The sequence below is a fragment of the Streptomyces monticola genome (genome assembly GCF_042665355.1).
GTDB classification, from domain to species: domain Bacteria; phylum Actinomycetota; class Actinomycetes; order Streptomycetales; family Streptomycetaceae; genus Streptomyces; species Streptomyces monticola.
The window spans coordinates 128,881-468,835 of the sequence record NZ_JBHTCF010000006.1 but is presented as its reverse complement, the minus strand read 5'-3'; the positions used below and the strand labels follow the sequence as shown (position 1 = coordinate 468,835).

303 protein-coding genes, 9 tRNA genes, 1 other RNA gene and 2 pseudogenes are annotated in these 339,955 nt (G+C 69.8%); 172 read left to right on the top strand and 143 right to left on the bottom strand.

Annotated elements, in window-relative coordinates; all coding sequences use genetic code 11:
* The coding region (locus ACFQVC_RS18085) for a DNA polymerase III subunit gamma and tau (RefSeq protein ID WP_381831457.1) at positions 1-1,625 on the bottom strand (1,625 nt) is incomplete at its 3' end.
* A gap of 75 nt (positions 1,626-1,700) precedes the next feature.
* Positions 1,701-1,799: signal recognition particle sRNA small type (gene ffs / locus ACFQVC_RS18080), an RNA gene on the bottom strand.
* 72 nt (positions 1,800-1,871) lie between these two features.
* On the opposite strand from ffs, the gene ACFQVC_RS18075 reads away from it, so the two are divergent.
* Positions 1,872-1,959, top strand: a tRNA-Ser gene (locus ACFQVC_RS18075).
* Positions 1,960-2,078: 119 nt separating this feature from the next.
* The gene (locus ACFQVC_RS18070; protein ID WP_381831456.1) at positions 2,079-2,675 is read left to right on the top strand and encodes an NAD(P)H-dependent oxidoreductase; all 597 of its coding nucleotides are present in this window, start codon (positions 2,079-2,081) and stop codon (positions 2,673-2,675) included.
* 85 nt (positions 2,676-2,760) lie between these two features.
* Here the strand turns inward: ACFQVC_RS18070 and ACFQVC_RS18065 are convergent, their stop codons facing one another.
* Positions 2,761-3,630 carry a LysR family transcriptional regulator gene (locus ACFQVC_RS18065; protein ID WP_381831455.1) on the bottom strand — a complete coding sequence of 290 codons (870 nt, stop codon included), beginning with the start codon at positions 3,628-3,630 and terminating at the stop codon, positions 2,761-2,763.
* A 235-nt stretch (positions 3,631-3,865) separates the two neighbouring features.
* Here ACFQVC_RS18065 and ACFQVC_RS18060 point away from each other — a divergent pair, with 235 nt between their 5' ends.
* Entirely contained in the window at positions 3,866-4,795 is a 930-nt protein-coding gene (locus tag ACFQVC_RS18060; protein ID WP_381831454.1) for an EamA family transporter, read from the top strand.
* 124 nt (positions 4,796-4,919) lie between these two features.
* Here ACFQVC_RS18060 and ACFQVC_RS18055 read toward each other — a convergent pair whose 3' ends face one another.
* On the bottom strand, positions 4,920-5,594 hold the full coding sequence (locus ACFQVC_RS18055; RefSeq protein WP_381831453.1) for a TetR/AcrR family transcriptional regulator: 675 nt from the start codon (positions 5,592-5,594) through the stop codon (positions 4,920-4,922).
* Between the two features lie 116 nt (positions 5,595-5,710).
* Between ACFQVC_RS18055 and ACFQVC_RS18050 the strand changes: the two genes are divergently transcribed.
* The 3 genes from ACFQVC_RS18050 to ACFQVC_RS18040 all read left to right on the top strand — a co-directional run bounded on the left by ACFQVC_RS18050 (position 5,711) and on the right by ACFQVC_RS18040 (position 11,287).
* Positions 5,711-7,447 carry a flavin-containing monooxygenase gene (locus ACFQVC_RS18050; RefSeq protein ID WP_381831452.1) on the top strand — a complete coding sequence of 579 codons (1,737 nt, stop codon included), beginning with the start codon at positions 5,711-5,713 and terminating at the stop codon, positions 7,445-7,447.
* Positions 7,448-7,641: 194 nt separating this feature from the next.
* On the top strand, positions 7,642-8,799 hold the full coding sequence (locus ACFQVC_RS18045; RefSeq protein WP_381831451.1) for an agmatine deiminase family protein: 1,158 nt from the start codon (positions 7,642-7,644) through the stop codon (positions 8,797-8,799).
* Between the two features lie 253 nt (positions 8,800-9,052).
* Positions 9,053-11,287 carry an ATP-binding cassette domain-containing protein gene (locus tag ACFQVC_RS18040; RefSeq protein WP_381831487.1) on the top strand — a complete coding sequence of 745 codons (2,235 nt, stop codon included), beginning with the start codon at positions 9,053-9,055 and terminating at the stop codon, positions 11,285-11,287.
* A 22-nt stretch (positions 11,288-11,309) separates the two neighbouring features.
* Here ACFQVC_RS18040 and wrbA read toward each other — a convergent pair whose 3' ends face one another.
* Positions 11,310-11,918 (bottom strand): NAD(P)H:quinone oxidoreductase, encoded by a 609-nt coding sequence (wrbA, locus tag ACFQVC_RS18035; RefSeq protein ID WP_381831450.1) that lies wholly within the window; start codon positions 11,916-11,918, stop codon positions 11,310-11,312.
* Between the two features lie 220 nt (positions 11,919-12,138).
* Here wrbA and ACFQVC_RS18030 point away from each other — a divergent pair, with 220 nt between their 5' ends.
* From ACFQVC_RS18030 to ACFQVC_RS18020, 3 genes are all read left to right on the top strand, one after another.
* A complete protein-coding gene (locus ACFQVC_RS18030) occupies positions 12,139-12,756 on the top strand; it encodes a TetR/AcrR family transcriptional regulator (protein ID WP_381831449.1) in 618 nt (205 codons plus the stop codon).
* A gap of 17 nt (positions 12,757-12,773) precedes the next feature.
* Positions 12,774-13,271, top strand: coding sequence for a MarR family winged helix-turn-helix transcriptional regulator (locus tag ACFQVC_RS18025; RefSeq protein ID WP_381831448.1), 498 nt, complete (start codon positions 12,774-12,776; stop codon positions 13,269-13,271).
* Positions 13,272-13,403: 132 nt separating this feature from the next.
* Complete coding sequence (locus ACFQVC_RS18020) at positions 13,404-14,030, top strand: TetR/AcrR family transcriptional regulator (protein ID WP_381831447.1); 627 nt, start codon at positions 13,404-13,406, stop codon at positions 14,028-14,030.
* Positions 14,031-14,085: 55 nt separating this feature from the next.
* Here the strand turns inward: ACFQVC_RS18020 and mgtE are convergent, their stop codons facing one another.
* Both mgtE and ACFQVC_RS18010 read right to left on the bottom strand, forming a co-directional pair.
* Positions 14,086-15,438: a magnesium transporter gene (mgtE, locus tag ACFQVC_RS18015; RefSeq protein ID WP_381831446.1), complete on the bottom strand. Its 1,353-nt coding sequence runs from the start codon at positions 15,436-15,438 to the stop codon at positions 14,086-14,088.
* 32 nt (positions 15,439-15,470) lie between these two features.
* Positions 15,471-16,397, bottom strand: a complete 927-nt coding sequence (locus ACFQVC_RS18010; protein WP_381831445.1) for a cation diffusion facilitator family transporter — start codon at positions 16,395-16,397, stop codon at positions 15,471-15,473.
* 107 nt (positions 16,398-16,504) lie between these two features.
* On the opposite strand from ACFQVC_RS18010, the gene ACFQVC_RS18005 reads away from it, so the two are divergent.
* From ACFQVC_RS18005 to ACFQVC_RS17985, 5 genes are all read left to right on the top strand, one after another.
* Entirely contained in the window at positions 16,505-17,101 is a 597-nt protein-coding gene (locus ACFQVC_RS18005; RefSeq protein ID WP_381831444.1) for an HhH-GPD-type base excision DNA repair protein, read from the top strand.
* 186 nt (positions 17,102-17,287) lie between these two features.
* Positions 17,288-18,172 carry a 2-hydroxy-3-oxopropionate reductase gene (locus ACFQVC_RS18000; protein WP_381831443.1) on the top strand — a complete coding sequence of 295 codons (885 nt, stop codon included), beginning with the start codon at positions 17,288-17,290 and terminating at the stop codon, positions 18,170-18,172.
* A 73-nt stretch (positions 18,173-18,245) separates the two neighbouring features.
* Positions 18,246-18,605, top strand: a complete 360-nt coding sequence (locus ACFQVC_RS17995; protein WP_381831442.1) for a hypothetical protein — start codon at positions 18,246-18,248, stop codon at positions 18,603-18,605.
* Between the two features lie 62 nt (positions 18,606-18,667).
* Positions 18,668-18,850, top strand: coding sequence for a hypothetical protein (locus ACFQVC_RS17990; protein ID WP_381831441.1), 183 nt, complete (start codon positions 18,668-18,670; stop codon positions 18,848-18,850).
* 262 nt (positions 18,851-19,112) lie between these two features.
* Positions 19,113-20,693, top strand: coding sequence for a M28 family metallopeptidase (locus tag ACFQVC_RS17985; protein WP_381831486.1), 1,581 nt, complete (start codon positions 19,113-19,115; stop codon positions 20,691-20,693).
* Positions 20,694-20,830: 137 nt separating this feature from the next.
* Here ACFQVC_RS17985 and ACFQVC_RS17980 read toward each other — a convergent pair whose 3' ends face one another.
* Positions 20,831-22,363, bottom strand: coding sequence for a helicase HerA-like domain-containing protein (locus ACFQVC_RS17980; RefSeq protein WP_381831485.1), 1,533 nt, complete (start codon positions 22,361-22,363; stop codon positions 20,831-20,833).
* 421 nt (positions 22,364-22,784) lie between these two features.
* Between ACFQVC_RS17980 and ACFQVC_RS17975 the strand changes: the two genes are divergently transcribed.
* Both ACFQVC_RS17975 and ACFQVC_RS17970 read left to right on the top strand, forming a co-directional pair.
* Entirely contained in the window at positions 22,785-23,081 is a 297-nt protein-coding gene (locus tag ACFQVC_RS17975) for a type II toxin-antitoxin system VapB family antitoxin (RefSeq protein ID WP_003986294.1), read from the top strand.
* 123 nt (positions 23,082-23,204) lie between these two features.
* Positions 23,205-23,852 (top strand): LytR C-terminal domain-containing protein, encoded by a 648-nt coding sequence (locus ACFQVC_RS17970; protein ID WP_381831440.1) that lies wholly within the window; start codon positions 23,205-23,207, stop codon positions 23,850-23,852.
* Positions 23,853-23,915: 63 nt separating this feature from the next.
* On the opposite strand, the gene upp is transcribed toward ACFQVC_RS17970, so the two are convergent.
* Entirely contained in the window at positions 23,916-24,551 is a 636-nt protein-coding gene (upp, locus tag ACFQVC_RS17965) for a uracil phosphoribosyltransferase (RefSeq protein ID WP_381831439.1), read from the bottom strand.
* A 141-nt stretch (positions 24,552-24,692) separates the two neighbouring features.
* Here upp and ACFQVC_RS17960 point away from each other — a divergent pair, with 141 nt between their 5' ends.
* From ACFQVC_RS17960 to ACFQVC_RS17925, 8 genes are all read left to right on the top strand, one after another.
* On the top strand, positions 24,693-24,872 hold the full coding sequence (locus tag ACFQVC_RS17960) for a hypothetical protein (protein ID WP_381831438.1): 180 nt from the start codon (positions 24,693-24,695) through the stop codon (positions 24,870-24,872).
* A 174-nt stretch (positions 24,873-25,046) separates the two neighbouring features.
* The gene (locus ACFQVC_RS17955; protein ID WP_381831484.1) at positions 25,047-25,589 is read left to right on the top strand and encodes a tRNA adenosine deaminase-associated protein; all 543 of its coding nucleotides are present in this window, start codon (positions 25,047-25,049) and stop codon (positions 25,587-25,589) included.
* A 58-nt stretch (positions 25,590-25,647) separates the two neighbouring features.
* A complete protein-coding gene (tadA, locus tag ACFQVC_RS17950) occupies positions 25,648-26,076 on the top strand; it encodes a tRNA adenosine(34) deaminase TadA (RefSeq protein ID WP_381831483.1) in 429 nt (142 codons plus the stop codon).
* A 78-nt stretch (positions 26,077-26,154) separates the two neighbouring features.
* Positions 26,155-26,239 (top strand) — tRNA-Ser (locus ACFQVC_RS17945).
* A gap of 528 nt (positions 26,240-26,767) precedes the next feature.
* Entirely contained in the window at positions 26,768-26,932 is a 165-nt protein-coding gene (locus ACFQVC_RS17940; protein ID WP_381831437.1) for a hypothetical protein, read from the top strand.
* A gap of 208 nt (positions 26,933-27,140) precedes the next feature.
* Complete coding sequence (locus ACFQVC_RS17935; RefSeq protein ID WP_381831436.1) at positions 27,141-27,980, top strand: RNA polymerase sigma factor SigF; 840 nt, start codon at positions 27,141-27,143, stop codon at positions 27,978-27,980.
* Positions 27,981-28,362: 382 nt separating this feature from the next.
* Positions 28,363-29,208, top strand: a complete 846-nt coding sequence (locus tag ACFQVC_RS17930) for an RNA polymerase sigma factor SigF (RefSeq protein ID WP_381831435.1) — start codon at positions 28,363-28,365, stop codon at positions 29,206-29,208.
* A gap of 217 nt (positions 29,209-29,425) precedes the next feature.
* A complete protein-coding gene (locus tag ACFQVC_RS17925) occupies positions 29,426-30,073 on the top strand; it encodes a hypothetical protein (RefSeq protein ID WP_381831434.1) in 648 nt (215 codons plus the stop codon).
* Positions 30,074-30,208: 135 nt separating this feature from the next.
* Here ACFQVC_RS17925 and ACFQVC_RS17920 read toward each other — a convergent pair whose 3' ends face one another.
* Complete coding sequence (locus ACFQVC_RS17920) at positions 30,209-30,439, bottom strand: hypothetical protein (protein ID WP_381831433.1); 231 nt, start codon at positions 30,437-30,439, stop codon at positions 30,209-30,211.
* Positions 30,440-30,626: 187 nt separating this feature from the next.
* Here ACFQVC_RS17920 and ACFQVC_RS17915 point away from each other — a divergent pair, with 187 nt between their 5' ends.
* From ACFQVC_RS17915 to ACFQVC_RS17900, 4 genes are all read left to right on the top strand, one after another.
* Complete coding sequence (locus ACFQVC_RS17915) at positions 30,627-31,100, top strand: MarR family winged helix-turn-helix transcriptional regulator (protein ID WP_381831432.1); 474 nt, start codon at positions 30,627-30,629, stop codon at positions 31,098-31,100.
* 106 nt (positions 31,101-31,206) lie between these two features.
* Positions 31,207-33,633 (top strand): MFS transporter, encoded by a 2,427-nt coding sequence (locus ACFQVC_RS17910; protein ID WP_465270595.1) that lies wholly within the window; start codon positions 31,207-31,209, stop codon positions 33,631-33,633.
* Between the two features lie 146 nt (positions 33,634-33,779).
* Complete coding sequence (locus tag ACFQVC_RS17905; protein WP_381831430.1) at positions 33,780-34,601, top strand: YceI family protein; 822 nt, start codon at positions 33,780-33,782, stop codon at positions 34,599-34,601.
* Positions 34,602-34,745: 144 nt separating this feature from the next.
* The gene (locus ACFQVC_RS17900; protein WP_381831429.1) at positions 34,746-35,213 is read left to right on the top strand and encodes a PPOX class F420-dependent oxidoreductase; all 468 of its coding nucleotides are present in this window, start codon (positions 34,746-34,748) and stop codon (positions 35,211-35,213) included.
* A gap of 132 nt (positions 35,214-35,345) precedes the next feature.
* Here the strand turns inward: ACFQVC_RS17900 and ACFQVC_RS17895 are convergent, their stop codons facing one another.
* The 6 genes from ACFQVC_RS17895 to ACFQVC_RS17870 form a co-directional block, all read right to left on the bottom strand.
* Positions 35,346-36,122, bottom strand: coding sequence for a TetR/AcrR family transcriptional regulator (locus ACFQVC_RS17895; RefSeq protein ID WP_381831428.1), 777 nt, complete (start codon positions 36,120-36,122; stop codon positions 35,346-35,348).
* 91 nt (positions 36,123-36,213) lie between these two features.
* Positions 36,214-37,776, bottom strand: coding sequence for an MFS transporter (locus tag ACFQVC_RS17890; protein WP_381831427.1), 1,563 nt, complete (start codon positions 37,774-37,776; stop codon positions 36,214-36,216).
* 105 nt (positions 37,777-37,881) lie between these two features.
* Positions 37,882-40,122: an ArnT family glycosyltransferase gene (locus ACFQVC_RS17885; protein ID WP_381831426.1), complete on the bottom strand. Its 2,241-nt coding sequence runs from the start codon at positions 40,120-40,122 to the stop codon at positions 37,882-37,884.
* Complete coding sequence (locus tag ACFQVC_RS17880; protein WP_381831425.1) at positions 40,119-41,465, bottom strand: bifunctional glycosyltransferase family 2/GtrA family protein; 1,347 nt, start codon at positions 41,463-41,465, stop codon at positions 40,119-40,121. The genes ACFQVC_RS17885 and ACFQVC_RS17880 overlap by 4 nt, the downstream gene beginning before the upstream one ends.
* A gap of 25 nt (positions 41,466-41,490) precedes the next feature.
* Positions 41,491-43,128: a sensor histidine kinase gene (locus ACFQVC_RS17875; protein WP_381831424.1), complete on the bottom strand. Its 1,638-nt coding sequence runs from the start codon at positions 43,126-43,128 to the stop codon at positions 41,491-41,493.
* Positions 43,125-43,871, bottom strand: coding sequence for a response regulator transcription factor (locus ACFQVC_RS17870; protein ID WP_381831423.1), 747 nt, complete (start codon positions 43,869-43,871; stop codon positions 43,125-43,127). Before ACFQVC_RS17870 ends, ACFQVC_RS17875 begins: the two co-directional genes overlap by 4 nt.
* Before the next feature lie 351 nt (positions 43,872-44,222).
* Between ACFQVC_RS17870 and ACFQVC_RS17865 the strand changes: the two genes are divergently transcribed.
* Positions 44,223-44,723: a hypothetical protein gene (locus ACFQVC_RS17865; RefSeq protein WP_381831422.1), complete on the top strand. Its 501-nt coding sequence runs from the start codon at positions 44,223-44,225 to the stop codon at positions 44,721-44,723.
* 47 nt (positions 44,724-44,770) lie between these two features.
* Here ACFQVC_RS17865 and ACFQVC_RS17860 read toward each other — a convergent pair whose 3' ends face one another.
* The 3 genes from ACFQVC_RS17860 to ACFQVC_RS17850 form a co-directional block, all read right to left on the bottom strand.
* Positions 44,771-45,745, bottom strand: a complete 975-nt coding sequence (locus ACFQVC_RS17860; RefSeq protein WP_381831421.1) for an amidohydrolase family protein — start codon at positions 45,743-45,745, stop codon at positions 44,771-44,773.
* Positions 45,702-46,106 (bottom strand): antibiotic biosynthesis monooxygenase family protein, encoded by a 405-nt coding sequence (locus tag ACFQVC_RS17855; protein ID WP_381831420.1) that lies wholly within the window; start codon positions 46,104-46,106, stop codon positions 45,702-45,704. The genes ACFQVC_RS17860 and ACFQVC_RS17855 overlap by 44 nt, the downstream gene beginning before the upstream one ends.
* An 89-nt stretch (positions 46,107-46,195) precedes the next feature.
* A complete protein-coding gene (locus ACFQVC_RS17850; protein ID WP_381831419.1) occupies positions 46,196-47,116 on the bottom strand; it encodes a DUF2797 domain-containing protein in 921 nt (306 codons plus the stop codon).
* A gap of 68 nt (positions 47,117-47,184) precedes the next feature.
* Here ACFQVC_RS17850 and ACFQVC_RS17845 point away from each other — a divergent pair, with 68 nt between their 5' ends.
* Together ACFQVC_RS17845 and ACFQVC_RS17840 are read left to right on the top strand one after the other, a co-directional pair.
* Positions 47,185-47,811, top strand: coding sequence for a GrpB family protein (locus tag ACFQVC_RS17845; RefSeq protein ID WP_381831418.1), 627 nt, complete (start codon positions 47,185-47,187; stop codon positions 47,809-47,811).
* Between the two features lie 109 nt (positions 47,812-47,920).
* On the top strand, positions 47,921-48,715 hold the full coding sequence (locus ACFQVC_RS17840) for a GNAT family N-acetyltransferase (RefSeq protein WP_381831482.1): 795 nt from the start codon (positions 47,921-47,923) through the stop codon (positions 48,713-48,715).
* 613 nt (positions 48,716-49,328) lie between these two features.
* Here ACFQVC_RS17840 and ACFQVC_RS17835 read toward each other — a convergent pair.
* Positions 49,329-49,625, bottom strand: coding sequence for a helix-turn-helix transcriptional regulator (locus ACFQVC_RS17835; protein ID WP_381831417.1), 297 nt, complete (start codon positions 49,623-49,625; stop codon positions 49,329-49,331).
* A 218-nt stretch (positions 49,626-49,843) separates the two neighbouring features.
* On the opposite strand from ACFQVC_RS17835, the gene ACFQVC_RS17830 reads away from it, so the two are divergent.
* The 4 genes from ACFQVC_RS17830 to ACFQVC_RS17815 all read left to right on the top strand — a co-directional run bounded on the left by ACFQVC_RS17830 (position 49,844) and on the right by ACFQVC_RS17815 (position 53,142).
* Entirely contained in the window at positions 49,844-51,091 is a 1,248-nt protein-coding gene (locus ACFQVC_RS17830; protein WP_381831416.1) for a helix-turn-helix domain-containing protein, read from the top strand.
* 108 nt (positions 51,092-51,199) lie between these two features.
* Entirely contained in the window at positions 51,200-51,616 is a 417-nt protein-coding gene (locus ACFQVC_RS17825; RefSeq protein WP_381831415.1) for a hypothetical protein, read from the top strand.
* A gap of 807 nt (positions 51,617-52,423) precedes the next feature.
* Positions 52,424-52,642 (top strand): hypothetical protein, encoded by a 219-nt coding sequence (locus ACFQVC_RS17820; RefSeq protein ID WP_381831414.1) that lies wholly within the window; start codon positions 52,424-52,426, stop codon positions 52,640-52,642.
* Positions 52,627-53,142, top strand: coding sequence for a hypothetical protein (locus tag ACFQVC_RS17815; protein ID WP_381831413.1), 516 nt, complete (start codon positions 52,627-52,629; stop codon positions 53,140-53,142). The genes ACFQVC_RS17820 and ACFQVC_RS17815 overlap by 16 nt, the downstream gene beginning before the upstream one ends.
* 459 nt (positions 53,143-53,601) lie before the next feature.
* On the opposite strand, the gene ACFQVC_RS17810 is transcribed toward ACFQVC_RS17815, so the two are convergent.
* Positions 53,602-53,922: an STAS domain-containing protein gene (locus tag ACFQVC_RS17810; RefSeq protein WP_381831412.1), complete on the bottom strand. Its 321-nt coding sequence runs from the start codon at positions 53,920-53,922 to the stop codon at positions 53,602-53,604.
* Between the two features lie 1,598 nt (positions 53,923-55,520).
* A complete protein-coding gene (locus tag ACFQVC_RS17805) occupies positions 55,521-55,913 on the bottom strand; it encodes a GntR family transcriptional regulator (protein ID WP_381831411.1) in 393 nt (130 codons plus the stop codon).
* A gap of 179 nt (positions 55,914-56,092) precedes the next feature.
* On the opposite strand from ACFQVC_RS17805, the gene ACFQVC_RS17800 reads away from it, so the two are divergent.
* The 7 genes from ACFQVC_RS17800 to ACFQVC_RS17770 all read left to right on the top strand — a co-directional run bounded on the left by ACFQVC_RS17800 (position 56,093) and on the right by ACFQVC_RS17770 (position 62,020).
* Entirely contained in the window at positions 56,093-56,536 is a 444-nt protein-coding gene (locus tag ACFQVC_RS17800; protein WP_381831410.1) for a hypothetical protein, read from the top strand.
* Positions 56,537-56,569: 33 nt separating this feature from the next.
* Positions 56,570-56,737, top strand: coding sequence for a hypothetical protein (locus ACFQVC_RS17795; protein WP_381831409.1), 168 nt, complete (start codon positions 56,570-56,572; stop codon positions 56,735-56,737).
* The gene (locus tag ACFQVC_RS17790; protein ID WP_381831408.1) at positions 56,734-58,125 is read left to right on the top strand and encodes an FtsK/SpoIIIE domain-containing protein; all 1,392 of its coding nucleotides are present in this window, start codon (positions 56,734-56,736) and stop codon (positions 58,123-58,125) included. The genes ACFQVC_RS17795 and ACFQVC_RS17790 overlap by 4 nt, the downstream gene beginning before the upstream one ends.
* Positions 58,126-58,172: 47 nt before the next feature.
* Positions 58,173-58,847, top strand: a complete 675-nt coding sequence (locus tag ACFQVC_RS17785; protein ID WP_381831407.1) for a DUF2637 domain-containing protein — start codon at positions 58,173-58,175, stop codon at positions 58,845-58,847.
* Positions 58,848-59,034: 187 nt separating this feature from the next.
* Positions 59,035-60,558 carry a replication initiator gene (locus ACFQVC_RS17780; protein ID WP_381831406.1) on the top strand — a complete coding sequence of 508 codons (1,524 nt, stop codon included), beginning with the start codon at positions 59,035-59,037 and terminating at the stop codon, positions 60,556-60,558.
* The gene (locus ACFQVC_RS17775; protein WP_381831405.1) at positions 60,555-60,737 is read left to right on the top strand and encodes a helix-turn-helix domain-containing protein; all 183 of its coding nucleotides are present in this window, start codon (positions 60,555-60,557) and stop codon (positions 60,735-60,737) included. Before ACFQVC_RS17780 ends, ACFQVC_RS17775 begins: the two co-directional genes overlap by 4 nt.
* Positions 60,737-62,020 carry a site-specific integrase gene (locus tag ACFQVC_RS17770; RefSeq protein WP_381831404.1) on the top strand — a complete coding sequence of 428 codons (1,284 nt, stop codon included), beginning with the start codon at positions 60,737-60,739 and terminating at the stop codon, positions 62,018-62,020. Before ACFQVC_RS17775 ends, ACFQVC_RS17770 begins: the two co-directional genes overlap by 1 nt.
* Before the next feature lie 91 nt (positions 62,021-62,111).
* Here the strand turns inward: ACFQVC_RS17770 and ACFQVC_RS17765 are convergent.
* Together ACFQVC_RS17765 and ACFQVC_RS17760 are read right to left on the bottom strand one after the other, a co-directional pair.
* A tRNA-Arg gene (locus tag ACFQVC_RS17765) sits at positions 62,112-62,184 on the bottom strand.
* Positions 62,185-62,355: 171 nt separating this feature from the next.
* Positions 62,356-62,446 (bottom strand) — tRNA-Ser (locus ACFQVC_RS17760).
* Positions 62,447-62,763: 317 nt separating this feature from the next.
* On the opposite strand from ACFQVC_RS17760, the gene ACFQVC_RS17755 reads away from it, so the two are divergent.
* The 3 genes from ACFQVC_RS17755 to ACFQVC_RS17745 all read left to right on the top strand — a co-directional run bounded on the left by ACFQVC_RS17755 (position 62,764) and on the right by ACFQVC_RS17745 (position 68,897).
* Entirely contained in the window at positions 62,764-63,231 is a 468-nt protein-coding gene (locus tag ACFQVC_RS17755; RefSeq protein ID WP_381831403.1) for an SSI family serine proteinase inhibitor, read from the top strand.
* 291 nt (positions 63,232-63,522) lie between these two features.
* Complete coding sequence (locus ACFQVC_RS17750; protein ID WP_381831402.1) at positions 63,523-68,127, top strand: PAS domain-containing protein; 4,605 nt, start codon at positions 63,523-63,525, stop codon at positions 68,125-68,127.
* Between the two features lie 143 nt (positions 68,128-68,270).
* Positions 68,271-68,897, top strand: coding sequence for an antibiotic biosynthesis monooxygenase (locus tag ACFQVC_RS17745; RefSeq protein WP_381831401.1), 627 nt, complete (start codon positions 68,271-68,273; stop codon positions 68,895-68,897).
* 124 nt (positions 68,898-69,021) lie between these two features.
* On the opposite strand, the gene ACFQVC_RS17740 is transcribed toward ACFQVC_RS17745, so the two are convergent.
* The 9 genes from ACFQVC_RS17740 to ACFQVC_RS17700 form a co-directional block, all read right to left on the bottom strand.
* Positions 69,022-70,668, bottom strand: a complete 1,647-nt coding sequence (locus ACFQVC_RS17740; protein WP_381831400.1) for a long-chain fatty acid--CoA ligase — start codon at positions 70,666-70,668, stop codon at positions 69,022-69,024.
* Positions 70,669-70,828: 160 nt separating this feature from the next.
* Positions 70,829-71,392, bottom strand: coding sequence for a SigE family RNA polymerase sigma factor (locus ACFQVC_RS17735; RefSeq protein WP_381831399.1), 564 nt, complete (start codon positions 71,390-71,392; stop codon positions 70,829-70,831).
* A gap of 232 nt (positions 71,393-71,624) precedes the next feature.
* Positions 71,625-72,575, bottom strand: a complete 951-nt coding sequence (locus ACFQVC_RS17730; RefSeq protein WP_381831398.1) for a DUF1906 domain-containing protein — start codon at positions 72,573-72,575, stop codon at positions 71,625-71,627.
* Positions 72,576-72,755: 180 nt separating this feature from the next.
* Complete coding sequence (locus ACFQVC_RS17725; RefSeq protein ID WP_381831397.1) at positions 72,756-73,922, bottom strand: lipid-transfer protein; 1,167 nt, start codon at positions 73,920-73,922, stop codon at positions 72,756-72,758.
* Positions 73,919-74,320, bottom strand: a complete 402-nt coding sequence (locus ACFQVC_RS17720; protein ID WP_381831481.1) for a MaoC family dehydratase — start codon at positions 74,318-74,320, stop codon at positions 73,919-73,921. The genes ACFQVC_RS17725 and ACFQVC_RS17720 overlap by 4 nt, the downstream gene beginning before the upstream one ends.
* Positions 74,321-74,349: 29 nt before the next feature.
* Positions 74,350-75,687 (bottom strand): acyl-CoA dehydrogenase family protein, encoded by a 1,338-nt coding sequence (locus ACFQVC_RS17715; RefSeq protein WP_381831396.1) that lies wholly within the window; start codon positions 75,685-75,687, stop codon positions 74,350-74,352.
* Positions 75,687-76,622 (bottom strand): bifunctional MaoC family dehydratase N-terminal/OB-fold nucleic acid binding domain-containing protein, encoded by a 936-nt coding sequence (locus ACFQVC_RS17710; RefSeq protein WP_381831395.1) that lies wholly within the window; start codon positions 76,620-76,622, stop codon positions 75,687-75,689. The genes ACFQVC_RS17715 and ACFQVC_RS17710 overlap by 1 nt, the downstream gene beginning before the upstream one ends.
* 38 nt (positions 76,623-76,660) lie before the next feature.
* Complete coding sequence (locus ACFQVC_RS17705; RefSeq protein ID WP_381831394.1) at positions 76,661-77,830, bottom strand: acyl-CoA dehydrogenase family protein; 1,170 nt, start codon at positions 77,828-77,830, stop codon at positions 76,661-76,663.
* Positions 77,831-78,081: 251 nt separating this feature from the next.
* On the bottom strand, positions 78,082-78,393 hold the full coding sequence (locus tag ACFQVC_RS17700; RefSeq protein WP_381831393.1) for a hypothetical protein: 312 nt from the start codon (positions 78,391-78,393) through the stop codon (positions 78,082-78,084).
* Between the two features lie 409 nt (positions 78,394-78,802).
* On the opposite strand from ACFQVC_RS17700, the gene ACFQVC_RS17695 reads away from it, so the two are divergent.
* From ACFQVC_RS17695 to ACFQVC_RS17680, 4 genes are all read left to right on the top strand, one after another.
* Positions 78,803-79,684 carry a bifunctional DNA primase/polymerase gene (locus ACFQVC_RS17695; RefSeq protein ID WP_381831392.1) on the top strand — a complete coding sequence of 294 codons (882 nt, stop codon included), beginning with the start codon at positions 78,803-78,805 and terminating at the stop codon, positions 79,682-79,684.
* A gap of 321 nt (positions 79,685-80,005) precedes the next feature.
* Positions 80,006-80,218: a hypothetical protein gene (locus tag ACFQVC_RS17690; RefSeq protein ID WP_381831391.1), complete on the top strand. Its 213-nt coding sequence runs from the start codon at positions 80,006-80,008 to the stop codon at positions 80,216-80,218.
* The gene (locus ACFQVC_RS17685) at positions 80,211-80,462 is read left to right on the top strand and encodes a hypothetical protein (protein ID WP_381831390.1); all 252 of its coding nucleotides are present in this window, start codon (positions 80,211-80,213) and stop codon (positions 80,460-80,462) included. Before ACFQVC_RS17690 ends, ACFQVC_RS17685 begins: the two co-directional genes overlap by 8 nt.
* A gap of 148 nt (positions 80,463-80,610) precedes the next feature.
* Positions 80,611-81,417 carry a tyrosine-type recombinase/integrase gene (locus ACFQVC_RS17680; RefSeq protein WP_381831389.1) on the top strand — a complete coding sequence of 269 codons (807 nt, stop codon included), beginning with the start codon at positions 80,611-80,613 and terminating at the stop codon, positions 81,415-81,417.
* Between the two features lie 64 nt (positions 81,418-81,481).
* Here ACFQVC_RS17680 and ACFQVC_RS17675 read toward each other — a convergent pair whose 3' ends face one another.
* From ACFQVC_RS17675 to ACFQVC_RS17665, 3 genes are all read right to left on the bottom strand, one after another.
* Positions 81,482-83,017: a serine/threonine-protein kinase gene (locus tag ACFQVC_RS17675; protein ID WP_381831388.1), complete on the bottom strand. Its 1,536-nt coding sequence runs from the start codon at positions 83,015-83,017 to the stop codon at positions 81,482-81,484.
* Positions 83,018-83,287: 270 nt separating this feature from the next.
* Positions 83,288-83,375 (bottom strand) — tRNA-Ser (locus ACFQVC_RS17670).
* Positions 83,376-83,425: 50 nt separating this feature from the next.
* Positions 83,426-85,027 carry a S1C family serine protease gene (locus tag ACFQVC_RS17665; RefSeq protein WP_381831387.1) on the bottom strand — a complete coding sequence of 534 codons (1,602 nt, stop codon included), beginning with the start codon at positions 85,025-85,027 and terminating at the stop codon, positions 83,426-83,428.
* A gap of 345 nt (positions 85,028-85,372) precedes the next feature.
* Here ACFQVC_RS17665 and ACFQVC_RS17660 point away from each other — a divergent pair, with 345 nt between their 5' ends.
* The 3 genes from ACFQVC_RS17660 (at position 85,373) to ACFQVC_RS17650 (ending at position 88,195) form a co-directional block, all read left to right on the top strand.
* Positions 85,373-86,224, top strand: coding sequence for a glycerophosphodiester phosphodiesterase (locus ACFQVC_RS17660; RefSeq protein WP_381831386.1), 852 nt, complete (start codon positions 85,373-85,375; stop codon positions 86,222-86,224).
* A 208-nt stretch (positions 86,225-86,432) separates the two neighbouring features.
* Positions 86,433-87,053 carry an ATP-binding protein gene (locus tag ACFQVC_RS17655; protein ID WP_381831385.1) on the top strand — a complete coding sequence of 207 codons (621 nt, stop codon included), beginning with the start codon at positions 86,433-86,435 and terminating at the stop codon, positions 87,051-87,053.
* Positions 87,054-87,217: 164 nt separating this feature from the next.
* Positions 87,218-88,195 (top strand): DUF5926 family protein, encoded by a 978-nt coding sequence (locus tag ACFQVC_RS17650; protein ID WP_381831384.1) that lies wholly within the window; start codon positions 87,218-87,220, stop codon positions 88,193-88,195.
* A 210-nt stretch (positions 88,196-88,405) separates the two neighbouring features.
* Here the strand turns inward: ACFQVC_RS17650 and ACFQVC_RS17645 are convergent, their stop codons facing one another.
* Both ACFQVC_RS17645 and ACFQVC_RS17640 read right to left on the bottom strand, forming a co-directional pair.
* Positions 88,406-89,083: a hypothetical protein gene (locus tag ACFQVC_RS17645; RefSeq protein ID WP_381831383.1), complete on the bottom strand. Its 678-nt coding sequence runs from the start codon at positions 89,081-89,083 to the stop codon at positions 88,406-88,408.
* A 106-nt stretch (positions 89,084-89,189) separates the two neighbouring features.
* The gene (locus tag ACFQVC_RS17640) at positions 89,190-89,855 is read right to left on the bottom strand and encodes a bifunctional DNA primase/polymerase (RefSeq protein WP_381831382.1); all 666 of its coding nucleotides are present in this window, start codon (positions 89,853-89,855) and stop codon (positions 89,190-89,192) included.
* 566 nt (positions 89,856-90,421) lie between these two features.
* Here ACFQVC_RS17640 and ACFQVC_RS17635 point away from each other — a divergent pair.
* The 4 genes from ACFQVC_RS17635 to ACFQVC_RS17620 all read left to right on the top strand — a co-directional run bounded on the left by ACFQVC_RS17635 (position 90,422) and on the right by ACFQVC_RS17620 (position 95,589).
* Complete coding sequence (locus tag ACFQVC_RS17635) at positions 90,422-91,858, top strand: PP2C family protein-serine/threonine phosphatase (protein WP_381831381.1); 1,437 nt, start codon at positions 90,422-90,424, stop codon at positions 91,856-91,858.
* A 171-nt stretch (positions 91,859-92,029) separates the two neighbouring features.
* Entirely contained in the window at positions 92,030-93,517 is a 1,488-nt protein-coding gene (locus ACFQVC_RS17630) for an aminopeptidase P family protein (RefSeq protein WP_381831380.1), read from the top strand.
* A 207-nt stretch (positions 93,518-93,724) separates the two neighbouring features.
* The gene (locus tag ACFQVC_RS17625) at positions 93,725-94,507 is read left to right on the top strand and encodes an alpha/beta fold hydrolase (RefSeq protein WP_381831379.1); all 783 of its coding nucleotides are present in this window, start codon (positions 93,725-93,727) and stop codon (positions 94,505-94,507) included.
* Positions 94,508-94,623: 116 nt separating this feature from the next.
* Positions 94,624-95,589 carry a hypothetical protein gene (locus ACFQVC_RS17620; RefSeq protein ID WP_381831378.1) on the top strand — a complete coding sequence of 322 codons (966 nt, stop codon included), beginning with the start codon at positions 94,624-94,626 and terminating at the stop codon, positions 95,587-95,589.
* A 64-nt stretch (positions 95,590-95,653) separates the two neighbouring features.
* Here ACFQVC_RS17620 and ACFQVC_RS17615 read toward each other — a convergent pair whose 3' ends face one another.
* A complete protein-coding gene (locus ACFQVC_RS17615) occupies positions 95,654-96,616 on the bottom strand; it encodes a threonine/serine dehydratase (RefSeq protein ID WP_381831377.1) in 963 nt (320 codons plus the stop codon).
* A 348-nt stretch (positions 96,617-96,964) separates the two neighbouring features.
* Positions 96,965-97,441 (bottom strand): ATP-binding protein, encoded by a 477-nt coding sequence (locus ACFQVC_RS17610; RefSeq protein ID WP_381831376.1) that lies wholly within the window; start codon positions 97,439-97,441, stop codon positions 96,965-96,967.
* A gap of 273 nt (positions 97,442-97,714) precedes the next feature.
* On the opposite strand from ACFQVC_RS17610, the gene ACFQVC_RS17605 reads away from it, so the two are divergent.
* The 9 genes from ACFQVC_RS17605 (at position 97,715) to ACFQVC_RS17565 (ending at position 108,233) form a co-directional block, all read left to right on the top strand.
* Complete coding sequence (locus tag ACFQVC_RS17605) at positions 97,715-98,578, top strand: hypothetical protein (RefSeq protein WP_381831375.1); 864 nt, start codon at positions 97,715-97,717, stop codon at positions 98,576-98,578.
* Between the two features lie 150 nt (positions 98,579-98,728).
* Positions 98,729-99,541 (top strand): YcnI family copper-binding membrane protein, encoded by an 813-nt coding sequence (locus ACFQVC_RS17600; protein WP_381831374.1) that lies wholly within the window; start codon positions 98,729-98,731, stop codon positions 99,539-99,541.
* Positions 99,542-99,625: 84 nt separating this feature from the next.
* A complete protein-coding gene (locus ACFQVC_RS17595; RefSeq protein ID WP_381831373.1) occupies positions 99,626-100,294 on the top strand; it encodes an SCO family protein in 669 nt (222 codons plus the stop codon).
* Positions 100,291-100,806 (top strand): copper chaperone PCu(A)C, encoded by a 516-nt coding sequence (locus ACFQVC_RS17590; protein ID WP_381831372.1) that lies wholly within the window; start codon positions 100,291-100,293, stop codon positions 100,804-100,806. The genes ACFQVC_RS17595 and ACFQVC_RS17590 overlap by 4 nt, the downstream gene beginning before the upstream one ends.
* A 107-nt stretch (positions 100,807-100,913) precedes the next feature.
* Entirely contained in the window at positions 100,914-103,055 is a 2,142-nt protein-coding gene (locus ACFQVC_RS17585; protein ID WP_381831371.1) for a copper resistance CopC/CopD family protein, read from the top strand.
* Positions 103,056-103,059: 4 nt separating this feature from the next.
* A complete protein-coding gene (gene efeB / locus ACFQVC_RS17580; protein WP_381831370.1) occupies positions 103,060-104,400 on the top strand; it encodes an iron uptake transporter deferrochelatase/peroxidase subunit in 1,341 nt (446 codons plus the stop codon).
* A 41-nt stretch (positions 104,401-104,441) separates the two neighbouring features.
* The gene (gene pheA / locus ACFQVC_RS17575) at positions 104,442-105,377 is read left to right on the top strand and encodes a prephenate dehydratase (protein WP_381831369.1); all 936 of its coding nucleotides are present in this window, start codon (positions 104,442-104,444) and stop codon (positions 105,375-105,377) included.
* Between the two features lie 619 nt (positions 105,378-105,996).
* A complete protein-coding gene (gene serS / locus ACFQVC_RS17570) occupies positions 105,997-107,274 on the top strand; it encodes a serine--tRNA ligase (RefSeq protein WP_381831368.1) in 1,278 nt (425 codons plus the stop codon).
* A gap of 104 nt (positions 107,275-107,378) precedes the next feature.
* A complete protein-coding gene (locus ACFQVC_RS17565) occupies positions 107,379-108,233 on the top strand; it encodes an HAD family hydrolase (RefSeq protein WP_381831480.1) in 855 nt (284 codons plus the stop codon).
* A gap of 59 nt (positions 108,234-108,292) precedes the next feature.
* On the opposite strand, the gene ACFQVC_RS17560 is transcribed toward ACFQVC_RS17565, so the two are convergent.
* The 3 genes from ACFQVC_RS17560 to ACFQVC_RS17550 form a co-directional block, all read right to left on the bottom strand.
* Positions 108,293-108,378: transfer RNA gene (locus ACFQVC_RS17560), tRNA-Ser, on the bottom strand.
* Positions 108,379-108,605: 227 nt separating this feature from the next.
* Positions 108,606-109,280 carry a rhomboid-like protein gene (locus tag ACFQVC_RS17555; RefSeq protein WP_381831367.1) on the bottom strand — a complete coding sequence of 225 codons (675 nt, stop codon included), beginning with the start codon at positions 109,278-109,280 and terminating at the stop codon, positions 108,606-108,608.
* Between the two features lie 71 nt (positions 109,281-109,351).
* A complete protein-coding gene (locus ACFQVC_RS17550) occupies positions 109,352-109,972 on the bottom strand; it encodes an NADPH-dependent F420 reductase (protein ID WP_381831366.1) in 621 nt (206 codons plus the stop codon).
* 238 nt (positions 109,973-110,210) lie between these two features.
* Here ACFQVC_RS17550 and ACFQVC_RS17545 point away from each other — a divergent pair, with 238 nt between their 5' ends.
* Both ACFQVC_RS17545 and ACFQVC_RS17540 read left to right on the top strand, forming a co-directional pair.
* Entirely contained in the window at positions 110,211-110,885 is a 675-nt protein-coding gene (locus tag ACFQVC_RS17545) for a FadR/GntR family transcriptional regulator (protein WP_381831365.1), read from the top strand.
* Between the two features lie 219 nt (positions 110,886-111,104).
* Positions 111,105-112,361: a CynX/NimT family MFS transporter gene (locus tag ACFQVC_RS17540; protein ID WP_381831479.1), complete on the top strand. Its 1,257-nt coding sequence runs from the start codon at positions 111,105-111,107 to the stop codon at positions 112,359-112,361.
* A gap of 187 nt (positions 112,362-112,548) precedes the next feature.
* On the opposite strand, the gene ACFQVC_RS17535 is transcribed toward ACFQVC_RS17540, so the two are convergent.
* Genes ACFQVC_RS17535 through ACFQVC_RS17520 form a run of 4 tightly spaced genes read right to left on the bottom strand, consistent with a single transcriptional unit; the run spans position 112,549 to position 116,109 of the window.
* The gene (locus ACFQVC_RS17535) at positions 112,549-113,268 is read right to left on the bottom strand and encodes an ABC transporter permease (RefSeq protein WP_381831364.1); all 720 of its coding nucleotides are present in this window, start codon (positions 113,266-113,268) and stop codon (positions 112,549-112,551) included.
* Positions 113,269-113,283: 15 nt separating this feature from the next.
* A complete protein-coding gene (locus tag ACFQVC_RS17530; RefSeq protein WP_381831363.1) occupies positions 113,284-114,195 on the bottom strand; it encodes an ABC transporter ATP-binding protein in 912 nt (303 codons plus the stop codon).
* Positions 114,192-115,094 (bottom strand): ABC transporter permease, encoded by a 903-nt coding sequence (locus ACFQVC_RS17525; RefSeq protein WP_381831362.1) that lies wholly within the window; start codon positions 115,092-115,094, stop codon positions 114,192-114,194. The genes ACFQVC_RS17530 and ACFQVC_RS17525 overlap by 4 nt, the downstream gene beginning before the upstream one ends.
* Positions 115,084-116,109, bottom strand: a complete 1,026-nt coding sequence (locus tag ACFQVC_RS17520) for an ABC transporter ATP-binding protein (RefSeq protein ID WP_381831478.1) — start codon at positions 116,107-116,109, stop codon at positions 115,084-115,086. Before ACFQVC_RS17520 ends, ACFQVC_RS17525 begins: the two co-directional genes overlap by 11 nt.
* A gap of 354 nt (positions 116,110-116,463) precedes the next feature.
* Here ACFQVC_RS17520 and ACFQVC_RS17515 point away from each other — a divergent pair, with 354 nt between their 5' ends.
* The 6 genes from ACFQVC_RS17515 to ACFQVC_RS17490 all read left to right on the top strand — a co-directional run bounded on the left by ACFQVC_RS17515 (position 116,464) and on the right by ACFQVC_RS17490 (position 122,351).
* Positions 116,464-117,312, top strand: coding sequence for a M24 family metallopeptidase (locus ACFQVC_RS17515; protein ID WP_381831361.1), 849 nt, complete (start codon positions 116,464-116,466; stop codon positions 117,310-117,312).
* Between the two features lie 62 nt (positions 117,313-117,374).
* Complete coding sequence (locus ACFQVC_RS17510; RefSeq protein ID WP_381831477.1) at positions 117,375-119,162, top strand: SDR family oxidoreductase; 1,788 nt, start codon at positions 117,375-117,377, stop codon at positions 119,160-119,162.
* 35 nt (positions 119,163-119,197) lie between these two features.
* Entirely contained in the window at positions 119,198-120,112 is a 915-nt protein-coding gene (locus ACFQVC_RS17505; protein WP_381831476.1) for a metal-dependent hydrolase, read from the top strand.
* 91 nt (positions 120,113-120,203) lie between these two features.
* On the top strand, positions 120,204-121,133 hold the full coding sequence (locus ACFQVC_RS17500) for a MerR family transcriptional regulator (RefSeq protein ID WP_381831360.1): 930 nt from the start codon (positions 120,204-120,206) through the stop codon (positions 121,131-121,133).
* A gap of 132 nt (positions 121,134-121,265) precedes the next feature.
* Complete coding sequence (locus tag ACFQVC_RS17495; protein WP_381831359.1) at positions 121,266-121,820, top strand: RNA 2'-phosphotransferase; 555 nt, start codon at positions 121,266-121,268, stop codon at positions 121,818-121,820.
* 84 nt (positions 121,821-121,904) lie between these two features.
* Positions 121,905-122,351, top strand: coding sequence for a hypothetical protein (locus ACFQVC_RS17490; protein WP_381831358.1), 447 nt, complete (start codon positions 121,905-121,907; stop codon positions 122,349-122,351).
* 104 nt (positions 122,352-122,455) lie between these two features.
* Here the strand turns inward: ACFQVC_RS17490 and ACFQVC_RS17485 are convergent, their stop codons facing one another.
* On the bottom strand, positions 122,456-123,394 hold the full coding sequence (locus ACFQVC_RS17485) for an LLM class flavin-dependent oxidoreductase (RefSeq protein ID WP_381831357.1): 939 nt from the start codon (positions 123,392-123,394) through the stop codon (positions 122,456-122,458).
* Positions 123,395-123,569: 175 nt separating this feature from the next.
* On the opposite strand from ACFQVC_RS17485, the gene ACFQVC_RS17480 reads away from it, so the two are divergent.
* Complete coding sequence (locus ACFQVC_RS17480) at positions 123,570-124,457, top strand: Cof-type HAD-IIB family hydrolase (RefSeq protein WP_381831356.1); 888 nt, start codon at positions 123,570-123,572, stop codon at positions 124,455-124,457.
* Positions 124,458-124,466: 9 nt separating this feature from the next.
* Here ACFQVC_RS17480 and ACFQVC_RS17475 read toward each other — a convergent pair whose 3' ends face one another.
* The 5 genes from ACFQVC_RS17475 to ACFQVC_RS17455 form a co-directional block, all read right to left on the bottom strand.
* Positions 124,467-125,540: a M23 family metallopeptidase gene (locus tag ACFQVC_RS17475; protein WP_381831355.1), complete on the bottom strand. Its 1,074-nt coding sequence runs from the start codon at positions 125,538-125,540 to the stop codon at positions 124,467-124,469.
* A gap of 530 nt (positions 125,541-126,070) precedes the next feature.
* Positions 126,071-127,810: a GAF domain-containing sensor histidine kinase gene (locus ACFQVC_RS17470; RefSeq protein WP_381831354.1), complete on the bottom strand. Its 1,740-nt coding sequence runs from the start codon at positions 127,808-127,810 to the stop codon at positions 126,071-126,073.
* 253 nt (positions 127,811-128,063) lie between these two features.
* On the bottom strand, positions 128,064-131,819 hold the full coding sequence (gene cydD, locus ACFQVC_RS17465) for a thiol reductant ABC exporter subunit CydD (protein WP_381831475.1): 3,756 nt from the start codon (positions 131,817-131,819) through the stop codon (positions 128,064-128,066).
* 6 nt (positions 131,820-131,825) lie between these two features.
* On the bottom strand, positions 131,826-132,830 hold the full coding sequence (gene cydB / locus ACFQVC_RS17460; RefSeq protein WP_381831353.1) for a cytochrome d ubiquinol oxidase subunit II: 1,005 nt from the start codon (positions 132,828-132,830) through the stop codon (positions 131,826-131,828).
* An 11-nt stretch (positions 132,831-132,841) separates the two neighbouring features.
* The gene (locus tag ACFQVC_RS17455; protein ID WP_381831352.1) at positions 132,842-134,350 is read right to left on the bottom strand and encodes a cytochrome ubiquinol oxidase subunit I; all 1,509 of its coding nucleotides are present in this window, start codon (positions 134,348-134,350) and stop codon (positions 132,842-132,844) included.
* A 236-nt stretch (positions 134,351-134,586) separates the two neighbouring features.
* Here ACFQVC_RS17455 and ACFQVC_RS17450 point away from each other — a divergent pair, with 236 nt between their 5' ends.
* A complete protein-coding gene (locus tag ACFQVC_RS17450) occupies positions 134,587-134,961 on the top strand; it encodes a cyclophilin-like fold protein (RefSeq protein ID WP_381831351.1) in 375 nt (124 codons plus the stop codon).
* A 114-nt stretch (positions 134,962-135,075) separates the two neighbouring features.
* Here ACFQVC_RS17450 and hisC read toward each other — a convergent pair whose 3' ends face one another.
* Positions 135,076-136,155 carry a histidinol-phosphate transaminase gene (gene hisC, locus ACFQVC_RS17445; protein ID WP_381831350.1) on the bottom strand — a complete coding sequence of 360 codons (1,080 nt, stop codon included), beginning with the start codon at positions 136,153-136,155 and terminating at the stop codon, positions 135,076-135,078.
* A 391-nt stretch (positions 136,156-136,546) separates the two neighbouring features.
* Between hisC and ACFQVC_RS17440 the strand changes: the two genes are divergently transcribed.
* The 3 genes from ACFQVC_RS17440 (at position 136,547) to ACFQVC_RS17430 (ending at position 139,929) form a co-directional block, all read left to right on the top strand.
* The gene (locus tag ACFQVC_RS17440) at positions 136,547-137,653 is read left to right on the top strand and encodes a LacI family DNA-binding transcriptional regulator (protein WP_381831349.1); all 1,107 of its coding nucleotides are present in this window, start codon (positions 136,547-136,549) and stop codon (positions 137,651-137,653) included.
* Positions 137,654-137,839: 186 nt separating this feature from the next.
* The gene (locus tag ACFQVC_RS17435; RefSeq protein WP_381831348.1) at positions 137,840-138,877 is read left to right on the top strand and encodes a metallophosphoesterase; all 1,038 of its coding nucleotides are present in this window, start codon (positions 137,840-137,842) and stop codon (positions 138,875-138,877) included.
* Positions 138,878-139,059: 182 nt separating this feature from the next.
* Positions 139,060-139,929 (top strand): hypothetical protein, encoded by an 870-nt coding sequence (locus tag ACFQVC_RS17430; RefSeq protein ID WP_381831347.1) that lies wholly within the window; start codon positions 139,060-139,062, stop codon positions 139,927-139,929.
* 126 nt (positions 139,930-140,055) lie between these two features.
* Here the strand turns inward: ACFQVC_RS17430 and thiC are convergent, their stop codons facing one another.
* Complete coding sequence (thiC, locus tag ACFQVC_RS17425) at positions 140,056-141,849, bottom strand: phosphomethylpyrimidine synthase ThiC (RefSeq protein ID WP_381831346.1); 1,794 nt, start codon at positions 141,847-141,849, stop codon at positions 140,056-140,058.
* 199 nt (positions 141,850-142,048) lie between these two features.
* On the opposite strand from thiC, the gene ACFQVC_RS17420 reads away from it, so the two are divergent.
* Positions 142,049-143,410, top strand: coding sequence for a YibE/F family protein (locus ACFQVC_RS17420; protein ID WP_381831345.1), 1,362 nt, complete (start codon positions 142,049-142,051; stop codon positions 143,408-143,410).
* A 102-nt stretch (positions 143,411-143,512) separates the two neighbouring features.
* On the opposite strand, the gene ACFQVC_RS17415 is transcribed toward ACFQVC_RS17420, so the two are convergent.
* The 4 genes from ACFQVC_RS17415 to ACFQVC_RS17400 form a co-directional block, all read right to left on the bottom strand.
* The gene (locus ACFQVC_RS17415; protein WP_381831344.1) at positions 143,513-143,950 is read right to left on the bottom strand and encodes an SsgA family sporulation/cell division regulator; all 438 of its coding nucleotides are present in this window, start codon (positions 143,948-143,950) and stop codon (positions 143,513-143,515) included.
* A 101-nt stretch (positions 143,951-144,051) separates the two neighbouring features.
* On the bottom strand, positions 144,052-144,765 hold the full coding sequence (locus tag ACFQVC_RS17410) for an IclR family transcriptional regulator (RefSeq protein WP_381831474.1): 714 nt from the start codon (positions 144,763-144,765) through the stop codon (positions 144,052-144,054).
* A 245-nt stretch (positions 144,766-145,010) separates the two neighbouring features.
* A complete protein-coding gene (locus tag ACFQVC_RS17405; RefSeq protein WP_381831473.1) occupies positions 145,011-145,226 on the bottom strand; it encodes a DUF5326 family protein in 216 nt (71 codons plus the stop codon).
* Positions 145,227-145,457: 231 nt separating this feature from the next.
* Positions 145,458-145,775 carry a cupin domain-containing protein gene (locus tag ACFQVC_RS17400; protein ID WP_381831343.1) on the bottom strand — a complete coding sequence of 106 codons (318 nt, stop codon included), beginning with the start codon at positions 145,773-145,775 and terminating at the stop codon, positions 145,458-145,460.
* Between the two features lie 71 nt (positions 145,776-145,846).
* Between ACFQVC_RS17400 and ACFQVC_RS17395 the strand changes: the two genes are divergently transcribed.
* The 5 genes from ACFQVC_RS17395 to ACFQVC_RS17375 all read left to right on the top strand — a co-directional run bounded on the left by ACFQVC_RS17395 (position 145,847) and on the right by ACFQVC_RS17375 (position 149,610).
* Positions 145,847-146,227: a phage holin family protein gene (locus ACFQVC_RS17395; RefSeq protein ID WP_381831342.1), complete on the top strand. Its 381-nt coding sequence runs from the start codon at positions 145,847-145,849 to the stop codon at positions 146,225-146,227.
* A gap of 9 nt (positions 146,228-146,236) precedes the next feature.
* Positions 146,237-146,737 (top strand): low molecular weight protein-tyrosine-phosphatase, encoded by a 501-nt coding sequence (locus ACFQVC_RS17390; protein WP_381831341.1) that lies wholly within the window; start codon positions 146,237-146,239, stop codon positions 146,735-146,737.
* The gene (locus tag ACFQVC_RS17385) at positions 146,734-147,876 is read left to right on the top strand and encodes a cystathionine gamma-lyase (protein WP_381831340.1); all 1,143 of its coding nucleotides are present in this window, start codon (positions 146,734-146,736) and stop codon (positions 147,874-147,876) included. The genes ACFQVC_RS17390 and ACFQVC_RS17385 overlap by 4 nt, the downstream gene beginning before the upstream one ends.
* A gap of 242 nt (positions 147,877-148,118) precedes the next feature.
* Complete coding sequence (locus tag ACFQVC_RS17380; protein WP_381831339.1) at positions 148,119-149,024, top strand: LysR family transcriptional regulator; 906 nt, start codon at positions 148,119-148,121, stop codon at positions 149,022-149,024.
* Positions 149,025-149,127: 103 nt separating this feature from the next.
* Entirely contained in the window at positions 149,128-149,610 is a 483-nt protein-coding gene (locus tag ACFQVC_RS17375; RefSeq protein ID WP_381831338.1) for an NUDIX domain-containing protein, read from the top strand.
* Between the two features lie 17 nt (positions 149,611-149,627).
* Here the strand turns inward: ACFQVC_RS17375 and ACFQVC_RS17370 are convergent, their stop codons facing one another.
* Together ACFQVC_RS17370 and ACFQVC_RS17365 are read right to left on the bottom strand one after the other, a co-directional pair.
* Positions 149,628-151,331, bottom strand: coding sequence for a globin domain-containing protein (locus ACFQVC_RS17370; protein ID WP_381831337.1), 1,704 nt, complete (start codon positions 151,329-151,331; stop codon positions 149,628-149,630).
* Between the two features lie 378 nt (positions 151,332-151,709).
* Complete coding sequence (locus tag ACFQVC_RS17365) at positions 151,710-152,342, bottom strand: HAD family hydrolase (RefSeq protein WP_381831336.1); 633 nt, start codon at positions 152,340-152,342, stop codon at positions 151,710-151,712.
* Positions 152,343-152,440: 98 nt separating this feature from the next.
* Between ACFQVC_RS17365 and ACFQVC_RS17360 the strand changes: the two genes are divergently transcribed.
* Both ACFQVC_RS17360 and ACFQVC_RS17355 read left to right on the top strand, forming a co-directional pair.
* Positions 152,441-152,977, top strand: coding sequence for a DUF2269 domain-containing protein (locus ACFQVC_RS17360; RefSeq protein ID WP_381831335.1), 537 nt, complete (start codon positions 152,441-152,443; stop codon positions 152,975-152,977).
* A gap of 5 nt (positions 152,978-152,982) precedes the next feature.
* Positions 152,983-153,849 (top strand): GNAT family N-acetyltransferase, encoded by an 867-nt coding sequence (locus ACFQVC_RS17355; RefSeq protein ID WP_381831334.1) that lies wholly within the window; start codon positions 152,983-152,985, stop codon positions 153,847-153,849.
* Between the two features lie 54 nt (positions 153,850-153,903).
* Here ACFQVC_RS17355 and ACFQVC_RS17350 read toward each other — a convergent pair whose 3' ends face one another.
* Positions 153,904-154,338, bottom strand: a complete 435-nt coding sequence (locus tag ACFQVC_RS17350) for a GlcG/HbpS family heme-binding protein (protein ID WP_381831333.1) — start codon at positions 154,336-154,338, stop codon at positions 153,904-153,906.
* A gap of 66 nt (positions 154,339-154,404) precedes the next feature.
* Complete coding sequence (locus tag ACFQVC_RS17345; protein WP_381831332.1) at positions 154,405-155,613, bottom strand: MFS transporter; 1,209 nt, start codon at positions 155,611-155,613, stop codon at positions 154,405-154,407.
* A 148-nt stretch (positions 155,614-155,761) separates the two neighbouring features.
* Here ACFQVC_RS17345 and ACFQVC_RS17340 point away from each other — a divergent pair, with 148 nt between their 5' ends.
* Complete coding sequence (locus tag ACFQVC_RS17340) at positions 155,762-156,220, top strand: MarR family winged helix-turn-helix transcriptional regulator (RefSeq protein WP_381831331.1); 459 nt, start codon at positions 155,762-155,764, stop codon at positions 156,218-156,220.
* A 71-nt stretch (positions 156,221-156,291) separates the two neighbouring features.
* Positions 156,292-156,753 carry a GNAT family N-acetyltransferase gene (locus ACFQVC_RS17335; RefSeq protein ID WP_381831330.1) on the top strand — a complete coding sequence of 154 codons (462 nt, stop codon included), beginning with the start codon at positions 156,292-156,294 and terminating at the stop codon, positions 156,751-156,753.
* Between the two features lie 49 nt (positions 156,754-156,802).
* Here the strand turns inward: ACFQVC_RS17335 and ACFQVC_RS17330 are convergent, their stop codons facing one another.
* The gene (locus tag ACFQVC_RS17330; RefSeq protein ID WP_381831472.1) at positions 156,803-158,161 is read right to left on the bottom strand and encodes a serine hydrolase domain-containing protein; all 1,359 of its coding nucleotides are present in this window, start codon (positions 158,159-158,161) and stop codon (positions 156,803-156,805) included.
* Positions 158,162-158,487: 326 nt separating this feature from the next.
* Entirely contained in the window at positions 158,488-159,966 is a 1,479-nt protein-coding gene (gene dnaB, locus ACFQVC_RS17325) for a replicative DNA helicase (protein WP_381831329.1), read from the bottom strand.
* A 461-nt stretch (positions 159,967-160,427) separates the two neighbouring features.
* Here dnaB and ACFQVC_RS17320 point away from each other — a divergent pair, with 461 nt between their 5' ends.
* The gene (locus tag ACFQVC_RS17320) at positions 160,428-161,765 is read left to right on the top strand and encodes an MATE family efflux transporter (RefSeq protein WP_381831328.1); all 1,338 of its coding nucleotides are present in this window, start codon (positions 160,428-160,430) and stop codon (positions 161,763-161,765) included.
* Between the two features lie 135 nt (positions 161,766-161,900).
* Here ACFQVC_RS17320 and rplI read toward each other — a convergent pair whose 3' ends face one another.
* The 4 genes from rplI to rpsF form a co-directional block, all read right to left on the bottom strand.
* Positions 161,901-162,347, bottom strand: a complete 447-nt coding sequence (rplI, locus tag ACFQVC_RS17315; RefSeq protein WP_381831327.1) for a 50S ribosomal protein L9 — start codon at positions 162,345-162,347, stop codon at positions 161,901-161,903.
* Positions 162,348-162,365: 18 nt separating this feature from the next.
* A complete protein-coding gene (rpsR, locus tag ACFQVC_RS17310) occupies positions 162,366-162,602 on the bottom strand; it encodes a 30S ribosomal protein S18 (RefSeq protein ID WP_006381652.1) in 237 nt (78 codons plus the stop codon).
* A 57-nt stretch (positions 162,603-162,659) separates the two neighbouring features.
* A complete protein-coding gene (locus tag ACFQVC_RS17305; protein ID WP_381831326.1) occupies positions 162,660-163,256 on the bottom strand; it encodes a single-stranded DNA-binding protein in 597 nt (198 codons plus the stop codon).
* A gap of 72 nt (positions 163,257-163,328) precedes the next feature.
* Complete coding sequence (gene rpsF, locus ACFQVC_RS17300; protein ID WP_016644628.1) at positions 163,329-163,619, bottom strand: 30S ribosomal protein S6; 291 nt, start codon at positions 163,617-163,619, stop codon at positions 163,329-163,331.
* Between the two features lie 267 nt (positions 163,620-163,886).
* On the opposite strand from rpsF, the gene ACFQVC_RS17295 reads away from it, so the two are divergent.
* From ACFQVC_RS17295 to ACFQVC_RS17285, 3 genes are all read left to right on the top strand, one after another.
* A complete protein-coding gene (locus tag ACFQVC_RS17295) occupies positions 163,887-164,201 on the top strand; it encodes a hypothetical protein (RefSeq protein ID WP_381831325.1) in 315 nt (104 codons plus the stop codon).
* Between the two features lie 145 nt (positions 164,202-164,346).
* Complete coding sequence (locus tag ACFQVC_RS17290; protein ID WP_381831324.1) at positions 164,347-165,465, top strand: lipid II:glycine glycyltransferase FemX; 1,119 nt, start codon at positions 164,347-164,349, stop codon at positions 165,463-165,465.
* A 125-nt stretch (positions 165,466-165,590) separates the two neighbouring features.
* Complete coding sequence (locus ACFQVC_RS17285) at positions 165,591-166,622, top strand: alanine racemase (protein ID WP_381831323.1); 1,032 nt, start codon at positions 165,591-165,593, stop codon at positions 166,620-166,622.
* 83 nt (positions 166,623-166,705) lie between these two features.
* On the opposite strand, the gene ACFQVC_RS17280 is transcribed toward ACFQVC_RS17285, so the two are convergent.
* Positions 166,706-168,244 carry a glycosyltransferase family 87 protein gene (locus tag ACFQVC_RS17280; protein WP_381831322.1) on the bottom strand — a complete coding sequence of 513 codons (1,539 nt, stop codon included), beginning with the start codon at positions 168,242-168,244 and terminating at the stop codon, positions 166,706-166,708.
* A 196-nt stretch (positions 168,245-168,440) separates the two neighbouring features.
* Positions 168,441-170,897: a transglycosylase domain-containing protein gene (locus tag ACFQVC_RS17275; RefSeq protein ID WP_381831321.1), complete on the bottom strand. Its 2,457-nt coding sequence runs from the start codon at positions 170,895-170,897 to the stop codon at positions 168,441-168,443.
* Here ACFQVC_RS17275 and ACFQVC_RS17270 point away from each other — a divergent pair.
* The 4 genes from ACFQVC_RS17270 (at position 170,880) to ACFQVC_RS17255 (ending at position 174,735) form a co-directional block, all read left to right on the top strand.
* Positions 170,880-171,002 carry a hypothetical protein gene (locus ACFQVC_RS17270; RefSeq protein WP_381831320.1) on the top strand — a complete coding sequence of 41 codons (123 nt, stop codon included), beginning with the start codon at positions 170,880-170,882 and terminating at the stop codon, positions 171,000-171,002. The two genes, ACFQVC_RS17275 and ACFQVC_RS17270, sit on opposite strands and share 18 nt — an antisense overlap.
* A gap of 530 nt (positions 171,003-171,532) precedes the next feature.
* A complete protein-coding gene (locus ACFQVC_RS17265; RefSeq protein ID WP_381831319.1) occupies positions 171,533-172,213 on the top strand; it encodes a PadR family transcriptional regulator in 681 nt (226 codons plus the stop codon).
* 52 nt (positions 172,214-172,265) lie between these two features.
* The gene (locus tag ACFQVC_RS17260; protein WP_381831318.1) at positions 172,266-173,348 is read left to right on the top strand and encodes an inositol-3-phosphate synthase; all 1,083 of its coding nucleotides are present in this window, start codon (positions 172,266-172,268) and stop codon (positions 173,346-173,348) included.
* A gap of 100 nt (positions 173,349-173,448) precedes the next feature.
* Positions 173,449-174,735 (top strand): MFS transporter, encoded by a 1,287-nt coding sequence (locus tag ACFQVC_RS17255; RefSeq protein ID WP_381831317.1) that lies wholly within the window; start codon positions 173,449-173,451, stop codon positions 174,733-174,735.
* 96 nt (positions 174,736-174,831) lie between these two features.
* On the opposite strand, the gene ACFQVC_RS17250 is transcribed toward ACFQVC_RS17255, so the two are convergent.
* On the bottom strand, positions 174,832-176,274 hold the full coding sequence (locus tag ACFQVC_RS17250) for a CCA tRNA nucleotidyltransferase (protein WP_381831316.1): 1,443 nt from the start codon (positions 176,272-176,274) through the stop codon (positions 174,832-174,834).
* Positions 176,275-176,462: 188 nt separating this feature from the next.
* Between ACFQVC_RS17250 and ACFQVC_RS17245 the strand changes: the two genes are divergently transcribed.
* The 7 genes from ACFQVC_RS17245 (at position 176,463) to trxA (ending at position 186,391) form a co-directional block, all read left to right on the top strand.
* Positions 176,463-178,805 carry a DUF6049 family protein gene (locus tag ACFQVC_RS17245; protein ID WP_381831315.1) on the top strand — a complete coding sequence of 781 codons (2,343 nt, stop codon included), beginning with the start codon at positions 176,463-176,465 and terminating at the stop codon, positions 178,803-178,805.
* 47 nt (positions 178,806-178,852) lie between these two features.
* Positions 178,853-181,033: a murein biosynthesis integral membrane protein MurJ gene (gene murJ / locus ACFQVC_RS17240; RefSeq protein ID WP_381831314.1), complete on the top strand. Its 2,181-nt coding sequence runs from the start codon at positions 178,853-178,855 to the stop codon at positions 181,031-181,033.
* 130 nt (positions 181,034-181,163) lie between these two features.
* Entirely contained in the window at positions 181,164-182,885 is a 1,722-nt protein-coding gene (locus ACFQVC_RS17235) for a serine/threonine protein kinase (protein WP_381831313.1), read from the top strand.
* A 209-nt stretch (positions 182,886-183,094) separates the two neighbouring features.
* Complete coding sequence (gene sigM / locus ACFQVC_RS17230) at positions 183,095-183,862, top strand: RNA polymerase sigma factor SigM (RefSeq protein WP_381831312.1); 768 nt, start codon at positions 183,095-183,097, stop codon at positions 183,860-183,862.
* Positions 183,859-184,893, top strand: coding sequence for an anti-sigma factor (locus ACFQVC_RS17225; RefSeq protein WP_381831311.1), 1,035 nt, complete (start codon positions 183,859-183,861; stop codon positions 184,891-184,893). Before sigM ends, ACFQVC_RS17225 begins: the two co-directional genes overlap by 4 nt.
* A 162-nt stretch (positions 184,894-185,055) precedes the next feature.
* Positions 185,056-186,018, top strand: a complete 963-nt coding sequence (gene trxB, locus ACFQVC_RS17220; RefSeq protein ID WP_381831310.1) for a thioredoxin-disulfide reductase — start codon at positions 185,056-185,058, stop codon at positions 186,016-186,018.
* 43 nt (positions 186,019-186,061) lie between these two features.
* Positions 186,062-186,391, top strand: a complete 330-nt coding sequence (trxA, locus tag ACFQVC_RS17215; protein ID WP_381831309.1) for a thioredoxin — start codon at positions 186,062-186,064, stop codon at positions 186,389-186,391.
* A 144-nt stretch (positions 186,392-186,535) separates the two neighbouring features.
* Here trxA and ACFQVC_RS17210 read toward each other — a convergent pair whose 3' ends face one another.
* The 9 genes from ACFQVC_RS17210 to rpmH form a co-directional block, all read right to left on the bottom strand.
* Positions 186,536-187,153: a GNAT family N-acetyltransferase gene (locus ACFQVC_RS17210; RefSeq protein WP_381831308.1), complete on the bottom strand. Its 618-nt coding sequence runs from the start codon at positions 187,151-187,153 to the stop codon at positions 186,536-186,538.
* A gap of 303 nt (positions 187,154-187,456) precedes the next feature.
* The gene (locus ACFQVC_RS17205) at positions 187,457-188,551 is read right to left on the bottom strand and encodes a ParB/RepB/Spo0J family partition protein (RefSeq protein ID WP_381831307.1); all 1,095 of its coding nucleotides are present in this window, start codon (positions 188,549-188,551) and stop codon (positions 187,457-187,459) included.
* Positions 188,548-189,624, bottom strand: coding sequence for a ParA family protein (locus ACFQVC_RS17200; protein ID WP_381831471.1), 1,077 nt, complete (start codon positions 189,622-189,624; stop codon positions 188,548-188,550). Before ACFQVC_RS17200 ends, ACFQVC_RS17205 begins: the two co-directional genes overlap by 4 nt.
* A 253-nt stretch (positions 189,625-189,877) precedes the next feature.
* The gene (gene rsmG, locus ACFQVC_RS17195) at positions 189,878-190,594 is read right to left on the bottom strand and encodes a 16S rRNA (guanine(527)-N(7))-methyltransferase RsmG (RefSeq protein ID WP_381831306.1); all 717 of its coding nucleotides are present in this window, start codon (positions 190,592-190,594) and stop codon (positions 189,878-189,880) included.
* Positions 190,595-190,690: 96 nt separating this feature from the next.
* Positions 190,691-191,206 carry a Jag family protein gene (locus ACFQVC_RS17190; protein ID WP_381831305.1) on the bottom strand — a complete coding sequence of 172 codons (516 nt, stop codon included), beginning with the start codon at positions 191,204-191,206 and terminating at the stop codon, positions 190,691-190,693.
* Positions 191,207-191,221: 15 nt separating this feature from the next.
* A complete protein-coding gene (gene yidC / locus ACFQVC_RS17185) occupies positions 191,222-192,502 on the bottom strand; it encodes a membrane protein insertase YidC (protein ID WP_381831304.1) in 1,281 nt (426 codons plus the stop codon).
* Between the two features lie 3 nt (positions 192,503-192,505).
* Positions 192,506-192,814, bottom strand: coding sequence for a membrane protein insertion efficiency factor YidD (yidD, locus tag ACFQVC_RS17180; RefSeq protein WP_308945462.1), 309 nt, complete (start codon positions 192,812-192,814; stop codon positions 192,506-192,508).
* On the bottom strand, positions 192,811-193,182 hold the full coding sequence (rnpA, locus tag ACFQVC_RS17175) for a ribonuclease P protein component (protein WP_381831303.1): 372 nt from the start codon (positions 193,180-193,182) through the stop codon (positions 192,811-192,813). The genes yidD and rnpA overlap by 4 nt, the downstream gene beginning before the upstream one ends.
* A gap of 22 nt (positions 193,183-193,204) precedes the next feature.
* A complete protein-coding gene (gene rpmH / locus ACFQVC_RS17170; protein ID WP_016644655.1) occupies positions 193,205-193,342 on the bottom strand; it encodes a 50S ribosomal protein L34 in 138 nt (45 codons plus the stop codon).
* 378 nt (positions 193,343-193,720) lie between these two features.
* On the opposite strand from rpmH, the gene dnaA reads away from it, so the two are divergent.
* The 9 genes from dnaA to ACFQVC_RS17125 all read left to right on the top strand — a co-directional run bounded on the left by dnaA (position 193,721) and on the right by ACFQVC_RS17125 (position 206,407).
* Entirely contained in the window at positions 193,721-195,733 is a 2,013-nt protein-coding gene (gene dnaA / locus ACFQVC_RS17165; protein WP_381831302.1) for a chromosomal replication initiator protein DnaA, read from the top strand.
* An 884-nt stretch (positions 195,734-196,617) separates the two neighbouring features.
* Positions 196,618-197,748 (top strand): DNA polymerase III subunit beta, encoded by a 1,131-nt coding sequence (gene dnaN / locus ACFQVC_RS17160; RefSeq protein WP_381831301.1) that lies wholly within the window; start codon positions 196,618-196,620, stop codon positions 197,746-197,748.
* A gap of 126 nt (positions 197,749-197,874) precedes the next feature.
* Complete coding sequence (gnd, locus tag ACFQVC_RS17155) at positions 197,875-198,759, top strand: phosphogluconate dehydrogenase (NAD(+)-dependent, decarboxylating) (RefSeq protein WP_381831300.1); 885 nt, start codon at positions 197,875-197,877, stop codon at positions 198,757-198,759.
* A 91-nt stretch (positions 198,760-198,850) separates the two neighbouring features.
* Positions 198,851-199,972: a DNA replication/repair protein RecF gene (recF, locus tag ACFQVC_RS17150; RefSeq protein WP_381831299.1), complete on the top strand. Its 1,122-nt coding sequence runs from the start codon at positions 198,851-198,853 to the stop codon at positions 199,970-199,972.
* On the top strand, positions 199,969-200,529 hold the full coding sequence (locus tag ACFQVC_RS17145; protein ID WP_381831298.1) for a DciA family protein: 561 nt from the start codon (positions 199,969-199,971) through the stop codon (positions 200,527-200,529). The genes recF and ACFQVC_RS17145 overlap by 4 nt, the downstream gene beginning before the upstream one ends.
* Before the next feature lie 321 nt (positions 200,530-200,850).
* A complete protein-coding gene (gene gyrB / locus ACFQVC_RS17140; protein WP_381831297.1) occupies positions 200,851-202,917 on the top strand; it encodes a DNA topoisomerase (ATP-hydrolyzing) subunit B in 2,067 nt (688 codons plus the stop codon).
* A 42-nt stretch (positions 202,918-202,959) separates the two neighbouring features.
* A complete protein-coding gene (gyrA, locus tag ACFQVC_RS17135) occupies positions 202,960-205,587 on the top strand; it encodes a DNA gyrase subunit A (protein ID WP_381831296.1) in 2,628 nt (875 codons plus the stop codon).
* 16 nt (positions 205,588-205,603) lie between these two features.
* Positions 205,604-206,251 carry a DUF3566 domain-containing protein gene (locus ACFQVC_RS17130; protein WP_381831295.1) on the top strand — a complete coding sequence of 216 codons (648 nt, stop codon included), beginning with the start codon at positions 205,604-205,606 and terminating at the stop codon, positions 206,249-206,251.
* Between the two features lie 82 nt (positions 206,252-206,333).
* Positions 206,334-206,407: transfer RNA gene (locus ACFQVC_RS17125), tRNA-Ile, on the top strand.
* A gap of 96 nt (positions 206,408-206,503) precedes the next feature.
* Here ACFQVC_RS17125 and ACFQVC_RS17120 read toward each other — a convergent pair.
* Positions 206,504-207,079 carry a hypothetical protein gene (locus tag ACFQVC_RS17120; protein ID WP_381831294.1) on the bottom strand — a complete coding sequence of 192 codons (576 nt, stop codon included), beginning with the start codon at positions 207,077-207,079 and terminating at the stop codon, positions 206,504-206,506.
* Between the two features lie 544 nt (positions 207,080-207,623).
* Here ACFQVC_RS17120 and ACFQVC_RS17115 point away from each other — a divergent pair.
* On the top strand, positions 207,624-211,631 hold the full coding sequence (locus tag ACFQVC_RS17115) for an nSTAND1 domain-containing NTPase (protein ID WP_381831293.1): 4,008 nt from the start codon (positions 207,624-207,626) through the stop codon (positions 211,629-211,631).
* 272 nt (positions 211,632-211,903) lie between these two features.
* Here the strand turns inward: ACFQVC_RS17115 and ACFQVC_RS17110 are convergent, their stop codons facing one another.
* A complete protein-coding gene (locus tag ACFQVC_RS17110) occupies positions 211,904-212,485 on the bottom strand; it encodes a hypothetical protein (protein ID WP_381831292.1) in 582 nt (193 codons plus the stop codon).
* Positions 212,486-212,720: 235 nt separating this feature from the next.
* Positions 212,721-213,323: a hypothetical protein gene (locus tag ACFQVC_RS17105; protein ID WP_381831291.1), complete on the bottom strand. Its 603-nt coding sequence runs from the start codon at positions 213,321-213,323 to the stop codon at positions 212,721-212,723.
* 673 nt (positions 213,324-213,996) lie between these two features.
* On the opposite strand from ACFQVC_RS17105, the gene ACFQVC_RS17100 reads away from it, so the two are divergent.
* Entirely contained in the window at positions 213,997-214,608 is a 612-nt protein-coding gene (locus ACFQVC_RS17100; protein ID WP_381831290.1) for a DUF2165 domain-containing protein, read from the top strand.
* A 36-nt stretch (positions 214,609-214,644) separates the two neighbouring features.
* Here ACFQVC_RS17100 and ACFQVC_RS17095 read toward each other — a convergent pair whose 3' ends face one another.
* Positions 214,645-215,094 (bottom strand): DoxX family protein, encoded by a 450-nt coding sequence (locus ACFQVC_RS17095; RefSeq protein WP_381831289.1) that lies wholly within the window; start codon positions 215,092-215,094, stop codon positions 214,645-214,647.
* A gap of 177 nt (positions 215,095-215,271) precedes the next feature.
* On the opposite strand from ACFQVC_RS17095, the gene ACFQVC_RS17090 reads away from it, so the two are divergent.
* Both ACFQVC_RS17090 and ACFQVC_RS17085 read left to right on the top strand, forming a co-directional pair.
* Entirely contained in the window at positions 215,272-216,495 is a 1,224-nt protein-coding gene (locus ACFQVC_RS17090; protein ID WP_381831288.1) for an amidohydrolase family protein, read from the top strand.
* 166 nt (positions 216,496-216,661) lie between these two features.
* Positions 216,662-217,504, top strand: a complete 843-nt coding sequence (locus tag ACFQVC_RS17085) for an FkbM family methyltransferase (protein WP_381831470.1) — start codon at positions 216,662-216,664, stop codon at positions 217,502-217,504.
* 55 nt (positions 217,505-217,559) lie between these two features.
* Here the strand turns inward: ACFQVC_RS17085 and ACFQVC_RS17080 are convergent, their stop codons facing one another.
* Positions 217,560-218,333: a glycosyltransferase family 2 protein gene (locus tag ACFQVC_RS17080; RefSeq protein ID WP_381831287.1), complete on the bottom strand. Its 774-nt coding sequence runs from the start codon at positions 218,331-218,333 to the stop codon at positions 217,560-217,562.
* A 5-nt stretch (positions 218,334-218,338) separates the two neighbouring features.
* Positions 218,339-219,127, bottom strand: a complete 789-nt coding sequence (locus ACFQVC_RS17075; protein ID WP_381831286.1) for a GntR family transcriptional regulator — start codon at positions 219,125-219,127, stop codon at positions 218,339-218,341.
* Positions 219,128-219,347: 220 nt separating this feature from the next.
* Between ACFQVC_RS17075 and ACFQVC_RS17070 the strand changes: the two genes are divergently transcribed.
* Positions 219,348-219,515 carry a hypothetical protein gene (locus ACFQVC_RS17070; RefSeq protein WP_381831285.1) on the top strand — a complete coding sequence of 56 codons (168 nt, stop codon included), beginning with the start codon at positions 219,348-219,350 and terminating at the stop codon, positions 219,513-219,515.
* Between the two features lie 188 nt (positions 219,516-219,703).
* Here ACFQVC_RS17070 and ACFQVC_RS17065 read toward each other — a convergent pair whose 3' ends face one another.
* Complete coding sequence (locus tag ACFQVC_RS17065) at positions 219,704-220,084, bottom strand: DUF6344 domain-containing protein (RefSeq protein ID WP_381831284.1); 381 nt, start codon at positions 220,082-220,084, stop codon at positions 219,704-219,706.
* 304 nt (positions 220,085-220,388) lie between these two features.
* On the opposite strand from ACFQVC_RS17065, the gene ACFQVC_RS17060 reads away from it, so the two are divergent.
* Together ACFQVC_RS17060 and ACFQVC_RS17055 are read left to right on the top strand one after the other, a co-directional pair.
* Complete coding sequence (locus tag ACFQVC_RS17060) at positions 220,389-220,517, top strand: DLW-39 family protein (protein WP_003999697.1); 129 nt, start codon at positions 220,389-220,391, stop codon at positions 220,515-220,517.
* A 230-nt stretch (positions 220,518-220,747) separates the two neighbouring features.
* Positions 220,748-222,181, top strand: coding sequence for a hypothetical protein (locus ACFQVC_RS17055; protein WP_381831283.1), 1,434 nt, complete (start codon positions 220,748-220,750; stop codon positions 222,179-222,181).
* Positions 222,182-222,266: 85 nt separating this feature from the next.
* Here ACFQVC_RS17055 and ACFQVC_RS17050 read toward each other — a convergent pair whose 3' ends face one another.
* Both ACFQVC_RS17050 and ACFQVC_RS17045 read right to left on the bottom strand, forming a co-directional pair.
* Complete coding sequence (locus ACFQVC_RS17050) at positions 222,267-223,847, bottom strand: serine/threonine-protein kinase (RefSeq protein WP_381831282.1); 1,581 nt, start codon at positions 223,845-223,847, stop codon at positions 222,267-222,269.
* Positions 223,848-223,960: 113 nt separating this feature from the next.
* Positions 223,961-224,509 carry a helix-turn-helix domain-containing protein gene (locus ACFQVC_RS17045; protein WP_381831281.1) on the bottom strand — a complete coding sequence of 183 codons (549 nt, stop codon included), beginning with the start codon at positions 224,507-224,509 and terminating at the stop codon, positions 223,961-223,963.
* Between the two features lie 162 nt (positions 224,510-224,671).
* Between ACFQVC_RS17045 and ACFQVC_RS17040 the strand changes: the two genes are divergently transcribed.
* From ACFQVC_RS17040 to ACFQVC_RS17020, 5 genes are all read left to right on the top strand, one after another.
* Positions 224,672-224,744: transfer RNA gene (locus tag ACFQVC_RS17040), tRNA-Ala, on the top strand.
* 105 nt (positions 224,745-224,849) lie between these two features.
* On the top strand, positions 224,850-225,086 hold the full coding sequence (locus tag ACFQVC_RS17035; protein WP_381831280.1) for a hypothetical protein: 237 nt from the start codon (positions 224,850-224,852) through the stop codon (positions 225,084-225,086).
* A gap of 164 nt (positions 225,087-225,250) precedes the next feature.
* On the top strand, positions 225,251-225,823 hold the full coding sequence (locus ACFQVC_RS17030) for a tyrosine-type recombinase/integrase (protein ID WP_381831279.1): 573 nt from the start codon (positions 225,251-225,253) through the stop codon (positions 225,821-225,823).
* Positions 225,824-226,189: 366 nt separating this feature from the next.
* Positions 226,190-226,546, top strand: coding sequence for a PRC-barrel domain-containing protein (locus tag ACFQVC_RS17025; RefSeq protein WP_381831278.1), 357 nt, complete (start codon positions 226,190-226,192; stop codon positions 226,544-226,546).
* A 34-nt stretch (positions 226,547-226,580) separates the two neighbouring features.
* Entirely contained in the window at positions 226,581-226,751 is a 171-nt protein-coding gene (locus tag ACFQVC_RS17020) for a hypothetical protein (RefSeq protein ID WP_381831277.1), read from the top strand.
* A 30-nt stretch (positions 226,752-226,781) separates the two neighbouring features.
* Here ACFQVC_RS17020 and ACFQVC_RS17015 read toward each other — a convergent pair whose 3' ends face one another.
* From ACFQVC_RS17015 to ACFQVC_RS16995, 5 genes are all read right to left on the bottom strand, one after another.
* Positions 226,782-227,198 (bottom strand): DUF5994 family protein, encoded by a 417-nt coding sequence (locus ACFQVC_RS17015; protein ID WP_381831276.1) that lies wholly within the window; start codon positions 227,196-227,198, stop codon positions 226,782-226,784.
* Positions 227,199-227,245: 47 nt separating this feature from the next.
* Positions 227,246-228,247: an acyl-CoA desaturase gene (locus tag ACFQVC_RS17010; RefSeq protein ID WP_381831275.1), complete on the bottom strand. Its 1,002-nt coding sequence runs from the start codon at positions 228,245-228,247 to the stop codon at positions 227,246-227,248.
* A 75-nt stretch (positions 228,248-228,322) separates the two neighbouring features.
* The gene (locus tag ACFQVC_RS17005; protein ID WP_381831274.1) at positions 228,323-228,619 is read right to left on the bottom strand and encodes a hypothetical protein; all 297 of its coding nucleotides are present in this window, start codon (positions 228,617-228,619) and stop codon (positions 228,323-228,325) included.
* A complete protein-coding gene (locus tag ACFQVC_RS17000; protein WP_381831273.1) occupies positions 228,616-228,906 on the bottom strand; it encodes a hypothetical protein in 291 nt (96 codons plus the stop codon). The genes ACFQVC_RS17005 and ACFQVC_RS17000 overlap by 4 nt, the downstream gene beginning before the upstream one ends.
* 7 nt (positions 228,907-228,913) lie before the next feature.
* Complete coding sequence (locus ACFQVC_RS16995; protein WP_381831272.1) at positions 228,914-229,477, bottom strand: DUF5994 family protein; 564 nt, start codon at positions 229,475-229,477, stop codon at positions 228,914-228,916.
* Positions 229,478-229,734: 257 nt separating this feature from the next.
* Here ACFQVC_RS16995 and ACFQVC_RS16990 point away from each other — a divergent pair, with 257 nt between their 5' ends.
* The 4 genes and pseudogenes from ACFQVC_RS16990 (at position 229,735) to ACFQVC_RS16975 (ending at position 233,166) form a co-directional block, all read left to right on the top strand.
* Positions 229,735-230,478: an ANTAR domain-containing protein gene (locus tag ACFQVC_RS16990; protein ID WP_381831271.1), complete on the top strand. Its 744-nt coding sequence runs from the start codon at positions 229,735-229,737 to the stop codon at positions 230,476-230,478.
* 76 nt (positions 230,479-230,554) lie between these two features.
* Positions 230,555-231,286 carry an ANTAR domain-containing protein gene (locus ACFQVC_RS16985; protein WP_381831270.1) on the top strand — a complete coding sequence of 244 codons (732 nt, stop codon included), beginning with the start codon at positions 230,555-230,557 and terminating at the stop codon, positions 231,284-231,286.
* A 187-nt stretch (positions 231,287-231,473) separates the two neighbouring features.
* Entirely contained in the window at positions 231,474-231,839 is a 366-nt protein-coding gene (locus ACFQVC_RS16980; RefSeq protein ID WP_381831269.1) for an STAS domain-containing protein, read from the top strand.
* A 500-nt stretch (positions 231,840-232,339) separates the two neighbouring features.
* Positions 232,340-233,166 (top strand): annotated as a pseudogene (locus ACFQVC_RS16975) (IS5 family transposase).
* A gap of 195 nt (positions 233,167-233,361) precedes the next feature.
* Here the strand turns inward: ACFQVC_RS16975 and ACFQVC_RS16970 are convergent.
* Positions 233,362-234,087, bottom strand: coding sequence for a DUF5324 family protein (locus ACFQVC_RS16970; protein WP_381831268.1), 726 nt, complete (start codon positions 234,085-234,087; stop codon positions 233,362-233,364).
* 404 nt (positions 234,088-234,491) lie between these two features.
* On the opposite strand from ACFQVC_RS16970, the gene ACFQVC_RS16965 reads away from it, so the two are divergent.
* Positions 234,492-235,019 (top strand): peptidylprolyl isomerase, encoded by a 528-nt coding sequence (locus tag ACFQVC_RS16965; protein WP_381831267.1) that lies wholly within the window; start codon positions 234,492-234,494, stop codon positions 235,017-235,019.
* A 114-nt stretch (positions 235,020-235,133) separates the two neighbouring features.
* The gene (locus tag ACFQVC_RS16960) at positions 235,134-236,021 is read left to right on the top strand and encodes a rhomboid family intramembrane serine protease (RefSeq protein ID WP_381831266.1); all 888 of its coding nucleotides are present in this window, start codon (positions 235,134-235,136) and stop codon (positions 236,019-236,021) included.
* A gap of 290 nt (positions 236,022-236,311) precedes the next feature.
* On the opposite strand, the gene crgA is transcribed toward ACFQVC_RS16960, so the two are convergent.
* Positions 236,312-236,569 carry a cell division protein CrgA gene (gene crgA, locus ACFQVC_RS16955; RefSeq protein ID WP_381831265.1) on the bottom strand — a complete coding sequence of 86 codons (258 nt, stop codon included), beginning with the start codon at positions 236,567-236,569 and terminating at the stop codon, positions 236,312-236,314.
* Between the two features lie 144 nt (positions 236,570-236,713).
* Between crgA and ACFQVC_RS16950 the strand changes: the two genes are divergently transcribed.
* The 6 genes from ACFQVC_RS16950 (at position 236,714) to ACFQVC_RS16925 (ending at position 241,466) form a co-directional block, all read left to right on the top strand.
* Positions 236,714-237,496, top strand: coding sequence for a DUF881 domain-containing protein (locus tag ACFQVC_RS16950; protein ID WP_381831264.1), 783 nt, complete (start codon positions 236,714-236,716; stop codon positions 237,494-237,496).
* Positions 237,497-237,522: 26 nt separating this feature from the next.
* A complete protein-coding gene (locus ACFQVC_RS16945) occupies positions 237,523-238,284 on the top strand; it encodes a class E sortase (RefSeq protein WP_381831469.1) in 762 nt (253 codons plus the stop codon).
* 121 nt (positions 238,285-238,405) lie between these two features.
* Entirely contained in the window at positions 238,406-238,603 is a 198-nt protein-coding gene (locus ACFQVC_RS16940; protein WP_381831263.1) for a hypothetical protein, read from the top strand.
* Positions 238,600-239,244 carry an aminodeoxychorismate/anthranilate synthase component II gene (locus ACFQVC_RS16935; RefSeq protein WP_381831262.1) on the top strand — a complete coding sequence of 215 codons (645 nt, stop codon included), beginning with the start codon at positions 238,600-238,602 and terminating at the stop codon, positions 239,242-239,244. The genes ACFQVC_RS16940 and ACFQVC_RS16935 overlap by 4 nt, the downstream gene beginning before the upstream one ends.
* Positions 239,241-240,698: a class E sortase gene (locus tag ACFQVC_RS16930; protein WP_381831261.1), complete on the top strand. Its 1,458-nt coding sequence runs from the start codon at positions 239,241-239,243 to the stop codon at positions 240,696-240,698. Before ACFQVC_RS16935 ends, ACFQVC_RS16930 begins: the two co-directional genes overlap by 4 nt.
* A gap of 30 nt (positions 240,699-240,728) precedes the next feature.
* Positions 240,729-241,466, top strand: a complete 738-nt coding sequence (locus tag ACFQVC_RS16925) for a class E sortase (protein ID WP_381831260.1) — start codon at positions 240,729-240,731, stop codon at positions 241,464-241,466.
* A gap of 143 nt (positions 241,467-241,609) precedes the next feature.
* Here ACFQVC_RS16925 and pknB read toward each other — a convergent pair whose 3' ends face one another.
* The 6 genes from pknB to ACFQVC_RS16895 all read right to left on the bottom strand — a co-directional run bounded on the left by pknB (position 241,610) and on the right by ACFQVC_RS16895 (position 249,684).
* A complete protein-coding gene (pknB, locus tag ACFQVC_RS16920; protein ID WP_381831259.1) occupies positions 241,610-243,613 on the bottom strand; it encodes a Stk1 family PASTA domain-containing Ser/Thr kinase in 2,004 nt (667 codons plus the stop codon).
* Between the two features lie 147 nt (positions 243,614-243,760).
* On the bottom strand, positions 243,761-245,242 hold the full coding sequence (locus ACFQVC_RS16915) for a peptidoglycan D,D-transpeptidase FtsI family protein (protein WP_381831258.1): 1,482 nt from the start codon (positions 245,240-245,242) through the stop codon (positions 243,761-243,763).
* On the bottom strand, positions 245,239-246,648 hold the full coding sequence (locus ACFQVC_RS16910) for an FtsW/RodA/SpoVE family cell cycle protein (protein ID WP_381831257.1): 1,410 nt from the start codon (positions 246,646-246,648) through the stop codon (positions 245,239-245,241). Before ACFQVC_RS16910 ends, ACFQVC_RS16915 begins: the two co-directional genes overlap by 4 nt.
* A 21-nt stretch (positions 246,649-246,669) precedes the next feature.
* Positions 246,670-248,184 (bottom strand): Stp1/IreP family PP2C-type Ser/Thr phosphatase, encoded by a 1,515-nt coding sequence (locus tag ACFQVC_RS16905; RefSeq protein WP_381831256.1) that lies wholly within the window; start codon positions 248,182-248,184, stop codon positions 246,670-246,672.
* A gap of 83 nt (positions 248,185-248,267) precedes the next feature.
* Complete coding sequence (locus tag ACFQVC_RS16900; RefSeq protein WP_381831255.1) at positions 248,268-248,786, bottom strand: FHA domain-containing protein FhaB/FipA; 519 nt, start codon at positions 248,784-248,786, stop codon at positions 248,268-248,270.
* Between the two features lie 10 nt (positions 248,787-248,796).
* Positions 248,797-249,684, bottom strand: a complete 888-nt coding sequence (locus ACFQVC_RS16895) for an FhaA domain-containing protein (RefSeq protein WP_381831254.1) — start codon at positions 249,682-249,684, stop codon at positions 248,797-248,799.
* Positions 249,685-250,552: 868 nt separating this feature from the next.
* Here ACFQVC_RS16895 and ACFQVC_RS16890 point away from each other — a divergent pair.
* The 4 genes from ACFQVC_RS16890 to ACFQVC_RS16875 all read left to right on the top strand — a co-directional run bounded on the left by ACFQVC_RS16890 (position 250,553) and on the right by ACFQVC_RS16875 (position 254,077).
* A tRNA-Leu gene (locus ACFQVC_RS16890) sits at positions 250,553-250,636 on the top strand.
* A gap of 492 nt (positions 250,637-251,128) precedes the next feature.
* Positions 251,129-252,526 (top strand): DUF2252 domain-containing protein, encoded by a 1,398-nt coding sequence (locus tag ACFQVC_RS16885; RefSeq protein ID WP_381831253.1) that lies wholly within the window; start codon positions 251,129-251,131, stop codon positions 252,524-252,526.
* 212 nt (positions 252,527-252,738) lie between these two features.
* Positions 252,739-253,551, top strand: a complete 813-nt coding sequence (locus ACFQVC_RS16880; protein ID WP_381831252.1) for a hypothetical protein — start codon at positions 252,739-252,741, stop codon at positions 253,549-253,551.
* Positions 253,552-253,729: 178 nt separating this feature from the next.
* The gene (locus ACFQVC_RS16875) at positions 253,730-254,077 is read left to right on the top strand and encodes a rhodanese-like domain-containing protein (RefSeq protein WP_381831251.1); all 348 of its coding nucleotides are present in this window, start codon (positions 253,730-253,732) and stop codon (positions 254,075-254,077) included.
* A gap of 50 nt (positions 254,078-254,127) precedes the next feature.
* On the opposite strand, the gene ACFQVC_RS16870 is transcribed toward ACFQVC_RS16875, so the two are convergent.
* The 6 genes from ACFQVC_RS16870 to paaA form a co-directional block, all read right to left on the bottom strand.
* Entirely contained in the window at positions 254,128-255,270 is a 1,143-nt protein-coding gene (locus ACFQVC_RS16870) for an acyl-CoA dehydrogenase family protein (protein WP_381831250.1), read from the bottom strand.
* A gap of 164 nt (positions 255,271-255,434) precedes the next feature.
* Positions 255,435-256,496 (bottom strand): 1,2-phenylacetyl-CoA epoxidase subunit PaaE, encoded by a 1,062-nt coding sequence (gene paaE, locus ACFQVC_RS16865; RefSeq protein ID WP_381831468.1) that lies wholly within the window; start codon positions 256,494-256,496, stop codon positions 255,435-255,437.
* 11 nt (positions 256,497-256,507) lie between these two features.
* On the bottom strand, positions 256,508-257,038 hold the full coding sequence (gene paaD / locus ACFQVC_RS16860) for a 1,2-phenylacetyl-CoA epoxidase subunit PaaD (protein WP_381831249.1): 531 nt from the start codon (positions 257,036-257,038) through the stop codon (positions 256,508-256,510).
* A complete protein-coding gene (gene paaC, locus ACFQVC_RS16855) occupies positions 257,032-257,802 on the bottom strand; it encodes a 1,2-phenylacetyl-CoA epoxidase subunit PaaC (RefSeq protein ID WP_381831248.1) in 771 nt (256 codons plus the stop codon). Before paaC ends, paaD begins: the two co-directional genes overlap by 7 nt.
* Positions 257,799-258,089 (bottom strand): 1,2-phenylacetyl-CoA epoxidase subunit PaaB, encoded by a 291-nt coding sequence (paaB, locus tag ACFQVC_RS16850; RefSeq protein WP_381831247.1) that lies wholly within the window; start codon positions 258,087-258,089, stop codon positions 257,799-257,801. Before paaB ends, paaC begins: the two co-directional genes overlap by 4 nt.
* Positions 258,086-259,078, bottom strand: a complete 993-nt coding sequence (paaA, locus tag ACFQVC_RS16845; protein ID WP_381831246.1) for a 1,2-phenylacetyl-CoA epoxidase subunit PaaA — start codon at positions 259,076-259,078, stop codon at positions 258,086-258,088. The genes paaB and paaA overlap by 4 nt, the downstream gene beginning before the upstream one ends.
* 214 nt (positions 259,079-259,292) lie before the next feature.
* Here paaA and ACFQVC_RS16840 point away from each other — a divergent pair, with 214 nt between their 5' ends.
* The 3 genes from ACFQVC_RS16840 to ACFQVC_RS16830 are packed head-to-tail and all read left to right on the top strand — an operon-like array spanning position 259,293 to position 261,978.
* Positions 259,293-259,982: a DUF5819 family protein gene (locus ACFQVC_RS16840; RefSeq protein ID WP_381831245.1), complete on the top strand. Its 690-nt coding sequence runs from the start codon at positions 259,293-259,295 to the stop codon at positions 259,980-259,982.
* A gap of 29 nt (positions 259,983-260,011) precedes the next feature.
* Positions 260,012-261,211 (top strand): HTTM domain-containing protein, encoded by a 1,200-nt coding sequence (locus tag ACFQVC_RS16835; protein ID WP_381831467.1) that lies wholly within the window; start codon positions 260,012-260,014, stop codon positions 261,209-261,211.
* Positions 261,208-261,978 carry a TrmH family RNA methyltransferase gene (locus ACFQVC_RS16830; protein ID WP_381831244.1) on the top strand — a complete coding sequence of 257 codons (771 nt, stop codon included), beginning with the start codon at positions 261,208-261,210 and terminating at the stop codon, positions 261,976-261,978. Before ACFQVC_RS16835 ends, ACFQVC_RS16830 begins: the two co-directional genes overlap by 4 nt.
* A 153-nt stretch (positions 261,979-262,131) precedes the next feature.
* On the opposite strand, the gene paaN is transcribed toward ACFQVC_RS16830, so the two are convergent.
* The gene (gene paaN / locus ACFQVC_RS16825; protein ID WP_381831243.1) at positions 262,132-263,823 is read right to left on the bottom strand and encodes a phenylacetic acid degradation protein PaaN; all 1,692 of its coding nucleotides are present in this window, start codon (positions 263,821-263,823) and stop codon (positions 262,132-262,134) included.
* A 124-nt stretch (positions 263,824-263,947) separates the two neighbouring features.
* Between paaN and ACFQVC_RS16820 the strand changes: the two genes are divergently transcribed.
* Entirely contained in the window at positions 263,948-265,456 is a 1,509-nt protein-coding gene (locus ACFQVC_RS16820) for a 3-hydroxyacyl-CoA dehydrogenase (RefSeq protein ID WP_381831242.1), read from the top strand.
* Entirely contained in the window at positions 265,453-266,043 is a 591-nt protein-coding gene (locus ACFQVC_RS16815; protein ID WP_381831241.1) for a TetR/AcrR family transcriptional regulator, read from the top strand. The genes ACFQVC_RS16820 and ACFQVC_RS16815 overlap by 4 nt, the downstream gene beginning before the upstream one ends.
* 116 nt (positions 266,044-266,159) lie before the next feature.
* On the opposite strand, the gene ACFQVC_RS16810 is transcribed toward ACFQVC_RS16815, so the two are convergent.
* Positions 266,160-266,660: an Lrp/AsnC family transcriptional regulator gene (locus ACFQVC_RS16810; RefSeq protein ID WP_381831466.1), complete on the bottom strand. Its 501-nt coding sequence runs from the start codon at positions 266,658-266,660 to the stop codon at positions 266,160-266,162.
* A 209-nt stretch (positions 266,661-266,869) separates the two neighbouring features.
* Here ACFQVC_RS16810 and pdhA (ACFQVC_RS16805) point away from each other — a divergent pair, with 209 nt between their 5' ends.
* The 9 genes from pdhA (ACFQVC_RS16805) (at position 266,870) to ACFQVC_RS16765 (ending at position 277,136) form a co-directional block, all read left to right on the top strand.
* Positions 266,870-267,985, top strand: a complete 1,116-nt coding sequence (gene pdhA / locus ACFQVC_RS16805) for a pyruvate dehydrogenase (acetyl-transferring) E1 component subunit alpha (protein ID WP_381831465.1) — start codon at positions 266,870-266,872, stop codon at positions 267,983-267,985.
* The gene (locus tag ACFQVC_RS16800) at positions 267,985-269,010 is read left to right on the top strand and encodes an alpha-ketoacid dehydrogenase subunit beta (protein WP_381831240.1); all 1,026 of its coding nucleotides are present in this window, start codon (positions 267,985-267,987) and stop codon (positions 269,008-269,010) included. Before pdhA (ACFQVC_RS16805) ends, ACFQVC_RS16800 begins: the two co-directional genes overlap by 1 nt.
* The gene (locus ACFQVC_RS16795) at positions 269,010-270,632 is read left to right on the top strand and encodes a dihydrolipoamide acetyltransferase family protein (RefSeq protein WP_381831239.1); all 1,623 of its coding nucleotides are present in this window, start codon (positions 269,010-269,012) and stop codon (positions 270,630-270,632) included. The genes ACFQVC_RS16800 and ACFQVC_RS16795 overlap by 1 nt, the downstream gene beginning before the upstream one ends.
* Before the next feature lie 314 nt (positions 270,633-270,946).
* Positions 270,947-271,810, top strand: coding sequence for an NTP transferase domain-containing protein (locus ACFQVC_RS16790; RefSeq protein WP_381831238.1), 864 nt, complete (start codon positions 270,947-270,949; stop codon positions 271,808-271,810).
* Positions 271,807-273,378 carry a molybdopterin molybdotransferase MoeA gene (locus ACFQVC_RS16785; RefSeq protein ID WP_417851984.1) on the top strand — a complete coding sequence of 524 codons (1,572 nt, stop codon included), beginning with the start codon at positions 271,807-271,809 and terminating at the stop codon, positions 273,376-273,378. Before ACFQVC_RS16790 ends, ACFQVC_RS16785 begins: the two co-directional genes overlap by 4 nt.
* Positions 273,366-274,475, top strand: a complete 1,110-nt coding sequence (locus tag ACFQVC_RS16780) for a potassium channel family protein (protein WP_381831237.1) — start codon at positions 273,366-273,368, stop codon at positions 274,473-274,475. Before ACFQVC_RS16785 ends, ACFQVC_RS16780 begins: the two co-directional genes overlap by 13 nt.
* Before the next feature lie 255 nt (positions 274,476-274,730).
* A complete protein-coding gene (locus tag ACFQVC_RS16775) occupies positions 274,731-275,708 on the top strand; it encodes an NAD(P)H-quinone oxidoreductase (RefSeq protein ID WP_381831236.1) in 978 nt (325 codons plus the stop codon).
* Positions 275,709-275,834: 126 nt separating this feature from the next.
* Complete coding sequence (locus ACFQVC_RS16770; protein WP_381831235.1) at positions 275,835-276,428, top strand: hypothetical protein; 594 nt, start codon at positions 275,835-275,837, stop codon at positions 276,426-276,428.
* A 153-nt stretch (positions 276,429-276,581) separates the two neighbouring features.
* The gene (locus ACFQVC_RS16765) at positions 276,582-277,136 is read left to right on the top strand and encodes a bacterial proteasome activator family protein (RefSeq protein ID WP_381831234.1); all 555 of its coding nucleotides are present in this window, start codon (positions 276,582-276,584) and stop codon (positions 277,134-277,136) included.
* A gap of 139 nt (positions 277,137-277,275) precedes the next feature.
* On the opposite strand, the gene ACFQVC_RS16760 is transcribed toward ACFQVC_RS16765, so the two are convergent.
* Positions 277,276-278,931, bottom strand: coding sequence for a protein kinase domain-containing protein (locus ACFQVC_RS16760; RefSeq protein WP_381831233.1), 1,656 nt, complete (start codon positions 278,929-278,931; stop codon positions 277,276-277,278).
* Between the two features lie 368 nt (positions 278,932-279,299).
* On the opposite strand from ACFQVC_RS16760, the gene ACFQVC_RS16755 reads away from it, so the two are divergent.
* Positions 279,300-280,847 (top strand): protein kinase domain-containing protein, encoded by a 1,548-nt coding sequence (locus tag ACFQVC_RS16755; protein WP_381831463.1) that lies wholly within the window; start codon positions 279,300-279,302, stop codon positions 280,845-280,847.
* A gap of 136 nt (positions 280,848-280,983) precedes the next feature.
* Here ACFQVC_RS16755 and ACFQVC_RS16750 read toward each other — a convergent pair whose 3' ends face one another.
* Both ACFQVC_RS16750 and ACFQVC_RS16745 read right to left on the bottom strand, forming a co-directional pair.
* Positions 280,984-281,409, bottom strand: a complete 426-nt coding sequence (locus tag ACFQVC_RS16750) for a pyridoxamine 5'-phosphate oxidase family protein (RefSeq protein ID WP_381831232.1) — start codon at positions 281,407-281,409, stop codon at positions 280,984-280,986.
* A gap of 166 nt (positions 281,410-281,575) precedes the next feature.
* Positions 281,576-282,235 (bottom strand): response regulator, encoded by a 660-nt coding sequence (locus ACFQVC_RS16745; protein WP_381831231.1) that lies wholly within the window; start codon positions 282,233-282,235, stop codon positions 281,576-281,578.
* Between the two features lie 344 nt (positions 282,236-282,579).
* Between ACFQVC_RS16745 and pdhA (ACFQVC_RS16740) the strand changes: the two genes are divergently transcribed.
* The 4 genes from pdhA (ACFQVC_RS16740) to ACFQVC_RS16725 all read left to right on the top strand — a co-directional run bounded on the left by pdhA (ACFQVC_RS16740) (position 282,580) and on the right by ACFQVC_RS16725 (position 287,384).
* Positions 282,580-283,770, top strand: a complete 1,191-nt coding sequence (pdhA, locus tag ACFQVC_RS16740) for a pyruvate dehydrogenase (acetyl-transferring) E1 component subunit alpha (RefSeq protein WP_381831230.1) — start codon at positions 282,580-282,582, stop codon at positions 283,768-283,770.
* Between the two features lie 2 nt (positions 283,771-283,772).
* Entirely contained in the window at positions 283,773-284,777 is a 1,005-nt protein-coding gene (locus ACFQVC_RS16735) for an alpha-ketoacid dehydrogenase subunit beta (protein ID WP_381831229.1), read from the top strand.
* Between the two features lie 13 nt (positions 284,778-284,790).
* A complete protein-coding gene (locus ACFQVC_RS16730; protein ID WP_381831228.1) occupies positions 284,791-286,212 on the top strand; it encodes a dihydrolipoamide acetyltransferase family protein in 1,422 nt (473 codons plus the stop codon).
* 167 nt (positions 286,213-286,379) lie between these two features.
* Positions 286,380-287,384 (top strand): DMT family transporter, encoded by a 1,005-nt coding sequence (locus ACFQVC_RS16725; RefSeq protein WP_381831227.1) that lies wholly within the window; start codon positions 286,380-286,382, stop codon positions 287,382-287,384.
* Here the strand turns inward: ACFQVC_RS16725 and ACFQVC_RS16720 are convergent.
* Entirely contained in the window at positions 287,320-288,252 is a 933-nt protein-coding gene (locus ACFQVC_RS16720; RefSeq protein WP_381831462.1) for a D-alanyl-D-alanine carboxypeptidase family protein, read from the bottom strand. The two genes, ACFQVC_RS16725 and ACFQVC_RS16720, sit on opposite strands and share 65 nt — an antisense overlap.
* Before the next feature lie 159 nt (positions 288,253-288,411).
* Between ACFQVC_RS16720 and ACFQVC_RS16715 the strand changes: the two genes are divergently transcribed.
* The gene (locus ACFQVC_RS16715) at positions 288,412-289,089 is read left to right on the top strand and encodes a GntR family transcriptional regulator (protein ID WP_381831226.1); all 678 of its coding nucleotides are present in this window, start codon (positions 288,412-288,414) and stop codon (positions 289,087-289,089) included.
* Positions 289,086-290,399, top strand: coding sequence for an MFS transporter (locus ACFQVC_RS16710; RefSeq protein ID WP_381831225.1), 1,314 nt, complete (start codon positions 289,086-289,088; stop codon positions 290,397-290,399). Before ACFQVC_RS16715 ends, ACFQVC_RS16710 begins: the two co-directional genes overlap by 4 nt.
* A gap of 51 nt (positions 290,400-290,450) precedes the next feature.
* On the opposite strand, the gene ACFQVC_RS16705 is transcribed toward ACFQVC_RS16710, so the two are convergent.
* Entirely contained in the window at positions 290,451-291,275 is an 825-nt protein-coding gene (locus tag ACFQVC_RS16705) for a maleylpyruvate isomerase family mycothiol-dependent enzyme (protein ID WP_381831224.1), read from the bottom strand.
* Between the two features lie 170 nt (positions 291,276-291,445).
* Between ACFQVC_RS16705 and ACFQVC_RS16700 the strand changes: the two genes are divergently transcribed.
* Together ACFQVC_RS16700 and ACFQVC_RS16695 are read left to right on the top strand one after the other, a co-directional pair.
* Entirely contained in the window at positions 291,446-292,234 is a 789-nt protein-coding gene (locus tag ACFQVC_RS16700; protein WP_381831223.1) for a carbon-nitrogen family hydrolase, read from the top strand.
* A 254-nt stretch (positions 292,235-292,488) separates the two neighbouring features.
* The gene (locus tag ACFQVC_RS16695) at positions 292,489-294,672 is read left to right on the top strand and encodes a lectin-like domain-containing protein (RefSeq protein ID WP_381831222.1); all 2,184 of its coding nucleotides are present in this window, start codon (positions 292,489-292,491) and stop codon (positions 294,670-294,672) included.
* 154 nt (positions 294,673-294,826) lie between these two features.
* Here ACFQVC_RS16695 and ACFQVC_RS16690 read toward each other — a convergent pair whose 3' ends face one another.
* The 5 genes from ACFQVC_RS16690 to ACFQVC_RS16670 form a co-directional block, all read right to left on the bottom strand.
* Positions 294,827-295,777 carry an FKBP-type peptidyl-prolyl cis-trans isomerase gene (locus tag ACFQVC_RS16690; protein WP_381831221.1) on the bottom strand — a complete coding sequence of 317 codons (951 nt, stop codon included), beginning with the start codon at positions 295,775-295,777 and terminating at the stop codon, positions 294,827-294,829.
* A gap of 197 nt (positions 295,778-295,974) precedes the next feature.
* Positions 295,975-297,018 (bottom strand): hypothetical protein, encoded by a 1,044-nt coding sequence (locus ACFQVC_RS16685; protein ID WP_381831220.1) that lies wholly within the window; start codon positions 297,016-297,018, stop codon positions 295,975-295,977.
* A gap of 149 nt (positions 297,019-297,167) precedes the next feature.
* Positions 297,168-298,247, bottom strand: a complete 1,080-nt coding sequence (locus ACFQVC_RS16680) for a hypothetical protein (RefSeq protein WP_381831219.1) — start codon at positions 298,245-298,247, stop codon at positions 297,168-297,170.
* Positions 298,248-298,340: 93 nt separating this feature from the next.
* A complete protein-coding gene (locus tag ACFQVC_RS16675; RefSeq protein WP_381831218.1) occupies positions 298,341-299,369 on the bottom strand; it encodes a hypothetical protein in 1,029 nt (342 codons plus the stop codon).
* 151 nt (positions 299,370-299,520) lie between these two features.
* Positions 299,521-300,024: an LURP-one-related/scramblase family protein gene (locus tag ACFQVC_RS16670; protein WP_381831217.1), complete on the bottom strand. Its 504-nt coding sequence runs from the start codon at positions 300,022-300,024 to the stop codon at positions 299,521-299,523.
* A gap of 39 nt (positions 300,025-300,063) precedes the next feature.
* Here ACFQVC_RS16670 and ACFQVC_RS16665 point away from each other — a divergent pair, with 39 nt between their 5' ends.
* Complete coding sequence (locus tag ACFQVC_RS16665) at positions 300,064-301,878, top strand: NHL domain-containing thioredoxin family protein (RefSeq protein ID WP_381831216.1); 1,815 nt, start codon at positions 300,064-300,066, stop codon at positions 301,876-301,878.
* Positions 301,879-301,962: 84 nt separating this feature from the next.
* On the opposite strand, the gene ACFQVC_RS16660 is transcribed toward ACFQVC_RS16665, so the two are convergent.
* The 8 genes from ACFQVC_RS16660 to ACFQVC_RS16625 form a co-directional block, all read right to left on the bottom strand.
* Positions 301,963-302,187 carry a DUF6458 family protein gene (locus tag ACFQVC_RS16660; protein ID WP_381831215.1) on the bottom strand — a complete coding sequence of 75 codons (225 nt, stop codon included), beginning with the start codon at positions 302,185-302,187 and terminating at the stop codon, positions 301,963-301,965.
* A gap of 110 nt (positions 302,188-302,297) precedes the next feature.
* Entirely contained in the window at positions 302,298-303,590 is a 1,293-nt protein-coding gene (locus ACFQVC_RS16655; RefSeq protein WP_381831214.1) for a M18 family aminopeptidase, read from the bottom strand.
* A gap of 100 nt (positions 303,591-303,690) precedes the next feature.
* Entirely contained in the window at positions 303,691-305,523 is a 1,833-nt protein-coding gene (locus tag ACFQVC_RS16650; RefSeq protein WP_381831213.1) for an acyl-CoA dehydrogenase, read from the bottom strand.
* A gap of 108 nt (positions 305,524-305,631) precedes the next feature.
* Positions 305,632-306,732, bottom strand: coding sequence for an AI-2E family transporter (locus ACFQVC_RS16645; RefSeq protein WP_381831212.1), 1,101 nt, complete (start codon positions 306,730-306,732; stop codon positions 305,632-305,634).
* Positions 306,733-306,840: 108 nt separating this feature from the next.
* On the bottom strand, positions 306,841-307,797 hold the full coding sequence (locus tag ACFQVC_RS16640; RefSeq protein ID WP_381831211.1) for a pirin family protein: 957 nt from the start codon (positions 307,795-307,797) through the stop codon (positions 306,841-306,843).
* Positions 307,798-307,922: 125 nt separating this feature from the next.
* Entirely contained in the window at positions 307,923-310,019 is a 2,097-nt protein-coding gene (locus tag ACFQVC_RS16635) for a lectin-like domain-containing protein (RefSeq protein WP_381831210.1), read from the bottom strand.
* 154 nt (positions 310,020-310,173) lie between these two features.
* Entirely contained in the window at positions 310,174-310,656 is a 483-nt protein-coding gene (locus ACFQVC_RS16630) for an SseB family protein (RefSeq protein WP_381831209.1), read from the bottom strand.
* Positions 310,657-310,691: 35 nt separating this feature from the next.
* Positions 310,692-312,878: a SpoIIE family protein phosphatase gene (locus ACFQVC_RS16625; protein ID WP_381831208.1), complete on the bottom strand. Its 2,187-nt coding sequence runs from the start codon at positions 312,876-312,878 to the stop codon at positions 310,692-310,694.
* A gap of 152 nt (positions 312,879-313,030) precedes the next feature.
* On the opposite strand from ACFQVC_RS16625, the gene aspS reads away from it, so the two are divergent.
* Positions 313,031-314,815: an aspartate--tRNA ligase gene (gene aspS / locus ACFQVC_RS16620; protein ID WP_381831207.1), complete on the top strand. Its 1,785-nt coding sequence runs from the start codon at positions 313,031-313,033 to the stop codon at positions 314,813-314,815.
* A gap of 134 nt (positions 314,816-314,949) precedes the next feature.
* Here the strand turns inward: aspS and ACFQVC_RS16615 are convergent, their stop codons facing one another.
* From ACFQVC_RS16615 to ACFQVC_RS16605, 3 genes are all read right to left on the bottom strand, one after another.
* Entirely contained in the window at positions 314,950-315,414 is a 465-nt protein-coding gene (locus tag ACFQVC_RS16615; RefSeq protein WP_381831206.1) for a hypothetical protein, read from the bottom strand.
* A gap of 70 nt (positions 315,415-315,484) precedes the next feature.
* Complete coding sequence (metG, locus tag ACFQVC_RS16610) at positions 315,485-317,212, bottom strand: methionine--tRNA ligase (protein ID WP_381831205.1); 1,728 nt, start codon at positions 317,210-317,212, stop codon at positions 315,485-315,487.
* 164 nt (positions 317,213-317,376) lie between these two features.
* The gene (locus tag ACFQVC_RS16605) at positions 317,377-318,726 is read right to left on the bottom strand and encodes a VWA domain-containing protein (RefSeq protein WP_381831204.1); all 1,350 of its coding nucleotides are present in this window, start codon (positions 318,724-318,726) and stop codon (positions 317,377-317,379) included.
* A 322-nt stretch (positions 318,727-319,048) separates the two neighbouring features.
* Here ACFQVC_RS16605 and ACFQVC_RS16600 point away from each other — a divergent pair, with 322 nt between their 5' ends.
* A complete protein-coding gene (locus ACFQVC_RS16600) occupies positions 319,049-321,127 on the top strand; it encodes a PhoX family protein (protein ID WP_381831203.1) in 2,079 nt (692 codons plus the stop codon).
* A 65-nt stretch (positions 321,128-321,192) separates the two neighbouring features.
* On the opposite strand, the gene ACFQVC_RS16595 is transcribed toward ACFQVC_RS16600, so the two are convergent.
* A complete protein-coding gene (locus tag ACFQVC_RS16595; protein ID WP_381831202.1) occupies positions 321,193-322,278 on the bottom strand; it encodes a hypothetical protein in 1,086 nt (361 codons plus the stop codon).
* Positions 322,279-322,477: 199 nt separating this feature from the next.
* A complete protein-coding gene (locus tag ACFQVC_RS16590) occupies positions 322,478-323,455 on the bottom strand; it encodes a LysR family transcriptional regulator (RefSeq protein WP_381831201.1) in 978 nt (325 codons plus the stop codon).
* Between the two features lie 231 nt (positions 323,456-323,686).
* Here ACFQVC_RS16590 and snpA point away from each other — a divergent pair, with 231 nt between their 5' ends.
* Positions 323,687-324,340, top strand: coding sequence for a snapalysin (gene snpA / locus ACFQVC_RS16585; RefSeq protein ID WP_381831200.1), 654 nt, complete (start codon positions 323,687-323,689; stop codon positions 324,338-324,340).
* 25 nt (positions 324,341-324,365) lie between these two features.
* Here snpA and ACFQVC_RS16580 read toward each other — a convergent pair whose 3' ends face one another.
* Together ACFQVC_RS16580 and ACFQVC_RS16575 are read right to left on the bottom strand one after the other, a co-directional pair.
* Entirely contained in the window at positions 324,366-325,586 is a 1,221-nt protein-coding gene (locus ACFQVC_RS16580) for an ATP-binding protein (RefSeq protein ID WP_381831199.1), read from the bottom strand.
* Complete coding sequence (locus tag ACFQVC_RS16575; RefSeq protein ID WP_381831198.1) at positions 325,583-326,278, bottom strand: hypothetical protein; 696 nt, start codon at positions 326,276-326,278, stop codon at positions 325,583-325,585. The genes ACFQVC_RS16580 and ACFQVC_RS16575 overlap by 4 nt, the downstream gene beginning before the upstream one ends.
* Before the next feature lie 250 nt (positions 326,279-326,528).
* Between ACFQVC_RS16575 and ACFQVC_RS16570 the strand changes: the two genes are divergently transcribed.
* Entirely contained in the window at positions 326,529-328,082 is a 1,554-nt protein-coding gene (locus ACFQVC_RS16570; protein WP_381831197.1) for an amidase, read from the top strand.
* 134 nt (positions 328,083-328,216) lie between these two features.
* On the opposite strand, the gene ACFQVC_RS16565 is transcribed toward ACFQVC_RS16570, so the two are convergent.
* The 3 genes from ACFQVC_RS16565 to ACFQVC_RS16555 all read right to left on the bottom strand — a co-directional run bounded on the left by ACFQVC_RS16565 (position 328,217) and on the right by ACFQVC_RS16555 (position 333,155).
* Positions 328,217-330,202 carry an FUSC family protein gene (locus ACFQVC_RS16565; RefSeq protein WP_381831196.1) on the bottom strand — a complete coding sequence of 662 codons (1,986 nt, stop codon included), beginning with the start codon at positions 330,200-330,202 and terminating at the stop codon, positions 328,217-328,219.
* Positions 330,203-330,431: 229 nt separating this feature from the next.
* The gene (locus tag ACFQVC_RS16560; RefSeq protein WP_381831195.1) at positions 330,432-331,415 is read right to left on the bottom strand and encodes an endonuclease/exonuclease/phosphatase family protein; all 984 of its coding nucleotides are present in this window, start codon (positions 331,413-331,415) and stop codon (positions 330,432-330,434) included.
* A gap of 312 nt (positions 331,416-331,727) precedes the next feature.
* A complete protein-coding gene (locus ACFQVC_RS16555) occupies positions 331,728-333,155 on the bottom strand; it encodes an aminotransferase-like domain-containing protein (protein WP_381831194.1) in 1,428 nt (475 codons plus the stop codon).
* A gap of 167 nt (positions 333,156-333,322) precedes the next feature.
* Here ACFQVC_RS16555 and ACFQVC_RS16550 point away from each other — a divergent pair, with 167 nt between their 5' ends.
* Both ACFQVC_RS16550 and ACFQVC_RS16545 read left to right on the top strand, forming a co-directional pair.
* Positions 333,323-334,117, top strand: a complete 795-nt coding sequence (locus ACFQVC_RS16550; protein WP_381831193.1) for an alpha/beta fold hydrolase — start codon at positions 333,323-333,325, stop codon at positions 334,115-334,117.
* Between the two features lie 75 nt (positions 334,118-334,192).
* Positions 334,193-334,774, top strand: a pseudogene (locus ACFQVC_RS16545) (Uma2 family endonuclease).
* Positions 334,775-334,796: 22 nt separating this feature from the next.
* Here the strand turns inward: ACFQVC_RS16545 and ACFQVC_RS16540 are convergent.
* The 4 genes from ACFQVC_RS16540 to ACFQVC_RS16525 all read right to left on the bottom strand — a co-directional run bounded on the left by ACFQVC_RS16540 (position 334,797) and on the right by ACFQVC_RS16525 (position 338,388).
* Positions 334,797-335,633, bottom strand: a complete 837-nt coding sequence (locus ACFQVC_RS16540) for a hypothetical protein (protein WP_381831192.1) — start codon at positions 335,631-335,633, stop codon at positions 334,797-334,799.
* Positions 335,634-335,922: 289 nt separating this feature from the next.
* A complete protein-coding gene (locus ACFQVC_RS16535) occupies positions 335,923-336,777 on the bottom strand; it encodes an ABC transporter permease (protein WP_381831191.1) in 855 nt (284 codons plus the stop codon).
* Positions 336,774-337,769, bottom strand: a complete 996-nt coding sequence (locus tag ACFQVC_RS16530) for an ATP-binding cassette domain-containing protein (protein ID WP_381831190.1) — start codon at positions 337,767-337,769, stop codon at positions 336,774-336,776. Before ACFQVC_RS16530 ends, ACFQVC_RS16535 begins: the two co-directional genes overlap by 4 nt.
* 67 nt (positions 337,770-337,836) lie before the next feature.
* Positions 337,837-338,388 carry an NADPH-dependent FMN reductase gene (locus ACFQVC_RS16525; protein WP_381831189.1) on the bottom strand — a complete coding sequence of 184 codons (552 nt, stop codon included), beginning with the start codon at positions 338,386-338,388 and terminating at the stop codon, positions 337,837-337,839.
* Positions 338,389-338,604: 216 nt separating this feature from the next.
* Between ACFQVC_RS16525 and ACFQVC_RS16520 the strand changes: the two genes are divergently transcribed.
* The gene (locus tag ACFQVC_RS16520; protein WP_381831188.1) at positions 338,605-339,045 is read left to right on the top strand and encodes an SH3 domain-containing protein; all 441 of its coding nucleotides are present in this window, start codon (positions 338,605-338,607) and stop codon (positions 339,043-339,045) included.
* 72 nt (positions 339,046-339,117) lie between these two features.
* Positions 339,118-339,498: a hypothetical protein gene (locus ACFQVC_RS16515; protein WP_381831187.1), complete on the top strand. Its 381-nt coding sequence runs from the start codon at positions 339,118-339,120 to the stop codon at positions 339,496-339,498.
* The last annotated feature ends 457 nt before the right edge of the window (positions 339,499-339,955 follow it).

Genomic DNA, 339,955 nt, shown 5'->3' with positions numbered 1-339,955 from the left:
GCCGGCCTGCCGCCGCCGGCGGGGGCGGCCGTGGGCCAGGCACCGGGGCGCGCCGCGGGGGCTGCCCCCGCGGGCGTACCGGACGCACCTGCCGCACCAGCCGCACCGGGCGATCCCGCGGGGCCGCCGCCGGAGGCCGAAGCCGTGGGCCAGGCGCCGGGTGCGGAGCCCGCGCCGGAACCGGTCGGGCCGGAGGTCTGCGGCTGTGCGGACGGCGCCGGAGCGGGTTCGGGCACGGAAGGCGCCGAGGGCGCGGGTGCGGCCGGGGCCGGAGGCTCCGCAGGGGCCGATTCCGGCGCCGGGGGCGGGGTGTTCACGGCGGGCGCCGCTCCCCCGCGCACCGCGGCCCGCGCGGCGGCCGGTCCACGGCCGGGCGGTACGGCCGGTCCGGGCGGCGGCGCCGGGGCGTGCGCCTCGGGCCCCGGTGCGTACCCCATGGCGGGGCCCTGGCCGGCCGGTGTGAAGTGGCCGCCGCGCTCCAGGCGGTCGAGGCGGGTGAGGACCGCACGCTCGTCGTCGTACGCCGCGGGCAGCAGCACACGCGCGCAGATCAGCTCCAGCTGGAGGCGGGGCGAGGTGGCGCCGCGCATCTCCGTCAGGCCTTCGTTGACCAGGTCGGCCGCGCGGCTGAGTTCGGCGGCGCCGAAGACACCGGCCTGTGCCTGCATCCGCTCCACGACTTCGGCGGGAGCGTCGATCAGGCCCTTGTCGGCGGCGTCGGGGACGGCGGCGAGGATGACCAGGTCACGGAGGCGCTCAAGCAGATCGGCGACGAACCGGCGCGGGTCGTTCCCGCCCTCGATGACGCGGTCCACCACCTCGAAGGCGGCGGCGCCGTCACCGGCCGCGAAGGCGTCCACGACCGAGTCGAGCAACGAGCCGTCCGTGTAGCCGAGGAGGGCGGTCGCCATGGCGTACGTCACACCGTCTTCGCCGGCGCCCGCGAGGAGCTGGTCCATGACGGACATGGAGTCACGCACGGAACCCGCGCCGGCCCGCACGACCAGCGGCAGCACCCCGTCCTCGACGGGGCTTTCCTCCTTGCCGCAGACCTCGCCGAGGTAGTCCCGCAGAGTGCCGGGCGGGACCAGGCGGAACGGGTAGTGGTGCGTACGCGAGCGGATGGTGCCGATGACCTTCTCGGGCTCGGTCGTCGCGAAGATGAACTTCAGGTGCTCGGGCGGCTCTTCGACCACCTTCAGGAGGGCGTTGAAGCCGGCCGACGTGACCATGTGGGCCTCGTCGATGATGTAGATCTTGTACCGGCTGCTCGCCGGGCCGAAGAAGGCCTTCTCGCGCAGATCGCGGGCGTCGTCCACACCGCCGTGCGAGGCGGCGTCGATCTCGATGACGTCGATCGAACCCGGGCCGTTGCGCGCGAGGTCGCGGCAGGACTGGCACTCGCCGCACGGGGTCGGAGTGGGACCTTGCTCACAGTTCAGGCAGCGGGCCAGGATGCGCGCGCTGGTCGTCTTGCCGCAGCCGCGCGGGCCACTGAACAGGTACGCATGATTGACCCGGTTGTTCCGCAGCGCCTGCTGCAGCGGGTCGGTCACATGCTCCTGCCCGATGACCTCGGCGAACGACTCCGGGCGATAACGGCGGTACAGCGCAAGGGATGACACGTCTACGAGGTTATCGGTGCCCACCGACAACCGGTTCCGCCCTCAGGATTACGGGCCCCGCAAGACGCCCCCGCAAACGCAAGCGCCCCCCACGCACCCGCCAGAGCCAACCTACCCTTGCTGCCTTCCGGCCCTGGGGGAGTTCAGTCAGATAGCGCCACGTGAGGGGCTCCGCACACAGTACAGGATCCGGACCGGGGGGAACGAGTTCGCGAGCACTCCTCAACGTCTTGTATTGTTTGCGGCGGAGGATTCGCCTAGTGGCCTAGGGCGCACGCTTGGAAAGCGTGTTGGGGGCAACCCCTCACGAGTTCGAATCTCGTATCCTCCGCCAGTGCCTCACCGGGCACGATGTCGAAGGGCCCCACAGTTCGCTGTGGGGCCCTTCGTCGTACGAGGGCCGCAGGGGGTCCGTGGGGAGTTCGTAGCGAGTCCATGGGGAGGGACGGGGGCATGGGCAAAGTCGGGGTGTATCTGGCGCATCCGCGGGCGGGGAGCTTCAATCACGCGCTCGCCGACGCCGTCGTACGGGAGCTGCGCGCGCGTGGGTGTGACGTGGTCCTGCGGGATCTGTATGCGGAGGGGTTCGATCCGCTGCTGCCCGCCGACGGCACGGGGACCGTCGGGTCCGTACCGGACGGGGACGATCCTGCGGTCGGGCGGCACCGGCGGGAAGTGGCGGGGCTCGATGCGCTGGTCTTCGTGCATCCGAACTGGTGGGGCATGCCGCCGGCGGTGCTCACGGGGTGGGTGCAGCGGGTCCTCGCGCCCGGTGTCGCCTACAAGCTGGGGACCGCGGACGGCGAGCCCGTCGGGCTGCTGAAGGCGCGGCGCGCGCTGGTCCTGAACACCTCGGACACACCCGCGGAGCGGGAGGAGAGCGAGTTCGGGGATCCGCTGCAGCGGATCTGGGCCGCCTGTGTGCTGCCGTACGTGGGAGTGACCGATGTGCGGCGTCATGTGTTCCGTACCGTCTCCGACGCGGGGGACGCGGAGCGGGCGCGGTGGCTGCGGCTTGCCGGGGAGCTCGCCGGTGCGCTGCTCGACTGAGCCCACCCCCCCTTGCCTCTGACCCCCTTGCCTCTGGCCCTCTGGCCCTCTGGCCCTCTGAAGAGGCGTATGGGTTCCAGGAGTCCTACGAGCCCTCCGAGCCCTGCGTGAGGATTTCCCTTGCCAGGGTGACCAGTTCGGGGATCGCCGGGTGTCCGCCCCGCTCTCGCCAGGCGAGCAGGACCGGGATGTCGGGGGCGTCGGTGAGCGGGCGGTAGACGACGGCGGGATGGGCGTTCATCCGCGGGGTCGAGGCGGGTGTGACGCCGACGGCGCGGCCCGCGGCGATGGCGGCGTGCCAGTCGTCCGTGTTGGTCACGGGCACCACGGCGGTGGGGCGGCGGGTCGGCGGCCACAGGTCGAGGCTGGTGGTGCCGAAGACCGTGTTGATCGCCACCGGCTCGTCCGCGAGGTCCGCCAGGGTCAGCGTGGTGCGTCCGGCGAGCGGGCTGTCGACGGCCACGACCGCGAAGCGCGCCTCGGTGAGCAGCTGCTCGGTGACGTACCCAGGCTGTGTGAACGGGGCGCGGAGCAGCGCGATGTCGGCCTTACCGCGGGTGAGGCCGGCGGTGCGGTCGTCGATACGGAGGAGTTCGAGCGGGGTCTGCGGGTGTCTGCGGTCCCAGCGGCGCAGCAGTTCGGAGGTGTGCTCGCCGAGCGCGGGCCCGGTGTGGCCGAGCCGCAGCGGCCAGGACGTCAGGCCCGCGGGGTCGAGAGCGGCGTCCACCGCGGCCACCGCGGCGGCCGCGCGGTCGCGGAAGACCCGTCCCCCGGGGGTGAGTTCGAGGTGGTGCGTCGAGCGGTCCACCAGGCGTACGCCGAGGTGGTCCTCAAGGGCGCGCAGGGTGCGGGACAGGGCGGGCTGGCTCATGTGGAGCCGCGCGGCGGCGTGCGTGATGGTGCCCTCGTCGGCTATGGCGAGGAAGCAGCGGAGGTGGCGGAGTTCTGCGGTCATGTCGGGGTCGCCTCGCGATCACGCCGCCCTGAGGGCCGGTCGTTCATAGAGCCAGCCGTTCTTAGAACCGGTCGTTCCTGAAGCCGGTCGTTCTTAGAGCCAGTCGTTCTTAGAGCCGGTCGTTCTGAGTGCGGCACACCCGCGCGCGGGTGCCGCGTTTGGTCATGCGTTTCGAGCATAACCGCGGCCCGACGCGCATTTCACGCCGGACGATCGCCTTCGTAGCGTGGACGGCATGACGACGACCGCCTCGACCGCCTCGACGGGCTCGACCGAAGTGACCGAAGTGACCGCACGCAGCGCCGGAACTCCGGCCGCGCCGCGTGGCCGCCTCGGTGGGGTGGGGCTCGTGGTGGCAGGGGCGCTGTCGACCCAGTTCGGTTCGGCGGTCGCCGCGCTGCTGTTTCCGCGGGCAGGGGCGCTGGGTGTCGTGACCCTGCGTCTCGTACTGTCCGCCCTGCTGCTCGTCGCCGTCTGCCGGCCGCGGCTGCGTGGGCACTCGCGCGCGGACTGGGCCGTGGTGTGCGGCTTCGGCATCGCGCTCGGCGGCATGAACACCCTCTTCTACCAGGCGATCGAGCGGATACCGCTCGGGCCCGCGGTGACCTTGGAGGTGCTCGGTCCGCTGGCCCTGTCCGTGATCGCCTCGCGGCGGCTCGCCAGTCTGCTGTGGGCCGCGCTCGCGCTCGCCGGTGTCTTCCTGCTCGGCGGCGGCGGTGCGGGCGGTTTCGGTGAACTGAACCTCGCCGGCGCGGCGTTCGCGCTCGGCGCCGGGGCCATGTGGGCGGCGTACATCCTGCTGAGCGCCCGCGCCGGAGCGCGGTTTCCCAAGGCCGACGGGCTTGCGCTCGCGATGAGTGTGGCGGCCCTGGTCAGCCTGCCGATCGGGCTCGCGAGCGCGGGCGGTGCGCTGCTCGTCCCGTCGACGCTCGCGTTCGGTCTCGTACTCGCGGCGATGTCCTCCGGGCTGCCCTACTCGCTCGAACTCTTCGCGCTTCGCCGGCTGCCCGCCTCGACGTTCGCGGTCCTGATGAGCCTCGCCCCCGCCATCGCGGCGCTCGCCGGGCTGCTGGTGCTCGGGCAGGAGCTGGCGGCGCCGCAGTGGCTGGCGATCGGACTCGTGGTGGCGGCGAGCATCGGGGCGGTGCGGATGGGGCGCCGGTAGGCCCCTCTCGCGCACGGGAAACCGCGGGAAACCCGGCCCGGACGTCTGGCCCACCTGCACACCGCGCGGCCGAGCACAGCCGTGACTTCGAAGCGCCGGCCAACGGCTCCGCGGGTGCGGTCAACTACCTTTCCGTCGCAGGCACTTCACTGCCGTACGTGGTGACGTACGTGGAGTAGATACTGCTGAGCCACACCTGCAGCAGCGTGTCCACGGCGTCCGCCTCCGCGAGTGCCGGCTCCTCGGCGGCGAACACGGCGTGCAGGACGCGTTCGTTCATGGAGTTCAGGACGAGCGCCAGGTCACGGGCCGGGATGCCGTCGGGGGCCGCGCCCCGGTCCCGTTCCGCCTGGATCGCGGTGGCCGTGCGGTCGACCCAGGTGCCCATGACCGCCGCCCAGAGGCGCTGCACCTCGGGGTTGGTCCTGCGGGCCTGGGCACAGGCGAGGGCGACCGCGCGGTGGGCACCGAAGGACTCGTAGAACGCGTTGATCGCGGATCGCCAGTGCCGCGCCGGGTCATCGGGCAGGTGGTCGAGGAAGCCCAGGCTCGTGGTCTCCGCCTGCGCGATGACCCGGTCGAGGAGCGCGAGCAGGACGGCGTCCTTGGACGGGAAGTAGAAGTAGAACGTGGGCCGCGAGATGCCCGCGCCGCGCGCCAGGTCGTCGATCGAGATCTCGCTCAGGGCGCGCTCACCGAGGAGCGCCTCGGCAGTGGCCAGGATGGCCAGCTCCCGGTCGTCCCCGGAGGGGCGCGAGCCGCGCCGACCGCGGGCCGAACGCACCGAAGTCCTCTCCATACGTGGCACTTTACTGGCTGTCGGTCTGCTCGACACACCGTTGACTCTATTGACAGAGCGTCGATACCGTCGCCGGGAGGCCACCGTCAACGACCGCCGCAGGGCCGGGAGATGAGATGCCGGAAGAGCCGCAAGAGCTGCGAGGGGCGCACGAGGCACAAGAGATGTGTGAGGTGCACGAGGTGCACGAGGTGCACGAGGTGCACGAGGTGCACGAGCCACAGCAGCCGCAACAGACACAGCAGACTCAGCAGCCGCAGCAGCAATCGCCGGAGTACGTCGACGTACTGATCGTCGGAGCCGGGCTGTCCGGCATCGGCGCCGCCTGCCGGCTGCGCAGCGAGACTCCGGGCAAGAGCTTCGCCGTCCTGGAGGGCCGTGACGCCATGGGCGGCACCTGGGACCTGTTCCGCTACCCCGGTGTGCGCTCCGACTCCGATATGCACACCCTCGGCTACTCGTTCCGGCCCTGGAAGGGCTCGCGGACGATCGTCGACGGCACCTCGATCCGCGAGTACATCGAGGACACCGCCCGCGAGTACGGCGTGGACCGCGCCGTCCGCTACGGACACCGTGTCACCCGCGCTGAATGGTCATCTGAGCAAGGGAGTTGGACGGTCACCGCCCAGCGCTCGACCGGGGCCGGGGACGAGGCCGGGGCTGGGGCCGAGGCCGGGGCCGGGGACGAGGCCGGGGACGAGGCCGGGACCGGGGACACCACCGAAGAGGTACGGCTGCGCTGCTCGTTCCTGTACGTCTGCTCGGGCTACTACCGCTACGACGAGGGATACACCCCCGACCTGCCCGGCATCGAGGACTTCGGCGGCACCGTCGTGCACCCGCAGCACTGGCCCGACGACCTGGACCACGGCGGCAAGCGGGTCCTGGTGATCGGCAGCGGCGCCACCGCGGTCACGCTCGTGCCCGCGCTCGCCGGCACGGCCACGCACGTGACGATGCTGCAGCGCTCCCCCAGCTATGTGCTCGCCCTGCCGTCCCACGACCCGCTCGCCAAGCCGCTCGGCCGTCTGCTGCCGACGCGCATCGCGGGCCGGGCGATGCGCTGGAAGAACGCCCTGCTCGCCCTCGCCAACTTCCGGCTCAGCAGGCGTGCCCCGAAGCTGGTCGGCGGCGCCCTGCGCTTCGCCGCCCGCCGTCAGCTCCCCTCCGGCTACGACGTCGACACCCACTTCGGCCCGCGCTACCGGCCGTGGGACCAGCGCCTGTGCATCGTGCCCGACGGCGATCTGTTCACCGCGATCCGCAGGAGCCGGGCCTCCGTGGTGACCGACGGCATCGAGCGCTTCACCGAGAAGGGCGTGCGGCTCGCCTCCGGCGGCGAGATCGAGGCCGATGTGGTCGTGACCGCCACCGGGCTCAACCTCCTTGCCCTGGGCGGTCTGACGCTGGTCGTCGACGGCAAGGAGACCGTGGCCGCGGACACGGTCGCGTACAAGGGAATGATGCTGTCCGGCGTGCCGAACTTCGCGTTCACCATCGGCTACACCAACGCCTCCTGGACGCTCAAGGCCGACCTTGTCTCCGCGTACGTATGCCGCCTGCTCACCCACATGGACCGGCGCGGACTGCGGGTGTGCACGCCTCAGCCTCCGCGTGAGGGCGAGAAGCTGCTGCCGCTCATCGACCTCAAGTCGGGATACGTCCTGCGCAGCCTCGACGCGCTGCCCAAGCAGGGCACGACAGCGCCCTGGCGGTTGCACCAGAGCTACCCGCGCGACGTACGGATGCTGCGGCGCGGCCCCCTGGAAGACCGGGGCATACGCTTCAGCCGCCCCGGCGCACCGGCCACATCGGCCACACCGGCCACACCGGCCACACCGGCAGCCGACTAACGGCTGACGGCCCGCGGTTTCTACGCCTCGACCAGCCCCCCGGCACCAGCCCTCGCACCGGCCCCGTCATCGCCCCCGGCCTGTCCGGGCGCGATGACGTACGCTGGAAACCGTACTGACTGAAATTTCAGTCAGAATGAGCGGACGCACAAAGCGAGCGGCAAGAGCAGGATGAGAGAGGCGAGGAGACCGCGATGGCGATGAACCGACGGCAGGCGCTGCTGACCGCCGCGCTCACGGCGCTCGGCGGCTCGGCGGCCGCCTGCGGCACCGGCGGGACGCACGGGAGCGACACCGGCACTCGCACCCGCGCCCGCACCGACGCCGGCCCCCTGCCCGCGGGTCTGCGGATGCCCGACGAGGCGCACCCGCACGCCAGGACGTTCATGGCCTGGCCCCATGCCGCGGTCTGGGGCGGCGACACCGAGGGCGTACGGGCCGACATCGCGCGGATCGCCCGCACGGTGGCCGGGTTCGAGCCGGTCACGCTGCTCGCCGGGAAGCGGGACGCCGAGGGCGCGCGGAAGGCCTGCGGGTCCACGGTCGACGTCGTCGGGATCCCGGTGGACGACCTGTGGATGCGGGACACCGGGCCGACCTTCGTGCTGCGCGAGGACGGCCGCCCCGCGGGGCTCGATCTGCACTTCAACGGCTGGGGCGGCAAGCAGGAGCACGGCCTCGACCGACAGGTGGCCCGCAGGCTGCTCGCGCACGAGGGCCTGGAGCGGATCCCGGCGCCCCTGGTCGCGGAGGGCGGATCGCTCGAAGTGGACGGCGCGGGCACGCTGCTGGTCACCGAGAGCTCGCTCGTGAACGACAACCGCAACAAGGGCACGAGCCGTGCCGCGGTGGAGGACGGGCTCAAGGCGATGCTCGGGGTCCGTGAGGTGATCTGGCTCAAAGGGCTGAAGAGCGAGGACATCACCGACTACCACGTCGACTCGCTCGCCCGGTTCGCGGCGCCGGGCGTCGTGGTGCTCAACACCCCGGCCCCCGGTGCCCCTCGCGACGTATGGCTCAAGGCCTACGAGGAGGCCCGCTCGGTGCTGCGCTCGGCCGTCGACGCCCGCGGCAAGGGACTTGAGGTCGTGGCGCTGCCGGAGCCGGCCGACATCGGGCGCCGTGGCCCCGATTTCCTCGCCAGTTACGTCAACTACTACGTCATCAACGGGGCCGTGCTCGCGCCCCGGTTCGGCGACCGGAAGGCGGACGACCGGGCCGCCGGTGTGCTGCGGGAGCTCTACCCGGGACGGCGGGTCGTCCAGCTGCCGGTGGACACCCTCGCGGAGGGCGGCGGAAGCATCCACTGCTCCACGCAGCAGCTGCCGCGGGGTACCGATAGCGACCGGTAGCGGCGGCCGACAGCGGCATCCGACGGCGGCGGCCGACAGCGGCTGACAGCGGCTGACAGCGGCTGACAGCGATTGATAACGCCTTCGCCGGCGATCGATGACACCTTCGCCCCGGGCACACGATTGAGTACGGTGTACGCTATTCAGCTCGACCCGTGCGCAAGGAGACTGCCCCGTGAACCCCACCCCGGCCGAGCCCCCGACCGAGACGCCGACCGAGGCCCCCGCCGCCACCCCCGCCGACAGCCACAATCTGATCCAGGTCCGCGGTGCCCGCGAGAACAATCTGGCGGATGTCTCGCTCGACCTGCCCAAGCGCCGTCTGACCGTGTTCACCGGAGTCTCCGGGTCCGGCAAGTCCAGCCTGGTGTTCGGCACCATCGCCGCCGAGTCGCAGCGCCTGATCAACGAGACGTACAGCGCCTTCCTGCAGTCGTTCATGGCGAGCCCGGGCCGCCCCGAGGTCGACGGTCTGCACAATCTGAGCGCCACCATCGTGGTCGACCAGGAGCGGATGGGCGCCAACTCCCGCTCCACCGTGGGCACCGCCACGGACGCGTACAGCATGCTGCGGATCGTCTTCAGCCGCCTCGGCACCCCGCACATCGGCACCTCGGGGGCGTTCAGCTTCAATCTGCCGGAGGGCATGTGCCCCGAGTGCGAGGGGCTCGGCAAGGTCTCGGACATCGACGTCGACCAGATCGTGGACCGCACCAAGTCCCTGAACGAGGGCGCCGTCACGATTCCCGGGCACGCCGTCGACTCCTGGCCCTGGTCGATCCTGGTCGCCGCGCCCTTCCTCGACCCGGACAAGAAGCTGGTGGACTTCAGCGACGAGGAGTGGGAGGACCTGCTCCGCAAGCCCGCGCTCAAAGTGAAGGTCGGCTCCAACAACTTCACGTACGAGGGCCTCATCCCCAAGATGCAGCGCAGCTGGCTGGTCAAGGACCGCGAGGCCCTGCAGCCGCACATCCGCGCCTTCGTCGACCGTGCCGTGGTCTTCACCGACTGCCCGCTCTGCGGCGGTACGCGGCTCACGCAGGCCGCGCTCTCCTCGACGATCAACGGCAGGAACATCGCCGAGTGCTCGCGGATGCAGATCAACGATCTGGCCGGGTTCGTGCGCGGGATCGACGCCGAGGGGGTCGGGCCGCTCGTCGCGGGCCTCGGGCAGCTGCTCGACTCGCTGGTGGAGATCGGGCTCGGCTATCTGAGCCTCGACCGGCCCGCGGGCACGCTCTCCGGCGGTGAGGCGCAGCGCGTGAAGATGGTGCGGCACCTGGGCTCCAGCCTCACCGACGTCACGTATGTCTTCGACGAGCCGACCATCGGTCTGCACCCGCACGACATCCAGCGCATGAACGACCTGCTGCTCCTGCTGCGCGACAAGGGCAACACCGTGCTCGTCGTGGAGCACAAGCCCGAGGTGATCGCCATCGCCGACCATGTGGTCGACCTGGGCCCCGGGGCCGGCACCGACGGCGGACACATCTGCTACAGCGGCGACCTGGCGGGCCTGCGGGCCTCGGGCACCCTCACCGGGCGCCACCTGGAGCACCGGGCGAAGCTGCGCGAGCAGGTCCGCACCCCGCGCGGGCAGCTCTCCATCAAGGGCGCCGATCTGCACAATCTGCGGGATGTCAGCGTGGACATCCCCGAGGGCGTCCTGACCGTCGTCACCGGAGTCGCCGGGTCCGGCAAGAGCTCCCTGATCCACGGGTATCTGTCGGGCCGCGAGGGTGTGGTCGTGGCCGACCAGTCGCCGATCCGTGGCTCGCGGCGCTCCAACCCGGCTACGTACACGGGCCTGTTGAACCCCATCCGTACCGCCTTCGCCAAGGCCAACGGCGTCAAGGCCGCGTTGTTCAGCGCCAATTCGGCCGGCGCCTGCCCCCACTGCAACGGCATCGGGCTCATCTACACCGACCTCGCGATGATGGCCGGCGTCGCGTCCCTGTGCGAGGAGTGCGAGGGCAAGCGGTTCACGCCCGAGGTGCTCACGTACACGCTGCGCGGCAAGAACATCAGCGAGGTGCTCGGGATGTCGGTCGCCGAGGCGTACGAGTTCTTCCCGACCGGCCAGGCGCACACCATCCTCGGCCGGCTCGGCGACGTCGGCCTGAGCTATCTGCGCCTCGGCCAGCCGCTCAACACCCTGTCGGGCGGCGAGCGCCAGCGTCTGAAGCTCGCCATCCACATGGCCGAGAAGTCCTCGACGTACGTTCTGGACGAGCCGACCACGGGTCTGCACATGGCCGATGTGGACAAGCTGCTCGCGCTCCTCGACCGCCTGGTGGACGACGGCAATTCGGTGATCGTCATCGAGCACCACCAGGCCGTGATGGCCCACGCCGACTGGCTGATCGACCTCGGCCCCGGCGGCGGCCACGACGGCGGGCGCGTGGTGTTCACCGGCACGCCCGCCGACCTCGTCGCCGGCGCCGACACCCTGACGGCACAGCACCTGCGGGAGTACGTGGGAGCCTGACTCCCTTATGCCGCCCGGCTGTTCATGCCGCCGGGCCGTTGAGCCTGGCGGTGATCTTCGCGAGCCGCTCGCCCTGGTACCGGGCCGCGTCGAGGGCACTGTCCCCGACGGGGCCCGTGCCGGAGGCGTGCACGGTGCCGTAGGGGTTGCCGCCCGCGCCGTACACCACCGGGTCGGTGAAGCCGGGCGAGACGATCAGCGAGCCCCAGTGGTGCGCGGTGTTGTAGAGGGCGAGCAGCGTCGACTCGTTGCCGCCGTGCAGGTTGTGGGCGCTGGTGAAGCCCGTGAACGGCTTGTCCTGGAAGGCGCCCTGCTGCCACAGGCCGCCGGTCGAGTCGAGGAACTGCTTGAGCTGGCTCGACACATTGCCGAACCGGGTCGGCGAGCCGAAGGCATAGGCGTCCGCCCAGGTCAGGTCGTCGAGCGTGGCGACTTCGACCTGGCCCGCGACGGTGTCGACATGCTCGCGCCAGGCCGGGTTGCCGTCGATCGCGGCGTCCGGCGCCAGCTCGGCCACGCGGCGCAGACGGACCTCGGCGCCGGCCTTCTCCGCACCCTCGGCGACGGCCGCCGCGAGCTGGTGGACGGTGCCGGTGGACGAGTAGTAGACGACGGCGATCCTGGCGGCCATGAGAGGTCCTTTCGGAAGGGCGGGCAGCAGACGGACAGACACAGAGACAGACAGCTGGACAGAGAGGCAGACAGCTGGACGGGTTGGAGTGGATTGCTATCCGGTTCCAGCGGGAGCCAGTTAAACGGATGGCTATCCGCTTACGCAAGGCCTACCGCTGAAGTCATCCGAAGCAATCGGATAACTTTCCGCTTCAGCCGTACGCCGGTACCCTCCGGGCATGAGCACCCGCCCCCGACGTGTCGATCTCCCCCTCGCGGGCCAGCCGCCGCCCGAGCGCGCCGACGCCGCCCGCAACCGCCGCAAGATCCTGGACGCGGCGGCCGGGCTGATCGCCGAGAAGGGCGCCGAGGCGGTCACGATGAACGCGGTCGCGCACGCAAGCGGCATCGGCGTGGGCACCGTCTACCGCCGCTTCGGCGATGTGTCGGAGCTTCTCGTCGCCCTCCTCGACGACCGCGAACAGCGGCTCCAGAAGGCCTTCTTGAGCGGACCGCCGCCCCTCGGCCCGGACGCGCCGCCCGCCGAGCGGCTGCGCGCCTTCCTGCACGCGCTCGCCGACCACGTCGACGAGCAGCAGGCGGTGATGCTCGCCGCGGAGTCCGCCAACCCGGGCGCGCGCTACCGACGCGGGCCCTATCCGACCCTGCACACCCATGTGGCGATGCTGGTGAGCCAGGCACGCCCCGGGGCCGACGCGGCCGTCCTGGCCCACATGCTGCTCGCGCCGATGGTGCCGAGCCTGCTGCACCATCTGCGGACCGAACGCGGCTTCCCGGTCCAGCGGGTCAAGGACGCGATCGACCAACTGCTCGGCCTTGACCTCAAGTTCGATTGAGGTTCTACGTTCATGGCATGACTACTTCACCGGCCACGCCCGCGGCCCCTTCGACTGCACCGCAGAGCATTTACACGCACAGCGACGAAGAGCTCGTCAAGCAGCCCATCGGGTACTGGAGTTGGGCCGCGCACAAGGCCGTCGTCGACTACATCCGCGCCGGCCTCACCGAGGTCGGACTCAGCCAGCCCCAGTGGTGGGTGCTCAACCAGCTGAGGGACGGCGAGCGCGACCGGACGGAAGTGTTCACGATGCTGAGCGGCTATCTGGACGTCGGTGCCGCGCTCAACCCGGACATCGACGAACTGCTCGACCGCGGGCTCATCAGCTCCGACGCCGACGAACACCTCACCCTGACCGCCGAGGGCACCGAGCTGCTCGGCCGCGCCACCGACCGCCAGGTGAAGTCGCTGGCACAGGTCCACGACGGGATCTCGGACGCGGAGTTCCTGACCACCATGAAGGTGCTCCAGCGGATGATCCACAACACCGGCGGCAAGGCCTGGCATCACTGAGGCTTGCGGTCTGAGGCGTACGGGCCGAGGGCCGAGGGCCGAGGGCCGAAGCCCGAGAGCCGAGGGCCGAGGGCCGAAGCCCGAGAGCCGAGGGCCCCTTAAGGGAACGAGTTACCCGTTAGCATGGCGGTCATGGCTGACGAGAACCCCGACCAGGGCTCCGCGCCCGGCACCGTCCGCCCCGGCGGGCGCACCGCCCGGGTCCGGAGCGCCGTACTCGACGCCGCGGGCGACGCGCTCGCCGAGCAGGGCTTCGCCGCCCTCGACCTCGGGGACATCGCCCAGCGCGCCGGGGTCGGCAAGACCACGGTCTACCGCCGCTGGGGCTCCCCCACGGCACTCGTCGCCGATCTGCTCCTCGACATGGCCGAGCAGTCCGCGCCGCGCACCGACACCGGCTCGCTCCTGGAGGATCTGCGGGCCAACGCCCGCCTCGTGCAGGGCACTCTCTCCGACGCCCGGCAGGGCCCGCTCTTCAAGGCCGTGATCGCGGCGGCGACCTGCGACGCCCGCACGGCCGCCGCGCTGCACCGCTTCTACGAGACCCGCGTCGGTGAATGGGCGGGGTGTGTGGAACAGGCCGTCCAGCGGGGCGAGTTGCCCTCGGACACGGACCCCCACGAGGTGGTACGCGCGGTCTCGGCACCCCTCTACTACCGCCTCCTGACCACCGGCGCGCCCCTGGACGAGGCGGCGGCGGACCGGGCGGCCGAGGCGGCGGTGGCGGCGGCGCGGTCGGGGGCGTACGTACGGAGGTGAGCGCGCGCCGGAGGCCGGACCCTGGAGGCCGGGCATGCGCGTGGCTGAGAGCCGCCTACAGGCCAAGCACCGCCCGGGCGATCAGGAAGTAGATGATCAGGCCCGTCGCGTCGACGAAGGTCGTCACCAGCGGAGCGGAGATCACCGCCGGGTCGATCCCCACCTTCCGGGCGAACAGCGGCATGGCCCCGCCGATGACCGCCGCCCACGCGCAGACGACCACCAGGGTCAGCGCCACCGTGACGGCGATCCCCGAGTCGTCGACCATCACCCAGGCGAAGAGCAGCCCCACCGCGCCCAGCATCGACCCGAGCAGGAACCCCACCCGGCACTCCCGCCACACCACCCGGATCACATCGCCCGGGCGCACCTCACCCACCGCGATGGCCCGCACCGCGCCGGTGGCGGCCTGGGCGCCGACGTTGCCGCCGGTGCCGACGAGCAGCGGAATGAAGATGGCCAGGGCCGTGACCTCCTCCAGCTCCCCCTCGAAGGCCTGCAGGACCTTCGCCGTCAGCGTGGCGGCGATGATGAGAAGCAGCAGCCAGACGACCCGCGAGCGCGCGACCCGCACCACACCCACCGACATGTAGTGCCCGTCGAGCGGACTGGCCGCGGACTGCCGGGCGATGTCCTCGGTGTCGGCGGCCTCGATCACTTCGAGGGCGTCGTCGATGGTCAGGAGGCCGACGATCCGGTCCTCACTGTCCACCACGGGCAGGTCGAGGAGGTTGGCCTCCTGCATGAGGCGCGCCGCGGACTCCGCCGTGTCCGCGGCGTGGGCCCGTGGATGGGCGGGGTCGACCAGACCGGTGAGCGGGTCCTGCGGATCGGCGAGCACGAGGTCGCGCAGCAGCACCACACCGATCAGACGGCGCCCGGCGTCGGTGACGGGCAGCGTGTTCACGGTCTCGGCCTCGGCGCCCTCGCGCCGTACCCGCTCCAGGGCCTCGCCGACCGTGGACTGCTCCTTGAGCCGCACCATCTCGGGCGTCATATAGCGGCCGACGGAGCCGGCGTCGTAGCCGAGCAGGGGCGCGGTGAGTTCGCGCTCACGGGCGGAGAGCCCGGCGAGCACCCGCTGCGTGAAGTTGGCGGGGGCCTCGCCGAGCAGCCTGGCCCGGTCGTCCGGGTCCATGCCCTCGACGATGTCGCGGAAGGACTGGTCGCGTACGGCGGAGAGGATCTTCTGCTGTTCGTTGCCGTCCAGTTCGCCGAAGACCTCGACGGCCCGGTCCTTGGGCAGCAGCCGGAAGCAGACTCCGGCGGTCACCTGGTCGGCCCGGCTGATCTCGTCGGCGATCTCGTACGCGGGCCGCTGTTCGAGCCACTGCTCGAGGTGGCCGACGTCGTGCCGTGCCACGAGGTCGGCGAGCCGCACATCCTCGGCGTACCGGGTCTCGGTCATGAGGTATCCGTCTCGGTCATGAGGCGTCCGTCTCAGTCATGGAGCGGGCCCTCCCCCTCCTGGTGGCCCACGGGCTCCAGCTGGAGTGTGGAGTGCGCGACGTCGAAGTGGTCCCCGAGGCAGTCCTGCAGCCGGTGCAGGAGCCGGCCCTGGTCCTCGGCGCGCAGCGTCTCCGCCTCGACCACGACATGGGCGGTGAGCACCGGCATTCCCGACGTCACGGTCCAGGCGTGCAGATCGTGTACGTCCACGACGCCGGGCTCGTCCAGCAGGTGCCGGCGTACCTCGGCCAGGTCCATGTCCTGCGGAGTGGCCTCGAGGAGCACATGCCCGGCGTCCTTCAGTAGGGACCAGGAGCGGGGCACGATGAGCAGCCCGATGACGATGGCGGCGATGGGGTCGGCGGCCTGCCAGCCGGTGAAGAGGATGATCAGCGCGCCCACGATCACGGCGACGGACCCGAGCGCGTCGCCCATCACCTCCAGATAGGCGCCGCGCAGATTCAGGCTGTGGTCCTTGGCTTCGCGCAGCAGCCACAGGCCCACGAGGTTGGCGAGCAGGCCGAGCACGGCGATGACGAAGGCGAGGCCGCCCTGCACCTCGACGGGCTTGTTGAACCGCTCGACCGCCGAGAACACCACCCATACGAAGATGCCGAGCAGCAGCAGCGCGTTGAGCACGGCGGAGAAGATCTCGACCCTGAAAAACCCGAAGGTCCGCCGTGGCGTCGGCGCCCGCTGGGCCAGGGTGATCGCGCCGAGGGCGAGCGAGACGCCGATGACGTCGGTCAGGCTGTGCGCGGCGTCGGCGAGCAGCGCGAGGCTGCCGGAGAGCAGTCCGCCGACGACCTGGAGCACGGTGATGAAGCCGCTGATCCCGATGGTCATCAGCAGCCGGTTGCGGTACGTGCCGCTGAGGGTGCCGGAGGCCGCGGACGGCGCCCCGTGGTCATGCCCCATGGTCACCAGTCGATCACGGGATGTACGCGTGCGCACACGGGATGTACGCAGGCGCCCACGGGGCGGACGCGCTCGCAGCCGGGCATCCGGGGCGCCATCATCGAGGCATGACCAAAGCACCGAAGCCCGCCGACATCCATCTCGCACAGCAGCCGGAGGCCGATGAGCTCCTCGGCCGCAGCCCGCTCGCCGCCCTCGTGGGCATGCTGCTCGACCAGCAGGTGCCGATGGAGAAGGCGTTCGCGGGCCCTTACGTCATCGCCGAGCGGATGGGCGCCGGCGATCTGGACGCGCACGACATCGCGGCGTACGACCCGGAGCAGTTCGCCGAGCTCCTGAAGACCAAGCCGGCCGTGCACCGCTATCCGGGCTCGATGGCGGGCCGGGTGCAGAAGCTCTGCCAGTACCTCGTCGACGAGTACGGCGGTGACGCCGAAGCCGTATGGAAGGACGCGGCCACCGGAAAGGAGCTCCTGGGCCGCCTCAAGGCGCTGCCCGGCTACGGCGAGCAGAAGGCCAAGATCTTCCTGGCCCTGCTCGGCAAGCAGTACGGCGTCACGCCGACGGGCTGGCGCGAGGCGGCGGGGGCGTACGGCGACAAGGGCGCGTTCCGCTCGGCCGCGGACATCACCGGCCCCGAGACGCTGGCCAAGGTGCGGGCGTACAAGCAGGAGATGAAGGCGGCGGCCAAGAAGGGTGAGTGAGTGAGTGCGGCCAAGAAGGGTGAGTGAGTGCGGCCGAGAAGGACGGGTGAGTAGCGCGAGGGGCGAGTGAGTACGCGAGGAGGGCGAGTGCGCGGGACGGTCGCCCCTTGACAGTGCATTCCGCAAAACGGAGCATTGATTCCGTATAACGGAAAGATCGGCACGCTACTCACAAGGGGCATCCCAATGGCAAAGATCGGCTTCATCGGCCTCGGCATCATGGGCAGCCCGATGGCCGTGAACCTCGTCCGCGCGGGGCACACCGTCACCGGCTGGAACCGCACCCCGGAGAAGACCGAGGCCCTCGTCGCCGCCGGCGGCACCGCGGCCGCGACCATCGCCGACGCGGTCCGCGACGCGGATGTCGTCATCACCATGGTGCCCGCGTCCCCGCAGGTGGAGGCCGTGGCGTACGGCACGGACGGCATCCTGGAGAACGCCCGCCCCGGCGCTCTCCTGATCGACCACTCGTCCATCACCCCGCAGACCTCGATCGACCTGGCCGAGAACGCCCGCAACCACGGCCTGCGGGTCCTCGACGCCCCGGTGTCCGGCGGCGAGGCGGGCGCGGTCGAGGCGGTTCTCTCGATCATGGTCGGCGGCGACAAGGACGACTTCGACGCCGCCCGGCCGGTGCTCGAAGCCATGGGCAAGACGATCGTGCACTGCGGTCCGCACGGCGCGGGCCAGACCGTGAAGGCCGCCAACCAGCTGATCGTCGCCGTGAACCTGCAGGCCTGCGCCGAGGCCGTCACCTTCCTCGAGAAGTCGGGCGTCGACCTGAAGGCGGCCCTCGAGGTCCTGAACGGCGGGCTCGCCGGGTCCGCCGTCCTGACCCGCAAGATGGAGAACTTCCTGCTCCACGAGTACCGGCCCGGCTTCAAGGTCGATCTGCACCACAAGGACATGGGCATCGTCACCGAGGCCGCCCGCACCGTCGGCGCGGTGCTGCCCGCGGGGGCGATCGCCGCCCAGCAGATCGCCTCCGCCCGCGCCCAGGGCTGGGGCGACCTCGACCACTCGGTGCTGCTGCGCGGCGTCGAGCGCCTCAGCGGCGACAACGAGGCGTAGGCCTGTACGCCTTCTGGGCGGAACTCGGCGCCTGACGGCCGGGTTCCGCCCGCTCCCGGGGACATGACGTCCCATGAGCGGATTCCGGTGCATCGCCCGGATGCCCAAGGCGTGCATCGCCTGGGTGCCCAGGGCACTCGTGCTCCTTGTCGCCCTGCTCTGCACCGCCCTGGTGACGGCCGCTCCCACCGCGGCGGAACCGGCCGCCGCCCCGCCGCCGGTCTCCGCCCCGGGCGAACCCGCCGGGACCGAGGCCCACTGCGACGCCGACGCCGCTACGCCGCGTACGGCCCACACCGGCCGCCTCGCCAACCGCCGCCCGGCACAAGCACGGTGGCCCCGTACGGCACCGCGCGCCGCCCGCCCGCAGCTCGCGGGCAGACCAGGGCCGTACTCCCCCTCCCTCACCGGCACCGTCGTCCTGCGCTGCTGACGGACCTGCTCGCTCAGGCAGTCAAGGCACCAGCTCACCCAGCTCAGCGCAAGGACACCCCCATGCCCAAAGACCCCTATGCGGTGCTGCACGCCCTGCTGCGCGCCGAAGCCGTCCGCAACGACAGAGTGAAGGCGGTCCACACCGACTCGGTGAAGCAGGAGCAGCGGCCCGAAACCCCGCGCGACCAGCCGCCCAGGACGCCCCTCGACGGTGAGCCCGCAGGACCCGGCGACCGGAACTGACCCGGTGCCCCCGCGTCCCGGCCCGGGGCGGGACGCGGGGGCCGGCCGGCCCGGAGCCGACGGGCACGGACACGGGGCCGACGGGCACGGACACGGAGCCGACGGGCACAGGGCCGACCGGTACGCGGCACGAGGGCCGACCGGGGCAAACCGCGCGCGAACTGCCGTACTCCCATTGCCGGGGGCGGTGCGCATCGCTACCGTCCTCCCACCTCGTTCGCACTGCCTTTGGGGAAGGACCTCTGTGAACGCACACAGATCCGTGGCGGCCCTCGCTGCCGTCGCGCTCGCCACACCGCTCCTGATCGCCTCCGCCGTCCCGGCCGCCGCCGACCGCGGCCACGGGGACCCGGCCAAGGACGCCAGGAAGCTCGCAAAGGAGCTGGTACGGGAGTCGTCCGCCAAGGACGCGTACAAACACCTGCGGAAGCTGCAGGAGATCGCCGACGCCAACGGCGGCCACCGCGCCGCCGGTTCACCGGGCCACGACGCGTCCGCCGCGTATGTCTACAAGGTGCTCAAGAAGGCCGGCTACAAGGTCGCTTACGACCGGTTCGAGTTCATCTACACCGAGACGCTCGCCGAGAAGCTCTCCGTCGTCTCGCCCGCGCCGCGCGACATCGCCATCGAGTCGATGACGTACACCAAGTCCACCCCGGTGGGCGGCGTCAAGGCCGCCGTGGCCCACGTACCCGTGGACGCCACCACCGGCTGCGAGGCCACCGACTACGCCCTCCCGTCTCCCGCCACCGCCCTCAACGGAGGCCCTTCGGGCCGCTCTTCTGTTTCCGGAGCCTTCACCGGCAAGATCGCCCTGATCAAGCGCGGCGGCTGCACCTTCGCGCAGAAGCAGGCCACGGCGGCCGACGCGGGCGCCATCGGCGCGATCGTCTACAACAACGTCCCGGGCGCCCTGGCCGGCACCCTCGGCGACCCGGCCGCCGCGAAGATCCCGACCGGCGGCATCACCCAGGCCGAGGGCGAGAAGCTCGCCGCCGACGTGGCCGCGGGCGAGGTCACGGTGAACTTCGAGATCCGCGAGCTGCAGGAGACCCGGGAGACGAACAACGTCATCGCCGAGACCCGCGGCGGCAGCAGCGCGAACACCGTGATGCTCGGCGCCCACCTGGACTCGGTCAGCGCGGGCCCCGGCATCAACGACAACGGCTCGGGCTCGGCCGGACTGCTCGAAGTCGCCCTGGAACTCGCGGAAGAGCACAAGCAGCCCCGCAACAAGATCCGCTTCGCCCTCTGGTCCGCCGAGGAGAACGGCCTCATCGGCTCCGAGAAGTGGGTCGAGAAGCTCACCGAGGCGCAGAAGAAGGAGCTCAAGCTCTATCTGAACTTCGACATGATCGCCTCGCCCAACTACGGCCAGTTCGTGTACGACGGCGACGACTCCGACGGCAAGGGCGCGGGCCCGGGCCCCGAGGGCTCGGCCCAACTGGAGCGCGACATCAACGCGTTCCTCGACAAGCGCGGTACCCCGCACGAGGGCACGGACTTCGACGGACGCTCGGACTACGGCCCGTTCATCGCGGTCGGCATCCCTTCGGGCGGCACCTTCACGGGCGCCGAGGGCGTCAAGACCGAGGCGCAGGCGGCGAAGTGGGGCGGAACGGCGGGCACCGCGTACGACCCCTGCTACCACGCCAAGTGCGACGACCTGAAGAACATCGACATGAAGGCCTTCGGCATCAACATCGGCGTCATCGCCAACGCCGTGGGCACCTACGCCCATGACCTGAGCTCGCTCACCAAGCCGGTCACGTCCGCCCCGACCGGGGGCGGCGACGGCTCGGGCGGCGGTCTGCACGCCGACCACGACCGCGTGGCCGAGTAACTCCCGTACACCATCGGCAGGTTGGGCCGTCCCTAACACCGAGGGGCGGCCCGGCCTGTGTCCCGCGGATCGCGTGTGTCCCGCGGATCGCGTGTGTCCCGCGGATCGCGTGTGTCCCGCGGCCACGGAAGCCGCCGTCACCGCCGGCGCGTGCCGAAGATCGAGCGCGAGATCTCCCGGCCGATCTGCGTACCGAGCGAACGGGCGAGGGACTTGAAGATCCCGGAGCCCACCACCTGGTCCACCATCGAGGCGTCCTGCCCGCCGCCGGCCCGCTGCGCGGCCCGCGCCGCCTTCTCGGCCTCGGCCGCCTCGAGCTCCGCCTGCTTCTGCGCCTCCCGCTCGGTCTGCTGCGCGGTGAGCACCTCGTACGCCGACTCGGGGTCGACGGCCTCGGCGTAGCGCGAGTAGAGCAGCGAGGCCTTGACCGCCTGGTCGAGCGCGGCGGCATCGATCGGCGCCATCAGGGACTCGGGCGCCCGAAGGCGGGTCGCCGCCACCGGAGTGGGCGCGCCCTTCTCGCTGAGCACGGTGATCACGGCCTCACCGGTGCCGAGCGAGGTGAGCGTCTCCTCCAGGTCGTACGCGGAGCTGGGGAAGGTCTTCACCGTGGCCTTCAGCGCCTTCTGGTCCTCGGGCGTGAAGGCGCGCAGCGCGTGCTGGACGCGGTTGCCGAGCTGGGCGAGGACATCGCCGGGCACGTCCTTGGGTGTCTGCGTCACGAAGAAGACACCCACGCCCTTGGACCGGATCAGGCGCACGGTCTGCGTGATCGACTCCAGGAACGCCTTGCTGGCGCCGTTGAACAGCAGATGCGCCTCGTCGAAGAAGAAGACCAGCTTGGGCTTCTCCACATCGCCGACCTCGGGCAGGTTGTTGAACAGATCGGCGAGCATCCACATCAGGAACGTCGAGAACAGATGCGGCTTGTCCTGTACGGCGGGCAGTTCGAGCACGGAGACCTGGCCGCGCCCGTCGGGGGCGAGCCGCAGGAACTCGCTCACGTCGAACTCGGGATTCCCGAAGAACGGCGCCATGCCCTGCGCCTCGAAGGCGGTGAGCGCCCGCAGGATGACCCCCGCGGTGACCGTGGAGAGGCCGCCGATGTTCTTCAGCTCCGGCTTGCCCTCGTCCGAGGTCAGAAAGGTGACGACGGCCCGCAGGTCCTTGAGGTCGTGGAGCTCCAGGCCCTTCTGGTCCGCGTAGTGGAAGATCAGCCCGAGTGACTGCTCCTGGGTCTGGTTGAGCTGCAGCACCTTGGCGAGCAGCACGGGCCCGAAGCTGGTGACGGTGGCCCGTACGGGAATCCCGGGACCGATCCCGCCGAGCGCGTAGAACTCACTGGGGAACCCCTTGGCCTCCCAGTGCTGGCCCACGTCCCTGGCCCGCTCCTGCACCTTGTCGTTCGCCTCGCCGGGCGCGGAGATCCCGGACACATCGCCCTTGATGTCGGCGAGGAAGACGGGCACGCCCTGCTCGGCCAGCTGCTCGGCGATGAGCTGCAGCGTCTTGGTCTTGCCGGTGCCGGTGGCGCCCGCGACGAGCCCGTGCCGGTTCAGCATCGGCAGCGGAATCCGCACCTGTACGTCCGGCAGGCACACCCCGTCCCACAGCAGCGCCCCCAGATCGAGGGCCTCCCCGGAGAAGGCATAGCCGGAGGCGATCTCCATGGCCTCCTGCGGCAGCGCGGGCGCGGAGCTGACGGCCTCGGGCGCGACACCGGCGGTGGCGGTGGGCTCGGCGGGCGGAGCGGCCACCCCGCCGGCGGGGGCGGCGGCTGCCGCAGCGGCGGCCGCGGCGGTCCCGGGCGCGGCCGTGGGTGCCTGCGCAGGGGCCGCGGGGGGCTCGGCGGGCGGCGCGTCAGCCTCGGGACGTGCGGGCTCACCCGTGGGGGGTACGCCTGTAGGGGCTCCCGTCGTGTTCGCCGGGGACTGCGTCCCCTCGGGCACGTTCGGCTCGCTCTCGCTCATTTCAGGCCCCTGTTCCCGGTTTGACTGTTCCCGGTATGCCCAGTTTTGCTGCATCTTTTCCCAGCCTCGCACTCCGTCGCCATGGCTGCGCCCGGAGCCCCTTGCCCGGTAGGCTTTCCGTGTGATCTTCAAGCGCATCGGAAACGGCCGGCCGTACCCCGACCACGGCCGGGAAAGCACCCGGCAGTGGGCGGATGTCGCACCGCGCCCGGTCCGCCTCGATCAGCTCGTCACCACCAAGCAGCAGCTGGACCTCGAGACGCTGCTCGCCGAGGACTCGACCTTCTACGGCGACCTCTTCGCCCACGTCGTGAAGTGGCAGGGCGACCTGTATCTGGAGGACGGCCTGCACCGCGCCGTGCGCGCGGCCCTGCAGCAGCGCCAGGTCCTGCACGCCCGCGTCCTCGAACTGGGCTGATCCGCCCGCCCCTTGTGGGCGCTGACGGCCCCTCAAGTGCGCATTGACCCTTTTGGGTTGGGTCGGGCGCCACCCATTGATCATCTAGTAGGCAGCGCCGCCGAGCCGCACTACGCTGCGCTCATGAGCATGCTCACACCCCCCGGCATGGGCGGTCAGTACCGCATCAAGGGGGACAAGTACCCGCGCATGCGCCGTAACCGGCGCCGGCGCCGGATCGTGCTCGCACTGATCGCCTCCGTCGCGGCGCTCGGCCTGCTCGGCTGGGGCACGCTGCAGCTGATCGACATCTTCTCGGGCAAGGAGCAGCGGGGCACCGTCGCCGCGGACGGACCCGACTGCAAGCCGGCCCCGAGCCCGAGCGCACCCCCGAAGGCGCTGCCCAAGCCCGGCCAGATCAAGGTCAATGTCTTCAACGCCACGCCCCGCAGCGGCCTCGCCAAGGAGACCGCCGACGAGCTGAAGAAGCGCGGCTTCGCCATCGGCAAGGTGGGCAACGCGGCGAAGGAGTTCGACAAGAAGGTCAAGGGCGCCGGGATACTGCTCGGCGCCAAGTCGGCGGCGGACAGCGGCTTCCCGGTGCTCGGCGCCCAGCTCGCCGGTGCCGAGCGGCAGACCGACGACCGCAAGGGCCCCGAGGTCGACCTCATCCTCGGCAAGGACTTCGCGTCCCTGACGAAGAAGGAGGACGCCGAGAAGGCCCTGGCCGATCTGGCCAAGCCCTCCCCCGCGCCCTCCGCCACGAAGAACGAGAAGAACAAGAACTGCTGACGGCCTCCCCAGGGGAGCCGGTCAGGGCAGTCAGGGTGGCAGTCAGGACCCTGACGGAACCCGCTACTCCGCCGCGCCGTACATCCGGTCGCCGGCGTCGCCGAGGCCCGGGACGATGAAGCCCTGTTCGTTGAGGCGCTCGTCGACCGCGGCCGTGAGCACCGTCACGGGGGCGCCGGCCAGCTCGCGCTCCATCACCTCGACGCCCTCGGGCGCCGCGAGCAGCACGACGGCCGTCACATCGTCGGCACCGCGCTTGATGAGCTCCTGGATCGCGGCGACCAGGGTGCCGCCGGTGGCCAGCATCGGGTCGACGACGTACACCTGACGCCCGGAGAGGTCCTCGGGCATCCGCGTCGCGTACGTGGAGGCCTGCAGGGTCTCCTCGTTGCGCACCATGCCGAGGAAGCCCACCTCGGCGGTCGGAAGCAGCCGCACCATGCCGTCGAGCATGCCGAGCCCGGCGCGCAGGATCGGTACGACCAGCGGGCGCGGGCGGGCCAGCTTGACGCCGGTGGTCGGGCCGACCGGGGTCTCGATGTCGACCTGCTCGGTGCGCACGTCCCGGGTGGCCTCGTACGCGAGCAGGGTGACCAGCTCGTCGGCCAGGCGCCGGAAGGTCGGGGAGTCGGTGCGCTTGTCGCGCAGCGTGGTGAGTTTGTGCGCCACCAGCGGGTGGTCGACGACGTGGATCCGCATGGACACCACAGTAACCGGGCCCCACGGGCCCTCGCCCCGCCGCGACCGCGCCCGCCTTCGCCCCGGCTCGCATCAAACCCGCCACCAGAGGGAAAGTGGAGAGGACGGACCGACCCCCACTGGGCAGGGTGGTGGAGCCAGATGCCGGACGGTGACGCGCGGCCGCAGCGAGCGGAGACCGACGCCGAGCGTCGCCGCCGCCGCGCCCAGTTCCTGCGGGAACTGCACGAGGCGAAGGAGCTCCGCGCCCGGGTCAAACCACGCAAGGCGCGCGCGGCACGGATGCGTCAGGCGATGCGTATGCGCACGTTCCGCTGGTAGTCCGGCGGGCCGTCGGCGCGGCTCGCCGCAGACACAGCAGGCGGAAGACCTCTCGCAGAGCCCTGGTTTCTGCCACGATTCCGATGGGCGGGGCGCACAACGCGGCTCTCCGCCCGACAACCTCCGCCGGGGGGACCCCCAACCGGCACGCCTATGACCAGTGGGAGAGTCACGGTGTACTTCGCCGCACTGCTCGCGCGCACCGAAGACGGGTGGGAAGCGAGCGATACAGAGCTCGACGATGTGGAGACCCTGTCGGATCTCACCGACCTGGCCCGCGAGGCCGCGTCCGGCGAGGCCGACGACGAAACAGTGCTCGTGTTCATCGAGCAGGAGGACGCCTGGTTCGGCGTCGTCCGCGTGGACGGCGAGGAGGACCCGCGGATCTATCTCTCGGACGCGGCCGCCGCGTCCCGCAGCAGTTACGGCGAGATCCTGCTCACCGACGAACTGCTCGGCCGCGAGCCGGGCTCGTCGGACGACTCGGCACACCTGGAAGAGCTGGTCGACCTCGACGGCACCGAGGACGGCGAGCCGGAGCACGACGACGCCGAGACGGACACGGACGACGCCGTGCCCGCGGGGCCGCTCGGGGACACCGCGATCCTCGACGACCTCGGACTCCCGGAGAAGGAGCTCCTGTCCCTGACCACCGACGCCCTGAACGAGATCGCCGACGCCCTGGGCGCCTCGGAGGTCCTGGAGGCCGTCCGTTAGTGAGTAGTGCGCAGAACCACCCGTGAACGATCCCGTACGCGACCGCTGGCAGGCGCCGATGCGGCTCGCCCTCCAGGAGGCCGACAAGGCCGCCCTGGGCGGCGATGTCCCCGTCGGCGCCGTGGTGCTCTCCCCTGAGGGCGAACTCCTGGCCACCGGTCACAACGAACGCGAGGCGACCGCCGACCCCACCGCGCACGCCGAGGTCCTCGCCCTGCGCAGGGCCGCGGCGAAGCTCGGCCGGTGGCGGCTGACCGGCTGCACGCTCGTCGTCACGCTCGAACCCTGCACGATGTGCGCGGGCGCCCTGGTGCAGTCCCGTGTGGACCGGGTCGTCTACGGCGCCCGGGACGAGAAGGCGGGCGCCGCCGGCTCGCTCTGGGACCTCGTGCGCGACCGCCGGCTCAACCACCGCCCGGAGGTGATCACCGGCGTGCTCACGGACGAGTGCGCCGAGCAGCTCACCCGCTTCTTCCGGGACCGCTGAGGCCCGTTCGGGGCCCGGACGGGCGGCCCGTCGATACCGATTTCAGAGCACGGGCCCCTTTGGGCTAAGCTCTCTCTCGGTAGCGTGTCCGAGCGGCCGAAGGAGCTCGCCTCGAAAGCGAGTGTGGCGCAAGTCACCGAGGGTTCAAATCCCTCCGCTACCGCTCTTGAAGAAGGGCCCCGACTCCGGTCGGGGCCCTTCTTCGTGGCCCTTCTCCATGACCAGGAGCCGCATTGCGCGGACCTGTGCGGCGTACGACGACGAAGGCCCCGGCACCTGTGAGGTGCCGGGGCCTTCGCTTCGAAGAGGACGGGGGAAGCGGCATCGGGGGGACAAGCCGCTTCCCCCGATGAGGACCAGGCTCTTAAGTCCACGTCGCAGTCAGGGGGGAAGCACGCGACGTGAACCCCGCAGTAGAGCCGGGTCCCTCGCCCTGCGAATTCCTGCCAGATCCGCCGGGCTCGAGAACAATCCTGCTCCCCCGCGGGCAGCCGCCGACCCGGCAAAGGACCTCGGCGGGCAGGTCGTTGGTCCTTAAAAGCTGTGTGAGCACCGCGAGCGGGTCCGGGCGCCGGGCGGAGCACTGGGCCGGATGCGGGCGGGGCACACGGCCACTGGCGTGATCTGCGGGCCGGGATAGACTCACCCGACTGCACGCGGGGACAGTGGGACAGGCAGGGGAGGCCGGAGCGTGGTGCAAGCGAAAAAGATCGCTCTATACGCGGTGATCGTCTTCGTGGTGTACACGATCATCACGTCCCCGGCGCGCTCCGCCGACCTTGTCCAAGTGGGCTTCGAGGGCATCTCGGACGCCGCTCAGGGCGTCGGCAACTTCATGAGCGAACTCGTCAATTAGCCCGGCGAAAAGGGCCCCTCACCGGAACCGGTGGGGGGCTTATCTGCGTGCTATCTCCCAACTTGCCTTCAACACGGCGTTATACGGTGCTTGCACACAGTGCACATGTCTTGTGATGCTATGACCGCTTTTGACGGATGAGTGGAACAGTTCGTTTGGAACGGTTCGCTTGGAACGGGTTCGTTTCGGAAAAGGGGTGGCGTTGACCGTGCCGGCCAGTACTGCGCCTCAAGTGCCGCCCCAGGACGTCGCGACCGAGACCGTCGACGTCTCCCCCGCCAAGAAGCGGGGGGCGGACACCCGGGCGCTGACCCAGGTCCTGTTCGCCCAGCTCAAGGAGCTGGAGCCGGGCAGCCCCGAGCACGGCCGGGTGCGGGCGGCGCTGATCGAAGCCAATCTGCCGCTGGTGCGGTACGCGGCCGCGCGCTTCCGCAGCCGCAACGAGCCGATGGAGGACGTCGTCCAGGTCGGCACCATCGGCCTGATCAACGCGATCGACCGGTTCGACTCGGAGCGGGGCGTCCAGTTCCCCACCTTCGCGATGCCCACCGTCGTCGGCGAGATCAAGCGCTACTTCCGCGACAACGTCCGCACCGTGCACGTACCGCGACGGCTGCACGAGCTGTGGGTCCAGGTGACCGGTGCGACCGAGGACCTGACCACCGCCTTCGGCCGCTCGCCCACGACCTCCGAGATCGCCGAACGGCTGCGTATCTCCGAGGAGGAGGTCCTGGCCTGCATCGAGGCCGGACGCTCCTATCACGCAACGTCGTTGGAGGCGGCCCAGGAGGGCGACGGGCTGCCGGGGCTGCTCGACCGGCTCGGCTACGAGGACCCCGCGCTCGACGGCGTCGAGCACCGCGATCTCGTACGGCATCTGCTGGTCCAACTGCCCGAGCGGGAACAGCGGATCCTGCTCCTGCGCTACTACAGCAATCTGACGCAGTCGCAGATCAGCGCCGAACTCGGCGTCTCCCAGATGCATGTGTCACGGCTGCTCGCCCGGAGCTTCGCGCGACTCCGGTCCGCGAACCGCATCGAGGCGTGAGCCCGGCCGGCGGACAGGCCTGGCCGCCGCCGGCGGCCGCGGACCACACCTGACGTACGGCTGCGGACCACGACCGGCGTACAACTCCGGTACACGGCCGACGCATGACTCGGGACTACTTCCGTACCTCGGTGTTCCGTACACCGATGCGATGCGCCACCGTAACGGGTGGAGTGCCACTCGGGCTCTTGCCGACAGAAAAGCCGCAGACCGGTCTTTTCCTGCGCAGATTTGTCGACTTGGCGCTACAGCGTGTTGCCGACATGTGACATTCTGCTGGAACCGCGTTTGCCGCGGCCCCATGACCGGTATTCAGGTGGAGGCTGCGTTCCTGAGAAACGGGAGCGCCCACCGCGACCGTCCGCAACCTCAAGGGGGTGGCATGTCCGCAGAACAGGGCAGCTCGAAGGTGCTCACGCTCACGAAGAGCGCACCAGATGACGTGCTCCGTCACGAAGACTCGACAGCCATCGACACCCGCACCTTGTCCCGCTCCCTGTTCCTGCGCCTTGCCGCCCTCGCCGAGGACAGCCCGGAGCGTGCCTACGTACGAGACACACTCATCGAGCTCAACCTCCCGCTGGTGCGGTACGCGGCGGCACGCTTCCGCAGCCGGAACGAACCGATGGAGGACATCGTCCAGGTCGGCACGATCGGCCTGATCAAGGCGATCGACCGGTTCGACTGCGAACGCGGCGTGGAATTCCCGACGTTCGCGATGCCGACGGTCGTGGGCGAGATCAAACGCTTCTTCCGCGACACCAGTTGGTCGGTGCGGGTGCCGCGCCGGCTGCAGGAGCTGCGGCTCGCGCTGACCAAGGCGAGCGACGAGCTCGCGCAGAAGCTGGACCGCTCGCCCACCGTGCCCGAACTCGCCGCCGTGCTCGGCGTCTCGGAGGAGGACGTCGTCGACGGCCTCGCGGTCGGCAATGCGTACACCGCCTCCTCGCTCGACTCCCCGGCCCCCGAGGACGACGGCGGCGAGGGCTCGCTCGCCGACCGGCTCGGGTACGAGGACAGCGCGCTCGAAGGCGTGGAGTACCGCGAGTCGCTGAAGCCGCTGCTCGCCAAACTGCCGCCCCGCGAGCGCCAGATCATCATGCTGCGGTTCTTCGCGAACATGACGCAGTCACAGATCGGCGAAGAGGTCGGCATCTCCCAGATGCATGTCTCGCGACTGCTCACCCGCACCCTGGCGACGCTCAGGGAAGGCCTGATCGCGGACTGAACCGCCACCAACGGCCTGTTGTGCCGCGGGTGTTGCTGACGGTCTTTCCAATTGACGCACCGTCAGCCACACTGGCGCGATGACTGGAGCCGGTACCGCTTGGATACGTAGTCGCCGAGGCGCCGCAGTGACGGCATCGGCGACTGCGGTATGTCTGGGCGCAGTTCTACTCGCCGCCTGCGGAAGCGGATCGTCCGGGGCCGGCGGCTATGTGGCGGTGGGTGCGGCGGGGGCCACTCCGGAGAAGACTCCGGGCCACGCCGTGGCGCCCACCGGCAAGGTCGAGATGGTGCCCCTGGAGGGCGAGGACGACGGCGCCCCGGGGGCGGGCGGCAAGGGACGCGAAGGCGGCAAGGGCGGCAAGGGCTCCCAGGGCCAGGACGGCTCCCAGGGGCCCGCGTCCGGAGCGGGCTCGGGCGCCGCGGAGGGGAACTCCCCCGGGGGCTCGGGCAGTTCGGGCTCACCGGACCAGACGTCCCCCGGCGGCGACGGCTCGGGTTCCGCACCGGAGGGTTCGGGCACGCCCACGGCGCCGCCCGGCTCCAGCGCCCCCGCAGGTCCCGCCAAGCTCCTGGTGGGCGAGCCGGTGCGCAAGGCCATGGAGGACCGCTGGTGCGAGAAGGTCACCGTGAAGTTCCGCAACACCGGGGGTACGCCGGTGCGTTCGGGCACGGTCACCCTCGGCACGCACATCATCGGCGCGCTCGGTGTCGACTGGGCGACCATCGAGTCGACCAGGAAGCTGCCGGCGCCGATCGGACCCGGCGCGACCGAGAGCGAGACCTGGAACGTGTGCGTGGACGCGTGGCGCGTACCCCTCGGCATGCACATCGAGACGCAGGACGTCTCGGTGAAGTGGGACTGACCCAGGCCCAGGCCCTCGGCCGCGGCCCGATGTGATCCCGGGGCCGGTCGCGTCAGAGGGCTCCCGGTCGCGTCAGAGGCTGCCGGTGGCGTCCGAAGCCGCCGGTCGCGTCAGAAGCTCAGGAGTGGCCGACCGTCACCAGATCGTCCACGGGCGGTTCGGCATCGACAGGATGGCGAAGGCCACGACGAGGACGACGGCAAGCGTGATCCACAGGGTCTTCTTGCCCGACTTGCCCGACTCGGCGGCCGAACCCGACACCTCCGGGCGACCGCCCTCGTCGACGAAGGCGCGGAACATCTGGGTGCTGCCCGCGGGGTCGTGCTGGCCCTCGGGGCCCTGGGGCGCGTGGGGGTTGTGTGCCATGGGCCAGGACCCTAGCGAATAGCGGGGTCCCGCCCAACCCCGGGGCGGCCGGAAATCGCAGGTCGCGGAGGTCTGCCCTTTGCTCGGCCATTGCCAGGTTTTTAGGGGCCTTGGTCCCTTTTCAATTTGCCTTCAGCAACCAATCGCTTCTATGGTTGCCCTAAGCAACAATAAGGAGGGGGTGGCCATGGCCGCACAGCGTCAGTACGAGGAACTCGCCCGCCAGCTGAGTGCCATCGGCGCCGTGAAGAGGGAACTCGCCCGCACGTTGCCCGCCGAGTGCCCGGCCGGTGCCGCCGCCGTCCTGCTGTTGGTCGACAAGTACGGAGAGATGCGGATGAGCCGTCTCGCCGAACTGCTCGCCGTGGACATGTCGGTGACAAGCCGTCATGTCGCTCATGTCACGGACCGCGGCTGGATCGACCGGTCCCCCGACCCCGACGACCGGCGGTCCCGGATCCTGCGGATCAACCCCGCGGGCAAGGCGGTGCTCGAGGAGCTCTCGAGCCGTTACACGGACGCGCTCGCCCACTACCTGCAGGACTGGTCGGACGACGAGGTCCAGGAACTGAGCACTCTGCTCGGCCGGCTCCGCAGCAGCTTCGGCGACTGCCGTCAGGCCCGTGGCCACGCGCTCTCTCCGACCCGTACACCCGCGTAGAAGCAAGAAAAGGAAGTCCATGGCAACGACCACACCAGCCGGTGTGCGGGGCAGCCACGCCAAGCACGGCGGCCACGGCGGAGGTGCCGGTCAGACAGGCGCCCCCATGAGCCACCGGCAGATCATGGAGGCACTGTCGGGCCTGCTGCTCGGCATGTTCGTCGCGATCCTGTCGTCGACGATCGTCTCCAACGCTCTGCCCGAGATCATCTCCGACCTGGGCGGCGGCCAGTCCGCGTACACCTGGGTCGTCACCGCGTCGCTGCTCGCGATGACGGCGACCACTCCCCTGTGGGGCAAGCTCGCCGACCTCTTCAGCAAGAAGCTGCTCGTACAGATAGCCCTCGTCATCTATGTCGCGGGCTCGGTCGTGGCCGGGCTCTCGCAGAACCCGGCCATGCTGATCGGCTGCCGGGTCGTCCAGGGCATCGGCGTCGGCGGTCTCTCCGCCCTCGCGCAGATCGTGATGGCCGCGATGATCTCGCCGCGCGAGCGCGGCCGCTACAGCGGCTACCTCGGTGCGACCTTCGCGGTCGCGACGGTCGGCGGCCCGCTGCTCGGCGGTGTCATCACCGACCACTGGGGCTGGCGCTGGTGCTTCTACGTCGGTGTGCCGTTCGCGGTGATCGCGCTGATCGTGCTGCAGAAGACCCTGAAGCTCCCCGTCGTCAAGCGGGACGTGAAGGTCGACTGGGGCGGTGCCTTCTTCATCTCCGCCGCGGTCTCGCTGCTCCTGGTCTGGGTGACCTTCGCCGGTGACAAGTACGACTGGCTGTCGTGGCAGACGTACGCCATGGTCGGCGGGTCCGTCGTCCTCGGCCTGCTCTTCGTCCTGGTCGAGTCCAAGGCCACCGAGCCGATCATTCCGCTGCGGCTCTTCCGCAACAAGACGATCACCCTGGCCTCGTTCGCCTCGCTCTTCGTCGGTATCGCGATGTTCAGCGGCACCGTCTTCTTCAGCCAGTACTTCCAGCTGGCCCGGGACAAGTCGCCGACGATGTCCGGCGTCATGACGATCCCGATGATCGGCGGCCTGTTCATCTCCTCGACCGTGTCGGGTCAGGTGATCACCAAGACCGGCAAGTGGAAGGCCTGGCTGGTCGCCGGCGGTCTCCTGGTGACGGCGGGCATGGGTCTGCTCGGCACCATGCGCTACGACACCGAGTACTGGCACATCGCGATCTTCATGGCCCTGATGGGTCTCGGCATCGGCATGATGATGCAGAACCTCGTGCTCTGCACACAGAACCAGGTCGACCCGAGCGACCTCGGCGCGGCCAGCTCCGTCGTCACCTTCTTCCGGTCGCTCGGCGGTGCGCTCGGCGTCTCCGCGCTCGGCGCCGTGATGGCCAACCGCGTGACCGCCTACGTCAAGGACGGCATCGCCGACCTCGGCCCGAAGGCCGCGGGCGCGGCGAGCCACGGCGGCACCGGCGGGGGCGGCATCCCCGACCTGGACAAGATCCCGGAGCCGCTGCGCACCGTGATGGAGACCGCCTACGGGCACGGCGTCGCCGATGTCTTCCTGTACGCGGCACCCGCGGCGTTCCTCGCCTTCATCCTGACGATGTTCATCAAGGAAGTGCCGCTGAAGACCAAGGGCGCCCTGGCGCAGGCCACTGCGGACGCCCCCGCGGCGGACGCCCCCGCGGCGGACGCCCCCGCGGCCGCCGCTCCCGCGGTCGCCGGGACCACCGCCGCCCCGGCTCCCGCTCCTTCCGTTTCCGTTTCCGATTCGCCCGAGGAGGCGCAGACGATCGTGCAGGGCACGTCCGGCATCCAGGTACGAGGTGTGGTCCGCGGCAACGAGGGCGTTCCGGTCGGCCGCGCCGCCGTCACGCTGATCTCGCTCGGCGGCCGGCAGCTGGGGCGGACCATCGCCCAGGCCGACGGGGGCTATGCCCTCGACGCTCCCGGCGCCGGCAGCTATGTGCTGATCGCCTCGGCGGACGGGTTCCAGCCGCAGGCCTCCACCGTCGTCGTCGGTGACACGCCCCTCGCGTACGACATGCTGCTCAGCGGCACCAGCGGCCTTGCCGGTGTGGTGCACACGGCGGACGGCGCGAAGCCCGTGGTCGGCGCGATGGTCGTGGTGACCGATGTGCGCGGCGATGTGCTCGCCACCGGACAGACCGGTGAGCAGGGCGAGTTCGCGTTCGGCGAGCTCGTGCCCGGCCCCGTGACCCTGGCCGTGAACGCCGAGGGCCACCGCCCGCTCGCGCTCCCCGTCGACGTGGCGGGCCAGGGCGTCACCCGGATCGAGGTGGCCCTGCAGGCCGGCGCCCGGGTGCAGGGCACCGTGCTCGCGGCGGGCGGACCGCTGCGGGACGCCCGGGTCACCCTGGTGGACGCCGCCGGGAACGTGGTCGCCACCTCGACCACCGGTGAGGACGGCGCGTACGCCTTCACCGACCTGGACAGCGGCGAGTACACGGTGATGGCGACCGGCTACCCGCCGGCGGCCATGGCGCTCACGGTCTCCGGCCGTGGCGTGGACGGCCACGACATCGAACTCGCGCACCCGGACGCGTAGTTCACCGGCTCCGGCCGCCACGCCCGCTCCGAGCGGAGGTGCGCGCGGCGGCCGGCGGAAAAGGGGGCCCGGCGGGCAGGGGACGGCCCGCCGGGCCCCACATCTTTTGCACAGGCACAGACTTTGCTTTTGGCGAGGAGTGGAACGTGGGACTCAGCGCACGGATTCGTACGCGTGACGGGTGGGCCGTGCAGCACGCCGTGGTCACCCTGACCGATATGCGCGGCACACAGGTGCTGCGCGCCGAGGCGGACGAGGAGGGCGTCGTACGCGGCGCCGACTCCCTCGCGCCCGGCCCCTACACGGCGATCGTCACCGCCGTCGGCTATGCGCCCGCCGCGGCCACCGCCCTTGTCTCCGCGAGCGGCCGCGCCGACCTCGGTGCCGTGACGCTCACCCGGCAGGGCGGCGCCGAACTGCCGCCGCCCGGTGTCTGGACCCTCGACCCGGCGCACTCATCGGTGGGCGCGGTCGCCCGGCACCTGGGGATCTCCAGCGTGCACGGCCGGTTCACGGAGTTCGGCGGACGGATCGAGATCGCCGACGACCCGCTGCACTCCCGGGTGGAGGCCCGGATCGACGCGGCGTCCATCGACACCGGCAACGGCATGCGCGACAAGCATCTGGTGTCGCCGGACTTCCTCGACGTGGAGCGCAATCCGGAGATCACCTACCGCAGCACGGGCCTCACCGCCGCGGGCCCCGACCGCTGGACCGTGCACGGCGAGCTGGCACTGCACGGTGTCGTACGCCCGGTGGATCTGGAGCTGTCCTACCTCGGCACCGGGCCCGACCCGTGGGGCGGACTGCGCGCCGCCTTCCACGCCACGGCCGAGCTGCGCCGCGAGGACTTCGCGATGAACTACAACCAGGTGCTGCAGGCGGGGATCTCGGCGATCGGCACGACCCTGAAGGTGGAGCTCGACATCCAGGCGGTACAGGGGGACGCGCTGCCGGGTGCGGCGTAAGGATTCCCTCCGGGGCCGGCGGATGCGGCGTCGGGCACTGCCCGGGGCCCGCGGATACGGCGTGGGGCACTGCCCGGGGCCCGCGGCCGGTGGGTGCGGCGTGGGCACTGCCCGGGGTGCCGGGTGCGGCGTAAGGTGCCGGGCATGGCTCCTCAGATCGCTTCCAACACCCGTGTGGACCTTGACCAGTTGCTGGATTTCGTCCGGCCGCGCCATCGTGCGGTCCTGCTGACCAGGCGGGCCGACGGCAGCCCGCAGGCATCCCCGCTCACCTGTGGCGTGGACGACTCGGGGCGGATCGTGGTGTCCACGTATCCGGAGCGCGCCAAAACGCGGAACGCGCGGCGCGACTCGCGGGTCAGCGTGATCGTCCTGAGTGACGAGTGGAACGGGCCCTGGGTGCAGATCGACGGGGCCGCCGAGGTGCTCGACGCGCCGGAGTCGGTGGAGCCCCTCGTCGTGTACTTCCGCAACATCTCCGGTGAGCACCCGGACTGGGACGAGTACCGCGCGGCCATGGTGAAGCAGGGAAAGTCGATCATCCGGATCACTCCGGAGCGGTGGGGCCCGGTGGCCACCGGCGGGTTCCCGGCGCGGCTCGCGGAGCAGTAGGTGCTGGAGGAGCAGTAGGCGCAGGAGTCGCAGTAGGCGCAGGAGTCGCAGTAGGCGCAGGAGTCGCAGTAGGCGCAGGAGTCGCAGTAGGCGCAGGAGTCGCAGTAGGCGCTGGAGTCGCAGGACGAGGGGTCAGCCGGCGGCGCGGGCCACCATCGCCTCGATGCCCGCGATCATCAGGTCGAGGGCGAAGGTGAAGTCGCCTTCCCAGATCTCGGCCACCGTCATCTGCTCGTGCGCCTGGATCGCGCCCTTGATCTCGTCCAGCTGCTCCGCGAACTTCGGCTCGCCTGTGAAGGCCTCCATGGCCTCGTTGTAGTACTCGTCAAGAGTCATCCCCGACGCGGCGCAGCGCTGGATGAAGTGGCCCTCGATCGTGGCGAAGCCATAGGCGAACTGGAAGACCGCCGCCGTCGCGCCCGAGCGCGCCGTCAGCGGCAGCCCCGTGCTGGCGATGATCTTCTGCACGGCCCGTGCGAAGTTCATGGAGTTCGGGCCGATGTTCAGATACACGTTCATGATCGTGGCCACCCATGGGTGCTCGACCATCACCTGCCGATAGGCCGTGGCCAGCTCGCGCAGCTGCTCGCGCCAGTCGCGGCCATCGTCGGGGTCCGCGAGGGACAGCTCGCCGAAGACCGCGTCCACGGCCAGTTCGAGGATGTCGTCCTTGGTGTCCACGTACCAGTAGAGCGACATCGCGGTGACGTTCAGCTCGGTGGCGATCCTGCGCATGGAGAGCTTCGCCAGGCCCTCGGCGTCCAGGAGCTGGATCGCCGTCCTGATGATCCGGTCCCGGTCGAGGCCCTCCGCCTGATCCGCCTTGCGGCTGGACGCCTTCGCAGCCTTGTCCTCCAGCCAGACGCTGGAGCGCGCCGGGTTCTTCGCGCGGTCGGCTGCCCTCACCATGGCGCACCTTCCTGGTTCGTATGGGTACGTACGCGGCTGTGGGTGGGCGGACCGGAACTGTCCGGTCCGCCCACCCCGATGCTAGGTCGTGCTAAGCCGTCCCGTTCACCACGGCCTCCGGCTCCTCCGCCTCCGACTCCTCCGTCTTCGCCTGCGCTGCTTCTGCCCGCTCCGCACGCCCCAGCAACGCCGCGGCCAGCAGACCGCCGAGGAACACCGCGATCGCGCCGACCAGTTGGCTGGTCTGCAGACCGTCGGCGAAGGCGTCGGCGATCTGCCGGCGCTCGGCCACGCCGTCCGCCGCCGCGAGCGCCGCGGGCAGGGAGGTCGCGGTGACGGTGACGAGCGCGGCGAACCGGGCGTTCAGGACGGCGCCGAGTACCGCGACGCCCAGGCCGTTGCCGAACTCGGCGAGCGTGCCGTTGATGCCCGCGCCGACGCCGGCCTTCTCGCGCGGAATGGAGCTCATGATCGCGTTGGCCATGGCGGGCTGCGCGACCGCGATACCGCCGCCGAACAGGATCAGGCCGAGCAGCATGCCCCAGTAGCTGCCGTCGGTGCCGCCGCCGAGGATCGCGATGGAGGCGAGCCCTGCCGCGATCACGCTCATGCCGAGGACCACGGTGCGCGGGGTGCCGAGCTTCAGGAAGATCTTCGGCCCGAGGCCCGACAGGTTCAGGCCGACGATGGTGAGCGCGAGCGGCGCCATCCGCAGCCCGGCCTCCAACGGCTCGTACCCGAGGACGAACTGGAGGTGCTGGGTGAGCAGGAACAGCGAACCGCCCATACCGAAGACCACCAGCAGCGAACCGGCGATGGCACCCACGAACTTCGGGTTCTTGAAGAAGTGCATGTCCAGCATCGGGTACGGGGTGCGCAGCTCCCACAGCGCGAAGGCCGCGAGCACCACGAGGCCGACGCCCGCCGAGACCAGGACCTGGCCCGAGGTCCAGCCGTGCTCGGGGCCGATGATGATCGCGTAGACGACGGCGGCCATACCGATGGTGGAGAGCAGCGCGCCGAGCAGGTCGGGCCGGTCGCCCTGCGGGTTCTTCGACTCCGGCACCAGCTTCACGACCGCGGCGAGGCCGATGAGCGCGACCGGGATGTTGATGAGGAAGATCGCGCCCCACCACCAGTGGTTCAGGATCGCACCGCCGATCAGCGGGCCCGCGGCGAAGCCGAGCGAGCCGACGGTGGCCCAGAGCGCGATGGCCTTCACCCGCTCCTTCTCGTCGAAGATCTGCATGACCACGGCCAGGGTCGTGGTCATCAGGAGCGCACCGCCGATGCCCATGCCCGCCCGCGCGGCGATCAACTGGCCGCTGGTCTGGGCGAGTCCGGCACACAGTGAGCCGATACCGAAGAGCGCGAGCCCCGCCGTGAGCATCTTCTTGCGGCCGTAGCGGTCGGCGGCATTGCCCGCGGTGAGCAGCAGACCCGACTGGACCAGGGAGTACGCGTTGATCATCCACTGGATGTCGGCGGTGGACGCGTTCAGCTCCGAGGTCAGGGAGGGGATCGCGACGCTGAGCACGGTGTTGTCGAGCAGCACGGTCAGCTGAGCCAGGCAGATGACGCCGAGGATCAGCCAGCGCTGCGGGTGGCCGCCGGAGACGGCGGCTTGTGGCGAGTGGTCGGTCGTCGACGTCACGGCTACAGCTCCTTCTTGTACGGTGTACGGGTGATGTCCCGTACACCGTACAAGAGGTTCTCTTACGCTGTACAGCTCTTTTTTGAGAGTCTGCGTTTACGCAGGTCAGGAGGCCGTGGTGGAGGAGTTGGTAGCGGAGGAGGCGGCGGAGGAGGAGGAGGAGGAGGTGGGCTTGGTCAGGTCGTAGAAGGTCGCGTCGCCCACGGTGACCTTCTTGAAGTTCTTCTCGACCCACGAGGTGATGGACGAACCGCCGTTGCCGCCGGGGCCACCGGGGCCGCCACGGCCGCCCCCGCCGCCGCCGATGAAGTAGTGGATCTTCCCGTCGGACACGTACTGCTTGAACTGCGCGAGCGTCGGTGACGGGTCGCTGCCGTTGAAGCCGCCGATCGCCATCACGGGCTTCTCCGTGGCGAGTTGGTAGCTCGCGGCGTTCTGGGCGCCGATGGCGGCGGCGGCCCAGGTGTAGGAGTCGGCGTCCTGCGCGAGCTTGGCCTTGGCCTGGCTGCTGACGGTGGCGCCGTTGAGGAGACCGCCCATGCCGCCACCCGTGAAGATCGCGTAGCGCTTCTTCTGGCCCAGCTGTTTGCCAGGATGCCTGCCCTGTGGGCCCTGCTGTTGGCCCGGCTGCTCGCCTTGTGGGCCCAGCTGTTGGCCCGGCTGGCCCTGCGGGATCTTGCCCTGCCCCTGCGCGGGGGGCATGCCGGGACCGCCAAAGCCGGGGCCGCCGCGGCCGCCCGCCACCGCAGGCCCGGCCGTCACGATCGAGCCCGCGTGGCCCTCGCCGACCGTCGTCAGGGTGTACGCGAGCGGCCCTGCCAGGCTTGCCGCGAGGCCGAGGCCCGCCATCGCCAGACCGGCTCGGCGCCCGAACCGGGCCGCGAGCAGCAGCCCCACCGCCGCGAGCAGACCGCCGATGAGTACCGCCCAGCGCAGCCACGGCATGTATCCGGCCGAGCGTCCGAGCAGGACGTACGACCAGTACGCGGTCACCGCCACCGTGCCGGCGAGGGCGGCCGAGGCGAGGAAGCGGGAGCGCTCCTCCCACAGCACCGTGGCGCCCATGCCGACGAGTGCGGCGACGTAGGGGGCGAGGGCCACCGTGTAGTACTCGTGGAAGATCCCCTGCATGAAACTGAAGACCGCGGCGGTCGTCAGGAGTGCGCCGCCCCAGGCGAGGAAGGCGGCGCGGGCGGTGTCCGTGCGCCCGGCCTTCCAGGTCACGACGAGCCCGGCCACGAGGAGGATCAGCGCGGCGGGCAGGAGCCAGGAGATCTGGCCGCCGATGTTCGAGCCGACGAGCCGGTCGATACCGGTCTCGCCCCAGCCGCCGCCCCCACGGCCGCCCCCACGGCCGCCGCCACCGCCGCCCACGCTGCCGGTCTCCTCGCCGTTGATCCGGCCGAGGCCGTTGTAGCCGAAGGTCAGCTCCAGGAAGGAGTTGTTCTGCGAGCCGCCGATGTACGGGCGCGAGGACGCGGGCCACAGCTCGACGATCGCCACCCACCAGCCGCCGGACACCACCAACGCGACGGTGGAGAGGGCGAGTTGACCCAGCCTGCGCCTGACGGAGGTCGGGGCGCAGAGCGCGTAGAGCAGGGCGAGCGGAGGCAGGATCAGAAACGCCTGCAGGGTCTTGGTCAGAAACGCGAAGCCCACCGCGACACCCGCCAGGACCAGCCACTCGGTGCGGGCGTGCTCCAGGGCGCGCAGCACGCAGTAGACGGTGACCGTCATGAGGAGCGTGAGGAGCGCGTCCGGGTTGTTGAAGCGGAACATCAGGGCCGCGACCGGCGTCAGCGCGAAGACCACGACGGCGATCAGCCCGGCGGCCGCGCTGAAGCGACGGCGTACGGCCGCGTAGAGCACACCCGCCGTCGCCACGGCCATCAGCACCTCGGGCACCAGGATCTGCCAGGAGCCGAGGCCGAAGAGGCGTACGGAAAGGGCCATCGGCCACAGCGCGGCCGGCGGCTTGTCGACGGTGATCGCGCTGGCGGCGTCGGACGAGCCGAAGAAGAACGCCTTCCAGCTCTCGCTGCCCGCCTGGACGGCCGCGGAGTAGAAGGAGTTGGCGTATCCGGAGGCGCTCAGATTCCAGAGGTAGAGCGCGGCCGTGACGGTCAGGAGCGCGAGCAGGGCCGGACGGACCCAGCGCGGATCATCGGGCCTTCCGCGCCAGGCGCGCTGGAGCACGGAACCCGCGCCGCGGTGGCGGTGGCCGTGGCCGAGGCCGAGGGCCTCCGGTGGTACGGGACCGGTGGGACCGGTGGGACCAGTCGGGGCGGTCGGGGCGGTCGGGCCGGTCGGGCCGGTCGGGCCGGTCGGGACTGCGGAGGCGGTCATCGGGAGGTCCTGGGGGTAGAGGTTTCAGGAAGAGGTGAGCCCGCTTCCAGTTGCACGGCGTCATCCGTGCGGCGGTCCGGGAAGACCCAGATCCGGAAGAGCAGAAAGCGCACGACGGTGGCCGCGAGGTTGGCGGCGATCAGCACGGTCAGTTCCGTGGCGTGCGAGGGGTGGCCCGCGGCGGCGCCGAGCGCGGCCAGCGAACCGCTGGTCAGGGCGAGCCCGATGGCGAACACCACGAGACCCTGGGCCTGGTGGCGGACGGCCCGGCCCCGGCCGCGCACCCCGAACGTGAGCCTCCGGTTCGCCGCCGTATTGGCGAGCGCCGACACCAGCAGCGCCGCCGCGTTGGCGTACTGGGCGCCCGTACCGAGGCCGGTCCTGAGGAGCGAGTACAGCACCAGATAGAAGAGCGTGGACAGTCCGCCCACGACGCAGAAGCCGACCAGCTGGCGCACCAACCCGCCGGGTACGCCCGGGAGTTGACGGTCGCGCGGATCGTCGCCGAAGGGGCGTGCGAGGCGGTCGAGGGGGAGTGCGCCGACCGCGAGGGCCCGGCACAGCCGCCACACCCCCTTCAGGTCGTCGGCCGCCGTCCTGACGATGTGCACGGTCGATTCGGGATCGTCGACCCAGTCCACCGGCACCTCATGGATCCGGAGCCCGGCCCGCTCGGCGAGCACGAGCAGCTCGGTGTCGAAGAACCACCCGGTGTCCTCGACCATGGGCAGCAGCCGCTGCGCGACATCCCGCCTGATGGCCTTGAACCCGCACTGCGCATCGGAGAAGCGGGCGGCGAGCGAGCCGCGCAGGATGAGGTTGTACGTCCGCGAGATGAACTCCCGCTTCGGCCCGCGCACCACGCGCGAACTGCGCGCGAGCCGCGAGCCGATCGCCAGGTCGGAGTGGCCGGAGATCAGCGGTGCGACCAGCGGAAGGAGCGCGTTGAGGTCGGTGGACAGATCGACGTCCATATACGCGAGCACCGGTGCGTCCGAGTGCGACCACACCGTGCGAAGGGCCCGGCCCCGCCCCTTCTGGTCCAGGCGGAACGCCCTGACCTCCGCGAGATCCGCCTCAAGGCGGGCCGCGATCTGCGGCGTACGGTCGGTGCTGGCGTTGTCCGCGACGGTGATCCGGAAGCCGCCGCGCCCGGTGGAGCCGTAGGGGAAGGTACGGGTCAGGTGGTCGTGCAGGCGCCGTACACAGCGTTCGAGGTCCTGCTCTTCGTTGTGGACGGGGACGACGACATCCAGAACCGGAGTGCCGACGGCGCCCGCGGGGAGATGCTCGCGGGCCGGGAGGGTCCTTCGCAGAGAGCCTGGTAGGGAGTCGCTTGGCATACGGCGACACTCGCCAACTGCCCTGTCACACCCGTGTGGTGAGGCTGTGCCCTGTCTGTGAGTGCGCGGGCCGCGACGCGGACTCCACCGGCAGCCGTACGGCGAAGACGGTGCGCCCCGGCGTGCTCGTGACCGTCACATCGCCGCCGTGCGCCGCCACCACGGCCTGCACGATGGCGAGACCGAGCCCCGTCGAGCCGGCCGAAGCCACCTGCGGCGCCGAAGCCGCCCGCGCCACCGCACCCGCCCGCGCCGCCGCACCCGCCCGCGCCGCCGCATCCGCCCGTGCCCGCGAGGCGTCCCCGCGGGCGAACCGCTCGAAGACATGGGGCAGCAGCTCGGGGGCGATACCCGGACCGTCGTCCTCCACTTCAAGCCGTACCTCGGGCCCGGCACAGCCGACCCTGGCGATGACGGTGGTGCCTGCCGGGGTGTGCGTACGCGCGTTGGCGAGCAGATTCACGAGCACCTGGTGGAGGCGGGCCGCGTCGGCCCGTACGAGCACGGGTTCGTCGGGCAGTTCGAGCCGCCAGCGGTGCTCCTGTCCCGCCGCCCGCGCGTCCCCCACGGCATCCACCACCAGCGGGGAGAGATCGAGGTTCGCGTACGAGAGCGGGCGTCCGGCGTCGAGCCGCGCGAGCAGCAGCAGATCCTCCACGAGGCCCGTCATCCGGTGCGCCTCGGACTCGATCCGGCCGAGCGCATGCCGGGTGTCGGGCCCGGTCTGCTCGCGGCCGCGCCCGGTCAGCTCGGCATAGCCGCGTATCGAGGCCAGGGGCGTACGCAGCTCATGGCTGGCGTCGGCGACGAACTGCCGTACCCGCGTCTCGCTCTCCTGGCGCACGCTGAGCGCCGAGTGCACATGGTCGAGCATCCGGTTGAGCGCGGCGCCCACCTGGCCCACCTCGGTGCGCGCATCGGCGTCGGGCACCCGCTCGTGCAGCACGGGTTCGCCGCTGTGCAGGGGGAGTTCGGAGACCCGGGTGGCCGTGGCGGCGACTCTGCGCAGCGGACGCAGGGCGATACCCACCATGGCGGCGCCCGCGATCCCGGCGGCCACGAGCCCCGCCCCCGCCACACACAGCTCGACGACGATCAAGGTGCCGACCGTGTCCTCGACCGTCTTGGTCGGACTGCCGATGAGCAGCTCGCCGTTGGTGCCGCCCGGGGTGTGGAGCACGCGGTACTCACCGAGACCGGGGATGTCCACGGAGTGCGCCTTCTTGTCCCTCGGCACCTTGTCGAGCGCCGCGAGCTGCTGTGCCTCGAGCGAGATCATGAGCGCCCGTGAGCCCGGTTCGGCGGGCTTGGCGCTGATCGCGCCGTCACTCACCCGGCCGTCCACGACAGCCGCGCCTATCGTGCCGTAGTCCGCGCCGCCGAAGGCCAGGAACCGCAACGGGTCGTTCCCCTTCGGCCCTGTCCCCGGCGGCAGCGGCTTCGGCTTGGCGTCCGACTCGCGCTTGGCCATATCGGAGAGCCGGGTGTCCAGCTGCTCGTACAGATACGAGTGCAGCGCGACCGTGGTCACCGTCCCGATCACCGCGCACACCAGCGCGATCAGCGCGATCGCACTGACCACGAGCCGGGTCCGCAGGGAACGGGGGCGGGGGAGCCGGGGGCCCGGCCGCGGGTTCCGGTGCGGGCGGGCGGTGGGGCTCATGCCGCGGCGGACTCCGCCGCCTTGATCAGATATCCCGCACCCCGCCGGGTGTGGATCATCGGCTCCCGTCCGGCGTCGATCTTCCGCCGCAGATACGAGATGTACAGCTCGACGACATTGGCCTGCCCGCCGAAGTCATAGCTCCACACCCGGTCCAGGATCTGCGCCTTGCTGAGCACCCGCCGCGGATTGCGCATCAGATAGCGAAGGAGCTCGAACTCGGTGGCCGTGAGGTGGATCGAGTGGCCTGCCCGCGTCACCTCGTGACTGTCCTCGTCGAGCGTCAGATCGCCGACCGCGAGCACCGATTCGCTGCGCCGGGCCGCGGCGCCGGAACGCCGGATGAGGCCACGAAGGCGCGCCACGACCTCCTCCAGGCTGAACGGCTTGGTGACATAGTCGTCGCCGCCCGCCGTGAGCCCCGCGATACGGTCCTCCACGGCGTCCTTGGCCGTGAGGAACAGCACGGGTACGTCCGGCAGGTCGCGCCGCAGCCGGCCGAGGACCGTGAGGCCGTGCATGTCGGGCAGCATCACGTCGAGCACCACGGCGTCGGGCCTGAACCCGCGCGCGGTCTGCACCGCACCCGCGCCGTCCGCGGCGGTGCGCACCTCCCAGCCCTCGTAGCGCAGCGCCATGGAGAGCAGTTCGGTCAGGGAGGCCTCGTCGTCCACGACAAGCACCCGTACGGGGCTGCCGTCCGGCCGGAGCAGTTCGGTACGCGCTTCGGAGCTCGTGGTCATATGTGCACCCTGCTCGCGCCCCCTGAGAAGCCCCTTGCGCGAACCTGTGAATTCCCTGAGAAAGCCGCGGGGCCGAGGAACCCGAGAGACCCGAGAGACCCGGGGAACCCCGAGAGACCCGAGAGACCCGGGGAACCCCGAGAACCCCGAGGACCCCGAGAACCCCGAGGACCCCGAGAACCCCGAGAACCCCGAGAACCCCGAGGACCCCGAGAACCCCGAGGACCCCTGTGGGGAAATCCCCCGGACGCACGCGGGTGCGGGCAGGAGTGCCTCCCACGCTCCGTGCCGGAAACCATCGGAGCACGGCCGGTCACGTCACCGGCACACACCACCAGCGGGAGGCTCCCCATGACGGCCCACACGCCGGGTACGACGGCTCCACTGCCCCGCCGTCTCAAGCCCGCCGCAGCGGCACCGGCACCCGTACGCCGCGCCGCCGCCCTGTGGATCGGGGCGGTCTGCGCCGGCATCTTCGAGACCGCCCTGGCCGTGACCGCCCCCGACGCCCCCGTCGACGGGCTCGCCGGTGCACTGGCCTTACGCGCCGTCGTCTACGGCACCGCGATCGCCGTCGCCCTCCAACTGCGCCGCGGCCGCAACTGGGCCCGGCTCACCCTCACCGTCCTCCTCGGAGTGTTCGGCACCGTCTCCCTGGTGATCGAACCGGTCCGCTCGCTGGCCCAGGGCGCCTCCACCGCCGACTGGCTCCGGGACGCGGGCGCACGCGAGCTGCTCATGGCCTCCAGCCGCCTCCTGCACCTGGCGGCGGTCCTTGCCGCGCTCGTCCTCATGTACCGCCCCGCGGCCAACGCCCACTTCCGCGCTCTCCACGCTCTCCGCGCCGCCTGACGGATCCCGAACAGGGCGCGCCCTCGGATCCCGAAGAGGGCGCGCCCTCAGATCCCGAACAGCCGGGCCCCGTTGTCGTGGCACACCGCGCGCAGCCAGGCGTCACCGAGCCCGAGCCGCTCCAGGGCGTGCAGCTGATGGACGTACGGATAAGGGATGTTGGGGAAGTCGGTGCCCAGGAGGATGCGGTCGCCCAGGTCCGCCAGGCGGGAGCGTTCCCCGGCCGGGAAGGGCGTGAAGCGTTCGCTGAAGTCCGTGAACGCCATCGTCGTATCGAGCCGCACCTCCTCGTACCGCTCCGCGAGGTCCAGGAAGTCGACGTACTCGGGCATCCCCATGTGCGCCACGATCAGCCGCAGCCGCGGATGCCGGGCGAGCAGCCGCGCCACCGGCTCGGGCCCGGTGTGCTTGCCGGGCTGCGGCCCCGAGCCACAGTGCATCACCACGGGCACCCCGGCGTCGGCGAGCAGGCCCCAGGCCGGATCGAGCAGGGCGTGCGCCGGGTCGTAACCACCCACCTGCACATGGGACTTGAAGACCCGGGCCCCGCCCTCGACGGCCTCCCGCACATAGGCCTCCACGCCGTCCTCGGGAAACAGCGTGGCCGTGTGGAGGCAGTCCGGCGTACGGGCGGCGAACTCCGCGGCCCACGCGTTCAGCCAGGCGGCCATGCCCGGCTTGTGCGGGTACAGCGTCGCGGTGAAGGCCCGCACCCCGAACTCCCGCAGCAGCGCGAGCCGTTCGGACTCCTCCTTCTTGTACGCGATCGGCCACTCGATGCCGGTCAGGGGCCCGACCGCGTCGAAGTACGCCCAGACTTTGCGCAGCACCCGCTCGGGCATGAAGTGGGTGTGGACGTCGATGAGCCCGGGCAGCCCGAGCCGCTGCCAGAAGGCCCGGACGCCGGCGGGCTCGGTGGCCGCCCCGGCGCCGAAGCCCCCGGCGGCCTCCTCAGTCCCGTCAGCCCCGTCAGTCCCGTCAGCCCCGCACAAAACCGCGGCTCCGCTCGACCTTGGCGACATGGACCGAGTAGCTCTCGTACCACTCGGCGCGGCCGCGCTTCTGGGCCGCGCGATGCTCCATGTGCGAGCGCCACTCCTTGATGGCGTCCTCGTCCTTGAAGTACCCGACGGTGATGCCGAGGCCGCCGGGAGTACGGGCCGACTCCATACCGAGGAAGCCCTGGATCTCCCGCACCAGCTCCTCCAGTCGGTCGGAGGTCTCTCCGTAACCGTTGTCACCCTCCGTGCGGACGGAGGTGAAGACGGTGACGTAGTAAGGCGGTTCGAAGGGTGGCAACGGACGGGGCGGGCCGGGCGGGCGGGGCGGGCGGGGCGGACCGGGCAGACGATCCGGGCCGGGAACCGATGACTGGCTGCTCATGCCATCCACTGTCCGCCCTCCCCTTGATCCCTGTCCATGAGGTTGATCCCTGTCCGTGAGGAAACCGATCCGGACGGCCCGCCCCCGCCTCAGAACAACCCGCCCTGCACCGCCCCCGCGCCGCCCGATTCGTCCGCCGGCGGAGCGCTCACCGGCACGCTCACCGCAGCGTTGGGCCCGGCCGCGGCGAGCCGCCATCCGCTCATGAGCCGGGTGTCGATGACCAGGGCACCGGCACCTCCGTCCCCCTGCGCCGGCCGCAGATGCAGATCGGGCCCGGCTGCCGCCACGAGCCGCCCCGCGACCACGCCGTCCGGCACCAACTCCCGTACCGTCCCCGTCATTTCCGGCGCACCGCGCCCCGTAAGCCCGAAGGCCCCGGAGTGATCGGTGAGTTGGTACGGCACCCGCTCCAAGGACTCCGGCCACCCCGCAAGCCCGGCGGCCCGCTCGTGGCAGGCCCGCAACTCCGCCGCGCGCTCCTCCAGGGGCGGCAGCGTGGCTCGTACCGCCCGCTTCTGCGCGTACGGAATCCGGTCGGGCACCTTCAGCACGGACCCGAGCAGTTCCTCGGCACGCCGCGCCGCCATCAGCGGCCCGCGCCCCAGCCACACGAAGGCGACCGCCCCCTGCTCAAGGAGCCGCGCGGGCCCGCGCTCGACCGCCGTGATCCCCACCTTGAGGAGCCCGGGGCCGAACCACGCCAGGTACACCGCGTACGGCCGCGGGTCCCCGGCGTTCGTATCCGCCGCGACCGAGAACGACCGGTCGATCCGGGCGCACTCCGCGCACTGGTCCCTGGTGCCTCGCGCGGGCACGGCCGCCGAGACCGGACAGGGCGTACGGCGACCGCCCCGCCATACGCCGACGCACTGCCGTCCGCCCCGGGCCACGAAGGCGATGTCCTGCCCGCAGGAAAGCGGACTGCTGCGCTCCGCCCGCCCCGGCGCGTACCACTTGAGAGCCGGCCGCCCCTCCGCCCACCGAAGCCCTGCGCACCACCACGTCATGAGGCCAGGATGGTGCACATGACTGACAACGGTGCCCGCGTCCCCGCCCAGAAGGGATGAGCCCCCGCATGACGGACCGTACGACCGACTCCACATCCCCGGGCTCCACATCCCCCTCTCCCTCCCAAGGCCCGCCGCCCGGATATGTCAGCGACGTCAAGCCGCATACGGAGAAGGTCGTGATCGAGGAGTACGACCCGTCCTGGCCCGAGCAGTTCCGCGCCGAGGAGGAGCTGATCCGCACGGCGCTCGGCGAACGCGCGCTGCGCGTCGAGCACACGGGCTCCACCTCGGTCCCCGGCCTGCCCGCCAAGCCGGTCATCGACATCACGCTCCTGGTGCCGGACAGCGCCGACGAGGACACCTATCTGCCGCAACTCGAAGCCCACGGCTACACGCTGCGCGTCCGCGAACCGGACTGGTACGAACACCGCTGCCTCGCCACCCGCACCGCCCAAGGCGCCCACCGCAACGTGAACCTGCATGTCTTCAGCCCGCAACGGGGCGCCCCGGAGATCGCCCGCATGCTCCTCTTCCGCGACTGGCTGCGCACCCACCCCGAGGACCGCGACCTCTACGCGGCGACGAAGAAGCGCCTGGCGGCCCGGGACTGGAGCTACGTCCAGGAGTACGCCGACGCCAAGACGGAGATCGTCGAGCAGATCCTCACCCGCGCTGCCGGCTCCCCCGAGTGACCGAGCCGTTAATTCGGTGGGGATCTCCCCCGTCGCCTGTTCAAATGCGCCCATGACGCCACCACCCTCCACACCGCCCCCCGCCTCGAACCCCGCCGCCGGCTCCGCCATGAGCCCCGCGGACGTAGCCGCCGTACGCGCCCTCTTCGACCGCCAGATGCGCCAGGAGGCCCGGCCGAGCGGCCCCGGCGTCCGTATCGAGCGGGCGGACGGCGTGGTGCGGCAGGTGGGCATCGCCGGGGACTGGACCGGAATCCTCTGGTCCGACCTCGACGACGCCACGGCGGACGCGGTGATCGCGGAGCAGATCCGCTACTTCACCGGCCCCGAGTCCGGCCCCGGCAGCTCTTTCGAATGGAAGGCCTACGCGCACGACACCCCCGCCGACCTCCCGGAGCGGCTGCTGAAAGCCGGTTTCACACCCGAGCCCACCGAGACCCTGATGGTGGCCGACGTCCGGAATCTGCCCACCACCGTCGAACTCCCCGCAGGCGTCCGCCTGGAGACGGTCACGGACCCGGCCGGGGTGGATCTCATCGCGGACGTCCACGAGCAGGCCTTCGGCACCAGCAGCGACCGGCTGCGCCGGCAGCTCCTGGCCCAACTGGCCGAGGCGCCCCAGACGGTGGACATGACCGTCGCCCTCGCCGACGGCCGGCCGGTCTGCTCCGCCCGCCTCGAGTTCTGCCCCGGCACGGACTTCGCCGGCCTGTGGGGCGGCGGCACGGTCACCGCCTGGCGCGGCAAGGGCATCTACCGCGCCCTGATCGCCCACCGCACCCGCATCGCCGCCGCCCGCGGCCACCGCTACCTCCAGGTCGACGCCTCCGACCAGAGCCGCCCCATCCTCCAGCGCCTCGGCTTCACGCCCCTGAGCACGACCACGCCGTACCTCTACGGCTGACACACGAAAGAGGCCCCGGACTCTCGTCCGGGGCCTCTCGGCTGTGCACTCGGCAGGATTCGAACCTGCAACCTTCTGATCCGTAGGATCGGGCAACTCGTTGGGAGGGCGGTCGGCCTCCTCCCGAAGTGATCGCCAAGGGTGGTGATCATTGGCCTCTGTGTGCCGTCGTTGCCGTCAGGGTTGCCGTCAATCCCGAATCACCCGCAGACCTCCAGGCACAGGGCCATATGGCCCCTCCCGGCAAGCGAAAGACGGCCCTACGCTCCGGGCAGAGACCATAGCCAGCGACCTGGTTCTCCCGGCTGACGGCACACTCCCGCATGCCGTCAGCCGCCAGTGAGAACCTCCCGCGCGAGGACCGTAGGAGGGGAGCTCCGGGCCACCTCGCGCAGGTGGCCGCCGCCAAACCCACCGACAGTGCTTGGCGGCGGCCACCAAACCGAGCCCGGCGGGGTCCCGGCCAGGCTGGCGGTATCTCTCCCGCGTACCCGCACCGTCACCACCCATGCCACCCATCTGGCGGTCTGTCCACGACCCACCGGAACAGGCCACGGGACGGGGAAGATTGAGGGCACCGAGCCGCACTTTGCGGAAACGGAGATGTGCTCTCCTACCGATCGTCGTGGTCGGTAAAGAGATCGAGCAGCGCCCGGACGGTGAGATGAGCTTCGGCCGGATGACGGAGGCTGCCGTCCAGGTGGAGGGTGTAGTGCGAGCGTCGCCCGACCCGTTTCCGGCTGAGGTAACCAGCCTGTTCAAGGTCCCTGACAATGCCCTGCGCAGCGCGTTCGCTGATGCGGCATACCGCGGCGATGTCACGGATGCGCGCGGTGGGCTCACGCGCAATGACTCGCAGCACGCGGGCGTGGTTAGTGAGGAAGGTCCACCTTCCGGCCAGTTCCTCCACAAGCTGTCATTCCCTTGCACAGCGCCTACCTCGAACACAGGCAGGAAAACACCTGAACCCTCGTTCCCCCATTGTCGGTGGCAGCCGCCGTGGTGCGACTCCGTCGCCGGCCACAAACTCCCTCACCGGCAGTTAACACAATCGTCCTACCGTCAAGAGGGCTCCCGGCCGTACGCTGCCAAGCAGGCACGCGATACGCGACGGAGGGAACGACCTCGATGAGTGAAGACCAGTCGCTCGGCGAACGACTCAAGACCGCCCGGAAGATGCGCGGCCTGTCGAGCGCGCAGCTGGCGGTGAAGGTCAGCATCTCCCCTGCCTATGTGCGCAAGATCGAATCTGGCAGCCGCAAGCCGTCCATGCGCCTCGTACTCGACCTCGCGCGGGCCCTGTACGTCGGCCCCGAGGTGCTGACCGGCCAGCCGTACTACGGCAACCCCGAGGCCGAGGACAAGATCCAGGCCGTTGTTCCCGAGCTGCGTCGTCTGCTGCTGTGCTACGACTCTCCGGCCGACCTCGACACCCGGCCGCGAGACCTGGCCGTTCTGGCGTCCGAGGTCGACCAGATCGCCGCCCTTCGCCGTGACGCCAAGTACGCGCCGATGGGGCCGCTGCTCTCCCCCGTCGTCACCGAGCTGACGCACATCGCGCTCGACGGCAGCAACGGCAACTTGTCCACGCATCAGCGCAAGGCGTTCTGGCATCTCTCGCGGGCCTACCGCGCCGTGAACTCGCTCGCGCACAAGATGGGCCATCACGACCTGTCCAACACCGCCCTGGAACGGGTGCGTTGGGCCGCTGACCGGTCCGGGGATGCTCTGATGCAGGTCACCGCGGGCTACCTCGTGGCTGGCGCGATGCTGCGCACTGGCGCCTATGGCCCGGCCCGTAAGCTCCTTCAAGGGCTACGCGCAGAGCTGGAACGCCAGATGCCCGAGCGGTCCTACAGCGCGGACGGCCTGGCCCTCGACGGCGCCCTGGTGCTCAAGCTCGCGGTGGTCGAAGCCCGCGGCAACAACACCGAGCAAGCATTGCGCTACATCGAGGAGGCCCGCTCCATCGCCGCCATCGGCGGGAACGTCGACTCCCTGGCTTATGAGATGAGCTTCGGGCCGACCAACATCAAGATCCACGAGGTGCACACGCTGATCGACGCGTGCGACACCGAACAGGCCCTTGCGCGCATCGACGAGTGGGGCCAGGCCGGCGCCGTGTGGACGCCCCCGGCTGGCACTGTCGGCGAACGCTCCTCGCACCACTTCATCGACACCGCGCACGCTCGCCTTGCCGAAGGCGACCGCAACGGAGCCTTCAGCGATCTACGGCAGGCTCGCAGGATCGCGCCCAACCACACCAGGTTCCACCCCTCGGCGCGCGAGACGATCGGGGCCCTGCTGCGGCAGGACCGCCACCCTCACGCCGAACTGACCTCGTTCGCCAACTGGTCGGGCATTACCACTCCCTGACAGCTCGTCAAGGCTCCTCGGCCGCAATTCCTGTGGACAGTTTGTACCCGCACAGGCACACAGCGTTTGGAATGGTCTCCTCATCGCCCCGGTGAGGAGACCATTCCCATGATCAGCCCACCTCCTGTAGCCGCTGACTGGCTGCCCCTTCGTGAGCCCGAACTGTGCACCGCTGGCGTGTGGTGGGATGCCATCCGCGTCAGTGAAGATCTCGGCCGTATGGCCCTCGGACTGCTGCGCGAAAGGGGCCAGAGGAGCGCGCCCGCGATCCTCGACCCACGGAGTCTTGAGCCCCGGATGTACTTGCTCGTGCCCGTCAACGCGAGCCGCGACTGGCATGAACCGGGCACTGTGGCGCTCGGCGATGGCTCGCACGTCGTGGTGCCGCCCTACGAACACACTGAAGGCCCCGGCCTTCACTGGTTCGCACAGCCGAAGTCCGCGCGCATCTTCCTCAACACGGCCCAACTACGGGATGCCTTGACGTACTTGATCAGTGCCGAGGCTGATGGGGCAGAGCTGTGAGTACGGCCGTGGAACCTCAACTCGACCAAATCCAATCCGATATCGCCTGGGCATTGGCCGTACGACTGCGCGCGGCGGACCGCCGCGATACAGACGCCCGGATCCTGCGCCTGCGTCGGACTCTCGATCAGCTCGTACGCGAGGGGCTTGGTGGAGCCGATTCGGACTACCGCCCCGTGTACAGGGAGGCGTACCGGCTCCTGGCCTGTGATCTGGATACTGTGCTGGCTCTCGATGATGAAGCCGCCGGCGTCCACCTGTGCGCCCTGGCCCGAGTCACGCGGCCATTCGTCCGGCTGGCACGTACCGCCAGCACGGATCACCGCAAGGAGTGATGGACAGTGGCACGACCCGGTGAAGGCTGCGAGAGGTGCGGGAGCGCCACTGGTCCGTTCACCGTCCGATCCACGGGCGCTGCGATCCAGCGTGCTACTGCCCGTGTGGCACAGCCCAACGGACTGGTCGTTCTTTGCCGGGACTGCGCCCAGCTCCTCGACGCGGAGCGCCGAAGTGGGCGGCGGCCCTGAAGGAGCGCTGCGACCGTCTTCCTACTCCGGTCGGTCCTGGTGGCCTTCTTGAGTCTGCTGTACGCGATAGCCCGCCAATAACCCCCGGCGCAGATGGCGCGACGGCCAGCAAGGGCGCTGTCTGTGCCGGGTTTCAGCCCCCTGCTCCGTCCTGATCACCCAGCCGGTGCATCGCAGCCCGTCCCGGCACAGGCGCACCGTGCGGACGGAGCAGGGCCCATGCCCCGCCCGCAGGCATCCCCATTCCCGGTGTCTGCGGGCGGCCAGTCCCCGAGGCCCTATGTCATCCCACATAGAGCACTACTACGAACCCGGCTGTCATCTGTGCAACGCGCAGACTCACGCCGAAGCCGAGGCAGAAGCGGCCAAGGAGGCCGCGAAACAGGCCGCCGTGGATGCGTCCTCGAACGGCCCGCTGGCCCTCTGGGGCTGCCTGTTCGTCCTGGCCGTACTGCTCGTCGGCTCCGCCATCCCCATCGCCCTGTGGAGGCTGCCGTGAATCGCCACTTACTCAGGCTCGCGCTCATACCCGCCCTGGTCCTGGCTCTGTCAGGGGCCAAGGACAGCGGATGCGGCTCCAATACCGGCAGTGTGAACGGAGGTGCCGGCGCCCCGGAGAAGGACCCCGGAATCGACGGCAACGAGCCCTGCCGATTCGGATTCGGCAACGCCCCTTCCGTGCAAGTCACCAATGGAGGTCGTCAGTTGACTGGCACGGTGATCTCGGAGTGCGACAAGTCCCCGGAGAACCACCGGGTCACGGTCTACATCGAGAAGCGCAACGCGCACGGCGTCTTCGACGAGGTCGCGCAACGTGACGATGACCGCGCGATCGGGGTCGGCAGGCCGAAGTACAGCAAGGTCACTACGCCGTGCGTGCCGGGGATCTACCGCGTGAAGTTCGACGCCAGCGTTTACATGCCGGGCGCGCCTTCCTGGGATTACGGTGGAGGAAGCGACCCGCGCCACGTCACCATCGCGAAGGCCGACTGCCGATGAAGCTCCTGCCGAACCGCCTCCTGCTTCCACCTAAAGCCCGTAGGCGTCGCAAGCCCGGTCAGCCCTACTGGACGCGGCGGCCCTGGCGGCGGGATTCCCACATCGCGCTTCCCGTCCTCGGTCTGGGTAGCGGCAAGCACCCCAAGTAGCCATCTCCAAGCCTCGGATACCCACCCCTGACCAACCGGCGTCGGTTGTCCGGGGCTTTGGTGTGCTCGGCCTGGTGAGTGCTGCGCTGTGGGCACGCGGCCTGCCGTAGCGGGTTTGGCCGGTGTCCTGTTCGGGTTGGGGTCGGGCATGGTCAGGGGGCCGTACGCTGGCCCGGCAACTCGGGCAGGCTTTGGTGCCTGCCCTTGTTTGGCACGAGTGGCCCCCTGGCCTTGCCCGACGTGGGCCCCGGCCCGAACAGGTGGCTAAAGCCGCGTAGGCCGGCCGCCCCAGCCACAGACCTGGTGAATCTCAGCAAGCCAGGACCGCGAGCCGCTCTAGGCCCGTGTAGATCAGCGCGGCCCTGACGGCTGGGCTCGCCTCGATCACGACAAGGCTCCCGCCAGTTGCGCTAAGGGCCGTACGGAAACCGAGGATGCTGTGGAGGCTCGCGTTATCGCACCAGGTGATCTGAGAAAGATCGATACGCAGGTGTATGCCCCCTTCTTCGACCCCGGCCACGACAGCATCTCGCAGGACACAGATGTTGACGTAGTCGAGTTCGCCGGAGAGACGCAGCAGCAGTACATGCATGTCATCGGGCGGGGTCTGGTGAATGGTCAGCCGATCCATAGACGCTCCAAAGCGTCGGTCACGGTCACATGCGCACTTAGACCGATGCAGGACGACTGCCATCGTCCCACTGCTGGCGGAGCGCCTGACATGCCAGTGGGGGCGCAAGGTAGTGGTGTGGTAGTGCGCGCACAAAGGAGGGCGCGTGCAGTCGACTGCTCTGCGCTGTGGGGAAGTCCGCGGTTGCCCCTGTCGTGGCCGAAGGCTTGGGAGCGCTCGCGTGATCGTGCCTGCCTCGCTGAGGCGGCGCGCCTCGGTCTGTCGTGGCTCTCGACAGCGGAGAGTCAGGCTTCTCCACTCGAACTGGTGTACGCATCGCGAAATTGCGGCGCGAGCGGCGGGGGCGCCGTGAGCGGGGCGGTAGACAGGAGCGTGCGGCGCCTCGGGCGCCGCGCCGCGCGGCCCGCGTTAGCGGGCCGCCTTGATCAAGTGGAGAAAGTCTCAACAGCTCCGCTCGCCGGACTGCCGGGAACGGGCCGCTGGCGCGCCGCCGTTGGCGTGGCCTGCCTCGCTCTGTACGGGTGCGATCCGAAGAATTTTCGGCCTTCGACCTGGCTCAACGCGTCAACTGATCCCGCTTTGCCTGCTATAGGCGGTCTGTGCTCGGGGCGCGAAAATCTATCCACAGGCGTTTGCCCGCAGTGTGTTTCCGAGCCTGTTTCCGGGCCTTGATGCCCAGAGTTATCCACAGACCGTATTGGGTGGCATGTTGAGAAAGGATGGATATGAGGCGAATTGCAGCTTGATGGTGGGGTCCGGCATGGCCATACCCGGAAGCAAGTTCCTACTTGTGGCGGCTCGTTAGAAATGTCCGCGCATCCGTGGTTTTGATGGGCCCACAGGCCCCGGCGCTCACGTTTCGGGGCCCTGGCGTCCTTGTAGGGGGCATGGCGGCGAAAGGGAGGCGGGTTGGCGTGAGGGCGGAGCCTGCGAATCGGGGCCGAAGTTTCTTCCAGCTGCGTGTCACACGGCGGCCCGAATCCACACCCCTAGTAGATGCGAGCGCGGCGCGCCGGGCTTATACCACGACATCCCCGGTTAGCGTAACCGGTCTTTTTCCGGACTCTAGTGGGGTGAGCGCGGCCGACAGGTTCTCGGCGGTGTCGTGGCGGCTTCTACCACGGAAGTCCCGGCACGGCCCAGACCGGAACCGTGCGGATGCTCGTGAACGCAGCGTGGGGCAAGGGGCCTCGCGGTGAAGGGAGAGGTGGTGTGCGGTGCGTGAGGCGGGACGGGAGAGCGGGTTGCTGTGCCACAAGACGGGATGTGCGGGAGTTGCATCCCGTGGGGCGGAATGGCTTTGCCTTTGTGTCCGACACGGCGCGCAGAGTGGGACGTGCGGCAGCGAGGGCGACTCCCCACGGGGCTCACCACCGCTGTTCGTGACCGAACTGACGCCGCTCCGGGCTGTTTTGGGGAGTGGCGCGGTGAGTGCCGCACGGAACGTGGACGACATGAACGACAGCACGCAAGCACAGGGGAGGCGCTGAACGTGGACGCGGAAGAGACGGAAAAGATCGCCGCCAGGGTTGCGGAACTCTGCGGAAAGTTGGAGGAGTTGAACCGCCTGGCCCGCGAGATAGAGAAGAACCTGAGCGCTACTTCCGCGGCTGCGTGATCGTCGCCAGCCGCTCGAAGACCTCGCGCATCTCGTCCACCGCCGCACTGATCTGGTCCAACCGCGCCGACAGCTCCTCGTACTCTGCGCTGTGCATCCTCTCCGCCCCGCTCTCCGCCTGCTCATCGGCGGAGGGCCCGGCGGGCAGGGGATCGGACACGAAGTTGCCCCGGCCGGTGACGTTGTAGACCAAGCCTTCGTCGGCCAGGACCCGTAGCGCGCTGCGCGCGGTCATGTTCGCGATTCCGTACTCGGCCTCAAGGTCACGGGAGGACGGCACGCGCTCGCCCGGCTTGTAGCGGCCGGCGCGGATTTGGCGTCGCAGCTCGGCCGCGACCTTGCGGTACGGAGGGCTCTCGGCGTGTGGCGTCATGTTCCGAGAGTAGCCCGCTTAGCGCACCCATCACACCAGGTCCGGTAATCACCTCACCCCACCGCGCTAGTGCACCTTGCGCGCCAATTTAAGAAGGTGTTTGACGTGCGCTAACCACTTATGGCACTGTATTGATCACAAAGGGCCGCACCAGCGGTCCACGAACGAAGGAGACACGTATGCCCATGCCCCGTATTCCCTACCGCCTGTCGCCTGCGGCGATGGCTGTGATCGGGACGGCTCCGGCGCCGCGTATGGCGGACCGGGAGAACGGCGTCATCGCTACCGACTGGGAGTCGGGTGCGGAGATCTGGCAGCTGACCGTGATGGTCATCGATGAGGGCCGTGCGGAGTCGATGCAGATGCAGGTCCCCAAGACCGGTCTGCCGGAGGACCTGACGATCGGCTCCACGGTGCGCCTGACCAACATGGTCGCCTCGCCGTGGGCGCGGGCGAGCCTGGACAACCGGGGTCAGGCCCGGCTGTCGGAGGGCGTCAACTACCGCGCGGAGAAGCTGGAACTCCTCGCTGCCGCTCCCGGCGCCCCCGCTACTGCGGCCCCGGCCCTGGCGTCCTCCACCACCTCGACCGCTGAGGCGTCCAACTCGAAGAAGGCGGCGTGATGACCGCCGACGACCGCCGACGACCGCCCGAGCATGCCCCCGATTGAGGTAGTCGCCATCCACATCGGCACTGAGGTGCGCGAGGTCCTGGAACTGGTCTTCGGCCCGTTGCGCGTGCGTGACCTCGATGTCGAAGAGCTGGGCCGGATGCTGATCGGTTACGTCGAGAACCACCACAACGAAAGGAGGGCGGGCGCGTGAGTCCCGCCGAGATCGTCAGCCTCGCCCCGATAGTTTTCGGGGCGGGCCTGGCCCTCTTCCTCACCCTGGCCATCGTCCACCTGGTCCGCTACGTACGGGCTACCCCGGCGATGCGCCTGAGCATCCGGCAGGCCGGACGCATCCGGCGCGGCTGGTCACGTCTGGCGCCGATGGCGGGCCTGTCGGTGGTGGACAGGAAGCCCACCGTCATGGCGCAGATCAGCCAGGAACTCAGTACCGACAAGACGCGGAAGATCGAACCGCGCACCCTGATCCCCACCATCAAGGTCACCCCGGATGAGTATGGGGTAATCGTGAGGGCGAAGTGCCTGCCGAAGGTGTCTTTGGAGGAGTTCCAGAAGGCGTCCAACTACCTGGCGGATGCCTGGGGGTGCGTGCGGGTCTCGGTCACCCCTGCCAAGAAGCCGGGCCAGGTCGTCATCCGTGCGGTGCGGGAAGACCCCCTCGCGGTCAAGACCACGCACGTCCCTACCGGTTTGCCGCCCGAGCACATCACCCACTGGCACCTGGGCCTGGACGAGTACGCCCGCGACGCGGTGGTGGACCTGGCCAACGTGCCCGGGATCACGCTGGCCGGTCTGCCCGGCTACGGCAAGACCTCGGCGGTCAACAAGTTCATCTGCGATTTCGCGCCCTCGCCGCTGGTCCAGTTCGGCGGCCTGGACGGCAAGGTCTCCATGATCGAGGAAAGCGACTACGCGGCGGTCGCTGACCGGCTGTTCCGCTTCGTCGGCAACGACCTGCATGAGGCGAATCGTTTCCTCAAGGACATGGTGGATCTGCGGCGCCGCCGCGTGAAGCTGGTGCGCACCGTGTTCGGCTCGGCCAACATGTGGCACAAGGGCCCCCGCGAGGACTGGCCGCTGATCGTCCTGTTCGTGGATGAGGCGCAGGCGTATCTGCGGGAGATCAAGGCCCGGGATGAGAAGTCCCGCGAGCTGGCCGCCCTGGTCGCGGAGAACGGGCGGCTGCTGGCCGAACTGGTCGCGCAGGGCCGCTCGGTCGGCATGATCACCATCCCGATCACGCAGAAGCCCACCGGCGACGCCCTGCCCACCGCGATCCGCGATATCGCACCGGTCGCGCTGTCCTTCGCGCAGCGCTCCACGGACGCGGCCGTGGCGGCCCTGGGTGAGGACATCCGGAACTGGGACGACATGAACCCCGTCAACCTCCAGGGCTCCACCTATGTCGGCGTGCTGGTCATGTCCAACCCCCACGGCCCCGGCTACATCCGCGTACGCACCCCCTATGTCGCGGATGCGGACGCGGCCCAGATCGCCCAGCAGACCGCCCACCTCACCCGCGACCCCGCAGCCCTGCTCAACGCCTTCGATAGCGGCCCGAACTTGAGCAAGGCCGCCTGACCCCAATCCGCCCTGTTTCCAAGGCTGTTTAAAGGAGGTGACTTCTCATGGGTGAAGAACGGGTGACGCAGCGGACCGTAACCGTCGTCATGGCCACCATCGCCGCTCTGGCGTTCGTGTTCTCCTTCGGCAACGTCTGGTCCCTGGCGCTCCGCCTCGGCGTTCCCCGCCCCATCGCGCCCTTGATCGCCCCCATGGTCGACCTGTCCGTACTCGGCCTCCTGGTCGGCCTGCGCCACCTCTCGCTCAAGGGCGTTGCCCCAGGCGACCTCAAGGGCGCGGTACGGCTGATGCACCTGTCCGGGCTGCTCACCCTCGCCCTGAACGTCGCCGAACCCCTCGCCGCCGGACACTACGGCCGCGCCGCCCTCGACGCGGTCGCCCCGCTGCTCCTGCTCGGCTGGGGCACAGTCGGCCCCCAGATGCTCCGCCACTTCCACACCCTCAACACCCCGGACTCCGCACCCGCCCCCGATTCGGAACCATCCACCACCCCGGCCCCGGCCCCCGCGCCGGTCCCGGCCGAACCAGCCCCCGAACCGAGTACGGCACCGCCCTCCGAGGCCCCATCCGTTCCGGTCCCGGCCTCTCTGGTCGACGCGGCCCGCACCATCGCCGCCCAGCACCACACCGCCACGGGCGAGCCCATCACCCCCGCGCAGCTCAAGACCCGCCTCGGCGTCCCCCTGGCACTGGCCACTGCTGCGCACGCTCAGCTCTGAACCTGAGCCATCCACCGGCCTCCTGATCCGGCAATCCTCCTCCCACCGCTGGCCCTGTCCGGGCCCCGGCCTCCCCTGCCCGAACCGCACCCCAACACGCCCTGAAACGGGTGCGGTTCGGGCTCTCGGCCCCAGTTCACGGTGGGCCTGCCATCCCGCCCCTTGCGTCCGAGAGGAACGCCAATCCATGCCCACGCCCCCAGCATCCAACTCCGTGGCGGCCCCCGACCGCCCCACCACCCCGGCCAAGCCCCTCGACCTGTCCCACGTCAAGAGCCCTGCCCTGCGGGAACTGCTCACCCACCTCAACGAGGGCACCTTCGAACCGCTGCGTCACGGGGTCGCGCAAGCCCGCGGCTGCACCCAACCAATCCAGCTCGCCGGTTGGTCCGAGACCGTTCACGCCACAACCGGCCGCGTCCTGCGCTCCTTCAACACCGCCGACACCCCCACCGGCCGCATCCTCGTCGCCTGCAACAACCGCCGCGCCTCGCGCTGCCCCTCCTGCGCACGCCTGTACGCGGGCGACACCTACCAGCTCATCCGCGCCGGAGTCGTCGGCGGCAAGAACACCCCCGAACAAGTCCGCACCCACCCCCGCGTGTTCGCCACCCTGACCGCCCCCAGCTTCGGCCCCGTCCACGGCACCATCTGGCGCGGCGCCCCCGGCTGCGCCTGCGGCACCCACCACCACGACACCGACCCCGCTTTGGGCGCCCCCGTCAACCCGCGCCGCTACGACTACACCGGAGCCATCCTCTTCAACGCCCAGGCCGGACAGCTCTGGGACCGCTTCACCACCTACCTGCGCCGCTACCTCGCACGCCTGGTCGGCATGACCCAAAAGGCCATGGGCGAAGAACTGCGCGTCTCCTTCGCGAAGGTCGCCGAATACCAAAAGCGCGGTGTCGTCCACTACCACGCGATCATCCGTCTCGACGGCCCCGACGGCGGCACCACGCCTCCGCCCGCCTACGCCACCGCCGCCGTGCTGTCCAAGGCCATCAAGCTCGCTGCCCGGCACGTCATCCTCACCGTCCACGCCGAAGCACTCGGCGAACGCACCCTCAAATGGGGCCGCCAGGTCGACGTACGCCAGATCACCCCGGACGACGGCAAAGGCCGGCTGACCGCCGAAGCCGTCGCCGGATACATCGCCAAGTACGCCACCAAAGGCGCCGAAGACTCCGGCATGGTCGACCGCCCCCTTACCTGCCGCGCCTGCAAGGGGCACGGCATGACCACGCTGCGCGACAACACCACTGAACTGTGCGACCTGTGCACCGGAACTGGGCACGAGCCCCTCTCCGCCCTGCCCGTCGACACACACGTACGACAGATGATCCGCACCTGCTGGGACCTGGCCACCGTGCCGGAACTCGCCGCTCTCAACCTGCGCAAGTGGGCCCACATGCTCGGCTTCCGCGGTCACTTCTCCAGCAAATCCCGCCGCTACTCCACCACTCTCGGCGCCCTGCGCGAAGAACGCCGTGCCTGGCGGCAAGACCAACAAGAACCCCTCGAACTGGAGAACTGCGAGCAGTCCGGCGACACCACAGACGACCAGGAAGAGCCCATCACCCTCGTCGTCTCCGACTGGACCTTCCTCGGCACCGGCTACACCCCCGGCGAAGAACTCCTCGCCGCCCAAGTCCGCCACGAACGCGAACACGCCAGGCGGCTCAAGCACGAGGGGGCTGATCGCGAATGACAGGGCCTGTGCTCGACGTCGACCAGGTGGCCGCGCGCCTCCGCATCAGTCGCTGGAAGGTCTACGACCTGATCCGCTCCCGAGAACTCGCGTCCTTCAAGGTCGGCCGCCTCCGCCGCATAAGCGAAGCCGCCGTGCACGACTACATATCCCACCGCACCGAACAGGAAGCCGCCTGATGGCCAAGCCGAAGAAGAACGCCAACAACGAGGGCACCATCTATCAGCGCAAGGACGGGCGTTGGGAAGGCAGTGCCTACGTGCTGGCCATGGACGGCACGTACAAACGGCGGAGCGTCTACGGGAAGACCTGGGACGAAGCGCACGAGAAGCTGACCAAGCTCAAGGCCAACTCCCTCGACGGCCTGCCGGTCGCAACCAGCAAGATGACCATCGCCGAGTACCTGAAGTACTGGCTGGTGAACGTCGCCAAGGGCAAGGTCCGAAGGACGACGTACGTCAACTACGAGTCCCTCGTACGCAACTACGTCACCACGGAGTTCGGCAAGAAGAAGCTGGTCCGCCTCACGGCTCGGGACATCCGCGCCTTCCTCGCCAAGACGGCGGCCACCTGCCAGTGCTGCGCGCAGGGCAAGGACAAGAAGCGGCCCGAGCGCAAGCGGCGCTGCTGCGCCCTCGGCAAGTGCTGCAAGAAGCTCCCCTCGGACCGGACTGTGCGCTTCCTGCTTGTGATCCTGCGTGCCGCTCTCCAGCACGCCGTACGTGAAGACGAGCTGCCCCGCAATGTGGCCCGGAATGTGGAGCTGAGCATGGGAACGAAGCGCGAGATCGAACCGCTCACGGCCAAGGAAGGGCGTCAGCTCCTGGCGGCGGCCCAGGAAAACCGGCTGTGGGCCGCGTACGAACTGGCGGTCAGGATCGGCCTGCGACGCGGTGAGATCCTCGGCCTGCGCTGGTCGGACCTGGACCTTCACGACGGCACGCTCACGGTCCGGCAGGCTCTACAGCGGGTCGGCGGTGAGCTGCTGATCGTCGCGCCGAAGACACAGCGCTCGGCCCGTCGCGTGGCCCTGCCGTCCGAGTGCGTGGCGGCTCTCCGCGCGCAGCGTGCCCAGCAGATTGCCGACAAGAAGGCGGCGGGTCACAACTGGAAAGGGACGGGCCACGGTCTCGTGTTCACCACGAGGAACGGGACCCCGATCGAGCCGCGCAACCTGAACCGCTCCTTCGAGGCGTTGAGTGCCCGTGCCGGCCTCCGCAAGGTCCGCTTCCACGACCTGCGGCACACGTGCGCATCGCTGCTTCACGAACAGGGCGCGGACGCTCGCATGATCATGGAAGTGCTCGGCCATAGCTCGATCCGCGTGACCATGGACATCTACACCTTCGTACGGCTCGACTCGCAGCGCTCGGCCTTCGACCGCGTTGGCGATGCACTGAGAGGTGACGGCGACGGACCGGACGATGACGATGGTGCGGCCGGAGCCCCGGTAGCCGTCTGATTCGCTCCCGGACGCGGTTGCCGTCAAACACTGCCGTCAAGACAAAAGCCAGAGGCCCCGTGGATCACTCCACGGGTCCTCTGGCCTGCTGTGCACTCGGCAGGATTCGAACCTGCAACCTTCTGATCCGTAGTCAGATGCTCTATCCGTTAAGCTACGAGTGCTTGGCGTTCCGGGCTTTTCTGCCCGGTCGGCGTTGCGGGAACAACATTACATGACCTGCGCCGGGAGACGAAATCCGTTTGTCTCACCCCTGCTGACCTGCACTTATGCGCACTATGTACACAAACACGAGAGCCCCGGTCGTGACGACCGGGGCTCCTGTGTTCAACGTGCGGAGGCGGAGGGATTTGAACCCTCGATGGGCTTTAAGACCCAAACCGCATTAGCAGTGCGGCGCCATAGACCGGACTAGGCGACGCCTCCAGCACACCCGCGCGAGCGCGTGGTGCGTTGCAGATGATGACACAGCCCAGCGGCGTGTCACCAATCGCCCCCCACGGTACTAGGCGGGCGGGCGGCAGAGCAAAGCCCCGGCCTGCGGCTCCGCCTGGCCGGGTGCCGGCCGAGTGCCGGCCGGGTGCGCGAGGGCTCCGGCCGGGGCGGGTGGGGACCGTGGGTAGGGGCCGGGGGCGGGGGCCGGGGGCGGGGGCCGGGGGCAGGGGCCGGGGGCGGGCGCAACGTCGCGCCGCGCGGCGCGTTAAACGCGGTGAGCCCGAATCCCCGAGCCTCCTGGAGTCACCATGCTGCGCCGTCTCGCCCTCACCGCCGCCGCGTCCTTCGCCGCGCTGTCCGCCGCACCCGCCGTCGCCCAGGCCGCCGACCACACCCCGCGGTTACCGCTGGCCGAGCAGGACCGATTCACCGTGACCGCCGCCGGGACGGGTGGCGCCGGCGACGGGACGTACGAGCTGGAGTGCGGTGGCGACGGGAGCCACGGCGGTACGCATCCGCAGGCGGCGGCCGCCTGCGAGCGGCTCGAACAGCTGGCGGCGGAGGGCAAGGACCCGTTCGCACCGGTGCCTTCGGACGCGCTGTGCACCATGCAGCACGGCGGCCCGGGGACGGCGCACATCACCGGCACCTGGCAGGGACGGGCGGTGGACGCCACGTACGACCGCAGCAACGGGTGCGAGATCGGGCGCTGGAACGCACTGGTGCCGGTGCTTCCCGAGACCTCGGGCGCGGTCGGTCCGATGAGGGCGGGCTGACGGCAGGCGAGGACACGTCCGGGCACGGCGAGGACAGGTCCGGGCACGGCGAGGACAGGTCCGGGCACGAGGTCCTGGCCGCGCGCCGGAGCGCTGGTGTGTGCCTCCGGCGCGACGGCCGGGTGACCGTGTGCGCGCGAGGCGCTCACACCTCCTCCGTGCGACCTCCCTCTCATCCGGCGTCGCGGGCGCAACGCGTGCCCGTAGACTCCTTCCCGTGACACGCCAAGGGCCGAGGGGCAAGATGGTCCCGGCGGTCGGCAAAAGGCAGTAAAGGGAGGATCCGTCGTCGTGAGCAGCAGGCCATCCCGAGGCGCTGCTCGCCTCGCAGCCATACTTGACGCCCTTCCGGACGCGCTTCTGCTCGTCAATGCGAACGGCACCGTCGTCAACGCCAACACCATCGCGCTCGAAACCTTCGAGACTTCCGGCTGGGCACTGGTCGGACGGGGGCTGCTCGATCTACTGCCGGAGTTCGACTCCCGGCTGATCCCGGGCTCGATGCGACGGCCCGACACCGTGGCCGAGGATGACGGCGGGCGTACCAAGCCGAAGCGGATGACGGCGCGGCGCACGGACGGAAGCGAGTTCCCGGTCGAGGTCACCAGTGCCAATCTGGAGGACTCCCGGGACGCGTACGAGAGCCACGGCACCTATGGCTACTCCGGGGACGAGCTGCTGATGCTCGTCGTCCGGGACCTTTCGGGGACCGTGGACACCGAGGCCGAGCTCGCCCGTTCACAACGGCAGACCGAGATGATCCTGCGGGCCGCGGCCGAGGGTGTCGTGGGCACGGACACCGAGGGCCGCGTCGTCCTCGTCAACCCCGCCGCCGCACAGATCCTCGGCTACCGCGCCAGCGACCTCGGCGGCAAGGAACTGCACCCGCTGGTGCAGCACTCGCGGTCCGACGGCGAGCCCTTCCCGTTCGAGGAGAGTCCGCTCGCGGACACCCTGCGCTCCGGGCGCAAGCACCGCGTGCGCGGCCAGGTCCTGTGGGCCAAGGACGGCAGCCAGGTGCGTGTCGACCTGACGACCGCGCCGGTCCGGGACGGGGACCAGCTGGTCGGTGCCGTCCTCGCGTTCACCGACCGGCGCGCCTACGACGAGCTGATCGCCCAGCACACCGAGCAGTTCAACCAGGCCAAGGAGCGGCACGCCGAGGAGATCGCCCAGGCCCAGGAGCAGTACACGGCCCTCGCCGAGCGCGAGAAGGACCGCTACGCCGCGCTCGCCGAACGCGAGAAGGACCGCTACGAAGCCCTGGCCGAGCGCGAAAGCGCACGCTACGAAGCGCTCGCCGCGCGCCACAGCCAGCTGCTCGCCGTGCTCGGCGAGTCGCTGCGCGGCCCGCTCGAAGAGCTCCGCGGGGAACTCGGCACTCTCGCCGCGGACCCGGCGGGCCAGCTGTGGCCCGAGGCCAACCAGGTACTGCACCATCTCGCCGCCGGCTACGCCCGGATGACGACCCTCGTCGACAACGTCCTCGCCTACCAGCACCTCGACACGGGCGACGCCGAACTGCACAAGGAGACCGTGCTCCTGGACGGCGTGGTCGCCGCCGGAGTCGAGGGCGCCATCGAGCTGATCGGGCCCGGACGCGCCCAGTTCGCGGTGCACGCGCCGCCGCTCGAGGCCGAGGTGGACGCCGCTCGGCTCGCCACGGCCCTCGCGCATCTGATCGCCGATGTCGCCGGGATCGACGCGACCGGCAACGCCAAGGGCCCCGCCCCCGCGCCCGCCCCCGGCGGCTACGTGGACTCCACGATCGTGGTCGCTGCGGCACAGCGCGGTGAGGTCGTACGCATCGAGGTACGCGGGCCGTACGCGGGCGGGGACCCGGTGCACGGGCCGATCGTGCGCGGCATCATCCGGGCGCACGACGGTGTGCTGCAGACGCACGAGGTGCCGGGCATGGGCGGCAGCGCCTATGTGCTCGAAGTTCCGCTCGGCTCCGGGGCAGGTGCGGGCACGGCCACGGGGGCGGATGCGGTCCAGGGCGCGGGGACGGATGCCGGTTCCGGTTCCGGTTCCGGCAGCGGTGACGAGGGCGGCGGAGCGGGGCAGCTCGCCGTACCCGCGCAGCAGGCCGAGGGCGGCGGCCGCCGCCGCGCCCTGCGGTCCTCCTCCGTGGACGCCTTCCTCGACGACGGATCCCACGACTCCGGCGACGCCTCCGGCCCCGGCGACTCCGACAACTCGGGTGCGGGCTCAGGTGCGGGCTCGGGCTCGGGTGCCGATGAGCAGCCGCGCGGACGGCGCCGTCGGCGTGCCGCTGCCGCCGAAGCCCCCGCACAGGCAGGGGCAGGGGCTCAACCGCAGGCGCCCGCACAGTCCCAGGAACAGGGGCACTCCGACCTGGTGCCCGCGCAGAACGCCGGCAACGCCGGCGGTACGGGACGCAGGCGCCGTCGCCCGGCCGCCGACGAGGGCGCGGCCGACGCCGCACAGGGCTCCGTCGTGACCGCGGCCGAGCACGCCGCGGGAGCCGGGTCCCATCAGGGCACGGCACTCGGCGAGACCGTTCCCCCGCAGGGCATGCCGGTGCCGGCGGAGTCCGCCGCCGTGGCGCCGACCGGGCGCAGGGCGCGGCGTAACCCGGAGGGCGGGCTGCCCGCGCTTCCGGCCGCTGCTTCGGACAGCGGGACCGCCGCCCAGGGCGACGCCAGCGGTCAGGCGACGGCCGATGCCGAGCCGCGCCCCACAGGGCGGCGCCGCCGGGCGCTCGCCGCCGCGCAGGAGCGGGAACGGGCCGCCGCGGCGGAGCGAAGCGGACCTCGTACCGCCTTCGCGCTCCCGCCCGCCGACGCCGACCGCACCCCCCGCCCGCAGGACGCCGACGCGGACGTACCCGTGGGCGGAGCCGTGGGCGGCCCCATGGACGTACCGGCGAATCTTCCGGCGGACGCTCCGGCGGAGGGGCAGCCGGTCGGCTCGGCCGCAGGTCACGGCCAGAGCGACGGCCTCGGTGACGACCACGATCACGGTCACGGCTACAACGCCGCCGACGGACCGCACGCCGACCACACTCCGCCGCAGCCGCACCCGGTGCAGGCACCGACCGGGCGGCGCCGGGCGCGCCCCGCTCCCGCCGAGGCCCCCGCTGCGGGCCCCGCCGAGCAGCCCGTCCCGGAGGCCACGGAAGCGGAACAGGCCACCGGGGAAGGCTCGGTGGCGGTCGGCGGCGAACCCGGCGGCCCCGCCGAGAGCGTGCCCGCCCCGCTTCCCCCCGAGCAGATGCCCGCGGCGTCCGCAGAGCAGATGCCCGCAGCGCCCGCGGCGTCCGCAGGGCAAGCGCCCGCGGAAGAAGGGCAGTCGGCGGACCAGGCGCAACAAACACAGCAGGCGGCTGAGGCGCAGCAGGCGGCTGAGGCGGCTGAGGCCGCGCGTAACCGTCTGGCGCAGCCGCTGCCCGCCGAGGCCGGTGCGCCGTCCGGCGGCGGATCGAGCACGTCGACGCAGGGGCGGGCGATCAGCGTCCGCACTCTGGGCCAGGGCGTTCCGTTCGCCCAGCACATCGCGGAGCAGCAGCGCGGCCGCCAGCCGCAGTCGGGCCAGCCGGTTCAGCCGCAGCCGGGACCGCTGCCGCCGAAGCCGCAGGGGCCGCCGCCGGCCCAGCCGCAGAACCCCACGCAGACGCAGACCGGCAGCCACACCACGTCCGGGTCCGGGCGGCGGCGCAAGCTGGCCACGCCGCCGGATTCGGGGCACCCCGCGGACGAGCGCACCAACGGTGAGGGCGTACGCACGGGCGCGGGCGGACCCTCCGCCGGGCGGCCGCATCCGCAGTCGCCGCTGCCGCCGCAGGCCGGGCCGGGAGCCGGGCCCGCCTCAGGGGCAGCCGCCGGTGCCGCACCCGGCGCCCCTGCCGCACCCGGCACCGGCGCCGAGCCCGGTCCGCTCCCGGAGACCGGCTCGCTGCCGGGCTCCGGTCCACTCCCCGGTTCCGGTCCGCTGCCGGGCTCCGGTCCGCTGCCGGGCTCCGGCTCGCTCGCCGGTGCGGGCCCTCTTCCCGGGGCCGGCCACGGACATGAGCCGCAGCAGCGCACCGCAGGACGTTCCTACGCGATCGGCGCTCCGGACGAAGGTGCCGAGGGTCCCGAGCCGCTCGACGGTCCGGGCGGTGCCGTCGAGGTGGCCAACCAGCCCCAGCCGCAGCCGTTGGACGACGAGCTGCCGCCGGAGCCGCTGGACAACCCGCGCCGGCTCCTGGTGTGGCCCGCGCCCGATGTCTCCACGCAGCAGGCGCTCAGCGACCGTGGCTACCGGCCCGTGATCGTGCACTCCCGTGACGAGGTCGACGCCCAGATCGCCGCGTTCCCCGCGGCGCTCTTCGTCGACCCGCTGACCGGGCCCATCACGCGCACTGCTCTGCAGTCGCTGCGGCAGGCGGCCGTCGCCGCCGAGGTGCCCGTCCTGGTGACGGCCGGTCTCGGCCAGGCGACGCGGGAGGCCGCGTACGGCGCCGATCCCGCCGTACTCCTGAAGGCCCTGGCGCCCCGGGACAGCGAGCAGCACCCACCGCGGGTCCTGCTGATCGAGGAGCACGAGGAGATCGCGTCCGCGCTCACCGCCACCCTGGAGCGCCGCGGTATGCAGGTCGCTCGCGCCGGGGCCGATGCGGATGCCGTCACGCTCGCGACGCAGATGCGGCCGAATCTGGTGGTGATGGACCTGATGCAGGTACGCCGCCGACGGGCCGGAATCGTCGACTGGCTGCGCGCCAACGGACAGTTGAACCGCACTCCGCTGGTCGTCTACACGGCCGCCGTCGACCAGTCCGACCTGCCGAAACTGGCCTCGGGCGAGACGGTGCTGTTCCTCGCGGAGCGTTCCACCAGCTCCGAAGTACAGTCCCGGATCGTCGATCTGCTCGCCAAGATCGGCACCAACTGAACTGACGCCGGGGAGGCCGCCGCACCGGTCACCGGCATCAACTCGCCAGCGGAGTACGGCGAATGGGCGTTGTTCCACAGTTTCCGGTTTCACGTGGAACAACGCCCGCTCGCCGTACGCGCCGCACCCCCAAGGAGCAGCCCTTGACCGCCGCCCCGTCGCAGACCCACAACCCCGAGCAGACCACCGTCCCCGCCGACAACGGTGAGGTCACCCTGCTGATCGCCCGGCAGGTGGAGCCCGGTTTCGAGGAGTCCTTCGAGGAGTGGGCCCGCGGCATCCTGGCCACGGCCGCCACCTTCCCCGACCACCTGGGGCACGGCTTGTTCCGGCCGTCGGCGGAGGGGGCGCCATGGTTCCTGGTGCACCGTTTCCGGAACGCGGCGGCCTGCCGGCGCTGGCAGGAGTCGCCGGAGCGCGCCGAGTGGTTCGCCCGCTGCGAGGGCCATCAGCACACGGAGATAGCCCGGCGTGAACTGACCGGAATGGAAACGTGGTTCGCCAAGCCGGGGACCGTACGGCCCGCGCCACCGCGCTGGAAGATGTGCATCAGCTCGGGTATCGCCATCTACCCGATCTCACTGTTCGGCAATGCCGTGATCGCGCCCCATCTGACGGGGCTGCCGCTGATCCTGCGCACGGCCGCGCTGACCGTACTGTTCAGCACCCTGATGACGTACGTGGCGATGCCGACCGTCAGCAAGGTGCTGCGCCGCTGGCTGGACCGCGGCCCTCGCGCGCGCAACCTCCGGCGTACGAAGAAGAGTTGAGGCCGTCCGCCGGATGCGGGCGCTGTTTCACGTGGAACAGCGCCCACCTCCCACCGGCCATGGGCCTCAGAAGTCCCTGACCTCAGAAGTCCCTGACCTCAGAACTTCTCAGAAGTCCCTGGCCTCAGAACTTCTTGACGTCCAGCTCCCCGTCCGCGTACTGCCTGCGGATCACCTTCTTGTCGAACTTGCCGACGCTGGTCTTCGGCACCGTCGGAATGATCGACCAGCGCTCCGGCAGCTGCCACTTGGCGATCTTCTCGCCGAGGAAGTCCCGCAGCACCTCGAAGTCCGCGGTCGCGCCCTCCTTCAACACCACGGTGGCGAGGGGGCGTTCACCCCACTTTTCATCGGGTACGGCGACAACCGCGGCCTCGGCGACCCCGGGGTGCGCCATCAGGGCGTTCTCCAGCTCCACGGAGGAGATCCACTCACCGCCGGACTTGATGACGTCCTTGGCCCGGTCGGTCAGCCTCAGATAGCCGTCGGGGCTGATCGTGCCGACGTCACCGGTCTTCAGCCAGCCGTCCTCGCTGAACTTGTCCTCGGGCCTGAAGTCCTCGCCCGCCGCGCCGCCGTAGTAGGCGCCAGCGATCCACGGCCCGCGCACTTCGAGCTCACCGGCCGACTCGCCGTCCCACGGCAGATGTTCGCCGGTGGGCCCGGTGAGCCTGGCCTCGACTCCGGCGGGGAAGCGGCCCTGCGTGAGGCGGTAGCCCAACTCGTCCGCCTCGCTGACCCCGGCGGGCGGGCGGGCGACCGTGCCGAGCGGTGAGGTCTCCGTCATGCCCCAGGCGTGGCAGACCCGCACACCGAACTTGTCGTAGGCCTCCATCAGCGAGGACGGACAGGCCGCGCCGCCGATGGTGACCTGGGCGAGGCTCTCGATGTTCCGTGGGTTGGCGGTGAGTTCGGCGAGGAGGCCCTGCCAGATGGTGGGCACGGCCGCCGCGTACGTGGGTCGCTCGCTCTCGATCATCTCGGCGAGCGGCGCGGGCTGCAGGAAGCGGTCCGGCATCAGCATGTTCACACCGGTCATGAAGACGGCGTGCGGCAGGCCCCAGGCGTTCACATGGAACTGCGGGACCACGATCAGGGCGATGTCCTCGTCGGTGAGGCCCATCGACTGGGTCGTACTGACCTGCATGGAGTGCAGATAGATGGAGCGGTGCGAGTACACGACGCCCTTGGGGTCACCGGTGGTGCCGGAGGTGTAACACATGGCGGCCGCCTGGCGTTCATCCAGCTCGGGCCAGTCGTACGCCGTCGGCTTTCCGGCGAGCAGCTCCTCGTACTCATGCACCTGAACACCCGCGCCGTCCAGGACGGAACGGTCGCCGGGACCGCTCACCACCACATGCTCGACCGGCGAGAGCTGCGGCAGCAGGGGAGCGAGCAGCGGAAGCAGTGAGCCATTGACGATGATGACGCGGTCGGCGGCGTGCTTGACGATCCACACCAACTGATCTGCCGGAAGGCGCAGGTTGAGGGTGTGCAGGACGGCGCCCATGGCGGGGACCGCGAAGTACGCCTCGACATGCTCGGCGTTGTTCCACATGAGCGTGGCGACCCGCTGGTCGCCCGTGACACCGAGATCGTCGCGCAGGGCATGCGCGAGCTGCGCGGAACGCTCCCCGATCTCCGCGAAGCTCCGGCGGTGCGGCTCGCCCTCTCCCGTCCAGGTGGTGATCTGCGATGTGCCGTGGACGGTCGACCCGTGCTTGAGGAGTCGGGTCACGGTCAGTGGTACGTCCTGCATGGTGCTCAGCACGGCGTCCTCCCGGTGGGCGCTACGGAGCAGTAGGGTTGCGCCGATTCTCACTCCATACCAGGTGGTATGTCACTAGTCCGGGCTCGGTGAGAAGCAACTCATTCCCGCACAGGGCGCGAGAACGCATCCCTTACAGGGCCTCTTGCCTACGGTGCCGGGCTCAGCGGACCGGCGTCAGCCCGGGGTCCTCGCGGAGCTTCCCGAGCGCCCGCGAGACCGCGCTCTTCACGGTGCCGATGGACACCCCGAGCACCTCCGCGGTCTGCGCCTCGCTGAGATCCTCGTAGTACCTCAGGACCACCATGGCCCGCTGCCGGGCGGGCAGCTTCAGAATCGCCTGCCACATCGCGTCTCTGAGCACCTGCTGCTCGGCGGGGTCCGCGACCGGCACGGGGTCCGGCTCCGGCAGCTCGTCGCAGGAGAACTCGTCGACCTTGCGCTTGCGCCACTGGGAGGTCCGGGTGTTCAGGAGGGCCCGGCGCACATAGCCGTCCAGGGCCCGATGGTCCTCGATCCGCTCCCACGCCACATACGTCTTGGTGAGCGCGGTCTGCAGGAGGTCCTCCGCATCGCTGGGGTTCGCCGTCAGCGAGCGCGCGGTACGCAGCAGCACCGGCTGGCGGGCACGCATGTACGAGGAGAACGACGGGTACGCGGCGGAAGAGGCAACCCTCGTCGCGGCCTTCGATGCTCTGCTGCAGACGGGCCCCTGAGTAGCGGTCATGGGTCCACGCTAGAAGTGCCCCCTACCCATACGGATCGGCCCCAGGTCCCGAAACCGAGTCCCCCTCAGGTTGTAGGAGTGGGGCCCGCCCCACCTCCTGAGGGTGGAGGAGGCGGGGGCCGCCCCTGAGGGGAGGCCCCGAGACGGCGAACGGCACGGCGGCGCAGCGGCGGTGGTCGGCAGTGGGGCAGCGAGGGCGGCGGTGGGGTGACATGACCGCCGCCGGGTGCGGCTAGCCGATCCGCGCCACCGGAGCGTGCATCAGGTTCCGGTCGACGACCAGGGTGCGGCCGCCGTACCGCTCCTTGTGGTTGCCCATGTACTGGTGGATCCGGCGGGCCGGCCGCCAGGCGTGCCGGGACAGCTGGGGCTCCCGGTACAGATTCGGCTTGGTGCGCCAGCGCGCGAACCACATGATCTCCGGCAGGTCCCGCACCCCCTGGCTGCGGGCCATCTCCATGTGCCGCACCCCGGAGTTGGCGCTGCTGTAGAACCCGGGCAGATAGGCGTGCCGGCGCACCTCCCGGTTCCAGGCCCGCACGAACGCGAGCGTCTTCAGACGGCAGCGCCTGTCCGTCAGGCGGTACGCCTCCATGTCGAGGTAGAGCGGGCTGCCCGCACGGATGCCGAACATCCGTGCCTTGAGCACCGCGTCCTTGCCCTCCCTGCGCCCCTGCCACCAGGGGTGCCGCCCGATGCGCACCGTCTTCTTGTGCTTGGCCGTCACACAGGGCGGCTGCGAGCCGACGTAGGTGGGAAGTACCCGCCAGCCCATCCGGTGGGCGCCGCGCATCCAGGCCCTGCTGAGGTGCGGCTGGCGCTTGCAGTGACGGCCGCGGCCCGCGTAATAGACGCCCACCGCACGGTAGTTGGAGTGCTTGCGCCAGCGGGACATCGTGGACAGCGGCGGAGCGGTGCAGGTGTCGAAGGCCCAGCCGCGGAACAGCCTGGGCCGCGGGCGCGACTGCTCGGCGGCGGAGGCGGGAGAAGCCGGAGAGGCGGGAGAAGCCGGAGAGGCGGGAGAGGAAGCGGTGGCGGGCCCCGCGCCCGTGACGGGCCCCGCGCCCGTGACGGGCCCCGCGCCCGTGACGGCCTCGGCACCCGTCGCGGCCGCGGCGCGCGGAGCGACCGCGGGAACGGTCAGCAGTGCCGGCAGGGCCAACAGGGCGAGGACAAATCCCAAGATCGGCCTTTTATGGTGCATATGGGTGTGCATACGGCGAGTGAACGGGCCCGTCCCCCGCGCGCGCCCGGGACACGCGCGCGTTCAGCCGTCCGCCCCCGAGACTTCAGCCGTCCGAACCCCTCCCGGCCTCCCCGGCCGCGGACACGAACCCCGCTGCGGCCACTCTCCCCCGCTGCCTCAACCATCCGCCCCCAGGATCAGCCCCGACGTGGGCACTCCTGTGCCGGCCGTGACCAGGACGCTCGACGCCCCGGGTATCTGGTTCACCGCCGAGCCGCGCAGCTGCCGCACACCCTCCGCTATGCCGTTCATCCCGTGCAGATACGCCTCGCCGAGCTGTCCGCCGTGCGTATTGATCGGCAGCGCCTCCTCGGCCACGAACTCCGCCGCCTCGCCCGGCTTGCAGAAGCCGAACTCCTCAAGCTGCATCAGCACGAACGGGCTGAAGTGGTCGTAGAGGATGCCCACATCGATATCGCCCGGGGCGAGCCCGGAGCTGCGCCACAGCTGCCGCGCGACCACGCTCATCTCGGGCAACCCGGTGAGGTCGTCGCGGTAGAAGCTGGTCATCTGCTCCTGCGCGCGGCCCGCGCCCTGGGCGGCCGCCGTGATCACCGCCGGTGTCTGCCGCAGATCGCGGGCCCGCTCGGTGCTCGTCACCACGATCGCCTGGCCGCCGTCGGTCTCCTGGCAGCAGTCGAGCAGCCGCAGCGGCTCCACGATCCAGCGCGAGGCGGCGTGGTCCTCGAGCGTGATCGGTTTGCCGTAGAAGTACGCCGCCGGGTTGGTCGCCGCGTATTTGCGGTCGGTGACGGCGACCGGGCCGAACGCCTCAGGGCCCAGGCTGTACGTATGCAGATAGCGCTGGGCGGCCATCGCCACCCAGGACGCCGGGGTGAGCAGTCCGAACGGCAGCGCCCAGCCGAGCGCCGCACCCTCCGCCGACGGCTCGCGGTGCTGCACTCCGGAGCCGAAGCGGCGCCCGGAGCGTTCATTGAACGCCCGGTAGCAGACGACGACTTCGGCCACGCCGGTCGCCACCGCCAGTGCCGCCTGCTGGACGGTGGCGCAGGCCGCGCCGCCGCCGTAGTGGATCCGGGAGAAGAACGACAGCTCGCCGATGCCGGCCGCCTGGGCGACCGTGATCTCCGGGCTGGTGTCCATGGTGAAGGTGACCAGGCCGTCCACGTCGGCGGGGGAGAGGCCCGCGTCGTCGAGGGCCGCCTGCACCGCCTCCACTGCCAGCTTGAGCTCACTGCGCCCGGAGTCCTTGGAGAACTCGGTGGCGCCGATCCCCACGACCGCCGCCCGACCGCCGAGGCGGTCCGCTCCGCGCACACTCATGCGCCCGCCCCTTCCATGGCCGGAAGCTGCACGGTGACCGTGCCGGTGACATGCCTGCCGATGCCATTGGCACCGACCACCTCGACCCGCGCGATGCCGCCCTCTATGGAGGCGACCTTTCCGGTCAACACCATCGTGTCGCCCGGGTAGTTGGGCGCGCCCAGGCGTATCGCCACCTTGCGCAGGACGGCGCTGGGGCCGAAGTGGTCGGTGATGTAGCGGCCCACCAGGCCGTTGGTCGTCAGGATGTTCATAAAGATGTCGGGCGAGCCCTTCTCCTGGGCGAGCGCGGCGTCATGGTGCACGTCCTGGTAGTCACGCGAGGCGATGGCCCCGGCGACGATCAGAGTGCGGGTGACCGGGATCTCGAGCGGCGGCAGCTCGTCGCCGGCCCGCACCTGCCGTGCGCCGCCTTCGGTGTCGGACTTCATACGCGCTCCCCCTCCTCAGCGATCAACTGCCCCAGCTCTGCCAGGACTTCGGCGCCGCATCCCAAGTACGCGTCCAGCTGGCGGCCCCACAGGAAGTGCCGGTGCACCGGGTGGTCCAGATCGGCGCCCATGCCGCCGTGCAGATGCTGGCCCGCGTGCACGACCCTGCGGCCCGCCTCCGAGGCCCACCAGGCGGTGGTGAGCGCCGCCTCCTGGTAGGCGAGGCCCTCGTCCCTGCGCCAGGCCGCCTCGTAGGCCGTGACGCGTATCGCCTCTGTGTCCATATACGCGTCGGCCGCCCGCAGCAGCACCGCCTGCTTCGCGGCGAGCGGCTTGCCGAACTGCTCGCGCACGGAGGTGTATTCGACGGCGCGGGCCAGCGAACCCGCGCAGACACCGGCCTGCAGCCCGGCGAAGGCGGTCCGCGCCATCGCGAGCACATCGCGGTACGGCTCGGTTCCGGGCTCGCTGCCGCCCGCCCCGCCACCGCCGACCCCGGCCCCGCCGCCGCCAGTCCCGGCCCCGCCGGTCCCGACCCCGCCAGTCCCTGCCCCACCGGTCCCTGCCCCGCCAGTCCCTGCCCCACCGGCCCCGGCCTCACCGATCCCGGCCTCACCGATCCCGGCCCCGCCGATCCGTTCTCCCGGCGTCCCGTCGAGGATCAGGCGGCCCGCAGACCAGGGCGCCGTCAGCTCCACGGGCACCACCTCCGCGTCGGCGGCGCGCACCATCCACAGGCTGTGGTCGGCCGCCGCCACCAGCACATGCGTGGCCTCCCGAAGCCAGGGCACCCAGGCGACGGTGCCACTCAACCTCCCTGCCCCACCCGGCGGAACCTGCCCGCCCGATGCCCGCCCCACGGCGCCCGCCGGACCCTGTCCCTCCGCCCCCGCGTCCCCCACGGCGCCCGCCGGACCCTGCCCCTCCGGCCCCCGCTCCACAGCAGCCTGTCCCTCCGCGGCCACGGCCCGCACCGCCGCCGGGTCCCGCAGTGCACCCGTGGCCACGGATGTGCCGTCCCGAAGGCCGGGAAGCAGCCGCTCGCGCTGCTCGGGCGTGCCGTGCGCGCCGACCGCGAGCAGGCCGTACACACAGCTGGCGGCGAACGGCACCTGTGCGGTCCTTCGGCCCTGCTCCTCAAGGAGCAGCACCAGGCCGAGCAGACCGATGTCCTCGACCGCGCCGATCAGGCCCGCCGCGCCCAGCGCCTTCCACAGCTGCGCGTCCATGTCCGTACCGGCGGCGGAGAGGCGGTCGGGGGTGGAGAGGTCCGCGAAGATCTGCTCCGCGAGATCGCGTGCCGCGGCCTGCTCCTCCGTGGGTGTGAAGTCCATCAGACGCCCCTCCCCCGGAACACCGGAAGCTCCAACTCCGCGTCCACACGCTGGAATTCGAGCCGCACCGGCATCCCGATCCGCACCTTGTCGTGCGGCACCCCGACGACATTGCTGATCATCCGCACTCCTTCGGCCAGCTCGACGAGCCCGACCGCATAGGGCGGATCGAAGGCCGGGAAGGGCGGATGGTGCATGACCACGTACGAGTAGACGGTGCCCTCACCGCTCGCCTCCAGGGTGTCCCACTCGGGCGAACCACAGGCGTTGCACCCGGGCAGCCACGGGAACCGCAGGGCCCGGCAGCCGCCGCAGCGCTGGATGAGGAGCTTGTGCTGTGCCACGCCGTCCCAGAACCCGGTGTTGTCCCGGTTGATCACGGGGCGGGGGCGCTTGCCCTTGGGTTTGGCCCGCGCGGGCGCGTACTTGAGGATGCGGAAGCGGTGCGTCCCCGCCAGCTCGCCGTTCGCCCTGATGTCCATCCGGGTCGTGACGAAGTGTCCCGTCCCCAGCTTGGTGGTCTTCTGCTCCGACACGGACTCGATCAGCGCGTCGAACGTGATGGCGTCCCCGGTCCGCAGGGGCCGCAGATACTCCTGCTCGCAGTCGGTGGCCACCACCGAGGTGAACCCCGCGTCGTCGAGCAGCCCGAACAGCTCGTCATAGGCGGCCGAGCGCCCCGCGTGCCCGGAGAGCCCGCCCATCGTCCAAGCCTGCAGCATCGTCGGCGGCGCGATGGCCTCCGGCCCTTCATAGGCAGGGTTGGCGTCCCCCATGGCTTCGCACCAGTGCCTGATCATCGGCTCGTTGACCACGTCCTTGCCCACCCCGGACTCGGCCGCGGCCTTCCCCTCGTACGCCTTGAGCCGGGTGGTCAGCTCACCGCCCACCGCCCCGCCGCCTGTCCCGCTCACCGCCCCGCCGGCCTCGCTCACGGCCCTGCCCTCCCCGGTCACGGCCCTGCCCTCCCCGCTCACCGCCGCACCTTCCTCATGCCGAGTCGCATCGTCGCGACGATCTCCCGCTGCACCTCGCTCACCCCGCCCCCGAAGGTGTTGATCTGCGCCGCACGGTTCATCCGCTCCAGCTCGCCGTCACCGAACGCACCCGGCGAGCCCGCCCGGACGAGCCCCGCGTCGCCCACGATCTCCTGACACATTCGATACACCTCGACGGCCGATTCGGTTCCCACGAACTTCACGCCGCTGGCGTCTCCCGGAGCGAGCCTCCCGGCCCCGACATCCCCCACCAAACGCCAGTTGAGCAGGCGCGTTGCCGCGAGCCGCGCATGTACTTCGGCCAATCTGGACTGCACCCACGGCACGTCAACCGGACGCCGCCCCGTCACCGGATCGGGTGTGCGCGCAAAGGCCAGAGCGCTCGCGTAGCAGTCCTCGGCCTGCATACCGATCGCGGCCAGCGCCACCCGCTCGTGGTTCAGCTGGTTGGTGATCAGGCCCCAGCCGCCGTTCTCCTCACCGACCAGGTTCGAGGCGGGCACCCGGATCCCGTCGTAGTACGTCGCGGTCGTCGTGAGGCCGCCAACGGTCTCGATCGGTGTCCACGAGAAGCCCGGCGCGCCGGTCGGCACCAGGATGATCGAGATCCCCTTGTGCTTGGGAGCGTCGGGATCCGTGCGGCAGGCGAGCCAGATCCAGTCGGCGTTCTGCGCGTTGGACGTGAAGATCTTCTGCCCGTCGATCAGCCAGTCGTCGCCGTCCCGCACGGCCTTGGTGCGCAGCGCGGCCAGATCCGTGCCCGCGGAGGGCTCGCTGTAGCCGATGGCGAAGACGATCTCACCGCTCAGGATCCGGGGCAGGAAGAAGTTCTTCTGCTCCTCGGTCCCGTACTTCATCAGGGTGGGCCCGACGGTGTTCAGGGTCACCATCGAGACCGGCGCGCCCGCGCGGTAGGCCTCGTCGAAGAAGACGAACTGCTCGTCGGAGCCGCGCCCTTGGCCGCCGTACTCGACGGGCCAGCCGAGCCCGAGACGGCCGTCGCCGCCGATCCGGCGCAGCAGCCTGCGCTGCTCACCCGGGTCGTCGGCGCCGTGCTCCGCGGCCGAGTCACGCATCACTTCGCGGAAGTACGTGCGGAGTTCGGCGCGCAGCCGCTGCTGGCGCTCGGTGGGGGCGAGATGCACGGCGGCCCTCCCGGGACCTCGTACGAATCAGGGTTTCTGACTGTCCGTCAGATACGCCACCACTGTCAAGGTCACGGACGCACGGCATCCACCACACCCGCCGGGTACGCCGCCCACGCCCGCCGGGCACATCGACCACGCCCGCGTGCACCCCGAACACGCCTGCGCGGCGGCACAGTTCGTGCCGCCGCGCAGACCTCACCCACCGCCCCCTGGAGCCCACCCCCGTCCGCCCCTGGGAGAGCGCGGGATCACCAGAGCTGGCTGAAGTTGACCGTGTTCGCCTCGTTCGACTGGTCGATCGCCGTGAAGGCCGAGCCGTTCACCTGGGCGTTGTTGTTCTGGTTCGAAGCGCCGGAGCCGGTCGCCACCTGCTGGTTGGTGGCGGAGTTGCCGTTGTTGTCGCCGCCGACACCGCTGCCGGAGACAGTCGCGACGCTCGTGTTCGAACCGTCGTCCGCGAAGCCGCCGTTGTCGGCCTGGGCAACACCGGTGAAGAGCGCTGCAGCGAGCGGAAGGGCAGCGGCTGCGGCGAGGACGCGGGCGGTCCGGATGCTTGCCATGTGAATTCCTCCAAAGAGCCGGTCGGTGCCGACCGGCAAGTGCGGCTGTTACCAAGGCAGTTGGCCGACCGCCTCAGCGATGTTCACGACGTCGCGACTCCAGAGTTGCCCACCGAATCCCCGGCGAACCACCCATCAGGCCACCTTTCCCTCGCAAGCGTGAGGATAAGTCGATAAACCCCCATCACGGCACCCAATTGCCTGGTCATCCCGTGTTCCGCCGCAACTCCCAAGCGCCACAAGGGAGGAAGCGTTCCGTCAGACATTCCGGCCAATCCCGCCCGTCCCCACTCGACTCCCACTCCGCCCCACTCGCCCCTCACTCCGCCTCGCCCGCGCCCCCCGCCCGGCCGCACACCCCCACCGACACCCCCTTCCCTTCTTCGAACGTACGTACGAAAATAGAGGCATGGCCACCTCCGACCGGCATGCCAGCACACTGGCCCTCGCCCACGCCCTGTCCGCCGCAGAGCGTGGTCTTGCCGTCATCCCGCTCTCCCGCACCAAGCTCCCGGCCCTGCGCTCACCGCACCACGACGACCCGGACCCCGCTCCCTGCCACGGCGAATGCGGCCGGCTCGGACACGGCGTGTACGACGCCACGACCGACCCGGCCCGGATCCGGAAGCAGTTCGCCGCCGCCCCCTGGGCGACCGGCTACGGCATCGCCTGCGGCCTCCCGCCGCACCACCTCATAGGCATCGACCTGGACACCAAGTCCGGCGCGGACTCCTCGGCGACACTGCGCGAGCTCGCCCTGCGCCACCTGTTCACGATCCCGGACACGGTGGTCGTGCTCACTCCGAGCGGCGGCCGCCATCTGTGGCTCTCCGGGCCGCCCGACGTCGTCGTGCCCAACTCCGCGAGCCGGCTCGCCCCCGGCATCGACATCCGCGGCGCGGGCGGCTACCTGGTCGGCCCCGGCTCCCGCACCGAGCACGGCGTCTACAGCACCGCCCCCGGCACCGCCCACTTGGCGCCCGCCCCCTGCCCGCGCGCCCTGCTCCGACTGCTCACGCCCCCGCCACGCCCCCGGGACACATCCGGCGGGCATCCGGGTCACGCCCAGAGCGACGGCCTGATCCAGTTCGTCCTCGGCGCCCGCGTCGGCCAGCGCAACACCCGGCTCTTCTGGGCGGCTTGCCGGGCGTACGAAAGCGGAATAGGCGACTCCATAGCCGACCGCCTCACCGACGCCGCCCGCCGCACCGGCCTCAGCGAACGCGAGGCCCGCACCACGATCGCCTCAGCGGCCCGGCTCACCGCAGGCCACGGCCCGACCAGCACCTGACCGCACACCCCGCACGCCTTGCCCAACCACAGGAGGGGCGCCCGGAGTTACTCCGGACGCCCCTCGGGGGTACTGCGGTGGGTGTGGGATTTGAACCCACGGTGACTCGCGCCACGACGGTTTTCAAGAGGATCGATCTTTCAGAGGCTGTACGTCTGTGACCTGGCCGTATGGCCCTTGATGGCCGCTGGCGGGGAGGTTTGGGCCACACCTGGGCCACAGGCCCCCTCCGAGACGGCCCCCAGGCCACTCCGGAGAGCGACTGCCGCGCGCTCCCCGACCGGCGTACGCTCGACCGAGAGACCTCCCGGGAGGACCGGCATGGCACACATCGTCTTCGACCCCGAAGAGGCCGACCAGCTCCGCGCCGCCGCGCGTGAGGAGTTTCCGGCGAACCCCGCTCTGGCTTACGTCCTACAGCAGCTGGCCGACGAGGGCATCGACCTCGACAAGTGCCGGCCGTGGGAGGACATCCGCGCCGAGCGAGGCCTACCGCCCCTCGATGAGGACGGCGAGGCGCACGACGTTGCCTAAGCACGGACCTCGCCGCGCGCAGATCACCTTTCACGAGGTCGCCGAGCGCCAGCTAGCCGCGCTGAGTGACGAGGACCTGGCCCGCCTCGACCCCGTCCTGGTCGACATCTCAATCAACCCGAAGCTCGGCGACCCGGTGCCGAGCAGCCCGATGCTGCGCGACTACCGGCGCGGATCGGTCAGGGTCATGTACTACGCGACGGCGCTCGGCATGGTGATCGTGGTGGCGTACGCGGAAGCCTGAGGCTGCCCATGCGCTCGGCTGGATCAGCAGGAACTCGCTCCCGATCACCGAGGCAGCACACCCGGAGCAGCTTCGGAAGGCGCTGGACGCGATCTCCGTACTCCTCAACGGCAAGCCAGCAGCGGAGAACACGGCCCGCCGCAAGCGGATGGTCCTCAGCAACGCCTTCACGTACGCCATCGAGCGTGACCGTCTCGACGGAAACCCGCTGAAGAGGGTGGACCATCACGCCCCGCCCACTGATGACGAGGTCGACTTCCGCTTCGTCCCGAACCCCAGGATCGCCAGGGCCCTCCTCGAAGGCGTGCGAGCACAGGGCCCCCGCGGGGAGCACCTGGAGGCGTTCTTCGGCTGCCTCTACTACGCAGCCATGCGTCCCGGCGAGATTGCTGCGCTCATGGCCAGTGACTGCGTACTGCCGGGTGAGCCGGGGGAAGGACAGGAGGCGAAGTGGGGTGAGCTGATCCTCGCGGAGAATCAGCCCGAGGTCGCTTCCGGCTGGACCGACGAGGGCACTCCGTACGAGAAGCGCGGCCTGAAGCGCCGCGCCCGTAAGGCAACCCGTCCGGTCCCCATCCCGCCGGCCCTCGCGCAGCTGCTCCGCGAGCACAAGAAGCGCTACGGCGTAGCGCCTGACGGCCGGCTCTTCCGCGCCGTTCGCGGTGGCCGGGTCCGCTCCACCGAGTACTGCGAAGTCTGGGACAAGGCGCGTGAGAGGGCCCTCGCGCCAGCCGAAGCCGAGACCCCGCTCGCCGATGTGCCGTACTCACTTCGGCATGCCGGAATCTCCCTGTGGATCAAAGCCGGGGTCGAACCGCCCGAGGTCGCCCGCCGGGCCGGTCACAGCCTCGCGGTTCTCTACCGGGTCTACGCGAAGATCCTGCGCGGCCGTGAGGGGCACGCCAATGAGCTGATCGGCAGGGCCCTGCGCGACGACGAATCCGCAGGGTCGTAAGTCTCCCCCGCTCGCACCACATCAGTGGATGACGCTTTCACCGCTCCACGACGCTGCGGAAGCGTCATCCGCGCAGCTCATCAAGCTGCTCCGTCACCATCACATGAGCACCGTTAAGGGTCACAATGTCACTGTTGTCGACGCTCCATTCGTTGGCGAGATTGCAGAACTGTCCGACCGACTGAGAAGTGCTGATCACCTTCTCCTTCTTGGAGTTGAGCGCAACAGCTTCTGTCACGTCAATGCACGTGTTCACCAGCTGACCAAGCCGTTGCATGTTGCCCGACGTGTCTTGTCGTTCGAGATGCCGCGCTTGCTCGTACACGTTCTTCACCTGGGTACGCAGCAGGCTCACGTCAGGATCGGTGTCCTGCACGATAGGACTCGAAGCCCCGGGCGTTAGGGATGGCGTGGGGGAGTTCGATGATGAGGATGAGCCCTTACCATCTGGCGTACGCGGACCTGAGGATTGGGCCGTCGACGGTTTCTCCGTCCCAGACTGCTGCTCTCCAAAACCCTGGGCATCGTGGCCCGTACTGGCAGAGGCAGGCGGATCTTCTACCTCGAACAGCAAAAAGCCTGTGCCGAGCGATACAGCAAGCAGCGTTGCTCCCGCTGCTGCCAGCAGGGCAGCCCTACTTCGGTGCCGCTCAGGCGCGGGTACTACCCACTCAGGTTCAAGCACATCCTCGGACACGATCGTCCACTCGTGCTGGAGCAGAGTTTCCACAGCAAGAGTCGGTTCGTGGTCGCCTGCTCCTAGCACGACCGTTTCCTGACTTGACCACAGCTCCACACAATTGCGTGCCAAGTCCACTGCGGTCGGGCGGTCTTCAGGCGCCTTCGATAGCGCGCTGGTCACCAGCATCCGCAAGTCCTCGGGCACGCCATCAAGTTCGGGGCAACCGTCCATGATTCTGTACGCGATGGTGTCCGGACGGCCGGTGCCGAAGGGGAGTCTGCCTGTAGCCGCATAGGCCACCAGAGCTCCCCAAGCGAAGACATCTGCTGGAGGGCCCGCAGCAAGCCCGCGATACTGCTCGGGACTGATCCAACCCGGAGTTCCAGTCGACACGTTGGTGCTAGTCACTGCTGTCTGGTCAGCCGCATGTGCGATGCCGAAGTCCAGAACGCGTGGGCCGTCGGAAGCCAACAGGACATTTCCTGGCTTCAGATCTCTGTGCACCACACCTGCTGAGTGCACAGCCACAAGTCCTTGCGCCACTCCGCTGGCGAGCGCCAGAAGGAGCCCACCTTGAAGTGGGCCGACCGCGTCCACGTGTTCCTTCAAGGTCGGCCCCGCCACGTACTGCGTCGCGAGCCAGGGCCGATCCGTCTCAGGATCGGCATCCAGCAAGGGCACCACGCGTGAGCCCTCTACCCGACTTAGGAGTCGCACCTCTCTACGGAAGCGCGCCCTGAAAGCGGGATCGTCAGCAAACTCGGCCCGCACCACCTTCAAGGCAACTTTGGCGCCATCAGCAGCCAGACCTGCGTAGACAACCCCCATCCCGCCGGCACCGAGGCGCCCGATGATCCGGTAGCCCGCAATGCGTTCCGGGTCCCCATCTACTACGGGCCGTATGTGCGCGCCGGGCACAGCACTCCTTTGGCAGAGCGACGCCGGTCCACTCCGATTCGGCCGACGCCATCCGCGCCAGGATGGCAACAGGGATCTTGAACCCGGCAGAGACAAACGACCTGAGGGGGAGGACAAAAGTCCTCGTCCTGGCAGGTTCCTGGGCCACGCCTGGGCCACACGCGCTGGTCAAACCCGGGGCACGGGCGAGAAACCGTGAGACAGTTCGAATACAGAAGGGGTGCCGCTGAGTTGGCAGCACCCCTTCTGACCTGGGCCTTGTGGCCCCTGTGGCGGTGGGTGTGGGATTTGAACCCACGGTGACTCGCGCCACGACGGTTTTCAAGACCGTTCCCTTAGGCCGCTCGGGCAACCCACCCCGCGTCGCCGGCACAGGGCCGAGGGCGACGCGGGGACAAGACTAGCCGCTCAGCCCTCGCCCTTGCTGCCCAGGACCACGTCCACCGTGTGCTCGTCGCCACCACGCTTGTACGTCAGCTGCACCGTGTCGCCCGGCTTGTGGGTCCAGATCTCGCTGATCAGCGTCGGGCCGCTGTCGATCGGCCGGTCGTCGAGCTTGGTGATCAGGTCGCCGGGCTTCAGGCCCGCCTTCTCCGCGGGGCCGCCCTTGGTGACCGGAGCGGTACCGCCCGCGCCCTCCTCGGAGATCCGCGCGCCGTCGCTGGTGCTCTGGTCGAGGGAGACCGAGGCGCCGATCATCGGGTAGACGGCCTTGCCCGTCTTGATCAGCTGGTCGGCGACATTCTTCGCCTGGTTGATCGGGATGGCGAAGCCGAGCCCGATGGAGCCGCCCTGGCCGCCACCGCCGAGGCCGCCGCTCTCCGCGGGCTTGATCGCGGAGTTGATGCCGATGACGGCACCGCGCGAGTCGAGCAGCGGGCCGCCGGAGTTGCCCGGGTTGATGGACGCGTCGGTCTGCAGCGCGCTCATGTACGAGTTCTTGGCACCGGTGCCGTCGCTGGAGGCCACCGGGCGGTTCTTGGCGCTGACGATGCCGGTGGTCACGGTGTTCGACAGGCCGAAGGGGGCGCCGATGGCGATGGTGGAGTCGCCGACGGCCACCTTCTCGGAGTTCCCGATCACCAGCGGCGCGAGACCGCTGGCGTTCTTCAGCTTCAGCACGGCCACGTCGTAGCCCTGCGCCCTGCCGATGACCTCGGCCTCGTACTTCTTGCCGTTGGAGAACGTCGCCGAGATCTTGCCGCCGTTCGCCGCGGAGGCCACCACGTGGTTGTTGGTGAGGATGTGGCCCTGCTTGTCGTACACGAAGCCCGTGCCCGTGCCGCCGCCCTCGCCCTGGACTCCGCCGCCACCGCCGCCCTGGGCGTCGATCGTGACGACACTGGGGAGCGCCTTCGACGCGATGTTCGCGACGGTGCCCGGCTCGCGCTTGAGGTCGGCCGGGGTGTCGGAGGCGGACACCGTGGTCGAGTCCACGGAGCTGTCATTGCGCTCCGCGGCCCAGTAGCCGATACCGCCGCCGATGCCGCCCGCGACGAGCGCGGCCGCCACGATCCCCGCGACCAGTCCGCCCCTGCCCTTGTTCGGGCCGGGAGCGGGCTGCTGGTACGACGCGCCCCACTCGTGCCCGCCGCCACCGGCGCCCGCGTACGAAGGAACGGCGGGGGGCGGGGGCGGCCAGGCGCCCGCCGCGCCCTGGCCGTGCGGACCGCCCTGGCCGTGCGGCGCGTGCGCCGCCTGTCCCGCGTACCCGGCAGCGCCGCCGACGCCGTGGCCCGGCACGTCCGGCGCCGGGGGCACGGGCGGCAGCTGCGTGGTGGCGTGCTCCCCTGGTGCGGACCCGCCCGGCGCGGGCGCCGTGTGGGCCGGCTGCTCGGGCGCGGCCTTCGCACCCGCCGCACTGTCATGACCGGCACTGTCACGGCCGACGCCCTCAGGACCCGTACCGGAACCGCCCGAACCGGAAGTCGCGTCGGGAGCGGCCACCGGAGGCACGGGAGGTGCGGACGGGGCGGGAGGTACCTCGTTGCCCTCGTTCTCGGTGCTCACAGCTCTCTCCTCGATCCACGGCGCCATCGTCATCATGGGCTTTTCACGCTTGGTTTTTCACGATCGGTCACGGTCCGGCCGTACAGATGTGTGGGTCCAGCTTTTCCCACGGGGCGTCAGGGGACCATAAGCCGTACCTGTGCGTCCTTACGCAATCCTTTATGCCGGATGAAACGGACGCATCCGCTGGGCCGCCGTCGGTACTCCGCGTACCCCGTGCGGCGGCGCTCAAGGACCCTCGCGGACATCGCGCGCGGCATCCCGCACCCGGCGGGCGGAAGCCGCCGTGTTCGCGGAAGCCACCGTGTTCTACGGCGGCGCCTCGCGGAGTGACACCATGTCGCGGTGACTTCCGCACCACAGACACCCGCCCCGGGCCCGGCCAGGACCGCACCTCAGGTCGTCGCCCACCGCGGCGCTTCGGACGACGCGCCCGAGCACACCCTCGCCGCGTACAAGAAGGCCATCGAGGACGGCGCCGATGCCCTCGAATGCGACGTACGGCTGACCGCCGACGGCCATCTGGTCTGCGTCCACGACCGCCGCGTCAACCGTACGTCAAACGGCCGCGGCGCCGTCTCGGCCCTGGAACTCGCCGATCTCGCCGCCCTGGACTTCGGCTCCTGGAAGGTGCGGGCGGACGCCGAGGAGCCCGCCGAGTCCCCGGACTGGACGGACCACCCGGACCGGGCCGACACCTCGGTCCTCACCCTCGAACGGCTCCTTGAACTCGTCGCCGACGCCGGCCGTCCCGTCGAGCTCGCCATCGAGACCAAGCACCCCACCCGCTGGGCGGGCCAGGTCGAGGAGCGGCTGCTGCTCCTGCTCAAGCGCTTCGGCCTGGACGCACCGCCGGCCGAAGGCCCGTCGCCGGTACGGATCATGAGCTTCTCGGCGCGCTCCCTGCATCGTGTGCACGCCGCGGCCCCCACCCTCCCGACCGTCTATCTGATGCAGTTCGTCTCACCCCGCTACCGCGACGGCCGGCTGCCCGCCGGTGTCGGCATCGCGGGCCCCGGCATCCGGATCGTGCGCAACCACCCGGCGTACATCGAGAAGCTGCAGCGCGCCGGAAACCAGGTGCATGTGTGGACGGTCAACGAGCCCGAGGACGTCGAGCTGTGCGCGAGCCTCGGCATCGACGCCATCATCACCAACCGTCCGCGCGCGGTCCTGACCCAGCTCGGCCGGGGCTGACCCGGCCCGGCGGAACGGCCACCCACGACAGCCCGGCGGAACGGCCACCCACGGCAGTCGTGCCCCGTTCGACCCGGACGCCACGTCGGCTCGACCCGGACGCAAAGTCAGCTGACTCCCCATAGACCACCCCAGACCACCTCAACCGCACCTCCTGCCACTTACGCAGAGTGCACCGGCGCGTTCGGTCCGTATTCGATCGTTACGAGTGCGTCACCAGACACGGATTGGCCGGTTTCCGGTCCAGTCCATTGGGGCATTCACACCGTGGCGTGGGGCAAAGGAGGTCTCGGGGGTGGCGTTGGTGGTGGCACAGGAGGTGCCCGCGTCGGCGAGCATGGCCGTACCCCATGGCCCTGCGGGCGTGGGTAAAGCGAGGCACCAGATGCGCGATCAATTGCGCATCAGCGGGGTATCGGATTCGGTCATTGACGATGCCGTCCTAATCCTTTCCGAATTGCTGAGTAACGCATGCCGGCACGGTCGGCCTCTGGGTCAGGGATCAGCGGTCGGCGACGGCGATATAAGAGCCGCGTGGCGAGTCGAGGCGGCGGGCCGCCTGACGGTGGAAGTGACGGACGGCGGTGGTCCCACCCGTCCGGTTCCCGCCACGCCCTCGGTCACCGCGCGAGGCGGCCGCGGGCTCAACATCATCACGGCCCTCGCAGAGGACTGGGGAGTGCGGGACAACGCCTCCGGTGAGGTCACCGTATGGGTCGTTCTGCATGACGGGCACCGTCACGCGGAGTTCGCTACGCGCGTTGCGGCCCCCTCGGCCGCGGCCGCGGCGGAGCTGGAATTCGCCGATCCCTTCGAGGACTTGACCTGAGTCCAGGCAGTCGAGGTCCGGCCCGGACAGCCCACCGCGCCGTCACCTCCCACTCGCAAAACCCGTCCCCTTAGGCAGGCGACCCTGGTCTGGACGTACGAGCGGCGCCCGAACGGCTAGGCTCGCGCCCGTACGCAGCCAGACGTCACCGGGAGACACCCACGATGGCCAAGAAGCGCCCCCAGACCAAGGGCCAGTCCAAGGGCAAGAAGGCACAGCTCACCGATGGCGAGATCCCGGTCGTCGGCGCCCGCGAGCCCTGCCCCTGCGGCTCGGGCCGCCGCTATAAGGCATGTCACGGCCGGGCCGCCGCACACGCGGTGACCGAGTTGGTGCACCGTCCCTTTGAGGGCCTGTCCGGCGAGGGCGACTGGGTGGCCCTGCGGGAGCTGGTGCCGGCCGCGACCGTGGAGCTCACCCTCAAGGACGCACTCCCCGAAGGGGTGCCGTCCGTCACCCTGGCGACGGTTCTGCCCATGGCCTGGCCCGGACTGCGCCGCGAGGACGGCTCCGTACTCATCGGCCTGCAGAACGACATGGCGTCCGGCGACCTCAGCCGCGACCTGGCCGACACCCTGCAGCAGGCGCTCGCCGCCGAGCCGGGCAACCCGGTGAGCGGCCGCCGCGCTCCGGCCGACGGCCCGCGCCTTCAGGACCTGCTCGACCCGACCGCCGCTTTCGAGCCGGTTGTGCACAGCGGCTTCGAATTCTGGGTGCCGGACTCGGAGAACGCGACGCCCGAGGTCGCGGCCTCTCTCGAGCGGGCGAACGCCGCGGCCATCCCGACCGTCAAGCTCGGCGGTGTCGACGCCGCGTACTGGTGCGAGACGCCCGAGAAGAACCATCTGCGCTGGGTCATGCCGCACGCCGAGGAGCAGCTGCTCGACGCCCTGGCGCGGCTGCACGCGGCTGGCACTTCGAGCCTCGGAGAGGGCACCCGCCTGGTCGGTTCCTTCCGTGCGCACGGACTGATGGTCCCGGTGTGGGACCTGCCGAGCGGGGTCACGGCGGCCGATGTCGAGAAGCCGGCGGCAGAGTTCGCCGAGCGCCTCGCCGTCGCGCTCGCCGCCGACTCCCCGCTGACCCCGGAGGAGCGCCGCGCGCGCGGCGGCCTCACCAATCGCCAGGTCACCCTGAACTGATAGCCCCGAACTGTTCCGGAACACGGCCGAGCGGCCGGGAACGTATGACTCGTGTCACAACTCCCGGCAAGCACAGGTAAATCCGTGTCCGAATAGCCGAGATCGAATTTGCGAACTGCCGATCTCTTGTTACCGTTCAGGTAGCCCGGTCGCTGGTGCATCCCCCGTCGCCAGCGACCGGGCCCTTCCATTTCTTGCGGAATCCCGCATTCAACTGCCCGTTGTTCGGGTCGAGTTGCTCCCCGAACGCAGCAGAAGCGGCAGCTGTTCCGTCTCGCCGTCGCCGCCTTGCGGCGCCGCGAACTCCGCCACCGCGGTGTAGTCCGCCGGTTCCCCCTGTGACGGCTCCTTGGGCGTCTCGCAGGCCCCCGGCTCGTCCCCCTCGGTCACCACACAGTGCATCTGCACGGTGCGCCCGCCGGGGCCCATGAGGGTCAGTACGGAGCGCAGCTCGCCGCCGGTGGCATTGCGGTAGTACGTGCGCGCCCAGGTGTCGCGCGCCTGCGACAGGACGCAGGTCTGCGCCTCCACCCCTTCAGGGGAGGCGAGTTCGGGCCCGCAGTGCGCCGCGGTGGTCAGGCCGAGCCCGGAGAGCAGTCCCGGCCCGGCGCTCTTCTCCGGCTGTCCTTCGGGCTGCTGCCCCTGAGGCTGCTTTTCGGGCTGCTTCCCATCGGCACCCGCATCGTCGGCACCCGCATCGTCGGCGCGCTCGCCGTCCTGGATGTCGTCGCCCTGCAGGGCCTCGCCGCCGTCTCGTACGTCGCGATCGGCGCGTACGGCCTCGTCGCCACGGACGGCTTCGGGGGCGCTGTCGCCCAGCGGACCGGCGACCGCGCCGGCGAGGGGCAGAAAGGCCGCGAGCGCCACGGCGGCCGTGAGCGCCGTCAAGCGAGCTCGCTCCAAGGGACCCACCTGCTCAACTGCCGGGAAAAGAGAAGTGAGCCCGAAGATATCCGTGGATTACGGGGCCCGGAGCGGCGCGCGCCCAATTTCCCTAGATCTCGGGCGCGCTCACACCCGTACGAGTGAGGGTGTCGACCAACACGTCCACGACGGCCTCGACCGCGGGCACCCAGGGGCGCGCCGAACCTGGCAGCGGGGCGCGCTCCCAGCGCACCTCTCCCGTGCCGGTCTCGGAGGGCGGCAGCACCACATAGCCGCCCTCGCCGTGGAAGCGCAGCGAGCCCGGCACCCAGTCCCTGGCGTACAGCAACTCGCCCAGCTGGGGCATGGAGTAGGGCGCGACGAGGAGGAACCAGCGGTCGGGGGTCGCGACGACCGGGCCGAGGCGCACACCCGCGCGGTCGAGCACCTTGAGGGCGCGGGCCGCCGCGACGGCCGGCAGGCTGACCGCGCAGGGGCCGGGGGCTCCGGTCGCCAGGACGATCGGCGCGGTGGGGCGGTTGGTCCACCACCAGCGCACCATGCGCTCATCGGTGGTCGCCGCGAGGAGTCCGGGGTCGAAGGGGTGCGCACCCGGCATCGCGCACTCCGCGTCGGGGCAGGCACAGCCCGGCGAGCCGGTCTGTTTCGGTCCGACTCCGGGGAGCACCGGCCACCGCCATGCCGTGGCGAAGGTCAGGGCCGCACTGATCTGGTCAGGCCTCCCACCGGATCGCTTCGACAGGAGCCTGCGTCGCCTTCCGAGGATCTCGCGCATGAGCGCTCGTTCCTTTCCGTTGAACGCCGAGGGCCACATCACACCATGCGTGCATCAGTTCACCGTGCGTACAAATCGGCGCTTCACACCCCAGGCCGAGGCATGGGGAACCCCTATGGGTCGAGCGTTGGCTGTGCTCCATTAAAGCCTGGCGGAGGGTGGCGCGCGCATGGCGTTTGCGTGCCAGTTGCGTATGCCGTGTGCGTTTGCTCGCTGTGCTCGCTGTCCCCGCCGATTCCGCCACCGGAGAGTGGGGAGCGGTCGCCGCCGATTAAGACGCGGAGGTCCGGCGCCAGGTTCCGGGACGGCCCAACTGCCCCTGCCCTACACCGAGTACGTACCCATCACGACCGCCGTGACGCCGTGTTGAACAATGCCAGTCGACCGCAATATGCCCTTACTGGTGTCACTTTTCAGCCAAGTTACTAATCCCGGCGACAAGGCGACGGTGACACTCGGCCATCCTCTTGAACCCCACGGACACCAGGAAACCCAGAAGGACAATGCTGGACATCCCCTGACTAGTGCGTGTAGATGTGGAGACATTGCTAGCGGCGCAGAATGACATGGGGGTTTGCGATGCTATCGAGCAATACGCACAGGCCGGAAAGCCGGACGCCATGACCGCCCCGCATCTTCCGAAAGTGGCTGGAATCGATTCAACGGTTCCTCCTCCCGCACACACTGTCGTGCCCTCATCCGCCACCCCTTCCAGCACAGCAGCAGCTCCTGGAGCCGTGCTCCAGGATCGCCTTGCCGGCTGGGTGTCGGACCTCACCACGCTGCACGAGCTCACCGAGCGCCTGAGCCGGACCGGCACCCTCGACGACGCGCTCAAAGAGCTTCTGCGCGCCGGTGCCGCCCTGGTCGGAGCGCGCCGCGGCCTGGCCGTTCTGGAGCCCGCCGACGGGCACGGGCCCGCCTCCACGGTAGGCCTCGGCCTCGCCCACGCCGACCTCGGGCACATCGAGACGGTCCCGCGCAGCGCCACGTCGTACGGCCGCATCCTGGACGGGCTGCCGGACGGCGCGACCGAACTCGCCAGCCCCGACCTGCTCGCCGACGACGGGCTCGACCCCCGCCACCGCGAGGTCGCGGCCCGCCTCGGCTACGCCGCGAGCTACGCCGTACCGCTGGCCACCGGCACGGCGGGGCGCATCGGCGCCGTGGTCTGGCTCTACGACGAACCGGCCGAGCCCGTGGAGCGCCAGCGCCATCTGGTGGGGCTCTACGCGCGGTACGCGACCGAGCACCTGGCACGCCTCGTCGAACTGGAGCGTGCGCGCACCAAGTTGGCCACCGTCGCCGAGGAGCTGCTGCCCAGCAGGCTGCCCCGGGTCGCCGGAGTGCAGCTGGCCGCCCGGCACCGCACCGGTCCGCGCGGTGGCGGCGACTGGTACGACGCGCTGCCGCTGCCCGAGGGCGCGCTCGGCCTCGCGGTCGGCTCGGTCACCGGCTCGGGGCCGAGCGCGGTGGCCGCCATGGGCCGGCTGCGTGCCTCGTTGCGGGCGTACGCCGTCATGGAGGGCGAGGATCCCGTCGCCGTACTGTCCGATCTGGAACTGCTCCTTCGGCTGACGGAGCCGGCCCGCAGCGCGACCGCCCTGTTCGCCTACTGCGAGCCGCGCCGGCGCAAGATCGTCCTGGCCGGAGCGGGCCATACGCCGCCGCTGGTCATCGGGGAGCGGCGCACGGAGTTCGTCGAGACTTCGCTGTCGGCGCCGCTCGGGATGCTGGCGTGCTGGGAGGCGCCGAGCGTCGACCTGGCGCCCGAGCCGGGCGAAACCGTGCTTCTTTATACGGACGGTTTGCTGCATCGCACCGGCGATCCCATGGACCGGGCGTTCGCGCGGCTGCACGCGGCGGCGGCCGGGGTGCCGAAGTCGATCAGGGACGATCCCGGCTCGATCGCCGACCACATCCTGCGCACCGTGCTGCCGGACGGCCTGGACGAGGCGGACAGCCGCGAGGACGTGGTGCTGCTCGCCGCCCGGTTCGAGTGACGGGCCTGTCACGCCCTGTTCGTGACGACAGGATTTCGCCACCTCTAGAAGAGGTGGGTTTGCAAATAGCGCTCTATGGGTGACGTTGGCCATAGGTCTTAAGGCCCTGGGGCGCCTTCCGTACGGACATACGATGGAAGGCGGTCCAGTGTCGTACTGAGGAGGCAGACCGTGGCCGACAAGCTCCCCCCGGCAGTGTCAGATAGTGCTGCTGACGCAGCGGGCACCGAAGAGTCCGAAGAGCAGCCGATCAAGCAGCGCAAGAACGGCCTGTACCCGGGCGTCTCGGACGAGCTGGCCGCCAACATGCAGTCCGGCTGGGCCGACACCGAGCTGCGCGACCTGCAGCCGATCCCTCAGGCCGAGCACACCGCGCGGCGCCGTGCGGCGCTCTCCGCGCGTTTCCCCGGCGAGCGCCTGGTGATCCCCGCGGGCAATCTGCGGACCCGCTCCAACGACACCGAGTACAGCTTCCGCGCGTCCACCGAGTACGCGTACCTCACCGGCAACCAGACCGAGGACGGCGTCCTGGTCCTGGAGCCCAAGGGTGAGGGCCACCAGGCGACGCTCTATCTGATGCCCCGTTCCAACCGCGAGAACGGCGAGTTCTGGCTGGACGGCCAGGGCGAGCTGTGGGTGGGCCGCCGCCACTCGCTGACCGAGGCCGAGCAGCTGTACGGCATCCCCGCGTCCGACGTGCGCGAACTGGCCGAGAAGCTCGCCGAGTCCACCGGCCCCGCCCGCGTGGTCCGCGGCCACGACGCCGGCATCGAGAAGGCTCTGGCCGACAAGGTCACCGCCGAGCGCGACGAGGAGCTGCGCGTCTTCCTGTCCGAGGCCCGCCTGGTCAAGGACGAGTTCGAGATCGCCGAGCTGGAGAAGGCCTGCGCGTCGACCGCACGCGGCTTCGAGGACGTCGTCCGCATCCTCGACAAGGCCGAGGCGACCAGCGAGCGCTACATCGAGGGCACCTTCTTCCTCCGCGCGCGCGTGGAGGGCAACGACGTCGGCTACGGCTCCATCTGTGCCGCGGGCCCGCACGCCACCACGCTGCACTGGGTGCGCAACGACGGAGCGGTGCGCTCCGGCGACCTGCTCCTACTGGACGCCGGCGTGGAGACCAATGAGCTCTACACCGCCGACGTGACCCGCACCCTGCCGATCAACGGCCGCTACACCGAGCTGCAGAAGAAGATCTACGACGCGGTGTACGAAGCCCAGGAAGCCGGCATCGCGGCGGTCAAGCCGGGCGCCAAGTACCGGGACTTCCACGACGCCTCCCAGCGGGTGCTCGCCGAGAAGCTGGTGGAGTGGGGCCTGGTGGAGGGGCCGGTGGAGCGGGTGCTCGAACTCGGCCTGCAGCGCCGCTGGACCCTGCACGGAACCGGCCACATGCTCGGCCTCGACGTGCACGACTGTGCGGTCGCCCGCACCGAGACGTACGTCGCGGGGACCCTGGAGCCGGGTATGTGCCTGACGGTCGAGCCCGGTCTGTACTTCCAGGCGGACGACCTGACCGTGCCCGAGGAGTACCGCGGCATCGGCGTCCGGATCGAGGACGACATCCTCGTCACGGAGGACGGCAACCGGAACCTGTCGGACGGGCTGCCGCGCCGGTCCGACGAGGTGGAGGCCTGGATGGCTCGGCTCAAGGGCTGAGGCCGTCCGGTCGGACACGGACCACGGAGGCCGGGCACCCCCGCGGGGGTGCCCGGCCTTTGCCGTGCCTGCGGACGCCGACTGCGGATTTCCCTGGCCAATGATCGCGAACGCCGGTCGCAGATTTTCCTAGCGGTCGATACAGAAAGTCTGCTACGGTTTTTTTCTGTAGGGAGCGATACACAATCACGTAACGGGGGATCCGCGATGCCCACATCTGCCCACACGGTCCGGGGTTCCGGCCCCGGCCTGCTGCTCGCGCACGGCGCCGGAGGCGGAGTCGCCGCGAACTACGGCCCGATCCTGGACGGCCTCGCCGCGGACCACCGGGTCGTCGGCGTCGACTATCCCGGCGCCGGTTCCACGCCACGCGCCGAAGAGCCGCTGTCGCTCGACGAGTTGGCGGACCAGCTGGTGGCCGCCGCGGACGAAGAGGGGCTCGAGACCTTCGCAGTCGTGGGGTACTCACTGGGCGGTGCGGTCGCGGTGCGCACCGCCGCCCGGTATCCGGAGCGGGTGACGGCACTGGTCCTGACGGCCGCCTTCGCCAGAGCGGACGCACAGCTGCGGCTCAGCGCGGAGGTGTGGCGCGACCTGCACGCGTCCGGACAGTCCGGCACCCTCGCGAAGTTCCTTGTCTCCAGGGCGCTCGGCCCCACCGCTCTCGCGGCCCTCTCGCCTCAGGACCTGGCCGCCGCAGTGCGGGCCACGGAGGAGACCTTGCCCGCGGGCAGCGGCGATCACGCCGACCTGGTCACACGCGTGGATGTCCGTGACGACCTCGCGGGCATAGCGGCGCGCGGCACTCCCGCTCTGGTGATCTCCACCACGGGTGACCTGCTCGTCCCTCCGGCCCTGCACCGCGAGCTGGCCGACTTGCTGCGCGGTGCGCGGTTCGCCGAGCTCGACTCCGGTCATCTGCCGTTCGCGGAGCGGCCCGAGGAGTGGCTCGCGCGAATAACTGCCTTTCTCAAGGAGGCGGGCGTCTGACAGGCTCACGGACCGGGTGATCATCAGGCGGTTGTCTCAGGGCGATCAGCCGGGCGGCCGCCTGGCTGGTCGGTCGGGTGGCCGTTCGAAGTCCGGCACGGAACGGGGGGATTCACATGGGCGGGTCACTGCTGGTGGTCGCGGCGATCCTGATGCAGGCCACGTCGAACGGCCTGCTGTCGGAGAACCTCGGCGGCAGCGAGAGCGTGCTGCTGTCCTTCATCGCGTTCGGCGCCTCGGCCCTGGTGTTCGGAGCGGTGGCCAAGGTGCGCGGGTCGGGCGGTGCGCTCTTCCACGGACGCCGGCTGCGGCTGCTGCTCGCGATCAACGCCGCGACGGCCATCACCTTCCTCGGCTTCTACTGGTCCCTCTCCCTCATCCCGGCTCCGTTGGCCGCCGCCGTCGAGACCGGGATAGGCCCGCTCGCCATGGCCTTCCTCGGACTGCGCGAGGCCAAGGGCGCCCGGCGCCGCGCCGCGGAGTTCGCGGTCGGGCTGCTCACCCTGGCGCTTGCGCTCGCGGTGGCGGGGCGTCTGGTCTCGGCCGGGGAGGTCGACTCGCTGCCGGAGTTCTTCGGCGGCGTCGCGGTGGCGGCGCTCGCCGGGGTGATGGCGGCCTGTATCGCCCTGCTGTCCTTCCGCTTCGGGCAGTTGAAGGTCTCGCCGGTCCAGGTGACGGCGCATCGCTTCCATCTGACCTATCTGCTGGCCCTCGGGGTGCTGCTGTCGGGGCCGGGGCGCGAGATCGGGGAAATCGACGGCACACGGCTCGCGTTCATCGCCGTGGTCGCGCTTGCCGGTGCCGCCCTGCCGCTGTTCATCCTGCAGATAGGTATGCAGCGCACCTCGCCGCTCGTGGTCGCGCTGCTCGCCTCGGCGGTGCCCAGCCTGACGTATCTGATGGCGGCCCTCACGGGTGAGCAGGGCTTCGATCCGATCGCCTTCGTACTGATCAACGGCTGTCTGGCGGTGGCCTTCCTGGGGCCGAAGGTCATCAGCCGCTTCTCCGGCGAGCGAATACCGCAGGCTCCGGTGGTGCGGGACGGCGCCCCCGGACGGGACGGCCATCCCGTGGGGGGATGACGACGGTCCGGTGCGCGTCGGCTGAGTGTGGACCGCCGGTGCCCGGGGCCGGCCGCCGCCGTGGTCACACCTCCGCGCGGGAAGGGACGGTCAGGTCGGTGGGGTCGGTGTTCGCGCCGCACAGGATGACCGCGACGGTCTCGCCGTCGGCGGGCTTGTATGTGCCCGAGACCAGGGCGGCGAAGCCGGTGGCGGCACCGTGCTCGACGGCGATCCTGCGCTCGTCCCACAGGAGTTGGCGGGCAAGGACGATGTCCTCGTCCTCGACCAGGACCGAGTCGACGCCGTCACTCCGCACCCACGGCAGCGCCATCGGGGTCACCCTGCGGGCGCCGAGGGAGTCCGAGGCGACCGAGTCCACGGGGACGTCCACCGGTTCCCCCGCCTCCAGTGCGGCATTGAGGGCGCGGGCGCCACGGGGCTCGACGGCGACGACCCGGATGCCGTGCTCGTGCGCGGCCGCGGCGACTCCGGTGAAGAGTCCCCCGCCGCCGACGGCGACGAGCACCGTGTCCACAGTGGGCAGCTTCGCGTGGATCTCCTCGAGGAGCGTGCCCGCGCCCGCGGCGATCAACGGCAGGTCGTAGGCGTGGGATTCGAGCGCCCCCGACTCGGCCGCGTACCGCCGCGAGGCGTCCAGGGCGACGGCGTACTCGGTGCCGGCCTGACGTACCCGCGCGCCGAGCTTCCGCAACCTGGCGACCTTGACCGGCGGTGCGTTCTCGGGGACGAACACGGTGGCCGTGACCCCGTGCCGGGCCGCGGCCCAGGCACAGGCCAGGCCCGCGTTGCCGCCGCTGGCGATGACGACACCGGCGTCCGGCATGGTGCCGGCGGAGACATGGGAGGAGAGGAAGTTCAGCGCGCCGCGCGCCTTGAAGGTGCCGGTGTACTGCAGGTACTCATGCGCGAACCAGACATCGGCGCCCGGGAATTCGCCGGGCCCCGCCTGGCTGAGGGCGAGAGGACGGAGGTGACCGGAGACCCGAGCGGACGCGGACTGCACATCGCGGTAAGTGATCGTCACGAAGAGCGCTCCAAACAGGCGGAAGCGGGCAGCGAGCGAAAGGAGATCGTCCCCGGCAGCGTCGCACACCCAGAAGCGCCCGCAGGTTCAGGGGTCGGCCAGGAGGGCACGCGGGCTCAGGCATCATCGAGGAGGGCGCGCGGCCTCGGGGGCAACGGGGAATGCCCGCAGGTTCAGGGCGGCCAGGACGGCACGCGGGCTCAGACGTCGGCCAGGAATGCCCGCAGGTTCAGGGGGCAGTCGGCAGGTTCCCGCGGGCCGGGGGTGGACCGCCCATCACGGGTGCCCCGGCGGCGCCTCCGCGGGTGCCCCCGGCGGCTGCGCGCATGGCCCGTAAGAGCAACGCCCTCAGGCACTCACCAAAGGTGCGTCCGCGCGCCATTTGAGGATCTTGTCGAAGCTGACCACCGCGCCGCCGCGCCCCGGGCGGTTGTCGAAGGAGGCGTGGTCGGCGATCTCCTGGATCAGGCACAGACCCCGGCCGTTCTCGGCATCGGCGGCGGGTTCCGTGAGGGTGCGATGCCGGCCGGCGGGCGGGAAACCGGGTCCTGAATCAGCCACTTCGATACGGCACTTCTCACCGTCGAGATAGGCGGTGACGCGGTAGGCGCTGGAGGGTCCGCCGGCGACGGGTCCCTCCCCGTGCCCGAGGGTGCCGCCGCCGTGCTCCACCGCGTTGGCACAGGCCTCACTGAGAGCGACAGAGAGTTCGTAGGAAATGTCCGGATCGACCCCCGCGGTCTCCATCGTGCCGAGCAGAAGACGCCTGGCCAGGGGCACGCTCGCAGCTTCGCGCCGCAAGTGGAGGGACCACCAGATGCTCATGCTCCAGCCTCCTGGCTGCGGCTCGACATACCGTTACGTATTGCCGCGACCGGCCGCGTGTAAGCGCAGAGTTGACGTGATGCCGCCCATACGGCGGACGCGCATCGAGTGCGGCCCGAGGTATTTCCCGCGCGGGCGGGCGCGGGACGAAGCTCGAGGGACGGCGCGGGAAGCACGACACAGGGGCATGCGCAGGAGCGCTCGGGGCGACCTTTCGGACCTTGCGGACCTGCCGTATGAAGGGGGTAAGCCCAGTGCGATGATGACCGGGTCATGGCTGCCCCCCATCAGCGCGAGACGCGCTCCGGAGCAGGTCTCCGGCTGCTGAGGGCCGTGGTGTTCGCCGCGGTCTGCGTCGCGCTGTCCGCGGGCGGGCACGCTCTCGCTTCCTGCGCCGCCGTTCCGCTGTGGACACTGGGCGCCGGATTCCTCACCGTTCTCACGGTGGCCGTGCCGCTCGCCGGACGGCCTCGGTCGCTGCCGGGCATCGCCACGGGCCTGGCGCTCGGGCAACTCGGGCTGCACGCGCTCTTCGGGCTCGGCCAGCACGGTGCGCAAGCGGCACACACGGCGGGCACCGCGGCCGCGACAACGGACAGCTCCCTGATCGAGCGGGCCGCACGGCTCGTATGCGGCGCGGGAGCGGCGGCGATCAGCCCCGCCGAGGCCCGCCGCATCCTCACCACCGCCGGAGTCGACCCCGGCTCCGCCCTCGGACCGGGCTCCGGCCAGGGCTCCGCGCACGCGATGCACCACCACGCGGGCATCACGGGTGCCGGTGACGCCGCGCAGAGCGCCACGCAGCAGATGGGCCTCCTGCCCGATCTGCCGATGGTGCTCGGGCATCTGCTCGCGGCGCTCGCCGCGGGCTGGCTCCTGCGCCGTGGCGACCTCGCGCTGCTTCGTCTCTTCGAGCTGTCGGCGTACGGGATCGAAGAGGGGACGTTCGCCCGTTCCCTGCGCGCCGCGCTGGCTCTCGTACGCGCCTTGCGTACGGGCCTCCCCGGGGCGCCCGTGGCCGAGCCGCGTGCGCCGCGCGCCACGCGCCGGGCGTCATGGCAGCCTCGTACCGCCGTGCTCGACGACACGGTGATCAGGCGCGGACCACCGGCTTCCGGATTCGAACTCGCTGCCTGACGCGGCCGCTCCTCACGCAGTGCGGAGGGATGCCGCGCCACGCGCGCGTGCCTGCGTGCCGCGCCCCTGGGCGCCGGCGGGCACGCGTCCCGTCATCGTTTCCGTCACTGTTCCCACTGCCGAAAGTGGAGTGTTTCTGCCATGTCCGTCATGCCTGCTGCTCAGCCCGAGTCCGCTCAGCCCAAGTCCGCTCGGCTCAAGTCCGGTCGGCTCAAGCGCGTCGCCGCCGCCGGTGCCGTCGCCGCCTCCGCCGTTCTGGTCCTCTCGGGCCCCGCCTTCGCGCACGTCAGCGTGCAGCCGGAGGGCGAGGCCGCGAAGGGCGGCTTCGCCACCGTCAACTTCAAGGTGCCGAACGAGCGCGACAACGCCTCCACCACCAAGCTCGAGGTGAACTTCCCCACCGACCACCCGCTCGCCTCCGTGATGCCGCAGCCCGTGGACGGCTGGGACGTGAAGGTCACCAAGAGCAAGCTGAAGAAGCCGATCGAGATGCACGGCGAGAAGATCGACGAGGCCGTCTCCAAGGTCACCTGGACCGCCGACGACAAGGGCATCGAGCCCGGCACCTTCCAGCAGTTCCCGGTCTCCGTGGGCCAGCTCCCCGAGAACGCCGACCAGCTGGTGTTCAAGGCCCTGCAGACGTACTCCAACAAGGAGGTCGTCCGCTGGATCGAGGAGCCGAAGGAGGGCGCCGCCGAGCCCGAGTCGCCCGCGCCGGTCCTGAAGCTGAGCGCGGCGGCCGAGGACGGCCACTCGCACGACGCGGCGGACAAGGCCGCCGACGCCAAGTCCGGCGAAGGCAAGAGTGAGGGCGAGGGCGGCGGCTCCGAGGAGACCGCCGCATCCGACAGCAGCGACGGGCTCGCCCGTGGCCTCGGCATCGCGGGCATCCTGGTCGGTGCCGCCGGTGTCGCCTTCGGTGTACTCGCCGGACGCAAGCGCGGCGGCAACACCGCCAGCTGAGACCGCCGTTGCGTGCGGGGAGGGCCACGGCCCGCCCCGCCGCGCACCGGGCCACCACCTCACCACCCCATGGGAACACCCGTCATGCGCAAGAAGACCGTTCTCGCCGCCACCGCGCTGTTCGCCGCCGCCACGCTGACCCTGTCGGCGTGCGGCAGCGGTGACGACACCGACAAGCCGATCGCCGATGTCTCCGCCGACGCGCAGGACAAGGCGGCGACCGTGCTCGACCGGCCCTTCGAGAAGCCGGACCTGGTCCTCAAGGACACGCACGGCAAGAAGTTCGATCTGCGCGAGCAGACCAAGGGCAAGCCGACGCTCATGTACTTCGGCTACACACACTGCCCCGACGTCTGCCCGCTGACGATGAGCAACATCGCGGACGCCAAGCGGCGCCTGGCCCAGAAACTCCCCAAGGAGGAGCTGGCCAAGCTGCAGGTCGTCTTCGTCACCACCGACCCCGAGCGGGACACCCCCGCCGAGCTCGGCAAGTGGCTCAAGGCCCAGGACCCGTCGTTCATCGGCCTGACGGGTGACTTCCCGACCATCCAGGCAGGCGCCAGGACCCTCGGCATCAGCATCGACGCGCCGAAGAAGGAGAAGGACGGCTCCGTCACCTCCATGCACGGCAAGCAGGTGTTCGCGTTCTCCCCGAAGAACGACGAGGGCTACGTCTTCTACAACGGCGAGGAAACCACCGCCGACGACTACGCCAAGGACCTGCCGAAGATCCTCAAGGGAGCAACTCCGTGAACCGCCGCATCACCCTCGCCGCTGTCATAGCCGTCACCTCGGCCCTGGCACTGGCGGGCTGCACCAGCTCTGACGGCTCCGACGGCCCCGACAAGGGCGAGAAGACCGGGAAGAGCACCGAGAAGACCGCACAGGGCGCGGCAGAGCCCCAGTTGAGCGTGTCGGGCGGCTTCATGCCCGAGCCCGTCATGAAGGACATGGGCGGCGGCTTCCTGACCGTCACCAACAAGGGCGGCGCCGACAAGCTCACCTCGGTCACCAGCGACATCGCCGGCAAGACCGAGATCCACGAGACCGTCGACCAGAAAATGAAGAAGGCCGACTCCTTCGACATCCCCGCGAACGGCACTCTGAAGCTGGAGCGCGGCGGCAACCACATCATGTTCCTGGGCCTCAAGAAGAAGCCCGCGAAGGGCGACAAGATCGCCGTCGAGCTGCACTTCGAGAAGTCCGCGCCCATCAAGGCGGAGCTCGAGGTAAAGGAAGCCACCCACAACCCGAAGGGCCACTGAGGGCGTGAGCCCGCAGTGGAACACAGTGAGCCGTGAGCCGTGAGCCGTGAGCCGTGATGGAACGCAGTGAGCCCGTGATGGAACTCAGAGTGAGGGACTGAGAGTTGATGCCGCCCACCGCTCCCCGCGTCGGTCGCGTCGGTCGCGTCGGTCGCGTCGGTCGCACCGGTCGCACCGGTCGCACCGGTCGCACCGGTCGCACCGGCCAAGCCGGTCGCATCGGCCGCACCGGCCCGCTGCTGCAGCTTTTCCTGCTGCTCGCGGCCACCGTCGGCGCGCTGTTCGCCGGCGCCGCACCCGCGTCCGCGCACGCCGCGCTGACCGGCAGCGACCCGAAGCAGGGCGCGGTGGTGCAGCAGGCTCCCCGGCAGGTCACTCTGCAGTTCTCGGAGAAGGTCGCCATGTCGGACGACTCGATCCGGGTGCTCGATCCCAAGGGCAAGCGGGTCGACACCGGCGAACTGCAGGACCTGTGCAGCGGCAACGTCGTCAAGTACGGCGTCGCCCTGCACAGCGGCCTGCCCGAAGGCACCTTCACGGTCGCCTGGAAGGCCGTCTCCGCGGACAGCCACCCCGTGTCCGGCGCCTTCAGCTTCTCCGTCGGCGCCCCCTCCAAGACCAGCGTGACGCTGCCCGAACAGGAGGCGGGCGGCGGCACCGTAGGCACCCTCTACGGCATCGCCCGCTATCTGTCGTACGCCGGTTTCGTCCTGGTCGTGGGCGGCGCGGCCTTCGTCATCGGCTGCTGGCCCGGCGCCGTCGGCGTCCGCCCCGTACAGCGCCTGGTCGTATACGGCTGGGTCACCCTGACCGGGTCCACCCTCGCGCTGCTCCTGCTGCGCGGCCCGTACACGGACTCGGGCAAGCTCGCGGACGTCCTCGACTTCGGCGCCCTGGGCGACGTACTCAATACAAAGACGGGTGCCGCGCTCGTCTCGCGGCTGCTGCTGCTCGCGGCGGCGGCGCTGTTCATCGCCGTCCTGTTCGGCGCCTATGCGAAGCGTGAGGACGCGGCCGAGAAGAAGGACCTCACCTTCGGCCTGGCCATCGGCGGCGGGGTGGTCGCCGCGGGGCTCGCCTCGACCTGGGCCCTGGCCGAGCACGCCTCGACCGGTATCCAGACGGCACTCGCGATGCCCGTCGACGTGGTGCATCTGCTGGCCATGGCCGGCTGGCTCGGCGGGCTCACCGCCCTGCTCGTCGCGCTCTACCGCGCGCCCGCGGACCAACAGGTCGGCCGGAATGCGGTACGCCGCTTCTCCCGCGTCGCCTTCTTCTCGGTCGTGGCCCTCGTGGTGACCGGGGTCTACCAGTCCTGGCGGCAGGTGGGCTCGTGGAACGCCCTGGTCAGCACGGCGTACGGACAGCTGCTCCTGGTCAAGATCGGCCTGGTCGTGGTGCTCGTGGGCATCGCGTGGATCTCCCGGCGCTGGACCGCGCGGCTCTCCGAGACCCTGGCCCCCGAGGCGGCCGCCGCGCAGGTCGTCGAACAGCGCGTCGGCGAGCAGCACGTCAGCGAACAGCGCGCGCCCGCGGAGGTCGCCGAGGAGCCCGTGACCGTACCGTCGGACGCGAAGCGCGACTCCGGCGGTTCCACGAACTCCGAGGGTTCCGCGCGCTCCGAGAACTCCGATGACTCCGAGAACTCCGATGACTCCGCGGGCTCCGGGAATCCCGAGCGCGCGGCCCAGCTCGCCCGCCAGCGCGCCGCCATGGCCACCGCCCGCGAGAAGCGCATCCGTGACGCCGACCCGCAGCGCTCGGGCCTGCGCCGTTCGGTGCTCGCCGAAGCCGCCGTCGCCGTGGTCCTGCTCGCCGTCACCACCGCCCTGACGGCCACCGAACCCGGCCGCACCCAGGAGCAGGTGGACAAGGCGGGCGCCGCGACCGGCACCGCCGTTCCCGACCGTCCCGTGGGCCTCAGCCTGCCCTTCGACACCGGCGGCCAGGACGGCAAGGGCACCGTCAGGATCGACCTCGACCCGGGCCGGACCGGCGGCAACACCCTGCACGTCTGGGCCGAGCGCCCGAACGGCAAGGCCTTCGACCTCCCCGAGGTCAAGGTCTCCTTCACCCTCAAGTCCAAGGACATCGGCCCGCTGCCGGTCTCGCCCGACCACATCGCCACCGGCCACTGGAGTTCCAGCGGCGTCCAGGTGCCGATGCCCGGCGACTGGCAGCTCTCGGTGACCGTGCGCACCTCGGACATCGACCAAGTGACCGTGCACAAGAACGTGAAGATCGGCTGACGTCATGGCTGTTGACGACCGTACGGAAACGGCGGGGGAGAGCGCGGCGGATGGTGCCGGTACTGGTACGGGTACTGGTACCGCTGCCGGCGCCACTGCAGGCACCGGCCGCCCGTCCGTGGAGATCTCCCGGCGCCGGCTGCTCGGCACCGTGGGCGCCGCGGGGGCGGGCGGTCTCGCGCTCGGCGCGGTCGGCGGCGCCGCCGGATACGCCGCCGCGCAACCGGAGCCGGGACCGGGCCTCAGCTCACTCGGCTCGTCGTCCGTGGCCTTCACCGGCGAGCACCAGCCCGGCATCACCACGCCCCTGCAGGCCCGCGGCCATCTGATCGCCTTCGACCTCGCGCCTGGCGCGGGCCGCAAGGAGGCGGTCGCCCTGCTGCGCCGCTGGTCGTCGACCGCCCGCCGCCTCATGGAGGGCCGCACCGCCGCGCACGACACCGCCATCGCCCTGGACGCCGGCCCGTCCTCGCTGACCGTCACCTTCGGCTTCGGGCACAGCTTCTTCGGCCGCGCGGGCCTGGACAAGCAGCGGCCCTTCGCCCTCGACCCGCTGCCCGCGTTCTCCTCGGACCACCTCGACGCCAAGCGCAGCAACGGCGACCTGTGGATCCAGATCGGCGCCGACGACGCGCTCGTGGCCTTCGACGCGCTGCGCGCCCTGCAGCAGGAGGCCGGCGACGCGGCCCGGGTGCGCTGGCAGATGAACGGCTTCAACCGTTCCCCCGGCGCCACCGAGAAGCCCATGACCACGCGCAATCTGATGGGCCAGATCGACGGCACCAACAACCCGAAGGAATCGGAGTCCGACTTCGCGAAGCGGATCTTCGTGCCGTCCGACGGGGCCGCGGACCCGGCCTGGATGGCGGGCGGTTCCTACGCGGTCGTACGCCGTATCCGGATGCTCCTCGACGACTGGGAGAAGCTCTCCCTGACCGACCAGGAGAAGGTCATCGGCCGTAAGAAGTCCGACGGCGCCCCGCTGACCGGGGGTTCGGAGGACACCGAACCGGCACTCGACAAGACCGGTCCCGACGGCAAGCTGGTGATCGCCTCGGACGCCCACGCACGTATTTCCAGGCCCGACCAGAACGGCGGCGCCGCGATGCTGCGCCGCCCCTTCTCCTTCCACGACGGCTACGACACGGACGGCGTCCCCGAAGCGGGCCTGCTCTTCGTCTGCTGGCAGGCCGACCCGATGCGCGGCTTCGTGCCCGTGCAGCGCAAGCTCGACCGGGGCGACGCACTGTCGGCGTTCATCCGGCACGAGGCGAGCGGCCTCTTCGCGGTACCGGGCGGTGCGCGGGACGGAGAGTACGTGGGCCAGCGGCTCCTGGAGTCATGAGCGGCGCGCGGTGGCCACGTACGGCCCATTAAGGTGACGGTATGTCGGCGACCCGTTACACCTATCTCGGCCCCGAAGGCACCTTCACCGAGGCGGCCCTGCGCACTCTGCCCGAAGCGGCCACCAGGGAGCTCGTCCCGATGGTGTCCGTGCCCGCCGCCCTCGACGCCGTACGCAACGGCGAGGCCGCGGCGGCGCTCGTACCGATCGAGAACTCCGTGGAGGGCGGCGTCACCGCGACCCTCGACGAACTCGCCACCGGCGAACCTCTCATGATCTACCGCGAGGTGCTGCTCCCCATCGCCTTCGCGCTGCTCGTACGGCCCGGCACCGAACTCACCGACGTCAAGACGGTCACCGGCCACCCGGTCGCCCAGCCCCAGGTGCGCAACTGGCTGGCGGCCAACCTGCCCGACGCGCTCTGGGAGTCGGCGGCCTCGAACGCGGACGGCGCGCGTCTGGTGCAGGAGGGGCGTTACGACGCCGCCTTCGCCGGTGAGTTCGCCGCCGCGACCTACGGCCTCGAACCCCTGGTCACCGAGATCCACGACGCGGAGAACGCCGAGACCCGCTTCGTCCTGGTCGGCCGTCCGGCCCGGCCCGCGGCGCCGACCGGCGCCGACAAGACCTCCGTCGTGATCTGGCTGGACGACGACCACCCCGGCGCCCTGCTCGAATTCCTCCAGGAGTTCGCGGTCCGCGGGGTCAACCTGATGCTCATCCAGTCCCGGCCCACCGGCGCGGGCATCGGCAACTACTGCTTCTGTGTGGACGCCGAGGGCCACATCACGGACCGCCGGGTCGGCGAGGCCCTGATGGGCCTCAAGCGGATCGCCCCGAAGGTGCGCTTCCTCGGCTCCTATCCGCGGGCCGGGGTGGCACCCGAGGACGTACGGCCGCTGCGCGCGGGCACGACGGACGCCGAGTTCATGGGGGCGGCGGACTGGCTGAGCCGCATCCAGGACGGCCGTTCCTGACCCACGCCCCACCTCCCGGCTCGGTCTGCCCACACCTCGCCCGCCCCTAGTCCTACCTGCGGATTTTCACTGTCCACAACAGTTATCCACAGGTTGGCTTCTCGACCTGGGGACAAGTCGACAACAACTCACGACATGGTCGACAAATCGGCCTTGCCGCCCAAGTCCATCCACAGGGGGTCACGTCGCCCGACGTCCACCCAATTCCTTTGATCAACTCTTTGGAGCGAGCCATTTCCACTCGAAAGTGGGTGTGAGGCGGGTTTGATCCGGGAATCCTTCGGCCCGCGACCGACGTTCGGAACGATCACTTCCAACATCCACAGATCTTCCGCACAGCCTGTGGATAACTTTTTTCAACGGGACATTCCTGTGGACAAGTGAGCCCCAAGTCCCGCCCCCCACAAGGAGTTGAGGTCAAGCCCGGGTGGCCGGTGTGGCCCTATTCAGGGAACGCTCCGGTATTTATTGACGAATCCGCTGTGCCCTTTTCGTGGCATACGGCCGCACTTCACAAACGCAGGTCGACGAGTTTCCAAAACCCGGCAATTCGGACAAAGCGCCACGCGGAGGAATATCGGGTCGAGGGCCAGAAGCGCGCACCGGTAGCCTGGAGCGTGTGATTGACCTTCGCCTGCTCCGTGAGGACCCCGACCGTGTCCGCGCCTCCCAGCGCGCCCGTGGAGAGGATGTCGCGCTCGTCGACTCCCTGCTCTCCGCCGACGAGCGGCGCAGGTCGTCCGGCGTCCGCTTCGACGAGCTCCGCGCCGAGCAGAAGCAGCTCGGCAAGCTCATTCCCAAGGCCTCCCCGGAAGAGAAGGCCGAGCTCCTCAAGCGCGCCGAGCAGCTGAAGAGCGACGTCAAGGCGGCCGACGCCGAGCAGGACGAGGCGAAGGCCGAGACCGACCGCCTCCTGCTCCAGCTGGGCAACCTCGTACACCCCGACGTTCCGGTCGGCGGCGAGGAGGACTTCATCACCCTCGAGTCCGTAGGCACCATCCGGGACTTCGAGGAGGAGGGCTTCAAGCCCAAGGACCACCTGGAGCTCGGCACGATCCTCGGCGCCATCGACGTCGAGCGCGGCGCGAAGGTCTCCGGCTCGCGCTTCTACTTCCTGACCGGCGTGGGCGCGCTCCTCGAACTCGCCCTGGTGAACGCGGCGATCGCCCAGGCCACCGCCGCCGGATTCACGCCGATGCTGACGCCCGCCCTGGTCCGCCCGCAGTCGATGGCCGGCACCGGCTTCCTCGGCCAGGCCGCGGCCGACGTCTACCACCTGGACAAGGACGACCTGTACCTGGTCGGCACGTCCGAAGTGCCCCTCGCCGCGTACCACATGGACGAGATCATCGAGGCGGACAAGCTGCCCCTGCGGTACGCCGGGTTCTCGCCCTGCTTCCGCCGCGAGGCCGGTTCGCACGGCAAGGACACCCGGGGCATCTTCCGGGTGCACCAGTTCGACAAGGTCGAGATGTTCTCGTACGTGCGGCCCGAGGACTCCGAGGCCGAGCACCAGCGGCTCCTGGAGTGGGAGAAGCAGTGGCTGACCTCGCTCGAGCTGCCGTTCCGCGTGATCGACGTGGCCACCGGTGACCTCGGCTCGTCGGCGGCCCGCAAGTACGACTGCGAGGCGTGGATCCCGACCCAGGGCAAGTACCGCGAGCTGACCTCGACCTCGGACTGCACCGAGTTCCAGTCGCGCCGCCTCTCCATCCGGATGCGCGACGAGAAGAAGGTCCGCCCGCTCGCGACGCTGAACGGCACGCTGTGCGCCGTGCCGCGCACCATCGTGGCGATCCTGGAGAACCACCAGCAGGCCGACGGTTCGGTGCGGGTGCCCGAGGTGCTCCGCCCCTACCTCGGCGGGCGCGAGGTCCTGGAGCCGGTCGCCAAGTGAGCGCACTTCCCACGGGGGACGGCACGGAGAACGCACCGGCTGACGCATCGGCCGACGCATCGGCCGACGCCGAGAACGGCGCCAAGGTCGTCACAGTCGGCTCCATGAAGGCCGCCGCCGCGCAGGACGCCGCCCGCGTGCGGGAGTCCCTCGCGCCGGGCGGTGACTTCCCGTACAAGCTCGTCGCGACGGACCTCGACGGCACGCTGCTGCGCTCCGACGACACGGTCTCGGAGCGTACGCGCACCGCTCTTGAGGGCGCCTGCGCGCGCGGCGCCGCGCATATCGTCGTCACCGGCCGGGCCGTGCCCTGGACCCGGCACATCCTCGACGACCTCGGGTACGACGGAATCGCGGTGTGCGGCCAGGGCGCGCAGGTCTATCACGCGGGCGAGCACCGGCTGCTCACCTCCGTGACCCTGGACCGGCAGCTGGCCGGTCTCGCCCTGTCCAAGATCGAGGCCGAGGTCGGCCCGCTGGCCCTGGCCGCGAGCCGCGACGGCGTGGACGGCGAGGTCCTGGTCGGTCCCGGCTACCGCGTACAGGAAGGCCCGCTTCCGGTCGTCGAGTTCAGGGACGCGGCCGAGCTCTGGTCGGCTCCCCTGAACAAGGTGTACGTCCAGCACCCCGGCCTCTCCGACGACGCGCTCGCCGATGTGGCGCGGCAGGTCGCCGGGGATCTGGTGGGCGTGACCATGGCCGGCGAGGGCATCGTCGAGATCCTTCCGCTGGGGCTCTCCAAGGCGACCGGGCTGTCCCTCGCCGCGCGGCGGCTCGGCGCGAAGGCGGCCGACACGATCGCGTTCGGCGATATGCCCAATGACATCCCGATGTTCGGCTGGGCGGCCCACGGCGTCGCCATGGCCAACGCCCACGGCGATCTCAAGGCCGTCGCGGACGAGGTGACGGCGTCCAACGAGGACGACGGCATCGCGATGGTTCTGGAGCGGTGGCTGTAGCTGCGGTGGCCGGTAACGGTGGTGGCAGCGCCCCATAGAGGCGCGAGGCTGCTGCTGGGCGGAGGATGCGCGGATCGAACGCGCGCGGGGTGTTACCCCGACGACGGCTTAGCAAGCCGCTGCCTTACCACTCGGCCAATCCTCCGGGAGGGGCGGCCTCGCGCGATGCGCGGGAAAAGGCCGCCCCGGGCTGCCTTCAGGGGCGGCTACGACGGAGTGTGATGACTACTCCGGAGCCTGCCGCCTCGGGCCGCCCTGCAGGGAGCTCGACGGACTGCTGATCCACATCGTCGTGCTCCTCTCCCGGTCGGTGGGCGCCGTTGTCGGCGTCTTCGGCCCCTACTGTGCCGGTTCGTGACCGGCGGCCGCCACCTATTTTTCGTACGCGCGTACGCCGGCCGCCGACCGTCGCCCCCGGGTCAGCGGCCAGCAGGCGAAGCCGATGGCCAGCGCGATGGCATGCCCCAGATCGGTGAAGGTGCCGCCGGTCGCCAGGGGCACCCCGAAGAACGCGATCAAGGCGAGGGCGTAGAGCCATTTCCAGCGGCCCGGGACGAGATACGTCAGGACGCCGGCCGAGGCCGCGAGGCCGTACGAGACGCCGATGTCGACGACATGCATCATGCGGCGCGACGCGTCGTGGTTCTCGATCCGGGTCAGGACCACCTTCTGGCTGATGAGGGTGGCCGCGATATGCGCCGTGGCGACGACGAAGAGCCAGCGCAAGGTGCCGAGCCAGCGCTCCGCGCGCGCGTGCACGATTTCGAAAAGCAGCACATAGGAGGGGAGGGACGCGGGGTTCTCGATCCAGAACGCGCTGAGCAGCAGCGACTGGGCCGGGTGCTTGGTGAGCTCATGCAGATTGCTGCTGGTGCGATGCAACAGGAAGTGCTCGAGGCCCTGGCTGGAGAAGGTGATGACGAGGCTCGTCCCGAGGATGATCAGCAGCCACGCGTGCGTGCCGGGCGATGAGCGCACCCAGCTCCGCACGGGCCGTGAGGGCTCGGGCGCCCCGAGCGCCTGAGGGGATTCAGGGCTGTTCGTCACCCTTTGATCATGGCCCGTGCGGCCGCCGGTCGCGCACCGGACCGCACCGCGCTGAGTCGCTCGGCGGTGAGTCAGTCGGCGGTGACCAGGTGGACGTTGAAGACATGGTGGCCCAGGCCGCCGGCCACGGCGATGAACATCAGAGCCATGTGTTCCTGCCCCCGCGCGGTGGCGATGCCACCCAGGTCGACCCGCGTACCCGCACGCCAGCCGAGATCTTCCAGAAGCGCGTCGACCTGCGCCTTCGCCGCCTGATCGGCTCCGGAGATGAAGACCGTGCTCGGCCCGGAGAGGGTCTTCTCCGGCTGAGCCATCACCACTGAGTCCATGGTGCAGAGCGACTTGACCACCCTGGTGTCCGGCAGCGCCTCCTGCAGCTGCTCGGCCAGGGAGGCGTCGACGTGGAGGAGGTCGAGGTCGGGGGTGAGGTCGATGGCGATGTCCAGCAGCACCTTGCCCCGCAGGCTCTCCTTGAGGGTGGGGAGGAGAGCGAGGGAGGCGTTGCCGCCGATGGCGTTGACGACGATCTCGCCGTGCTCGGCCGCCTCCCGCACCCCCACGACGGGAAGCTCCAGACCGGTCCGGCCCGCTTCAGGGGTGCGCGAGCCGAACACCACATCGTGCCCGGCGGCCGCCGCGCCGGCCGCAACTGCCTTGCCCACATTGCCTGTTCCGAGGATTCCTATATGCATGGGGACGACGCTACGGAGCCCCCTGCGGGTCCTGGATCGGACGGACGGACCAGATCCGCGACGGACTGGTCCTACGCCCAGGGACGGAGTCCCGCAGAACGCGGTTGCCCGGGGACGGAGTCCCGCAGAACGCGGTTGCCCAGGGACGGAGTTCCCTCGATCACAGTTGTAGGATGACTGGGCAACCGGGCGAATAAATCAAGCAGACACAGCGTACGAGCACAGGAGGACGGCGGACATGGCGCTGCAGGCCGCGGGGCGGCAGTCCCTCGTGGACACCGTCGTCGACCAGCTCCGTACCCAGCTGACCGAGGGCGAGTGGGCGGTCGGCGACCGCATCCCGACCGAGCACGCCCTCGCCGAGCAGCTGGGCGTCGGCCGTAACACCGTCCGCGAGGCCGTCCGGGTCCTGGTGCACGCGGGCCTCCTGGAGTCCAGGCAGGGCAACGGCACGTTCGTACGCTCCACCGCCGACCCCGCTGCCGTCCTGCGCGGTATGCGGCACGCGGGCGCCCTCGACGTCACCGAGGTACGGGTCGCCCTGGAGGCCGAGGCCGCCCGGCTCGCGGCCACGCGCCGGGACACCCACGACCTGCTGCGCCTGCGTGCGGCGCTCGCGACCCTGCGCGAGGAGGGCGACCGGGACGCCGACGCCGACATGGCCTTCCACCTGGCAGTCGTCGAGGCCACCCACAACACCGCGTTCATCGAGGTGTACCGCTTCTTCTCGGTCCAGGTGCACGAGGTCCTGGTGAACGCACTGGGCGACCAGGACATGCCCCCCGTCGACATCGACGCCCACGAGACCCTGGTGGCGGCCGTGGAGGCGGGCGACCCCGCGGGCGCGGACGCGGCGGTGCGGGCGCTGCTGCGGGTGCCCATCGAGGCGCTGACCGCGCTCGGCGCGAGCTGAGGCCCCTTCTCCGGCTCTCCGGCCCCGCCCGCCGCGCCGCCCCGGGCTCCGCGGCCCCGCCCCTTCACCGTCCCCAACTCCCCTCACACAGCACACGTACGACCCCGAAAGGCGCTCTCTTTGTCACGCCCCGAAACCGCCCACTCTGAGGCCGCCCACTCCCAGGCCGCCCACTCTGGGGACGCCCGCTCCGGGGACGCGCGCCCGGAGCCCGCGCACCTGGAGGCCGACCGGCTCCTCCTGGACGCGGAGGCCGATGTCCGCCCCTCGCCCCAAGGCCGCGCCGCGCGGCGGGCGTTGCTGGCGCACCCCGTGGTGCTGCTCGTCGGGATCGTGCTCGCCTCGCTCAACATGCGGGCGGCGCTTGCGAGTGTGTCGCCGCTGGTGGGCGAGATCAGCGAGGCCTTCGGCCTGTCGTCGACCGCCACCAGTCTGGTGACGTCGGTGCCGGTGCTCTTCCTCGGCGTGGGCGCCCTGGTCGCGCCCTGGCTCGCCCGGCGCTTCGGCACCGAACCGGTGCTGCTGTGCGCCCTGTTGCTGCTCGGCGTCGGGATCCTGGTGCGCGTCATCCCCTCGGTGACGGCGCTGTACGGCGGCGGAGTTCTGGTCGGCACGGCGATAGCCCTGCTCAACGTGTTGATGCCGGGCCTCATCAAGCGGGACTTCCCGGACAAGGCCGCCGCCATGACCTCCGTCTACACCGGCGCGATGATCGCCGGCGCCACGGTCGTGGCGGCCGCGTCCGTCCCCCTGGAGAAGGCCTTCGGCGACAGCTGGGAGGCGTCGCTCGCCTTCTGGTCGCTGCTCGCCGCGGTGGCGGCCCTTGCCTGGCTGCCGCAGGTTCTGATCGCCCGTGGGCGTACGGGACATGAGGTGCGGGTTCCGGCCGCCGCCGGGCAGCCGGCGAAGAGCGTGTGGCGCTCCCCGCTCGCCTGGCAGGTCACGCTCTTCATGGGCCTGCAGTCGCTGTGGTCGTACGTACTGATCGCCTGGATGCCGACGATCTTCACCGACCACGGCATGAGCCGCGCCACGGCCGGAGTCATCTTCGCCTTCAACAACCTCATCCAGGTCGCAGGCGCCTTCGGGGTGCCGCTGCTCGCGGGCCGGATGCGCAGTCAGCGGCCGCTGATCGCCCTGGTGACCTCGCTGGTGGCGGCGGGCTACGTCGGCCTGATGGTGGCGCCCGTGTCCGGCGCCTGGCTCTGGTCGGCGGTCCTCGGGGTCGGTCAGGGCGGGGCCGTGGGACTCGCCCTGACGCTGATCGTGCTGCGCTCGGGCGACGCGGCGACCGCGGCCCGGCTGTCCGGGATGGCGCAGACGGTGGGCTATCTCCTGGCCGCCGTGGGGCCGTTGGCGGCGGGCGCCGTGTACCAGGCGACCGGCGGCTGGACCGTACCGATCTCCCTTGTGCTGTGCGTCTGCGCGGCGGCCCTCACGGTGGGGCTGCTCGCGGCGCGGGACCGCACAGTCTGAGGGGACCCGACTCGGCCTGGACGGCGACGAGTTCACGGCCTGGACGGCACCTGTACGGCGACGAGTTCTCGGCCTGGACGGCGAAGAGTCAGCCGTACACCACGCGCGCGTACCCGACGGGGAACGGGCACGCGCGCGTGGAGTCTGTTTTCCGGGTGCTCAGGGGCGCCCGGTCATGCGGGGCCGCTTACTCGTCGCCGGCCAGCGTCAGCGTCCGCAGCTTCTGGCCCGCGTACCAGGTCGCGAGGACCGTCACCACGACCAACAGGGCGACGGCGGCGGGCAGTCCGACGTCCGATGCCACCAGATCGCCGCCCGCGACCTTCTGGGCGACCGCGAGGGACCACTGCTGCACGCTCAGCGTGCGCGCCCCCTCGACCAGGGAGCCGAACAGCGTCTCCCAGACCAGGGCGTACACGAGGCCGAAGACCACGGCGTGCTTGGTGACCGTGCCGAGCAGCAGGAAGAGCGCGGCGTACGCGATCGAGCCGACCAGGGCGGCCACGGTGTAGGCGACGGCGATCTGCTGGCCGTTGCCGTTGAGGATCATTCCGGCGATGAACGTCGGGATCGCCGAGAACGCCATGGTCACTGCGATCGCCACGGTGAGCTTGGTGACGATGATCGTCGGCCGCTTCAGGGGCTTGGACAGCAGATAGACGACCGAGCCGTCGTCGATCTCGGGGCCGATGGCGCCGGTGCCGGCGATGACACCGATCAGCGGCACCATCGTGGCGAGCGCGAAGCCGCCGAGCACATCGACGGCCACCTGGTCGTCCGCCCCGGTGAAACCACGCACCAGGGCGGCGATTCCGATGAGCAGGACAGGCAGTGAGAACAGGATCAGCGCACGGCGACGGCCGAGCAGGGCCCGGTAGGTGAGCCGGGCGACAGTGGGGTCATACATGGTCGAGGACTCCCTTCAGGCCGCGACGAGATACGAGAAGACCGACTCCAGCGACTCGTCCGAAGGCGAGACCGTGAGCAGCCGGATGCCGTGCTCCTTGGCGACCTTCGGAAGAAGTTCCGTGAAGCGCCCGAAGTCGACGGCCTGGATGCGCAACGCGCCCTCGGCGACGTCCACTTCGATGCCCGCGGTCGACGGGTCCGCGATCAGCGCGGCGGCGAGCGCCCGGTCGTCGCTCGACCGCACCAGGTAGCGGTGCGGCCGGTCCGTCATCAGGCGCCTGATGCGCCGGAAGTCGCCGCTCGCGGCGTGCCGGCCTGCCACGACCACCTCGATGTGCGAGGCGAGTTGCTCGACCTCTTCGAGGATGTGGGAGGAGAACAGAACGGTGCGGCCGTCGGCACCCATGCGACGCAAGAGGTCCATCAAGTGCATCCGCTGGCGCGGGTCCATGCCGTTGAAGGGCTCGTCGAGCAGCAGCACCGAGGGGTCGTGGACCAGCGCGGAGGCCATCTTCACGCGCTGGCGCATGCCCTTGGAGTACGTCGAGATCTTGCGGTCCTGCGCGTACTCCATCTCGACCGTGGCGAGCGCCCTTTGGGCCGCCTTCTTGCCCAGACCGTGCAACTCGGCGTTCGCGACGACGAATTCGTGCCCCGTGAGGAAGTCGTACATCGCCTCACGCTCGGGGACGATGCCGATCTCCTTGTAGATCTGCTCGTTGCGCCAGATCGGCCTGCCGTCGAGGGTCACCGAGCCGGTCGACGGGGCCAGGAAGCCGCCCATCATGTTGATGAGGGTGGACTTTCCGGCGCCGTTGGGCCCGAGCAGGCCGGTCACGCCGGGGCCGATGTTCATGGTGATGTCGTTGACGGCCACCACATTGCCGAACCAGCGGGATGTGTGGTCGATGGTGATCGTGCTCACAGCCCGACCTTTCGGTAGCGGCGCATCAGGGCTCCGTACGAGCCGGTGATCAGCGCGAGGACGACCAGGAGATAGACAGCGCCGGTACCTGTACCGGGGCCGTGGCCACCGGGGAAGGCGGAGCTCGCCCCGAGGAAGGCCGTCTGGACGCCGTCGATCAGCGTGATGGGCGAGAACAGTCCGAGCCAGGGCACCGCCCCGGTGGAGCCCTGGGCGTCGGCGATGGCCTGGACGGTGGAGACCGCTCCGTACGAGATGGTCAGTACGGCGATGACGGCGGCGACTCCGAAGCCGCGCCGCGGTGTCAACGCGGCCATGACGAGCCCGAGTCCGGCGAAGAGCAGGGAGAGCAGAGCCACGGAGACCAACCCCTGTGCGAACCCCTTGGTCTGGTCCGCGAAGTCCATCTTGGCGAGCAGAGAGCCCACATAGAGCACGAGCAGCGGTGCGGCGGTGAGCACGAAGAGGGCCGAGGCCATCGCCGCGTACTTCGCCACCACGTAGTCGACGCGCTCGATCGGGCGGGAGAAGTACAGGGGCACCGTCCTGAAGCGCAGGTCACGGGAGACCGACTGCGGCGCCTGGGACGCGAGGAAGAGGCCGATGACGGCCTGGGTGGTGATCGCGTAAGTGCGGTAGTCGAGCGGCAGATCCTTCATCTTCGTCTGCACGGCCACCGCCACGATGATCGCCGCGGGCACACACATCACCGCGAACAGGATCATCGGCAGGACCTTCGACTTGGCGCTGCGGCCCAGGCCGTACGCGCCCCGCAGGGACTGCGAGTAGAGCGAGCGGCGGGCGTACGCGCGGCCGAGGCGCGGGCCGTCGTAGTTCCGGTATCCGATGTTGTGGATCCGGGTCTGGGCCGCGTTCGGAACGCCGGTCTCAGCTGCCATCGCGGCCACCTCCTTGCTGCGCGGCGGCCGTCGCGGCCCACGCCTGTGCTCGTTCGGACGCCGGCTCCTGCTGTTCCGGCTGCTGTTCCGTGCGGAACACCTCCGCGATGTGGTGCCTGCGCTGTTCCATGCGGACGAGTCCGAGGCCGAGCCCGGCGACGGTGTCCCGGACGACGTCGTAGGTCTCCTCGCCGGTCGCCTCGATCAGCAGGATGTGTCCCGCGCCCGGCAGCCCCTCCTCCACGCGCGCGTGCAGGGTGATGCCCTGCTCCTGCAGCGCCTGGCGGAGTGCCTGGCTGCCGTCCGCGTGCTGGTCGGTGTCGGTGACCTCCACCGCGAGCGTGCCCATGGTCTGGGTGAAGTCGCTGGTGGAGCTGGAGCGCAGCAGGGCACCGCCGTCGATGACGACGACGTGGTCGCAGGTCCGCTCCAGCTCGCCGAGCAGGTGCGAGGTGACCAGGACGGAGATGCCGAAGTCGGTGTGGACACGGCGGATCAGGCCGAGCATCTCGTCCCTGCCGACCGGGTCGAGCCCGTTGGTGGGCTCGTCGAGAAAGACCAACTGCGGGTCGTGGACGAGAGCCTGGGCGAGTTTGACCCGCTGCTTCATACCGGTCGAGTAGCCGCCGATGGGGCGGTAGCGCTCTTCGTAGAGCCCGACGTGGCGCAGCGTGTCCGCGGTCCGCTCGCGTGCCGCGGTGGCCGGCAGGCCGGCCATCCGCGCCATGTGGACGACGAACTCGGTGGCCGACACATCGGGCGGCAGGCAGTCGTGCTCGGGCATGTACCCGACCCGCTCACGGATCTCGCCGCCTTGGGTGGCGACGTCGAGGCCGAGCACCTGGGCGCGGCCCTCGGTGGCGGGGGCGAGGCCGAGCAGAATCTTGATCAAAGTGGACTTACCGGCTCCGTTGGCCCCGACAAGGCCGGTCACACCCGGGCCGATGTCCACGGAGAGCCGGTCTAGCGCGGTCACCCGGGGGAACCGCTTGCTGAGGCTTTCGGTCGCGATCACAGTCACGATTCGAAGGTAGTGGCGCGCACCACACACGGCGTCAGACCTGGCGGCTGGATACGTGTCCGACTCCAGATGTACGGACCCGTAGGGGACGTCGTACTCGAGAGGGCACCCAAGAGGGCACGGAAGCTCTCGCGGAGAGGCCACGGGAGGGCACGGGAAGGGCACGGGCAGGTCAGCCGCACACAGCCGGAGGGTTATCCACAGGCTTGCTGCACACCCCTTGACGCAGCCTCCGGGCATTGTCACATTCATCAGTGTCAAGTTACGACCACGTAGCGCATGCAGGGACCGCAGGCGGCGGGCAGGCCGATTCGGGCGGGCAGGCCGATTCACGGGACGGACGGTGGCATGACCTCAGCAGTGGACACTGAACTCGGCGCGGAACTGCGGGGGTTCAGAGAAGTGCAGACCCTCGCGTATGAATGCGCGGAGGCGGTCGCGGCGCAGCTCAAGCCCGGTGTGACGGAGCGTGAGGCGGCACGGATGCAGCGGGAGTGGCTGCGCGGGCGCGGGGTGCGCGACTGGTTCCATCTGCCCTTCGCCTGGTTCGGCGACCGCACGGCGTTCGCGGGGTTCAAGATCCCGCTGCAGTTCTTCCCGACCAACAGGAAGCTGGAGCCGGGGATGCCCTTCATCCTCGACATGGCCCCGGTGTACAAGGGCTATACGGCCGACATCGGCTACTCCGGCTGTCTGGGCCTCAACCCGGTGCACGACAAGCTGCTCGCCGACCTGGAGGAGCACCGCGAGCTGATCTTGCGCGAGGTGCGCGAGCGCCGCTCACTGCGCGAGATCTACGAGGACGTCGAGCGCCTGATGACCCGTCAGGGCTATGCCAACCGCCACCGCGCCTATCCCTTCGGTGTGATCGCCCACAAGGTCGACCGCGTGAAGGAGCGCCGCTGGTCGCCGAATGTGTTCGGCTTCGGCACCCAGTCGCTCAAGGGCCTGGCGAGTGACGCGGTGCACGGCCACCGGGACGGCTGGTCCCCGCTGTGGAGCCCGTACAAATTCTCCGACCACCCGCCGCAGCCGGGCCTGTGGGCGGTCGAGCCGCACCTCGGATTCCGCGGCACGGGCGCGAAGTTCGAGGAGATCCTGGTAGTCACCGACTCCAAGGACCCGCGGGAGAGCGCGTTCTGGCTGGACGACGATCTGCCGCACGTGCGGCGCTGGGCGGAGGCGAGGACGGCATGAGCCGAGAGCGGAACGACAAGCGCGGACAGCGCGGCGGCAAGCGTGAACACCTGGCGAGTGGAGTGCTGTTGAAGGGCGCACGGGAGAGCTGGGTCCGTACCGGCGGCGTGGAGCTGTGTGTCGCCGAGCTCGGGGACCCGGACCAGCCGACGGTCATGCTGGTGCACGGCTATCCGGATTCCAAGGAGGTGTGGTCCGAGGTCGCGACCCGCCTCGCGGACCGCTTCCACGTGGTCCTGTACGACGTGCGCGGTCACGGCAGGTCCACGGCCCCGGCCCCGCTGCGCGGCGGCTTCACCCTGGAGAAGCTGACGGACGACTTCCTGGCCGTCGCCGATGCCGTCAGCCCGGACAAGCCGGTGCACCTGGTCGGGCACGACTGGGGGTCGGTGCAGTCCTGGGAGTTCGTCACGGTCAAGCGCACCGAGGGCCGGATTGCCTCCTTCACCTCCATGTCGGGCCCGTCCCTCGACCACTTCGGGCACTGGATCAAGAAGCGCATGGTCCGCCCGACCCCGCGCAAGGTGGGCCAGCTCCTCGGCCAGGGCGCCAAGTCCTGGTACGTGTACATGCTGCACACCCCCGTCCTGCCCGAGCTCGCCTGGCGCGGCCCGCTCGGCACCCAGTGGCCGAAGATCCTGCAGCGCGTGGAGAACGTGCCGCGTGGCACCTACCCCACCCCGTCACTGCCGTCGGACGCCGCCCACGGCGCCTGGCTCTACCGCGACAACGTCCGCGCGAGGCTGCGCAGGCCACGCACCGACGCCTACGCCCACGCGCCCGTGCAGCTGATCACCCCGACCGGCGACATCTTCCTGTCCCCGCGGCTCTATGACGAACTCGAGCTGTGGGCGCCGCAGTTGACCCGTCGCACCCTGCCCGGCAAGCACTGGGTGCCCCGCACCCGGCCCGACCAGCTGACCGCCTGGATCACGGACTTCGTGACGGCGTACGAAGACCTGGGCGACCGGGGCGCGAAGGGAGCCGCAGTGGCCACGAGGTACACCACGGCCACGGGCAGGCACGCCGACCGCTTCGCCGGCCAGCTCGTCCTTGTCACGGGCGCGGCCAGCGGTATCGGCCGGGCCACCGCCTTCGCCTTCGCGGAGGCCGGGGCGCGGATCGTGGCCGTCGACCGGGACGCCGACGGCGTGGCCCGTACCGCCGAGCTCGCGGGCCTGGTCGGCGCGCCCGCCGCCTGGGGCGAGACCGTCGACGTCACGGACGAGCAGGCCATGGAGAAGCTCGCCGAAAAGGTCGCCCGGGAGTACGGCGTCGTGGACGTCCTGGTGAACAACGCGGGGATAGGCGTCTCCGGTTCCTTCTTCGACACCACGAGCGAGGACTGGAAGAAGGTCCTGGACGTCAATCTGTGGGGCGTCATCCACGGCTGCCGGATCTTCGGGAAGCAGATGGCCGACCGCGGCCAGGGCGGCCATATCGTCAACACCGCGTCGGCGGCGGCCTATCAGCCCTCCAAGGCCCTGCCCGCCTACAGCACGTCGAAGGCGGCCGTCCTGATGCTCAGCGAGTGTCTGCGCGCCGAGCTGGCCGGCCAGGGCATCGGCGTCTCCGCGATCTGCCCCGGCTTCGTCAACACCAACATCACCGCGACCACGCACTTCGCCGGGGTCGACGAGGTGGAGGAGAAGCGCCGCCAGAAGCGCACCTCGCGCCTGTACGGCCTGCGCAACTACCCGCCGGAGAAGGTCGCCGACGCGATCCTCGGCGCCGTCGTCAAGAACCAGGCCGTCGTCCCGGTCACCCCCGAGGCGCGCGGCGCCCACCTCATGTCCCGCTTCACGCCCAGGGCGCTGCGCGCGATCGCCCGATTGGAGCCGCCGCTGTGAGCACCGAGAACACAGGCACGGACGCCGGTACAGACATCGGAACGCACACCGAGGACCGCTATGTGATCACCCCGCGGCGCGTCTCGTTCGACTGGGACAAGACCCCGCTGCACTGGATACCGGACGAGCCGACGGCCACGCATGTGATCAACGTGCTGCATCTGCTGCTTCCGGCGGGGGAGCGCTGGTTCGTGAAGGTCTTCAAGGAGGGCCTGCCCCTCGTCACCGACCCCGAACTCCTCAAGGACGTCAAGGGGTTCATGGGCCAGGAGGCGACGCACAGCGTCCAGCACGCGTACGTACTCGACCATCTGGCGGCGCAGCGGCTCGACACCAGCGCGTACACGAAGTACGTCGACTTCCTCTTCGAGAAGATCCTCGGCGAGCAGCCGCCGATGGGCGCCCCCATCCCCACCCAGGAGTGGCTGCGCTTCCGGCTCGCGGTGATCGCGGCGATCGAGCAGTTCACCGCGGTCCTCGGCAACTGGGTGCTGCACGCCGACGCCCTGGACGAGGCCGGCTCGGACGAGATCATGCTGGATCTGCTGCGCTGGCACGGCGCGGAGGAGGTCGAGCACCGCGCGGTCGCCTTCGACATGTACCAGCACTGCGGCGGCGAAGGTCTGCAGCGGTACGCCCGCCGGGTCGCCGGTATGGCGGTCACGGCCCCCGTGATGCTCTATCTCTGGGCCTGGGGCGCCGCGTATCTGATCCGGCACGACCCGCAGCTTGCGGGCCGTCTGCGGTACTCGCTGCGCGAGCACAACAAGGCGGTGCGCAAAGGCCTGTTGCCCACCTGGAAGGAGATCGGCGCGGCTGTCCCCCGCTATCTGCGCCGCTCGTACCATCCGTCCCAGGAGGGCTCTCTACGCAAGGCCGTCGAGTATCTGGCGACGTCCCCGGCGGCCCGGGCGGCGGCGGGCGCGATAGGCCGGGCCGCCATAGCCTGAGACGCCCAGGCGTCCAGGCGCCCAGACGCCCAGGCGTCCACACGAGCCCTCACGTACGACAAAGACCGCAGCACGACGAAGGGCGGGGAGAGTGCAGTCTGTCGCCGAGTACCGGATCGAGGACCTGGCCCACCACAGCGGCGCCACGGTCCGGACGATCCGCGCCTACCAGGACCGCGGCCTCCTGCCACGCCCCGAGCGGCGCGGCCGGTCCAACGTCTACTCGGACGCGCATCTGGCCCGGCTGCGCCAGATCGCCGACCTGCTCGAACGCGGCTACACCCTGGCCTCCATAAAGGAACTCCTGGAGGCCTGGGACGCGGGCCGCGGGCTCGGCGGTGTCCTCGGTCTGGTCGCCGAGGTCGACGGCCCGTGGACGGACGAGGAGGCGGACCGCATCACCCGCACCGAACTCGACAAACGGTTCGGCGGCACTCCCGACGACGCGGCCGTGGACGACGCGGTCGAGCTCGGCGTACTGGAGCGAATCCCGGGCAGGGACGACGAGTTCCTGGTGCCGAGCCCTCAAGAGCTGGCTGTTGCCGCCGAGTTGCATGCAGCCGGAGTTCCGCTCACCGCAATCTCCGGCCATCTAAGGGAGTTGCGCACCCAGGTCGAGTACATCGCGTCCAGGTTTCTCGACTTCACCACCGAGCATGTCTTCGCCCGCTATCTCGACGGACATCACCCGCCGAGCGACACGGAAGCGGCGGAAGCCGCGGCTCTGGTACGCAAGCTGCGCCCCCTGGCACAGCAGACCGTGGACGCCGAACTCGCCCGCGCGATGCGGACGTTCGCAACCCGTCACCTGAGGGAACACCTGGGTGCCGCACCACCCCCTCCGGAGCCTTCGGGACAGACTCCTGTGGCCTTGCCCGTCAGCACAATTCAGGCGGTGCAGCGCCTTGTTGGAGCGGAGCGTTCCGCCGAGTTCATCGCTGCGGCCGCCGAACGGGAAGTGCAGGCCCGTACGTTGGATGAGTTGGCCACAACTCACCTCAAAGGAAGGGAAGTTCCCTAAATGCCCTGATTGCGCCGGGAGTTGTCCACACAGAGCCCAACTGGCCTGTGGATAACCGGGGTTGGCTGTGGATCATGCCTGCGGCCGGTAAAGAGTTGGAGAAATCTCACGGCTCTGCTGCACCCTTGGAAGATGAACGACCGGAACACAAAGGAAAGGCGGACCGTCCGCGTCTCGAAATACCTCTCCCGGCACTTGCGGCATCAGCCCGAGCGCATCGGGCTCACCCTCGACGAAGCCGGCTGGGCGGATATCGACGAGCTGCTCGACGCCGCGGCGGCGCACGGCTTCCCCGTCAGCCGGGCCGAGCTCGAACACGCCGTCTCCACCAACGACAAGAAGCGGTTCGCTGTCGAAGGCAACCGGATCCGGGCCAACCAGGGCCACACCGTCGACGTGGATCTGGGCCTGCCGGCCGCGACCCCGCCGCCGTACCTCTACCACGGCACCGTCGCCCACTTCATGGACACCATCCGCGCCGTCGGCCTCAGGCCCATGACCAGGCACGACGTCCATCTCTCCGCCGACCGCGAGACGGCGACCCGCGTCGGCGCGCGCCGCGGCCGCCCCCTCGTGCTCAGCGTGCACAGCGCGGCCATGCATGAAGACGGCCACGAGTTCCGGGTGAGCGCCAACGGCGTCTGGCTCACGGCATCCGTACCCCCCAAGTACCTGCGCCTGCCCTGAGCACGCCTCGTACCTGCGCCTGCCCTGAGCACGCCTCGTACCTGCGCCTGCCTTGAGCACGTCGCTCAGGCATGATCGGAAGGTATGGAGCCGCTGCACAGCACCGAAGCCGTCGTCCGGGCCATCCGCGAGGCCGCCGCGGAGCGCGGCCACGACATCCAGGTCACCCATGACATCGGCGCCGACCAGACCTCGCGCCGCACCGCCGCGGACATCGGCGCCACCACCGACCCCGACGGCTCGCTGCCGCACGAGGCCCATGTCGAGGTGTCCGGCTCACCCCGGCTGGAGATCCAGGTCTTCCCCGAGGACGACGTCAAGATCACGGTGGAGGGCGTGGAGTTCCACGACATTCCCCGCGACGACGTCCCGGCGTTCCTGACCTCGCTCTACAACGGCGTCGCCTATGTGAAGGGCCGCTTCTTCCCGCCCGGCTGGTGGCTGCTCGTGCCGCTGCCCGGCGACCGTACGTACAAGGAACTCATCGCCACCGATCTGCTCACCCCCTGGCTGAGCGGCCGCGTCCGCTGAGGCCCCCGGCGGACGCGCCCCACACGAAGGCGGTACGCCCTCAGCGGACGCGCCCCACACGAGGCAGTGCGGCCCCGGCGGACCCGCACCGCACAAGAGCACCCTCAGATCTGAGCCGGCCCCTCCGTGACGATCCGCTCGAACACCTTCTCGTCGGCCGCGAAGTCCGAACCCGCGATCGGCCAGTGCACGACGATCTCGGTGAAGCCGAGCTCCGCGTGCCGGCCCGCGAAGTCGACGAAGGCGTCGAAGGAGTCGATGGGCCGGCGGCCCGCGCGCGTCGCCGGGTTGAAGTCCGGCGTGAAGCCCGTGAGCAGCACCTTGTCGAGCTCCGCCACATCACGGCCCGCGTCCGCGCAGGCCTTGCCCAGCTTGGCCATCTGACCCCGCAGGGCCTCGAAGGACTGCTCGGGCGTGCCCGCCTCGTACAGCTTCGGGTCCCCGGTCGTCACCCACGCCTGCCCGTACCGCGCGGCCAGCTTCAGCCCTCGCGGCCCGGTCGCGGCGACGGCGAACGGCAGCCGTTCGCCCTGCGCACAGCCCGGCACATTACGGGCGTCGGTCGCCGAGTAGAAGGTGCCCTCGTACGTCGTACCGGCCGGCTCCCGCAGCAGCTGGTCGAGGAGCGCGACGAACTCGGCGAACCGGTCCGCGCGTTCGCGCGGCGTCCAGGGCTCCTCGTCGCGCTTCAGGAGCGTGGTCGCGTCGAAGCCGTTGCCGCCCGCACCGATGCCGAGCGTGATCCGGCCGCCGGAGATGTCGTCCAGGGAGATCAGCTCCTTGGCGAGGGTCACCGGGTGGCGGAAGTTGGGCGAGGTGACCAGGGTGCCGAGGCGCAGCCGCGAGGTCGCGGCCGCGGCGGCGGTCAGCGTCGGCACGGCACCGAACCAGGGTCCGTCGCGAAAGCTCCGCCAGGCCAGGTGGTCATAGGTGTACGCGGCGTGGAAACCCAGCTCCTCGGCGCGCTGCCACCGGGCACGCCCGCCGTCGTGCCAGCGGTGGATGGGCAGGATCACGGTGCTCAGGCGCAGGGGAGAGGTCATGCCCAAAGCCTACGATCGCCCGTGTGATGCGGCCGCCCGTGGCCGACCACCGTGACGGGCACCCGCGCACCGATGCACGGAGTTGCTCATCGGCGCCCCGGCATTCAGGCACTCAGATACTCACCGGCGCTCACGCGTACTCAAATGTGCACCCACAAGCACGACCATGCGGCATATGCGGAACAATGCCGACGTGACCTCGACACCCCCACAGACTCCTGCCCCCACGCCCCGGACCCGGTTGATCGCCACGGATCTGGACGGCACCCTGCTCCGCGACGACAAATCGGTGTCGGACCGTACGATCGCCGCACTCGCCGCCGCCGAGGAAGCCGGAATCGAGGTCTTCTTCGTCACCGGCCGCCCCGCCCGCTGGATGAATGTCGTCAGCGACCACGTCCACGGCCACGGCCTGGCGATCTGCGGGAACGGCGCGGCCGTCGTCGATCTGCACGGCGGCCCCGGCGCCCACCGCTTCGTCAAGATCCGGGCCATCGCGCACGAGACCGCCCTGGAGGTCGTCGACATCCTGCGCACGGCCGCCCCCGGCACCTCGTTCGCCGTGGAGCGCACCGGCGGCATCCACCACGAACTCCCCTACCCGCCGCTGCACCTCGACCCCGCGGTCACCATCGCCCCCGCCGAGAAGCTGCTCGCGGAGGACTCCGACGTCGCCGACCAGCCGGTACTCAAGCTCCTCGCCCACCACGCCGAGCTGTCCCCCGATGCCTTCCTCACTCTGGCCCGCGAGGCCATCGGCGACACGGCCACCGTCACCCGCTCCAGCCCGACCGCGCTCCTCGAGATCAGCGCCGCGGGCGTCTCCAAGGCGAGCACCCTGGCCCTGTGCTGCGCCGAACGCGGCATCACCCAGGACGAAGTGGTCGCGTTCGGGGACATGCCGAACGACGTCGAGATGCTGACCTGGGCGGGTACGTCGTACGCGATGGGCAACGCCCACCCGGACGTCATCGCCGCCGCGTCCGGCCGCACCGTCGCCAACAACGAGGACGGCGTCGCGGTCGTCATCGAGCAGATCCTGGCCGACCGCCTCGGCGGCTGAGGGCGCAGCTCACAGCCGGACGCCCCGCTCGGCCAGCCACTTGCGGGGATCCACACCCGACCCCAGATGCGGAGTGAGCCGCACCTCGAAGTGCAGGTGCGGCCCGGTCGAGTTGCCGGTCGTGCCCGCCTGCCCGATCCACTGCCCCACCCGCACCCGGTCGCCCTGGTCGACGGTGACGGCCGCGAGGTGCGCGTACTGCGTGTAGTAGCCGCCCGCGTGCTGCAGCACCACTTCCATGCCGAAGCCCTGCCCGCAGGTCACCCGCACCACGCGCCCGGCACCGGCGGCCCGCACCGGCGCACCGATACCGACGGCGAAGTCCTGGCCGGTGTGCCGGTTCGCCCAGCGCTCACCGGATCCCCCGAACCCGGCGGAGAGTTCATACGTCTCGACCGGCGCGACCCAGGCCTGCCCTGCCGCCGGTCTGCTCCGGCCCTGGTCGAGCCGTACGGCGCCCCGGCACTTGCCCGCCGTGACCTGCCGGTCGGCCTCGTGCTGCAGCGTCCACCGGGCCTGTTCGAGGCGCTGCTCGATCCCCCGCTTCAAGGCCGCCAGCTTCGCCTTGCGTACGTCGAGCGCATGCCAGGCCGCCTTGGCGTTCTGCTCCCCGGTGTCCAGGGAGCGGGCCGCCCGCTGGGTCTTGGTGATGGCGTTGTCCATCGCGAGATCGGCCTGCCAGGCGGCACGCTGACCCCGCATCAACTGCTCGGGGTCATCGGCCATGAGCAGTTGCGCGGTGTACGAGACATCGCCCCCTGAGCGGTACTGGACGCGGGCGATCCGGCCCAGGTCCTCGTGCAGCAGCCGCAGTTCCCGCCGCTCGCGCTCGACCAGGCGCTCCAGCCTCTTGGCCCTGGTGCGCTGCTCCTCGGCCGCGCGCCGCCCCGACTCGTACTTCTCCGTGGCCGCCGCGGCCTGCTCGTAGAGCCGCATCACATCTGTACTGAGGCTCGGCCCGTCGGAAGCGCCGTCCCCCGGACCGCGCGTTCCGGCGGCGGACGGAGCGCCGCCCGCGATCAGCACGATGAGCGCACACAGCACCACCGGCACGGTCAGCGTTCGGCGAGAGCAGTGGCGCATGCACGCGATCGTCACCCGCGATCAGTCACAGCGCTCGTACGAGGGGTGCGCGAGGACGGCGCTTGACCCGTAAGGGGCACAAGAACAGTGCCGTACAGGGCACAAGAACTGTGCCGAACGGCGCACAAGAAGGGTGCCCGGCAGCGGCTACCGGACCTCCCCCGCAATTCGCCCCCGATGAGAGCAACGGCCTCCTCCCGAACAGGGCACGAGAATTGTGCCGAACGGTGCACAAGAAGGGTGCCCCCGGATCACGGTCCCGGCCCGGAAACAGCGCCCCCTGCCCCCTCTCCCGGGCCGCAAGCCGGCGCGCACCGGCGAGAGCCCGTCCGGCATGTGAGGACGAGCCCGAAGGGCGATGTGGCGGCACTCAGCACAGTGGGGCGCGCACAGCAAGCGCGGGCGGCACTCCCGAAGAACAGGCAGACCAGGCCCAAATCGGCTTTGCCGTGCCCCGTTAGGGGCGCGGGGAACTGCGCGACCAGCCACGACGCACCCGCAGGTGCCATGCCGGACTTCCCGCGGAGCGCCTAGTGCGGCGCCTGCCACACCACCGTCGTGCCGCCCCCGTCCCCCTCGAGCCCCGGCCCGTACCAACTGTCGCCGCCGAGCGACTCCGCCCGGCGCTTGAGGTTCTTCAGACCGCTGCGCCGCCCGCCCTCGGGGATGCCCACGCCGTCGTCGGCCACGGTGAGACGTACGCCGGGGCGGCCGTCCGGCAGCGTCACATCCGCGTCGACGACGACCTCGATCCGGGAGGCCTGCGCGTGCCGGAACGCGTTGGACAGGGCCTCACGCAGAGCCGCGATGAGGTTCTTGCCGCTGAGCTCGCCGACCACGGAGTCGACGGGCCCGAGGAACCGGTGCGAGGGCTTGAAGCCCAGCGGCACCGCCGCCATGTTGATCTCCCGGAGGACCCGGGTGCGCAGACCGGAGGGCGCCTCGGCCGGGCCCTGCTGCAGGGCGAAGATCGCGGTACGGATCTCCTGGATCGTCACGTCCAGCTCGTCCACCGCCTTGCCGACGCCGATCTGCACCTCCGGTACCACCGAGCGGCGCTGGGCGCTCTCCAGCATCATCCCGGTGGCGAACAGCCGCTGGATGACGAGATCGTGCAGATCACGCGCGATCCGGTCACGGTCCTCGAAGACCGCGAGCCGCTCCCGGTCCCGCTGCGCCTCGGCCATCATCAGGGCGAGCGCCGCCTGCGCCGCGAACTGCCCGGCGAGCGTCTTCTCCGCCTCCGTGAAGGGCTGCGCGCCACGGGTGCGGGGGGTGGCGAGCGCGCCCAGCACCCGGCCGCCGCTGTGCAGCGGGAGCAGCATGTTGGGCCCGTACTCCTTGGCCAGATCGGTGATCATCCGGGGGTCGGCGGCCGAGTCGTCGATGAACACCGGCTCGCCGGCGAGGAGATGGTCGACCGCGGGGGACTCCGGCGGAATCACCGCGCCGAGCGGCCGCACCGGGCCGTCCGACGCTATGGCCACGATCTCCAGACCGCCCTCGGCCGCCGGCAGCAGCACGATGCCCGCGTCGGAGTCGGCGAGCTTGCGGGCCTGCTCGGCGACGACGGTGAGCGCGTCGTCCACGTCGGCGCCGGACAGCAGGGCCGTGGTGACGGCCACCGAGCCGTCGATCCACCGCTCGCGCTGCCGCGTGGCCTCGTACAGGCGTGCATTGCCGATCTGGATACCCGCCTCGGTCGCGAGCACCTTCACCATGTGGAGGTCGTAGACGCTGAACGCGCCGCCGCCCTGCTTCTCGGTCAGATAGAGATTGCCGAACACCTCGCCGCCGACCCGGATCGGTACGCCGAGGAAGGTGCGCATCGGCGGATGGTTCGGCGGGAAGCCGACCGAGCGGGGATCGGCCGTCAGATCGTCGAGGCGCAGCGACACAGGGTCCTTGATGAGCGCCCCGAGCAGACCGCTGCGGCCGTCCGGCAGATCACCGATGCGCTTCCGTTCCTCCTGCGAGACGCCGTAGGTGACGAAGTCGGCGAGGCCGTCGCCCTTGTCGTTGATCACGCCGATCGCGGCATATCTGGCGCCCGTGAGGCTGGCCGCGGTCTCCGCGATCCGGTCCAGGGTGGTGTGCAGATGCAGCCCGCTGCCGACCGAGACCATCGCCTCGAGCAGCTGCGGCAGCCGCGCCGCGAGCTCTTCGGGCAGCGCCTGAAGGCTCCGCGCCGCCTGCTCGGCGGCGGCCGAGCCGGTCACATCCCGGTCGGGGAAGGGCGGCGGTTCTTCGGGGACTGCGGGGGCTGCCATGCCCTTGAGACTAGTTAGTCCTATTTGCCGAGGAAAGTCGGGTACGACCTGCCGGGCCCGCTGAGCACTCCGCGGGAAGTCCGCCGTGTCACCTGCGGCTGCGTGCTGGTATGTCACCTGCGGCTGCGTGCTGGTATGTCACCTGCGGCTGCGTGCCGACCGGTCGCACGGCGGAGCCGTCCCTCCGCCCGGACCTCGACCGCTCCTCTGCCCGGACCTCGCCTGCCCCCCTCTACCCGGACCTCGCCCGCTCCTACCGCCCGGCAGCGACCGCCAGCAGCTCCGTGTCCCGCTCGCGCTCCAGCATCCGGGCCAGCTGTCCGTCCGTGCGTCCGGCGAGCTCCGCGAATCCACCGCGCTGCACGACCCGCCCTTCGTCGAGCACGATCACCTCGTCCACGGCTTCGAGCCCGGCGAGCCGGTGCGTGATCAGCAGCGTCGTACGTCCCTCGGTGGCCGCGAGCAGATCGGCGGTCAGGGCGTCGGCGGTGGCCAGGTCGAGATGCTCGGCGGGTTCGTCCAGGACGAGGACGGGGAAGTCGGCGAGCAGCGCCCGGGCGAGCGCGAGACGCTGCCGCTGCCCGCCGGAGAGCCGCGCCCCGTGCTCGCCGACCAGTGTGTCCAGGCCCTGCGGCAGCGACTCCGCCCACTCCAGGAGCCGGGCGCGGGCGAGGGCGTCGCGCAGCTGGTCCTCGGTGGCGTCCGTCCTGGCCAGGCGGAGGTTCTCCCGGATCGAGCTGTCGAAGATATGCGCGTCCTGGGCGCACAGGCCCACCACCCGGCGCACCGCGTCGCTGTCCAGCTCGTACGCGTCCGTCCCGCCCAGTTCGTACGTCCCCTCCTCGCCGTCGAGGAACCTGAGCAGTACCTGGGCGAAGGTCGTCTTGCCCGAACCCGAGGGCCCCACGACGGCGATCCGGCGGCCCCGGTGCAGGGTCAGCTGCATATCGGCGAGCGCGTCCCGCACCTGTCCGGGATGGCGGGCGCGCAGTCCGCTCACCCGTACCGGGAAAGGCTCGGCGGATGCCTCGGTGCGCGGCGCCGCCGGTTCCCGTACCGGCTCCGGGGCGTCGAGCACCTCGTACACCCGCTCCGCGCTCTTGTGCACGCGCTGCCGGAACTGCACGGCGAGCGGCAGTCCCGCCACGGCCTCGAACGCGGCGAGCGGCGTGAGTACGACGACCGCGAGCGCCACTCCGTCGAGCCGCCCCTCTCGTACCGCACCGATCCCGGCCAGGGCCGCGGCGGCCACGGTCAGTCCGCAGGCGAGCGCCGAGAGGCCGGCGCCGAGCGCGGTCGCGGCGGCTCCCCTGGAGGCGATGCCGGTCAGCTCCTTGTCGGCCTCGCGGGCCCGGTCCATACGCGATCCGAGGGCCCCTGCGACGGTCAACTCGGCCGTCCCGGTGAGCAGATCGGCCGCCCGGGTGGCGAGCGCCCCGCGGGCGGGCGCGAGGCGGCGCTCCGCCCGGCGTGCGAGGGCGCCGCTCAGCAGCGGCACCCCGACCCCGGCGACGAGAAGGCCCACCGCCAGCAGCAGCCCCGCCTGCGGCAGCAGCCAGGCGGTGAATCCGACGGCGCCGGCCGAGACGACGACCGCCGCGCCCGCGGGCAGCAGCCACCGCAGCCAGTAGTCCTGCAGCGCGTCCACATCGCCGACCAGACGGGCCAGAAGGTCGCCACGCCGGGACTTCCTGAGCCCGGCGGGCGAGAGCCGCTCCAGCCTGCGGTAGACGGCGACACGGGTGTCGGCCAGCATCCGCAGCACGGCATCGTGTGTGACCAGGCGCTCGGCGTACCGGAAGACCGCACGCCCCAGGCCGAAGGCCCGCGTCGCGGTGACCGCCACCATCAGATAGAGCACCGGCGGCTGCTCGGACGCCCGCGCGATCAGCCAGCCCGATGAGGCCATGAGGCCGACCGCACTGCCGAGCGCGAGGCTGCCGAGCAGCAGACCGAGCAGCAGCCGGCCACGCCGTTCGTGAGCCATCGCGCGCACCCGGGACAGAACCCCACGGTGCTCCACTGCCCCTGCGGCATCGCGCACGGGCCCCGCCGCCCCGCCGCCGGACTCCGCCCCCGTACGCCCGGCTTCCAGGGCCGCACGTCCGGCCTCGGCAGTCGTGTGTCCGGAGGCCATCGCCGTACGGTCGGAGGCCATCGCCGTACGGCCGGACTCCACCGCCGTACGCCCGGAGCCCTCCGCCCCGCCGTTGAGATCCTCCGCCGCCCGGTCCATTTCCTCCGCGACGAGGGCCGGGTCAGGCGCATACGCCTCGTCGACCCGCACGGGCGCCCTGACAGGACTCCCCTGCGACGCCGGGACGGAGGACGCCAAGGCCTCAACCCCCGAAGTCCGTTCCCCGTCGGCCTGTTGGGGCGTGAGGCGGACCACCCGGTCCGCCACCGCGAGGAGCGCCGGCCGGTGCACCACGAGCAGCACCGTGCGGCCCACGGCCAAGCGACGGACGGCGTCCACGATCTCCGCCTCGGTCTCCCCGTCCAGGGACGCCGTGGGTTCATCGAGGAGCAGCACCGGCCGGTCCGCCAGGAACGCCCGCGCCAGGGCGAGCCGTTGCCGCTGCCCGGCGGAGAGGCCGACCCCGTCCTCGCCGAGCGGTGTCCGCGTACCCTCCGGCAGAGCGGCCACGAAGGCCGAGGCCCCCGCGTCGCGCAGCGCCTGCCGGACCGCTTCGTCCGAGGCCCCGGGCCGCGCGAGCCGCACATTGTCCGCGATGGTCCCGGCGTACATATGCGGTCGCTGCGGCACCCAGGCGATCCGCTCCCGCCAGGCCTCCATCGCTACGGTGGTGAGATCGGTGCCGCCGACGCGGATCCGCCCTTCGTCGGGGCGTACGAACCCCAGCACCGCGTTCAGGAGCGTCGACTTGCCCACTCCGCTGGGCCCGACCAGCGCGACCGTCTCACCTGGTTCCACGTGAAACGTCGCGTCCTCGACGGCCGCGGTGTCCCGCCCCGGGTACCGGACCGTCACACCCTCGACGTGCAGCGTCCCGGTGGGCGCGGGCCCGTTGCCGGACGCCGGCACTTCGGTCTCCAGGACTCGGAAGATCTCCTCGGCGGCGGCCAGTCCTTCGGCCGCCGCGTGATACTGCGCTCCCACCTGACGCAACGGCAGATAGGCCTCGGGGGCGAGGACCAGCACGACGAGCCCGATGTACAGATCCATCTCACCGTGCACGAGCCGCATGCCGATGGTCACCGCGACCAGCGCCACCGACAGCGTCGCGAGCAGTTCCAGGGCGAAGGAGGAGAGGAAGGCGATCCGCAGGGTGCGCATCGTCGCCTGCCGGTACTCGCCGGTGATCCGCCGGATCGACTCGGCCTGGGCCTTGGCGCGGCCGAACACCTTCAGCGTCGGAAGCCCCGCGACCACATCGAGGAAGTGCCCCGAAAGCCGGGAGAGGAGCCTCCATTGACGGTCCATCCGGGCCTGGGTCGCCCAGCCGATGAGGACCATGAACACCGGAATGAGCGGCAGGGTCACCACGATGATCGCGGCCGACACCCAGTCCTCGGTGACGATCCGGGCGAGCACCGCCACCGGCACCACGACCGCGAGCCCCAACTGGGGCAGATAGCGCGCGAAGTAGTCGTCGAGCGCGTCGACCCCACGCGTGGCCAGTGCGACCAGAGACCCGGTCCGCTGCCCGCTCAGCCAGCCGGGGCCGAGCGCGGCGGCCCGCTCAAGGAGCCGTCCCCGCAGCTCGGACTTGACGGCCGCGCCGGCCCGGTGCGCCGCCAGCTCGGTGAGCCAGCCGACAAGCCCCCGCCCGAGAGCGACGGCCGCGAGCAGCAGGAGAGGCGTCCGCAGCGCTGAGGCGTCGAGCCCCTTCTGGAATCCCCCCACCACGACCTCGGCGATCAGCATCGCCTGGGCCACGACCAGGCCCGCTCCGGCGAGCCCGAGGATCACTACCGCGATCAGGAAGAAGCGGGTGGCCCTGGCGTACCGGAGCAGGCGCGGGTCGATCGGTTTCACGTGAAACAGCCCCAACTAGTGCGCATCGGCGGCAATGTGCTGGGTGCCGATCCTCTTGCGGAACACCCAGTAGGTCCATCCCTGGTAGAGCAGCACGACCGGAGTCGCGATCCCCGCACACCACGTCATGATCTTCAGGGTGTACGCACTCGACGAGGCATTGGTGACCGTGAGGCTCCAGGCCGGGTCGAGCGAGGACGGCATGACATTCGGGAAGAGCGTCAGGAACAGCATCGCAACCGCGGCGGCGATCGTGACCCCGGAGAGCGCGAACGACCAGCCCTCACGCCCCACCTTGATGGCCCCGATGGCCCCGACGAGAGCGAGCACCGCGACGATCATCGCGACCAGGCTCTTGCCGTCGCCCTTGTCGGCCTGTGTCCAGATCAGGAAGCCGAGCGCGAGCACCGCGGTCAGCAGCCCCAGCCCGAGCGCCAGCTTCCGCGCCCGCATCCGGATGTCCCCGACCGTCTTGAGGGCCACGAACACCGAGCCGTGGAAGGTGAACAGCGACAGCGTGACGAGTCCGCCCAGGATCGCGTACGGGTTGAGCAGATCCCAGAAGTTGCCGACGTACTCCATATCCCTGTCGATCTTCACCCCGCGCACGATGTTGCCGAAGGCCACGCCCCAGAGGAGCGCGGGGACCAGCGAGGTCCAGAAGATCGCGTGTTCCCAGTTGGTCTGCCAGCGTTCCTCATCGCGCTTGTGCCGGTACTCGAAGGCGACACCGCGAATGATCAGGCAGATCAGGATGAGCAGCAGGGGCAGATAGAAGCCGGAGAACAGCGTCGCGTACCACTCGGGGAAGGCGGCGAAAGTGGCGCCGCCCGCCGTGAGCAGCCACACCTCGTTGCCGTCCCAGACGGGCCCGATGGTGTTGATGAGGACCCGCCGCTCCTTGCGGTCCCGGGCAAGCAGCTTGGTCAGGATCCCGACCCCGAAGTCAAAGCCCTCGAGGAAGAAGTAGCCGATCCACAGGACCGCGATCAGTACGAACCAGACGTCGTGGAGTTCCATACCTCAGCTCCTCAGTACGAGAAGGCCATCGGCCGGTCGGCGTCACGATCGTCGCCGCCGATCTTGGTGGGCGGGTTGAGATCGGCCTCCGTGAGTTCGGGGGGTCCGGCCTTGACGTACTTGATCATCAGCTTGACCTCGATCACGGCGAGCGCCGCATACAGCAGGGTGTAGACGGCGAGCGAGGTGATGACCTCGCCCTGGGAGACATTGGGGGAGACGGACTGGGCCGTCTGGAACACGCCGAACACGGTCCACGGCTGACGCCCCATCTCGGTGAAGAGCCAGCCCCAGGAGTTGGCGATCAGCGGGAAGAGCATGGTCCACAGGGCCACGAGCCAGTACCACTTGGTGAGCTTCGGGCTGAGTGCCTTGTTCTTGAAGAGCACCAGGTTCGGCACTTCGTCCTCACCCACCCGCATCGCCTGCGGCAGCATGAACTTCTTGCGGGTCAGCCACAGCCCGAGCAGTCCGATGCCGAGCGAGGCCATCCCGAAGCCGATCATCCAGCGGAAGCTCCAGTAGGCGACCGGGATGTTCGGGCGGTAGTCGCCGGGCCCGTACTTCTCCTGCATCTCCTTGTTGAGGTCGTTGATGCCGGGGACGCGCTCGTCGAAGTTGTTGTGGGCGAGGAAGGACAGCAGGCCGGGGATCTCGATGGCGACCTTGTTGTGGCCCTCGGCGACATCCCCGTACGCGAAGACCGAGAAGGGCGCGGAGTCCTGTCCGTCCCACAGCGCCTCGGCTGCCGCCATCTTCATCGGCTGCTGCTCGAACATGATCTTTCCGAGCGTGTCACCGCTGATGGCGACGAGCAGCCCGCTGGCGGCGACGGTGACGAGGCCGAGGCGCAGCGAGGTCTTCATGACCGGCACATGCCGCTTACGTGCCAGATGGAAGGCGGCGATACCGACCATGAACGCCCCGCCGACCAGGAAGGCGGCGGTGATGGTGTGGAACATCTGGGCCAGTGCGGTGTTCTGGGTCAGCACATGCCAGAAGTCGGTGAGCTCGGCTCGCCCCTTCTCGTGGTTGATCCGGTAACCGACCGGGTGCTGCATCCAGGAGTTGGCCGCCAGGATGAAGTACGCGGAGAGGACCGTGCCGATCGACACCATCCAGATCGTCGCCAGATGCAGTTTCTTCGGCAGCTTGTCCCAGCCGAAGATCCACAGTCCGATGAAGGTGGACTCGAAGAAGAAGGCGATGAGGGCTTCAAACGCAAGGGGAGCGCCGAAGATGTCGCCGACGAACCGCGAGTAGTCGGACCAGTTCATGCCGAACTGGAACTCCTGCAGGATGCCGGTCACGACACCCATCGCGATGTTGATCAGGAAGAGCTTGCCCCAGAACTTGGTGGCCTTGAGGTACTTCTCCTTCTCGGTCCGCACCCATGCGGTCTGCAGGCCTGCGACGAGCGCGGCGAGCGAGATCGTGAGGGGGACGAAGAGGAAGTGGTAGACGGTGGTGATGCCGAACTGCCATCGCGCCAGGGTCTCTGGCGCCAGAGCCAAGTCCACGTCGTCAGTCTCCTTACGTCGCCGTGGTCACAGCGGCAGTTTGCCCCTTTAATCCCATGCATCACGGGACCAAACGGGACACGTTTGTGAACGCGTTCACATTCACAAGCATTATGTCGTACTGACTGTCGGGATCTGCAGGCGGGGTCTCCTTGCGGCGGCCGCGAGCGGCGGCCCCTCAGGAAACCCTGGGCCACCCCTTCCCAAGAACTTCAACATCTTGTTGAATCCGCGGCATGCAGATCCGAATCTCCTGGCCCGCCGGGCATCTCACCGCGACCCTCGAGGACACCCCGACCACCCAGGCGCTGCAGCAGGCCCTGCCTCTCTCCGCCACCGCCAACACCTGGGGCGAAGAGGTCTACTTCGACACCGGAGTCAGCGTCGAGCGCGAGGCCGGCGCCCAGCAGGTCGTCGAGCCCGGCACCGTCGCGTTCTGGACCGACGGTGACGCACTCGCGCTGCCGTACGGGCCCACGCCGATATCGCGAGGCGACGAGTGCCGCCTCGCGAGCCCCTGCAATCTGCTCGGCGCCCTCGACGGCGACCCCCAGCAGCTCGCCACCGTGCGCGGCGGCGACCCGATCCGGGTGGAACTGGTCGCCGACTGAGCCCTCCGCGGGAAGGCCGGGCACACCGCCTGCCGGTGCGCCGTGGCCGACCGCTCCCCGCGCCCTGCGGGTGCGCCGTGGCCGACCGCTCCCGCCGCCCTGCCGGCGCCCCGGCTACAGCTCCTTGCGGAAGGCCTCGGCCGTCTTCAGGAAGATGTCATTGGCCTCGGGCTCGCCGATCGAGGCCCGCATGCCCTCACCGGCGAAGGGCCGCACCACGACTCCGGCCTTCTCGCAGGCGGCCGCGAAGTCGACCGTGCGCTCCCCGAGGCGCAGCCAGACGAAGTTGGCCTGTGTCTCGGGGACCGTCCACCCCTGCTCCCGCAGCCCCTCGACCACACGCGTGCGCTCGCCGACCAATGAGCCGACCCGGCCGAGCAGTTCGTCCTCGGCGCGCAGCGAGGCCACCGCCGCGTCCTGCGCCAGCTGGCTCACGCCGAAGGGCACCGCCGTCTTGCGCAGCGCCGCCGCCACCGGCTCATGGGCGACGGCGAAGCCGACCCGCAGCCCCGCCAGGCCGTAGGCCTTGGAGAAGGTGCGCAGCACGCACACATTGGGCCGGTCCCGGTAGATCTCGATGCCGTCGGGCACCTCGGGGTCGCGGATGAACTCGCGGTACGCCTCGTCGAGCACGACGAGCACATCGCTCGGCACCCGGTCCAGGAAACGCTCGAGCTCGGCCCGGCGCACCACCGTGCCCGTGGGGTTGTTGGGGTTGCAGACAAAGATCAGACGGGTGCGGTCGGTGATCGCGTCCGCCATCGCGTCGAGGTCGTGCACCTCCCCCGCCGTCAGCGGCACCTGCACCGGCTCCGCCCCGCTGATCCGGGTGATGATCGGGTACGCCTCGAAGGAGCGCCAGGCGTAGATCACCTCGTCGCCGGGGCCGCTCGTGGCCTGCAGGAGCTGCTGCGCGACGCCCACGGACCCGGTGCCCGTGGCCAGATGCGAGAGCGGGACGCCGAAGCGCTCCGACAGCTCGTTCATCAACGCCGTGCAGGCCATGTCCGGGTAGCGGTTGAAGGCACCGGCCGCGGCCGTCACCTGCTCCATCACACCGGGCAGGGGCGGATACGGGTTCTCATTGGAGGACAGCTTGTACGCCACCGGGCCGCCGGCTGCGGCGGGCTTGCCCGGCTTGTACGTCGGGACGCCGTCCAGCTCGGCGCGCAGCCTCGGGGTCTTGTCGCTCACCGCAGGTCCTCCTCGTGCCACCCAGGTCTGAATACTGCACACCCTATGAGGATTCGGCTCCGCTGCGAATGCCCTGTGGAAAACCGTCTGAGGTCCCCGGCCCCGCCTCGGGTCTCGGCGTACAGGGAGGGGGGAGCGCCCCTTGTCGGTCCGTGCGCCGGTGGCTCGCGCCGTGGCGCGCATCACCCGTGAAGGTGAGTTGAGACCTCTTCGAGACCTCTGGTACGTGTCAGGCCCTCAGGCGTCGACAAGCAACCGATCACCCTACTTTCTCTCAACTCCCTTATTTTCCAAGGTCATTGACAGGGTTTCACCATGCAGAAACGTGCCTGTCAACGCGTGCATATGCACCCACGACGACCGCCCGCATGAGCCCTACTATCGGCTCGCCATGACAGCAGCAGGGAAGCACCAGGTGAGCCGGGCGCAGACTCGGGGAAGCCGGCAAGGTCGGGCGGGCATCCGGGACGTTGCCGCCGCTGCCGGGGTCTCCATCACGACCGTCTCCGACGCGCTCAACGGCAAGGGCCGGCTCCCCGACGCCACCCGCCAACATGTCCGCGAGGTCGCAGACCGGCTGGGCTACCGCCCATCCGCAGCGGCCCGCACGCTCCGTACCGGCAAGTCCGGCCTCATCGGCCTGACCGTGACGACCTACGGGGATGAACCTTTCACCTTCACCGAGTTCGCGTACTTCGCGGAGATGGCGAGAGCCGCGACCTCGGCCGCACTCGACCGTGGCTATGCCCTGGTCATCCTCCCGGCCACCTCGCGCCACGACGTGTGGTCGAACGTCGCCCTCGACGGCACCGTCGTCATCGACCCGTCCGACCAGGACCCGGTCGTCACGGAGCTGGTGCGGCAGGGGCTCCCCGTCGTCTCCGACGGCCGCCCGGCGGGATCGCTGCCGGTCACCGCCTGGGTCGACAACGACCACGAGGCCGCCGTACTCGGCATCCTCGACCATCTCGCCGCAGCCGGTGCCCGTCGTATCGGACTGCTCACCGGCACCACCACGGACACCTACACCCGGCTGTCCACCACCGCGTATCTGCGCTGGTGCCGCCGGATCGGCCAGGACCCGGTGTACGAGGCCTATCCCGCGCACGATCCCTGTGCGGGGGCCGTGGCCGCCGACCGGCTGCTCGCCCGCCCCGACCGCCCCGACGCCGTCTACGGCCTCTTCGACCCCAACGGCACGGATCTGCTCGCCGCGGCCCGCCGCTACGGTCTGCGCGTACCCGAGGACCTGCTGCTCGTCTGCTGCAGCGAGTCCACGGTCTACTCCCACACCGAGCCGCCGATCACCACGCTCTCCCTCAAACCGCGTCGTATCGGCACGGCCGTCGTGCAGCTCCTCATCGACGCCATCGAGACCGGAGGAACGGGCCAGCCGATCGAGCAGGTGATACCGACGGAACTCATCGTGCGGACGTCTTCGCAGCGTCGTTCGCCCCGCACGACCGTCAGTCCGCCGCGCCCGCCGGGAAAGGGATAGCGGAGGGTTACCCCCAATTCGGGAGAAAACCGCGGTCAACCACGGGTCCGCGCTCGATTCAACACCCCTGGTGCATCACACAGCGCGAGCCGCATTCCTATGATGGGCGCACGACACCGCGGACCGCTGCGACCAGGCCGTCCGATTCCGGTGGAGAAATGCGGCGCAACGGTGGTGGAGGGGTCGATGACTCAGGGGGCCGGTCAGGGACCCGCGGTGCGTACGGACACGGTGCGCGACTTCCGCGTACCCGCATATGTGCACCAGGCCGGCCAGGATCCCGCGCCTAGCGAGGTTCCCGAGGGCTATACGCCGACGCAGCGCGATCTGCCGGTGGTGAACCGCGGTGACACGGTTCAGGTCCAGATGCAGGCCACCGGCGACCCAGTGGGAACGCCGAACGGTCTCGGCCCGCTCTTTGTCGTGGGCGATGTCCACGGCTATCTCGATGAGCTCCTCGCCGCGCTGCGCGAGCGGGAGCTCATCGACGAGGCGGGCGACTGGTCGGCGGGCAACACCCGCCTCTGGTTCCTCGGCGACTTCACCGACCGCGGGCCCGACGGCATCGGCGTGATCGACCTCGTCATGCGGCTGTCCGCACAGGCCGCGGCCGCCGGCGGCTACTGCAAGGCCCTCATGGGCAACCACGAGCTGCTGCTCCTCGGCGCCAAGCGCTTCGGCGACACCCCCGTGAACTCCGGCGCCGGCACCGCCACCTTCCAGGCCGCCTGGCTGCTCAACGGAGGCCAGAAGTCCGATATGGACCGGCTGCAGGATGTCCATCTGCAGTGGATGTCCCGGCTCGACGCCATCGAGCTGGAGGACGGGCACCTCCTGATGCACTCGGACACGACGGCGTATCTGGAGTACGGCGACTCGATCGAGGCGGTCAACGACACCATCCGCGAAGCACTCACCCGTAATGACGCCAATGAGTGCTGGGACCTGTTCCGCAAGTTCACCAAGCGCTTCGCCTTTCGCGACGAGTCCGGGCCCGAGGCCGTGCGCGAGCTCCTGGCCGCCTATGGCGGTACGCGGGTCGTCCACGGGCACAGCCCGATCCCGTATCTGCTCGGCGAGGTCGGCTCCGAGGACGGCGAGGACAGCGACGGCCCCCAGGTGGAAGGGCCGCATGTGTACGCGGACGGCCTCGCCATCGCCATGGACGGCGGCGTGACCATGGCCGGAAAACTCCTTGTGTGCCAACTTCCCCTGGATAACTGAGCGTTGATCGGGCAGGCGTAGCACAAGCGGAACGTCCCTGACCAGGGCCCAATTTCCGGAAACCCCCTGTCACCGCGTGCCGTAACCGCTCTACCATCTGCTTATCCGTAGCAGGCTCTCCTCCGTTTCCGCCCAACTGCCCGTGACCACACGGGCGCCCAGGCCCTACGGAGCATCGGGGGATGCACATGAACAGCGCTCCGCACCTGCTGAATGAGGACCGCCAAGAGTACGAGCGGATCCTCGATGAGGCGCTGCGCTCCGCACCACAACGCCCGGATCTGGCCGCAGTCGGCGAACGACTCAATCCCGAGCAACTGCGCACGATGGCGCTGAACGCCACAGCGCTGATCACCGCCGCCGCCGCGACCGAATACCAGCACTACGTAAAGGTTCGCGAGGAACTGCGCGAGCCGGCTCCTGCCAGCCCACCCGTACGCGAATCCAACACCGCGGATCCGGGCGGGGGTTCGATGAACCTCGCCACGACCGTGGGCTCCGTGGGTGAAGTCGCCGAGACGGCGGGCGCCGGCCTGGTGGCCGTCCTCGCGGTCCTGGCCCCGGTCCTCGCGGGCACCGCCGCGGCGATCTTCCTGCTCGTCGGCTACATACTGAAGATGCTCAATCCCGAGCCCGCTTTCGCCGACACCCTGCTGACCGCGGGCTGGCTGTTCGGCGCGCTCACCGCGGCCGGCATTCTCGTGGCGGCGGTAGGTCTGCTGCTGACCGCCCTGCGCAATGGCGCGACCTCCCTCCAGGCAGGCGCCCAGGGGGAGTTGAGCGAGGAGGTGGCCCGCGCCAGGGAAGTCTGGCGGCAGGCGCTTCTCGAACGCGGCGTGCTGCCCTTCCTGCGCGACGCACTGGCCGAGCCGCCCGGAAGCGGGATCAGCTCCCGGACCGGTTCGGGCAACAACCGTATGCCGCACCTCGGCTACCACCGCCCAGGGTTCAGCAGCCCCGACGGCGGCCCGGAGGCGGGGCCACGGCCGAGCTACTCGAGCCCGGACTTCTCCAGCCCCGACTTCGGCGGTCCGGACCACCAGCCCGAGTAGGGCGGCGAGCCGGACCGTCCGAAGGCCCGTTTCACGTGAAACGGGCCTTCGGACAAGCGCGTTGACCCCGGCCGCAGGACTGTCCGGCCACAGGACTGGCCGACGCAGGACTGCAGCGCCTCGCGGTCAGTCGGCGATCGGCAGATACACGCGATTGCCCGCCGCCGCGAACTCCTTGGACTTCTGCGCCATACCCGCGGCCGCTTCATCGAGCTCGCTCTGGCCGTCGCCGTGCTCCCGCCGGATGTCATGCGAGATCTTCATGGAGCAGAACTTCGGCCCGCACATGGAGCAGAAGTGCGCGGTCTTGGCCGGCTCGGCGGGCAGGGTCTCGTCGTGGAACTCCCGTGCCGTGTCCGGGTCGAGGGCCAGATTGAACTGGTCCTCCCAGCGGAACTCGAAGCGCGCGTCGGAGAGCGCGTCGTCCCAGTCCTGCGCCCCGGGGTGCCCCTTGGCCAGGTCCGCCGCATGCGCCGCGATCTTGTACGTGATCACGCCGGTCTTCACGTCGTCCTTGTTCGGCAGGCCCAGGTGCTCCTTGGGCGTGACGTAGCAGAGCATCGCCGTGCCCCACCAGCCGATCATCGCGGCGCCGATACCCGAGGTGATGTGGTCGTAGGCGGGCGCGATGTCCGTGGTCAGCGGGCCGAGCGTATAGAACGGCGCCTCCTCGCAGATCTCCTGCTGAAGGTCGATGTTCTCCTTGATCTTGTGCATCGGGACATGTCCCGGGCCCTCGATCATGGTCTGTACGTTGTGCCGCTTGGCGATCTGGTTCAGCTCACCCAGCGTCTCCAACTCGGCGAACTGGGCACGGTCGTTGGCATCCGCGATCGAGCCGGGCCGCAGACCGTCGCCGAGCGAGTACGTCACGTCGTAGGCCGCGAGGATCTCGCAGAGCTCCTCGAAGTGCTCGTAGAGGAAGCTCTCCTTGTGGTGGGCGAGGCACCACGCGGCCATGATCGAGCCTCCGCGCGAGACGATGCCCGTCTTGCGGTTGGCGGTCAGCGGGACATACGGCAGCCGCACACCCGCGTGCACGGTCATGTAGTCCACGCCCTGCTCGGCCTGCTCGATGACCGTGTCCTTGTAGATCTCCCAGGTCAGCTCCTCGGCCTTGCCGTCGACCTTCTCCAGGGCCTGGTAGAGCGGCACGGTGCCGATCGGCACGGGGGAGTTGCGCAGGACCCACTCGCGGGTGGTGTGGATATTGCGGCCGGTGGAGAGGTCCATGACCGTGTCCGCGCCCCACTTGGTGGCCCAGGTCATCTTCTCCACCTCCTCCTCGATGGAGGAGGTGACCGCGGAGTTCCCGATGTTGGCGTTGACCTTCACCAGGAACCGCTTGCCGATGATCATCGGCTCGATCTCGGGGTGGTTGACGTTGGCGGGGATGACGGCGCGGCCCGCGGCGACCTCGTCGCGTACGACCTCAGGAGCGACGTTCTCGCGGATCGCGATGAACTCCATCTCCGGTGTGATCTCCCCGCGGCGGGCGTACGCGAGCTGCGTCACCGCCTGCCCGTCACGGCCCCGGCGCGGCTGCCGTGGGCGTCCGGGGAAGACCGCGTCGAGGTTCCTCAGACCGCCGCGCGGCGAGGTGTGCTTGATGCCGTCGTCCTCGGGGCGGGCCGGGCGGCCCGCGTACTCCTCGGTGTCGCCGCGGGCGATGATCCAGTTCTCCCGCAGCGGCGCCAGGCCGCGGCGGACATCGGTCTCGGCTGTGGGGTCGGTGTACGGGCCAGAGGTGTCGTACAGGGTCACGGCCTTGCCGTTGGTGAGGTGCACCTGGCGGACCGGCACCCGCAGATCGGGGCGCGAGCCCTCGACATACGCCTTGTGCCAGCCGATGGACTTCCCGGCCCCGCTCTCGCCGTCGGCAGAGTTCGAGGCAGGCGTGCTTGTGTCCGAAACGGTCATGATGACCTACTCCCTACGCCGGCATTACCCGGTAACAGGTTCGGCGGTCGACGCAGCGGCTTCCGTATGTCCCATACGGAGGTCAGCGCCCTCTCAGCCCGGTGCTCCGAGCTCCCGCGATTGCAAAGGTGCCCCCACGCTAGCGTCACATCGGCCACGCTGAACAGAGGGCCCCATCCGTTCTTGCGATGATCGGTCGGTGACCACCACGCAGCAGCCACCTCAGCCGCCCTCCGAACCGCCGCACGGCCACACGCACAGCCACGGCCCGGCCGCGCCGGTGTCGAAGCATCTGCGCAAGGTCATCGCCGCGGTGCTCATCCCCTTCGCCACCGCGGTACTCGTCGGGCTCGCGGTGCTCTGGCCCGGCGGTGCGCCGGCGCATGAGCGCTCCGGAGTCGGCTTCGACCGGCAGACCGAGTCGGGCAAGGTGGTCCAGGTCGACCAGGTCGACTGCAAGGACGTGAACGCCTCTCAGACGCCGCCCACCGGTGACACCTCCACCCCCGAGGGCCAGGAGGCGCAGCGCTCCCAGAGCGGCACGTGCGAGAAGGCGACGGTCGAGGTGACCAGCGGCAAGGACAAGGGCCGCACCTTCGTCGAGGTCGTCCAGCCGGACGCACCACGGCAGTTGCACAAGGGCCAGGGCGTGGTGGTGGCCTACGCGCCTGGGGCGCCCAAGGAGTTGCAGTACTCGGTCACCGATGTGGACCGCGGCGTGCCGATGTGGATCCTCGCCGCGATCTTCGCGGTGGCCGTGGTCGTGGTGGGCCGGATGCGGGGCTTCATGGCGCTGATCGCCCTCGCGGTCAGCTTCGCCGTACTGACCCTCTTCATCCTGCCGGCGATTCTGCAGGGCTCGAACCCACTGATCGTCGGGGTGGTCGGGGCCAGCGCCATCATGCTGATCGCGCTCTATATGTGCCATGGCCTCACCGCGAGAACCTCGGTGGCGGTCCTGGGCACCCTGATCTCACTGCTCCTGATCGGGCTGCTCGGCTCGCTCTTCATCGGCTGGGCGTATCTGACCGGCAACACCGACGACAACACCGGTCTGATCCACGGGCTCTATCCCGATATCGACATGAGCGGTCTGCTGCTCGCGGGCGTCATCATCGGTTCGCTCGGTGTGCTCGACGATGTGACGGTGACCCAGACCTCGGCGGTGTGGGAGCTGCACCAGGCCGACCCGACGATGGGCGCCAGGAAGCTGTACCGCGCCGGCATCAGGATCGGCCGGGACCATATCGCCTCCGTGGTGAACACCCTGGTGCTCGCCTATGCCGGTGCGGCCCTTCCGCTGCTGCTGCTCTTCTCCATCGCCCAGAGCAGCGTCGGCACGGTGGCCAACAGCGAGTTGGTGGCCGAGGAGATCGTGCGGACCCTGGTCGGATCGATCGGTCTGGTCGCCTCGGTGCCGGTGACGACGGCACTCGCCGCGCTCCTCGTCTCCGCCGACAAGGACGCAGGCAAGGCCAAGGACCTGGCCGCCCGGGGCGCCCCGGGCGCCGCGGGTCGTGCTCCGGTACGTGGAGGGCGTGGCCGCCGCCGCAAGCGCTGAGCCGGCAGCCGGCCGGTCACCGGCGGACCGCCTCGCCCGGGCGGCACCGAGGCGTTCCACGGGGCGCCGAAGCGTTTCAGCTGAGTGAGGGAAGAGCGGTTCTCAGCCCGCGCTCGGCTCCTCCGCCAGGATGCGGCCGAGCGCCTCGTCCAGGTGCGAGTCGAAGTCGGCGAGCGTCCGCTCCTGGCCGAGCGGCACCAGCTTGTCCGTACGGTCGAGGAACGCGATCAGCGGTGCGATACCCGCCCGGAACAGTGCCTGGTCGCCGCCGACCTGCAGCCGGATGACGGCCTCGGTGAGCGGCTCGGGTCCGTCGGGCGCGATATGCACATCCCCGTCGCCGCAGGGCCCATTGATCCCGTCGACCAGGAGCTCCCGGCTGAAGGCCCAGGTCACCGGTGCGTCGCCGGGCAAGTGGAAGGTCAGCCGCACGGCATACGGGTCGCGGGTCTCGTACCGCAGTTCCACCGGAATGCGGAAGGAGAGTTCCTCGGAAACGAGAAAGCTCATCATGACCTCTGCCTGTACCGACTCGCGCATCGCCTACCCCGTTGCTGTGCCGTTGAGTTGGCCAGGAATCATCTTCCCGACACTCATGGCATCTTGCTGAACGTACTCAACAGATCACAAGGAGTGAGTTTTCAGATACTGATAGAGAACGCCAGCGTGGCGAGCTTTCTGCCCACGTCACTCTGCAACTCACGCACCGCCGGCAGCAGCCGGTCGGCCTGATGAACGGGCAGCGAGATCGCGAGCGTGGCCGCCGTGGTCCCCGCCGTGATGGGTACCGCGGCGCACACGGTACCCAGGGCGTACTCCTGCCGCTCCACGACCGGCTGCATCCGGCCCATCCCCGAGAGACGGCGCAGCAGCGCCCGGTCGTCCCGCACCGAGTACGGGGTGATGGACTGCACCGGGTAGCGCGAGAGATGGTCCCGCTTGGTGTCCTCGTCCAGTTGGGACAGCAGGCACTGGCCGATCGCGTGGGCGTGGGCGGTCTGGCGGAAATCGGCCCATTCCTCGACCGCGGGGCTGCCCGGGGTATCTGCGATGTCCACCACCTCGACCTCTCCGTCGCGGTAGATGGCGAAGTACACGGGCACCCCGATGGCATCGCGCCAGTGCGCGAGGACATCTCCGACCATGGTGCGCCGGTGGTGCTGGGCGCCGCTGCTGGTCAGCCGCTCGGCCGCGGCGCCGAAGACGAACACGCCCTTCTCCCGGCGGAGATAGCCCTCGTGCGTCAGGGTGCGCAGCAGGTGATAGGCCGTGGGGAGGGCGAGCCCGGCCTCGCGCGCGAGTTGTTTCGCAGGCGCGCCGTCCTCATGCGCCGCAACGGCTTCCAGCAGACGCATGGCGCGCTGGACGGAGCCGATGAGAGTGGGGGCGGCTGGAGTCCTGACTGCCGTGGCCAAGGTTCAACTCCCGAGGCGCGTGGGGTTCCTCGTGGGGGGGGGAGACGAGGGTGGGCGGAACACCCGCCCTCGGGGCCACCCGTCGGTCTTCGGACTCTAGCCCCGCCGCACGCCCCGCGGTGGCCATGGCCGGAATATTCCCCCTGCCGAGCGAACCGACGCCTCGGGTTAACCGGTACCTCGGATTACCAGTCGCTGCGCGAAGAGGACGAGGAGGACATGAACTTCCGTACGACGTAGATGAGTCCACCGACGAGCGCCGCGAAGACCAGAAGCTTGAAGAGCAGGCCGACGACGAATCCGACGACGCTGGCTATCAGGCCCCCGAACACGACCAGAGCGATGACCGGCACCGCGACCCACTTCACCCACCACGGCATACCCGCGAATATCTCCCGCACGGCCATCGTCTTCTCCTTCTTCCTCCGGCTTCTCTCCGGATACCTGGTCGCTCCGAGTCCTGTCTCCGAGCTTCTGCTTCGATGCTAGGTGCGGGAGATGGCGTACGGGGGCCGCGCAGCCCTTGTCCTTCCCTGACCCGACCCCTAGGGAGGATCAGGGTCCGACCCTCAGCCGGACCCTGCCCCAGCCCTCGGCCGGGCCCTTCTCAGCCCTCGGCCGGGGCCCCTCGCTCAGCCCTCGGGAGGCGAGAAGACCACGAGAACCCGCAGGTCCTCGGTGATGTGATGGAACTTGTGCGGCACCCCTGCGGGCACATAGACCACACTGCCGCGCCCGACCGTCGTGGTCTCCATCCCCACGGTGACCGAAGCACGCCCGCTGGCGATGAAGTACACCTCGTCCTGGTTGTGCGGCTGCTGTGGGTCGCTCTGCCCGGCGTCCAGGGCGTACAGCCCGACCGACATGTTCCGCTCCCGCAGAAACTGCAGGTAGGCCCCTTGATTGGCGACCCGTTCCGCCTCGAGCTCATCCAGCCGGAATGCTTTCATCGACCCTGTCCGCCCTCACTGCCGCCGCACGCCGGTGCCCGGCGCCGATCACGTCTGCCACGATCAGACACATGAAGAATTTCGTAGTCAAGACGATCGCCAATTCGGCGGCCCTCGCGGTGGCCATCTGGCTTCTGGACAAGATCACCCTTACCGGCCAGAGCACGCCCAAGAAGGTGATCACCCTCATCCTGGTCGCCCTGCTCTTCGGCGTCGTCAACTTCCTGGTCAAGCCGGTCGTGAAGCTGCTGACCTTCCCGCTGTTCATCCTGACCCTCGGCTTGATCACGCTGGTGGTCAACGCCCTGATGCTGCTGCTCACCTCGTGGCTCGCCGACAAGCTGAACCTGAGCTTCCACGTCGAAGGCTTCCTGACGGCCGTACTCGGTGGCCTGATCATCAGCATCGTCTCCTGGGCGATGAACGTGGTCCTGCCCGACGACAAGGACTGACGACCGCACATGAACGCCCCCTTCCGCGTCTGCTTCGTCTGCACCGGCAACATCTGTCGGTCCCCCATGGCCGAAGCCGTCTTCCGCGCGCACATCGAGGAGGCCGGGCTCGACGGCCTGGTCGAGGTGGACAGCGCGGGCACCGGCGGCTGGCACGAGGGCGACGGGGCCGACCCGCGCACAGTCGCCGTACTGGAGGCGAACGGCTATGCCGGCGCCCACGCGGCGCGGCAGTTCCAGGCCGACTGGTTCGACCGGCTCGATCTGGTGATCGCCCTCGACTCGGGGCATCTGCGGGAGCTGCGCCGCCTCGCGCCGACTCCCGCGGACGCCGACAAGGTGCGGCTCCTTCGCTCGTACGACCCCGCCGGGGCCGCCGATCCCGACGTGCCGGATCCGTACTACGGCGGCACGGACGGCTTCGAGTCGTGTCTTCGGATGGTCGAGTCAGCGAGCCCCGGCCTGCTCGCCGCCGTCCGGGAAGCGGCCGAGGGGAGGGGCGCGGCATGACGGAGCGCCCTGTGCGGGGCGGGCCGGGCGACGGGACCCGGTCGGTGCGCGCCGGTCTTCCGGAGCCCGTGAAGCATGAACCGACGCTTCCGGGGCCGGTTTTCGCCGCCCACTTCCATCTGCCCGGCGACCCCACGGGCCCGTACACCTATGGCCGCGACGAGAACCCGACCTGGACCCACCTCGAGCGCGCCATCGGTGAGCTCGAGGCCCCGGACACCGAGACGGAGACCCTGGTCTTCGCCTCCGGGATGGCCGCGATCTCCGCGGTGCTCTTCTCGCAGCTGCGCTCCGGTGACGCCGTGGTCCTGCCCGACGACGGTTACCAGGCTCTGCCGCTGGTACGCGAGCAGCTGACCACGTACGGCATAGAGGTGCGCACCGCGCCCACCGGCGGCGACGCCCAGCTCGATGTCCTCGACGGTGCGAAGCTGCTGTGGATCGAGTCCCCGTCGAACCCGGGGCTCGATGTGTGTGACATCAGGCGGCTTGTGGCCGCCGCACATGCTCAGGGCGCCCGCGTGGCGATCGACAACACCCTGGCCACTCCTCTGGGGCAGCGCCCCCTCGAACTCGGTGCGGACTTCTCGGTGGCCAGCGGCACCAAGGGCCTCACCGGCCACGGGGATCTGCTCCTCGGCTATGTGACCGGCCGGGACCCGGAGCAGATGGCCGGCGTCCGGCGCTGGCGCAAGATCGTCGGCGCGATTCCGGGGCCCATGGAGGCCTGGCTCGCCCACCGTTCGCTGGCCACACTGCAACTGCGGATCGACCGGCAGACCGACAACGCCCTGGCGGTCGCCGAGGCGCTGCGGACGCGTGCCGAGGTGAGCGGTCTGCGCTATCCGGGACTGCCCGACGACCCCTCGCACAAGATCGCCACTCAGCAGATGCGGCGGTTCGGCAGCGTCGTCTCCTTCACGCTGCCGTCACGCGCGCGTGCCGAGCGTTTTCTGGCGGCGCTGCATCTGGTCGAGGACGCCACGAGCTTCGGCGGTGTACGGTCCACCGCCGAGCGGCGCGGCCGCTGGGGCGGTGATGCCGTCCCGGAGGGCTTCATCCGTTTCTCCGCCGGTGCGGAGGACGAGGCGGACCTCGTGGCGGATGTGCTGCGCGCGCTCGACGAGTCGGCCGGCTAGCCGGCACCACGGCTCCCGTACGGTGCGCCGGCCCCGCGGTACGGCAGTACGGCGCCTACGCACAACGGACGGTCCGAGCCTCCCCCCTCGTGGCTCGGACCGTCCCGGTTCTGCGCGCGAAGAACCGCGCGCACAAGGCTAGTTGACTCTGTGTCAGTGTCCAATCACAGTAGCGACAGAGACCTATCGACTTATTTATAGTTGGGCGCCTGCGGGAGCTTGGGGAGGGGAGAGGGCTTCGGATGGATCTGGCCTTGCTGCGCACGTTTGTCACGGTGCACCGGGCCGGCTCCTTCACTCGCGCCGCCGCCCTGCTCGGGCTCTCCCAGCCCGCTGTCACCTCACAGATCCGCACCCTGGAACGGCAGTTGGGCCGCCCGCTCTTCTTACGGCAGGCCCGCGGAGTGACCCCCACGACCATCGGCGACGAGCTGGCACACAAGGCGGCGCCGCATCTGGACGCCCTGGTGGAGATCGCCGAGAGCGCCCCGGACGAGGAGTCGCCGGTCCGCACCCTTCATCTGGCGGGGCCGCCCGAGTTCACAGCTGAACGCGCCCTGCCCGCTCTCACCCTGCTCAGCGGCGAGGACGGCCAGGGCTATGCGCTGCGCGCCTCCTTCGGCAACGCCGAGGAAACCCTCGAAGGGCTCGCCGCCGGGCATCACGATCTGGCCATTTCCACGGCGCGGCCACGCGGCGCACTGCTCACAGCGAGTGCGCTCTGCGACGAGGAACATGTTCTGGTGGCCGCTCCCGGCCTGGCGAAGAGGATCGGCCCGAGTGAGTTCGAGCAGCCCGGAGCGCCCGACCTGGGCGCCCTGCCGGTGGTCGAAGTACATGAGTCGCTGCCCCTCGTGGCCCGTTACTGGGCCGCGGTCTTCGACTCCCGGCCCGCCGCCTCCGGCACGGTCGTCGTCCCCGACCTGCGCGCCGTTCTGGCCTGTGCCGCCGCAGGCGCGGGCCTTGCGGTGCTGCCCCGCTATCTGTGCGCCGAAGCCCTGGAGCGCGGCGACGTCATCGCGGTGCTCGACCCTCCCGTGCCGCCCCTGCGCACTTATTTCCTGGTCGTGCGCACCGGCACACTGGCCATGCCGCATATCGCGCGGGCCCACGAATGGCTGCTGCGTGCCGCCGCCGAGTGGAGCTGACCGTCCCTCCGGCACGCATACGTCGTGTTTCACGTGGAACATGACGGGACTCACGTAGAACACGACGGGTTTCACGTGGAACACGACGGGCCACATTTCTTCCATGACCGTCCGACCCGTGGTCAAGCGCACCGCACGTGCCGTCCTCCTGGACGGCGACGACCTGATCCTCATCAAGCGCACCAAGCCCGGTGTCGACCCGTACTGGGTCACGCCCGGCGGGGGAGTCGAGCCCGAGGACACCACCGTCGTCCACGCCCTGCACCGCGAGGTGCACGAGGAACTCGGAGCGAAGATCACCGATGTGGTGCCCTGCTTCGTCGACACGGTGGAGCACATCGGCGCGGACGGCGGTGCCACCGGGGTGAAGGTGCAGCACTTCTTCGTCTGCCGTCTCGACTCCATGGACGCGTCCCTGCGGCACGGCCCCGAAGTCGAGGAGCCCACCGGCGAGTACGAGATCGTACGGATCCCCTTCACCCGCGTCGGGATCGCCTCGGTCCATCTCGTACCGCTGTCCCTGCGGCACTATCTGGACGGCAACATCGAGGGCGTACGCGCGATGCACGCACCCGATCTGGGGTAACTCCCGCGCGTGGGGCGTCAGTCCGCTGCCGCGACCAGTTCCTCGAGGGAGTCGTGCCGGATCCGGTCGGACGGGATACCCGCGTCCCGCAGGGCGTGCAGCCCGCTGCGGATCATGCCGGGCGGGCCCGAGAGATAGGCGTCGTACTCGTTCCACGGGCCGTACTCGCGTACCGCGTCCGGAAGCTGCCCCTGCTGGTCCAGCGTGTCGATCACCGGTCGCACGGAGAGCCACGGGTGGCTCTGCTGCAGCCGCAGCATGGTGTCGATGTCGTAGAGGTCATGGTCCGTACGGGCCCCGTAGAAGACCTCGACCGGGCGCCGCTCACCGTGCTCGGCGACATCCTCGACCAGCGCCTTGATGGGCGCGATCCCGGTGCCACCGCCCAGGCAGAGCATTCCGTTGTCGGTGCCATGGTCGACGATCATGCTTCCCGCGGGCGGGCCGAGCCGGATCGTGTCACCGGGCCGGGCGCGGTGCACCAGGGCGTTGGAGACCCAGCCCGCCGGAACCGCCTTGACGTGGAAGGTCAGCAGCCCGTCGGGACGCGGCGCGGACGCGAACGAGTAGTGCCGCCAGACCCGGGGCCACCACGGGGTCTCCAGGCTGGTGTACTGCCCGGCCAGGAAGGGGTACGGCTGGTCGGGCCGGACCGTGATCACCGCGATGTCGGGCGTCCTGAGATCGTGCGAGACGACCTCGCCGAACCACCAGGCGGGTGCCCGCAGTTCGTCCTCCGCCGACGCGTCGATCATGATCTGGGAGATCGTGGTGTAGGCGCGCACCCAGGCGGCCTCGGTCTCCTCGTTCCAGATGGAGCTCGCATAGCGGCTCAGTGAGCCGATGAGGGCCTCACCGACGGCCGGGTAGTGCTCGGGCTGGGTGCCGTACTTGCGGTGGCCGCGGCCGAGGTTCTTGAGATACCCGACCAGCACTTCGGTGTTGTCGATGTTCTCGGCGGCCGTGAGGAGCGCCCTCAACAGCCGGTCGCGCTGGGTGTCCATCGAAGCCGGGAACAGCATGCGCAGATCCGGATGACGCACGAAGAGCAGGGCGTAGAAGTAGGAGGTGACCTTGTCGGCGACCGGACCGACCTCGGCCATGGTGCGCTGGATGAGGACCGCGTCCGGGGAGGCGGCCTGGGTGACCGTGGCACCGCCGGTGCCGTGTGTGTCAGCGGCTTCCGTGGCTCCGGCTGCTTCGGCCGCTCCCGCTGCTTCGGGAGCGGGCGTCGGCTGAGCGGTCTCGTCGCGGGGCCCGACAGGCTCAGCAGCGGCTCCGTACCCGGCTGTGGCGGTACGAGGGGCCCCGGTGCCACCGGCTACGGCGGCGGCCCCGACGGGGACGGTCTCCGGGGGCACAGTGGCGTGCTCGGACTGGCGGCTCTGTGACGGCTCGTGAGGGCGGCTCTGTGACGGCTCGTGTGTGCGGCTCTGCGACGGCTCGTGAGGTCCCGACGGGTGGCTCTGCGGCGGTCGGCCATCCTGCCGAGCGTCCTGCGGGGGCCGGCTGTCCTGCCGTCCCCAGGGGGAGCGGTCCTCGCGCATCGGCTCTTCCGGGCGCCGCGCCTCGGGTATTCGCTCCTCCCGGACGGCGCCGGTGTTCCCCGGCTCGGACTGCTCGGCCGGGTGCGCCTGCTTCTTGCGCGGGGTGAACCAGCCGCCGCCCCCGTCGTCGCCGGAAGTGCCGTTGTCGGCCGACGTGGTGGTCGGAGCGTCCATTCTGTGCCTCGCCTCGAACATCTTTCGGTCGGTCTGTGCACTTCCTGTCGGGAAGGTGCTCGCTATTCCCCGCTCTGCCCGGAAAGCAATTGGGACCACATTGAACCTCGACTTCCCGTCCAATACGGACGAGTAGGCCGAGAATGTGATATTGGCCGCAGTCCCGTCACTGCAGCCTGCCACCTTGTGCCCTCACATCGGACAAATAGCGGGAACTCCGGGTAACCGATCCCTCCCTGACGTTAGGCTCCATTGACCTACGCGCGCGCCACTGGCGCCCCCGCATCAACCGGAGTCGACCATACCGGCAGCGGCAGGACGCACAAGCCCCTCACCCCTCGTACGGAATTCGCCGGGCCCGGACCCGCAATTCCCCAATTACCCGTCGCGGCACACCATTTCGTATGCATCCCACAGGTCCTGCCCTTCGTAGGAGTGTGTGGCGAGATAGGCGATGTGGTGGTCAGCATTGACCGCGACCGATACCGGAACGGTCGCGAAGAGCTCCGCATCGGACATCGAGTCGCCATACGCGACGCAATCCGCGCGCTCCACACCGAAGGACGTGCACAGCCGGTCTGCGATCTCCACCTTCGCGGCCGCGCTCAGAATCCCGGCCGGGTCGATCGGCTCGGTGAACGGCACCTCCGGAAAGCGCGAGCCGTACGCGGCATGCGCACCCCATTCGAGGAGGCGCTCCACGAAGAACGACGGGGACAGTGAGATCACCGCGCAGTAGTCGCCGCGTCTTCGTATCTCCGCCCAGGTGTCCCGGATCCGGGACAGCCACGGGGCGCCGGTGAAGGCGGCCGCCACATGCTCCGGTGTCAGCTCCGCCCAGAGCTCGCGGACCCGCACCGCGTACTCCAGCGGTCCTATACGACGGGCGATGAACTCCCGCTCCAGCTCCGCGATCTCCGCCTCCAGGCCGAGCCGACGGGAGATCTCCACGGGGGCGGCCGTGCCGTACAGCAGGGTCCCGTCCAGGTCGAACAAGTGCAGTCGCGCCATGTACGCCGAGGCTAGTGGCCCCTACGCCCCAGCGAGTATGCGGGCTTACTCCCCCGGGCAGACGCCCTCAGGGGCCTGTTCGCGGGACCTTGTTTCACGTGAAACTCGACCGCCCCACACGACGGGCCACCCTGGTTGTCCATGTAGTCGCCGCCGCCGGCTGGCTCGGGCTCACGCTCGGACTGCTCGCTCTGGCCATCACGGCGATCACCACCGAATCCCCGGCCATGACCGAGGCCGCCGTCCGCTCCATGCACGTCTTCGCGGACTGGCTGGTCCTCCCCCTCGCCCTGCTCACCCTCCTGAGCGGCCTTGTGCTCTCCCTGGGGACACCGTGGGGGCTCGCCAGACACCGCTGGGTCTACACGAAGTTCTGGCTCACCCTCGCGACCACCGCGGCCTCGACCTTCGCGCTGCGTCCGGGCGTCGCCGACGCCGCCGAGACGGTGGCCTCCGGGGCCCCGCTGGCCGACCCGAACGACTTGGTGATGGGCCCCATCGTCTCCCTGTCCGCGTATCTCTTCATGACGGTGATCTCCGTCCTGAAGCCCTGGGGCCTGACGAAACGTGGCCGAAAGCACCGGGCCACTGCACGTAAAGCGGTGGACGGCAGGGCCGTACGTCAGCCAGCCTGACCCGCGTGTCGACACCTTCTCTCTCCGCGCTGCCCATCCGCCGGCTGACGCCGCGTGATCTGACCGCCTGCGCCGATCTGTCCGAGAACCGCGGCTGGCCCCGCGAGGAACACAAGTGGGGCCTCCTGCTCTCCGCGGGCACCGGCTATGGCATCGACGACCCGGAGGGCGGCCTGATGAGCGCCTGTGTCGTGACCGAGTACGGCCCTCACGAGCGTCCCGACCTGGCGGCCATCGGCATGATGCTGGTCGCGGAACGCCACGCCAGAAAGGGAATCGGGCGTCGGCTGATGCAGCAGGTCGTGACCGAGGCGGCCGCCACCCCGCTGACCCTGCACGCCACGCCGTACGGCCGGCCGCTGTACGAAGAGCTCGGTTTCAAGACAACTGGCCGCGCAGAGATGCTCCGTGGCCGCTTCAGCCCTTCCGGTCCGGCCCCCACTGTGGCCACCCGGCCCGCGACCGCCGAGGATCTCCAGGCCATCCTGCGCCTGGACTCCGAGGTCTTCGGCTCCGACAGGACCCACATGATCACCCGGCTTCCGGCCTTCGCCGACCAGCTGCGGGTGGCCGAAGACGGCGACGGCCTCATCGGATTCGCCGCCGCCTGGCCGAACATGGACACCCATGTCGTGGGCCCGCTGATCGCCCGGGACACCGAGATCGCCAAGGCACTCGTCGCCTCACTCGCCGCCCACACGGACCGCCCGCTGCGCACGGACATCGACGTACGCCACGAAGAGCTCCTGTCATGGCTCAAGCTCCAGGGCCTGGAGTCCTGGAGCTTCAACGCGGTGATGACCTACGGCATCCCCGAACTGCCCGGCGACTGGACGCGGCGCTTCGCACCCCTCACGGTCGCGGCGGGCTGATCCGCAGCCCTGGCCCGGTACTTGACCTTGGCCTGCTGGTCCAAGCCTTCGGCCTTATACGGCCAGGCTCTCCACGGCGGCCGTGGCGAAGCCGTGGTCCTGCTCCGGTGCGCCACCGCCGACACCGAGCGCACCGATCAGCCGGCCGTCACGGTGGACCGGCACACCGCCCGCGATGAAGAGCAGCGGCCGGTCGAGGGCGGTCGGGAGCGTGTGGAAGGGGCCGCCCGGCTGGACCGCGTCCACGAGGTCGGCGGTGGGTGCGTTCAACTGCAGTGCGGTGTAGGCCTTGCGGGTGCTGGTCTCACCCGAGATCAGCACGGCGCGGTCGTCACGCCGGAAGGCCAGCAGATGACCGCCGGCGTCGAGGACGGTGACGCTGACCGTCACCCCGGCCGCCTCGGCGGCCTTGCGGGCTGCCTCCACCAGGAGCTCGGCATCGGCGGTGGACAGCGGGGTGACAGCGGTGACGGTGGTGGCGGCGTTCATGGTCAATCTCCTTGCGGGGTTGTGCAGTTGGGCCTGCCGGGTGGCGGCCCGTGAGAAGTGTGCGGGTCAGTGGTGGGCCGCGGCGGCGTGCTCCACGGGGGCGCCGGACGCGACGATCCGGGCAGTTCCGGCCGTACGCCGCTCCAGGCCGGCCGAGAGGATCGCGAGGACCAGGGCGGAGGCGGCGAGTACGGCGCCCACCCAGTTCGGTGCGGTGTAGCCGAGGCCGGCCGCGATGACGATGCCGCCCAGCCAGGCCGAGAGGGCATTGCCGAGGTTGAAGGCACCGATGTTGACGGCCGAGGCGAGGGTGGGCGCTCCCGAGGCCTGATCGAGAACCCGCTTCTGCAGCGGCGGTACGGTCGCGAAGCCCAGAGCGCCGATCAGCGTGATGGTCACGGCGGCCGCGATCTTGTTGTGCGCGGTGAGCGTGAACAGGGCGAGCACGACGGCGAGGGCGCCGAGCGCGACGTACAGCATCGGCATCAGGGCGCGGTCCGCGAACCGGCCGCCGATGAGATTGCCGCCGACCATCCCGAGGCCGAACAGCACGAGCAGCCAGGTGACAGACGAGCCCGCGTAGCCGGCGACATCGGTCATCATCGGCGTGATGTAGGTGATGGCCGCGAACACGCCGCCGAATCCGAGCACCGTCATCGCCATGGCGAGCAGCACCTGCACATTGCGGAAGGCCGCCAGCTCATGGCGAAGCCGTACGCCCTCGGGCTTGGGCATGTCGGGCACCAGCTTGGCGACGCCGAGCAGTCCGACGACACCGAGCGCGGCGACGATCGCGAAGGTGGTCCGCCAGCCGGCGCTCTGCCCGACCAGCGTGCCGAGGGGCACACCGACGACATTCGCGACCGTCAGGCCCGTGAACATCATGGCGATGGCTCCGGCCTTCTTCTCCGGGGCGACCAGATCGGCCGCCACGACCGAGCCGATGCCGAAGAAGGCGCCGTGCGCGAGTGAGGCGACCACGCGGCCGGCCAGCATCACGCCGAAGACGGGCGCGAGGGCGGACAGCACGTTCCCGACGATGAACAGCCCCATCAGGAGCATCAGCATCCGCTTGCGCGAGATCTTGGTGCCGAGGGCGGTCATCAGGGGAGCGCCCAGGACGACGCCCAGGGCGTAGCCGGTCACCAGGTAACCGGCCAGGGGAATCGAGACATCGAAGTCGTCGGCCACCTCGGGGAGGAGCCCCATGATCACGAATTCGGTGGTTCCGATGCCGAAGGCCCCGATCGCCAGGGCCAGGAGTGCGAGAGGCATGGGGTTGCACCTTCCCAAAGATTGCGTCTGCGCCTTACGAGCGTTCACAATAATTGCAGACGCTGGTTAATTGCAAACGCGGGCTATCTCGGTTGTGGTCTATCCTGGCCTCAGCCGCCCCGGGACAGCAGGCAAGGAGGCAAGAGCCATGACAGCGACGGACCCCGCACTGACTGCCCTCTCGCAGGGCTGGTGCGCTCTCTCCTTGCTCCACGGGAAGATCGAGGCTCATATCGAGCGCGCGCTGCAGGCCAAGCACGGCCTGAGCGTCCGCGAGTACTCCCTGCTCGATGTGCTCAGCCGCCAGCACGACGGACCGGGCGGCCATCTGCAGATGAAGCAGGTCGCCGACGCCGTCGTCCTCAGCCAGAGCGCCACCACCCGGCTCGTCACGCGCCTGGAGGACCGCGGCCTCCTGTCCCGGTACCTCTGCCCGACCGACCGCCGTGGGATCTACACGGATGTGAGCGAGGCAGGGACCCAGCTCCTCGCCGAGGCCCGGCCCACCAATGACGCCGCGCTGCGCGAGGCGCTCGACGGGGCTGCGGAGAACCCGGAGCTCGCCCCGCTGGTCAGGGCCGTCGAGTCGCTGCGCGTGCCGGCCTAGCGAGGTCGGCACCGCGGCCTGGTTCCACGTCCCGGCACGGCCCGGGCGCCACCGCGCATAGGCTGCGGCTCATGGGAGATCTTGAGATACGGCCGGCCACGCGCGACGACCTGGCCGCCATCGTGGACATGCTCGCCGATGACACCCTGGGCGCACAGCGCGAGTCGCCTGGCGACCTCACGCCGTACGAGGCGGCTTTCGCCCGCCTCGCCGAGGACCCTCATCAGCATCTCGTCGTGGCCGAACGCGAGGGACGGGTCGTCGGCACCCTGCAGCTCACGGTCATCCCGGGCCTGTCCCTGCAGGGCTCGACCCGCGCTCTGATCGAGGCTGTACGCATCCACGCCGACGAGCGCGGCAGCGGCCTCGGCACCAGGCTGATCGAGTGGGCCATCGATGAATCCCGGCGCCTGGACTGTCAGTTGGTGCAGCTGACGTCCAACGCCGGCCGCACGGACGCGCACCGGTTCTACGAGCGCCTCGGGTTCACGGCCTCACACGTGGGCTTCAAGCTCCAGCTCGGCCGGGCTTGATATGCCTCCCTGTTTCACGTGAAACAGGGAGGCTCAAGGACGAACCGGCTCAACTCCTGCTGCCGCGCCAGCCCTCCGGGTCAACTCCTCCGGGCACCGGCGCCCCCACTTCGTAGGGCTCACGCGTGAAGACGAACGACCCCAGATCCAGGTGGCTCACCGCTCCGTCCGCCCGCCGTACCGCACGCAGCGTCTCCCCCGCGTAGTAGCCGTCCAGACCGATCCAGGTGTCCTCGGCCTCCGCCAGGAAACGTGAACGGCGGCCGCCCGGGGACAGCGGCCCCAGCTCGATGCCGCCGTCCGCCACAAGGCGCAGCCCGAAAGCATGCGTCCCCCAGTACCAGGAGCCCGTCAACCCCAGCACTGCGCGGTCGACTTCAGGTGCCGGGCGCCAGGTCTCCGGGATCCGCGGCTCGGCATCGGCGACGATCTGCACGAGCTCACCGGTCAGGGTCGCGATCAGCGGACCCGAGGTGCAGTTGGCCAGTGCGACAGCGGCAAGCCCGTCCTTCTCACTCAGCAGCAGACAGGCAACGAACCCCGGCAGTGAACCCGTGTGCCCGGCCAGCATCCGGGTGTCCCAACGGATCAGCTGGACCCCCAGGCCGTACCCGCTCTCCCAGCCGCCCTCTGGCAGGGCCGCCGGGGTGCGCATCTCCCGTACCGACTCCGCGCTCAGCACACGCTCGTTCCCCTGCGCCAGGAAGACCGCGAACTTCCCCAAGTCCTCGGTGGTCGACCACAGTTGACCGGCGGGTGCCATCAGTCCGAGGTCCTCGACGGGCTCCGGCAGAACCACATCCGCCCAGGGGTGCACGGCCAGGCCGGGGGCATAGGGAGCCTGCGGCTGAACGCTCGTACGGTGCAGGCCGAGCGGTTCGAGCACCTCACGGCCAAGCACCTCCGCCCAGGGCGCGCCCCGGAGCTTCTCCACGAGCGAGCCGAGCAGCGTATAGCCGGGGTTGGAGTAGTGATGCCGCTGTCCGGAGGGATGCCGGAACGGCCTCTCGCCCAGGACGTCTTCGAGTCCGGGACGCAGGGTGCCGGGGGTCCGCTCCCACCATGGCGAAGGGGACTCCGCGGCGAGGCCACTGGTGTGGGCGAGCAGCTGGCCGATCGTCACCCCGTCGGCGCCGGTGCCGGAGAGGTGCTTCTCCAGCGGGTCGCCGAGGTCCAGTAGACCCTCGTCCCGCAGCCGCATGACGAGGACCGCCGTGAAGGTCTTGGTGATGGATCCGATGCGGTACTGGGTGGTGCCGTCCGGCGTCTGTCCGTCGACGGAGCCTCGCGCGCCGCTCCAGACCGGCTGCCCGTCCCGGACCACGGCGGCGACCAGCGAGGGGGCGCGGCCCTCGGACTGCGCCACCGCCGTGCGCTGCAGGAGTGCTCTCCTGGTGGCGGGGAGCAGTTCGGTGAAGTCGCCGTCGGGGACGCGGTCGTGGGCGCCGGCCGGGACTGCGGCATCGTGCCGGGCGCCCGCGGGGGAGGCAGCTGAACCAGTACGGAGAGACGTCATGGTCACAGTCCACCGTCAGAGCGGCCTGTGGTCGAGCCGTTTTCGCCCCTCGCGGAGTCACGTGTCATGGATCTCTTCGCCGACGCGGCGCGCGATCTCCATGGGCCAGGCCTCTGCATGTCCCCCGCCGGATCCCGCCGGTGGCCGGTAGCCGGTAGCCGCTCGTGAGTCGCCGACCGCCGGGTCGCCGCCCGCCGGGTCGCCGGTCAGGCCCGGGATCAGGTCTGCGCCATGTCCACGAAGCGTGAGTAGTGGCCCTGGAAGGCGACCGTGATCGTGGCCGTCGGACCATTACGGTGCTTGGCCACGATCAGATCCGCCTCGCCTGCGCGTGGCGATTCCTTCTCGTAGGCATCCTCACGGTGCAGCAGGATGACCATGTCCGCGTCCTGCTCGATCGAACCGGATTCACGCAGGTCGGAGACCATCGGCTTCTTGTCCGTGCGCTGCTCGGGACCACGGTTCAGCTGTGAGAGCGCGATGACCGGGACCTCGAGCTCCTTGGCGAGCAGCTTGAGGTTTCGGGACATGTCCGAGACTTCCTGCTGGCGGCTCTCGGCCCGCTTGGAACCGCCGGACTGCATCAGCTGCAGATAGTCGATGACGACAAGGCGCAGGTCATTGCGCTGCTTGAGGCGACGGCACTTGGCGCGGATCTCCATCATCGACAGGTTCGGGGAATCGTCGATGTAGAGCGGCGCGGCCGAGACATCGGGCATCCGGCGGGCGAGGCGCGTCCAGTCCTCGTCCGTCATCGTGCCGGACCGCATATGGTGCAGCGCCACCCGCGCCTCGGCGGAGAGCAGTCGCATCGCGATCTCGTTGCGGCCCATTTCCAGCGAGAAGATGACGCTCGGCAGATTGTTCTTGATCGATGCTGCTCGTGCGAAGTCCAGGGCCAGGGTGGACTTACCCATGGCCGGACGGGCCGCGATGACGATCATCTGGCCCGGGTGCAGACCATTGGTCAGGGAGTCGAAGTCCGTGAAGCCAGTGGGCACACCGGTCATCTCGCCGCTGCGGGACCCGATCGCCTCGATCTCGTCGAGGGCGCCCTCCATGATGTCGCCGAGCGGCAGATAGTCCTCGCTGGTCCGCTGCTCGGTGACGGCGTAGATCTCGGCCTGGGCGCTGTTGACGATCTCGTCCACATCGCCGTCGGCCGCGTATCCCATCTGCGTGATGCGGGTACCCGCCTCGACCAGACGGCGCAGAACCGCTCTCTCGTGGACGATCTCCGCGTAGTACTCGGCGTTCGCCGCGGTGGGGACCGACTGAACAAGTGTGTGCAGATACGATGCGCCACCGACCTTGGTGATCTCACCACGCTTGGTGAGCTCAGCGGCCGCGGTGATCGGGTCGGCCGGCTCGCCCTTGGCGTACAGGTCGAGAATGGCCTGGTAGATCGTTTCGTGCGCGGGGCGATAAAAGTCGTGGCCCTTGAGCACCTCGACGACATCGGCGATCGCGTCCTTGGAAAGCAGCATGCCGCCGAGCACCGACTGCTCCGCGTCAAGGTCCTGGGGCGGCACGCGCTCGAAGGTGGCACCGCCGCCTTCCCACGAACCGCCTTCCCGGCCCCTGTCGTGGTCGTCGCGGCCTCCTCCGGCACCGTCCCGGCGCTGACGGGAAACGGGCAGGCGGTCGCCCGGACCGCTGTCGGCCCAGGGGTCGTCCAAGGGCTCGGAAATACTCACCGGCCCACCTCCTCCCGTCCGCCGCTCGCGGACCTCGCCGTGCCCCTCTTTCTTACGGCACGACACTGACAAACCGAGGGCCCAACTCCGCTTCTGACGCGTTGGTTTTGCCGGGTTTCCGAGAGTGGAAAACGGGGCGGGCGCCGGACCACGGTAGGGCCGCGGGCACCGTCAGCCAATCTGGTTATCCACAGGCGGTGTGGATGACGGACCCGATGCTGTGGAGAACCCGCCCAATCCTGTGCACGGCTCGGTGGACAGTTCTGTGAACAAGCCCTCAGGCGTTCCACGAGATAGGCTCTGACCTGCGGTTTTGTTGTCCCCCAGCTGTGCATAAGAAAAACTTCCCCAGTCGGACCAAGATCAGAACAAACGGTGCGGCACGACGGTTCGAGTCGACAGATAAGTAAGGGTCTCTATGCCATTGCATCTCTTACCTGTGGAAGATTACATTGGTGCTCATGACACAGGCTCCTCCGACCGCCAAGGGCGTCCGAAGACAGCATGACCGAGAGATCATCGCGCTCGCCGTTCCCGCCTTCGGAGCCCTGGTCGCCGAACCGCTCTTCGTCATGGCCGACACCGCCATCGTGGGCCATCTCGGCACGGCCCAACTCGCCGGTCTCGGCGTCGCCTCCGCCCTTCTGATGACGGGCGTCAGCATCTTCGTCTTTCTCGCGTACGCCACCACCGCCGCCGTCGCCCGCAGGGTCGGCGCCGGCGATATGCAGTCCGCGATCCGTCAGGGCATGGACGGCATCTGGCTCGCCCTGCTGATCGGTGCGGCCGTCGTCGCCGTCATCCTCCCCACCGCACCCGCGATCGTCGACCTCTTCGGCGCCTCCCAGACAGCTGCTCCGCACGCGATCACGTATCTGCGTATCTCCGCCCTCGGCATCCCGGCCATGCTCGTCGTCCTCGCCGCCACCGGAGTGCTCCGCGGCCTGCAGGACACCAAGACTCCGCTGTACGTGGCAATCGCCGGTTTCGTGGCCAACGCCCTCCTCAATGTCGGCCTCGTCTACGGCGCCGGCCTCGGCATCGCAGGATCCGCCTGGGGCACGGTCATCGCCCAACTCGGGATGGCAGCCGCCTATCTTGTCGTCGTGGTGCGTGGGGCACGCCGGTACCACGCCTCGCTGCGCCCGGACGCCGCCGGAATCCGGGCCTGTGCCCAGGCCGGTGTGCCGTTGCTCGTCCGCACGCTCTCGCTGCGCGCCATCCTCATGATCGCGACCGCGGTCGCAGCCCGACTCGGTGACGCAGATATCGCCGCCCACCAGATCATCCTGACGCTATGGAGCCTGCTGGCCTTCGCCCTCGATGCCATCGCCATCGCCGGGCAAGCCATCATCGGACGCTATCTGGGCGCGGGCGACACTCAGGGAGCCCGTGACGCCTGCCGCCGCATGGTGCAGTGGGGCATCGCGTCCGGGATCGTGCTCGGCCTGCTTGTGATCGCGGCCCGGCCGGTCTTCCTGCCGCTGTTCACAAGTGACACCAGCGTGCACGATGCCGCGTTCGTCGCCCTGCTGGTCGTGGCCCTCTCGCAGCCGATCTCAGGCATCGTCTTCGTCCTGGACGGTGTGCTGATGGGAGCCGGTGACGGCCCGTATCTCGCGTGGGCCATGCTGGCGACGCTCGCCGTGTTCACCCCGGTCGCGCTTCTGGTGCCCTCCATGGGCGGTGGCCTGACCGCGCTCTGGGGTGCCATGACGCTGATGATGGCGGTCCGCATGCTGACGCTGTGGCTACGAGCGAAGTCTGGCCGGTGGATCGTCACCGGCGCGACACGCTGACCTCGGACAACTGCCGCCGGTTTCACACCGCAGCCGACATCTGTTTCACGTGCCTGTTTCACGTGAAACACGTGGGGCCCGCACCCCCAAGGGTGCGGGCCCCACGCTATGTCTCAGCTATGCCGAGTACCGCGATCAGGCGGCGATGACCTCGATGCTGACCTTGGCGGCCACCTCGGGGTGCAGACGCACGGACGTCTCGTGGGCGCCCAGCGTCTTGATCGGCGAGCCCAGCTCGATGCGGCGCTTGTCGACCTCGGGGCCACCGGAAGCCTTGATCGCCGAAGCGACGTCGGCCGGGGTGACGGAACCGAAGAGACGACCGGCGTCGCCGGAGCGGACGGCAAGGCGAACCTTGACGGCCTCGAGCTGGCCCTTGATCTGGTTGGCCTGCTCGATGGTCTGGATCTCGTGGATCTTGCGAGCGCGACGAATCTGCTCGACATCCTTCTCGCCACCCTTGGTCCAGCGGATAGCGAACTTCCGCGGGATCAGGTAGTTGCGAGCGTAGCCGTCCTTGACGTCTACGACGTCGCCGGCGGCGCCGAGGCCGGAGACCTCGTGGGTGAGGATGATCTTCATGCTTCTGTCACCCTTCCCTTATCGCGCGGTGGACGTGTAGGGCAGCAGCGCCATCTCACGGCTGTTCTTCACGGCCGTGGCGACGTCACGCTGGTGCTGCGTGCAGTTGCCGGTCACGCGGCGGGCACGGATCTTGCCGCGGTCGGAAATGAACTTCCGCAGCATGTTCGTGTCCTTGTAGTCCACGTACTGGACCTTGTCCTTGCAGAATGCGCAGACCTTCTTCTTCGGCTTGCGCACAGGCGGCTTTGCCATGGTGTTTCTCCTGTGTGATCAAGAAGTTTGGGTACGACCCGCCCTCGGCCCAGGGGCCTAGAAGGGGGGCTCGTCCGAGTAGCCGCCGCCGGAGCCGCCGGAGCTTCCGCCCCAGCCGCCACCGCCGCCGCCCTGCTGCTGGCCGCCGCCGGCCGGCGCGCCGGTCGCCCAGGGGTCGTCGGCGGGAGCACCGCCGCCACCCTGCTGCTGACCGCCACCGGAGCCACCGCCCCAGTTGCCGCCGCCCTGCTGGCCGCCACCGCCGCTGTAACCACCCTGGCCACCGCGACCGGTGGTCTTGGTGACCTTGGCCGTGGCGTTGCGAAGGCTGGCGCCGACCTCGTCGACGTCCAGCTCGTAGACCGTGCGCTTGATGCCCTCGCGGTCCTCGTAGGACCGCTGCTTCAGGCGGCCCTGCACGATGACGCGCATGCCTCGCTGAAGCGACTCCGCGACGTTCTCCGCCGCTTGACGCCAGACCGAGCAGGTCAGGAACAGGCTCTCGCCGTCCTTCCACTCATTGGTCTGACGGTCGAAGGTGCGGGGGGTGGACGCGACACGGAACTTCGCGACCGCCGCACCGGAGGGGGTGAAGCGCAGCTCGGGGTCATCGACAAGATTGCCGACGACCGTGATGACGGTCTCGCCTGCCATGGGGGTACCTCTCGGCGGGTTTGCTGCTGGCTGCTTGCTGCTACTCGAATCCCGAGAACTGAGCTAAAGAGCTCAGTGCATCTCGGGACGGAGGACCTTGGTCCGGAGGACCGACTCGTTCAGGTTCATCTGGCGGTCGAGCTCCTTGACGACCGCAGGCTCGGCCTGCAGGTCGATGACCGAGTAGATGCCCTCGGGCTTCTTCTTGATCTCGTACGAGAGACGACGACGGCCCCAGGTGTCGACCTTCTCGACCTTTCCGTTGCCCTCACGGACGACGGAGAGGAAGTTCTCGATCAGCGGGGAGACAGCGCGCTCCTCGAGATCGGGGTCGAGGATGACCATCACCTCGTAGTGACGCATGTGGAACCCACCTCCTTTGGACTCAGCGGCCACGGTCGTTCCGTGGCAGGAGGGTCGTGATGCGTACGCAACGGTATCGGCCACCACTGACAAGCGGGCCTCGCGGACGAGGAGCGTTGTTGTGGCCTGGGCAGACACCGGTGCAGACGGTACAGAGTACCCGCACGTCGGCTTCCGGTTGAAATCCGGCGGTCAGGAGCCGCACTCTGTACACATCGGGTGTCTATGGCGCTACGATGCGCCGCCTTCTCCGCCAGGAGGTGCCACATGGCACAGGCAATGCGACCCAACACCGCCACCTCCCTTTTCGCCACGGACGGCAAGCCCCATCCGCTCCAGGACACGCTTCTCGCCGTGACCCTGGTGCTCGGGGTCATCGCCTTCGTCTCGGCGATGTTCCACAACCTTCATCTGCTGAGTTCTTGGACGGGGCTCGTGGGAATCCTCACGGGCGCCTACGGCCAGTTCATCTCCGAGACGACCCGTGAGCGCTTCTGGCTGATCCTCGGCCTGGGCGCCTCGGCCGTGGGCTTCTTCCTCGGCATGGCACACGGCGGTCTCTTCGGCGGAGTGCTCGGCTGAGAGGCTCTTCCGGGCCCCGGACACGGGCCCGGCAAGGCTGACCTTCCATACGGCCAGTCGGGGCGCTCCCCGGGCGCAGTAGGCTTCGGCGCGTGAGCCGGAAGCCCCTGCCCCATGGGGACACACCAGCCGAGGAGCGCCCCGCATGAGCCTGACCCTGAGGACCATCAGCCGAGAGCAGCATCTGGCATATATCCAGAGCCTGCCCTCGGCGAGCCACTGCCAGGTCCCGGCGTGGGCTGATGTGAAGAACGAGTGGCGGTCCGAGAGCCTGGGCTGGTTCGACAAGAGCGGTGAGCTGGTCGGTGCCGGTCTGGTGCTCTACCGCCAGCTGCCCAAGATCAAGCGCTACCTCGCCTATCTCCCCGAGGGCCCGGTCATCAACTGGCACGCGCCCAATCTCGAGGACTGGCTGCACCCGATGCTGGCCCATCTGAAGCAGCAGGGCGCCTTCTCGGTGAAGATGGGCCCGCCGGTCGTCATCCGCCGCTGGAGCGCCCCGAGCATCAAGAAGGGCATCCAGGACCCGGATGTGAAGCGACTGCGCGACGTCGAGGCCGATGTCATCGAGCCGCGCGCCTTCGAGGTCTCCGACCGGCTGCGCAAGATGGGATGGCAGCAGGGCGAGGACGGGGGCGCCGGCTTCGGTGACGTACAGCCCCGCTATGTGTTCCAGGTGCCGCTGGCCAACCGCTCGCTCGACGATGTCCAGAAGAGCTTCAACCAGCTGTGGCGCCGCAACATCAAGAAGGCCGACAAGGCCGGTGTCGAGGTCGTCCAGGGCGGCTACGACGATCTGCCGGTCTGGCAGGAGCTCTACGAGGTCACCGCCGAGCGCGACCGGTTCCGCCCGCGGCCGCTCAGCTACTTCCAGCGCCAGTGGAAGGCCCTCAACTCCGAGGACCCCAACCGCATGCGGCTCTACATCGCCAAGCACGAGGGCGAGCCGCTCGCCGCGGCCACGATGCTGACCGTCGGCAACCACGTCTGGTACTCCTACGGCGCCTCCGTGAACCACAAGCGTGAGGTGCGCCCTTCCAACGCCATGCAGTGGCGGATGCTCCGCGACTCGTATGCGCTCGGTGCGAGCGTCTACGACCTGCGCGGCATCTCGGACACACTGGACGAGACCGACCACCTCTTCGGTCTGATCCAGTTCAAGGTCGGCACCGGCGGCGAGGCCGTCGAGTACATCGGCGAGTGGGACTTCCCGCTCAACAAGCTGCTGCACAAGGCGCTTGAGATCTATATGTCCAAGCGCTGACCGAGCTGACCGGGCCGGCCGGACCGACCAGGCCGACCGAGAAGACGCTGGGCAAGCAGACCGAGCACAATTACCTTCCATACCTCTGATACACCGCAGACACGAGAAAGGTTCCGGGACCGGCCATGGCGCTCACGCTCTACGTCGACACCGCGCGCTGGCGGGCACACCACAAGCAGGTGCTCGAACAGTTCCCGGGACTCGTGCCCGTCTGCAAGGGCAACGGCTACGGCTTCGGCCACGAACGGCTCGCCGACGAGGCGATCCGCTTCGGCTCCGACATGCTGGCCGTCGGCACGACCTACGAAGCAGCCCGGATCAAGGACTGGTTCAGCGGTGACCTGCTGGTACTCACCCCGTTCCGCCGGGGCGAGGAGCCGGTGCCGCTGCCCGACCGTGTCATCCGCTCCGTCTCCTCCGTGGAAGGCGTGCACGGCCTCGTCGGCGCGCGCGTCGTCATCGAGGTCATGAGCTCGATGAAGCGCCACGGCGTCAGCGAGCAGGACCTCGCGCACCTGCACGCCGCCATAGAGGACGTACGCCTCGAGGGCTTCGGCATCCACCTGCCGCTCGACCGCACCGACGGCTCGGACGCCGTCGAGGAGGTCATCGCCTGGATGGACCGGCTGCGCGCCGCCCGGCTGCCGCTCCACACCATGTTCGTGAGCCACCTCTCGGCACCTGAACTGGCCCGTCTGCAGCAGCAGTTCCCGCAGACCCGGTTCCGCGCGCGCATCGGTACGCGCCTCTGGCTGGGCGACCACGACGCGACCGAGTACCGGGGCTCCGTCCTGGACGTCACCCGCGTATCGAAGGGCGACCGCTTCGGCTACCGCCAGCAGAAGGCCGCATCGGACGGGTTCCTGGTCGTGGTGGCGGGCGGTACGTCGCACGGCGTGGGCCTGGAGGCCCCCAAGGCGCTGCACGGCGTCATGCCGCGCGCCAAGGGCGTGGCCCGCGCGGGGCTCGCCACCGTCAACCGGAACCTGGCACCCTTCGTCTGGGCCGGCAAGCAGCGCTGGTTCGCGGAGCCTCCGCACATGCAGGTGTCGATCCTGTTCGTGCCGTCGGACGCCCCGGAGCCGAAGGTCGGCGAGGAACTGGTCGCCCATCTGCGGCACACGACCACGCAGTTCGACCGCCTGGTCGACCACTGAGCCAAGCACTCATGCCGTAGGGCAAAGGGCCGGGCGCGAACTCCGCGCCCGGCCCTTCCCGTTGAGAGCCCTCATGAGTTCGCTCAGGGCGAAACATCACCGGTCGCAGCGGTCCGCTCCCGGCCCCAGACGACATGAGTCCCGGTCTCGCTCTGCGCCGCTGCGTGCCGGGAAGGATGTGCCGCCGTACCGCCCAGGACGAAAACATCACGCGCGCGGTCGAGTACACCCCCGGACGGGTCGTCGGAACCATCACGGCGCACCACGTCCCGTTCCGGCATCACGATGTCCCGGACCACCATGGCGCACAGATAGAGCGTGCCGAGGAGGTGGGCGAGGATCGCGAGCTGGTAGCCCTCCTGCGGCAGCCCCTGGTGCTTGTCGCCGCTCGTCGTATACGCGAGGTACAGCCAGATCCCCAGGAAGTACATGACCTCGCAGGCCTGCCAGATCAGGAAGTCCCGCCAGCGCGGCCGGGCCAGCGCCGCGAGCGGGATGAGCCACAGGACGTACTGCGGCGAATAGACCTTGTTGGTGAGGATGAACGCGGCGACGACCAGGAGGGCGAGCTGCGCGAAGCGCGGCCGGCGCGGAGCCGTCAGGGCGAGAGCCCCGATGGCGAGGCAGGCGAGCGCCATCAGCACGGTGGCCAGGGTGTTCACCGTGTCGGTGTCGAAGGGGCTGTCCATCCGCTGCTGGAGGATGAGCCAGATGGAGCCGAAGTCGGTGCCGCGCTCCTGGCTGAAGGTGTAGAACTTCTTCCAGCCTTCCGGGGCCATGAGCATCACCGGAAGGTTCACGACGAGCCACGAGACGGCCGTTCCCGCCGCCGCGGCCCCGAACTCCCGCCACTTCCCTGCGCGCCAGCACAGCACCAGGAGCGGCCCGAGCAGCAGCACCGGGTAGAGCTTCGCGGCGGTCGCGAGCCCGAGGAGTACACCGAAGGCCAGGGCCCGTCCGCGCGACCACATGAGCATCGCGGCGGCCGTGAGCGCGATGGCAAGCAGATCCCAGTTGATGGTGGCGGTGAGGGCGAACGCAGGCGCGAGAGCGACCAGCAGACCGTCCCAGGGCCGCCGCCGGTGCGTTCGCGTCACGCACACCGCGATGACGACGGCGCAGACCATCAGCATCCCGGAGTTCACCAGCCAGTAGATCTGCTCACGGTGCTGGATGGTGCCGTCACCGGGCACGAGCCAGGAGGCCACCTCCATGAACACCCCGGTCAGGACCGGGTATTCGAGGTACTCCATATCCCCGGAGAGCTTGTCGAAGTACGGCACGAGGCCGTCGGAGAAGCCACGTCCGGCGAAGAGATGCGGGATGTCCGAGTAGCAGGCATGCGTGTACTGGGAGGTGGCACCGAAGAACCACGCCCCGTTGTAGCAGGGCAGCTTCTGCACCATGCCGAGCGCGAACATTCCGATGGCGACCAGGGCGATGACCCGCACCGGAGTCCACCAGCCCGCTCCGAGCAGCGCCCGCCGGCCCAGTGGGCCGCCGATCAACTCACTGCCCGCCCTGGCGACCTCGTCCTGTCTGGTCGGCCCCACCGGAGTTACGGGCTCTGCGGCCCCCGTGTGCGGCGAGTGCTGCGCGCTCGGGCTCGTACTGCTCGTCATGGGCACATCCTGCCGTACCCGCCTGAGAACCCGCCGGACGCCTCTGGGAACGCGACGAGGGCCGCCGCACCATCGGTGCGGCGGCCCTCGTTTCACGTGAAACACGCGGCCGTCACGCGAGATCCGCGCTCAGCTCCGGCTCCGGACGGCCCTGCGGTCCGGACGGCCCTGTGATCCGGCCGACGCGGCGATCCGGCTAGCCCTGCGGTCCGCCGAGCCACCCTCCGCCGTTTCCGCCTGCGCCGTTTCCGTTGCCACCTGTCGGTGGCTCAGGAGTGGGTGAGGTTCCGCCGGTCGCGCCGCCGTCCTCCCCGCCGGTCATGCCGCCGTCGCCTGTCCCGCCATTGGACTGCTGGCACTCGACGTCGAACGGATCACAGGACGTGCCCGGACTCGGCTGTCCGGAAGGCGACCCCGAGGGGTCGGGTTCCGAGGTACTCGGCGACGGGCTGGTCTCCGGGTCCTCGGTGGGGGTCGGCGTGGGCGACGGGCTCGGGGCCTCGCCGACGATGTCACCGATCTCCTCGGCCTCGGGGAAGGGCTCATGGTCGACGTTCTTGAGCGCCTCCGACATGTAGTCCTTCCAGACCTGCGCCGGAATGTCACCACCGTGGATGGACGGCACACCACCGGTGCCGTTCATGGAGAGCAGCTCGCCTTCCTTCGGATCCGTCCGGAAGAGCGTGACGGCCGTGGACAGCTCGCGGGTGTAGCCGACGAACCAGGCCGACTTGTTCTTGTCGGTGGTACCCGTCTTGCCGGCGACGGGGAAGCCGATGTCGGCGACCTTCTTGCCGGTGCCGTTCTTGACGACGTTCTGCAGGACGTCCGTCACGTTGTTCGCGACGTTCTCGTCCAGTGCCGACTCCCGCTTGGGCTTCTCGAAGCCGGGAAGCTCCTCCGCCTCGTTCCCCTTGCCCTTGAGGACCTTGGTGACGGAGTACGGCTCGTAGTGCGCGCCTTCGGCGGCGAACGTCCCGTAGGAGTCGGCCATCCGGATCGCGCTCGGCGTCGACGTACCGAGCGAGAAGGACGCGTTGTCCAAGTTCCCCTTGTCGAAGCTCTCCGGCAGGATCCCCGTGTTCTCGGCGATCTCCCGGGTCTTGGGCAGTCCCACATCGATGCCGAGCTGCACGAACGGGGTGTTGATGGACTGCTCCATCGCCTTGCGGAGCGTGACGTCGCCCCACATCCGCTCGCTCTCGTTCTTCTGCCGGAACGGCTGGCCCTTGGCGTCCTTGATCGGGGTGCCGTTCTGGTCGTTGATCACGAGCCGGTCGTTGCCGTTGTAGAGACTCATCGGAGAGATGGGCTCACCGTCGTTTTCGACGGTGCCCTCCTGCATGGCGGCCGCGAGCACATACGGCTTCCAGGTCGACCCGACCGGTACGCCACGGGTGTTGGCATTATTGGTGTAGTGGCCCTTGTCGAAGCCCTCACCGCCGTACAGAGCGACGATGGCCCCGCTCTTCGGATCCACCGATGCCCCGCCGAACTGGACGTGGTCATCCGTCTTGGGCCGCGCCTCGGGGTCGAGGAAGACCTTGCGGGTCTTCTTGACGGCCTTCTCCATCTCCTGGACCTTCTTCTTGTCGAAGGTCGTGTAGATCTTGTAGCCGCCCTTCTCCAGCTCCTCGGCCGAGATGTCGAGCTTGTTCGCCACGTAGTCCTTGGCGGTGTCCACGAGGTAGCCGGTCTGGCCCGACAGGGACGACTTCTGCTTCTGGAGTTCGGGGAACTTGCCGACGTCGCTCCGCTCGGACCGGGACAGCTTCTTGGTCTCGACCATGCGGTCCAGAATCCAGTTCCACCGCAACTTGGCGCGCTCCGTATTGGCCTTCGCGGTCGCGTTGGCGCCCACACCACCGTCGGGGTTGTACAGGTTCGGGCCCTTGAGCACCGACGCCAGGAAGACGCTCTGCTCCAGGCTCAGATCCTCTGAATCCTCACCGAAGTAGGCCTGAGCGGCCGCCTGGATGCCATACGCGTTGCGGCCGTAGTACGCGGTGTTCAGATATCCCGCGAGTACGTCGTCCTTGTCCATCTCCGCGCCGACCTTTATGGAGATGAAGAGTTCGCGCGCCTTGCGCGTGAGCGTCTGGCTCTGGTCCAGGAACGTGTTCTTCACATACTGCTGGGTGATCGTCGAGCCGCCCTGGGTCTCACCGCCCTTGGCCATGTTGACCACGGCACGGGCGATACCCATCGGGTCGACACCACTGTCCTCGTAGAAGGTGGCGTTCTCGGCGGCGACGACCGCCTTCTGCATATCCTTCGGGATCTTGTCGAGTCCGACGACCTGACGGTTCTTGCTGCCACCCGTGGCAGCCATCTGGGACCCGTCGGACCAGTAGAAGACGTTGGTCTCCGCGTCGGCGGCCTTCTGCGGGTCGGGGATGCCGACCATGGTGTACGCGATACCCGCCGTGGCGACGAGCAGACCGCAGAGGGCGATACACGTCCCCATGACCTGCTTCCAGGACGGCACGAGCTTGCGCCAGCCGTCCTTGTCGGAACGCGGATAGTCGATGAACCGCTTCTTGCGCGGCGGCTCGTATCCACGGCCACGGCCGCGGCCGCCCGGACCTCCGGGACCACCCGGGCCGGAGCCGCCACCACCACGGCGGCCACCGCCGTGGCCACCGCTCCCCATGCCGGCGCCATCGGCTGCGCGCCGACGGCCACCACCGCCGGAGCCGCCGCGCTGCGCGGCACGACGGGCCGCGGCACGGCCGCCGTAGGGCTGCTCCTCACCTGAACCGGACGAGCCGTATGACCCGTACGAACCAGAGGGTGATCCGGTGACACTCCGCGGTGCGGCGCGCCGGCCGGGGGAGGACCCGGTGACGCCTCGCCTGGCCGCGGCACGTCCGCCGCCCTGCGACTGCGGCGGTTTGCGACGGTGCTCGCTCATCGAACGACTACTCCTCGGGCAGGCGCAGAAAGTCGCGCCTGGAAGCGGCAGGTGTTTTCCGGTCCCCCCGAAGTACGGCTGCGTCCGTCCCTGGACTCACCCGCACTACCCCCAGGACGACGACGCCATCTGGCGTCACGTGGTTCCCGGTGGTCTGCATGCCGCACACACTACGCACCGTCAAAACCCACCTAGGGCTGAAGTTCACCCCAAATCAGGCAAGTTGCTTCCTACGAATCGGTGATGTGACGCCGTTCACCGTGCCCCCTCTTGTCGCGGCCGGAGGGCCGTTCTATCGTCGTGATGTATCGAGTCGATACATCAGCTCGACATAAAGACCGTTGGGATCAGCGGACGCACCAGGGAGGCGAACGATGAGCAGGCGCTCCGGCATCCTCGAGTTCGCTGTCCTCGGGCTGCTCCGCGAGTCTCCGATGCACGGCTATGAGCTGCGTAAACGACTCAATACATCGCTGGGGGTGTTCCGCGCCTTCAGCTACGGGTCCCTTTATCCCTGCCTCAAGACGCTGGTCGCCAACGGCTGGCTGATCGAGGAATCGGGCGGCACAGCAGAGGATCCCCTCGCTGCGCCACTCGCCGGCCGCCGCGCCAAGATCGTCTACAGGTTGACGGCGGAAGGTAAGGAGCACTTCGAGGAGCTCCTCTCGCAGACCGGCCCGGACGCCTACGAGGACGAGCACTTCGCCGCCCGCTTCGCCTTCTTCGGACAGACGTCGCGGGATGTACGCATGCGAGTGCTCGAAGGCCGCCGGAGCCGGCTTGAGGAGCGCCTCGAGAAAATGCGCGCCTCCCTGGCCAGGACCCGGGAACGGCTCGACGATTACACCCTCGAGCTGCAGCGCCACGGCATGGAGTCCGTGGAGCGCGAAGTGCGCTGGCTGAACGAGCTCATCGAGAGCGAGCGAGCAGGACGGGACCAGCAGCGTTCCGCCCCCGACAGCCCCACTCAACAGAACACATCTGGAAAGACGGACGGCCTGCCCCGGAACCGGGACACCACCCGGCCGGATCCGTCCGACGACACCGCCACATGAGGCCCCGCGGCCACCGCGGGGCCTCATCGAGAACACACAGGGAGCAACCGGAATGGGTTCGGTTCGCGTAGCCATCGTCGGCGTAGGCAACTGCGCCGCCTCGCTGGTGCAGGGCGTCGAGTACTACAAGGACGCCGACCCGGCGTCCAAGGTCCCCGGCCTGATGCACGTCCAGTTCGGCGACTACCACGTACGCGACATCGAGTTCGTGGCCGCCTACGACGTCGACGCCAAGAAGGTCGGCCTCGACCTCGCGGATGCCATCGGTGCCAGCGAGAACAACACCATCAAGATCTGCGACGTGCCCTCCACGGGCGTGCAGGTCCAGCGCGGCCACACCCTCGACGGCCTGGGCAAGTACTACCGCCAGACCATCGAGGAGTCCGACGAGGCCCCGGTCGACATCGTCCAGGACCTCAAGGACAAGCAGGTCGACGTTCTCGTCTGCTACCTGCCCGTCGGTTCCGAGGACGCGGCGAAGTACTACGCCCAGTGCGCCATCGACGCCAAGGTCGCCTTCGTCAACGCCCTCCCGGTCTTTATCGCCGGCACCAAGGAGTGGGCCGACAAGTTCACCGAGGCCGGTGTCCCGATCGTCGGTGACGACATCAAGTCGCAGGTCGGCGCCACCATCACGCACCGCGTCATGGCGAAGCTCTTCGAGGACCGGGGCGTCATCCTGGACCGCACGATGCAGCTGAACGTCGGCGGCAACATGGACTTCAAGAACATGCTCGAGCGTGACCGCCTCGAGTCCAAGAAGATCTCGAAGACCCAGGCCGTCACCTCGCAGATCCGCGACCGCGAGCTGGGCGAGGACAACGTCCACATCGGCCCGTCCGACTACGTCGCCTGGCTCGACGACCGCAAGTGGGCCTATGTCCGCCTCGAGGGCCGCGCCTTCGGTGACGTCCCGCTGAACCTGGAGTACAAGCTCGAGGTCTGGGACTCCCCGAACTCCGCCGGTGTCATCATCGACGCCGTGCGCGCCGCGAAGATCGCCAAGGACCGCGGCATCGGCGGCCCGGTGCTCTCCGCGTCCTCGTACTTCATGAAGTCGCCGCCGGTGCAGTACTTCGATGACGAGGCCCACGAGAACGTCGAGAAGTTCATCAAGGGCGAGGTCGAGCGCTGACCGCTCCTCTCTTACGCATCCCCCGTGTGCGTACGTCGAGTGATCACAGGCCCCCGGAATATCCTTCCGGGGGCCTGCGCGCTGTGTGAGGCTGTGCCGTATGCCCGTCGTAGGTGATCTGCGCGTACTCCTGCGCCTGCGGGATTTCCGGCGACTGCTCGCCGTGCGCCTGCTGTCCCAGTCGGCCGACGGGGTCTACCAGGTCGCGCTCGCCACCTACGTCGTCTTCTCCCCGGAGAAACAGACATCGGCCGCGGCCATCGCCTCCGCCATGGCGGTGCTCCTCCTGCCGTACTCCTTGGTCGGCCCTTTCGCGGGAGTGCTCCTCGACCGCTGGCCCCGGAGGCAGGTCTTCCTCTACGGCAATCTCCTGCGGGCCGTCCTCGCCTGCGCCACGGCCCTGCTGATCCTCGGCAGTACACCGGACTGGCTCTTCTACGCATCGGCGCTGTGCGTCACGGCCGTCAACCGTTTCGTCCTGGCCGGACTCTCGGCCGCCCTGCCGCGCGTGGTCGACGCCGACCGCCTGGTGCTGGCCAACTCCCTCTCCCCGACGGCCGGCACACTGGCCGCTACCGCCGGCGGCGGACTCGCCTTCGCCGTCCGCCTGGTGGGCCCCGACTCCGACGCCGTCGTCGTCCTGCTCGGTGCCGTCCTCTATCTCTGCTCCGCCCTGGCCGCACTGCGCATCCCGCGTACCCTGCTCGGCCCCGGCCCGGGGCAGGTCAAGCAACATCTGCGCACCGCCCTCTCCTCCACCGCCAAGGGCCTGGCCGCAGGCGTCAGGCACCTGGCTGAGCCCGAACGCCGCAGCGCGGCAAGGGCACTTGGCGCCATGATGCTGATGCGGTTCTGCTACGGCGCCCTGCTGGTGATGGTGCTGATGCTGTGTCGGTACGCCTGGTCCGACCGTGAAGCGGATGGGCTGGCGCTGCTCGGGCTCGCCCTGGCTGCCTCGGGGGCCGGGTTCTTCGCCGCGGCAGTTCTCACGCCCGTGACCGCCGGGCGGTTCGGCCCACTGGGATGGATCACTGTGTGCGCGGGCGCCGCCGCAATCCTGGAACCGGCCCTCGGCCTGTCCTTCGCCCCTGTCCCGATACTGATCGCTTCTTTCGTCCTGGGACTCATCACCCAGGGCGCGAAGATCGCCACGGACACCGTGGTGCAGTCCTCGGTGGACGACGCTTTCCGCGGCCGGATCTTCTCGGTCTACGACGTGCTGTTCAACGTCGCCTTCGTCGGAGCGGCCGGAGTCGCCGCGCTCGTGCTGCCACCCGATGGCCGCTCGACCCCGCTGGTGCTTGCCGTAGCTGTCCTCTACGCGGCGATCGCGGCGGGTACGGCCCGGCCCGACAACACCGTGAGTCCCGGCAACGCGAAGAAGTGAGGCGGTGTTTCACGTGAAACACCGCCCCGTGAAACGAGTAGAAGCGTGCCGTGTTTCACGTGAAACACGGCACGCCTCAGACCCGCTCCAGATGCCTCAGCTCTGCGAGGCCCACCACTCCTTGAGTGCGGCCACCGCCGCGTCCCGCTCCATCGGCCCGTTCTCCAGGCGCAGCTCCAGCAGGAACTTGTACGCCTGCCCGATCACCGGGCCCGGACCGACGTCCAGTACCTGCATGATCTCGTTGCCGTCGAGGTCGGGACGGATGGAATCGAGCTCCTCCTGCTCCTGCAGCCGGGCGATCCGCTCCTCCAGGCCGTCGTAGGCCCGTGAGAGCGCCGTCGCCTTCCTCTTATTACGGGTCGTGCAGTCGGAGCGCGTGAGCTGGTGCAGCCGTGTCAGGAGCGGGCCCGCGTCGCGGACGTAGCGCCGTACCGCCGAATCGGTCCACTCGCCGGTTCCATAGCCGTGGAAGCGCAAATGCAGCTCGACAAGGCGCGAGACATCCTTCACCAGCTCGTTGGAGTACTTGAGCGCCGTCATACGCTTCTTCGTCATCTTGGCGCCGACCACCTCGTGATGGTGGAAGGAGACCCGGCCGTCGTTCTCGAACCGCCGCGTCCTCGGCTTGCCGATGTCATGCAGCAGCGCCGCGAGCCGCAGCGTGAGGTCGGGACCGTCCTTCTCCAGGGCCATGGCCTGGTCGAGAACGGTCAGCGAGTGCTCGTAGACATCCTTGTGCCGGTGGTGCTCATCACTCTCCAGGCGCAGCGCGGGCAGCTCGGGCAGCACATGGTCGGCGAGACCGGTGTCGACGAGGAGCGTGAGGCCCTTGCGCGGGTACGCGGACAGCAGCAGCTTGTTCAGCTCGTCCCGGACCCGCTCGGCCGAGACGATGTCGATGCGCTCCGCCATCGCCTTCATCGCGGCGATCACATCGGGCGCCACCTCGAAGTCGAGCTGCGCGGCGAATCGGGCGGCGCGCATCATGCGCAGCGGGTCGTCCGAGAAGGACTCCTCCGGCGTGCTGGGCGTGCGCAGCACCCGGGCGGCGAGATCCTCGAGACCGCCGTGCGGGTCGATGAACTCCTTCTCCGGCAGCGCCACGGCCATCGCGTTGACCGTGAAGTCCCGGCGTACGAGGTCCTGCTCGATGGAGTCGCCGTAGGACACCTCAGGCTTGCGCGAGGTGCGGTCATACGCTTCGGACCGATATGTCGTGACCTCGATCAGATAGCCCTGCTTCTGACAGCCCACCGTGCCGAAGGCGATCCCGACCTCCCACACCGAGTCCGCCCAGGGCCGGACGATCTTCAGTACGTCCTCGGGGCGGGCGTCGGTCGTGAAGTCCAGGTCATTGCCGAGGCGGCCGAGCAACGCATCCCTGACGGAGCCCCCGACCAGGGCCAGTGAGAACCCGGCCTCCCGGAAACGGCGGGCGAGGTCGTCGGCGACGGGGGACACACGCAGCAGTTCGCTCACCGCGCGGCGCTGCACCTGGCTCAGGGCGCTGGGGTTGTCTTCATTGGCGTTCGGCACAACAGAAAAGGGTACGTGCCCCGGACCGGCGCAGCCTCCCTGTTTCCCCGTACCCCCCGGGCCCGCCCTGACCTGCGTTCCGATCATGTGGAGCAAGCCGCGGCACTTAGCCACAGCGGGCCTCGTTACCATGCGGGGACGCAAATGCGGACGACCACCACAGACGACGACGAGGGACGGGCGAGCGCGTGGCCGAGGCGGCAGACTTCCAGGGGATGACTCCCTCACCTGCCCGCCGGTGGCTCCGGCGAGCCGCGACCCTGCTGGCAGGGGCGCCCCTGCTCGCCGGCGCGCTGCAGCTGCCGGCCGCCACCCCCGCGGACGCCACACCCGGCGGTGCCGGCCCGGTCGACGTCGCCCTGGATTCGCTCAGCCCCGGCGTACCGACCGACGGCGACACGCTCACCGTCTCCGGCAAGGTGACCAACAGCGGGAACCAGGCCGTCACCGACGCCCGTGTAGCCCTTCGCGTGGGCCCCGTCATGAACGGGCGCACCGCGATCGACAGCGTGGCCAAGCGCGCCGACTCCACCCAGGGCGTCGAAGGCACGGAAATCGGCGGCAAGTACCTCAAGAAGTTCGACAAGCTCAGCCCCGGGGTTCCCCAGGACTTCAAGCTCTCCATCCCCGTCAAGGAGCTGGATCTCGGTTCCGAAGGCGTCTACCAGCTGGGGGTCTCCCTCACCGGGCGGACCGCGGCTCAGCAGTACGACCAGGTCCTCGGCATGGAGCGGACGTTCCTCCCCTGGCAGCCCGAGGCGCCCGCGGAGAAGACGAAGTTCACCTACCTGTGGCCGCTCATCTCCACCTCGCACCTCACCGCGGAGACCGGTTCCGACGACCAGCAGACGCCGGTTTTCTCGGACGACCGGCTGGCCGAGGAGATCGCCCCCGGCGGGCGGCTCGAGCAGCTGCTCTCGCGCGGCAAGGACCTGCCCGTCACCTGGGTCGTCGACCCCGATCTGCTGGCCTCGGTCGACGCGATGGCCACAAAGAGCTACCGCGTCCAGAACCCCGAAGGCGGCAGTCCGGTCCCGGGCAGGAACCAGGCGGTCGCCAAGCAGTGGCTCAATGACCTGCAGAAGGCGGTCGAGGACAAGAAGGTCGTCACCCTGCCCTTCGCGGACCCCGACCTGGCCTCCCTGGCGCACCAGGGGAAGAGCGTGGCGGGCTCTCTCAGCCATCTGAAGCCCGCGACCGATGTGGCCAAGAAGGCCGTGAAGTCGATCCTGCACGTCGAACCGACCACGGACTTCGCCTGGCCTGTGGACGGCGCCGTGGACCCGTCCGTGGTCGATGTGGCCACATCCGCCGGGGCCCACTCGGTGATCGCCCGCAGTGACAGCCTGCGGGAGACCGCAGGGCTTGCGTACACCCCGACCGCGACCCGGCCCATCGGCGGCGGCACGACGGCCGTGGTGGCCGACGCGCGTCTCTCCACGGCGTTCCAGGGCGATATGACGCTGGCCGAGAACTCCACGCTCGCCGTGCAGCAGTTCCTGGCCCAGAGCCAGATGATCAATCTGCAGGACCCGGAGAAGCAGCGCAGCATCGTCGTGGCCCCGCAGCGGATGCCCACGGCCAGTCAGGCCCAGGCGATGGCCACGGCGGTAAAGGCGCTCGACGCGGACCGCTGGTCAGAGTCCCAGGATCTGGTCGCGGCCGCCAAGGCGAAGCCCGACCCGGGCGCCACGACTCAAGTGCCCGGCACGGCGTCCTACCCGTCAGCCCTACGCAAGCAGGAGCTGCCGAAGTCGGCCTTCGAGGCCATTCGCACCACCAACGACACCCTGGACAGCTTCAAGGTGATCCTCAGCGAGCCGGAGCGGGTGGTCACCCCCTTCGGCCGCGCGATCGACCGCGCGATGTCCACGTCCTGGCGGGGGCGCGCGCAGGAGGGCGAGAAGTACCGCAGCGATGTGCAGCGGTATCTCAGGAGCCTCACCGACCAGGTGAAGCTGATCAAGAAGTCCGAGGCCAAGCTCTCGGGGCGCAGCGCGACCATCCCGATCACCGTGCAGAACAACCTGGTGCAGGGCGTCGAGAATCTGACTCTGCGCCTCACCTCGGACAAGCCGACCCGCCTGAAGATCGGGGACGGCCCGTACGACGAGCAGCCGATCAAGGTCTCCGGCGGCCACAGCCAGACGGTCAAGTTCGACACCACCGCGAACGCCAACGGCCCGGTACCCGTGCGTGCACAGCTCTTCACCGCGGACGGGACCCCGTACGGCGACCCGATCCCCTTCGACGTGAATGTCACCGAGGTGACCCCGACCGTGATGCTCGTCATCGCGGGCGGCGTCCTGCTCCTCGTCCTCGCCGGGTTCCGGATGTACACGCAACGCAAGGCCGCGGCCCGCCGCGCGGAGGCCGAAGGCGCCGACGAAGGCACCGACGAGGACGGCCCGGAGGGCGAGTCGGGCACTGGTTCCGGGGAAACCGACCCCGGGCAGCCGAGTGACCCGACGCCGGACACCGCCCCGGAAAGCACGGACCCGTCCGGCACGGGTGAGAGAGTGGACCGTTGAGCGATGACGTGGCCGCTGGGCCGTGGGACCGATGAGGTGGGGTAAGCATGAATGCGCCGTACGACGGTGACCGCGGCCAGGGCGCGGGCGGCGGCGATCACGCGGGCGGGCAGGTCCCCCCGCAGCAACCCGCCCCGGACATGTACGTCCAGGACGCCTACGACCAGGACCCGTACCGCGCGCAGGACCTCGCCGCCCAGGACCCGGTGACCGAGGCCCTCTACGACCGCGCGGCGCACCCTCCGCCGCCCCCGGGCACCTACGCGGACCCGCAGTCTCTGTACGCACAGCCGCCCACGCCTCCGACCGCCCCCGACCCCCACGTATGGGCACAGACCCCGGCGCCTGAGCCCGACGGCCCCTCCCGTCACCTTCCTTATGGCGACGACGTCCGTACGACGCAGTTCGTGGGCGTGGACGACCTGGTCACCCGGGCCGGCGAGGAACGTCACGAGCCCGACGCGTTCGCCCACCTCTTCCGTGACCAGCAGCCCGGCGGCGCCCGGCCGCCCGTCGAGCCGCCCTCCGTCCCGTCACCGGCGGCCCCGGCCGCGGCTGAGCCGGCCCCCGCGCCCGCACCGCCGAAGAAGCCCGGCGGGCGCGCTTCCAGCCTCATGAAGTCCAGCGCGGTGATGGCCGCGGGCTCCTTCGTGTCCCGTATCACCGGCTTCATCCGCACCCTGGTGATGGCCGCGGCCATCGGCGTCGGCACCCTCAACGACACGTACCAGGTCGCGAACGTCCTGCCGACCATGATCTACATCCTGGTCGCGGGCGGCGCCATGAACGCCGTCTTCATCCCCCAGCTCGTGCGGTCCATGAAGAACGACGAGGACGGCGGCGAGGCGTACGCCAACCGCCTGCTCACCGTCGTCATCACGCTGCTCGGCGCGGTCACGGTGATCTGTGTCCTCGCGGCTCCGCTCTTCGTCCGCGTCATGTCGCCGGAGCTCGCCTCCAAGCCGGAGACGTTCGAGCTCACGGTCACCTTCGCCCGCTACTGCATCCCGACCCTGTTCTTCATGGGCCTGCACGTGGTGCTCGGGCAGATCCTCAACGCCCGCGGCCGGTTCGGCGCGATGATGTGGACCCCGGTCCTCAACAACGTCGTCATCATCGCCACCTTCGGCGCGTTCATCTGGGCCTTCGGCAGCTCCGACGCGTCCGGCGTGAACACCGGCAACATCACGTCAGAAGGCGTCCAGCTGCTCGGCATCGGCACCCTGCTCGGCCTCGTCGTGCAGGCGCTCGCGATGATGCCGTATCTGCGTGAGGCCGGCTTCAGGCCGCGGCTGCGCTTCGACTGGAAGGGGCAGGGCCTCGGCAAGACCGCGGCGCTCGCCAAGTGGACGCTGTTCTTCGTCCTCGCCAACCAGCTCGGCATGGTCGTCGTCACCCAGCTCGCCACCTCGGCCGGCGCCACCGCCTTCGACCAGGGGCATTCCGGCACCGGCATCACCGCGTACAACTACGCGCTGCTTCTGTGGCAGATGCCGCAGGCCATCATCACCGTCTCCGTGATGACCGCGGTCCTGCCCCGGATCTCCCGCGCCGCCAACGACGGGGACACCGCGGCGGTCCGTGACGACATCTCGTACGGACTGCGTACCTCCGCCGTGGCGATCGTGCCGTGCGCCTTCGCCTTCCTCGCCCTGGGCGTCCCGATCGCCACGCTGCTGTACTCCGGCACCAACGGCGCGCAGAACATCGGTTACGTCCTGATGGCCTTCGGCCTCGGCCTCATCCCGTACTCCGTGCAGTACGTCGTGCTGCGTGGTTTCTACGCCTACGAGGACACCCGCACGCCCTTCTACAACACGGTCATCGTGGCCGCCGTCAACGCACTGGCCTCGCTGGTCTGCTACCTCGTCCTGCCCGCTCGCTGGGCGGTCGTCGGCATGGCCGCCTCGTACGGCCTGGCCTACGCGGTCGGTGTGGGTGTGGCCTGGCGCCGGCTGGGCAAGCGCCTCGGAGGCGACTTGGACGGCTCCCATGTCGTGCGGACGTACGCCCGTCTCATCGGCGCCTCCGTTCCGGCGGCGCTCGTCGGCGGTGCGGTCGGGTTCGCACTCCTCAAGGTCATCGGCGAGGGCGTCCTGGGTTCACTGACCGCCCTGGTGGTCGGCGGGATCGTGCTGCTCGGCGTCTTCTTCATCGCCGCCCGGCGGATGCGGATCCAGGAGCTGAACTCGCTGGTAGGCATGGTGCGTGGTCGTCTCGGCCGCTGACCCCGACGAGCCAGTCGGCGGTTGTGCACAACCATCACCGGCCGTCGCGTGTCGTGGATAGCGGCAGACTGTGGGCACAATTGGCTTTGGCGTCGGACAGAGCGCATCGGATGGGGAGGCAGGAACGACGGTGGCGGAACGGAGCACAGCTGCCGTCGACGTGGCAGCAGGAGGCGACAGCGAGTCGCTGACCGCCAAGGCGGACCAGGCCACGGCCGACGGGGCGGCCCAGAGCCGGGAAACGGCAGCAGCCGAGGGCGATCAGCCCTCGGCAGGCGGTACGGAGGCCGGCAAGCCACAGGCCACGCCGCCCGAACTGCACAGCGGTCACAAGCTCGCCAGACGCTATCGGCTCGAGGAGTGCGTCACCCGTCTGGACGGTTTCAGCAGTTGGCGTGCCGTCGACGAGAAGCTGCGCCGCGCGGTGGGTGTTCATCTGCTGCCCGCCGACCATCCGCGGGCCCGTGCCGTGCTGTCGGCGGCCCGTTCCTCAGCACTCCTCGGTGACCCGCGCTTCGTGCAGGTCCTGGACGCCGTCGAGGAGAACGACCTCGTCTACGTGGTCCATGAGTGGCTGCCCGACGCCACCGAGATGACCTCGGTGCTCGCCGTCGGCCCGCTGGAGGCCCATGACGCGTACCAGCTGGTCAGCCAGGTCTCCCAGGCCATGGCGGCCGCACACCGTGAGGGACTCGCGCATCTGCGTCTCACCCCGAGCGCCGTGCTGCGGACCTCGTCGGGGCAGTACCGCATCCGCGGCCTCGCGGTGAACGCGGCGCTGCGCGGCATCAGCTCCGAGACCCCCCAGCGCACCGACACCGAGGCGATCGGCGCACTCCTGTACGCCTCGCTGACCCAGCGCTGGCCGTACGAGGAGGACGCGTACGGCCTGACCGGGCTGCCCAAGGACGTCGGCCTCATCGCACCCGACCAGGTGCGGGCGGGCGTCCACCGCGGCCTGTCCGAGCTCGCGATGCGCGCGCTGGTCAACGACGGCGCCACGGCGTCCCGCCAGGAGCCGCCGTGCACCACCCCCGAGGAGCTGTCCCGGGCCGTCGGGGAGATGCCCCGTATCCGGCCCCCTGAGCCCGCGTTCACGGCTCCGCCGGAGTATCAGCGCACCACTTATCAGCAGGGGACATACGGCCGTCCCTCGGCCGTGGCACCGGGCGCACAGCCGCTGGCCGCGGCCCCGCCCGCCCCGCTGCAGAGCCGTACGGGCAAGGCGCTGAAGTGGGCCGTATCGGCTCTGCTCATCGCCGCGCTCGGCCTGGGCAGCTGGCAGCTCGCTGACGCCCTCATGGAGCGGGACAACGCCGGCGAGCCCGGCAGCTCGCAGACGGACGAGGGCAACGGCAAGCAGAACGACCCGGGCAAGCCCCTCAAGATCAGTGATGCCTACGAGTTCGCCCCGAGCGGCAGCGGGATAAAGCAGGAGGACGTGCCGCACGCCGTGGACGGCAAGGCCGGCACCTCCTGGATCACACCGCAGTACAAGGGTTACGCCAACTTCGGCAACCTTCCGAACCGCAAGGACGGCAGCGGCATAATCGTCGACCTCGGAAGCGTCCAGGACGTATCCGGTCTGGATATCGCCATGTACCGCGGCGGCCAGAAAGCCGAAGTGCTCGCCGCGGGCGAAAATGCGTCGCAGCCGTCGGCCCTCAGCGATTTCCCGAACCGCCTCACCAAGCTGGCCCAGACCGGCGAAGAGCTCAAGAAGACCCTCGACAAGCCGGTACGGACCCGGTACGTGCTGGTTCACATCACGTCGCTGCCCACCGACGGGTCGGCGGACCTCTTCCGGGGCGGCATCTCCGAGATCAAGGTCCTGGGAACCTCTCGCTCCTAGTCCCGCCCAGTTCCTCCTGGTTCCGAAAACCCTCACCTCAATTGAAGAGCAGCCGGAATTTCACCGGCAATTCAAAGAAACGCCCAGAAATCATCGATCGCTGGGCGTTTTCTACTGCCGCAAGGGCCCGGTTACCCGGCATTCGCAACTATTTACACGCACTTGGGGCCCGGATACTCTGAGCCCTTCGACAGAGGTAGGGGGAGCAGGTGCAGCCGGAGGAGACCTCGGGAACCCCTGACGCGACTCTCCTGGCCCGCCATGTCGCCGGGGACCCCGATGCCTTCGGCGAGCTCGTACGCCGCCACCGTGACCGGCTGTGGGCGGTGGCACTGCGCACCCTGGGGGATCGGGAAGAGGCCGCCGACGCGGTGCAGGACGCCCTCGTCTCGGCCTACCGCGCGGCACACACATTTCGCGGACAGTCCGCGGTCACCACGTGGCTGCACCGGATCACCGTCAACGCATGCCTCGACCGTGCGCGTAAGGCGGCCTCCAGGAAGACCTCGCCGGTCGATGACACCGAGCGCCTGGAGCAGCTCCTCGAACCGCATGAGTCCGCGTCCGAGCCCGCCGAGCGCCGCGATCTCCACCGCCAGCTCATCGAGGCCCTCGGCACGCTCCCGCCGGATCAGCGGGCCGCTCTCGTGCTCGTCGACATGCAGGGCTACCCGGTGGCCGAGGCCGCCGAGGTCCTCGGAGTTCCGACAGGAACCGTGAAGAGTCGCTGTGCGCGCGGCAGAGCCCGGCTCCTGCCGTTGCTCAGCCATCTCCGCACGGAAAGAGCCGACGGCGGGAACCGCCCTGAGAGAAAGAAGCAAGACCCGGGACGGAACCGGTCCCAGGGGGCATCCGTCCCACCGGCAGCGGGACCGCGCGAAGCGCGACCGCACACCGCAGGACCGGACGACGCAGGACCGCAGGGAACAGGGCCAGGGGATTCAGCTGCCGTGAAGGGCGGAGGTGGGCGAGCGTGACATCCACGACCGGCGCGGCCGAGCACCCGGAAGTATCGGAGATCTCCGACCTCACCGAAGGCCTGCTCTCGCCGGCCCGCACCACCGATGTACGTCGCCATCTGGACGGCTGTGAACTCTGCAGCGAGGTGCACGACTCCCTGACGGAGATCCGCGATCTGCTCGGCACGCTCCCCGGCCCGCCGCGGATGCCCGCCGACGTCGCGGGGCGCATCGATGCGGCGCTGGCCGCGGAGGCTCTTCTCGATGCCACCGCACCGGAAGCCCGGGGGTCCGTGAATCCCGCGGCATCCGTGAGCACTCCGACGTCCGTGAGCACTCCGGAGCCGCTGTCGGCTCCAGGGCGGGACGGTGTCGAGACGCCCCGTGAAGCCGAAACGCCGCGTGAAACCCAGCTTCCTGTTTCACGTGAAACACAGCCCACCTCAACATCGAGTGGAGCCGTCGACCGGCCCTCCGGTCATCCCCGGGCGGCGACCGGGCCCGGGCGCCGGAGTTCGGCAACTCGGCGTCGGCGGCGGGGAATCGCCACCGCAGCCCTGGGCGCCTTCGCCACGGTGGCCGCCATCGGTCTGGGCGTCCTGCTGCTGCGACCGGACGGCGGCAGCCAGGGGGACACCCCACAGGCCTCAGACAAAGCTGACCCTCGTGTGTTCTCCGAGAGCGCACTGGACGACCAGGTCGCATCGCTCCTCACCAAGAAGAACGACGCGGCACCGGACGGCGAATCCTCCAAGCCTTCCCTGAGCGCCGAGACGAGTCCTCCTACCCCGAAGCACACGCGCCTGCGCGATCCGGGAGACGCCGGTCCCAAGGTCCCGCAGTGCGTCAAGCTCGGCATCGGCCGCGACACTCTCCCGATCGCCGCCAAGGAAGGCATCTACAAGGGCGTGGCCGCCTATCTCGTGGTGCTGCCCGATGCGCGGGACGCCTCCCGCGTCACCGCCTATGTCGTCGACTCCACCTGCGACGGAAAAGCCTCCGCGAGCAAGGGCGAGGTTCTGCTGACCCGCTCGTACCCGCGCGGCTGACCTACGGATCCAGCGCCAGAAGCACAGGGGTGCGCACGGACACACCATGTGCGCGGACACACCGGGAATGCACGCCCCGTAGGATCCGTTGGGTGGGGTGAGAGTCCTGAACAGGGCTCATCCCGAGGCATTAGGCAGTCCGCAGAGACGAGGAATCAAGCCGTGACCGACGTCCGTAACGTGATCATCATCGGCTCCGGGCCCGCCGGCTACACGGCCGCGCTGTACACCGCGCGCGCCTCGCTGAAGCCGCTGGTGTTCGAGGGTGCCGTCACCGCCGGCGGTGCGCTGATGAACACCACCGAGGTGGAGAACTTCCCCGGGTTCCAGGACGGCGTCATGGGCCCCGAGCTCATGGACAATATGCGGGCCCAGGCGGAGCGCTTCGGCGCCGAGCTGATCCCCGACGATGTCGTCGCCGTGGACCTCACCGGCGAGATCAAGACGGTGACCGATACGGCGGGCACGGTGCACCGCGCCAAGGCCGTCATCATCACCACCGGTTCCCAGCACCGCAAGCTCGGTCTGCCGAACGAGGACGCACTCTCCGGACGCGGCGTCTCCTGGTGCGCGACGTGCGACGGCTTCTTCTTCAAGGACCAGGACATCGCCGTGATCGGTGGCGGTGACACCGCGATGGAAGAGGCCACGTTCCTCTCGCGCTTCGCGAAGTCCGTGACGATCGTCCACCGCCGCGACAGCCTGCGCGCATCGAAGGCCATGCAGGACCGAGCCTTTGCCGACCCCAAGATCAAGTTCATCTGGGACAACGGGGTCGCCGAGATCCACGGCGACCAGAAGCTCACCGGCCTGACCCTGCGCAACACCAAGACCGGCGAGACGTCTGAACTCCCCGTGACCGGATTGTTCATCGCGATCGGCCACGACCCGCGCACCGAGCTCTTCAAGGGCCAGCTCGATCTGGACGACGAGGGCTACCTCAAGGTCGAGGCCCCGTCGACCCGGACCAACCTGACCGGTGTCTTCGCCGCCGGTGACGTGGTCGACCACACCTACCGCCAGGCGATCACTGCGGCCGGCACCGGCTGCTCCGCCGCGCTGGACGCCGAGCGCTTCCTGGCCGCTCTCGCCGACAACGAGACCGCGGCCGCCGCCGCAGTCTGAACCCAACTCCCCTCAGCCACCCCTCAGTAAGGAGAACAACGCCATGGCCGGTGCCACGATTACCGTGACGGACGCCGACTTCGACGAGAAGGTCCTCAACAGCGACAAGCCGGTGCTCGTCGACTTCTGGGCCGCCTGGTGCGGACCGTGCCGTCAGATCGCCCCGTCGCTCGAGGCGATCGCGGCTGAGCATGACGAGATCATCGTCGCCAAGCTCAACATCGACGAGAACCCGGCCACCGCGGCGAAGTACGGCGTCATGTCGATTCCGACGCTGAACGTCTACAAGGGCGGCGAGGTCGCCAAGACCATCGTCGGTGCCAAGCCGAAGGCCGCGATCGTCCGCGACCTCGAGGACTTCATCGGCGAGTGAGCCAACCCGTGTACAGCGAATCGCTTCGCTGTTTCACGTGAAACGGGCCCGCCCCTCAAGGGGGTTGGGCCCGTTCTCATTGTTCTCGCGCTGCCCATGCTGTTCTCGCACTGCCGATGCTGATCCAGCAGTGCCGATGCCCGCTCACAGCGGCCGTAGCGCAGGTTCCTTCTGTACCGCTCCGAGCAGTCGGTCCAGCGCCAGCTCCACATCTTCCTTCCAGGACAGCGTCGTGCGCAGTTCCAGCCTCAGCCGCGGGTAGGCCGGGTGCGGCCGCACCGTCTTGAAGCCCACCGCCAGCAGATGGTCGGCGGGCAGGACACAGGCCGGCTCACTCCACCGGGCATCCCCGAACGCCTCTATCGCCTTGAAGCCTCTGCGCAGCAGGTCCTTGGCGACCGTCTGCACCATCACGCGTCCCAGCCCCTGCCCCTGGTACCCCGGCATGATCCAGGCCGTCATCAGCTGCACCGCATCCGCCGCCACAGGGCTTGTCGGAAAGGCCAGGGATCGCGGCACATAGGCCGGAGGGGCGTAGAGAACAAAGCCGACCGGCACCTCGTCCACATAGACGACGCGCCCGCATGAGCCCCACTCCAGCAGGACCGCCGAGATCCAGGCTTCCTTCTCCAGCTCCGGAGTGCCCGCCTTTACCGCGGCCTGCCCGCTGACCGGATCCAGCTCCCAGAAGACACACGTGCGGCAGCGCTTGGGGAGATCCGGGAGATTGTCCAGCGTGAGCGGTACGAGCCGACGCCCCATGAAGGCAGTTCCTCACTTCCTTCGCGCGCCACCCCGTGGGCGGCTGTCAGAGCGCTCCGTTCCCTGAGCAGGCTGCCGACGAACCCTCCGACTGCGCCCAGTCCGAGTCCCGCAGTCACCAGGCCGGTGCGGCTCACCGTTCGCATGGCCCCCGCCTCCCTCTCCTGAGGTGCCACCAGGTGGATGCGCCATACCCAAACGCATCGTATCCAGCATCTGATTGCATCGATACCGCCAGAAAGCAAAGAGCGGGCCGTGTTCCGGTACACACCGGACACGGCCCGCTCTCAGCGGTCTATACGCTCAGCTCTCTTCTTCCTCTTGCTCGGAGAGCCCCTTCTCCAGAACCGACCCCTCACCCGGGGCCAGCGAACCGAGGATGCGGTTCAGGTCGTCCATCGAGGCAAACTCGACGACGATCTTGCCCTTCTTCTGCCCCAGGTCGACCTTCACCCGGGTCTCGAAGCGGTCCGACAGCCGGGAGGCCAGATCGGTGAGGGCCGGCGAAAGGCGCCCTCCGGCGCGCGGCCCCTTGTTTCGCGGAGCGCTCTTCGGCCGGGAGCCCATCAGCGTGACGATCTCCTCGACCGCCCGCACCGACAGCCCTTCGGCAACGATCCGGTGAGCGAGGCGGTCCTGCTCCTCCGAGTCCTCGACGGCGAGCAGCGCGCGGGCGTGCCCGGCTGACAGCACGCCTGCGGCAACCCTGCGCTGTACCGCCGGGGACAGCTTGAGAAGCCTCAGCGTGTTGGAGACCTGCGGCCGTGAACGACCGATCCGGTCCGCCAGCTGGTCATGTGTGCAGCTGAAGTCCTTGAGCAGCTGGTCGTACGCGGCCGCCTCCTCAAGAGGGTTCAGCTGCGCACGGTGCAGGTTCTCCAGGAGCGCGTCCAGGAGAAGCTTCTCGTCCTCCGTGGCACGCACGATGGCCGGGATACGCTCCAGGCCCGCCTCACGACAGGCCCGCCAACGGCGCTCGCCCATGATGAGCTCATACCGCGACGGCCCCAACTGCCTTACGACGACGGGCTGGAGAAGCCCGACCTCCTTGATGGAGGTGATCAGCTCCGAGAGGGCGTCCTCGTCGAAGACCTCACGCGGCTGCCGCGGGTTGGGCGTGATGGAGTCGAGCGGAAGCTCGGCGAAGTGAGCCCCCGGGGGAGGCTCCGGCGTGGGAGCTGCCGCAGTCGCCGGCTCCTCGGTTTCACGTGGAACGTTCCCCTGCGGCAGAGAGGCGACCTTGGCGGCCGCCACTCCACGCTCCGCGGTGAGGAGCGGCACGGCTCCCGGAGACGTCCCTGCTTCACCAGGCGCCGGTACTGTCGGCTTCTCACCGGTCGGGGCCGCGGGGATCAGCGCGCCAAGTCCGCGCCCCAGCCCTCTACGTCGCTCGCTCACTGGATCCCCTCCGACAGATTTCGCTGATCATTCTGGGCGCCAGCATGGGCGTGCTGTGCGTCGTAACGCACACCTACGCCACGAAGCGCCATCTCTCGTGCCGCCTCAAGATACGAGAGAGCACCACTGGAGCCCGGATCATAGGTCAGTACGGTCTGCCCGTAGCTCGGAGCCTCGGAGATACGCACGGAACGGGGGATGCTCGTCCGCAGCACCTCGTCGCCGAAGTGGTTGCGCACTTCGTCCGCCACCTGGGAGGCAAGGCGGGTCCGGCCGTCGTACATGGTGAGCAGGATCGTCGACACATGCAGATCCGGATTGAGGTGGCCGCGCACCAGATCGACATTGCGCAGAAGCTGGCCGAGCCCCTCCAGTGCGTAGTACTCGCACTGGATCGGGATAAGGACCTCGGCGCCGGCGACCAATGCGTTCACGGTCAACAGGCCCAAGGACGGCGGGCAGTCGATGAGAACGTAGTCCAGAGGCTGCTCGTACGCCTGGATCGCCCGCTGCAGTCGGCTCTCTCGTGCGACCAGCGACACCAGCTCGATCTCCGCACCGGCGAGATCGATGGTGGCGGGCGCGCAGAAGAGACCCTCTACATCGGGGACTGGCTGGACGACTTCGGAGAGAGGCTTGCTCTCCACCAACACGTCGTAGATAGAAGGGACTTCGGCGTGATGGTCGATCCCAAGCGCGGTGGACGCATTGCCCTGAGGATCGAGGTCGATCACCAGGACGCGCGCACCGTGCAGCGCGAGTGACGCGGCCAGATTCACCGTCGTCGTGGTCTTGCCGACCCCGCCCTTCTGGTTGGCGACCACCATGACTCGGGTCTGCTCAGGCCGTGGCAGGCCCTCGCCGGCGCGGCCGAGAGCTTCCACCGCCAGTTGGGCAGCACGTCCAATGGGGGTGTCGTCCATCGGAGTCGGTGTTTCACGTGAAACATCCTCCCCCGCCGATTCGGTACGGGGACCGGGGACCGGATCGGTCATCGGTCCCGCGATGTTGGCGTCGGACCGCAACGATTCACTCTCCTCGACTTCAGGCTCGCAATGAACAGAGCCTCCCATGTCTTTGGGGTCGTGAACCAGCGAGGCCCGTTCTTCTGTGGATGAATCCACCTCTGTGGAAAACTCCGTGCCCCCTACGGGGGGCTTGCGATCACGCGGAGCCGCAGCGCGACCACGGCTGATGATGCCATGCAGCAGTGAGCGACGTTTCACGTGAAACACGATGCCTAGCAGTCAACGTCAGAAGCTCACGACACTCCGACGTGCGTCAGTTTGGCTGCTTGTGTGGAGTATGGCTGGCCATCAGGACGGATCAGCGTCGGCGTCGTACGCGCCCCGCCCTGGCCGCCTTGGCCCGCTTCGCCGCGAAGCGCACACCGCCCGGGCTCTCACCGACCTCGACCCGCACCACCGTGGACAGCGGGTCCACCACTCCGTCGCCGACATGCAGCACGGAGACATCGACGGCGCCGAGCTTGTTCAGCGCCGCACGGGCGGTCTTGACCTCTTCCTCGGCCGTATCGCCCTTCAGCAACAGCATCTCGCCGTACGGGCGCAGCAGCGGCACTCCCCATGTGGCGAGACGGTCGAGTGGGGCCACCGCCCGCGCGGTCACCACATGGACGGGCGTCAGCTTCCCCAGGACCTCTTCGGCCCGTCCGCGAACGACGGTGACGTGCTCCAGGCCCAGGAGCTCCACCACTTCCGTGAGGAAGTTGGTGCGGCGCAGCAGGGGTTCAAGGAGGGTGATCTTCAGGTCGGGCCGGACCAGGGCCAGTGGGATACCCGGCAGCCCGGCGCCCGAGCCGACATCGCACACCGTCACGCCCTCGGGCACGACCTCGGAGAGCACCGCGCAGTTCAGCAGGTGCCGCTCCCAGAGCCGGGGCACCTCACGCGGGCCGATCAGCCCCCGCTGTACCCCGGCGTCGGCCAGAAGCTCCGCGTACCGGACCGCATCGGCGAAGCGCTCACCGAATACCTCCCGAGCCTGTTCCGGCGCCGGGGGGAGTTCTGCTGCCTCCGTCACGGGGACCGTCCTTCCGTACCGCACTGGGTGCTGACTATCAGGCTGACAAAGATCGGCCCCGCCTGCGAACAGACGGGGCCGGATACTGCGCGTCGCTCAGGCGGGCAGGACGACGACGAAGCGCTGCGGCTCTTCGCCCTCGGACTCGCTGCGCAGACCCGCGCTCTTGACCGCGTCGTGGACGACCTTGCGCTCGAACGGCGTCATCGGCTTGAGCTTCATCGGCTCGCCCGAGCTCTTGACCTCGGCGGCAGCCTTGGCGCCCAGCTCGGAGAGTTCCGTGCGCTTCTTCGCCCGGTAGCCCGCGATGTCGAGCATCAGACGGCTGCGGTCACCGGTCTCACGGTGCACCGCCAGGCGCGTGAGCTCCTGAAGCGCTTCGAGCACTTCGCCGTCACGGCCGACCAGCTTCTGCAGGTCACGGCTGCCGGAGTCGCTGATGATCGAGACAGCGGCCCGGTCGGCCTCGACGTCCATGTCGATGTCGCCGTCGAGATCGGCGATGTCCAGCAGACCTTCGAGGTAGTCCGCCGCGATCTCGCCCTCCTGCTCAAGGCGGGTCAGGGTGTCGCCGGCCTCAGCAGCAGCCGAGGTGGTGGTGCCTTCCGTCACGGGATGGACTCCTTCTTACTTCTTGGACGGGTGCTTGGGGCGCTGCTGGCCCTTGCGCTGCCCGGACTTGGCTTTGCTGCGGTTACCGGAGTTGGGCTTGGCACCCGCCGGCTTGGCCTGAGAGGTGGAGTCCTTGGGCTCGTCCCCGGACTTCGTCAGGGAGGTCTTGGACGCCGCCTCGTCCTCCTTGGCGGCCGCCTGGGCCTGCCGCTGGGACTTGCTCTGCCGCTTGGGCTGCTGCCGCTTGGGCGTACCTCCACCGGCGGAGGCACCGCTGTCGTCATCGGCCACGGCGACGGCCGTATCGCTCTTCGCCACGACACCGTCGGTCTGGGCCGCCAGGCCGGCCTTGCTCAGGCCGTTGATGAACTTGCGCTCGGTGTCGTTGCGGTCCCGGCCCTTGGCCACGATCGCCTTGACGATATTGCGCTCACTCTTACGCATCTTGCCGCCCGGGTTCCGGGTCAGCCGCGCCTGCAGACGTTCGAGGTAGGCGGCCTGCGCCTTGCTGCCAGGGGTCGGGTTCTGGCGGATGACGTACATCTGCTGGCCCATGGTCCACACGTTGGTGGTCAGCCAGTAGACGAGAACACCGACGGGGAAGTTGATACCGAAGACCGCGAAGATGACGGGGAAGACGTACATCAGCATCTTCTGCTGCTGCATGAACGGCGTCTTGACCGTCATGTCGACGTTCTTCGTCATCAGCTGGCGCTGCGTGAAGAACTGCGACAGCGACATCATGATGATCATGACCGCGGTGACGATGCGGACGTTGAGCAGCGTGGCGTCCAGGGACGCGACCTTCTCGGCGCTGTCCATGAACTTGGCGGCCAGCGGGGCACCGAAGATATGGGCCTTCTGGGCGCTCGCGAGCAGCGCGCCGTCGATCTCACCGATCGGCTTGTTCGACGCGATGCCGTTCAGCACGTGGTACAGGGCGAAGAAGAACGGCGACTGCGCCAGGATGGGAAGGCACGAGGAGAGCGGGTTGGTACCCGTCTCCTTGTACAGCTTCATCATCTCTTCGGACTGACGCTGCTTGTCGTTCTTGTAGCGCTCCTGGATCTTCTTCATCTCGGGCTGCAGCGTCTGCATGCCACGAGTCGCCTTGATCTGCTTCACGAAGAGCGGGATCAGGCAGATACGAATCAGGATCACCAGGGACACGATGGACAGTCCCCAGGCCCAGCCCGTGTCGGGGCCGAAGATCGCCCCGTACAGCTTGTGGAACTGGACGATGATCCAGGAGACAGGTGTGGTGATAAAGCTGAAGAGACTGGCAATCGTGTCCACTAATCAGGCTCCTTGAGCATGGGACGGGGTCTCAGTGGCGGAGTTCCCGCCCTTGTTGCGCCAGGCGTTGCGCAGCATTTCGTGCCAGCGTGGCCGCTTGCGCGGCGGCACATGATCGACACCACCGTGCGACCACGGATTGCACCGCAGGATGCGCCAAGCGGTGAGCGCCGTCCCCTTGATCGCACCGTGGCGATCGATGGCCTGGAAGCCGTAGTGGGAGCACGACGGGTAGTACTTGCACACCGGCCCCAGCAATGGGCTGATGGTCCACTGGTAGATCTTGATCAGAGCCAGCAGCGGGTACTTCATCGCGCGCCCCCTCCCAGCAGCCGCTGTAGTGCGACATCCAGGTCTCGGGCCAGCTGTGCATGGTCGGCGTCGCCTGCACCGGGCAACGCTCGTACGACTACCAGGCTACCGGGGGGCAGCTGGTCGAGCCGTTCGCGCATCAAGTGGCGAAGTCTGCGCTTCACCTTGTTGCGTACGACCGCTCCGCCCACGGCCTTGCTCACGACGAAACCCGCACACGTCGGGGGAACGCTCTCCCCAGGCGCGTGCGGGTCCGTTGCACCGCTGCGTAGATGGACGACGAGAAGCGGGCGTCCGGCCCGGCGTCCTCGGCGTACCGCGGTCGCGAAGTCTTCGCGCCGCCTCAGCCGGTTGTCGGTAGGCAGCACGACGTCATGACCTGTCGTGCGATCAGGCAGACAGGCGGGCGCGACCCTTGCTGCGGCGGGACGCCAGGACGGCGCGGCCGGCACGGGTCCGCATACGCAGCCGGAAGCCGTGGGTCTTCGCGCGACGACGGTTGTTCGGCTGGAAGGTGCGCTTGCTCACTCGGGGGCTCCAGAAATGAATCGGGTGACTGCGGGGTGTCGCTTGGCTGTCACCGTGCGCCCGCGAAGAGCTCGCATACGCCCGAGTGCACCGCTGCACGGGCCCTCGGGTCCGTGATCCATGCCCATCGGAGGCAGGCGGCAGCAGCCATCGACAACTCGACCTGGTTACGGTACGCGCGGCTACGCCATCCGGTCAAACCGGCAGCACACCGGGAGACACTGTGCACAGCCTGTGGACAACAACTTGAACCGCACCGGTCGCCCTGACTACCTTGGCTGAACTCCGATTCGTTCCCTTCCCACCGCACCACCCGATTTCCGTTACGACCTGTCCCAAGAACCACACATTCGTGGGACCCATGAGAGAGCGTGCCCTGTGGCTGACGTACCTGCCGATCTTGCCGCAGTGTGGCCACGAGTGCTGGAACAACTCCTCGGCGAGGGTCGCGGTCAGGGTGTCGAGGCGAAGGACGAGCACTGGATCAAGCGCTGCCAGCCCTTGGCGCTGGTCGCCGACACCGCACTGCTGGCCGTTCCGAACGAGTTCGCCAAGGGCGTCCTCGAGGGCCGGCTCGCGCCCATCGTCAGCGAGACCCTCAGCCGTGAGTGCGGCCGGCCGATCCGTATCGCCATCACGGTCGACGACTCCGCGGCCGAGCCCGCCCCGCCCGCGCCCCCGGTGCAGCGCTACGACGACCCGCAGCAGCGTTACGACGAGCACGAGTCGCCCTCGTCCGGCCAGAGCCAGGGGCAGGGGCAGGGGCAGGCGCAGGGCCGGGACCCGAGGGACCAGAGGGATCAGAGAGACCCGCGGGATCAGCGCGAGCAGCAGTACGAGAGCTACCGGCGCCACGACGACGGCCCGCCCGGACGCCACGAGCAGCACCCCGGCGCCCGCCCGGACCAGCTGCCGACGGCCCGCCCCGCCTATCCGGACTACCAGCGTTCCGAGCCCGGCGCCTGGCCGCGGCCGACGCAGGACGACTACGGCTGGCAGCAGCCGCGGCTCGGGTTCCCGGAGCGCGACCCCTATGCCTCGCACCCGCAGCAGCCCCAGCACGACTACCGCCCCGGCCCGCCGCAGGACCGCTCGCAGTACGAACAGCAGGAGCGGCCGCAGTACGACCAGCAGGAGCGGCCCTCGTACGAGCAGCAGGAGCGCTCGCCCTACGAGCCGCCGCGCGCCGAGCGCCGTGACCACAACGACTCGGGACGCCCCGGCCACGGTGGCCATCAGGGCCCCGGCAACCGCGGTGTGCACGGCGGCGGCCCCGGCTCGAGCTCGCTGCCCGCGTCCAGTGGCGCCCCCGGCCCGCTGGCCGCGCAGCCCGCACCCGCCACGGGCCCTGGTGAGCCGACCGCCCGCCTGAACCCCAAGTACCTCTTCGACACCTTCGTCATCGGCGCCTCGAACCGGTTCGCGCACGCGGCCGCGGTCGCGGTCGCCGAGGCGCCGGCGAAGGCGTACAACCCGCTGTTCATCTACGGGGAGTCGGGACTCGGCAAAACACATCTGCTGCACGCCATCGGGCACTATGCGCGCAGCCTCTACCCGGGTACACGGGTGCGCTATGTGAGCTCGGAGGAGTTCACCAACGAGTTCATCAACTCCATCCGCGACGGCAAGGGCGACAGCTTCCGCAAGCGCTACCGCGAGATGGACATCCTGCTCGTCGACGACATCCAGTTCCTCGCGGACAAGGAGTCGACGCAGGAGGAGTTCTTCCACACCTTCAACACGCTCCACAACGCGAACAAGCAGATCGTGCTCTCCAGCGACCGGCCGCCCAAGCAGCTGGTGACCCTGGAGGACCGGCTGCGCAACCGGTTCGAGTGGGGACTGATCACCGACGTCCAGCCGCCCGAGCTGGAGACGCGCATCGCGATCCTCCGTAAGAAGGCGGTGCAGGAGCAGCTCAACGCCCCGCCGGAGGTCCTTGAGTTCATCGCCTCGCGGATCTCGCGGAACATCCGTGAGCTGGAGGGCGCGCTGATCCGGGTGACGGCGTTCGCGTCGCTCAACCGTCAGCCGGTCGACCTCGGGCTGACCGAGATCGTGCTCAAGGACCTGATCCCGGGCGGCGAGGACGCGGCTCCGGAGATCACGGCGACGGCCATCATGGCCGCCACCGCCGACTACTTCGGGCTCACGGTGGACGACCTGTGCGGATCCTCGCGCAGCCGCGTCCTGGTGACGGCCCGCCAGATCGCCATGTACCTCTGCCGCGAGCTGACCGATCTCTCGCTGCCGAAGATCGGTGCCCAGTTCGGGGGCCGCGACCACACGACGGTGATGCACGCCGACCGGAAGATCCGCGCGCTGATGGCCGAGCGGCGCTCCATCTACAACCAGGTCACCGAGCTCACCAACCGCATCAAGAACGGCTGACAGCAGCCGAGATACGGCTCCTCAGGGCGCTCCGGGACACCGTTCCGGAGCGCCCTGAGTGCTTTCCGGCTCCCGTTCGCGCTCCCCGGCGGCCGCGCGGTGTTCGATTCCCTTGCGGGACACGGCTGTTCTCCACAGATCTGCCGCCTTTTTGCCGTCCACACCCTGGGGACTGGGAAGTTGTCCATACTGCGTCCACAAGGAGGCCTGGTGACACACCATCAAGCCAGGTCAGCCGGTTGTGGATTGGTGGACGAACGATCTCCACAGCCTGTGGATGAATCTTGTGCCCACAGGGCTGCCCGAGCGTTGTCCACCAGCGGCCCACAGGCTTCGGGCAGTTGTCCCCAGCTTTACCCGGCTTCTCCACACACCTGTCCACTGTTCGGCAACGCAACGCGCCCTCTCACCGGGTCGAGTGAAAGCCGTCACACCAAGGTGTCCGGTTGGGCTGTGGGGAACCGGGGTAAAGCTGGGGACGGCGCTGGGGAGAAGTCGCCCTGCCCTGTGCACCGGGTGTGCAGAACTTTCCCCCGTCCACAGCGGAGCATGGTTTTCCACGGTCCCCGCCCACAGGCGCAGTGGACAAAAAATGGGCTCTGACCTGCGAAAACGAGGTTTTCCACCGTTTCCACAGCCCCTACTACTACCCCCACGTAGATAGACCGGGGAAATTGCCTCGAAGACGGGGCTGTGCACAACTCGGGGTTCGTCGGTCGGCTGCCGCTCATCACGACTTGACCCCGACCCGCACCGAGTGTCCGTGCCGTACGTCAGACTGGTCCCCGGCGTTCTCCCCACCCTGGGGACTCGCCAATCAGACGACGAAGGCTCAGCAGGCCAAGCAGGGCGAGCAGCCAGGCAACAGCAGGAGGCGGCTTACGGTGAAGATCCGGGTGGAGCGCGATGTACTCGCGGAGGCAGTGGCCTGGGCGGCGCGCAGCCTCCCGGCCCGTCCGCCGGCGCCGGTCCTGGCGGGCCTGCTGCTGAAGGCGGAGGACGGCGCCCTGAGCCTGTCCGGCTTCGACTACGAGGTCTCGGCGCGGGTCTCGGTCGAGGCGGAGATCGAGGAGGACGGCACGGTTCTCGTGTCCGGCCGACTGCTCGCGGACATCTGCCGCGCCCTCCCCAACCGCCCGGTGGAGATCTCCACAGACGGTGTGCGGGCGACCGTGGTCTGCGGCTCCTCGCGATTCACACTCCACACCCTGCCTGTGGAGGAGTACCCGGCGCTGCCGCAGATGCCCACCGCCACCGGCACCGTGCCCGGTGAGGTCTTCGCCGCCGCGGCCGCCCAGGTCGCCATCGCGGCCGGCCGTGACGACACCCTGCCGGTGCTCACGGGTGTGCGGATCGAGATCGAGGGCGACACGGTCACGCTGGCCTCCACCGACCGCTACCGCTTCGCGGTCCGCGAGTTCCTGTGGAAGCCCGAGGTGCCCGACACCTCCGCGGTCGCCCTGGTGCCCGCCAAGACCCTGCAGGACACCGCCAAGTCCCTGACGAGCGGCGACAGCGTCACCATCGCGCTGTCCAGCTCGGGCGCTGGCGAGGGCCTGATCGGTTTCGAGGGCGCCGGGCGGCGTACGACGACGCGGCTGCTCGAAGGCGATCTGCCGAAGTACCGCACCCTGTTCCCCACCGAGTTCAACTCGGTCGCGGTCATCGAGACCGCCCCGTTCGTGGAGGCCGTGAAGCGCGTGGCCCTGGTGGCCGAGCGGAACACTCCGGTCCGGCTGAGCTTCGAGCAGGGCGTGCTGATCCTGGAGGCCGGCTCCAGCGATGACGCACAGGCTGTGGAAAGGGTCGACGCCCAGCTGGAGGGCGACGACATCTCGATCGCCTTCAACCCGACGTTCCTGCTCGACGGCCTGAGTGCGATCGACTCCCCGGCCGCCCAGCTCTCCTTCACGACGTCCACCAAGCCCGCGCTGCTCAGCGGCAAGCCGGCCGTGGACGCCGAGGCGGACGAGGCGTACAAGTACCTGATCATGCCCGTGCGCCTCAGCGGCTGAGCCGTAGAGGGACCAGGCCCGGCCGCGCTCAGCTGTGCGGCCGAGGCCAGCAGGTGTGCGGCCAGGTCCGGGCGTAGTCTCGGACGTGGGTACGAAACACCAGCACGCTAGTTGAAGGAACACCTGATGGAGCTTGGTCTCGTCGGTCTGGGCAAGATGGGCGGCAACATGCGCGAGCGCATCCGCCGCGCAGGCCACACCGTCATCGGATACGACCGCAACCCGGACCTCGCGGATGTCCACAGCCTGCAGGAGCTCGTGGGGAAGCTGAAGGGCCCCCGCGTGGTCTGGGTCATGGTGCCGGCCGGTGCCGCGACGCAGTCCACCATCGATGAGCTGGCCGAGCTTCTCGAGCCCGGCGATGTCGTCGTGGACGGCGGCAACTCCCGCTGGACGGACGACGAGAAGCACGCCGAGGAGCTCGCGGCCAAGGGCATCGGCTTCGTCGACTGCGGTGTTTCCGGCGGCGTCTGGGGCCTGGAGAACGGCTACGCGCTGATGTACGGCGGCGACAAGGAGCACGTCGCCAAGGTGCAGCCGGTGTTCGACGCGCTGAAGCCGGAGGGCGACTTCGGCTCCGTGCACGCGGGCAAGGTCGGCGCGGGCCACTTCGCCAAGATGGTCCACAACGGCATCGAGTACGCGATGATGCAGGCCTACGCCGAGGGCTGGGAGCTGCTTGAGGCCGTGGACTCGGTCACCGATGTGCGCGAGGTGTTCCGCAGCTGGCAGGAGGGCACGGTCATCCGCTCCTGGCTGCTCGACCTGGCGGTCAACGCCCTCGACGACGACGAGCACCTCGACAAGCTCAAGGGTTTCGCACAGGACTCCGGCGAAGGCCGCTGGACTGTGGAAGCCGCCATCGACAAGGCCGTTCCGCTGCCCGCCATCACCGCGTCCCTCTTCGCGCGTTTCGCTTCGCGCCAGGAGGACTCGCCGCAGATGAAGATGATCGCGGCGCTGCGCAACCAGTTCGGCGGCCACGCCGTCGAGTCCAAGAGCGAGCACTGATCGGGCGGGGCGCTGTTCCCGCACGCACTGATCCACAGCCTGTGCAGGGCCGTCAGCTAGTGAAGTAGGCCGGGGGAGGTCGGCGTACACCATGCACGTCACGCATCTGTCGCTGGCCGACTTCCGGTCGTACGCCCGGGTCGAGGTTCCGCTCGACCCGGGCGTCACCGCGTTCGTGGGCCCCAACGGCCAGGGCAAGACCAATCTGGTGGAGGCGGTCGGCTATCTGGCCAGCCTGGGCAGCCACCGGGTCTCGTCGGACGCCCCCCTCGTCCGTATGGGAGCCGACCGGGCGATCATCCGGGCCGCGGTCCGCCAGGGCGAGCGCCAGCAGCTGATCGAGCTCGAGCTCAACCCGGGCCGGGCGAACCGTGCCCGCATCAATAGGTCCTCGCAGGTCAGACCGCGTGATGTACTCGGCATCGTGCGTACGGTCCTGTTCGCGCCGGAGGATCTCGCCCTGGTGAAGGGCGACCCGGGCGAGCGCCGCCGCTTCCTCGACGAGCTGATCACGGCACGCTCCCCGCGGATGGCGGGGGTGCGCTCCGACTACGACCGCGTCCTCAAACAGCGCAACACCCTGCTCAAGTCCGCGGCCATGGCCCGCAGACACGGCGGCCGGTCGATGGACATGTCCACGCTCGACGTCTGGGACCAGCATCTGGCCCGGGCCGGCGCGGAGTTGCTCGCCCACCGGCTCGATCTGATCGCCACCCTGCAGCCCCTCGCCGACAAGGCGTACGAGCAGCTGGCGCCCGGCGGCGGTCCGCTCGCCCTGGAGTACCGGCCGTCGGCCGAAGGCCCCGGGCAGAGCCGCGAGGAGCTGTACGAGCAGGTGATCGCCGCGCTCGCCGATGTCCGCAAGCAGGAGATCGAGCGGGGTGTGACCCTGGTCGGCCCGCACCGCGACGATCTGCTCCTCAAGCTCGGCGAACTCCCCGCCAAGGGGTACGCGAGCCACGGCGAGTCCTGGTCGTACGCCCTCGCTCTGCGCCTGGCCTCGTACGACCTGCTGCGTGCCGAGGGGAACGAACCGGTGCTCGTACTCGACGACGTCTTCGCGGAACTGGACGCCCGCCGCCGGGAACGGCTAGCGGAACTGGTCGCTCCGGGCGAGCAGGTGCTGGTGACGGCCGCGGTGGACGACGACGTGCCGGCAGTGCTCGCGGGCACGCGGTTCAGCGTCGCCGCGGGAGAGGTGACGCGCGCATGACCGAATCAGAGGGCCCCGTCGGCCGGCCGGGCGATCCCGGGGTGCCGAAGAAGACCCCCGAGCCCACCGGAGTGGACCTCGCCCGTGTCGCCCTGCGCGCCGCAAAGGAACAGGCACGCGCGCGTGGTGCCGCCGCGGAGCAGAAGAAGCAGGCCCGGCGTGGCGGCCTCAGGTCCGGCGCACGCGCGGACGGCCGGGACCCGCAGCCGCTGGGCGCCGCCATCAACCGCCTCATCACCGAACGCGGCTGGGAGACCCCCGCCGCGGTGGGCGGCGTCATGGGCCGCTGGCCGCAGATCGTCGGCGAGGACCTGGCCAACCACTGTGTGCCGCAGAAGTACGACGAGGAGGCACGTGTCCTCGTCGTCCAGTGCGACTCGACGACCTGGGCGACACAGCTGCGCCTGCTCGCCCCGCAGCTCGTGGCGCGGCTCAACCAGGACCTCGGACAGGGCACCGTAAAGCTGATCAAGGTGTACGGACCCCAGGGTCCCGCCCGCCGCTTCGGCCCCTTGCGCGCCCCCGGAAGCACGGGCCCCGGCGACACTTACGGCTAGGACCTGGCCAGGCCCTCCCTCACCGTAGTGGAGGGTTGACAGCCCGAAGCGCTGAGTGCCGGTGTGAGCCTCTTGGAGCCCCGCTCCGCATATGGGGAGTCGGCTGCGGCCGGTTCAGGGCGGCACATGAGGACTCAGGTACCGGCAAACGCCCATCACTGTCGGCGCTACCGGTAGACTGGAAGCTAATCTCGCCCCATTCGTGGGACGCGGTCAGAAACGCACGCGAGAAGCTGCATCAGGCTGTCCAACCTCAGCCGACCACCAGTCGACACACACTGAACGACGCAGCCGCTCCCGCCGAAGACGGGGGCTCGGCTTGTGCTGTGCCAGAAAGGGCGCTTCGTGGCCGATTCCGGCAACCCCAACGAGAACATCCCGTCCCCTGCCGCCGGTGGGAACGGCGAGGCAGCAGCCTCGTCGTACGACGCCAGCGCCATCACCGTCCTCGAGGGTCTGGACGCGGTCCGCAAGCGACCCGGCATGTACATCGGCTCCACCGGTGAGCGCGGACTGCACCACCTCGTGCAGGAAGTCGTCGACAACTCCGTCGACGAGGCGATGGCCGGGTACGCGGACACCATCGACGTCACGATCCTGCCCGACGGCGGCGTGCGCGTCGTCGACAACGGCCGCGGTATTCCGGTGGGTATCCATCCCGTCGAGAAGAAGCCGGCCGTCGAGGTCGTGCTCACCGTGCTGCACGCGGGCGGCAAGTTCGGCGGCGGCGGTTACGCGGTCTCCGGCGGTCTGCACGGCGTCGGCGTCTCCGTAGTGAACGCGCTGTCGACCAAGCTGTCCGTCGACATCAAGACCGACGGCTACCGCTGGACGCAGGACTACAAGGCAGGTGCCCCGACCGCGCCGCTGGAGCGGCACGAGGCCACCGACGAGACCGGTACGTCGGTGACGTTCTGGGCCGACGGCGAGATCTTCGAGACCACGGAGTACTCCTTCGAGACGCTCTCGCGGCGCTTCCAGGAGATGGCCTTCCTCAACAAGGGCCTGACGATCAAGCTGACGGACGAGCGTGCGTCCGCGAAGGCCGTGGCCGGCGCCGACACCGCCGAGTCCGGCGACGACGAGCAGGTCCGCTCGGTCACGTACCACTACGAAGGCGGCATCGTCGACTTCGTGAAGTACCTCAACTCCCGCAAGGGCGACGTCATTCACCCCACGGTGATCGACGTGGAGGCCGAGGACAAGGAGCGGATGCTCTCGGTCGAGATCGCCATGCAGTGGAACACGCAGTTCACCGAGGGCGTCTACTCCTTCGCGAACACGATCCACACCCATGAGGGCGGTACGCACGAAGAGGGCTTCCGTTCCGCGCTGACCTCCCTGGTCAACCGGTACGCACGCGACAAGAAGCTGCTCCGCGAGAAGGACGACAACCTCTCCGGCGAGGACATCCGCGAGGGCCTGACCGCGATCATCTCGGTCAAGCTCGGCGAGCCCCAGTTCGAGGGCCAGACCAAGACCAAGCTGGGCAACACCGAGGCGAAGACCTTCGTCCAGAAGGTCGTGCACGAGCACCTCACGGACTGGCTGGACCGCAATCCGAACGAGGCGGCGGACATCGTCCGCAAGTCGATCCAGGCCCAGACCGCGCGCGTCGCCGCCCGCAAGGCCCGCGACCTGACCCGCCGCAAGGGCCTCCTGGAGAGCGCCTCGCTGCCGGGCAAGCTGAGCGACTGCCAGTCCAACGACCCGACGAAGTGCGAGATCTTCATCGTCGAGGGTGACTCCGCAGGCGGCTCGGCCAAGTCCGGCCGTAACCCGCAGTACCAAGCGATCCTGCCCATTCGCGGCAAGATCCTGAACGTGGAGAAGGCCAGGGTCGACAAGATCCTGCAGAACACCGAGGTCCAGGCCCTTATCTCGGCCTTCGGCACCGGGGTCCACGAGGACTTCGACATCGAGAAGCTCCGCTACCACAAGATCATCTTGATGGCGGACGCCGACGTCGACGGCCAGCACATCAACACCCTGCTGCTGACCTTCCTGTTCCGCTTCATGCGCCCGCTGGTCGAGGCCGGGCACGTGTACCTCTCCCGTCCGCCGCTGTACAAGCTCAAGTGGTCGAGGGACGACTTCGAGTACGCGTACTCGGACCGCGAGCGTGACGCCATGGTCGAGCTGGGCAAGCAGGCCGGCAAGCGCTTCCGCGACGACACGATCCAGCGCTTCAAGGGTCTCGGCGAGATGAACGCCGAGGAGCTGCGCATCACCACCATGGACGTCGACCACCGAGTGCTCGGCCAGGTGACGCTCGACGACGCGGCCCAGGCCGACGACCTGTTCTCCGTGCTCATGGGTGAGGACGTCGAGGCACGGCGCTCGTTCATCCAGCGCAACGCCAAGGACGTCCGCTTCCTCGACATCTGAGTCGGCCGTACCAGCCGCAGCTCGAAAGGACTTTGACCAGCAATGGCCGACGAGAACACCCCGAACACCCCCACGGACCCGAACACCCCCGTCATCCCCTCGCCCGACGAGCCCGAGGTTCCGGGCGTGGGCATGCGCGTCGAGCCTGTCGGGCTCGAGACCGAGATGCAGCGCTCGTATCTCGACTACGCGATGTCCGTCATCGTCTCCCGCGCCCTGCCGGACGTACGCGACGGCCTCAAGCCCGTCCACCGCCGCGTCCTGTACGCGATGTACGACGGCGGCTACCGCCCGGAGAAGGGCTTCTACAAGTGCGCCCGCGTCGTCGGCGACGTCATGGGTACGTACCACCCGCACGGCGACTCCTCGATCTACGACGCCCTGGTCCGCCTCGCCCAGCACTGGTCGATGCGGATGCCGCTGGTCGACTCCAACGGCAACTTCGGCTCTCCGGGCAACGACCCCGCGGCCGCCATGCGGTACACCGAGTGCAAGATGGCGCCGCTCTCCATGGAGATCGTCCGCGATATCGACGAGGAGACCGTCGACTTCACGGACAACTACGACGGCCGTAACCAGGAGCCGACGGTCCTCCCGTCGCGCTTCCCGAACCTGCTGGTCAACGGCTCCGCGGGCATCGCGGTCGGCATGGCCACCAACATCCCGCCGCACAACCTGCGCGAGGTCGCGGCCGGCGCCCTGTGGTACCTGCAGAACCCCGAGGCCTCCCACGAGGAGCTCCTGGACGCCCTGATCGAGCGCATCAAGGGCCCCGACTTCCCGACCGGCGCCCTCGTCGTGGGCCGCAAGGGCATCGAGGAGGCGTACCGCACGGGCCGCGGCTCCATCACGATGCGCGCGGTCATCGAGGTCGAGGAGATCCAGGGCCGCCAGTGCCTGGTCGTCACCGAGCTGCCCTACCAGGTCAACCCGGACAACCTCGCCCAGAAGATCGCCGACCTCGTGAAGGACGGCAAGGTCGGCGGCATCGCGGACGTCCGTGACGAGACCAGCTCCCGCACCGGCCAGCGCCTCGTCATCGTCCTGAAGCGGGACGCGGTCGCCAAGGTCGTACTGAACAACCTCTACAAGCACACCGACCTGCAGACGAACTTCGGCGCCAACATGCTGGCGCTCGTCGACGGCGTGCCCCGCACGCTCTCCCTGGACGCCTTCATCCGTCACTGGGTGAACCACCAGGTCGAGGTCATCGTCCGGCGCACCCGCTACCGCCTGCGCAAGGCCGAGGAGCGCGCCCACATCCTGCGCGGTCTGCTCAAGGCCCTGGACGCGATCGACGAGGTCATCGCGCTCATCCGCCGCAGCGAAACGGTGGACGTCGCCCGCACGGGCCTGATGGATCTGCTCGACATCGACGAGATCCAGGCCAACGCCATCCTCGAGATGCAGCTGCGCCGGCTCGCCGCCCTGGAGCGCCAGAAGATCACCCAGGAGCATGACGAGCTCCAGGCGAAGATCAACGAGTACAACGCGATCCTGGCCTCGCCCGAGCGGCAGCGCCAGATCATCAGCGAGGAACTCACCGCGATCGTCGACAAGTTCGGCGACGACCGCCGCTCCAAGCTGGTGCCCTTCGACGGCGACATGTCCATCGAGGACCTCATCGCCGAAGAGGACATCGTCGTCACGATCAGCCGTGGCGGCTACGTCAAGCGCACCAAGACCGACGACTACCGCTCGCAGAAGCGCGGCGGCAAGGGCGTGCGCGGCACGAAGCTCAAGGAAGACGACATCGTCGACCACTTCTTCGTGTCGACCACCCACCACTGGCTCCTGTTCTTCACCAACAAGGGCCGGGTGTACCGGGCGAAGGCGTACGAACTCCCGGACGCCGGACGTGACGCGCGCGGCCAGCACGTGGCGAATCTGCTCGCCTTCCAGCCGGACGAGCAGATCGCGGAGATCCTCGCCATCCGCGACTACGACGCTGCGCCCTACCTGGTGCTCGCCACCAAGGCGGGTCTGGTCAAGAAGACCTCCCTGAAGGACTACGACTCGCCTCGTTCGGGTGGCGTCATCGCCATCAACCTGCGCGAGACGGACGCCGGTTCGGACGACGAACTGATCGGTGCCGAGCTGGTGTCGGCCGAGGACGATCTGCTGCTCATCAGCAAGAAGGCCCAGTCGATCAGGTTCACCGCAACGGACGAGGCACTGCGCCCCATGGGCCGTGCGACCTCGGGCGTCAAGGGAATGAGTTTCCGCGAGGGCGATGAACTGCTCTCGATGAATGTCGTCAGGCCCGGTACGTTCGTGTTCACTGCCACTGACGGTGGGTACGCGAAGCGGACCAACGTCGACGAGTACCGCGTCCAGGGCCGCGGCGGCCTCGGCATCAAGGCCGCCAAGATCGTGGAGGATCGCGGCGAACTCGTCGGTGCACTGGTGGTCGAGGAGGCCGACGAAATCCTCGCCATCACACTGTCGGGCGGTGTGATTCGTACGCGAGTCAGCGAGGTCAGGGAGACGGGCCGTGACACCATGGGCGTCCAACTGATCAACCTGGGCAAGCGCGATGCCGTGGTCGGTATCGCTCGTAACGCCGAGGCCGGACGCGAAGCCGAGGAAGTCGATGCGGTAGTCGACGAATCGGCCGAGGGCACAGCGGCCGCCGGCACGGACGAGGGCAGCGTGCCCGAGACCGAGTAGCGCGAGGAGTTAGGTCGTGAGTGGAGCCACGGGCGCCGGAGGCAGCACAACCGGAGCGGACGGCGGCCGTGGCCCCGCCACTGACCCTCAAGGAGCGCAGGGGGGAACCGTGACGGACACCCGGGGGCCGCAGCCGGAGGCGCACGCCAATAGCGCGGAGTACGCCGGGGCGCTTCCCGGCGAGCGTCAGCCCGCTCAGCAGCCGGCCAAGCCGTATCACCCGCCGCAGGCGTATCAGGGGGCTCCCGAGGGAGGCGTCCGGCGACCGCGGACCGGGGCGCGTACGACACCGCGTACGCGCAAGGCGCGGCTTCGTGTGGCGAAGGCCGACCCCTGGTCGGTCATGAAGGTCAGCTTCCTGCTCTCCATCGCGCTGGGGATCTGCACGATTGTGGCGTCCGCCGTCCTGTGGATGGTCATGGACGCCATGGGTGTCTTCTCCACGGTCGGCGGGACGATTTCGGAGGCGACGGGCTCCAACGAGTCCAATGGGTTCGACCTTCAGTCGTTCCTGTCGCTGCCGCGTGTCCTGATGTTCACGACGATCATCGCGGTGATCGATGTGGTCCTGGCCACAGCTTTGGCGACGCTCGGCGCCTTCATCTACAACCTCTCCGCCGGTTTCGTGGGCGGTGTCGAGCTCACGCTCGCCGAGGACGAGTGAGGCCGCGCTGAGGTGCGGGACTATCGATTTTGGGACTGACGGCGTCGTGCGCTAATCTTCAGAGGTCGGCGCGCGAGCGCGAGGGGCTATAGCTCAGTTGGTTAGAGCGCATCCCTGATAAGGATGAGGCCACAGGTTCAAATCCTGTTAGCCCCACAGCAGAAGGTACGACGAAGAGGATGTTTCCCAGCTGGGAAACATCCTCTTCGTGTTTCCGGAGGGGTCCTTCCGGCCTCTTGGTCCCGTGCCTTGTTACTCGTCCCCCACGCGGTTGATCTGCTCGGCGGCGAGCCCGCCACCGGGAGCGCCTGAGCTGTCGCCCGTCGTGGAACTGACGTCGTTGGTGCCGTCGCTGTCGAGCATGGGGGCGAGGCCGCCGCCGGGGGTGCCGTCCGACTCACCCGCCGGCCGGACGTAGTCCTGGACTCCGTCGCCGTCGGTCATGGGCGCCACGCCTGAACCGCCGGGGGAACCGCTGCCCTCGCGCAGGAGGCCGCTTCCACTCCCGGGGGATCGGTCCGAGCCTTCCCAGTCCAGCAGTGGGGCCAGGCCCCCGCTGGGGGAACCGCTGCCGTCGCCCATCGGCGCGAGGCCGCCGCCAGGGAAGCCGCTGCCGTCGCCCCTGGGCGCGAGGCCGCCACCCGGGGAGCCGCCGTTTTCGACTGCGGTGAAGCCACCGCCGGGACTGCCGCTGCCCACTTCGTCCGCCGTGGCCGTACCGGCCGCGACCGCGACACCTGCCGTGGCCATGAGCGCGGCGGCCGCAGCCCGCGCAACCCTCTTCTTGATCGGCACGTTGCCCCCTGTCATCACGTCTGGCGTTGCCATGAGCGATGGTGGCCAGGGCGGAAGGGGGGCCTCCACCTCTTTCGGCGGCAGCCGAAACTCGCCGGGCGGGCAAGCCGGGTTCGGTGACGGGGTACGCGGGTCGCGATGGCCTCACCGGAGGCCGCGCACGCCGCGTCGTGTCGGTTCCGGTCCCTCCCCACGTGGGGACCGGCACCGAACGACGCGGACGAGGGCGGTCCGCGCTGCGTCGGCGTATCAGCGCGGACCAGGCGAAGCCCGGACCTGTTGACGATGGGAAAGCGGCCCGGGTGTGACCGGTCACACGGATCTCTTGCGCTCGCGCGATGAGACCGTGTAGCTCGGATGGAGATTGGCTCAGAGCGCGCGGTGTCAGAAAGCAGCCTCCGAGCACTGAGCTGGTGACCTGCCCAGACGCTGAGTGGCTGGCTCGCTGCTGCGACGTGATCCTGTCAGCTGTGGTTCAAGGAGTGGAGAGCGAGATGTCGTCCGGACTCCTTAATTGCAGGTCAGCCGTATAAAGTGAGTTTTCCGGTCCGGAAGTCCAGGTGGGCGGCAGTAAGGGGTGGAGGCCTTGAGTTCCGACTCAGGGGCACGCACGGTCTTCGCGGAACGTCTCGCACTGCTCTACACGGAGGCCGGTAACCCTCCCCTCAAGCGTGTGTCCGAAGCGGTGGTCCGGCTCCATCGGGTCGACGAGCGAGGCCGGCCCGTACGGGTGTCCTCGCAGCGGATCAGCGACTGGCGACGGGCCAAGAACGTCCCTGCCCAGTTCTCCGCCCTCGCAGTGGTGCTGCATGTCCTGATCCCCGAAGCGCGGCGCGAGCGGCCCACACCGGTGTCCGCGGGCCTGTACGACCTGGCCCAGTGGCAACGCCTTTGGGAGCGGGCCGTGGCCGACCCGGTCGGCGAGCGTGCCGGGTCGTCCGTGGAGGACGAGGAACGGCTCCAGGCGGAAGCCGCGGACCCGAGCGTGTGCCCGTACCGAGGACTGGCTTCGTATCGACAGCAGGACGCCCAGTGGTTCTTCGGCAGGGAGCGGAGCACGGAGGCCCTTGTCGCCCAGCTGCGCGCTGTCGAGAAGACAGGCGGCGGCCTGGTCATGCTCGTGGGCGCCTCGGGAGCGGGAAAGTCCTCCCTTCTGAATGCCGGCCTGGTGCCGACCGTACGCAACGGCGCACTGGGCGACGAGCACGGTCAAGCAGGCCTGGTCCTGCAGTTCGTGCCGGGAGGCGAGCCTCTCGCGGAGCTGGCCCGCCAGGTCCCCGAGCTCGCCCAAGCCGTCTCCGCGGCACAAGGGCCGGCGGGCGAAGAGCCCGGTACGCACCAATTCGCCCGGTCGGTACGGGAGTCGGTCGCGGCATGGAGGCGACGCGAGACCACGTCCGCCGCCCGCCCGGTCGTCATCGTGGACCAGTTCGAGGAGATATTCACCCTCTGCCCGGACGAGGCGCAAAGGCGCAGTTTCATCCAGCTCCTTCACGCTGTCTGCTCGCCCGCCGACAGCGACGAGCAGCCTCCTGCGCTCGTGGTCCTCGGGATACGTGCCGACTTCTACGAAGAGTGCCTCAGATATCCCGAGTTGGCCGACGCGCTGCAGCACCGGCACATGGTGCTCGGGCCGCTGACCACGACGGAGCTGCGCAAGGCGGTCACCGGCCCGGCCAAGGCAGTGGGCCTCGAACTCGAATCCGGGCTTGCGGAACTGATCATCCGTGAAGTGAGCACGGACGGGCCCCGCGGGGTGCACGACGCGGGGGTGCTGCCGCTTCTCTCGCACGCGCTGCTCGCCACGTGGCAGCGGCGGAAGACGGGGAAGCTGACGCTGGCCGGTTACCGCGCGGCGGGGGGAATCCAGGGCGCCGTGGCGGCGACGGCCGAGCGGGCCTGGTCCGGCCTCGACCCGGCGGCTCGCACCGCGGCGAGGCTGCTCCTCCTCAGGCTGGTCAGGCTCGGTGAAGACACCCAGGCCACCCGCAGGCGGGGGACGCGGCGCCAGTTGGCGGAGGAGTCGACGGACCCCGACAAGATGGAGCAGTCGCTGGAAGCGCTGGTCCGCGCCCGGCTTGTGACGCTCGACGCGGAGACGGTGGAGATCACGCATGAAGCGCTGCTCCATGCCTGGCCACGTCTGCGCGACTGGATCGACGAGGACAGGAACGACCATCTGCTGCGTCAGCGGCTCGAGGAGGACGGCAGGTCCTGGGAGGATTCCGGCCGCGACACCTCACTGCTCTACCGGGGTTCCCGTCTTGAGCAGGCCCTCGCCTGGGCGAAGTCTGCCGATGACACCTTTCTGACGCGGAGCGCGGTCGACTTCATGGCCGCCTCGGCGAAGCTCCGCAGGCGCACCGTCTGGCTCGGCCGTGGCGCGGTGGCGGCTCTGGTCGTCCTGGCGGTGGTGGCCGCCGGCTCGGCGGTGGTCGCCTGGCAGCAGCGCGACGACGCCGTGTTCCAGCAGGTCGTCGCGGAAGCCGATCGTGCCCAGGACACGGATCCGTCCCTTTCCGCCCAACTCGGTCTGGTGGCCAACCGTCTGCGCCCGGACGACCAGGGCTCGAAGAACCGGCTGATGTCGATCGTGAACGCGCCGCTTGCCACCCCCCTTCTCGGCCACACCGGCGCCGTCTACCTCACCTCGTTCAGCCCGGACGGCCGGATCCTGGCCACGGCCAGTTACGACCGGACGGTCCGCCTGTGGGACGTATCGGACCCCGCTCGTCCCGAACGCCTGGGCAAACCCCTCACCGGACACACGAGTTGGGTGAGCAGCGCGGTCTTCAGCCCGGACGGCAAGACCCTCGCCAGCGCTTCGGACGACGGCACGATCCGGCTGTGGGACGTGCGGGATCCGGGCCGCCCGCGTCCGCTGGGCGCTCCCCTGGCCGGTCACGACGGCACGATCTATCTGCTCGCCTTCAGCCCGGACGGACGCACCCTCGCCTCGGTCAGCGAGGACCGCACCGTCCGCCGCTGGAACGTTCACGACCCGCGCCGGCCGAAGGCTCTCAAGGCTTTGAAGGGCCACTCCGCCCCCGTGCGGTCCGTGGCGTTCAGCCCGGACGGACGGACGCTGGCGGCCGGTGCCGACGACGGCACCATCAGGCTGTGGAAGATGGCGGGTTCGCGTGATCCGGAACCGGTCGGCACGGTCCCGACCGGCCATACGGACACGGTGCACTCCGTGGCCTTCGCCCCCGACGGCCGCACTCTTGCCAGCGGCAGTTCGGACCAGACCATACGGCTCTGGAACGTGGCCGACCCACGCCACGCGAAGCCTCTCGGCGAGCCGCTCACCGGCCACACCGGCCCCATCTGGTCCGTGGACTTCAACCCTGACGGCACCATGCTCGCGGCAGCCAGCGCGGACAGTACGGCGAGCCTGTGGAACGTCAGTGACCGGGCGCACCCGTCCCAGGTCGGGGAGCCGCTCACGGGCGGCAGCGGGGAGATGTACGCCCTCGGCTTCAGCCCCGACGGGCGGACTCTCGCCACCGGAAGCGGTGACAACAAAGTCCGCCTGTGGTCGATTCCGACGTCGGACATGATCGGCCGTATCGCAGGATTCCGCCCGGACGGTCAGGTACTGGCCACGGCCGCGCGCGACAACCGGGTGCGGCTGTGGAATGTGGGGCGGCCCAACCGGCCCGTGCTGCTGAGCGAGCCGTTCAACCACGGTGAGGGGGACGTGCGTTCACTCGTGTTCTCTCCCGACGGGCGCACGCTCGCGGTGCTGACGGGCGGCTCCGTCCAGCTGTGGAACGTCACGCGGCCGTCCCGGCCCGCCCCTTACGGTCCGCCGGTGGAGCTGCAGACACGGTTCGCGGGCCCCGACGCACTGGCCTTCAGCCCGGACGGGCGCACACTGGCGACCGCCCGCACCGACCGCACCGTCCAGCTGTGGAACGTCGGTGCCCCGTCCCGGCCCCGTCCGCTCGGAGAGCCGCTCACCGGCCACAAGGGGTACGTCAACTCCCTCGCGTTCAGCAGGGACGGCCGCGCACTAGCCAGCGGCAGCGCGGACAGCACCGTCAGGCTGTGGAACGTGACCGACCCGCGACACGTCGGCCGGCTCGGCAAACCGCTCACGGGGCACCTGGGGCCCGTCAACACGCTCGCCTTCAGCCCGAACGGCCACACCCTGGCCAGCGGCAGTGATGACGGCACGGTCCGGCTCTGGGACATCGACGACGCTCTCGAAGCCACCAGCCTCGGCCCGCTGAGGGGTCACACCGACGCGATCGTGTCGCTGACGTTCAGCCAGGGCGGCCGCACCTTGGCGAGTGGAAGCAGCGACAACACGGTCAGGCTCTGGGACGTCACGCACCCCTCGACGGCCGCTCCTCTCGGCCAGGCGATGAGTCCCAACGCCAAGACCGGCAATTTCTTGTCGTTCAGTCCCAAGCGCCGCATGTTGGGGGTGTCGAGCGGCACGGATACCGTACGGCTGTGGAATTTGGACACCGACGAGGCGATTCGCCGTATTTGCTCGACCACTCGAGGTGTTCTGACCCGGGAAAAATGGCAGGAGTATCTCCCTCGCCTCTCCTATGAACCGCCGTGCGAGGGGTAGGGTTCGCCGCCTCTCATCTGCCGGATCGGCGCATCACGTGGCTCAAGTCACAACTGTGCGCTCTGGTCGGGCGGTTGGTTCCCTGGCGCAAGCAGCCTTGTTACTGTGGTCACAGCCCGATCGCTGGTGCATCCCCCGTCGCCAGCAATCGGGCGCTTCTATGTCTCTTTATGCGTCTCTATGCCTCGTCTCCACAAGCCGGTATGAGTCCGCGCGGAGATAAGAGGTCCGCTCCCGCCCATTGCCCGCTTATTGACCGCCTATTGGCACGGCTAGTGCTCCAGATGCATCACGTCGGCGAGAGAGATCGTGAACTCCCCTTCGTCGGACGATTGCGACAGGTACTCCTTGCCCGGCTGCATCCAGCCGGCCCTCTCCGCGGCGGCGACTGCGGCCCGCTCGGCGGCTTCCGCCTCGGCGTTCAGCGTCTCGTCCCTGCCCAGGCTTCCCTTCGCGGCGGCATCGCCGGCGGCCTTGGAGGCCTCCAGGGCGGCACGTGAGGCGGCGACCGCGGCTTCGCCGGCACCGTCGTGGGCCTGGGCGGTCTGGGCGGCGAGAGTGGCAGCGGCCGCGGCGTTCCTGGCGCAGCGGGCATGAGCGGCGGGATCGGACGCCGACGAGGTCAACGCCTCCAAGGCCGAACGCGCCGTCCGGACCGCATGTTCGGCCTTGAGAACGGGTTCTTCCACCGCTTGGCCGGCCTGACGCCCGGCTACGAGACTGCTGCCCGCGCTGGTGAGGTAATGGCAGGTCGCCGCGGTCCGGGCGGCGGCACTCCTGGTCCGCGCTGCGTGGCTCTCTCTGAGCGCGTCGTCAGCGGCGCCCGACGTCGTTCCCTGGGCTTGTTCGCGCATCGGCCATCTCCTCGTCTGTCAGGGCGATGGTGCTGCCTGGCGGCGAGCGGCAGGGTGCCACGTAAGGGACCAACAGGCCATAGCAGGGCGCGAACCAATAGCAGGGCGCGAACCAAGGGCGCGATTTCAGGCGTCACTCAGTTCCGGCCCCTCAGTTCCGGGCCCCCAGTTCCGGCCCCTCAGCTCTCGGCCCTCGGTTCTCGGTCCTCGGTTCTCGGTCCTCGGTTCTCGGTCCTCAGTTCTCGGCTTGGCGCGCCGGAGGCAGGAGGAGATCCCGCTCGGGATGCTGCTCGCCGGAGACGCTGCCGCTGACACCCAGGTCGGCCCTTGCCGTGTCGTGGAATTCGTTGATCGCGCGGAATGTGGCCCGGTTCCGCTCCCGCCAGTCCTCGAGCGTTCCCGTGATCTTTCCGGTGGCCTGCCAATCGACTTTCAGAGAAACGGCGTTGAGGCTGTGGGCGGCTTCCACCACATCGTCACCACCGAGCAGCATGATGCGTTCGAAGGCGCGTCCGCGGAGCCGGCTCGCCTCGAGTATCCCCGCCAGCATCTCCGCTTCGCTGTGTGTGCTCTCGCGGAGTCCTTCGCGGTGCTCATAGAGCTGGACGGCGAGGAAGACACTGGCCCGGATACGGTCGATATAACCCTCGTACGCCTCAAGCTTCTTCACGTCCCAGCGGGTCTGGAGTTCGCGCTTGTGGCGGCTTCGTTCCATGAAGGAATTGGTCAGGTGCGTCGTCAGCGCACCGAGCAGTACGGCAGCGATCGTGACGAGCTGTGCGCCGGTGCCCAACAGGTCCCCCAGATCTCCCAGTTGAGGGGCAGTGATCAGCAACATGACCGGGCGATCCTACGAGCGCGGCTCGGTGAGCGGTGGGGTTGGCCGAAAGAGCGTGGTGTCATGGCTTGGTCGCGACGTGCCGGGGCGACTTCCGCCCACCTTGCCATCCGGTCCGGAAAACTCACCTTGTGCGTCTGACCTGCGGTTAAGGCGTCCGTCCGGGTGCCGCAACCTCCCCAGCAGGGACGCCTGCTGGCAGGATCCCGCCGTAGAAGCGAGCCAGCCAGGCAGCGTCTGGGCAGGTCACCAGCTCGATGACCGGAGAGGTGTGTCCTCGATGCCCGGAGAGGTGCCTCAGACGTTGCCTGACCTGAGCCCGGGTTCCGTCCGAGTTACGCCGGTCTCCTCGTGTGAATTCGGGAGATCCGCGTAGCCGGTCATATCTGGACCGCTTTCACATCAACTATGGGTCCGGATTCTCCCGGTCCACGCTGCTCTGCCGACGGGGCGTGGGCCGACTTGTCCGCGCCGTATGGGTGCCGGTCCCCACGTGGGGAGGGACCGGCACCGATGCGACGCGGCTCGTGCTGTGACGGGGAAGGTTCGCCAGAGTGGCAGTAGTTCCCGTGCCCGGGGGCGGGCCGGCCGCCTGGACCGGCCTTCAGCGGGCGGGACGCCCCTGCCTCTCAGCGGCCCTGCCGGCCCGCTCACGACACATCAAGGAGAGCCCATGACCTCGGCCACGCCCACCACGACTCCGTCGTCGACGAGACCGCGCGGCCCGCTCGACCGGCTGCTTCGCCTTGGCACGCTGCCGGTCGCCGCCCTCGCTCTGACGGCCATGTCGGCGCTCTACATCGCGCTCGTGGCGCTCGGGAACCTCACGGACTTCGACTCCAACCAGCAGTTCGTCCAGCATGTGCTGGCGATGGACACCACGTTCAAGGACGAGGACGTGATGTGGCGGGCCATCGGCTCGTCCACGCTCCGCGACATCGCGTACGTCGGCATCATCGTGTGGGAGGTGCTGGCCGCCGCGATCCTGATCATGGCCACGGTGCTGTGGTGCGGGGCGCTGCGGCAGGGGACCTACGAGCGGGCCCGCCGGGCGACGACGCTCGGACTGCTCATGCTGATGCTGCTCTTCGGCCTCGGCTTCATCGCGGTGGGCGGCGAGTGGTTCTCGATGTGGCAGTCCTCCAAGTGGAACGGTCTGGACACGGCAGGCCGCAACTTCATGCTGTCGGGCTTCGTCCTGCTGCTCGTGCATCTGCCGTCACCGCAGTGGGGCCGGGCCGATGCCGGTGCGCCGGGCGCCGATACGCCGGACGCGGGCCGGTAGCGCGCCCCGCTCGCGCGGATGGGCGGCAGGCCGCGGTCAGATGAAGAGCCCGAGGGCGTTGTCGAGTGACCAGGCCTGCCAGCTCATGGCGAACAGCGCGGTGAGAGAGATCAGCGCCATCATCAGGTTCTGTCCCTGCTCGGCCCAGTCGTGGATCATCAGCACGAGGTACAGCAGGTTGAGGACGAGCCCTCCGACGAGTGCGACCGGAGTCAGGAAGCCGACGATGAGGCCGAGGCCGAGGGCGAGTTCCGCGTAAGCCACGATGTAGGCCATGAGGCGCGTGCGCGGCTTCACCGTCCGCTCGAACCCCTGCCGGACGAACGACCAGCGGTGCTTCTCCGCGACGCCCACCGCCCAGTCGATGCCGCTGCCGGTGAACCAGGTCTTCTTGTCCTTGTGGCGCCAGCTCTCCAGCCACCACAGGCCGAGGCCGATGCGCAGGACCGCGAACCACTCGGCTCCGCTGAGCCAGATCGTCTGCATGCTGTGCCCCTCCACCAAGTAGATCTGACGAGTCGTCAGTTCAGCGGATGCCGCGTGATCCCGCAAGAGGTGGAGTTCAGGAACTCTCCTTGCTGCGCGGGGACTCAGCCCATACTCTCGATCTGATGGGTCGTCAGATTTGGCTTGGGTCACCGTCAGCCAGTAGGGGGTAACACCGTGGTCGGCAAGGAGAGCGGCACCAGCGAGATTCCCAAGGTCATCAGCGTGGACGATCACGTGATCGAACCCGCGCACCTCTTCGACACCTGGCTGCCGAGCAAGTACCGCGACAGGGGCCCGAAGCCCTTCACCGCCGGCATCGGCGAGCTGGAGTACATCGGCGGCAAGTACAAGTTCACCACCGACCCCGAGGGCCAGATCACGGACTGGTGGGAGTACGAGGGCGAGATCTTCCCGTACAAGCGCATCATCGCCGCCGTCGGCTTCTCCCGTGACGAGATGACGCTCGACGGGATCACACGTGACCAGATGCGGCGGGGGTGCTGGGACCCGAAGGCGCGCCTGGCGGACATGGACATCAACCATGTCGAGGCCTCGCTCTGCTTTCCGACCTTCCCGCGGTTCTGCGGCCAGACCTTCGCCGAGGCCAAGGACAAGGAGGTCGGGCTCGCCTGCGTGCGGGCGTACAACGACTGGATGGTGGAGGAGTGGTGCGGGGACAGCGGGGGCCGGCTCATCCCGCTCTGCCTGATCCCGCTGTGGGATATCGACCTGGCCGTCGCGGAGATCAAGCGCAACGCGGCCCGGGGAGTGCGTGCCGTGACCTTCAGCGAGATCCCGACCCATCTCGGACTGCCGTCCATCCACTCGGGCTACTGGGATCCGTTCTTCGCGGCGTGCGAGGAGACGGGGACCGTCGTCAATATGCACATCGGCAGCAGCAGTCAGATGCCGGCCGCGTCACCGGACGCGCCTCCGGCTGTGCAGGCCTCGCTCAGCTTCAACAACGCCATGGCCTCGATGATGGACTTCCTGTTCAGCGGGGTGCTGGTGAAGTTCCCGCGGCTCAAACTCGCGTACAGCGAGGGGCAGATGGGATGGATTCCGTACGCCCTGGAGCGCGCCGACGACGTGTGGGAGGAGCACCGGGCCTGGGGCGGCGTCAAGGACCTGATCCCCGAGCCGCCGTCCTCGTACTACTACCGGCAGATCTTCTGCTGCTTCTTCCGCGACAAGCACGGCGTCGAGTCGATCGAGACCGTGGGGGTCGACAACGCCACGTTCGAGACGGACTACCCGCATGTCGACTCGACGTGGCCGCACACGAAGCAGGTCGCCGAGGAGCACGTGGGCCACCTTCCGCGGGACGTCGCGTACAAGCTGCTCCGGGGCAACGCGATCCGGATGCTGGACCTGCCCTTCGACCGGGAACGCGCCTGACCCGGAAGCCCTGAAGGGGCCCGCGGTGGCTGCGAGCAGGCGGCCACCGCTACCGTTTCGCTGAACCCCGGCGGAAGGCGAGCGGTTGAGTAACCCCTTTGCAGAGGCTCTGGTGACCCTCGGGCGCCGCTACGTCCGGGACGCTCCGGGATCTCTGGGCAAGCCGATGCTGGCGGCCCGGTACCTGAACCCACACCTCCGCGACTTCCCGCGGCAACGCGTCGTCGAAGTCGGGTCGGGCGCCCGGTTCGCCGTCGACACCCGCGACCTGATCCAGCGCTACCTCTACCTGTTCGGGGTGTGGGAGCCGCACATGACCCGTTGGCTCCGCCGTCGCCTGCGGCCCGGGGACGGGTTCATCGACGTCGGTGCCAACATCGGCTACTTCAGCGTGCTCGCCTCACACCTCGTCGGTGACACCGGCGAGGTGGTCGCGATCGAGGCTTCTCCCGAGTTCCATCGCGGTCTTCTGCAGCAGACGCGGATCAACGGCTGCACGAACGTCCGGGCGGTGAACGCGGCGGTGTCCGACGTCGAGAAGCGGCTGACCTTCGTCCTCGCGAGCTCGCGCAATACGGGAGCGAACAGCATCGTTCCGTACGACGGACCGGCGGAGTCGACGTTCGAGATGACGGCCCGTCCGCTTCCCGATCTCCTGGAAGCCTCCGAAATCCGCAGGGCGAGAGTGATCAAGATAGATGTGGAGGGAGCCGAGGGCGGGGTCGTACGCGGGATGGTGCCCCTGCTCGACGAACTGCGGCCCGACGCCGAGATCACGGTGGAGGTCACACCGGACCGGATGGCCCGGCTCGGTGACTCCGCCGACGAGTTGCTCGAGGTGATGCGGAGGCATGGCTTCCACGCCTATCGCCTGGTCAACGACTATGCGCCGGAAACCTATCCGGCCGCGCTGCGGGCTGCGCCGGCCGTCCCCGTGCGCCGGCGCGGCCCGCTCGTGGGAGAGAGCGACCTGATCTTCTCGCGGGTCGACGCGGAGACGCTGCCCTGACCTGGTTACGGGACGGGGGCCGGAGACGCTCCCTGACCTGGTTACGGCGTTCCGGTCAGTCCGTGGCGCCGTCGTCGTCCGCGGGGTAGTGCCAGCCGAAGTCCGCAAGGGCCCGGGCGCGGGCCTCCACGACCGCCATGCGCGCGTCCCGCTCGGCCGTGTCCACGTGGGAGGCCTGGCCGGTCGCCTGCCCTTCCCACTTGCGGTACAGGAGGCCGACCTCGCTGGAGAACCAGCCGCGGCTCACGGAGTTGAGCGCGAGGAGGAGACCCGTGTCCTCCGAGGCGGGAAGCGCCATCCAGCCGCCGAGCGCGAGCAGCAGATCACGGCGGACGAACAGCGTGGCCGGGTGCACCTGCGCGCGGAAACCGTTCGCCTTCCAGTGCTCGAGGACGGCGTCACGTGCGATCGGACCGTGCTCCGGGTCTCCGGGGAAACCGACGGTGGAGCCGTCGGGCATCAGGTCCAGGACGCGCGATGTCGCCCACCCGAGGGTGCGGTCGCCTTCGAGCGCGGCAAGGTCGCGGGCAAGGGTGCCGGGCGGCAACTGGTCGTCCGCGTCGAGAACCTTGACGTATGCGCCGTCCGCCTGCGACAGGGCGATGGTGCGCGCGACACCGGGCCCGCCGGCCCGGCCCTGCCGGAAGGTGACCCGTTCGTCGTCCGGCACATGGGGGGCGACCGCGTCGCTCTTGCCGTCCTCCTGGATGAGCCAGTGCCACTCCCAGCCGTCCGGAAGCTCTTGATCGCACAGGGACTTGTACGCGTCCGCGAGGTACGGAGCGGACGGCGGGTGAACGGGAGTGACGATGATGATGCGCCGGCGCACGGCACTCACCACCTTTCCAGAGAAGTGGTGAAGAGCAGTTCCGTGCGGTCACCGGGCAGGATGACGTCGGACATCTCCACGACGCGGTCATTGGTGTCGTACGAGGTTTTGTGGAGGACCAGAACCGAGGTGCCCGGCGGGAGTTCCAGCTCCTCCGCCTCCTCGTGACCCGGCGGGCGGGCCGTGATCCGCTCCTCGATCCGGCCGAGCTCGATCCCGACGGTGAAGAGCTGGTTCTGTGTGCCTCCCGGCCACGGCTCGTTGGCGTCGTCCAGGAGGTCGGGGTTCGACTCGACCGAGGAGCGGACGAGGTACGAGGTGTTCAGGGCGAAGGGGGCCGTGTCGCCGGCGTACCTGGTCCGGTAGGTGCGCTCCAGCAGGGCGGTTTTCTCGGGAACGCCGAAGATCTCGGCCAGGCGCTTGTCCGCCTTGATCTCCCGGTAGGCGGCGGAGAAGACCAGCTCATCGATCTCCAGGCCGGTGTCGTGCTCCGTCGCGCCGGTCTCCTGCCGTACGGCCTGCGGTGCGCGCGCTCGGCTCTTCTCCCACTGATGCCGGGAGTTGTTGCGCAGGGTCCTCGCCCGTGGCTTGCGTACGAAGGTGCCGCGGCCGTGCTGCTTCTCGACCAGTCCCTCGTCGACCAGGACGCGGAGTGCGTTCTGGATGGTGGGGACGCTCTTGCGGAACTCCTCGGCGAGCTTCGTCTCCGCCGGCAGTCGATCCCCGGGACTCAGCTCACCGGCACGGATGCGCTGTCGGATGTCGTCCGCGATCCGCTCGTAGACCTTTGCCACTCGCGCTCACCGTCCCGTCGGCCTGAACGCGACTCACCCTACGACTCCTAAAGAGGTCTTGACGACCCATGGGCGTTGTCACCATACGTCGTCGGGGCGCACGTGCAGGCCCGTCAGCCTGGGACATGACCCAGCCTGCAGGCGTCAGTGCCGGAACGGTGTCGACGTCGTCGACCGTCCGGCGATGGTGCGGTGCGGTGCGGGAGGAACGCGCCTCCGCGTGGTGGAGGCGATGGATGATCTCGGCTGCGTGCTGCGTGCTGCGTGCTGCGTGCTGCGTGCTGCGTGCTGCGTGCTGCGTGCTGCGTGGTGCGTGGTGCGTTCTGTGTTCTGCGTGCTGCGTCAGGGGCGGGCTCCGGAGGAGACCGTGGCGCACCTGGCGCTGTAAGGCGTTCGGTTCGCATCGCCCACGTTGCGGACGACATGCGACACCGCTTGAGGATCGGGTTGACGCGCGACGGGGAGGAGTCCTCTATCGGCGTCGTGCTCTGCACCAGCGGTAGGGCCTATGTCCATCAGGAGAAGAAGCCGCTCTCGCCAGGGCGCCGACCTGTCAGGCCACGGCAGACCGTGAGGTCAGAGGCCCTGGAGCTCTTCGGAGTTTCCGGGCCGTGTGCGTTCCCGGGTCAGTTCTGCCTCCGTGGCCGCGTCGACCTGGTTGACGTCGGACAGCGGCGTGGAGAGCTTCAGACCGCGGCTGCTGGGCGAGGAGCCGTGTGCCTCGGCGCGGATGCGCTGCTTCATCGTGGGCGGCCTGGAGAGGTCGTACGGTGTTGCCGCGGATGCCTGGGCCGCGGGCCGGGTCACCGCGGAGGCGGCGCTGCTGTTGCCGGCGCTGTCCTGCTGCGGTACGGCGGGGGTGGCGGCGGCCGTGGTGATGAGGCCGAGAGAGGCGAAGAACGCCAACAGAGCAGTCACGATGACGGACCACACACGGGTGACCTTGTGGGAAGCCATGATCCCTCACTTTCGGGTCGGACGATTTGCGTACTTTCCTCATGATGTGTACGCGGCCCGAGAAGTGCGGGAGCATCGTCCGTGATTCGCGGATCTTCAGATGAACACCACCCGGATGGCCGCAAGTGCCCCGAAGGGCTCCGAAAGTCACTGAGTGTGCGGTCCGCGATGCGGATCGTGGTGGCCGTCGACTGCCGTGTTCCATGCGGGAGTTGGGTCGGCGGCAGGTCACCGATCGATATCGGTCGGTGTGTATAGTCGGGCGCCAGAGGTCCCCTACGTCAAGGAAAGACGAGGTAGCGCGGTGAAGAAGCTTCTCCTGGTCGCACTGGCCGCCATCGGCGGGCTCCTCGTGTACCGCCAGATCCAGGCGGATCGCGCCGAGCAGGATCTGTGGACGGAGGCGACTGACTCCGTGCCCACAGGTTCGTGAGTATCAACAGTCTCTTCACAGGCCCCGGTCGCTGACAGCGACCGGGGCTTTGTGTTGTGTGGGACACGTCGACCTTAGCGCAAGCGAAGGTTTTGGTTGCGTAAGCAAACGCGCCCCTATAGGGGCGGATTTGCCGCCGACGGGAAACGGACGATTCGCATCCATCCGCAGACAGTGCGGTGACGTGCGGTGCAGGATGGTCCCGGCCCGGCGGCGACTAAGGGGGCGTGATGAAGTGGCGCGGCAGGGGGCGCTGGGTGGCGTCCGCGATGGCGGTGTGCGGGCTTGCGCTGCTGCAGGTACCGGCGAGCGCGGCGGACGAACCGAGTCCGTACCGATTCGCCAAGGACGCGCAGCGCATCGACGGCGCCGAGACCCCTGGCGACGCTCCGCAGCTCAACCCGGGCCCGGCGTACCGGAGTTCCATCGGTCCTGGCCGCAGGCTCTACTACAGGGTCGAGTTGGACGGCGCCTCCAGCGCCTATGCCTCGGCCGTCGCCGTTCCCGGGGCCGGCTCGCAGGTGGCGTACGGAGACGGCATCACGGTGATGCTGCAGGACCAGCAGGGGAAGAGCTGCGGCTCCGTCAGTGATGCCTCTTTCGGTTCCGCCGACTATCCGACGCCACTGGCCGCCTCCGTCGGGAGGCTCATCGAAGAGGGCAGCAGGCGTTGCCAGGAGCCCGGTCAGTACTACGTCCTCATTCAGCGGGAGAGCGCCCAGGACTCCACCCGCGGCGACTGGGATCTGGAGCTGACCTTCGACGAGGAGCCCGCCCTTGCGTCCGGTGGCGGGCGGGCGCCGGAGTCCATGGACCCGGTTGCTCCGCCGCTTCCTTCAGGGGCGGCGAAGCGCGCGGCGGGCGGCAGCGGCTTCAACGACGCCCGGATCCTCAAGAAAGGTGTCTGGGAGGACACCCTCAGGCCTGGGGAGTCACTCTTCTACCGGGTGCCGGTGGACTGGGGGCAGCAGCTGTCCGCGCAGGCGGAGCTTGGCAGTGCGCCCAATGGCGCCGGCGGCGGTGTCGGTCTCGGCGTCAAGGCCCTGAACCTCACTCTCCACAACCCGGTCAGAGCGCCGGTGACCACTGCCGGGACGAACTACCGGGGTGAGCCCGCGTCGGCGGTTCTGGACGCCGTCGCTCCGGTGGCGTACGAGAACCGCCTCGCGTCGAAGTCCGAGATCAAGGAGATGCGCTTTCCCGGCTCGTACTACCTGAAGGTGACGCTCGACCCGAAGCTGCGGGAGAAGTACGGCGACAAGGGGCTCCCGGTGACCTTGAGCGTCGGCGTCACGGGGCAGCCCAAGACGGATGTCGCCTACGCGGAAGACCCGGGCATCTTCCAGGTTTTCGACGGCGGTGAGAACGCTCCTGTGGGCGGCGGGGGAGCCGAGGGGGACTCTTCCGGTGGCGGCGGGAGCGACGCCATGAAGGTGGTCGCGGCGTCGGGGATCGGTACGGGCACGCTGCTTGTCCTCGTGCTCGTGCTGTGGACGGTGCTGGCGCGGCGACATGCGGCGTCGGCGGCGGCCAAGGCGGCCCAGGCGGCCCAGGCATCCGCCCCGGCCCCGGCCCCCGCCTCGTCTTCGTCCCCCGTTGCCGGGCAGGAAGCGGCGGACCGAGGCAGGGCGTCGATGACGTACGGGCCGCCCCAAGCCTGGTAGCCGAGCGGGATGTTGCGCCTCAGATGGCGGGGCGCTGCGCCTCAGACAGCGGGGCGTTGCGCCTCAGACAGCGGGGCGTTGCGCCTCAGATACGGGCCAGGGCCCAGAAGCCGACCGCGAAGCTGAGCAGGGCCAGCAGCAGGACCGGGACCGTCACTTTCGCGGGCGGTCCCGGTCGGCGTTTGCGGCGCCGGTGCGCGGCGGGCGCGGAGGCGGGTGTGGGCGTGGGCGTGGGGGTGGGAGTGCCCGTGCGGGCGTGCGCCGTTGAGGCCTGTGCCGCCGGGGCCTGTGGTGCTGGGGCCTGTGCCGCCGGGGAGCCCGGCGCCTGAGGCTGCGTCAGGTGCGGCTGTGCCGACTGCTCTTGCGGAAGTGGTGCCGCCTGAGTGGGAACCTGCGGGCGCTGAGCGGTGTATGGACGAGTAGGAGGGTATTCGCGCTGCACTGCGGCCGTGGACGTGTGGGAGGGCACATGCGCGGGTTGAGGAGCTGGTGCCGGAGGCTGGGGCGCCGGAGCGTTCGCCTGACCGGCCGCCGGAGTGTGTGGCGGCGTATGAGGGCTGTCGCTGGGCTGTGCGGGCACCGACGACGGGAGGGGCCCGGCGGCACTCGGGGCCTGGACCGGCATGGGAGTGGGCGGAGTCGAGGGCTGCGGCGGTGCCAGGGGCGCCGGTGGTGGCGGAGTCGGCGTCGGCCGCCCGGGAGGTGGGGGCAGATGGAAGCTGCCGGTGTCCGAAGGAGTGGGCGGCCTGCCCGGAGGGCTCGGCGGAAGGGGTGTGGTGCTGCGCTTGGCGGGGCCGTCCGGCCCGAATCCGGTCGGCAGCGGCCCCAACTGATCGAAGATCTCCACCAGTTCGTCGTCAGGACCCGGTTCGGGCAGCAGGTCGACGGCGGCGCTCAGGGCCTTGCGCGCACCTGTGGCGGTGCGGAATCTGGCCTCCGGGTCCGGCTGCAGCAGGGTCGCGATGACCTGCCAGAGCGGCTCGGGAACCCCTTGCGGGGCATCGGGGGTGCCGTGCTCGGCGAAGTGCTCGATGAGCGCCCTGGAATCGGGCTTGGCCCCTTCGAGGAGATACAGCGCGACCAGGCCCACCGCGAAGAGATCACCGGGAAAGTCGGGCTCATCGCCCAGCATCTGCTCCGGCGCGAAGTAACCCGGCGTCCCCACCACATAGTTGGTCTCGGTCAGCCGGGGCTCGCCCTTGCGCATCGCGATGCCGAAGTCGGACAGACGCAGGTGCGGCCGGCCGGTGCCGGTGGCTTCGAGAAGTATGTTCGCCGGCTTGATGTCGCGGTGCACGACACCCTCCGCGTGCACCGCCGTGAGCCCGGAGAGCAACTGATCGAGCAGGGTGCACACATAGCGCGGCGACAGCGGGCCGTAGTCGCCGATCACATGCGCCAGGGAGCCGCCCTTGACGAGGTCCATGGTGAACAGGACCTTGTCGTCGTCGGCCGCCCAGCTGGCCGGTGCCAGGACATGCGGATGGTCGATGCGCAGGGCCTGCTCGCGGACGAACCGGAGCAGGGTGTGCGCATCGCTCTGCTGCAGGACCTTGGCGGCGACATAGCGGCGCCGGCGGTGGTCCCAGGCGCGCCAGACCGCGCCTGTACCACCGCGTCCGATCGGATCGACCAGTTCGTACCGGCCGGCGAAGACCTCACCCATGGCCCTGCTGCACTCCCAGCCCAGCCTGCGCGGCTGCTCGGACTACTGCTCTGAGCTGCTCGGCCCGGCCTGAGACCGTCCGGCGCGAGGGCCGAACGATTTCAGCTCCGAGGTCAGCTCTGATGCGCCTCATAGTGGGCGACGGCGTCCGCGGTGCGCCCGGCGCCGTACACCCTGAGGAACTCTGCCAGTTCGGGGTGGGTCGGGGCGAGGGAGTCCGCGGCATCGATGATGTCGCCCGCGGCCGCGACGGAGCGCAGCAGGGACTGGATCTCGCGTACCACCCGCTTGACGGTGGGCGCACCCGAACTGGTCGCTGTCTGGCCGGTGTTGGTGAGCACGGAGCCGCCCTGTGACTTCTTGATCTCCTCCATGCGCTCGGTGGCCTCCGCGGCGCTCACGCTGCCGTCCGCGACCTGGCCCGCGAGCTGCTGCAGATGCTGGACCCGCTGGACCACGGCCGGATTTCCGATCTTGGCCCGCTGGCCGCTCATCAGCTGGGAGAGCATGGGAGCGGACAGGCCGAGGACCGCGGCGAGCCGGGCCTGGTTGAGGCCCAGGTCGTCGATCAAGCGCCTGAAGAGTGCCCCCAGAGGCTCTCCGTACCAGCTGCGCTGCAGTTCCCTGGCTCTGGCGGTGGCTTCCTGCTGTGTGGCATCCATTGGCGTCTCCCCTTCGCTGCTGCGAACCTCGCCGAGCATCTTACGGAGAGTGGTCGTGCACCGGGACCCCCAATCTTTTTGCGAGACTCGGGGGGTGACCCGGTACTCTGGTCTGCGGTGACCGACCGACCGGGGAATCTCCGGGCGGACCCGCCGTTTCCCGGGGCCTTAGCTCAGTTGGTAGAGCGCTGTCTTTGCATGGCAGATGTCAGGGGTTCGACTCCCCTAGGCTCCACACCCGAAGAGCCCCTCTGGCCTGCGAAAACGCATGCCAGAGGGGCTCTTCTCGTGCTTCTGATGGGCACGCAGTGGGCACAGCCGTTCCCTTACGGTCTTAGGCATGGCGTACATCGAGACCAAGGAACGTAAGGACGGCGAGGCCACCCACGTCGACCGCTGGCGTGCAGGTGGAGCCCGCACCGGCAAGCGCGAGTCCGAGGTCTTCGACGATCACAAGGCGGCCGAGCGGTTCCGCGATCTCGTCAAGGGGCACGGCGAGCGCCGGGTTGGATACGCGGCCGCGGGTTCATCCAGGACCTCCGGAGTCCGGACGGGATGTTCGAGCCTTTCGCCATGAAACAGATCGACCTCCGCACCGGCATCCAGGGCGACACCAAACGCAAGTACAAGCGGCTCGTGGAACAGAACATGTCCCCTGGGGTGAGGTGACCGCGCTCCAGCCGCGCGACCTCCGCCGCCGGAACGGCCGTCCGGCCATCCGTATCCAGCGAGCCTGGAAGCGTGATCAAGAGGCCCCGCATTCACGACATCCGCCACTCCCACGCCTCCTGGCTGGTCGCAGCGAAGGTCCCGCTGCCCGCGATCCAGGGGTGGCTGGGACACGAGTCCGTCACCACAACGGTGGACCGATACGGCCACCTCCTGGACGCCCTGGACGATGAGGTCATCGCGGCCGTCGAGTGGGCCATGAACCCGAGCGCGCCACTGCCCGGCTTCCTCCTGCATTCAGGTCTGGCAGACGCAGCGGAGGGACACCCCAGCGTGCCTCACCAGCAATCCGGCGACTCCGAGCGCTCTTGGACGGATGCCAGCGACATCCCCCGACTTGGAGCCGGCCCCGTTTATGTCGTCACGCTCGGAGGCCGAGAAGTCCCGTTCGCAGATCGACAGCATGCCCAGGACGTTGCCGACCAGTGGACCGATGACCACGTAGACGAGATCGAGGCCGGCCGTGAATCGCGCGTGCGACGAGGCCCGTGCGAACGCCCTTATGGTGTGCTCGCGGAATCCCTACCTCGACTCCGTGGGGTCCGAAGCCTGACGGATGCGTGGATGGGGTTCGCTCTTACCTGAGGAGCGGCCGCCTTCTGTGCTGCTTGGGATCGTCCGAGTGAACCCCATGTCGTCCTACGTGGTCGGTGCCCGGAGTGCGGGCACCGGCCATGCTGATCGGTTACGGCGCCAGCTCATACCGCCGCTGCTCGACCTCGCATTAGATGGCACAGCTCTGCCGAACGTTGTGGACGGCGCAAAGGACGCCTCATCGGGGGACTCGCTGGCACTTCTGTAGACCGCCCCGGCTGAAATTCCCGTCGGGGAGGTCACGGCACGCCGCTTCCCCCATAGCCTGGAGGAGCAGCTGATTGCGGGCTCAGCGGGCAGTGATCGTCCTGCCGTCTGCTCAATCCGGCCTGGATCTACGCCTTCAGGAGGCAGACCATGATCCATGCGGCCAATATCCGAGAGTGGCGCAACCACGGCGTCGTCGACCCGAAGGGGCACAAGATCGGCGTGCTCGAAGCGGTCTACGTGGACACCGGCACGGATGAGCCGAAGATGGCCACGGTGCGCACCGGTCTGCCGACTCGTCACCGTCTGGTCTTTGTGCCGCTCGATGACGTGATCCTGGGGCCCGGCTACGTGAAGGTGTCCCACGCCAAGGCGCTGGTGAAGAAGGCGCCCTCGGTCGGCATGGACGACATTCTGCCCGCTGAGGCAGAGGAAGCGATCTTCCAGCACTACGGCCTGGCCTATCAGACCGGTACGGCCGGCGAGCGGCAGCTCGCGCGCCGCTGACCGGCCGCGTTCAACTCAAGGAGGCGTTCGTGTCATGGCCCTCTTCCTGCTTCTCGTCCTGGTCGCCGTCGCCCTGGGAATCATCGGTGTGGCGGCCGACGGGCTGGGCTATCTATTGATCATCGGCATCGCCGTGTTCGTGGCCGCTCTGGCCTTGATCGCGGTGCGCTGGACCCGGCGCACAGGTCAGCGCCCTGCCCGCTAGCGCCGATGGTCAGGGCTGTGGCCATGGCGGTCACTCGGCCACTGCGGATGCCATGCGTAGTTCGGCGTCCACTCGGTCGCTTTCCGGTGGCGCGACGAGCAGATCCCATCGGCCATGGCCCGGGGTGAGCAGGCAGATGGTGTGGCGGCCGTAGGTGCCGCGTGTCTGGTGCAGGCGTACGACCTGGTCGTCGATGAGTACGTGGTCGGGCGCGGGGGCCCACATCGCCGCGTGCACGCTGGCGGCGGCGATGTGACCCCAGGACGGGGGCAGGGCCGCCAAGAGCAGCGGAAGTTCGACCATCAGGTCGCGGGAGCGGGGCCACCAGATGCCGTCGATGCGGCGCGGGATCGCCGCGCGGGGCATCACGCGCAGGCGCACCGCGGGCTGGTCCGGGAGAGCAAGGTCAGGAGGCGTGTGGTCTTGGGGGTGTGCGGTTGCGGTCACGAGAACTTCCGTTCGAGTTGAGGGGGGCCGGTCTGTCCGCCGGGCGTTCAGGTGCGGCGGGCCGCGACGCGGTCCGGTGTCGGCCAGCGCACGTCGTGTACCCAGCCGAGGCGTTCGAGGAGGCGGATGACGGCGGCGGAGGGGTCGATCTGGCCGCGGTCGACGCCGTGGCGGGCGCTGGTGGGGTCGGCGTGGTGGAGGTTGTGCCAGCTCTCTCCGAAGGAGAGCAGGGCCAGGGGCCACAGGTTGGTGGCCCGGTCGTGGCGCCGGGTGCGGAACGGGCGTCGGCCGATCATGTGGCACAGCGAGTTGACACTCCACGTGACGTGGTGAAGCAGGGCGATGCGTACGACCCCGGCCCACAGCAGGGCGGTCGTGGCGTGCAGCCAGGTGCCGCCGATCGCCCAGCCGAGCGCGAAGGGCAGGGCCAGGGTGAGGACGCACAGAGCCGGGAAGGCGCGGGAGACGGCGCGGATGTCGCGGTCGGCGAGCAGGTCGGGGGCGTAGCGCTCGGCGGGGGTGGGGTCGTTGCGGAACAGCCAGCCGACATGGGCATGGACGAGGCCGCGCAACTGGCCGCGCAGGTGGGTGCCGTAGCGGTACGGGGAGTGGGGGTCGCCGGGGCGGTCGGTGAAGGCGTGGTGGCGGCGGTGCGTGGCGACCCAGCCGATGACGTCCCCCTGGAAGCTCATCGACCCGGCCACCGCGAGGGCGATCCGCACGGGCCGGGCGGCCCGGTACCCGCCGTGGGTGAGGCCGCGGTGGAAGCCGACCGTCACCCCGAGTCCCGTAACGACGTACAGGGCGAGGGCGAGCAGTACGTCAGTGGTGTGGATGAGTCGTCCCCACAGCAGCCAGACCGCCAGGCCGAGCGCGAGGAACGGCAGGACGACGATCAACGCGGTCACGGTCACGTATAGCCGCTCGCTCGTATGGCGCGGAGGCGGCGGCGGTGTGGCAGGGAAGGGGCTCTTCCCGTCGTATGCCTGCGAAGCAGCGGTCTTCCGCGGCGGGGCGTCGAGTTGAGAACGGGTGGCACCAAGGGACATGCGGGGCTCCGGGACCTCGATGGATATGGGGCGACCGGGGTCAAGGGCCGGGAAGTTGGTGGGGCGTTCTTCAGGTCAGACCGTCTCGCCGGGGTGCGTGCGCCCGGCCTGCGAGTGGCTGTCCGCCAGCCAGCCCCGGTCGTGCGCGGCGCGCGCATGGGGTGCCGGAGTGTCGGCCGTCATGTGCAGACGAGTGCCGTCACCCTCGCGGCCCGTGGGGTAGCTGCGCGGCTCGTCGCAGTCGAGTACCCCGCGCAGAACCTGTGCAACCCGCCGGGCCGCATCGGGGTTCGTGGCGATGAGGCGGATCTCCACGTGCTCGTCCGCTGCTGCGGACCGGCCGCCGGTGACGTCCTGCTCGTATCGCGTCATGACCGTTGGTACTTCATCGATTTGGGGGTCTTGCGGCGCGCGGGCAGACGTCCGCGGCCGCCGTCCCTGTGGTCGCGGCGGTCGCGGCGGTCGCGGACAGCGGGCGGATGGGTGGAGATGCCCGGCTGCGAAGGAACGGGGCTGTGGGCCCTGCGGCGGCCGGGCAGCCGACGGCTGTAGGAGTGCAGTGCGATGCGTTCGTCGTGCTGGCCGTTGAGGAGATGAATCAGGAACACTCCCAGGGCGATCATCGCGAGAACCACGGTGATGGTGATGCCGGTGTCCATGGCTGCTTCACCTGCCGCCCGTCGCGGGTGTGGGCAGGGCCGTGGCGCCGCCGTCCGACTCCCATGCCGCTGCGCGGCCGGATGCATCCTCGTCGAGGATGGTGGGGTTTCGGTCGGTGTAGGCCGCGATGAGGGCGCTGCCTGTGGGCGTGGTGCGCGGGTCGCAGGCGGCGGCCATCAGCCGTGCGGCAGTTGTCGCGTCGGTTTCCGGGGGGATGATCAGCAGGTCCCAGCGGCCCACGTGGTAGGAGAGCAGCAGGATTTGATGGGCATCCTGCTCGGCGCGGAACCATCCCACCTTCACCACATGGCCGTTCACGGGGACTTTCCGAGGCACGATCGGCCAGTGCGTCGGATTGACCGTGGCGCGTGTGATGCGGCCCCACAGTGGGTCCAACAGGTCGGTGAGGGCGGGGAGTTCACGGGTGAGGTCGCGGGAGCGCGGCCACCAGGCCCCGTCCAGCAGTCCGGACGGCGGGCCCGGAGGCTTGAGAGCCACGCGTACCGGCAGCTCGCCGGAGGGGTGGGTGAGGGCTGTGGTGGGTGAGGGGCGTGCGGTGATCACCGTCATGGTGTCGACCGTTCCCCGGGCCCGGCGTGCGAGCCCGGTGTTATCGACCCGAGAGAGATACCGACATGGAAGCCGGTCAAGAAATGCCCTCGGTACTACCCAGCGTACTGCTGCGGCGGCCCCGACCACGACTGCCCGTATCCCTTCCTTCTACTCAGCGGGCCCGTACTTGCCTGTTCGGGAGGAGACTGAGTAGCAGCAAGCGAGATCAGCTTGTGGGAAGGTGTCCCCGGGGCACTCTTGGAGGTGGGTGGGGCATGCCCGAACTGCCGCGCGAAGAGCAGTTGGCGGCCGCGTTCGTCGACCTCGCCGACACTCTGGTGCAGGACTTCGACGTCATCGGGTTCCTGCACACGCTCGCCGAGCACTGCGTGGAACTGTTGGACGTGGCGGCGGCAGGGGTGCTGCTCGCCACTCCCTCCGGTCAGCTGGTGGACGCCGCAGCCTCCGACGAGCGCACCCGCCAGCTGGAACTGGCCAGCATCGAGTGGGACGAGGGCCCCTGCCGGGACTGCTTCAAGACCAGGAGGCAGGTCCCCGATGTACCGCTGGCCACGCAAGCGGCCACGATGCGCTGGCCCCGGTTCGCGCCGCGGGCCGTGGAAGCCGGCTTCACCTCAGTCGTGGCGGCCCCGCTGCGGCTGCACGACCACGTGATCGGGGCCCTGGGCCTCTTCCGGGACCAGCCTGGACCGCTGGAGGACTCCCAGGTGAAGCTGGGGCAGGCGCTGGCCGACACCGCCACCATCGGAGTCCTGCAACAGCGGGCGGCGAGCGAGCAGATGACGGTGACCGCACAACTGCAATCCGCCTTGGACAGCCGCGTGATCATCGAGCAGGCCAAGGGCTATCTGGCGAACCGCCGCGGCATCGGTGTCGAGGAGGCGTTCACCCTCATGCGCCGTCACGCTCGCGATCACCAGACCCGGCTGACCGAGATCGCCCGCCGGGTCCTGCAAGGCACGGCTGACGCCTCTCTCCTCACGCGGCGCGATCGGTGACGCGTCGGCCCATCGGTGCCGACTGGTGGGCCGGCCGCCGGATGATCCGAACCGTCTCCGAAAGGGGGCGGCTTCGGTGACCCATCCGGTGATGGCCGACTACCTGCGCACCCTCAGCTCGCACACAGGACCCGGCATGGCGCCGCTACCGCTCGCAGCTTGCGCCGACATGCTGGGCCTGGACGGTCTCGCTCTGCTGCTGGCACCAGGAGGCGGCCAGGCTGAACTAGTGCAGTCCTACGGCGAGCGCACCCTCGCACTGGAGGATCTGCAGCAGGTCCAGGGCCAGGGCCCGAGCCTGGACGCCGCCCGCCACGGTGCCCTGATACTGCTGCCGGACGTGGCCGACACCACCGCCTTCGCCACCGATCGCTGGCCCGGCCTGCCGGCCGCCGTCGAAACACTGGACGTACGCGCGGTGTTCTCCTTCCCCCTGCGCATCGGGGTCATCGCGCTCGGCGCACTCAGCGGCCACCGCACCCGCACCGGCCCGATGTCCACCGAACAGCTCACCGACGCGTTCGGCCTCGCCGACATCATCGCCCAGATCACCATCGCCACCGCCGCGCACGCAGAGCTCCCCCACACTCCGCTGCTCGACGAGCCCGGTCTCCACTTCGCCGAAGTCCACCAGGCCACCGGCATGCTCGCAGACCAGCTGGGCACAGACTGCGACCAGGCCCTGATCCGGCTGCGCGGATACGCCTTCAGTCACAACCGGCCCCTCCTGGACGTCGCCCGCGACGTACTGGCCCGCCGCCTGCACTCGGCTGACAACGGAGACGACCCACCCAGGCCTGTCCAATGAGGATGCTCCGCCGAAGAGCCTGACATCGGATGCCGGAGCTGTCGCCTGTAGCAGCACAGCCGTCACTCCCGCAGCCCTTCGACACAACCAGCCAGCAGATCGGCAAAGCGCACTAACCTGAATCGCCGACCCAGAACCCGTTGGTATCCGGTCCCCTGGACATCCGCCTCCGGAGAAGAGGGGCGCCATGACCTCACCCCCCAACGTGGCCTGCGTCAAAGAAGTACGCCCCCACCAAGGCTGCACCCTGGTAGTCCTGTGCGGCGAAATCGACATCCACACCGCACACGGCATCACCGACTGCCTTGACACCCTCACCCGCACGGGCGACACCGACATGCTGATCGACCTACGCCCCGTCGACTTCATGGACGGCGCCGGCGTACGGCTCCTGAACCGCACCCGTGCCCGCACCAGCGGCAGACACGGGCGCCTGCGCCTGATCTGCACCCACCCCGCCACTCTGCACCTGCTCAACCATCCACGGCTGCGCCTGGACTTCGAGATCCTGAACGAGCTGCCCACACCGATACCACCGCAGGCAGCGGCCTGACCGGCGCGAAATCGCCCTGGGCCTACTTCCTCGGCGCGGCTAGGCTCACCAAGCGGCCCCGGACCCCGGTCGACTGTGCGCCTCCCGTCCACAGGGTCTTCAGGAACCCAACGGACCCGTCGAGGCAACCCGGCCGCGGTCCCATGGGGAGAGACCGAGGCCGGGCCCACGGCAGTTACCAGCACTCTTCGGTCGTCCGGCATCACGTTCGGCGATGTGAGCGGCCTGAACGTGTTCTTGACGGTGTTGGAGAGTTGCAGCTCATGCTGGGCGAAGGACCATGTGATCAGGTGGGCATCGCATGGACGGTCACCACAGGCTCAGTGGCCTGCCGGCCGCAGCCGCGACGTCGATTCGGCGGGCGATCTCCGCTTCGGATTCGCCAAGTGCGATACCGGTGGTGATCGCGGCGGCGATGGCTCGTGAGCGCCCGGCGGGTCCTCGGAGATCGGCCAGGTCGTGTCTTCAATTGATCTTGAGTGGTGGATCATGGTCGGGTGATACGTCGCCATGAACTGTCCGATGCGGAGCGGGAGTTCGTCCGGCCGTTGCTGCCCGCGTCCTTGCGGGGCCGGAAGCGGCTGGACGATCGAAGGGTCCTCAACGGCATCGTACGGAAGTTCCGCACCGGTACGGCCTGGCGGGATGCGCCCGAGCGGTATGGGTCATGGCAGACGCTGCACACCCGCTTCCGCCGGTGGGCTTTGGACCTTCGAGCGGATGCTCCAGGCTGCGCAGGCCCGGGCGGACGCGGCCGGTGACATCGACTGGCTGGTGTCGGTCGACTCCACCGTGGTGCGCGCCCACCAGCACGCAGCCGGGGCCCGAAAAGGGGGCACTGCCCACCGGCACTCGGACGCTCCCGGGGCGGTCTGACCAGCAAAATCCACCTGGCCTGCGACGGGTTCGGCCGCCCGCTTGCCCCCACCGTCACGGGCGGGAACACCAACGACTGCACCCGGTTCACCACCGTCATGGAGGCGATCCGGGTGCCCCGCATGGGGGCGGGCCGGCCCCGGGTGCGGCCCGCTCATGTGCTGGGCGACAAGGGCTACAGCTCCCGCGCGATACGGACCTGGCTGCGACGCCGCGGCATCGGCCACACCGTTCCCGAGCGAGCCGACCAGGGGTCCGCAACCGGGCCCGCCGCGGCAGCCGCGGCGGGCGCCCGCCAGCCTTCGACAAACAGCTCTACAAACGGCGCAACGTCGTGGAGCGGTGCTTCAACCGCCTCAAGCAGTGGCGCGGCATCGCAACCCGCTACGACAAGACCGCCGAGTCCTACCAAGCAGCCGTCACCCTCGCCGCGCTCCTGATGTGGGCGTGACATTTGAAGACAACTCCTAGGCTCCACGTTCAACCCCCTCTGATCTGTGTCAGAACAGGTCAGAGAGGGTTCTTGTGTCACAGGGCGCAGGGGCGCACCAGAACGCCGTGTGGCGGGAGACCTGGAAGGTCTCCCGCCACACGGCGTCTTCGTGGTGCTGCGCTGTGCTGTGCTGCTTCGCGCCTTGGCGCTGCTTCAGCCGCGGTCCTCCGGGCGCTGCGGTGCCCAGTCGTCGCGCCCGCCGGCCTCGGCCTCGGCCTGCTTGGCCTGGACCTCGGGGTCGAGTACGTCCTGGCCGCTGCCGTCGACCGAGCTCAGCGGGGTCGAGTCGGCCACCTCCGTGGGAGCCGGCGGCTCGACGAGCCAGTCCGGGTTGGCCTGCTTGTCCCACCACTTCCAGGCGGCGACGGCGGCGAAGCCGAGCAGCCCGAGCACACTGAGCCGCTTCACCGCGCGACCTGCGGCCGCCCGGCGCTCATGCCGGCGCGTCAGACGCTGGATCTCCTTGGGCGAGACCTGTCCGCGCAGTGCGGCCATGGCCGCGACGCTGCGCGAAGCCGCTTCGGTGGCGGCGGGCTGGGCCGCGGCGACGGCCTGCTCCACGCGCGGGCGGGTGGCGGCCGCAGCGTCACGTGCGGCACGGCGGGTGCGCTTCGCGGCCCGGTCCACCTTCGGCGGCACATGAGTGCGGGCCTGCTCGAGACGCGGGGCCACATGGGCGCCGTACTGCGTGCGGGCCTGGTCGGCGGCCTGGTGAGCCGCGCTGGAGACCTTCGGCGCAAGCCGTACGCGAGCCTCGTGCGCGTAGAGCGTCGCCCGGTCCTTGGCCGTGTCGGCGTAGGGCGCCACCACTTCCGCGGCGTGACGCACGCTGTCCTTCGCCGAGCTGGCCGCGGCGCGCGCGCTGTCGATGCGGGTCACGGAATCCTCCTCCTCGGTGGCGTACGGTATTTCACCTTTCCACCCTTTTTCGGATCATGCCTGTTGGGGCGACGGGCGGCATGTGGGCGGGCATCCGGGTCATCAGCCCTCATGGCTGTCGACTCGGGGCAATCTTCAGCAATGCGGTGCAAGGGGAGCTCGCCGTCGACAATGCCACGGATCGGCCCTGTGCGCGCCTGTTCGGCCGGGACTGGTTCCTCTCTCCGGCCCGACCCTCCTTCTCTGCTCCTTCTCTGCTCCTTCTCTGCTTCTTCTCTGCTTCCTCTGCCCGGCTCCGCCCACCGAAGCCGGACGTTCCGAGTACCCGTTGATGTCCCCTTATCTCTCCGTGCGCCGATCCGTGCGAGGATCGGGGGGTCAGAGAAGGCAACGGAAGGCAGATCGTGGCTGAGCAGCTTTACGCCACCCTGAAGACCAACCAAGGCGACATCGAGATCCGGCTGCTGCCGGACCACGCGCCGAAGACGGTTGCGAACTTTGTCGAGCTCGCCAAGGGCGAGCGCGAGTGGACCCACCCGGCGACCGGCAAGAAGTCCACGGACAAGCTCTACGACGGCACGGTCTTCCACCGGGTGATCAGTGGCTTCATGATCCAGGGCGGCGACCCGCTGGGTAACGGCACCGGCGGCCCGGGGTACGAGTTCGGGGACGAGTTCCACCCGGAGCTCAGCTTCGACAAGCCGTACCTCCTGGCGATGGCCAACGCGGGACCGGGCACCAACGGCTCGCAGTTCTTCATCACCGTGTCGCCGACCGCCTGGCTGACCCGCAAGCACAGCATCTTCGGTGAGGTCACCGACGGCGCGAGCCAGAAGGTCGTGGACGCCATCGCGACCGCGCAGACCAACCCGCGCACCGACCGCCCGCTCAATGACGTGGTCATCGAGTCGGTCGTGATCGAGAAGCGCTAGGACCGGTCTTCGCGAGGATCCCGCCAGGGAACCATTTCGCCCCGCTCGTCCGTAAGGATGAGCGGGGCGGCGCGTTGCGTACCCGTGCCTTCGTACGAAGATTGAGGGGACTCCATGGATCAGGCGCCCGGAAGCCCGCAGCAGCCGCCGAACTCATCGGGTCTGCCCGGCTGTTACCGGCACCCGGACCGTGAGACGGGCATCAGCTGCACCCGCTGCGAGCGCCCGATCTGCCCGGAGTGCATGGTCAGCGCCTCGGTCGGCTTCCAGTGCCCCACCTGTGTGCGGGAGGGTTCCGGCACCGGGCACGCGCCCACGGCGAACCAGCCGCGTACCCTCGCGGGCGGCACGATCGCCGCCGACCCCCGCCTTGTCACCAAGATCCTCATCGGGATCAATGTGGCCGTCTTCATCCTGGTGACGGTGGACGACTCCCTGATCCGGGATCTCTTCCTGCTCGGCGGCACGCCCCCGCAGTACCTGCCCGAGGGTGTCGCCCACGGCGAGTGGTACCGCCTGTTCACGTCGATGTTCCTGCACCAGGAGATCTGGCACATCGCGTTCAACATGCTGGGGCTCTGGTGGCTCGGCGCCCCGCTGGAGTCGGCGCTCGGCCGGGCCCGCTATCTCGCGCTGTATCTGCTGTCCGGGCTCGCGGGCAGCGCGCTGACCTACCTGATCGCGGCGCCGACCCAGCCTTCGCTCGGTGCCTCCGGTGCCGTCTTCGGGCTGATGGGCGCGACTGCTGTTCTCATGCGCCGGCTCAACTACGACATGCGGCCGGTCCTCGCCCTGCTCGCGCTGAACATGCTGTTCACCTTCACCTGGAGCGGCATCGCCTGGGAGGCACATGTGGGCGGTCTGATCGCAGGGACGGTCATCGCCTACGGACTGGTGCACGCGCCCCGGGAGCGCCGGGCCCTGGTGCAGTGGGGGACCTGTGGGCTCGTACTGCTCCTGACGATCGTCATCGTCGTCGTCCGGACCCTGCAGCTCACCTGAGGACGACCGCTGCGAAGGGCCGTGCCTGCCTGTGGGTCGATGCTGTGGCCATAGTTGTCCACAGCGGGTGGCGGATCTTGTGCATGCTGTGGGGAACAGCTGTGCCCCTTGTCCCTGACCTGGGTTTCCCCAGGAAGGGCAAGGGGCGAACTGTGTTCCGAATGGGGGACGGCCGGTCACACCGGCGTCAACGCCTCAAGGGTTATCCACAGATCTTCGTAGTTTTCCGCAGCTGTGGAAACTGCTGTGGATAACTCAGTGGATAGCTCGGGGCAGGGCTTGCCAACGGCCTACTTCCACTGCGTGGAGACGCCGAATCCCGCCGCGATGAAGCCGAAGCCGACCACGATGTTCCAGTTGCCGAGGGCCTCGATGGGCAGCCTCGTGTCCGTCACGTAGAAGACGACGATCCAGGCGAGCCCGATCAGGAACATCGCCAGCATGACGGGGGCCACCCAGCCGCGGCTGGTCAGCTTGATGTTGGTCGCCTGCTTCGACGAAGGCGGCGGCGTGTAATCGGCCTTCTTGCGGATACGTGACTTCGGCACGAGGGTCTCTCCTGTCGATGCGCTGCGTGGCCGCGCAGGGAACGGTTCGGCTGGCGCCGGGCGGGGGCGCTATGGGGGACTGAGAGCTCCCCCGGGCGTCCGTTAGCGTAGTGCTTCCGCGGCGCCGTAAGGAGTAAGGGTACGTTGAGCAATTCTGCCGACTCTCCCGACGAGGCCGCCGGGCCCGCATCCCGCCCCCGTGGCCGGCGGCCGGTCCGGCTTCTCACGGGTGCGGTCTTCGCCCTCGCCGGCCTGATCTTCTTCACCAGCTTCAACACGGCCAAGGGCACCAATATCCGTACGGATGCCTCACTGCTCAAGCTCTCCGACCTGATCCAGGAGCGCAGCCACAAGAACGGCCAGCTCGATGAGGCCAACGGCACCCTGCGCGAGGACGTGGACGCGCTCGCCGAGCGGGACAACGGCAGCTCCGAGGCCGAAGAGGCCAAGCTCAAGGCCCTGGAGAAGGACGCCGGCACCAAGAAGCTCAAGGGCGAGGCCGTCTCCGTCACCCTGGCCGACGCCCCGCCGAACGCCACCGCCAAGATCCCCGGCTACCCCGAACCGCAGCCCAACGACCTGGTCATCCACCAGCAGGACCTGCAGGCCGTGGTGAACGCCCTGTGGAAGGGCGGGGCCAAGGGCATCAAGGTCATGGACCAGCGGCTGATCTCCACCAGCGCCGTCCGCTGTGTGGGCAACACCCTCATCCTGCAGGGCCGCGTCTACTCACCGCCGTACAAGGTGACCGCCGTCGGCGACCCCGAGGATCTGCGGCGGGCGCTCACCGCCTCACCCGAGATCCAGAACTACATGCTGTACGTCAACGCCTACGGGCTCGGCTGGAAAGTCGATGAGCACCGGGCGGTGACTCTTCCCGGCTACTCGGGCACAGTGGATCTCCACTACGCGAAGCCTGTGGAGTAGTTCCGGGGAGGGGCCGGCCCGTGTCGGTGCGAGTGATCGTCAGGACCTTCAGCGAACTGTGCATCACCATCGGCATGTTGATCGTGCTGTTTGTCGCCTACGTCCTGTTCTGGACCGGCGTCAAGGCCGACAGCGCGATGGACAGCCAGATCGACCAGCTGCAGGACCGATGGGCGCAGGGCTCCGTCCCCGCGGGCGACGGCGACAAGGGTGAGGGCGGCCCGGGTGAGGGCGGCCCGGGTGAGGCCGGCGCCGACTCCCGTCCGGGGCCCGACTCCCCGGGCACCGAGGAGAATCCGCCCGCTCCGCCCGCGTACGAGGACGGCAAACCCTTCGCCGTGATGTACATCCCACGGTTCGGTTTCACGTGGAACAAGCCCGTGCTCGAAGGCACCGGCACCGGCACCCTCAAGAAGGGCCTCGGGCACTACGACTCGACCGCGCAGCTGGGCCAGAAGGGCAACTTCTCGGTCGCCGGCCACCGCCGCACCTACGGCGATCCGTTCAAGGACTTTCCGAAGCTGCGGCCAGGGGACGCGGTGGTCCTCACCGACGGCAGTACGTGGTTCACGTACCGCATCGACAACAAGCCGTACAAGACGCTTCCCAGCGATATCGCGGTGATCGACCCCGTGCCGCGCAAGTCCGGCTTCGACGGGCCCGGTCGTTACCTCACTCTTACGACCTGTGAGCCAGAGTGGGGCCACAGCCACCGGCTGATCGTCTGGGCGCATCTCGATGCGACGCAGCCGGTCCAGGAGGGGAAGCCCGAGGCTTTGCGCGACTGATCACAAGGCCGCGAGCGGCTTTGCGCAGCTGACCCACGTGCACCATGTGCGGCCCCTTAGTCTGGTGGCGTAGGCCAACAGGCCATAAGGGCCACGGGCGCGGGAAGGGACAGCGGACAGCATGTACGGCTGGATCTGGCGGCATCTGCCGGGCAACACGTGGCTCAAGGCCCTCATCTCGCTCGTCCTGGTACTCGGCCTCGTGTACCTCCTTTTCCAGTACGTCTTTCCGTGGGCGGAGCCGCTGCTGCCGTTCAACGACGTGACGGTGGACGAGGGCATGAGTGCCGTGCGCGAGACCGGCGGGGCCGCCCTGTGAGCGCGCGCAGCCGGATCCTCGTGGTCGACAACTACGACAGCTTCGTCTTCAACCTGGTCCAGTACCTGTACCAGTTGGGCGCCGAGTGCGAGGTCCTGCGCAACGACGAGGTCACCACCTCCCACGCCCAGGACGGGTTCGACGGCGTACTGCTCTCGCCGGGGCCCGGTGCGCCCGAACAGGCCGGGGTCTGTGTCGACATGGTGCGGCACTGCGCCACGAGCGGCGTGCCCGTCTTCGGCGTATGCCTGGGCATGCAGTCGATGGCGGTGGCGTACGGCGGGGTCGTGGACCGCGCGCCCGAGCTGCTGCACGGCAAGACCTCCCTGGTCACGCACGAAGGCGTCGGTGTCTTCGCCGGGCTGCCCTCGCCGTTCACCGCGACCCGCTACCACTCCCTGGCCGCCGAGCCCGCCGAGATCCCGGACGAGCTGCGGGTCACCGCACGCACCGATGACGGCATCATCATGGGCCTGCGCCACCGTGAACTTCCGGTCGAGGGCGTGCAGTTCCACCCCGAGTCGGTGCTGACCGAGCACGGTCACCTGATGCTCGCCAACTGGCTGGCCGAGTGCGGTGACACCGAGGCGGTGGCGCGATCGGCCGGGCTTGCCCCGGTCGTGGGCAGGGCATCGGCGTGACGGCGATCCGCCCCGAGCGCGATTCAGGCGCCCCGTACGAGCAGAGTCATGCGTACGGGGACGCCGGTGCGTTCGAGGCGGCGGTCGACCGCATGGACGACCCTCTCAACGACCCGCTGCCAGGGCAGCACCCGTCGCCGTGGTTCCGCGCCGAAGGCGGGGAGGCGGAGGAGGCGGCGCAGCAGCCGCCCCAGCCGATACCGGACCCGCTGGACCCGATATCCCAGGCCGCGGGCCACCGCCCCGCCGTGGACGCCTCCGCCTATGAGGCGATGTACGGCGAGGGGTACGCGCAGCTGTACACGCCCGCGGAACAGCCGTATACGCCTGCGGAACAGCCGTACTCGCCTGCGGAGCAGCCGTACGTCCCCGCTGAACAGGCCTACGTCCCCGAGGAACAGCCGTACGTTCCCGCGGAACATCCGTACGCCCCGGAGCAGCCGTACGTCCCTGAGGAGACGTACACCGGCACCGGGACGTACGCGCACGCGGCGGAGAACATACCGGTGCCCGTCGACGACGAGACCGTGGGCCTGCGTACCGCCGAAACCCGGCGGGCGGCCGCGGAGAGCGCCGCGGAGGAGCCCGGGCGGCAGGAGCCCGAGGGGCCCGCGGAGGGCGGCCGGGCCGCACGCCGCAAGGCCGCACAGCAGGCCGCCAGGAAGGGCGGACGCCGCAGGCGCACGGGTACCGGTACCGCCGCTTCCACCGCTTCCGCCGCGGGATCCGGCTCGGCCCCCATGTCCCGCATGGAGGCGCGCCGCGCGGAGCGGGCGAAGAAGCCGAGCCCCGCGGTCATCGCGAGCCGGGCCGTCGGGGAAGTGTTCATCAGCATCGGCGTCCTGATGCTGCTGTTCGTCACCTACCAGCTGTGGTGGACGAACATCCGCGCCGGCCAGGAGGCGGGCAGTGCGGCCAACAAGATCCACCAGGACTGGGCGAGCGGCAAGCGCAAGCCGGGCGCCTTCGAACCGGGCCAGGGCTTCGCCATCATGCACATCCCCCGGCTCGATGTGGTCGTGCCGATCGCCGAGGGCATCAGCAAGGAGAAGGTCCTCGACCGCGGCATGGTCGGCCACTACGCCGAAGGCGCCCTGAAGACCGCGATGCCCGAGGACAAGAAGGGCAACTTCGCCGTCGCGGGGCACCGCAACACGCACGGCGAGCCGTTCCGCTACATCAACCGCCTGGAAAAGGGCGACAAGATCGTCGTCGAGACGCAGGACAGGTACTACGTCTACACGATGGAGAGCATCCTTCCGCAGACGAGCCCCAGCAATACGGATGTCATCAAGCCGGTACCCGAGGGATCGGGCTTCACCAAGCCCGGGCGGTATCTGACGCTGACGACCTGCACTCCGGAATTCACCAGTACGTATCGAATGATCGTCTGGGGCAAGATGGTCGAGGAACGGCCGCGCAGCAAGGGCAAGCCCGATGCGCTCGTTCGCTGACGGGACAGAACGAGGACGGGGCGAGTAGCAGTGGCAGCCACCACCGACCAGGACGAGCGCGACAAAGGTGCGGGGCCCGCGCCACGGCGCCGTTCCCGCGGCGGACGTATCGCGACGGCGGTCAGCGTCTTCGGTGAACTCCTCATCACCGCCGGCCTCATCCTCGGCCTGTTCGTCGTCTACTCGCTGTGGTGGACCAACGTCATGGCCGACCGCGAGGCGCAGAAGCAGGGCGACAAGGTGCGCGAACACTGGGCCGACAAGGGTCCCGGCGCCCTGGACACCAAGGACGGCATCGGATTCCTGCACGTACCGGCGATGAACAAGAGCGACATCCTGGTCAAGAAGGGCACGGACGCCAAGACCCTCAACGACGGTGTCGCCGGGTACTACACCGACCCGGTCAAGTCCGCGCTGCCCGAGGACAAGAAGGGCAACTTCTCGCTCGCCGCGCACCGCGACGGGCACGGCGCGAAGTTCCACAGCATCGACAAGATCAGGAACGGCGACGCGGTCGTCTTCGAGACCAAGGACAAGTGGTACGTCTACAAGGTCTACTCGACGCTCGCCGAGACCTCGAAGTTCAACGTGGACGTCCTGGACGCCGTCCCGAAGGAGTCCGGCAAGAAGAAGGCCGGCCGCTACATCACGCTCACGACCTGCACCCCGGTCTACACGTCCAAGTACCGCTACATCGTGTGGGGCGAGCTGGACCGTGTGGAGAAGGTCGACAGCGAGCGGACGCCGCCGCCGGAGCTGGGGCAGTAGTCCTGAAGTCCCGAACAGTCGGCTGAGAAACGGCTCGGACAGTCAGATGTGAAACGGCTCGGGCCCCCTCACCAGGAGGGGGCCCGAGCCGTTTCGTATGCCGTGCACGCGCGGCGGTCAGTCCGGGCGGTCGGTCCCGGCGGTCAGCCCTTGCGGCCGGAGCCGGTGAGCCCGCCGAACCATCCTCCGCCGTCGTCCTCGCCGCCGGGGCCCTGGCCGCCGTCGGCCGTGGTCAGGTTGACCGTGGTGCCGCCGGGGACCTGCGTGCCGCCGGTCGGGTCGGTGGTCACCACCAGCGCCTGGTCGTCCTGCGGGCCCTGGATGTTGCCGACCGTCAAGCCCGCGTCCTCAAGGGCCTTCTTGGCGTCCTTCAGCTTCTGGCCCGTCAGGGTCGGCACCGCGATCTGCTCCTGCGCCTTCGCCACGGTCAGCGTGACCGTGGAACCCGGCTCGGCCTCCGTCTGGCCCTTCGGGGTCTGCTCCACGACCTGGCCCGCGGGCACGTCGTCGCGCGGGACTTCCTGGACGTCGACCTGGAACTCATTGGCCTGGAGCTGCGTCTTGGCGGCGTCGACCTGCTGGCCGATGACGTCGGGGACGGTCTGCTTGGCCTTCTCCTTGGCGACCGTGAGGGTGATCGAGGAGCCCTTCTCGACATCCGTGTCGCCCTTGGGGGACTGGCTGAGGACCGTGCCAGGAGTCTGCTCGGACTCCTTGGTCTCCTTGTCCACGGAGAAGCCCTTGTCCTGCAGCTGCTCCGAGGCCTTCTCGTAGGACAGGCCCCGGACGTCCGGAACGGTGACCTTCGGTGCCCCGGTGGACACCACCACATTCACCGTGCCGAACTTGTCGATCTCCCCGCTCTTGGGGGTCTGGCTGCAGATGTGGCCCTTGGGCTGGTCCTCGCACTCCTTCTTCGTGGAGGAGAGCTTCACATCGCCGTTCTCGGCCTGCCTCTCGGCGTCCTCGAGCGTCTTGCCGACGAAGTTCGGGACGTCGACCTTGTCGCCGCCCTTCGCGCCGCCGCCGAACACTTCCTTGCCGATCAGGATCGCGCCGACCAGGACGAGGATGCCCGCCAGGATCAGCAGCGCCGTGGAGACGCCGCCCTTCTTCTGGCGGCGGCGCGGCTGACGCTCGTCATAGCCGTAGCCGCCGTCGTCCGGGTTGACCGGGGGCAGCATGGACGTCTGGCCGCCGCCGTTCTGCGGGCGCAGCATCGTCGTCTGCTGGTCGTCCGGGTGACCGCCGTACCCGACCGCGCCAAGCGCCGCCGTGGCCGCGACGGGCTGGCCGTCGAGACAGGCCTCGATGTCGGCGCGCATCTCGTCGGCGGACTGGTAGCGGTAGTCGGGGTCCTTGACCAGGGCCCGCAGGACGATGGCGTCCATCTCGGGCGTGATCTCGGGGTCGAAGGTGCTCGGCGGCTGCGCCTCTTCGCGTACGTGCTGATAGGCGACCGCCACGGGCGAGTCGCCGACGAAGGGCGGACGTACCGTCAGCAGTTCGTAGAGCAGACAGCCCGTCGAGTACAGGTCGCTGCGCGCGTCGACGCTCTCGCCCTTGGCCTGCTCCGGGGAGAGGTACTGGGCGGTGCCGATGACGGCGGCGGTCTGGGTCATCGTCATGCCGGAGTCGCCCATGGCGCGGGCGATGCCGAAGTCCATCACCTTGACCTGGCCGTTGCGCGTCAGCATGACGTTCGCCGGCTTGATGTCGCGGTGCACGATGCCGTTGCGGTGCGAGTACTCCAGGGCCTGGAGGATGCCGATGGTCATCTCCATGGCGCGCTCGGGCAGCAGCTTGCGCCCGGAGTGCAGCAGCTCACGGAGCGTGGAGCCGTCGACGTACTCCATCACGATGTACGGGATGGAGACCCCGGCGCCGCCGCCGTTGTCGTACACCATGTCTTCGCCGGTGTCGTAGACAGCGACGATGGCCGGATGATTGAGCGAGGCGGCGGACTGGGCCTCACGGCGGAACCGGGCCTGGAACGACGGGTCGCGGGCGAGGTCCGCCCGGAGCGTCTTCACAGCGACGGTGCGGCCGAGGCGGGTGTCATGGGCGAGGTAGACCTCCGCCATGCCACCACGGCCGAGCACCTGGCCCAGCTCGTACCGGCCGCCGAGGCGACGCGGCTCTTCCATAGCTACCTACCAGCCCTCTCCGTCAGTCCCGACCGCACCCATGTGTGGTCCGGCGGTGTGCTGTCCCGGCATACCGTACCGGCCTGCCCAAGGATGATCTGGCCGTGACCGTGACCTGATACAGGACCGGTACCGCCGTGATCGGCGTCACTGTCCCCCGTTGCCGTCGCCCTTGCTGTCGAGGACCGCCTTCATCACGTTCTTGGCGATCGGCGCGGCCAGGCCGCCACCGGAGATGTCACCGCGGTCGGCGTCACTGTCCTCGACGACCACCGCGACGGCCACCGGGGAGCCCCCGCCGGGGTTCTTGGCGTAGCTGATGAACCAGGCGTACGGCTTCTCGCTGTTGTCGACGCCGTGCTGCGCGGTACCGGTCTTGCCGCCGACGGTGACGCCGGGCAGCTGCGCGGCGGTGCCGGTGCCCTCCTTGACGACCGTCTCCATCATTTCCTGGAGCTTCTGCGCGTTCGGCTTGGACAGCGGCTCGCTCATCGCCTTCGGATCGTGCTTCTCGATCACGTCCAGGTTCGGCGCCTGCAGCTGGTCGATCATGTACGGCTCCATGAGCGTGCCGTCATTGGCGACGGCGGAGGCGACCATCGCCATCTGCAGCGGAGTCGTCGCCGTCTCGAACTGGCCGATGGAGCTCAGCGCGGTCTGCGGCTTGTCCATCTTCGTGGGGAAGTTCGACGCGGTGGCGCGGACCGGGATGAACTGCTCCTTGTTGAAGCCGAACTTCTCGGCGGTCTCCGCCATCTTGTCCTTGCCGAGATCCGCGCCGATCTTGCCGAAGACGGTGTTGCAGGACACCCGCAGCGCCTCGCGGAGCGTGGCGTTCTTGCAGGGGATGTTGCCCTCGTTCTTCAGCTCGGTCTGCGTGTCCGGCATCGTCCACGGCAGCGGCGAATCGGTCTTCTCGTCCGGGTCGTTGTAGAGCCCGTGCTCAAGGGCGGCGGCAGCGGTGACGGCCTTGAAGGTGGAGCCCGGCGGGTACGTCTCGCGCAGCGCCCGGTTCAGGGTCGGCTTGTCCGGGTTCTTCTCCAGCTCCTGCCAGGCCTTCTGGTCCTCCTTGCCGTTGCCCGCGAACTTCGACGGGTCGTACGACGGAGTGGAGGCGAGCGCCAGGATCGCGCCGCTGGACGGGTCGATCGCGGCGACGGCGCCCTTCTTGGAGCCGAGGCCCTCGAACGCGGCCTTCTGCGCCTTGCCGTTCAGGGTGGTGACGACATTGCCGCCGCCCTGCTTCTTGCCGGTGATCATGTCGAGGGTGCGGCGGAAGAAGAGCCGGTCGTCGTTGCCGGTGAGGATCTCGTCCTCGAGGGACTCGATCTGCGTGGCACCGAACGACTGCGAGGCGAAACCGGTGACAGGCGACCACATGGGGCCGTTCTTGTACGTCCGCTTGTACGCGAAGTCACTGCCGGTGGTCTTCTCGGAGCCGGTGACCGGCTTGCCGTCGACGATGATGTCGCCGCGCTCCTGCGCGTACCGCTCGATCAGGACACGGCGGTTCTTCTCATGGGTGCGCAGCTGGTCGGCGGAGACGTACTGCAGCCAGTTGTCCCGGATCAGCAGGGCGAGCACGAGCAGCCCGCAGAAGATCGCGATCCGGCGCAAGGGCTTGTTCACGGCCGTACCACCTGGGTCATCTCGGCATCGGGGTTCGGGGCGGGGGCGGGCGCCGGACGGCGCGCCGTGTCGCTGATCCTCAACAGGATCGCGATCAGGGCCCAGTTGGCGATGACGGACGAACCACCCTGCGCGACGAACGGCATCGTCATACCGGTCAGCGGAATGAGGCCCATGACACCGCCGGCGACGACGAAGACCTGGATGGCGAAGGCTCCGGACAGGCCGATCGCGAGGAGCTTGCCGAACGGGTCGCGGGCGGCGAGCGCGGTGCGCACACCGCGCTCCACGATCAGGCCGTAGATCAGCAGGAACGCCATCATCCCGGCCAGGCCCAGCTCTTCACCGAAGGTGGCGAGGATGAAGTCGGAGTTGGCGGCGAAGCCGATCAGGTCGGAGTTGCCCTGGCCGAGGCCGGTGCCGAGGACACCGCCGGAACCGAACGCCATCAGGGACTGGGCGACCTGGTCGCTCTGCGCCATCACCGTGTCGGAGAACGGGTGCAGCCAGGCGTCCACACGCTGCTGCACATGCGACTCGAAGGTGGCCACACCCACGGCGCCGACCGCGGACATCAGCAGACCGAACACGATCCAGCTGGTGCGCTCGGTCGCGACGTACAGCATCACGACGAACATGCCGAAGAACAGCAGTGACGTACCCAGGTCGGTCTCGAAGACCAGGATGAGCAGGCTCATCGCCCAGATGGTGATGATCGGCCCGAGGTCACGTCCACGCGGCAGATACAGGCCCATGAAGCGGCGGCTGGCCAGCGCCAGGGCATCCCGCTTCACCATCAGATACCCGGAGAAGAACACCGCGATGATGATCTTCGCGAACTCGCCGGGCTGAATGGAGAACGGGCCCAGGCTGATCCAGATCTTCGCGCCGTTCACCGCCGGGAAGAACACCGGCAGGATCAGCAGCACCAGCGCCACGGCCATCGAGATGTAGGTGTACCGCTGCAGGATCCGGTGGTCCTTGAGGATCAGCAGGATCGCCACGAACAGGGCGATACCGATCGCCGAGTACATCAGCTGCTTCGGGGCGTCCGGACTGAACGAACCGAACAGGTTCTCCGCGCGCTGCTGCAGCCGCGGCGACTGGTCGAGCCGCCAGATGATCACCAGGCCGAGGCCGTTGAGCAACGTCGCGAGCGGCAGCAGCAACGGGTCCGCGTACGGCGCGAACTTACGCACCACCAGATGGCCGACCGCGGCGAGCAGTCCCAGCCCGAGCCCGTAGCCGAGCATGCCCGTGGGCATCTCGTCGTTCATGGCGAGGCCCACATTGGCGTACGCGAAAACCGGGATGACCACCGCGAAGACCAGCAGGGCCAGCTCGGTGTTGCGCCGGCTCGGCGCCCCGATCGCACCAATAGTGGACGTGTGTGTAGTACTGCTCATGGCTAGGAAGGCCCCCTGCGCCTACTGCTGACCGGCGGTGCCAGTGCCGGGTGCAGGAGTCGGTGTCTTCTTGCTGTCGTCGGTCCCCTTGCGGTTCTGGGAGGAGCCGCTGTCGTCCTTGGCGGAGCCGCTGGCACCGCCCGCCTCGCCCTCGCCGGTCGCGGCGTTGGACTCGTCCTCGGCCTTGCGCTTCTGTGCCTCACGGCAGTCGGCGGTCAGCTCGGAAATCTTCGCCTGGGCGTCCTCGAGGCTCGTCGGGTCCAGGCCCTTGTTCTCGATCTTCTCGCGCTGGAAGCTCGGCAGGCAGCTGAGCTCGACCTCCGGGTGCTCCTCCTCGATCTCCGACAGGCTCACCCAGGCCAGATCCTGGTTGATGCCGCGGTACAGAGCGAGATGCCCGTCCTTCGCGCCGACGTAGTACTGCGTCTGCGTCCAGTAGTACGCGCCGTACAGACCGCCGCCCACGACGGCGAGTGCGAGCACCGTGAAAAGGGATCTCTTGAGCCACTTCCCGCGGCGCCGCGGCTTGATGAAGTCCTCGTCCGTGTACGCCCCGAAGGAGCCCTCCGGGACATAGGCGTCCGGCTCACCGGAGCCGGGCGGCCCGAAGCCCCCCGTGGGCTGCGGCGGCACAGGACGGCCGAGGCCCGCCGCGCGGCCCGCGGGGGTCTGCATCGCGCCGTTGTCGTTCAGCTGCAGCTGGTTCTCGGCGACCGCGCCCACCACGACGGGGGTGTCGACGAGCTGGCCCGCCAGGGTGTCACCGCTGTCGATGTCCAGGACATCGGCGACGATCACCGTCACGTTGTCCGGGCCGCCGCCGCGCAGCGCGAGCTGGATCAGCTCCTGCACGGTCTCCTGCGGGCCCTGGTAACTGGCGAGGGTCTCCTCCATCGTCTGGTGCGAGACCACACCGGAGAGACCGTCGGAACAGATCAAGTACCGGTCGCCCGCGCGGACTTCACGGATGGAGAGATCCGGCTCGACATGGTCACCACTGCCGAGCGCCCGCATCAGCAGGGACCGCTGCGGATGCGTGGTCGCCTCCTCCTCGGTGATCCGGCCCTCGTCGACGAGCCGCTGCACCCAGGTGTGGTCCTGCGTGATCTGCGTCAGCACGCCGTCGCGCAGGAGGTACGCGCGCGAGTCGCCGACATGCACCAGACCGAGCCGCTGACCCGTCCACAGCAGCGCGGTCAGGGTGGTGCCCATGCCCTCGAGCTGCGGGTCCTCCTCGACCATCACGCGCAGCTGGTCATTGGCCCGCTGCACGGCGTCACCGAGAGAGGTGAGGATGTCCGAACCCGGTACGTCGTCGTCGAGCTGGACGAGGGTCGAGATCACCTCGGAACTGGCGACCTCACCGGCCGCCTGACCGCCCATGCCGTCGGCGATGGCAAGGAGCCGCGGCCCCGCGTACCCCGAGTCCTCGTTGCCCTCCCGGATCATGCCTTTGTGCGATCCGGCGGCGAAGCGCAGTGACAGACTCATGCGCACCTCGCCCGTCGGCTCCGGGTACATCCGCACGGTGCCCACCCTCCGGTCGGGAGCGCGCTCAGGCCCGATTCATGGGCCGCGTCGGCTCGCTCGCTCCGCTCGCGCTCTTTCATGATGTAGCACTACTTCCGAAGCTCGATGACGGTCTTGCCGATGCGGATCGGCGCACCAAGGGGAACGGGCGTCGGGGTGGTCAGCCGGGTCCGGTCGAGATACGTACCGTTGGTGGACCCGAGATCCTCGACGATCCACTGGCCGTCACGGTCCGGGTAGATCCTGGCATGCCTGCTGGAGGCGTAATCGTCGTCAAGGACGATCGTGGAGTCGTGCGCCCGGCCAAGGGTGATCGTCTGGCCCTGCAGCGCAACAGTCGTGCCCGTGAGGGTGCCCTCCGAGACCACCAGCTTCGACGGCGCACCACGGCGCTGCCTGCCGCCCCCGCCGCCCTGCTGGCGCGGAGCCGGCGGCGCGGCCTGCTGGCGGCCCTGCTGCGGACGCGCCTCGCCACCGCGGCGCGAACCGCGCTGCGTGACGCGCGTACCGAACAGGTCGCTGCGGATGACCTGGACGGCCACGATCACGAACAGCCACAGGACGGCCAGGAAACCCAGCCGCATGACCGTCAGGGTCAGCTCTGACATTGCCCCCGCTTCACCCTTCGGCTTGCCGGTAAATGATGGTCGTGCTGCCCACGACGATCCGCGAGCCGTCGCGGAGCGTAGCGCGGGTGGTGTGCTGCCCGTCTACCACGATGCCGTTGGTAGACCCGAGATCCTGGATCGTCGAGGGCGTTCCGGTCCGGATCTCACAGTGCCGGCGCGATACGCCGGGATCGTCAATCCGTACATCAGCGTCCGTGCTGCGGCCGAGCACCATCGTCGGACGCGAGATCTGATGGCGAGTGCCGTTGATCTCGATCCAGCGCCGCGTCTGGGCGCCGGGCATCGGACCCGCGGGACCCTGCCCACGGGCCGCACTCGGCGCCGGACCACGGCCCGCACCCGGCGGCGGCGCCGCAGGCATGGGCGGTGCGCCCGCCGGCGCGGAGCCCACGGGCGCCGGGCCGTGGCCCGGGCCCTGGGGCGGATAGCCGTAGCCACCGCCGCCGCGCTGACCGCCGGCCGCGCCACCACCCGCTGCGGGCCCCGCCGGGGCCTGCGACGAGCTGGAGGCGAGCGTCCTGCTGCGGACGCGGTACAACCCGGTGTCCAGGTCGTCGGCCTTCTCCAGATGGACCTTGATCGGCCCCATGAAGGTGTAGCGCTGCTGCTTCGCGTAGTCCCGCACCATGCCGGACAGCTCGTCGCCGAGCTGTCCCGAGTACGGGCTCAGGCGCTCGTAGTCGGGAGCGCTCAGCTCCACGATGAAGTCGTTGGGCACGACGGTCCGCTCGCGGTTCCAGATCGTGGCGTTGTTGTCGCACTCGCGCTGGAGGGCGCCCGCGATCTCGACCGGCTGGACCTCGGACTTGAACACCTTGGCGAAGGTGCCGTTGACCAGACCTTCGAGTCGCTGCTCGAACTTCTTCAGGACTCCCATGGGCACCTCCTCCGGTCGTTGTCATCCTGGTACTGCTTACTGATCGTATCCACGCGCCGGGAAATCGGCTGGTTCCCCTTCTCTGGCCTGCGGACGGGTGTCGCCTCTCACATGTAACGGTCCACGTGCTTCAGATGTCCCCGTCCAAGCGGGTCCATGCGGTTCCACACGGGATCGTAGAGGCGGCCTCAAGCCAGTGTCCCGCACCTGAGAAGTCGGCCTCACGGAGCAGGGGGTCGGGGCGGCCTCGATGTGGCCTCGATATGGCTTCGGTACGACCCGGGTGCGCGGCTTGCCGCAGGCCTGGGACGAGGCCTGCGGCGGTGTTCGCGGGCCGGTGCGCGCCTGGTCATGTGGGGTCCGCCCGGTTCTCGTACGGCCCCGCCCGGTTCTCGTACGGCCCTGCCCGGTTCTCATCTGGTTCTCACCTGAGTCCTTTGAGTCCTTCCGGTCCTGCGTGGCTTGCGCAGGGTGCGGGCCGGTGGCGCTTCGGGTTCGCGCCGCGGGTGGTGGGTGGGTGCGTGGTGCGCGCGTGGTCTGTGGTGGTCCGAGGTGGTCCGAGGGTTGGCCTCGCGCGGCGGTGCCCTGAGGGGCTGTGCGGGGTGCTGTGTAGAGCTCTACTTGGAGTGCTGCGGGGCGTGCTGCGTGGACTCTTTGCTGGTCGGAGCGGGTCTGGCAGGGAGAGCGAAGCGGATCTGGTGCTGATCCACTTCCTGGGGGCGCCTTGGCCGCGCGGTGGAATCAGAGTGGGCATCCCCACAGGCAGGTGCCCCCACAAACGAATGTGAATCCACCCTCTGCAGCGTGCTAATCTTCTCGATGTCGGCAGGCGCCCGCAGGACCGCGGAAGCCCGGCGACACACCCAATGCGCGGGTGGCGGAATAGGCAGACGCGCTGGATTCAGGTTCCAGTGCCCGAAAGGGCGTGGGGGTTCAACTCCCCCCTCGCGCACAAGTCGAAAGCCCCGCAGGTCTCCGGACCTGCGGGGCTTTTGCGTTGCCCAGGGTTCGGGGTTCGGGGTTCGGGGGCCGGGGGCCGGGCTCCGGGGCTGGGGTGCCTGGGGGCGTCCGGTGTTGAGGCGCTGGGGATGCCGAAGGGCGTCGGATGCTGAGGATGCCGGAGGGGCGGCGGTGCCGGTGCTGAGGCGTGCGAAGCCTCACATTGCCTTGGCCTCGCGGCTACGTGATTGACCTCACTCCCGTCGCCTCCCGATCACCTTCCCGATCACCGGCCCGAACACCTTCCCGATCACCTTCCCGAACACCGTCAGGACCGCTTCGGAGAGCGGCCGGGCAGAGTTATCCACAGGCTCTGACGGCCCTCGCGCTGCGGCGGTACGGTCGTCCCAGTTGATGTTCACGCCGCCGACGGGGCGGATGAGCGGGGGAGGCGGTCCACGTGACCGAGCTGGACACGGCGGTACCCGGACCACGCACGGCATCCGTGCCATCCAGCCCAAGACGCCTGCCGACCGTGGCGGGCTTCGCCCACTGGGCCGGCGAGGAGTCGCCGAAGCGCGCGGGCAAAGCACTCCGCGAGCGGGTTGCCCGCTCCGCGCACGCGCAGTTCACAGCCGCCGAGGCCCGCCCGGACGCCATCGCCGCCGTCGACGAGTCGAACCGCGGCAGACTTCCCGAGCTCACCCCTATACGCGTCGGCAGGATGGCCGCCACCCCCTTCGCCTTCCTGCGCGGCACCGCCGGACTCATGGCCTACGACCTCGCACGCACACCCGCGACCGGCGTCGGCGCCCAGATATGCGGAGACGCCCACGCGGCCAACTTCGGCCTGTACGGCGATGCGCGCGGCGAACTCGTCATCGACCTCAACGACTTCGACGAAACCGTCCACGGCCCCTGGGAATGGGACCTCAAGCGCCTCGCGGCCTCACTCGTGCTCGCCGGACGCGAAGCGGGTGCCGACGAGGACGACTGCCGGGAATCCGCCCACGACGCGGTGGGCGCATACCGGCGCACCATGCGCCTGCTCGCCAAACTCCCGGTCCTCGACGCGTGGAACGCCATCGCGGACGAAGAACTCGTCTCCCACACAGACGCCCACGACCTCCTCGGCACCCTTGAGCGGGTCTCGGAAAAGGCACGCAACAACACCAGCGGACGCTTCGCGGCCAAGTCGACCGAGCTCCTGGCCGACGGCAGCCGGCGCTTCGTCGACGCGCCACCAGTGCTGCGCCGTATATCCGACACCGAGGCCGCATCAGTGGCCACGGCCCTCGGTGACTACCTCGGCACGCTCCCCGTGGACCGGCTGCCCCTGCTCGCCCGGTACTCGATCCAGGACGTCGCCTTCCGGGTGGTGGGCACCGGAAGTGTCGGCACCCGCTCATACGTGGCCCTGCTGCAGGACCACCGAGGCGAGCCACTGGTGCTCCAGGTGAAAGAAGCACGGCCCTCCGCGCTGCTGCCGCATCTGCCCGCGGCCGGATTCAAGGTGCCGGACACCGACCACGAAGGCCGACGCGTGGTCCTCGGACAGAAGCGCATGCAGGTGGTCAGCGACATCCTGCTCGGCTGGACGACCGTAGACGGACTCCCCTACCAAGTACGGCAGTTCAGAAACCGCAAGGGCAGCGTCGACCCCGCGGCCCTGGCCGCCGACCAGATAGACGACTACGGCCGGATGACCGGCGCGCTGCTCGCCCGCGCCCACGCCCACAGCACCGACCCACGGCTGATCGCCGGGTACTGCGGCAAGAGCGAAGAGCTCGACGAAGCCATCGCCGGCTTTGCCGTGACCTACGCCGACCGCACCGAGGCCGACCATGCCTGCCTTGTGACCGGGATTCGGGAGGGACGGATCGGGGCTGAGCTGGGGGTTTGAGGGGGGGGAGGGTTTGAGGGGGGAGCTGGGTCTCTTCTTTGATGGGGAGTGCGGGGGATCGGGGGCGTGGGGTGGGAGGGGGCGGGGGGGGGAGGGCCCCCGGAGAGGCGGGTTTCGGTGGGTTCGGTGGTTGAGGGCGGCGAGCGTCCCGGGGGTGCCCCCGCCTGGCAGTGTGTGGTTCCTGGTGTGGTGCAGGGCCGTAGGCTGGTCGGGTGACGATCCCGGAGGATGCGGCCGAGCGGCCGGATGGTGAGCGGCCCGAGGCCAGGCTTGAGCAGGCTGTGCGGGCTGCCGAGCAGGCGTTGATCGAGTTCGAGATCGCGGTGGAGACCTTCCGGGTCGAGGTGGAGAACTTCTCCCGGCTGCACCATCAGAAGCTCGGCCCGATGTATGCGCGGCTCGAGGAGCTGGACGCCCAGATCGCGGAGGCGCGGGCGGCGCGCAGTGGTGATGCCGAGGAGTTGCGGGTCGCGCAGGAACTGCGGGCCAGGGTCATGCCGATGCCGGATGTCTCCGAGCTTTTCCAGGACTGGCTGGACTCGGACGGGCTCTCCCCCGAGGCCTCGGCGATGCTCAATGAGCTGCCGGTGCGTGCTCCGGAGCGGGTGCGGCCCAGTGACGAGGCGCGCAAGCGCTATCGCGAGCTGGTGCGTAAGGCGCATCCCGATCTGGCGCAGGACGACGGTGAGCGGGAGCGGCGCGAGGCGTTCATGGTGCGGGTCAATGCCGCCTATGGGCGTGGGGACGAAGCCTTGCTGCAGGAGCTGTCCGACGAGTGGGCGGCGGGGCCGGTGCCCGAGGAGGAGCGGCCCAGTAAGAGCGAGGAGCTGTATGCCCGGCTCGAGTGGCTGGCGCAGCGCAAGGAAATGCTTGCGTTGGTCGCCCGGGAGCTGGAGGAGAGCGCAATCGGCTCGATGCTGAACATGGCGCCGGACGATCCCGACCGGCTCCTCGGGGAGATCGCCGAGCAGCTGCTCACGCAGGTCGCCGAGCGTGAGGCCGAGCTGGGGCGGCTCGTCGGGTAGGTGCGGTCGCCGCCCGGTGGTGGGCTCGCGGGTTCGGTGGGCCTTGCGGGTTCGCGGGATCGGCCGGGTTCCGTGCGTTGGTGCTCTGGGATTTCGGCGGGAGCGTGCCGGATACGTCGCTGTGTGCGGGGCCGGGTGCGTGGTCGGGCTTGTGTGGTGGGTCGGGTAGCGTCGGGGTATGGCTTTCGGATCTGGTGTGCCCACGGTCGGCGTCGATGAGCTCTCGGACGGTGAGTTCCTGCTTGATGTCCGTGAGGACGACGAGTGGCAGGCGGGCCACGCGGAGGGTGCGCTGCACATTCCGATGAGCGAATTCGTGTCCCGCTACGGCGAGTTGACCGAGGCGGCGCCGCAGGACGGGCGGGTCAATGTGATCTGCCGTTCCGGCGGGCGCTCGGCCCAGGTCACGATGTATCTCGTGCAGCAGGGCATCGACGCGGTGAACGTGGCCGGTGGCATGGAGTCCTGGGCGGCCGCGGGCCGCCCCGTCGTGGACGACAAGGGGCAGCCCGGCTCCGTGGTCTGAGCCGGCGGCGCTCGGCCGGCGGCTTGCGGCGGTTTCGGGCAGGTGGGGCGCTAGACGAGGGTGTGGGCGGCGAGCAGTTCGCCCAGGGTTTCCTCGTGGGCGGCGGCCGGGCCGAGGGAGAGTTCGAGCTGTTTGGCCCAGGCGTGGTAGCGGTGCAGCGGGTAGTCGGTGTCGGCGCCGAAGCCGCCGTGGAGATGCTGGGCGGTCTGAACGACTCTGCGTACGCCTTCCGCTGCCCAGATTTTCGCGACCGCGACATCTCCTGAGGCGGGGAGTGCGCCTGTGGCGCCGGTGGCGATGCGCCAGGCCGCCTGCCACAGGGTTACTTCCATGGCGCGCAGGTCGATATAGCGGTCGGCTGCCTGTACGGCGACGGCCTGGAAGGTGGCGACGGGGAAGCCGAACTGCTCGCGTTTTCCGGTGTATTCACTGGTCATGCCGAGTACTGCTTCGCCGAGGCCCAGGGCGAGTGCGCAGGTTCCGGTGGTGAGCAGATGGTGCAGCCACTCCCAGGCGCCCTCGGTGTCGAAGAGGTCGGCGGGGGAGACGCGGACGCCGTCGAGATGGAGTTCGCCCAGACGTTCGCCGCTGGTGGAGAACTGGTCGGCGATGGTCATCCCCGGTTGGGTGCGGGGGATGACGGCGAGGACCGTGCGGCCTTCGGGGGTGTGGGCGGGCACCACGATCAGGTCGGCGTTCTGGGCCCAGGGCACACCTGTCTGGATGCCGTCGAGGAGCCAGTCGTCGTCGTGTTGCTGGTCCCGTCGTGCGGTTACGGCGAGTTCGGCGCCGTCGTGGCCGGTACGGCCGTTGGCGGCGACGGTGAGGACCAGCTCTCCTCGGGCGGCCCGCGGCAGGACGCGTTGCTTCAACTCCTGGGTGCCGTAGGTCTGTACGGCGTAGGCGGCGGCGCTGCTTTCGAGGAGGGGTACGCGGGCGAGTACCTTCGCGGACTCGCGCAGGACGAGGCAGAGGGCGATGGCGTCGAGGCCTGCCCCGTCGTGTTCGGGGTCGAGGAGCAGGCTCAGGAGATCGGCTTCGGCCAGGCGGCCCCACAGGGTGCGGTCGAAGTCCTCTGCCACGGCGCCGGGGCTGAGGGCGGGGCTGGGTACCCCGTCCGGTGCGACCGCGGCGAAGACCGCCTTCGCCGCCTCGACGGCCGCTTGCTGTTCCTCGGTGAAGGTGAAGTCCACTGCCTGTCCTTCCCAGCTCCGGCTCTGTCCCGGGGCCCGGGTGGCTCGGCTCCCGGGCCCGCTGTCTGACGGGTCGTCAAGATAGAACAGGTTCTAGGAGAAGGGAACAGGTCCAGGGAGGGAAACGGGCCGGGACGAGGAGACAGGGAGCGGGATGGCGTGGGTCAGCGGTCGAAGTCCAGCTCCACGTGTTCCGTGCTCGGATGGGACTGGCATGCCAGCACATAGCCGGCCTCTGTCTCCTCAGGTTCCAGCGCGAAGTTACGGTCCATGCGCACCTCTCCCGAGACCAGGAACGCCCGGCAGGTTCCGCACACCCCGCCCTTGCAGGCGTACGGGGCGTCCGAGCGGTTGCGCAGGACCGTCTCGAGGAGTGCCTCGCCGTCCTGCACGGGCCAGCTGCCCGAGCGGCCGTCCAGGGTCACCGTCACCTTGCTGTGCGCGGGAGTTGGCGTCGTGGGTGCGGTGGCGGTGGCGCCGTCGTCCACGTGGAAGATCTCTTCGTGGATACGGGTACGCCGGACGCCGAGGGTGCGCAGCGCGCGCTCGGCTCCTTGCACGAGGCCGAAGGGTCCGCACAGGAACCAGCCGGAGATGTCCGCGACGGGCAGCAGCGCGGGCAGCAGCCGGGTGAGGCGCTCCTCGTCGAGCCGTCCGGTCACCACGCCGGCCTGCTGGTCCTCCCGGGAGAACACGGTGACCAGCTGAAAGCGGTCCGGGAAGCGGTCCTTGAGGTCGGCCACCTCCTCCAGGAACATCGTCGAGGCGGCTGTGCGGTCGCTGCGTATCAGACAGAAGCGCGCCCGGGGTTCGCGGGCGAGCAGTGTCGAGACGATGGACAGGACCGGGGTGATGCCGCTGCCTCCGACCACTGCGGCGTAGTGGCCCGGCCGTGGTTCGAGGGTGAACCGGCCTGCGGGGGTCATGACGTCGAGTTCGTCACCTGCGGCGGTCTCTTTGTGGGCATACGTCGAGAACTCGCCGCCTTCGACGAGCCGCACCCCGACGCGTAGTTCCGCGGGACCGTCCGGGGTGAGCACGGGGGAGCAGACCGAGTAGGTGCGCCGGATCTCCTTGCCGTCCACGATGCGGCGTACGGCTAGGTGCTGACCTGGTGCGTAGCGGTATTCCTCGCGCAGGTGCTCGGGCACCGCGAAGGTCAGGGCCACGGAGTCGTCGGTGAGCCGGTCGACCGCGGTGATGCGGAGCGCGTGGAAGCGGGCCACGGTGGCTGCCATCACAACTCCTTGAAGTGGTCGAAGGGTTCGCGGCAGCTCACGCAGCGGCGCAGGGCTTTGCACGCGGTGGAGGAGAAGCGGCTGAGGAGTTCGGTGTCGGTGGAGCCGCAGTGCGGGCAGCGCACCGACAGGGTGAGGGGTATGGGGCCTTCCGCGGTGTGGGCGCGGGGCGGGGCGATACCGGACTCGGCGAGTTTGCGGCGGCCTTCGGCCGAGATGTCGTCGGTGGACCAGGGCGGGGAGAGGACCGAGCGGACGGTGACATCGGGGATGCCGTGCTCGTGCAGTATCTGCTCGATGTCCGCGGACATGGCCTCGACGGCGGGGCAGCCGGTGTAGGTGGGGGTGAGTTCCACCTCGACGCTGCCCGGGGCGAGGATCTTCAGGCCGCGCAGCACGCCGAGCTCCGCCAGGCTCACCATGGGCAGTTCGGGGTCGGGGACGGAGCCGGCCAGTGCCTTGAGCTCGTCCTCGAGCCGCTGCTCCAGCGGGGTGGCCGGGGGGTGCTCTTCGAGTGGGGTGTTCACCATGACGCCCCCGGGTGGCTGCGGTGCAGATGCTGCATCTCGGCGAGCATCCGGCCGAAGGACTCGGTGTGCAGTCCCTGTCGTCCCGCCCCGGCGGACCAGGCGCCGGTACGGGGGCCTTCGGGCAGGGTCAGGGTGGCCCGCTCGATGACCTCGCTCACCGAGGTGAGCCAACTCGCTTCCATCGCGGGCCAGTCGACGCCGTCCAGGGACTCGACGGGGAGGAACATCTCGCCGGTGAAGCGCCACAGCGCGTCCAGGGCACGCTGCATGCGGGTGTGACTCTCGGCGGTGCCGTCACCTAGGCGCAGCGTCCATTGCTCGGCGTGGTCCTGGTGGTAGGTCACCTCTTTGACGGCTTTGGCGGCCAGGGGCGCGAAGACGCTGTTTCCCTGTGCCAACTGGCCGTACAGGAGGGTCTGGTAGGTGGAGAAGTAGAGCTGGCGGGCGATGGTGTGCGCGAAGTCGCCGTTCGGCTGCTCGACCAGTTGGAGGTTGCGGAAGGCGCGTTCCTCGCGGAGGTAGGCGAGTTCGTCCTCGTCGCCCGCGAGGGAGAGCAGGGTGCGGGCCTGGCCGAGGAGGTCGAGGGCGATATTTGCCAGGGCGACTTCCTCTTCGAGTACGGGGGCGTGTCCCGCCCACTCCCCCAGTCGGTGTGAGAGCACCAGTGCGTCGTCGCCCAGGGCGAGGGCGGCGGCCGGAGCGGTCGTCCCGGCGGTCTCGGCGGTGCCGGTGGCGGTCTTGGCGGTGCCGGTGGTGGGTGTCACAGGTGCTTCACTCCTTCCGGGATCTCGTAGAACGTCGGGTGGCGGTAGGGCTTGTCGCCCGCGGGCTCGAAGAAGGAGTCCTTCTCGTCCGGTGACGAGGCGGTGATCGCGGTGGAGGGGACGACCCAGAGCGAGACGCCTTCGTTCCTGCGGGTGTACAGGTCGCGGGCGTTGCGCAGGGCCATGTTGGCGTCCGGGGCGTGCAGGCTGCCGGCGTGGGTGTGGGAGAGGCCGCGGCGTGAGCGCACGAAGACTTCCCACAGCGGCCAGTCGGTGGAGCTGGTCATGCCGTCGCCTCCTGGGTGAGCGGGGCCGGTGCGCCGGCGGGGCGTGCGGTGTCGGTGGTGGTGTGTTTCGTCGCGTAGGCCGCTGCTGCTTCGCGGACCCAGGCGCCGTCTTCGTGGGCCTGCCTGCGTTGGTTGATCCGCTGGTCGTTGCACGGGCCGTTGCCCTTGAGGACTTCGCGGAACTCGGTCCAGTCGATGGGGCCGAAGTCGTGGTGTCCCCGCGATTCGTTCCACTTCAACTGCGGGTCGGGGAGGGTCAGTCCGAGGGATTCGGCCTGGGGGACGCAGATGTCGACGAAGCGCTGGCGCAGCTCGTCGTTGGAGTGGCGCTTGATCTTCCAGGCCATGGACTGGGCGGAGTGTGCCGATTCGTCGTCCGGGGGGCCGAACATCATCAGGGACGGCCACCACCAGCGGTTCACGGCGTCCTGTGCCATCTCGTGCTGGGCGGGGGTGCCGCGGCTGAGGGCGAGCAGCGATTCGTACCCCTGGCGCTGGTGGAAGGACTCCTCCTTGCAGATACGGACCATCGCGCGGGCGTACGGGCCGTAGGAGCAGCGGCAGAGGGGGACTTGGTTGGTGATCGCGGCGCCGTCGACGAGCCAGCCGATCGCGCCTACGTCGGCCCAGGTCAGCGTGGGGTAGTTGAAGATCGAGGAGTATTTCTGGCGGCCGGAGTGGAGTTTGTCGAGGAGTTCGTCGCGGCCGGTGCCGAGGGTTTCCGCGGCGCTGTACAGATACAGGCCGTGGCCGGCTTCGTCCTGGACCTTGGCCATGAGGATCGCTTTGCGGCGCAGGGAGGGGGCGCGGGTGATCCAGTTGGCCTCGGGCTGCATGCCGATGATCTCGGAGTGGGCGTGCTGGGCGATCTGGCGCACGAGCGTGGCGCGATAGGCGTCGGGCATCCAGTCGCGGGGTTCGATGCGCTCATCGGCCGCCACGGCGGCGTCGAACGCCGTCGTGTGGTCCTCCGCGGTCACTGTCGTCATGCCAGGCCCCCTTTGACCCAGGGTCGCGGCGCCCGCTGCGGCCGCGACCTTGATCAATCTACCGACCGATCGTTCGGTTCGTCGATTTCAATGGTGGGACCGGCGGCCATACGGTGTCAACCCTGTGGATAACCTCACGGGCGCTGTGCGGGGCGAGCCCGGCTGAGTACCGTTCCGGTGGCGAAGCAGCAGGCGGAACGGGGAGCGGGGCGCGATGGACGGGTACGAGCAGGGCGAGGGCGCCGGTGCGCGGCCGCCCGGACCCCGCGCCGGAATCTCCGCGCTCTCGCCTCCGTACCAGGTCGCGGCCGCCCTTGTGCTCGCGCTCGTCGCCGTGGCGACCTGCGTCCATCTCGCGATGGTCTTCCTGCACGTGGCCCCCGCGAACACCGTGACCAAGAAGCACGGCCAGATGGTCGACGCCTGGATCTATCCCGAGTTCGAGCAGAACTGGAAGCTGTTCGCCCCCAACCCGCTGCAGCAGAACATCGTCGTCCAGGCCCGCGCCCAGGTCCGCACCGAAGACGGTGAGACGCGGCAGACCGGCTGGTACGGCCTCTCCGCGCAGGACGGCGCGGCCATAGACGGCAATCTGCTGCCCAGCCACACCCAGCAGAACGAACTGCGCCGCGCCTGGGACTTCTACACCTCGACGCACGACAACGAGGACCGGCCGAACGGCATGCGCGGCGAACTCTCCAAGGACTACATGCGCCGCATCGTGGTGCTGCGCATCGGCCGTGAGGAGTCCGTGGCGGCCATGAGCCGTGTGCAGATCCGCTCGGTGACCACCAATGTGCCGCCTCCGTCGTGGAGCGGCGAGAAGCTGGACATGAAGCCGGTCTACCGAGAACTGCCCTGGTGGTCGGTCACATCCCAGGACCGGGAGGTGCGTGACCGGTGAGCCGGCGCGAACGCAGGGCCGGGGCCGCCATGCGCGGCCTCGGCAAGATCACCGCCTCGGCGCTCGGCCCGTACCAGAGTGCCGTGATCCGGATCGGCTTCTCGGCGACCTGGCTGCTGTTCCTGCTGCGTGAACTCCCGCACCGCCACGAGCTGTACGGCCCGCAGGCGCCCTGGGGCTGGGACCTCGCGAACCGGCTGATCAGCGACAACCACGCCTTCACAGCACTGATGTGGACCGACGGACGGGCCTGGTTCGAGGGCGTCTACGTCCTGGCGGTCGTCTCCAGCGCGCTGCTGCTGCTCGGCTGGCGCACCCGCACCATGTCCGTGCTGTTCATGGTCGGTGTGCTCTCGCTGCTCAACCGCAGCGTCTTTGTGGGCGACGGCGGCGACAACGTCATCCACCTGATGGCGATGTACCTGGTCCTCACGCGCTGCGGGCAGGTGTGGTCCCTGGATGCCAGGCGGGCCGCTCGGGCGGCACGCGCGCGTGCGGCGGGCGGCGCCGGGCCGGGGCCGGACCGGGTCGGCCCCGTGCTGTGGTGGGTGATGGGGCTCGCCCTGTCCGCAGTGACGTTCCTGGGGCTGCTCGGCTGGGGCTGGGCGCTGATCTTCTGGACCATGTGGGCGGGCCACGGTCTGTGGTGGCTGACCGGCCGCCGCGCGCCCGACGGGGAACCGCGCGTGCTGCTCGACGTCATCGCCAACCTGCTGCACAACTCCGCTCTGCTGATCGTCATGGCCGAGGCCTGCCTGATCTATGCGACGGCCGGCTGGTACAAGATCCAGGGCAGCCGCTGGCAGGACGGCACCGCGGTGTACTACCCGCTGCACCTCGACTACTTCTCGCCCTGGCCCGCCCTCTCCGAACTGCTGACCGCCAGCGGCATCATGGTCATGCTGATCACCTACGGCACGGTCATCGTCCAGGTCGCCTTCCCCTTCACGCTCTTCAACCGCCGCGTGAAGAACGTCCTGCTGGCCGTGATGATCACCGAGCATGCCGTGATCGCCGTACTGCTCGGGCTGCCGTTCTTCTCGCTCGCCATGATCGCGGCCGATGCCGTGTTCCTGCCGACGTCGTTCCTGCGCAGGATCGGTGGCTGGGCGGCACGCGCGCGTGGTGGCCTGCTGGACCGCAGGAGAGGTGTGCCCGTGCAGCGCAAGGAGGACGAGGTGCGCGAGCCGGAGTCGGCCGAGGGGGCACACGTAGGCTTCACGCCATGAGTGCGGATGCTGTGGACGATGCGGTACGTCGCTGGCGCGCGCTGAGCGAGACGGCCGTTCTGCTCGACGGCTTTCACGCGCTCAAGCACGCCCTGCGTTTCGACGCCCGCGTTCCGGCCATGCTCACCAGCGACAAGGCGGCCGTTCTGGCGCTCGCGGAGGAGCTCGCGCCCGATGTGCGCGAGCGGCTCGCGAGCCTCGCCGTCGAGGTGCAGGGCGAGGTTCTGCGGATGCTTGTCCCCCGGGCCCACCCCACCGGGATCGCCGCCCTGGCCGAACGCCCCGAACGGGCGGCCCGGCTCGCGGCACTGGAGCACCCGCACCGCCCGGCGCCCGTCGTGGTCCTCGACAACCCGCGCAACCTCGGCAACGCGGGCGCGGTCATCCGCCTCGCGGCGGGATTCGGGGCCACCGGAGTGGTCACCACGGGGTCCCTGGACCCCTGGCATCCCACGGTCGTACGGGGCGCGGCCGGGCTGCACTACGCGACAGCCGTGGAGCGGCTGGCCGTCGACGAACTGCCGAAGGGGCCGCTGTACGCGCTCGATCCCGAAGGCAAGGACATCCGGTCCGTCACCCTGCCCGACGACGCCCTGCTCGCCTTCGGCTCGGAGCGCTCCGGGCTCTCGGCCGAACTGCGCGAACGCGCCGACGAGTTGATCGCGCTGCCCATGCGGCCGCAGGTGTCCAGCTACAACCTGGCGACCAGCGTGGGCATGGCCCTCTTCCACTGGTCGGCCACCCCGGGCGGCACCGCGCGGGTGTGACACGTCGGCATTGCTCGGGTGTGACACGTCGGTGCCGCGCGAGTGTGACCCGTCGCGCCGCGCTGGTGCGCGGCGCCCCGCTGCGGCTCGGTCGCATGCGGCCGCGCGTGGCCCGGGCAGTGGCCGGTCCGGGCCACGCGCGCGTGCGCGTGCCTATGCCTCCCTGCGCACCTCCACCACGCGGAAGCGGTTGGAGACGAAGGCGCCGTCGCACAGTGCCGCGTTCGCCGCGGGGTTGCCGCCCGAGCCATGGAAGTCGGAGAAGGCGGCTGTCTGGTTCACATACACGCCGCCCGTGAGGTTGAGCGAGAGCTGGGCGCACTCCTCCAGGCAGACCTCTTCCATCGCGTGCTCGAACTCCTGCGACGACGTGTACGCGCCGACCGTCATCGCGCCCTTCTCCCGCACGGTGCGGCGCAGCAACTCCAGGGCGTCCGCGGCGGAGTCGACGGCGACCGCGAAGGAGACCGGGCCGAAACACTCACTCATATAGGCCGCTTCGGCATCCGGCTTGGCGCCGTCGAGCTTCACCATGACCGGTGTGCGCACCGTGGCGTCCGGGAAGTCCGGGTTGGTGATCTCCCGTGACGCCAGGGCGACTTCGCCGAGTCCGGCGGCCGCTTCGAGGCGGGCCTTCACATCCGGGTTGACCAGGGCGCCGAGGAGGGCATTGGCCCGGGCGTCGTCGCCGAGGAGGCCGCCGACCGCGCCCGCGAGGTCGCTCACCACCTCGTCGTACGACTTGGGGCCCTGGTCGGTGCCGATGCCGTCGCGGGGGATCAGAAGGTTCTGCGGGGTGGTGCACATCTGGCCGCTGTACAGGGACAGGGAGAAGGCGAGGTTGGACAGCATGCCCTTGTAGTCACCGGTGGACTCGATGACGACCGTGTTGACCCCGGCCTTCTCCGTGTAGACCTGGGCCTGGCGGGCGTGGGTCTCCAGCCAGTCGCCGAACGCGGTGGAGCCCGTGTAGTCGACGATCTTGATCTCGGGGCGTACGGCGAGGGACTTGGCCAGGCCTTCGCCGGGGCGCTCGGCGGCCAGCGCCACCAGATTCGGGTCGAAGCCCGCTTCGGCAAGGACCTCGCGTGCCACCTGCACCGTGAGGGCGAGCGGCAGCACCGCGCGCGGGTGCGGCTTGACCAGCACCGGATTTCCGGTGGCGAGGGAGGCGAACAGGCCCGGGTAGCCGTTCCACGTCGGGAAGGTGTTGCAGCCCACCAGGAGGGAGATACCGCGCGGGACCGGCGTGAACTGCTTGCGCAGGTTCAGCGGGTCGCGCTTGCCCTGCGGCTTGCTCCAGTCCGCCGCGTCAGGGGTGCGGACCTGCTCCACATACGCATACGCCACCGCCTCCATGCCGCGGTCCTGGGCGTGCGGGCCGCCCGCCTGGAACGCCATCATGAAGGCCTGGCCGCTGGTGTGCATGACCGCGTGCGCGAACTCATGGGTCCGCGCGCTGATCCGGGAAAGGATCTCCAGGCAGGTCACCGCGCGGGCCTCCGCCCCGGCGTCGCGCCAGGACGGGATCGCCGCGCGCATGGCGGGCAGCAGGCCCTCCGCGTCGGCGTGCGGGTACTCGACGCCCAACTCGATGCCGTAGGGCGACACTTCGCCGCCCGTCCAGCCGTCCGTGCCGGGCTGGCCGAGGTCCAGGCGGGTGCCGAGCAGGGCGTCGAAGGCGGCCTTGCCCGCGGCCGCGTCGAGCGAGCCCTGCTCGCCGTAGGCCTTGGGGTGCTCGGGGTGCGGGGACCAGTACGCCCGCGTGCGGATCGTTTCCAGTGCCTGGTCGAGCGTGGGCCGGTGCTTCTCGATGAGTTGTTGCGCGGTGAGTTCGGCGGCCATGGAGGACCAACTCCTCGTCGAGCTGGGCTGGGACAGGAGGACAGGGTTAGAGTAACCGAACGATCGGTCGGGACAAGAGGGGCCGATCGAAGCTGTGGACAACTCATGCGGGAGGATCGCGAGCATGACAGCACTCGACCGCACATGTCCCGTCGCCGTCGTCGGCACCGGCACCATGGGCCAGGGAATCGCCCAGGTCGCTCTGATCGCCGGTCACCCCGTGCGTCTCTACGACGCCCTGCCCGGCCGGGCCGAGCAGGCAGCAAGCGCGATCGCAGGGCGCCTCGACCGGCTCGTAGAGAAGGGCAGGCTGTCCGCCGAGGCGCGGGAGGCGGCACACGCCCGCCTCACCCCCGCCGCGTCCCTCGCCGACCTCGCCGGCTGCGGCCTGGTCGTAGAGGCGGTCCTCGAGCGACTGGACGTCAAGCAGGGACTGTTCCGCGAGCTGGAGGACATCGTCGGTGAGGACTGTCTGCTCGCCACCAACACGTCCTCCCTGTCCGTCACCGCCATCGCGGGCGGCCTGAAGCGGCCAGGACGCTTCGTCGGCCTGCACTTCTTCAACCCCGCACCGCTGCTTCCCCTCGTCGAGGTCGTCAGCGGCTTCGCCACCGACGAAGCGGCCGCCACGCGCGCGTACGAGACGGCCGGTGCCTGGGGCAAGCGTCCGGTCCGCTGCGCCGACACCCCGGGATTCATCGTCAACCGCGTGGCCCGCCCCTTCTACGCGGAGGCGCTGCGGATCCACGAGGAGCGGGCCGCCGATCCGGCCACCATCGACGCCGTGCTCCGCGCCTGCGGCGGCTTCAAGATGGGCCCCTTCGAGCTGACCGACCTGATCGGCCAGGACGTCAACGAAGCCGTGACGCGCTCCGTATGGGAGTCCTTCTTCCAGGACGCCAAGTTCACACCGTCCCTGGCGCAGCGCCGTCTGGTCGAGTCCGGGCGGCTCGGCCGTAAGTCGGGCCAGGGATGGTTCGACTACGCGGAGGGCGCGCAGCAGCACGGGCCGCGTCTGGAGGAGCCCGCAGCCGCCCCCGCGGAAGTGGGCATGCACGGTGACTTCGGCCCGGCAGAGATGCTGGAAGGCCTGTTCAAGGCGGCAGGGATCACGGTCCGGCGCGGGACGTCGGAGAGGCCGTTCCTCTCCCTCCCCGAAGGGGGCGTGCTCGTACCGGCGGGCGGCACCATGGCGGGCGGTCACGGAGACGCGGTCCAGTTCGACCTCGCCCTGGACTACGAGGCCGCCACCCTGATCGCGCTCGCACCGTCCAGGACGGCGGCCCCCGCCACGCTCCGCGCGGCCACCGGCCTGTTCCAGGCGGCAGGCAAGCAGGTCACGGTGATCGGCGACATCCCGGGCATGATCGTGGCCCGTACCGTCGCGATGCTCTTCGACTTCGCGCTCGACGCCCTGGACAAGGGTGTGGCGTCGGCACAGGACATCGACACGGCAATGCGCCTGGGCGTGAACTACCCGCTCGGTCCCCTGGAATGGGGTGAGCGCATCGGCCTGGAGCGGGTGCACGACCTGCTGTCCCTGATGCATGAAACGCAGCCCACGGGCCGCTACGCCCCCTCCGTAGGACTGCGTAGACGCGTCCAAGCACAGGAAGAGACGGTCACGCCATGACCACCGCCAAACGCGACACCTATACGCCGGAGACGCTTCTGGCGGTTGCCGTGCGGGTCTTCAACGAGCGCGGCTACGACGGCACTTCCATGGAGCATCTCTCCAAGGCGGCCGGAATCTCCAAGTCCTCCATCTACCACCACGTCGCGGGCAAGGAGGAGCTCCTGCGCCGCGCCGTCAGCCGCGCTCTCGACGGGCTGTTCGGCATCCTCGACGAGGAGCACGCGCGCGTGGGGCGTGCCGTGGACCGCCTGGAGCACGTCACGCGCCGCATGGTCGAGGTGCTGACCGGCGAACTGCCCTACGTCACGCTGCTGTTGCGCGTACGGGGCAACACGGCGACCGAGCAGTGGGCGATGGAGCGGCGCAGGGAGTTCGACCACCAGGTCGCCGAGCTGCTCAAGGCTGCGGTCGCGGAGGGCGATCTGCGGGCCGACGTCGAGGTCCGCCTCGCGACCCGGCTGCTCTTCGGCATGATCAACTCGATCGTCGAGTGGTACCGGCCGGAAAGCAGGGGAGCCGACGGCGGCGAGATCGCCGACGCGGTGGTGCGCCTCGCGTTCGCCGGGATGCGTACGGAGGACTGAGGGCCTGGGTCGCGGGCGCCGATGGAGGCCCGGGATTCCGGGATGCGGGCGCCGACGGAGGGCTGAGGGCTCGGGCCGAGGAGGCCGGCGCGGTTGCGCTTACGCCGGCCCAGGGGCTACAACTCCGGCTCCAGGTCCGTCTCTTCGAAGACCAGCAGTGTGCGGGTGCTCAGGACCTCCGGTATCGCCTGAAGGCGGGTCAGGACGAGTTCGCGCAGCGTGCGGTTGTCCGGGGTGTGCACGAGGAGCAGTACGTCGAAGTCGCCGCTGACCAGCGCCATGTGGGCCGCGCCCGGCAGTGCCCGCAGCTGCTCGCGCACCGTTCGCCAGGAGTTCTGCACGATCTTGAGCGTGATGTACGCGGAGGCGCCCTGCCCCGCCCGCTCGTGGTTGACCCGCGCGCCGAAACCGCGGATCACACCGTCCTCGATGAGCCGGTTGATCCGGGCGTACGCATTGGCCCGTGACACATGGACATGTTCGGCCACGGAGCGTATCGAGGCGCGGCCGTCGGTCTGCAGCATCCGCAGGATGTCGCGATCGATGGCGTCGAGAGGGCGCGGCGGCCCGGCTGTTGCCGGTGTGCTCGAAGGGTCTTCGGGGCCCTGGTCGGCCATTCGTTCAGGTGCCATGTCCCCCCGCCTCTCTACCATGGACGTAATGCATCCATCCCAGGCTGTGGAGAACCGTTTGTCCACAGCCTGGAGGTGCCTGTAGCCAAATTGTGCCGACGACCGAACAATCGGTAGGTGAGGCGCCTCGCAGATTCGCGCCGTCCTGGTAGCTCCACGAGGAGGTGCACGCGGTGAAGAACCACAGCACGGTCATGGAGCAGCGGGAGGCCTACAGGCCCACCCCGCCGCCCGCCTGGAAGCCCCGTACGGACCCCGCACCACTGCTGCCCGACGCCGAGCCGTACCGCGTGCTCGGCACCGCGGCCGCCGCCGGTGCCGACCCCGCGCTCCTCCTGGAGCTGTACGAACAGCTGGTGCGCGGCCGCCGCTACAACACGCAGGCGACGGCGCTCACCCGGCAGGGTCGGCTCGCGGTCTATCCCTCCAGCACCGGCCAGGAGGCCTGCGAGGTGGCCGCGGCGCTCGCCCTCGAGGAGCGCGACTGGCTCTTCCCGAGTTACCGGGACACGCTCGCCGCCGTGGCCCGTGGGCTCGACCCCGTGCAGGCACTCTCGCTGCTGCGCGGCGACTGGCACACCGGGTACGACCCGGCCGAACACCGCGTGGCACCTCTGTGCACCCCGCTCGCCACCCAGCTCCCGCATGCCGTGGGCCTGGCGCACGCCGCCCGCCTCAAGGGCGACGACGTGGTGGCGCTGGCCCTGGTGGGCGACGGCGGCACCAGCGAGGGCGACTTCCACGAGGCCCTGAACTTCGCCGCCGTATGGAAGGCGCCGGTCGTCTTTCTCGTGCAGAACAACGGCTTCGCGATCTCCGTGCCGCTCGCCAAGCAGACCGCGGCGCCGTCCCTGGCCCACAAGGCCGTGGGGTACGGCATGCCGGGCCGACTGGTCGACGGCAACGACGCGGTGGCGGTGCACGAGGTCCTCAGCGACGCCGTGCGGCACGCGCGCGAAGGGGGCGGCCCGACCCTCGTGGAGGCCGTCACGTACCGCATGGAGGCGCACACCAACGCCGACGACGCGACCCGCTACCGCGGCGACGCGGAAGTCGAGACCTGGCGCGGACACGACCCGATCGCCCTCCTGGAGCGGGAGTTGACCGGGCGCGGCCTCCTCGACGACGACCGTGTGCAGGCCGCGCGGGACGCCGCCGAGGACATGGCGGCCGATCTGCGCGAGCGGATGAACCAGGACCCCGTCCTGGACCCGATGGACCTCTTCACGCATGTGTACGCCGAGCAGACCGCGCAACTGCGGGAGCAGGCGGCCCAGTTGCGCGCCGAACTGGATGCGGAGGCCGAGTGATGACCACCGTGGTGGACAAGCCGGGCACGACCGGCGTGAAACCCGCCTCCATGGCGCAGGCACTGCAGCGCGCCTTGCGGGATGCGCTCGCCGAGGACCCGGCCGTCCATGTGATGGGAGAGGACGTCGGCGCACTCGGCGGTGTCTTCCGCATCACGGACGGGCTCACCAAGGAGTTCGGCGAGGACCGGTGCACGGACACACCGCTCGCGGAGGCGGGCATTCTGGGCACCGCGGTCGGCATGGCGATGTACGGCCTGCGGCCCGTGGTGGAGATGCAGTTCGACGCCTTCGCCTACCCCGCGTTCGAGCAGCTCATCTCGCACGTCTCGCGCATGCGCAACCGCACCAGGGGCGCGATGCCGATGCCGATCACCATCCGGGTGCCGTACGGCGGCGGCATCGGCGGAGTCGAGCACCACAGCGACTCCTCCGAGGCGTACTACATGGCGACGCCGGGCCTGCATGTCGTCACGCCCGCCACGGTCGCCGACGCGTACGGACTGCTGCGCGCGGCCATCGCGTCCGACGACCCCGTGGTGTTCCTGGAGCCCAAGCGCCTTTACTGGTCGAAGGATTCATGGAACCCGGACGAGCCGTCGTCCGTTGAACCCATAGGCCGGGCAGTGGTGCGGCGCGCGGGGCGGAGCGCGACCCTCATCACCTACGGCCCGTCCGTGCCGGTCTGCATGGAGGCCGCCGAGGCCGCGCGGGACGAGGGATGGGAGCTCGAAGTCGTCGATCTGCGCTCGCTCGTGCCGTTCGACGACGAGACGGTGTGCGACTCGGTGCGCAGGACCGGGCGCGCGGTCGTGGTGCACGAGTCGGGCGGATTCGCCGGGCCGGGCGCGGAGATCGCGGCGCGGATCACGGAGCGCTGCTTCCACCACCTGGAGGCGCCGGTGCTCCGGGTCGCCGGATTCGACATCCCGTACCCGCCGCCGATGCTCGAGCGGCACCATCTGCCGGGCGTCGACCGGATCCTGGACGCGGTGGCACGGCTGCAATGGGAGGCGGAGAGCTGATGGCGCAGGTCCTGGAGTTCACGCTGCCCGACCTCGGCGAGGGGCTCACGGAGGCGGAGATCATCCGCTGGCTGGTGGCCGTGGGCGATGTGGTGGCGGTCGACCAGCCGGTGGTCGAGGTGGAGACGGCCAAGGCGATGGTCGAAGTGCCCTGCCCCTACGCGGGCGTGGTGACGGCACGCTTCGGCGAGGAGGGCACGGAACTTCCCGTAGGGGCACCGCTTTTGACGGTGGCCGTCGGGGCGGAGGCCGGCTCGGGCAGCACTTCGGCGGAGGCTTCCGGGGCCGGGGCCCGGGGCGGTGCCGGGGGTGCGGCCGAGTCCGAAGCGGGCTCCGGCTCCGGATCCGGCTCGGGCAAGGAAGGCTCCGGCAACGTTCTTGTGGGGTACGGCACGGGCGCGGCCCCGGCGCGCAGGCGCAGGGTGCGGCCCCAGCCTCTGGGAGCTGGGTCTGGACCTGGATCTGGACCCGCACCTGGATCCGGGTCCGGGCGCGGGGCGGCGCGGCCCGGGCACGGGGCCGGAGCTCAGGAGCCGGACCGTACGCACCAGTCACAGTCCCCGCCGCACTCCCAGCCGCCGTCCCCGTCCTCCCCGTCGCTCTCCCCCTCGCCCTCCCCGTACGCGGGCCGTGAGCCTCAGGCCCGGATCCAGTACACGGATGTCCTGGGCGGCACGGGCGCCGTGGAGGCTTCGCGTGCCGGGGCCGTCGGCTCGGTGCCGCCCGCGCGGGAGGCCGAGGGCCCGGTTCCTGTCATCTCTCCCCTGGTACGCAGGCTGGCCCGTGAACATGGCCTCGATCTGTGGGAGTTGACGGGTTCAGGCGTCGATGGGCTGATCCTGCGGGCCGATGTCGAGTACGCCGTGCGTGCTGCCGAGCAGACCGCCCACAAGGAGCGGGAGGCCACCCCGGCGGCGGAGGCGGCCGGGCAGGTCCGTACGCCCCTTCGGGGAGTGCGCGGTGCCGTCGCGGACAAGCTCTCCCGCAGCCGCCGCGAGATACCCGACGCGACCTGCTGGGTGGACGCGGACGCCACGGAGCTGATGAACGCCCGGGCCGCGATGAACGCGGCCGCGGGAGCACACGGCAAGATCTCCCTCCTCGCGCTGCTGGCCCGTATCTGCACCGCCGCGCTGGCCCGCTATCCCGACCTCAACTCCAGGGTCGACCTGGAGGCCCGTGAGGTCGTACGCCTCGACGCGGTGCATCTCGGTTTCGCCGCCCAGACCGAGCGAGGCCTGGTCGTCCCCGTGGTGCGGGACGCGCACGCGCGGGACGCGGAGTCGCTCAGCGCCGAGTTCGCGCGCCTCACCGAGGAGGCCAGGGCGGGGGCCCTGACTCCGGCCGATCTGACCGGCGGCACGTTCACGCTCAACAACTACGGGGTGTTCGGGGTCGACGGCTCGACGCCGATCATCAACCACCCTGAGGCGGCCATGCTCGGCGTGGGCCGTATCGTCCCCAAACCCTGGGTGCATCAGGGCGAGTTGGCGGTAAGGCAGGTGGTGCAGCTCTCGCTCACCTTCGACCACCGCGTCTGCGACGGCGGCACGGCGGGCGGCTTCCTGCGGTACGTCGCGGACTGCGTGGAGCAGCCTGCGGTGCTGCTGCGGACGCTATAGGTCCGTGCGCCGTGTGCGTTCCGTAGGCCCGTGCGTCCCGTAGGTATGCGCACCCTGTGCGCCCTGTAGGCGCCCTATAGGTCCGTGCGCGTCCCGTAGGTCCGTGTGCCCTGCGGGGCCGGTGGGCCCTGGGGGTCCGCCGGGGATCGCGCGGATGAAGAAGCCGATGAAGAAGCCGATGAAGAATCAGCCCGCGGGGGCGGCGGGCACCCCGCTGTCCCCCCGGCCGCCCGCCGCCCCCATGACGAAAGTCCCGCCCCCGTCGGGGCGTTCGTGGGGGTGGCTTTGATCCTTCGGGGGCTCATACTCGGTGGGTGACCTCGTATGACGCCGTCGTGCTCGCCGGAGGCGCCGCCAAACGGCTCGGCGGCGCCGACAAGCCCGGCGTGCGCGTCGGTGGCCGGGCGCTGCTCGACCGGGTCCTCGCCGCCTGCTCAGGTGCCGCCTCGACGGTCGTCGTCGCGGACCGCAGGCCCACCCCGCGCCCTGTTCTCTGGGCGCGCGAGGACCCGCCCGGCGGTGGCCCGCTCGCCGCGCTCGGCGCCGGGCTGCACCGGACCACGGCGGACACCGTGCTCGTTCTCTCCGCCGATCTGCCCTTCCTGGGAGAGCGGACCGTGGGCCGGCTGCTCGCCGCTCTCGACGCCGAGGGAGCGGAAGGCGCCCTGTTCACGGACGCCGACGGGCGGGATCAGCCGCTCGTCGCCGCCTACCGCAGTGCCCCTCTGCGCCGTGAACTAGCCCGCATCGAAGCGGCACAGGGTGCCCTCACCGGCCTGCCGCTGCGGCGGCTCACCGCCGAGCTCACCCTCACCCGGATCACCGAACCGGGCGACTCCCTTGCCGCGTTCGACTGCGACACCTGGGAGGACATCGCCGAAGCCCGCGCACGCATCAGGGAGCATGAGCACGTGCTGGATGAATGGATTACCGCAGTCAAGGACGAACTGGGCATCGACCTGGAGGTCGACACCGGTGAGCTGCTGGACCTCGCGCGTGACGCCGCACATGGTGTGGCCAGGCCGGCGGCCCCGCTGACCACGTTCCTCGTGGGATATGCGGCGGCCCGGGCCGGAGGCGGCCCCGAAGCCGTGGCGGACGCGGCCCGCAAGGCCGCCGCGCTCGCCACCCGCTGGGCGGACGAGGACCGGCCCGACAGCTCCTCGGACGCCGGATGAGCGGCCCCGCCGGCCCCGTCGGGCTCGGCGACCTGGATGAGCTGGATGACCTGGACGAGGTGAGCAGCATGGCCGGATCGGACGACGCCCACGAGCTGGATGTCGACGAGGCCCTCGCCCTGGTCAGAGAGCCGGCCGAGCCAGTGGACCGACACCCGGACCGAGGCCACGCCGCCCCCGGCGCCCCTGCCCCCGCCGCCCCCTCCACCCCTACTCCCGCCGACAAGACGGCCAACAAGGCAGCCGACAAGACGGCCAACAAGGCAGCCGATAAGTCGGCCGACAAGGCAGCCGATAAGTCGGCCGACCAGGCGAATGCGCACCGTCACCGCGCCACCCCCTGGCCCGAGGCACGTGCCGTCGCCGCGCGCGCCGCCACAGCGCCCCGTACCCCCGTCTCCGTACCCCTCACCCAGGCCCTTGGCCGCGTACTGGCCGCGCCGCTCACCGCGCTCACCGACCTTCCGTCGTTCGACACCTCGGCGATGGACGGCTGGGCGGTGGCGGGTCCAGGACCCTGGACGGTCCGGGAGGACGGCGTCCTCGCAGGGCACGCCGGGGCGGATGCGCTCACCGACGGCGAGGCGGTACGGATCGCCACCGGCGCCCGGATTCCGCGTGAGGTCACGGCCGTCATCCGCAGCGAGCACGGGCTGACCGACGACAAGGGCAGGCTGCACGCCCAGCGCGAAGTCATGCACGGCCAGGACATCCGGCCGCGCGGCCAGGAGTGCCGCAGCGGCGATCAACTGCTGCCCGCCCAGAGCCCGGTGACGCCCGCCGTGCTCGGCCTCGCCGCGGCCGCGGGCTACGACGAGCTGCCCACCGTGGCGCGGCCACGTGCCGAAGTCCTCGTCCTGGGCGATGAATTGCTCACCGAGGGGCGCCCGCACGAAGGCCTGATCCGTGATGCCCTCGGCCCGATGCTGCCGCCGTGGCTGCGCGCCCTGGGCGCCGAGGTGATCGCGGTCCGCCGGCTCGGCGACGACGCGAAGGCGCTGCACAAGGCCCTCTCGACCTCCGAGGCCGAGCTGATCGTGACGACCGGAGGCACCGCGGCGGGCCCCGTCGACCATGTGCACCCCACCCTGCGAAGGCTCGGGGCGGACCTGCTCGTCGACGGGGTGAAGGTGCGACCCGGGCACCCGATGCTGCTCGCCCGCCTCGCCGCAGGCCGGCATCTGGTGGGGCTGCCCGGCAATCCGCTCGCCGCGGTGTCCGGGCTGCTCACGCTGGCCGAGCCCCTGCTGCGGGCACTGTCGGGACGGATCGCACCGGAGCCGTACTACGCCCCTGTCAGGGACGAGGTCCACGGCCATCCGCGCGACACCCGTCTCGTGCCCGTGATGCTGCGCGCGGACCCGGAAGGCACGGCCGTGCCGCTGCACTACAACGGCCCGGCCATGCTGCGCGGTATCGCCGCGTCCGACGGCCTCGCGGTGGTGCCGCCCGGCGGCGCCAAGCCCGGCCAGGAGCTGGAGATTCTCGATCTGCCCTGGGCGCTGTCGCCGTCCCCCGACGGTATGGGCGAAGGTCTCCCCGACGGTGCGGAAGGGTGTTTCACGTGAAACTGCCGGGCCATGACGCGATGGCGCGTCAGGCCGACGAGCATCTCGTCGGAGGCCGGATCAAGCTGCCGAAGCGAGTCGTGGAACGCCCGCTGCGGCAGGTCGCCAAGCGTCTCGCCATGGCCCTCACCGTCCTGGTCGGGACCGCCCTCATCGTGTACGCGGACAGCGAGGGGTACAACGACAACCACGACGGCGAGGTCAGCCTCCTCGACGCCTTCTACTACGCGACCGTCACCCTCTCCACCACCGGTTACGGCGATATCGTCCCGGTCAGCGACGCCGCCCGGCTCACCAATATCTTCGTCATTACGCCGCTGCGCGTGCTGTTCCTGATCATCCTCGTCGGCACCACCCTCGAGGTCCTCACCGAGCGCACCCGTGAGGAGTTCAGGCTGAACCGCTGGAGGTCCCAGTTGCGTGAACACACCGTTGTCGTCGGCTTCGGCACCAAGGGCCGTTCCGCGGTCCAGACGCTCTGCGCCACAGGGCTGAAGAAGGAACAGATCGTGGTCGTCGACCCCAGCGCCAAGGTCATCGAAGCCGCCACGGCCGATGGTTTCGTGGGCGTCGTGGGGGACGCGACGCGCAGCGATGTGCTGCTGCGCGCCGAGGCGCAGAAGGCCCGTCAGATCGTGATCTCCACCCAGCGCGACGACACCGCCGTGCTGGTCACGCTCACCGCCCGTCAGCTCAACCGCGGCGCGAAGATCGTCGCCGCGGTGCGCGAGGAGGAGAACGCCACGCTGCTGCGCCAGTCCGGCGCCGACGCGGTGATCACCAGCGCCAGCGCGGCGGGACGGCTGCTCGGCCTCTCTGTCCTCAGCCCCAGCGCGGGCACCGTGATGGAGGACCTCATCCAGCAGGGCAGCGGCCTCGACCTGGTTGAACGGCCGGTGATAAAGGCCGAGGTGGGGCGCACTCCGCGGGAGACCGACGACCTGGTGGTCAGCGTGGTGCGCGGGCACCGGCTGCTCGGCTACGACGACCCCGCCGTCGGCAAGCTGCAGTTGACGGACCGTCTGATCACGATCGTACGGGCGACTCCGGCCGCCCCGGCCACTCCGGACACCCGGCCCTTGCCGCGGAACCAGTGACACCTTGCCGCGGAGCCGGTGACCCCTTCGCCGCGGAACCAGTGACACCTTGCCGCGGAGCCGGTGACCCCTTCGCCGCGGAACCAGTGACACCTTGCCGCGGAGCCGGTGACACCTTGCCGCGGAGCCGGTGACACCTTCGCCGCGGAACCAGTGCCCCCTGCCGCGGAGCCGGTGACCCCTTCGCCGCGGAACCAGTGGGGGACGGGGGGACGGGGCGGTGGTTCCGGGCGGTCGGCGAGTAGCCTCGCGGCCATGCATGCGATCACGATCCCCGAACCCGGCGGCCCCGAGGCACTTGTCTGGGCCGAGGTCCCCGATCCCGTCCCCGGCGAGGGCGAGGTCCTGGTCGAGGTGGCGGCGAGCGCCGTCAACCGGGCCGACCTGCTGCAGCGCCAGGGCTTCTACAACCCGCCGCCCGGCTCGTCCCCGTACCCCGGTCTGGAGTGCTCGGGCCGGATCGTCGCGCTCGGCACCGGCGTCAGCGGATGGTCGGTCGGCGACGAGGTGTGCGCGCTGCTCGCGGGCGGTGGCTACGCGGAGAAGGTCGCCGTCCCCGCCGGGCAGCTGCTGCCCGTGCCCGACGGCCTCGACGTCGTCACGGCGGCCGCACTGCCCGAGGTGGCCTGCACCGTCTGGTCCAACGTCTTCATGATCGCCCATCTGCGGCCGGGCGAGACCCTGCTCGTGCACGGCGGCTCCAGCGGCATCGGCACCATGGCGATCCAGCTCGCGAAGGCCGTCGGCGCCAAGGTGGCCGTCACGGCCGGGGGCAAGCAGAAGCTGGAGCGCTGCGCCGAGCTCGGCGCGGACATCCTCATCGACTACCGCGAGCAGGACTTCGTCGAGGAGGTTCGCGCGGCCACGGACGGCGCGGGCGCGGACGTCATCCTCGACATCATCGGCGCCAAGTACCTGGACCGGAACATCAAGGCTCTCGCCGTGAACGGCCGTCTCGCGATCATCGGCCTCCAGGGCGGCGTCAAGGGCGAACTCAATCTGAGCACCCTGCTCAGCAAGCGCGCCGCGGTCACCGCGACCTCGCTGCGCGGGCGTCCGCTCGCCGAGAAGACGTCCATCGTCGCGGCGGTACGCGAGCACATCTGGCCGCTGATCGGCACGGGCCGCGTCAAGCCGGTGGTCGACCGGACCCTTCCGATGACCGAGGCGGGTGCCGCCCACCGGGTCCTGGAGGAGAGCGGGCACATCGGGAAGGTACTCCTGACCCGGTAACCGCGCCGCCGCGCTCGGTGAGGCCCGTAATCCCGTGGCGGGCGCCGAGATGCCGCCCGCAGCGCCCCGTGTGACGCTGACGGCATCGATCTTGGCGACCTCGGCACCGGGAGGGGGGTCACGCCTGTGACTCCACGGCTCCGTCCGCTGCGCACCGGCGGGCTGCCGCTGCTCCTGGCCGCCGTCCTGGCGGCCGGGGGCTTCGCGGCGGCCGCGCCGGCGGCCTATGCGGAGCCGTCACCGTCGTCATCTCCGTCGCCATCTCCGTCGTCATCCCCGTCGTCATGGCCGTTTTCGTCCCCGTCCACGGAGCCGGAGTACGAGGAGTCCACGGAGCCGGAGTACGAGGAGTCCACGGAGCCGGAGTACGACGAGTCCACGGAGCCCGCTACGCCGCGGGAGTCGCGGGCCGGCAGCCGCCCCGGCGAAGGGCGGGTGCGCCCCGGCCGGGTCGAGCCGCTGCAGCCGGTGGAACCGGAAGGCCCGCTGGAGGAGCCGCTGAAGCCGCAGGGGCCGCACGAGCCCCCGCAGCGTCCGACGCCGCCGCCTCCCGCGCCCACCTCGCCCGGGCCCCCGGTCGATGTCGCGGCGGACCCCGCCGAGCAGGCCGTCGCCGGGGCAGCGGACGGACCGGCCCTTCAGATCCTTCCCCTGGGCAGCGGGCTGCTCCTGATGGGCCTCGGCCTCGGCTTCATCGCCCTGCGCATCCGGCGCGGCTGACCCGCACCCGGCCCACCGGCGGCACACGGCGCCAAGGCGTACGGGCAGGGGCAAGCGCAGGAGTACGTGAAGGAGAAAAGGCCGACCAGGGTGGATCAGCGGCCCGCGGGGGCACCACCGTGGTGTGAAGCAGGTGTGCGAGAGAATGGCCGCATGGAAATGCCGAGGAACGACAGGTCGCAGGAAAACCCCCAAGTCCTGGTCGTGGGCCAGGACGGAATGGCCCTCGGTGGCGGAGGCGGCGGTGACGACGAGTCCCGTGAGATTCCCGTGACGGAGATGGTCGAGCAGCCGGCGAAGGTCATGCGCATCGGCAGCATGATCAAGCAGCTGCTCGAAGAGGTGCGGGCGGCACCTCTGGACGAGGCGAGCCGGGTACGGCTCAAGGAGATTCACGCGAGCTCCGTGAAGGAGCTCGAGGACGGGCTCGCCCCCGAACTCGTCGAGGAGCTGGAGCGCCTGTCGCTGCCCTTCACGGACGAGGGGACGCCGAGCGACGCCGAACTGCGGATCGCGCAGGCACAGTTGGTCGGCTGGCTGGAGGGCCTCTTCCACGGCATCCAGACCACGCTGTTCGCCCAGCAGATGGCGGCCCGGGCGCAGCTGGAGCAGATGCGCCGCGCGCTGCCTCCCGGCGTGGGCGGCCACGAGGACCTCGAAGAGCCGCAGGGCCCGGCGGCGGGCCGCTCCGGGGGCCCGTACCTCTAGGGCCGTACGAGAAGACGGCGTAAGAGAGCACGACGTACGAGAAAGGGCCTGGCCACACGGAATGTGTGGCCAGGCCCTTTCGTCGTCGGCTACCGCGCTGCGGCTACCGCGCCGCTCCGGCTGTCGCGCTGCGGCGCGGCTACAGCGCCGGGTCCCCGCTGGAGACCTCGAGTTCGATCGTCGGCGGGCTGTCCGGGTCGAAGTCCGTGTCGGGCTCGGGGTACTGCTTCATGACCGTGCCCTCGCCGTACGTGTTCTCGTCGACGGTCTTCGTGTCGTACTTCCAGCCGCCCTTCTGGATGCACTCCTTGACCGAGTCGATGTTGCGGTACTCGAAGCTCGGGAGGGTCTTCTTGTCCGGGTCGCTGAAGCTTTCCTTGGGGTCGGTGCACTCGGTGATGTCGATGGTCTTGGTCTTGTCCGGGCCCTTGTGGCCCTCGACCGCCGACGGGGTCTCCTTGGACTGCGGCGGGTCCTTCTCCTCGCCGTTCAGGGAGATCGCCAGGATCAGGCCGCCGATGGCGAGCAGGGACACCACGATCGCGCCGATGATCACCGGCTTGTTGCTCTTGCCGCCGCCGGGCGCGCCACCGCCGCCCGGGCCCGCCGGGGCGGCGTGCGGATTGAGGTTGTACGGCGGCGGGGTGCCCGGCCCCGGCTGGTGCTGCGGCTGCTGGTGCTGCTGCGGGGCGTACGCCGCGGGGGCCGGGGTCTGGTAGCCGCCCTGCTGCGGGTAGCCGTACCCCGGGGCCGGGGTGGTCTGGCCGTACGGACCCGGCTGGTACGGGGTCTGGACGCTGCCGGGTCCCGGCGCCGGGGCCGCCTGGTCGACCGGCGGGAAGACGGCGGAGCCGACGCCCGCGCCACTCGCGGTCTGCTGGCCCGGCACGATGCTCGGGGCGCCGGTGCCCTGCAGGGACTGGGCGACGCGCAGGCACTCGTCGCGCATCGCCTCGGCGGTGGGGAAGCGCTCGTTCGGGTTCTTCTTCAGGGCGCGGGCGACCAGGGCGTCCACGGCCGGGGGCAGCGAACGGTTGATGGAGGACGGGGCGACCGGCTCCTCCTGGACGTGCGCGTAGGCGATGGCGAGCGGGGAGTCGGCTTCGAACGGCAGCCGCCCGGTGACCAGCTGGAACAGCATGATGCCGACCGAGTAGAGGTCGGAGCGGGCGTCCACACCGCGGCCGAGTGCCTGCTCGGGCGAGAGGTACTGGGGGGTGCCGACGACCATGCCGGTCTGCGTCATCGACGTGACGCCGGACTGCATGGCGCGCGCGATGCCGAAGTCCATGACCTTGATGACATTGCGCTTGGTCACCATCACGTTGCCCGGCTTGATGTCGCGGTGGACCAGGCCCATTTCGTGGCTGATCTCCAGGGCCGCGAGCACATCGGCGGTGACCTTCAGGGCGCGGTCACCGGGCATCGCGCCGAACTGGGCGATATCCGCGTCCAGGACGGAGCCGAGGGGCTTGCCCTCGACGTACTCCATCACGATGTACGGCATCGTCGAGCCGTCGAGCTCGTCCTCGCCGGTGTCGAAGACCGAGACGATATTGGTGTGCGTGAGCTTGGCCACGGACTGGGCCTCGCGGCGGAAGCGCTCGCGGAAGGACTGCTCACGGCCCAGCTCGGTGTGGAGGGTCTTGATGGCGACCTGCCGGTCGAGCACCGCGTCGTACGCCAGGTGCACCGAGGCCATGCCGCCTTCGCCGAGGAGGTCCCGCAGCTGGTAGCGGCCGCCGGCCAGGGCGCGCCCCGCGTACCGGCCGCCGTGTGCGCCGTCCTGGCTCATGTTTCTGCGTCCCCCATCGGCGCCGTGTATGCGCTTGAATGCGTGAAGATCCCTCGGTATCGCGCCCAGTCTGCCCGAGGGCAGTGACACGTCAAGCCGGGTGCCCGTTCCGTGACCGTACGCGCAAGAACCGTCTCGCAAGCGTTACCGGCCCCGGTCGCGGACCCTCCGGATAACCACCCGATTTGCCCGTCACCGCGGGTAACAGGTTTGATGGCCGGTCCATCTCAAACCAGCGTGCTGCGCCGAGGCTGTAGCGTGGCCCGACGAAGACCGTACGAAGAGACCGCGTACTACGCCCTCTGTGGCACGTGCAGGCGGACAAATACGGCCACGCGACCAGTTACGACAGGAAACGACGGCGAGGACTGATGGACCAGCAGCGCGCTCAGGGCCCGTCCGACCCCGAGGCGACTGGCGGCGGTATGTCAGACGCGCCTGAGTTGTGGGGTAATGGCGGGCTTGTCGGGGACGGCCGATATCGGCTGACCCACAGACTCGGCCGGGGCGGTATGGCCGAAGTCTTCGCCGCGGAGGACGTCCGTCTGGGACGGACGGTCGCGGTGAAGCTGCTCCGCTCCGACCTCGCGGAAGACCCCGTGTCCAAGGCCCGCTTCACGCGTGAGGCCCAGTCGGTCGCGGGCCTCAACCACCATGCCGTGGTGGCGGTCTACGACTCCGGCGAGGACCAGATCGGCGCCAACACGATCCCGTACATCGTGATGGAGATCGTCGAGGGCCGGACCATCCGCGACCTGCTGCTCAACGCCGAGGCCCCGGGCCCGGAGCAGGCGCTGATCATTGTCTCGGGCGTCCTTGAAGCGCTTGCCTACTCGCACCAGCACGGCATCGTGCACCGCGACATCAAGCCCGCGAACGTGATCATCACGCACGCCGGCGCGGTGAAGGTGATGGACTTCGGCATCGCCCGCGCGCTGCACGGCGCCTCCAACACCATGACGCAGACCGGCATGGTCATGGGCACCCCGCAGTACCTCTCGCCCGAGCAGGCGCTCGGCAAGGCCGTCGACCACCGCTCGGACCTGTACGCGACGGGCTGTCTGCTCTACGAACTGCTCGCGCTGCGCCCGCCGTTCACCGGTGAGACCCCGCTGTCGGTGGTCTACCAGCACGTCCAGGACATGCCGGTGCCGCCGTCGGAGATGTCGGACGCCGTGCCGCCGGAGCTGGACGGCCTGGTCATGCGCTCCCTCGCCAAGGACCCGGACGACCGGTTCCAGAGCGCCGAGGAGATGCGCGGCCTCGTCCAGTACGGCCTGCAGATGCTGCAGGAGCAGGGCAGCCACACGGGTACGTGGAGCACCGGGCCCGTCGCCATGCACGAGGGCGGCAACACCCCGGCGATGGGCGTCGCGGGCACGACGGCCATGCAGCACCCCGGTGACTCCGGCACGGCGCAGATCCAGCAGCCGATGCTGCGGCCGATCGGCGACGACGACGGCGGCTTCGACGGCGGCAGCCGGGACGGTGGCGGCCGTCGCGGCGGCGGTGGCGGCCGCGGCAAGATGTGGCTCTTCGCGGTGCTCGCGATCGTGGCCGTCGCGGTGGGTGTGGCCCTGGCGCTGAACGCCGCGGGCGGCAAGAAGGAGTCGCCGGACACGGACAAGTCGTCCACGCCCAGCCAGTCGCAGTCGGAGAAGGAGTCCAAGGAGCCGTCGGACGAGCCGTCGACGGACGAGGAGACGGAGCCGGGCGGCACGGGCGGCAACTCGGAGTACACCCCGTCCCCGTCGCGGTCCTCCTACTCGCCGAGCCCGTCGCCCAGCACGTCGGACCCGACGACCGACCCGACGACGGACCCGACGACGCAGGAGCCGACGGACCCGGCCACGACCCCGGAGGAGCCGTCGGACCCGGCGACGACGCCGGTGGAGCCGACTCCCGAAGAGTCGTAGGAACACCAGCACCACATGCCTGAGGCCCGCTCACCACGACGGTGAGCGGGCCTCAGGCATGTGGTGCTGGTGGCCGCTTGGCGGCATGCCCCTGGGAGCGGGCCTCAGGGCATGCGTACGCCCCTTGGAGCGGGCCTCAGAGCATGTGTGTGGGCTGCAGCTGCCGGGCGTGCCCGTTGTCCATGCAGTGGACGCGGACGAACTGGGGCTCGATGCGCAGATAGACCGGGTCGAAGAGGTCGCCGTCGACGAAGTGCGGGGCGGGGCCGAAGAGTTCGAGCTCGGCGTTGGTCGGCTCGACCTTCTCGCAAGTGCCGACGAACTGGACGGACCAGAGGCCGTCGGCGCCGTCCTTGTTGAAGTTGTCCGCGCCATACGCGACCACGCTGCCCTGGCAGGCCTGGTGGTAGCCGAAGCCCCGGTGCATCCGCAGTACGACGCGGCCGTCCACCACGATGTGGCGGGCCGCCGCCAGAAACGGCAGGGCCCGCATACTCGTCGCCACGCGCCCGTAATTGACCTGGCCGAGCAGTTCGATGGCGCGGAGTTCTTCGGTGGACATAGCTCCACCTTCGGCCACGGCCGCCCCGGCGGAAAGGGGCTGCGGCCCTCGACCGCCGGGGACATAAGTCCTGAGTAAATTCTGAATAAGCCACCGCGAGAAACGGTAAAAGGCCAGTTCAGAGGTGGTGCATGAGCAGTTCGGGACCTCTGGCCACCGAAAGGAGTCAGTGCTTTTCCGCCTGCATGCGCGCCACATAGGCAGCTGCCTGGGAACGCCGCTCCATGCCCAGCTTGGACAGCAGGCTGGAGACATAATTCTTGATGGTCTTCTCGGCCAGATGGAGCCGCTCGCCGATCGCCCGGTTGGTCAGGCCCTCGCCGATCAGATCCAGGATCTTGCGTTCCTGCTCGGTGAGGTTGGCCAGGCGGTCGTCGCCCTTGGCGTTGTTGCCGTCGCGCAGGCGCTCCAGGACGCGGGCCGTGGCGACCGGGTCGAGCAGGGACTTGCCGGCGGCCACATCACGCACCGCGGTCAGCAGTTCCTTGCCCCGGATGGCCTTGAGGACATAACCGGAGGCACCTGCCATGATCGCATCGAAAAGTGCCTCGTCGTCAGCGAACGAGGTCAGCATCAAGCACTTGATGTCCTCGTTCTGCGAACGGATCTCGCGGCAGACCTCGACGCCGCTGCCGTCCGGGAGCCGGACGTCGAGCACGGCCACATCAGGGCGGGTGGCGGGGATCCTGACCAGGGCGTCTGCGGCCGTACCGGCCTCGCCGACCACCTCGATGTCGTCCTCGACGGACAACAGCTCATGGACTCCGCGACGGACGACCTCATGGTCGTCGAGCAGAAATACGTGGATTTTTCCATCTTCGCGCACGCAGCCAGTGTCACACACCAACTCTTCCAATGCTCCGGGTGGCCGGGATAACCTCCCGGTGTTCCGGCCCCCTGCAAGGCGCTGACCAGTGGCGTTACAGGAGTTGTTCCCCGCTTTCTCGCATTTACTTGGAAATCCAAGCAAAATCGCAGGTCAAGTGGGGTTTCGCAGATATGCGAAGCACTGGGTAACGTGCTTTGTGCAGGGCGCTCGCCGGGGCACCTGTCACGCCTGTTTCCCGACAGATACCCAGCGGCGCACCCACCCCGTGCGCGGGTACGGATACAGGCGAGCCGCACTGGTTCCCGGCCGATCCCGGGATCCGGACCGACGGAGGAGCACACGTGACCGTGGAGAGCACCGCCGCGCGCAAGCCTCGCCGCAGCAGCGGCGGCAAGCGCGCAGCCGCCAAGAAGTCGCCGGAGACGGCGGACGCGAAGACGGCGGCGGCACAGAGCGCATCGCACGACACCGAACTCGTTCAGCTGCTCACGCCCGAGGGGAAGCGGGTCGAGCACCCGGATTTCTCCATCGACCTGAGCCCCGAAGAGCTGCGCGGCCTGTACCGCGACATGGTCCTGACCCGGCGTTTCGACGCCGAGGCGACCTCGCTGCAGCGCCAGGGTGAGCTGGGCCTGTGGGCCTCGCTGCTCGGCCAGGAGGCCGCGCAGATCGGCTCCGGCCGGGCGACCCGCGAGGACGACTACGTCTTTCCGACCTACCGCGAGCACGGCGTCGCCTGGTGCCGCGGGGTGGACCCGGTGAATCTGCTCGGGATGTTCCGTGGGGTCAACCACGGCGGATGGGACCCGAACAGCAACAACTTCCACCTGTACACGATCGTCATCGGCTCGCAGACGCTGCACGCCACCGGCTACGCGATGGGCGTCGCCAAGGACGGCGCGGACTCCGCGGTCATCGCGTACTTCGGCGACGGCGCCTCGAGTCAGGGCGACGTGGCAGAGTCGTTCACGTTTTCGGCCGTGTACAACGCCCCGGTCGTGTTCTTCTGCCAGAACAACCAGTGGGCGATCTCCGAGCCCACCGAGAAGCAGACCCGGGTGCCGCTCTACCAGCGCGCCCGCGGCTATGGCTTCCCCGGTATCCGGGTCGACGGCAATGACGTCCTGGCCTGTCTGGCGGTGACCCGGTCGGCGCTCGAGCGGGCCCGTCGCGGTGAGGGGCCGACGCTGGTCGAGGCGTTCACGTACCGCATGGGCGCGCACACCACGTCCGACGACCCCACCAAGTACCGCCAGGACGAGGAGCGGGAGGCCTGGGAGGCCAAGGACCCGATCCTGCGCCTGCGGACCTACCTGGAGTCCGAGAAGCTGGCGGACGCGGACTTCTTCGCCTCTCTGGAGGAGGAGAGCGAGGTGCTCGGCAAGCATGTGCGCGAGACGGTGCGCGCCATGCCGGACCCCGAGCCGATGGCGATCTTCGACAATGTGTACGCGGACGGAAGCGCGCTGGTCGACGAGGAACGCGCGCAGTTCGCCGCGTACCAGGCGTCCTTCGCAGAGGAGGGCAACTAGCCATGGCTGTCCAGAAGTTGCCGATCGCCAAGGCGATCAATGAATCCCTGCGCAAGGCCATGGAGGCCGACCCCAAGGTCCTGATCATGGGTGAGGACGTCGGCAAGCTCGGCGGTGTCTTCCGGGTCACGGACGGGCTGCTCAAGGACTTCGGCGACGACCGGGTCATCGACACCCCGCTCGCCGAGTCCGGCATCGTGGGCACGGCCATCGGCCTCGCGCTGCGCGGCTACCGGCCGGTCGTGGAGATCCAGTTCGACGGTTTCGTCTTCCCCGCGTACGACCAGATCGTCACGCAGCTCGCCAAGATGCACGCCCGTGCGCTCGGCAAGATCAAGCTGCCGGTCGTCATCCGGATCCCGTACGGCGGCGGCATCGGCGCGGTGGAGCACCACTCCGAGTCGCCCGAGGCGCTGTTCGCGCATGTGTCGGGGCTCAAGGTCGTCTCGCCGTCCACGTCTTCGGACGCGTACTGGATGATGCAGCAGGCCATCCAGAGCGATGACCCGGTGATCTTCTTCGAGCCGAAGCGGCGCTACTGGGACAAGGGCGAGGTCACGCTGTCCAATAGCGTCTCCGCCGCGGGGGAGTCCATCCCCGGACCGCTGCACGCCGCGCGTACGGTGCGTGACGGCTCGGATCTGACGCTGGTGGCGTACGGGCCGATGGTGAAGGTCTGCCTGGAGGCGGCCGCCGCGGCGCAGGAGGAGGGCAAGTCCCTCGAAGTGGTCGATCTGCGGTCGATGTCGCCCATCGACTTCGACACGGTGCAGGCCTCGGTCGAGCGCACCGGACGCCTGGTCGTCGTGCACGAGGCGCCGGTGTTCTACGGCTCGGGCGCGGAGATCGCCGCGCGGATCACCGAGCGGTGCTTCTACCACCTGGAGGCGCCCGTGCTGCGGGTCGGCGGGTTCCACGCGCCGTATCCGCCGGCACGGCTCGAGGAGGAGTATCTGCCGGGCCTTGACCGGGTACTCGACGCCGTCGACCGTTCGCTGGCGTACTGAGGGGAGCTGAACCATGGTTAACGAGTTCAAGTTGCCCGACGTGGGCGAAGGCCTGACCGAGGCCGAGATCCTCAAGTGGTACGTGCAGCCCGGTGACACCGTCACCGACGGGCAGGTCGTCTGCGAGGTGGAGACGGCCAAGGCGGCCGTGGAGCTGCCGATTCCGTTCGACGGGGTCGTGCGGGAGCTGCGCTTCGCCGAGGGCACGACGGTGGACGTGGGCCAGGTGATCATCACCATCGGTGGTGAGGGAGAGGCTGCGCCCGCGCCCGCGGCTGCGAAGACGGCAGCCGAGTCCGAGCCCGCGGCCGAAGCCGAGGCTGCCGAGCCTCAGGGGCGGCAGCCTGTGCTGGTGGGGTACGGCGTGGCCGAGAGCTCTACCAAGCGGCGCCCCCGCAGGACCGATTCCGCTCCGGCCGCAGCCGGGAACGGGGCGGCTCCCGTGGCTCCCGCGGCGCCCGTGGCTCCGGCCGCGCCCGCCGCTCCGGCCGCGCCCGAGCCGGCCCAGGCGTCCACAGCGGTCAGCAACGGGGTCTCCGTACCCCGCCCCCTCGCCAAGCCCCCCGTCCGCAAGCTCGCCAAGGACATGGGGGTCGACCTCACCACCGTCACCCCCTCCGGGCCCGACGGGATCATCACCCGGGAGGATGTGCACGCCGCGGTGGCGCCCGCGCCGGCGGCACCCGCGGCCGAGGCGCCCGCTCCGGCCGCCGCGCCCGTGGTGAGCTCCGACGCGCGCGAGACGCGTATCCCCGTCAAGGGTGTCCGTAAGGCGACCGCGCAGGCCATGGTCGGGTCCGCCTTCACCGCGCCGCATGTCACGGAGTTCGTGACCGTCGACGTGACGCGCACGATGAAGCTGGTCGAGGAGCTCAAGCAGGATAAGGAGATGCAGGGGCTGCGGGTGAACCCGCTGCTCCTCGTCGCCAAGGCGCTGCTCGTCGCGATCAAGCGGAACCCGGACGTCAACGCGGCCTGGGACGAGGCGAACCAGGAGATCGTCCAGAAGCACTATGTGAACCTGGGCATCGCCGCCGCCACGCCCCGCGGTCTGATCGTGCCGAACATCAAGGACGCGCACGCCAAGACGCTGCCCCAACTGGCCGAGGCGCTCGGCGAGTTGGTGGCCACCGCCCGGGAGGGCAAGACCTCTCCCGGTGCCATGCAGGGCGGCACGGTCACCATCACCAACGTCGGTGTCTTCGGCATCGACACCGGTACGCCGATCCTCAACCCCGGTGAGTCCGCGATCCTCGCCATGGGTGCGATCAAGTGGCAGCCGTGGGTGCACAAGGGCAAGGTCAAGCCGCGCCAGGTCACGACGCTCGCGCTCTCCTTCGACCACCGGCTCGTCGACGGCGAGCTCGGCTCGAAGGTGCTCGCCGATGTGGCGGCGATCCTGGAGCACCCCAAGCGCCTGATCACCTGGGCGTAGCGATCCGGATTCCCGGGTCCGGGTCCTGAGCCCGGGTGCGCCGCGCAGGCGCATCCGGGCTCACGCCTGTCCGCCATCTGCCCGCAGTTCCGTAGCCGTAGCCGTAGCCCGTAGCCCGTAGCCCCGCAGCTCCGTAGCTCCATAGCCCCTGTACGAAAGCTCCTGCCGTGCACGTCATCTGGTTGCTCCTCGCCGTCTTCTCCGGAGCGCTCATATCCCTGCAGGCCCGTATCAACGGCGGGCTCTCCGGGAAGCTCGGGGACGGGACGGCCGCCGCGGTCCTGTCCTTCGGTTCCGGGCTTCTCGTGCTCTCCGTGGGGCTTCTGCTTGTGCGCGGGGCGCGGCACGGTGTGGGGCGGGTGCTGCGTGACGTACGGGAACGGCGCCTGAAGTGGTGGCAGCTGCTGGGCGGCTGCGGTGGCGCCACGTTCGTGCTCGCGCAGGGCCTGACCGTGGAGGCGCTCGGTGTCGCGCTGTTCACGGTGGCCGTGGTCGCGGGGCAGGTGAGCGGCGGGCTCTTCGTGGACGCGAAGGGGCTCGGGCCCGCGGGTCCGCAGCGGCCCACCGTGCGGCGGGCCGTGGGCGCCGTCCTCGTGCTGCTCGCGGTCGGCCTGTCGATGGCGGACCGTCTGGGCGCCGGATTCCCTTATCTGATGCTGCTGTTGCCGCTGGTCGCCGGCGTGTGTGTGAGCTGGCAGCAGGCCGTGAACGGGCATGTGCGGCTGTCGTCAGGGTCCGCGTACACCGGCACGTTCTTCAACTTCCTGACCGGTACGGCGGTGCTCGGTCTGGTCTTCGTGGGGCACGCGGTCGCCGTCGGGATCCCCTCGGGGCTGCCGCGCGAGCCGTATCTCTACCTCGGCGGTCTGGTCGGCATCGTGTTCATCTCGGTCGCCGTGGCCGCCGTGCAGAAGCTCGGGGTGCTGCTGCTCGGGCTGTGCACGATCACCGGCCAGTTGATCGGCTCGATCGCCCTCGACGTGCTCTGGCCGCACGGCGACGCCGAGGTCACCGCGGTGACGGTGGCCGGGGCCGCGCTCGCCCTGGCCGCCGTCGTGCTCGCGGCGGTCTCCGGCTCCCGGGGCCGCGGGAGCCGGGTGCGCGCCGTCAGTCCTGCTGTGCGCCGGAGGGCAGCGAACGAAGACGCATCGTCTTCGCGGAGTTCGACTTGAAGCCGTAGTCGAGGAGCTTCGCGGCGTCCGGGTAGCGGTTCGCGTCGTTCAGGATCACGCCGACCAGGGTCTTGTCGCCACGGGTCGCGGCGAACACCAGGCAGGGTCCCGCGGCGGTGCCGGTACCGGTCTTGATGCCGATGGCGCCGTTGTAGGAGCCGAGCAGTTTGTTGGTGTTGTACCAGGTGTAGGTGCGGGTGCCGCCGTTGCTCGCGGTCGCCTTCTGCTTGGTCTCCTTGGCCTTCACGACCGTGCGGAAGGTGGAGTTCTTGACCGAGTGCGCGGCGAGCTTGGTCAGGTCCTTGGGCGTCGTGTAGTTGTCGCCCGCCTTCGATATGCCGTCGAAGGAGTCGAACTTGGTGTTCTTCATGCCGAGCGACGCGGCCTTCTTGTTCATCTTCGAGATGAACGAGGCGGCCCTGGCCTTCACCGTCGAGCCGCTGCCGAAGGCGTCCGCGAGGGCGTACGCGGCGTCGCAGCCGGAGGGCAGCAGGGTCGCGTAGAGCAGCTGGCGCACGGTGAGCTTGTCGCCGGTGCGCAGATCGGCGGTGCTCGCGCCCTTGGCAGCGACGTAGTCGCGGTAGGTCTGCTTGACGGTGAGCTTGCGGTCGAGGTTCAGGCCTGCGGAGTCGAGGACCACGGCCACCGTCATGACCTTGGTGGTCGAGGCCATCTGGCGCTTGGTGTCGGCGGCCTTGCCGAACAGCTGCTTTCCGCTCTTCGCGTCCGCGAGATAGGCGCCCTTGGCGCTCACGGACGGGGCGGTGGCGGCCTGCGCGGGCGCGGCCGCGAGCGGGGTGGCGACCAGGGCGGCGCCGGTGGTCAGAACGACGGCGGCGGTGCGCCGTGCGCCGAGGGTGCTACGTATCAAGGTCGGTGCTCCGAACTCACGAAAGCCTCAAATCGGAACCCTGGAAAGGGGGTTCCCGATGCAAGACGCACGAGCGGTACGGATGGATGCACGGGAGCCGTCCCGTATCGCGGACGCCGTTTCCTGATGCACCTCTGTTGTATCTAAGCTGTGCGCATGCCTGTCCCAGCCGCCTCGGCCGCCCCTGCCGCCCCGCCCAGACAGCCACCCGCCGCCGAACGCGTCTACCAGCACATCAAGCAGGCCGTCCTGGAACGGCGTTACGAGGGCGGCACGCTGCTCACCGAGGGCGAGCTGGCCACGGATGTGGGGGTCTCGCGCACCCCCGTACGCGAAGCCCTGCTCAAGCTGGAAGTGGAAGGGCTGATCAAGCTCTATCCGAAGAAGGGCGCCCTCGTCCTCTCCGTCTCGGCGCAGGAGATCGCGGATGTCGTCGAGACCCGGCTGCTCGTCGAGGAGCACGCCGCCCGCAAGGCGGTGCCCGCGTCCGCCCGTCTGATCGGACGCCTGGAGGAACTCCTCGCCGAACAGCGGGCGCACGCCGAGGCCGGGGACTTCGCGGCCGCGGCCGTCACCGACCGCTGCTTCCACGCCGAGATCGTCCGCAGCGGCGGCAACGAGATCCTCTCCCGCCTCTACGACCAGCTGCGCGACCGGCAGCTGCGGATGGGCGTCGCCGTGATGCACTCGCACCCGGACCGCATCGCCAAGACCCTCGCCGAGCACGCCGAGATCCTGGAGGCGCTCCGGGCCGGTGACGCCGACGCGGCCGTCGCCGTCGTGCACCGGCACGTCGGCTGGTTCTCCCACCTGGCCCGGGGCGAACAGCGATGAGCTCTTCCGGCACGGCCGTCCGTCTGCCCGGCGATCCACCCGGCGGCCGCCGCGCGGTCGCCGTCTGGTCGATCGGCGTCGCCGTCTACTTCGTCGCCGTCATCTTCCGCACCTCGCTCGGCGTCGCGGGCCTGGACGCCGCCGACCGCTTCGACGTCAACGCCTCGGCCCTGTCGACCTTCTCGATCCTGCAGCTCCTGGTGTACGCGGGCATGCAGATACCCGTGGGCCTGATGGTGGACCGGCTCGGCACCAAGCGGGTCCTGACGATCGGCGTCGTCCTGTTCACCGTCGGCCAGCTGGGCTTCGCGCTCTCCCCGTCGTACGGCATGGCCCTCGCCTCCCGCGCGCTGCTCGGCTGCGGTGACGCGATGACCTTCATCAGCGTGCTGCGGCTCGGCAACCGCTGGTTCCCGGCCCGCCGCGGCCCGCTCGTCGCACAGCTCGCGGGCCTGATCGGCATGGGCGGCAACCTGGTCTCGACGCTGGTGCTCTCCCGGCTTCTGCACGGCGTCGGCTGGACCGCCGCGTTCGTCGGCAGCTCGCTCGCCGGGGTCGTCGTCCTCGTACTCCTGCTGCTGTTCCTCAAGGACCACCCCGAGGGCCATGAGCCGCAGCCGGTGCGCACGACATCCATCGGCCCTGCCTTCGTGCGCGGGCAGATAGCCGACGCCTGGCGGGAACCCGGCACCCGGCTCGGCCTGTGGGTGCACTTCACCACACAGTTCCCGATGATGGTGTTCACGCTGCTGTGGGGGATGCCGTTCCTGGTCGAGGCGCAGGGCCTGTCCCGGGCTGCGGCCGGTGAACTGCTCACCCTGACCGTCCTGTCGAGCATGACCATCGGCCTCGTCTACGGCCAGATCATCGCCCGCCATCACACCGCCCGTACCCCCCTGGTCATCGGCACCGTCTCGGCGACCGCCCTGATGTGGGCCCTGACCCTGGGCTATCCCGGGGGCAGCGCGCCGACCGGGCTCCTGGTCGCTCTCTGTCTGGTGCTCGGCACCTGTGGCCCCGCCTCGATGATCGGCTTCGACTTCGCGCGTCCGGCCAATCCGCCGGAGCGCCAGGGCACCGCATCGGGCATCGTCAACATGGGCGGCTTCGTGGCCTCGATGACCACGCTGCTCGCGGTGGGCGTGCTCCTGGACGCGACCGGCCAGAACTACCGGATCGCGTTCTGCTCGATCTTCGTCCTGGAGGCCGTGGGCATCAGCCAGATCCTGCGCCTGCGCCGGCGGGCGGTGCGCCTGGAGAGCGAGCGCCTGGTGGCCAGCAGGGTGGAGGCGGTCCACGTACCGGCGTGACGGGGCTGCGGGGGCGCCCCGGACGTCCGGCCGCGGCGGAGTGTCCGGCCGCTACGGCGTGATCGTGAAGTTCTCCAGGATCGCCTCGGCGAGGTCCTGGTCGCCGTCCGCCTTGATCTGGTCGCGCACCGCGCTCAGCTTGAGGCGGCCGCAGCCCAGCTTGTAGAAGGTCTCCCAGTCCAGGGCGAGCGTCACGGCCGGGCCGAGGGAGGGCGAGCTGTCGACGGTGCCCCTGCCGTCGGCGTCGATCCGGACGGTGCGCAGGAAGTCGACCGGGCCGTCCACGTCGAAGACCACGGCCGAGTTCGCCGGGGCGCCGGCCCGCTTGGCGACCACCACGGGCAGGGTGGAGAGCAGCGTGTCCCGGGTGACGAAGGCGCCGGGAGAGTCCAGGTTCCCGGGCTTCCTGAGGGTGGTCCGCAGATCCTGCTCGTGCACCCACACGTCGAAGGCCCGCTTGCGGGTGGCCTCTTCGAGCGTCTCCTCGTTACCGAGGGGGCCGCGCACCTTGGTCTGGGGGTCCCGCGATTCGTTCCGCAGCTGCCGCGAGCGCCGGATGATCGTGTACTCCAGCTCGGAGGTCATCTCGGGGGCGGTGTGATGGCGCCGCACATCGACCTGCACCTCCATGTACCGCTGCAGCTCGGTCTGTACGTGGTAGAGGTCCCGGGGCAGTGTGTGGATGGGCCGCGGGTCACCGAGCATCTCGCAGTCGAGGCCTATGACATGGGAGACGATGTCCCGCACCGACCAGCCAGGGCACGGGGTCGCCCAGTTCCACTCACCCTCGGCGAGCGGTGTCACCAGCTCGGATATCGCTTCTACGGAGTGGGTCCAGGCATCGGCGTAGGTCTGAAGGCTGGAATGGACGGTCACGGGACCCCTCGGGCGGTTCGGCTGTACGGGCTGGCGGATCTTGTGGTGGCTCAGCGGACTGCGTGGGAGGCTCGGACCCTTAAGTTACGCTGCCGCAGGGGCCGCTTGCAGTGGTTTCGTGTGACGATCGTAGGCGGTAACCGCGGCTCGAATACCAGGACGGTGGTAGTGTGCGCGCCTCGCTCATCCAGATCGATGTAGACCCCGACGAATCGGTCAATTCCCGCCGCCAGAGGGCGGGTTCACTGGTTCGGGAGCAGGCCGGGTCGGATCTGGTGGTGCTGCCCGAGCTGTGGCCGGTGGGCGCGTTCGCGTACCAGTCCTTCGAAGCGGAGGCCGAGCCCCTGCGCGGCCCGACCTTCGAGGCGATGGCGAAGGCCGCGAGCGACGCGGGCGTCTGGCTGCACGCGGGCTCGATCGTGGAGCGCGACGGCGGCACCCTCTACAACACGACCCTGCTCTTCTCCCCCGACGGCGAACTCGCCCGCTCCTACCGGAAGATCCACCGCTTCGGCTTCGACAAGGGCGAGGCCGTGATGATGGGCGCCGGCGAAGAGCTCGCGACGGTCGCGCTCCCGGACACCACGCTCGGCCTCGCCACCTGCTACGACCTGCGCTTCCCGGAGCTGTTCCGGTCCCTGGCCGACCTGGGCGCCGAGACCCTGGTCGTCTCGGCCGGCTGGCCCGAGCGCCGCCGCTCCCACTGGACCCTGCTCGCCCAGGCCCGCGCGGTGGAGAACCAGGCGTACGTCCTGGCCTGCGCCACGGCCGGCACGCACGCCGGGGTCGAGCAGTGCGGCCACAGCATCGTGGTGGACCCCTGGGGCGAGGTCCTCGCGGAGGCCGGCGCGGGCGAGGAGATCCTCGTCGTCGACTTCGACCCGGCGAAGGTCGGGGTCACGCGCGAGCAGTTCCCGGCTCTCAAGGACCGCGTGCTCGGCCTGGCGCCGCCGCGCTGAGCGCTCCGCGGGCGGTCGGGTATGTCACCTGCGGGTGCGTCGTGGCTGGTCGCGCAGTTCCCCGCGCCCCTTTGGGGCGCAAACCTCAAGCCGCTTGGGCTGTCCCGTCACTCGCTTGGGCTTCGCCGATCGCGGCATGTCATTGCCGGTGTTCTGATGATCGAAAACCTGATCACTGTACGCAGTCATGCGTATACGTGGCGTCATCATCGGACTCTTGTGGCAGGGCGTGGTGCGCCCGAGGAGGCACCCCTATGACGGACATCGGATACCGGCGTGGCCGCCGGGCGGGCAGTATGCGAGCCCGCCTGACCGCGCCCCTAGGACTCGCCACGGTGGTGGCGCTCGGCCTGTCCCTCGCCGCGCCGCAGCAGGCCGCGGCGGACGAGATCGCGGCCGAGTCGTTCACCGGCGCCACGGTTGACGGGGACAAGTGGTACGGCGGCGCCTATGTGGAGAAAGACCCCACCGGCTTCGCCTGCCTGACGGCCGCCACCGGTGAGACCGGGCCCATGAAGAAGTGCCGTGAGCCGGTCGGCGACCCCGCAGGAAAGGGCGCGCTCCGGCTGACGAACAGCGACAAGCAGCAGAACGGCTACGCGATCTCCAAGCGGCCCCTGCCCGCCCGCGCGGGCATGAAGTTCAGCATGGACTTCGCCATGTACAAGCCGAACGACGATGCCGGCCTGGCGGACGGCATCTCCCTGATGCTGCTCGACGGCTCCAAGCCCATGCCCAAGAAGTCCGGCAAGAACGGCGCCGGCCTGGGCTATGTCGACATCGAGGGCGGCTACCTCGGCGTCGGCCTCGATGTGTTCGGCAACTACACCAGCGAGGGCTTCGACGCCGCGGGCGGACTGCCGCAGCGCACCCCCAACTCGATCACCGTCCGTGGCGCCAAGGAGGTCAAGAACCCGCTGGTGGCCACGTACAAGTCGAACCGGCTCCTCGCGCCCAACTCGGCCGACACCCGTGAACAGGCCCGCCGCACCGCGATCATCGAGCTGTCCAGCGAAGGCGTCATGCGGGTCTCCATCGACTTCCACGACGGCCGGCCGGTCAAGGATGTGATCGAGCCGGTCGATCTCGACGAGATCAAGGGCCAGCCGAAGGTGCCGGACTCGCTCCGTATCGGCATCGCGGCCTCCACCGGTGACTCGACCGCCATCCACGAGGTGTGGAACGGCAAGATCGAGAGCCTGCAGCCGAGCCTGTCCACCAAGGTCGTCCCGGACGGCCCGGTGAACGCGGGCAAGCCCGCCGTGTTCGACATGACCACCACCAACGACAAGCTGTCGGGCCCGACCGACGGCGAGGTCACCAGCACGCAGACCTTCCCCGAGGGCGTGAAGCCGACGAAGGCGGAGGGCGACGGCTGGAAGTGTGTGATCGAGGGCCAGAAGGTCACCTGCAAGCGGCCGGGCACCGGAAAGGACGCGCTGAAGCCGGGTGACTCCTATCCCCCGGTCAAGGTGACCACCGAGGTCGCGGGCGACGCCAAGGGTGACAAGGCCGTCACTTCGCAGGCCACGACCCCGGGTGCGACCCCGGGCAAGCCGGACTCCAGCGGCTTCACCGTCACCCCGGCCAAGGGCCCGGACCTGACGGTCAAGACCAAGCCGACCGGTGACGTGGTGGGCGGCAAGCCCGCGGGCTACACCATCGACGTGGCCAACAAGCCCGAGGCGGGCCCGACCAACGGCGAGGTCAAGGTCGAGCGCACCTTCCCCGAGGGCATCAAGCCGATCTCGGCGGCCGGTGACGGCTGGAAGTGCGCGATCGCCGGGCAGAAGGTGACCTGCACCAGGCCCGGCGCCGGTGGCGATGTGCTCAACCCGGGCAAGGCGTATCCGACGATCAACATCGGCACCCAGGTCGACGACGGTGTGAAGGGCGACCTCGAGGGCACCACCCAGGTCGGTACGCCCGAGCAGCAGACCACGGGTCCGGTGAAGGACACCACCACGGTCAAGCCGGCCGCGGCCAAGGACCCGAACCTGACGGTCACCACCAAGCCGAAGGGCGACGTGGTGGCGGGCAAGCCGGCCGAGTTCACCATCGACACCAGCAACGCCAAGGACGCCGGTCCCACCAAGGGCCGCACCGTGGTGACCCGCACCTTCCCCGAGGGTGTGACACCGACCAAGGCGGCGGGTGACGGCTGGACCTGCGAGATCGGCGGCCAGACGGTCAGCTGTATGCGCGACGACGTGCTGAAGCCGGGCGCGAAGTTCCCGCCGATCAACGTTTCGACGGACGTCGCCGACGAGGCCAAGGGCCAGCTGGAAGGGGTCACGGACTTCTCCACGAAGGGCGACCCGAACAGCGGGAACAAGGTGTTCGACACGTTCGTGGTGAAGCAGGACGCCTCGGACAACGTGGACTGCGGCAGCTGGGTCGAGGACAAGTCCGGCACGCGCGCCGCGCAGTGCGAGTGAAGCAGTGAGTCAGTGAGCCAGTGCCTCAGTGAGTCACTGATGCACTGGGGCACTGAGGCAGGAGTCACAGCCACCGGCTGTGACAGAGGCCCCCGGGAGCAGCCGCTCCCGGGGGCCTCTCCCTATTTCCTCGTGGCGCGCCGCCGGTGAGGCGTCAGCGGTTCCTGGCGTCGACCACGTCCACGACGTAGGCCGTCGGCTTGTTCTTCGGTGCGGCCAGGGCGCCCTTGGTGTGGGTGAAGCCGGGGCGCTGGCCCGCGGGTACCGTGATGAGCAGCCGGCTGCCGACGGGCTTGCCGAGCAGGGACGGGTACCAGCCGGGCAGCATCGCCTCGTCCTTCATGACGAAGCCGTTCGGGCCGCTGCGCCGGTACGTCGAGTTGAACGGGTCCTTCTTGCCCCACTCGAGGCCCGTGTACTGCAGCACCACCGACTGGCCGGCCTTGACCCGTGGCCCCTTGCCCGCCACCAGGGTGCGGTCGGCCAGCTTCTTCGGTGCCGGGCCCCAGCCGGAGAGCACCGGCTCCTGGCCGGGTGCGACGGTGACGCCGGGGAAGCCGTCGCCCGCGGGGGTGGAACTCGCGCCCGCCGCCTGCTGCTTGGGGTCGTAGCCCCCGATCACGTCGAAGACGAGCACCATGTGGTCGCTCGGCTTCACCTGCGCGGGTGCCATCCCGTGCGGGCCGAAGCCGTGGGTCGCCGGGGAGACCAGCATGACGCGGCTGCCCGCCTTGCGGTTCAGGAGTGCCTGGTCCCAGGTGCGCGAGACATGCTGTCCGTCGAGTACGGCGGTGGTGGGCTGCTCCAGGCGGTAGGTGTCCATCAGCTCCCTGCCGGACTCCCAGATACGCATGTCGACGTCCGTGACGACGACCTGGCCCTTGCGGGTGAGCGCGCCGTCGCCGTCCTTGAGGACCTTCATACGGGCCTCCTTCGGCGGCGGGTAGGACGGCATGGCCACATCGGGACGGCTGCCGAACTCGCCGGTCACCTTGGGGACGTTCTGCGGTTCGGGCCCGGAACAGCTGAGGGTCGCGGCAAGGGCCAGGGCCGTCAGAGCCGCGAGGGCGGGCATACGGGCGCAGCGGCGGAAGGTTGCGGCCACCGGGAGCCTCCTTTGGGGTGGGGGGATTTGCCCCAGCCTTGCCCGGCCGCTCGCGGCGCCGCGGCACCGCACGCGAAAAGCCGGGTGCCGTACGCCCGTTCGGCGTACGGCACCCGGCTCGTGCTGCTTGTTCTTGTTGTTCTTGCTGCTTGTGCTCCGGTGCTCCGGTGCTCCGGTGCTCCGGTGGATTCAGACGGTCACCAGCAGGAGCCCGTCCTCGAGCCGTCGAACGCGTCCCGCATGCCGGGCGCCGAGACGGCCGGCGGAGCGAACGGGGCGCAGCGGCGCGAGACCGGCTGCGTCGGCCGCTGGGCCGCGCGGTCGTTGACGGCCTTGTCGGTGTCGCTGACCTCGCCCTCCTTGGGTACGGGCGCGAACTTGTCGGTGATCTTCGGGTCGCGGATCACCGCGGCGTGCCCCACCGTCACATCGGCGACGTCGGTGCCGAGGACGGAGGCGTGGATGGCGTTGACGTAGCCGCTGGTGGCCTGCGGGCTGTACTTGTACGAGCCGTTCTTGCCCTTGGTGGGCCGGCCCTGCTCGTCCGTGGTGACCTGCTCGTTGGTGGTCGCCAGGGCGAGCGGGGCCTTGGTGTAGTCCTGCGGGATGCGGACGCCGAGGTTCACGGCCCAGATCGGCGGGATCTCGATCAGCCGGACGCCGCCCACGGAGACATAGCCGCGGGCCGCGCCGCCGGTGAACTCCACCGTCTTCTTGGGGCGTGAGTACGCGGAGACCGTGATGCCCTCCACGTGCACACCGATCGGCGAGAGCTGCGTACCGCCCGACGGGTTCTCGATGTAGGGCACGCCGACGTCGACGGCCGCGCCGCCCGCGTCCGCGTAGACCTCGCCGCGCGCCGGGACATCGCGGCCGCCGGAGGTGGTCGCCGGGTGCGAGTGCCCCATGGCGCGTGAGTAGAGCGCGGAGACCTTGCCGATGCCGAGCCCGTGCGGGGCCAGGTTGATCAGGTCCTTGCCGCCCGCGTGCTGCTTGGGGGCCTTGGGGGTGGTCGGGTAGTGGGACTCGAACATCTTCGCGTCGACGATCTTGCCGAGACCCTTCACGCCGACGACCCAGGAGTCCGCCTGGACGCAGTCCTTGGTGTCGACGACCGTGCCCCAGTCGTCGGATCCCGGGGGAACAAACGCCTGCGCGGGGAGTGCGGCGGCCGCCACCGCGGTCAGGGCGACACCCGTTGTCAGCAGGGCGCGCGGCCCTGAAGTTCGCCATGAGGCCATGGCCGACCCTCTCTTTCCTTTTTCCATGCGGGGCAGTGACCGAAGAGAGATGGCCACTGATAGTAAGAGCCTCACTACTGAGAGCGATGTGTGCATGTCGGGGCGGCCATCCGGGGGCCGCCCCGGTGTGGGGACGTGTGTCTGCCCGGTCAGGGAGCGGACTTCTGGGGCGCTCCGCGATGGATGACGGCGGCGTGGCCGATGGTCACGTCCATGGCCTCGGGTGCGAGCAGCGTCAGATGGGCGGTGTTCACATAGCCGCTGGTGGCCTGCGGGTCGCGGGCGTAGCCGCCGTTCGGGCCGACGCTCGGGTGGCCCTGCTCGTCGGTGGTGATCTGCTCGTTGAGGGTGGCGAGAAGCTGCGCGGGGCGCGCCTTGTCCGCGGGGATCCGCAGACCCCGGTTGGGCGCCAACGGGCCGTCGAAGCGGGCGAGTTCACGTCCGAACGACAGCAGCTTGCCGCCCTTCGCCGAGGTGCTGAATTGGGGCGGGCGGCCCGCGCGTCCGGTCGCCGTGGCCTCGGCGTCACGCAGTTCGAGGCGCAGCGGAGCCTTGTCGGCGGGCATCGGCTCGGGTCCGGTGATGTACGGCAGGCCGAGCGTGAGGCCGCCGATCCGCGACCGGGCGGTGACCGTGCCGTTCGCCGCCGAGGTCGTGGAGGTCAGGTTCTGTACGGTGCCGAAGTCCTTGCCGTGGGCCTTGAGGGGCTCGGCCTCGGGCAGCAGGCCCTTGACCGCGGTGGGCGCCTTCGGTCCGGCCGGCAGATGGGCCTCGGCGAGGCGTACGTCGCCCTTGCCGCGGCCGAGGGTGCGCAGGGCCCAGGCGTTGGCCTGCGTGGTGTCGGAGGTGTCGGCGATGGTGCCCCAGTTGATGGCGGGCAGCGGCTCCGGCGGCGGTGCGGACTTGAACCACGACTTGAAAATGTCGAACCAGGGGTCGACCGCCCCGTGGACGAGTGCGGCGATACCGGACTGCTCGGCCTTGACCGGCTCCCAGTCGGTGGCGGTGTCGCTGCCGGTGTCCGTGCCGGGCTCTTCGGGCTTGGTGGGCGCCGGTTTGTTGCCCTCGCCCTGGGGCTGGCCGTCGTCGTTGACCTCGATGCCGGCGGGCGGCGGGAACGGCGGCGGTTTGGCGACGGCGCCCGCGTCCGGGGTCAGGCCGAGGAGCGTGGCGGCCGCGAGTGCGGTCACGGTGAGCGGTGCGGTGGTACGGAGACGGGCGGACGGCACGGGAACCCCCAGGTCTGGGTCGTGGTGATGGCGGGGCGACGCCGTCGGCCGCCGCACACCCACGGGGTGTACGGCGGCCGACGAGGCGCGAGGTCAGTTCGTGGTGGCCGGGGCCTGGCCGGTGAGAAGTTCCTTCTTCTTCTCGATCGCGCCCTCGATGAAGTCCTTCTTCTTGTCCAGGGCGTCCTTGATCGGGTCCTTGAGATGGTCGATCAGCGGCAGCGGCTTGGGGGCCGTGGGCTTGGGCTTGAGCATGTCGGTCTTGGCCGGGTCACGGATGACGGCGGCGTGGCCGATGGTGACGTCCGCGACGTCCGGGCCGAGCACGGAGGCGTGGATGGCGTTGACGTAGCCGCTGGTGGCCCGCGGGTCGTACTTGTACGAGCCGTCCTTGCCCTTGGTGGCGACGCCCTTGTTGTCGGTGGTGACCTGCTCGTTGGTCATGGCGAGCACCGGCGAGGGCTTGTCGCCGGCGCCGGCGACCTTCACACCGACGTTGACCGCCCAGATCGGCGGGATGTCGATGATGCGCTGGCCGGCCACCGAGATGTAGCCGCTGGCCGCGCCGCCCTGGAACTCCACGGACTTGCCCGGCAGGGACCGCGCGTGCACATCGATCGCGTCCACGTGCACACCGATGCCGGACAGCTGCGTGCCCTCGGGCGTGGTCGGCGCGATGTAGGGGACGCCGATGTCGACGGAGCCGCCGCCCGCGTTGGCGTAGGAGCTGCCCGGGTACGGGAGGGTCTGCTTGCCCTGCGACTTGGCGCGCGGCTGCTCGTTGGTGAGGGCCCGCGCGTAGAGGGCGGAGACCTTGCCGAGGCCGACGCCGCCGGGCGCCAGGTTGACCAGGTCGTTGCCGCCCTCGAACTTGCGGGGCGCCTTCGGGGTGGTGGGGGAGGCTGCCTCGAACATCCGGGCGTTCACGATCCGCCCGATGCCGGTGACGCCGACGATCCAGGAGTTGGCCTGGACGCCGTCCTTGGTCTTGACGACCGTGCCCCAGTCGTACGTCGGCTCCGGCTCGTCGGCCGACGAGGTGCCTGCGGCGGTGAACGCCACTGTCATTGCGAGTCCGGCCGCGGTCGCGGCGCGCAGACCCGTGGTGTGCCATGCAGCCATGCCACCCGGTTCCTTCCTTAACGGACGAAGGTCGATAATTCGACCACTGTCCGTAAGCGGAACATCGCTCTCGGTGAACCGCATGCGAAGGGTAACCATCCGGGTCAGCGGCCATCACCCGGCCGCCGCCCCACCTGCTCCGACCAGCCGTTCAGTCCCCGTCGCCGCCCTCGCGCTCCCGCTCCGCGAGCCGGATCACACAGACCGCGACGGCGATGAGGAGCGCCGGGTCGGCGTCCTCGCGTACGACATTGACGCCATAGGTGTCACGGACGGTCAGCCAGCGCCGGGAGATCTCCGCGAGCAGTTCGCCGTCGTACTCGACCGCGAACTCCCGGTCGAGGATCTTGCCGCTGATGTCGAGCTCGGTGCCGTCGACCAGGGCGACCCGGTAGTGGTTGCGCAGCAGCGAGAGCCGTTTGCGCTTGATGGTGGCGAGGGGTTCGTCGCCGCGCTCGATGGTCATGGTGTCGCGCAGGGCGAGCACCTTCTTGCGGATGTCGATGAGCACATTGCCCTGCGGGTCCTTCAGCTCGAAGGTCTCGCGCAGACGCATCGCCTTGCCGTCGACGAAGAAGGCCTTGCGGCCCTGGTCGTCCTCGATCCAGTAGTCGTCGCCGATGCCGAAGATCCGGTCGCGTACCAGGTATTTCATGGGGGAATGCGTACCCGGCCCGTGCGGTTGGATAGGGATATGGCTTCACGTGCACGCGTTCGGGCCCCCGAGCTCATCGGCAGGGGCGGCTGGCTCAACACAGGCGACCAGCAGTACACCCTCGCTGACCTGCGGGGACGCATCGTCATCCTGGATTTCTGGACCTTCTGCTGCATCAACTGTCTGCATGTCCTCGATGAGCTGCGCGAGCTGGAGCAGAAACACGGCGACACCGTCGTGATCATCGGCGTGCACTCGCCGAAGTTCGTGCACGAGGCCGAGCACCAGGCCGTCGTCGACGCCGTCGAGCGCTACGAAGTGCACCACCCCGTCCTCGACGACCCCGACCTCGCCACCTGGAAGCAGTACGCGGTCCGCGCCTGGCCCACCCTCGTCGTGATCGACCCCGAGGGCTATGTCGTCGCCCAGCACGCGGGCGAAGGCCATGCCCACGCCATCGAGAAGCTGGTCGAGGAGCTGGAGGCCGAGCACACGGCGAAGGGCACGCTGCGCCGCGGCGACGGCCCGTACGTACCGCCGGAGCCCGTCGCCACCGATCTGCGCTTCCCCGGCAAGGCGCTGCTCCTGCCGTCGGGGAACCTCCTGGTCTCCGACTCGACCCGGCACCAGCTCGTGGAGCTGGCGGCGGACGGCGAGACGGTGGTGCGGCGGATCGGCAGCGGTGAACGCGGCTTCGGCCCGGACACGTTCAGCGAACCGCAGGGCCTCGCGCTGCTCCCCGACGGGAAAGTCGTCGTCGCCGACACGGTGAACCACGCGCTGCGCGCCTACGACCCGGAGACCGGCACGGTCGAGACGGTCGCCGGCACGGGCAGGCAGTGGTGGCAGGGCTCGCCCACCTCGGGCCCCGCGCTCGAGGTGGATCTCTCCTCGCCGTGGGACGTCGCCGTCTTCGACGGGCTCGTCTGGATCGCCATGGCGGGCGTGCACCAGCTGTGGACGTACGACCCCGAGGACGGCACCGTCCGGGTCGCGGCGGGCACGACGAACGAGGGTCTCGTCGACGGCCCGGCCCAGGAGGCCTGGTTCGCCCAGCCCTCCGGGCTCGCCGCCACCGACGACCGGCTTTGGATCGCCGACTCCGAGACATCGGCGCTGCGCTGGATCGACAGGGACCGCACCGTCCGCACGGCCGTCGGCACCGGCCTGTTCGACTTCGGCCACCGTGACGGGGCAGCCGAACAGGCCCTGCTGCAGCACCCGTTGGGTGTCACCGCGCTGCCGGACGGCTCCGTCGCGATCAGCGACACGTACAACCACGCGCTGCGCCGTTACGACCCGGCGAGCGGTGAAGTGACCACCCTCGCCACGGACTTGCGCGAGCCGAGCGACGCGGTCGTGGTGGGCGAGGACGTCGTGGTGGTGGAGTCCGCCCGGCACCGCCTCACCCGCCTTCGCCTGCCCGACGAGGCGGTACGGGTGGAGTCCGTCGCGCACCGCACGCAGCGCGCCGCCACCGAAGTCGCCCCCGGAAAGCTGCAGTTGGATGTGGTGTTCCAGGCGCCGACGGGCCAGAAGCTGGACACCCGCTACGGCCCTTCGACCCGGCTCCTTGTCTCCTCGACCCCGCCGGAGCTGCTGCTCGAAGGTGACGGGGCCGGTACGGATCTCGCCCGCCCGCTGACGCTCAACCCCGCGGTCACGGAAGGGGTGCTGCATGTCTCGGCGATGGCGGCGTCCTGCGACGACACTGCGTCCGATAGCGGCTCCGCCGCGGGGTCGAACGAATACCCCGCCTGCCATGTCCACCAGCAGGACTGGGGCGTGCCGGTCCGCCTCACGGAAGGGGCGGCGGACCGGCTGCCGCTGGTGCTGGCCGGGATGGACGGCTGAGGCCGCCCCCTCCGGGGCGGCCGGTTGCCGCGGCCGTTCGCCGCGGTCAGTGCCGTGCTGAGTAGCCGTGCCGGGTAGCCGTGGTCAGTAGCCGCGGGTGTCGTCACGCTCGGCGACGGTCGGGGCGACCGGTGGCACGACGGTGCGCCTGCGGCGCGCGATGGAGCTGAAGGTCGCCACGCCGATCAGACCGACCAGCATGAGGATCAGCCCGACCACGTCCAGGTTGACCCCGCTCATCTCCCAGTCGGTGGCGAACGTGAGGATGGCCCCTGCGGCGATCAGCAGGATGCATCCGCCCAGGCCCATGGATCTCGCCTCCTTGAGTGGCTGTCGCGACGGCGAGTACCCGCCGCCGCAGCAGCCATGCAGGAACGCGGAGTCCGCCCCTTCGGCGCCCCTTCGGCCGGACCTTCCGGTCACCCCTCCAGGAACGCCGCGAGCGCGTTCGCGAGGAGGTACGGGTCGTCCGCGCCGCACAGTTCGCGGGCGCTGTGCATCGACAGGATGGCCACACCGATGTCGACGGTCTTGATGCCGTGCCGGGCCGCGGTGATCGGGCCGATGGTGGTGCCGCACGGCATCGCGTTGTTGGAAACGAAGGACTGCAGCGGCACGCCGGCCTTCTCGCAGGCGGCGGCGAAGACCGCACGGCCCGAACCGTCCGTCGCGTAGCGGTTGTTGACGTTCACCTTGAGGATCGGGCCGCCGCCCGCGCGCGGGTGGTGCGTCGGGTCGTGCCGCTCCGCGTAGTTGGGGTGCACGGCGTGCCCGGTGTCGGAGGAGAGACAGACAGTCCCGGCGAAGGCGCGCGCCTTGTCCTCGTACGAGCCGCCGCGCGCGAACACCGAACGCTCCAGGACCGAGCCGAGCAGCGGGCCGTCGGCGCCGGTGTCGGACTGCGAGCCGTTCTCCTCGTGGTCGAAGGCGGCGAGCACCGGGATGTACGGGAGGCCCTCGCCCGCGACCGCCGCGAGCGCGGCCGTACCGGCGTGCACGGAAAGAAGGTTGTCCATCCGCGGGCCGGCCAGGAGCTCCTGGTCGCGGCCCAGATAGGCGGGCGGCTCGATGGAGTGGGTCATCAGGTCCCAGCCGGTGACCTCGCCGGCGGCCAGCGAGCTCTCCTCCTCAAGGAACCGGATCAGATCGCCCTCGCGCGCCTGGCCGAGGCCCCAGATCGGCTGCAGATGGCGCTGCTTGTCGAGCTTGAGGCCTTCGGTGCTGACGCTGCGGTCCAGATGGATCGCCAGCTGCGGTACGCGAAGCAGCGCGCGGTCGATGTTCACCAGGCGCGTGGAGCCGTCCCGCAGGGTCAGCCGGCCGGCCAGACCCAGGTCGCGGTCGAGCCAGGAGTTGAGCAGCGGCCCGCCGTAGATCTCCACGGCCACCTGCCGCCAGCCGTGCGCGCCGGTGTCGGGCAGCGGCTTGACCCGCAGATTCGGGGAGTCGGTGTGGGCGCCCACGATCCGGAACGGGGTGTGCGGGGCGGCGCCTTCGGGGACGTACCAGGCGACGATCGCGCCCCCGCGAAGCACGTACTTGCCGCCGCTCGACCCGTCCCAGGCGTCGGTCTCCTCGACCTGCCGGAAGCCGGCCTTCTCCAGGCGCTCGGCCGCGCTCGCCACCGCGTGATACGGCGAGGGGCTGGCGGTCAGGAAGGACATCAGGTCGTCGGTGTGTCCGCGGTCGAAGCGGGCGGCGGGGTTGTTCATGACTTCACCTTAACGACGGGCGCGGGCCCTCTCCCGGTGAGGAGAGGGCCCGCTACTGAGGGGTTGGAGAGAAGTCCGGTCGGGGACCTCCCGCCGCGTCCTAGAACGCGGCCTCGTCCAGCTCCATCAGGTCCAGGTCGATGCCCTCGGCGAGCTTGCGCGCACCGGTGACACCGGGCAGGACGTTCGCGGCGAAGAACTTCGCGGCCGCGATCTTGCCGGTGTAGAACGGCACGTCCTTGGAGGAGGCGCCGGCCAGCTTCTCCTGGGCCACGGCGGCGCCGCGCAGCAGGAGGTAGCCGACGACCACGTCACCGGAGGCCATCAGCAGGCGGGTGGTGTTCAGGCCCACCTTGTAGATGGACTTGACGTCCTTCTCGGTCTCGGCGAGGTCGGTCAGCATGAGGCCGACGATCGCCTCCAGCTCCACGGCCGCCTTGGCGAGCTGCTCGCGGGCGGTGGCGAGCTCGTCGCCGCCGGTGCCGACGGCGAGGAACTTCTTGATCTCCTCGGCGAGGCCGTTGAGCGCGGCGCCCTGGTTGCGGACGATCTTCCGGAAGAAGAAGTCCTGGCCCTGGATGGCCGTGGTGCCCTCGTAGAGGGTGTCGATCTTGGCGTCCCGGATGTACTGCTCGATCGGGTACTCCTGCAGGAAGCCGGAGCCGCCGAAGGTCTGCAGGGACTGGGCGAGCTGCTCGTAGCCCTTCTCCGAGCCGTAGCCCTTCACGATCGGCAGGAGCAGGTCGTTGAGGGCCTCGAGCTGGGACGCGTCCTCGCCGGCCGCTTCCTTGAGCGCGATCTCGTCCTGGATGGACGCGGTGTGCAGGACCAGGGCGCGCATGCCCTCCGCGTACGCCTTCTGCGTCATGAGCGAGCGGCGCACGTCCGGGTGGTGGGTGATCGTCACCTTCGGCGCGGTCTTGTCCATGAACTGCGCGAGGTCGGGGCCCTGGACGCGCTCCTTGGCGTACTCGAGGGCGTTGAGGTAGCCCGTCGAGAGCGTGGAGATCGCCTTCGTGCCGACCATCATGCGAGCGAACTCGATGATCCGGAACATCTGGCGGATGCCGTCGTGCTTGTCGCCGATCAGCCAGCCGACGGCCGGGTGGTCGGCCTGGTCGCCGAAGGTCATCTCGCAGGTGTTGGAGGCCTTGAGGCCCATCTTGTGCTCGACGTTGGTGGCGTAGACGCCGTTGCGCTCGCCCAGCTCGCCGGTCTCGAAGTCGAAGTGGAACTTCGGCACGAGGAAGAGGGACAGGCCCTTGGTGCCGGGGCCGTGGCCCTCGGGGCGCGCGAGCACGTAGTGAAGGATGTTCTCCTCCATGTCGTGCTCACCGGACGTGATGAAGCGCTTGACGCCCGTGATGTGCCAGGAGCCGTCCGCCTGCTGCACGGCCTTGGTGCGGCCCGCGCCCACGTCCGAACCGGCGTCGGGCTCGGTGAGGACCATGGTGGAGCCCCAGGTCTTCTCCACGGCGATCTCGGCGATCTTCTTCTGGACCTCGTTGCCCTCCTCGAAGAGGATGCGCGCGAACGCGGGGCCGGAGGAGTACATCCAGATCGCCGGGTTGGCACCCAGGATCAGCTCGGCGTACGACCAGATCAGGGACGGCGGAGCGGTGGTGCCGCCGATCTCCTCGGGCAGGCCGAGACGCCAGTACTCCGAGTCCATGAAGGCCTTGTAGCTCTTCTTGAAGGACGCGGGGACCGGGGCCGTGTTGGTCTCCGGGTCGAAGACCGGCGGGTTGCGGTCGGCGTCGGCGAAGGATTCGGCCAGCTCGTTCTCGGAGAGACGGGTCAGCTCGGACAGGACGCTCTTGGCGGTGTCGACGTCCATCTCCGCGAACGGGCCGGTGCCGTACAGCTTGTCGCGCCCGAGTACCTCGAAGAGGTTGAACTCGATGTCGCGGAGATTCGACTTGTAGTGCCCCATGGCGACGGCTCCGTAAGCAGGAAAAGGATAAGTACCAGCAAGTAGCTACGATGATGCTACCCGTCGGTAATAAGAAGCAACCCCTAACCGGGCAACTGTGACGAGGCTCTAATCACGCCCTGGGGTTCCACTGGACGCCTGGCTGCCGGACGCCGGAGCGCCGGCCGGACCGCCCGGCGCCGCACCGTACTGCGAGCGGAGCTCGGAGAGAACGCCGAAGGCGGCGGCGGTGAGCGGCACCGCGAGCAGCATCCCGAGGATGCCCGCCACCGAGGCGCCCGCGGTGATCGCGAGGAGCACCACTGCCGGATGCATCTGCACGGTGCGGCTCTGGATCATCGGCTGCAGCACATGCCCTTCGAGCACCTGCACCGCGAGGACCACGCCGAGCGCCCAGAGCGCGATCACGAACCCGCGGTCGGCGAGGGCCACGAGCACGGCGACCGCACCCGAGATAAACGCTCCGAGATACGGGATGTAGGCGCCGACGAAGACGAGCGCGCCGAGGCCCACCGCGCCCGGCACCTGCAGGATCAGCAGGCCCACGGTGATGGAGACGGCGTCGATCAGGGCGATCAGCGTGGTGCCGCGCATAAAGCCCTCGATCGCCCTGAACGCCCGCCGCGCCATGGTCTCCAGGGCGGCCCCCCGGTTCCGCGGGGCGAGCGAGTGCAGGGCGGCCATGGCCCGGTCGGAGTCGCGCAGGAAGAAGAAGACCAGGAGCAACGCGAGCACCGCCATCGCGATCATCCCGCCGACCACGCTGACCCCGCTGATCAGCCCGGAGGCCGCGGTGCCGCCGAACTTGGAGAGCATGTCCTTGGAGTTCTTGGCGAGGTCGTCGAGCGAGGTGCCCGCGGCGCCGAGGTGGTCGGCGAGCGACTGTGCCGCCTCGCGCAGCGAGGAGATGATCTGGTCCCCGGTCTCGATCAGCGCGCTCACCACGATGTAGGCCGCGCCGCCGACGACGATCAGTACGGCCGCGCAGGTCAGACCCGCCGCGAGGGACTTGTTCACCTTCATGGTGAGCAGCCGCCGGTACAGCGGGCCGAGGAGTGCGGTGCCGAGGAGGGCGAGAAGGACGGGGATGACGGCGGTCTTCAGGGCGATGCAGAGCCAGATGCCCAGGCCGGCGACGGCGGCGATGAGCAGGATGACGGCGCACCAGGCCGCTGCTCGGCGGGCGGGTTCGGGGAGCAAGGTCTGCACGTCTGCAGGTGATCACGGGTGGGGGTGTCCGGCACGTCCGTGGGTTCCGGGCGGGTGAGTTCCCCCTCCGGACGGGCCGGGTGCGCCGGCCCGTCCGGACAGAGCGGGTCACATGCCGTGCACGGCCGGGACGGTGCCCAGGCGGCCCTTCTGGAAGTCCTCGAAGGCCTCCTGGAGCTCGGCCTGGGTGTTCATGACGAACGGGCCGTAGTGGGCCATCGGCTCACGGATCGGGCGGCCGCCGAGGAGGACGACCTCCAGGTCGGGGGTGTGGGCGTCCTGCTTCTCGTCCGCGCGGACGGTGAGCGAGCCCCCGTTGCCGAAGACCGCGGTCTGGCCCATGTGGACGGGCCGCCGCTCGGCACCGACCGAACCGCGTCCGGCCAGGACGTACGCCAGGCCGTTGAAGTCCGGCCGCCACGGCAGCGTCACGGAGGCACCGGGGCGGACCGTGGCGTGGATCATCGTGATCGGGGTGTGGGTGATCCCGGGGCCTTCGTGGCCGTCCAGCTCACCGGCGATGACGCGCAGGAGCGTGCCGCCGTCGGGGGAGGCGAGCAGCTGGACCTGGCCGCCGCGGATGTCCTGGTAGCGCGGGTCCATCATCTTGTCGGCCGCGGGCAGGTTGACCCACAGCTGCAGTCCGTGGAACAGGCCGCCGGACATGACGAGCTGCTCCGGCGGCGCCTCGATGTGCAGCAGGCCCGAGCCGGCCGTCATCCACTGGGTGTCGCCGTTCTGGATGGTGCCGCCGCCACCGTTGGAGTCCTGGTGGATGAACGTGCCGTCGATCAGGTACGTGACCGTCTCGAAGCCGCGGTGGGGGTGCCAGGGGGTGCCCTTGGGCTCTCCCGGCGCGTACTCCACCTCGCCCATCTGGTCCATCATGATGAACGGGTCGAGGTACTTGTAGTTGATGCCCGCGAACGCGCGGCGCACCGGGAAGCCCTCGCCCTCGAAGCCGGACGGCGCGGTCGTCACGGCGAGCACCGGGCGCGCGACGGCGTCGGCGGGTGCGGTCACCCGGGGCAGGGTCAGCGGGTTCTCAACGGTCACTGCAGGCATGGTCGGTACCTCCTTGTGGTCCGAGAGTAGTTGAATCTCGAACTTTCTGCCACCTCAAACGAACGGCGCCCGGGAGCCATTCCTCCCGGGCGCCGCCCAGTGACCATCCGCCTACCTGGAACCGGCTACCGCTTACGGCCCGGTGCACCGCCCACGGTCAGCTCGCCGGGGGCCGAGCAGCTGCCCCTGCAGGTCAGCTCCACGGAGTTGTCCGGCGGTTCCACGACCGGCTCGTTGCCCGCGACCCGCGGGGCGACCACGCCGCTGAAGCTGTACGTCACCTCGCCGCCGGCCACGACATCGGCGGTGGTGTCGAGATCGCCGACCCCGCGCCCGTCGGAGCAGGAGCTCGGTGCCTTCGCCGCGCAGGTCCAGGTGAAGTCCTTCAGCCACTCGGGCAGCTTGTCCCTGACCCGGGCGCCGATCGCGTCGGACGGTCCCGCGTTCTGCACGGTGACGTTCAGGGTCAGCCGGTCACCCGCGTGGTACTTCTCCGGCTGGTGCGACTGCGTCACGGACAGGGCCGTGTGCGGCCGCGCCTTGACGGCGGCCTCGTCGCTGCAGACCGGGTCGCAGTTGCCGTCGACGGTGCCGTGCGGCGGCTGCACCGTGGCGTGCCCGACGAGCTCCCGCATCGTCGAGGACGGCACCTCGCCGGTCTGTACGTAGCTGACCTTGCCGCCCGGCGGCAGCGTCACCTGCTGCGCGATCGGCCCGGTGCCGGACTCGGGCCCGCAGGCGCCGCCCTCGGACGCCTTGCACTTCCAGGTGAAGTCCCTCAGCTCGGGCGGGAGTTGGGCGGTGACGCGGGCGCCCTTGGCGATCCCGGGTCCGTCGTTGGTGACGGTGACGGAGTACGAGATCTTCTCGCCGGGGACGTACGGCTCGGGCTGCGCGGTCTCCACGATGCGCAACGCGACCTCGTTGAGCACCTCGATCGGCGTCTGTACGGAGTTGTCCTTCGGGTTGAGGTCGGCGTCGGGGCTGCCCTCCTCGCCGCCGCGCACCACGGCGTCCGTGGGCAGCTCGCCGACGACGTCGGGGCCCGCGGTCACCTGGAGCACCACGGGCGGCGCGAGCTGGCCCGGGTTGATCACATCGGGCCGTTGGCAGAGCACCTTCTGGCCCTGCACCTCGCAGGCCCAGCCGGGAGCGTCGGTGACCTTGGGGGTCAGTCCGGGCGGCAGCGTCTTGGTCAGCGTGACCATGCCCTGGCTGGGGGCGGCGAGCTTGCGGTTGCCGACCTGCAGGGCGAGTTCCCCGGTGCCGCCGGGGCGGAACTCACCGCGCAGCTGCTCGGTGACGTAGAGATCCGGGTCGAGGGTCGTGACCTTGACGTCGGAGACCTCGTGGAAGTTGGTGGAGTGCCCGGTGGAGGCGGCGAAGCCCAGCTTCAGGGTGTCGGGGATCCTGGGCTGGCCCTTGACCTTGGACAGGTCGAGCGGGCCGAGGACGCGCTTCATGCCGCGGCCGTCGTGGAAGTCGATGGACACGGCGAGTTCGAGCGCCGTGGACAGCTCGACCTTGACGCTGCGGCGGGCCTTGGCGCGGCTCTTCGCGCCGTCCACGGCGAGCGGCCGCTTCAGGCGGTAGTGCTGGATGTAAGCGTTCTTGGTGGCCTGCGCCCCGCGTACGGAGATCGAGTTGGGCAGCCGTCCGGGACCGCCCTTGGCCTTGGCCTGTCCGGCGTGCGTGAAGTTGCCGAACTGGTCGAGGCCCACACCGAGGTAGCCGCCCTCGATGCCCGAGTAGCCGAGCGCACCGCCGTAGCGCCCGGCGTCCTTGGGGCTGGCCTTGCCGTCGAGCAGGAAGAAGCTGATGCCGTCGGCGCCGTACGGGGTGGATCTGCCGTACTGGTACTGGTCGAAGGTGGCCGAGATGCCGGCCCGCGACGGGATCGCCTGGTCGAGCACGGCGAAGCCGCTCTGCCGGCGGGCGTTGCTGGTGAGCCGGAGGGCGCCGCGGCCCTCGGGATCCTTGGACGCCCGCTTGGGACAGGCCTTGAGCGGAGCCTCGGTGCCGCGCGCGGCGGTCAGACAGGCCCAGCCGTCCGGGTCGGTGGGTCCGGTGGCGCGGCTGTACCAGTCCGCGGCGTCGACGGACGAGCCGCTGAACGGTTCGTCGACCAGAGTTTCGGCGTATGCCGCGGGCGCGGGGAGGGTGAGCGCGGCGGCGGTAAGGGCGAGCAGGGCCAGGGCCCGCGCCAATCTATGACTACGCATAGTCGCAGTCAGTCACAGAGAGTGCAGCGCCGCTACTGGGGGTGACCAATATGGGCACGTCCGGCGCTGTTCGTCCCCTGCGGCGTGGCTGACGTAATCGCCCTCCGGGCTCGTCCTCAATCGCCGGACGGGCTCAAATTGGGCTCCCGAACCCCTACCCGTACATCCGCCGCATCGCGAAGTCGACCATCTGCTCGACCGCCTTCGCGTCGAAGACCATCCGGTGCTCGCCCTCCATGTCGAGGACGAAGCCGTACCCCGTGGGCAGCAGGTCGATGACCTCGGCGCCGGTGATGACGAAGTACTTGGACTCCTTGCCCGCGTACCGGCGCAGCTCCTTCAGGGTGGTGAACATGGGGATCACCGGCTGCTGGGTGTTGTGCAGGGCCAGGAAGCCCGGGTTGTCGCCGCGCGGGCAGTAGACCTTCGACGTGGCGAAGATCTGCTGGAAGTCCTCCGCGGACATCGAGCCGGTGGTGAAGGCGCGCACGGCGTCCGCGAGCGAGGGCGGGGACGGCTCGGGGTACAGCGGGGCCTGCTGGCCGTAACCGCCGAGGCCGCCCGGCGTCTGCTGGGCCTGTGGCCCGGGCGGGGCGTATCCCTGCTGTCCGCCCGCGTTCTGCTCGTAGCCGTACATGCCGTCGAGAGTACTGCGTGCGGCGGTCGGGAAACTCACAGAGTCATGGACTCGTACAGCTCGAACCAGATGCATTTGCCGTCGCCGCGCGGGTCCACGCCCCAGGCGTCGGCGAGCAGTTCCATCAGCACCAACCCCCGTCCGGATGAGGCCAGTTCACCGGGGCGGCGCTTGTGCGGGAGCTCGTCGCTGCCGTCCGATACCTCGACCCGCAGCCGGCGTCCGCCCGGCTCGCCGTGGGCCTCGGCGACGAGCAGGGCGTCGCCGTCGGTGTGCACCAGGACGTTGGTGACCATCTCGGAGACCATCAGGACCGCCGAGTCGACCTGCTCGGGGTCGGCCCAGTCGTGCAGCAGCTCGCGCAGCTGCTGCCGGGCGCCGGCGATCCGCTCCGGCTCGGCCTGCGCGACGGTCAGCATGGTGCGCCGCACCGGGGTCGTGGCCGTGCCCGTCGCGCCGTCGCAGCCGCAGGACTGGTCCTGGCGGCAGAGCAGCACCACCGCGATGTCGTCCTCGCGGCGGTCGGCGAGCGGCCCGGTGGAGTAGTGGGACGTGGGGCCGTGGACGGCCTGGACCAGTTCGTCCGCGAGCTGTTCCAGGCCGTCGCCGCGGTACTGCTCCAGGATTCCGCGCAGCCGGGCCCAGCCGGTGTCCAGGTCGTGGCCGCCGGTCTCGATCAGGCCGTCGGTGCACAGCAGCATCGTCTCGCCGGGCTCCAGGACGATACGGGTGGTCGGGTAGTCCGCGTCGGGGTCGACGCCGAGCGGCAGACCGCCCGCCGTGGAGCGCATCACGACGGTGCCGTCGCGCAGCCGGACGGCGGGGTCGGGATGGCCGGCGCGGGCGATCTCCAGGACGCCGGTGGCCGGGTCGGCCTCCACGTACAGGCAGGTCGCGAAGCGCGGGTCGGCGGTGTCGGCCGCCTTCTCGGTGGCGTGGCCGCCGGTGGACCCGTAGGTGATGTTGTCGGTGATGCCGGACAGGAAGCGGGTGGCGCGGGAGAGCACGGCGTCGGGGCGGTGCCCTTCGGACGCGTACGCCCGCAGCGCGATCCGCAGTTGTCCCATCAGGCCGGCCGCGCGGACGTCGTGGCCCTGGACGTCACCGATGACGAGGGCGATCCGGCCGCCGCCGCCCTCGGGGCGCGAGGGGCCGCCGGGCAGCGGGATCATGTCGTACCAGTCGCCGCCGACCTGCAGTCCGCCGCCGGTCGGCACATAGCGTGCGGCCAGTGTCATGCCGGGTATGTCGGGGCCGAGCGTCGGCAGCATCGAGCGCTGCAGGCCCTCGGTCAGCTCCCGCTCCGACTCGGCGATCCCGGCCCGTGACAGGGCCTGCGCGAGCATCCGCGCCACCGTGGTCAGGACGGAGCGCTCGTCCGGCGTGAACTGCACGGGATAGCGGAAGGCCGCCATCCAGGCGCCCATCGTGCGGCCCGCGACGGTCAGCGGCAGAAAGGCCCAGGACTCCCGGTTGAAGTGGGCGGCGAGCGGCCAGGTGGTGGGGTAGCGGCGGCGGTACTCGGCGGGGGACGAGAGATAGACGGCCCGGCCGTTGCGTACGACATCGGCCGCCGGATAGTCGGTGTTCACGGACATGTCCGTGAAGGGGTTCTCGTCGCCCGCGTTGTGGCCGTGGTGCCCGATGATCGTCAGGCTTTCGCCCCTGACCCCGAACACGGCGAGCCCGTCCGGCTCGAAACCCGGCATGGACAGGCCGGCCGCGACCCGCAGCACCTCGGCCGTCGAGCGGGCCTCGGCGAGTGCGCGGCCCGCGTCGAGCAGGAACGCCTCGCGGGAGCGGCGCCAGTCGCCGGTGATGGGGGTGCGGGCGGCCGAGCCGGGAGCCGGTTCGCCGACCTCCTGCAGGATGCCGATCAGCTCGTAGTCACCGTCGTGGATCAGCGGCTTGGACCGGCTGCGTACGGTGCGGATCACCTGGCCCTTGTCGTCCATGATCCGGAGCCGGGCCTCGGCGAGGGTGCCCTCGGCGACGGCGAGGTTCACGACGCCGTCGATCTCGTTCCAGTCCACGGGGTGGAAGCGGGAGCGCACGGCCGCCTCCGTGAGGGTCACCTGCTCGGCGGGCAGGCCGAGCAGCCGGGCCGCCTCGGCGTCGAGGGTGACGAGCCCTGTGGCGTTGTCCCAGCGCCACAGGCCGGTGGCGATGACCTGGAGGATCTCGCCCACGGGGGGCAGGATTCCCCCGTCGTCAGTGCGCATTGCCCCACTTTAAGAAGAGTCGCGGAGACCCCGCCACCGAGAGCGATCATGACGTGGATACGCCAATCGGTGGGGCCGGGTCCGGGCGGTAACCTGGATCGCGTTGATTCCCGCCTGTCTCGCGACGAACGACGCGAAGAATTGGATGAAAGATGCACCGGTACAGGTCCCACACCTGCGGCGAGCTCCGCGCCACCGATGTCGGCAGCGATGTCCGGCTGAGCGGCTGGCTGCACAACCGACGCGACCTCGGCGGCATCCTCTTCATCGATCTGCGTGACCACTACGGCCTGGTCCAGCTGGTCGCCCGCCCGGACACCCCCGGCTTCGAGGCCCTCGACAAGCTCTCCAAGGAGACCGTCGTCCGGATCGACGGCAAGGTGATCTCCCGCGGCGCCGAGAACGTCAACCCGGAGCTCGCCACCGGCGAGATCGAGGTCGAGGTCGGCGAGGTCGAGGTCCTGGGCGCCGCCCAGCAGCTGCCGTTCCAGATCAACCAGGACGACGGCGTGGGCGAGGAGCGCCGCCTGGAGTACCGCTTCCTCGACCTGCGCCGTGAGCGCATGCACCGCAACATCATGCTGCGCTCGGCCGTCGTCGCCGCGATCCGCTCGAAGATGGTGGCGCTCGGCTTCAACGAGATGGCGACCCCGATCCTCACCGCCACCTCCCCCGAGGGCGCCCGCGACTTCGTCGTGCCCTCGCGTCTGAACCCCGGGAAGTTCTACGCACTCCCCCAGGCCCCGCAGCAGTTCAAGCAGCTGTTCATGGTCTCGGGCTTCGACCGCTACTTCCAGATCGCACCCTGCTTCCGCGACGAGGACGCCCGCGCCGACCGCTCGCCCGGCGAGTTCTACCAGCTCGACGTCGAGATGAGCTTCGTCGAGCAGGAGGACGTCTTCCAGCCGATCGAGAAGCTGATGACCGAGCTCTTCACCGAGTTCGGCGGCGGCCGCGAGGTCACGTCCCCCTTCCCGCGCATCCCGTTCCGCGAGTCGATGCTCAAGTACGGCAACGACAAGCCGGACCTGCGCGCCCAGCTCGAACTCGTCGACATCACCGACATCTTCGAGGACTCGGACTTCAAGGCCTTCGCGGGCAAGCATGTGCGCGCGCTGCCGGTCCCGGACACCGCCTCGCAGTCCCGGAAGTTCTTCGACGGCCTCGGTGAGTACGCCGTCGAGCAGGGCGCCAAGGGCCTCGCCTGGGTGCGCGTCGCCGAGGACGGCACGCTGAGCGGCCCGATCGCGAAGTTCCTGACCGAGGCGAACGTCGCCGAGCTCACCAAGCGCCTCGGCCTGGAGGCCGGTCACGCGGTGTTCTTCGGCGCGGGCGAGTTCGACGAGGTCTCCAAGATCATGGGCGCGGTCCGGGTCGAGGCCGCCAAGCGCGCCGGGCACTTCGAGGAGAACGTCTTCCGGTTCTGCTGGATCGTGGACTTCCCGATGTACGAGAAGGACGAGGACACCGGGAAGATCGACTTCTCCCACAACCCCTTCTCGATGCCCCAGGGCGGCATGAAGGACCTGGAGGAGAAGGACCCGCTCGACATCCTGGCCTGGCAGTACGACATCGTCTGCAACGGCATCGAGCTGTCCTCCGGCGCGATCCGGAACCACGAGCCGGAGATCATGCTCAAGGCCTTCGAGATCGCGGGCTATGACCGCGACACCGTGGAGCACGAGTTCGCGGGCATGCTGCGCGCGTTCCGCTTCGGCGCCCCGCCGCACGGCGGCATCGCGCCCGGCGTGGACCGGATCGTCATGCTCCTCGCGGACGAGCCGAACATCCGCGAGACGATCTCGTTCCCGCTGAACCAGAACGCGCAGGACCTGATGATGGGCGCCCCCACGGAGCTGGACGAGTCCCGCCTCAAGGAGCTCAACATCGCGCTGCGGAAGCCGGTTGCCTCCGGCAAGGGGGAGGGCGAGAAGTAGGCGGTACGTCTAGCGGTACGGCTGCGTGAAGGGCCCGGAACTTTCCGTTCCGGGCCCTTCGTGTCGTGTGCCAGCCGCGGGTGCGTTGTGGCTGATCGCGCAGTTCCCCGCGCCCCTTTGAGGGGCGCGATCGCTCAGCGGCCCCTCGCGGAGCTGTAGGCGCTGAGCACCACGAGCGCGATGGCCGAGGCCGCAGCCGTGACGATGAGCCAGGAGCCGACGCGCCGCCTGCGGCCCGGCTTCGGGGCCTTCGGGGTGCGCTCCCGAGTCCGCGTACGCGTGCGTGGCTGCGGTGTCGGCGGCTCCGCGGCCGAGGTGATGTCGGCGAGCAACCGGCGGCAGACCGCGGCCAGTTCCTGAGTGCCACTGGCCAGCGGTACGACCGCCTCGGTACGGGCGGGCGCGGTGGTGCCGCCGTCCAGGATGCGGCCCGCGCGGATCAGGACCTCGCCCCGCGTGCCGGAGGCCCCGAGGCTGATCCAGCGGTGCACGTGGTCGCCCCGTATGACCATGCCGCCGTTGCGTTCGCGGTAGATGGTGTGGCGCTGCCACAGAACTGCGGCCAGCTCCTTGGCAGTTGAGTACAGCTGTGTGCTCAAGGTCCCCCCCTTGTGCCCCTCGGCGAGTCAAGCGCCGCACTTTACCAAGGGGCGAAGGGGCCTGCTCCGCCTACTCCTCCGAGCCGCCGAAGCGCTCCTTGTACGCCTCCAGGTCCTCGTCCGTCAGCTTGGCGAACAGGACCGGAGGGACCGTGAACGGGGTACCGGAAGGCAGGAAGTCGAGGGCGCGGGCCTCGTCCGGGCCGATCCAGGTCGCCGTGTCGTCGGACAGCTGGAAGGCGCCGCGCATGGCCGACGCCGACGACGGGATGAACGGCTCGGAGACCACCGCGTACAGGTGGATCAGGTTCATCGCCGTACGCAGCGTCAGGGCCGCCGCCTCAGGGTCCTGCTTGATCTCCAGCCAGGGCGCCTTCTCCTCCAGATAGGAGTTGCCCGCGGACCACAGGGCGCGCAGCGCGGCCGCGGCCTTGCGGAACTGGAGGGCGTCCATCTGCGCCTCGTACTCGGCGAGCAGCGTCGCGATCTCCTCGCCGAGCCGCGTCTCCGCCTCGCCGGCCGCGGCGCCCGCCGGGACCTCCTCGCCGAAGCGCTTCTTGGAGAAGGACAGGACACGGTTGACGAAGTTGCCCAGGGTGTCGGCCAGGTCCTTGTTGACCGTGGCCGTGAAGTGCTCCCAGGTGAACGAGGAGTCGTCGGACTCGGGGGCGTTGGCGATCAGGAAGTAGCGCCAGTAGTCGGCGGGCAGGATCTCCAGGGCCTGGTCGGTGAAGACACCGCGCTTCTGGGACGTGGAGAACTTACCGCCGTAGTACGTCAGCCAGTTGAAGGCCTTGACGTAGTCGACCTTCTTCCAGGGCTCGCGTACGCCGAGCTCCGTGGCCGGGAACATCACCGTGTGGAACGGGACGTTGTCCTTCGCCATGAACTCGGTGTAGCGGACGTCGGTGGCGCCGTCGGGCTCGTACCACCAGGACTTCCAGTCCCGGACCTCGCCGTCGGGGGCGGCGTCCGCCCACTCCTTCGTCGCGCCGATGTACTCGATCGGGGCGTCGAACCAGACGTAGAACACCTTGCCCTCGGCGGCCAGTTCGGGCCAGGTGTCCGCCGGGACCGGGACACCCCAGTCCAGGTCACGCGTGATCGCGCGGTCGTGCAGGCCCTCGGTCAGCCACTTGCGGGCGATGGAGGAGGCGAGCTGCGGCCACTCCTCCTCGTGGGCGGCCACCCAGGCCTCGACCTCCTGCTGCAGCTTCGACTGGAGCAGGAAGAGGTGCTTGGTCTCGCGCACCTCCAGGTCCGTGGAGCCGGAGATGGCGCTGCGCGGGTCGATCAGGTCCGTCGGGTCCAGGACGCGGGTGCAGTTCTCGCACTGGTCGCCGCGCGCCTTGTCGTAGCCGCAGTGCGGGCAGGTGCCCTCGACGTACCGGTCCGGCAGGAAGCGGCCGTCGGCCGGGGAGTAGACCTGGCGGATGGCGCGCTCTTCGATGAAGCCGTTCTCGTGCAGCTTGCGCGCGAAGTGCTGGGTGATCTCGACGTTCTGCGGGCTGGAGCTGCGGCCGAAGTAGTCGAAGGCCAGCGCGAAGCCGTCGTAGACCGCCTTCTGCGCGTCGTGCGCCTGGGCGCAGAACTCGGCCACCGGCAGGCCCCGCTCCTTGGCGGCCAGCTCGGCGGGGGTGCCGTGCTCGTCCGTCGCGCAGATGTACAGGACGTCATGGCCGCGCTGGCGGAGGTACCTGGCGTACACATCCGCCGGGAGCATGGACCCCACCATGTTGCCCAGGTGCTTGATTCCGTTGATGTACGGAAGGGCGCTGGTGATGAGGTGTCGAGCCATCGCGGGCTGCTCCCAGGTTGCTACGTGGAGTGACGCTTACTGCTTGGCGGTACGCGTCTACGGAACCCAGAAATCGTAGCCGACCCCGGAGCCCCGTCCGCCCTGGGTTTTTCCGGGCGGACGGGCCTCGCCGGGGCGTCAGGAGTGGCGGGGCGTCAGGGGCGTCAGGGGCGCCAGGTGGTGAGCAGGCCCTCGTACAGCTCGGCGTCGGTGAGCTCCTTGGGCACCGGGCCCGCGTGGAAGAACGCCGTGTTCTTCGACTCCTCGTCCGCGTCGAGCTTGCGGAGATAGTCGAAGGCCTTCGCGTCGTGCTCGCCGAACGCGACGAACTGGAAGAAGAGGTTCGCCGGTGCCCCGGTGAGGGCCTTGGTCGCGGCGGTCTTCACTTCCGGGGCGCCGTCGGTCTGGAAGATCACGAGGGCGGGGGCCGTGGGGTCGGCGGACTCCTTGTGCAGCTTGACGACCTCGTCGACGGCCACGTGGTAGTTCGTGCGGCCCATGCGGCCGCAGGAGGCGTGCAGCTCGTCGACGCGGCCTTCGTACTCGGTGAGCGTGAGGGTGCCGGTGCCGTCGATCTCCGTGGAGAAGCAGACGACGTTCACGGTGGCGTTCTCGTCCAGGTGGGCGGCGAGGGCGAGGGCCTGTTCGCCGAGGTTCTGGGCGCTGCCGTCCTTGAAGTACGGACGCATGGACCCTGAGCGGTCGAGGACGAGGTAGACGGCGGCCCTGGTGCCCGTCAGGCCCCTCTTCTTGAGCTCGGCTCCCGCGGCCTTGTAGGCGGCGGCCAGTTCCGGGGCCCGGGCCTTCAGCCTGGCCGGCGAGTAGGCGGGCTTCCCTGCGGGGGCTTGTGCGTGTGCTTGTGCTTGTACGTCGGGCTCGGGCGCTGGTACGTCGGCCTCCGGGCCGGGGGTTTGAGCGTCGGCCTCCGGCTCGGGGGTTTGTACGTCAGCCTCCGGCTCGGGGGTTTGTACGTCAGCCTCAGGCTCGGGCGCTGGTACGTCGGCCTCCGGCTCGGGGGTTTGTACGTCGGCCTCAGGCTCGGGGGTTTGTGCGTCGGCCTCCGGGCCGGGGGTTTGTGCGTCGGCCTCCGGGCCGGGGGTTTGTGCGTCGGCCTCCGGCTCGTCGTGGTGCAACCGGCCTTCGGCCGGGTTGTCGTCCCCACCCGCAGCCACCTGTGCGGATTCGTTGTCGTCCGCGGGTTTCACCTGTGGGGCTTCTTCGCCGTCGGCGGCTGCCGGGGTCTCCGGCTGTGGGGCTTCCTCGGCCTCGGCGGCCGTGGCCGCCGGTTCCTTCGCGTTCGCGTCACGTTCCGTTGCCGGTGCGGGGACCGTGCCCAGGGTCGGGTTGTCGAAGGCCGCCGCCACCAGGTCGTCGACGACCGCGGGCTCCGGTTCCTGCGCGGGCGCGGGCACGGTGGCCTCAGGCGCGGGCGCGGGCGCGGGCGCGGGCGTAGACGTAGGCGCGGGCGCCGGTTCGGTGGACGGTGCCGGCACCGTCGGCTGAGGTTCGGCCACGGGCGCCGTTTCCCGGGACCGCCGTCCGAACGCATTCCGCAAGCGATCCAGAATGCCCATGTGCGCAACCCTTCGCGTGAGTTGATTCCGTAACCCCTGGCCAGGGCGGACACGTAAGGTTAGCCGCCGCGCGGAGCGATCTTGCGGAGGGTCGCCGACCCGTCACCGCCACAGCTCAACTTCCCGTCGTGTGCCGGGGGTTCACCTTCCGTTCACTCCGCTGCCGCCGCCCTGCTGGCCTGCGCGCCTAACGTCACGGCCGAATTCATACGTCAGCATGTCGGCGCGGCGTGCGCCGAAGTCAGTCCCAATGGAGGGAAACGTGCGCAAACTGCTGCCACTGCTCAACTCTGGCTCGCACCCGGGCGGCCGCTCGGCCCTCACCTGCCGTTTCCGCTGCGGTGACGCCTGCTTCCACGAGGTGCCCAACACCAGCGACAACGAATACGCCGGCGATGTCATAGCCGGTGCGCTCAGCCGCCGCTCGATGATGCGGGCCGCCGCCGTCGTGACGGTGGCGGGCGCCGCGGGTGCGGCGACCGTGACCGGTGGTGGCCAGGGCGGGGGCGCGCGGGCCGTTGCCGCCGACGGCGGCGCCGGGACCGGGACCGCCGCGGGCAAGTCGAAGTCCGCCCGCGGACTGCGGTTCGGTGCCGTAGCGCCCAACACCGCCGACCAGGTCACCGTCCCCGAGGGCTATGGCCAGAATGTGGTGATCCGCTGGGGCGAGCCCATTCTGCGCGGGGCCCCGGCCTTCGACCCGGACAACCAGACCGCCAAGGCGCAGGCGGGGCAGTTCGGGTACAACAACGACTTCCTGTCGCTGCTGCCCCTCGGGCACGGCCGGCAGCTGCTCGTGGCGAATCACGAGTACACGGACGAGGTCCTGATGTTCAAGGGGTACGACCCCGAGAACCCGACCCGTGAACAGGTGGAGATCTCCTGGGCCGCCCACGGCCTCGGCGTCGTCGTGGTCGAGGAGAACCGCAGGACCGGCGCGCTGACCGCCGTCACCCGGCACCAGCTCAACCGCCGTATCACCGCGACCACCGAGTTCCGCCTGCAGGGCCCGGCCGCCGGCTCCGACCTGGTGAAGACCTCCGCCGACCCGAGCGGCACCAAGGTGCTCGGCACCCTCAACAACTGCTCGGGCGGCACCACCCCGTGGGGCACCACGCTGCACGGCGAGGAGAACTTCAACCAGTACTTCGCCAACGCGAGCCGGACCACCGACAAGCGCTACGGCCTCGGCACCGGTGCCTCCGAGCGCAAGTGGGAGCGGTTCGACAAGCGCTTCGACGTCGCGCAGGAGCCCAACGAGCCGCACCGCTTCGGCTATGTCGTCGAACTCGACCCGTACGACCCGGAGTCGACGCCGGTCAAGCACACCGCGATCGGCCGCTTCAAGCACGAGGGCGCCACGATCCGGCTCACCGACGACGGCCGCCCCGTGGTCTACAGCGGTGACGACGAGCGCTTCGACTACTTCTACAAGTTCGTGAGCAGCAAGCGGATGCGGCGCGGCAACTCGCGCGCGGCCCGCGAGCACAATATGACGCTGCTCGACGAGGGCACGCTGTACGTCGCCAAGCTCACCGGTGACTCCCCGGCCGAGCAGATCGACGGCTCGGGAAAGCACCCGGAGGACGGGCAGTTCGACGGCAGCGGCGAGTGGATCCCGCTCGCCACGGCCACCGCCGACGGCGCCGAGTCGCATGTCGAGGGGATGTCCGCGGAAGAGGTGTTCGTCTTCACCCGGCTCGCCGGTGACAAGGCGGGCGCCACCAAGATGGACCGCCCCGAGGACATCGAGGCCTCGCCGCGCACCGGCAAGGTCTATGTCGCGCTCACCAACAACACCGACCGCGGCAAGTCGGGCAAGGCGGGCGCGGACGAGGCCAACCCGCGCAACGCCAACAAGCACGGGCAGATCCTGGAGCTGACCGAGCGCCGTGGCGCCGCCGACGCGAAGAAGTTCGGCTGGCTGCTCTTCCTCGTCGCGGGCGACCCGCAGGACCCGGCCACGTACTTCGGCGGCTTCCCCAAGGACCAGGTCTCGCCGATCTCCTGCCCGGACAATGTCACCTTCGACCCGCACGGCAACCTGTGGATCTCCACTGACGGCGCCCAACTCGGCTCGCACGACGGCCTGTTCGGCGCGGCCGTGCAGGGCGGGCGGCGCGGTGAGCTGAAGCAGTTCCTGACGGTGCCGATCGGCGCGGAGACCTGCGGTCCCGTGGTGCAGGACCGCCGGGTGCTCGTCGCCGTTCAGCACCCGGGCGAGGTGGACGGCGCCTCGGTCGAGAAGCCCGCGTCGGCGTGGCCCGACGGCCCCGGCAAGCTGGTGCGCCCGTCGGTCGTCTCGGTATGGCGCAAGGACGGCCGCGACATCGGCGTCTAGGCATAAGAAAGTGGGGCACCCCCCTGCCGTCGGGGTGCCCCACTTTCAGCTTGCGGTCAGGAGATTCAGTTCTCCCGGCGGCCGCGGCGCAGCATCGCGAAGCCGAGGCCCGCGGCACCGGCCGCCGCCATGCCGCCGCCGGCGGCGAGCATCGCGGTGTTGTCCTCGGGAGCGGTCTCGGCGCCGGCCTTGACGCCGCCCTTCGGGACGACCTTGCCCTTCTGGAAGTCCTTGCCGCCCTTGTTCTCGTTCTTCTTCTTGCCGCCCTCGGTCCAGCCCTTCATGGTGCCGTCGGGGTTGAGCACGAAGTGGGCGCCGTTGTGCTGGCCGTACGCGGGCTTGTTGCCGCGCTGCTGCAGCGTGTCCCACTTGATGTACTTGCCGGAGGCCGGGTCCTTGGCCCACATCTCGGCGTCGTAGCCGCCCTTGACCTTGTAGACCTTGGCGTCGAAGCCGGAGCCGCCGAGGTTCTTGTACTCGCGGACGAAGGTGCGCTGGTTGTCGTTGTTGTTGTCGTCGCCCTTGCCGGACTTGGTGATCTTGCCGTCGATCGTCAGCGTGAAGGTGTAACCGGCGATCTTGGTGCTGGCCGTCTTGCCGTTGGCGGCGAGGTTGCCGTCGTGCATCTTGGCCTTCTGGATGTAGGCCTTGGCCGAGCGGGCGGAGGCGTTGACCTGCACCTCGGCCTTCCAGCCGTCACCGAGGTCGGTCCAGCCCTTGTTGACCCAGCCGCCGGGGACCGGCTTGTCGTTGCCGTCCTTGTCCTTCACGCCGGAGACCTTGCCGTCGGCGGAGAGGGTGAAGGTGTAGCCCGTGACCTTGGAGGAGCCCTGGCCGATCTTGGCCTGGAGGCCGCCGCCCTTGTAGAGCTCGGCGTCGTAGCCCTTGCCCGCCGTCTTGAAGATCTTGGCGGACCAGCCGTCGAGCAGGTTGACGGTGTTCACCAGCTGGCGGCCCTGCGGCTCGCTGGTGCGCTGCTTCTCCTGCTCCTTCTCCTTGTTCTGGTCCTTGTTCTGGTTTTGCGACTGGGTCGGGGACGGAGTCGGGACCGGGGAGTCGGCGAAGGCGGTGGCGACCGGCATGGCGGCTATTCCGGCGACGACGCCGGCGGCGATGACGGAGGTGCGGAGGGTACGGCGGGTGGCGCGCATGGTTCGGCTCTTCCTCGTAGCTCTTACTGATGGCTAAGTCGTGTGGGTCGCGCCCCCTGCGGCGGCGACACCAATGAAGCTACGGAGGTCATGTTTGGGTAATGCGTAGGCAATGTAACGAAAACCGGCTATAAGCGGCACACCTTTGTAAAGGTGGAAAACCGGATGAATAGGGGACTAAAGGCCTGGTCAGGGTGGGTCAGGCGGCCCTGCCGCCACCTGCGGCGGGAACCGTATTCGCGCCGTCCGCGCGCCCGCGCTGCAGCCAGTCCCGGTAGCCCGTGGCCTCCCGGGCCGCCTCCCAGTAGGCCGCCTCCAGATCCGCGTAGACCTCGTCGAGCTCCGCCTCCGTGCGTGCGGCGAGCAGCAGCCGTACGCCCAGGGGGTCCCCTTCGAGCGGCCTGATCGCCATATCGGGGCGGGCCCGTGAGGTGGGCTGGCAGACCGTGACCACTTCGCCGGTGGCGACCAGGGTGGCCGCCGTGAGGTAATCCCCGTGCAGGACCCGGGGGTTGAGGCCGGCCGCGCGCAGCACCCGGAGCAGTCCCTCGCGTTCACCGTCGACCGTCGGATCCACCATCCACTGCTCGCCCGCGAGTTCACCGAGCCGCACCACGGGCCGTGCCGCCGCCGGGTGGTCCACGGCGAGCGAGACGAACTGCGGCTCGCGCCGCACCAGGACCCGGTGCCTGAGTCCCTGCGGAAGCCGCAGCGGGCAGCCCTCCACCTCGTGCACGAAGGTGACGTCCAGCTGGCCTTCGGCGAGCAGCCGGAGCAGGGCGTTCGCCGAGACGTCCATATGCAGGGAGATCTCCGCCCGCGTCCGCCGTACCCGCAGCCGGCGCAGCCAGCCGGGGAGCGCGCGGCTCGCCGTGGAGCCGATCCGCAGGTCGGGGCGGTCCCCCGCCTTGGCGGCCGCGGCCCGTGCCTCGGTCACGAGCTCCCGCATCTCGGCGACCAGCGGCCGGGCCCGGCTGAGCAGCACCCGGCCGAGCGGGGTGGGGCGGCAGCCGGTGCGCTCGCGGGCGAAGAGCCGGCCGCCGAGCGACTCCTCGATCCGGCGCAGCTGGGTGGTCAACGAGGGCTGGCTCATGCCGAGTTGGCGTGCGGCCTTGTGCAGGCTGCCGGTGTCGGCGATGGCACACACGGCACGGAGGTGTCGCACCTCGAGCTCCATGCCGTGAGCGTATGGCGGTCACGGGCGTCACACCAGACGTCCAAATCCCCTCAGAAGAGGTGGAGTTGGGGAAGCAGTCGGGCAATTCCGGTCGGTCGGCGGGGTGATAGCCCGGTGCTATCGCCGATTGCCATCATCCCCACGGGCCTCCTGCTCCCCGACACTCACGGGTGACCGCTCGCCCCACACGAGCCGGTCGACGCTCACCTCCCCCACGAGTAGGAGCCCCCCATGCGACTGTCCAAGTCGGCGCTCTCTGCCGCCATCGGCCTCGGTCTCGCCACCGCGACGCTCGGCGTTTCGCCCGCGTCCGCCGTGCCGGACGCGCCCACGTCCGCCGCCACGCCCGCGTACATCTCGTACGAGAAGTCCGGCGAGAACGCCGCCGCCAACAAGGCCTTCTTCGAAGCCGTGCAGAAGTCGGTGGCGAAGAAGCTCGCCGCGAACCCGGGCGCCCAGGCCGTCACCGTCACCTACAGCGCGGCCGGCGCCCCCACCTTCAAGGCCCAGATAGACCGCAGCACCCAGATCTGGAACAGCTCCGTGCAGAACGTACAGCTGCAGGAGGGCTCGAACCCGGACTTCGACTACCGCGAGGGCAATGACCCGCGCGGCTCGTACGCGTCCACGGACGGGCACGGCAAGGGCTATATCTTCATCGACTACACCCAGGCCCAGGAGTACGACTCCACCCGGATCACCGCGCACGAGACCGGCCATGTGCTCGGCCTCCCCGACCACTACGAAGGGCCGTGCAGCGAGCTGATGTCGGGCGGCGGCCCCGGCCCTTCCTGCACCAACCCGAACCCGGACGCCAACGAGAAGGCCAAGGTCGAGCAGCTGTGGCAGAACGGGCTCGTGAAAGGGCTCGGCAAGGCGGCCTGATCGGGCGGTCGTGACGCAGGAGAGGTCACGCAGCGGGTAGGCGCAGCACCGTACGCGCACCGCCGTCCGGTGCGCCGCCGAACTCCAGGGTGATACCGAGGACTTGGGCCTGACCGGCAGCGATGGTCAGGCCCAGGCCATGCCCCTTGCCGCGCCCCGGCTCGCCCGTACGGAACCGCTGCGGCCCCTGTTCGATCAGGTCACGTGGATAGCCCTTGCCGTGGTCGCGGACCTCGATCACCGGCCCGTCCACGGTCACCTCGACCGGCGGGCGGCCGTGGCGGTGGGCGTTGGTGAGGAGGTTGGCGAGGATGCGGTCGAGGCGGCGGCGGTCCGTCTCCACGACCGCGTCCCGCTCCACCCGGACCTCCGCGGCGAGGCCCGTGGCGGCCACCGCCCGCCGTACCAGCGCGCCGAGTTCGTACGGAGCGAGCTCCGCGGTCTCCGCGCCCGCGTCGAGCCGGGAGATCTCGAGCAGGTCCTCGGTCAGGGAACGCAGCGCCTGCAGCCGGTCGTTGATCATCTCCTTGGGGCGTCCGTCGGGCAGCAGCCCGGCCGCCGCGACCATGCCGGTCAGCGGGGTCCGCAGCTCGTGCGCGACATCCGCCGTGAACCGTTTCTCCGTCTCCAGGCGTGACTGCAGCGAGGCGGCCATGGAGTCGAGTGCCCCGGCCACGTCCCGTACCTCGTCATGGCCCGCGCGCCCGCCGCGCCCCGCCTTCATACCGACCCGGGCGTCCAGATCGCCCTCCGAGATCCGCCGCGCGACCTGCGCCGTGGTGCTGAGGCGGCGGCTGATCCGGGTGGCGAGGAAGATCCCGGCGAGGGTGACAACACCGGCGGCGAGCAGCGCGGAGCCGAGGATGGCGGTGTCGATGCTGGAGAGGCGGTCGCGGGTGTTGCGGTAGGAGGACCAGACGGCGAGCGGCTTGCCGTCGGCGGGGACCGCGGCCCACATGACGGGCTGGCCCTTGCGCATGCCGACGATGCTGCCCCGCTCCCCCTTGGCCACCAACTCCCGCAGCTTGTCGGGGAGTTCGGGCGGGTCGAGCTCGGTGTTGCTGTTGCTGGTCGAGGTGCCGTACTCGTAGTTGGCGATGGCCGTCTCCAGGTCCGCGTGGATCTCCTTGCGGACCTCGCCGACGGTCTGCCGGGCCACCACGTTGTGCACCAGGACGCCCAGGACGGCGGCGACCGCGCAGGACACCGCGGTGATGGTCAGGGCGATCTTCCAGCGCAGACTCATGAGCCCGCCTTGGGGCAGGGGCCGTCACCGGAGCTGAGGGAGCGGCACTCATCGAGCGTCAGGCTCCACAGGGCCATGGTTCCGTTCTTCTCTTCCCATACGTAGTCGGAGACGCTCACGTACTGCGAGTTGCTGGTGGGCTCACGGATGGCGAGGTGCCCGGCGGCCACCTCGACGCCCTCCAGGACACCGCGGCGGGCCAGGATCCGGGTGACGGTCCGCTCCTTGGCCGTGTAGACGCGCAGTTCGCTGGTGCGTCCGTCGATGTCCACGGCGGTGATCAGCTCGCCCTTGCCGTCACCGGTCAGATCGTGGTGCACGGGCTCGCGCACCGGGCAGTCGTCGCCGGAGCAGGCGGCCATCAGCTTCACGGCGCGTGCGTCGACAAGCCGCCCCGAGCCGCGGTCCTGCGCGCCCGAGGTGGCGATATCGGCCTTCACCACCGCCAGCGCATCGGCCTTGCGCATATCGCCCGAGGCCACCTCGGGCACCCCGGGCACGGCCGCAGGCCGGCCGGGACGCTGCTCGGGGGCCGCGGGGGCCGGGGTGCTGTCCTGCCAGAGCCTGAGGGGCGCGGTCACATCCTCCAGGGGCCCGTCACTGTGCAGCCCCTCCGCGTCGGCACACCCGCTGAGGGCGCCGAGGAGGAGCCCCGCGCAGAGGACGGCGGCGCGCCGGGAGGCCTTGACCATGGGTCCATCGTGGCGAGCGCGCCCGCGGGGCACTCGGTGGCTGGGCCGTACGGGCCAATGGGACGTACGGGCCCACGGGACGGCGGGATGCGGACGGACCGCGGACGGACCGCGGATAGATCACGGACGGATCGCGGACGGATCGCGGGCGTATTGACGGGGCGTCGCGGCGGGCCTTGGATGCAGGGGGCACGGACTTCATGACCGGCACGGACTTCGGGTGCGCCGGACGGCGCGGGGAGCGGTTCGTATGGATGCAGCGGGCACGGACGCAGCGGGCACGGACGCGGGGAACGCGGCGGCGGACGCCATGGACGGGTCCGGCGGGGACAGGTCCGGCGGGGACGGGTCCGGCGGGGACGGGTCCGGCGGGGACGGGCTCGGCGGGGACGGGCTCGCCCTGGCGGCGGCCGTCCGCAAGGGCGAGGTCAGTCCCGTCGAACTGGTCGAGCGCGGCCTTCGCCTGATCGAGGCGTACGACGACAGGCTCGGCGCCTTCGTCACGGTCACCGCCGAGCCGGCACTCGCCGAGGCGCGGGCCGCCGAGCGGCGGATCGCCGCGGACGGGCCCGAGGGCCTGCCGCCGTTCTTCGGCGTACCGACCGCCGTCAAGGACCTGACGCCGACGGCCGGCATCCGCACGACCTTCGGTTCACGGGTGTACGCGGACCACGTACCCGACGCCGACGCGCACAGCGTCATCCGGCTCAAGGCGGCCGGGGCGATCAGCCTGGGCAAGACGAACACCCCGGAGTTCGGTCTCACGGCCTTCACCGAGAACACGGTCCGCGGCTCCGCCCGCACCCCCTGGGACACCACGCGCTCCGCGGGCGGTTCGAGCGGGGGCGCGGCCGCCGCGGTGGCCGCGGGCATCGTGCCGTTCGCGCACGGCAGTGACGGCGGCGGCTCGATCCGTATCCCGGCGAGCGCCTGCGGCATCTTCGGCCTCAAGCCGTCCCGCGGCCGGATCAGCCCGGCGCCCGACGCCAACGTGGCGGGCCTCGCCGTGGAGGGGCCGCTGACCCGGACGGTACGGGACGCGGCGGCGCTGCTCGACGCGCTCGCGGGCCCGGCGCCGGGCGACTCGTACTGGGCACCGCCGCTGCCGCCGGGAGAGACCTTCCTGCCGTACACCGAGCGCGACCCGGGGCGCCTGCGCATCGCGCGCTTCGCCGACCTCGGCCCGGACGGCGGCAGCGCCGACCCGGACTGCCTGGCCGCGTACGAGGAGGCGACGCGGCTCCTGGTCTCGCTCGGCCACGAGGTCGAGGAACTCCCGAACCCCTTCACACAGGGCCTGAGCCGGCTGTTCTTCGCCACCTGGGCGGTGCAGTCGCTGCGGATGCCGGTACGGGAGCAGGACGAGCACCTGCTGCTCCCGGTGACCCGGTGGTGGCGGGCGCGCGGCCGGGAGATCGAGGGGGAGCGGTTCTACGCGGCGCTCGCCGGGCTGCAGACGCTGACCCGGTCGGTGGTCACGGCCCTTCAGCCGTACGACGCCGTCCTCACCCCGACCCTCGGACTGCCGCCGCAGCCACCGGAGTTCTTCGCGGCGGCCACGGAGGACGAGGTGCTGGGGCTGCTGCGCCGCCAGACCCTGTTCACCCCGTACACGGGCGGCTGGAACGCCACAGGCCAGCCCGCGGCGTCGCTGCCCCTGTACTGGAACGCGGCGGGCCTGCCCATCGGCGTGACCCTCGCGGGCCGCCCGGCGGGCGAGGCGCAACTGCTGTCCTTGTGCGCACAGTTGGAGGCGGCGAGGCCGTGGTCCCACCGCAGGCCTGCGGTGTTCGGGCTGCGGTAGGCCTGCGGCTCAGCGGATCGGTAGTGCCCCGAAGGGGCGCGGGGCTGTGTCGATATGCGGCTCCGCCGCGCGGGCGCGACCAGCCACGACGCACCTGCAGATGGCACACCGGCCGCCCCGCCAGGGGCCATGTCTTACGGTCCACTCGCCGGCGCGGCCAGCGCCCGCGCCGCCAGAACCTCCTGGCGCAGTGGCGTGAGAACGCTGTCCCCGTCCGCCGGAGGCAACGGCTCCGCGCCCGCCCGCGCGCCCACCCGCACCTTCGACTCCCGCAGATCCTCGGCCAGTTGCTCCAGTTCGAGCGCGAGTTCCTTGGACTCGGACGGCTCCGGCCGCGGCGCTCCGTGGCGGATCCGGACGCGGGCCGCGGTGGTCGCGTCCACGACCCGTTCCAGGGCCACGACAAGCGGCCACCACGCGGCGGCGCGCGGGCCGACCGGCGGCGGTTCGGTGAGGGCGCGCTGGAACTCCGTACGGACGACGGACAGATCGCGGTAGAGGCGGCGGCGCATCCGGGCGCGGGCCGCCGGGTCGGGGACGCCGGGCGTCGCCGGGTCGAGGAAGGCGCACTCGACATAGCGGGCGGTGTCGGCGACGGCGTCCGCGAGCCGGTCGCCGATCCGGGTGCCCCAGCTCTCCGGCCACAGCAGATAGCCCGCGACCAGGGCGATACCGCAGCCGATGAGGGAATCGTACAGACGCGGGGCGAGCAGCGCCGCGCCCTGGTGGTTCAGGACGTCCGAAAGGAGCAGGATCACCGGGGTGATCGCGGCCGTCTGATAGCCGTAACCCCGGGGTGTCAGAGCCGGGATGAGGGGCGCGAGGACGAAAAGCACGGGCACGTCCCACCAGCCGCGCGGCACCTGCGAGAGGACCGCCGCCGCGAGCACCAGGCCCGCGGCGGTGCCGAGCGCGCGCAGCACCGCCCGGGAGAACACCGAGCCGAAGTCGGGCTTCATCACGAAGGTGATGGTCAGCGCCACCCAGTACGAGCGCGGCACCTCGATCAGGGACACCAGGGCCTGCGCGATGCCGATGCACAGGGCGAGCCGCAGGCCGTAGCGCCAGGACGCGGCGGAGAGCAGGACGTTGCGGGCGGCGCGGCGGGCGCGTTCGCGCAGTGCGGCGGGGCGGCCGAGACGGTCGTCGACATTGCCCGGGTCGGTGTCGGCGAGGATCTCGGCGGCGTACCGGACCGAGGAGTCCACGGCCTGGGCGGCGTGCCCCCGCGGCCCCTCGGGCAGGCGCAGATCCACGGGCCCGGTGGCGCCGCGCTCCACGGCGGCCGCCAACGCCCGTACCGCCGCGGGCACTTCGGCGGGCAGCGGCCGGCCGTGCTGGTGCGCGGCGGGGGCCGCTTCGACGACCGGGATGAGGGCGTTGAGCTGGGCGAGGAGGCGGACGAGATCGCGGTTGCGGCCGTGGTCGCGGGCGCGCCGGGCGAGCACGAGGTCGTAGGCCTGGTTGAGGGAGTGCGTGACGTCCTGCCGGGCGGCGGCGTACGCGTCCGAGTCGGCGCCCGCTCTTTCTAGCAGGTCCGCCACCGTGCGGTACGTCCCGGCGACGGCGGCCCGCTCCGGCACCCCCGAGCGCAGCGGCCAGGCGAGCAGCGCGAGTACGAGTACGAGGAGGCCGCCGCCGGTCATGAGCAGCGGCGCGAGCCACCAGTCACCCGGCATCGGAAGGCCCGCGCCCACCACGGAGTTGAGCAGCAGCAGAAGCCCCGACACCGAGGCGACGGCCCCGATCGTGGAGATCATCCCGGAGACCAGGGCGATGGCGGTGACGACGGCGACGGCCAGCCACCCGTGCCCGTACACGAGCGTGCCGAGGGTGACGCCGACGGCGCCGAAGCACTGCGGCACGGCGATGTTGTAGACCCGCATGCGGTACGAGGTCGCCGTGTCGCCGATGACCCCGGACAGGGCGCCCATCGCGGCGATCGCGCCGTAGGCCGGGTACCCGGCGGCGAGACCGAGGGCGAGCGGCAGCGCCATGCCGACCGCCGCCCGCGCGACGGCGGGCCAGGGGACCGGCGCGGCCTGGGGTTTCAGCGAGCCGAGGCTCCGGACCAGCCACTCGGGCGGGGCGAGACGGGCGGCGGGGGACTCTCGGGGCATACGTCCATTATGTTCGCGTCGTCCGGGCGCGGAGCCTGCTCGGGTCGGGCGCGGGGTTCGTGGTGTGGGCCTTGCCCGGGTGGTGCGGGTCGGGCGCGGGTGGTGTGGGCCTTGCCCGGGTGGTGCGGGTCGGGCGCGGGGTTCGTGGTGTGGGCCTTGCCCGGGTGGTGCGGGTCGGGCGCGGGTGGTGTGGGTGCCCGGACGGGGCCGGGATCTTCCCCCGCCGCGCTCAACGGCTCCCGTACAGCGTGAGGTCCACCACCAGTGACCGGTGGTCCGTGCCCGCCAGATCGAGGAAGCGCGCGTCGTGCGCCGCGAAGTCCCGGCTGACCAGGACGTGGTCGATCTGCGCGCCGAGCGGCGGCGCCGTCACGCTCGGCCAGGTCGGGGTCCGCGAGCCGCCCGCGAGCCGGGTGCTGTCCCGCAGCCCGGTGTCGAGGATGCGGCGGAACGCGGCGTGGTCCTGGCTGGCGTTGAAGTCCCCGGCCAGCACGGTGGGCGTGCCCGCGCCCTGCGCGGCGTAGTCCCGCAGCGCGCCCAGCTCGGACCGCCACAGGTCGACCCCGCCGGGCACGGGCGGCATCGGGTGCGCGAGCTGCAGCCGTACGTCGTGCCCTTCGACCTCGGCGACCGCCCCCGGCATGCCGAGTGTCCCGGCGACCCCCGCGGCCGGCCTCAGCGGATACCGGCTGAGGACCGCGGAGCCCTCGGCACCTGTGGCCTCGACGAGGCTGCGGTGCGGAAAGCGGTCCCCGAGCCGCTCCTTGAGCGCGGTGGAGCACGGCAGATCGCATTCCTGCACGAACACCAGGTCGGGCTTCTCGCGGTGCACGGCGGCGATCAACTCATCGGTGGCGCCGCCGAATTCGACGTTGGACGTGAGGACGCGCAGCTGGGCCACCGGCGCTCCGGCGGGGCTCGCGGCGGCTCCGTACGGCTGCAGGAACCAGCCCGTCACGGCCAGGACGAGCACGCCCCAGGCCATGCCGGTGCGCCAGCGCGCGAGGGCGGCGAGGCCGAGGGCCACGGCTGCGGGCACGAGCAGCCAGGGCAGGAACGCGAGCAGCTGGGGGACCGGGGTGACGGCGTCGGCGTCCAGGGCGCGGCACAGCAGGACGACGGTGAGCCCGGCGAGGGTGACCGCGGCCGCCCAGAGCGCGGGCAGGCGCCAGGGCCGCGCGCGCGGCGGGGTGTTACGCGGCGCCCGGACCATGCTCCTCGCGGTACCCGTGTCCGACTCCGGCTCCGACTCCGAATTCGGCTCCGACTCCGGCTCCGACTCCGAATTCGGCTCCGTGTCCGCCTGTGTCTCCGCCTGTGTGTCCGTCTCCGACTCCAAGGGTGCGCCCGCGCCTTTCATCGCTCCGGCCTTCGGTCTGCCGGTCTCCACTCCTCCGGGACGATCGCCCGTTCTCCGGGACGATCGCCCGTTCTCCGGGACGATCGCCCGTTCTCCGGGACGATCGCCCGCTCCGACGTTCTCAACGCGCAGAGTGCCCCGAATTCTCCCTCAGAGACGGGGATTTCAGGCGCAGGGTTGCGCCGCCACCGCCGCGAGCGTCCGCAGCGCCTCCCGCAGCACGTCGTGGGAGGGCGAGGCGAGGCCCACGCGGACCGTGTCCGGCGTGGTGTGGGAACCGGCGGCGAAGGCGGCGCCCGGGGTGATGGCGATGCCATGGGCGGCCGCTGCGGCGGTGAAGGTCTCGCCGCGCCACGGTGCGGGCAGCCGCCACCAGGCGTAGTAGGCGTGCGGATCGGTGCGTATGTCATGGCCGTTGAGGCCGTTGAGGCCGTCGGGACCGTCATGGCAGCCGAGGCCGTCGGGACCGTCATGGCAGCCGAGGCCGTCGGCACCGTCATGGCCACCGAGGCAGTCCCGGACGATCCGGTGCCGGGCCGCCGCGTCCGCCCGCTTGGCGGTGGCGAGCCGGTCCACGGTGCCGTCCGTGATCCAGCGCGTGGCGGCCTCCAGGGCGAACCGGGACGCGGTGGTGCCGGCGGAGCGCAGGGCCGCGGCCGTGCGCTCGACGTCGGGGGCGGGGACGGCGAGCAGGCCCACGGACAGGCCGGGCGCCACGCGCTTGGAAAGGCCGTCGACGACATGGGTGCGCTCGGGGGCGTGGGCGGCGAGCGGCGCGGGCGCGCCGGGGTGCAGGAAGGACCAGATCCGGTCCTCGATCACGGGCAGATCCAACTCCCGTGCCACGGCGGCGAGTTCAGCACGCCGTCGCTCGGGCATCGTCACGCAGGTCGGATTGTGCAGGGTCGGCTGTACGTACAGGGCGCTCAGCGGCGCACTGCGGTGCGCGGCCGCCACCGCGCCGGGCCGGAGCCCTTCGGCGTCCATGGCGAGCGGCACCAGGGTCACGCCGAGGCGGGCCGCGATCTCCTTCACCACCGGATACGTCAGCGCCTCGACGCCGACCCGGCCCCCGGGGCGGGCGAGCGCGGTGAGGGCCGCGGCCACGGCCTGCCGGGCGTTGCCCGCGAAAAGGAGCTGCTCGGGCTCGGGGTGCCACGGCCCGGACGCGAGCAGCCGTGCGGCGGCGGTCCTGGCCTGCGAGGTGCCCGCCGCGGCGGCGACCTGGGTGGCGGCGGCGAACACATCGGGCCGGAGCAGCGGTTCGAGACTCGCGCTCAGAAGCTCCGACTGGCCGGGTGCGGACGGGTAGTTGAGCTCCAGATTGATCTCGGCCGGTCCTGTCCGCTCGGTCAGGGCGCGCCCCGTCGGCTCCGGCACGGCCCTGACGAAGGTGCCGCGCCCCACCTCGCCGACGACGAGCCCACGGCTCACCAGCTCGCCGTAGACCCGGCTGGCCGTGGACGGGGCGATACGGCGGCGCCGGGCGAAGAGCCGCTGCGGGGGCAGCCGGTCGCCGGGCTTGAGCCGCCCGCCGGCGATATCGGCGGCGATCGCGTCCGCGATCCGCCGGTAGTCGTCGAAGCCGCGCATGCCGTCCGCCCCTGTTCGCCGTGTACGTGTCCCACCGTGCTCCCCGTACCCCCGGGTACCCCCGTACCCCCGGGTACCCCCGTACCCCCACCCCCGTACCCTCACATTGCTCCGAGAACAAAGCAATGCATTGCACCGATCCAATACCCCCTCCTACGCTCCTGACCATGGCAAACGCACTGCTTCCCCACGGGATCACCCTCGCCTACGACGACCTCGGCGCAGCCACCGCGCCTCCCGTCGTCCTGGTCCACGGCCACCCCTTCGACCGCACGATGTGGGCGCCCCAACTGGCCGATCTGGCAACGGACTTCCGGGTGATCGCCGCAGATCTGCGCGGCTACGGCGGCTCGACGGTGGTGCCCGGCACCACGGAACTCTCCGTCTTCGCCCGTGACATCGAAGCGCTCCTGGACCACCTGGGCATCGAGAGGTTCATACTCGGCGGCCTCTCCATGGGCGGCCAGATCGTCATGGAGTGCGCCCGGCTCTTCGGGGAGCGGATCGGCGGCCTCGTCCTCGCGGACACGTTCCCGGCGGCGGAGACGGAGGCGGGCAAGGAGTGGCGGCGCGAGCTCGCCGGGCGGCTCGTACGCGAGGGCATGCGGGGATACGCCGACGAGGTGCTGTACAAAATGGTCGCCCCGCACGCCGATGCCGAGGTGGCGGCGCACGTCCACCGCATGATGACCGCAACCGACCCCGAGGGCGCGGCGGCCGCCCTGCGCGGCCGCGCCGAACGCCCCGACTACCGCGAACTCCTCACCCGCGTCACGGTTCCGGCCCTGGTGGTGGTCGGAGCCCAGGACACATACACGCCGGTGGCGGACGCGGAGGCGATGCACGCCGCGCTGCGGGATTCCACCCTGTGCGTGATCGAGGGCGCGGCGCACCTGCCGAACCTGGAACGCCCGGAGGAGTTCAACAAGGCGCTGCGGGGGTTCCTGTCCGCGGTTCTCTGATCAGCGATCGGTGATCGGCGGGCCGCCGTGGAGTGAGGGCACGGACCCGATCCGGGAGGAGACCGCGCGAGCGTCATGGAAGAGCATCGGTCCACCATCCTGACCCAGGACGAATTCGAGGAACTGGCTCGCCAGGCCATATGACTGAACGAGGCGCTGCGGCTGGAGTTCGGCAACGGGAAAATGGGGGTCAAGGCTGTGCCGGACGGGGACCGTGGGCGGATCATCGCGTGGCTGTCGCGGCTGTGTATCCAGGCCAACTCGGGCTGGTGGCTCTACCCGGAGCAGGGGCTGCGGGTAGAGGAGTACCGCAGGGGCAACGCCCGCCCGGACGGCACCCTTGTCCCCATCGACGCTTTCGTCGGCCAAGGTGAATGGGCCAGCCCCGACGGCGTCCTGATGGTGGTCGAGGTCACCTCCCGGGACCCCGACACCAATCAGCGTGACCGCGTCGAGAAGCCCCGCGCCTACGCCGAGACCGGCATCCCCGTCTACCTGCTGATCGACCGCGACACTTGCGAGGTCAAGGTCCACTCGCAGCCCGACGGCCCGCGCTACGAGACGGTCACGACCGTCCCCTTCGGCAAGACGCTCACCCTGCCGGACCCCGTGGGCGTCGAGCTGAACACCGAGCCCCTCAAGGACTGGGCGAACTGAGGATGTGGGGGCGGTCCCGCGTTCAGGCGCGCCGCCGTCCCCACCGGCTCCACCACCCGAACCGTCCGCCCGCCCAGGCCGCGAGGGCCACGAGGAGGCCGACCGCCAGGATCACCCAGGCCGCTGTGCGCAGGGAGGACGTCAGGGCGTCGTAGACCGCGGCCACGGCGGGGCGTGAGACGTCCGGGGGAAGGTCGTCGAGGGTGAGGCTGCGGCCGATGGCGAGGGCGGCGCCGAGTGCGGCGGCGCCCGCGGCCATGCCGAGCGCGGTGGCGGTGACGGCGCGGCGGCGGCGTACGGCCAGGGCGATACCGGCGACCGCGCACAGGGCGGCGGCGACCGGCAGCCAGATGCCCGCGACCTGCAGCATGTGGAACCCCTTCCGCAGATTGCCGAGGTCCTGGGCGTTCATCACCGTGACCTCGGTGTGCTCGACCGGGATCCGGCGCCCGAACGGCACGCCGTCGTCCGTGAGTTGCTGCTTCACCTGCTCGGTGATGGGGGCCAGATCGATGGTGACGGTGTCGCTGTCGCCGTTGTTCAGGGCCTCCTGCACCGCGTCGTGGGCGGCCCGGTTCGCGGCCTCCCAGGCGGTCTTGAAGGCCTTGGTCTCTGTGAAGGACTGCACCGCGTCGTTCACGAAGGTCTCGACGGTGCCCTGCAGCGGGCCCACATCGATCTGCTTCATGATCTCTTTGGTCACCGCGTCGGCCACGGCCCCCTGCACCGCGGGGTCGGAGGCGAGGGGCGCCATCGTGGCCACGTAGTTGTCGGTGTCGCCGATCTCGTACTTCGCCCAGGTGGAGAGCGCCCCCAGCGGGGTCAGCAGACAGGCGAGCACGAGCAGCGCCGCCGACACGACGGCGCGCGCTCTGCCCGCACCGGCCGCACCGGCCGCACCGGCCGCACCGGCCGCACTGGCTGTTCCGGTCGTTCCGGTCGTTCCGGCTGTTCCCCGAGATGTCCGCACCCGTCCAGGCAAGTGCCGCACCTCCGCCACCGCGACCGGGGCTGCTGCGCACGAGTGGCCGGGCAACACGGGTGGAGCACCCGGTCTCCTTGAGGGGCGCACGCGCGGGGGCCGGAGCGCCTGATGCGCGCTCCGGCCCCCGACCCCCGTGCCCCCGTAGTCAGTGGTCGTCGTACGGCTACTTGCGGTTGTAGAGCCGCATCGTGACCGGTCCGAAGACCGCGATCAGGACGACCGCCCAGCCGATCGACCAGGCGAGCGCCGAGCCCGGCCACTCGCCCTGCATGAAGCCCCGCACCGCCGAAGCGACATGCGTGATCGGGTTGTTGTTGACGAACGCCTGCAGCCAGCCCGGCATCGTCGAGGTCTCCACGAAGATGTCACTGAGGAAGGTCAGCGGGAAGATCACCATCATCGAGACACCCATCACCGACTTCTCGGTGCGCAGCATCAGACCGAACATGGTCCAGATCCACGAGAAGGCGAACGAGAAGCCGACGAGCAGGGCGACGCCCGCCACGACGCCGAGCACCCCGCCGTCCGGACGGAAGCCGAGGATCAGGCCCACCGTCAGGATCACGAGCGAGCCGAGGACGTAGCGCAGCATGTCGCCGAGCAGATAGCCGACCATCACCGCGGGCCGCCAGATCGGCAGCGTACGGAAGCGGTCGAAGACGCCCTTGTCGATATCGGTGTTGACCGCCACGCCCGTGTACATCGTGATCATCACGATCGACATCACGAGGATGCCCGGCAGCAGGTACTGGATGTACTCCTCGGGCGAGCCCGCGAGCGCACCGCCGAAGAGGTACGTGTACATCAGCACCATCATGATCGGGAAGGCGGTGACATCGAAGAGCTGCTCGGGGACGTGCTTGATCTTCAGCATGGCCCGCCACCCGAAGGTGACCGAGGCCGAAAGCGCACTGGGCCGCGGTGGCCTCTCCTTCGAGATGAGAAGTTCGGCGAGCGACTCGGTGGAGACCGGGGCGAGCTCTTCGGTGCTGGTCGTGGTGGTGGTCGCGGTGCTCATGCTGCCGCCTCCTCGGGCGCGGTCGTGCTGTCGGTCAGGGCGAGGAAGACCTCGTCGAGGCTGGGCTGGCCGAGGGAGAAGGTGTCCACGGTGATGCCGGCGCGGGCCAGCTCGGCGAGCGCGCGGGACGCCTTCTCGGATGCCCCGCGGCCATTGCTCGCGGCGTCGCCCACGCGCGCGGTCAGCGCCAACGGGTCCGCCTCCAGCTGTACTTGCGCGTCAAGCGTGAGCCGCAGGATCTGCTCGGCCTCGACCCGCTGCGCGGCCTCACGGAGCCGCAGATGCACCGCGCCCGCGCCGACCGACGCCTTCAGCTCGCCCTTCGTGCCCTCGGCGATCACCCGGCCCTTGTCGATGACCGCGATCCGGGACGCCAACTGGTCTGCCTCGTCCAGGTATTGAGTGGTCAGCAGGACCGTCGTGCCCTGGGCGACGACGGCGCGCACGATGTCCCACACCTGATTGCGGCTGCGCGGGTCGAGACCCGTGGTCGGCTCGTCGAGGAAGAGCAGATCGGGGGTGTTGAGGATGGACGCGGCGATGTCGATACGGCGCCGCATACCGCCCGAGTAGTTCTTCACCTGCCGCCCGGCCGCATCGGTCAGCCCGAAGGCCTCGAGGAGCTGCTCGGAGCGGTCGGCCGACGCCTTCTTCGAGTGGCCCATCAGGCGGCCGAGCAGAATCAGGTTCTCGGTGCCCGTCAAGTCCTCGTCCACGGAGGCGTACTGGCCGGTGAGGCTGACCCGGCTGCGCACCGCGTCCGCCTCGCGCACGACGTCGCGGCCGAAGACATGGGCCTGGCCGCCGTCGGGCCGCAGCAGAGTGGCGAGCATCTTCACTGTGGTGGTCTTGCCTGCGCCGTTGGGGCCGAGGACGCCGTAGACCGTGCCCGTGGGAACGGACAGGTCGACGCCGTCGACAGCGCGGTTCTCGCCGAAGGTCTTCACCAGACCCGCGGTTTCGATGGCCAGGCCGGTCGTCTGGTCGCTCATGTCGTCCGGTCCCTTCTTGTGCGTTGTGTACGTGTTGTGCGTTGCGTACGTGGTGTTGTACGGATGATCAGGAGGTGTACGGGCGTACGGCGCGGGCCTCGCGGAGTGCGAGCCCCCACCAGACGAGCTGGTCGAGCATCGTGGTGACCGCCCGGTTCTCGGGGTCCTGCGGAAGTTCGTCGACGAGGTTCAGACCGACGCCGTCGCGCAAACTCATCGCCCGCAACTCCGTGAACACGGTGCGCAGTTGCTCGACCGCGTAGAGTCCATGGCTGCCGTAGCCGTAGCTCACGAAGGCGACCGGCTTGGCGTGCCACTCGTCGTAGCCCAGGTCGATGGCCTGCTTGAGGGCGGCGGGGAAGCTGCGGTTGTACTCGGGCGTGACGATCACGAACGCGTCCGCGCGGTCGAAGTGCCGGGTCAGGCGCAGCGTCGCCGGGGTCGGTGACGCGGGGTGACGGACGGGCAGATCGGGGTGGTCGACCAGGTCGAGCACATCGAGTTCCAGATCGTCCCGCTTGCCCGCACGCTCCAGGAACCAGTGCGCGACGGTGTCGCCGACGCGGCCCTCGCGGACCGAGCCGATGATCACGGCCACTTTGAGCGGGTCCTGCGCCATTGCCGTCCCACCTCCCTCCCCGTGCCCCGTGCTGAGCGCTGTTGTGCCGTCACCTTCAGGGCGCGAGAGCCTGCCGCGCGGCCGCCAGATCGAATCTGGCGGCTCCGGCGGCCCGGCGGCCCGGCGGCGCCGCGCGCGAAGGCCGTGGCGGGTGTTTCCTGGAAGAGGGGAAGGGGGGTTCCTCCCCGCGAGGGGACGGGGCCGAGGAGGCCGATCATGCTCAAGTCCCGGGCCTTGCGTACCTTTGCCGCCTGCCTGCTCGCCGGCGGCGGACTGACCGTCTCGGCGGCGGGCACAGCGTCCGCGAACAACGACGGCGGTCCCATCTGGGGCCGGGTCGTCTCGCACGGCGAGATCAATCTGCGGGCCGACCCCAACACCGGTGCCGCGATCGTCGGTTCACTGCCGCCGGGCAGTCAGGACCGGATCGAGTGCGCGACCTTCGGCAGCCATGTCAACGGCAATCCGTACTGGTACTGGCTGGGCGGCGCCCGCGGCTGGGCCAGCGGCGCCTTTATGAAGCCGGAACGGCAGGCGCCGATGTGCGGCAACAACAACCAGGGAGACCAGCACAACAACCAGAACCACAACCAGTGGCAGCACACCAAGGACCAGTGCTGGTGCAAGCCCCAGGACCCGTGCCGCCACCAGCACTGAGGGTTCGAGTTGCCGGTCGCCGCCGCACGTTGTGCCCTGGTAGGGGCAGGGGGTGACAGAGAGGACGAGCTCATGGCTCACGCCGCACCCACATTCCGGGCCGGGGCCGCCGCACGGTCGACGGCCGCTGTGGCCCCGCTGCTCGCCGTCGTCTACGGCGTCTGGGCCGCGGGCATCCACCGGGCCGCGGGCCCCATCACCACAGGGAACGTGCTCTTCGGCGTCCTCACGGGCCTGATCGCCGGCGCCCTCTACCTCGCCGCCCGCGCCCTGGCCCCGCGCCTGCCACGCGAGCTGCGCGCCTTCGTCTGGGGCGCCTACGCAGGGGTCGCCTTCGGCTACCTCTACAGCCTGACCGGCGCGAGCATCCTCAGATCGATCGGCAACGCGGCCCTGGTCGCGGGCGCGGTGGCCTGCGCGGTCTTCTACCGCTATTACTCGACCGAGGATTAGACGCGCCCCGTAAGGGGCGCGGGGCTGTGCCGATATGCGGCTCCGGCGCGTGGGCGCGACCTGCCACGGCGGACTCGCGGGTGATGTGCTGCAGCTCGTGCGGGGCGTCGATCCGCGGGAAGTGGGGCTGTGCCGATATGCGGCTCCGGCGCGTGGGCGCGACCTGCCACGGCGGACTCGCGGGTGATGTGCTGCAGCTCGTGCGGGGCGTCGATCCGCGGGAAGCGGGGCTGTGCCGATATGCGGCTCCCGCGCGTGGGCGCGACCTGCCACGGCGGACTCGCGGGTGATGTGCTGCAGCTCGTGCGGGGCGTCGATCCGCGGGAAGTGGGGCTGTGCCGATATGCGGCTCCGGCGCGTGGGCGCGACCTGCCACGGCGGACTCGCGGGTGATGTGCTGCAGCTCGTGCGGGGCGTCGATCCGCGGGAAGCGGGGCTGTGCCGATATGCGGCTCCG

Excerpts from the sequence above, each read along its gene's own strand:
- ACFQVC_RS18070 (WP_381831456.1), top strand. The coding sequence starts at position 2,079 with ATGGGCAAAGTCGGGGTGTATCTGGCGCATCCGCGGGCGGGGAGCTTC.
- ACFQVC_RS18065 (WP_381831455.1), bottom strand. The coding sequence starts at position 3,630 with ATGACCGCAGAACTCCGCCACCTCCGCTGCTTCCTCGCCATAGCCGAC.
- ACFQVC_RS18060 (WP_381831454.1), top strand. The coding sequence starts at position 3,866 with ATGACGACGACCGCCTCGACCGCCTCGACGGGCTCGACCGAAGTGACC.
- ACFQVC_RS18055 (WP_381831453.1), bottom strand. The coding sequence starts at position 5,594 with ATGGAGAGGACTTCGGTGCGTTCGGCCCGCGGTCGGCGCGGCTCGCGC.
- ACFQVC_RS18050 (WP_381831452.1), top strand. The coding sequence starts at position 5,711 with ATGCCGGAAGAGCCGCAAGAGCTGCGAGGGGCGCACGAGGCACAAGAG.
- ACFQVC_RS18045 (WP_381831451.1), top strand. The coding sequence starts at position 7,642 with ATGGCGATGAACCGACGGCAGGCGCTGCTGACCGCCGCGCTCACGGCG.
- wrbA (WP_381831450.1), bottom strand. The coding sequence starts at position 11,918 with ATGGCCGCCAGGATCGCCGTCGTCTACTACTCGTCCACCGGCACCGTC.
- ACFQVC_RS18030 (WP_381831449.1), top strand. The coding sequence starts at position 12,139 with ATGAGCACCCGCCCCCGACGTGTCGATCTCCCCCTCGCGGGCCAGCCG.
- ACFQVC_RS18025 (WP_381831448.1), top strand. The coding sequence starts at position 12,774 with ATGACTACTTCACCGGCCACGCCCGCGGCCCCTTCGACTGCACCGCAG.
- ACFQVC_RS18020 (WP_381831447.1), top strand. The coding sequence starts at position 13,404 with ATGGCTGACGAGAACCCCGACCAGGGCTCCGCGCCCGGCACCGTCCGC.
- mgtE (WP_381831446.1), bottom strand. The coding sequence starts at position 15,438 with ATGACCGAGACCCGGTACGCCGAGGATGTGCGGCTCGCCGACCTCGTG.
- ACFQVC_RS18010 (WP_381831445.1), bottom strand. The coding sequence starts at position 16,397 with ATGGGGCATGACCACGGGGCGCCGTCCGCGGCCTCCGGCACCCTCAGC.
- ACFQVC_RS18005 (WP_381831444.1), top strand. The coding sequence starts at position 16,505 with ATGACCAAAGCACCGAAGCCCGCCGACATCCATCTCGCACAGCAGCCG.
- ACFQVC_RS18000 (WP_381831443.1), top strand. The coding sequence starts at position 17,288 with ATGGCAAAGATCGGCTTCATCGGCCTCGGCATCATGGGCAGCCCGATG.
- ACFQVC_RS17995 (WP_381831442.1), top strand. The coding sequence starts at position 18,246 with ATGAGCGGATTCCGGTGCATCGCCCGGATGCCCAAGGCGTGCATCGCC.
- ACFQVC_RS17990 (WP_381831441.1), top strand. The coding sequence starts at position 18,668 with ATGCCCAAAGACCCCTATGCGGTGCTGCACGCCCTGCTGCGCGCCGAA.
- ACFQVC_RS17980 (WP_381831485.1), bottom strand. The coding sequence starts at position 22,363 with ATGGAGATCGCCTCCGGCTATGCCTTCTCCGGGGAGGCCCTCGATCTG.
- ACFQVC_RS17970 (WP_381831440.1), top strand. The coding sequence starts at position 23,205 with ATGAGCATGCTCACACCCCCCGGCATGGGCGGTCAGTACCGCATCAAG.
- upp (WP_381831439.1), bottom strand. The coding sequence starts at position 24,551 with ATGCGGATCCACGTCGTCGACCACCCGCTGGTGGCGCACAAACTCACC.
- ACFQVC_RS17960 (WP_381831438.1), top strand. The coding sequence starts at position 24,693 with ATGCCGGACGGTGACGCGCGGCCGCAGCGAGCGGAGACCGACGCCGAG.
- tadA (WP_381831483.1), top strand. The coding sequence starts at position 25,648 with ATGCGGCTCGCCCTCCAGGAGGCCGACAAGGCCGCCCTGGGCGGCGAT.
- ACFQVC_RS17930 (WP_381831435.1), top strand. The coding sequence starts at position 28,363 with ATGTCCGCAGAACAGGGCAGCTCGAAGGTGCTCACGCTCACGAAGAGC.
- ACFQVC_RS17920 (WP_381831433.1), bottom strand. The coding sequence starts at position 30,439 with ATGGCACACAACCCCCACGCGCCCCAGGGCCCCGAGGGCCAGCACGAC.
- ACFQVC_RS17915 (WP_381831432.1), top strand. The coding sequence starts at position 30,627 with ATGGCCGCACAGCGTCAGTACGAGGAACTCGCCCGCCAGCTGAGTGCC.
- ACFQVC_RS17910 (WP_465270595.1), top strand. The coding sequence starts at position 31,207 with ATGAGCCACCGGCAGATCATGGAGGCACTGTCGGGCCTGCTGCTCGGC.
- ACFQVC_RS17900 (WP_381831429.1), top strand. The coding sequence starts at position 34,746 with ATGGCTCCTCAGATCGCTTCCAACACCCGTGTGGACCTTGACCAGTTG.
- ACFQVC_RS17895 (WP_381831428.1), bottom strand. The coding sequence starts at position 36,122 with ATGGTGAGGGCAGCCGACCGCGCGAAGAACCCGGCGCGCTCCAGCGTC.
- ACFQVC_RS17885 (WP_381831426.1), bottom strand. The coding sequence starts at position 40,122 with ATGACCGCCTCCGCAGTCCCGACCGGCCCGACCGGCCCGACCGGCCCG.
- ACFQVC_RS17880 (WP_381831425.1), bottom strand. The coding sequence starts at position 41,465 with ATGCCAAGCGACTCCCTACCAGGCTCTCTGCGAAGGACCCTCCCGGCC.
- ACFQVC_RS17875 (WP_381831424.1), bottom strand. The coding sequence starts at position 43,128 with ATGAGCCCCACCGCCCGCCCGCACCGGAACCCGCGGCCGGGCCCCCGG.
- ACFQVC_RS17870 (WP_381831423.1), bottom strand. The coding sequence starts at position 43,871 with ATGACCACGAGCTCCGAAGCGCGTACCGAACTGCTCCGGCCGGACGGC.
- ACFQVC_RS17865 (WP_381831422.1), top strand. The coding sequence starts at position 44,223 with ATGACGGCCCACACGCCGGGTACGACGGCTCCACTGCCCCGCCGTCTC.
- ACFQVC_RS17860 (WP_381831421.1), bottom strand. The coding sequence starts at position 45,745 with ATGTCGCCAAGGTCGAGCGGAGCCGCGGTTTTGTGCGGGGCTGACGGG.
- ACFQVC_RS17855 (WP_381831420.1), bottom strand. The coding sequence starts at position 46,106 with ATGAGCAGCCAGTCATCGGTTCCCGGCCCGGATCGTCTGCCCGGTCCG.
- ACFQVC_RS17850 (WP_381831419.1), bottom strand. The coding sequence starts at position 47,116 with ATGACGTGGTGGTGCGCAGGGCTTCGGTGGGCGGAGGGGCGGCCGGCT.
- ACFQVC_RS17845 (WP_381831418.1), top strand. The coding sequence starts at position 47,185 with ATGACGGACCGTACGACCGACTCCACATCCCCGGGCTCCACATCCCCC.
- ACFQVC_RS17840 (WP_381831482.1), top strand. The coding sequence starts at position 47,921 with ATGAGCCCCGCGGACGTAGCCGCCGTACGCGCCCTCTTCGACCGCCAG.
- ACFQVC_RS17830 (WP_381831416.1), top strand. The coding sequence starts at position 49,844 with ATGAGTGAAGACCAGTCGCTCGGCGAACGACTCAAGACCGCCCGGAAG.
- ACFQVC_RS17825 (WP_381831415.1), top strand. The coding sequence starts at position 51,200 with ATGATCAGCCCACCTCCTGTAGCCGCTGACTGGCTGCCCCTTCGTGAG.
- ACFQVC_RS17820 (WP_381831414.1), top strand. The coding sequence starts at position 52,424 with ATGTCATCCCACATAGAGCACTACTACGAACCCGGCTGTCATCTGTGC.
- ACFQVC_RS17810 (WP_381831412.1), bottom strand. The coding sequence starts at position 53,922 with ATGGATCGGCTGACCATTCACCAGACCCCGCCCGATGACATGCATGTA.
- ACFQVC_RS17805 (WP_381831411.1), bottom strand. The coding sequence starts at position 55,913 with ATGACGCCACACGCCGAGAGCCCTCCGTACCGCAAGGTCGCGGCCGAG.
- ACFQVC_RS17800 (WP_381831410.1), top strand. The coding sequence starts at position 56,093 with ATGCCCATGCCCCGTATTCCCTACCGCCTGTCGCCTGCGGCGATGGCT.
- ACFQVC_RS17795 (WP_381831409.1), top strand. The coding sequence starts at position 56,570 with ATGCCCCCGATTGAGGTAGTCGCCATCCACATCGGCACTGAGGTGCGC.
- ACFQVC_RS17785 (WP_381831407.1), top strand. The coding sequence starts at position 58,173 with ATGGGTGAAGAACGGGTGACGCAGCGGACCGTAACCGTCGTCATGGCC.
- ACFQVC_RS17780 (WP_381831406.1), top strand. The coding sequence starts at position 59,035 with ATGCCCACGCCCCCAGCATCCAACTCCGTGGCGGCCCCCGACCGCCCC.
- ACFQVC_RS17775 (WP_381831405.1), top strand. The coding sequence starts at position 60,555 with ATGACAGGGCCTGTGCTCGACGTCGACCAGGTGGCCGCGCGCCTCCGC.
- ACFQVC_RS17770 (WP_381831404.1), top strand. The coding sequence starts at position 60,737 with ATGGCCAAGCCGAAGAAGAACGCCAACAACGAGGGCACCATCTATCAG.
- ACFQVC_RS17755 (WP_381831403.1), top strand. The coding sequence starts at position 62,764 with ATGCTGCGCCGTCTCGCCCTCACCGCCGCCGCGTCCTTCGCCGCGCTG.
- ACFQVC_RS17735 (WP_381831399.1), bottom strand. The coding sequence starts at position 71,392 with ATGACCGCTACTCAGGGGCCCGTCTGCAGCAGAGCATCGAAGGCCGCG.
- ACFQVC_RS17725 (WP_381831397.1), bottom strand. The coding sequence starts at position 73,922 with ATGAGTGTGCGCGGAGCGGACCGCCTCGGCGGTCGGGCGGCGGTCGTG.
- ACFQVC_RS17715 (WP_381831396.1), bottom strand. The coding sequence starts at position 75,687 with ATGGACTTCACACCCACGGAGGAGCAGGCCGCGGCACGCGATCTCGCG.
- ACFQVC_RS17700 (WP_381831393.1), bottom strand. The coding sequence starts at position 78,393 with ATGGCAAGCATCCGGACCGCCCGCGTCCTCGCCGCAGCCGCTGCCCTT.
- ACFQVC_RS17695 (WP_381831392.1), top strand. The coding sequence starts at position 78,803 with ATGGCCACCTCCGACCGGCATGCCAGCACACTGGCCCTCGCCCACGCC.
- ACFQVC_RS17690 (WP_381831391.1), top strand. The coding sequence starts at position 80,006 with ATGGCACACATCGTCTTCGACCCCGAAGAGGCCGACCAGCTCCGCGCC.
- ACFQVC_RS17680 (WP_381831389.1), top strand. The coding sequence starts at position 80,611 with ATGGTCCTCAGCAACGCCTTCACGTACGCCATCGAGCGTGACCGTCTC.
- ACFQVC_RS17650 (WP_381831384.1), top strand. The coding sequence starts at position 87,218 with ATGGCCAAGAAGCGCCCCCAGACCAAGGGCCAGTCCAAGGGCAAGAAG.
- ACFQVC_RS17640 (WP_381831382.1), bottom strand. The coding sequence starts at position 89,855 with ATGCGCGAGATCCTCGGAAGGCGACGCAGGCTCCTGTCGAAGCGATCC.
- ACFQVC_RS17635 (WP_381831381.1), top strand. The coding sequence starts at position 90,422 with ATGGGGGTTTGCGATGCTATCGAGCAATACGCACAGGCCGGAAAGCCG.
- ACFQVC_RS17625 (WP_381831379.1), top strand. The coding sequence starts at position 93,725 with ATGCCCACATCTGCCCACACGGTCCGGGGTTCCGGCCCCGGCCTGCTG.
- ACFQVC_RS17620 (WP_381831378.1), top strand. The coding sequence starts at position 94,624 with ATGGGCGGGTCACTGCTGGTGGTCGCGGCGATCCTGATGCAGGCCACG.
- ACFQVC_RS17610 (WP_381831376.1), bottom strand. The coding sequence starts at position 97,441 with ATGAGCATCTGGTGGTCCCTCCACTTGCGGCGCGAAGCTGCGAGCGTG.
- ACFQVC_RS17605 (WP_381831375.1), top strand. The coding sequence starts at position 97,715 with ATGGCTGCCCCCCATCAGCGCGAGACGCGCTCCGGAGCAGGTCTCCGG.
- ACFQVC_RS17600 (WP_381831374.1), top strand. The coding sequence starts at position 98,729 with ATGCCTGCTGCTCAGCCCGAGTCCGCTCAGCCCAAGTCCGCTCGGCTC.
- ACFQVC_RS17595 (WP_381831373.1), top strand. The coding sequence starts at position 99,626 with ATGCGCAAGAAGACCGTTCTCGCCGCCACCGCGCTGTTCGCCGCCGCC.
- ACFQVC_RS17585 (WP_381831371.1), top strand. The coding sequence starts at position 100,914 with ATGCCGCCCACCGCTCCCCGCGTCGGTCGCGTCGGTCGCGTCGGTCGC.
- efeB (WP_381831370.1), top strand. The coding sequence starts at position 103,060 with ATGGCTGTTGACGACCGTACGGAAACGGCGGGGGAGAGCGCGGCGGAT.
- pheA (WP_381831369.1), top strand. The coding sequence starts at position 104,442 with ATGTCGGCGACCCGTTACACCTATCTCGGCCCCGAAGGCACCTTCACC.
- ACFQVC_RS17565 (WP_381831480.1), top strand. The coding sequence starts at position 107,379 with ATGAAGGCCGCCGCCGCGCAGGACGCCGCCCGCGTGCGGGAGTCCCTC.
- ACFQVC_RS17550 (WP_381831366.1), bottom strand. The coding sequence starts at position 109,972 with ATGCATATAGGAATCCTCGGAACAGGCAATGTGGGCAAGGCAGTTGCG.
- ACFQVC_RS17545 (WP_381831365.1), top strand. The coding sequence starts at position 110,211 with ATGGCGCTGCAGGCCGCGGGGCGGCAGTCCCTCGTGGACACCGTCGTC.
- ACFQVC_RS17535 (WP_381831364.1), bottom strand. The coding sequence starts at position 113,268 with ATGTATGACCCCACTGTCGCCCGGCTCACCTACCGGGCCCTGCTCGGC.
- ACFQVC_RS17525 (WP_381831362.1), bottom strand. The coding sequence starts at position 115,094 with ATGGCAGCTGAGACCGGCGTTCCGAACGCGGCCCAGACCCGGATCCAC.
- ACFQVC_RS17515 (WP_381831361.1), top strand. The coding sequence starts at position 116,464 with ATGACCTCAGCAGTGGACACTGAACTCGGCGCGGAACTGCGGGGGTTC.
- ACFQVC_RS17495 (WP_381831359.1), top strand. The coding sequence starts at position 121,266 with ATGAACGACCGGAACACAAAGGAAAGGCGGACCGTCCGCGTCTCGAAA.
- ACFQVC_RS17490 (WP_381831358.1), top strand. The coding sequence starts at position 121,905 with ATGGAGCCGCTGCACAGCACCGAAGCCGTCGTCCGGGCCATCCGCGAG.
- ACFQVC_RS17485 (WP_381831357.1), bottom strand. The coding sequence starts at position 123,394 with ATGACCTCTCCCCTGCGCCTGAGCACCGTGATCCTGCCCATCCACCGC.
- ACFQVC_RS17480 (WP_381831356.1), top strand. The coding sequence starts at position 123,570 with ATGCGGAACAATGCCGACGTGACCTCGACACCCCCACAGACTCCTGCC.
- ACFQVC_RS17475 (WP_381831355.1), bottom strand. The coding sequence starts at position 125,540 with ATGCGCCACTGCTCTCGCCGAACGCTGACCGTGCCGGTGGTGCTGTGT.
- ACFQVC_RS17470 (WP_381831354.1), bottom strand. The coding sequence starts at position 127,810 with ATGGCAGCCCCCGCAGTCCCCGAAGAACCGCCGCCCTTCCCCGACCGG.
- cydB (WP_381831353.1), bottom strand. The coding sequence starts at position 132,830 with ATGGAACTCCACGACGTCTGGTTCGTACTGATCGCGGTCCTGTGGATC.
- ACFQVC_RS17450 (WP_381831351.1), top strand. The coding sequence starts at position 134,587 with ATGCAGATCCGAATCTCCTGGCCCGCCGGGCATCTCACCGCGACCCTC.
- ACFQVC_RS17440 (WP_381831349.1), top strand. The coding sequence starts at position 136,547 with ATGACAGCAGCAGGGAAGCACCAGGTGAGCCGGGCGCAGACTCGGGGA.
- ACFQVC_RS17435 (WP_381831348.1), top strand. The coding sequence starts at position 137,840 with ATGACTCAGGGGGCCGGTCAGGGACCCGCGGTGCGTACGGACACGGTG.
- ACFQVC_RS17430 (WP_381831347.1), top strand. The coding sequence starts at position 139,060 with ATGCACATGAACAGCGCTCCGCACCTGCTGAATGAGGACCGCCAAGAG.
- thiC (WP_381831346.1), bottom strand. The coding sequence starts at position 141,849 with ATGACCGTTTCGGACACAAGCACGCCTGCCTCGAACTCTGCCGACGGC.
- ACFQVC_RS17415 (WP_381831344.1), bottom strand. The coding sequence starts at position 143,950 with ATGCGCGAGTCGGTACAGGCAGAGGTCATGATGAGCTTTCTCGTTTCC.
- ACFQVC_RS17410 (WP_381831474.1), bottom strand. The coding sequence starts at position 144,765 with ATGCGTCTGCTGGAAGCCGTTGCGGCGCATGAGGACGGCGCGCCTGCG.
- ACFQVC_RS17400 (WP_381831343.1), bottom strand. The coding sequence starts at position 145,775 with ATGAAAGCATTCCGGCTGGATGAGCTCGAGGCGGAACGGGTCGCCAAT.
- ACFQVC_RS17395 (WP_381831342.1), top strand. The coding sequence starts at position 145,847 with ATGAAGAATTTCGTAGTCAAGACGATCGCCAATTCGGCGGCCCTCGCG.
- ACFQVC_RS17390 (WP_381831341.1), top strand. The coding sequence starts at position 146,237 with ATGAACGCCCCCTTCCGCGTCTGCTTCGTCTGCACCGGCAACATCTGT.
- ACFQVC_RS17385 (WP_381831340.1), top strand. The coding sequence starts at position 146,734 with ATGACGGAGCGCCCTGTGCGGGGCGGGCCGGGCGACGGGACCCGGTCG.
- ACFQVC_RS17380 (WP_381831339.1), top strand. The coding sequence starts at position 148,119 with ATGGATCTGGCCTTGCTGCGCACGTTTGTCACGGTGCACCGGGCCGGC.
- ACFQVC_RS17375 (WP_381831338.1), top strand. The coding sequence starts at position 149,128 with ATGACCGTCCGACCCGTGGTCAAGCGCACCGCACGTGCCGTCCTCCTG.
- ACFQVC_RS17370 (WP_381831337.1), bottom strand. The coding sequence starts at position 151,331 with ATGGACGCTCCGACCACCACGTCGGCCGACAACGGCACTTCCGGCGAC.
- ACFQVC_RS17365 (WP_381831336.1), bottom strand. The coding sequence starts at position 152,342 with ATGGCGCGACTGCACTTGTTCGACCTGGACGGGACCCTGCTGTACGGC.
- ACFQVC_RS17350 (WP_381831333.1), bottom strand. The coding sequence starts at position 154,338 with ATGAACGCCGCCACCACCGTCACCGCTGTCACCCCGCTGTCCACCGCC.
- ACFQVC_RS17345 (WP_381831332.1), bottom strand. The coding sequence starts at position 155,613 with ATGCCTCTCGCACTCCTGGCCCTGGCGATCGGGGCCTTCGGCATCGGA.
- ACFQVC_RS17340 (WP_381831331.1), top strand. The coding sequence starts at position 155,762 with ATGACAGCGACGGACCCCGCACTGACTGCCCTCTCGCAGGGCTGGTGC.
- ACFQVC_RS17335 (WP_381831330.1), top strand. The coding sequence starts at position 156,292 with ATGGGAGATCTTGAGATACGGCCGGCCACGCGCGACGACCTGGCCGCC.
- ACFQVC_RS17320 (WP_381831328.1), top strand. The coding sequence starts at position 160,428 with ATGACACAGGCTCCTCCGACCGCCAAGGGCGTCCGAAGACAGCATGAC.
- rplI (WP_381831327.1), bottom strand. The coding sequence starts at position 162,347 with ATGAAGATCATCCTCACCCACGAGGTCTCCGGCCTCGGCGCCGCCGGC.
- rpsR (WP_006381652.1), bottom strand. The coding sequence starts at position 162,602 with ATGGCAAAGCCGCCTGTGCGCAAGCCGAAGAAGAAGGTCTGCGCATTC.
- ACFQVC_RS17305 (WP_381831326.1), bottom strand. The coding sequence starts at position 163,256 with ATGGCAGGCGAGACCGTCATCACGGTCGTCGGCAATCTTGTCGATGAC.
- rpsF (WP_016644628.1), bottom strand. The coding sequence starts at position 163,619 with ATGCGTCACTACGAGGTGATGGTCATCCTCGACCCCGATCTCGAGGAG.
- ACFQVC_RS17295 (WP_381831325.1), top strand. The coding sequence starts at position 163,887 with ATGGCACAGGCAATGCGACCCAACACCGCCACCTCCCTTTTCGCCACG.
- ACFQVC_RS17290 (WP_381831324.1), top strand. The coding sequence starts at position 164,347 with ATGAGCCTGACCCTGAGGACCATCAGCCGAGAGCAGCATCTGGCATAT.
- ACFQVC_RS17285 (WP_381831323.1), top strand. The coding sequence starts at position 165,591 with ATGGCGCTCACGCTCTACGTCGACACCGCGCGCTGGCGGGCACACCAC.
- ACFQVC_RS17280 (WP_381831322.1), bottom strand. The coding sequence starts at position 168,244 with ATGACGAGCAGTACGAGCCCGAGCGCGCAGCACTCGCCGCACACGGGG.
- ACFQVC_RS17275 (WP_381831321.1), bottom strand. The coding sequence starts at position 170,897 with ATGGGGAGCGGTGGCCACGGCGGTGGCCGCCGTGGTGGTGGCGGCTCC.
- ACFQVC_RS17265 (WP_381831319.1), top strand. The coding sequence starts at position 171,533 with ATGAGCAGGCGCTCCGGCATCCTCGAGTTCGCTGTCCTCGGGCTGCTC.
- ACFQVC_RS17260 (WP_381831318.1), top strand. The coding sequence starts at position 172,266 with ATGGGTTCGGTTCGCGTAGCCATCGTCGGCGTAGGCAACTGCGCCGCC.
- ACFQVC_RS17255 (WP_381831317.1), top strand. The coding sequence starts at position 173,449 with ATGCCCGTCGTAGGTGATCTGCGCGTACTCCTGCGCCTGCGGGATTTC.
- murJ (WP_381831314.1), top strand. The coding sequence starts at position 178,853 with ATGAATGCGCCGTACGACGGTGACCGCGGCCAGGGCGCGGGCGGCGGC.
- trxA (WP_381831309.1), top strand. The coding sequence starts at position 186,062 with ATGGCCGGTGCCACGATTACCGTGACGGACGCCGACTTCGACGAGAAG.
- ACFQVC_RS17210 (WP_381831308.1), bottom strand. The coding sequence starts at position 187,153 with ATGGGGCGTCGGCTCGTACCGCTCACGCTGGACAATCTCCCGGATCTC.
- ACFQVC_RS17200 (WP_381831471.1), bottom strand. The coding sequence starts at position 189,624 with ATGGGAGGCTCTGTTCATTGCGAGCCTGAAGTCGAGGAGAGTGAATCG.
- yidD (WP_308945462.1), bottom strand. The coding sequence starts at position 192,814 with ATGAAGTACCCGCTGCTGGCTCTGATCAAGATCTACCAGTGGACCATC.
- gnd (WP_381831300.1), top strand. The coding sequence starts at position 197,875 with ATGGAGCTTGGTCTCGTCGGTCTGGGCAAGATGGGCGGCAACATGCGC.
- recF (WP_381831299.1), top strand. The coding sequence starts at position 198,851 with ATGCACGTCACGCATCTGTCGCTGGCCGACTTCCGGTCGTACGCCCGG.
- ACFQVC_RS17145 (WP_381831298.1), top strand. The coding sequence starts at position 199,969 with ATGACCGAATCAGAGGGCCCCGTCGGCCGGCCGGGCGATCCCGGGGTG.
- gyrA (WP_381831296.1), top strand. The coding sequence starts at position 202,960 with ATGGCCGACGAGAACACCCCGAACACCCCCACGGACCCGAACACCCCC.
- ACFQVC_RS17120 (WP_381831294.1), bottom strand. The coding sequence starts at position 207,079 with ATGGCAACGCCAGACGTGATGACAGGGGGCAACGTGCCGATCAAGAAG.
- ACFQVC_RS17110 (WP_381831292.1), bottom strand. The coding sequence starts at position 212,485 with ATGCGCGAACAAGCCCAGGGAACGACGTCGGGCGCCGCTGACGACGCG.
- ACFQVC_RS17105 (WP_381831291.1), bottom strand. The coding sequence starts at position 213,323 with ATGTTGCTGATCACTGCCCCTCAACTGGGAGATCTGGGGGACCTGTTG.
- ACFQVC_RS17100 (WP_381831290.1), top strand. The coding sequence starts at position 213,997 with ATGACCTCGGCCACGCCCACCACGACTCCGTCGTCGACGAGACCGCGC.
- ACFQVC_RS17095 (WP_381831289.1), bottom strand. The coding sequence starts at position 215,094 with ATGCAGACGATCTGGCTCAGCGGAGCCGAGTGGTTCGCGGTCCTGCGC.
- ACFQVC_RS17085 (WP_381831470.1), top strand. The coding sequence starts at position 216,662 with ATGCTGGCGGCCCGGTACCTGAACCCACACCTCCGCGACTTCCCGCGG.
- ACFQVC_RS17065 (WP_381831284.1), bottom strand. The coding sequence starts at position 220,084 with ATGGCTTCCCACAAGGTCACCCGTGTGTGGTCCGTCATCGTGACTGCT.
- ACFQVC_RS17055 (WP_381831283.1), top strand. The coding sequence starts at position 220,748 with ATGAAGTGGCGCGGCAGGGGGCGCTGGGTGGCGTCCGCGATGGCGGTG.
- ACFQVC_RS17050 (WP_381831282.1), bottom strand. The coding sequence starts at position 223,847 with ATGGGTGAGGTCTTCGCCGGCCGGTACGAACTGGTCGATCCGATCGGA.
- ACFQVC_RS17045 (WP_381831281.1), bottom strand. The coding sequence starts at position 224,509 with ATGGATGCCACACAGCAGGAAGCCACCGCCAGAGCCAGGGAACTGCAG.
- ACFQVC_RS17035 (WP_381831280.1), top strand. The coding sequence starts at position 224,850 with ATGGCGTACATCGAGACCAAGGAACGTAAGGACGGCGAGGCCACCCAC.
- ACFQVC_RS17025 (WP_381831278.1), top strand. The coding sequence starts at position 226,190 with ATGATCCATGCGGCCAATATCCGAGAGTGGCGCAACCACGGCGTCGTC.
- ACFQVC_RS17020 (WP_381831277.1), top strand. The coding sequence starts at position 226,581 with ATGGCCCTCTTCCTGCTTCTCGTCCTGGTCGCCGTCGCCCTGGGAATC.
- ACFQVC_RS17010 (WP_381831275.1), bottom strand. The coding sequence starts at position 228,247 with ATGTCCCTTGGTGCCACCCGTTCTCAACTCGACGCCCCGCCGCGGAAG.
- ACFQVC_RS17005 (WP_381831274.1), bottom strand. The coding sequence starts at position 228,619 with ATGACGCGATACGAGCAGGACGTCACCGGCGGCCGGTCCGCAGCAGCG.
- ACFQVC_RS17000 (WP_381831273.1), bottom strand. The coding sequence starts at position 228,906 with ATGGACACCGGCATCACCATCACCGTGGTTCTCGCGATGATCGCCCTG.
- ACFQVC_RS16995 (WP_381831272.1), bottom strand. The coding sequence starts at position 229,477 with ATGACGGTGATCACCGCACGCCCCTCACCCACCACAGCCCTCACCCAC.
- ACFQVC_RS16990 (WP_381831271.1), top strand. The coding sequence starts at position 229,735 with ATGCCCGAACTGCCGCGCGAAGAGCAGTTGGCGGCCGCGTTCGTCGAC.
- ACFQVC_RS16980 (WP_381831269.1), top strand. The coding sequence starts at position 231,474 with ATGACCTCACCCCCCAACGTGGCCTGCGTCAAAGAAGTACGCCCCCAC.
- ACFQVC_RS16960 (WP_381831266.1), top strand. The coding sequence starts at position 235,134 with ATGGATCAGGCGCCCGGAAGCCCGCAGCAGCCGCCGAACTCATCGGGT.
- ACFQVC_RS16940 (WP_381831263.1), top strand. The coding sequence starts at position 238,406 with ATGTACGGCTGGATCTGGCGGCATCTGCCGGGCAACACGTGGCTCAAG.
- pknB (WP_381831259.1), bottom strand. The coding sequence starts at position 243,613 with ATGGAAGAGCCGCGTCGCCTCGGCGGCCGGTACGAGCTGGGCCAGGTG.
- ACFQVC_RS16910 (WP_381831257.1), bottom strand. The coding sequence starts at position 246,648 with ATGAGCAGTACTACACACACGTCCACTATTGGTGCGATCGGGGCGCCG.
- ACFQVC_RS16900 (WP_381831255.1), bottom strand. The coding sequence starts at position 248,786 with ATGTCAGAGCTGACCCTGACGGTCATGCGGCTGGGTTTCCTGGCCGTC.
- ACFQVC_RS16895 (WP_381831254.1), bottom strand. The coding sequence starts at position 249,684 with ATGGGAGTCCTGAAGAAGTTCGAGCAGCGACTCGAAGGTCTGGTCAAC.
- ACFQVC_RS16875 (WP_381831251.1), top strand. The coding sequence starts at position 253,730 with ATGGCTTTCGGATCTGGTGTGCCCACGGTCGGCGTCGATGAGCTCTCG.
- paaD (WP_381831249.1), bottom strand. The coding sequence starts at position 257,038 with ATGGTGAACACCCCACTCGAAGAGCACCCCCCGGCCACCCCGCTGGAG.
- paaB (WP_381831247.1), bottom strand. The coding sequence starts at position 258,089 with ATGACCAGCTCCACCGACTGGCCGCTGTGGGAAGTCTTCGTGCGCTCA.
- paaA (WP_381831246.1), bottom strand. The coding sequence starts at position 259,078 with ATGACGACAGTGACCGCGGAGGACCACACGACGGCGTTCGACGCCGCC.
- ACFQVC_RS16840 (WP_381831245.1), top strand. The coding sequence starts at position 259,293 with ATGGACGGGTACGAGCAGGGCGAGGGCGCCGGTGCGCGGCCGCCCGGA.
- ACFQVC_RS16835 (WP_381831467.1), top strand. The coding sequence starts at position 260,012 with ATGCGCGGCCTCGGCAAGATCACCGCCTCGGCGCTCGGCCCGTACCAG.
- ACFQVC_RS16830 (WP_381831244.1), top strand. The coding sequence starts at position 261,208 with ATGAGTGCGGATGCTGTGGACGATGCGGTACGTCGCTGGCGCGCGCTG.
- paaN (WP_381831243.1), bottom strand. The coding sequence starts at position 263,823 with ATGGCCGCCGAACTCACCGCGCAACAACTCATCGAGAAGCACCGGCCC.
- ACFQVC_RS16820 (WP_381831242.1), top strand. The coding sequence starts at position 263,948 with ATGACAGCACTCGACCGCACATGTCCCGTCGCCGTCGTCGGCACCGGC.
- ACFQVC_RS16815 (WP_381831241.1), top strand. The coding sequence starts at position 265,453 with ATGACCACCGCCAAACGCGACACCTATACGCCGGAGACGCTTCTGGCG.
- ACFQVC_RS16810 (WP_381831466.1), bottom strand. The coding sequence starts at position 266,660 with ATGGCCGACCAGGGCCCCGAAGACCCTTCGAGCACACCGGCAACAGCC.
- pdhA (WP_381831465.1), top strand. The coding sequence starts at position 266,870 with ATGGAGCAGCGGGAGGCCTACAGGCCCACCCCGCCGCCCGCCTGGAAG.
- ACFQVC_RS16800 (WP_381831240.1), top strand. The coding sequence starts at position 267,985 with ATGACCACCGTGGTGGACAAGCCGGGCACGACCGGCGTGAAACCCGCC.
- ACFQVC_RS16795 (WP_381831239.1), top strand. The coding sequence starts at position 269,010 with ATGGCGCAGGTCCTGGAGTTCACGCTGCCCGACCTCGGCGAGGGGCTC.
- ACFQVC_RS16785 (WP_417851984.1), top strand. The coding sequence starts at position 271,807 with ATGAGCGGCCCCGCCGGCCCCGTCGGGCTCGGCGACCTGGATGAGCTG.
- ACFQVC_RS16775 (WP_381831236.1), top strand. The coding sequence starts at position 274,731 with ATGCATGCGATCACGATCCCCGAACCCGGCGGCCCCGAGGCACTTGTC.
- ACFQVC_RS16765 (WP_381831234.1), top strand. The coding sequence starts at position 276,582 with ATGGAAATGCCGAGGAACGACAGGTCGCAGGAAAACCCCCAAGTCCTG.
- ACFQVC_RS16760 (WP_381831233.1), bottom strand. The coding sequence starts at position 278,931 with ATGAGCCAGGACGGCGCACACGGCGGCCGGTACGCGGGGCGCGCCCTG.
- ACFQVC_RS16750 (WP_381831232.1), bottom strand. The coding sequence starts at position 281,409 with ATGTCCACCGAAGAACTCCGCGCCATCGAACTGCTCGGCCAGGTCAAT.
- ACFQVC_RS16735 (WP_381831229.1), top strand. The coding sequence starts at position 283,773 with ATGGCTGTCCAGAAGTTGCCGATCGCCAAGGCGATCAATGAATCCCTG.
- ACFQVC_RS16730 (WP_381831228.1), top strand. The coding sequence starts at position 284,791 with ATGGTTAACGAGTTCAAGTTGCCCGACGTGGGCGAAGGCCTGACCGAG.
- ACFQVC_RS16715 (WP_381831226.1), top strand. The coding sequence starts at position 288,412 with ATGCCTGTCCCAGCCGCCTCGGCCGCCCCTGCCGCCCCGCCCAGACAG.
- ACFQVC_RS16710 (WP_381831225.1), top strand. The coding sequence starts at position 289,086 with ATGAGCTCTTCCGGCACGGCCGTCCGTCTGCCCGGCGATCCACCCGGC.
- ACFQVC_RS16695 (WP_381831222.1), top strand. The coding sequence starts at position 292,489 with ATGACGGACATCGGATACCGGCGTGGCCGCCGGGCGGGCAGTATGCGA.
- ACFQVC_RS16685 (WP_381831220.1), bottom strand. The coding sequence starts at position 297,018 with ATGGCCTCATGGCGAACTTCAGGGCCGCGCGCCCTGCTGACAACGGGT.
- ACFQVC_RS16675 (WP_381831218.1), bottom strand. The coding sequence starts at position 299,369 with ATGGCTGCATGGCACACCACGGGTCTGCGCGCCGCGACCGCGGCCGGA.
- ACFQVC_RS16670 (WP_381831217.1), bottom strand. The coding sequence starts at position 300,024 with ATGAAATACCTGGTACGCGACCGGATCTTCGGCATCGGCGACGACTAC.
- ACFQVC_RS16665 (WP_381831216.1), top strand. The coding sequence starts at position 300,064 with ATGGCTTCACGTGCACGCGTTCGGGCCCCCGAGCTCATCGGCAGGGGC.
- ACFQVC_RS16660 (WP_381831215.1), bottom strand. The coding sequence starts at position 302,187 with ATGGGCCTGGGCGGATGCATCCTGCTGATCGCCGCAGGGGCCATCCTC.
- ACFQVC_RS16655 (WP_381831214.1), bottom strand. The coding sequence starts at position 303,590 with ATGAACAACCCCGCCGCCCGCTTCGACCGCGGACACACCGACGACCTG.
- ACFQVC_RS16650 (WP_381831213.1), bottom strand. The coding sequence starts at position 305,523 with ATGGGGCACTACAAGTCGAATCTCCGCGACATCGAGTTCAACCTCTTC.
- ACFQVC_RS16640 (WP_381831211.1), bottom strand. The coding sequence starts at position 307,797 with ATGCCTGCAGTGACCGTTGAGAACCCGCTGACCCTGCCCCGGGTGACC.
- ACFQVC_RS16635 (WP_381831210.1), bottom strand. The coding sequence starts at position 310,019 with ATGCGTAGTCATAGATTGGCGCGGGCCCTGGCCCTGCTCGCCCTTACC.
- ACFQVC_RS16630 (WP_381831209.1), bottom strand. The coding sequence starts at position 310,656 with ATGTACGGCTACGAGCAGAACGCGGGCGGACAGCAGGGATACGCCCCG.
- ACFQVC_RS16625 (WP_381831208.1), bottom strand. The coding sequence starts at position 312,878 with ATGCGCACTGACGACGGGGGAATCCTGCCCCCCGTGGGCGAGATCCTC.
- aspS (WP_381831207.1), top strand. The coding sequence starts at position 313,031 with ATGCACCGGTACAGGTCCCACACCTGCGGCGAGCTCCGCGCCACCGAT.
- metG (WP_381831205.1), bottom strand. The coding sequence starts at position 317,212 with ATGGCTCGACACCTCATCACCAGCGCCCTTCCGTACATCAACGGAATC.
- ACFQVC_RS16595 (WP_381831202.1), bottom strand. The coding sequence starts at position 322,278 with ATGCGCGCCACCCGCCGTACCCTCCGCACCTCCGTCATCGCCGCCGGC.
- ACFQVC_RS16590 (WP_381831201.1), bottom strand. The coding sequence starts at position 323,455 with ATGGAGCTCGAGGTGCGACACCTCCGTGCCGTGTGTGCCATCGCCGAC.
- snpA (WP_381831200.1), top strand. The coding sequence starts at position 323,687 with ATGCGACTGTCCAAGTCGGCGCTCTCTGCCGCCATCGGCCTCGGTCTC.
- ACFQVC_RS16580 (WP_381831199.1), bottom strand. The coding sequence starts at position 325,586 with ATGAGTCTGCGCTGGAAGATCGCCCTGACCATCACCGCGGTGTCCTGC.
- ACFQVC_RS16575 (WP_381831198.1), bottom strand. The coding sequence starts at position 326,278 with ATGGTCAAGGCCTCCCGGCGCGCCGCCGTCCTCTGCGCGGGGCTCCTC.
- ACFQVC_RS16570 (WP_381831197.1), top strand. The coding sequence starts at position 326,529 with ATGGATGCAGCGGGCACGGACGCAGCGGGCACGGACGCGGGGAACGCG.
- ACFQVC_RS16565 (WP_381831196.1), bottom strand. The coding sequence starts at position 330,202 with ATGCCCCGAGAGTCCCCCGCCGCCCGTCTCGCCCCGCCCGAGTGGCTG.
- ACFQVC_RS16560 (WP_381831195.1), bottom strand. The coding sequence starts at position 331,415 with ATGGTCCGGGCGCCGCGTAACACCCCGCCGCGCGCGCGGCCCTGGCGC.
- ACFQVC_RS16555 (WP_381831194.1), bottom strand. The coding sequence starts at position 333,155 with ATGCGCGGCTTCGACGACTACCGGCGGATCGCGGACGCGATCGCCGCC.
- ACFQVC_RS16550 (WP_381831193.1), top strand. The coding sequence starts at position 333,323 with ATGGCAAACGCACTGCTTCCCCACGGGATCACCCTCGCCTACGACGAC.
- ACFQVC_RS16535 (WP_381831191.1), bottom strand. The coding sequence starts at position 336,777 with ATGAGCACCGCGACCACCACCACGACCAGCACCGAAGAGCTCGCCCCG.
- ACFQVC_RS16530 (WP_381831190.1), bottom strand. The coding sequence starts at position 337,769 with ATGAGCGACCAGACGACCGGCCTGGCCATCGAAACCGCGGGTCTGGTG.
- ACFQVC_RS16525 (WP_381831189.1), bottom strand. The coding sequence starts at position 338,388 with ATGGCGCAGGACCCGCTCAAAGTGGCCGTGATCATCGGCTCGGTCCGC.
- ACFQVC_RS16520 (WP_381831188.1), top strand. The coding sequence starts at position 338,605 with ATGCTCAAGTCCCGGGCCTTGCGTACCTTTGCCGCCTGCCTGCTCGCC.
- ACFQVC_RS16515 (WP_381831187.1), top strand. The coding sequence starts at position 339,118 with ATGGCTCACGCCGCACCCACATTCCGGGCCGGGGCCGCCGCACGGTCG.